Raw genomic sequence first — 461,373 nt, 5'->3', positions numbered from 1 at the left:
TACGGTATAACCGCACACACATAGTGCGCCGAAGCTCTTCTGGCTGCGTCAATCATCATCAACAGCTCCATGATATTATCACTGGGCGGAAATGTTGACTGCACCAGAAACACATCGCATCCTCTTACTGACTCATCAAAACTTACCGAAATTTCACTGTCAGCAAAACGATTGATGCTTACGCTACCCAAATCTTTGCCATAATAGTCGGCTACCCGACTTGCTAAATACCTTGATGTCGTACCTGAAAAAATCTTGACTTCTGCCATTTGTTTGTGCTTCGAAAAAAGATGCGCAAAGGTACGCTTTTTACTTAAAAAAACATATACACGTTTAGAAAATTTTCAAATTTTGTATAGATTTGCAATATTCATGGAATAATTAATAATAAAGTATACCATGGCACTTAAACAACAAAAACTGATGCAATTGTCATTACTGGACGATGTTCCGGAACTGAACAAAATATTCTTTCTGGATATCTTTGCTGAATCATATTATGACAACAGCAAAAAAAGAATGCGGCTGAGCACCATTAACGGACAGCAGGTACCTTGCGACATCAAAATCAGTTGTCCGTCAAAGCTGGTAGGCAGCTTTCCGGAAGGTACCATTTTTAAATTAGATGCCCGTTTAGTGCGCAAAAGTAATGGCAAACAACCGTATTTTGTAGCTATTAACCGTAATCGGCTACAAAGGGCGCTTGAATTTTTTGATTATAATCTGAAAATACAAAACGGTTTCGACTACGTCTTTCCTAAAAGGAACAGACCAGTAGCAAGGGTCGCAGCCCGGCTGTAATTTGTATCGCAGACAATTAATACAGGAATAATTATCTTCTCCCGCTTGTACTCATCACACTTGCCGGCCTGATTTTTTTTGAGAAAATACATTATTTCACACAGCGTTTTGACCGGTTATTTACGTCTTAATTGAAAGTAGTCTCCACTATTCAATCGTAAATTTCCAGTGATAACTCAGACAGCAGAAATTTACTTAAAAACCTTAACCAGAAAAAAGCTATTGACCTCGAATAGTTTGATGGAGGTTGTCGAAGACTGCCTGAAAGGCAATGAAAGGGCTATGAAAATCTTTTACGAGCATTTTCATGGGTTTGCTTTATCTGCGTGTTTGAGTTACTGTGAAAACAGAGAAGACGCTTTGGAAATAATGAACGACGGTTTCTTAAAAGTCTTCAGAAATCTCCATAAAATCGACAGTATTGAAAGTATTAAACCGTGGCTTCGCCGGATCATGATTAACGGAGCCATAGACCATTATAGAAAAAATATTCATAAACAATCAGCAGAATTAAACGATAACATTGCTGAACCCAATTATGGCGACGAATCCGTTTACGCCCGGTTGTCGTCTGAAGACATCATGCTAGCCATACAAAGCTTGCCGACAAACTATCGTGTTGTATTCAATTTGTATGCCATAGAGGGTTATTCGCATAAAGAAATTGCCGTAATGTTAAATATTGCAGAAAGTACTTCAAGAGCCAATCTTTCATTAGCCAATGGGTTACTTCGTCAAAAATTAACAAAAAGATTGTAGTCATGTCAGAAGAAGAAAAATTTCATAGGGTAATCAGGGAGAAATTGGAAAATTTCCAGCCGGGTTATTCACCGGATGACTGGAAGAAAATGCAGCGCAAAATAATGATTAGCAATATTTTACGCTTCGCTCTTCCCAGTGCTGTTGTATTAATGATTGGATTGGGTTATTATTTGTTTTCTTTCAATAATACCCCGGTAGTAAAACCGCTAGCTGTAAATAATAAGTCAGATCTTCCGGAATTAAAACCCGAAAAGGAACCGTCTACGGCTGCCATAGTTGATGTGATACCAGACGAACCCAAGAGGAAATCGAACATCGCCCCGTCTGTAGTTAAAGAACCGCTTATCTTAGAAACAAATACCGCCTCTTCAATTGCCAGTCTGAAAGTCAACAAGCTGGCCTCAAGAAAGATTACGACCTCTCCTGAAATACATAATGAGCTGGTGGACAAAGAAATACGGTTTCTGAATGCCTCTGCCATTTCTATGAGCGACAAAATCGCGAGGGTGCGCCAGTTGGGTAAAACCTATGAGCTTACCTCTTATCAGGCACTGGACAGGAATGCCGAAAAATGGAAGAATGTAGTAATCGTATGCGACATGACCTCAAGCATGTTTCCTTATACTACACAGGTTTTTGACTGGATAACCGAAAACTCAGTGAATACCAGTATTAAAGGTGTGGTTTTCTTTACCGATTGCGATAGCCTTGGGAATGAGACCAGAGGCAGACTACCCGGTAAAATGTTTATGGTTAAAGAAAAAGACGAAATGCAATTGTGGGACAATATGTTTGCCGCCATTAACAATACCGAAAACAATAAGGACAGAGCCGAAAATAACATAGAAGCATTGCTTTTTGCACAGAAGAATTTCCCTGAGGCAGATGAAATCATTATGATTGCCGATAACAGCAGCCCTGTGAAAGACATGAAGCATCTGTCGAAAATAAAGAAGAAAACACACATTATTTTGTGTGGAGAGACCTACAAAAAAGACCTGGCGTTTCAGTCAGATTATGTTCAGATAGCCAAAAAGACCAACGGTAGTATTCATACACTAGAAGACGACATTGAAAATCCTGACAATATTAAGGAAATGACGGTGATCAGGGTTGGTAAAATCTACTTCCAGTTTCAGAAAGGTAAATTTTATACCACTAAGCTTATATTCCGCCCTTAATTCTTAATTATAGCTTGGCATTTTTACTGAGTAATCATTTCACCTGCTTATCCGCTGACATTTCATCCATATTCTACTTCCCCGTTTATCTTCTTTATTAAACGCAACAAACGTTTAATGGCCTCTTTACTTTTATTACCGTCCGATAAAATTTGCAAACAATTTTAATTCACGAAGGTTCTTTTCACAAGGAATCGATGGTACCACATGATATTCTGTACCTAAAAATTGGCGAAAGAATAGCCGGTGTAATTAAAAATATATTAAAAGCTTAAACCTGAGCAACAATTTCCGGTCTATAAAACGTCTATATATAAGAGTCAATTGTTTTACTCCGGCAACTATAAAAAGAATTAAGATGAAAACAACAGCATTACTTAAAGATTCGAAAGGAAAGATAGTTCAAAAACAGTATCTGGAAACTGGCGGCCAACAAGAATTTGACGTAGATAAGCTGAAAGATGGCGTCTATTTTGTAGAACTACATATAGGAAATGGTAAGTCAGTTACTCACCAGGTGTTTATCAATCACTAAAAGTAGAACAGAGGGGAGTTGCTCCTCTCTGTTCTATTGGTAAATCTCTTTTCTGGCAGATAGCAGCGTATTATGCATAAGAGCAGCTACTGTCATTAATCCTACGCCACCCGGTACAGGTGTAATATAACTACTTTTCGGAGCTACTTCATCAAACTTCACATCTCCTTTCAAGGCAAACCCACTTTTTTTAGTTGTATCTACTACCCGTGTAAGACCCACATCAATTACTACTGCCCCCTCTTTTACCATATCTGCAGTAATAAATTCCGGCTTCCCGAGTGCGGCAATCAGAATATCTGCCTGACGGGTTATTTCCGCCAGATTCCGGGTACGGCTATGCACCAATGAAACCGTACAGTTACCAGGATACGCGTTTCTTTGCATCAGAATACTCATGGGCAACCCTACAATCTGGCTTCTGCCTACTACTACGCAATGCTTGCCATCAGTTTCTATATTGTATCTTTTAATCAGCTCCAGCACACCAAACGGTGTAGCAGAAATGTAGGCAGGTAAGCCTTTGGCCATTCTTCCGATGTTGATCGGATGAAACCCGTCTACGTCTTTTCTTGGGTCAATCGATTCTATTACTTTTTCTACATTTATTTGTGGTGGCAATGGTAATTGAACTATAAAGCCATCAATGTCTTCATCCTCGTTCAATTGTTTAATAACCTCCAGCAATTCTTCTTCAGTTAGGCTATCGTCTCTTCTGATAAGCGTCGACTTAAATCCTATTTCTTCGCAAGACCTGATTTTACTGGCCACGTAGGTTTCGCTAGAGCCATTGCTGCCAACTAATATCGCCGCCAGATGCGGTGTTTTACCGCCTTCTGCCTTCAATTTTTCAACTTCTTCTTTTAATTCTAATTTTACCTGAGCCGAAATTAATTTCCCGTCTATGAGATTCATCGAACTGATTTTTAATGAGAGTGCAAAGGTCTGTTAAATACAACAAATTCAAAAATTAATAATTAAAAATCTGAACTTCCTATACCTTCTGCCCTTTGTTAATATATCTGATCACTTGCTCCATGTCAAATTCATCTTCTCCACTCAGAGTCAGCACATCTTTCAGGTCGGCAGACGGCTTTCCGAATCTATGAAACGAGCTCCAGATGTGGTCAATGAACCATGTCGGCTCATATCCCCAGCGTGTATCCATCGATTTCCGAATCAGAAAAGTTCTTTTCGATACTTTCACGAATAGTTTTTTATCGAAAAGCCGGTTGATAGATTCACTGTAAAACGCAAATAATCCTTCGGCTATTACTACATCAAATTTTTCACTGAATTGTATAAGCACTTCTTCAAACAATTGGAAATCAATTGAGTGCGGCGATTCCCAGTCTGTCCGGTTCTTTATTTTCGGAATCTGTGTTTCAGGAAAAACGAAATCATCCTGATGGAAAATGATCGCTTTTTTTCCATTTTTTCTGAAATAACTTACTAAAAGATTAGCCAATGTACTTTTGCCTGAGCGGCTTATCCCCCCTATTCCAATAAGCATGAGTCTCTATGATTATTTCGTAAAAATGTAAATTTCAGGTAAAAGAAAGAAAAAAATAAATAAAATTTTATTTTTGAATTAAATTCAAACCAACCCTAGAACTAATACCAATGAATAGAAACAAACTTTCCTATTATGCCAGCTATGTAGCCATTGCCTGCGGCCTATTAATTATTTCACTCCGCTTTTTTAGTCCCAAAGTGACCAATTCAAATATGGTGATGGGCCTCATTTTCATAACAGTAGGCATGATAGGTCTCAGAAGGTTCAGGCAATAATACTCCACCAATAAATCATCAACATTATGCGTAGATATATGCTTTCCCGAATCCTGCTGTTTATCATTAGTATTCTATGGTCGGATGTTCTTATGGCGCAGAACCTGATTTATCTGAAACCTGCCCGTGTTTTTGATGGAGAAAAGATTCATGAAAACTACGGTGTGCTTATCAGAAACAATCAAATAGAACAGGTGGGTCTGCAGACAGAAATTGAAAAAGACCTTGCTAAAAACACCAGGGTGATTGAGCTCAAAAACTGTACACTTTTACCGGGCTTGATAGAAGGGCACACGCATTTATTTCTTCACCCCTATAACGAAACACCGTGGGACGACCAGGTCTTGAAAGAACCGCGTTCGTACCGGACAGCCAGAGCCGTAACACACGCTGAAAAAACATTGAAGGCGGGTTTTACAACTGCAAGAGATCTGGGAACTGAGGGCGCTGAATTTGATGATGTGGGCTTAAAGAGAGCTATCAATGAAAACATAATTCCCGGACCGAGATTACTGATTGCTACCAAAGCGCTTGTAGCAACAGGGAGTTATGCACCGAAGGGTTTTGCTTCAGATATTAGTGTGCCGCAAGGGGCAGAAGAAGCGGACGGCCATGATGATCTGATAAAAAAAGTGAGAAACCAGATTGGCAAAGGAGCCGACTTAATAAAAATCTATGCAGATTACCGCTGGGGGCTCAGAGGTGAGGCAGCACCGACGTTCACACTTGACGAGATTAAACTGATTGTTGCTACCGCAAAGAGTGCAGGCAGACCAACTGTGGCGCATGCATCAACACCGGAAGGAATGCTTCGGGCTATTCATGGCGGGGTAGAGACCATTGAACATGGTGATAACGGAACGCCTGAAATATGGAAACTGATGGCCGAAAAAAATGTATACTTATGCCCTACTCTGGCAGCCGGTGACGCCATATTACAATACCGTGGCTGGAAAAAGGGAATTGAGCCTGACCCCGAAAGAATTCAAAAGAAAAAAGAAGCATTTAAGGAAATACTGAAATCAGGCGTGAAAATATGCATGGGAGGTGATGTAGGAGTTTTTGCCCATGGAGATAATGCCCGGGAAATAGAAATGCTGGTGGAGTATGGCATGCAACCTATGGATGCTTTAAAATCAGCAACAAGTATTAATGCCGATGCTTTTCATATTGAAAAACAGGTAGGAAGAATCAGAACCGGTTTGCTTGCTGATATTCTGGTGGTAGAAGGTGACCCGACAAAGAACATCAAACATCTGCGCAATATTAAACTCGTGATGAAAGACGGACAGATCATTGATAAGTAATACCTACCGAAGCCTGATAATTGCTATACCCGAGTGCTTTTTGATCCGGGTCAGATAATCTGTCAGCGGCTCTGTTGAAATCATTACTTTTTTCAACTCCTGCGATGCATGCAACAAATGGATTCTTCCATTTTTACGAATTGCAAAGCCCTCATGGTTAAAGTCAAGACCTGCAATAGTTGAAGTAATGGCTATGATATCTCCGTCCTCAATCTCGCTTTCAATTTTTTTGACATTCGTTTTCGGTATATAATAGAAGTCAAAATCATTCAGCTGCATTTCAACTTTTTCAATAGCAGCAAAAGTTTCATTATTTTGAAGGTGAGGGTACAATTCGCGGTGTTGGGTCATAAAATTTATACTTTTGTCAGACGCCACCCCACCCATTGATTCTGTTACGTCTTCTGCAATTTTATTCTCTTCTGCTCTTACGGCCCATTCCTTAAAGTAATGAAGCCTCGAATCATACCCATTTATCTCTCCATCTCTATATCTCAGTTTCTTCAGATACATCAAAAAAACTGAAAAATCAGGTATAGGCGAATGCCTTGTAATAGCAAGTGCCGTAACGGTCTCAACGAAAGTCCAGCAATCAAAGTCTTTCAGATTACACACCAACTGTTCTTTAGCCGGGGCATCGAGTGTACCGCCTTTGTAAGGTTGGCCTATAAATGATTTGGCTATAGTAAGAGCGGTTTGCGCTGTGGTTTCACTTTTGGGAAGAGCCATTTTTCGTTTGAATACAGCTTCGTCATCACTTTGCGCCCATACCAGCATCGGTAAGGCAAACAAAAGAAGGCTCAAACAATATTTAAAAGGAGGATTCATGGCTTAAGTAATTATTCTTGTACAAAGATAGCTTAAAACTGTTGTCAGCTATTCATTATTTCTTCTATTTCATCAATTTCTATAGGAACACCCGCCATCAGATCAATATTGCCGTCATCGGTAATCAGGATATCGTTTTCCAGCCTGATACCCAGTTTTTCTTCCGGTATGTAAATGCCGGGTTCACAGGTAAAAATCATTCCGGGTTTAAAAACCTCATATCTATTGCCAACATCGTGCACATCAAGCCCCAGATGGTGAGAAATACCATGCGGAAAATACTTTCTGTATAATGGCGCATCCGGGTCTTGTTGCTCTACTGCAACTATTTCCAGCAAACCTAAACTAATCAGTTCAGTTTCTACCACTTTGCCTACGTCTTTGCGTAGTTTGTCCATCGTATTACCACTTACAATCATACTCCGCGCTGCTTTCATGATACGAAGCACCGATTGATAGACCTGCCTTTGCCGTGGAGTAAACCGGCCGTTTACAGGCAGGCAACGGGTTATATCAGCATTATAATTTGCATACTCGGCACCAAAATCAAGTAAAACCAACTCATTGTTTTCACACAGATGGTTGTTGGTAACATAATGCAGCACACAGGCACTGGCGCCCGAAGCAATAATAGGATGAAAAGCATGGCCACGTGAACGGTTCATTAAAAACTCATGAGTCAGTTCGGCCTCCAGTTCAAACTCATAAACACCCGGTTTCAGATAACGGGCCATGCGTTTCAAGCCTTTCGCCGACACTTCTATAGCCTTCTTTATCAGGCTTATTTCTATCGGCCGTTTAACCACCCGCAGCTGATGCATAAGAGGTGCAAGGCGTTCCATGCGGTGTAGCGGAAATTGCAATTTAAAGTCAGCAATGAATTTTCTCTCTTTGCTCTGAAACTTCCAATCGGCACCATCGTGCTCGTTCAGGTTCAGATATACCTGCTCTGCCTCAAAAATAAGCTTGCGCAGCACCGATTCAAAACTGTTCACCCATACAACTTTCCTGATTCCGGATATGTCAGTAGCTTGTGGCTTGCTGAGTTTCTCACCTTCCCATATCTTTATATGCTCGCTGGTTTCGCGCAGCAACAATATCTCTCTAAAATTCTCGTCAGGGAAATCCGGAAACAAAATCAGGATACTTTCTTCCTGATCAATACCTGTCAGATAAAAAAAATCGTTATTCTGTCTGAAACCTAATGTTCCGTCAGCATTGCTGGGTATAACCTCGTTCGATAAAACGATTGTCATCGATTTGGGTTTTAGCAAAGAGGTAAGCCGCTTGCGGTTATCCGAAAAAAGAGTGGAATCAATAGTTTCGTAACGCATAAAATGAACTGATTATAGGTAGTTTTAACGATAAAATTCAGTATCTCGATATTTTCGATTAAATTTATGTTCAGATTTAATCAGACTGACGGCTGTTTATTAAAATAGTTGAATCCGTGAAAACCGGATTTTGGGAACCGGGTTATAAAATTATGAATTATTGCATTGGTATGGCAAGGTTAGGGCAAATTTTCCTCTTCGTATTACTTTCTCTTCAGGGATATTCACAGCAAAAGTACTGGGTTCTGTTTACTGATAAAGAACCGGGTGAGCAAGCCGCTGTGTCTGAAAAATGCAGAGAAAACAGAAGGGCATTAAATATCCCCGAGCATCAGTTTACAGATATTCCGGTTAGCAAAAAATACATCGGGGTCTTAAAAGAACACGATATTGCTCCTATTAATCAATCAAAATGGCTTAACGGTATTTCCGCCTATTTGGTATCATCTCAAATCCGGTTCGTTAAAGACCTGCCGTTTGTTCAGGAGGTAATCCCTATAGGCAATGAGTTATATCCGGTTAAACTCAACCCTGATAACGCGCAAGACGATTTACGGGTTGACTACGTAATGAAACAGATTGGTATAGATGGTTTTCTGCAAGCCGGAATGAATGGTGAGGGTATTACCATTGGGGTGATTGACGCCGGTTATTATGGGGTTAGTGATTCTCCTGCCTTAGGACATTTATTAAACGAGAAGCGTATATTGGGTATAAGAGATTATATAAATCCGGGTAAGACCAATCATTTCAATGAAAGAGAAACAGGATCGGATTTTCATGGAACAGAAGTGCTGACCGCTATTACGGGCAAAACCCATGACAATAAAATACAATTTGGTCTGGCTACGCAGGCAAAGTTTTATCTGGCCAGAACAGATACCGGCGGAAGGGAGTTCAGAGGAGAAGAAGACAACTGGGTTTCGGCAATGGAATGGATGGATAGCCTGGGGGTGCGCCTGATTAACACCTCTCTGGGTTATGCCAAGGGGTTCTCGAACCCCAAAGAAGATTACAAGCCTCAGCAAATGAATGGTAACACCACTACCATTGCCAAAGCAGCCAAAATTGCTACAGAAGAAAAGGGGCTTATTCTTGTGGTTTCAGCAGGTAATGAAGGCGCCGACCGCGACTGGCGCATCATTTCTACACCAGCAGATGTAGAAGGAGTAATTGCTGTAGGAGCTACCAACGAAATCGGCCTGAAAATGGGCTACAGCAGCATTGGCCCGGATTTTCTCGATTACCTCAAACCCAATGTTTCCTGTTTTTCTTTGTATGGCACTTCGCTGGCAGCACCGGTAATAACCGGCTTTGTAGCTTGTATGCTACAGGCTAACCCCAAACTATCGAACCGGGAGATTAAAAGTTTCCTCGAGAAATCTTCAAGCCTTTACCCATTCGGCAATAATTTTATAGGTTATGGCGTGCCCAATGCCTCAAAAGCTCTGGATCTGATTCTGAACCCTAACCGGAAACCATCCGAACTCAGAAACAACACACGCACGTTGTCGGTACCCGAGGGCGACAAGCAAGTAGAAATCATTGTAAAACAAGGTGAAACGGTTGCTATTTTTCATAAAAGAACGCCGTTTCTTGTGGTAGCACAAGAGGCACACAAAGCCAAGAATGACTTCATAACACTAAAACGCAATAATCAGATTAAACACACAACCGTAATAACTAAGGAAGAGATTATTGAGGTAGTCTGGCTCTGAGCATCTCTTTTATAAAAAACTCCAGAAAGCCCTCCACATGCTGGCATCTATTATAAAAATGAAAAGAATGTAGATAATCAGAAAAGCCGGGAGTGCAATCAGATAAGGCTTATATATCTTTTTATTGAATCGTTCATATATCATTAATCCGATAATAATTGCCAGCCCGAATAAAGGTGAAGGCAAACCCAATCTTCCTAACGATGGATTAATAAACGGCAACACTGAAATGACAATGAATCTGACATGGTAAGCTGTATTCTTTGCATAAACCATAGCAGCTATATAAAACGACAGAAAAAATAGCAGGTCTCCTATCCCAATCAGTATAGCGTTTTCATTTTGCAGAGATATTCTCAACAATAAGATCATTGAAACTGCCACCAGTGCCACCAGAAAATAAGATAGCTTTCCGATAAGCCTATGCAGAGCCAATTGCTTCTTTCGTATCAGTATTGGCTGTGTAATTAATGTAGCAAACCAGAGTATTACCACAATGGCATGAAAATGAACCAGGCCTGTAACCGACTGGAATGTAGGGAACAAATGAAAGTAGCTTTTAAAGAATCCTGCAAAGGCCATCAGTAAGATAGCCACGAAAAAATAAGAGGTGTTTCGGTAGAGTTTTTCCATGTTGATTATTAAAATAATAGTCAAACATAGGCATTAGCAATTGGTCGATTTTGGTATAAAAACGACATCATTATTCTAAATTCAGAATTTTTTCCGGCGATCGCGCATATTGCGCCAGTAATGTGTTGGGCGTAACCCCGGCAAATTCCTTGAAATCTTTAAACAGATGATGAAAATCGGTGTAACCGAATCGGATAGCAACCGAAAGCCAGTCGGTTTGCGGGTGAGCCTCTTTATATAAAAAGGCCTTGTGAAACCGGACAATACGGCTGAACAATTTCGGACCAATACCCATGCGCTCAGTAAATTTTCTTTGGAACTGTCTGGGGCTCAGACAAGCCTGGTTGCTGAGCCAGTCTAAAGAAAAACCGATTGGATTCACCAGAATCGTTTCTCCGGCTTTATCAACCGGTTGCAAATAGGTCTTTAAAAGTTTGGTTTTAGATAGCAGGTATTTTTCAACAGTAGCTATCATGGCCGGGTAGTCTTTGGTCTCTGCAAGTTGCTCGTTTACTAATTGAATCTCCCGGTTAACAACACTTTCTGCATCAGTCTTGATATCAGTAAAATTGCTTAAGGGGATACTCAGCAGTCGGTATAAACCACCTATTCTGAAAATTACACGTATCATCATATATTCTTCTGCAGGCATAATAAAATTGATACGGGAAACCTGCTGCCCGAAAATAGCATTGCGTGGTTCTTTTTTGATAATGCCCGTACTATAATTAACAGAAGTAACCAACCCTTTAGGAAAAAACTCCAGCCCATGTTCTGGCAAAGGTGGAAATGCCTTCACCATAAGCTCACTGCCCGCCTCATATTGAAAATGCAGAAGCAAATATTCCTTTACATATTCCTGTAATGCCGGTTGAGGTTTAATTCTCTGGTAAATCATGCAGGATAGAGGGTTCAAAGTTGGTCTGCCGCACAAACCATTAGAAATGAAGTGTTTGCATAGCCAAGATACTTACTCGAATCCTTATTTCATCTATTTATAAACATTTTTTATCTTTAGTTGATGACGTTCTATTATACGTCTCTATCATTCTGAATTTTGTCTCATAAAAACTAAAAAGAATGAAATTTTGATTTATCTTTAAATTCAAAATTTTTATTCATGAACCGACGGACAGTTATACGCGACCTTACCTTAGCCTTAGGTGGTCTTACCGCTGTTCCTGCCTGGGCAAACGGCTGGAATACTGAATCGCTTGTGCGGCCCACTGGCTTTTTAAAGACTGACGAGCAGCAGATACTTACTCTTGTGGCTGAAACCATTCTTCCCGAATCTAATACTAAAGGAGCCATATCTTTGGGTATTCCGGCCTTTCTGGAAAAAATGTTAAAAGATTGTTATGAAGCCGCCGTGTCGGAAAACGTAAAAAGCGGCCTGAAAGCAACCGATACTACTGCTCAAAACCAATACGGCAAATCGTTTGCCGATTGTGATACTGCACAGAAACAGCAAATTTTACTGGCTTTTGAAAAAAGTGGAGATACCCGGCTAAAGGATTTTTACACACTTATAAAAAATCTGACCATACTCGGCTTCACCACCTCAGAATACGTACAGACTCAATTTCTGAACTATAACATGGCGCCGGGGCATTACTACGGTTGCGTACCTGTAAAAAAATAAGCGATTCAAACTACCAAAAAATGGCGAATCTGGCAATTGATATAAAGAAACAGAATACCTACGATGCCATCGTAATCGGTTCGGGAATCAGCGGTGGTTGGGCTGCAAAAGAACTATGCGAAAAAGGCTTGAAAACCATTGTGCTTGAACGCGGCCGGGATATTAAACATATTCAGGACTACCCCACAGCCATGAAAAATCCCTGGGACTTTGAACATCGCGGGCAGGTTCCGCTCAGTGTCAGGAGTGAATATCCTAAGAGCAGAGCCGCGTTTCTGAGAGAAGAGACTCTCCCCTTTGCCATGAAAGACGGTGTACATCCGTTTGTAGAGGAAAAACCTTTTACATGGGTAAGAGGGTATCATGTCGGCGGTAAATCATTGATGTGGGCCCGGCAAACCCAACGCTGGAGCGACCTTGATTTTGAAGGGCCACAACGTGATGGTTTTGCTGTAGACTGGCCGATTCGCTACAAAGATCTGGCGCCCTGGTATAGCCACGTAGAAAAATTTGCAGGGATATCAGGTAACAAAGACGGTCTGCCGGAATTACCCGACGGAGAGTTTCTTACACCCATAGAACTCAATTGTGTTGAACAACACTTAAAGAAAGTTTTAGTTAAAGAGTATGACAATAAACGCCACGTGGTTCAGGGGCGATGCGCACACGTCACTGATCCGCAACCTGTGCATTACGAACAGGGCAGAGCCAAGTGCCAGCACCGTAATCTTTGCAGCAGAGGCTGCCCCTATGGGGGATATTTCAGCAGTAATGCTTCTACCCTACCTTGGGCGGCCCGTACAGGAAATCTAACCCTGCGGCCATTCTCAACAGTTCATTCCATTATCTTTGATGAAAAACTGAACAAAGCCAGTGGCGTGAGGGTAGTTGACACCAACACCAAAGAAATGATAGAGTATTATGCCCGCATCATTTTTGTAAACGGTTCGGCATTAAACTCTAATCTGGTTCTGCTGAATTCAACTTCTAATAGATTCCCGAACGGCATTGGCAATGACAATGGTCTGTTGGGTAAATTCATCTCATGGCACAACTACCGGGGAAAAATATCAGCCGAATATGACGGATTTCCGGATAAAACCACTGATGGCAAGAATCCAAGCAATGGTTATGTGCCTAGATTCAGAAACTTGTATACACAGGAAACCGATTTTTTACGGGGCTACGCAGCAGGTGTTGGTGCAGGCAGAGGTTCATACTCAAGTCGCGAGGGTATTGGTGAAGATTTGAAAAACAATTTGTTGTATCCTAAAATGAACGATAATTGGGGTGTAAGCTCATGGATGATGGGTGAATGTGTACCCATCGAGAAAAACCATGTAAGGCTTCATGAAACGCTCAAAGACCCTTACGGTGTGCCGCAACTGGTTACGTCCGCCGAGTGGACAGACAATGATGCAAAGATGGTGAAAGATTATCTGGAGCAGTTTACAGAAATGTTTACCAAAGCAGGTTTCAAAAACATAAAGGGGGTAGATACGCTGTCGAATCCCGGGTCTGATATCCACGAAATGGGTGGGGTAAGAATGGGTCTTGACCCTAAAACGTCAATGCTCAATAAGTGGAATGCTCTGCACCATTGTAAAAATGTATTTGTAACAGACGGCGCCTGCATGACTTCTACCGGAACGCAAAACCCGTCTCTGACTTACATGGCATTAACAGCCCGCGCGGCTAATTATGCAGTAAGCGAAATGAAAAAGAAAAATCTTTAAACTCAAAATAATTAACCGGGGTCTCAATGACCTTTTCACTATGAAAAAACTCATATTCTACACTTTACTAAGTTTGATATTCATTCAGGGAGCAAACGCGCAAAAGAAAAAATTGGTGTACACAGCCCCGATAGGTTTACAGACTTACACCTATCGTAACGTGATGCCCAAGGATGTTCCGGGTACGCTTGATCTCATTAAAGCTCTGGGAATTACCGAAATTGAAGGCGGTGGCGCCAAGGGTTATACATTAGAAGAATTCAAAAAAATGTGCGATGACCGCGGCATCCAAATACCATCGACAGGTGCGGGTTATGACGAACTTCGTAAACCAGAAGAGATTGTAAAAAGAGCTAAAGCACTTGGTTCAAAATATGTAATGTGTGCCTGGATACCTCATAAAGGAGATAATTTCACTATTGAAGACGCTAAAAAAGCAGTAGAAGATTTCAACTACGCTGGTAAAGTATTGAAAGAAAATGGTATCACTTTTTGTTATCATGACCACGGCTACGAGTTCAGACCTTATGAAGATGGAACACTGATGGATTACATCATCAAGAACACGAATCCGGAATACGTATCTTTTGAGATGGATGTTCTCTGGACTACCCACGGTGGTGGCGACCCGGTAGCCTTGTTGAAAAAATATGGCAACCGTTGGAAACTGATGCATGTAAAAGATTTGAAAAAAGGAATTAAAGGAGATTTTTCAGGCCATACACCTGCTGAAAACGATGTAGTATTAGGAACAGGACAGGCAGACTGGGTGAACATTTTTAAAGAAGCCAAGAAAGCAGGCATCAAACATTTCTTCATTGAAGACGAAAGCAACAACGAGCTTATCAATGTACCCAAAAGCATTGCGTTTTTAAGAGGCTTAACTGAGTAAAAAAATACCGACTTGAGTCGGTACTACTAATAAAAGACCTTTGTTTATATAGCCAGTGATTTCAATCACTGACAGTAAATAGAATTATAGCAAAAGAGGAGAAACCAACCGGTTTCTCCTCTTTACTTTTATCAATCTATTATCATTTTTTCAACCAATCCAATATATAGTCGGCATCTTCTTTCCAGGCTGGTTGGCCTAGCACATAGTGGTTTCTGCCTTTAAATTCTTTGTAGTCTAACACCGAACCCGATTCTTTATAAGCTTTATAGTTACGGTTATTCAAATGCGCAGGAATAATGGTATCCAGATCACCAGAGGTTATCAGAAGTGGTGCATGAGGTTTGGCAAAATCAACTTTGGCAGCACTGGTTAAACCACCTCTGGCCACAGTTTTAGACTCAGGAATTGTATTTTTTTCATAGGCTTCTCTTTGCGCTTCCAATGGCATGGTGTTTACGAAGGCATACTGCCAGTCTTCAAACGACATGAGGTATGTTTTTTTCAATGATGTAAACAGCCCCAATGCTTTCCAACCTGCTTTCAGAAACGAAAACTCATAAGGAAATACGCCCAACGGTGGCACCGGGTGAATGGCAATACCGGCAGCGGCCAGATCACGGTTTACAAGAATCTGAGTAATTAACCCACCTAGTGAGTGACCAATAATAATTGGTTTTTCAGAGTACTGACTTACTATTTTAGCGTAGTGTTCTACCAATTCATCTAAAGTTAAAGCAGCTAAATCGGTGTCGTTGGGTTGTCTGTTTCTCAGGTCGGCTGCGGTTGGCGCATCTTTGTAAGGCCATGCCGGAGCCACGGTGTTATAACCTTTACTTTCAAAGTAGCGTTGCCATTCTTCCCATGAAGAATTGTGTACGAAAGCGCCTGTAATAAATACGATGTTTTTGGTGGTGATATTTTTCATTGTAGTAAAATTTTATGGTTTAAATTTCTTGTCGTTGTAATCGTTAATGATTATGATACAAATGTCATACATCGGCATGACAATAATTTTAACCTAAGTTAAAATCGAACAAAACCTCAAAATTTTTTTTGACTACTCTATTTACCTACAATGCGTTTTCTGATACGGCTTAATGAAGGCCCCTGAATACCGAGATAAGAAGAAATCTGATAGAGAGGTATAGAATTGAAAATATCCGGGTGGTCTTCCAGTAATTGTAAATATCGTTTTTCCGGCGTCTGAAACAGAAAACTCTCGGTGCGGTTCATGGAAACATTAAAGGCTAATTCAGCAATGAGCCTCCCGAAATGTTCCCACTTGTGAGATGTCCGGTACAATTTATTCAGGTCGTCAATATGGATATACAGAATTCTTGAATCGACCATCGACTGCGTATAGTAATTGCAGGGAGTTTGAGTAATAAAGCTCTTAAATGAAACCACCACCTGATTCTTCGAAAAAAAGAATACATTCTTCTCTTCACCTGAGTTATCATCTACATAATAAGTTCTGAAAACTCCGTCTATAATAAAGCCCAGATACTTACATACATTCCTGTACTCATTATAGTATTCACCCTTCTTATAATTACGCTGCTGCCAGTATGGGGCTGAAAGTTTGAAATCGTCTTCGTCGATTTGGGCTAAGGTACTAAATGCGTGAGCAAGTATTTCAAGATCGGTAGACATAAAATTGATAGATTCTCAGGTTTATCAAAGCTACTTCTAACTTGCTTATATAACAAGTTTTTGCTAAAACTTCCTTTGAATCAGGCTGCTACTCCTTATTTTTAAAATGGGTAATGGCTTTTCCATCAAAACGACGCACCCCATCTAATGCGCCAAACCAGATACTTCCATCATGAGCTTCTAAAATTCCGAAAATCATTCCTTTATTCTCTTCATATTCTGAAGTTATTTTGGTTACAATTGGCTTTTGATTCGACAAAGACTTTGCGTCATAACGGGAAAGCTCCCACCTTCCGGTGTAACCATTTTGAGCACTTGTCCAGATATTTCCATTTTTATCTTCGTAGATAAACCCAACAAAATCCGTTGTAAAATTGGTGAATTTGCTGCCGTCATAGCGCCAGAGTCCATCTCTCCCGCCAAGCCAGACATTTCCCTTTTTGTCTTCGATTATCGAACGAACATTTGTAAAAGTTTCACCATTATTGGTAATAACGGTAAATTTTTTTCCATCATAAACGTAGGCGTTGCCTCTTGTACCAAACCAGAATTTCCCTGTTTTGTCTTCAATAATAGCATTCACATCATTATCGTTATTATCGGTATTGGGCAAGCCACCATTAGGTTTATAATTTCGAAAGGATACTCCATCGTAGCGGCTTGCTCCACCCTCAGTACCAAACCAGATATTACCGGTTTTATCTTCATAACTATAAGGAACCCTATCATTGGCAAGCCCATCCTTGGTTGTAAAATTCCGAAAGGATTTCCCATCATAATAATAAACACCAGACCCGATAGAAGTGAACCAGAAACTTCCTTTTCTATCTTCTATAACAGAAAAAAATCGGGCTGAACTTACTTTATTGATAACATTGGTAAACGATTGTCCATCATACCGATAAACACCATCAAATGCCGCAAACCAGATGTTGCCCTTACTGTCTTGCTTGATAGTACGATTGATAGTGCCTGGTACATTGGAAGTGAGTACCACTCTTGTTTCGACTTTGTTATTACCTATTAGCAGGTCTGATTTGTATTGTGCTTCGCATAAAGTGCAGGATACAAACATCAACAAAGCATAGATGTATATAAGTTTTGCCATTTTTCTTTTTGTTTTAATGGAACTCGACAAATCTAGAAGTTTTTGCTCTGCGCTTCATTAAAGGACTAGTAAAAAAAGGTTAATGAAATGTTAAAGTTTTTGGAACAACTTCTAAGATGAATGTCGGACTTACTGGGGTTTGACGGCAATAAAAAAACCTCTCTGCATAAAACAGAGAGGTTCGCATATAATTTGAAATAAACAATCAATTCCGGTTACCCTACACTTCCTTCCAGTGAAATCTCGAGCAATTTCTGTGCTTCTACGGCAAATTCCATTGGTAATTGGTTCAATACTTCTTTCACGTATCCGTTTACAATCAAAGCTACTGCTTTCTCAGTAGGAATACCCCTCTGGTTACAATAGAACAATTGGTCTTCACCAATTTTTGAAGTAGTGGCTTCATGTTCTACCGACGCAGTAGAGTTATTTACTTCAATATACGGAAAAGTGTGCGCACCGCATCTGTCGCCCAACAGTAATGAATCACATTGAGAGAAATTGCGGGCATTATGTGCTCTTCTCGAAATATCAACCAGTCCTCTGTATGAATTCTGACTCTTACCTCCTGAAATACCTTTTGACACTATGCGGCTTTTGGTATTTTTACCAATATGAATCATCTTGGTTCCGGTATCGGCCTGCTGCATATTGTTGGTAACTGCTACAGAATAGAACTCTCCGATAGAGTTATCACCACGCAAAATAACCGAAGGGTATTTCCAGGTAATGGCAGACCCTGTTTCAACCTGAGTCCATGATATTTTAGAACCTTCGCCAAAACACAATCCGCGTTTAGTCACAAAGTTATAGATTCCTCCTTTCCCTTCCTTATCGCCCGGATACCAGTTTTGTACAGTTGAGTATTTTACTTCACTGTTTTTGTGAGCATAAATTTCAACAACTGCTGCATGCAACTGGTTTTCGTCACGCTGTGGGGCAGTACAGCCCTCCAGATAACTTACATAAGCGCCTTCTTCGGCTACAATCAATGTACGTTCAAACTGACCCGTTCCGGCTGCATTGATACGGAAATAAGTAGATAATTCCATAGGGCAACGAACACCCTTCGGAATATAACAGAAAGACCCGTCAGAAAATACAGCTGCGTTTAGTGCAGAATAAAAATTATCCTTCACCGGAACAACCGAGCCTAAGTATTTTTTCACCAGATCAGGGTGCTCCTGAATAGCTTCTGACATAGAGCAAAAGATAATTCCAAGTTTCTTCAGGTCTGCTTTAAAAGTAGTAGCTACAGAAACGGAGTCAATTACGGCATCTACAGCAACACCCGACAAAGGTTTTTGAGCCACACCTGATAAACGCTCCTGCTCTTTCAACGAAATACCCAGGCGCTCAAATGTACGACGCAACTCGGGGTCAATCTCGTCAAGGCTATTGATTACCTTCTTTTGTATAGGGGCAGAATAGTATTTAATACTCTGAAAATCAATAGGCGGATATTTAACATTGGGCCATTTGGGCTCAGTCATGTTTAACCACGTTCTGAACGCACTCAAGCGCCACTCCAGCATCCACTCAGGCTCGTTTTTCTTTTCCGAAATCAAACGCACTACATTTTCGCCTAATCCTGCCGGAACTTCATCTGCCTCAATGTCTGTGTAAAATCCGTATTTATATTCAGAGGTTGTTAGTTCTTCTAATAATTCTAAGTCCTTACTCATGCATTTTTGCTTTATACTCTGTTAATTAAACACCTGCCAAGCAATATTTGTTCGCAAATTTAGGCTTAATACCAATAGGATATGCGAATTTGTCAAATTATTATCAATCGTTGGCATCAATCGATTTATTTAGTCGCTTGAAATGTGGCAACAAACTGATAATTTACACCATTCAACGACATCGTTGTCTTTCCGGTAAAGGTATTATCGGTCAATTCAACAATTTCAAAAACTGTATCTTTTACCTCTGTTCCAAGATACACAATTCTATCAATCTTAAACTTGGTTTCATTTTCAACTAAACTCCAGTTAGCAGTAAGGATAAGGTCCGGATCACCCGCATTACATTTGGTGGCACCTTCTTTTAGCTCATAAGTTCCGTTCGGATAAAAAATAAGAATGTTATCTGTAATACAAGTCTGCTGCGAAGTAACCAGATCAACTTTAAATCCTTGCGGGTTAGTCGCTTCTGCTTTGGTGTTCTTCCATGATTTTGACGACGTGCCGGCCATTAACTCAGTTTTCGACTTTAATACCACAGGTTTGTCTTTACATGAAACCAAAGTTAGAACGGCGAAAGTCAGGAGAATCAAGGTTTTGTTAAATTTCATGGGTTTTTGCATTAATTTATGGATCTCAATTATTTATTAATTTACTGCTATTTAGTAACTCCACAATTCTTTTCCCGGTTTGGGCTGAAGCGCCGGTGCTTCCTAATATTTGTCTGATATACTTATAATCAGCCAATTGTTCACTCCGTTTAGGAAGATCACTCAGTATTTCTTTAATCTCTGCAGCTATGTTATCCGGTGTCAGTTCATCCTGAAGCAATTCTTTTACTGCTTCTTTGCCGGCAATCAGATTCACCAGAGATATAAAAGGAACTCTTATAAGCGCACTCGCAATACGATACGACAACCAGCTTGTTCTATAACACACTACCTGGGGTACATTAAATAGGGCTGTCTCTAAGGTGGCAGTACCGGAGGTAACCATAGCTGCCTGCGCATGGCTTAGTAAATCATACGCCTGGTCTGTCACCATGCTCACTTCATCGCTCAGAAACTTTTCATAAAACTCTTTCGACAGATTCCCTACCCCAGCTATAACGAACTGATAACCGGGAAATTGCTTTTTGGCAGCTACCATCAGTTCAAGCATTTTTTCAACTTCCTGTTTCCGGCTACCGGGCAGCAAGGCTATGATTTTCTTATTGGTCAGATGGTTATGCTCCAGAAAATCGGGGTCTGGCTGAAAGTCTGCAATGGCATCAAACAAAGGATTCCCGACAAACTCAACCTCGTAATCATACTTTTTAAAGAAATCAACCTCAAACGGAAAAATCACAAACAGCTTGTCGATATTCTCTTTTAGTTGCAAGGCTCTACTCTGGTTCCATGCCCACACCTTGGGCGAAATATAGTAAAACAGTTTATAACCTTTAGGCTTTGCCCATTTGGCAATACGCATATTAAAACCGGCATAATCTATCAGTATAACGGCATCGGGTTTAAACTCCTCAATCTGTTTTTTGCATAAGCCCAAAAAGCCAAGTATTTTAGGCAGATTGGCCAATACTTCTGCAAAACCCATAAAAGCCAGGTCTTTATAGTGCATCAATACATCGGCTCCGGCATCCTGCATATAATTGCCACCCCAACCTTTTATTTCGGCCTCTTTATCTGTTTGCTTAATGGCTTTTATCAGATTAGACCCGTGCAAATCTCCCGAGCGTTCTCCTGCTATGATAAAGTATTTCATACATTCTTAAACAAAGTTGACAATAAGCACGGTTCAAATACACTTAATCGCCAAAGTACTCGACGTAATGGTTCGGGGTTTCAATCAGTTTCACACAATGCAGTGTACTGCTGTATTTGTCTTTGATAACCGGCGCCAGAATTTTCCATATTTCTACGGCAAAAACCTCAGTACTAGGAAACTTCCCTTTTAGAAATGGTACATCTTCGTTCAAAAAAGTATGGTCCACTTTATCTATTATTTCGGCTTTCATCAACCGGCTCAATTCTTTTAAATCCATCACAAATCCTGTATCAGGATCAATCTCACCTTTCACGGTCACAATCAGTTCCCAATTATGCCCGTGTATATTAGAACACAAACCAAAAACCTCTCTGTTTTTTTCCTCCGGCCACTGTGCATTCCACAATCGGTGGGCTGCATTGAATCTCTCACGCCTGGTTATATAAATCATGATAATCTGTTGTTTTCGTTGACAGCTTCTGAATGATGATACCCCCACTCAAAAGTTCACAAAAATACCATCAAAAAAGCATTTATTAATTGTGCTGTAGATGTTTATAGACTACATTCTTTAAAAAGTGCAATTTAATCAAAGTTAAGTCTATGGATTCACGTTTGAGAATGTACTAATTTTGCAGACTTACAACACTATTGAAAGTTCTATGATAATTGTTACTGGTGCCGCTGGTTTTATTGGAAGCTGTTTGATACAACGCTTAAATCAAGATGGCTTTAATTTTATCATTGCGGTTGACGACTTTTCTAACCCGCTGAAAATGAAGAATTTAGCGGACAAGAAAATTCAGGAATTTGTGCACCGTGACGTATTCTTTGAATGGTTAGACAAAAATCAGGCTGAAATTGAGTTTTGTTTTCATATAGGTGCACGTACAGATACCACAGAGTTTGACCAGGAAGTTTTTAATACTCTGAACCTTAATTACTCGAAGCAGATATGGAAAAAGTGCCATCTGTATCAGATTCCGCTCATTTATGCTTCATCGGCTGCTACTTACGGAAATGGCGAATTGGGCTATGACGATAATGAACTGCTGATTCCGCAACTAAAACCGCTGAACCCTTACGGTGAGTCGAAAAATGACTTTGACAAATGGGCTCTCACGCAAAAAGATTCGCCTTTCTTCTGGGCAGGTCTGAAGTTCTTCAATGTATTTGGTCCGAACGAATACCACAAGGGCAGAATGGCCTCGGTTATTTTCCATGCCTACAATCAGATTCAGTCTACCGGGCAAATGAGGTTATTCAAGTCGCACCGGGCTGACTTCAAAGATGGTGAGCAAATGCGCGACTTCATTTATGTCAAAGATCTGATAGATGTACTTATCTACCTGATGCATTCAAGGCGTAATTCGGGCATTTATAATCTGGGTACAGGTAAAGCACGTACTTTTCTTGATCTGGCCAAGGCTACCTTTGCAGCTCTGAATCTGGAACCGAAGATTGATTTTGTAGATACACCGGTTGATATACGCGATAAGTATCAGTATTTTACACAAGCCAATATGAGCAAACTGCGCCTGATCGGATTCAAAAAACCATTTACTTCGTTGGAAGACTCGGTGAACGATTACGTGAGCAACTATCTGGCTGGAGATAATTATCTTTAAAATCTTCATTTTGTCCTCCTTTTCTTACTATTTTTGCAATTAATTGTTTTGTAGACAAATTTTTCAGGTAACCCCCGGCGTTATTTGTCACAATACAAGCACAGACACACTGTAAACCAATAGGTGCTGTCTCCCATACTCGGAACCGAACAGTAAATGAAAAATATTCGCAATTTCTGCATCATTGCACACATTGACCACGGCAAAAGCACACTGGCCGACCGCCTGCTTCAAGCTACCAATACTATATCAGACCGTGAAATGCAAGCGCAGGTGCTTGACGACATGGACCTGGAGAGAGAAAGAGGTATTACCATTAAAAGCCACGCCATTCAGATGAATTATACATTTGAGGGCGAACAATATACACTAAATCTGATTGACACTCCCGGCCACGTAGATTTCAGCTACGAAGTTTCCCGCTCTATTGCTGCCTGCGAAGGTGCCCTTCTGGTGGTTGATGCCTCGCAGGGAATTGAAGCCCAGACCATCAGTAACCTGTTTCTGGCCTTAGAGCATGACCTGGAGATTATCCCTGTTCTGAATAAAATTGACCTGCCCGGCGCCATGCCCGAGGAAGTGAAAGACCAGATTGTGGATCTGATCGGTTGCGAAAGAGACACGATTATTCCGGCCAGTGCCAAAGAAGGCATCGGTATCACCGAAATTCTGGCGGCTATTATTCACCGTATCAAAGCACCTAAAGGTAACCCTAAAGCTGAATTGCAGGCATTGATTTTTGACTCAACATTCAATTCCTATCGAGGTATTGAGGTAATTTTCCGGGTAAAAAACGGCCGTATCAGCAAAGGAGACAAAGTTAAGTTTGTAGCTACTGGCAAAGAATACATAGCTGATGAAGTTGGCATTCTGAAATTGCAGAAAGAACCCCGCGACTACGTAGACTGCGGCGATGTAGGATATATCATTTCGGGTATCAAAGTTGCCAAAGAGGTAAAAGTGGGCGATACCATTACTCATTCAGAGAATCCGACCAAAGAAGCCATCAAAGGTTTTGAAGAGGTAAAGCCGATGGTATTCGCCGGCATTTATCCGGTTGATACATCTGAGTTTGAGGAGTTGAGAGAGGCCATGGAAAAACTGCAGCTAAACGATGCCGCTTTGATATGGGAACCTGAGACCTCCGCCGCCCTCGGTTTTGGTTTCAGATGTGGGTTCCTTGGTATGCTTCACATGGAAATTGTGCAGGAACGCCTGGAACGTGAATTTGACATGACAGTATTGACTACCGTTCCTTCGGTGCGTTTCATTGTTATTAATAAAAAAGGTGAGATACAGGAGGTTTCGGCACCGTCTGAAATGCCTGATCCTAATTACATAGACTCGATTGAAGAGCCATTTATTAATGCACAGATTATTACTGCTGCCGAATACGTGGGGCCGATCATGGGGCTTTGTATGGAAAAAAGAGGTATTCTGAAAAATCAGGTTTACCTGACAGCCACCCGTGTTGAGCTTACTTTTGAAATGCCACTTTCTGAAGTTGTATTTGATTTCTTCGATAAATTAAAAACCATATCGAGAGGTTACGCCTCACTTGATTACCACCTGATAGGCTACCGTGAGTCAAATCTGGTAAAACTTGATATACTGCTGAATGCAGAACCTGTAGATGCGCTTTCGGCCATTGTACACCGTGACAAAGCGTATGACTGGGGTAAGAAATTATGCGAAAAGCTACGGGAGTTATTACCCCGCCAGCAGTTTGAAATTGCCATACAGGCCGCAATCGGTGCAAAAATTATTGCCCGCGAAACCGTAAAGGCTCTACGGAAAGACGTAATTGCCAAGTGTTATGGTGGTGATATTTCACGTAAGCGTAAGCTATTGGAGAAACAGAAGAAAGGTAAGAAGAGAATGCGCCAGATTGGTACAGTAGAGGTGCCTCAGGAAGCATTTATGGCTGTTTTGAAGATCAGCTAACAATAAATGCACCTCCTGCCTGAACAGCGGAGGCACATTTTATTTAATCCGGATAGCAGAATTCTATAAAGTTTTTGTTATAATCTTAATGACATTCACAGACTTTATTTTAATTTTGGGCACTGAAGATAATCATCAGAGTAGATTCTAAGTAAAATAAATAAATTGCAGAAAGTTGGGTAACGTTTTACAGAGCAATAGTGTTCTGTAAAAGTTGTTTGGGCTTTACCGCGAATCATTAATCCAAAACCGCAAATTTTATAAAATGGCAGAAGTAATCCGAATGCCCAAGATGAGCGACACCATGACAGAAGGTGTTATTGCAGCATGGCATAAAAAAGTTGGAGATACTGTAAAATCAGGTGATATTCTAGCAGAAGTGGAAACAGATAAGGCTACAATGGATATGGAGTCTTATGCTGACGGCACTCTTCTTTATATTGGTGTAGAAAAAGGACAGTCGGTACCGGTTGATGCGATTATGGCCGTTGTAGGAAAACCCGGTGAAGATTTTCAAAGTTTATTGAGTGACGGTGGCGCTGCTCAACCAACAGAAGCACCTAAAGAAGCTGCCCCTGCCCCACAAGCGGCTCCGGCTGCACCGGCAGTAGATACTTCAAATATTAAAGCGAAAACAGTACAAATGCCACTTCTGAGCGATACCATGACAGAAGGGGTAATACATACCTGGTTGAAAAAAGTAGGTGATAAAGTAAAATCGGGTGATATTCTGGCTGAAATCGAAACAGACAAAGCCACAATGGAATTGGAAGCCTATGAAGACGGCACTTTACTTTATATTGGTATTGAAGCTGGCCAGGCTGCCAAAATAAACGAGGTAATTGCCGTAATAGGTGAAGAAGGTGCCGATTATAAAGCACTGCTAAGTGCCGCAACTGCTGCCCCTGCACCTGCTGAAGCAAAAACTGAACAAGCTGCTGCTCCTGCTGCTACACAGGCACCTGTTGCCGAATCAACTACAGCCAATGCAAGTAGTGGACGTATCCTCGCTTCTCCACTGGCTAAACGTCTGGCTGAAGAAAAAGGCATTAATCTGTCTGATGTAAATGGCTCGGGTGAAGGTGGCAGAATCGTGAAAAACGATATTGACAGTTTCAAACCACAAGCGAAACCTGCTGCTGCCGCTCCAAGTGCTGCGTCGTCAGTAGCCGCTGCTCCTGCAGGACAAGAAAGCTACGAAGATGTGCCGTTGTCGCAAATGCGTAAAACCATCGCTCGTCGTCTGGCTGAATCGAAATTCTCTGCTCCTGAATTCTACCTCACAATGGAAATCACGATGGATAAAACCATCAAGGCCAGAGAAGCGATGAATGAGCTATCACCGGTTAAGATTTCATTCAACGATATAGTAATTAAAGCCGTTTCGGCGGCCTTAACAAAACACCAGATGGTTAATGCGTCGTGGATGGGTGATAAAATCCGTAAAAACCACCATGTGCACATCGGCATGGCAGTAGCCGTTGATGAAGGTCTATTGGTTCCTGTTATCCGTTTCGCCAATACTAAAACACTTTCGCAGATTGCCGCAGAAACCAAAGATTTGGGAGGTAAAGCGAAAAACAAACAATTGCAACCTAAAGATTGGGAAGGCAACACTTTCACGGTAAGTAATCTGGGTATGTTTGGCATAGATCAGTTTACTTCAATCATCAACCCTCCGGAGTCTTGTATTCTGGCGGTAGGTGCTATCAAAGAAACTGTGGGTGTTAAAAATGGCCAATTTTTTGCTACCAACATCATGAAGCTGACCCTTACCTGCGACCACCGCGTAGTAGATGGTGCCACAGGTGCAGCATTTTTGGTTACTTTGAAACAATTGTTAGAAGAACCATATAAGTTGTTGGTATAGTTGTACTGGAAACATATAATACTTATATTGATAAATCCCTCACTGAAAACATGAGGGATTTATTTCTTTGTACCGGATGCTGTTGTCAGTTAGGGTACTAAATAGAAAAAATATCTTTAATCAGACCTATTGACAGAAAACACAGTTTCTGTTAATTAAGACTAAGAAATAAAATGGAAAAAATACACGCAACAACCGTACTCGGAATCATACATAATGGCAAAGTAGCTTTAGGTGCCGACGGACAGGCAACCATGGGCAACACCATCGCCAAAAGCAATGTACGAAAAGTCAGAAAATTGTATGGTGGCAAAATACTGGCAGGCTTTGCCGGTTCTACGGCCGATGCCTTCACTCTGATTGAACGCTTTGAAGACAAGCTGAACACCTATGGCGGTAACATGAAACGTGCAGCCATTGAACTGGCTAAAGATTGGCGTATGGACAGATATTTACGTAAACTCGAGGCAATGCTTATTGTAGCTAACGAAACAGAAATGTTGTTAATATCTGGTACCGGCGATGTATTAGAGCCTGATAATCAGATTGCCTCTATCGGTTCGGGTAGCATGTACGCACAATCGGCGGCTATTGCTTTAAAAAGACATGCTACAGAGTTAAGTGCAATAGAAATGGTTCAGGAAGGATTGAATATTGCGGCTGACATATGTATTTATACAAACCACAATATAATAATTGAAACATTGTAAGAATTGATATTCAACGCAGACCACCTTTATTGATTTCACTAAAGGTGGTTTTATAATCAACAACAAATATAAAACTACTAACTACCCGATTGCATGGCCTTCTCCGGGTGCCGTTCAAAAATATAATCATCCTGGTCATAATACTGGTCAGATAAAACCAACAGGACAGCATTATCAGAAAAATCATACATTTCGTGCCAATCAATAGGGTCAAGCAGCAAACACTTATCCGGAGTATCTAAATCAAAAACCTGTTGTTCTTCTCCATCATCAACAAAAACTTTACAACTTCCGCTTACACAGGTCAAAGCATTGTTTGTAATTTTATGTCTGTGTCCACCTCTTACCTGATTTTTAGCATCATAAATATAAAAAATTCTTCTTATGCCTTCTGGCAATATTTTCTCAAAAACCGTAAGACTCCCCTTTTCTGATGAATACGTTTGTAAATGAAATAATTGGGCCATAAGGCTGTTGTAAGCTTAGTTAATTGTAATTAGTAATATGGGATTCCGTGTAAAATAAGTGCTTTTTTTTAATATATAAAAGCCACCCTATCAAATTGACGCTAAAATAATAAATTTTAGCTGCATCCGCATGGGAACTTCATTTCCAACGCCTTCTTCGTATTAACAAGAGGCCTCCATTTATCAGGTTTCGGAATAAAAACTACTCGTCCGGCTCTTGGGAATACAGTAGCTTGTACAGGCTCTCCAATGGCCCCTACAATTTGCTGATACATCTTTTCTGAAATCAAATCCTTACAGAGACTTACCCCGGCAAAATCATTATACTGAAAATACTTGATAAAATAGGCCAATTGTTCCTCTGAAAACTCCTCGACTATCTTCGGTTCAGAATTTTCTTTTTCGTTATTGACAGCAAACAGATTGTTAACGCCTATATCTAAAAAGCCTTTGAGTGTTTCCGGAAGGATATAGCTATAATACCCTCCGACTGTTTTTTTATGGTGAAATCTAGTAAAGGCGTATAGATTACATGTCTTTTCATAAATAGGACAAAGTCCTTCTTTATATCCTGTGGCATCGCCACCAATTACGCAGAATGGGTAGTCTAATACCGCTTCTCCCTTTTGTTTTTCAATAACTGACATGTAATTCAAGAAATTACTTTCAATTATGAAAGGTTTTCTATCATACAAACTATTGTACACTACGAAGCCTTCTATTAAGCCCATAATTATCAAAAACGATATTACAGTTTTTTTAAGTTTGAGTTTATTAAAATCAAGCGGCAAAAAGAAACAGGATAAAATAACCGGCAACATGGAAGTAAAACGAGAGGGCACTCTATTAAAAGAACCCCACGGAATAATTCTTAAAATGGGCAGTTTAAACGGGTGATAAATGGTGTATAAAAGAAAAAAAACAACTAATGGTAAAAAAGCCAATCCGAAGTTTTTTCTGTTATACAAAAAGCCAATAGCTCCTAAACCTAAGCAAAACCAACCGGGACTTCCTGAACAGCCACCTTCGGGATAATCTCGTAGCAAGCTTATTAAAGGATTACCCAGAGCGTTAAAAAAAGGAAAATACGGAAACAACAGCCTGACAGGGTTGCTCCACCAGCCGCCCGATCGCATTGCATCAATTGAATTTATCGATTGTAATTCGTGGTAAACCTGCCAGATAATGGGCAAATACAGGTATAAGAGTATTATTGAAGGGAGAGCTAACAAAATACTCCGCGCTACATGATGCTTTAATTCATTTCTCCAGTCTTTAAAATAGTTTAGTACCTGATAGTCTTTGTTCCGATACCTCTTGCCTAATACATACACTGCAACTAACAGGCTTAAAACAAAACTCGACAAAGCATAACCACACATATAACTCAGATTAAGACCAAGTGTAGCTATGAACACAAATGCTTTCAGAAAGACCCATTTTACCGATATCTTCTCATTAAAAGTAATTCTCTTAATTAAGATAAAATCTGTAAATATACTCAGGATAACCCAATGGATAGTGCTGTGATTGAAGTGCCCAGGATACTTATTTAAGGCATAGAAATTAAAAAAAGTGACAACAAAGCCGGCAAGAAAAGCTTTACCTTGTCCGAATTCTTTCTTCAGCAATAAATAGGAACCCAAAAAAGAAATAATGAGGCTTAAGGTATAATAGTAATTCAGCCAGCCTCCATGCCCCCAGTTTCTATAGAAAAAGGCAAACCAATAATTGCTTTCAAGCGACCAGTCTGAAAACACCTGTGAAACTCCAAACGGATAGAGCGACTGGTTTTGTCGCAGTGACAACTTCGGAATTATATCAAATTTGAGATTTTCAGCAAGATAATATCCTACAAACTCCCATTCGTCAGTATCGCCGCCGCCAGTTAACGGCAAACTGAAATTTCTGACAAAGCATATACTGTAAATTACAGGCAACAAGATTGCCAGAGAGATAAAAACCAGGTTTTGTTTAGATAGTCGAAAAAGCATTTAGCATTGTTGGTTGCTATGTTTGAATAACTGTAAAAATATCATTTGTTATCTTTCAGTTATACAAAGCATGGGTACATAATAAAACAGCAGGACAAAATAAATCTATTTTAAAAGCGGAATAGGCGTTATAGAACATTCTTCCGGCGAAATGAAATTTCTGTTAGTACTTACTTCTCTTAGGCACATTGATTGAGGTAGACCAATCAATTAGTATATTTTATGGGCATCCGCATGGGTATTTTATTCTCAACGAATTTTTCCGGTTAACAAAAGCCTTCCATTGGTCTGGTTTAGGAATAAAAACTACTTTTCCGGCACCGGGAAAAATTGTAGTCTGTATAGGTCGCCCTACAGCATCTACAATTTGCTGATAAAGCTTTGCCGGGATCAGATCTACACATAAATTAATACCGGCAAAATCATTGTACTGAAAATACTTAATGAAATACTGCAGTTGCTCGTCTGAGAAATCATTAACAATTCTTGAGGCTAACCGCCAGTCTTCAGTCTCGGGGGTCAGCAGATTTCCTACACCAGTTTTTACGAATCCGTTAAGTGCATCAGCCGGAATATGGCTGTAATATCCCCCTATTACTTTCTTATGATGAAACCTGCTTAAAGTATACACATTACAGGTCTTCTGAAAAATCGGACATAGGTTTTCTTCTAAACCTGCCCCGGCTCCGTCAACAATACAGAACGGAAAATCTAATACAGCCTCTCCTTTCTGTTTTTCAACCGTGGCCATGTAATTATAAAAATTGCTGTCAATAATAAACGGCTTTCTGTTCCATAAAATCCTGTAAACCATAAAACCTTCAATGAGACCGATTGCCATAAGAAATCCCGCAAGTATTTTATAAGATTTTAGCCTGCTGAAATCGAGCGGTAAAACAAAACAACAGAAAATAACCGGCAATATAGATGTGAACCTTGAAGGAACCCGATTGAACGCTCCCCACGGGAAAATTCTCAGTGTAGGAACTCTGACAGGATGATAAAAAGTTGAAATAACCAATAAAATAATGAGTGGTAAAAACACCAGCCAATATTTCTTCCTGCTAAAATAGAACCCGGCAAGCCCAACACCCAAGCAAAACCAACCCGGGCTCCCCGAGCCTATACCTTCAGGCATATCTTTCAACAGACTGACAAGAGGATTACCGCCGGCATTAAAAAAGGGGAAATACGGAAACAACATACGTAGCGGATGGCTCCATAAATGTGCCGTATGCCCGCTGTCAGATTTAAATACCTGAGTTTCCCGGTATATTTGCCAGACTATAGGTAAATACAAATACAACAATATCAGTGACGGCACCACAAGCAGAACGTATAGTGCAGGGCTCTTTTTTAATTCAGAGCCCCAATGCCTGAGATACCCCGGCAACTGGTTCCCTCCTTTGAAGTATCTTTTAATGAGTACCACAGCCACTACTAACAGGCTTAATACAAAACTTGTTAAAGCAAAACCACACATGTAACTTAAGTTCATGCCCAGTGTGGCAATCAATAAAAACGCTTTTAAAAACACCCATTTTAATGAAATCGTCTCTTTGAGAATAATTCTTTTGGTCAGGATAAAATCTGCCAGTATACTCAGGACGGTCCAGTGGATAGTGCTATGATTAAAATGGTGCGGATATTTGTTAAGTGCATAAAAATTAAGAAAGGTTACCACAAAACCCACAAAAAAAGCCTTGCCGTTTCCGAATTCTTTCTTTAGCAATAAATAAGAACCTAAAAATGTGATAATAAGACTGAGTACATAATAATAATTAAGCCAGCCCCCATGCCCCCAGTTTTTGTAAAAGAAAGCATACCAGTAATTACTCTCCAGAGACCAATCTGAAAATGCCTGTGTAATGCCATACGGATAAAAGGTCTGGTTCTGCCTCAATTGTAGCTGTGGTAAAAAATCAAAGCTGATATTTTTGGCCAGATAATACCCTATAAATTCCCATTCGTCAATATCTCCGTGTCCGGTTAATGGCAAACTGAAATTTCTTATAAAACACACACCATAAATAACAGGCAGAACCAGGGCAGCAATAATAAAAAACAGGTTTTGTCGGGGAGCGTTCAGGTTCATTCAGTTTTCATTCATAATTGAATAATCACACGTTACAAAAATATCATTTTTACGGTTCACTCTAATCCGTTAAACCTTGCCGATGAGTAAAAAGATATCATTACAATAATGGAATAGGCCTTATAGTACGCTCTTCTAACGAGATAAACGTTTCAGTACGTTGTATACCCTGTACTTTTTGTACTTTATCATGAAGCACTTCTCGCAGATGTGGCGTATCACGACAAACAATTTTGGCAAAAATACTATACATACCGGTAGTATAATTAATACTTACAACCTCTGGTATTTTTTCCAGTTGGTCTGCTACTTCATCATACAGTGAACTCTTATCGAGGTATATACCTATAAAGGCACTGATATCCCACCCCAGCTTGATCGGGTCTATAATCAGTTGAGAACCTTTCACAATACCCATTTGCTCCATCTTTGCCATTCTTACGTGAACAGTCCCTCCGGAAACGAAGATTTTTTCTCCTATCGCCGTATAAGGCATCTTCGCGTCTTGCATCAGCAATGATAAAATCTTTAAATCTGTTTTGTCAATTTCGAAATTCTTATCCATCAGGCGTATCAAGTTTTGCCATTTTTTCAATAAAGGTAAATATATTCTATCGATTCAAGTAGTATATTTTTATGGACATCCGCAAGGATATTTCATTGCCATAGCCTTTTTGTGATTAATATAAATCCGCCATTCATCAGGTTTGGGAATGAATACGACCTTGCCTGCACCCGGAACAACAGTATTTTGTATGGGTTTCCCAATCGCATCAACAATTTGCTGATACATTTTTTCAGAAATCAGATCAGTGTAAAGATTGATTCCGCAGAAATCATTATACTGAAAAAACTTTACAAAATATGCCAGTTGCTCCTCTGAAAATTCTTCAAGGCGCTCCGGTTTAATATCCGGATCAAAAGGTTTCGTGGTTTGCATATTCGAAATATTAATATTCACAAAATTTCTGATGGTTTCTGGATGAATATAACTGTAATAAGCTCCCAATACTTTTTTATGATGGAATCGTCTCAAAGCATATATGTTGCATGTTTTTTCATAAAGCGGGCATAGGTTCTCTCTCATGCCCGAACCATCGCCGGCAATGATACAGAACGGGAAATCCAGAACAGCCTCTCCTTTTTGTTTTTCAACAACCGACATATAATTGAAAAAGCTGCTATCTACCAGATACGGTAATTTTTTATAAAGACTGCTATATACCACCCAGCCTTCTGTCAGGCCAATGATTATCAGAACACTGACAATCAGTTTACCGAATCTCAGTCGGTAGAAATCAATCGTTAAAAAGAAACATGAAAAAATAACTGGTAAAATAGAAGTGAAACGTGAAGGCACACGATTGAATGTACCCCATGGGAAAATTTTCAGGGTAGGTACTCTGTTAGGATGATAAAATGTGTACATCAACAGCAGAATAACAAGGGGCAGAAAGACCAGCCAGTATTTCTTCCGGTTAGAAAAAAAGCCTGTCAATCCAATCCCCAGGCACAACCAGCCCGGACTTCCGGAACCGAGGCCTTCCGGTTTGTCTTTTAATAAATCAGTTAACGGATAAAACGTGGCTTCAAAAAAAGGAAAATACGGAAAAAGCATTCTTAACGGATGGCTCCACATGGCAACAGGCAATTCTGCATGTTTGTAATAAGCCACATTAGATTCCTGATAGATCTGCCAGACAATGGGCAGATAGAAATATAGAAAAAAAAGCGACGGCAGTGCCAGTAAAAAATATAATCCGGTGCTTTGCTTAAATTCTTTAGCCCAACTACTGAAATAATGTAGTGTCTGATAGTCTTTTTTTATATGGCGATAAATGAGAACCACCGCCACTACTGATAAGCTCAGAACAAAGCTGGTTAGCGCATAACCACAGACATAACCGAGATTCATACCCAGGGTAGCTATGAGCAAAAATGCTTTTAGAAATACCCATTTCAACGAGATTTTTTCTCCTAGAATTATTCTTCTGGTTAAGACAAAATCTGAAAATATGCTCAGGATTGTCCAGTGAATAGTGCTGTGATTAAAATGGTATGGGTATTTATGCAAGGCATAAAAATTGAAGAATGTAACAACAAAGCCTGCAAAGAAAGCTTTATCCTGACCAAATTCTTTCTTCAACAACACATAAGAGCCTAAAAACGATATGATAAGGCTTAAAACATAATAATAGTTGAGCCATGCCCCATGCCCCAGGATTTTATAAAAAATGGCAAACCAGTAATTACTTTCTAACGACCAATCTGAAAAGACCTGGGTTACACCGAAAGGATACAAGGTTTGATTCTGCCTTAGTGTTAATTGCGGCACAATGTCAAAACGAAGATTTTCAGCCAGATAATACCCCACAAACTCCCATTCGTCAATATCTGCACCGCCAGTTAATGGAAGGCTGAAGTTTCTGACAAAAAACAACCCATAAATAACCGGCAGCAGAATTGTAGCAAGAATAAAAACAAAGCTTTTCTTCGACACACGTAAGTTCATTCAGTGGCAGTTAATTAGTGGCTTAGTTCTTTACAAAATTATGATTTTTATTACAACCTTTTAAGTATTCCAGCGTTTTACTTACTGTAGTAAATCATTTGTATTAATTGAATCAATATCCTTTCAGATAAGGAGTACTGCGATAAAATATCTGAACAAAGATACTGAACATACCATTATAATGCTGATATTTACAAGTGCTGGTATTTTTCTTGGCCGGTTGCTGCACTGGAATCAGGTATTTTTTCTTCCATTTCAATCCGGAACCACACAACTCTTGCATCGGCGCTTATGAAATCAATAAATCCGTATTATCAATTTCGAAATTTCAATCCATTCGATTTGTAAGTTTTTGACATTTTTTCAAAAAATGGAGACACTTTTTGAGCATTTTTCAAATTTTAAATAATTTCTATAGAATATTTGCAATAAATGATTTTTGTGTAGTATCTTTGTAGTGTCAAAGGGAAACAAATAGTGGCTTTGACAATGATAATGTAAGGTGATGAAATTGGCAGCCATGCCCTCCTGTCTCGGGGGTGGTGATAATAGGACAAACGCAGCATAAAGCCGGACAATTTTAGTCGACTGGGATTGACCACCAAAATTTGTACTGTAGCTAACTACACCGTGGGCGGTTCGAGTCCCCCTCTTACAGCGTGAAGTATGAAAGATTTATATTTATTGATAAATTTCTTTCATACTTTTTTTTTAAGTATGTTTGCTTAACAAAAATATTATTTGGTTTTTAGTTTGTTGATGAAGTGTAATTGCGACACGCAGTTCCGAATTGAGGATTGCGTGTTTTTTATTTAGTCTTTTTTATATTCATTTTTGATGAAAAACCGTTAGCATTAAGAACAACAATACAGGTATAGCTTGCAGAAAATATTAATATAATGGCTGGCTGGTATTTCCAAAAAAATAAATTAAGGTTAAAAAAAGGGCTAGATTATCAGAATTCATATCGACCCGGTTTTTCTAATTATCTGTAGTTTATAAAGTTAATTTTGACTAGATTTGAATAAAGATTAACTTTGGATTAAATTTGGAACAAGTACATTCAAATTGTTCTGAATATATATTATATCTGCCTTATCAGAATTACTGGCTGTCATTTCCTCAGAAGGTTATTGAGCCACACAATAATAATTTTTAAATTTTTACCTGTTTCACAGCCAGTAAAAATCAATTTTTGAGTAAGGCCCTAATACCTGAAATATTTCAAGAATCAAATTAGTTTTTATTCAGTAGAGAATTGATAGAAGATTAATCCTGTAATATTTTTCAGGAGTACTTAATGACAATCATTTAAAGAGTAATTTACGGATTTATTCTTAGGCAATATCTGCCAGTTCAAAACAAGTGCAACTATTTATTTAATAAAGTCGGACGATCCACATATTGATTCTACTTTGACTACAAATTTGCCTAACGGGTAAGAATAAAATTATAACTATGAAGCGTGTATTACATATTGTTGGTGGAATGGATAGAGCGGGAGCTGAAACAATGATAATGAATTTATATAGACATATAGATAGGTCACAAATTCAGTTCGATTTCTTGTATTTTAAAACAAAGGCATGCGACTTCGACGATGAAATAATAGCTTTAGGTGGTAGTATACACCGACTCATTGAAAAAAATCCGGTAAGACGATTCTATAAATTAATATCTTTCCTCAAGCAACATCCAGAATATCAGATAGTGCATGCCCATACACTATTAAACATAGGTCTGAGTCTGTTTGCTGCCAGAATTGCTAATGTTCCGCTTCGTATAGCTCACTCGCACAATACCAAGAGTCAATTACAGAATTCTATATTTTATGAGCTATATCAGTCTTTGTCTATTTTTTTAATCCAGAAAAATGCTACGAATTTGATTGCATGCAGTAAAGATTCGGCGAAATTTCTGTTTAAACATAACAATAATGCCCTTGTTATGTATAATTCAATAGATATTCTGGAGCATTATCAGATAGGAACAGAATTCAATGATTATTTAAGAAAGGAATATAAATTGAGTAATGATTGTAAAGTTTATGTTCAGATTGGCCGATTAGAAGTACAAAAGAATTATTTCTTTTCGCTGAAAATCATGAAAAAGCTAAAGGAACAAGGTATTGATTTTAAGTTCTTTATTGTAGGTCGGGGCATATTGGAGGCCGAAATAAGAAAAGAAATAGAAGCACTTGATTTAACCGATCATATAATCATGATGGGTGTAAGAAGTGATGTTTCTAAAATTATGGCGGGAGCAGACGTAATGCTTATGCCTTCTTTCTTTGAAGGTTTTCCGGTGGTTTTAGTGGAGAGCCAGGCAGTTGGATTGCCTTCTGTAATTGCAGACACCATATCAGATGAAGTAGACTTAGGTATTTCTCTCATTGAGTTTACAAGCTTAGACGATGACGCGCAGATTTGGGCCAATAAGCTAATAGCAACTGAAACCAAATTACCGGAAGAAAAAAATACTACTATTCTGAAAGAACGTGGTTTTGATGTCAAAAGTAATGCGATGGTTCTTACAAATTTATATAATGAAGTTAATACGCTCTGATCTTTATTGAGATTCTAATTGTAAAATTGCTGCTTTGTATTTCTCATATTTTACGTCTGAAGCTTAATGTTTCTCGTTCCACATAATCATCTACGTTTGGGCTCGTATTGTCGTCATTATGCATGAAGGTCTTAAAAATACTCTATGCTTTAGATATTCCTGGTAATCTGTCTATTTTGAGGTTTCATAAAAAAACTGTTTATTCAATCCGGAATTACAAGTTCTGACAATTAATGAAACCTGACACCCCATTACTGAACAACGACGCCGTCGTACTAGGCCTTTTATTAGGTACTCTTGCACTTATCTTTTATTCTACCAAAATAAAAGCCCTTGAAAAATTCTATAAAGTTGTTCCGCCCATATTGCTTTGCTTTTTTATTCCGGGTTTGTTGAGCTCTTTCAATGTCATTTCAGCTACTGAGTCTCAACTGGACGAAACCGCTTCCAGATTCCTGTTGCCGACCTGCCTGGTATTCTTTACGTTAGGAATAGATTTTCAGGCTATTAAGAAACTGGGTGGCAAAGCCTTGTTTGTTTTTCTTGTCGGAGCCATAGGCGTTATGGTAGGCGGGCCCTTAGGTCTTGTAATCGGAAAATGGATTGACCCGGGTTTTCTCAATAGAAATGGAGAAGAAGTTTGGCGCGGATTAGCCACCATAGCCGGAAGCTGGACCGGCGGAAATGCGAATCAACTGGCTTTGAAAGAGATTTTTCAACCCGCACCCGATATTTTTGCTCAGACGAGTGTGATAGACGTATTGTTTTCAGAATTGTGGCTGGGTCTGTTACTTTATTTTGTAGGAAAAGCCACACTGATTGATAAAAAGATGAAGGCAGATGCTTCTGTAATTGAAGAAATACGCTTAAGAGTTGAAACAGACAGTGTTAAACAGAAAAATCCTGATTTTCAGGAATTAATGATGCTTATGGCTGTGGGATTTGGTATAACTGCGGTTTCACATTTATTGGCCGATTATATTGCCCCATTTATCGAAACAAATTACCCAGCTTTAAAGGCATATAGCCTGGCTTCAAAATCATTCTGGATTGTTACCATCGCTTCTTCAACAGGTTTGATATTAGCTACCACCAAAGCAAGACAACTGGATGCCTGGGGAGCAACAAAATTCGGCACGCTGTTTCTATACATTCTCATTGCAACTATAGGCATGCAGCTTCATATTTTTGATGCTTTTCAGAATCCTACTTTGCTGCTTGTGGGCCTTATATGGATACTAACGCATGCAGCCTTTACACTGGTAGCGGCAAGAATAGTAAGAGCTCCTTTCTTTTTCACTGCGGTAGGGTCACAGGCTAATGTAGGCGGGGTGGCATCGGCCTCTGTAGTAGCTGCTGCATTTCATCCGTCACTGGCGCCCATAGGGGTTTTACTGGCTATTCTGGGCAATGCCATCGGCACCTATTGCGGCTACATTACCGGCTTAATTATGCAATGGATTGCAGCGTAGAAAATAATAACAGCTATGAGCATACTATATATGTTCATAGCTGTTATCTGTATTATTCTATTGAAGCAATGAGGCCGCTTCCTTGTCGATCCACACATGGCCATTGCTATGTTTTTTAAAAACTGTAGCAGGTAGTTGAATGGTCGGATCCTGAATCACAATTTCTTTCAGTATCTCAGCTTTTCTTTCGCCGGTAGCAATCATAATGGCCACTTTGGCTTCGAGTAGATGTTTTAATCCTATGGTGATACCTTGTGTGAGTGGTGTTTCCTGTTGAAAATACTTTTGCCCGGTGCTGATGGTAATTTCAGCCAGTTTCGATACGTGGCAATATAAGTCGAAACTAGTGCCGGGTTCATTCAGTCCGATATGCCCGTTTAGGCCTACTCCTACCAGAATGAGGTCTACTCCGCCTTTGTCGAAAATCAATTGATCTACCCTTTCGCATTCCTGCTGCAGGCTGTCAGTCATGGAGTCGAAGAAAGTATACTGTGCCGGGCTAATGCCCAGTGGTTTCAGCAGATTTTCCTCTACAATGTAGCGGCAACTGCCCTCGCTGGACCCCGGTACCCCTACCCATTCATCAAGCCCTATAAAAGTTGCCTGTTCAAAATCACCCGGTTGAGCGAGTTCGATAATTTTCTTATAACTCTGTACGGGCGTATCGCCTGATGTAAGAATAAAAGTAGCTGTTGGTTTCTCTCTTACTATATTAATGATAAATTTTGCCGTATACTCGGCTAACTCCTGAGGATTCTCGAAAACTTCAATTTGCATAGGATAACGGATTTTAAGTGTAAACAGATGCGCTGCAAATGTATTCAATTTTAATAGAATCAACGCAAACCGCCCGTATGAATTAACACCACTGTACTATTATTTTCAATTCGTGTTTTTAATAGTTCATAAAAGGCAAAAAACATTTTTGCAGAGTATACAGGCTCAATAGGTATTCTATGTTTATGCTGAAAAGTTTCTATAAAAGAAAGCAGTTCCGGTGTTTTTTTGGCATATCCGCCTTGATGAAAATCCCAGAAAAACTCAAAATTACCGATGTTTATGTTAGCCTTGTTTTCAACCAGATTCATTATTTCCTTTGACAGATATTGCGCATTTTTCAGCACACAAATACCCATTATTCTTGTTTCATGGCTTGCATTAATCAAACCCGCCATAGTTCCCCCTGAGCCGATCGGGCAAAAAATGTAATCAGGCTTAAAACCGGTTTGACTCACAATCTCCTCATACATCTCTCCTACTCCTGCCAGTGCAAACGCATTGGTTCCACCCTCCGGCACTATGTATTCATCTTCATTTCTGTAAACCTCCAAAAGCCTGTCTTTATCCCTGTATGCCTCTCTTGATACAAAAATCAGCTCCATACCACTGGTATGGGCATACTGTAAAGTGAGGCCTGAATTCTCGTTCAGTTCATCTCCTCTTATAATTCCTTTTGTGGCAAAGCCCAGATACTTGCCCACGGCAGCTACTGCATACAAATGATTAGAATGTGCCCCGCCAAAGGTAATCAGCTTGCTGAATCCATTTTTCTTTGCCTCAACCAGATTATACTTTATTTTACGCCATTTGTTTCCGGATATCTGCGGATGAATCAAATCATCTCTTTTTACATAAACTTTTATGTCTTTTTCGGCAAAGGCCGGGTCATGGATCGGCTCTATTGGAGAAGGTAGATTTAGTATTTTTTCAAAATCAAGCATATCTTTGCAAGAAGAATCAATATTTATGTAAAATAGTGCTCGGTTTGCTTGTAAACAACCCGATTTCCTCATTTGCACCAAAATTAATCAGAATGTCTGACATACAAGAACAAATAGATAACGACGACGAGGACGAACTCTTCGAGCACCAACGGGTTGTGGTTGACAAAGGCCAGGCACCTATGCGACTGGATAAATACCTGCCGCATTTTTCGAAGAATATTTCTCGTAACAAAATACAGAATGCCATTGATGCCGAAACCATCAAAGTAAACGGGCAAGCAGCCAAGGCAAGCTATAAAGTAAAGCCGTTTGATGTCATTGTTTATTCTTTACCCAAGCCCCCCAGAAATACCGAACTCATACCTGAGAACATTCCGCTTAATATAGTTTTTGAAGACGACGATATACTGATCATCAACAAACCTGCCGGAATGGTGGTTCACCCGGCTTTTGGTAACTGGTCAGGCACCCTTGTGAACGGTTTGATATATTATCTTCAGAACCTGCCCACGCATCGTAACGGAGAAATACGCCCGGGTCTTGTGCATCGTATTGACAAGGACACCTCAGGCCTTCTGGTAATTGCCAAGAATGACTACTCCATGACTTTTCTGGCTAATCAGTTTTTTGAGCATTCTATTGAGCGAACCTACTACGCATTAGTTTGGGGAGTACCCAAAGAAGAGAGCGGAACGATTCATAATTTTATTGGCAGAAGCCCTAAAAATCGTAAAGTATCAGATGTATATCCTGACGACACACAGGGTAAAGAAGCCATTACACATTATAAAACATTGAAAGACCTGCGCTATGTATCGCTGGTTCAATGCAATCTTGAAACTGGCCGTACGCACCAGATACGTGTTCATATGAAGCATCTCGGTCACCCATTATTCAATGATGCCGACTACGGAGGCGACAAAATACTTCGCGGACAGGTATTCAATAAATATAAACAGTTTGTCGAGAACTGCTTTCAACTCATACCGCGGCAAGCACTGCATGCTAAAACACTGGGCTTTATACATCCGCGCAGTAAACAATGGATGCAGTTTGATACCGAACTACCGCAGGATTTCAAAGATGTGCTGGTGAAATGGGAAAATTATGTAACGGAATAGCCACCTTCAGTATCAACTAAACACCTGACCTTCATGAAAATCAGAATAAGAAAAATAAAAAAAGAAGATATTCCTCAGGTTTTTGACCTGGTTTACGAACTTGCTATTTACGAAAAAGCGCCGGAACAGGTAACTAACACCGTTGAGATGATGCTGAAAGACGGATTCGGTAAAAACAGGATTTTCGGATGTTTTGTAGCTGAAGTAGATGGCAGAATACAGGGAATATCGGTGTATTATTATCGGTATTCAACCTGGAAAGGCAAACGCTTGTATCTGGAAGATATTGTAGTAACCGAAACTATGCGTGGGCATGGTCTGGGTAAAAAGCTATTCGATAAAACCATTGAAGAAGCCCACAAAACCAACTGCACGGGCATGATGTGGCAGGTTCTGGATTGGAACGAACCCGCCATTAATTTTTACAGAAAGAATTTCCCAACCAGATTTGACGGCGAATGGATTAATTGCCACCTGGATTTTTAGTTTTTTTCAATTTCACGGCGCTGCTTTCTGATCTCTCTTTCCTCCGGAGTATCTTTTATCAGTTTTTCTCCTACAAAGTGTATTCTTGTTTTCCATATCTTGCGTGGAGAGTAATTCTTTTCGCCATGCCTGTGTTCCATGCGAACCCTGCACGACTTAATCGGGCATATTCTGTATACATAACAGTTCTGCAACGATATGCATACCAAAACAAAAGTTAGTATTTTTCTCATCCTGACAATCCTTTTAGAACTTAGGCCAAAGTTAAGCATCTTTAATTACACCTGGGTGAAGTTGCCTATTTTCCTCGCTTATATCCCCAGCCTGGGGAATTCCCACCACAAATAGCCTCAAATAATTAGTTTTTTTTAAGGAACAACTTTTTTGTTATATCCAGCATTAAATCCGCGACCATGACAAACACGAAAAAAAACGAAAACGACCACCTCAACAAGGAAGCTGAGGAGCAGGTAAAAGAAGAGAAGAATCTTAATTTCAGGAAAATGTTACTATGGCTTTTCGGTTTAGGTATCTTTTTTTCACTCATAGCCTGGATCGGCGGTTTCATTACCGTCGGTGGTCCAGATAAAGGCGGACGATTCGGCGCTATTACTCCGGAAGACTCCGCAGCGGTAGTGAAGTCAGATACGCTGAAGGTACAATAATGTTACAACTTTAATTAAAACACAACAAACCATGAAAACTGAAAGAGAAGAACTACTGGAAAAAACCAGAGAAGAGAAAAAAGAATGGCAAACCAAGGCAGAAAATGCCTATGACGACGCCAAAGACAAAACAAATGAGCTAAAAGAAAAGGCCAAAGATAAATGGGAAGAAACGAAAGACAAAGCTTCTGAAACATGGGAAAAGGCCAAAGATAAAGCCGATGAATTGGGCGACAAAATAGAGGATAAAGCCCGTGAAGCCAAACATAAAGTAAATAGTTGGACAAGCTAAGATATTAATCGTGGATTCTATAGTGGTTGTGAAAGTCAAACAGGGGTATAGTAATTTATTATACCCCTTGTTTTAAAAAAATCCATCAGGTTTAAAACCATTAAGTCATTTATAATTCCGGTATCGGTATTATAATAGTTAATAAATTCACACAGCTAAAATTATAATCAATATTTCACACAACGATTCCAACAGCCAACTGAATTCGCACAACTTTAAAAAGATGAATCGACCAATACTATAGGGTCAATTAAATGATATAATCCGCTGCAAAATCCAACAATAGAGGGACATAACGAATGTCCCTCATTTTTTTGCCCTATAGCTTAAGCATCCATTGTTTTTTTATCTTATAAAGCCCTGACCTACTATTCGGGTTTTATAATCTGATTGAATATCATCTACTTACAATCAAGCTGACTAACACAAATACTGACCGGAAGCCGGGGGAAGAATGACGCACTGTTTTTCATCCGAGGATTTTCTGCCACGCGATATTAAAATCAATGGGGTTGTTGAGGAATATTCGTGCCCGCCAATGGGCATTATTGTATTCAGGCTCTATGGAATGGGATTTTATCTATACGAAGGGTAAGATTAATCTTTTATTTTATTCAACAAAACTCCTGAGAATCATGAAAAATTCAAATCAGAATTCTAATTCTAAATTTCAAGAACATGATGGCGAAAAGCTAACGACTTTATTTGTGGACGGTTTGAAAGACATGTACTGGGCCGAAAATCACCTTACCAAGGCTTTACCGAAAATGGCAAAAGCAGCCAGTTCTGAAGACTTGAAGATGGCGTTCGAAACACACCTTGCTGAAACAGAGAAGCAAATAGCCCGACTTGACAGGGTTTTTGAAATAATTGGCAAGAAAGCACAAGGCAAGAAATGCCCTGCTATGGAAGGGTTGGTAGAAGAAGCCAACGAAATTATTGCTTCAACTGACAACAATAGTTTTGTGAGAGATTGCGGACTGATCATGGCAGCGCAGAAAGTAGAGCATTATGAAATTGCCTCTTATGGTACCCTGCGTAATATTGCACGTATTCTGGGGCATTTTGAGGTAGCAGAAATACTTCAGACCACACTGGACGAAGAAGGAGAAGCAGATCATAAGCTAACCGAGCTGGCTGAAGCGCATATCAATGAAGAGGCAGCTTTAGAATAAATCGAGAAGCCTTTATTAAAAAGTACAGCCTTATGAAGATTATTTCATAAGGCTGTACTTTTTGTTGGCTAACTATCCGTTTACAGGTTCGCCCCCATTGATATGTATGACCTGGCCACTGATATAGCTGGCATCATCGGAAGCCAGAAAAACAAAGGCCGGTGCAACCTCGGCAGGCTGCCCGGGTCTTTTCATAGGCGTATCTTTTCCGAATTTCTTCTGATGTTCTTTTGTAAAAGTAGAAACGATAAGAGGTGTCCATATTGGCCCCGGAGCTACCGCATTCACTCTGATTTTCTTATCAGCCAGCATGCCGGATAAAGTACGGGTAAACGCTACAATTGCCCCCTTGGTTGAGGAGTAGTCGAGTAAAAGCGGATTACCCCGATAAGCAACCACAGACGCCGTATTGATAATGCAACTACCCTTTTTAAGATATGGTAATGCCGCTTTCACCAGATAAAAATTTGAGAATATGTTAATCTCGAAAGTCTGTCTCATTTGTTCACCACTTATATCTTCCACGTCTTCCTGAGGGAACTGTACTGCCGCATTGTTAATAAGCACATCAATCTTGCCCCATTTTTTTATAACCTGGTCTATAATCTGCTTGCAGTTTTCTTCTTTACTAATATCTGTTTCTATCAATAAAGCCTTTCTTCCTTTCTCTTCAACAAGCTTTTTTTTTTCTTCGGCATCCGCTGTGTTTTTTCTGTAGACTATTACCACGTCAGCACCTTCTCTGGCAAATGCTATACTTACTGCACGACCTATACCACTGTCACCGCCTGTGATAATCGCTGTTTTGCCTGTTAATCTATTAATTTCTTTGTCGTAGGGCCGTTCATAAACCGGCTTATCTTTCATGCTATGTTCCGCAGAAGCCGCATTGTCTATTTCTTTTTCGTGTTTTTTCATGGCATTACCTTTTTCTCCTATTGGTTCAAAAAACTGTGCCGTTGTCTCCACTCAGCGGTTGAATCCGAAAATATTCTCTCCCGGGTGTTTCTTCCCCTTCAAATTATCCCGAATCATCTCGGCAGCAATCTGGCTAAATACAATACCATTACCCCCGAATCCCAGGGCAAAAAGCGTATGTGGGTGTGTCGAAATTTTGCCAATGTAGGGCAAGCCGTCTTTGGTCTCGGCAAAAGTACCCGCCCAATAGAAATCCGTCCGGAAGTCTATATCAGGGAATTTCTTTACAAAGGCATTTCTCAGCAACCTTGCCTTATTGGCTGCCATTTTGTCTCTTTTTTCCGGATTATAGTAGGGTTCGTCTTTACCACCTACCAGCACCCGGCCGTCGTCGGTGGTTCGCATGTAAAGATAGGGTCGTGCGGTTTCCCAGATAAGACAATTCTGATACCATAGCTCAGCATCACTCAACGGCTCACTTACTATAGCAAACGAAGAATTAAAATCTACTATTTTCTTATTGATATACTCCTGAGACTCATAGCCGCAGGCAATAATGAGTTTGCGCGCTTTGATTAACTCTCCATGAGCGGTTGTTAATAACACACCTGTTTTGGTGTGTTCAATTTTTATTACATCAGTACCATCAAAAACGCTTAATCCGTTTTTCATAGATTCCGCCAGCAGTGCATGAGTAAAACGATAAGCGTCTATTTGTGCACCTGTTTCCGACATCAGCCCTGCCGGTGCAGAAAACGGAAAAAGTTGTTTTATATCTTCCCTCGAAAGTAACTCCAGCTTGATACCTATTTCTTTTCTCAATTGGTACTCAGACTTGACCTGCTCCGCATCTTTGCCGTTAGAAGCATAATAGAAGCTCTTTTTCAGGCTAAAGCCAACATCAGTCTTAAGTGATTTGGTTATTTTGTGGATTTTATCGATGGCCTCTACACACATCAGGTAGCTCATATTAGCATTCTTTGTACCAACGTATTCAGCCAACTGACCGAGAGGTGTATCAATTTCGTATTGAAGTAAAGCCGTACTTGCACAAGTGCTACCCATACCAATTTTTCTTTTGTCCAGTAACGTAGCCTCAATACCCGCATTAACCAGATACCAGGCTATCAGTGACCCGGTTATTCCACCACCCATGATGGCTACATCTGTTGTATACGATTGTTTAACAGAGGGGTAAGAACGGACAATACCGCTTTTCATCAACCAATATGGCGATTCGGTTCTTAAATCCATGGAGTTGCTATGTGGTTGAGTTGCGTGATTACAGAAATCTGTCAGAGCATTAATAAACCAGGGCCAGGTCGAACGCTTCCTGCGTTGTTTCAAAAGATTTACGAAGGCTCGATGCATGTTTGTCAAGCACTTTCTTCAATTCCGGAAATGATAAAAACTGAAGAACACTCAGTGCCGAGGCATAAGCCCTTTCTGCAAATTTGTCGCCTAACTGGCATGATACGGCTACTGTTCGTGGGTTTGTGGTGCTGGCGGCCATCGTAAAATAAAACTGCGACTGGTCTAGTTTTTCGTGTTCAATTTTATTTGTACGTCGTCCATCAATGTTTACGTCTTCAATAGAACGACAAATGAGTTCGGTAACAGAGTTAATCTCGTTAATTTTAACCTGGAAATACTTTTTTGAATTTCCGTTTTTTGTCATGTCTACAGCTTTCTGATATCCCTTTGCTCTCAAAGCGTTGATTTCGCAGAGTTTTTTCAGACTACGTAATGCTTCTTCGTTTAACTTATCCATGGGTATAAAGGTTTAATTCGTTGTGAATGTGAAATTGCGACATTATATAATTCTTAAAAATGTAAAAAATCATTCCATAATATGATTTTCAGCATGCACTTAAACCACGTGTATTTTATTACCCGAAATACTGTTGACTTCGCTCCTCGCCATCATTACAGTACACTAAAATCCCATTAAAACCGAAACTGGAATACCATTTTTTACATGTTTATAGTATCGAACAAATAAGGGTTTACTATGAATAATCAAGAGACAAAAACACAGGAGGATATCCGCGAAATGGTGAAAGACATTCAGTTTGCCATGCTCTGCACGAACGATAAAAACGGACATATACGCAGCCGCCCCATGGGAACACAGGGAATGGATGAAGAAGGGAATATCTGGTTTCTGACCGCTAAGGATTCAGGAAAAATTGATGAAATAAAGGCAAATCCGAATGTTTGTGTTTGCTATGCATTACCATCAGACCACACCTATGTGTGCATAATGGGGGAAGCCGAGGAAGAAGATAATCAGGCAAAAAATGATGAATACTGGACACCCATAGCCAAGGCTTGGTTTCCGGAAGGAAAAGATGACCCGAATCTGACCCTGATAAAAGTGGTGCCCCATGAAGCTGAATATTGGGACAGTGACTCTAATAAAATTGTGATGGGTATTAAAATGTTGAGTACGCTGGTAACCGGTAAAGCATATACTAACGAAAATGAATATGGCACGGTGAAATTCTGATTATAAAAGAAAAGGGTCTTGTAGGACCCTTTTCTTTTATACACCTATTTGATTTTATCTCTTCTTTCCTTCAGTTCTCTCCAGGTGGTCATTACAATGCCATTATCCTGAATGTACTTTTTCAGAGCAGGGTCTAGCATGGCTAGTAAATCTCCTTTGCGATTATTACCAGAATCTGAGATGTGTTCAAAGACTTCGGTCGGGGCTGTACAATGCATAATTACCATCGTTACACCCGGCTGTAGATCCTTAAACGACTCTATGTATTTCTGTGTTTTGTATTTCTGCAGTACTTCATCGCTCACTTTCTGGTTTTTGTACTGGTTCCATTCATAACTGATGTTATGCAGGTCGTCAAGCACTGGTAGTCCGGCATCCCATAGCTTTTTACCGATAGCTCTTGCTTGTTCAGGTTTCATTCCGGCACTACCTATCTCTTTCATAATCATATAATCATGCCCACCCGGAAACATCACCGGAATCTTCTGCTCCATACCTACTTTCAGATAACGCTCCAGATAATCAGGTCTGGCAAAGAGTGTACCCATGTGCGAGTCCATGTGAGTAGGCTCAAAACCCATAGTACGGGCTCTATCTAACTGGCTTCTGATTTCTTTCTCAATATCGTCGGCAGAAGCATGCGTAGCCGTGCTTTGCACGTTTCTCCACATGGCTCCTTCTTCATCTACCAAGTTCGGCACAGCCGCTTTCCCGGCCAGTGGTGCCCAGCGATAATCTTTCCACTCAGAAGTGAGAGTGAGGTGCAAGCCTGCATCTGTTTTCGGATGGTTTTTCAGATAGTGTACAAAACCCGGTACCCATGGACAAGGCATCATGACACTCAGTGAGTTGGCCACTCCGTCTTCGATAGCTTTGATTGCACCGATATTTGAATCATAAGACATCCCTACGTCATCCACGTGCATAATAATGACTTTGGCACCTTTCGGATACCCCAGTTTTTCGGCGTAAGTGGGATTTTGAGCGTTTACCTGCAATGCCAGCGCAATGCCGGCAATGGTAGTTAAAATGGTTTTCATTGAATTAAATTTGTGAATAAGCGGTTGGTTTGAAAATTGTGTAAACTTATTTATTAAAGGCATCAAGTACTCTTTTTACGAGGCCGTCCATCGCATTGCCATTAATCCAGCGGGCTACCATTACCAGTTCATGGTCAGGGTCAATATATACCATGTTATTGCCATTACCGAGGTGATAAAACACATTGGCAGAGGCACTCGGCAATAGTTTTTTATCGGTATTCAGAAACCAGTTCATGTAGCCATAGGTAGGCTCGGCCGTAGTTGGTGTTAGTGCCTGTTTCACCCAGTTTTCGGATAATAGTTGCTGGCCGTTCCATTTGCCCCGGTGTAAAGACAGCAAACCAAAACGGGCCATATCATACGCATTGATAAACATGCCGCCACCCCAGTGCCCACCACCGCTTACCGATTGCACGGCTTGTCCGTCGAGCACTATCCATGAATTGCGGTAGCCCGTCCAGCGCCAGGTGTTCGACGCTCCTATTTTGTCCATAATATTTTCTTTCAACACTTGCGGTAAAGGTCTGCGCCATACACTCAGCGCCGCCAACGACAATACATTCACCCGCACATCATTATACTCATAAACAGCACCAGGTTTATGTCTGGGTCTGTTCAGCCATTGGGTGGCATCTTTATCTGGTCTGTCGGCCCAATCAGGTTTTCCCCACAGGGTGCCTTCCCAATCGCTGGTTTGTCTCAGCAGCGCATCCCAGGTGATAGTCTTATTATGGGGTGTATCAAACAAGTTCAGTAATTCCGGTTTACCGAAATCGTCAGCCGTCCGGCTGACGGGTTGTCCATATATTTCAATAGGCGGCACATAAGCCGCAACAGTATCATTTACACTGCGAATCAGGCCCTTATCTACCGCTACGCCTACTACGCTTGAAAGAAAACTTTTAGTTACACTATGGGTGATGTCACACCGCTGAGGCTCGCCCCATTGGGCTATTATGTAACCCTTATAAACGATCACACCTGTGGGTGCGCCTCTTTCGGCAAATGGCCCAATGGCAAAACCGAAAGGCTCTTTACCAAAACTCTGGTAGTGAGACACCTCCATATTACGCGGATTTTTAGATTCTCCCGCAATAGCAAAACTGATGGCCTCTTCAATCTTTGCTCCGTTTAAACCCAGTTCAGCTGGCTTTTTTTGTAACCAGTTGTTGAAAGCCGGGAAGTACGGCTCTGTGGTTTTCTTCTGAGCATGTGTATTAAACCATACAAAAAAGGCTACGCTTAGTAAATAGTATTTCATCAATCTATTTCTTTTTGAATTTGTTATTCCTGAAGTCCACTTGATTGGCGCTTACTGCTTTATCAGCATAAATGTATTGCGCTTTTCGGGTAATCTCAAAATAATTATTGAATACCCGATTACCTCTGAAATGTGTACCCGACAAACGAACACCGCAGGGTGTGCCATTCACCACATTTTTGCCATCAACGAAGCATTTATTGCCACTTACTTCGCAGTTGGTTACTTCGTTATCGGCATCCTGCCCCCAGAAAGTAATACTACCATAACTGTTTTTCAGACCATCGTTGCGGCTTACATTATTGATAATTTTGTTATTACTGAATTTAATCGGACAGCTGAATTGCGCCAACAGATACCCGGCCCCTTCGTTGTCATGAGAATAGCAATTTCTGATTACGCAATCGGTAGAACCACCGTCAATATCAAAACCGCCTCCATCTTTGGTCATTCCGGCATGGTTGTGGTGTGATTCACAATGTTGGATAACTCCTTTTTTACAAGCCCATAGCCATATTCCCACCGGGCCACCTCCGGTGCACCGATTATCAGCTCCGTTTTCATAGGCTTCACAATGTTCAATCATTACTCCATCGATACCGGCCATTACAATTCCATTACCTGAATGATTATGCGTTTTGGTAAGAATACCCCGGTTATTGAATGCCTTGTTATAAGCCAGATAAAAGTTTTTATGCGGTATAGCCGGGTATTTACCCAGAGAAGCAATGCCGGCCTCGCCATTTTCATGCGCAATGCTGTGGGTAATTTTTACATTTCTGTAGCCTGTGGTATCACTTTTATCTCCAATAATCAGGATACCGAATTTATGAAACCCCTTTACCTCGCAACTATCTATTTCGATAGAACTTAACCATTTTGCAGTACAGTCTGTATAAAACTCTATTCCGTTCTGATTATTTTTCCCGACACCGTTTCCATTAAAAGTCAGGTTAACGAGCCTGACACCTTCACAATTGTAAGCAAAAAAGCCACGGCCATTTCCGGCGTCAATTATTGCCGGTTTAGCGCCATAGCTGCCGATTGTAAGCAGGTTGCGGGCACTGCCCCCATCAAAGCTGTCGAGTTGAATGGTACCTTTGAAAGTCTTTCCCCCTTCAAACAGAACTTTGTCTCCTGCTTTCAGTATAATACTGTTTACTTTTTCTATGCTTTTCCAGGCCGTTTTAATGGTCAGCCCGTCATTATTATCATTCCCGTTTGCACTAACATAATAAGTTTTATAAGTAGGTTGAGCATGAGCAAATATCAGCCACCAGACTAGATACAACCAGATTTTCATATACGTTTAGTTCTTTGTATGTTCTTTTTCATAGTGTTTTTTGAGAATATCCTCCCCAAAATCGTTCGTTAGGTCACGGGTTACCGTATGAATATGATTGCCGTTGTTTTGTGTGTTATCATATTCAATCAGAATGACATCGTTCTGAATCCGGTAATAGTGTCCGTTACTTTCTCCGTATTTTTTCCCGCCTGCCCATACAAATCTTAGTTGATTTAAACCCGCTTTTTCAATTTTCTGCATCAATTCGTTCGAAAAACCCAAAGGGTAATTCTTTACATAAACACTCAGCAAGCGTAGAAACAGCTTTTGCTGTGGGGCATTCATATCGGCAAAAGTAATTCCTTCATTTGCCAGTTGGCTTACTTTGCGTTTGTTTCCGGTAATGATATCTCCGGGCGCTGTTTCAGCAATGATTGTCTTTTTCAGTTGGTCAGTCGTCAAAGAGTTGAGCAGTTCAAAAGCAAAGTTCACCTCGTCTTTCAGAATCTGATATCCTTTCTTTTCACCGCTCGGCACAATGCCCGGGTTACTACCAAAAAACAATGGCGTTGCTGAAACAACTTTGCCAGATTCTGATGAAAAATTCAATGACAGATGATGGCCTTCCACACGCCAGCCCCATAGCTTCTTTTCATCGGGTGTACCGAAAATCGTAAAATAGTATTTTACCGGGCTGCGGTAATCGCTCTCAGGCGGAGCCTTCTCCAATTCTTTCAGAATTATCTCCAATTGAATAATGGCAATGGCCTTTTCCTGTCCCTGTTGGCTCAGCGTAGCTTTAAGCAGATTCATGGCTGCTGCCTTTTGCTTGTCGTTCATTTCACGTAGCATCAGTCCGTTTCTGGCTCTGGGCACAAAATACCAGTTAAAGCGCTCGTCTGAATCATAAGCATAGCTGATTTTTTCAAGCTGGGATTTATCCAGCAATTGCAGGAATGTTGAAGCAGTGTTGACAATCAATTTATTGTCAGAAGCTGTCTGGGCATGCACGGCCATGCAACAAACGCATACCATACACAGGGTAAGTAACGTTTTCATCTATTAAAGGCTGGTTGAATATTATTACCAAGTAAGTTCTATTTGTTATAAAAAACAAATTAATTTGTGGCGATTTAAAAGCTTTAAACCATGACAACAACCCAAACTATAGTCCTTTATCTGGCCGCTGTGTTGTATATTTTTGCGGGCATTATGCACTTTGCCAAAGAAAAATTTTACTTAAAATCTATGCCGCCATATATACCCTATCATAAGGCAATGGTGCAGTTGAGTGGTATAGCTGAAATTATATTGGGCGTAGGTCTTTTATTTCCTTTTATAAGAGTGTACGCCGCCTGGGGATTGATTCTACTCCTGATTGCCGTATTCCCGGCTAATATTTATATGGCTACCTCTCCTAAGTTTCATCGCATACCTAAGGTATTACTATGGCTGCGTTTACCGCTGCAACTGATACTCATCTGGTGGGCATATCAATATACCTGACGCTTTACCAGACATGCTGCCTACCGCACTTTTATGTAAAAATATATGATTCTGTTTGCTTAGCTTATTACTGTATTATTATTTCATAAAACTCCATTATTCATTTGTCAATACAGTGAAAACACCATTTGAAGTGATTCAACCCGACGATGGAAGTTCGTTCAGGCTCTTAGACCTCAAAATATCTTCAAACATTTTTCCGTGGACCTACCATTATCATCCCGAGTATGAAATGGTATATGTACACCACGGTACAGGCAGGCGGCATGTGGGTAATCACCTGAGTTATTATGAAGACGGCGATCTGGTTTTGATAGGCTCTAATTTACCACATGCTGGCTTTGGGTATGATGCGCTCGATGAACACGAAGAAACCGTAATACAGTTTAAAGAAAATTTTCTGGGTGAGGATTTTTTCGAAAGCCCCGAAATGGCTGCTATCAGGGCATTATTTGAACGCTCTAAACACGGCATTCACTTTTATGGAGAAACCAAAAGACTGATAGGTAATCGTTTGAAGAAAATGACTCAGTTGTCAAACTTCGCACGCATGGTTGAGTTGCTGTCCATTTTTCAGATACTGGCTGGCTCGGAAGAATACACACTGCTGAACGTGGCCGATACCGGGCACGATTTCAATCAGAAAGACCAGGCACGTATCAAACGGATTCACGAATATCTAGAGCAAACCTATCACTTGCCTATACAGATAAAAGAGGTGGCCGATGTGGCCCATCTCACAGTGCCCTCGTTCTGCAATTATTTCAGGAAAGTGATGAACATGACCTACACCGACTTCGTGAACGAATACCGTATCAATCAGGCATGCAAATTACTCATGACCGGAAAAAGCATAACCGATGTATGCTTTGAGTGTGGGTACACCAATGTTTCTTATTTCAGCAAGGTTTTTAAGCAGATAAAAGGCAAAAGCCCAATGCAGTTCAAAAATCTTGTTTTAAGAAAGAAATAACTCATTTAAAACGACATCTCACCACATATATCCCGCTCCAGATTAAACTTCACCCGTTCCGGTGATGCCTCTTTTCCGAAAAGATACATCATTTTAGTGATGGCGGCTTCTGTAGTAATATCCGAGCCACTCACAATACCTATTTCCTGCAGTTTCCGGCTGGTCTGATATACTCCCTGCAACACCCTGCCACCATCGCACTGCGAGACATTGAATATAACAATACCTTTATCGACTGCCTCTTTCAGTTCTTCCAGAAACCAGCCTTCAGAAGGGGCATTCCCTGCGCCGTAAGTTTCCAGCACTACACCTTTTAGCCCGGCTGTATTGAACAGGTTATGCATCAGATTTCTGTGCAGGCCGGGGAAAAGTTTCAATATCATTACGTTTTCGTCCAGGTGCTCATGTAGTTTCAGTGGCAAATCGGTACGATACTGACGTATAAAGGGGAAATTATAATCAATCGTAACACCTGCTTCAGCCAGAAAAGGGTAATTCTCAGACCTGAACGCGTTAAACTGGCTGCTTTCTTTCTTCTTGGCCCGGTTACCTCTCAATAAGTAAGAATTGAAATAAATGGCAACCTCGGGTACAATCGAACGACCATTGATTTGTGCCGAAGCTATTTCCAACGCCGTAATCAGATTCTCACGTGCATCGGTGCGGGCTACTCCGATAGGTAACTGAGCCCCCGTCAGAATCACCGGTTTGCTGAGGTTCTCAAGCAGGAAACTGAGCGCCGATGCCGTATAAGCCATCGTATCAGTGCCGTGCAGAATCACAAAGGCATCATAGTCATTGAAATTATCATACACAATACGGGCCATTTCTACCCAATCGGCGGGTTGCATGTTCGACGAATCTATGGGTTTGTCCAACGTCAGCGTAGTCAGTTCGCATTCCAGTCTGTGTAATTCAGGTACGTTGGTCAGTATCTCACTGAAAACAAAAGGCACTAAACTTTTACTTTTTGAATCGTAAACCATGCCTAATGTTCCGCCCGTATAAATCATTAAAACCGAGGTGGCACGATTATTTTTAATGGATGAAGTGTTGATTTTTGAGGTTTTATAACTCATAAAAAAGATTTTTTAAAGCAAAGTGCAAACCCTGCTTTTAATCTGGAATCCTGATTTTTTTTAAAATATGAAAGCGAAATTACTTAAAACGAAACATGTTTTTTTCTAAAATATACTTTTTTGAGTAAAAATACTCAAAATTCAACCTATTTAAGGTGATTTTGGAATTAACAAATTATACTATTCCAAGATTTTTTTTCACTTTTTTTGAATTTAATTTGAAATATTGCGTTATATTTGAAAAGCAACAAACTAAAAACACGATAAAAGGACGGAGATATGAATATGCAACCAACATTAAGAATCATAACAGACGATGTAACAATTATTGATTCCCTGGTTGATAACGGCGAAATGTTCAAGACGTTTGATACCGACAAAACTGCAGCTTTTCTGGTAGGAGAAGATTTTCATTTAGCTTTTTATTTTTCAGACAGTGCCCTCGAAAACCGTTTCCTGATGTATATCGTTGACGATTTTTCAGTAAACGAAGAATGTATGGCGTTTGTAGTGAAACACCTGGAGGAACAAATACAACAAAACCACCGAGTTTATATAATGAAACAGGCGCGTAACAAAGTGTTGGATATATTCTATATGACCGATACTTTCAAAGCTCTGTTTGGCAAAAAGAATGTACCTGAAGAAGACAAGTATTATTATTAATTACTCGATTTCGTCCAGAAACATTCTGTAAGCTCTCTTTAGCTCATCATAAGCTTTTTTATTCTGCTTCTGGTGAGCTATTTCAATACCTTTCTGGTATACCTGATCTGCCTCGTCAAACTGTTCTTGCTCAAAATACAAAGCCGCTGCATGATAATATGCCGGTACATAGTCCGGATGCTCAATCAATAATTTTTTCAGGTAACCCAATGCCTTGCCCGGATCTGAGTTCATATACTCCATGGCAACCCCATAAATATTGAACGGATCATCAGGGTCTTCTTCCAGATACTGCAACAAAATTTTTAACCGTTCCTCTTGCATACTATTGTTCTTTAATTTAGATTTGCAATGTTATGCATGCATAACATTTTATTGTCAGCCTACCTCCTGAAGTGGCAAAAATAGGCAATAAATTTGTTCATTATTATAAATAAAATGCTTTTTAGAAAACCCCTGAAAGCATCTATTCTATAATTATCTCCCTTTAGGGGTAAGGGACAAAATACTATGAAAATACTAGTCTGCATTTCAAACGTACCTGATACAACTTCAAAAATCAGCTTTACTGATGGCGATACCAAGTTGAATAAAACAGGAGTACAGTACATCATCGGACCCTACGATGATTACGCTCTGGCAAGAGCAGTAGAATTAAAAGAAAAATCGGGTGCAAGTATCACAGTTCTGAACGTAGGAGAAGCCGATGCCGAGCCGCAAATTCGTAAGGCACTGGCCATTGGTGCTGATGACGCCATCAGAGTGGATGCTGACCCTACCGACTCATACTTTGTAGCTGAACAAATAGCCGCCGTGGCAAAAGAAGGTAACTATGACCTGATATTAATGGGCCGCGAAACGAGTGATTACAACTCAGGCGTGGTGCATGGTATTGTGGGTGAAATACTCGGTATTCCGTCGTTCTCGCCGGTTATGCAATTAGATATAGAAAACGGCACTGCCCAAATGACCCGTGAGATAGAAGGCGGAAAAGAAAAACTGGAAGCCCCTCTCCCACTTGTTTTAGGCTGCCAGGAACCCATTGCCGAATGGAAAATACCGAACATGAGAGGTATCATGACGGCCCGTACCAAGCCTTTGAAAGTGATTCCGGCATCGGGTGAAGCACTTACATCCACAGACAAATACAGTCTGCCTCCGGCTAAAGGAGCCTGCAAGATGATTCCTGCCGATGAAGCAGAAAAACTAATCGAACTGCTTCACAAAGAGGCCAAGGTGCTTTAATCCATTATTTATTCATTTCAGAAAAGACTTTATAACATGGCTATATTAGTTTTCACAGAGATTGCCGACGGAGTAATCAAAAAATCATCACTCGAAGCCATTTATTATGGCGCTCAGGTGGCTGAAAAATCAGGCACAACCGTTACCGCATTGGCTATCGGTAAGGCCGACTCAGCAGAATTAGCTATTGCCGGGCATTATGGTGCCGGCAAGGTTTTACATGCCGGCGATGCAAAGCTGGACGCAGCCAACAGCATGGCTTATGCCAAAGTATTGGTTGAAGCGGCCAGAATTACTGATGCGAAAGTGATTATAACGGCAAAGTCATCATTAGCTGATGCCGTAACCGCCCGTGCGGCAGGTACACTGAAAGCAGCAGTAGTTGGTAATGTGGTGGAGCTTCCGGATTTATCGAACGGATTCAAGGTAAAAAGAAGTATTTTTACAGGTAAGGCTTTTGCCGACGTAAACCTGACAAGCGATATAAAAGTATTGGCAATCAAGAAAAACGTGGTGAACCCGGTAGAAGGCACAACTGCCGCTACTGTTGAAACCTTTGCTCCTGCACTGGCCGACAACCTTTTTACTGCCAAAGTAACAGAAACTGTAAAAGCATCCGGAACTGTATCATTGCCGGAAGCCGACCTCGTGGTATCAGGTGGCAGAGGTATGAAAGGCCCAGAGCACTGGCAACCATTGCTAGACCTTGCAGATGCCCTGGGTGCTGCAACAGCCTGTTCAAAACCGGTATCGGATCTGGACTGGAGACCTCACCATGAACACGTAGGCCAGACAGGCGTTAAAGTTTCTCCGAATCTGTATATTGCTTGTGGTATTTCCGGTGCTATACAGCATCTGGCGGGTGTCAATTCATCAAAAGTAATAGTGGTTATCAATAAAGACCCCGAAGCGCCTTTCTTTAAAGCAGCTGACTATGGAATTGTTGGCGATGTTTTTGATGTTCTGCCCAAGCTCACCAAAGCAGTTAAAGAATTGAAATAAGTTATTACAGATACGCAAAAAGCCTCAAGGATTAACTTTGAGGCTTTTTGCTTTTATATAGTGAGATTAGTTATACTGATTATTCAGGCGCCACAGAGTTTTGGTACTTTTCGGAAACCAAAACGCTTCAATTGAGGTTTACAACGCATAAGGATTAACCATGCCGGACTTTTTTATGATTGATTGAAGTGACGATTTAAGAAATCCTGTATATTTGCAACGTGGAAAAAATAAAACTAGAAATACTCGGCCTGTCTCCAAGCCAATCTCAAACGGGTTCATTTGCTTTAGTATTGGCAGAAGAATTCGGTAATCGCCGGTTACCAATTATTATCGGAATGTTCGAAGCGCAAGCCATTGCAATTGAAATGGAACGTATTACACCGAATCGCCCGATGACACACGACTTGTTTAAATCGTTTGCACGTGCTTTCGATTTTACAGTTGAAGAAATTCTGATTTCAGATTTGAAGGAAGGTATTTTTTACGCCAAAGTTGTTTGTACTGATGGTATCCGTCAGAAATCAATCGATGCTCGTCCGTCAGATGCCGTGGCCATCGGCCTGCGTTTTCAGGTGCCTATTTATACTACTGATCAGATTCTGACAGATGCCGGTATCACCACACAGGAAGCATCAACCGCTGATGAGCCACAGGAACTGGTATCGTCTTCTTCCCGCCCGCAAAAAGCCAAGAAAGATTCACTGAAAGACCTGAATCTGGAAGAACTCCACAACCTGCTAAGCCAGGCTTTGGCGAATGAAGAATACGAGAAAGCTGCTAAAATAAGAGATGAAATAGGTAAGAGAAACTAACTGTTTTTCTGCAACTATATACTATAAGCTGTTTGTCTTCGGACAAACAGCTTATTTTTTTATAGCCCTTCAGATTTCACCAATATTTTAAGAAAAAATTAATTTAAAATAAAAAACACCTTAAAACGTAATATAGTTTTTATAGATTTGGGCTTCGATAGCTGATATGAGTGTCTTTAGTTCTTTGCTGGCTTCTTTACTAATTCTCATATATATCATTTTAAAACCTATTATTATGTTCTCTTACCTGAAAAGAAAATTTGAAAAACACAAAATTAAAACAACTTTTAAGGAATACGGCTACAAAGTAGATGAGTATGATTTACCCGAATTCGGGAAAGTGAGTTTTGCCAAATGGAAAAACCCGCTGGAAGCTGAAAAGCATCTTTCGCAAAGCCAGGTCGATTTCTACAAGAAATTTCTAAAAAAAGGTGATTTTATCATTGACATAGGTGCACACATTGGTGATTCTACTATACCTATGGCGCTGGCTGTTGGCAAAGAAGGAACCGTTTTAGGCTTTGATCCGAATCCGTACATTTACAAAATATTAGAGCAGAATGCTGCTCTCAACAAGGAGTTGACTAATATCATTCCGCTAAAGCTGGCAATTACTACTTATGAGGGAGACTTCTTCTACAGCTCGTCTGAAGCAACATATAATAACGGCGGCATAGCCGAAACCCAACAAAACAGACATGGGAAATACGGATTGAACGAGAAAGTGAAAGGTGTTAACCTGGAGCATTTTCTGGATACCAATTATGCTGCACAACTGGGTAATTTAACATTGATAAAAATCGATACCGAAGGGTATGATACCGATATCATCAAGTCGATTTCTCCGCTGATACAAAAGTATAAACCGTTTATCATTTTTGAGTGTTTCCCGAAGTTATCCAGAGCAGAAAGACAGCATTTATTCGATCTGGTAGCCAACATGGGCTATGACCTGTATTATGTAGAAGCATTTGACGCAACTACTAAAAAATTGCCTATAAAACGTGAAAATATGAGTGACTGGAAGCATTTTGATATACTGGCCACTCCTAAAAATTAATAGCATTGTATAGTCTGGGTTATGAACATGTAAGTTTTTTTGCTATCTTACACTTTCATAAACCCTGACTAAACAATAGAAGCTTAGAATGATTAGAATACTGCGTAATTTTTTACCAATCCCCAATAAAGACCCTAATATCTTCTTTAGGTATATTTCATATATTGACATACTTGGTGTTTTTGAGCGCGACCCTTTTGGCAACTGGCTGATTTTAAAACGATTGATTATCCTGATTGCCGGTTTCCCTACCTACTGGCGCATAGCAGTGGCAAATCAACTGAAAGTAGAAGGTGCCGAGAAAATAGCCCGTTTACCTAACCAGAATGTCTATTTCATTTCAAATCACCAGACCTACTTTGCCGACGTAATTACGTTCTATCATATATTCTGTTCTGTAAAATGGGGCTTTGGCAACAGGGTTATCCCGGTAGCTTTATTTGCACCAAGAGCCCGTACTTTTTATGTAGCCGCCAGTGAGACCATGAAAGGCGGATGGATACCACGTATTTTCAGCCTGGCAGGAGCCATTCTGGTGGAACGGTCGTGGAGAGCCAAAGGCGAGAACGTGAAAAGAGAACTGGATACATCGGCTGGTAACAACGTGGCCAGGGGATTACAATTCGGTTGGGTGGTGAGTTTCCCGCAGGGTACTACCAGCCCTTATGCACCTATCCGTAAAGGTACAGCACACATTATCAAAGAAAACAACCCGATTGTGGTGCCGGTAGTGATCGACGGTTTCCGGAGAGCATTTAATAAAACGGGGCTTGCCTACAAAAAACGCAATACCGAATTACGGGTAAAATTCAAAGACCCTATCCATTTTTCGCCCGATGCAACGGTGGATGAAATAACCGAAGTAGTAAAGAATATCATCGAACAAAACATGCCGGAAAGAATAGCCAGATGGCGGGGTGATACTGCCGGGTCTGTTAAAAATCATTAAATTAGTCCATATTTCTGCTACATTTTTTATCTTTGCCCTAAATTACAAACAGGCAAAAGTTTGTTCTAATGATATTCAAGATGTCGAAACGAAAAATAGGCAGTTTTCCGAGTCTCTTAATTATTATCAGCTTAACAACTGCTTTATTTCTGATTGCCTTTACCGGCTGGATAGCACTCACATCGAAGCAATTGGTCGGGTACCTGAGGCAAAATATTGAGGTACAGGTGTATCTGGATAAAACAACAACCCCTGTTCAGCAGGATTCTATCAAGAATATTATTGCTAAAAAGAGCTATGTGGCCTATGTGAACAACGTACCACAGATAAAGTTTATATCGAAAGAAATTACCGCCCAGAAAGTTCTAAAAGACCTGAAAGAGGATTATAAAACCGTATTGGGCGAGAATCCCTACCGCGATGCCTTTAGTATCAAGATTCAGGAAGATTTTCTGAGTGAAACCAATCTTGAGAATATCAAAAAAGACATGGAACAATTATCTGGCGTTTTTGAAGCCGATTACGCCAAAGATTTTGTAGACAGTGTCAATAAAAATGCCTACAGTGCATTTCTTATTATTACGTCAATCATCGTGATTCTGCTGGTGGCCATTGTCTTGCTCATTAACAATACTATTCGCCTGGCGCTTTATTCTCAGCGTTTAATAATCAGAAGCATGCAGTTGGTAGGTGCCACCCATTGGTTTATACAGAAACCATTTATCGGGCGTGGCTTATGGCATGGGTTTCTGTCCGGAATAATCGCCATAGGCTTATTTATTGGAGTACAGCAGATTGCGGTTAATAAAATACAGAGCCTGGTTATTCTTCAGGACTATATCAAAATAGGTTTTCTATGTGGCGGGGTCATCGCATTGGGTATTCTGATCAGTGTTTTGAGTACTTTTCAGTCGATGTACAGGTATCTCAGAACAGACCTTGACGACTTATATTAAAACAACAATAAATATTATTCATGTGAAGAATATCCCTATTGCATGAGTATACCATAAAAATATTTCTCTGGGATACAGAACCTTTGTACTTATGAAAAATGCAGCTTCGAAAGCATCGGAAGTAAAAGAAACGTCTATCAACGAGACCAAAAGCGCTCTTCCGTTTACGCGTAAAAACTATACTTTAATGCTGATAGGCATCGGGCTTATCATCTTAGGGTTTATCGTCATGACCCAGGACAAAGAAGAGTTCGGCTTCGGTTTTCTTGGTATTACCTTAGGGCCTGCCCTTGTTTTCATTGGCTTCCTGTTTGAATTCTACGCTCTTTTCAAAAAGAAGTGAGCCGCTTAATTATTTGCATTTCCTGAACATTTATTACTTTTTCAATGGATTTTATACAAGCCATTATATTGGCCATTATTGAAGGCATAACAGAATACCTGCCCATCAGCTCTACCGGGCACATGATCATCGGTTCTTCATTAATGGGCATCAGCGAATTAGATTTCACTAAGGTTTTCGAAGTAAATATTCAATTTGGTGCTATATTATCAGTAATTGTACTTTACTGGAAGCGCTTTTTTCAGTCTATCCAGTTTTATACAAAACTGCTGGCGGCTTTTGTACCGGCCATGGTAATCGGTTTTCTGCTCAATGATTTCATCGATTCGCTGCTTGAAAGCGTACTCGTAGTGGCCGTGTCAATGGTTATCGGTGGAGTTGTTCTCGTATTTATTGACAAATACTTTGAAAACAAAGCTACCAAAGAAGATATCAGCTATCCGGACGCACTTAAAATTGGTTTGTTTCAATGCATTGCCATGATTCCGGGCGTTTCGCGCTCGGCAGCCAGTATCATTGGTGGTATGTTTCAGGGCCTGTCAAGAAAAGACTCTGCCGAGTTCTCCTTCTTTCTGGCCGTGCCAACCATGTTTGCAGCCTCTGCCTACAAACTGTTAAAAAGCTACAAAGCAGGCACGCTAACTTTTTCAACTGACGAACTTCAGCTTTTACTGATTGGTAATGTAGTAGCATTTGTTGTAGCCATGGCAGCCATTAAGTTCTTCATAGGTTATCTTCAGAAATACGGTTTCAAGGTTTTCGGATATTATAGAATAATTGTCGGCCTGATAATCTTAGGACTATTAGCAGCCGGATACGATTTGAAGATTGTTTAATGATGCAAGCACCCTCAGATGACCGAAACGATGTGTTGCTGATAGATAAACCCTTGAAATGGACATCGTTTGATGTGGTAAACAAGGTGCGGTATGCCGCCAAATACAAAAAGGTAGGCCACGCCGGAACACTCGACCCACTGGCCACTGGCTTGCTGATACTATGCACCAACAAGAAAACCAAAGAGATAGAAACCTATCAGGCACAGGAAAAAGAATATACAGGTACGCTGGTATTGGGTAAAACTACTCCTTCTGTTGACCTGGAAACTGAGTTTGATGCGGAGTATCCTGTAGATCATATTACGCCCGAAGCTATTAAAGAAGCAGTTTCTCAATTAACCGGACTCATCGACCAGATTCCTCCGGCACATTCTGCCATCCGTGTCGACGGCAAGAGAGCCTATGAGTCGGCAAGAAAAGGACTAGACGTTGCCTTGAAATCAAGACAGGTAGAAGTAAAAGCATTTGATGTAGATACCAGTCACTTCCCCGAAATATCATTCAGAATCGTATGCTCAAAAGGCACGTATATCCGTAGCATGGTCAGAGACTTCGGCCGGTTACTTCACTCAGGAGCCTACATGAGTTCGCTGCGCCGTACGCGTATTGGTGAATTCCGCATTGAAAATGCACTCAGCCTCGAACAATTTTTAGATAATATTCGTAATTTTGCGCCCGCAAAGTAAGCTGTTTATTTTAGATATTGTGCCGAGTGCCTCTTAAAACGATACAACCATTGAAAGTATATTATAATTTATCTGATTTTACACCCCTCAAAAATGCTGTGGTAACCAGCGGCACCTTTGACGGTGTTCATTTGGGTCATCAAAAAATCTTACAAATACTTCGGGAAACTACGATTGCTTCCGGTGGAGAATCGGTAGTACTGACTTTCTGGCCTCATCCACGGATGGTGGTTTCTCAGGATAGCCAGAGCCTGAAAATATTATCGACCATTGACGAGAAGATATCGTTACTCGAGCAACAGGGGGTAAATCATCTGTTAATCGTACCTTTTACCAGAGAGTTTTCAGAGCTGAGTTCGGAAGAATATGTGCAGAATATATTGCTTGATACCATCGGTACTAAAAAACTGGTAATAGGTTATGACCACCGTTTTGGCAGAAACCGTGAAGGAGGTTTTGAATATCTGGAACAAAACTCTCACCGGTTCGGAATCGAGATTGAAGAAATACCCCGGCAGGAAATCGACAATCTGGTGATCAGCTCTACACAAATACGTGAGTCTCTGCTGGAAGGACAGGTAAAAGCGGCCAATGAATTACTTGGCAGGCCATATAGTTTTTCGGGCATTGTAGTAAAAGGTCGACAATTAGGTCGCACCATCGGCTTCCCTACAGCCAATGTTCAGGTGGCCGAGTCATATAAACTGATTCCTGTCAACGGCGTGTATGCCGTAAAAACATGGGTAAGAGGAAACCTGCTCAACGGTATTATGAATATCGGTAACCGCCCTACGGTTGACGGCATCGGTAGAACACAGGAAGTTTACATTCTTGATTTTAATGAGGACATCTACGGTGAGCACATCACGGTTGAACTCGTAGACTACATCAGACCTGAACAGAAGTTCAACGGACTCGATGAACTGAAAAGTCAGATTTCTAAAGATACAGATACCGCCATACAAATTTTATGCAAATAGATGTAATTGAGATTGTCGGCTGGATTGGTGCTGTATTGATTACTGGCTCCTATTTTCTGAATATTCAGGGGAAACTCGATGCCAAAGATACCCGGTACATTTGGGCCAACGCCATTGGTGGAATATGCTTTGTAATTAACACATATTTCCACCAGGCGTATCCGTCAATGGCCGTGAATATCATTTGGGTGCTGATTGCAGTGGTGGCTGTTTTCCGCAAAAAATAGCATCAGGCATTTTTCACATAACTACCCAGCCATTTGATGGCGTGTCTGTGCTTTTTGAAAACCTTCTCCAGATTCTCGTCTTTGAAGAACCCTTCCAGTTCAATAAAAAACCAGAAATTAAAGTCTTCGCTTCCTTTGTAAGGGCGGCTCTCAATCTTTGTAAGGTTAACCCCAGCCTTTTTGAAATCCTGCAGAAAATTGGCAAGAATACCCGGTTTATCGGTATCAGGTAAACGTGCAATAATCGTAGTTTTATCATTACCGCTTTTCTGATTAACAAAGTCTTTGGCCAGTATGTAAAACCTTGTGCGGTTTTGTCCGTTATCTTCAATATTGTTAAAAAGTACAGGCAAGCTAAACAACTTAGCTGCAATTTCAGAGCAGATGGCCGCACTTTCAGGGTCTTCGGCAGCCAGTTTAGCAGCTTTCGAGGTCGACTCCACCTGAATCTCTTCCGGGTGCGTTTGTTCAAAGTATTTATTCAAAAACCCGCGGCATTGTCTGAACGCAATATCTTTCGAATAGATTCTCTTAATCCTTGATGGATTCTCCGCCTCTGTAGCCAGAGCAAAATGGACAGGAATCTTCAGTTCTGCGGCTACGTTTACACTCATCTCGTTCAGTAAATCAACCGTTTCGTAAACAATTCCTTCCTGATTATTTTCAATAGGAATCACACCATACTTGGCTCTGCCTGTATCAACCGCTTCAAATACCGACTTAATGGTAGGCAGGGTCATGTATTCGCTCATTGCGCCAAAACGGCTCTCTGCTGCCTGGTGAGTAAAACTCCCCTCCGGCCCCAGAAACGCAATTCTTTCAGGCAGCTCTATGTTACGGGCTGCCGCAAATATTTCCAGAAAAATAGCATCAATGGCGTCTTCCGTCAAAGGCCCGCTGCTTTGGGTTTTCATTCTGTCAAGAATATACTTCTCCCGCTCAGGTCTGTAAATAATGGCTTTGGTAGAGCGCTTTATTTCACCTACTTGCTGCACCAACTGCATGCGTTTGTTAAGTAGTATTAATAGCTGGTCGTCAATAGAGTCAATATCTTTTCTTACTTCGTCGAGTGTCACTGTTCAGATAGGAGTTAAAATTTTTATGATAATTTCGGGTATGTTATATTAAAATCAGGCAACCTCTTTAATATCCAGAATTGCTTCCAGTTTTTCATCAATTTCATCTTTTTCAATTCTAAGATTATCAATGATGAACTTCTGGCGCTCTGGTGTATTTTTGCCCATATAATAACTCAGAATTTTGGAAATAGACGATTCCTTTTCAAGAATAACCGGTTCCAGTTTGATATCCTCACCTATAAATCCTTCAAATTCATCCGGTGATATCTCTCCCAGTCCTTTGAAACGGGTTATCTCAGGCTTGGGGGATAATTTCTTGATAGCGGCTTCTCTTTCCTGATCCGAATAACAATAAATAGTTTCCTTTTTATTACGTACCCTGAAAAGCGGCGTCTCAAGAATATACAAATGCCCTTCTCTGACCAGGTCCGGGAAAAACTGCAGGAAGAATGTCAGCAACAACAGACGAATGTGCATACCGTCGACATCGGCATCTGTTGCCACAATTATTTTATTATAGCGTAGTGCATCCAGTCCGTCTTCAATATTGAGTGCATGCTGCAGAAGGTTGAACTCTTCGTTTTCGTAAACAATTTTTTTGGTGAGTCCGAAGCTGTTTAATGGCTTACCTCTCAGGCTGAAAACCGCCTGTAACTCAGGATTCCTGGCTTTCGTTATGGAGCCACTGGCCGAGTCACCCTCGGTAATAAACATCACGGTTTCGTGGCGTTTTTCATTTTTTTCGTCGTCCAGATGGAAACGGCAGTCGCGCAGTTTACGATTGTGCAGATTCGCTTTTTTTGCTCTTTCGTTAGCCAGTTTTTTAATTCCGGCCAGTTCTTTCCTTTCTCTCTCCGACTGCTCAATTCTTTTCTTCAACGCCTCTTTCACTGCCGGGTTCATGTGCAGATAATTATCGAGTTGCTCTTTCAGAAAATCACCGATGAATACCCGTATTGTAGGCGAATTAGGCTCGGGTGACATGGTCTGTGAGCCTAATTTGGTTTTGGTCTGAGACTCAAAAACCGGCTCCTGTACTCTTATTGAAATAGCACCAATGATTGACTGACGGATGTCTTCCGGTGTGTAGTCTTTACCAAAGTGCTCTCTTACTGTGCGCACAATTGCCTCTCTGAAACTCGAAAGGTGAGTTCCACCCTGCGTTGTATTCTGGCCGTTTACAAATGAATAATATTCTTCTCCATACTGGTTGCTATGTGAAAGAGCTACTTCAATATCTTCTCCTTTTAAATGAATGATAGGATATCGCAAGGAATCTTCATCAGTTTTACGGCGTAAAAGGTCTAACAAACCATTCTGCGATACATATTTCTGCTTGTTGAAAAAAATAGCCAGGCCCGCATTCAGATAGCAATAGTTCCAAATCATTGATTCTACAAATTGCGGAATATAATGATAGTGTTTAAAAACGGTGTCGTCGGGAGTGAAAATAACCCATGTGCCGTTTTTCTGATCAGAATCTATAATTTCCGATTCACTCAGCAGCTCACCTTTAGAAAATTCTGCCCATTTTGTTTTTCCCTCTCTGAACGCCTGTACCCTGAACTTCGCAGAAAGCGCATTCACCGCTTTTGTACCCACCCCATTGAGCCCTACCGCCTTCTGAAAAGCCTTGCTGTCGTATTTTGCTCCGGTGTTTATTTTAGATACCACATCAACCACTTTACCTAAAGGTATCCCTCTGCCATAATCTCTTATCTCAACTCTTCCGTCGTCCAGTTTTATTTCAATAGATCTGCCATAACCCATGGCATATTCATCAATACAATTATCCAGAACTTCTTTTACTAAAACATAGATTCCATCATCAGCGGCCGAACCGTCTCCCAATTTCCCGATGTACATACCCGGCCGCAATCTTATGTGTTCTTTCCAGTCTAGCGAGCGAATACTGTCTTCGTTATAAGTTACTTCCTTGTTTTCAGCCATTTTGAAAAATATATTTTGATTTATCCGTTTTTATATTTTACTTTGTATTTCAAAGTTCTTTTTAACACATACTTAACAGCAAACAGCGAAAAAATAAAAAAACTTCACTTACTTTGCATTGTATTCATTTGTGGCTAATTAAACTTTCGAAATAGTAATTTGGCAAATAACGTTATAGATATGAAATTTAGCAAAAATAATTTCTTACAAAATTTCTTCAAAATTACGGTTTTTACACTAATTCTAAGCAATTCTTTCGGACAAAATGCCCCAACCGGTACCGGAAACGCACCAGCTAATGCACCTGTAACTCCTACCAATACACAAGGTACACAAGGAACACCAGGCAATCCGCAAACCAACCCCACAAACGTGCCTCAGAGGCAAACTGTGCAACAAAATCAACAGCCAAATCGTACCAGAACCGTCACCAATGATCCAAATAATACCAGGAATCAGCAATTAACTACAGCTGATCTGGCAAGTATGGCGAAAGAAGATTCGATAAAAGCAGTTCGGGAGGCTGACCTTGAAAAAGATGTGGCCAGAGCAACATTAAGAAGAAGAATTTTTGGCTATAATCTTTTCAACACCATTAAGTTTGATCCAACACCAGCCATTAACATTGCTACACCCAACAACTATGTTTTAGGCCCGAATGATCAGTTAATTATAGAAATTTATGGTTATTCACAATCTACAGTTAAAGCTATCGTCTCTCCTGACGGCTACATTACAATAAACCCTGTCGGTCTTATTTATGTGGCGGGCTCAACTATTGAACAGGCCAAAGAAAAAATACTGAGTAAATTATCAAAAGTATATACGGGTTTAAGATCATACGAGGGCAACTCGCCCAATACACATCTTGTGGTATCGTTAGGTAATATCAGAAGCATTAAAGTAACCGTTACCGGAGAAGTCATTGCTCCCGGTACCTACACGCTTTCTTCTCTCTCTACTATTATGAACGCACTGTATGCATGCGGTGGCCCTAATGAGTTGGGTACTTATCGTAAAGTGAAAGTGATTAGAGGTAATAAAGAGGTAGCCACACTTGATCTGTATGAAGTTTTGGTAAATGGCTTTGCTAAAGACAACATTATATTACAGGACCAGGACATCGTTCAGGTTTCACCTTATATTTCAAGAGTGGCTATTCAGGGTCACACTAAAAGAAATGGTTTGTTTGAGTTAACAGAAGAAGAAAAGCTGCAAGACGCCATTGCTTATGCTGGTGGGTTTAATCAATACGCTTATAGACATCGTTTGAAGATACACAGGAATACCAGTCGTGAAAAGAAGATTCTGGATGTGATGGAATCACAATTTCCTTCTTTTCCTGTCATGTCTGGCGACTCTATCATAACCGAAAGGCTTTTGGAACGCTACGAAAACATGGTTACAATTGAGGGTTCTGTTTTTCGCCCGGGTCAATATTCTCTCGATAATAGCCCAACCCTTATGGCATTAATTAAATCGGCGGAAGGACTACGAGGAGAAGCGCTAACCGGAAGAGTGGCCATTGTTAGAACACGCGAAGATATGCTTATAGAAAACATATCGTTGAATCTTGATGATATTCTGAAAGGACGGTCTGCTGATATACCTTTAAAAAGAGAAGACATTGTGTCTATCCCGTCAATCTTTGATTTGACTGAATCGGCTTATGTGCGTATTCAGGGAGCAGTGAATAATCCGGAAGGTGAAACGGGCATTGAAATTCCATATGTTAAAAACCTTACTATTGAAGACGTACTGATAAAAGTTGGCGGTTTGTCTGAATCTGCTTCTTTATCAAGAGTAGAAGTTGTTCGTAGAAAAAGAAACGTGGATCCAACATCAGCAAGTGCGCAAATTTCAGATACTTTCCAATTCGTTATTCGCCCTGATTTAAGTGTTGAACAAAGTGCTAATACGTTTACGCTGTTGCCTTTCGATGAAATCTTCATAAGAAAATCGCCCAATTATTTGAAGCAGGCTTTTGTAGAGGTAGAGGGAGAGGTATTATTCCCTGCCAAATATGGTATCAAGAATAAAGATGAAAAGATATCAGATGTAATAGCCCGTTCAGGCGGTTTAACCCCACAATCGTATCTTGAAGGTGCCACGTTGATCAGAGAAATTCAGTTAAGTGATGTTGAAATTGAGCAACGCAGAAAAACAATTGACGAAATTGCCAATAGCTCAAATAATAATCAGTCTATTCAGGTAGATGATGTAAGCGACATCAAAAAATCTTCGATAGGTATCAATCTAAGAAAAATCATTGAAAGCCCCGGCTCAAATGAAGACATGATTTTACAGGATGGAGATATTATCAGAATCCCTAAATTGCTGGAGACTGTTCGTGTACAAGGCGAAGTGCTATACCCTACTACTGTTAAATATTTATACAAAGATAGTTTCATCAACTACATTTCTAAAGCCGGTGGTTTTACCAAACGCTCAATGAAAAGCAAATCTTATGTGCTATATGCCAATGGCTCTGTAGACAGAACAAGACGCTTTTTCTTTGTTAACATTTATCCGAAAGTTGCTCCGGGGTCTGAGATTATTATTCCTCAAAGAAGTACTACTGCGCAACAACAAATTAACCAGGTACAAGGTTTCTTAACTGCCATCGGTGCCACGATGACCACCTTTATTGGTATTTTGGGTATTATCAGTATTTCAAGGTAATATTCGGTTAGAAGAAACATTATTATTATTAAAAAAATGGCTGAAACACAAATCATTCAAGAAGAGCAAATCAGTACAAAAGACTTATTCAGAAAAGTAATCAATATCTTTAGACTGATTGGAAGTGAATGGAAGTTATTATTGATAAGTATTTCAATAGGTACTTTAGTTAGTATTCTATTTGACATAAAAAATTTCAAAGAGTCTCAATACTCCGGCGAGATTCATTTCAATCTGGAATCAGGTTCTTCAGGTCAAAACAGTATGGCTGGGTTTGCAGGTATTGCCAATGCCTTCGGAGTAGGCAACGTGGGTGGGTCTCAGTCGAACGATCTATTCAGTGGCGGCAACTTCAATTCGGTTATTGCCTCCAAAACTTTATATGAAAGAGCATTAATGAAAGAAGTAATGGTTGGTAATAAGAAAACATTGTTTATCAATTATTATAAAGACAGTAGTGATATAAAAAGAAAAGAATGGGGTGGTGATTTATTCAAAAAGCCGAACACTGCCTTTATTAATTTCAGATTTACACCCAAAAGCCCGGAACAATTTACCAAAACTGAAAATGAAATAGTTGCTACCATTTACGAGAAACTGGTAAAGCAGACAGAATTGGCACCTTTGGATAAGAATGGTTCAATTATGATTCTTTCGGCTACTACTAATAGTGAAATACTTACGAAAATATGGATTGAAACCCTTCTGGAAACATTGGAAGAGTTCTATATTGAAGTACGAACCAAAAAGACGAAAGAGATTTATGATATACAAGTAGAACGTCTGAACGAATTACAGTCTAAATTGAGCTCAACGGATCGCCAGTTGGCTATCACCACTTATCAGAACTTAAATGCTGTTGACCCTACCGCACCTATGCGCCAGCAGCAATTAAATAGAAATAATACGTTTATATCAAATCAGTATTATTCGCAAATGGCGTCGGTAGAGAATCTTCGTATGCTCTTAATACACCAAACGCCCTTATTTACTATGCTACAACCGGTGCGTTTACCGTTAATACGTAAAGACTACACCATAGGGAGCAGTTCAAAAATCGGAGCTTTTCTGGGTTTCTTCCTGTGCTTGGTGTTTATTATTTTCAGAAGAACCTATCAGGAATTAATGAGCTAAGTTAAATTTGTATTTATTGATTGAATTAGAATTGTGCATGAAAAAATCTGAAAATGAAATAATAATAAAGGCTGGAAAATCGACATTTCATTATTGGAAAGATATTTGGCGGCAGAGAGAGTTATTCTGGATTCTAGGAAAGCGCGACATCATGGTCCGCTACAAACAAACTGTTTTAGGTATTGCCTGGGCAGTTTTTCGTCCTTTGCTAACGGCAATGGTTATGACATTTGCCTTTGGTAAAATTGCCAAAATGGAAACCAGTGTAACCCTGCCCTATATGATTGTTGTGATACCGGGTGTTATTATCTGGTTGTTTTTTTCTCAGTGTTTATCACAAATCAGTAATAGTATAGTTGGCAACGGTAATCTAGTATCGAAGGTCTATTTCCCGCGTATCATTATCCCTTTCAGCTCATTATTAGTCGGGCTTTTAGATGCGCTTATTGCCTTTGCCATGTTTTTTATTTTTTGCATCTATTATCAGTTCATTCCCAACTGGCATATAGTTTTTGCTCCTTTATTTATGATTCTGGCATATTTAGGCGCTTTTGGTTTTGGCCTTATTGCTTCGGTTCTTAATGTAAAGTATCGTGATATTGCGCAAATAATACCTTTTATAGTTCAGTTTGGTTTTTTCATTTCTCCGGTAGGTTATACCAGCGAGCAGCAAAAAGATGCCTGGTGGTACCCCTACTACAATCTTAATCCGATTGTAGGTGCAATCGACGGCCTGAGATGGTCCTTATTAGGCGATTACTCCCCATTTAATTGGCAAAGTCTGATTCCGACTCTGATATTCGTAACGATTTCTGTTATCTTTTCCATTTGGTTTTTCCGGAAAAACGAAAACTCATTCGTCGATTACATTTAACATCAGTATTTCTGAAAGACATTTCGCATGAAAGCAATATCAATAAAAAATATATCAAAAAAATACATACTCAGTCATAAGAAGAAGAAATATCAGAATCTGACAGAATCGCTTACGGGTTTTGTGCAGGAGTTTTTTTCAAACAAAGAAGAGCACGAAACCAAGGAGGTTTTTTGGGCGCTGCGAGGAGTAAGTTTTGATATTGAACAAGGAGACCGTGTTGGTATTGTTGGCTCAAACGGAGCCGGAAAATCGACGCTGTTAAAAATATTAAGCCGCATAACAGAACCTACGCATGGCGAGGTTCGTGTAAACGGCAGAATGGCCAGTTTGCTTGAAGTGGGGACAGGTTTCCATCCGGAATTAACCGGAAGAGAAAACATCTTTCTGAATGGAGCCATACTGGGCATGCGCCAGGAAGAAATCAAACAGCAATTTGATGCCATTGTAGATTTTGCCGGAATTGAGAAATTTCTTGATACGCCCGTGAAACGTTATTCTTCAGGTATGTATGTTCGTTTGGGTTTTGCCATTGCTGCCCATCTGGAGCCTGAAATACTGATTGTAGATGAAGTGCTGGCCGTTGGAGACTCTGAATTTCAGAAGAAATGCCTCGGCAAAATGAAGGATGTATCGAGCACCGGCCGAACCGTTCTATTTGTTAGCCACAATGCCACTGCAATTCAAGGGCTTTGCAATAAGGCGGCTTTCCTGCAGAAAGGTAACTTAGTAAAATATGGAGAAGTAGGCGAAGTACTGCATGATTACATGACGAGTATTTCCAAGTTTCAGCTAATACAGAATTGGGATAGCCCCGAAGGTGCCCCCGGTAATGACCTCGTAAGAATAAAACATATTGAAGTATTGCCCGAGTTTGTGAATGGCAGTAAGAACATAGATGTACGCACGCCATTAAAAATAATATTCGAGTTCTGGAATATGACTGAAAAGGCAGACCTGAACCTGAGTGTGTTTTTGTATAACATGACAGGCGAGTGTGTCTTTAATGTAGGCAGCCAATCGAAGACATTTACTATGGGTTTGGTGAAAGGTGTGCTCGAGATTCCGGGTAATTTTCTGAATGATGGTTCTTATTATATATCTGTAATGATTGTAAAAGACACTTCTGACCCGGTATATGTATTAGAAGATGCCATTAGTTTTGATGTGGCCGATTTCAGAGAAGGCACCAGTTGGTATGGCAAATGGCCCGGAGCGGTTCGTCCGATACATATTCCATTAAAAACCTGGAAAGTAGACGGTTTAATATAAATCACTGAACCGAATCCCTTAAATGTATTATACGATTTAAAGGATTCGGTAAATCGTCTTCCTTATATTCAAATATTAACTACATTTGCAAACTACATTCTGAACGGATGGAGAAATTTGCTTATATATGTTGCAGCAATAAAATCTGAGTCGGTTCAGAATCTTCATCGGTTTAAACAAAGCGTTCCTTTATTGTGATAAACGTAACAAAATCATTTTTACCATCATTTGAAGAATACCAGGAGAAAATAAGAGGTATCTGGGAAAATACGTGGCTAACTAATAACGGGCCTTTGGTTCGTGAGTTAGAAGCTAAATTGAAAGACTACCTGGGTGTAGAAAACCTCCTGTATGTTACCAACGGTACTATAGCTTTGCAAATAGCTATTAAGGCACTTGATCTGAAAGGTGAAATCATCACCACACCGTTTTCATATTGCGCAACCACTACCTCTATACTTTGGGAAAACGTAAAACCTGTTTTCGTTGATATTGAAGAAGATACTTATAATATCGACGCCGATTTGATAGAGCAGGCCATAACCGAAAAGACATCGGCCATTATGGCCACACACGTATATGGTCGCCCTTGCAATATTGAAAAAATAGACCAAATAGCGCGCAAATACAATTTAAAGGTAATTTACGACGGAGCACATTGCTTTGGTGCTACCTATAAGGGTAATTCTGTTTTATCTTTTGGCGATGTAGCCACTTGTAGTTTTCATGCAACCAAGGTTTTTCATACCATTGAAGGAGGTTGCGTTATCTGCAAAGATGAGGAACTGCTGAAAGTGCTGACTCATTATAGAAGTTTCGGGCATAAAAACGATGACTATTATATGATAGGCATTAATGCCAAAAACTCTGAGTTTCATGCAGCAATGGGTTTATGTAACCTACCTAAAGTAGCAGATATCATAGAAAAAAGAAGAATAGTTTCTGAAAAATATGATCAGCTTTTAGACTGGACAAAACTAAAACAACCCAAGCAAGACATAGAAGGATTTGTTTATAACTATGCCTATTACCCGATTATGCTGCCTTCAGAACAAAAACTATTTGAGGTTACTGAGGCTTTGCATAAAGAGGATATCGTACCACGCCGCTATTTTTATCCGTCGCTCAACCAACTTCCTTATCTTGATTTTTATAACCCCTGCCCGGTTTCAGAAAGGTTGTCGTCAGGGGCATTATCATTACCTTTGTACTACGATCTGGACTTGAAAGATGTAGAGAGAATAGCCAGAATAGTTAATAGTACGCTTTAATATTTTTCAATTCAAAGCCAATATATTTCATCAGTGATAGATGTATCTATAATTATTGTCAATTATCGTACTCCTGAGTTGATTGTTGACTGCCTGAAAACAGTTAAACAGTTTACAAAGAAAGTAAGCTATGAAGTGATAATTGTTGATAATCAATCGAAAGATAATGATGAAGAATTTGTTAAAGAGCATTTTCCTGAGGTAAGGTGGGCTCCTATGGGCTATAACGCGGGTTTTGGCCGGGCTAATAACCTCGGTATGAAATTGGCCACCGGCAAATATTTTCTGCTATTGAATTCAGACACCAAGTTATTTGAACCGGTGATTGACAGATGCGTTGAAAATATGGAAAATCGCCCTGATGCCATTGCCGGAGGTGCCTATCAGGTATATCCTGATTTCAGTCCCAGGGCATTTTATCATACCTTTACTTTCAGAAGAGATTTCTGGATTACCCCGCCCCCACTCAGAAAATACTTAGATAAGCTTATTCCTTACACAAAGTATGATGACCCCGAACAGGTCGATTATATTGCTGCTGCCTTTCTGATGGTGCGCAAAGAAGGTTTTGAGAAAACCGGAGGCTTTGATGAGGAGTTTTTCCTGTATGGAGAAGATACCGAATGGGGACACAGATTAGGTAAGATTGGCCGATTACTGGTATTTAAAGATTGCAGAATCATACATGAAGAATGGGGAAGCAAGCCGGAACGGTATGAAGAAGCACAAAGATATACCTATTTTAATAGATTTGATGAGCAGATTCATCTCTCGAATCTGGTATGGATACGTAAACAATATGGTGTGTTTCATTATTTTCTGTTAATGTTACACTACTGGCTGTGGGTACCTGTTTTTTTTCTGATGAAAATGGTATCAAATCTGCTGAAGATGCAAAATCCGTTCGGCGATTTATACAACCAAAAAAGATTTGCCCGAACAATCGGCAGATTTTCGGCGTTTTTCTTGAAAATTGTACTGAAAAGACCAACCTTTTATAAAATTAAATGAAAGAGAAAACCATTCTTTTTCTTACACCAACTGGTGGACGAACCGGCTCTGAAATGATGATTTGGTACCTGCTCAGACATTTATCGGGCAAAATCAAATCAGTTGTTTATAGCTGTAAGAATGGGGAGTTATTTGCAAAACATTCAACTGCTGACCTTACCTTCGTGAACACCCGCAAAGATGGATTTCTATCAAAAATATACGAAGGCGTTTATTTTAAGCTATTCAAGCGTACTCCTGAGGAGAGCCGTATTTTGAAAATTCAGCAGCAGGTAAAAGCCGACAAATGGTATCTGAATACGCTAACCATGCCGCGATTCGCCCGTTTAGCGCATAGCCTTAACATACCTTACATTGTGCATGTGCACGAACTGGTCAGTATTTATGACGAAATCATGTACGATGATTTCAAATTTCAGTTTGACAATGCCGAGAAAATAATCTGCTGCTCAGCCATTGTAGAGAAAAGAATCAGACAGATGGGTTATACCAGCACCATACTGCTTCATTCTTTTATTGATACTGAAAAAATCAGTACCAAGTCGGACACAGGGCAATTAAGACAGGAACTGGGTATTCCGCAGGATTCTTACGTTTGGGTTATGTCAGGCTCCATGAACCTCCGGAAAGGGTACGATACAGCTCTGGATGTTTTAGAAAATCTGCCTGCCAACGTTTATTTACTTTGGCTGGGTAATATTAAAAAGACGGGCGTTTTGCACTACCTTGAGCAGAGGACTAAACACGATAAACTGAATTTTGTTGTGGCCGGAGAACAATCAGACAAGTATTATGATTACCTGAACATGGCCGATGGCTTTGTTTTGCTGGCGCGGGAAGACCCATTCCCGCTTGTGATGATTGAAGCTGCTTTTCTGCAAAAGCCAATTGCGGGTTTCAATTCAGGCGGAATAGATGAATTTATGCAGGCCGGCATGGGTCTGGTGGTTGATAGCTTTAATCCGAAAGATTTAGCCGATGCCATGATAAAGATTCAGAATAAGGAAATTGATATAAATAAAGATACTTTAAAAAACCGTGCTTTAAATTTTGATATCAGAAATCAGATTGAAAAGTGGGTTACTTTTTTTAATTAAATTAATAGTATTGTAACATGAGTGCACTGAACGATATATTGGGTGAACTGAAAGAAGCACAGAAAGTGCTTGACGATTTTATTTCATCAGAAGAAAATCTGAAAAATATAGAAGCTACGGCCGATCTAATGGCCAATGCACTGAAAAACGACAAAAAGATTATTTCCTGCGGTAATGGCGGGTCACACTGCGATGCCATGCACTTTGCCGAAGAGTTGTCTGGTCGATACAGAGAAAATCGCCGCGCACTGGCTGCTATCGCTATTTCTGATCCGAGCCATATTTCCTGCACAGGTAATGACTATGGCTATGATTTCGTTTTCTCCCGTTTCATTGAAGGCTTAGGTAATACCGGAGATGTACTGTTGGGAATCAGCACCAGTGGTAATTCAAAAAATATTATCAATGCAGTGCAAGCAGCCAAAGAAAAAGGTATGAAAACAGTTATTTTCTCTGGTAAAGAGGGCGGGCAACTGAAAGGCACGGCCGATGTAGAAATTATAGTACCTCATTTCGGATACGCCGATCGTATTCAGGAAATCCATATCAAAGTTATTCATATCCTGATTCTGTTGATTGAAAAAAGAGTGATAAATCCGGAACTATGATTTAACTGAATATGATGGTTTAGTTGATTCTTAAAATACAGGGATAATTAAATCAGCCGATTTAAAATTCACAACGATTATCAGAATCAGTTTCATCACAGTTCAAGAAGTTTTTCTCTATTCATAAACCCTGTCATGAAAATCCTTTTCATTAGTCATGATGCCAACCGCGCCGGAGCGCAAATTTTTTTGTTGAATATTATGAAATATTTTCAACAGAAAAAGGTGTCCATGCATTTGTTGTTGCTTGAAGGAGGAAGTCTGGAAAAGGATTTTGAAAAAATTTGTACGGTACATCAATATCCAGTAGAAACAAATTCCCTGTCACAAAATCTGGTGGGTAAAGTTTTAAAGAAACTAGGTATAGGTGCTAATAATTCCATTCAACGGTCCAGAGAGTTACTCTATACAAAGCTAGCCTCTGAGGGCTTCCAATACATTTATGCCAATACAATTGCTACGGCAAATGTAATGCCCGAACTACTTTCATATCTGAAACTACCGCTCATTACGCATATACATGAGCTTGAATTTTCCATTCAGTTTTACTCGTCTGCAGAAAACAGAAATTTTCTGTTTCATAATACAAGCAAATTGATTGCCTGTTCACAAGCTGTGGCCGATAATCTGATCGAGAATCATGGGTTTGACAAGGAAAAAATTGAAGTAATTCACTCTTTTGTAAATAATCAGGATGTTTTACGTAGATCAGCCGAAACCAATCGTGCTGCTATCAAAGAAAAATATCAGATTCCACCAGATGCCTTCCTGATTGGAGGCTGTGGCAATGCAGAATGGAGAAAAGGTGTCGATGTATTCGCTTCGCTGGCGCGCAGAGTGATGGATATTAATCCGGAAAATATACACTTTGCCTGGGTGGGTATAAAAAAAGAAGGAGAATACTACCAACAGGTTGCTTTTGATGTCACCAGAATGGGTATCAGCAATAATATTACATTCATAGAGCCTACTCCTGAGGCCATAGAATTAATTAGCAGCTTTGATATATTTACTGTAGTATCAAGAGAAGATCCTTTCCCTTTGGTGATGCTCGAAGCCGCATTAGCTGAAAGAATGATTTTCGGGTTTGAAAAAACCGGAGGGTGCTCTGAATTCATAGAGCAGGACGCTGGGAAATTGTTTCATTACCTTGACATTGAAAAGATGGCGCAGGAAATTGTTGATTTTAGTAAAAATCCAACCAACCTGTATGGCAAAAAAGCCAGAGAAAAAGTACTGAATCAGTATAGTTTCGAAAACTCGATTCTTAAAATAGAAAAATTATTACAAAACTTATCCTAAAAGACTGATACTTACATGACACTTGCTTTTACCATTTGTTCGGTCAATTATCTTGCTCAGGCTCATACTTTAGGTGATTCACTTAAAAAACATAACCCTCATTTTAAGTTTATCATAGGTCTGGTTGATAAATTGGATACCAAAGAAATTGATAAAAGTAAATTGCCGGAGTACCCCCTGCTGGAACTCGACAAAATACAAATTGAAGACCTGGCAGGTATGTGCGAACGATATGATATTACAGAACTTAATACGGCTGTAAAACCCTATTATATCAATCATTTTCTGAAAAATAATCCGGAAGTAACCAATATTATCTATTTTGACCCGGACATTATCATATTCGATAAACTGACGCTACTGGAGAAAAACTTAGAAAATTATAACATTGTTGTTACTCCGCACATTACTTCGCCTTATACTGACACGGCCTTCCCTGCTGATGAGACACATGCCAACACAGGAATTTTCAATTTTGGTTTTGTGGCCATGCGTCGTTCAGAAACCACCCAAAAGATGGTTGATTGGTGGTGCGAAAAACTCAAAAAAGAATGTGTGATAGACCTCTGCAACGGCCTTTTTGTAGACCAGCATTGGGCCGACTTCTTTCCGGCCTATTTCGATAAGGTTTTGATTGACAAGCACTCCGGTTATAACGTAGCCTATTGGAACATACATGAGAGATATTGCAGCCAGAAAGACGGACAATGGTTTGTTAATGAAAACGTACCTTTGCAGTTTTTCCATTTCAGTGGTTATCTCATTGCCAAGCCACAAGAAATCTCGAAATACCAGAACAGGTATACTTTTGAAAAACGCTCCGATCTGGTGCCGTTATTTGATTTATACAGAAACGAGCTGCTGAAAAATAATGAGTTGTATTGGAAACATTTTAAGTGTGACTATATTAAACCTCCTAAAATAAAGCGATATTTGCGGGTAAGAACGTATTTAAAACTCCCACTCGAAAAATTAGCTCAGGTGTTTGAGTGATCTTGTTTATGCAGAAAATTATTGCACTCTGGCAACATCGTTATAGAAAATACTCTCATCTGTTTTTGGTTTATCTGAATTTTTTAGCCGTCTATTTCAAAATACAGTTATTAAAAATCAGGTTTTCGGGTAAACGAAAAGTAGTTGCTATTGTGCTTACCCAACAGTTTGGCGATATAGTAGCTGCAGAGCCTATTACACGGCAGATTAGAGAAAAACACCCGGATGATTATATTCTTTGGATCGTGAGGTCGGTGTTCAGAGAATTGCTCGAAAATAATCCGAATCTGGATGATATCCTGGAAGAATTCTGTGCCAACCAAAGGCGTCTGCTGATTAATTCAGGTATTTTTGATGTTATTTATAATCTGCAGTTTCGCAACAACAGTTATTGTCCCACATGCGACGTGTTTGTAGAAAATCCGGCGGCAGATAGTAAGGATATCACCATTAATAATTACTATTTTAAAGGAAACCTGCTCACTGTTCAACAAAAAATGGCTGGTATTCCGATAGAAGATATTCAACCGCAATTGTTTATTACTGATGCACACAGAGCAAAAGTTGATTCGTTACAATTACCGGAAAAATTTCTGATTGTTCATTGCCAGTCAGCACAAAGCAGCCGTAACTGGAATAATACCAAGTGGAAAGCCTTAATCAGTTATTTACTTGAAAAAACAGATTGTTACATCATTGAAATAGGCCTGAGCAGTGATTTGGATGTAACCAGTCCAAGATACATCAATTTGTGCGGAAAACTGACCTTGCTGGAAACAGCAGAAGTTATTAAAAGAGCACAACTGTTTATAGGGATAGACAGTGGCCCTGCTCACTTGGCCAATGCCGTTGGTACCTATGGCGTTATTATGATAGGTAAACTGGCCGATTTCATTAATCAGAATCCTTATTCCGGTAAATATAAATCCGGTGAAAACGTATTAATTATAAGAAATACAGAAGGCCCGAGTGCTGACATCCCCGTCGACGAAGTAATTGAGGCTATTAATCAACATAAACTATTACCTGTAGCTTAGAGAAACCGGGTGTTTCTCTGTCTTGACCGTATGCTTTTTTTTACACTTTGCAATATTCATCAATTACCACAGGCGCATCTATTGGGCGACTCCATCAGGCAACATCAACCCGATGCTGATTTTTTTATCGGTTTGATTGACAAGAAAGATAGGATTCCGGATGATTTTGAAGTCGCTTACAAAGTTATTGAAGTGAGTGAAATAGGCATTCCTCATTTTGATAGTATGACAGAGCGTTACCTGGTCAGTGAATTATTGCCTGACTGCAAACCGTTCTTTGTTGATTATGCCTTAAAGAGTTCTGACAAAGTCATTTACCTTGATTGCACCAGCGTGCTCTTCAGCTCTGTTGACTTCTTAGAAAATGACCTGAACCATTACAATATCATTCTTGTACCGCAACTATTGCATGTAGGAATGCACCCTAATGAGAAACAAATACTCAATACCGGTATTTTTCATTCAGGTTTTATTGGTTTCAGAAGGTCGGAAGAAACACACAGGTTTCTGCAATGGTGGAGCAAAAGCACGGCTGAAAAAGGCTATGTTGATCTATGTAAAGGCTTGAATACCGACCAGCTCTGGCTTGAATTTGTTCCGGCTTTCTATGATAAAGTACTCATACAAAAACATGAAGGGCTGAATTTAGGCATCTGGAGTTTACCTGAAAGAAAAATTGATTCAGCAAAAAATACTGTCAATGGCCAGCCGCTCATTTCAGTCAACTTTAAAGGCATGAAATACTGGCGCGCGTACAGAAAAAAACTACGGAAAAATCCGATTAAGAAAACAGAACCGCTTTATGGAATACCTGACCCTAAAGAAAATAAAATAGGTAAAGGTATTGCCCGAAACATAAGGAAGATAAATGGTTTGGTTGATAAACTAATCGATTTGATACAATAGTTTGAATGAAATAGTTTTTTAACTTAATTTTGCAAAATACCTGACATTCGTTTTATGAATTACAAAATTGAAAAGACAGAGCAATACGTACTTATTTCTTTAGACGAAACTTCTTTTGGAACTGAGATTGTTGCTCCATTCGAAAAATTAGTGGTGCTGCTATACCGTGAAGGTTTCACCAACATGGTAGTTGATTTCACCAAAATTACCGAAATTGATGACGCAGGCATTTCTTTAATCAGAAAAGCTACCCATGTGTGCAGAACCGAACAGGGTCTTTTTGTGATTTGCACAAAAGATGATGATTTAATAGATACGATTGACGCGGCAAAAATTACTGAATTAGTCATTCTGCCTACCGTTGACGAAGGCATCGATGCCGTATTTATGAACGACCTTGAAAATGATTTCCGTGAGGAAAGCGATGACGAGTTTGATCTGGGTGAAGAAAACGGTTTTCAGGAAGAAAAATTCTGATGCAAACAGAATCACTCAAACAAGCAACTATCTATTCAACCATCTTTGTTTAAATGTACCCCTTTAGGGGCAAGGGGTTATCATGAATTTTGAACTATTAATACTTGGTACCGGCTCTGCTACGCCCACGCTTGAACATAATCCATCAGCCTACTTACTTACACTTGACAATGAACATTATCTGATTGACTGCGGTGAAGGCACGCAATTTCGCCTGCTTGAACACAAAGTTCGTTCTCATCGCATCCGTCATATATTTATCAGCCACCTGCATGGTGACCATTATTTTGGTTTGATAGGCCTCATCTCCAGTTGGAACCTGAATCAACGCAAAGAAGATTTAACCATATACGGCCCCAAAGAGCTGGCAGAAATACTGACTATCCAGTTTAAGCATTCGCATACCTACCTGCATTTCAATGTTAATTTTGTTGCTACAGACACCACAGTAGCACAACTGATAGTAGAAACACCTATTCTGACGGTTGAAACTATTCCGTTAATCCATCGGATAGATTGTTGCGGCTACTTGTTCAGAACCAAAGAAACCAAAAGAAAACTGCTGGCTGAAAAACTACCGGAGAATTTCCCGGTTCCGTTCCTGAAAATGCTGAAAGAAGGGCTTGATGTAGAAGATACATTAACCGGAAAAGTATATAAAAACGAAGATTACACCATTTCAGGTGCTCTTTCAAAATCATTCGCCTATTGCTCAGACACGGCCTACAACGAGGCGATTATACCGCAATTGCAAAATGTAGGAAATATATTCCATGAAGCTACTTTTGTAGATACAGAATTAAAACGAGCCGTTATCACCAACCATTCTACTGCCCGTCAGGCGGCTACCATTGCACAAAAATCTAATGCAGGGCAATTGATCATCGGGCATTATTCTTCACGATACAAAACCCTCGAAACACACCTGAAAGAAGCACAGGAAGTATTTGAAAATACGCTCCTGGCACAGGAGGGAGCCTCTTTCAAGCTTTTATAGTGAAGCCTGTTTCAGCAGTAATTCCTGTTTAACTACTTTAATGCGGTCGTTGAAGCTGATTTCTTTAAAATTGACGTTTTTCTCGCAGGTAGCTTCAAGATAATGCATGATGTCTTTCTGATGGGGCACTCTCCTACCCGTTTCCACACTTACATATTTGCTGGTGGTCCACATAAAATTCTTCAGCTCACTCATATTCTCGTCAGTCATATAATATTCGGTCACTAAAGTATCAACATCAAAAAAAATGGCTCTTGAAAAAATCTTCACCCATTCGCTTAGCACTGCCGGACGAATATAGGCTATCTGGTGCTGGTACACCACCCAGCTTGTGCGGTAGTTTTTGAATACTTCCGAAAACTTAAAGCCATACAGCTTTGCTACCTGGTCTTCGCGTGCATTGAAATAATAATCAAAATACTTAGAGTTATTAAGGTGTTGCAGAGGGTCGCAATCCTGAAAACGAATAATAGCTTTTGACTCCGTAATAGTGGGGTACTCCCCATCGTTGATTTTTTCAAACATAAGAATGTGCCAGTAATTTTACTCAAAATTAGAAATAGTTTTCCAATTACTTAAAACTTAAGCCCTAAACCGCGTTTTTTCAGGAATTTCTATAAATTGCACTTACTATTTTCATATTATTGATCCATGCATGGAGCTTACTAATGCCATACAATTGATTACCCATCCGGAGTTTTCGATTAAGAACAAGAGAAACTGGACTGATTTAGGGTGCGGCTCCGGAACATTTACAAGGGCACTGGCAATTATTCTTGAGCCTGGCAGCCAAATTTTAGCTGTTGATACAGACCAATCAGCATTAAACAAAATACCTGAAAGCCTGAATCAGATAGCTATCAGTAAACAGAGGGTCAACTTTGTTAATGAAGCGCTGAATGCAGAAAACCTGAACGGTATACTGATGGCCAATTCTTTGCATTTTGTAAAAGAACAAGCGGTATTTCTGAACAAAATAAAACAATATCTGTCCAAAGATTCCTGTTTTTTGATTATTGAATATGATACCGACTCCCCCAATACCTGGGTTCCGTATCCATTAAGTTTCGAGTCACTAAGGTCTCTTTTTTCCAAAGCAGGTTATAGACATATCCATAAACTTAATGCAAGACCATCCATCTACGGAAACAGAGAAATATACTCGGCTTTAATAGAGTAATTCAAATCTATCAATTAAATGAAGAATTTAATTACAGATTTTGAAACTAAATTGAAAACGTAAAAGTTTACTTAATAAGTTATACACGACAATTCACTTCTCGCAATAAAAATCATAAAAAACTTACTATCAGCCTTTTATAAAAAAAGTTAAAATTCACTCCTATATAGTCTATAATAATTATAGGATTTATGTATATTTGCAAAGTTAAATTAAGGAAGTCATGCAAAGTTTTCGTACAGAATTAGAGAATCCGTTAGTTCAGAAAGATATCATTGATTTAGAACGCAAAATCAGGCTTTTCCGCGAGGGAAAGATTCATGAGGAGAAGTTCCGTAGTCTGCGTTTGGCAAGAGGGGTATACGGTCAACGCCAGCAGGGGGTACAGATGGTCAGAATCAAATTACCTTATGGTAAAATGACACTCAACCAATGGAAAAGGATATCTGATATTTCGGACGAATACTCAACAGGTAACCTGCACCTTACAACCCGCCAGGACATACAGATTCACTTTGTAAGTCTTGACAGAACGCCCGAGTTATGGTCTAAACTGGAGCAGGATAAAATTACCCTCCGTGAAGCCTGTGGTAATACAGTAAGAAACATCACCGCCTCGCCTACAGCTGGTATCGATCCGAAAGAACCTTTCGACGTAACACCTTATACGCATGCGGCGTTTGAGTATTTTCTTCGTAATCCGGTTTGTCAGGAAATGGGACGTAAGTTCAAAATCGCATTCTCTAACACAGATGACGATACCGCACTTACTTTCATGCACGACTTAGGCTTTATTCCTAAAATTCAGGACGGCAAAAGAGGATTTAAAGTGATGCTGGGTGGTGGTTTGGGTGCACAACCTCAACTAGCCCATGTAGCGTATGAGTTTCTGGATGCAGATCAGGTTATTCCTTTCATAGAAGTTGTTATCAGAGTTTTTGACCGATACGGTGAGAGAAATTCACGTCATAAAGCCCGTATGAAGTTCCTGATAGCCAAAATAGGCTTTGAGGAGTTTATGAAACTGGTAGAAGACGAAAGAATTGCGCTGAAAGTAAAGAACTATCCGATTGATGCTCAAAATCCTGATTTTCAGTACAATTACGCAACTCCGGAAACACAGGAAATACCTGAAAACAATACGGAAGCCTACAAAAACTGGTATAAAACCAATGTATTTGCACAAAAGCAGGAAGGCTACTACGGTGTTTTTGTAAGAGTTCCATTGGGCGACATCTCCAGTGTGGTATCAAGAAGTCTGATAGAAAAACTGAGATCCTATATTGCAGATGATGTGCGCGTAACGGTCAATCAGGGTCTGTTATTCAGATTTGTACAGGCTAAAGATCTGTCTTATGTCTATAGTGTGTTGAGCGAATATAACCTGGCTTCGCCGGGTGCCAACAGTATTGCGAATATCACGGCTTGTCCGGGTACTGATACCTGTAACCTGGCCATTTCTGACAGCACCAAAATCACCCTTGAATTTGAAAAAGTACTGCGTGAAGACTTCCCTGAACTTGTAGAGGAAACCGACATGCAGATAAAAATATCAGGCTGTATGAATGCCTGCGGACAGCACAGCATGGCACATATTGGCTTCCATGGCAGTTCATTGAAATCGGCAGGAAAGGTATTACCGGCGCTTCAGGTATTGCTGGGCGGTGGTATCAAAGGAAATGGAGAAGGAAGAATTTCTGATAAGGTAATCAAGATTCCGAGTAAGAGAGGCCCGCAAGTGTTAAGACTTGTATTGAATGATTACGAAACGAATGGCCTTGATGGTGAGTATTTCAACGATTACTACGACCGCCAGGGTGAAAAATACTTCTACACCTTATTGAAGCCATTGGCTGATTTAACGACGCTAATTGATACTGATTTTGTTGACTGGGGACGCGACGAGTTGTTCCAGACAGAAATTGGTGTGGGCGAATGTGCCAGTGTGATTATTGACCTGGTAGCTACACTCTTCTATGAGTCGGAAGAAAAAATAGACTGGGCCAGAACAGCCTTTGACGAAGGTCGCTGGGCAGATGCCATATATTACGCTTATCAGTCGCAAATAAACACTGCCAAAGCATTGTTGCTCGATAAAAACATCAACACCAGTACACAACATGGTGTGATGAACGAATTTGATAAAAGTTATGCTGAAGAGTTTGGTGGTAATTTCAAAGCTCAGGTTTTACAAATTAACCAGAACGAACCCAGCCAGATTTTTGCCATTGATTATATATCAGAATCTGAAAACTTCCTGAAAGAAGCAATCACCTGGAGAGAAGCTAATAAAAATGCTGTTGTTGAAGCATGATTGATAACCCGAACATAAAATCCGGTTTTTTACACCCTATTCCCAAACTGACTGTGGTTGGTGCCGGAATGGGCGACCCTGAATTGATTACACTTAAAGCGATCAACGCATTAAGACAAGCCGACGTAGTGTTGTATGACGCCCTGATAGATGAAGAACTATTGGAGTACTGCCACCCCGCCTGCGAACGTATTTATGTAGGCAAGCGCGGTTATTTAAAAAGCGTCAGTCAGGATAGTATCAATTTTCTGATTGCAGAAAAAGCATTCGAAAAAGGACATGTAGTGCGCCTGAAAGGTGGAGACCCCTTTATATTCGGCCGCGGCAATGAAGAAATTGCCTATGCCAAAGAAAGAGGTATTGAAACAGCCTACATACCGGGAGTATCAAGCATTATGTCGGGTGGCTTCTATGAAATTCCCTTGACAGCCAGAGGCGTTGCCGATGGTTTCTGGGTCATTACGGGTACCAAAGCAGATCAGTCATTGTCTGACGATGTAAGACTGGCGGCTCGTTCTAACTCTACAGTGGTCATACTAATGGGCATGAAAAAACTGGCCGCTATAGCCCGTATATTTGAAGAAGAGGGCTTTGGCGACACACCAGTGGCAATTATTCAGAACGCGGCTACACGTGAGCAGAAAATAGGTATCGGCCAGGTAAAAAATCTGGAAGAAATTGCGGCAAATCATGTCTTAAGTAATCCTGCAGTTATACTGATTGGTAATGTTGTAAAACAAAACAGTATTCAGCATCTCTGCTATTTAGGTCATCAATACTCCGGAAAAGATAAAACAAACTAAGACAAGCAACAAAAGTACATGGAAAGAATCGCGAATACCCTAAGCACGCATGTTCGACTGAAATATATTGCCATTGCAATACTTGCTTTAAAAGTTTTCTTAATTGGAGTGTTAACTTATCGTATTTTTGCCAGTATTCATTCGTTCCAATGGGGTATTGACAATCTCTTTATTTATTACGTAGGTGTTGGCTTTTTAGCACAATTGGTTGACGGAGCTCTGGGTATGGCCTATGGCATCACGTGTACTTCCATGTTGCTGGGTGTAGGTGTTCCACCGGCTTATGCTACAGCCAGTGTACATACGGCTGAGGTATTTACAACAGGTGTCTCCGGTCTTTCACATTTGTATTTTGGCAATATTGATAAAAAGCTCTTTTTCAGAATCGTTATCACAGGTGTGATTGGTTCCATGATAGGAGCTTATTTAATTTCTGAGATTCTGGACGGCAAAGTTATACGTCCTTATATTTCACTTTATCTGGTGGGTTTAGGTATGATTATTATCATTAAAGCGTTCAGAAAAAGACCGCCCAGCCCGACCAACAAGAATCTTGGTCTATTAGGCCTGGTCGGTGGTTTTTTTGATGCCATTGGTGGTGGTGGCTGGGGGCCTTTGGTTACTTCCAACCTTATCAACAAAGGTAATGCACCTAAAGAAGCAATAGGTACCGTAAATACTGCCGAATTCTTTGTGGCGTTTTTCAGCACAGGTATTTTTATGCTTTTTATTGATATTCAGGCCTGGCAACCCATTGCCGGTCTTATTTTAGGAGGTGTGCTGGCAGCTCCGCTGGGGGCTTTCCTTGTAAAATTGTTCAGACCTAAAACCATCATGCTTATTGTAGGGATTCTGGTTTCAGGCCTTAGCATTTACAATATTATTAAAGTCTGGTTTTAATTAGCCATTGCGATGTTAGATATAGATACATTAGAAAAATTTTCTCTGGACGAGAGTCTCAACTTTATAGCTGCTCAATATCCGGGTAAAGTAGTATTTTCTACTTCATTCGGACAAGAAGATCAGGTTATTACCCATGCTATTTTCAAAAACAGTGTGAGTGGTGGCCCGGTAGACATTAAAGTATTCACCCTGGATACGGGTCGTTTATTTCAGGAAACTTATGAGTTAATGGACAGAACCCGTGCCCGGTATACACAGCCCATAGAAACGTATTTCCCGAATACTGAGCGCATACAGCAACTCGTAACCGAAAAAGGCTTCAACAGTTTCTACGAATCGGTTGAAAACCGTAAAGAATGCTGTGCGATCAGAAAAATAGAACCGCTGAAAAGAGCACTGGCCGGTGCCGAGGTATGGATAACAGGTTTAAGAGCAGAGCAATCAGAGAACAGAAATGACATGAAGATATGGGAATGGGATGGTGGTAATAAGGTATGGAAATTTAACCCGTTGATACACTGGTCTTATGAACAGGTATTGGAATACATTGCCGTTAATCGTATACCCGATAATCCGCTTCATAAAAAAGGATTCATCAGTATTGGTTGTTTACCCTGTACCCGCGCCATTGAGCCGGGCGAGCACCCAAGGGCAGGTCGCTGGTGGTGGGAAGAATCTAAAAAAGAGTGTGGATTACACCAAGTTTCGTAAATTTGCGCTTGGTGAGCAAAAACAAGCATTATGAGTAATTTTTTAAACAATTCTGAAATTATTAATTCATCGTCTGATATCAACGGGGTTTTCCCTCGTGAACTGGAAGATGAAGCCATCTATATTTTAAGAGAGGTAGCTTCGCAGTTCGAGAAACCGGCCATTCTTTTCTCTGGTGGTAAAGACTCCATCACGGTAGTGAGGCTGGCCGAAAAAGCATTTTATCCGGGCAAAATACCTTTCAAACTACTTCACGTAGACACGGGTCATAATTTTCCTGAAACGATTGAATACCGCGACTGGCTGGTTAACAAACTGGGCCTGGAGCTTCACGTACGCTACGTGGGGGATTCTATCAAGCAGGGTAAGGTGAAAGAGGAAACCGGTAAATATGCCAGCCGTAATGCAGCACAGACCGTTACGTTGCTTGATGCCATTGAAGAATTTAAGTTCGATGCCTGTATTGGAGGCGCCCGCAGAGATGAAGAGAAAGCCAGAGCCAAAGAAAGAATATTCTCGGTTCGTGATGATTTCGGTCAATGGGATGCAAAAAAACAAAGACCCGAATTGTTTGACATGCTTAACGGAAAAATAGAAATAGGCGAAAACGTGAGGGTTTTCCCGATTTCGAACTGGACAGAGCTTGATGTCTGGAATTATATCAAAGAAGAAAAATTACGTATTCCGACCATCTATTTTACTCACGATCGGCAGGTATTTGACCGTGATGGCCTCATCTGGGCCGACTCTGAGTTTATCAATAAATCGGAAGACGAAATACCTTATACTACCAAAGTACGTTTCCGTACCGTAGGTGACATGACCTGTACTGCGGCAGTTGCTTCAGAAGCAGATAATCTGGATGATGTGATATCGGAGATATTATCTGCAAAAATCTCTGAACGTGGTGCCCGTATCGACGACAAACGCTCGGAAGCAGCCATGGAAAAACGCAAACAGGCAGGGTATTTTTAATTAGTGAATGAGCGATTGAGTGAATTAGTGATTGGTTAATTTTTGAATTACATTACAATGGATATACTTAGAATAGCAACGGCAGGCTCGGTAGATGATGGTAAAAGTACTCTTATCGGGCGTTTGCTTTATGAAACAAATTCTATAACCGGCGATAAAATAGAAGCCCTTGAAGCGGCTTCAAAACGTAAAGGCCTTGATTTCGTAGATTTATCTCTTTTAACAGATGGCTTAATTGCCGAACGTGAACAAGGCATTACAATAGATGTGGCTCATATCTATTTCAGTACTCCTAAGCGCAAATACATCATCGCAGACACACCAGGGCATTTTGAGTACACACGAAACATGGTTACGGGGGCTTCAAACACCTCCGTTTCTATCATTCTGATTGACGCCCGCAATGGTGTGGTAGAACAAACCAAACGCCACTTCTACATTTCTTCGATGCTCCGCGTCAAAAATATCATTGTAGCAGTCAACAAAATGGATCTGGTCAATTACAGTCAGGAACGTTTTGATGAAATAAAAAATGCCTTTTCAGAATTGGCAGAACAGGTAAGTTTTGAAGGGCAGACAATTACATTTATTCCGATTTCTTCATTATTTGGAGAAAACCTGGTAAAAAAATCAACCGAAACACCGTGGTATGAAGGGGCTGCATTGCTGGAAACTTTAGAAAATCTGGACAATCAGGTAAATCCTACTTCGCATCTGCCAGCCCGCTTCCCGGTTCAGTTGGTAGTAAGGCCTAAAACTGAGGCTTTTCATGATTACCGCGGTTATGCTGGCAAAATTGCCAGCGGAAGTTTTCTGGTTGGCGATTTAGTAGAGGCTCTACCAAGCGGACAAGTAAGTAAGATAAGAACCATCGAGAAATTCGGTACGAATCTGGAGATTGCTCACGCCCGTGAATCGGTAGTCATTACCCTTGAAGATGATATCGATGTCAGTAGAGGTAATATGATTGTGAAAGTGGGCCAACAACCGGAAGCGAAAAAAGAAATTGATGCCCGTATCTGCTGGTTAGATGGACAAGCTTTAAAAGTAGGCAAAACCTATCTGCTTCAGCATGGTATCAACCGCGTGAAAGCCAAAGTTACTGGTATTAACTCGATGATTGATATTAAAAATATGACTTTAGATACCGAACCGTCACACGAGGGTGGTATTAAACTAAACGAAATCGGATGGGTCTCTATTAAAACAGCAAGCCCTGTTTATGCAGACCGATACGTAGATAACCCGACAAACGGTGCTTTTATTTTAATTGACGAAATAACGAACAACACAGTGGGTATAGGCTTTGTAGAATAACACGATTATAAAATATTCATCAACCAGACTTGAAGCTTTGAATTAGTTTAGGGTTCGGTGAAAACTGACAGCAATCTTTGCTGTCTTTTTTTTTATAGAATTTCTGCTTTAATTAGAGCAACAAATATTTCAACTATGACTTACAAACTACTATTATCTGCAATAGCCCTGCTGACAATATTTCTGAACGCATGCCATACCGAAGAAGAACACAAGGCCGATCTGGCTTTGGTTCAAAAACATTGTAGCACTTGCCATTTGTTTCCACAGCCCGAATTGCTCGACAAAAACAACTGGGAAAAAGTGCTGCCCAAAATGGCGCTGTTTATGGGTGTTACTTCTGCCATTAATAAGCAGACAAAAATCGATGCCATAGAACAAACGAATGTACCGGCCAAACCGACGGTTTCTGACGAAGATTGGGAGAAAATAAAGAATTACTACATTGCAAAAGCTCCCTATAGCCTTAGTTTTCCTCTGAGTGGTGTCAATGCTACCGAAAAAGACTTGTTTATCGGCAAAAGTTTCATGCCGTTTTCTAAAAAGATGCCTAATATAACCAGTGTCAGAATCGATACCATAGCGCAGGTAGCCTATGCTGCCGATGAAATAAATCAGGAAATATGGATGCTGGATAAAGATAGCAGACCTATTAATCGCTTCACAGGTCATGTCGCTATTAGTGATATAAAAATTCAGAAAGACAATCTGTTGCTTACTTACATGGGCAATTCGATTGACCCGTCTGTAAGGCACCATGGATATGTTAAAAAAACAGATCTGATAAACCATGAAAAGACTGAAGTGTTGCTTACTAACCTGTACAGACCCACACAAACCCTATCGGTTAATCTTGACGCCACACCGGATGAAGAATTGGTAGTTAATGAATTTGGCGTGTATACCGGGCAATTAGCTGTCTGGAAAAAGAATGGAACCACCTACACAAAACATGTAATAGACAACAGTCCGGGCGCTATTAAAACCATTCCCATTGACTTTGACAAAGATGGGTTACCTGATTTAGTAACCTTATACGGGCAGGGAGATGAGCGAATAGTATGGTATAAAAACAAGGGCAATTTGCAGTTCAGCGCCACTACCCTGCTTAGGTTTCCACCCGTTTATGGTTCCTCAGGCTTCGAATTAATTGATTTCAATAAAGACGGTTTATTAGATATTCTGTATACAGCCGGAGACAACTCTGATTACTCAGGAGAATTGAAGCCATATCACGGCGTGTATCTGTTTACCAATCAGGGAAAGAATAATTTTAAAGAATCGTATTTTTTCCAGATGAATGGTGCATATAAAGCAGTAGCCAAAGATTTTGACCTGGATGGCGACCTTGATATCGCTGCCATTGCTTTCTTTGTTGATTACTTTGAGAAAACCCCGAAAGATTTTGTATTCTTCGAAAACCAAAATCAAAAATTAACTCCAAAAGTACTGAACATAAAAAACTACGGCCGCTGGATGGTAATGGATACCGGAGACATTGACAACGATGGTGACATCGACATAATTCTGGGTAATCACCCGATTGGATATACACCCGGCACTCTATTGAAAGAGTGGCTGAAATCCAAGTCGGTATTATTGTTAGTCAATCAGAGTAAGCATATAAAATAAGACGGCGATTCATCTATTCATGACTATTAAGTGTAAAAATGACATAAATTTTTATGCAGATAAGTCATAAAATATATTTCTTAAATAAAAAATGATATATTTGGGTTTATGGTAAAGTTATAGATTTGCACTTCGATAATGTTGTCATAAATTATGACAACAACTATTGTTTCTCCCTGCATGTATCAGTTTTGAATCATACTTTAACAGGTTGCCCAAAAAATAGAAAGTAAGTCATTGCATACAATTTTAAACGTTTACTAATTGCTTAATTGAGTGATTGATATCATTTTTGTTTATTGACTAATGAAATATAAAAGGGCAAATATACTTCCCAAAGTAGGGGTGTGGGAATTAGATCTTAAAACGGGTATTTTAGAATGGGATGAAATCACCAAATCAATTTACGAAGTTCCGTTAAACTACTCCCCGACTCCCGAAACAACTATCAATCTTTTCACAAATAATCTGCATAAAGAGCGAATAAATTCACTTACCCAGAACCTGATTGCAACCGGAGAACCTTTTATTGAAGAATTTGAGATTAAATCAGTAAATGGCCATATAAAATGGGTGGAAAGCAGCGGGCATGCTGAATTTGAAGCAGGTGAATGTGTACTACTCTATGGTACTTTTCATGATATTACACGCGAAAAAACACTAAAAGAGGATCTTCAGTTAACGGAAGAAAAATTCTCAAAAGCCTTTGAATATGCTACCATAGGTATGGGTTTGGTTTCGCCGATGGGCTATTGGATAAAAGTTAACAAAGAGCTGCCTCGAATAATCGGATACAGCGAGAGTGAGCTGATGAAACTCACTTTCCATGATATTACGCATCCTGACGATCTGGACAAAGACCTTTCTTATGTGAAGCAGATGCTTAATAAAGAAATTGACAATTACCGGATGGAGAAACGGTATATCCATAAAGACGGACATATCGTATGGATACAACTGGCGGTTTCACTGATTTGGAATAATAATGGTACGCCTTTGTACTTTATCTCGCAGATAACTGATATAACCGAACAAAAGAAGGCAAATGAGGAGTTGCAGCGCGAACGGCAGCGGCTTTATCAAACCATTGAAGGAGCCAACATAGGCACCTGGGAATGGCATATACCTGAAAACACCATTATCTATAATGAACGCTGGGCTGAAATTGTAGGGTATACACTTGATGAATTAAAACCCATTAACAGAAATACGTGGAACGAGTTGGTTCACCCTGACGACAAGGAAATACCAAACAGATTCATTGAAAGGTGCTTCCAGCGCGAAATAGAATATTATGAATGCGAATACAGAATGCGGCACAAAGATGGCAGTTGGGTCTGGATTCACGACAGAGGCAAAATAGTTGACTGGTCGGCCGACAACGAACCGATTCTGATGCTGGGCACTCATGCAGACATAACCCAAAGAAAAGACAAGGAACAGGAACTAAAAAATACCATAGACCTGGTAAGTGAACAAAATAAACGGTTATTGAATTTTACCCACATTACTTCACACAATTTAAGATCACATATTGGTAATTTTCAAATGCTTCTTAATTTGCTTCCTGAAGAAACAGACGAAAACAAGAAACGTGAACTCATTGATTTTCTGATTACAATTGCTAATAATCTGCAGGAAACCGTACATTATCTTAATGAAGTACTACAGATACAGACAAATCTTAACCTGCAAATAAAGAAGATAAACCTCTATACTGAAGTTGAAAAAGTGCTGTTAAGCCTGAAAGCCATCATTTCAAACTCACTTGCTGTTGTATATAATCAGATTCCGAAGGATCTGACCATTAACTATAGTACGGAATACATAGAAAGTGTATTGATTAACCTGATTACAAATGCTATTAAATTTCAACATCCGGACCGGATACCTGTTATTCATATCCAGACTAAAGAGATTGAAAAATATATAATTCTGGAAGTTGGAGATAATGGCATGGGAATTGATTTAAATATACACGGACAAAAACTCTTTGGCATGTATAAGACCTTTCATCAGAACAAAGATGCCCGAGGGCTGGGTCTTTTTATAGTGAAGAATCAGGTTGATGCCATGGGCGGAAAAATAGAAGTTGAAAGTACTGTAAACCAAGGAAGTATTTTTAAAGTTTTCATTAAAAATTCATAAGCCTTTCGTGCTTATTCTCAGTAATTGCCCGGCTGAAAATAATTAATTCCTTTGTTGGTCAGAGAAACACACTACGATGAAAATAAATAAAGTCTGGATAATAGACGATGATAAGATACTTACGTATGTATTGAAGCGAATGCTATCTTTGACTGACGCATTTGAACACATTGATGTGTTCGAAAATGGCAAAGAAGCTTTCGATGAGCTGATTGCCACACAAAAGAATCCTGAGTTGATACCAGATATCATACTGTTAGATCTGAACATGCCAGTAATGGATGGCTGGCAATTTCTGGACGAATTTGAAAAGATACATTTAGACAAGAAGATTACACTCTATATTGTGAGTTCATCAATAGATATGCAAGATCATGACAAAGCAAAAACCTACACAACTGTATCTGACTTTCTGATCAAGCCTATCGGTAAAAAACAAATTGAGCAACTGGTAGAGGCATTTCATTCATAATTGAATTTACCTGTTACTCGGGTAGTCGCTCTCAAAGGTACAAGACAAAAAATCCCCTTAAAACCATCCGGTAATAAGGGGATTTTCCATAATAAAGATATTAATTCGCTTTAGAGGCAATCTCTTCAGTTTTATCGCTCAGATCTAACTCCAGTTCTTTGCCTGTCAGTATATCCGGCAATAGCAGAAAGTCAGCAAGTGCATTTTTTTCAGTGTCATAAATACCAAAGGCTTTTGCTCTTTTTGTCCACCCCGGATATTTACTCGCATTTTTTCTGGAGCCGTAATAATGTAAGCGATAGTTCATGTAAGGATTAACTATGTACTCACATTGAAAAAACGAATTGGCCATCTCTACATCTTCTAACGACAGCCTACCATCCTGGGCTACACCAATAATTGCTTCAAATGCTCTGATGTTTACGCGGTTCAGACCTTCTCCGGCAGTAATAATCTGGTCTATGAGCGTTTCGGCAACTGCCTGGCTTTTAAACAAATTTCCGTGATACTTATTCCAGTAGTGTTTCCGATGGATTCTGAATGCTTCTGCCTTTGTGAAGTTCTTTTTGCCCCATACTTTTTTGTTAATTCCGTACCCTCTACCTTCAAATTTAATGAGTTTTTCAAAGTACTTTTCAAAGGATGCAGCTTCTGAATTAATAATCGTCATGCTGACCATAAAACTGGTCAGTAGCAGTAGTTTAATTTGCTTCATTTGGGATATCAATTTTGTTGACGACACAAAGGTAAAAATTAATATCCTGATTATCAAGCAATTATTGATTTTTGTGTTATTTCTGCCTCATAATCCGGCCCACCTATGGTCAATTTTCCACTAAATTCAGACCACTTTTATTGCCGGATTTTATTGGAATACTTCAAACTTATATTTGGATTTTGAGAGTAAAACCATGAAAAATACAATTATCGTAGTGGCATTTGAGTTCGCCATTCCGGCACTAGACCAGAGCCTTACGGCTTCGTATTAAGGGAGTCTTTGAGCACACAAAACCTATCGTTGAATCTATATTTTCAGACTGACTTCAAAGCTATTGAAGGTATAGGCGGGTGTAAAATTCCCGCTGTCAAGAAACCTGTTTCTTTCAAAGTAGAAAGAAATTTGCCAGGCAGATTATATTTTTGTAAATTAGCTATATCAGATTGAAATCATCGCAAAACAAGGCTTTTACAGCGAATTTTCGCTATAAAATTCCCTCATTTTGGGAGATGGATTTTGCCCGTTTTAAGTGCTTTTGCATTATTCTCATAACAATTATTGCAAAAACAAGTATTTTAAATTAGCTTTATATAATTTGGTTTCAAAGTTGTTATGCCAAATAAATTTAGTATTATATTGCATTTCAATTGCTGTATATACTATATATGTATAACAATTCAGAAGATTATTAGGCTTTAAACTTCACGGTTTATTTACAAAATATATAATCAGAGTACAATTTAAAACCCTATAAATTTTATCGCACGATGACTGATGCAGAACAAGTAATGGAACAAGGTCTATATCGTTCGGAATTCGAGCACGATGCCTGTGGTATTGGCTTCAGAGCTCACCTGAAAGGCAGACGGTCTCATGGTATTGTTGCCGATGCTATAAAGATGCTTGAACGCATGGACCACCGTGGTGCGTGCGGATGCGACCCCAATACTGGTGACGGTGCAGGTATCTTATTGCAGATACCCCATGAATTCTTATTGGATGAATGTAATAAACTGAATTTCCAGTTACCTTCAAGTGGTGAGTATGGCGTAGGAATGATTTTCTTTCCTATGAATGAAACTGAAAGAGAAGAATGTAGAGAAATATTCAACCGAAAGATTGAGAGAATCGGGCTGGAATTGCTAGGATACCGGGTTGTACCTACAAAAGGCGATTGCCTGGGTGATGGTTCAGGGTCAGTTGAACCGCGTGTGGAACAAGTGTTCATCAAACGTCCCTCTGATATTACAGAAGAAATCGATTTTGAAAGAAAATTATACATTTTACGTCAATACGCCTCACGCATCATCCGCGATTCGGTAGCAGGTGCCAAAGAGCATTTCTATTTTTCATCGCTTTCGTGCAGAACTATCTCTTACAAAGGGCAGCTGACCACTGAACAGTTAAAATATTATTTCCCTGATTTATCAAACAAATCGGTTACTTCTGCATTTGCGGTTATACACTCACGTTTCTCGACCAACACATTCCCTTCATGGAAATTGGCACAACCGTTTCGCTTCATTGCGCATAACGGTGAAATCAATACTGTGAAAGGAAATGTAAACTGGATAAGAGCCGGAGAAAAATCGTTTTTGTCGGAGTACTTCACCAAGGAAGAAATGGATATGATTCTTCCGATTTGTGATGCAGGTAACTCAGATTCAGCTCAACTCGACAACGTAATTGAATTATTATATCTTTCAGGCCGTTCATTACCGCATGTAATGATGATGTTGATTCCGGAAGCCTGGGATGGCAACGAACACATGGATCCTGTCAGAAAAGCATTTTACGAATACCATGCAGCCATCATGGAACCATGGGATGGCCCCGCGTCTATCTCTTTCACAGATGGTAAAATGGTAGGCGCCACGCTCGACAGAAACGGCTTGCGCCCATCTCGTTACTGGGTATTAGATGATGACACCGTTATTATGGCTTCTGAAGCCGGCGTATTAGATATAGATCAGGAAAAAGTAATTTCGAAAGGTCGTCTTCAACCTGGTAAAATGTTTATTGTGGACATGGAGCAGGGAAGAATTATTCCGGACGAAGAAGTAAAAGCAGATATTTGTTCGCGACAACCCTATCAGGAATGGCTTGATGAGTACAAAATCAAAACTTCTGTATTGCCTAAGTCTATCCGTCCGTATCAGAACTACAGCGAAGAGGTTTTACTGAAAAGACAGATAACTTTCGGCTTTACATCAGAAGATTTAAGAATGATCCTGGCTCCTATGTCTCAGACAGGACAAGAGGCGATAGGCTCAATGGGTGTTGATACCCCACTGGCCATTCTATCAGACCAAAGTCAGCATTTATCGTATTATTTCAAGCAGTTATTTGCACAGGTAACCAACCCTCCTATCGACTCGATCAGAGAAAGAGCCATTATGTCATTGATTTCGTTTGTGGGTTCAAACGAAAATATCCTGGCAGAATCTCCGCTGCATTGCCGTATGGTAGAGTTGGAGCAGCCCGTACTTACCGTAGAGGAATTTGACAAGCTTCGCTTTGTTGATCATAAGGGTTTTCAGGCCAAGACCATTAATACGTATTTCAATGCAAAAGCAGCAGACCACGGTAAAGCGCTGGAATTCGCCCTTGACAGAATCTGCCGCTATGCGGAAGATGCCATTGAAGATGGATTCGAAATCCTAATTCTGTCAGACCGCGCCATTGATTCAGACCACGCTCCTATTCCATCATTATTGGCTACGGCAGCAGTTCATCACCACCTGATTAAAAAAGGCATCAGAGGTAAAGCGGGCATTGTTGTTGAAGCCGGCGACATCTGGGAAACACACCATGTGGCTACCCTGATTGGCTACGGCTGCTCGGCTATATGTCCGTACATGGCTTTTGAGACTGTATCATGGATGAACAAGAAAGGTCTGATCGAAGGCGAACACGAAGACTACGTTCTTTATAAAAACTACATTAAGGCTGTTAATAAAGAATTACTGAAAATATTCTCAAAAATGGGAATCTCTACCCTGCAGTCATATCAGGGCGCACAGATTTTCGAGTGTATCGGATTGAACAAACAAGTAATTGACAAATATTTTACCGGCACCATTTCACGTATTGGTGGTATGGGTATTGCCGATATTGCTAAAGAAGCCATTGTACGCCATACAGTTGCCTACCCGGATGTACCACAGGTTTCTGTCCAAAGGCTGGAAGTGGGTGGAGTTTACCAATGGAAGCAACGTGGAGAACGCCACATGTTTAATCCGCAGAGCATTCATTTATTACAGCAAGCGGGCAGAGTCGGCGAGAAAGATGTAGAGAAGGGCTATCAGGTTTTCAAGCAATATTCAAAACTGATTAACGATCAAAGCAAAGATGCGCTTACCATAAGAGGCTTACTCCGCTTCAAAAAGGGAAATCCGATTCCGATTGAAGAAGTAGAACCGGTTGAAAGCATCTTCAAACGCTTTGCTACGGGTGCCATGTCGTTCGGTTCAATTTCGTGGGAAGCACATACCACATTGGCTATTGCCATGAACCGCATCGGTGGACGCTCCAACTCGGGTGAAGGCGGCGAAGATGAAATCCGTTATCAACCAGATGCGAACGGCGATAATTTAAGCTCCAGCATCAAGCAGGTAGCTTCGGGTAGGTTTGGTGTTACTAGCCATTACCTGAGTAATGCAAAAGAGCTACAGATTAAAATGGCTCAGGGTGCCAAGCCCGGTGAGGGCGGCCAGTTGCCCGGCCACAAAGTAGATGACTGGATTGGCCGTGTGCGCCATAGTACACCGGGTGTAGGGTTGATTTCTCCCCCACCTCACCATGATATCTACTCGATTGAAGATTTGGCTCAATTAATATATGACCTCAAAAATTCAAACCGTGATGCCCGTATCTCAGTAAAACTGGTGTCGGAAGCAGGTGTTGGAACTATCGCAACCGGTGTGGCTAAAGCACACTCAGATGTGATTCTGATTGCCGGTCACGACGGTGGCACAGGAGCCTCTCCGCTATCGTCTATCAGACATGCAGGTTTGCCATGGGAACTTGGTCTGGCTGAAACTCACCAGACTTTGGTTAAAAACAAATTGCGTGGCAGAGTAGTAGTTCAGGCCGACGGACAGATTCGCACAGGTAAAGACCTTGTAGTTGCAGCCCTATTAGGTGCTGAAGAATTTGGCGTAGCTACGGCAGCATTAGTTTCTGTAGGTTGTATCATGATGCGCAAATGCCATCTGAACACATGCCCCGTGGGTGTAGCTACACAAAATAAAGAATTGCGTGCCATGTTTAGCGGTAAACCGGAGCACGTAGTAAATATGTTTACTTATCTGGCCAGAGAAATGCGCGAGATAATGGCAGAACTTGGCTTCCGTACTGTTAATGAAATGGTAGGCCAGGTACAATTCCTTGAAAAACGTGATGATTTATCTCACTGGAAATACAAGAAAATTGATCTGAGCGGTATTCTCTTCAAAGAGCCTACTACACTTGATGTGGCTCAATACAAGCAGGAAGAACAAGACCACGGTATTGACCACGTGCTCGACTGGCAGATGATCAAGGATGCCCAACCGGCACTTGAGAGCGGACAGGAAGTAACTGCCGAATACACAGTTAATAACCTGAACCGCAGTATTGGTGCCATGCTTTCGAACGAGGTTTCGAAAGTGTATAAAGGAGAAGGTTTGCCTTATGGAACAATCCATTATAAATATCGTGGCACATCGGGCCAGTCATTCGGTGCGTTCTCAACCAAAGGCTTGAAATTGGAACTGGAAGGTGATTCTAATGATTACTTCGGTAAAGGTCTTTGCGGTGCTGAACTGATCGTGTATCCGGACAGAAAAGCAAGATTTGCCGCAGAGCAAAACATGGTAATTGGTAACGTGGCGTTTTATGGTGCTACCTCGGGTGAAGCCTATATCAGAGGCATGGCGGGTGAGCGTTTCTGCGTAAGAAACTCCGGCGCCAAAGTGGTCGTTGAGGGAGTGGGTGATCACGGCTGCGAATACATGACCGGTGGTCTGGTTATTATTCTGGGTAAAACAGGCCGTAATTTTGCCGCAGGTATGAGTGGTGGCATGGCTTTCATTTATGATACTGACGGAGACTTCGGATCTAAATGCAATACTGAAATGGTAGGTCTGGAAAAACCGGAAGCCGAAGATGCCGAAATGCTGAAAGCTTTCATTGAAAAGCATCTGGCTGTAACCAATAGTGTGGTAGCCAAAGCTATTCTGGACAATTTTGATGAAGCCCTTACGAAATTTGTAAAAGTAATGCCTACTGATTACAAACGTGTATTGCTTGAAAGAAAAAAGAAAACCGAATCAGAGAAAGTTCTGGCATAAATGCTACCGCCCTGCACAGATGAAACGCCTGATTCCGTCAGTGTTTCATCTGTCAGAAGCGCTCACTTATTAACCTATAGACATACACAAAATCATAATAAAAAAATGGGAAAACCAACCGGTTTTTTGGAGTTCGAACGCCAGCCATCGCTTAAGAGGGATGTTCTAGAAAGAAAAAAAGATTATAACGAGGTTGAGACAGGCTATGATACGCAACAGACACTTCAACAGGCAGCCCGCTGTATGGACTGCGGTGTACCGTTTTGTCACAATGGCTGTCCGCTTGGTAATATCATTCCTGAATTCAATGATGCAGTGTGGGAACAAAACTGGGAATATGCTTACCAGATTCTGAGTTCTACTAATAATTTCCCCGAGTTTACTGGTCGTATCTGCCCTGCCCCCTGTGAGGCATCTTGTGTATTGGGCATCAACAAACCTCCGGTAGCTATAGAATACATTGAAAAATCAATCATTGAAAAAGCCTACGAAAATGGTTGGGTGAAACCAAATATCCCAAGCAAAAGAACAGGCAAAAAAGTAGCAGTTATAGGTTCCGGCCCTGCAGGATTGGCAGCTGCTTCGCAGATAAATAAAGCCGGCCATTGGGTTACTGTATTTGAAAGAGCCGACGAAGTGGGTGGTCTGTTAAGATATGGTATTCCTGATTTCAAGCTTGATAAATCGGTAATAAAACGCAGAGTAGAAGTAATGGAAGCCGAAGGCATTGTATTTAAAACCAATGCAAATGTAGGTGTCAATGTGAAAGCCAATGATTTGCTGCGTGACTTCGATGCCGTAATTCTTGCAGGCGGGTCTACCGTACCAAGAATGATTGAAATAAAAGGCAAAGAGTTGAAGGGTGTCTTCCCTGCGATGGAGTTCCTGAGCCAACAAAACAAAAGAGTAGCAGGCATTGAACGAAACGCCGATCACAGAGGTGAAGCATATGCACATGGTGAGATTTTAGCAACAGGTAAAAACGTAGTTGTAATAGGTGGTGGTGACACAGGGTCTGACTGTGTGGGTACTTCGAACCGTCATGGAGCGAAAAGTATCACGCAGGTAGAAGTAATGCCTGAGCCAGGTCTGGACGACAAAAAACAACCTTACTATAAATTCAGGGCAGAAACGACTCCATGGCCCAACTGGCCATTGACCAAGCGTACGTCTACTTCGCATGAAGAAGGTTGCGAGCGTCTGTTCAGCATTAATGTGAAAGAATATTTAGGTGATGAAAACGGTAATCTCAAGGGCATCATCATTTCAGAAGCGGCCTTTTTCAATGGCCAGAGAGTGGAAATGAACGAGCGCGAGATACCTTGCGACCTGGCATTAATAGCGGCCGGTTTCCTTAACCCTCAGCAAGATTTGCTGGAGCAACTGGAAGTGGAAGTTGACGAGCGCAAAAACGTAAAAGCACTGGAATATCAAACAAATAATCCGAAAGTGTTTGCAGCAGGCGATATGCGCCGTGGGCAGTCGCTGGTAGTATGGGCTATTTCAGAAGGTCGCGAATGTGCCAGAAAAGTAGATGAATATCTGATGGGAGAATCGTTGCTGGAAGCTAAAGCAGTTTCTATGATTTCTCCGGCATATATCGGCATTTGATTTTATCTTCAAAAAAATGAGCCGCACCTGAGGTATGGCTCATTTTTTTTCAGGCCATTGAACGCTTAATTTCTCAGATAACTATTGATATTATCTTCAATTCTTTTAATAATGTCTCCTCCGGTAGTCTGTTCAAATGTATCGCCGGTCACTTTCTCATATAACTCAACATACCTCTGTGATATCTCAGCTACTTTCTCATCTGTCATTTCAGGCACTGTCTGGCCGTCTTTTCCCTGAAAATTATTGGCTATCAACCACTCTCTTACAAACTCCTTAGACAACTGCCTTTGCGGTAATCCTTTTGCCAGGTTTTCTTCGTAAGTATCGGCATAAAAATATCTGGAAGAATCAGGCGTGTGAATTTCATCAATCAGATAAATAACTCCGTCCTTTTCACCGAATTCATACTTAGTATCAGCCAATATCAGACCTTTTTCTGCAGCTATTTGTGTACCTCTTTCAAAAAGTGCCAGAGCATATTTTTCAAGCTGCAAATACTTCTCTTCCGATACCAGCCCGCGGCTGATGATCTCCTCGCGCGATATGTCCTCGTCGTGTCCTTCATGCGCTTTAGTAGTAGGAGTAATAATTGGTGTCGGGAATTTCTGATTCTCAACCATACCCTCCGGCAGTGTTACACCGCATAAGGTTCTCAGTCCGCTTTTATAGGTGCGCCAGCCATGACCTACCAGATAGCCTCTTACCACCATTTCAACCGGGAAAGTCTGACACTTAATACCAATCGAAACATTCGGATCAGGAGTTGCCAAAAGCCAGTTAGGTACAATATCTTTGGTTGCAAAAAGAAATTTTGAAGCAATCTGATTCAATACCTGGCCTTTTGAAGGAATAGGTCTCGGCAGAATCACATCAAATGCCGAAATCCGGTCTGAGGCAATCATGGCCACTTTATCATCGAAATCATAAACATCACGTACTTTGCCACGGTAAAACCCGGTCTGTCCCTCAAAATTGAAATTAGTTTCTTTAACTACAGAAATGTTTGTCATACTTAAATAATTAATTTAAAAATCATAGCTGGTATTACCAGTCTTTTTCGCTTTTATTATCTCTTTTTTTATTTCCTTGCCGCTGAGGTGCAAATTGCAACTCATTGGTTTTCATCGATTCCAGTATTTGCAGTGCTTTTTCACGACTCATTTTTTCCGGAGTGGTCGATTGTAATTCATCTTTTTTCTCATCCGACTGCTGCGTTTCAGCCGATTGCGGCTGGTTCTCCTGCGGTGGGGGCGGCGGCGGATTCTTATCAGGTAATCGTTTTTTCAGTAATTCGTAATTATACCGGGCTGTCTGATTATCCGGGTTCTTCTTTAATGCTTCCCTGAATAACTGCAGGGCCGTGGCACTATCTCTCTGCATAGCATTAATTACTCCGATCTGAATAATGGCACCTGTAAATATCTTTTCATCACTTACCCTCAGCAAGCGCTTGTATTCAAGCAATGCTCTGGCGGTATCCTGAGTATAAAAAAAGGCATGTGCCATATTAAGGCGTGCTTCAGGCTCAAGATTAAATGAGATGTTGGCTAAATCCTGATATTTATCGCGGGCTAAAGCGTAGTTCTTTTTTACAAAGGCAGTACCGGCTTCTACTTTGAGCCTGTTACGCTCTGAAACATTCGTGAGTGAACGAATATTCAGAAACAATAAAACAATATAGAAAAACCACGTGTTCATTAAAAATCTCAGTTTACCTCCACCTGTACCTAAAGCTTGATTGTACGCACGGTAATCAGTATGTCTAATATCATTAATACTAAAGCCAGAAAAACGAAATAGAAATATTTGTTATTGGCAACAGTCATTTTTCTTGTATCAACCCAGTTGTTATTAAGCTGTCCCACTTCCTTCAGAATAGCCGGAACATCATTTACATTGTTCGAAAGCTGAAAATATTTGCCTCCCAAAACTCTGGCTAACTGTTTCAGATAGCCGGCATCCAGTTTTGAAACAATTTCTTTGCCTGTTTCATCTTTTTTAAAGTCAAAGCCATTCTTTATTTTCCCTCCTTGCGGGGTGCCTACTCCTAAAACCATAAAATTGATTCTGCTCCGCTTCAGATTTTGTATAACTTCCGGCTCCAGTTGTCCGAAATCCTCTCCATCACTTATTAGTATGATCAACTTGGCCTTACGGCTCGGCGCGCTACCTGAATTATACTTGGTCTGAATAAGGCTAAGCGCAGAATTAAGGTCAGTGCCAGACTCGGTAAACAAATTGCTGTTAAGCTTTTGAATGTACATACGCAAAGCGTCTTTATCAAAAGTGAGCGGCACCTGCACATACGCATACGAAGAAAAAACAACAATACCGACCCGGTCTGATTTCAAAGCACTTAAATTCTTCACCAGTTCAAACTTTGCTTTCTCAAGCCTGGTGGGCTGTATATCTGTTGCATCCATTGAACACGAAACGTCAATTGCTAAGTAAATATCTTTTCCTGCAGCCTGTGTTTCAATTTCACTTACACCAAAACTCGGTCCCAATAAACCCAGAATACAAAGACTCAAATAGGCGGCTCTGATAAAAAATTTGATAGCTACTGAACGTGCAGTAGTACCTAAACGCGATGCTATAATATAACTGCGTACAAAATAAACGACATACACCAGCAGGAATATACCTATAAAAACGTATTCAACTAAAGTGAGAGGTTTTATCCAATTCATATTTACTACTACATTTCATTAGTCGCTCCTCATCATTATTATTATATTTGCCGACGGTACACAAAATTGCAATTAAATTATCAGAATTAATGATTAAGTCTGTTAAAAAAGTTTTAGCTCTGGTCTTAACATCCATTGTTAGTATAAGCATTGCCCTATTGATTGGCGAGTTCATAATCAGAATGTTTTATCCACAGATTACCTCGCCTGTTCAGTTCTTTTACGACGAAAAACTGGAGGGCGTAGTGCCCGTACCCAATCAGAAAGGCTTCAAGAAATACCCCGGGGTATATTATTATGAATACGTAAATAATGACATCGGTATGCGTGATACACGCAACGTTACAGACTACCAAAAATACGCAAACCGTATATTGTGCATAGGCGATTCTTTTACATACGGATGGGGTGTAAACGACAACGAGACGTTCAGTCATTTGCTTGAGAAAAAAATAAACAAAGATTCCATTGCTGTGCTGAATGCCGGAATATCAGGTTCGGGTACCGATTATGTGATGAAGTTTCTTCAGGTAAGAGGCTCAGCCATGAAACCCAATACCATTGTCTATTTTTACTTTGATAACGATAAGTATGACAATATGGCTAACGCTTATTATCATATTGAAAATGACTCTATCATAACCAATGGCCCCAGTGCATTCACAAAGGCCAATGCCATGAAGAAGAACCAATTGGTTAACAGTGGGTTATATAACTGGTTATCGTCTCATTCACAACTATTCGGCCTGATTCGTTACAGTGTCGGTGTAATATGGAACCGGAAAGTAAGTGAGGCTAATAACCAACAGAAAGTGGCGGCTGTTGATACAAAAAGTTCAGCCCCTCACGATAGCTCTTCCGCAAATACCAAGCAAACAATTACCTCTACCGCTCCTGTTGTTAGTAACCAGGACTCGTTGTATCATACTTACAAGTATATTTCGGGCGCTGATAATGAAGCCAAGAAATTGGGTGCAAAATTTCTTATGTTTTATATCCCCAGCCATATTTCCTTACAAGAATGGCAGCAAACAGGTAAAATAGAAGTAGAACAATCTTTAAAGAAATATTGTGAAGACAACCAGATTGACTTCTCTTCATTTACTGGTGAAATGACCAAAGTGAAGAATCCGGTTGAAACCTTTTACATTCCGGTTGATTTGCATTGGAATAAAAAAGGACACGCTGTTGCTGCAGACTATTTGTATCAGACACTCAAGCAAAAAGGAATTGTGCCCTGAGTTTAAAATTTGGCTTTAAGCGCCTGTCGTTCAATAAAAATCCAGCTCAGATAAGCTACAACAGATACAATTATTGCCATTATTGCAATGTTCCAGATACTGCCTTCATAACCGAGGCTCAGCATAGTATTTATAACAGGCACATGGTAAATATAAATACCATACGAAACATCGTTTTCTTTCAGCAGATTCTTGCTTAGGTGTATATACGAAAAAGCAAAAGAAAGGCTTAGCAAAGATAACAGGGCATTGGCTATAATACCCCAGATATTGATATCGTAAGGATCAACGTATAATTTCAACCATGTATTGGCTATCAGTATATAAGCTACATAAATGGCTAGCCAGACACATACTTTCTCTTTTATGTATTTCTCAATCCATTCGAAATTTTTGTAGATAGCTATACCCGTAAGGAAAAAATGTAAATAGTAAAAGACGGTATTCCCTAAAAATTTGCGAACCAGCTCATTACTCAAAACCAGCTCGTTTGTATTTATTAACAACTTTAAGCTGATGGAAGTAATAAACAATGCCGCAAGAACAAGATTAATATGCAGCAATTTTTTAGGAATATTAATAATATAAAGCAATAAAGGCAAAATGAGATAAAACTGTAACTCAACGGCCACACTCCACAAACTACCGTTCGGATGTCCCGCTCCCCAGGCTTTAAGAGAAGGTGTAACATAAAACTGTAAAAACGAAACCTGTGCTACCAGCCAGAGGATCAGGTCTTTAACTATAACCGGTCTTAAAAAATAAATCAATAGCAAAGCTGTGACGGCGGTACAAGCCCATAATGCCGGATAAATTCTTAAAGCCCGGTTTCTGAAGTACTTCTTCAAATCAAATTTATTCCGTTCTAATGAATGACTTATCAAAAAACCACTGATTGTAAAAAAAACCGGCACACCGGGAAAATGGAAAAGTACAGCCATAAAGCCTTTCATGTGGTAGAATACCTTAAAGTGTACCGCTCCATGCCAGATAAGCACTTGTAAGGACGCAATCAGGCGCAATAAGTCAAAATTATTAGTTCTATTTATAGTCATGTAATACCTTTTTAAAGCCTTCGTACATTTCCAGCGCAACCTGTTCCGGTGAGTATTTTTTAATTATTTCTTTTGATACGCTTCCGAAACGCTCAATTATATCCGGGTCTGCTACAAACTCATTCATAATTCTGGCAAGCTCGTCGGTATCATACGGATTAAACGTATAACCATTCTGTCCGTTTTTGACAAGATCATGTGCCGACCCACACTTGTTAGAAACAACGACTGGCATACTGCAGACCATCGCTTCATTAACCACCAGCCCCCAGGGTTCTGAATAACTGGGTAGTACAAACACATCGGCCAACGCTGTGAACTTCGGCACATTATACCACGCCTGTCCTTCTATAAACTTTACTCCGCCCAGTTTGTTTTCTGCTACGTATTTCTTAAGGTTCTCTTTTTCAACTCCGTCACCAAGAACAATCAAGCCCCAGTCTTCATTCTTTAATTTCGAAAATGCTACCACCAGATTAGCCACATTCTTTATGGTCATTAATCTGCCTGCATAAATGAAGTTATACTTTCTTAAGCCATATTTCTCTTTTTCAATTTCTCTGCCGGGCAGCGCTTCGTTATAAATCGATAAAATTTTCCGGTTATCGACTGCATTATTCTGCAATAAAATCTGATGTGGTCTAATACCAAATTTCAGCATATATTCAGCCGCTTTAGACCCATAACAAAAAAAGCCCTGAGCCCGATTAACCACAAAGCGCTTGAATGCTTCTTTCCACCAGATATTGGGTTTATCGTCTTCGGTAGAATCAACAGAAACAATAACCTTGATACCCACCAATCGGCAATAAAACAGTACGGTGTTCATGCCGCCTTCATAATAGCCGGAAATATTGACTACGTCAGGCTTAAATTTGCGCACCCAATACAGCATTTTTTGCGCTCTGGTGAGATTAGAGATATTTTCATAATAATCATCAACCAATACTTTATAATTGTATTGATGAATACTTCTGTCTACTGGCCCCAGATTGGCTCTGGTTATTTCATTTAATGAGGTTTGAAGAACTAATAATTCATCTTCGTTGTGGTTATTGACAATTTGTTGAAGCTCTGAGTAAATTTTACCTTTATAATGCGACCAAAGGTATTGGTGAATGATAAGTATTCTCATCCGGCGCCGTTTTATCTTTTAATACCAACGCCAAAATTAAGAAAAAAATGTACCTAAAACAGAAAATTTAAGGATAATAAATAACTTTTAGAAATGGTAAAGTATATTTGTAAAAATGTTTCCGGATGATAAAATATATTGATTACATACTTAATAGGTTACTAAAGTACCGCCAGAGCCTGGGTTTGAGTTTTTTCTTTTTCGGAGGCCCTATTATGTATTTTTTAAGAGACGGCATTGGCCTGGCACCGGGCAGCACTGCCTTTACCGGAGCTTTTACATTCGGAAGTATTTTGCTGGCGTTTCCGCTCTCTGCTAAAAAGCTATATCAACCCAATACTTTGGGTTACCTTATGTGTATAGCTTACACTGTTCTGGCTATTTTTTATCTGGCTTTTTTTACACCCAACCGTGGTTGGTTTACCGATACTACCGTAGAGGCAGTGTATCAGGGGTTAATTATCTTATCGATGTTCATCTTTGCAGGTACTTCTATCAATAGTCTGAAAGATAATTTTTTGTTTTTTACCCTTATCATTTGTGTCATAGGCGGTCTGAGTCTTTTATATTATGTTTTTAGAAACCCGCTGTATGTGATAGGCATGCGGGCATCTATCAGTTTTAGTGGAGACGACGCCGTTTCTGCCATGGGTAATCCGCACATTTATGCCAAAAGTGCTTTTTCAGGTGTTGTGGCAGGTGTCATTCTGCTCAGAGGTGAAAAGCGATTTATGCGTCGATTATTCTACATCGGGTCGGTGCTAATTCTGCTATTGGTTGTAGCATTATGCCAGGCAATGGCCATCATTCTGGTAACCGGTATTTTCTTCTTTCTCTATTATCTTACCAGTTTCACGGCAAACAATATCTATAGAGTACTAAAATGGACCACAGGCTGGCAAGGACTCTTGTTTTTGATGGTTATTTGTTTCGGGGTATATTATCTGATTGTACATACCGGATTTGCCGGATATTTTGAACACGTATCTGGTATTATAACTAATAGAATTGAACGCATCGCCACTTCGCTTATTGATACCGAAACAGCATCTACGGTTACTCTGGCAGGAGATGACTCTGCCTCTACACGGGTAACTAATATTACAGACCTTTTTAAAGATATTGATGAGAGAATAGATAATGGTGATTGGCTCACTATCATTTTCGGTAAGGGTTATCAGCATAAATACATTGACTCGCCGTTTTTCCAAACGCTAAACGATTTGGGTATTATGGGGTTTTCGTTTTTTATCATCTTACATGTGGTGCTGTTAATCTGGGTTGGCAAAGAAATACTACGCCCTACTTGCAATTTCACGCTTTTTACGGCTTATGCTTTTCTCGTCACTGTCATACAAAACTTCACAATGGGTATGCCTTATGATTACGCGCGATGGACGGCCATGATTTTTGTAGCGAGATTTGCATTGGATTATAAAAAAGTAACGGTGTTCAAATCTTCAAAGACCACAGCTATCGTATAATACCCAACCTAAACGGCATATCAGGCTTATGTTCTGATGCTTTCTTTTCAGAAATGAAACACACAGCCTTGTTCTTGCTCTCATTGTTATTTTTGTCATGCCACAAAGAGGTTGACAGCTACCAGTTTACCGGTAACATATCCATATATAAATCAGAACCTACCGATAAAACTGCAGTAAATACTCCACCGTCGGAGATTCCCGCAGGTATGGTGTATGTACCGGGTGGAGTGACACTTATTGGCGCGGAAGATGGTGTTGAATGGGAGAAACCGATGTTCTGGGCTAAAGTGAAGCCCTTTCTGATGGATGCGCATGAAGTAACCGTAGGTGATTTCAGAAAGTTTGTGCTGGCTACTAATTACAAAACAGAAGCCGAAAATTTTGGAGATGGCGGTGTAATGAACGAAGACACCAAACAATGGGTATTGGAGAAAGGCGCCAGCTGGGAATACCCTTATGGTAAAAAACAACCAAAAGCGCCCGACAATTATCCGGTTACACAGGTATCATGGAACGACGCAAAGGCTTATGCCAAATGGGCAGGTAAAAGATTGCCCTATGAAATAGAATGGGAACACGCAGCCCGCAATGGCATTAATTCAAGATTACTCTATCCTTTCGGGAATGAATTAATTGCCAACGGTACCTATCTTGCTAACACGTGGAACGGAACGTTCCCGACTTTTGATAAGGCAGTTGACGGGTTTCATCTAGCGGCGCCGGTGGGTTCATTCAGCAAGTCTCCTTTGGGTATTTATGACTTATCAGGCAATGTGTGGGAATGGTGTGAAGACTGGCGAACCGATTACCAGACCTTAATAGAAGGTAAAACAGCAGAAGCCGCCGATAAAAAAGAAAAAGTGCAAAGAGGTGGTTCATTCCTCTGCGAGCCCTCTTGGTGCCATGGATACAGAGTTTCGGGGAGATCTTTCACAAGTCCTGAAACGAGCCTGATGCACGTGGGGTTCAGGTGCGTGAAAGATATTCAGTAATCTTCTTATCAATATATCAATTGTAGTCTGCAAATACTTTACACAATACCGTATCACCTTGAATACTAAACGTAGCGATATCACGCACAAAACCATCAAGGCCTTGTTCATTTTAAAGAATCAACAGTAAATCTGTATTGGTGATGGTAATTTACTCCGCAGAAGGGAGTTTCATGGTTATTATTTCAACAATAACCTGATAATAAATCAAAAAAGGATATTTTAGAAAGCACGTAAGTCGTTGTTCAGTGTCAATTTTTCAATGTAAATGGGAGACATAAACCCGTCTCCCATCACAGTTGATAACTTTACGCGGGATTTGCGATTGAACTTGCGTTCTCGCGAGAGTTTGGCGTTTTTGAGCAACCAAACCCCTTTTTATTTAATTAGGAAAGCTTATTTGTAATTCTGATGCTAAAGTACATGGTGTCATTCAGATTTCCAAATGTAAATGAAATTTTTTTTTTATAATTTCTAATAATACTGTTTTTTCAAAAATAATTGAAATAATTAACAAAAATATAACCTGCTAGTTTATAGCAGGTTATAAAGAAAATTTTATCTACGCCACTTTTTATATTGGTTGATAAGACCGTTGGTCGAACTGTCGTGCGTTGCAACAGAGGTTTCATCCTGCAATTCAGGATAAATTTTATTCGCCAGCTGTTTACCAAGTTCAACACCCCATTGGTCAAAACTAAAGATATTCCAGATAACACCCTGTACAAAAATCTTGTGCTCATAAAAAGCTATCAGGCTTCCTAAAGTTTTAGGAGTAATTTTCTTAACAAGAATCGAGTTAGTAGGTCTGTTACCCTGAAAAACCTTATAAGGGGCAATTTTATCAATTTCAGCCTGTGGTTTGCCTTTCAGTTCACTAAGCACTTCGTCAAGCGACTTGCCATTCATCAAAGCTTCGGTTTGAGCAAAGAAATTAGAAAGCAACATTTTATGGTGCTCACCCAGTTGATTATGTGAAACGGCCGGAGCAATGAAGTCGGCAGGTATCAACTTGGTGCCCTGATGTATCAGCTGATAAAATGCATGCTGACCATTGGTGCCCGGTTCTCCCCAGATAATCGGCCCGGTCTGGTAATCAACCTGATTGCCGTTTCTGTCAACATATTTACCGTTCGACTCCATATCTCCCTGTTGAAAATAGGCAGCGAAACGGTGCATATACTGATCGTAGGGCAATATGGCGTGCGATTCTGCTCCGTAGAAATTGTTATACCATACACCCAACAGTGCTAATATTACCGGGATATTCTTCTGAAAAGGCGTAGTTCTGAAATGGTTGTCTGCTTCATGTGCACCTGTTAATAATGCCGTGAAATGATCGAAACCTATGTAACACGCAATGGAAAGGCCAATAGCCGACCAAAGTGAGTAACGCCCTCCTACCCAATCCCAGAATCCGAACATATTGGTCGGGTCGATACCAAATTTCTCTACTTCCGTGCGGTTAGTTGAAATAGCCACAAAGTGTTTCTTTACAAACGCTTCATCAATAGCGGTTTTCAAAAACCAGTCACGCGCTGAATGCGCATTAGCCATGGTTTCCTGAGTGGTAAAGGTTTTTGAAGCAATCATGAACAATGTGGTTTCAGGCGACAACTTTTTCAAAGTCTCAGCAATGTGCGTGCCGTCCACATTTGATACAAAATGTACTTTCAGCTTTTTAGCATAGGGTTTCAGCGCTTCTGTGGCCATCACTGGTCCTAAGTCTGAGCCACCGATGCCGATATTTACAATGTCTGTAATCGACTTATTAGTATAACCCTTCCATGAACCTGAATTGATTTTTTCAGAGAAGTCTTTCATTTTTGCCAGTACTTCATTCACTTCCGGCATTACATCGTTACCGTCTACCAGAATCGGCGTATTGCTTCTGTTACGCAACGCTACATGAAGCACCGCGCGGTTTTCGGTCTGGTTAATTTTAGCACCGGTAAACATCTCTTCGATGGCATCAGATAAATTACACTCCCTGGCCAGTTCAAAAAGATATGACAGCGTGCGCCCGTTGATGCTATTCTTCGAGTAATCAAGCAGTATATCGTTAAACTTAACCGAGTATTTTTTGAAGCGATTCTGATCTTCTGCAAAAAGCTCTTTTAACGATTTTTTGCTAAGGGTTTTATGATGTGTTTTGAGTTTCTTAAATGCCGGAGTTTGCGTAAAATTTGTAGTAGGTAGCATAATGTCAATACCTCCGCCCCTATCGTGAGGTGTCATTTGATTAGTAAATTGTTCCTTAGGGGTTAGGAATAATCTTTATTTAATGCAAATATCGTCTAAATGACTTTCAGAAGCTACAAAAACATTAAAATCTACATCGCCACTGATGCCATTCAGGCGCCCATTGATACTGTGTTGCCACAACACCAGCTTTGAATCATCAAAGCCTTCTAATTTACGGCTATTGTAATCGGATATCCAAAGCGGATAACTATCGAAATTATCCTTTACATACTGCCTGTAAATGTTCCTGTTGGTATAAATAATTGGCGCTACACCATAATGGCTTTTCAGGTATTCAATGAAAGTGGTTACATTGGCTACCAGATTTTTTCTGACTTTTCGGCTGGTACCATGCAATTCAAAGTCCAGAACAGGTACAAAATCGCCTTCTTCCAGAGAAACCGTTTCAATAAAATTCTTCGCCTGCCCAATCGGATCAGCCCAGGGAACGTAGAAATGATAAGCACCACGCATAAGTCCCGCTTTTTTTGCTTCTCTCCAGTTCTTTTTAAAATCTTTGTCTTTCAGGCTGGTTCCTTCTGTAGCTTTTATGAAACAGAAACTTATATCCACTTCATTGTTACTCTGTGTTACTTTGCTCCAGTTAATTTTACTGTTATGATGCGAAACATCAATTCCATGAAGCGTGTATCCCATAGGCACTTTAATGCCAAAATCCTTCACGTAAGTCCACTTTTCAGTATCTCTGCCATAAAAGAAATAAGCGCCGATAAGCAAAACCACCGCAATTGCGTAAATACCCTTCAAGCCTGCTATCTGCCTTGCCAGCGATTTCTTCTGTTTGGGTGTTCGCGTCAGGTTCTTTTTTGTGTTTTTCATCAATACGGCAACGCAAGTCTTCTGTATAGAGGTGGTGTTCTCAATAGAATGCAAAAATAGTTAAAAAATAAAAACCGGAAGTTTTTTGCTTCCGGTTTTCTAAGAACGTTCCGTACCTTATAATTATTTATTTGGCTGCGGGGTATATCTCAGATAAGGTTTTACCACATTTACACCTTTCGGGAATTTATTGATTGCATCTTCTGTCGAAACAGCCGGTACCACAATCGTATCATCTCCGTCTTTCCAGTCGGCCGGTGTTGCAACCTGATAATTAGCTGTTAACTGCAATGAATCAATTACCCGTAGAATCTCCTGAAAATTACGACCTGTAGAAGCCGGATAAGTCAACGTAAGTTTAACTTTTTTATCGGGCCCAATCACAAATACCGAGCGCACAGTTGCTTTTTCAGAAGCATTCGGGTGAATCATGTCATACAAAGTAGCCACCTGGCGGTCTGAATCCGCAATAATCGGGAAATTCACCTCAACATTGTTTACCTCCTCAATGTCCGGCACCCATCTGCTGTGTGAATCAAGGTCATCAACCGACACTGCAATTACTTTCACATTTCTTTTCTCAAAATCACCTTTCAAAAGCGCAGTTTTACCCAATTCAGTAGTACAAACCGGTGTGAAATCGGCGGGATGAGAAAACAAAAGACCCCACGAATTACCTAACCATTCATGAAAGTTGATTGTTCCCTGTGTCGTTTCGGCTGTAAAGTCTGGTGCGATATCTCCTAATCTAAGTGACATAAGCTTTTGTATTTTAAAAATGAATAATATTTATGGCCTTATTAATCTACTAATTTAATAGACAATGTTTTTGCATCTGTTTTAGTTCCAAATATACGTAAAAAAAACTGCAGAAATTATTGCCTCAAACCCAAATTGTTATCAATAAAAAGAGGCTTTTGTCGAAGCCTCTTTTGTCATTGAATAATTATTTAACCTGTGCCAAAGGAATTTTGTTTTTATAATTCCAGAAAGCAGAAACATTTACGATTTTCCACGCACCATCAATCTTTTCCATTAGCCGAACCTCTTTACTTTGCAGGAAATAATTTTTAGTGCGATCGCTGTTGTATTGATCCCAGGTAAGATGTGCCGCATTGTTACCATAAAATTTGAAACGCACATTTTTGCGTTTCACTATGGGGTGGCTGTGGCCTGCTTCTTCTTTTTCATTGGGATTCTCCTTAATAAATTTACCCAGGTTTTTATTGATGCTTTCCCAGCCTACGCTGGCATCAAAAGTACCATCGGCATTACTCCAAGCCTGATATGAATAGTCAGAATGGGCAAATTTCTCTTGCCAGCAATTATAATCACGCTTGAAAAAACAATCGGTTTCAGATTCGATTACAGCCATGATATCCGTTTTTTCTTTTTCGAGATCCTGAAAATTATTAGTAGATGAATTGGCTGTCTGGCAGGCATAAGCAATTACTGAAATCAGCATGAGCGATAATAAATTCGTTTTCATGATAGAAAAATTTTTAGAGTGTAGAAAATTTTATCTGCGAAAACTACCCTTTACTGTATAGCCACTTAATAGTATGTTGAAATATAAAATAAATATATGATAATTCCAATATATTTTTGATTTATTTTGATGGAATAAATGACATTTTCTCACGTCCGGTAAATTCAAATCCGGGAGTACCAAGAACAATAATCAAATCAGCGATTGCAAAAAATAAATACCTTTGAAAACAGGAATGCAGGAATTGAGTATATTTGAATGATGCTTTCATTGTTCCTGCATCTTCTTCCGGAGAATATTCATGCTTATGAAATGGCTTAAACCTAACCTCTTAACTTTACTTCTTGCAGTCTGCTGCTTTGGAACCCATGCACAGCAGGATAGCTGGACATTGCGAGGTAGAGTGATGGAGCCAGACAGGACACCATTAGAATTTGTGAATGTCTACGTCAACAATACATCTGTCGGTACTACTACCAAAGCAGATGGCAGCTTTGTATTGAAAATTCCTGTGACAGTTCAGAAAATAGAGGTTGTGGTTTCATTCATTGGGTATAATACGCTTAAAAAAGTATTTACCCCTAATGAGCTAAACCGTGGGGTGATTTTTTTGATGGAAAGCTCAACCATGCTGAATGAAGTAAAAGTCACCGCCAGAAAAGACCGGGACTGGAAAAGAAAATGGCGAATATTCAAAGAAGGATTGTTGGGGGAATCGCAATTTACAAACGAATGTGAAATACTGAACCCCGAGGCTATCAGGCTGCAATATGACAATGATAAAAATGTAGTAGCCACAGCAACCGAACCCATCTTTATAGAAAACAAAGGCCTTGGATATAAGATTATGTTTCAGATGGAAACCTTTATATCAAATGGTAAGCTCACATTCTTTGCCGGCGACAAGTTTTTTGAGCATCTGAAACCTAAAGAGGGAAAACAGGAAAACCGTTGGAAGAGATTAAGAAGAAGAGCCTATAACAATTCGTTCAGAAACTTTCTGGTTTCATTGGCACAAAAAAAACTGAGCGCCAACGGATTCGAGGTATATCAGCAAACCAAAATAAGAGAAGACTTCTTCGGAAGAACATCTGTAGCCGGCGAGATGAAAGATGGTAATCTGTTTAAATGTGCTGCTGACAGCATCTGTAGCTATGATAGCCTTTCCAGACGTTACGTACTTCATTCCCGCAAGCCTTTATTGGTTTTCCTGCTAGATCACTTTAGCCCTGCTCCTGTTTTTAGAGATTACCCTTATAAATTTTCCCAGTTAGTCTTACCGCGTGATTCTGTCGAATTCACGGCAAACGGCTGGATTACTAAACCCAAGGGCTTACTTGTAAGAGACCATTGGGGAAGCGAGGGGTTTTCGAGCCTTTTGCCAGATGATTATGAAGAAGAAAACATCATCGCCCCCAACGCCTCGCCTGAAACATTGGCAGGATTATATGCAGAAAATGAACAGAAGTTCTGGTTCATTAATGGCAAAGTATCTGAGGCGGGCGGCATGCCGGTCGCCAATGCAGATGTGTTTATTAACCATACCGGAACCAGCACAAAAACCAATCCCGAAGGGAAGTTCACTCTAAAAGTACCGGTCACGCTTCAACAATTAGAATTGCTCGCAGCAAGCCCCAGGTTTCTTATGACGAAACAAACCGTGAATGCCAAAGAAAATACAGAATTGATCAGTATAAGTCTGAAACCTGATAATTTTTCGGTCACGAATGAAAAAAACAACGATTATCAGAAAAACTGGAAAGTATTTAAGAAAGCGTTACTCGGCGACCCTGATGTATTGTTGGCACCCACACAGTTTCCGGAAAGTTGTGAGATACTCAATCCGGAAGTGGTCAGTTTCATACAAGATGAATCGAAACTCGCTGCACGAGCACTCAAACCACTCATTATACAAAACAATGCATTGGGTTATAAAATAACTTATCAATTAACCCACTTTGAAAGCGATGGTAAGGAAAATCAGATAACCGGAGACAAATACTTTGAAAAACTAACGCCTAAAGACGATAAACAAAAGGCTCTCTGGGAAAAAAATCAATTAAAGATCTATAAAGAAACATTGAAGTATTTTCTGATTTCGTTGAGCCAGAATAAACTGGAGCAAAATGGTTTTGCGGTTTTTAAAATGCTTAAAATTCAGGATATATATGATACGTTTGTAACGGTTAAATCAGAATTAGGCGATAGTTCTCTAATAGCCTGCAAAGCCACCGAACTGTGCAAGTTTGATGCCATGACCAACCGGTTTTATCTGCATTCAGATTACCCGCTTCTGGTGTTTCTGACACACCGAACAGAACCAATCAGGCTTACATTTAAAGATTATCCGTACAAACGCGCACAGATTGTATTACCCAATTTGTATCTGGAATTTGCCGCTGATGGAACCATTACCAACTATCAGAATGCCGAAATGAGAGATTTCTGGGCTAATAACGGATTATCAGGCAGTTTACCTAACGATTTCAGTCTCGACCAGCAGAGCCTGGACCGCATTAGTTTTGATGACATTGAGATTATCAGCAACAAACCTTTGAACAGCGCTCAACCGGCAAATCCTGATATCCTGAACAGATTGGCAACGAATGGCATTCAGTTTCAGAAAACCATAGTTGAGGCGCCGAGAGGCAAAGGCTTCGGTGGTTTGGAAAATGACTTCAATGTAAAAATTCATGAAAGTGACTATAGTCTGACCATCTATGATTTGCTCAGAAGAATACCCGGCCTGATAGTGAGATTTGACCCAATAAACGGAACTTACCTTGTAGCATTTTCGAGTTCCATGTCATTCCAGAAGGCACTTCAACCGGCAGCGTTATTGCTGGATGGTTATCTGATTGATGACCCAGAAAGAATATTTGCTTCCATCAACGTTCGGGATATAGAAAACCTTGGTGCCATGAAATACGCCGGTGCATCCATATTCGGAGCTAGAGGCGGCAATGGCGTAATTATAATTACGACTAAGAAATAATATTAAAAAAAAATTAACCGTGCGTATCATTCAGCCTGATAATTTTTCTTTTTGTTGTTTTTTGTTCTTCTTTGCTTCGTTTCTCCGCAAATTGTAACAAATGGAAAATTACAGCATTGTTTTGTTTATCCTCGGGCTCATGATAGTCATATCGGCTATTGCCACCCGGATAAAAATCTCCTACCCTATTCTATTGGTAAGCGCCGGAATCGGCATCGGTTTTATACCCGGCGTGCCTACCATTATTCTGAATCCGGAAATCATATTTCTTATTTTTCTGCCACCCCTGCTTTTTGATGCGGCTTTTAATATTTCGTATAAGGACCTGAGACGTAACCTGGCCACTGTGGGTACACTGGCTATTCCGCTGGTATTCTTTACCACTACGGCTATAGCAGTGGTGGTGCATTACCTCATACCGGGTATGACCTGGCCTATTTCTTTTGCCCTGGGTGCTATTTTGTCGCCACCTGATGCCGTAGCAGCTACTAATGTAACCAAAGGGCTGGGACTATCGCACCGCACGGTAACTATTCTGGAAGGCGAAAGTCTGGTAAATGATGCCTCAGGACTGATTGCGTTCCGATTTGCTGCAGCAGCTATTACGGGTATTAGTTTCAGTTTTCAAAAAGCCATTCCTGAGTTCTTCATTGTTTCTATAGGCGGGGTGTTAGTAGGCATCGTTATTGGACGAATACTGGGCTTTTTTCTTCTGAAAGTATATAATAATAACCTGATTGCTATCAGTGCCATGGTTATTTCACCTTTTATTACGTATCTCGTAGCTGAAGAATTGCATGTTTCAGGGGTACTGGCTGTGGTTGTGCTTGGTGTTGCGCTGACGGTTCATTCAGGAAGACTTATTTCTCATGAAACAAAAGAGCAGAATAAATATTTCTGGGATGTAATCATTTTCCTTCTGAATGGGCTGGTCTTTATTTTGATTGGTTTACAATTTCCTTCTATTATAAATAGTATCAACAGCGAAGACATTCTTCCATTTATTGGCTATAGTTTTCTGATAAGCTTTATCATGTTGATTCTAAGGATTCAATGGGTATTCGGGCATAGCAAAAACATACAGAAAGAAATAGATAAGCAAACGAAGAAAATGATGGGTTTCAGAACAAGACTATACGCTGACGAAAAGATTGACTGGAAAAACTCCATGATTATAGGTTGGGCAGGTATGCGGGGCATTGTTTCATTGGCTTCAGCTCTGTCATTACCGCTGGTACTGAGTGATGGAAGCCCTTTTGTTCAGCGGGAATCAGTCATTTTTATATCGGTAGTAGTAGTATTGATTACGCTTATAATACAAGGACTCACCCTGCCATTAGTTGTGAAGGCATTAGACAGAGCGGAAAAAAGAATTCAAAATTCAAAAATATGAGACAAATACTCGCTGCAATAATCATTTTTATTGGGCTTTATGCATGCCAATCACAAAAGCAAGCCACTGATAACCATCTAAAGAAAAAGCAAACTTGGGTTTTCATAATGGCCGGGCAGTCAAATATGGCAGGCCGTGGTGTAGTACAAGCACCAGATACCATAACTAACAGCAGAATTTTGACTATTGATAAAGACTACAATATTATAAAAGCCCGCGAACCTATCCATTTTTATGAACCCAACCTGAAAGGCGTAGACTGCGGTTTATCATTTGCCCAAACGCTTCTGAAAGAGATAGACCAATCTATTACCATTCTTATCATTCCTACAGCCGTGGGTGGAAGTTCGAGCAGGCAATGGTTAGGAGATTCACTGCACAGGGGCGTGCATCTGTTAAGTAATTTCAGAGAGAAAATGGCATTTGCGAAAACGCAGGGTACAGTAAAAGGTATTTTGTGGCATCAGGGAGAAAGTGATGCAACTGCTCAATTGATTCCGGTATATCAGGACAATCTGAAAAAACTGTTTGGCATTTTCAGAACCTACGCCGGCAATGATAAACTACCGATACTATTAGGAGAATTGGGTTCCTACTCAAAAACTCCTGACAATTGGAGCACCATTAATGGTATTATCAAAGATTATGTCGCCTCAGACCCCAATTTAGCCTTAATCACTACGCAGGATTTGAAACACAAAGGAGATTTTATACATTTCGATTCAGAAGGGCAGCGTACAATAGGTAAACGATACGCTGAGGCTTATTTAAAAATGAAAAAGTAGTTGTATTGAAAATGCAAAGTAATAAAACAAGAAAGCAGAGGTACGACTTACCTCTGCTTTCTTGTTTTATTCTCAATTCGCTTAATCATTAATAGAATCAAAGATTGGCCAAATTGATTACATCTACCGGGTTCAGCAGGTAGGTGAGTATATCATTATTTTTATTCAGTTCTACAATTCTGAATCCGCGATACGATGTACCCCAGCTTCCACCTATGTGCGAATCAAACAGATACGGTATCTCGTCTTTCACCTTCACTCCTTCCTGATCGTGGTCATGTCCGTTGAATACCCCTCTCACATTTTTATACTGCTTAACCAGTTCCTGAAATTCAACACAATCCTTACCATTTTCTGTCCATTTCACCGGTGTGATGTGAACGAAAATAAACACGTTCTTTTTGTCTTTATGCTCTTCCAGCTTATTTCTGAACCAGCTTACATTCGGGCATAAATATTCTCCTTTTATGTTAGAAGTTGTGCCAAACAAAAAGGCATTGTCTTTTACAGTTACATCATAATCAAGTGCCATTTTCCAGGTTTGCTCCCATACGTCAGGTGCCACCCGGTCATGATTACCCTGCGTTACATAATAAGGCATTTGAAGACGATCCAACGCCCTTTTAGAAGCAGGCAGGAAGTCCGGATTATCATGTATCACATCACCGTTAAAAACGCAAAGGTCAAGTTTCGATTTCTTGTGTTGCGCATTAATCTGGTTTACAGCCGTTGAGAAATATTGATCAAAATCAGTCTTGGCTTGTCCGTAGTGGCCATCAGAAGCCACTGCAAACCGTATCCTGGGTTTCCTGGCAAAGGCATCCGAACCCAAAGCAGGGAGAATACTACCGTCGGCTAATAAGATTGTAGCCAGAGAGATGTTTTTCAGAAAGTCGCGGCGTTCCATAGTGAATAGGCATTAAGTTTTAGAATTTCCAAAACTACATAAAATATTATTCTTAATTTGAACGGTAATATTAAGAATCAATAAAAAATAACCACTCTTCTTACATTTGATGTAATCGTAATAAAGTAAAGACCATGACCGAGTTAGAAAAGTACATCAATTCTTATTTTGGAGTTGAAGAAGAAGACCTTCTTCACATAAGCTCATTGTTTAAACCTCAGACCCTTAGAAAAGGAGATTTTTATTTAAAAACAGGCAGGTATTGCGAAAAAATGAGCTTTGTAAGGTCTGGTCTGTTAAGGATTTTCGCGGATACCGGCGACAGAGAAGTTACCCAGTGGATTTCTACACCCGGCTATTTCACTACAGATCTGGCGAGCTTTGTTTTTGAAAAACCTGCCCGCTGGACAATTCAGGCACTGACAGATGCAGAGCTATACACCATTAGTAGACAAGATTACAGCCGTCTCGGAAGCACAATTCCCAAATGGCACCTGCTCGAAAAGCTTTTTATTGCCCGATGTTTCATAATGTTGGAAGACCGCATCTTTCGCCATTTGTCGATGTCTGCCGAAGAACGCTATCAGTTTTTCTTTGAGCAGAACAAAGAATTGTTCAATCAGGTACCGCTGCAATACATTGCTTCTATGCTGGGCATGACACCCGAAACTTTCAGCCGCATCAGACGTAAAACCATTTCTTGATTTTTGTCAATACCACGAGGACTTTTGTTGATGAACTTTGCATCATCAAATTAAACAAAACGCCTCATGCAAACCATTTTAGGAGCCAGCGGTGCCATAGGTACCGAACTCGCCAAAGCCTTAAAAAATTATACAAACGATATTCGTCTGGTTAGCCGCAATCCAAAGAAAATAAACGATACGGATACTATTCTCTCTGCCGATCTAACTCAAAGAGATGAGGTTTTCAGGGCCATAAAAGGGTCAAACATTGTGTATCTAACCGTTGGATTTGAATACAACCTCGATGTCTGGAAACAACATTGGCAAGCCTTGATGACCAATGTAATTGATGCCTGTATTGAAAACAATGCAAAGTTTGTATTCTTTGATAGTGTGTATATGATAGGTGGCGATAATGTGAAGCACATAACCGAGGAATCACCCTTTAGTCCTACCAGTAAAAAGGGTGAGATACGTATGCTACTTAATAAGATGATACTCAATGCCATTGAAAGCCGAAACCTGCAAGCCATTATCGCACGCGCACCAGACTTCTATGGTGCAGTGAAAGACAGAAGCATGCCGATTGAGCTTGTTTATAAAAACCTGATAGCCGGTAAAAAAGCCCAATGGTTATTCAACGCAAAAGTAAAGCACTCTTTTATCTATGTGCCAGATGCCGCCAAGGCCACTGCCCTGCTGGGTAATACAGGGGCTGCCTATAATCAGATATGGAATTTACCAACTGATAAGAATAGTCTGAGCGGAGAAGAATGGATTCAACTATTTGCCAATGCAATGGGCAAAAGCACTAAATATCAACTGTTCCCTTCCTGGATGGTATGGCTGACAGGTATATTCGTACGATTCATGAAAGAGATTTATGAAATGCGTTACCAGTTTGACCGGGACTATTTTTTCGACAGCAGTAAGTTTGAAAATTACTTCAAAGTAAAGCCGACGAGTTATCAGGATGGAGTGAAAGAAACACTGGCAGCATTGAAACAAAACCCTGTTTTCTGATTCTGAAAAGTTGACTATTACCTGCAACAGCTCTGACCGGGCTGTTGTTTCTTTGTACGGTTTCGGACAAGACAACTGTACGATTTCGGACACCATGGCATCGAAAACTCATTAAAACTACTTCATTTCATACTGGATTCCGGCTTGGCATATCATTTGACTTATTGTTACGGCAAGAGTCCGGTTTACTATTTTATCTTTGCCACTCAATTCATCCTGAACCAGACTCAGCAAGAAAACACCATGCGCAGAACTTATCTCGGAGAGTTTGAAGAAATCGTTTTACTAACCGTTGCCTTATTAAGCGAAGGCGCCTATGGAGTAGCTATAACCGATGAAATTGAACAACAAACGGGCAGAGTAGTCAGTATCAGTGCCGTACACGCAGCATTGCAAAGACTGGAGGAGAAAAGCATGCTGAGCTCACAGATGGGCGAGGCCACCGCAGAGCGCGGTGGACGTCGGAAAAGATTATTTTCAGTGACTGCGCAAGGCAGCAAAACGCTAGACGAAATTCGTCTGTTACGCAACCGCATGTGGGATCTGATTCCATCGGCTTTGAGCATTTAAAAGTACGTAAACTGCCTGTTAAACCAATAAATGCACAATTACCTTTCATAAACTCTTTACTATACACAATTATGATAAGCAATTACCTGACTCTCGCCTTTAGGAATCTTTACAAAAACAGGGTTTCTTCTTTTATTAATATCGGTGGTTTGGCTGTGGGCATGGCTGTTGCGGTACTCATGCTTATCTGGGTGCAGAACGAGCTTAGTTTTGATGCCTATCATGAAAATGCAGACAGAATAAGGCAGATTGTGACACATAATAAAATAAGTAAAGAAGAAACCTGGCATTGGGCAACCACACCTATGCCACTTGCTGAGCAGATTAAACAATTGCCGGAAATTGAGGAAGTAACAAAAATAACCAATCCTTTCTGGAACGGTGCTTCCATGAAAGCAGATAATCGCCTTACAATTGAGAAAAAAGTAGCCTGTGTTGATAACAACTGGTTTAAGGTATTCGATTATGCGCTCGTGGATGGCAATATTGATGATTTTGCACAAAATCCACGCAGCATAGCCATGACAGAATCAAAAGCCTTGCAGATGTTCGGCTCAATCAAAGCAAGCGGGAAGATCATCAGAATTGATACGCTTGACTACATGGTGAGAGCCGTTTTTAAAGATAACCCGACCAACTCAAGTTTTCAATATGATTTTCTCTTACCGATGGCTGCTCATCTGTCGAACCCGAAAACATTTGAAAACGACAGCAACTGGAGTAATTTCAACTACGAAACATTCATACTACTAAAACCACAAGCCAACCTTTCAAAACTTGACCAGAAAGTTACCAGAGTTATACAATATGCACGAAGAGACGAAAAAACTGGCAAAATTAACGAAGAAATAACCCTTGAAACCGAACCAATAAGAGCCATCCATACCGATGGCATTCAGCGTTTCAATGATTCAGTCAGTGGTAATGCCAAAACTACCTATATTTTTATGGCACTGGCGTTTATCATATTGCTCACGGCTTGTATTAATTATGTAAACCTGGCTACTGCACGGGCAAGCCTGCGAGCCAAAGAGGTAAGTGTAAAAAAGATTATCGGCGCTGAATATTCTCAACTATTCATACAGTTTATGGTTGAGTCTGTCCTCATGTGTCTTATAGCTCTTGCAGGGGCTTTGCTTCTGAGTTACGGTCTCCTTCCGGTTTTCAACGAACTGGCCGGTAAGAACTTCATATTAGATTTAACCAATGTTACCATCTGGCAGGTTTTATTAGGAACAACCGGGTTAGCGATCTTGTTGACGGGCGTTTATCCTTCAATCCTGCTTTCTTCATTTCAGCCGATTCGTGCATTGAAGGGATTGAATGTCCTGAAATCAAACAACAGCTCTTTCAGAAAAACACTGGTTGTGGTGCAGTTTGTAGTGTCTTCGGTCTTTCTTATTGCCACAATGGTTGTGTTTCAGCAGATAAAATTTATTCAGAATATGACATTGGGCTACGAAAAAGCCAATATGTTTGAATTCGTAATACCGTGGAACATCAAAACAAAAATTGATATAAATACGGTTAAAAGCCGTCTGCTGGCTGAATCAAGCGTTGAGGCAATAACAGTAGGTAGCCAGAACATTGTAGATATTAAAAGCTCGCACAGCGGAAGCCTCGATTGGGATGGCCGCCCGGCTGATTTCCAGCCTACGGTAGCTTTGCTTTCGGCAGAACATAATTTCCAGAAAGTTTTTGCCCTGAAATTGATGGGCGGCCGCTGGTTTGAAGAAAATAACATTGCCGACAACGACAACGTGGTGCTCAACGAAGCAGCCGTTAAGAAATTCAGTATTAAAAACCCGGTAGGTAAACGCTTTCACCTTCACGGTCGTAAGGGAATAATAGTGGGTGTTGTGAAAGACTTTCATTACAAAAGCATCCACGAAAAAATAGGGCCACTGGTTGTTTTCAACAGCACCAACTGGCGCGGAAATGTATTTGTGAAACCGATACAAGGTAAAGAGCAGGAAGCCATACGTGCTGCTAAAAAACTATGGGCAGAGTTTATTCCTACCCGTCCGCTGGAATATCATTTCCTCAATGAAACGTATGATAAATTGTACAAAACCGAGCAACGCACAGCTACGCTATTCAATGCTTTCGCTGTGGTAGCAGTAATGGTATCCTGTCTGGGTTTATTTGGTCTGGCGGCGTTTTCAGCCGAACAACGCACCAAAGAAATCGGTATCCGTAAGGTTTTGGGGGCATCTATCTCAAGTATAACCATTTTACTTTCAACCGACTTTCTGAAACTGGTGGCTATTGCTTTTGTTTTTGCTATTCCGCTTTCATACTATTTTATGAACAAGTGGCTGCAAGACTTTGCCTATCATATCGATATCCAATGGTGGTTCTATGCCTTTATCGGCATGTTGATGCTGATTGTTTCTATTGCCACTGTAGGATACCAGTCTGTCAAAGCTGCTCTGACTAATCCGGTTAAATCATTGAAGGCGGAGTAAACCACCCCCCGCCCCTAAAGGGGAGTTTAAAACTATCCATATAGTTTTTTATTATTTCTCTTTCGGGGTCGGGTAAAGATAAAATATTCGTTATTTCACTATTAAAAACACCCCTTTAGGGGTTGGGGGCTATGATAAGCAATTACTTTAAAATCGCATTCCGGAATCTCCTTAAGCATAAAGGGTATTCATCCATTAACATTATCGGGTTGGCAACAGGCATGGCGGTTGCCATATTGATTGGCCTGTGGGTGTATGACGAACTGTCGTTCGACCAATACCATAAAAACCATAACCGCATTGTACAGGTTATGCAAAATCTGAACAATAACGGCGAAACAAGCACCCAACCGCAGGTACCCTACCCTTTAGCAGCCGAACTGCGCAAAAATTATGGCAGTGATTTTAAAGAAGTGATTTTAACCACCGGTATAGGTGCTAATATTCTTACTGTAGGTGACACCAAACTCAATAAATCAGGTACTTTCGCCGAGCCACAGATGGCTGAAATGCTAAGCCTTAAAATGCTGAAAGGAACGCGAGAAGGGCTGAATGAACCGGGCAGTATAATGCTTTCCGGGTCTTTGGCTAAGGCACTTTTCGGAGACGCAGACCCCATCAACAAAATTGTTAAACTCAATAATAATCAGGATGTAAAAGTAACGGGAGTGTATGAAGACTTACCTGAAAACACTACTTTTCATCATATGGCATTTGTGGCTCCATGGGACCTCTATTTTAATAGTACCGAGTGGATTAAAACTGCTGCGGACCCCTGGCGACCAAATGCCTTCCAGATTTATGCACAATTGAACGATAAAGCCGAATTAGACAAGGTATCATTCAAAATAAAAGATGCCAAGCTGAATAAGATCAATGCCGATCTGGCCAAGAAAAAACCACAGTTGTTTTTAGCACCTATGAGCCACTGGCATTTGTATTCTGAATACAAAAACGGCATAAACACCGGAGGTCGTATTGAATACGTTTGGCTGATAGGTATTATCAGTGTATTTGTGTTGCTGCTAGCCTGTATCAATTTCATGAACCTGAGCACCGCCAGAAGTGAAAAAAGAGCCAAAGAAGTAGGTATACGTAAGGCTATCGGCTCGCTAAGAGCTCAACTGATAGCGCAGTTTTTCAGTGAGTCATTGGTAGTAGTTGGCCTGGCCTTTTTTATCTCATTGATTATGGTTCAGTTAAGCCTGCCTTTCTTCAACGGAATCGCCGACAAACACCTGAGTATTCCTTTAACCAGCACCTTATTCTGGTTGACAGGGCTGGGCTTCTGCCTGATAACCGGAATCATTGCAGGTAGTTATCCGGCTTTGTACTTGTCTTCTTTTCAGCCTATCAAGGTATTAAAAGGTACTTTCAGAGCCGGGCGTTTTGCCGCTATACCCCGTAAGGCATTGGTGGTGGTTCAATTTACGGTATCGGTTACGCTGGTTATAGGTACTATTATTGTTTTCAAGCAAATTCAATATGCCAAAAACCGCCCTATAGGCTATGAAACCGACGGACTGGTTTCCATGCGTATTGCCACCGGCGATATACACAAACACTATGATGCAATAAGAACTGAATTGTTGGCGTCAGGCTCAATTACTGAAATAGCAGAGGCTACAAATCCACTTACAGAAGTGTGGGGAACAACCGGAGGCTTTGAATGGAAAGGGAAAGACCCTAATCTGACTACCGATATTCCGATAATGGGGATTTCGTACAATTTTGCCCAAGCCATAGGCTGGAAAATGAAACAGGGAAGAAACTTCTCGCGCGATTTTGCCTCTGACTCCAATGCGGTAATTCTGAATGAAGCTGCTATTAAATTTATGGGTCTGCAAAACCCTGTAGGCGAAACCGTAAGATACTTCTCAAAACCATTGACAATTATAGGTGTAGCTACTGATATGGTGATCAAGTCGCCCTATGAACCGGTAAAACCAGTAGCCTACTACCTCAATGTTGATGCAGGTTCAATTGTATTGGCCAGAATTAACCCTGCTGTAAGTGCCAGTGAGGCTGTTAGTAAACTCGGAACTACTTTTAAGAAATATAACCCGACTCAGCCTTTTGAATACGGTTTTGTCGATGAAGAATTTAACAAGAAATTTATTGACGAAGAAAGAGTTGGTAAAATTGCTACTTCTTTTGCTGTTCTGGCCATTTTTATCAGTTGCTTAGGCTTATTCGGGCTGGCATCTTTCGTGGCCGAACAACGCACGAAAGAGATTGGTGTCAGAAAAGTATTAGGGGCTACAGTTTTCAATCTGTGGCAGCTGTTGTCTAAAGACTTTATTACACTCGTTATCATTTCAATTTTTGTTGCTTCGCCTATTGCCTATTATTTCATGAATCAATGGATTGAGAAATTTACTTTAAAAACAGATATACCCTTGTGGGTATTCGGAGTAACAGGCGCCGGTGCATTGCTGATTACGCTTATCACAGTCAGCTATCAGGCAATAAAGGCCGCTTTGATGAATCCGGTTAAGACTTTAAAAACTGATTAAGTTGCTCCTAACCCCTAAAGGGGAATGGAAACTTCAATGCTTAACATATTTATAGTAAAGAGCAGGCTTTAACCCTGCTCTTTTTTTGTAATGTTTTCTTCGTTCAGTCGTCTTTGTAAAAAAGCATTTTCTATTCCCTTAAATAGCAAAATTATGATTCGCAATTACTTTAAAATCGCCTACAGGAATCTGATAAAAAACAAGGTTTATACGCTTATCAATGTCGGAGGGCTGGCCATTGGAATGACAGTTGCCATTCTTATCGGGCTATGGGTATGGGACGAAGTAAGTTATAATCGTTCTCACCAAAACTATAAGCATATTGGTCAGATTTACAGGAATTACACCGAACCACTCGACCAGAATACCATTAGCATACCCTGGTTGCAGCAACCTATGGCAATAGTTTTGCGTGAAAAATACGGGCATCTGTTCAAACATGTAGCATTGTTGCGCTCAACTATGGATTACACTGTGCAGACAGGCGAAAAGGATTTTACCAAAAGAGGGCAATTCATAGAAAATGGGGTAATCGATATGTTTTCATTGAAAATGCTGAAAGGAAGCAAAGAAAGTCTCAATGACCGTCAGGCCATTATTATTTCGGAATCTGCGGCAAAGGCCATTTTCGGAGCGCAGGACCCCATTAACAAGACCATAAAAATTGACAATACGATTAATGGAAAAATTGCAGGCGTTTATGAAGACATCGCCCATAATTCGATTTTCGGTGATGTAGATTTTTTCGGCAATTTTGAAAATCTGAGAGCTAATAATGCCTCTATTAAAAGCAATGAGCATAGCTGGGGTAATACATCTCACTGGATTTTCGTACAGACAGCAGACAATATAAGTATGGAGCAGGCAAGCGCCGCTATTCAGAATCTGTATCTGAAAGACGCCCCGGCAGATAACATAGAGAACGCAAGAAAATACAAAGCGAGTCTCTTTATTTACCCTATGAAAGACTGGTACCTGTACTCCGAATTTAAGAATGGTAAAGCCATTGGAGGTAGAATCACTTTTGTCTGGCTTTTCGGAATAGTGGGTTTGTTTGTATTATTGCTGGCATGCATCAACTTTATTAACCTGAGCACTGCCCGTAGCGAAAAAAGAGCCAAAGAGGTGGGCATACGAAAAGCGATCGGCTCTCTGAGAATACAACTAATCAATCAGTTTCTGAGTGAATCTTTTCTCGTGGTTTTCATCGCTTTCATTATCAGCCTGTTATTTGTTCTGGCATTGCTTCCGGCATTTAATCAACTGTCTGACAAAGGTATTAAGCTACCCTTTATCAATGCCTACTTCTGGCTTTCCAATTTTATATTTCTGACCATGACAGCTTTGCTATCAGGTCTTTATCCTGCGTTCTATCTTTCATCATTTCAACCTATCAAAGTATTGAAAGGTACACTCCGTTTAGGAAAACATGCATCTTTGCCACGTAAAATTCTGGTAATTATACAGTTCACTACTTCGGTGGTACTCATTATCGGCACAGTTGTTGTTTACCGGCAGATTCAGTATGCCCAAAACAGACCCGTGGGCTATAACAATGAAGGTTTGGTACGGATTTCGATGAAAGACCCCAATTTCAAGAACAACAAACTTGCCATGAAAAACGAACTACTCGCCAGCAGAATAGCCAGCCAGATAGCTTTTTCAAGCAGCCCGGTTACCGAAATCTGGGACAATTGGGGAGGGTTTACGTGGAAAGGCAAAAATCCGGAGTCTGAATCAGGCTTTACAGTAACCTGGATAAATGAAGACTATGGGAAGACCATTCAATGGAAAATTAAACAGGGAAGAGATTTTTCCAAAGCTTTCGGCACAGATTCATCTGCCGTAATTATCAACGAAGCTGCTGCTAAATATCTTGGACTGAAAAATCCGATAGGTGAATACATAACCCATGATTGGAATAAGCAACGCAGGCAAATTATAGGTGTGGTTGATGACATTGTGGTAATATCACCTTACGAATCGGTAAAAATGGGGTTCTATTGGTTAGATAAAAATCTGTATGAATCATGGCAGATGCAGATAAAAATCAATCCTGATTTGCCCATCGGCACGGCTTTGAACAAGATAGAGGCCATTCAGAAAAAACTGGTTCCTTCTGCGCCATTCAATTATACATTTGTAGACCAGGACTACGCCAAAAAGTTTAAAGCCGAACAAAGAATTGGTCAACTGGCAACACTTTTTGCTATTCTGGCTATTTCTATTTCATGTCTGGGTTTATTCGGTCTGGCGAGTTTCGTAGCCGAACAACGTACCAAAGAAATCGGTATCCGCAAAGTATTGGGGGCAAGTGTTATAAATCTTTGGCAGATGCTCTCTAAAGATTTTGTTCTGATGGTAATTATCTCCTGCCTCATTGCCTCGCCTATTGCCTATTATCTGATGAACAACTGGTTGAAAAAATATGAATACCATACAGGGATATCTTGGTCTATTTTTATATGGGCAACTATTCTTGCTCTAGTAATTACTTTACTCACGGTTAGTTATCAGGCTATAAAGGCAGCCTTGATGAACCCGGTTAAGACTTTGAAGACGGAGTAGTAAGACGCCCCTAACCCCTAAAGGGGGATTTTTAAAACGAGGAGACTGACTAACAGCCTCCTCGTTTATTTTGATATAGATTCAAATTATTTCAATGAAAATCGTCCTACCGCTTTCCTTAAAACATTGTGCTTTGTAGCTTTGAGTTAAATTTTTATGAACTGACAGGAAACATTTGTGCAATACAGTTGCAAAGATGTATCTTTGAATAAAAATACCCTAATGCTAACTTGCCACAATCTTACATTTGCTTATAATCAGCAGAAGCAATTCAGTTTTCCGTCTTTCTCTTGTGCTGCCGGTGACACCCTGCTCATACTGGGCAATTCGGGCACTGGTAAAACAACCCTATTGCATTTGCTTGCACTTTTGCTCACACCCAAAAGTGGATCCATAAAAGTTGATAATCAGGAATTCGCCCGGCTTACTCCAAAAGAAGCCACTAAAATGCGCGCCAGGCATCTGGGTATTATCTATCAGAAATCTCATTTTGTAAGTTCGCTAAGCGTACTCGACAACCTGCTGCTAGCCAATTATCTGGCCGATAAGCATCTGGCAAAAGAGCAAGCCGTAACACTGGCGCAAAACCTGGGTTTTTATGAGTTATTGAATAAAAAGACTTCTCTGCTAAGTGGTGGGGAACAGCAAAGAGTAAGCATTGCCCGTGCATTAATGAATAGCCCAGAGGTGATTTTGGCAGATGAGCCTACCTCTAATCTGGACGACGAAAACTGCAGTAAAGTAATAAATTTACTTGAAAACCAATCTAAAAACATTGGCGCTTCTTTAGTGATTGTAACACACGACCAACGACTGAAAGATAAATTCGGCAATAGAATAATTTTGGATTGAGTTGGTTTCACAATAAGGTTTTTATATTCTTTATACTAATTACTCAACTACTGAACCAATGCTACTGAAAATAAGTTGGAAAAATATATTAGATAAAAAACTCAATAGTTTTCTCTGTGTTTTACTCATGACACTGGGCATAGCCATTATCTCATTGCTGCTGCTATTAGGCAAGCAATTGCAGGATAAGTTTGCCAAGAACATCAGCGGGATTGACATGGTGGTTGGCGCTAAGGGTAGCCCGCTACAACTGATTCTGTCAAGTATATATCAGATCGATAACCCCACCGGAAACGTGTATATGAGTGATGTGCAGGAAATTGCACAAAACCCACTCGTGAAAGAACTGATTCCGTTATCAATGGGAGATAATTACCAGAGCTACCGGATAGTAGGAACCAACAAAAAGTATCTTGAGCATTTCAAGGCTACATTTGCTTCGGGAGCTCTGTTTAAACAAGACCTCGATGTAGTTTTGGGTGCGCAGGTAGCTACAAACACAGGGCTGAAAATCGGAGACACTTTTTCAAGTGCGCACGGGCTTGATGCAGAAGGAGAAAAACATGGCGACAAAAACTATAAAGTTGTGGGCATTCTTGCATTTAATAATTCTGTATTAGACAACATCATAGTAACAAGCCTGAGCAGTGTATGGCATATCCATGACCACGCAGAAGAACACGAAGAGGGCGAAGCTCATGCAGACCACGAAGTAGAGGAAGCCGACATCAGCAAAAGAGAAATTACCAGCGCTTTGATAAAATTCCGCTCACCGATGGGTCTGATGACCCTACCCCGCAACATTAACCAGAATTCAAAATTACAGGCAGCTTTACCATCTATTGAGGTCAATCGATTATTTGAATTATTAGGCATCGGCATTGACGGCTTACAGATTCTGGCGGCGGTAATTATGCTCATTTCGGGTATCAGCGTTTTTGTTTCTCTTTATAATTCATTAAAGGAACGAAAATATGAAATGGCGCTGATGCTTTCAATGGGTGCCGGGCGAACCCGTTTGTTTCTGATGTTGTTATTAGAAGGAGTATTGCTGGCCGTATTCGGTTTTGTAGCGGGTGTGGTGCTGAGCAGAGTAGGTATTATATTGATTTCGAACCAGATAAGTAAGAAATTTCATTTCGACATCAGCCAGATTGGCTTACAAACCGGCGAAATTTACCTGTTTATCGGTGCGTTGGCCATTGGCATTTTAGCTGCGGCTCTGCCATCAATCAATATTTACAGGCTCAATATTTCCAGAACACTTGCTGAAGAATAAATTATCTGCTAATTTTAGCAATAATTTTGGGCTCAGGGTCATTATTGAGGACAACATCTATAAACTAAACGTCCCTTTTTAGAGGGGTATGAAAACATGAAAAGTCTATCGAAATACTTCATCATCAATCTTTTCTTTCTTGGCACACTTTCTTTTGGTTTTGTGGCTGAAGAACCCACCAAAATCAGCTGGGAAACCCTGCGCGACGTTACCTTTAAAAAGAAATGGAGTGCAGAAGAATCTATGTTTATCCTCTACCCTACTTTCGGACAAAAAGTAGCCGGTTTACAAGGTAAAGAAGTGGTACTTACTGGCTATATGATACCTGTTGATGTAGATGCCAATATGTATGTTCTTTCGGCTAATCCTTATAGTTCTTGTTTTTTCTGTGGACAGGCCGGGCCTGAATCAGTAGTGCAGGTGAAATTCAAGAAAAATACAAAGCGATTCAATACCGACGACAGAATAACAGTAAAAGGTACATTAAAGCTGAATGCAGACGATATTAACGAGCTGAACTACATTATGGCCAATGCAGACCTGGTTCAGTAATTTATTTCCTTAGAATTCTTTTGTGTGCGTCTGGTGTTATAATCAGACGCATTTTTATTGAATATACCCTGATATTCAGTGTCATAGCACACTATTACTATGTATTCAAATTCAGATTGTTAGTAATCTTAGTAACACGAGCAAAATTTCATCTATACTGCCTTCGTTACAATTACAATATCTTGTTTTCAGCAGGCATATAGGGTTTTGGCTGCGGTTAGTTGTCTTTAGTAAAAGAATCATTCGATTGACACAATTATAAAAATTCGAACTATGAAAAAATTATTATTTCTGCTTATTCCCGCATTTATTATTTCTTCGGCCACCTTGGCTCAGGCACAGTATGACAACAACTGGGCTGTAGGTTTCCGCGTTGGCGACCCTCTCGGATTCAATATCAGAAAATACTTTCAGGAAGGCACCCGGGCTTTTGATGTAAACATAGGTACATACGGTTTGCTGATTAACAACAACCGACGTTATAACAAAGGCGAATACAAAACAGCCGGATTAATGATTCAGGGTATTTATCTTTTTCATTATCCGCTCTTCGGGAAAGATTGGGGACACGTATATTATGGTTTCGGTGGACAAATCAATAACCGAAAACATTTTCCGGACTCGTGGCGATTCGAAAGCGTGAAGTCGGTTAACAAAATTTCTCTCGGCCCGGCAGGTGCTGCCGGAATAGAGGTTAAACTGCCTAATCAGCAAATAGCTGTTTTTCTCGACGGCGGTTTGTATGTAGAAGCACTGCCCTCTCCTTTTTTCCTGAATGGACAAATCAGTGCCGGTTTGCGTATCAATCTCGTAAAATAGAGCAAAAAGGTATACAATTTCGCATATTTTTTCTTTCTTTACGTTTTAATACGTGTTACCTATCACTAAACCAATCTTACAGAACATAAGTCTGTAATACGATATGATTGCTTATCTAGACGGCAAACTGGCCTATAAAGATCCTACCTATGTAATTATTGATGTAGCAGGTGTTGGCTATCAGGTTAAAATTTCACTTCAAACCTATGCAGCGCTGCATAATACAGGTGAAAGATGCAAACTGCACACACTGCTGATTGTGAGAGAAGATTCGCACACCCTTTTTGGTTTTTATGACAGTGCTGAAAAAGAGCTATTTGAAGACATGATCGGGGTGTCGGGCATAGGCCCGAGTACAGCCATTATTATGCTTTCTTCTCTTTCTTCCGGTGAAATAAAAAATGCCATTATATCAGAAGATGTACGAACAATCCAAAGCATTAAGGGAATAGGTCTGAAAACCGCGCAAAGAGCCATTATTGAGCTGAAAGATAAGCTTAAAAAAGAAGCCTTGTTGAGTGGCGCCGCGCCCAATATTTTTGCACCGGCCAGCTCTACTCTCAGAAACGAAGCACTCACAGCCCTTGTTACACTGGGCTTTCAGAGGGCTGCAGCTGAAAAAAGCATTGATACTATTCTTAAACGTGAAGGTACTGAAATTACGATTGAACAATTAATAAAGCTGGCGTTGAGGTAATATGAATGCTGATGGTTTTAAATTAATAACCGACAGTTTTTCAACTCTTGCCTGATAATTTTTGCCTGGATTGGCCCTGACAATTCCGTCAGTTCTGAAACTGAAAATATAAAGAAACAAACGTATAACTTTTTCTTATTTCTGACAGACTATTAATAAGATTTCGGTCGTTAAGAACTAAGCACCTATTGATACTCCCCAAAATTGTATGTTCGGACAGCTATTTGCAAAAAACTATATATTTTCTTATATTTTAATTTTCAGCTTTGGATTAATAAGTGAAAATGCAGAAGCTCAATTAGGAGGTAGAAGAAGAAATACGGCAGCAAAAACTGACACTACCAAAAGAGATACATTGATAGCTCCGGTTCAGGACACCCTCATTACCCGAACCGGCAGGCAGCCTGCTTACCGGTGGCAGGATCGGTATCTGAACAGATACGCACAGAGCATTCCGCAGTCACCGTTCTATCTGAAAGATCCGAACAATATAACTACAGATTTTAGTCTTTCGCCCGATACAAAGGAAATTTCGATTACTGAAAAAGCAGGCAAAGCCTTAGATTACAAAATTCCGCAGTCATTATCTTTCAATGAGTATTCAAGCATACAGAATGCGTATGTCAGAAAAAGCATTTTGCGCGAGTATGAAAACCTGCAGGACGGTAAAAGTGCCACTACCGACAGGGGTTTAAGACCCCTGCTTCAGAAAAGCCAGCTGGTAGACCGTATTTTTGGTGGAAGCATGATGGAGCAGTTGAAACCAAATGGCTTTGTAACGCTCGATTTCAAGCTCATACATCAGTTTATTGACAATCCGCTCTTGCCGATTATTCAACGAAGACAGACACGCTTCAGTTTCGACGAGCAAATCAATATTAACTTCAATGGGCAGATTGGTGAAAAACTGGGGATGCTTACGAATCTGGACACCAAAGCGGCTTTTAACTTCGAGAACCAGTTAAAACTGAACTTCAAGAATAATCCGGAAGACATCCTGCAAAAAGTAGAAGCCGGAAACATCAGCATGCCTGTTAAAAGCCAGCTGATACCGGGTGTACAGAATCTCTTCGGGGTAAAAACGGCCTTCACCTTTGGCAAGCTTGACGTAACTGCAGTAGTGGCGCAACAGCGTTCAAAAACAGAATCAATCATACTCAATGGCGGTACTCAGAACCGCTCATTTGAAATCAGAGTAGATAATTACGAAGAAAACAGACACTTCTTTCTGGCACAGTTTTTCAGAAGCAACTATGAGCGTGCGTTACGTAACCTGCCATTAGTGTTATCAGGAGTAAAAATCACACGTCTTGAGGTTTACGTTACCAATCGGACCAACACTGTTGAATCGATGCGAAACCTTGTCGGATTTACCGGCCTTGGCGACTCCAGAACAGGAAATACTTACGATCCGGTCAGGAACCAGGATAACCCGCTTTACAATAGCCTGAATAATAATCCGGACTTCAGAAAAATAGATGAGTCATCATCGGGTGCAGCTTTGAGTGCACTGAATCTCAAAAAAGGAATCGACTACGAGATTTTAAGAGGGGCCAAACGCCTGACAGACCGCGATTTTAAGTTTAATGCAGAACTGGGCTATATCTCATTGGTAACTCCCCTCCGTAATGACGAGATTCTGGCAGTGGCTTATGAGTACACCTTCAATGGCACCTCCTATAAAGTCGGAGAACTTACCGAAGACTACGCCATTCGTCCGGAAAATGAGGCCATTATGTTGAAACTCATTAAGTCGTCTACCATCCGGAACCGGACCAGTGACCCGATGTGGGACCTGATGATGAAAAACATTTACTCCTTAGGCGTTCCCGGCGTAGGTAAAATGGGTTTCCAGCTCCGGATTATATACAAAGACGACCGAACCGGTATAGACAATCCGAACCTGCAGGAAGGGCGAAACCTGAAAGATATACCTCTGGTTAGGGTGATGAATCTCGACAATCTGAATCCCAACAATGATCCACAACCCGGTGGCGACGGTAACTTTGATTTTATAGAAGATGTAACCATAGATTCAAAAGCAGGTAAACTGATTTTCCCGGTACTTGAACCTTTTGGCTCTCATCTTTCATCAAAATTTGCTCTTGATGAGCAGACATTGAAGGAAAAGTACGTCTACAATGAACTGTACCGCACAACTTTGGCCGATGCCCAGCAGGTAACCACCAAGAATAAGTTTTTTATAAGAGGCAGTCTGCAGGCCAGCAATGCGTCTGAAGTCATGCTGCCATTGGGTGCTTCACCGCAATCAGTCAGGATATTTGCCGGCGGTGTCATGTTGCAGGACGGCATTGACTACATTATTGAGCCGCAGATGGGCAGAATAAGGTTCCTGAACCAGAGCGTGCTCAATTCGTCGCGTCAGATAAAAATTGAATGGGAAAAACCCGATCTGTTCAATACACAAATAAGAATGATGGTCGGCACAAGGTTAGATTACAACCTGAGCAAAGACATCAGAATCGGTGCCACGGCTATGACCCTGCGCGAAAGTACCCCCGCTTTCATGACCCGTACAGCCATAGGCCAGGAGCCTGTCAACAACACAATTGTGGGTCTGGACATTAATTACAGGAAAGACGCCCGGTTTCTGACCCGATGGCTCGATGCACTTCCGTTGGTTCAGACCAAAGAGATGTCATCCATTCAGTTTGCTGCCGAATACGCCAAACTATTCCCGTCGGTAAACAACAAGAGAACCAATGGCAATGCCATGATTGATGATTTTGAGTCGACCAGAAACATCAATGACCTGACCAGACAACCAACCCGATGGAGACCTGGAACCGTACCCGAAAATTATCAGGGAAGCCCTACCGGTTACGAATACAATTACAGAAGAGCTAAAATATCGGTATATACCATTGACCAGACAATCTATATAGATAATGGTTTCCAGGCTGCAGAAGGTACATTGCCACCGCAAGTACAGGAAGCTGCCAATAATAACCTGTACGAAAAAGCCTTTAACCCCTTGCAGATTTTCCCGGGGCGTTCCATTCCGGCATTCAGCCAGTCGGTACCTGTAAACCTGCTCGATGTCTCTTATTTTCCGTCAGAAAGGGGTATGTATAATTATAATCCGAACCTGACTACCGACGGTTATCTGAACAACCCCAAACAGAACTTCGGGTCTGTTATGAGGGGTATTTCTGCTGATAATGATTTTGACAATGCCAATACCGAATACCTCACCTTCTGGATGCTCGACCCATTCAAAGATATTGTAAAAGACGGTTCTCTTAATGGCAATAAAGTAAATACCACGGGTGGAAAACTGAAGTTTCATCTAGGCGATATTTCGGAAGATTTGATACCTGATGGCCGTAACAGCTTTGAGAATGGTTTTCCTGCCAATGAATCGGTTTCAGATAGGTCGAAGCCTGTTCAAACCAGATGGGGACTTGCACCTAATGTGCAGTTTATGACCGATGCCTTTGACAATCAGCCGGGTTCTCGTGAAAAACAAGATGTAGGGTTAGATGGATTAAGCAATGAGCAGGAAAGAAATTTTGATCACATCAAATCTTTCCTTGACAGATTAAGCCCGACAGCAAAAGCAAAAATTGAAAAAGACCCATCGGCAGATGATTTTAAATTCTATACCGACCCCGAATTTACCGAAAACCAATCGTTGGTAGAACGCTTTAAAAACTACATGGGTATTGAAAATAACTCACCACCCAGCAATAATTCTTCTAACACCTCGCCTACACTGGCCAACTCGGTGACACCGGATAAAGAAGATATTAATGGCGATAATACCGTTAACGATCTTGAAAACTATTATGAATATGAAATAGACCTGATGCCCAACAGAATGGGTGTAGGCAATGGTTTTATTGTTGACCAGGTAAACGTACCCGGCACACAGGCTACGTGGTATCTGTTCAGAGTACCTGTAAAGCAGTTTACAAGAAAATTCGGTGATATCGATGGTTTTAAATCCATTCGTTTCATGCGGATGCTCCTGAGTGACTTTGAGCAACCGGTCGTGTTGCGTTTTGCCTCTCTTCAGCTCGAATCGAATCAGTATCGTGTTTATGACAAAAGCCTGACAGAAGTGCCGGAGTTATACGACGCCAAATTCAAAATGGGTGTGGTAAGCATAGAAGAAAACGGCTGCGCCGACGACGGACAGAATTGTAACATTAAAGAAGGGAAAACACCCTATAAAGTTCCTCCGGGATTCATCCGTGACCAGGACATTACCCAGCAGCAATTCGACGTAAAATTCAATGAGCAGTCAATGTCACTGGCCGTAACAGACCTTCGCAACGGCGATTCGAGAGGTGTATTCCGCAATACGCGTGTCGACATGCTTAATTACAAAAGATTAAGAATGTTTATACATGCCGAAAACACGGCAAACGATGAAAAAACAGTGGGTGGTGCTTTTATCAGAATCGGAACCGATTTGTCTCAGCACTATTATGAAATCGAGATTCCACAATTAAAAATCACACCGAACGGTTCGATAGATGAGAATGTAATCTGGCCGAAAGAAAACTTCATAGACGTAGCCCTGCAAGACCTGGTAGCGCTGAAAGGCGAAAGAAATCGTAATGCAGTGAATATTAATCTGCCGTATTCCGGAACCACCACAGGCATTATTGACAACGGTACTGAAGGGAATAATTATAAGATAACCGTATTGGGGAATCCGGATCTGAGTGCCGTGCTTACGGTTATGATCGGTCTGCGGAATCCAAAATCAGAAGTTGAACAACTCAAAACGTATACGATCTGGGCCAACGAACTCCGTGCTTATGGATTTGACCAGACCTCGGGTGATGCGGGTATTATGTCGGCCAATATTAAACTGGCCGATATTGCTACCCTATCTATCAATGCCAATCTGAAAACCTTTGGTTTCGGTGGTGTACAGGATCGCATTTCAGAAAGAGCCAGAGAGACCGGCAAAGGAATCGGTATTGCTTCTAATGTTGAACTCGACAAGTTTTTTCCGGAAAACTGGGGACTGAGAATCCCATTCTTTGTCAATTTCGACAAGCAGACCATTACACCGCATTTCAATCCGCTAGACCCTGATATGCCGCTCGAAAATGCACTGAATAACATAAGCGACCCGGCAAGACGAGAAGCATACAGGCGCATGGTGATTGACAACAGTACCCGTAAAGGTTTTAATTTTTCGAATGTCAGAAAAGTAAAGACAAAAGACGGCGCAAAGGCACATGTGTATGATATTGAAAACTTCTCGTTTACTTATGCACAAAACAATGTAAACCGCAGCAATATTCTGATTGATGATTACACCCTCACCCAAAACAGAGGGGGGCTCACCTATCAGTATCAACCAAAGCAGGTTAACTGGGAGCCATTCAAAAACAATAAAAAGTTAGAGCGCCCATTCCTGTACTGGCTCAAAGATTTCAATCTTTCGCCCATCCCTACCGTGTTGGCATTCAGAACTGATTTCGACAGAAGTTTTGCCCGAACCCAGCTCAGAAATTCTGATTTAACTACTACTGATGTGGTTCCGTATTTTGAGAAATATTTCCTCATGAACCGTCTGTATGATCTGCAATGGAATCTGTCGAAGAGCATTCTGTTTACCTATACGGCTAACATGAACGCCGTAGTAGACGAGCCTTTTGGTGATGAAGAAAGTAAATTGCTGAATAACCTTTTTAAAACAGGGCGGGCCAAGAATTTCAATCAGGAAATGCGCTTTACCTATCGGTTACCCCTTGATAAATTTGCCTTGCTGGACTGGATGACAGGCGATTTCAAATATAACAACAATTTCAATTATCAGGCCATGGCGCTGAACCTTGTGGACGATAACAACCAGGTATTCGGAAACACGATCAGAAACGGCAGAGAAACCGGAATAAGAGGAAAAATAGATTTCATAAAGCTTTATAATAAAGTTAAGTACCTGCGTTTTGCCAATACTCCGTCTCAGGAAAGAAAGCGGTTTACCCGTAACCCAGGCGACGATGAAAACATAGAGGTAGCTCCAAGCAATGTAGCCAAAACTTTCACCAGATTCCTGATGGCCGTGCGTGGTATCGATTACGATTATTCTGTCATTGAAACTACCATTTTACCGGGCTTTCTGCCTACGCCTAAATTCTTTGGTCTGGATGATTCATACCTGACCTCAGAAAGCATAGGCTTTGTATTGGGGAATCAATACAGAGACCGTACGTTTATCAATCAGGCTGATGAAAGAGGCTGGTTGTCAAAAACAACCCTGTTAACACAACCGTATACCCAATCATTACAAAGAAAATTCAGCTATAGAACCACTATTGAACCGTTTAAGGATTTCAGAATGCAGATAAGCGGGAATTTCAGCAGAGGTGATAGCTATCAGGAATACTTTGTCTTTGATGCCGCCACGCAAAGATATGAGCGGAAAAGCCCTGTAAGAAGTGGTAACTTCGGCATGTCGTTCTGGTCGTTCAATACTTTCTTTGAAAAAATGGAAGTGGGCAACAATTACCGTTATCAGGTTTTTGAAAACATGAAAACCAACCGGGAAATTATCATTGATCGTCTCAACGCCATGCAAGCCGGAAATGGTGAAAACGGTGCGTATTCTGAAAACTCTCAGGATGTGCTCATACCGGCATTTATTGCCGCCTATAGTGGCAAAGATGCCAAAACACTGAACCTGAAGAGATTCCCATTCTCGGATAAAAAACTGACGATGCCAATGCCAAACTGGCGAATCGACTATACCGGTCTGGCCAATCTGGAGCCTTTCAAAAATGTATTTACCTCTATTGCCATCAGCCATAGTTATACTTCCAATTATAACGTAGGTAATTTCACTTCGTCGCTGTTGTATGACGCGCAAAAAATAGACTGGGCATTGGCGGGTTATCCGCTGGCCAGTATCGTGAATGAAAATGTAATGATAGGCCAGCGCAATCTTTACTTACCCACACTCATCATGAGCACTATTTCATTGGAAGAAAAATTTGCTCCATTCATCGGTGTTCAGTTTACAACTAAGGGTAAGATTTCCGGTAGATTCGACTGGAACCGTGAACGCAGGGCGGTATTGAATCTTTCTAATGCGCAGGTGGCTGAATACAGCAGTTCTGATCTTGTATTTAATCTGGGATTCAGAAAAAGCGGTGTGAAACTACCGCTGAGGGGTCGTGATGGTAAAGTTATCACTTTAAGAAATGACCTTAATTTTCAGTTTGCTTTTACGATACGCGACATAAAAGCCATTCAGCGTCGATTAGACGGAGACCCACAGCCGACACAAGGGAACTATAATTTGCAGTGGGGTCCGAGAATTACCTATCAGGTAAACAAACGTCTGTTACTAAACTTCTATGTTGACCACATGAACAACACGCCGTTTGTAACGAACTTCTCTTATCCAAGAAAAACTACCTCAGGAGGTATCAATCTCAGATTTAATTTATCAGATCAGTAGTGGTAATAAATGTTACAGGCACATTTTTTTATTTTTTCAGAATCCTGACAATCCGGTTGTAAATTACTTCCGACATCGTCCACATATCTCCTCCACTTGTATTCACAAACTGGATCACCACGGTATCAATATCTTTATGATACCGTGCGATACTCTGGTAGCCGGGTAGTAAACCGGTATGCTCGTATACATAGATTGAAGAATAAATAGCCTGTTCCTTATCATTTAGTAAAGAACCATCATTTAAAGCCCGCAGAAATATGCCGACATCCTGCGCCGTTGCAACCATTGAGCCACCGGGTTCAAAAAACTGAACACCTTTAATATCTTTGTCGTAATCCGTGTAATACCCACTGGTAACTTCATTTAAATCTACTTCTTGCAATAAGCCAAAAGTGCGGGTAAGCCCAAGAGGTTGCAAAATTTCCTTTTTTATATAATCGCGGTGGCTATAACCCAATGCTTTGTCCAGAATCTTGCCTATCAGCAGGTAGTTTGTATTTGAATAGCCATAACGGTTGCCTGGTTTAAAATCTGCAGGCTTATCCAGAACCAGCTTCAGTGATTCGTTAATATCCGAATTGGGTTTGGCCCAAGGATAGTCTTCATCAGTATAATTAGGAATACCACTTCGGTGCTGTACTAGCATTCTTAGCGTAATTTTATCAGCATTTTCGATTCTTCCGGCCAGCTCCGGTAAAAGCTTAGCCAGTGTGTTATCTAACGATAAGGTATTCTTACCGGCTAGTTTGGCTGTGGCAACTGCTATATATAACTTGCTTATACTGGCAATCTTGAACAATGCATGTGGATCGGCAGGTATTTTATTCTCTCTGTTTTTCCAACCGGCAGTATAAAATGCTGGTGCCTTACCCTTTTGATGTATATAAACTATGATACCATCTAATCCATTATCAGTTGCATCATTGACTTGCTCCTGAACTGTTTGCGGTAGCGGTTTCAACCATAGCCATAATACTCGCCAAGGTACAAATACCGTAGCACAGGTAATAGCAACAATGGGCATTATTATTCTAAGCAGTCTTTTCGAACGTTTCATTTTTAGTTTTAGTAAGAGTTTTTCTACTTGAGAATTGCACAAAATTCTCAATCCGGACTGTCGGGTTATTAGTTTATTGACCCATGAGGTTGAACTCTCCTTTCTTTCACTTAATGACTATAAGAAAACCTTCAGGCAGAAATCATATCAGGAGAGCCTTTCCATAAACAGATAGCTGAAATACGGGCTAAATTTAATTAAAGCCTGAATGTAGGATATGCAATCGAAAGAATTTTGATTATGCCTGAAAAATATTGATTCTATTATCACAAATTTAGCTTAAATTCGGGGGAGGTGATCAAAACAATACCTTTTCCGTCAATTATTACAAATGAAAATCATCATCATAGGTGCTACTTCCGGTATCGGCCGCTCATTGGCCGAACTATTAATCAGCCGGGGAAACGAGGTAACCATTACAGGCCGGAGACTTGCCTTGCTTGAAGAAATCAGAAATACCTATCCCAACCAAAAAGTGCACGTATCGGCTATGGATATTGCAGATTTTGACGATACAAGAAAAACCATGCAGCTCCTGGCCGATAATAATGGTGGATTCGACCAGGTAATCATCAATGCCGGAGTCGGTTTCGGGAAAGCCACTTTTGACGAAGAAATAAAAACCATTGATACCAACGTAAGAGGTTTTGTGGGCATTGCCCAGTGGGCTTATGAGTATTTCAAAAAGAAAGGTAAGGGACACATCATCGGGGTGTCGTCGGTTGCAGCCGTTCGTAGTAGTCCTTATGCGCCTGAATACCACGCCTCCAAAGCTTTTGTTTCAAGCTATATGGAAGGCTTGAGACTGCGCTCTGCGAAGCATAAGCACGGCATTTCTGTAACTGATATCAGGCCCGGGTTTGTGGATACTCCGATGACCAAACAAAACAAGGGAATGTTCTGGGTGGCTACTTCCCAAAAAGCAGCCATACAAATTGCAGATGCTATTGACGCTAAAAAGAACGTAGCCTACGTTACAAAAAGATATTTTTTATTGGCAATTTTATTAAGAATATTACCTGAATGGCTGTTTTCAAAAATCTTCTGACATGAAACCCGGATTCCTACTGCTGGTATGTCTGGCTATGCTAACATCCGCCTGTCGGGTAATCGATGAACAGGCTATTTGTCATTTAGTAAAATTCGTTCATGAAAACCCCATCAATAAGAGTATTCATTATGACTATATCACGTTGAAAGACGGGAGAATAGAAAAGCTCTTCAGTTTTGATACTGATATTAACCATGATACCTTAAACAAAATAATAGCCTATTTTGAGTACAACGAAAACGGTAAAGTGAAAGCAGTGCGTGATGAAAGCAATCCTCAGCTGCTAATAAGGTTTGATGGTGATTTTGACAGCAGAGGCAACGTCGCTAAAATCAGACAGACTATCAACGGAAGCAAGGAAGACGAAATAAGTATTGAATATGATTCAAAAAACAGACCTGTCAATATAGAAAGTCATAACCTGTTCGGTATTAACCGCAGTATAGAATATAATGCGGTTGGTAATCCGTATCATGTCTTCCGCACAGATTTAAACAGGACGCCAACGGTTACCGAGCATACTTTTGACATCAAGCGAAACTTTTTTTCGGGAATCCCGGAAATTCAGTTTTACTGGATAATCCGACCACTTAGCTTATTCCTACCCTTTGGCAATAACAACATCGTTTCATCGAAAGTGTATGTTTATCAGGGAAACGACTTGGAAGAGGTTGAAAGCCAGCGAACCCGAAGAGAACTGGCTTATAACGGAAAGGGATTCCCCGACATAATCAGAATTATCAGAAATGATCCGCCGAATACGGTTGCCGGTATTTCTTCATTCAGCTATGATTGTGAATAACGCTGCTGATACTTCAGAAGGGCTTCAGCAACAATCATATCTTCCGGAGTAGTGATTTTAATATTTTCGTAAGAACCGTCAATCAAACTAACGGCATATCCGGCAAATTCAAGTACACTGGCGCAGTCGGTAAAAAAACTTTGCTCTTCAGTAGCGTATGCTTTTTTGATTATATCTGCACTGAAAGTCTGAGGGGTTTGCATCAGTCTGAATCTGTCTCTTTCTACCCCCAGATTGGTTCCATCCCCTACTTCACGTATAGAATCTTTTAATGGCACACTTGTAACCGCACTGCCTGACTCTAAAGCGATTGCGAACGACCGTCTGATTACCTCAACCGTAACAAGCGGTCTTACGCCATCGTGCACCGCAACCAGCGCATTCTCAGGTACATGAGCCAGCCCGTTTTTCACAGACTGAAAACGGCTTTTACCGCCGATTACTACTTTTAACAAATCCAGATCCGGTTTTTTGAAATCTTCATACGCAATTATTTCGTTCCAGAAATCAATATCCTTTTCCGGAAGCACCAGAATAATCCGGACACCATCAATTTTCTGAAACTGCTCAATAGTATGCAGAAGAATTGGCTTCCCTGCCAGCGGCAAAAACTGCTTTGGCATATCGCTTCCCATTCGGGTACCGCTTCCACCCGCAACCAGAACGGCATATTTTTGTTTTCCCATGAAGATTCCAAAGGTTTATAAACAAACACGGGAAATGATTTGTGTTTTCATTTCCCGGTTTATATAAAGTTTATTTTCGAACTATCAGTATTAAAGGATCAACATCACGTCGCCATAGGTAAAGAATTTGTATTTTTCTTTGATGGCTTCATGGTAAGCCTGCATCACCAGATCGTAACCTCCAAAGGCACAGGCCATCATGATAAGTATAGACTCAGGCAAATGGAAGTTGGTCAATAAAGAATTGGTTATTTTGAATTCGTAAGGTGGAAAGATAAACTTATCAGTCCAGCCGTTATCAACCGGTTTTAAATGATTATTGGCCGAAACCGATGATTCCAACGCTTTTAAAGCGGTTGTACCGATAGCACAGATTTTGCCTTCTTTGTCAATAGAGTTATTAACAATCTGGCAGGTATCATTCGGTATATAAAAGTTTTCCGAATCGGTTTTGTGTTTAGTCAGGTCTTCTACATCAACCTGACGGAAAGTACCGATACCTATATGAAGTGTAATCGGGCAGAAATTAACTCCGTTGATTTCCATACGGCGTTGCACATTTTTTGTAAAGTGCATTCCGGCCGTTGGAGCGGCTACAGCACCTTCCTTGCTGGCAAAAATGGTCTGATATCTTTCACGATCCTGATCAGTTACTTTTCTTTTGATGATATCAATCGGAAGCGGCGTTTCACCGAGTTCATGGACAGTCTTCATCATTTCTTCGTGCGAGCCGTCAAACAAAAACCGGATGGTACGGCCACGGGAAGTAGTATTATCAATTACCTCGGCTACCAGATCACTATCGCCGAAGTATAACTTATTACCTACTCTTATTTTTCTTGCCGGGTCAACCAGTACATCCCATAAACGCATCTCACGATTCAACTCACGCAGCAGAAAAACTTCAATTTTAGCCCCTGTTTTTTCTTTAGAACCATATAACCGGGCAGGAAAAACCTTGGTATCATTTACTACTAAAGTATCGTTTTCACCAAAATAGTCAACGATATCTTTAAACATTTTGTGTTCGATTTTCTTTGTTTTTCTGTTTACCACCATCATTCGGGCTCCATCACGTTGATCAGGAGGATACATGGCTACCAGACTATGAGGCAGATCAAATTTAAATTCTGAAAGTTTCATTTTTTAGACTCCCCAATTCCACCTGAAGCGGAAAATTTTTGTTGAATTTCTTCATGTTTGGGGATAAAGTTTTCCGGCATGAAGAAAGAAAGGCAAAGGAATATCCCTGACTTTCAGTTTTTTAGGTCGCAAATGTACTAAATCAAGATAGGGGGTGTCAAGTCTTTTAGTAGAAATGTTTAAAAATCGGGCTAAACTATAATTTTGCCCTTCAAATATAATTTGGCAGAACCGGCTATTAACACCCGGCTTCCTACCAGTTTGCAGGTAAGACTCCCCTTACGGGCAGAAATCTGTTCTGCCTTGAAATCGGTCTTATCCATACGTTGTGCCCAGTAAGGTGTCAGCTTGGTAAAGGCTGAGCCTGTTACGGGGTCTTCATCTATACCAACGGCCGGACCAAAAAAACGGCAGACAAAATCAAGTTTTTTAGATTTTGCCCTGGCTGTAACTATGATGCCCCTCGTTTCAACTTTTTTCAACAGACCAAAATCAGGTTTAATAGCTTCAATATCTTGCTGAGAGTCATACACCAGCAGGTAATCCTCATGTGCCCAATATACTTCTTTTGGCTTTTTACCAATACCATCTATCAGATAAGCGGGTGGCTCTGCCGGTGCAAACAATTGAGCCGGAAAATCCAGCTCCAACATCTTACCTTCCTTTCTTACTTTAAGAATACCACTTTGAGAATCGAAAATGATGGTATCTTCGATATATTTCAGGTTATTGAAAATGACATAAGCACTAGCCAATGTAGCATGCCCGCAAAGGGCTACTTCTGCAGCTGGTGTAAACCACCGGATATGAAAACCTTTATCAACAGGCACAAAAAAAGCAGTTTCAGAGAGGTTATTCTCCAATGCAATCTTTTGCATGAGTGCATCGGGTAGCCATTCTTTCAATGGAACAACCGCCGCGGGGTTTCCGCCGAAAAGCTTATTTGCAAAAGCATCAACCTGGTAAATGGGTAATTGCATGGTATATTTCTAAAAGTATCAGCTTTTTTTGCCAGACACCTGAATTTTTGTGAGATAAAGCATCAGAAAAATAATACTTACAAAATAGATAAGCGTGCGGGAGTCTACCAGACCACGGCTTATTGATTCATAATGGAAATTCAGGCCTATGTACTCAATCATATATTGGGTTGACCCGCTGAATAACTGTGCCAGTTGATGCACACCATCATAAAACAGAAAACAGGCTACGGCTCCTATAATGAAGGCAATTACCTGATTATCGGTAAGCGACGAGGCCCAAAGACCAATGGAAGCAAAAACCCCACCCAGAAAAAACAAACCAATATAAGAGCCGATAACAGCCGGGGTATCAATATCTCCCCTTGGGTTACCCAGTTCAAAAACTGAATAATAATATAACAAAGTAGGTAAAAGCGCTACAATGATCAGGATAAATGAAGCCAGAAATTTACCCAGAATAATCTGCCAGTCAGTTAATGGTTTGGTAAAAAGTAATTCAATAGTACCGGTTTTAAATTCTTCTGAAAACAAGCGCATGGTAATAGCCGGAATCAGAAATATAAAGATATAAGGAACTAGCTGAAAAAAGCCCGTCAAATCAGCAAAGCCGTAATCGAGCACATTCCCTTCAAAAACCCAGGTAAATAAACCTGTCAGCACCAGAAAAACACCGATAACAATATAAGCTACCAGTGAATTAAGAAAACTATTAAGTTCTTTTCTGAAAATTGTAAGCATCTATTAGAAATTCATTTCGGGCTTTTCTCTCTTTACAATAGCTGATACTATTAACGAAAAAACAAATCCGATTAATACATAAACAAATAAACCAATCAGAAACATGATGCTCGGCCGGGTAAATGAAGCCGCCATTTCCATCGCCTGATTAATTTGTTCTTCCGTTAATCCACGGGCTTCCATCTGCTCCCGTTGCAAATCCTGCATTTGCTGTATAATGGTGGTATCTATTATATTGATATAAATATAAGAAAAGATAGAAGCGATCAGTCCTGTTACGGCACTGGTTAGTGTACCCAGACCAAGGCTTTCTCCAAAACTCATGTAATTATCATTCAAAGACCGGTATTCTCTTGATGCCAGAATAAGACCTATCAAAAGGAAAACGTAACTCACAAACGATAGAGGCCCTACTCTATGCAGACCCGAAATAAATAATGTGACCGTATAAATGCTGATAATGACCGCTACGATGATTCCCCATTTAAGGGCGATGCGTGCTGTAGAAGGTTTTTCCATAATTGCTGATTAGATAAGGTGTAGTTATGAAGTAAATTTATTGAAAATTTACGATATTATGTATGTGTGTCGCCTGAAAATCACCGAAATGATGGTAACAGCAACAATGCATATCTGCTTTTTACCGAGTTCGTCTATAAACACATATCCGGCAGTTGGTACCTGTTTAGCTTGTGCAAGTAACGTTGTGTAATCGCCAAGACCAAAATTCTTCACATGGCTTTCTCTGATTTTTTCGATGGCCTCCACATTTTCCTTTACCCATAGTAAAATGGCTTCATTACCGGCAAATTTGAGGAAAATATAATAGAAAATTGCCGTTATAAAAGCTGCAAACAGATTGGTAAGAAAACCGACTGAAAAACCCTCGGTAAAAGAAAGAACACCCAGATTAGTGGCGCGGTAGGTCCAGGTGGCAATGAGGATAAACAATATATTTACTCCGAACGCCGGTAATTTATACCGCCCGAACGGACTTTTGTGAATACCATAAAACTGTATAAGCGCTACTATTATACAAACAACAGCTGCTATGCTTCCATAAAAAAGTGAGTGCCTGACAATTCTGCTTTTTAACATAAAATATCTTTCAGAAGTGGCTTATAATTAAGCCACCATATTGTTATTAATTACTGCCACCACTTTGCCCTTCAATGTATGGCCTACAAATGGTGTGTTTTTAGATTTGGAACGGATGTCTTTTTCTGTAAAAGTCCACTCCATATCCGGGTTAAAGACAGTCAGGTTTGCCAAAGCTCCTTCGTTGATATCTTTTGCCGGTAAACGTAATAGCTTGGCAGGATTAGTCGTCAATTTACCAATCAGCGTCTCAATCGGCAGTTTTCCGTACGTATTAGCTACTGAAAAGGCCGTTTCAAGACCGATTATACCAAAATCGGCCATGTCAAATTCCAGATTCTTCGACTCTTCGTCGTGCGGATTATGGTCAGACACGATCGCATCAATAGTACCATCTGCCAGGCCTTCCAGCAGAGCTGCAATATCTGCTTTTGCTCTGAAGGGTGGATTTACTTTCAGATTGGTATCAAACTCTTTTAAATCGGCATCAGTAAAAGCTAGCTGGTGCGCTGCAATATCACAACTGACTGGTAAGCCCTTTGCTTTGGCTTCTCTGATCAGCTCAACGCTTCTGGCAGTAGAAATGGTAGAAAAATGCAAGGCCGGGTTTTCTTTTTTCTCTTTAACCTGGCTATAGGCATATTCCAGCAATTTCAAGTCTCGCATAATGATTAATTCCTCTGCCGTTGACGGAATCCCCTTCATGCCCAGTAGCGTGCTTTCTATCCCCTCATGCATTTGTCCAAATAGGGTCAGTGTGGTTTCTTCAGGACGGTTCATCAGAAGCCCATCAATCGGATACAGATATTGCAGGGTTTTTAACAGAATATCAGCATTCCATAAAGGATGGTCACCGTCGGTAAAAGCAACAGCTCCGGCATGGTGCAGGTCGAGCATTTCTGTAAAATCTTTTCCCTCGCAGTTTTTGGTTACTGCCACTGCCGGTAGAATATCTATCACCTGCGTTTTTGAGAATCCCTTATAGTAAGCAATCGATTCTTTGGTTTGAACAACCGGTTTTGTATTGGGCAAAGTAACAATGGCCGTGAAGCCACCCGCTGCTGCTGCCTTGCACAAAGAGCTTAAGTCTTCTTTCGATTCATAGCCCGGGTCTTTCGGTGATACCCGAAGGTCAATCCAGCCGGTTGATACGTGCAGGTTGTCACCTTCTATTATTTTCTCTGCTTTTTCTTCTATTTTATCAGCTATTCTGCTGATTCTCCCACCTTCAATCAATATATCTTTTATCTGGCCGTTCAAGCCTGATTTCGTATTAATTATCTTTACAGATTTAAGCAAAGTTTTCATTTTCCTATAAAAATTCAAAAAAAATGCCCTTAGCAGGGCATCTCTATTTAAAATATCTTCGATTCGAATCTCATCGTCTTAGGGTTAGATAATGCTTTGGTAAGCAGTTGCATCTAATAAAGTCTCTACTTCTGCCGGGTCAGACACCTCTACTTTTATCAGCCAGCCTTCGCCATATGGGTCAGAATTCAGCAACTCAGGATTATTACCCAGTGCCGCATTCACCTCAATTATTGTTCCGGCTACAGGCAGAAATAAATCTGAAACTGTTTTAACTGCCTCAACGGTACCAAAAATATCGTTTGCTTCCAATTGCTGGCCCAATGTTTCTATCTCTACAAAAACAATATCACCTAGCTCGCTTTGAGCAAAATCAGTAATACCTACCACTGCTATATTACCATCTAACTTAATCCACTCGTGTTCTTTGGTGTAGCGTAAATCTGAAGGAAAATTCATTTTTCGTGAAGTGTTTTATTATTTCGACCGCAAGTTAGTAGATTTGCCGGAAACTTGAAAAATTCCTGGTGAAAAAATAAATGGTATTTGAACCCGGAATTTGATTTATGATAAGAAACGCCATTATCTTTAAGGCATAAACAAGACATAATGCAAAAAAGGCTTTCATTACAAGCATATACCGACGGCATATTATCCGGCAACCGGATGATACTCAGCCGGGCTATTACACTTGTAGAAAGCCAATTGCCGCAAGACAAAGCACTTGCACAAAATTTGCTGGAGCATATACTGCCCTATACCGGAAAATCTATCCGCATAGGTATCACCGGTGTACCGGGTGTAGGTAAAAGCACTTTTATAGAAGTATTCGGCAAAACTATTACGGCACATAACAAAAAAATAGCCGTATTGGCCATTGACCCCACTAGTCAGATTACCAAAGGCAGTATTATGGGCGACAAAACCCGCATGGAAGAACTGGCACATGACCCTCTGGCATATATACGCCCCTCTCCTGCCGGAAACAGCCTGGGTGGAGTAGCCAACAAAACCCGTGAAACCATACTGCTCTGCGAAGCTGCACAATTTGAGGTTATTATAGTGGAGACCGTGGGTGTTGGCCAATCGGAAACGGTTGTGAAAGGCATGGTAGATTTTTTTCTACTATTGATGCTGGCAGGAGCCGGAGACGAATTACAGGGAATAAAACGGGGGATTATTGAAATGGCTGATGCCATTGCGATTACCAAAGCCGATGGAGACAATCAGCAGGCTTCTAAAAATGCCAGACTCGAATACCTGCATGCTTTGCATTTGTATCCTGCATCCGGAAACGGCTGGCAGACACCCGTTCTGACCTGTTCGGCCTTGATGAACATCGGTATTGAAGAAATCTGGAATACCGTATTGGCTTATACCACGCAAATGCAGAGCAACGGTTTCTGGCAACAAAACCGGCAAAAACAAAACCTGGAATGGCTGCATACATATATCAGGCAGACATTGGAAGAAGATTTTTTCAACAATCCTGTCATAAAAGATAAGATGGGTAGTATAGAAACAAACATACTGGCAGGCCACCTGCTGCCGATACAGGGAGCCAAAGACTTATTGAATAGCATCAGGAAAAAAGACTAACATCAGAACAATTAAAGGGTATTTATACTTATGATTAATTTTCACGCAGAAGATATAGATTTCAAGCTTCAACAAAAGTTGAAAATCAAAAACTGGTTAAAGGGTATTATTGAGAGTGAAGGCTTTGCTTTGGGCGATATCAACTACATTTTTTGTTCAGACGATTACCTGCTGAAAATTAACATTGAATACCTTGATCACGACTACCTGACAGATATTATTACCTTTGATAACTCCGAAGAAGAAGAACTGATTGAAGGCGATATTTTTATAAGCATAGACCGGGTAAAAGACAATGCTCAGGCATTTCAGGTCAGTTTTGAATACGAACTGAAACGTGTATTGGCACACGGAATATTACATCTTTGCGGATATTTCGATAAAACCGACGAAGAAGAAAAACTGATGCGCTCAAAAGAAAACCAATACCTGCAATTATTCAGTTGATTTATAAGCAGATCAGACAATTAACTCATTAAGCTCTTTATTTTTGCTACCAGCACCTCATTGATACGAATGTATGACTCGTGTGTCCAACCGGCAATATGCGGTGTGAAAATAACTTTATCCGACTTTATCAACTGTCCGAAAGTTCCTTTATGGTCGTCCGTTAGTTGATGAAGTTTTTCATTCTCCAGTACATCAAGGCAGGCTCCTTTTATTTTGCCCGATTTAAGATTCGTCAATACCGCATCCAGAACCACAATCTCACCTCTGGCTGCATTGATCAGATAAATACTTTTGGCGAAATTATTCAAAAATTCTTCATCCACTAAACGGTTGGTATCGTCTGCCAAAGGGACATGCAGGCTAAGTATATCTGCCGTATCAAATATTTCCTGCATGGTTGCCTCGGTTACAAATGCATCTGTGAATCCTGCCTTGTATTTATCATATACCAGCACCTTACAACCAAAGGCGGCAAATCTTCTGGCCGTTTCGGCACCGTTGTGTCCATAGCCGATAATACCTACTGTTTTACCCAGAAGTTCATAACCACGGTTATCTTCTCTTAACCACCTGCCCTCTCTCACTTGTCTGTCGGCAATAAGTAAATTATTCATTAGCACCAGCAGCATACCTATCACATGCTCGGCAACAGCTACTCTGTTACCTTCGTTGGCGGCAAAAACAACTATTCCTCTTTCGTTTGCCAATTCTTCATCTATCAAATCAAGACCAGCACCAGCCCTGCCTATAAATTTCAGGCTAGGTGCATTTTGCAGTATTTCTTCATCTACTCTGGTTTTGCTTCTTATAATCAATCCTGCATACTTGCCGAGCACTTCAATTATTTCCTCACGTTTTATTTTCGGCTGATAATCAGGAATCATACCTATTTCTTCAAGCATGGGTATAATACTCGGGTGCATTTCATCCACAATCAAAACAGAACCTTGCTTATCGGGCTTAATAGTATTCACAGTATTTTTTTTATCGTACGTTTGTCAGTAAATTGCGACAAAATTACGGTTGCACGCAAAAATGTCAAACTTATTTTAGAAAGAATCCGTGTTGAGGTACTATAAATGAGAAAGAAAGCAGGCAACGTATCATTAAACAAAGAATTGAAATAATTAAATTAATAGACAACGTGAGCGAACAACATAAACCTGTTATTGGTATCAGTATCGGCGACATGAACGGCATCAGCCCGGAAGTGATACTAAAAGCGGTTGGCGGCAATCGTTTAAACAGAATCTGTACGCCTGTTATTTATGGCTCAGGTAAGGTCATTAACAGATACCGCCAGACACTTGACCTGAAAGACTGGCAATTTTTTACAATTCAGAAGATTGAACAGATTAATCATAAACAGGTAAACGTTATAAACTGCATAAATGACCAGAATCTGGAAATACAACCCGGCAAGGTAACTCCGGAAGCAGGAAAACTGGCATTTGAATCATTGAAAAGAGCAGTAGAAGACCTGAAAGTAGGTAAGATTGATGCATTGGTAACAGGGCCTATCAATAAGCATAACATACAAAGCGATGAATTTAAGTTTCCGGGCCATACCGAATACCTGGCAAGTGAATTTGCAATAGAAGATGTGCTGATGTTTATGGTCAGCGAAAGACTGAAAATCGGGGTGGTAACGGGGCATATTCCGATTGAGCAGGTAAAAATGAAGATCAGCAAGGAATTAATTATAAAAAAGGTTGAACAGATGCAGACTTCGCTTAAACGTGACTTTGGCATTCAGAAACCTACAATAGCCGTTTTAGGTTTAAACCCTCATGCCGGTGAAAACGGTCTGCTGGGCAATGAGGAAAAAGAAATTATACAGCCTGCTTTAATAGAATTGAAGAAGAAGGGCACATTGGTTTTCGGGCCGTTCCCGGCGGATGGTTTCTTCGGAACGGCTGCATGGAAACAATATGATGCCGTCTTAGCCATGTATCATGATCAGGGTTTAATGCCGTTTAAGATGTTGGCTTTTGAAAACGGTGTAAACTTTACTGCAGCATTACCTAAAGTGCGTACTTCACCCGACCATGGCACGGCCTATGATATTGCCGGAAAAAACGAAGCCGACGAATCATCGATGATTCATGCCATTTATACAGCCATTGATGTAGCCAAAAACAGGTCTGAACTCAGCGAGTTGGAAACTAATTCGCTGAAAAAGAAAAGTATAGTGCTGAAAGAAGCCAGCATGGAAGATTAAAGAAAGAGGCTGCCTACCAAGTCAGTCTCTTGAAAGGCATATATGGGTTTTAGTCTTAAATGGGCATATAACTTCATAAGGGAAAAGTCAATTATTAATATTTGTTCTTCTGGGGGCAAATTTGGTGCCCTGATTTTAAATTCAACACTTAGATTTTCTTACTTTTGCCATATACGTTAAAATTTGCTGAGTAACAGCGCAAATTCATTGCCTATATGATTACTAGAAAGAAAGAGCACTGGTTTAAAATGCTTTTCGTATGGCATGGTTCTGTACTCCCGCAGCTATTGCCCCGCCTGAGTTTGCTATTCATTTTATCTGTACTCATCGTCTATCTGCATGGAACTATCTTTTCATTTAAAGTTCCTCTTAATCCAACCCCTTTAGCTTTATTTGGCTTCGTGTTAGCGTTATTTCTTGGCTTTCGTAACAATGCCAGCTATGAACGCTTTTGGGAAGGGCGTAAACTCTGGGGAGCATTATTAAACCACGCCCGGTCATTAACCCGACAAGTGATAACTCTAGCTAATTTTAGTCCGGATGATCCCTCGGTTGTTGAATTCATACATCTGCTTAACGCTTTTACTTATGCGCTGAAACATCAATTAAGAGGAACCGATGCACAACAGGACTTAAGAAAACACCTTAGTGAAGAGCAAGTAAAAATAGTTTTAGAAGCCCAGTATAAACCGGTAGTACTAATGAGACTTATAGCTGAGCGGGTACAAAAATTAAGGCATGAAAATAGAATTGACTCTATTCAACAGGGTTACTTTGAGGAAAACCTGAATAAGTTAGCAGAGGTAGTAGGCGGATGTGAAAGAATTGTCTCTACACCGATTCCATACAGTTATCGTGTTTTACTACATCGCACAATATATATTTACTGCTTTCTATTATCCTTCGGATTTTTGGATAGTCTGGCATGGATTACTCCCTTTATTGTGGTATTTATTGCTTATACTTTCGTAGCTTTTGAAGCAATTGCCGATGAGATTGAGGAACCATTCGGGATAGAGCCGAATGACTTGGCATTGAATAGCATGTGTCAAATGATTGAATCTGCTTTGTTTGACATGGCGGGTATTCATGTAAGCCTGCAGCAAGAACCACATCAACAAATTATTGATTAAATCGATTATCCTTAAATTGAACCCCACTCTTAGAATTAAGTACATCTTAAGATCATAAAAAATCGTCTTTGAATGATAGTCGTACTTTATCAGTTTTAACCTCTCTTAAAAAAGTAAAGAGACACTCCTGACTTTGAGTGCCTCTTCGCTTTAAACTAATAATGACTGAATTTAGTGGGAAAGCCTGGTTAAATTTCAAGGTCTTCAAACGGGCTCCGGATATTCGCAATATCAATATTGGCTATCTGATAATAGATTGAAGTGGTCTGCAGATACTTGTGCCCGAGTATTTCTTTCAATAAATGTATATCTATTCCACGCTCCATACAATGCACGGCATAGCTGTGCCGAAGCGTATGTACGGTTGCGTTCTTTTCGATTTTGGCCTTTTGCAATGCCTGTTGAAACACCAATTGCACACTGCGCGGGCTATATTGGTTGCCTTTCTCTCCTACAAACAGTAATTCCTGCGGCTTATGCTTATCAAAATAGGCCATTAGAATGGGAATAAGCTTGGTTGGAATCTTTAATCTCCGGCCTTTGTCGGTATTTGACGACGGAATAACAATGTGTCGCGTTGCAAAATCAAGATCGCTTATCTTCATGCTCAGAACATCACTGAGTTTCAGCCCGAGGGCATAGATAGTGGCTATCAGCGCTTTATGCTTCGGATTATCGAGTACTCCGATAATACACTCTATTTCGCTTTCCGTTAAAACTTCAGGCAGGGTTTCTTCCTTTATCCGGCCGGAGGTCTTGATTCCTAATTTGCGTTTAAAAATCAATTCGTAGAAAAGCTTGATTGCCTTACCGGCTTGCTTGGAGGCCTCAGAAGAGCCACCCTTTCTTTCGCTCAGTTCAATCAGGTAATTAGACACCACTTCATCGGTGATTTTGCTTTGAGGCACATCACGAAAATGATTATAAAAAACAAATATGGCGTTTCTATAAGCGGCTATAGTTTGGGAGTTATATTTTCCCTTTTTCAGTATTTCTGTAAATCGCTCAATAAGATGGGTCACTGTTGGGCAATTTTGGATTAAAAATAGGATTTATCGAATATCTATTGATTTCGATTACGTAAAAATTGTGCTACAAATTTCACATTAAAAAAACGAATACTAGCACCTTTTGTTAAAAAAATATTGCGCAGGCGAAATTTTGCAAATAAAATATGAATCTGCAGGGCTTTGCACCTCAAAAATTACTATTTTCAAAACTTTAATCAAACACAGCCTCATTACAAAACCTGAATATGCTCTTAGCGTTTATTAGTTTATATTTACTGGCAACGATACTTGTCGGGTGGTTCGCATCAAAATTTGTTAAAACAGCCAGCGACTTTGCCATTGCCGGTCGAAAAATGCCTACTTATGTGGTGGCTTCGGGCCTGTTTGCTACCTGGTTTGGTTCAGAAACTGTAATGGGTGCTTCTTCAGAGTTTGTGCAAAACGGCGTATTGGGCATCATTGAAGATCCCTTTGGTGCTTCGTTGTGTTTGCTGCTTATAGGTTTGTTCTTTGCCCGCCCCCTGTACAAACTCAATATTCTTACATTTAGTGATTATTTCAGAATCAGATACAGTAAAAACCTGGAATGGATTTCGGCGCTTTTCCTGATACCCTCCTATTTTAGCTGGATCGCCGCCCAGTTGGTTGCATTAGCCATTGTGTTGCAGGCCATAGCAGGTATTCCCTTTATTTACGGAGTATTGATATGCGCGTCGGTGGTAGTATTTTATACATACGTAGGTGGTATGTGGTCTGTCTCAATAACTGACACTATACAAACAGCCATTATTATTATTGGTATGTTGATTCTGATGCTGGAACTATTATGGAAAATTGGCGGCTGGGGCGAGTTAATCAAACAAACGCCACCGGAGTTTTTCAGGTTTATACCGCGCGAACACTCTTTCTTGAGCTGGATTACCTATTTCAGCGCCTGGATCACCATTGGTTGGGGTTCCATACCACAACAGGATATTTTTCAGAGAGTGTTATCTGCCAAATCAGAAAAGGTTGCTGTGCGGGGCGCTTACTGGTCGGCATTTATGTATCTGTCGGTTGCCTGCATGCCGCTTGTAATTGCACTTTGCGGAAGCCTGCTGTATCCTGATATCAAAGAAGGCGACACGCAAATGGCTATTCCGTTTCTGGTGCTACACCATTCGGGTCTGGGTATTCAAATTCTGTTCTTCGGAGCACTGCTCTCTGCTATTCTGAGCACCTGCAGCGGCGCAGTGCTTGCTCCGGCTACCGTTGTAGGAGAAAACCTTCTGAAGCCATTGTATGGGCATAAACTTTCAGACAAAAAGCTATTACATATCATGCGACTGTCAGTAATAGGTATTACCTTGGTAAGTGTCATTTTGTCACTCAATAAGGCTGAAATTTACGAGTTGGTTGGCGAATCTTCCGCTATCAGCCTGGTAGGTTTGTTTATCCCTCTGGTAGCCGGTCTCTACTGGAAAAGAGCCTCAGCGCTGGGAGCATTGTTATCAATGTTTTCGGGTATGGGAGTATGGATTACATTACAATTTTATCCGACTGAAATTCCGGGTATTATCTGGGGACTTGTTGCAAGTATTACCGGAATGCTGGTTGGCACATTTTTGAAACCCAATGACAAATTACACGTCGGTTGATGATTTTAAAGCACATCAGCTTACTCATATCGAAAAGCTCATATCAGGCCTGCAGGACCTGATACTGAATGCACACCCTAAAATGCGGGAGCACTTTACGATTAACACGCCTATGTATCAGGTGAAACACGATGTGTGTTACATAGGGAAAATACACCCGGTCAAAGGACTTGAACTGTGTTTCCTGCGAGGGTTTCAGTTATCGAACGAACAGGGCTTGCTGGATTCGAAAGGCAGAAAATTTATATACGGCATTACCTTGATTGATGCCGATGATCTGAATGCAAAAAAACAGGCGCTTCTGGAAGTATTGAACGAGGCGCTGATACTTGACGAAATACACGAGAGGAATGTATTTACTGATATGCTGCAGGCATCACGTAAAAAGAAATCATAAGTTTTGAGCGGCTATCCATCCTCCTGTCCATGCCGCCTGGAAATTGAATCCACCGGTAATTGCGTCAATGTTCAGCACTTCGCCAGCCATATAAAGGTTCGGATACTTTTTTAGACTGAATGTGCTGAGATCTATTTCTGATAAATCTACGCCTCCGGCTGTGACAAACTCTTCCTTAAAGGTGCTTTTACCGTTTACCTTAAACCGGCAGTCTGTCAGTTGTTCTACCAACTTTACAATGTGCTTTTTGCCTGTCTCGGCCCACTTCTGATACTCTCCTATTCCTGCAGCTGCACACAAGCTTTTCCAAAGCCTTATTGACATACCGAACTCTGCATTGGCAAGCACATTCTTTTTAGGTTGATTGGCAATCTGCTGATGCAAATGCTGCCTGACTTTCTCCACATCTGCAATGCCTAACCAGTTTACCGTTACTTCAAAGTCATAGTTCGCTTCATACAAGTCTCTGGCTGCCCATGCCGATAGCTTCAGAATAGCAGGACCGGATAAACCCCAATGAGTGATAAGCATAGAGCCATTGGAAGAAAACGCACTCAACGCCTTGTTTTTAGAATCGCCCAACCGGCAAATGGCATTTTCAGTACTGATGCCCATCAGATCCTGAATGCGTTCATCTTTAATATTGAAAGTAAACAAAGACGGAACGGCAGAAACTATGCCAATACCCAGATTCTGCAACCATTTCCATACGGCGTTGTCGCTTCCGGTAGCTATCATCAGCTTCTGTGTAGTAAACTGCCGGTTACCGATTGCATTCAATTGCCAGTTTCCGGCATTGTTTTCAATGCTTTCTACTCGTGTATTGGTAATGATTTCAATCCTGTTTTTATAACAGGCATCTATAAAACAATCAATAATACTTTGGGAAGAATTACTTACCGGAAACATCCGTCCATCGGCCTCTTTTTTGATTCTCACACCCCTGCTCTCAAACCATTCAATTGTGTTAGTCGGATTAAATCTTCTAAAAGGCTCCAGCAATTCCTGATTACCCCGAGGATAGAAATTAACCAGTACTTCCGGATCAAAACAGGCATGGGTAACATTACAACGGCCACCACCGGAAACTTTCACTTTCTGTAAAACCTCACGACCTCTTTCCAGAATGGCAATCCGCATATTTTTATTTCTCTCGGCTGCATTAATAGCCGTGAAAAAACCTGCTGCGCCACCACCGATAATGATAAGGTCGTACATAAAAGAAAATTTAGCCGTGATAAAAAAATCACCTTAGCTGATGATACAACTAAGGTGACGCTATGGCTGCAAAGCAAGTGTTTCTAAGGCAGATTTCAAAATACCCGCCTTACATTATCAATAATTTACATATTTCTTATCAAAATAGTCTCGTTTTTCGCGAAGTAATTTTAATAGCGGCGCTATTTCTTTCACATCATGGCCATACTCAAAAGTGACTTTATATCTCGAATCATTTTTTGTGATTTCTACCCATTCAGAACCTCCATCGGCGCAATCAGGGCAACCGATTACTTCGTCCAGTTTCTTGAATTTTTCAAAATCAACATTTTTCGATACCTCATTAATATAGTCTGCGGTAAGCTTCTCTGTGTATGTCTGAGGGTCTCCACCTCCTACCCCACGGCCACCGTTAAAGAAAATCGTGAACGTCGCCTCATCGCTTTTCAAAGTCATTTCTTTTTTACATGGCCCCAGGCACATACCAAAACCTGTACCATATTTTATTACAGTTGTGTTTAAATCCAGGGCAGTCTTATTCAAAACCTCTGTAGTTTGTTGTTCACAACCCATGAAGCAGAATGTGGAAAGAATGATACCCAGAAAAAGTTGAATTTTCATTTTATTAATAGATTTTTGTGTTTGAATTGATCCTGCTAGTAGGATTCGCTTTCTTATCAAAAGGTTGGAACCATGACAACAAAACAAATACAAATTATTGTACAAGCTGTCAATACAGCAGAAAAAAATATTGCCAACACCATCAATCTACTGGATGAAGGCGCAACTGTACCCTTTATTGCACGCTACCGGAAAGAGATGACAGGCAGCATGGATGAAGTGCAGATAGCTCAGGTGAAAGATTTATACGGTAAATTTCTTGATGCAGATAAGCGCCGGGAAGCCATTATTAAATCGATTGAAGAACAGGGAAAAATGACCCCGGAACTGCTGACAAAATTGCAGAATGCCCTGTATCTGAACGAGCTGGAAGATTTATATCTGCCCTATAAACAAAAGCGCAAAACCCGTGCAACCATAGCCATTGAAAAAGGTCTGGAGCCACTGGCTAAAATTATTTTTGCCCAGAAAGACCGTAACATAGAAGCCATTGCCGAGAAATACCTGAACGATAAGGTAGAAAACATAGCCGATGCCCTGCAAGGCGCACGAGATATAATGGCAGAATGGATTAATGAGGATATACAGGCCAGAAATGCCGTAAGAAAGATATTTGATCGTGAATCTATCGTAACGGCTAAGGTAAAAAAGGGCAAGAAAGAAGAGGGCGCTAAGTATCAGGATTATTTCGAATTTTCAGAGCCTTTGTCACGTATCCCGTCGCATCGCTTATTAGCTATCCGTCGTGGAGAAGAAGAAGGCATATTATCGGTAGATATTTCGATTGACGAAGAGAGAGGAACTGATGCGTTGGATCGTATTTACCTGCGAGGATTACCCGAAGCGAAAGATCAGGTGGCCGATGCCATTACCGATTCTTATAATCGCTTGCTGAAACCGAGTATTGAAACTGAGTTTTCGAATCTTTCAAAACAAAAGGCCGACAGCGAAGCCATCAAAATTTTTGCGGCCAACCTACGGCAGTTGCTTTTAGCTTCTCCGCTCGGACAAAAGCGTGTGTTGGCCATAGACCCGGGTTTCAGAACCGGTTGCAAAACAGTGGTGCTGAACGAACAGGGCGATTTGATTTACGACACCGTGATTTACCCGACTGACAGAAGAATGGAAGCCGAAGGCGTGGTGAAAAAACTGGTGTATGATTATAAAACACAGGCCATTGCCATTGGTAATGGTACGGCTAGTCGCGAGACAGAAAGCTTTATCAAATCATTGAAATTAAGTAATATACAGGTTCATGTGGTTTCTGAGCAGGGTGCTTCCATTTATTCTGCCTCAGACATTGCGCGTGAGGAGTTCCCTAAAAAAGATGTAACCGTACGCGGAGCCATTTCTATTGGTCGCCGATTGATGGATCCACTAGCCGAACTCGTAAAAATAGACCCGAAATCGATTGGCGTGGGGCAATACCAGCACGATGTAGAGCAGAAAATGCTGAAAGAAAGTCTGGATACAGTTGTAGAGAGCTGCGTGAACCTGGTGGGTGTTGAGTTGAACACCGCAAGTAAACATTTGCTCAGTTATGTGTCAGGCCTTGGGCCGGCACTGGCGCAGAACATTGTTGATTACCGGGCACAAAACGGAGCATTTGCTACAAGAAGTGAACTAAAAAAAGTACCTCGCCTGGGTGCTAAAGCCTTTGAGCAATGTGCAGGCTTTTTGCGTATTAACGGTGCTAAAAATCCATTGGATAATTCGGCGGTGCATCCTGAAACCTATGCCATTGTAGAAAAAATGGCTAAAGACCTGGGCTTGAAAGTGGCCGATCTCATCAACAACGCACAGATAAAATCTAAAGTAAATCTGAATAATTATGTAACCCCTACTGTGGGCTTACCAACCCTGAACGATATTCTGTCTGAACTGCAAAAGCCGGGCCGAGACCCACGCGAAGCATTGGAAGAATTTGAGTTTTCTGCCGACGTTCACAAAATTGAAGATTTGAAAGAAGGCATGGTACTACCGGGTATTGTAACCAATATAACAGCTTTTGGTTGCTTTGTGGATATAGGAGTGCATCAGGATGGGCTCGTGCATGTGTCGCAAATGGCCAACCGTTTCATCAAAGACCCGAACGAAGTGGTAAAAGTGCATCAGAAAGTGCAGGTAAAAGTGACGGAAGTAGATACCGCCCGGAAACGGATTGCTTTGAGTATGAAGGTCTAGTTTATTTAGTGATTGAGCGATTTAGTGAATGAGTGATTACTCTGATTTGTTGATCTTTATAGCACAGTCACAGAGTAAAGTAGTGCACCACTCCAATCTGCAGATGTATGAACGACAAATACATTTTCATGCTTGTGCCGACTTTAGTCGGTGCTTAATCAAAGAAAATTCCTTTGTTTAAATAGCCGGAGACGGCGGACCGTTTTATTCGCTGAGTCAAAAGAAATAGTTGAATAGTAACGAACTTTTCAGAATTGTTTTTTGTCATATTATGACCATGGGGACGACCGGTTTTGACGGCGTGAGTGGTTGCGAGTAAAAGCATGTCAGGAGTTGGTAGAATCTCCTGTTAAAAATTCTTCCGAACAACAACTGGCAATACTTCGTATGCCATGGCTGCTTAATTCCGGAGTGAATTAAACTTTTAGCCACATTCCGCCTCGGCTAACCTCTGCCGTTGGGGAAATCGGAGTGTCGAACCGCAGAGGCGATTAAGTGCGGGTAACTTGTTCTTAATTAGTATTTAGGTTTCTAAGGAAAAGCATTGGTATGTCGGACACCTACCTTTTCTCGAAAATTAAGACCGAATAAACATGTAGAAGGCTCGACAAGTGCCATGTTCGGACCAGAGTTCGACTCTCTGCGTCTCCACATAAAAAAAGCACCCTCAAAGGTGCTTTTTTGCTTTTATAAACATCTCTACGAATTTTTCAGTGTCACTCTCTGCCACAAATAAGATATCAGCTTGGCGAATGTATTCAGATAAACATATCTGTCCGGAAAAACAATCAGTCGTTTTTTCTCTGCCTTATTGGGTATAGAATAATACACCAGCAGTTGCCGCATTAAACCCATCCAGCTTAGCGGCTTATCCTGTATTTGCCGGTAAATGTTTCTGTGGTTATATTTTGAACTAAACAGGTCATAGCTTTTGCAGGCCTCCCAATAGCTGAAAATCATTTTCTGAATTTTCCGTTCAAATTCTGCCTGCTTCTCCGACTCAAAAAACAAATTCTCGACAATAGCATTACCTACTTCAAATGCCTTTTCCATTTTCATTTCTTTTGCCCATATCCTGCCATTATTAAAATAATCGTCCGGATATTGATTTCGGAATGCAATTAGATCAGTGAGATACTTCAGCTCTAACCAACAGCCTCTGCCACCGTGGTGATTTAGCAGCATTTTAAAAATGGTTTTTGTATTAGGTATCAGCAGTTGCCTTCTTTGAAATGTTTCAATACCAGACTGCTCAAACAATTCATCTATCTTTATATCATACTGATGAAATTTTTCACCGATTGCCCAATGGAAATCTATATGGATAATAACACCCGGAGGTAATTCTTTATGTAAACTTATCTCTTGAATCTGCGTTCTTTCTATTAATTCAATTAATATATCATCATCAGTATCAATAGTTTCAGAATACGCAGAGCTAAAAACATAACCGTTCCGGAGCAACAATTTAAATGCCTTCAATGCATCTTCAGGTCTTACTAATATATCGATATCCCCGCTTTCCCGGAGCATCTTATTACCATAAAGTTTATTTATAAAAAGGATTCCCTTGTAAGGAATACACTGTACATGGTTTTCTTCAAAAAAGGCTAGTACTTTTCCCAGCTCCTCACCGATAACCATGTTATTTAAAGCCTGCCTTTTTGCAAAATCTTTGTATCTTGTTACTATGTCATTCTGAAATTCAACTATTCTGCATGCTTCATAAAACAAGGGCCGGATGCGATGATACTCAATTAACTTCCGCAATTTCTCCCAATCGACAGAGGATAAGTTAACCAATTCACTGAATTTATCCGGTTGTGTTTTAAGAAGGGTCAGCTTAATAGCTTCTATCAAAATCTGCAGTTCTAACGAAAATTGATTTGTACGCTTACTCATAAAGATAATCCTTTGTGTTACTGTATCAGAATCTACACAGTGCTTAATAATCCTATTTCATTAATCTTAAAATAAACTCAAAGTAAACTAAAATAGCAGATAAATTGAAAAAGTATTTACGTTTGTTGTGAGTAGTATAGTTTTGTTTTCATTATGTTTTAACTGATTCTGTTACATTTTTCAACCTCTTGCTCTCTGTAAGTCCTCTATTTACTACCTACCGATTTATAATCTGGTTGTGCATTCAGATAGTCAACCGGTAACCTTATTTATATTAGTATAAGCAATAAAGACTCCGTATCTTCACTTAATGAGACTCTATATCAAATACATGGTAAGCTTGCGTTGTAAAATGCTGGTAAAGGCTGAACTGGAAAAACTCGGGCTTAATTTCGGAATAATTGATTTAGGCGAAGTTGAAATAAAAGACGATATGACAGAGCATCAGCGCAAACTACTGAAAACTAATCTGCTGATGTCGGGTCTTGAGTTGCTGGACGACAAAAAAGCAATGCTGATAGAAAAAATAAAGAATGCGATCATTGAAATGGTGCACTATGAAGACGAACTACCAAAGATAAAAAATTCGGAATATATCAGTGAAAAACTTCAATATGACTACACCTATCTGGCCAATATTTTTTCTGAAGCCACCGGCACTACGATAGAGCATTTTATAATAATGCACAAAATTGAACGGGTAAAAGAACTGATGATTTATGATGAATTAAATCTGACTGAAATATCGTATAAGCTCAATTACAGCAGCGTTGCGCATCTTTCTAATCAGTTTAAGAAAATGACCGGCCTAACTCCATCCTTTTTCAAATCGCTCAAACACAAAAAACGTGTTCCACTCGAAAATGTGTGAATCATGTAACTATTTTAAATAATTGTGTAAGACATACTGCCCTAAAACAACGCACCTTTATAGTGCAAAAATTCTTTTGCTAAAAATGATAAGAAAATGAATAGAGAGAAACTACAGGAAGAATGGAAGAGTCTGAAATCGAAGCTGTTGAAGAAATTCTCGGTGCTAACAGAAGATGATTTGTTCTTCAGAGAAGATCAAAAAGAAGAAATGTATGAAAGACTTCAAATTATATTAGGAAAAAACAGGGAAGAACTGATTATGGTTTTTAATGCAATCGAAAGAAAAGAAAAACTATAAAACTCAGAACTTGCGAAAGTAAATTCGGTGTACATTTTTTTACCGAAAGGTTGTTAACATCAACCAGAGCATCAAACTTAAATAAAACCAGTAATGGATAAAGATAAAAAAAATAAAAATATAAAGAAAGCGGCGATGGTAGACAAGACCAAAGCCCAGTCAGCTTATCAATTAGAAAGCAAAAGTAAATACTCTACTTTAGACTTAGTGTCTCCAAAACCCAAAAAATGAGTATTAATCTGACTTTCGAATAAGATAGCTTTCATTACAGAAATATTGGTTTAATCAGATGGCTTTAGAAGGTTATCTATAAGAATAAATCAGCTTAAAAGCCCCTAATTACCTTAGGGGCTTTTATTTTTTCTGAAAAATCAGAATTTTGGAGTTTACAATCAACTTTTCATTATAACCGCTGATTGCATAAAATTGGGTTACTTGTCAGTGCTACAGAATACTACAAGTATCAGGTTTAAACATGAGCAAAGTCATAAGCCAGGCTTTTCTAATCTACAATCTTTGCAAAATGGTGAGTATATTCTCACCCTCTGATTTAAGATAAATCTCTAAGCCTCAATGATGCATTCATTCCTCCACATATTGGCTGCTATACTAGCAATTGTTAGTGTTTTAGCCAGCTTTATGATAGTTTTCAGATTAAAACAGCCCATATCTCCTGTCTGGTGGGTTGTCAAGGCATTCATCACGGCGCTTGTTCCTTTTTTTGCGTTGGCTGCTATTCTTAGTATTCTGCTTGGTATTCCAACAGGTTCTCTCTGGCCGATAGTAACCGGCTTTTACAGTACACTTGTTTTCTTTCTATATTTCTATCGGGTGAAAAAAGCTGTATATGCCCCAACCGGTTTTACTCATGCTTATGGACTTGATTGGGAAAACCAGATAAGGCCTGGCCTGAAAAAAGGCTTCCTTTCTAACCCATTATGTTTGACAATCCCTGACCCTGAGCCATCTACTTACCTACTCAAGCAAGATATTCCATTTTGCACCTTGCCCGGCACTACCCGCGATCTGTTATGTGACGTTTGGACTCCTTCAGAAAGCATTGAACGTTCCGGCGTGGCTTTCATTTATTTCCATGGCAGCGCCTGGGGAATGCTTGATAAAGATTTCGGAACTCGTCCGTTTTTTAAACATCTGGTTTCGCAGGGACACGTAATTATGGATGTTGCCTATCGGTTATTTCCTGAAACAGATATGACAGGCATGGTCAATGATATCCACCGTGCTGTTGCCTGGATGAAAAATCAGGCTTCCGACCTTCAAGTAAGGCAAGACCGTATCGTAATCGGCGGAGCCTCAGCAGGTGGTCATTTGTCTTTGCTTGCAGCATACGGAACGAATCCATCGTTTGTCCCCTCTGAGCTGCAAGGAGTGGATCTGTCGGTTCATGCGGTTATCTCTGAATATGGCCCTACTGATTTACAGGCAATGTATTACTACACTGGTCAGAATATCGTTGCGAATCAGCCAAAAAAATCTAAACCCGGCGCAATGCCTGCATGGGTGCAGAATAAGATGGGCAAGAATTTCCATCGCCTGGGTATGGACAAAGATGTCACCAAAGTAGGCATGTTGTCTGATATGTTGGGGGGTAGCCCCGATAAATGCCCCGACGTATATGCAAACTTCTCACCTCTAAAACAGGTGCATAAGAATTGCCCGCAAACATTGATAATACAAGGCACTCATGATATAATCGCACCTGTTGACTCTACTATTCAACTGTATCAACGTCTGAACGAAGAGGGAGTTAAAGTTGCCCTTTATCTTATTCCACAAACAGATCATGCTTTTGACCTGATAATGCCCCGTATATCTCCTGTAGCTCATACGGCCTTTTATCTGATTGAGCGTTTCCTGGCATTGCAGGTAAGCAACTAGCATTCATCAAATAGAATTAAGTTAGTATTCATGAACAATAAACAGAAACTTATCTTTGTCAAGGCAGTTCATACAGCCATCTGGGTTTTCTTCAATCTGGTAATCTTCTATATGCTCTATGCCGCCATCGTTAACAAACTCGATATATGGCTTTGGTTGTGCTATGGTTTTGTTCTGCTGGAAGGGCTAACCTTATTACTTTTCAGATTTACCTGCCCGCTAACTATTGTAGCCCGCAGATATACTGATGAACAAAGACATAACTTTGACATTTACCTACCGGAATGGCTGGCACATTACACCCAGCGTATCTACACTTCGTTGGTGGGCATTATTATAGTTATTACAGTATTTCAGGTTTTACGGTGACCATTGCATTGTTGATTTTGTTTACCTAAACTTTACAATTCCAGCTTGTGCAAGCATAAAAAAAGGCTTATTATTGTACAACTATCAATCGCTTTTAGCTGTAAACAATCAAAACATGAAACATCTTTTCATCTTCGCATTCACGCTTATCTCTTTTATAAGCTTCAGCCAAACGAATGAGGCAAAAATCAAAGACATTAAACGCCTGATGGTAGTGAGTGGTGCAGTCAATAATGCACGATTAGGGGTCGAAACCATGATTAATTCCATGAAAGGCAAAAGCAGTCAGAATGGTTTACCAGAAGGTTTCTGGGACGAATTCATGAAAGAAATCAATTATGATGAACTTGCTGAATTGTATATACCCATTTATGATAAAAATTACACTCATCAAGAAATTCTTGATCAGATAGCATTTTTTGAGAGTTCTACAGGTAAAAAGATGTTAGAAAAAACGCCTGTTATTATGGTAGAATCCATGCGTGCTGGTCAGGAATGGGGGCAAAAGCTCGGAGCAAAAGTTTATGAGAAAATGCAAAAGAAGCAAACCAGTACGAATTAAGCACTGTTTCATTTTTTTTAAGTCTTTTCTATAACATAATCCCAAACAGGTAAAAAGTTGCTAGTGGCAAACGTTTGTGGTTCACCGTACATATACAACCAGTGAAGCTCGCCTTCTCAATCCATCTAATAAAATCGTCGGATTAACTTCTTCCTTTCCCAAATCGTTCAGGTATAAAACCGTGCCATACCTAAAAATATGTGAATAATATAACTATTTTCCACGATTATATAATACTTTGCCTATATAATAATCTCACCTTTGCATTGTTGTAATCAGTAAATAAGCAATGCCTAAAGCCTGATACTGATTAAGAAAAGAAACCATAAACGCTCCTTACAATTGCTATACTGCTTGTAATATAAACTATGATGTACGGTATTTCATAGAAAAACTTTCTGCGCAAGTTTTATTTATTGACCATTCAATTCGTTTTGTACTACTCTAAAAATTCATCTGAAATGAGCAAATCAAAGAATATTCTTCTAATCGAAGACGATGAAGATGACCAGAGTTTCTTTATTGAAGCCATTGATGGAATCAAAAACGTAATGCTGTACCATATTGCGAACAATGGAAAAGAGGCTCTGGATAAACTTAAAAGCGCTGTTGTTATGCCTGATATAATTTTTACAGATATTAATATGCCTTTGATGAACGGTATCGAATGTTTCTTAGAAATATTAAAAAACCCGCAAACCAGAAATATCCCTGTGGTATTTCTTTCTTCTGATACTGGTAAAAAAGAACTTACTCATCAATTGGGAGCCAAAGGTTTTATTCAAAAACCTGCTGATAACCATATTTTAAGCACGCAGGTGTCTCAAATGATTTATCTCAATTTTCCAACCAACCATAATACACCCGTCCAAAATTCATAGTCCGTTTCATCTATATAAAGTTATTTTTTAAGCCCCTATTTATGGATAATAAAGAAATTGACCAACTATTATCGGACGAAAATGCGCACCTTGAAAAATTGCATAAAATTGTAAAAAATGCAATTACGGCCGAAAAACTCATTATTCATAACCTGCTGAATCCACCACTGGAAACACTTACACAGGGACAAAAAATTTCTGATAAAGTGGCCAGATTCGGCGGAAGCTGGAAATTCATCATCTCGTTTGCGGTAATTCTGACATTCTGGATTGTCTTTAATGTAGTAACACTTCAATCGGATAAATTCGACCCATATCCATTTATCTTACTGAACCTCATTTTATCTTGCATTGCAGCTATGCAGGCACCAATCATTATGATAAGCCAGAACCGTCAGGAAGAAAAAGATAGAATGAGAAGTGAAAACGACTATCTTATTAATCTGAAAGCAGAAATGCAAATCAGGAGTTTGAATCAAAAAATAGATTTATTACTTGAAAAACAAATCAAGACACTATTTGATACTCAGGAAAAACAATTTGGTTTATTAGCAGAGATAAAAATCAAGTTAGATAAACTTATTGCGAAAGAGAATGTATGAATAATGTAACTCTTTTCTAAAGTTCTGTAATACTTCCTGAGCAAAAGAGCATCACCTTTGCATCTTACTAATTCAGCCACAAGCTGAACCAATAACATGAAATCCACAACAATGAAAAACAAATCAGCGAATATCGTGCTATCTGTTTTTTTTATCATCATCCTTTCATTTAGTGCGTCGGCACAAAGAGCTAAATTCTTAACATCAACGATTGTGCCGGCAGCAAGAGGTTATGTAGACATACATACAGACCATAACAATAATTATGTCATCAAAGTAAATGTATCTGATCTGGCAGAGGTAAAAAGATTGGTACCTTCAAAGCAGGCATATGTAGTATGGATGACTACTGAGCAAACAGTCACCAAGAATATTGGGCTGATTAACAGTTCAAAAAGTTTTATCATAAAAAAACTTAAAGCATCCTTAGAAACGGTATCTCCGCATAAGCCTATAAAAATATTCATTACAACAGAGTATGACCCCGGAGTTCAGTATCCAAGTGATGAGATTGTACTGTCTACTAAAATTATTTAGTAAAGAAGTTTTTTAATAAAATAAACACACCAAAATTATGGAATTCATCATTATAAATTCGTTAAAAATCTTATTATGGGCTTTGGCCGGAATCGGTATAGGTTTGCTGGCAAGCAAATTATTTATTCCGGCAAAAGTTGATAAAGTACCCGATAAACTTTTAAGCGGATTAAGAAACAGTAAAGATTGAACCTGGCTTTATTTTCATCTGCATTTGCATAACCTAACCAATATATAGAGGCTACAAAAAGCTATGGATATAACTTCAGACAGAGCTAAGCCAGTCTATTGATTCTTGCTTTATGAAAAACAAACCAGATAAAAACAGGCAGGCTACTATACAATTTTGTATCGCTTTATTGAATTAAACGATATTGTTTATAGGAAACCCGCCCTACTTTATCTCTTACGTTTTTATCAGGATATTGCTTATCCATTTGGTGAGCGGTATCTTAATTTTTTTAGTATCTTAAATCCTTACGGAATTCAATATGGAAACTCCAGAAATCGAAAAATCAAAAGTACACATTACTGTGGAAATCATCGAATACATACCGAATTCTGTGGTTATTAAAACAATCTTAAAGAAATCAACCGGCAACATCAGTGTAATGTCATTCGATGCCGGTGAGGGCTTAACAGAAAAAACTACTCCCTTTGACACCTTTACTCAAATTATTGAAGGCACGGCGAAAATAGTAATTAATGGGGAGTCTCACGATCTGACAACCGGACAATCAATTGTTATACCGGCACATGCGCCCAACTATATTGTACCCAATGGCCGATTCAAAATGATACTTACGGTTATCAAAAGCGGCTATGCATAATGATGGAAACACAAAAAATATTGATGCGTGAAATCTTTCTGGTTACAGGAAAAATTCAAATGGAGTCTCCAACGCTTTACGATCATTTAAGTGAAACACCCCTATTTCTCTCCTATAAAGAAAAAGGCATCAGCACGATTAACTTTGAACAATATCTGGAGTCTATTCGCGGTCTATTGAAAACAAACGCATCAAAAAATAAAGGTTAAAATTGTGGTTTCCCGTAACCAATAAAGTAATGTGTATATCATGTAGCTATTAGCCTGAATCATATAATATTCCGGCGTATAAAAGATCCGGAACTTTACTAAGGCAGCCAGCCTGATAGAATAGCCGCTCAACAGGCCATATTTTATTAAGAAGACAACATCTCAAGATTTTACAAATATTTGAAATGTTTATTTCAGATAAGTAGTTAGGTTTCATTTCAAATGCCGTCTTAATTTTAGATGGTTTTTTTGTTTACAAAAAAACACGTCACAAAAAGAAAGTTATAGCACTTTATATGATATATGAATTATATAACTTTTTTAAATAATTGTATAACACTGTGCGTAATAAAACACTGCACCTTTACTGTGCAAAAATCCTTTTGTACAAAATGACAAAAAAATGAACGTAGAAAAGCTAAAAGAAGAATGGAAGAACCTGAAATCGAAGCTATTGAAGAAATTATCGGTGCTTATACAATATGATTTATTTTTCAGAGAAAATCAAAAAGAAGAAATGTTTGAAAGACTTCAAATTATGTTGGGCAAAAACAGGGAAAAACTGATTATGATTTTTGATGCATTCCAGAGAAATGAAAAATATTGGCCCGATAGATTACGATAGAGCATTTCTTAGATCAGAGCTGCCTTAACATCAACCTGATACATAATATAAATAAACTCAGAAATAGCCACTCCGAAATTTTAAAAAATGAGTATTCCGGAAACGGAGATGTGAATCAAATAATACTGTTTATCACACTAAAGAACCATTACTGTAAAAAGAAAATTTTGAATTTTTCTTTTTACAGTAATTTGGTTTGATACCCCCTTTAAACAATATCATAGCCCGCTGAATCATTGATATCTATAATTCTCCGATAACTGTACTATTTGGTATCGATTGGCAACCAATTGTATAAAATTCCCTGAACGGACTTTGGCAATCGGAACAACCATCACTCACAATTATAATCTATTACTATAATTATGTGATTTACTTCCTGCATAAATTTTAAATTAGCATAACTAGTTAAATCTCCATATCTTCACCTTATGAGACTCTATATCAAGTATATGGTAAGCATTCGTTGCAAAATGCTTGTAAAGGCTGAGCTTGAAAACCTGGGGCTTAATTACGGAACAGTAGATTTAGGGGAGATTGAAATAATCGGAAATATTACAGAAGAACAGCAGAAACAACTGAAAATTAATTTGAAGAAATCGGGGCTTGAGTTGATGGACGACAAAAAAGCCATGTTGATAGAAAAGATAAAAAATGTTATTATTGAAATGGTTCATTATGAAGACGAACTGCCGAAAGTAAAAAACTCTGAATATATCGGTGAAAAACTTCAATATGATTATACGTATCTTGCCAATATTTTTTCTGAAGCCACCGGCACTACGATAGAACATTTTATAATCGTCCACAAAATTGAGCGGGTAAAAGAACTAATCATTTATGACGAATTAAATCTTACTCAGATATCGTATAAACTTAATTACAGTAGTGTTGCACATCTTTCTAATCAGTTTAAGAAAATAACCGGTCTTACACCTTCCTTTTTTAAATCGTTTAAATACAAAAAACGTATTCCTCTTGAAGACATGTGAATCAATACAATCATCAGTCGGAATTTTACAACACTTTAGATTTCAAAAAACAAGACCTTTACAATCGGTAGCAGAAATCTCTATTGTCAGACTAAAATAATAACATCAAGAAAACATTGATTAGGCATACCTTCAAATCTTATATCAATTTCTGATAAAATTTAGTAGTCATTAAGTTTTTACACAAATACCATCTTAGTTTTATATAGTATTTCATTTAATGCAGGCTAGATTAATACCAGACATTCGTTATATATTTCATTTTGTGAAACTTCTGCTATACGAAGCGCGTTAAATAATTTATGCAGTAGAGATTGCAGCTGCTTAAAATTTTGTTTCTAATGACTTTCGAAGAATTAAATCTGAATAAATCTTTATTAAATGCCCTGAACGATTTGGGCTATACTACTCCTACTACCATCCAGCAGAAAGCTTTTTCTGTCGTGATGTCAGGGCAGGATGTATGCGGTATTGCACAGACCGGTACAGGTAAAACCTTTGCTTATCTGTTGCCATGCCTGCGACAATATCAGTTTTCAAAAGAGAAAAATCCTCAGTTGTTGATTGTGGTACCTACGCGTGAGTTGGTAACACAAGTTGTTGAATCTGTTCAGCAACTAAGCAAATACATGGATGTGCAGGTGGTAGGTGTATATGGGGGTGTAAACATCAAGCAGCAGGTGAGCGAGCTGGCCAATGGTGTTGATGTATTGGTGGGTACACCCGGCCGGTTGATAGATCTACTATCTGCTGGTATAGTAAAGACCAAATCAATCAAGAAACTGGTGATTGACGAAGTAGATGAAATGCTTAATCTGGGTTTCCGTCCTCAATTGGTCGATATTCTTGATTTACTACCCGCCAAAAGGCAAAATCTTTTGTTTTCTGCCACATTGACCGAAGAGGTAGAAGAAATAATAGATTCTAACTTTAATCAACCTGCCCGCATTGAAGCAGCGCCTGCCGGTACTCCACTGGAAAACATTGCCCAGTCAGCTTATCAATTACCTAATTTTTACACGAAAGTGAACCTGCTGGAATTGCTTATAGCAAAACCTGATGAGGCAAGCAAAGTGCTGATATTCGTAGCCACCAAACACCTGGCCGACCAACTCTATGAAGAGCTGGAATTGGAGTTCTCACCGGAAATCGGGGTTATTCACTCCAATAAATCTCAGAATAACCGTTTCGATACCATTCGGAAATTTCAGACCGGAGAATATCGGGTACTGATTGCTACCGATCTGGTAGCCAGAGGTCTGGATATTTCCGAAGTATCGCATGTCATTAATTTTGATGTGCCCGAAGTGCCCGAAAATTATATCCATCGCATTGGCCGTACCGGTCGTCAGGATAAAAAAGGTATCGCCATCAGTTTCTTTATCGAAAGCGACGAAGAAGCTAAAGCAGCTATAGAACAACTGATGAATTACAAAATACCCATGCTGCCGCTGCCGGAGCAACTGGAAATATCGGATGAACTGACGGAAGACGAAATGCCCAAGATATTTATGAAAGAACCGGCACTGAAAAGACCAAAAAAAGAAGAAGTCGGGCCGGCATTTCATGAGAAATCAGAGAAAAACAAGAAAGTAAATGTGCGGAGAGACCACGAGGCAGAGAAGAAAAGGAAATATGGCAAATCTTACGAAAAACGCACAAGAAATTAAGTATTTTTACCCATTAACATTTTATTAGCATTCCCTGATGGCATTATTCGATTTTAATATTTAAGTTTGTATAGTTTTACGACAATTAAATATTTGAATAATTATGCAAAGGCGAAATGCAATTAAAAACTTGTCGCTGGCATTTGGTGGTCTGGTAACCCTGCCTTCATGGGCTTCAAACTGGACACCCGAGTCTATCGGCAAAGCCTCCAACTTACCCTTTAACGACGAAGAGCTATTAGGCGAAATCGTCGAAACCATCATTCCCGAAACCACTACTCCGGGCGCAAAATCTCTGAAAGTACATCAGTTTGCACTGAGAATGATCAATGATTGCTATGGCGAAGCCGCACAGAAAAATCTGAAAGACGGTTTAAAAGTCACTGAATCGCTGGCACAGCAAACCTATCAGAAATCTTTCGCGGCGTTAGATGCTACGCAGAAAAAAGCTTTGTTCAACCAGATGCTGAGTTCTTCAGATGCTACCACTAAAACATTTGCCAATACCATTAAACGGCTGACCATTCAGGGATACACCAACTCTGAATACTACATGGTGAATGTGATTAAGTTTAACATGGCTCCGGGTTTTTACCACGGCTGTGTGCCTGTAAAGGCTTAACCGACACGACAGTACAACATAACTACAATCTATTCTACTCAAGAAGCTATTATGTCCTATTTAAATATTGATACTGTCAAAGAACGTACCTTTGACGCAATCGTGATTGGCTCGGGTATCAGTGGTGGCTGGGCAGCCAAAGAATTAACAGGAAAAGGTCTGAGAACATTGGTGCTGGAACGTGGACGCGACGTAAGGCACGTTACCGACTACCCTACTACCATGATGCAACCCTGGGAATTTGAGCATCTGGGTCAGATACCCAAAGCATTGAAAGATGCCAATCCTATTGCCAGCCGCTGCTACGCTTTCAATGAAGACGCCGCACATTTTTTTGTAAAAGACAACGAACATCCTTATATACAAGATAAACCTTTCGACTGGATACGTGGGTATCAGGTGGGTGGGAAGTCGCTGATGTGGGCCCGGGGAACCCAACGCTGGTCGGAATACGATTTTGATGGTCCGGCGCGTGACGGTTTCGCTGTCGACTGGCCTATCAGATATGCCGATATTGCCCCGTGGTACAGTTATGTGGAGAAATTTGCGGGTATATCCGGTAATAAAGATGGTTTAGCGCAATTGCCAGACGGCGAGTTTTTACCACCTCACGAGCAATCATGCGTTGAAAAACACTTCACCAGCGAAATGGCCAAGCATTACAAAGGTGCGCGCCCGGTTATTATTGGTCGTTGTGCACACCTTACCAAGCCTCAGCCGATTCACCTGCAGCAAGGTCGTGGCCAATGCCAGAACCGCTCCCTGTGCCAGAGAGGATGTCCTTACGGCGGCTATTTCAGCAGTAACTCGTCTACCCTGCCCTGGGCAGCAAGAACAGGCAAATTGACATTGAAGCCTGATTCAGTGGTACATTCTATTATTTTCGATGAAAAGAAAAACAAGGCAACGGGTGTACGGGTGATTGACGCACACAGCAAACAAATGACCGAGTATTACGCAAGGGTCATTTTTGTGAATGCTGCTACCATTAATACCAACCTGATTCTGTTAAACTCAACCTCAAACCGTTTCCAAAATGGTTTGGGTAATGATAATGGTCTGTTGGGTAAGTATATTGCCTTCCATAATTTCCGTACTACTATCTCTGCCGAATATGAAGGTTTTTTGGATACAACAACAGAAGGTATCCGTCCGAATGGCAGTTATATTCCTCGTTTCCGCAATGTATTCAAACAAGAAACTGACTTCTTAAGAGGTTACGCCGCCGGATTCAGCGGTAGCCGCATGCAATATACAGACAACAGTGGCATCGGTGAGGATTTAAAAACCAGTCTGTTTAACAGAAAAATCGGTAACTGGCGGGTGGGTTCACACATGATGGGCGAAACCATACCGAAAGAAAGCAATTTCGTAACACTGGATAAAGACCAGAAAGATGCATGGGGCATTCCGTTAATCCGTACATCTGTCGCTTATGATGACAACGACGAAAAAATGATTAAGGATTTCCATGAGCAAATGACCGAAATGCTGACACTGGCTGGTTTTAAGAATATTCAGACTCATGATAACCCTAAAAAAGCACCCGGTCTTGATATCCACGAAATGGGTGGTGTAAGAATGGGGAAAGACGAGAAAACCTCGTTGCTCAATAAATGGAACCAGATGCATCATTGCAAAAACGTATTTGTAACCGATGGCGCCTGTATGACCTCCAATTCAACTCAAAATCCGTCGCTTACCTTTATGGCCATCACAGCGCGTGCTGCTGATTACGCCGTGAAAGAGTTTAAGAAAGGCAATTTATAATAGTAATATCTGATACTGAAAGCCCGATGATTCTGTTGAATTGTCGGGCTTTTTTGTTGTACTGTTTTATCATTTTAAAGAAAATGAATTTGGTAGAGCCGCATTGCAATGCGGCTTACGGGTTTACAAAATCTTTGAACGTTATGAATGTTATAGATATGCCCCCGAAGCCACAATGCATTGTGGCTCTACTAAAACATGATATCTCAATAAAATCCAAATCAGTAATTAGTACCATAGATTCTATATTGCCTACCATAGTTTCAATAATGGGCTTGTTAACTTTGTATCAACAAAACAGATAAGAAAATGAACAAAGTTGAAGCGACCATAAAAATGAAATGCCCCCGCTGCCACGAGGGTGATATATTCGAGACCAAAAATCCGTTTGTTTTTGGTAAAATGACAGCCATGCACAAACATTGCCCTGAATGCCACCTGAGATATGAAAAAGAAGTAGGTTTTTTCTACGGCTCAATGTTTATCAGTTATGCATTTAATATTGCACTTTTTGTAATTGCCACTGTTGCGTATTACCTTTATTTCGAAAGCAGAGTCGACTGGCGTGTGTATATCTGGCTTTATCTGCTGCTAACCTTTATTTTGTTTCCGGTGTTTTACCGTGTGTCAAGGTCATTGTGGTTGCAATTGTTTAACGATTACCAACCCCAGCACAAAGAAGCCGTTCATTGATAAAAGCAAACATGAGCCCAATTAACCATATTCCGGTAGTTGATATATGTAATCTGACCGATTTCAGAGAAGATGATATTCTCATCAGTCGCTTTGCCGACTATCTGAAAGCGCATCATAATCTGCGTTCGGCTCACAGGCATACATTCTATCATTTATTGTTGTTTACCAAAGGAGGTGGCTCTCACACCATTGACTTCAGCAATTTTCCTGTCGAACCCTACCAGATATACTTCATGGTACCGGGACAGGTACACAGCTGGAATTTTGATGGAGAGGTTGATGGCTATGTAATCAATTTTTCCACCTCCTTTTTTCAGTCTTTCCTGCTACGTCCTGACTATCTGGAGACATTCTCGTTTTTCAATGGTATTGCCGAAGACGGAGTCATTCAATTACCTGTAGAACTTCAGAAATCAGTCGTTCAAATCTTTGAAGAAATCATCCGGCAAGCCCCACAAAATAATACATTCAGTCGTGATCTGGTACGCGTGCTGTTGCTACAGGTTTTTCTTGAAATAGACAAGCACACGCATTCAAAGCAACTGCCTTCCATTCCTTCTTTTAATTATACATTGTTGAAGAATTTCCAGAAACTGGTTGAGAAACATTACATCAGCCTGAAACGCCCGATGGATTACGCAGAGCTGCTGTATATCACTCCCAATCACTTAAATGCCCTTTGCAAAGAACACCTGGGCATTACGGCTGGTGAAGTAATCAGAAACAGGGTATTGCTTGAAGCCAAGCGGATGCTGGTCAATCAAAACCTAAGTATATCTGAGATTTCTTATACCCTCAATTTCAGTGATAACTCCTATTTTACTAAGTTTTTCAAAAAATATGAGGGTATCACACCCGAAGAATTCCGGAAAAAGAGTATTTAAGGTACGCTGCTTCTTCCGGAATCCTGTCTTATCTAATATCTATTTGCATTTACACTTTACAAAATTGCATTTTTAAAGGGTATTTTAATTATCCTTAAACTTTTCCGTAAAATATTTAGTTCTCTATTTGCAGAACTAAAAAAACTATTTACATTTGCAACGTCATTCAGAATTAACAATGGACAGTATAAAATTAAGCGACGAAAAATTAGCACTTATTGAAAGACTCGGACTCATATTTGAGTCTGGTTTGCAACCGGCAGCAGCCAGAATAGCAGCGCTGCTTTTGGTATCTGATAAGTTGGAATTGACCTTTGATGAGATCTGTGAAATGCTGAATTTAAGTAAAAGTGCTACCAGCAATGCCTTAAATTTATTGCTTACTATGAACAGAATTGAATACATTACTAAGCCGGGCGACAGAAAACGCTATTTTAAAAGTAATTTGTCAGACTGGAAAGAAACAATGAAAGTTAAATTTCTTGATTTCGACAAGGTGAATAAAATTATGCGCGAGGTATTGAACCAAAGACCACATTCAACGAACGACTTCAACCTGAAACTGGAAGAGTTTATTCAGTTTATGGAGTTTATGAACAGAGAAATCCCGGTTTTATTCAAGAAGTGGGAATTATCTAAAAAGTAAAATTTTTTTGCCCTTTTTAGTTCTTTTAATTCAGAACTAAAAAAATTTAACAAATTCTCAATATTGTACAAAATAATGAAAAAAGTAAAAGTCATACCAATAGCCATCCTTAGTATTATGGTTTCGGCTATTGCGCAAGCACAAGAACCGGCCCCTACTACCTTTACTCTGAAAGAAAGTGTAGCCTATAGCTTAGCCAATAACCCAAGCAGTACCATTTATAAAAATGAAATACTGATTGCCAAGGAGAAAAAAACCGAGGCATTATCAAGTTATCTGCCACAGGTAAACGGTACAGCTACTTTTGACGATAACCTGAAACGCCAGGTTACTGTGCTTCCGGCGGGTGCATTCAGCAAGGAAGAAATCAAGGTTCAGTTTGGTAACCAATATAACACCAATGTGGTGGCACAGGTTGACCAAACCTTTTTTGACAGAACTATCACAGTAGCTAAAGAAGCCAACCGGGTAAATACTTTATTGGCCGACCAGAAATTGCTTCAGAATAATGAAGCCATTGTTTACAATACCGTAACGGCCTATTATCAGATTCTGACGCTTAACGAGCAGGAAAAACTTTTGGTAGAGAATGCAAAAAAATATGAAGAACTGCTGAGAATCCTGAAATTACAATACGAAAAAGGAGTAGCTAAAAAGATTGACTACGACCGCATGCGTGTGAGCCAGAACAATATCAAATCGCAGTTAGCGCTTCTGAAAACCAATCGGGAACTGGCCTTGAACAAACTGAAATTTGCCATGGGTATGGAGTTATCTCATACAATAGCCATTAACGATTCACTCGATCATTCGATGCAGGTGAGTATACCGCTCCAATCACAATTGGATACCAAAAACCTGTTGGACTATAAGATTTTATCAAACAATATCAAACTTCAACAATTAGACGTAGAGCGCAAGAAATTTGCCTTCTATCCTACACTGGCCGGATATGCGCGCTATGGAGCGCAGTCATTCGGTAACGAATTCGGCAAATCTTTCGGTAACTGGTTCGATTATTCATCGATCGGTCTGAAACTAAACATTCCGATTTTTGACGGTAACCGAAAGAAAAGCCAATTGACCCAAAGTAAACTGAGCTTGTTGAATGCAGAAGAAAACCTGAAAATAAGTTCAAGAAACTACGAACTGCAGTTTCAGAATGCCAACACAGCGTTGTTCCGTTCTTACTCAAATCTGAACGATAACAAAGAAACGCTTGACCTGGCTTATGATATCCTGAAAAACACCAGCTTACAATACCAGAAAGGAACCGCTTCGCTGACAGATTTTCTTAACTCAGACTATTCGTACAAAGAAGCACAGAGCAATTACATTTCATCATTATTAAGTTTCTTAACTGCCCGTGTTGATTTAGAGAAATCGCAAGGGAACCTTTCAACATACATTAGTCAATTAAAATAACATCATTTAAAACCAGAGCTTTAGGGCTGTTCAATATATAAAAAAATGAAAACAAGAATCATCACAATAGCTATTGTCGTAGTCATTATAGGAGCCATCTCGTTCAAACTGGCTGCCAATAAAAAGAAAATCGATGAAAGTAAAAAAGTAGTAGACCGCAGCCAGGTTGCGGTATATGTGACCACCACAAACGTGGCATTGCTGCCTGTCAGCGGTAACCTTACACTACCCGCTGTTTTAGAACCTAAAGAAAAAGCTACTATATCCACAGGAACACAGGGTAAAATAGAAACCCTGAACATTGAGCTGGGCTCACGAGTAAGTAAAGGTCAGGTAATTGGTACCATCGATTCAAAGGTGAAACAAATCAATCTGCAATCAACTGAGTTGACTATCAACAAAGCGAAAACAGATTATGACCGCAACAAAGATTTGTTAGCCGGCAACGCCATCAATGAAACTGCCGTAACTGATGCTAAGTATAACTACGAAAACAACCAGTTACAGGCAGCACAATTGAAACAACAAATTGCTGATGCACGCATTATTTCGCCTATCAACGGGGTTGTAACTGACAAAAAACTGACTGCCGGTGAGTATGTAAACACAGGTACTGTTATCGCGTCGCTTGTTGATGTAAGCCAGCTGAAAACTGTGGTGTATGTGAACGAAAAAGATGTATATGAGTTGAAACCTGGACAATCGGCAACCATCACGACTGACATCTACCCGACCAAGACTTTCAACGGTAAGATTATTTACATCAGCCCGCAGGGAGACGACAACCACAACTACAAAGTAGATGTACTGTTAGCCAACGGTAATGCAGCACTAAAAGCCGGTACTTATGTGAAAGTTGAATTTAATCTGAACAAAAGTGCCAATGCGCTGCAGATTCCTAAAAAAGCATTGGGTGACGGTATGAAGAATCCATATGTATTTGTCGTAGAAGGTAAAAAAGCCGTATTACGCAAAATTGTTTTAGGCAGAGAAATCGGTGAAAACGTAGAAGTTTTAAGCGGTTTAAATGAAGGTGAGGCTATCATTACCGAGGGTATCATCAATATTGTAGACGGTAGTAATGTGTTGGTTTCACCTAATAAATAACCCTGAGCCATGTCAATAACAGAATTATCAATTAAACGGCCATTACTGATTACAGTAATTTTCGTTACCCTCATACTCTTCGGCTTTATCAGTTATAAAACATTGAATTATAACCTGTTACCGAAATTCGAAACGAATGTAATTATGGTGCAGACTACTTATAGAGGCGCCGCCTCTGACGAAGTAGAAAGCAGCGTAACCAAACCTCTGGAAGAAGCGGTGTCATCTATTGAAGGGGTAGACATGATATCCTCTTCTTCTCAAGAGGGACTGTCTCTAATTACTGTAACACTGAAATCGGGCTTTAATGTTATCAACGCCCAGCAGGATGCCGAACGCAAGGTGAACCAGATAAAATCGAGACTGCCTGACGATATCGAAGACCCGGTGGTATCAAGACTAAGCCTTGATGACCTGCCGATTCTGAAAGTGAGCGCCACCTCAAGAATACCTCAGACCGAACTTTACGATTTCATCGATTTGCAGGTAAAACCCCTGCTGACCAACGTAGCCGGTGTGGCTCAGGTAAATACTATTGGTGGTAACGAAAGAGAAATTGAAGTGTATTTGGACAACGATAAATTACAGACTTACAATATCTCTTCATCAACCGTAAATCAGGTAATTGCAAGCAGTGGGGTATCTTACCCTGCAGGTAGCATCAAAACCGACCAATCGCGTTTTTCTTTGCGCCTGGATGCAAAACTGAAAAGAGTAGAAGATATCAGAAATCTGGTAATACGCGAAAACGCTAACGGTAGCCGTATTCTATTGAAAGATGTGGCAAGTGTAACCGACTCTCAAACAGAAGCCAGCACCTTGAACCGTATTAACGGTAAACCTGCCATCGGTATTCAGATTATGAAACAGACCGATGCCAATGCAGTAGAAGTAAGTAAAGGAGCCAAAGATGCATTGTCGAAAATCAAGGCAAGTTATCCGTCGAAAGACTTCAATTATGAAATTGCCTCTGACCAGTCGGTTTATACGTTGGCCTCAGCCGATGCCGTAATGCACGACTTATATCTGGCTATTTTTATTGTAGGTGCAGTAATGGTGCTATTCCTGCACAGTGTCCGAAGCTCGTTGTTTGTATTGGTGGCCATTCCATCGGCTATGATACCGACTTTTATTCTGATGTGGGTCTTTGGATTCTCATTGAACTTGATGACCCTGATGGCCTTGTCGCTAGTAGTAGGTATTCTGGTCGATGACAGTATCGTGGTTCTGGAAAATATTTACCGCCACCTTGAAATGGGTAAAGACAAACGCGAAGCATCACTGGAAGGTAGAAATGAGATTGGCTTTACAGCCATGGCCATTACTCTGGTTGACGTCGTTGTATTCTTACCGCTGGCGCTGGCCGGTGGACTGATCGGGAACATCCTGAAAGAATTCTCGTTGGTAATTGTATTCTCTACTTTAATGAGTTTGTTCGTTTCATTTACCCTTACGCCATTGTTGGCATCAAGATGGAGTAAACTGGAAATATTGAATAAAAAGACACTATGGGGTAAACTGAATCTGGGCTTTGAGAGCATCATAGACAAGATTCGTGAGATGTACATCAGCGCATTGAACTGGTCATTGGGTCATAAACGCTATGTGTTTATCGGTATTATCCTACTATTTGTTGCTACTTTCAGTTTGCTTTCGAAAGGCTTTGTAGGCGCATCATTCATCGGTAATGCTGACCGTGGTGAGTTGTCGATTCAATTAGACTTAGCTCCTGAAACACCGTTGGTGCAAACTAATCAGGCCGTAGCAAAAGTGGAAAAAATGCTTTTGGATAGACCGGAAGTAACGAACGTTTTCTCAAACGTAGGTACACAGGCTTCAGTAGTTGGTAACTCTTCTAACAGTAACCTGGCGGAGATTACAGTAACCTTGGTTGATAAGCATGACCGAAAGATTTCAACTGATGAATTCGGACAGGAGATGCGTGACAAGATTTCGCAGATTCCGGGTTTGAGTGTGAATATTCAGCCGATTTCGGCTACCGGTAACGCACAGGCGCCAATTACCATTGCCGTGAAAGGCACTGTGATGGAAGATGTGGTAAAAGCCGCAGCCATAGTGAAACAGATTGTTGTGAAAACCCCGGGTACCGATTATGTGAAATATAGTACGAAAAGCCCGAAAACAGAGGTTGCCATTAACATTGACCGCGACAAGATGTCGAAACTGGGGTTGAGTATTCCGGAAGTAGGTTCGGCTGTTCAGATAGCCTTCCAGGGTAATAACAACACGAAATATAAAGATAAAGGTGAGGAGTACGGAATCAATATCATTTTCGACAAATCGGATAAACGAAATATTGATAACGTAAAAAATCTGACCATCCGTAATAACCGTGGAGCAATAGTGAAACTAACTGACTTTGCCAATATTACTGAAATTGTGGGGCAGTCGATTCTGGAAAGAACTGACCGTCTGAGCTCAATCAAGATTAACTCAGCAGCTGTAGGTCGTCCGTCTGGTACTATTGTTGAAGATATCAAGAAAGATCTGGCAAAAACCAAACTGCCTGAAGGTGTAATTATTGATTACCTCGGAGACGCCAAAAATCAGGGTGATGCCTTCGGAAGTTTAGGCTTGGCAATGGGTATCGGTATTCTGTTGGTTTATCTGATTATGATTGCTCTTTACGAAAGTGTGGTGTATCCGTTTGTGGTGTTGTTTTCCATACCGGTGGCTATGATTGGAGCCATTCTGGCACTGGCGCTGACCATGAACTCATTAACCATATTTGCTATTCTGGGTCTGATTATGTTACTCGGGCTTGTTTGTAAAAACGCCATTCTGATTGTAGACTTCACCAATCACTTAAAGAGTGAAGGAATGTCAACAAAAGAAGCTTTGATAGAAGCAGGTAAAGAACGTTTGCGCCCTATCTTAATGACAACCCTGGCCATGATATTCGGTATGTTGCCGATAGCATTGGCATCAGGTGCAGGTGCAGAAACGAAAAATGGTATGGCGTGGGTAATTATTGGGGGCTTAACAAGCTCAATGATTCTGACTCTGATTCTGGTTCCGTCGGTGTATCTGGTAATTGAAGGATGGAGAGTAAAGGTTAACAAACTCTTTGGTGGGGACGAAAAGAAAAAAGCCAAAACCAAAGTGCAAGAGGTTGAAACGGTTTAAATGATGTCAAATAATAGTTGAATGAATAAAGCGGGTGAGGTTTCATCCGCTTTTATTTTTTTACGCTGTCAGCCTATTGCAACTTAACGTGCTTTTGTGAGTTTTTCCTTATCCGTTTGAGTGTAAGTTGCATAAGATGCAATCAATATTGCTAATACCACCAACGGATAAATGATATTGCCAATCGGGTCGTTTGCAGCAATGTGTGCAATAAAGGCAGATACAAAGCTAATTGACAAACCGATGTAGGCGGTTTCTCTCAATAAACGAACCGGAAGCCAAAGTGCAATAGCTGCCATAAATTTAGCGATTGCCAACTCCACTCTGAAATAATCAGGAAAATCCAAATGCTGAAATGCTCCCTTTAATTCAGGCTTTGTCAGATAAGCATAAGTAGAAAATAGCATGGCAAAAGAAATGAGTCCTGTAGTTGCGTAATAAGTAATTTTTCTTGCGTTCATTTTTTAGTTTTTGCTGCAAACTTATGTATATTTGCTAACAAATAATTAGTAGTAAACTAAAGGTTAGCAGTAACCTTTTTGTTATCACATCAAAAAAAATGGAGGAATCAGCAGAAAAAAAAGTAGTTTTTTCTGAAGCACAATGCAACAAGCATTTGTCTGCAACAGAAGACGCTTTGTATGTAATAGGCGGAAAGTGGACCTTAAGAGTTATGATTGCGTTACTAAGCGGACAAACACGTTTCAATGAATTGCAGCGCACCATCAAAGGGATATCGGCCAGAGTACTTTCAGGCGAATTGAAAGATTTAGAAATAAACGGTTTGGTGAAAAGAGTAGTACTTGCTAATCAAAAACCTGTGATAGTAGAATACGTGCCTACAGATTACAGCAGAACATTGAAAGACATCATTTCGACTTTGGCTGATTGGGGTGCGGAGCACAAAAAGAAAATTACTACTGAAGAATAGTCCTTTCTGACACATTGAAAAGGGCAAAGCAGACAGTAATAAAGCAAATTGGAAGTCAAGAGCAATTACAAAGAAAAAAAAGCTAGTCCGGAGATGATTACAATAATGCCTGAGATGAAAATCAGCACATAATTTCTTATCTTATTTTTAAATAGAGTAAGTATTTGCCAGGCGAGAAATACAAAAAAGGAAAGAATAATAATCAAAACTGTAACCATAAAAGGAAAACTCAAAACGATATATGTATCGTGCAATTGAAACTCAATATTGTTTTTCGATATCAAATATCCCAATACAATAGCAATTATTGCTATGCCCAACAGGGCTCTGACTTCATTCTTCATCCCCTTTTTTTGTTTTTTATTTGTATTGATATCAATAGGTCTGAAATCGCCTTGTGATTTATGCATAAATAAAGCTTCATCACAAATAACTACTCTTCTACCCGCTTCATTCTCGAAAACGGAAAACCGTTGCAGCCTTTACGAGGATTTGCCCGGTCAGCTATCCTCACGGCTTCTGCCGCTTCTGCTGTTGGTGCATTATAGGCGCTCAGGCAAAAACCCCATAAGAACGGGTTCATGTTTTCGAATGTCATGAAATCAATTCTTGTGTATAAACCCCCATCGGCCGTATTATTTTTGTCATTGCGGGCTATCACATACTGCTCTTTTTCATTCCATTTAATGATGTGATATCGAGCATTAGGTTTTTGCAACCAAAGTGAATCATTGATGGTATAGGTGATTTTGTAATCGTCCATAAAGCTACCCTTTAGCATTTCCGGCGCTTTGGTTTGGGCATGCAGGCCGATACAGAAACATAGATAAGCGAGAATAAAAGTTAACTTTTTCATATAGCAATATTATTATAAATCTGAAATCAATTACAAACTTTTAAGTCCTGTTTTCCAGCTATAAATCCGCTTAATGGCAGGGTTTTTCGATAATTCTTTAACGCCATTATCGGTTACTTGAGTTTCATTAAGATTAACCGCTTCAAGATATTTTAAGCCCAGCAGTCTTTTGCAGATTTCATCAGTGAGCGCGTTCTTTTCTAAACGCAGTTTTTCTACATTGCTTAAATCTTGCAGGAAAGTTAAATCTGCATCTGACAAGTTGTTATCCGATAAATTGAGCCATATAATATTTTTAGCCAAAGCTTTCAATTCCGGCTGACAATTGGCCAACTGCACTGCTGACTGCGCAGGCAAAGTCAGATCGAGCATTACTGGTTTTTGCAACATCACCCTTACTACAAAACCTTTTTTTCTCAGGCTTTCTATTTGCGTTCCATTGGCTGTTAGTGGTATATCGTGGTTAATCTTTTGCTCAGTTCTACTATCTTCTGCTATGGCATCCTTATCGTCTAAACCTAAAAAGGAAGCAATCTGAAGGCCAATCTCTTTGTTACTCTTTAATTCGGTCAGTTTCTTGTTTTCGGTTGCCTGTGCTTTTTCAATCCACCATTTTATGATTTCCGTTTCTGTTTTCGATAAGGGTGTTTTGCCTTCAGTTGGCATAAATTCTTTGTTGTCAGGAGCCAAAGTAATTCTTTTATATAATTCACTTTCAGTCAGGCTACCCGCCACAATGGCGGCCCCGTGTTTTCCTCCTTTTCTTAAATCAGTCAGCGTTTCTATTGAAAGATTCCCTTTCTGTTTGCTTCCTTGATGGCATTGCCCGCATTTTTTTTCTAGTATAGGTTGAACCACATCTTCAAAAATATATGCGTCTTCAACCTTATCAGGTTTTATACGCTCCTGCTGAAGTAGAGTTTTCATTGACAGGTAGTCTTTCCCATGCGTTAGCGTGCCTCCCTGATGCCCGCTAAAACTAACTAACACAAACAGAATTATCAACGCCAATGAATAAATCCGGGGCTTTATACAATGCTTAAACTGTGTAAGACTAAACAGATATAAGATGCCCGACAGAACGGCAACACTAATGCCCGAAACTTTATGGCTTTTGAGTAATTTAAAATTATAATCGCCAGAGAAAGATAAGATATACCCCAGAATACAAGCCAGTGTGGCGGCTGTAAACCCCGCTAAAAGCGTAATAGAAACTGCCGCTTTGAGGTTGGTATACTTTGGCACATAAGCCATAAAATTGAATAGAATAGCCAGAAGGAGAAAGCCTATTGGTAGATGAACAATAAGTGGGTGTAGCCTGCCTAAAAAGGTAGTGATATCTAATAGAATCATCTTTAAGCTAAAATATCTTTCACAACTTTACCGTGAACGTCTGTCAATCTGAATCTTCTTCCTTGAAATTTATAGGTTAATCTTTCATGATCTATACCCATTAAGTGCATTAAAGTTGCTTGAAAATCATGCACATGCACAGGGTCTTTAATTATATTATAGCTAAAGTCATCGGTTTCTCCATAATTAAATCCGGCCTTTATGCCTGCGCCTGCCATCCACATGGTAAAACATCTCGGGTGATGGTCGCGCCCATAATCATCTGCGGTCAGCTTTCCCTGCGAATACACCGTACGGCCAAATTCTCCTCCCCAAATCACTAAGGTATCTTCTAATAACCCTCTTCTCTTTAAATCTTTTATCAAGGCCGCTGTTGCCTGGTCAACCTGTTTGCATTGCTGCGCAATGCTTTTAGGAAGCCCCCCGTGCTGGTCCCAACCCTGATGATACAATTGCACAAATTTTACGTCTTTTTCCAGCAGCTTACGAGCCAGAAGACAATTGGCAGCATAAGTACCCGAATCGCGACTGTCAGGGCCATATAAATCAAATACTTCATCAGGCTCTTTTGAGATATCCATTACCTCGGGCACGGAAGTCTGCATGCGATAAGCCATTTCATATTGCGCTATCCGGTTATCAACTTCAGGGTCTCCGTAAACTTCATTTTGCAGCTGATTGAGTTTCGATAAGTAATCAAGCATTTCTTTTCTGTCTTTCCCATCATATCCTTCCGGGTTATTCAAAAACAACACAGGGTCTTTGCCGGAACGAAACTGTACGCCCTGATGCCTGGACGGCAAAAAACCATTTCCCCACAAACGTGCATACAGAGGCTGGTCTTTCGGTGCATTTTTAGAAACCAATACCATAAATGTCGGCAAATTATTATTATCCGAGCCCAAACCATAGCTTATCCACGAACCGATTGACGGTCTTCCCGGTAATTGGTTTCCTGTTTGAAAAAAGGTAATGGCAGGATCGTGATTAATAGCTTCTGAATAAATAGATTTAATGACGCACAAATCATCAACAACACTGGCTGTATGAGGCAACAGATCGCTTACCCAAGTCTGGCATTTACCATATTGCTTAAAGTTAAAAATAGACGGCACCACCGGCAAAATGCTCTGGCTGGCACTCATGCCTGTTAATCGTTGACCTTTACGCACAGAATCAGGGAGATTTACACCTGCCAGTTCAACCAGTTTAGGTTTGTAATCGAAGGTTTCAAATTGAGAAGGCCCACCACTCATAAAAAGGTAAACTACCCTTTTAGCTTTGGGTGCAATATGAGGTAATGCCCTTAATATTTCTTCTTCAAAATTGGCCGAATTTTCAGCAACTGGTTTTGCTCCAAGCCCGAAAAGCTCTTTTGAACCCAACAAAGAACCCATAGCCAAAGCACCCAAACCCAATGAGGTTTTGGTCAGAAAAGTTCGTCTGTCTAATTGCTTATTGAGTCGATTAAATTCGGGTGTATTCAATCTGAACTCTTCATCATGGTGCTCTGACATGCTATCTTTTAGTTAGGGTTGCATCAGAATTTAATATAGTACTCGCTACTATGGCATTCGCTGCCACCAAAGACTGATCAGCATCTTTCGAAATCTGATACTGCCCGGTGCTTAACCAACCTTTTGCTTTCTCGGGGCTGTTTTTAAATTTATTTTGCTCCATTTTTTGCAATTGTACTAATAAATTTATCTCTTTAACAGAAGGTTTTCTGCCGGTCAGTTTTCTATAGGCTTCAATAATGGCGTCCTGCCTATTGGCTGTTTTGCACATCTGTTCACCAATTACTTTGGCTGCTTCCATAAAAGTAGGGTCATTAAGCGTTACTAAAGCCTGAAGAGGCGTATTGGTTTTTTGTCTGCGAACTACACAAAAGCTACGCGAAGTAGCATCAAAAGTAGAAAGGGTCGGATTAGGAACTGACCGCTTCGCGATAATATATAAGCTCCTTCGATACATTGCTTCACCCGAATCCGGCTTATAATTGGCGCTGTTAATTTCCCATAGTCCATCCGGCTGGTAAGGCTTGACACTCTTGCCGCCTATTTTCTTATTGATTAATCCACTGGCCACCAGGGCATTGTCTCTTATCATTTCTGCTGTCATCCTAAAAACAGGCCCATGCGTTAACAGGCGGTTTTCAGGATCTTTTTCTCTCCGTTCTTTTGTTGATTTTGAATTCTGCCTATAAGTGGCCGACATCACAATCAACTTATTGATGCTCTTCATATTCCAACCCGATTCTCTGAATTCAACCGCCAGCCAATCCAGCAATTGGGGATGGCTAGGTAATTCTCCCTGATTCCCGAAATCTTCAGTGGTTTTCACCAGACCAACCCCAAAGAAATTCTGCCAGAAACGATTAACCGCCACTCTTGCCGTGAGCGGGTTATCTTTATGCGTAAGCCATTGTGCCAGACCATACCTGTTTTTTGGCAGATCAGCAGGGAATTTAAGGATGAAATCAGGAGTATCCGGGAACACCTCTTCGCCTAAAGCATCATAGTTACCTCTTTTCAAGACAAATGCCTTTTTGCGTTCAGGCATTTCCTGCATCACCATGATTTCTTTTAATTTCGACATCGTATCAGTCAACGCAGTTCTTGTCAGTTTCAAATCAGCTTGCGCCTTTAAGATATTAGGCGAGATAGCAGAAAGGTAATATTCCTTTAACTCTCCTGTTGTTATATTTTCCCATTTAGCTTTTTCGGCCAGTATTTTAAGCTCAAATGGTGTCAAAACCCGGTCGTATACTACAATATCATCAACCTTTCCCTTCGTAAATCCGAAACCCCGCCACCAGGCTCCTATTTGCAAGCCCGGTTGAACCGAAGCATTCAGCAAAATCTCTTTGGTGAGTTGATCCATGGTAGTTGTCATCAATAATTCGCTTCCATTTTGATATAACCTGAAGCCACCGGCTTTTGAAGAGCCATCATAAGTCATGGTGAGTTGTATCCAGGTTGCACGCATAACAGGCTGTTTTGAAATTCTGGTAATAGCATTTGAAGGCGCTGTATGCGCCATACTGAGCTCAAGCCTGTCATTTTTCAGATACAGATGAAATCCTCTGAAATTATATAGCCTTTCTGCCTGACTTTTATGAATAATTACTCCCTCTTTCAAATCTTTTGGTATGTATACCCACACCCCTATGCTAAAAGGTTCTGATTTTCTGAACACTCCTATTCCATTTAGGTCCAGATAATTATCTCCATCCATCAGCATCGACTTACCGCTCCCTCTTTTCTCAAAAACAGGTTTATCGCCATTTGCTCCCGATTCCCGTTTCATATTTCCCTCCTGCTTCCGGTCGATTACGTTTTTTAATGTGCCGTCATCAAAAGTATACCAGGCCACTAAACCTGCTTGTGGTATTTTTTCTCCGATTAGTTTCTTAAGTGCAGTCGCTTTTACCCAGGTATCAAAATCTGCATTGCCCGCTTCTTTAGCTTTTCCGATAGCATTCTCCTGCTGTTTTATGCGGTTATTAATAAAATGAATAATTTGCTCTTGCTCTTGGGTAGGTAGCATCAATGTTGGTGTAGGCAATGCGTCGTCCCACGAAATCTGCCCGGCTTCTTTTACATTATTAAAAAAACTGAAAACCTCGTAATAGTTTTTCTGCGAAATAGGGTCATACTTATGATCATGGCATTTGGCACAGCTAAGCGACAACCCTAAGAATGCATCTCCGAAAGTGTTGGTGCGGTCAACCACGTATTCGGTCTGAAATTCTTCTTCTATAATGCCGCCCTCCATATTTTGCTGATGGTTACGATTAAAGGCAGTGGCGATAATCTTATCTTTTGTAGGCTGCGGCATCAGGTCGCCTGCCAGTTGTTGATGCACAAACTGCTCATAAGACATGTTTTTGTTAAAAGCATTGATTACCCAATCGCGATACGGCGACATATCTCTTAATCGGTCAACAGTATAGCCATGCGAATCAGCAAAGCGAGCCAGGTCTAACCAGTCTACGGCCATTTTCTCTCCGTAATGTGGCGATGCCAATAGTCTATCAACCTGCTTTTCATAAGCCCCGGGACTATTATCCTTTAGAAAAGCGTCTATTTCCTGTATGGTTGGTGGCAGGCCCGTCAGGTCAAGTGATACCCTTCGTAGCAGTAATTCCTTATCTGCTTCTTCAGAAGGTTGTAGTTTTTCTTCTTCAATTTTTGATAAAATAAAATTATCGATCGGGTTCCTTACCCATTCCTCATTTCTTACGTCAGGTAAGTCTGATTTCTTTGGTTTTACAAATGCCCAGTGAGGCTGATATACGGCTCCCTCTTCAATCCACTTAATTAAAACTGCTTTTTCTCTGGCGCTTAATTTCAGGTGTGAATCAGGAGTAGGCATTACATAATTTACATCCTTTGATAAGATTCTATGGTAAACCTCACTGTTTTCAAGACTGCCCGGGTCTATTGCCGCTTTGCCAGAGTTTTCATCAAGGGTTGCATAGGCAAACGCTGCAAAATCAAGTCTGAGCCCCGCTTTTTGCTTGGCTTTATCTGGCCCATGACAAGCAAAGCATTTATCAGAAAGAATAGGTTTTACATGAAGATTATAATCTAGTTCATCGGGTAGTTCATTATAAGCCAAAGACACGTCTTCCGGCAACTCAGACTTGCAGGAAAACAATAACAGATTAACTGATAATACCAAAATTAAAGATAGGTAGGGTATCTTCATGGTAATGATAAGGTTGAAATTACAAATATAGAATTAAGCACATAAATACATAGGTTTAATGTCATTAAACTCTCATGTAATCAGGTTGCCAGTTCTTAATTGTTTTTTTGATTTCGTCGGGAGACAGATTCTTATTAAATGCCTGTTGTACTAAATCCGGTAGTTCATCGTCTGATGCAAATCTTAATGCCTGTATTTGTCTAAGTGAAAGTTTATGTTCCATTAATTCAAGGCGCTTGTGGGTTAACACATAATAACGAAAGCGCATTTCTAACCTGACCGTTCTATCCTGATTCATCAATGCATAGTGCTGGCGTAACATCAATGAAAGCAAGGCAATTAAGACACACACGATGCTAAAGGCTATCCAAATCAGTTGTTGCTCCGGGTATCTTATGCTGAAATAAATACTCAGACCTATACAAAAAAATAAAACCGGATAAAAAACAAAATGGTGTGGAACATAGTACCTGACATGATTTTTATAATTCTGCTGCTGCATAAGTTTATCAATAATTTAAAAAGATGCTTAAAACTCCATACCAAAGACAAAAAAGGAGTATTTAACCAAACCTAGTTTGAATAAATACTCCTTGCGTTGAATTAAATACTACCCTTAGTGCATTTGGAACAATTTGAGTATCAGCGAATAAATTCGCTGTCTATTTAAACAAAGGTTTTTCTTACTAATAGCCGACTTTAGTCGGCATAAGAAAATAAAACACTTCCTTTGTTAGGATAGCCGCCGAATTTATTCGGTGAAAATAGTAATACTTGAAATTAGGCGTAGAAAATGCACTAAAGATTAAATACTATTAAAACTTAATTACTTCCCGGTAAGCCGGTTTGGGTTTATGGTTCTCATCGAACAACAGAGGATAATCTTTTCTGCCCGGGAAAGGGAATGAATCCAGCCAGGTTGATTTATCAGATAGATTCCAGAACGTAACGCCTGTCAGATGCCCTTTGTGTTTACGAAAAACATCGAAGAGCATCTTATAATGTTCGGTTTGCTTTTGCTGAATTTCAGTTGGAAACGTTGTGATATCGGTTGGTCGTTTTTCTCTTCGTTCGTGTTCTTTCCGGTAGACAGAAACATCCAGTTCGGTTATCTGCACCTGTAGTCCCAACGACGCAAACTTACTGATAGATTCATCCAGCTCCTGTGCCGTAGGTTCATACACCGACCAATGGCCTTGTAAACCTACGCCATGAATCGGTACGCCTTTGTCTTTCAGTTTTTTGACTAATTGATAAATCCGCTCACGTTTGGAGGCATTTTCAGTGTTGTAGTCATTATAGAATAAAAGTGCATTTGGGTCGGCAGCATGCGCAAATTCAAAGGCTTTTTCAATGTATTCTTCTCCTATTATTTCATAGAATTTTGTTTTCCGGTAGATATCGTCTCCTCTGTCAGGCACTGCTTCGTTGACCAAGTCCCAGGCATAGAGTTTACCCTTATACCGGCTCACCACATCTGTTATGTGCTGCTTCAGACGGGCCAGCAATTCTTCTTTGGTAACAGTCTGTCCGTCCTTGGTAAAAAACCATTGAGGTGTCTGGTTATGCCAGCAAAGCGTATGGCCACGCATTTTCAGCCCATGCTTTTGTGCAAAGTCTACAATCTTATCAGCAGGTTCCCAGTTGTAGCGATTTTCCTCCGGATGAATCGGCCCCATTTTCATTGCATTCTCAGGCGTCATGCTATTGAAATGCTGCAGAATCAGGTTTGATTCAGGGCCGGGGTTCATCATTCTTGGATTCACCGCCACACCAATCAGGAAATAGTCTTTATAGTAATCTTTCAGACCTTTGGTTTCCTGTGCCTGCAAAGATGCTAATCCAAGAAAGGCTGACAATACGGTTGTTAAGATAACTTTCATAGTTCTGATGTTTAAAAGAGTGGGATAAATCGGATGTTATTTGTATGGATTGATGGTCTGGATAGTTCCATCGGCATTATATTTCAGCTCTGTAACTTTTATATTGCGCAAATGGGTTTTACCAGAAAGCTGCACATCATGGTAGAACAAATACCATTTGCCCTTGAACTCCACAATGGAATGGTGGTTTGTCCAACCCTCTACCGGATTCAATACTACTCCTTTATAAGTGAATGGGCCATAAGGATTGTCGCCTATGGCATAACAGATAAAATGGGTGTCGCCGGTTGAATACGAGAAATAGTACTTGCCTTTATATTTATGTACCCAGGCGGCCTCAAAGAACCGCTTATCGTTGTTGCCTTCGGTTAGCAATTTGCCGTTTTCGTCTAAAATCTGTACGTCTTTAGCTGACTCTGCCAGGCTTAGCATATTATTGCTTAGTTTCGCAATTTTCGGTAAAAATGCTTCTTCTTTGGCTGTTCTCAACTTACCGTTGGCATCGTATGAGCCACCGGCCCAGCGTTGCAACTGACCACCCCATATACCGCCGAAATACATATAATAGCTTCCATCGGTATCATGAAACACGCTTGGATCTATACTGAAAGTGCCGGCTATCGGGTCTTTCTCTGCTTTGAAAGGTCCCTCAGGCTTTTTGCTGGTAGCTACTCCTATTCTGAAAACATCGTCCTTGTCTTTCACCGGAAAATACAAATAGTAGGTGCCGTTTTTATAGGCCGCATCCGGTGCCCATAGTTGCCGCCCTGCCCAGGGAATATCCTTAATGTCTAAAGCCACTCCGTGGTCGGTAATTTTGCCCGTCGGACTATCCATCGAAAAAATATGATAGTCTTTCATATCAAAATGGCTCCCGTTATCATCCTGCTTTACACCCGACTCAATATCATGCGACGGATATATGTAAATTTTACCCTTGAATACGTGTGCTGATGGGTCTGCTGTATAAATATGGCTTACCAATGGCTGTAAAATGGGTTGTTTTTTGCTTTGTGCATGGCTTACTGTCACTACAGCAGACAGGGCCAACAACGCCAACATTTTTTGCTTAAGGCTATACATTTGTTCAGATTTTAAAGTATATTATCTATTGCAATTATCAGAAACCTATTGAATTTCCGCCGTCCACAGGTAATGAGACACCCGTAATGTATCGGGCCGCTTCTGAGGCCAGGAACACTGCCGCCCAACCAATATCATCCGGTTTCCCGAATTTACCCATAGGTGTTCTTCCCAATGCCCTGTTCATTCTGTCGGGGTCACTACCCATGGCTGTTTGCATCATGGCGGTTTCTATAAAACCCGGCGCAATGGCATTGACACGCACATTGAACTTTGAAAACTCTGAGGCCAATACTTTAACCATTCCCTCTACCCCTGACTTTGAAGCTGCATAAGCCACTACTCTGTCGATACCATAATAGGCTGCCATCGACGAAATCATAAGGATAGAGCCGCTACGGCGTTCAATCATACGGCTGGCACAAGCACGTGTAAGGGCAAATACCGCGTTCAGATTGGTGTGAACAATTCTGCCGAAATCATCATCAGAAACTTCCAATGCAGGTTTTTTCATGTTGATTCCTGCATTATTAACCAGAATATCTATCAGGCCAATATTTGTTTCAATATATTCAACAAGCCCCTCGAGAGAGTTCAATTCGGTCACATCATTCACTACATACAATGCAGAACTGCCCAGCGCCTCAACCGATTCTCTGAGCGCATGTTCCCTGCGGCCTGTAATAACTACTTTCGCACCGGCCGATATCATACACTGTGCAATATCAAACCCTATGCCGCTTCCGCCACCTGTTATCAATGCCAGTTTATTTTCTAAAGAAAACACGTTTTTTTTCACTGAGGCGGTTTCCACGCCATTTATATTTTGTTCTGTTGTCATCTTAAGTGGTATATTTCTACAAGTTTTTTAACTTCGTCCAATGTGCGGGTTGGTGGTACCAAAGGCGCGGGAATCGGCATTTTGGTATAATCAATAAAATATAACACACAGGCATCCCGCCACCATAATGCTTCTTTTTCCTGTAATTTCAGTCGTCCCTTTACATTCTCAAAGGTTTCTTTATCAATCTGCGGCTTCATACTTTCCCAGTCAGTTTGTAGTTTTCTTACCTGCTCTACCCCATCATAATATCTGAAACACAGTTCATTCCACAGCGTTCGGCCGGTGCTTAGTTTCTTTGTCCAGGGTATATGATGAAACCATAGCAGATAATCCAGAGAACACTTTTCAGGATCACCCCATTCCTGCTGCACTTCCGTATGATAAAGGCTCAAAGCATTGCTTACTTTTCCTGTCCGGTCAAATCCTAAACCGATAGAATCAGCCCGGTGATAATAGACCGAAGTCCAATCCGGTCGACCACTTTTAGCCAGCCAGGGTTCCGGACCATAATGATGCCCTTCTCCCATCATGTGTGCAGTGCCCAAAGGATAAGTATAGCTGATATAAACCGGCAAGGATTTCATCATCATGTCTCTGATTTTACTCTGCGCTGCTTTGTTTGAGGTCAAAGTCATGGCTATCCACTCGAAAGCAATTTGCTCTGAGCTAAGGGTATGATCCCAGGCCAAACGACCGAACGCATACCAGTTAGCCTGATTGAACGGATGGGCGGTCCAGTTCACATCAGACCCCGTATTGGCTACTCCGGCCATTAATGAGTTCTGATGCCCTTCAAGGCTTCCATCAATTACTTTAGCAACTGTTGAGCCTTTACCTTTGGCATAGGTATCACTATCCAGGCATTCTTTAAACATCGGCGCCAGGTAAGTCAGGTGAGTAGATTGCCCGAGGTACTCCTGGGTAATCTGAAATTCCATGCCCAGTGTAGTTTTAGGAAACGCTCCGAACATAGGATGAAATGGCTCACGCGGCATAAAATCGATAGGCCCATTTTTTACCTGCACAATTACCTTTGGGTCAAAAGTACCTTCAAGCGGTTTGAATTGATCATAAGCCTCTTTGAATCGATCGCCGTTAGGATCTGCTTTGTAGACGAATGCCCGCCAGATAACCACTCCACTGAAAGGCTTCATGGCTTCTGCCAGCATATTGGCACCATCGGCATGGGTACGTCCGTAATCCTGCGGGCCTGGCTCGCCTTCTGAATTGGCTTTAACCAGAAAACCACCGAAATCAGGTATGTACCTGTGTATCTCTTTTGTTTTTTCGTTCCACCAGTTTCTTACTTCGGGATCAAGCGGGTCAGAGGTTTTGAGGCCACCCAGTGTACGCGGCGACCGGAAATTGACTGATATAAACACTTTGATACCATAAGGACGGAGTACATCAGCCACCGCTTTTATTTTTTCCAGATATTCTGCCGTAAGGAATCTTGAACTGGCATTCACGTTATTGATTGATGCCGCATTAATACCTATAGAAGCATTGGCACGCGCATACTGAATGTATCTTGGGTCAATTCTGAATGGCAGTTCAGTCCATTTCCACATCGATGAACCTGCGTAGCCTCGCTCAACGGTACCATTGGCGTTGTCCCAATGGTTGAGCATTCTTATCTTTACTTTCGGATTACTTACGATATTCAGGTTTTGCAGACTTTGCCCGGTTTGAATATACCGCAACAATTCAAAAGCTCCATATAACACACCAGCCTGATTCTTTGCCCTTATTATGATGTTCCCTTTTTGGGTGCTGATAGCAAATCCGTCATTTACCAGCTTTTCAACCTCACTGCCGGCAGACTTTACTTCCAGTATAATACCACCTGTCTTTCCGCCAGTATTTTTTACAACCGCCACTTTTTTCCCTAAGAGGCCTTCAAAACCCATTTGCAATTCAGCGGCTGCCGTACTCACAACAGGAGAATCATGATTTACCACAACAAACTTCGTTGAAACGATATAGGTCGCTCGGAGGCCGGAATCTTTCAATAAATCATATTTCAGCCAAAGCCGGGAACCATCATCTGCTTTGGAAGCAAAAGAAACGAATAGTAAAAATATATAGAGTTGTTTCAACATAGTTATCAATTTTTTGCCCTTATTTGTTGTTTTACTTCACCGGCAATTATGCTTTTTTCTGTATTCCGGTCAATGCTGCTCTTTTATCAGGTGTGTTTTTCGTATTTTCCGAAACACTGTTTAAAAATGCTATCGTGACTTTATCTCCTTCAAACACACAAGTCAGCTTATCACCATGCACGGCTTCCACAAATTTCTCATTCAATTGTAAAGTATTGTCATTAAGCCAGGTAGCTGTACCGGCAATTTTTGAAGGCATATGCGTTCGATTCGGAACAGCAAATATATTTTTGGTTGAATTGTCGTTCACAACCCAGTCAGACCAACCGAATTTGAGTGCAGTAGTCCGGCTATCAGTAGTCAGTTTCAGAATACAGGCATCTTTTGTAAACTGAAAACCAAGTTCTTTTACTCCATAAGGATTGGCTTCTGCCTCAAAAACTTTGCCTATATACTTATTAGCTAAAGGCGAAACTGCAGAGACTTTTGGAACACTCAAGGAAAGATTCTTGATATCATTCTTTAAAGCCGCTAATTCAGCTGCATTCTCTGGTAAAACAGCATTGCTCATAGCAGGCAATAAGGTCTGGTATGCTACATTCATTGTTTTTTGCAGATCCCAGCTTTCAGAAGTCATTACCAGCACGGCATCCTGCTCGGGCATTACCATACAAAACTGTCCGAAGGCGCCGTCACCTCTATAGAAGCCGGGCTTACAACGCCAGAACTGATACCCATAGCCTTGCGACCAGTCGCTGTCTCCTTTATTAGAAGTAGTTTGTTTGCTGGTAGCTTCTTCAATCCAGGCTTCCGGCAATAGTTGTTTGCCATTCCATTTACCCTTTTGCAGATAAAATTGTCCGAACCGGGCAATATCTTCTGTTTTTACTCTCAGGCCAAATCCGGCCGTATTTAAACCCTGCGGTGAGGTTTCCCAGTCATAGCCTTCAATACCTAATGGCTGGAATAATCTTGGTGCCAGATATTTTTCAAGTGTCTGCCCTGTTACCTTATGCACTATGGCTCCCAGCATATAGGTAGCGCCGGTGTTATAAAGAAAGAACGAACCGGGTTCATGCTCAACGGGCTGAGCCAGAAAAGTCTTTGTCCAGGTCTGATTACCAAACTCGCGTAATTTGGGCATGGTATCAACATCATGACCGGTGTTCATAGTAAGCAGATGCTTTATTTTCATTGCTTTCAGGTTATCGCTCGGGTTGGCAGGCGCTTCATCAGCAAAAAAAGAAATGACTTTATCTTCAACCGATATTTTGCCTTCACTTACCAGAAAACCTATGGCAGTGCTGGTAAAACTCTTCGATAAAGAATATAAAGTATGCTTATAAGACGCATCAAAAGGTTTCCACCAGCCTTCGGCTACTACATTGCCATGCCTGAGCAACATGAAACTGTGCCATTCTAAACCCGATTCTTTCACCGCCTTGAGGAAATCCCGGATACCTTTACTTGATACCCCTTGAGATTCAGGTGTTTTACGAGGTAAAGCCTTATTGGTCTCTGCTGCCAGCAACAGATGTGGAGGCAAAGTGGCAAGAAGCGAGACCGCCCCTACCTGCCTGATGAAATTTCGTCTTGAAGGAGTCATAAAGGTTAATATCGGTTGAATATGCTTATTACAAGTTAATTGATTTCTCAATGGCCATTTCCAGACCACGTAATTCTGCCAGACCTTTTAATCTTCCTATGGCTGAATAACCGGGATACGTTTTCTTGTTCAGATCGTCTAATATCTGGTGCCCATGATCGGGTCGCATCGGAATATCCCAGTCTGCCCGGCCTTCTGCTTTTCTTCTGCCGGTTTCTTTAACTACGGCTTTCACCACTGCATACATATCCACATCACCATTCAGGTGCGCTGCTTCATGGAAATTCAGTGGATTTTCTTCGCGTCTCGTAGTTCTCAAATGCAGAAAATGTATTCTGTCGCCAAACCTTTCCACCATTCCGGCCAGGTCATTATCTTCTCTTATGCCCAAGGAACCAGTGCAGAAAGTAACACCGTTATTTCTGATATCGCAGGCAGCCATCAGTTGTTTTAAATCGTTCTCAGTACTTACTACCCTCGGCAAGCCTAGCAATGGTTTCGGAGGATCATCCGGATGAATACACAGGTTAATGCCTACTTCCTGTGCCACAGGTGCAATCTGCTGTATGAAATAATAGAGGTTCTGTCTTAACTCCTGCTCACCAATGTGCTTATAATTATTCAGCAGCCCCTGAAAAGTAGCCAGATCGAAGGCTTCTTCTGACCCGGGTAGACCCAATAAAACTGTATTGGTAAGTATATCCAGTTCTTCTGCCGACATACTGTTCATTTTGTGCAATGCCCGTATCTGCACTTCGGCTGTATAGTCTTTATCAGCACCGGGGCGTTTCAGAATATACAAATCAAAGATGGCGAAGTCTTCCCATACAAATCGCAAGGCCTTGCCGCCATCGGGCATTTCATAGCTCAGATTGGTTCGCGACCAATCGAGCACCGGCATAAAATTGTAACAAACGGTTTTGATACCACATTGTGCCAGATTCCGCAGTGATATTTTATAGTTCTCAATTAACTCTTCCCGCAATGGCAGCCCCTTTTTAATAGCTTCATGCACGGGCAGGCTCTCTACAACCAGCCATTGTAAAGGGACATACTGCTGATTGTCCGCTTCAATTATTCTTTTTCGTTCTTCAATAGCTTCAACCGACCATATTTCACCGACCGGAATCTGATGCAAAGCCGTAACAACACCTGTACAACCTGCCTGACGGATATCCATCAACGAAACAGGATCATTCGGCCCGAACCAACGCATGGTGTGAATCATACTTAATCTGATTTTCTTTAATTTGTATCTGTTGTAAAAGGTGAAGCCGGAAGCCCCTCCTTGTTATATAAATTGGCATTGTCCGGGTTATCAGCCCAGGCGTATCGCACCGTGACGGGTTCAGCTACAGTATCACTCCATACTTCAACCTTACTGCCCCGGATTCTCGCCTTAGCCCAAACAAACTTTTTATCTGTGCCTGCAATGGCAAAATGTTTCAGTTCACTATTCCCTTTCACAATTAAACCGCTGCCGATATTTGTAAAACCAAGCACAATTTTATTCTTCCTGATTTCCATTGACTGGTACATCGGGCCTGAAGACACCACTGTATTATCATTATAAGCTATTTTTTGAGCGGCTAAGGCCAGCCTTTTGCCAACTGTTTCTTTGTTTAGCGGATGGATATCATTCCACTCTCCGGCATCTATTGCCACTGCCATTCCGGTTTTGGGTACGTTTAGTGTTTGTCTTTGTGCGTCCCGCAATTCAGCCCACTGGCTTTCAGACGGTTGTTCTGTTACTTCCATGAAATTGGCCAGTTGCACAAACAGAAACGGGAAATCACCTTGTTTCCATTTTCGTCGCCAGTTTTCAATCATGGTTGTAAAAAGAGCTCTGTAATCAGAAGGGTCATCTGTATTAGATTCACCCTGATACCATATCACACCTTTGATACCATAGTTGACCAAAGGGGCAATCATGCCATTATACAATCCGGTGGGTTTGTATTGAAAAAAAGTGGTAGCTTCTAAAGGCTCTTGTTTAGCACCTAATTTATATTGCCATATGCCTTTCAAATCAATCACTTCTTCACCTACCCTGATTTCATAGGTTTTATCCTTTATAAAGCCTCCCTTTCCAGATGTATTGATAACCCTTGCCACAATCACATTCTTGCCCGGTTTCAATAAATCTTTGGGTATTTCGTACCTTCTGGGAGGGTATTGATAACCAATGCTACCTACAAACCTGCCATTTACATATACCGAGTCACTATCAACAATCCGGCCCAAAAAGAATTTTGCCGGTTTACCGGTCATAGATGGCGGTACCTCAATTTCTTTCCTGAACCAGACTACACCGTTGGTATTTTTCAGTCCCTGATTCTCCCAGAAATCCGGTAGTTTCATGGTAGACCAATCGGCGGCATCATACTCATTTTCAAACCATTTGCTGGTACCCTTCATGCCTTCATCGTTCCTGCGAAGCCGTGTGTACCACTCATTGTTAACAGCCGACTCTTGTTTTCTGATGCGATTGACATAGCTGCTGTCTTTCACCTGCGCCAATGTCGACAAATGATCTGGAAAGGCTTTAAATGCCTCTTCACTGACCCAGGCCTCTACCGGAGTACCTCCCACACTTGCATTAATGAGCCCGATCGGAACCTGATATTTTTCGAAGAGTTGTTTAGCAAAAAAATAACCTGTGGCGGTGAATCGCAGGATGTTTTCAGGAGTGGCGGCTTCCCATTTGCCGGTCTGAAAATCTTCCTGAGGTCTGTTAAAATCGTATCGGGTTTGAATAAAGAAATGCCGGATCAGCGGGTTATTGGTTTTGGCAATTACATCGGCATATTTTTCCTTCACACGCTCCATGGGCAATACCATATTAGATTGACCGGAACACAGCCACACTTCACCTGAAAGAATATTGTTTATTTCGATCCGGTTTTGTCCATTCACAAGCATTTTGTAAGGGCCACCAGCTTGTGGAGTGGTGATGCTTGTCTGCCATTTGCCGTCAGTGCCTGTAACAGTAGCATAGACCTGATCGTTAAACTGAATGGTTACTGCTTCTCCGGCATTTGCCCAACCCCATATTTTTATTGTTGATTTTTGCTGCAACACCATGCCATCACTTATCAGGCGCGGAAGCCTTACTTCAGCAAAGGATTGTTTTCCGTATAAAACAAGAAAGATATATATTAACCGTATGAGAGACCTCATATGCTATTCAGGGCTTTTGCTGTAATCCATTTCTTAAAAATGAGGGTGGTGAAAATCACCACCCGACATCTGTCAAAAAAAATGTATGAATATAAAATTAGGTTCCATAAACAGCCACAACCGTGGTAATGCCGCTATAAAGTTAAATGATGTATACTACAAATAATGCAATTGCAAAGGGTATGGCACTACATATACCTTATTGATTATGGGTGAATAATATGTCATTTTTTGTATAAAAAAAAGATTATAGTGTCTAATTTTAATACATTACCACTATACAACTATCGGATTCGTTTTCGGAAACGTTTCCGATATATCAAAAAACAAACTATATTTACCTGACGGTAAGCTGATTCTGCAACTTTGCCGGGTAAAGACCAACGAAGACACCTTAACGCCCATATTGAAAAAATCTAATTTAATGAATGCATGCCCTACATGTGAAAATACAGAAACCATTGTCAGATCAGGTTTTCTCCGTGGCAAACAGCGGCTCTATTGCAAGAACTGTAACCTGTATTTTACAATTGCGCCGCCAAATCACACGCCTCCAAAGAAACCGCATCAAACTACTATTATTGATGTTGCCAGGGTATTAGGAATATCTCCTTCTACGGTATCCCGGGCCTTGAATAACAGTTCTGAAATCAATGAAAACACACGGCAGGAAATTCTGCGGGTGGCTAATGAGATGGACTACCGTCCCAATTTTCTGGCACAAAGCCTGAACCGCGGTGAAACCCACACCATAGGTGTGATTATACCCGACATACAACGGCCCTTCTTTGCCGGAGTAGTTGCCGGTATACAGAAAGTAGCCACCGAGGCCGGGTATAGGGTGATGATTTGCCAGTCGAATGAATCTCACCCGACCGAAACGCTGAATGTGCAGGCTTTGGTGGCGAGCCGTGTTGACGGTTTGCTGATAAGTCATTCTAAAGAAACCAATTCGTTTGAACACGTAAAACTGCAACTAAAAAAAGGTGTACCGATTGTACATTTCGACAGGGTCTGCAATGAGTTGGATACAGCAAAAGTGATACAGGAAGATTTTCAGGGCAGTTTTACTTTGGTTGAACACCTTATTTCGCAAGGATATAAAAGAATAGCCGTATTGGCAGGCCCTGAAGATTTACTGATTAGTAAAACCCGGATTGATGGTTATAAAGCAGCCTTGGAAAAACATGGTATTGCGTTTGATGAAAGCCTTGTCTATCACGGCAATTTTAGTCCTGACGAATCAGCTAAGGCCCTTAATTTCTGGATGGATTTACCCCACAGGCCGGATGGTATTTTTACTGTGCATTATGCCAATGGCATTGAACTGATAATGGATTTGAAACGAAGAAATATCAGGATACCCGAAGAAATGGGAATTGTAGCATTTGGTGATGAGTTAATCGCTTCTTTGATAGAACCATCACTTACGGTATTTCATCAGTTTCCGTTTACCATAGGCGAAACAGCAGCAGGCATACTGATTGAAAATATTATTAATAAAGCCGGTTTTGAGCCTTATACCAAAGTGATAAAAGGAGAACTGATAGTCAGGAAATCTTCACAGCGGCTTTAAATCCGGACTCAGACATAAGTCTTGGTGCCAGCATAATTCTCTCTGAACTCTTTAGGCGTGCAGGCATGCTTTTTCTTAAAAATACGATTAAAATAAGACAAGTTATTGAATCCGCATCTGAAAGAAACCTCTGCGATGGTATAGGTAGTATCAATTAAAAAACGGGACGCATGCCCCAAACGGATATCGTTCAGGCTGTCGACAAAAGTTTTACCCGTCCGCTTTTTTATAAACCGACTGAAACTTACTTCGGCCATATTCACAACTCTGGCAATATCGGCCAGCGAAATATCTTTGTCATAATTAGCCCGCATAAACTCAAACGCTCTTTCAATGCGCCTGCTGTGGAAATTCACATTCTCACTCACAAAAGTACTGCTGGTGAGCAATCGTATATTTTTTGTAATTGATAAGGCATGCAAGATAGAGATTAGCTCCAATACAGAATCAAAACCGCTCTTCTGGCTCAGGGCCATTAATCTCGGCCGGATCTCGAGAATCGTCTCTGCCGGAAAGGAAATACCTCTTACTGAACGTTCAAACAAAGAACGGATAAAGCTTAGTTGATTTCTCTGCAAAAATTTATCATCAAACAGGTCTTTATGAAACTGTATCGTGATTTCGTGAATATTCTTTTTGTCGGATTGATACCCTGACCAGCTATGCGGGATATTCGAACCGACCAATACCAACTCCAGTTGATCGATTAATTCGATGTTATCGCCCACAATACGCTTGGCACCTTTGGCATTTTCTATAAAAGTGAGCTCAAACTCTTCATGAAAATGAATAGGGAAGTCGAAATTACTTTTATGTCTGTCAAAAACCATGAAACAATCATTCGGCGTCAATGGTGTAATTTCATGATATATATTACTCATTTGCTCTTTATCAGATATTTTTAATGTTCAGGCAACGCAAAAATATCTCTTTATCAGAATATTCATAGAAATTGTTTCAATTTTAATATTAGCCATGGGGTTCATAATTAACAGGTATCATATCCCCAGCTCTTTCATAAACGCATCACGATAATTGCTTCCGATGGGTAGCTCATGGTGATCAATAAAAACCCGGTTGCCTTCAATATGGGTAATTTTACTTTTATTGATAATAAAAGAACGATGAATACGAAGAAATTGAGATTTAGGCAGCAGTTCTTCAAAGCTTGAGAATGTCATGGCAGGCAAAAGCGTATAAAGCGTCGTGTTGATTTTGGTGTAATTACCCTGTGCCTCAGCAAAAATCAATTCATCAAATTGTACTTTGAATATTTTACCATCGGCCTTAATAAAAAAATGGCCCTCGGTTTTTGTAGTGCCTGCATTGGTTAATGACAGCGCAGTTTTTTGCAGCCGGTCTAAAGCCTTGTCGACAGCAATAATAAAACGTTCTAAAGAAAAGGGTTTCAACAGATAATCGCAGGCAGATAAATCAAAAGCATCTACAGCATATTCCTTGTAAGCAGTTGTGAATATTACCTGAGGTTGTGACCGAAGAGTTTTCAGAAAAGCAATGCCATCCAGCAGAGGCATGTTAATATCCAGAAACAGGATGTCAATCTTCTGCTGCTGTAGTATACTCTTGGCATCGAGCGCATTCCCACAGGAAGCGATCACCTCCAATGCCGACAAGTGCCCGCAATAGGTTTTTACAATTTCCCGGGCGATGGGTTCATCATCCACTATCAGACAATTGATTTTATGCATGCTATTTCAATTTCAATTGCAGCCGCAAAGCATAGGAATCTTCATTGTTATCTATTTCTATTATATGCTTTTTGGGGTACAACAGCTCCAATCGTTTCAGAACGTTTGCCAAACCGAAGCCGCTGTTTTTATCAAAGGTACTTTTTTCTTTCAATTTATTCTGCGAGTTTTTTACAGAAAAAAGAACGTATGAACCCCATATTTTTAAAGAAATCTCAATATGTATCTGTTGCTCGGCAGAATTCTTAGAATGCTTAAAGGCATTTTCAACAAAAACAATCAATAGCATGGGAGCAATTTTAAAATCGGCATTCCGGGGCTCTTCCAAGTCCGTTTTTAGTAGTAACCTATCTCCTATTCTTATTTTCTCAAACTCTATGTAATTGTTAATATAGCTCAGCTCTTCATTTAAAGGCACAAATAATTCTTTTGTTTCATACACCGAATACCTTAGCAATTCAGACAGTTTTAATAACAATGCCGGTATTTTCTCGTGCTCGGTAATAGACAAGCCATACAGATTATTCAGTGTATTGAACAAGAAATGCGGACTGAGTTGCGATTGAAGCAGATATAATTCGCTCTGGCTATGTTGTGCTTCTGCCTTGGCTTCGTAGAGTTGTCGGTGCGCCGATATCCTGACCAGCTTAACTAATATACCAATAGCCAGGCTCAGTATAAAAAAAGGCACACTGAAGAACAGCATGTTTAGAAAAAACCTGTCTAATTTAGAAGTAAACTGCGCTACAAAAAAGACTACACCAACGCAGAGCAGTATCAAAAGCGGCAGAAGGAAAAAAGGCAATTTAGGAATCGGCTTGTTTTTAGGCACCCACAAAATTGCCAGGTAACGCCCGATCGCAATGCCTGCCAGAAAATATAAAGTTATGAGGAGAGCTACTTTTTCCTGATCTTTATATAGAACGTCTTCGGTATAAGAATTGACAAAAATAAAAACCGGAATACTCAGCAAGATTGCTCCTGCCAGATAACTCATGTTTCTACCAAAAGTATTTTTTTCAGAATTATTAACTGCTGACTGCATATGCACCTCTATTTTAGGCTAAATCTGGGAAAAGGATAAAAACCGGAAAACTTTATCTGACGAAACTCTGAAAAACAAGGACATACACCACCATTGTTATTACCAATTCATTTATCAGCCATAAAACTCATTCTGTCAGTAAAAATACAATATATGTCATAATTATTTTAAGGTGTAATGCGGCTGTTCAATATTTGAAAAAATTACTGAAAAAGCAATCAATTAAAATAATGAAAAGCATGAAATTACTTCTCTACATCTTTGCTTCTGTTTTTACCTCAATTGTCTCTTTTGCACAAACTCCCACTAAAAGTATCAGCGGGACAGTGAAAGATACGCAAAACGAACCTGTGCCGGGTGCTACCATCAAGTTAGTGAGAATCCCGGACTCTACCCAAGTGCAGGGTAAAATAGCCAATGCCAACGGTAAATTTGAATTTACTCATTTAGAGAGCGGCACTTATGCCCTGATGATTTCAGCCATTGGTAACCGGCCATATAAAAGTGTAAGTATTACTTTAGACAATAGCCGGCCGGCTATTGTGTTGCCGGTTATTATCTTATTACCGGCCAAAAATATCAATCTGAAAGCGGTAACTGTTACAGCCAAAAAACCTTTGGTAGAACAGGAAATTGATAGGACAGTAATTAACGTTGAGTCAATGGCCAGTGCAGCTACCAGTAATACGCTGGAGGTGCTGGAAAAAACCCCGGGCGTAACGATTGATAATAACGGCGAAATCAGTCTGAATGGCAAAAATGGAGTGCTCGTGCTCATTGAGGGCAGGCCGACTTATATGTCCGGAGAAGATTTGGCCGCTTATCTTAAGTCTCTGCCCGGTGGCGCTTTAGATAGAATTGAATTGATGACCAACCCGCCTGCCCGCTACGATGCCAACGGAAATTCTATCATTAATATCAGACTGAAACGAAACAAAGTGCAGGGTTTTAACGGAAGTCTGAATTTAAGTTATAATCAGGGTACAACGGGCAGAAGCTATGATGCCTTGAATATTAACTTCATGAAGAAAAAAATCAATATTTTCGGAAACCTGTCTTATAACAGAGATGCGAACTATTCTGATGAGTTTTCTGACAGAACTTTAACAAATAGCGAAGGCAACACGTTGGCAACTATAAATGTAGAAAACAGATACCGGAACTCAAGCGATGCCATTTCCGGTAGATTCGGGATGGATTTTACGCTATCTCCCAAAACCATTCTTGGTTTTAACCTCAATCTTAATACCCGCCCAAGACAAGGAAGACTAGACTATGTAAACAAAACCTACGATGTTTCATCAACTCCTGACTCGGTCAGCAAAGGATATACCGATGGAACTTTCAGCTGGATACAGACAGGCGCTAACGTTAATTTTCAGCATAAATTCGATAACAAAGGCCGCGAACTAAGCGCCGACCTCAATTATATAAGCTATAATACGGATGGCGAACAAATAATGCCCAACTTTATTTATTCTTCTGATGGTACCCTGATAAGAGATTATGAATTTCTATATCGTTTACCGTCAGACAAGCATATCTACACAGCTAAAGTTGATTACACTCACCCGTTTAAAAACAAGGTCAAATTTGAAACCGGAATCAAAACCAGTTTTGTAGAAGACGACAATCTGTCTCAATATTTTAATGTGATCGACGAAGGAAATATTATCGATAACCGGCAGTCCAACCATTTTATCTATAAAGAGAACATTAATGCAGCGTACGTAAATACACAGAAGGACTGGAAAAGATGGGGAATGCAATTAGGACTCAGGTTAGAAAACACGCAGTTATCTGGCAATCAGTTAGGTAATGCAGAAGTAGCTCAGATGTATTTCAGCAGGAGCTATATAGGTCTATTTCCAACAGCATTTGTTAATTACAAATTAGATAGCACGGGGAAACATACACTTAATCTGAATTATGCAAGCCGGATTAACAGGCCTAATTATCAACAATTAAATCCGTTTGTTTTTTACAGAGACAGTTACTCTTACTCGTCTGGCAACCCATATCTCAATCCTACCTACAACTACCGCTTTGAGCTTTCGTACAGATATAAACGATTCCTTAGTGTAATGCTTCAATATGACCAGCTAAAGGATAATATTTTTGAGGCAACAGAAGCGGTAGAAGATATTTTTATCAGAAAGCCCACTAATATGGCCAATGGATATTTAATAGGTCTTATCACTAACCTGAATCTGTCTCCAACCAAATGGTGGACCTTTAATCTTAATACGGGTGTCGGCAGGTTTTTTAATGAAGGACAAGTCGGTTCAGAAAAAATCAGAACCATTATGTATTCTGCAAGGGCCAATTTATTCTCTCAGTTCAAACTCAAGAAAGACTGGGGTGCTGAACTGAGTGGTAATTATATCTCAAAAATGAATGTCTGGCAGCGAATAGTTGAGCCCAGATACCGGCTGAATGCAGCAGTGCAAAAGAAAATCTTAAAAGGCAAAGGCAATCTGAAATTCAGTATTGAAGACATTTTCCATACCGGCTTTCAGAAATCAACCATCATTGGCTTAAAACAGGCTACCTCTTATACTTTCAATATTCAGGACACCCGCAGAGTCGGCATTAGCTTTAATTATAATTTCGGAAAAGAAACTTTTGCCCGCAAACGTCGACACAACGATAATGCCGCTGATTCAGAAAAAGACCGCGTGGAGTAACCCGTATCTCTATATCTCTTTCCCCGGGGTGGGAAAGAGATATTTAAAATCTATCAAAGAAGAATTTTTTACAGCAATTCCATAGGGTCGCCTACAATTCTCAGGTTTTCGTTGAAACTGTTGATGTAAGCCATGTCTTCGCTGCTGATTTCAAAATTGAAAATAGCAAAGTTTTCTTTCAGGCGTTCTAAGTTAGATGATTTAGGTATAGTAGATACTCCCAATTGCAAAGCCCAGCGCAGTATTATCTGTGCTGGGCTTTTGTCGTATTTTTCGGCCACGCTCAACAGTTTTGAATCGGTCATGCGTTCTCCTCTTACCAAAGGCGAATATGCCTGTAACTGAATATTTCTTTCGCGGCAATAATTAAGCAAATCTTCCTGATACAGATACGGGCTGAACTCCACCTGATTCACAGCCGGAACCTCAGTTGCTTCTATCTTCAACTCTTCCAGAAATGGTATCATATAATTGGCTACTCCAATGGCTTTCACCCTACCCTCATGATACAGTCTTTCCAGCGCTTTCCATGTAAATTTTCTTGTGAACTTAATGGGCCAGTGAACCATATACAAATCCACGTAATCAAGATTCAGCTTTTGAAGGCTGACATCAAAAGCCTTTAAGGTTTTCTCATAGCCTTGTTCATCATTATTGACTTTTGTAGTAATGAAAAGGTCTTCTCGTTTGATGTTACTTTGATTAACGGCATTTCCGATTTCGGTTTCGTTGCGATACATGCTGGCTGTATCAATTAAACGGTAGCCCGTTTCTAAAGCCCATAATACTGCCTGTTCGGCTTCTTTTTTGTACATGTCGTACACGCCAAGCCCCAACAACGGCATTCGGACACCATTGTTGAGGCTTGTCATTAACTGTTCAGTTTGCATAGTTACCAGTTTTTCAATCCTAAAAGTTTTTCGCCTAATTCGTTTAACTCGGCTACTTCATATTTTGTTTGCTCCCAATTACGCGGGTCTCCCGGAAACGCATACCCTTCAGGTGCAATGCGGTTTTTCCATGAATTGATTCTCCATTGGCGCAAGCCGTCGTTATCTTCTTCCGCTGGCATCATAGAGATATACTGTGCAATACGCACTTTATCTGTCGACCGGTTCGGTCTGATACCATGCGGCTGGCTGCTGTTGAAAATCATCAGATCACCCGCTTCCAGTTTCACTTTCACCAATTTGTCTTCAAAGCCTGTAATATCCGGTTTAAAATGATTCCGGTCTTCCGGTTGTGTCAGTTTCCAGGTATCATAAGTGCGGAAAAGCTCCGGTATACACTGAAAACCACCCATATTCTCGTCGGTCTGGTCGGCAAGTGCCAATACCCCCTGCACATTTTGTGGCTTGGTTTCAGGGTCATAATCCCAGTGGATAAACCCTTTGAATTCGTCATGTGGTCGTAGCGGGAAATTCAGATTGGCTCTATCAATAGTTACCCATAGTTTTTCTGTACCCCATACATCTGCAAAGGCATCGTATACCCGCTGCATCTGCCGATTATTCCATAAGTGCTGGTTGTTGTAGACTTCTACCATGCCGCTGCCTATCAGTTCTTTCATCTGCATATCGGCCCGAGGCGCAGTGTACCAGGTGTTGCGGTCGTTCGGATCTTTTTCTTCAAATTCCCAGATAAACTTTGCAGTAGCAAGCGCCTGCTCGCGCGGTACTGCATTTTTAACAACAATATAGCCATTTTCAATCCAGAAATCCCAATCTTCTTCACTCAAAACTCTTAATGGTTTGCCATTAGAGCGGTCGCTTAGTTTAATAGCACTGCTGGTGGCAGTAGAAGGATTACCCGGAATATCTTTATGTGCATTGTTCTGTTTCGGCGGAGTCACTGCCATAGTCGGCGCCATGGTGGGAGTCATGGTTTGTTGCTTGAGTTCCATAATTTGTTATATTTTGAATTAAAATAATGATACAAATTTACAGTATTCGTTATCTGTTTTTCTACTCTAATAATTGCCTATTTTTGAACAATATTGATATTTTACCTATATCTTTAACCAATCATTGAGAATAATGGACAAAATAATTTCGGAGCACCGCTCCGAAGAACTAATTGGCGGAGTATCACTCCGCAATACGATGAAACTCCATTTTGAAGAATTTACGCCCGATTCAGACAGTTCTTTCCGGCTGATTATCAACCCAAAGCTGAACGATGTCTTTTACTGGCATTTTCATCCGGAATACGAATTGGTATACATTGAGGGTGCCAACGGCACACGACATGTGGGGGAACATATATCAAGATACGAAGAAAGCGACCTGGTTTTTATAGGTTCTTATATACCCCACCTGAATTTTGACTATGGTGTAAAAACCGAGTGCGAAAAAGTGGTAGTGCAGATACGGCAGGATTTTCTGGGCAATGCCTTTGCCAGTATTCCTGAATTATCGACAGTGTATCGTTTATTCGAGCAATCGAAATATGGGCTTGCCTTTGGAAGAGCCACTAAACTGATGCTGAGAGAAAGACTGCTTAGCCTGAAGAATCTGGGACATTTCGAGCAATTTCTGGAAATACTGAGTATTCTGCAAGTGCTTGCTAAAAGCCCGGAAATGGAATTGCTGCACACCAAACCTGTCGAAAACCAGCATAATAAAAAGGAACAGGAAAGGCTGAAACGCATTTACAATTATATTGATTTGCACTATCAACAGAAAATAGAAGTAGATGAAGTGGCGGCAATGACTAACCTTAGCAAATCAGCTTTTTGCCGGTACTTCAAGAAGATTACGCGCTTGACATTCGTTGAATTCCTGAACCATTATCGCATCAATCAAGCGCAGAAATTATTACTGCTTGATAAAAACGTGACAGAAACATGCTTTGAATGCGGTTTTGAGAGTTTATCTTACTTCAACCGTACTTTTAAAAAAGTAACCGGAGAGAATCCACTTGGGTTCAAGAAAAGATTCTTAAGCAATGACCGATAAAATTAGTCGCGAATAAATTGCTTTCCGCTTTCAAAATCAGCGGCTGAACTTTAACTTTGGTTTTCTGAAACTGAACTACCTAAACAATATCTTTATCAATGAAAAAGACCTTGCCTCTTCTGGCTATTTATTTGTTCTCTTTCGTCATTAGCCATGCACAATCTACCGCCAAAAGAAATTTGAAACCATCGGACGTTTACCGACTACAAACATTGAGCGACCCTCAGATTTCACCGGAAGGTAACTGGGTTTCTTATACATTATCATCGGTTGATTCAGCCAAAAATAAACGTAACGCCGATATCTGGATGGTATCGTGGGACGGAAAAGAAACGATTCAATTAACACACAGTGCTGATGGCGAATCTCAGGGAAGATGGACGCCTGACGGGAAAAATTTCTCGTTTGTATCTGCCAGAAACGGATTGACAAGCAGCCAGATATGGCTGATGGACAGACGAGGAGGTGAAGCCAAACAGTTGACCGATTTGAAGAAAGGTTCTCTGACAGACTATGCGTGGTCGCCTGATAGTAAAAAATTGGTTTTAGCTATTAAGACTCCGTCCGACACCTCGAAAATCAAAACTCCTAAACCGATTGTGTTGGACCGGTTCCAGTTTAAGCAAGATGTGGAAGGCTACCTGACCAAAGCGCCTATCCACTTGTATTTATATGATATAGCCACCAAAAAACTGGATACCCTCACGAAAGGTAATTATGACGAAACCAATCCGAAATGGTCGCCGGATGGCACCCAGATTGCTTTTAGCAGCAACCGCACCGAAGACCCGGACAGAAATTCAAACTCTGACATCTGGTTGGTTGATGCCAAAGCCAACGCGCCTCTGAAACAACTGACCAAATGGACAGGCAGAGACTTTGGCTTCGACTGGAGCCCTGATGGCAAGCAGATTGCTTATTTAAGAAGTACATCGGCAGAGAATTACATTATGTATGACCAGACGATTCTATGTGTGGTTTCAAAAGATGGTGGAGAACCTAAATTGTTGAGTAAATCGCTGGACAGACCTGTGGCTGCTCCCCGCTGGACAAAAGACGGAAGCAGTATTTACGCATTAGTGGCTGATGACCGCACACGCTATGTGGCACAATTCAACACAGCCGACGGAAAAATGACAAAGGTAGTGAGTGGCAACAGAAGCTTCGGCGGACTGGAAAGACACCCTTCGGGCAGTTATCTCACAACCATGAGCGACCCACAGACACCCTCTGAAATGTATGCACTTGAAAACGGTTCTGTACGCAGATTAACGAAGCATCAGGACGATTTTGTATCTAAACTTTCTCTGGCATCGGTTGAAGGATTCACTTCTAAAAGTAAAGACGGAACGCAGGTTTCTAATATTCTTTACCGACCCGCCAATGCCAGCAAGACAGATAAGCTGCCTACTATTTTCTTTATTCATGGTGGGCCCGTGGCGCAAGACGAATACAGTTTTGATCTGAGCCGCCAGATGCTGGCAGCAGCCGGATATGCCGTGGTGGCTGTCAACTACAGAGGCTCAAGTGGTAGAGGGCTTGATTTTTGCAAGGCTATCTGGGCCGATTGGGGAAATAAAGAAGTAGTTGATATTCTGGGTGCGGCAGACTATGTGGTACAAAACGGAATAGCCGACCCTGACAAACTGGGAATAGGTGGCTGGAGCTATGGAGGAATACTGACCGATTATACCATTGCGACCGACACCCGCTTCAAAGCAGCTGCCAGTGGTGCAGGTGTAGCTATGATTTCATCGATGTATGGTGTAGACCAGTATATTCTGCAATATGAGCATGAACTGGGCTCGCCCTGGAAAAACTTTGATAAATACGTAGCGCTCAGTTATCCGTTCCTGAAAGCAGACCGTATTAAGACACCAACCCAATTTATGGTGGGCGAAAGTGATTTCAATGTGCCGTCAGTCGGTAGTGAACAGATGTATCAGGCGTTTAAATCACTGGGCATCCCGACCGAACTGATTATCTACCCGGGTCAGTTTCATGGCATTAGCAATCCTGCTTTTCAGAAAGATCGTTTCGAACGCTACATCAGTTGGTTTGATAAGTATCTGAAAAAGTAATTATTAGCGAATAACAAGTCGTTTAAAATTCAAGACCGGCTAACATACAATTTAATTAAGACAATAGCACCCCTCTCTACTTTCGTAGTAGAAAGGGGTGTTGCTTATTCTAAGGGAATCTCTTTATAGATTTCTTGCATAATACTTTTCCCGACAATTGGTCGATAATGACTTGTCTCAAAGTAATTAGTAACTGAGTCAGTATAATTATTCTTACCGGAGTAGTTAAATAAGTTGCTGCTAAATATTTTCTGAAGTCTTTGAAAGTCTTTTGAATTGATTTTGACCTGGCTGTATAAAGGGCTAATAACCACCTTAAAATTGGTCTTGTTTTTTTTCAGAATCCTATTGATTTCATTCAACATCATTAACTGTCTTTCATTGATTCTCTCCGTCGAATCAGTAAATTCTGTATCCGGTCTATCATAAAAAAGTTGTTTTCGTTTTGCATAATAATCATTGGGGTTATTATCTATTTCTTCTTCCTGATCAATTATCCGAAGCTCGTTTGTTATTGTATCATACTTAATTTTTCTAAAATCAATATAATCACTCATGTATGCCTTCACGGATTTCGTGAACTTAAAATCATAATAACTAATCAGAAACATCGGATTTAAATAGGCACTAAAAAATATCTTGTGAAATTCCAAAATACTTTCACCAGAGACTCTCGGATGCTTTATAAACAAATAACTATTATAATTTTTGTCAGTCTCAAATGTTACGTCAGTGCATATAATAATTAGCGCATTATCAATCCTGGCATTGATTGAATCCAGAAATTTCAATTTCGTATATACTCCATAAATCGATTCTCCTGATGCATCAAACATAAAGGGGTTTCCATCTTCCGGAAGAAATTTCTTCCATTCAAGCGGCTTAAAAGCAAGGGTTCTGGAACTGCCGAAGATGTAGGAATTATATCCGTATTTTTTATAATTTTTAATGAACATTTCGGTCGAAACAAAATCTCTATTGAGAGACACATTCGAATAAGAATAGTCAGAATAATCACGAATTATTTTAAATGGGTCATTGATGAGATATACTGCCAGAATAACTGCCCAAAGGGTTATCAGAGACAAAAGATAAATACCTATTTTGATTAAAAATATTCTCATTTTAAAACTGAAAATAAATAAACTGTTGTTCCTGTGAAAACAAAATCCCATAAATTATAACAAAACCAATAATTAGATATGAAAACCTTCTTAAAGCACGGTTTTCAAAGGTTCTGAGATGTCTTTCGTCATATCTAAGGTTCCAATCAACCATCAGCATAAGTATAATATAAAGAAATGCTATCTTACCTTTGGCATGCAGGATTAACTGAGGATGTTGAAATAAGCTGGTTACTAATGTAGCAATATATTTCAACGCATCTGTAATAGTATCCGATCTAAAGAATATCCAAGCGAATGTCACAAAAGCAAAGGTCGTCCCCATTTGCCCTATTTCTTTCAAATTAGGAAAACGCCGACCGTTTGCTACGACATCAGATACATGTTTTCGATTACGATTCAGGAGAAGTAATGGCATAAATCCACAGGCATGAATAAATCCCCAAGCAATAAAATTCCAACTCGCACCATGCCAAAAGCCACTTACCAGAAAAATTATGAATGTATTCCGAATAGCTTTTAATTTTCCATGCTTTGATCCTCCCAAAGGAATATAAAGATAGTCTCTGAACCAAGAAGATAATGAGATGTGCCACCTTCTCCAAAACTCAGCAATATCTCTGGAGAAATAAGGAAATTTGAAATTACTCAATAGTTCAAACCCGAACAGTTTGGCTGTACCCAAAGCGATGTCAGAATAACCACTGAAATCTCCATAAATCTGAAATGAAAATGCTATAGCACCAATAATCAATGAGGCGCCATTATGATTTTCGTAATTATTAAACATCCTATCCGCTACAATGGCAAGATTATCAGCTATTATTACTTTTTTAAACATTCCCCATAAAATCAGCCTGCAACCTTCAACAACTTGCGTATAATTAAATACTCGTGATTTCTGTACTTGTGGAAGAAGATGATTGGCTCGTTCAATTGGACCTGCTACAAGGAGAGGAAAGAATGATACAAAAACTGCATAGTCAACAAAATTTGAGACTGGTTTTTGTTTACTTCTGTAAATGTCAAACACATAAGACATCCCATGAAAAGTATAGAATGAAATACCGATAGGCAATGCGAATTTCAGGATTACAGGATTAGTATGAAACCCTATCATTTCGAATGCTTTCTGAAATTCAATAGCAAAAAAGTTATAGTACTTGAATACGCCAAGTATACCCAGGTTATTAACAATGCTAAGCCAAAGAAAGAATCTGGCTTTTTTTTTATTGTTAGATGCTACCTGAAATCCATAACAATAGTCTAGTAATGTACTTAGCAACAACAATAACAGGAACTTCCAGCTCCACCATCCATAGAAAACGTAGCTAGCCATTAAAACCAACCCATTCTGCCATTTAAGTGATTTGTTGAATACAAACCAATAGAAGGAAAATACAATCGGTAGAAATAATAAAAATTCAAATGAATTAAATAGCAAAGTTTAGTCTGGTTAAAGTTTGGCAACAACCGTATTCTGCTAATACAAATTTAAAGAAAATTTTGACATTACATAGTTGTAGCTCGAGTTACCTGACAGGCTTCCTTTTTAACAAATTTATAGGTAAATATTCGCGCTTATGTAATTTATCTAACGCATTACTTAGCAGCTTTACAATTTCTATCCCGGATTCTCAGGGTTTGTCACATTTCAAAAAAACTATGTGGTAGAATCCGTAATCTTGTCAGAAAAAAACAGGATTATGAAAATCAGAATCAGAAATTACGAATTAACACTAGTCACACTGCTGGCAGGCATCACGCTTGCCAGCTATATATGGGAAAGTTTAAGTATCAGCAGCAGTGATATCAATGAAAGATACTTACAGGTATTTGCAGCCAATGGTCTTTCCTTTCATTATTTTACGAATGTGCTATCACCTAAGATTGGCACAGTTATCTTTATTTATTTGCTTTATTTAGTATTTCATCTGCTGAACATACCTCAGCTGCTTATTAATCATAAAAGGAATATCATTCAGGATTTTTGGCTGATTGCCTTTATTGCTATCATTGTTTTTTTGCTTGCTTTGAGCGCCAATGTAGCTACTTATTTTGCACATCCTTCTCTTTTTAGTTACGGTGGATACAGGCTACTGGCGATTTTCGGATATAATGATGCCCCCCTAACCGATTTATTTTTTGGTTTCAAAAGAGCTTTTGCGTTGATGAGTGTGTATCTGGTTTATGCTGCGCTCAGAGAGCATTTGATTATCCGGATTCAAAAATCGGCCAGAAAAGATTATCTCAGTCTGGTGGCCAATCAGATAGCTTTAGCAGTAGTCGTTTATTTGGCCGTTCCGTTTTTCACTGCCATATTTATAGGCGGTGATAACGAGATATTCTTTACAATCTATCTTTCATTTATCACCCCTGCCCTTTTTGTCTCTCTTACCAATATTTTCTGGATCTTCCCTTCATCCGACTCACAACCATGGACGAACATCCGGAGCATTACCCTGGTCATTCTCTCTACTTTATTCTATACTTTTTTAACTATTCTGATACCCCGCCAGTTTAATCTAATATCGCTCTGGACAACCTCATGGGCAGGGCAATTGTTTATAGTAACCCCAATCAGTTGGTTAATATATACACAACAGAAAGATAAACTATTGCAATTACGCGGTACCGAGAAAGCACTGGTAAAATCAAAAGCAGATTTGCAGTTTTTGCGCTCACAGATTAATCCGCATTTTCTGTTCAATGCCTTAAATACACTGTATGGCACTGCCCTTTTGGACGGTTCGCAGCGAACTGCCGAGGGCATACAGAAACTGGGAGACATGATGCGTTTTATGCTACACGATAATCATCTTGACTATATTCCGATGAGCAGCGAAATCAGTTATCTGAAGAACTACATCAGTTTACAAAAGCTGCGAATACAATCTACTCCGGCTATCAGTATTGAAGAAAACATAACTGATCAGGCCTGCAACCATGTGATTACTCCTATGATTCTGATTCCGTTTGTTGAAAATGCTTTCAAGCATGGTATTCATACCGGTGAACCGTCATGGATAAAAATAAAACTGAACTGCGACGAGACCACCATCCGGTTCGAGGTAGTCAACAGCATTCATCCTGCCGTCGGAGTCGACCCGGAAAAAGGACATTCAGGCATTGGATTGGAAAATGTGCAAGAAAGATTAAATTTGTTTTATGAGAACAGGCACCAACTCTATTATGGGTCTGACGGCAAAGAATTCAAAGCCACTTTAACCATCCATCCGAATCACTAAAAGTATGCTACAAGCCATTGCTATTGATGATGAGCCCATTGCTCTGGAAATCATTAAGAATCTGGCTGAGCAGGTGTCTTTCGTAGACCTGATTGCCTGTTTTACGAATGCTACCGAAGCAATTGCTTATATGCAGGCCCACAAAACAGACCTTGTGTTTCTTGACATCAAAATGCCGGGTATATCGGGTATCGAGTTGGTAAAGTCTTTACCGCAAAACCCATATGTTATATTCACCACGGCATACAGTGAACATGCCGTGCAAAGTTTCGAGCTCAATGCCATTGATTACCTGTTAAAACCTTTTTCGTTTGCCCGTTTCCTGCAGGCCTGCACCAAAGCTCATGAACAACATGAACTTAGGAATAATCATCAAGCCAATGACTCAAATTTGCCGGCTATCTTTATAAAAAGTGGTTATGAGCAGATCCGACTCGAACTGGCAGATTTGCTATATGCCGAAAGCACAGGCAACTACGTAAAATTTGTAAGCAGTAAACAAACAGTTATTTCGCGGCTTACAATGGCCGAAGCAGAAGAACTGCTACCTGCATCGGCTTTTATCCGTATTCACCGGTCGTTTATCGTTGCCCGAAAGAAAATCACGAAGGTCGATAAACGAAGCGTCTGGATTCAGTCAAAAGAACTGTCTATCGGTGCTGCCTACAGTCCTGACGTAGAAAAATTCATTCTGGCGCACTCCAAAGTTTAAACCCATTTGTAATTATTAACCTCAAATTTCAATCTTATGAAAAAGATGATGGCAACGCTTTGCCTTCTGGCAGGGATATCCTCTGCAATATCTGCCCAAACCGTGTCACAAAAGTTGGATGAACTCCTGAGTGCCTATGCACAAAACAGAGAATTCAACGGTACCGTCCTGGTGGCACAGGGCGGTAAAATACTATTAGAAAAGGGCTATGGTTCTCAGAATCTGGAGAAACCGATAAAGAATACTCCGGCTACCCTCTACCCTATTGCCTCTATTACCAAAACTTTTACGGCTACCCTGATACTAAAACTGACAGAAACAAAGGCCTTATCTTTACAGGATAAACTAAGTAAGTATTTTCCTGATTATCCATCGGGTGACAGCATCACCATCGAAAACCTGTTAACGCATACATCGGGCATCTATAATTATACCAACGACAACGATTTTATGTTCAATGAGGCTACAAAGCACGCGAGTGAGCAAAAGATGCTTTCATTGTTTAAAAATAAACCGCTTGATTTCGCACCGGGAAAAGGCTGGAACTACAGCAATTCGGGTTATTCTCTTTTAGGATTTATTATTGAGAAAGTAACCGGACTGTCTTATTATACTGCCGTTAAGAAATATCTGTTCGCACCGGCAGGTATTACAAACAGTGGGTTCAATTTCGTTGCCCTTCCTGTTGAAAAGAAAGCGCTAGGTTATTATTCAGATTCAGGAAAAGATTACAACAAACAGGCACCTTTAGAAGACTCATCAGTCACCTATGCGGCAGGTGCTATCTATTCTTCTGTTAGCGATTTATACAAGTGGCATCAGGCTTTACAGAACAACAGAATCATCAGCCAATACTCTGCCGAAAAGGCCTATACTCCATTCAGACAGAATTATGGGTATGGTTGGATCACCGACTCCCTTTATCAAAAAAGGGTCGTTTCTCATAGCGGAGGCATGCCGGGTTACCGCAGTAATTTTACGCGAGTAACAGACGATAATGTCTGTATCATTCTTCTGAATAATACCGAAATACCCGGCCTGGGCATTATTACCAAAAATATTATGGCTGTTCTGTATAACCAGCCTTACAAAATACCCAAGGCAAAACAAGCCGTAAAGTTGAATGACGAGGTCGTGAAACGCTACACCGGCACTTTCGAAATTGAGCAACAGAAACTGGTTATCGAATTCAAAATAGAAAACAACACACTGATTGCTTATCCTGTCAATGGGCCGAGGTCCGTTCTGGCAGCGCTGGACGAAACACATTTTTTTGATACAGAGCAGGAAGAAATCGGGATATCGTTTGCCAAAGATGAAACAGGGCGATTTAATAAACTAATACTTGATTTCAGCGGAAGTATCAGAACGGGCAAACGCATCCAATAATTAGGGTATCGAACACAAGCAAGCTTACAAATATTCATCATTTAAGACCGAATAACCTCTCGTTTTAGCAGAGAGCTAAAATTGAAATTCAAATTCATAAAACTTTGAAATTCAGAGAATTGCCAATAAAAAGTTTAATTTCTTCTTTTGCCTCCACGGCCTTTCAAATAAGCAAAGATGTCTATACAAGTCAGAATAGTATCATAGCCTGACTTGTATACATTTTTAATTTTTTTTAATAAATATCTGTAAATTTCCTCCTGTTAATTTAACTGTTTTGGTATTTATTATCATTAAACTAATAATGAAAAAATACATGTCATTTCGACAATTATCTATTTCGTGTCATAAATAGTTAAAATAGTACTATTATTTATATACAAAATTTTATCAACTTTGTGCAAAATTTTCTCTTTAACTATCCTTCAAATTTTCTATGAAGCTAAATTTTATCAAATCACTACTGTTTGGTTTTCTTTCGCTGATGAGCCTCTCGCTTGTGGCACAGCAACGAACCATAACAGGAAAAGTTACAGACGACAAGGGCGAAGCCTTGCCCGGAGTCTCGATAGTAGCAAAAGGCGCTAATCAAGGTACTGCAACTAATGCGGAAGGCAGCTACTCTATTACTGTTTCCAACACAGCACAATCTTTGATTTTTTCATTCGTGGGTATGCTTACCAAAGAAGTAATTATTGGTAATCAAACCAAAATTGATGTAAAGTTAACTTCAGAAGACCAAGCACTCGAAGAAGTAGTAGTGGTTGGTTATGGTACCTCTAAACGGGCCGATATCAGTTCATCTATCACTTCTATCAAGGCAAAAGATCTGAAAGACATGCCCGTAGCCGGTATCGACCAAATGCTGCAAGGTAAAGCCGCAGGGGTTACTGTAACCAGCAATAGTGGTCAGCCCGGTGGTGGGGTTTCTGTAAAAGTCCGCGGGGTTACATCCATCAATAGTAACGACCCACTCTTCGTAATTGACGGCGTGCCGTTTGTAAGCGGTAATACCAGCGATAACCGGGGCTTTGACGGACTGGGAGGTTCGAACGGACAAACCGGAAATAGTGTAATGGCCATGTTGAACCCTAATGATATAGAATCAATCGATGTACTGAAAGATGCCTCTGCGCAGGCTATTTATGGTTCGCAAGCGGCCAATGGGGTGATCCTGATCACTACTAAAAAAGGAAAACAAGGAGAAGGAAAAATTAACTATGAAATGTACTATGGGGTTTCTGAAGTAGCCAAAAAACTGGATCTGATGAACCTGCGTGAATTCGCAAAATATCAGAACGAAGTGCTTCCGATAATCGGGAATCCGACTTCAGATGAATTCAAAGACCCTTCGATTCTCGGTAATGGTACCGACTGGCAGGAAGCTATGTTCAGAAAAGGAACGGTACAGAATCACCAGTTAAGTTTCTCAGGTGGCAAAGATAAAACTACCTATTACCTCTCATTGAACTACTACGATAACACCGGTATCTTGCTGGGGTCAGACTTCAAACGTTTCTCAAGCCGTTTCAGTATTGATAATCAGCTGAAAAGCTGGGCGAAGGTTGGTCTTAGTGCCAACGTTACCAGAAGTATTCAAAACGTAAGTTTGGCCGATGCTGCCGAAAGTACCATCTGGTGGGGAGCCGTTACCAGCCCGTTGACTCCGGTAAAAAATCTGGATGGAACATGGGGTGGTGGACAAATAATTGGTGGTGTACGTTACAGCAACGCCAACCTAGTAGGTAACAGCCAGTACAGAGGCAATACCAAAACTACCAACAATGTTTTCGGAAGTTTGTATGCCGAATTCCAGTTGTATAAAGACCTTTCGCTAAGAAACGAATTGTCTTATTCATTAGGACAAGACAATAACATTGCCTTCCAGAAAACAGGTAACGTAGGTGGTGATACTTTCAGAAGTAAATTGATAGATAACCGCTCAGACAGCTATTATTATTCAATTACCAATTACCTGAATTATAACAAGTATATCAATAAACATGGTATTCAGGCTACATTGGGTCATCAGGCGCAATCATCTTATTATCAGGCCATTTCAGGCACAAAAGTTGACTTGCAAGCCAATATATTCGACCTGAACACCGGTAGTGCCGACCAGACAACCTGGGGGCTAAGCGGTGGTAAAGGGCAATGGGCTATGGAATCTTATTTTGCCAGAGCCAACTATACATTTGACGACAAGTACTCAATCTCTGCCAGTTTCAGAGCTGATGGTTCTTCTAACTTCGGCCCTAATAACAGATGGGGTTATTTCCCCGGTGTATCAGCAGGCTGGACAATCTCTAACGAGAAATTCATTAAAGATAATTTTGCCAATACATATCTGAAACTAAGAGTAGGTTACGGATTGGTAGGTAATCAGAACTTCCCGGGTGGTGCGCCAAACCCTGCATACGTAGGTGCGGTACAATTCTTCTCAGGCCCTGTTGGTTTTGGTACTTCAAACATGATCAATGGTATTCCGAACCCTAATCTGAAATGGGAGTCTGTTAAAACTACCAACGCAGGTGTAGACATCGGTTTGCTGAGCGGTCGCATTGATGCAACAATTGATGTTTATAAGAAGGTAACTTCTGACATGATTATCTTCCTTACCGGGCCAAACCTGATTGGAGTGGGCGACCAGTGGGATGACCTGAAAGCGCCACTTGGTAATGCAGGTCAAATGACCAATACAGGTATCGATATTGGTATCACAACAACCAATATTAAAACCAATGACCTGACATGGAAAACCAACGTAGTATTTACAAGATTCAAAAATACTTACGATAGAGCAGCCAGTGCAGCTTCTGCCCTTGATGGCAAGGTATATTACAACAACTATCTGATTACCCACACTACTCCGGGTCGCCCTGTAGGTTCGTTCTGGGGATTAGTTACCGATGGTTTGTTCCGTACACAGGCTGAGCTTGACGGCAGCCTGCCGCAATTTGGTTATATTGTTGACCCTACTCAAACCTATCTGGGTGACGTTCGTTTCAAAGATATAAACGGAGACGGTAAAATCGATGCGAGTGATATGACCTACCTGGGTAGCCCACTTCCCGATTTCACTTATGGTTTAACCAACACTTTGAACTACAAAGGGCTTGACTTCACGTTATTTGTGCAAGGCAGCCAGGGAGCTAAAGCTTTCAACTTCCTTCGCTGGCAATTAGAGGGTTTGAACAGCCCCTGGTCTAACCAGATGCGTACTGTATTGGATCGTTATACTGATACCAACACCGACGGCAGCCTGCCACGCTTTACTAATACCAACAAGAACAATACGGCGATGTCAGACCGATACGTTGAGGATGCTTCCTATCTGAGAATTCAGAATATTACTTTGGGTTACCGCCTGCCAAGAACAGTATTGGGTAAAATAAAAGCCTCTAATTTCAGAATTTACGGTTCAATCCAGAACCTGAAAACATTTACCAAGTACTCGGGCTATGACCCAGAAATCGGTGCGTTCAATAACAGTATCAAGCTGATGAATGTTGACACAGGTCACTATCCAAATCCACGTACTTTTACAATAGGTGCCAATGTTGAATTTTAAGCAGAAAAGCATTTATTAACAAAGAAGCCCGGCGCTTCGTAAATCAAAATTGAAAATGAAACTATTAAAAATATCAGCCCTTGTTATCCCCATGATAATATCGGCGTCATGTAGTAAAGATTTTATTGACAGACCCTCGCTGTCGGGGACAACGACAGGAAACTATTATAACAATGCCGCAGAGGTAAGAGCGGCTACCAGTACGCTTTACAGTGGTTTGCCATGGCGTAACTACGAAAGCCGTGCGCAGGATGCCATTGGCGACGTGATGTCGGGTAATATGTTTTCATATACTGATATTGAGTATGTAAACTTCTCGCTATCGTCGGCATCAGAGCGTGTAGCCGGAGCCTGGGGTGCATTCTACAAAATCATTGGTTATGCCAACGTAATGATTAAAACCTTCGAAGAGAAAAAAGCAGCAGGTGGCGGTGCCGATTATCTGGACCCTGCCATTGCCGAGTGTCACTTCATTAGAGGCGCTGTTTATTTCTACATTGCCCGCACCTGGGGCGATGCACCGATTATCACCGATCCGGGTGAAACAGCCTTGTCAGGTAATTTCAATATTCCGCGGTATTTTCAGAAAGACGTGCTTCGTTTTGCGCTGGAAGAATTACAACTGGCAGAAGCTAAACTACCTGAATCTGACGAACCCGGCCGCTTAACCAAATATTCGGCAAAGGGCATGATGGCCAAGTTGTATCTCTATAACAAAGATTACCCAAATGCCAAAACTAAAGCAAAAGAGGTGATGGATTCGGGCAAATACAGTCTGGTTAGTGATTACAACGGCATGTTTACCAAAGCCAGCATGAACAATAATTCAGAATCTCTTTTCTCCATTCAGCATCAGTTTGCGTCAGATCCATGGGGAACAGGAAATATCAAAAACCCTGACCGTGGCCCAAGCAACCTGAGAACTGCCGAAGCCGATGCATGGGAAATGTACATGCCATCGCTTGACATTCTGAATGAATACGAATTCGGAGACCTACGCCGTAAATGGTCAGTTATGGAACATGGCTGGACCAATCCAAACTGGAAACCACAACGCGCCAACGCTCCCGGCTACAATACTTTCATGGCCAATGGTTACAAGTATGACACAATTCAATCGGTTGATAATGGTGGAACCAAAAATGCAGTAAGAGCCAATATTGCCAAGTATTTTGCAGGCCCGGGTAAAACCTATGGTGGTGAACCTGTAGCAGGACAGAACTCAGGTAATAACGTTGTATTACTTCGTTATGCAGACATTCTGTTAATTTACGCGGAAGCTACTTTGGCAGGTGCGGCATCAACTACCGATGCATCAGCACTTGCAGCACTGAATGCAGTAAGAGCCCGCGCCGGACTGGTAGCCAGAACCTCAATCACTAACGACAACATTTTACATGAACGCCGCGTGGAATTTGCTTTTGAAGGCGATTACTGGTACGATATCCAACGCCAGGGATATGCCAAAGCAAAAGCGATAATCGAAAAACAAAATAGAGGTTCGTTTGACGGTGGCCCTAACTACATCACCACTTTTACGGAAGCCAGAATGTATGTACCGATTCCGGCAGGTGAAATCGTTCAGGATCCAGAGTTAGCAAAACCGGCAGTACCTTATTACAAATAATATTTAAAGATTCTATCAATGAAAAAATATCAATTCAAGAATATCATAACCCTTGCATGCTTTGCACTTGTACTCGGCTTTGGCGTGAGTTCATGTACAGAGGATACAGACGGAAGACCACAGATTGGCCCGGGTAATCCAAAATCGGCAGGTATCAAGCCTGATTCTGCCGCAGGTGGCACCGTAATAGTTCTAACCGGAACCGGACTGGGCGATATGCGTTCCATTGTTTTCGAAAAAGACAATGTGCCCGCCGGTTTTCAGCCCACTTTAAATACGGCCGAATCGCTTATTTTCCGCGTGCCTGAAGATGCCGCCGGTGGTTTGCAGAATGTAATTTTCACCAATAGCGCAGGCGCTAAATTAAGCGTACCTTTTAAAGTATTGGCGTTCCCGTCGGTTTCGGAGGTATCAAACTACAATTTCACAAAAGATACCGAGATTACCATTACCGGAAACAACCTTGATGATGTAACTTCAGTTACGCTGACTGGTACGAGTGATGCAGCAACCATTGTATCAAAAACCAAAAAGCAACTGGTTGTGAAAATGCCTGCATCAGATGCGAACAGAGCTTCTTTAGACATTATAAACGCTACCGGTTTGTTTAAAACAACACAGGAGTTTGTAAATGTAGACAAAGCGCTTCAGATATTTACTGACGCATACGGCGAAGGCTTTGGTGACGGCTCATGGGGTGATGCGGGAGCAATCTCAACAACCCAGTTTAAATCAGGCAGTAAATCGGTAGGCAAAAACTATCAGAAAGGAAACTGGCACCTGATAGGCTTCACCAACTGGTGGCCGACTGTTCCTTATTCAGCTGATTACACCTACATTACGATGTGGATTAAGGGTGCTTCGGAAGATTATTCGTTATACATCACTACAGATGGAAGCGCCGCCGGATTCGGAAACTACGTGGAAGCCAACAAAGTAAATGTAAAAGCAGGTGTCTGGAATTACTTCAAAGTCAAATTGTCAGACATTGATTTCTGGGCTCCGGGCAAAAGCGTTCAACAAATAGGATTCAGAATCCAGGGACCAGACAAGCAGGATGAAGTCTTCTATTTTGATGATGTAATGCTCGTGAAATAATTAATGAGTGAGCGGTTGAGTGATTTAGTGAATGAGTGATTATGCTAAATCGCGATAAATGTTGTCTGAACTTTGATTTAACTGATTTAAGGATTACAATGATTATGAATATTGAAACCTTGGTAATGATGAATTCAAAATCAATTCTTAGTTTTCTTAATAATCAAAAAATCATATTTATCAGGTAAATCAAAGTTCAAGATAACAATCACTAAATCACTCATTCACTAAATCGCTAAAATCCCTAAAAAACCTATGAAAACACTAATCCCATTTCTTTTACTGGTCTTTACTTTTAACATCAGTTTTGCACAAATTGATAAGAAAGCTACCAAAGAGACCAGAAATCTTTATAATAATCTAAAAGCCATACAGAAGCACGGAGTAATGCTCGGGCATCAGGACGCATTGGCGTATGGATTGAATGCCGATGGCACCCGATGGATAGGACAAGATGGTCGCTCAGACATAAAAACCGTATCCGGAGAACACCCGGCTGTAATAGGCTGGGACTTAGGTAAAATGGAATTAGACAGTGCCAGAAATCTGGACAAAGTGCCTTTTACCCGAATGAAACAATACATGGAAGACACCTACAACCGCGGAGGTGTAAATACTATTAGTTGGCATTTTAATAATCCGACTGACCCTAAGAAAACAACCTGGGATAAAGCTGATTCGACTATAAAAAACACATTCAACAACAAAGAGAACCTAAAAAGATATGAAAGCTGGCTCGACAAAGTAGCTGTTTTCATCAAAAGCCTGAAAGGTAAAAATGGAGAACCGGTTCCTGTAATCTTCCGCCCGTTTCATGAACACACAGGCTCGTGGTTCTGGTGGGGATCCGGGCATTGCACGCCTGAAGAATATAAAAAAATGTGGCGGTTTACGGTTGATTACCTGATCAAAAAGAAGAACGTTCACAATATGCTGATTGCCTATTCAACCGATCGTTTTACTTCAAAAGAACATTATCTGGAACGTTACCCCGGCAATGACTATGTAGATATGGTAGGTTTTGATATTTATCATACAAAAGCACCTGCCAGCAACGAATCGTTCAAAAAAGATTTTAAGCGCATGGTTACCACACTGGAAGAAATTGCAACAGAATTCGACAAGCCTTGCGCAGTAACAGAAATGGGTCTGGAACAGATAACAGAAACCGACTGGTGGACAAACATTGTGTTGCCCGTTGTGCAGGATAGTAAGCTATCGTATTTTCTGGTATGGCGGAATGGATACGACCGCCACTACTATGCCCCATATGAAGGCCAGAAGAGCGCACCGGATTTTCTGAAAATGATACACACAGATAAAGTGCTTCTTGAAAAAGGGGCCGCCAGAAAAAACTTGTATAAAGGAAAGTAATACTATCTGCTTCTACCCAACTCGTTCTTTTTTATGAAAATACAGCTTTTAGACGGTATCGTAATTCTGGCCTACCTGCTCATTGTATCCTCCATAGGATTCATTATGAGAAATAAAGCCAGGCGCAACAAAAAAGAATACATGCTGGGCGGCAATACCCTGCCTTGGTGGATGTTGGGTATTTCGAATGCATCGGGCATGTTTGATATTTCGGGTACATTATGGATGGTATCCATCATGTTCGTTTATGGTGTCAAGAGTATCTGGCTACCCTGGCTTTGGCCGGTATTCAATCAGGTGTTTATGTTCGTTTATCTTTCTATCTGGTTGCGCCGCTCCAATGCCTCTACCGGTGCCGAATGGATGCTCACCAGATTCGGAACAGGTAAAGATGCCATGCGTTCGCACAAAATCATAGTAGCATTTGCCTTGTTGAGTTGTATGGGTTTTATGGCCTACGGCTTTATCGGTCTGGGTAAATTTATTGAAATTTTCATTCCTTTCGACAGCATTCAGGCTTATCTGCCATTCACAGTTCCGTCTAGTTTTACCGCGCATTTCTATGGAATTATTTTCACTCTTTTTGCAGTGTTGTATTCCATCATGGGGGGCATGTCAAGCATCGTGTGGGCTGATGTAATTCAGTATTCACTCATGGCATTGGGTTCAATCAGTATTGCTGTTATTGCCATGCATGAATTAGGCGGGCAAACACTGCCTGTACCGGATGGCTGGTTCGACTTGTCATTCGGCTGGAATCTTGGCATAGACTGGAGCAATCTGCTACCCGAAGTAAACGCCAAAATAAAAGAAGATAACTTTGATCCGTTTGGTATGTTCTTTTCATTGATGGCCGCCAAAGGGATACTGGCCAGTCTGGCCGGCCCTGCTCCTAATTATGATATGCAGAAGATACTCTCGGCGCGGTCACCTCGTGACGCTGCCTTGATGAACATGTTTGTAAATGTGGTGCTGTTGCCTACCAGATACCTGATGATCATCGGCTTTACAGTTCTGGGTTTGTTATACTACAAAGACCTCAACATTCAGACCGCCACTGGTGGTGTAGATTTTGAGCGCATTCTTCCGGCAGCCATTCTCAAATTTGCTCCGGTAGGTTTGCTGGGTCTCTTTCTGGTCGAGCTCATGGCAGCTTTTATCGGAACATTCGCCGGTACACTCAATGCGGCTCAGGCATATATGGTAAACGATATTTACCTGAAATCAGTCAAGCCTGAAGCAACCAACAAAGAAATCAGCCGTATGAATTACATATCGGGCATTGTCATAGTGGTGATTAGTATTGTGCTGGGTATTTTCGCCAAAGACGTAAACAGTATTCTGCAATGGATTGTGGGTGCCCTTTACGGTGGCTATATAGCTGCCAACGTATTGAAATGGTATTGGTGGCGCTTCAATGCCAACGGCTTCTTCTGGGGCATGCTGGCAGGGATTCTGTCGGCTATGGTGTTTCCTTATATATTCAAGAACGCCGTACCACTCTATTATTTCCCTTTAATCCTGTTGCTTTCGGTTATCGGGTGCATTGCCGGCTCGTTACTGACTCCAGTTACCAATATGACCGTACTGAAGAGTTTTTATACAAGTGTGCGACCATGGGGATTCTGGCAGCCGGTGCATGCAGAAGTATTGAAAGACAACCCCGGGTTCAGAAAGAATCAGGATTTCGGCAAAGATATGTTCAATGTTATTGTAGGCGTTATAGCACAGACAGCCATTACCGCTTTGCCGGTGTTTATTGTATTGCTGAAACCCCAGCATAGCATTATAACAGCCATAGTATTAGGCATTTGCGTGCTGATTCTGCGCAAAACCTGGTACCAGAAGCTACCGACAGACTAAGTATACGTACAAACCTTATTATATAATTAGTGAAAACAAACCTGATTTTATCCGATGACCTTTTTTGAACAAAGACTTTCGTTGCTCCAAAGGGCACATCAAGACCTTGTTACACAAGTCAATAAGAAAATTGAACTCGGGAATGGTATCTACGACCGATATCAGAACCCTGTTCTTACCGCAGCCCATACGCCGCTTTTCTGGCGCTATGACCTGAACAAGCAAAGTAATCCACATCTGATGGAACGCTTTGGTATCAATGCTACATTTAATGCCGGAGCCATTAAATGGCAGGAGAAATATATTCTCGCTGTGCGTGTAGAGGGGCTCGACAGAAAATCGTTTTTTGCCATTGCCGAAAGCCCGAACGGAATAGATAATTTCAGATTCTGGGATTACCCCATTGATATGCCGGAAACAGAGGTGCCCGATGTCAATGTGTATGACATCAGGCTGGTGCAACACGAAGACGGCTGGATATATGGTCTGTTCTGTACGGAACGTAAAGACCCTGACGCTCAACCGGGAGATGAATCGTCGGCCATTGCTCAATGTGGTATAGCACGCACCAAAGACCTGCTCAACTGGGAACGCCTGCCCGATTTAAAAACCCCTTCGCCACAACAAAGAAATGTAGTATTACATCCGGAATTTGTGAATGGCCAATATGCCTTGTACACTCGCCCGCAGGATGGCTTCATTGAAGCAGGCACCGGTGGTGGGATAGCCATTGGCTTTGCTGATTCGATGGAAAATGCAATCATTGAGAAAGAATATGTTATAGATGAAAAACACTACCATACGGTATATGAAATAAAAAACGGACAAGGCCCCGCTCCTATCAAAACCGATAAAGGCTGGCTGCATCTGGCACATGGGGTTCGTAACACTGCTGCCGGGTTACGTTATGTATTATACATGTTTATGACTGATATTCATGACCTGACAAAGGTGATATACAAACCGGCCGGATACTTTATTGCACCGGAAGGCGTCGAACGTGTGGGAGATGTATCGAACGTTACTTTTTCAAACGGATGGATTCCTGATGACGATGGTACTGTTTATATTTATTATGCTTCTTCTGACACCCGTATGCACGTAGCCACCAGCACCATTGATAAACTGACAGACTATTGCATGAATACTCCGGAAGATGGCTTCAGGTCTGCGACTTCCGTAAAAAATATCAATACATTAATAGAAAAAAATTTACGCCATGCAGAAGTCAGAAATCTGATTAATGTCTAAATTTCAAAGCGGTTCAGTATCTGTAATCCTGCCATTAACCCAATGCCTGCTAAAATATATCTGTAATGGATTTAAAAACATTTCGTAACGAAGTATCAAACGAGCTGGATCATATTCTGAATTACTGGATAAACCACAGCCTCGACAAAGAACAGGGTGGTTTTTACGGTAAAATAACTGCAGATGATAAAATTATTGCAGATGCCGAAAAAGGCCTTGTACTGAACAGCCGTATTCTCTGGACATTCTCTGCGGCCTGGCTGCATCAGCCGAAACCTGCCTATAAAGAAATCGCCAAACGAGCGTATGATTATCTGCTGGAGCATTTCTGGGACAAAACGAACAGCGGCGGCTATTGGTCAGTTGATTACACCGGGCAGCCTAAACAAACCCACAAACAGATTTACGGGCAGGGATTCATGCTCTACGGCTTGTCAGAATATTACAGGGCTTTTCATGACAAACACGCACTAGACAAAGCCATTGAGCTATTTCAGATAATAGAACAGGTAGCTTTTGATAAAAAACACGGAGGATACTACGAAGTAACTACTGCCGACTGGAAAGTTATACAAGACAAGGTAATTACACAGGGAAAAGAAGACCAGAAGAAATCAATGAATACGCATTTGCATATCATTGAGCCTTATACTAATCTATACAGAGTCTGGAAAAACGAGCACCTGGCTAAACAGATTAATGGTTTACTGAAAGACTTTACCGAGCATATAGTAGATAAAAAAACACATACGCAGCATCTGTTCTTTGCCGACGACTGGACGGTGCAATCAGATATCGTTTCGTTCGGGCATGACATCGAGGCATCCTGGTTACTGGTTGAAGCTGCCGAGGTGCTTGGAGATAAAAAGGTGCTGGAAAACATCAAACAACTGGCGGTGAAGATAGCCCAGGCATCAGTAAAAGGGCTCGATGCGGATGGGGGTATGTTTAATGAGCAGGATGCCCATCACCTGAACAAAGAAAAACACTGGTGGGTACAAGCCGAGGCTATGGTAGGTTTTCTGAATGCCTATGAAATATCAAAACAGAAGGCCTTTCTCGAACATTCGTTAGCCAGTTGGGATTTCATCCGGAAATCGTTGGTTACTCCCACCGGTGAATGGTACTGGGGTTTGGATGCAAACAACCAGCCCATGAAAAAGCACGATAAGGCCGGGTTCTGGAAATGCCCCTATCATAATGCACGTGCCTGCATGGAGGTAATCAGACGATTATCATAAAAGTTTGCTTATCATTGTATTGAAATAATTATTCAACCGCCTTTTCAAAAAATCACTATGAAACGATTCCTGTCGGTTCTGTTATTACTCGCATTAACTTCAACTGCTTTCGCTCAATTAAAGCTGGCCCGTTTGTTTTCAGACCACGTTGTGTTGCAGCGCCAGAAGTCTATTCCGGTCTGGGGCTGGGCCAATCCTAATGAAACCGTAAAAGTCTCGCTGGGGAATCAATCCCTGTCCGCACAGGCAAATGCCTCGGGTAAATGGATAGTTCGGTTTGCACCCATGGAAGCCGGTGGCCCTTATCAGCTGGATGTATCGGCAGCATCGGGTAATCTGGCGGTGAAAGATATCCTTATAGGTGAAGTCTGGCTTTGTTCGGGGCAGTCGAACATGGAATGGCGGGTGTCGCAGGCTGATAATTACATGAAAGAAAAAAATGATGCTGATTATCCGAAAATCAGACATTTCTATGTTGAACACGAGGTAACTATGACACCCCAGGCTGATTTAAAAGCCGGAGAATGGAAAATATGCACACCCGAAACTGTGGGCAATTTTACGGCAATAGGCTTCTTTTTTGCCCGGGAACTGTACAAAAAACTGAACATACCGGTAGGTTTACTGCATTCTTCATGGGGAGGGTCACAGATAGAAGGCTGGATTAGCAGAGAAGCCATGCTGACTGATGAGGAATTGAAACCATATGCACAAAACTTACCCGACAACTGGGAAGCTTCAGATGCCATTCATGATAAGAAAACCAGAAAAACCATTTTCGGCAGCGCGGAAATCAACCCGACAGTTGAAGATGAAAAGAAGTATCTGGAAGCAAATTATGATTTTTCTAAATGGCTCAGCGCCGGCAGCCCGCTCGGACAATGGGATTGGAAAGGGGTCTGGATGTTCAGAGGCAACGGTTACATGGCACGCAACATTGAAGTGCCTGCTGACATGGTTGGTAAAGAAACAACACTCGGGCTAGGCATTCAGGATAATCAGAACGAAATTTATATTAATGGTGACCTGATTTTTAAAGGCATCATGAAAGGGACAAGGAAAATCACGATTCCGGCTAATACATGGAAAGCAGGCAACAATCGCCTGACCATAAAATTCGGTAAGATGGTCGACCCTGCCTGGTATGGTTTGGGGCTGATGGGTGGCAATGATGATTTGTATCTGAGTGCCGGAACCGATAAAATCAGTCTGGCCTATGATTGGAAAATCATGCCTTCGTTTGCCGATAAGCACGACTACGTGCATTCAAGCAATAATGTGGGCACTACTATATACAATTCCATGATTGCCCCTTTGGTACCCTTTGCCGTCAGAGGTGCGCTGTGGTATCAGGGAGAAACCAATGCAGGAAGAGCCTACCAGTATCGCAAGAGTTTCCCTTTGATGATCAACGACTGGCGCAAACAATGGCAGGATGATTTCTCTTTCTATTTTGTACAGTTATCGAGCTATGGTGATTACCGGAGTAGCAATCAGGGAAGTAACTGGGGAGAATTACGCGAGGCACAAACCATGACATTGAGTCTGCCCAAAACAGGAATGGCGGTATCGACCGACGTGGGCAATCCGAAAGATATTCATCCAACCAATAAGCAGGACGTAGGCCACAGATTAGCTCTGAACGCCTTGAAATTCGATTATGCACAGGATATCCTGCACACAGGGCCAATGTACGAGTCAGCGAAATTCGAAAAAGGCAAAGCTACCCTTTCATTTAAGTACATTGGCAAAGGTTTAACTGCTAAAGACAAATTCGGTTATCTGAAAGGCTTTGAAATAGCCGGTGACGACAAAGTATTTTATTACGCCAAGGCTGATATAGTAGGTGATAAAGTAGTGGTGTATCATCCGAAAGGTCTGAAACCCTCAGCTGTTCGTTACGGCTGGGCTGATGCACCTGAAGATGCCAATTTATATAATGAAGATGGTTTGCCTGCCAGCCCGTTCAGAACCGACGACTGGAAAGGACTAACAGCCGGAAATAAATTCGAATAGACCTGAAAAATATGAGTTACTTAGCGAATCCTGACAGATACGAACAGATGACCTACCGCCGGTGCGGTAGAAGCGGAATTAAACTGCCTGCCATTTCATTGGGACTATGGCACAATTTCGGCGGAGTAGATGTGTTTGAAAATTATAGGGCGATTCTCAGAACAGCCTTCGATAACGGCATCACCCATTTTGATCTCGCCAACAATTATGGCCCACCTCCGGGTTCGGCCGAAGAGAATTTCGGCATTCTGCTGAAAAAGGACTTTGCACAATACCGCGACGAACTCATTATTTCTTCAAAAGCCGGTTATCTGATGTGGCCGGGGCCTTATGGAGAATGGGGCTCTAAAAAATATCTGGTGGCGAGTCTTGACCAAAGCCTGAAACGAATGGGTTTGGATTACGTTGATATATTTTATCATCATCGCCCCGACCCTGATACCCCTTTGGAAGAAACAATGGCCGCACTTGATCTGATTGTTCGTCAGGGCAAGGCTTTGTATGTCGGCATTTCCAATTATCAGGCAGAAGATGCCGCCAAGGCCATCAATATTCTGAAACAATTGGGTACCCCCTGCCTGATACATCAACCGAAATACTCAATGTTTGAGCGCTGGGTGGAAGGCGGACTTCTAGATGTTTTAGAAGAACAGGGAGTCGGCTGTATTCCTTTCTCTCCGCTGGCGCAGGGATTATTGACGGATAAATATCTGAGAGGTATTCCGGGCGATTCCAGAGCAGCTAAACAACACGGACACCTGCAGGAAAATCAGGTAACTGAAAATGCCATTCACAAAATTCAGCAACTCAACAGTTTAGCCATAGAACGAGGGCAAACGCTTGCACAAATGGCTTTAGCCTGGCTGTTAAAAGATTATAGAGTTACCTCTGTTCTGATTGGCGCCAGCCGCGTTTCTCAATTGGAAGATTCATTGAAATGCCTGCAAAATCTTGATTTTACACATGATGAACTCAACGCGATTGAATTGATTTTAAAAGGTTAATAATGCAACCCCTCCCTTGCCCTCCCCAACAATGGGGAGGGGATGAAAAAGTACGTCTCTCCGCTGTTTGGAAGAGGGACAGTCGTCCACTGGTGTTGAAATTTGGGGTCAAATTGTATGAAATAAGATTTTGTTTGTTTCGCTTTTTGAATGCCCCATGACTTCCTCATTATTAAATTACCATGAAAAAACTATCCATACTTCTCTTATTGATAAGCCTGAATATTTCAGCACAGGTAACTATAAAAATAGACCCCACACAAGAGGTAAAGCCGATTTCTCCGTATCTCTATGGCCGTAACAACTCTTTTGCCTCTACTAACCCGAATGAGCAATTATCCAGTGAAGATTTGACCCGCTTGCAGGATGCAGGCGTGCAGTTTTTCAGAGAAAGTACCGGCAACAACAGCACCAAATATAACTGGCGAAGAAAACTATCTAGCCACCCGGATTGGTATAACAATGTATATACCAACGATTGGGACAAGGCTGCTCAGAATCTACAAAAGAATTTCCCGTATGCACAAGGCATGTGGGCGTTTCAGCTGATAGGCTGGGCAGCCAAAACCGACGCATATAATTTTAATGACTGGAATTACAACCGCTCTACCTGGTGGGAAGGTGTCAATCAGAATCTGGCGGGTAACGGTGTGCTAAACGCGACCGGAACAAAGGCAAAAACTGATGGTGACCCGACCTTGTATCTTGAAAAATGGACAGCCGATTCAACTACGGGTATTCTTGATCATTGGTTTGGGGCAAATGGCTTGGGTCTTGATAAAAGCAAGATCATTTACTGGAACATGGACAACGAGGCTGAAATATGGAACGGCACACATGATGACGTGATGCCCACAGCCATATCGGCCGAAGAATTTATGCAGAAATATTTTGCCGTTGCCAAAAAAGCCAGAGAGAAATATCCCGAAATAAAACTGGTTGGCCCGGTAACCGCCAATGAATGGCAATGGTATAACTGGCCGACGGTAATCAGTCACGAGGGCAGAAACTACCCCTGGCTGGAATACTTCATTAAACGTATATCCGAAGAACAAAAAACGAGTGGCGTGAAATTGCTGGATGTGCTGGATATCCACTTTTATCCACCGACAAAAATAACCGATGAAATAGTACAATTGCACCGGGTGTTTTTTGACCGTAATTATGCCTATCCGGGTGCCAATGGCGTAAAAAATGTAAATGGCAGTTGGGATAACAGCCAGAACAAGGAATATATCTTCGGACGTGTGAACGACTGGCTCAATAAATACATGGGCGCAAATCATGGTATAACACTCGGGGTTACTGAAATGGGAATAGAGGGAGACAATGCGAGCGTAACAGCTGTTTCATATGCTTCAACTATAGGAGAGTTTATGAAAAACGGCGTGGAAATATTCGCCCCCTGGCATTGGAAACCCGGCATGTGGGAAACCCTGCATCTGTTCAGCCGATACAATAAAGCGAACGTTATCAAAGGTGAATCATCCAACGAAACGCTTGTATCTGCTTACCCGAGCATCAATGCAGCTAAAGACTCTATTACCATAGTATTGGTTAACAGAGGCAGTGCCAGCAGCCAGAATACAAATATCAGTTTTGATAATTTTGTAGTCAATACAACAGCCACAAAAGCGTTAAGTATTAAGTCATTGCCTGCTGCAGAAACATTCTTTTCTCATACCCGCAATGCTTTGACTGAAAGTACCATTAACGTAACAGATAATAAACTGAGCATTTCACTGCCCCCAATGTCAGTAACTACAATACAATTGGGTGGAAAAGTAGGTCAGGTTAGTATTTTAGGAACAGAAACCGGCGAAGATTTTAAGATTAAGGTTTTCCCGAATCCTTCTACCGAAAAAATATCTATTGAATGGGAAACCGGAACATTTGACCAACTGGAATTATTAGATTTACAAGGGAAAGTCATTCATCGGCAGGATGTTGCAAAAGCAAGCCGTAAAGTTGAAATGCAACATCATTTGTCTGCACAAACTTGTTTTGTCAGATTATCAGGTAAGGCCGGTTCAATCATTAAGAAAATAGTTATTGAGTAACCGGTTCGCCTTTATGATGTTATAATAACAACACCAGATAATTGTCAAACCGACAGTTATTTGTTTTATTAGCATCAGTTTTCATAAAGTACGTTTCAAAACTATAGACAACTTAAAATAATCAAAGAAAATGAAAGAGATTTCCCGTCGTGACTTCGTAAGAAACACCGCTTTAACAGTAGGTGCTGCCGGAATCATCGGAACTGCCGAAGCCAAAGCAGCCAAAGAACTGTTTGTGCATCACGTATATTTTTATCTGAAAAACCCGAATAGCGAAGCAGATAAAGCCAAATTATTGGAAGGCCTTGAGAAACTGTCGAAAGTACCAACTATCCGTATGGTTCATATTGGGGTACCGGCCAGTACAACACGTAGTGTAATTGTACGCGATTATTCGGTTTCGTGGCTTTGTTTCTTCGATAATCTGAAAGAAGAAGAAATCTATCAGACACACCCTATCCATTTGAAATTCGTAGAAGATTACTCACATTTATGGGAAAAAGTAAATGTGTATGACTCGGTTGGCCCAAAGAGATAATTCTCCAGGCATCTGCATAAAATCCAAAGCCACACTTACAATACAAATGCGCAAGTGTGGCTTTATTTATATCAAACCATACCGTTATGAAGCGATTATTCAACCTTCCTTTACTTGCAATATTGTCAGCATTAGTGTGCTGCACTTATAACGCTTTTGCCCAAACCGATAATATCAGACTCAATCAGGTCGGTTTCTATCAGAAGGCCCCTAAAACAGCCGTTTGGGTAGGTGAACCACAAAGTGATTTTGCGGTGCTGGCCTCAAACAAAAAAGATGTGGTTTTCAGAGGTAAATTATCTGAGCAAAGAACCAATGCTATTTCTCAGAAAAAGACCCAGATAGCCGATTTTTCAGCTTTGCAGAAAACAGGCACTTACTACATCAGCATTGGTGATAAAGGACTCTCCTACTCTTTCGAAATTAAAAACGATATACACCGCAATGCAGCCATAGCCGCATTAAAAGGTTTTTATTACCAAAGAGTTTCAACTGACCTGCCCGAAAAATATGCAGGCAAATGGCATAGAAAAGCCGGGCATCCTGATGATAAAGTACTGATACACGCTTCAGCTGTTTCAAAAGAACGTCCAGAAAATACAGTTATCTCCTCTCCACGAGGATGGTACGATGCCGGAGACTACAATAAATACATTGTCAATTCGGGTATTACGATGGCAACGCTGTTTTCGTTGTTTGAAGACCATCCGGCCTATTTTACAAATTTCAAAGCCAATATACCCGAAAGCGATAATGCGATACCTGATTTGCTGGACGAAGCATTGTATAACCTAAGATGGATGCTGACGATGCAGGATCCTAATGACGGAGGCGTTTATCATAAACTGACTAATCCTTCATTTGACGGGATGGTAATGCCCGATAAAGCCACAAAGCCCCGTTACGTGGTACAAAAAAACACCATAGCAACGCTGGACTTTGCGGCAGTGATGGCGCAGGCAAGCAGAGTTTTTAAGGGTTATGAAAAACACCTACCCGGTCTTGCTGACTCTTGCCTGACAGCCGCTACCAAAGCATGGGCGTGGGCCAAAGCAAACCCGAAGGTGCTGTATCTGCAAAACGAAAACAATAAGCAATATGACCCCGACATTGTAACAGGGGAATACGGTGACCGAAATAGTACCGACGAGTGGATCTGGGCATCCATAGAGCTCTGGATTACTACAAAGGATGACACCTATGCTGATGCGACTAATCTGTTCCCTGAAGCCGCTTTAATGCTGCCAACCTGGAGCCAGGTGAGAATGCTGGGCTATTATAGCCTTGTCAGGTCTGAAAAAATACTGACCCCAAAAGCGAAACAGACCTTACCGGCTTTGAAAAAATCATTAATTAGCTTTGCAGATGGCCTGCTGGATGGCGCGGATAAACAAGCTTACAATACTGTTATGGGCAAAAGTACCCGCGATTATATGTGGGGGAGCAGTTCTCATGCGGCCAATCAAGGTATTGCTTTATTGCAGGCTTACAGGATTAATCCGGATAAAAAATATCTGGTGGCAGCGTTGGGAAATCTGGATTATTTACTGGGCAGAAATGCAACAGGCTATTCATTTCTGACAGGCTTCGGTTCAAAGCAGGTGATGCACCCGCATCATCGACCGTCAGAGGCCGACGGCATTGCGGAACCGGTACCGGGGTTGCTTTCAGGCGGGCCGAATCCGGGACAGCAGGATAAATGCGCCACCTATACCACCAGAATTGCAGATGAATCGTTCACTGATGATGTCTGTTCTTATGCCTCTAACGAAATTGCCATCAACTGGAATGCTCCGATAGTCTACCTGGCTGCAGCTATAGAAGCATTACAAAAGAAGTTCTGATGATTCAATGAGAATTCAACCTAATATGTATATTAAAATGAAAAACTACTTATTATTCATTCTTTTCGGTTGTGCATTTCAGGTAACAGGGCAGGATAATCTTAAACCCATTGAAGCCAAAATTTATCACTGGATTGATGCGCCTGTAAAAAAGACAGAACATTCCGAGCAAAGACCTTTGGTAGAATGCAGTTCGGTTGCGTTTAAACATATTAAGATTCATGCCACAACGGTTTATCCGAATCAGGCACCACACCCGGGCCATAGCCATGAAGAAGAAGAATTGATTATTGTAAAAGAAGGTGAATTAACCGTAACTATTGCTGGCAAAGTGCATACGCTCGAAACTGGAAGCATAGCGCTGATCATGTCGGGTGAGGAGCACAGTTTCGAAAACAAGAGCAATACAAACACTACCTATTATGTAATGCGGTATGAGTCGCGCGAGCCGAAAAACATTGAAAGAGGCAAACAGGCTGGTGGCTCATTTGTTGTAAACTGGAGCAAGGTACCATTTCAGACACACGATAAAGGAGGTATCAGAAAATTCTTTGATAAACCTACTTCTATGGCCAAACGCTTTGAAATGCACGTAACCACACTGAAGGAAGGCTTGGAAAGTCACCCGCCACATACACACAAAGCAGCCGAAATATTGTTACCCATTGATAACATTGCCGAAGAACACATAGCAGGACAATGGATAAAAGCAGGAATCGGGGATATTATCTTTCTGGAATCGAATGTATCACATGCCATCAGAAATATCGGCAAGGGTACCGTTACCTACTTTGCCTTTCAGTTTGAATAAAATAAGGCCTTTGAGAATACTCAAAGGCCTTATTGTTTTGATACAACTGTGTCTTTATTGATTCTTGTAAACTTTACCATCTTTCATTACGAAAGTCAGTTTTTTCTCAATCAGGGTAATATCTAGTTGCGGATTGCCATCAATTGCCACTAAATCAGCCCATTTTCCTACACTGACAGAGCCGGCTTTGTCTTTTATTCCTATCAAATCAGCAGCATTGATGGTAGCTGCCTGAATGGCCTGCACCGGCGTAAGGCCGTATTTCACCATATAAAAAAACTGTTTGGCGTTGTCTCCGTGTGGATACACCCCTGAATCAGTGCCATAAGCTATTTTAACACCTGCTTTGGCTGCTTTCTGGAAGTTTTCTCGCTGTGTTCGGCCAACCAATTTTTCCTTCTCAATTATTTTCTGCGGAACACCCATTTTAGCATATTCAGACAATATAAAATCATCATTATAAATATCTGCCACCAGATACGTACCCTTTTCATTCATCAGGCGAATGCCCTCTTCGTTCAGAAAACTACCATGTTCAATCGAATTCACACCGGCTTTCACAGCCATAATGATACCTTCGGTACCGTGGGCATGGGCGGCTACTCTTTTTCCCCATAAAGCAGCTTCTGCTACAATGGCATTCATTTCTTCCTGAGAGTACTGAGGAGCTCCGACAGACTCTTCTTCCGTCAACACTCCTGCTGTTGCTCCGAATTTTATCAGATCGGCTCCGTATTTCACATTCTTGCGAACCATTTTCCTGACACCATCCACTCCATCTGCCACACCAGACTCCTGCTGAAAATGCAAATAAGGAGAAAATCCGGTCAGGTCTCCATGGCTACCGGTGGCACCAATAAAAAAACCAGCTACATACAATCTCGGCCCCGGTATTTTACCTGCATTGATAGCGTTTCGAAGGGCAATGTCAATATACTCATTAGCACCTACATCTCGGCAGGTAGTAAAACCGGCTTCCAATGTACGTTTGGCAAAAATATGTGAAGTGATGGCTATATCAATCGGTGACTTGCGGAACAAGTCTTCCATATAATTTTCCGGCTGTCCTGTAATATGCGTATGGCAGTCAATTAAACCCGGTAAAACGGTCTTCTTGCTTAAATCAATTACTTGTGCATTGGTCGGTATTTTTACGTTACTTCCAACTTCACTTATCAGATTATCTTTTATAAGAATGATCTGATTATCCAGAAAGATACCCTTTTCGCTGTCAAAGAGTTTCCCGGCTTTGATAGCAGTAATTTGCTCTTGAGAAAAGGCACTAAAAACACCTATACTTAATAAAACGCAGAGTAATTTCTTCATGGATATACAGTTTAAAAGATAAGTATGATTTAATTACTGTTTGTTGATAGATCATTTAACCTAAACTCTCAATTCTCAAACTTACTGCGCGTTTGTGCGCTTCTAACGACTCTGCTTCAGCCATCAATTCCACCGTTTTGCTAATATTCCTGATGCCGGTTTCTGATATTTCCTGAAAGGTAATTTTCTTCACAAAACTATCTAACGATACACCGCTGTAGGCACGTGCATAACCGTTGGTCGGCAAAGTATGGTTGGTGCCAGATGCGTAGTCTCCGCAAGACTCGGGGGTGTAGTTGCCCAAAAATACAGAGCCTGCGTTAACAATCTTCTCGGCCACTTCCGGATAATTTTCAACCGATAGTATCAGGTGTTCAGGGGCATAATCGTTCAATAATTCTATACATTCTGCTTCATTTTCAAGCAGAATAATTTTCGAGTTTTCAATAGCCTGCGTTGCCAGTTCTTTTCTGGGCAAACGATTCAATTGGCCTGATACTGCCAGATTAACGGCAGAAACCAGTTTCTTACTGGTAGTAACCAGCAAAACCTGACTGTCGGCACCGTGTTCTGCCTGTGAGAGTAAATCTGAGGCTACAAACGACGGAACTGCTGAATCGTCAGCAAAGACAGCTACCTCCGATGGCCCCGCAGGCATATCTATGGCTACACCTTCTTTACTCAATAATTGTTTGGCAGCCGTTACGTATTGATTACCCGGCCCGAAAATCTTATATACTTGCGGAATCGTCTCAGTACCATACGCCATGGCCGCAATAGCCTGTGCCCCCCCTACTCTGAAAACCTGCGTTACACCCACCAGTTTGGCAGCATAATAAATAGCAGGGTGATTACTCGGTGAACAAAGAATTACTTCCCGACAACCGGCAATCTGTGCCGGTATTCCCAGCATTAATACCGTTGAGAATAGCGGTGCTGTACCACCGGGTATATAAAATCCTACCTTTTGTATGCCTACACTTTTTCTCCAGCATTTAATACCGGGCATGGTTTCAATTATCTGTGGCTCCTGTTTTTGTACCACATGAAAAGTATAGATGTTCTGATAAGCCTGTCTTATAGCCGTTTTAAGTGCTTCACTCAATTGTTGTTCGGCCGCATCAATTTCCGATTGCGGTACCTGAATCGTATCCAGCTCAATTTTGTCGAACTTCAATGCATATTCACGTAACGCTCTGTCGCCTTCTGCTTTTACTTTTGTCAGAATAGGTTGTACTTTTTGCTCAATATCGGCCATCTCCTGTACAGGACGTGCTAATAATTGTTTCCACTCAGCACGTGGCGGGAAAGAAACTATTTTCATTCTATCTGATAATTTTCAATTTTTCAACCAATTGCGCAGAAATACTTTCGGCATAAACCCCGTAGGCATTAACTAAAATTCCTTTAACATGAGTAACCGGCGACGAAATAGCATACACCACTACCTCATCGTCAGGGTCGGTTTCACCTTCAAAACGATACACCTCATCAATCTGAAATTCATCTGGCTCCAAACTCGTATTGTTCGTATGGCAATACAACACTTCTTCTTTCAGATTAAAATTATGATCGTATCCCTTACTTACTAAAGCATTAATAGCATCGGCGGAAGTATCGTAGGTGGTCATTAAAGTAATAATTTAAGATTAGTAAATCATTTTTTCTATCGGAATCACCAGAATACCCTCTGCACCTGCAGCCCGAATGGCCTCAATGTTTTCCCAGAACTGGTTTTCTTCCAGTACTGAGTGAATCGAACTCCAACCTGACATCGCCAAAGGTACAATGGTCGGGCTTTTCATGCCCGGTAACATGCTGATAATTTCATCCAGCTTTTCGTTAGGTGCATTCAGCAGAATATACTTGTAATTCTGAGCCGTTTGTACCGCCCGTATTCTGAACAACAATTTATTCAGGGTTTCGCGTTTCTCGTCCGACAAATTTTTACTTGCAATCAGAATAGCTTCCGAACGGAAAATAGCCTCCACTTCTTTCAAACCATTGCTAAGCAATGTACTTCCCGAGCTCACAATATCACAAACTCCTTCTGCCAGCCCGATACTCGGGGCAATTTCAACTGAGCCGCTGATCTCATGTATTTCGGCGTTTACACCTTTGCTTTTCAGGTAAGCTCCCAAAATACGAGGGTAAGAAGTGGCTATACTTTTACCATTGAAATCATTGATGCCGTTGTATTCAACTCCACGTGGCACGGCAATGGATAAACGGCATTTGGAAAAACCAAGACGATAGACCAGTTCTGCTTCACGATTCGATTCAACAAAAACATTTTCGCCTACAATTCCTATATCTGCCACACCGTCTTCTACATATCCGGGAATATCATCATCCCGAAGGAAAAGGAATTCGGCATTAAAATTGGACGATGAGGTTTTAAGTTTGCCGGTCCCGCTTTCAAACTTTATACCACATTCTTTAAAAAGTCCAAATGAGTCCTCACTTAATCTTCCTGACTTTTGTAGGGCTATTCGCAAAACTGAATCTTTATTCGACATTTATTTGTGATTTCATTGAAAAGATTGCAAAAATACAGTTTGGAACGTTTTTTGCAAAGGAATAAATTGTATAAAGCAATTTAGAAGCATTTTAACGGATTCATAACTTGGAAAAATATTAAAATGTTGATAACTTTGTATTACGTTAAACGCGTTGAGGATTATTTATAACACCCCCTAAACACCCTTTTTTTATGAGACATTCGGTGCATTTAAGTTACCGGGCTACTCGTGAGGTAAAATTACACAAAGTCAAAAAAATCGTTTCGGCCATTATTGTGGCATCGATTTGTTTTTTGGCGATTTTTTCCTGATTTCAAGAAAGTAAATCTCTGGAGTACAAGGTTTAAAAATTTTGTTCGCTTTTTGTAAAACGCTCTCGCATTCCTCCTAAATTGCGTCTGTTTTTTACTCATTCTTTATTCTAAACTAACACTTCATGAAAAAGATGATCTTTTTCGTGCTATACTCGTTTGTGGCTATAGCACAAAATGATTTTGTCAAACAAAATTACACCAAACACGAGTATAAAGTACCCATGAGAGACGGCACCAAACTGCACACGGCCGTTTATGTACCCAATGACGCATCTGAAGCTACCAAGTATCCAATCATGATGCAAAGAACCTGCTACAGCGTGGCACCTTATGGCGAAGACAAGTATCCGGCAAGACTGGGGCCATCACAAACGCTAATGAAAGACAAATTTATATTTGTGTATCAGGATGTAAGAGGCCGCTGGATGTCTGAAGGAACCTGGACAAACATGACGCCTAACAACCCGGGCAATGGTGCCAACACCGCCCCTGATGAAAGTTCTGACACGTATGATACCATAGAGTGGCTATTGAAAAATATTCCATCCAATAACGGACGGGTTGGTCAATGGGGCATTTCTTATCCAGGTTTCTATACGGTAGCAGGTGCTGTAGATGCACATCCAGCATTAAAAGCATCTTCTCCGCAAGCACCTGTAAGTGATTTCTTCTTTGATGATTTCCACCACAACGGTGCTTTTATTCAGGCCTATCTATTCACTTTTCCGGTATTTGGTATCCAACATTCAGGGCCAACACCACAGGCATGGTATAGCAACCAGATGATAAACACCAGCCAGATGAAAGATGGCTATCAGTTTCAGCTTGATTTGGGGTCATTGAAAAACGCTCAGAAATATTATAAAGATAATTTTTACTGGCAGGAAACGGTTGAACACCCTAACTATGATGAATTCTGGCAAAAAAGAAGCATTGTACCACATCTGAAAAACATAAAGCATGCAGTAATGACCGTAGGCGGCTGGTTTGATGCCGAAGATTTATATGGCCCGCTTACTGTCTACAAAAAAATAGAAAAGAATAATCCGGGCACTTATAACACATTGGTAATGGGTCCATTCGGCCACGGTCGCTGGTCGGCTGAAACCGGGCACACCCTGCACAGCAATGTGTATTTCGGAGATAGTATCGCTACTTTTTATCAGAGAAACATCGAGGCGAAATTTTTCCGCCACTTTCTGAAAGAAGCCGGAGACGGCAAAACAGGCTTGCCTGATGCTTATCTATTTGATACTGGTGCTAAAGAATGGAAACAATTTGACAAATGGCCGGTGGCTTCAGCACAAAAAATATCATTCTACCTGAACGCGAATGGAAAACTTGCTCAGACCAGCACTACCAAAGTAAGCTCCAGTGAATACATCAGTGATCCGAAAAAACCTGTTCCTTATAGTGAAGACCTTTCTGCCATGACAGGCTTTACACCTTTCAACTATATGTCGGAAGACCAGCGATTTGCAGCCAAACGCCCGGATGTACTGGTATTTGAGACCGATGTATTGACAGAAGACATAACGCTGGGTGGTGAGATTTTCGCCAAACTGAAAGTGAGCACCACCGGAAGTGATGCAGACTGGGTTGTAAAACTGATTGATGTGTACCCGGGCAATGAGCCTAATCACCCTTATATGCCCAATAAAAATATGATGCTGGCCAACTATCATCAGATGGTACGCAGTGAAGTAATGAGAGGTAGGTTCAGAAACAGTTTCGAAAAACCCGAAGCATTTGTTCCCAATAAGGTGACTGATGTTAATATCCAGTTGCAGGATGTACTGCATACTTTCAAGAAAGGCCACAAGATACAGATTCAAGTTCAAAGTACCTGGTTTCCGTTGATTGACCGTAATCCGCAGAAATTCGTACCAAATATTTTCAAAGCAGAAGAGTCTGACTTTATTAAAGCTACACATAAGGTATATTCTAACTCGAGCATTGAAGTGCAGGTACTAAAGTAATAGAAGTGTCATTAATTTGAACACAATAATTTCAGAATCGCCACCTCATGTGGCGATTTTTTTATTTACTAAATCCTTAACACTTTGACAATAAATGAGTTGTTATTGAATAAACTGAAAAGACACAATGGCAACGATTGAAAACAATAACGCTATGGCAGGCAAACTGCCTGAAACACCGAATCCGGCCTTGAAAAAACTTGAACCTCTGATTGGCACATGGAGGATAACCGGAGATGATCTGATTGGCGAATCAACCTATGAGTGGATGGAAGGCGGTTTCTTCATTATTCAGCATTTTGATATGACACAAGGCGGCGAACGCCACAAGGGAGTTGAGTACATCAGTTTTGATGAAAATACACAAACCATACGATCGAGGCTGATGGAGATAAACGGAGGCAATTTCTCTTATACTTATGATGCAGACGGAGATAAATTCTGGTATTGGTTTGGAGACATTGGCTCAGGTAATTATAGTGAATCTACCTTTAGCGAAGATAGAAAATATTATAGTGGCAAATGGAAATGGCCCAATCCTGATGGCACTACCGGTGGCTTTAGTTATGAAGCTACTAAAATTGAATAATACTGTATTTAGATAGTAGTTTGTCGGGCCTATCGCTATGACATAAGCATTGGTAACCTTCAGAAAAATAAATATTTTTCTTGCACTCCTGTTGCATGGGTTTCTTACTTACATTTGTCACATGAGTCAGTTTTCGAACATATTTCTGAGTTTTTATCTGCTTTTTCTGGCGTGCTTGCCCTGTCATGACACCAACGAGAACGCGGATATAAACATGCAGGCTATTGTTCGCAGTAATACTGATTCTCAGGCAAGCCACGGCGACGATTCAGATCTCTGTTCTCCTCTTTGCAGTTGCGCTTGTTGCGGTAATCTTATCATTTCTCCCTATTCAGAACAAGTTATTGTTCGTGAGGTTTTTTCAGTACAAACAGTATTCCTGACCGAAACTCAGGATACGGCCGGTTTTATTTCCTTGCTTTGGCAACCGCCACAATTGGCTTAATACGACTTAAAAGAATTTCCGGAACAGGAAACCCAGTGCTTACTCCACAGTAAGCCTTAATAAGTATTGTATTAACTAATTGAAACCAATGAAAAAAGTAAGCTTATTATATATATTTTTATTAGCATCCTGCATCAGTTTTGCGCAGAACACACCCGGCATTACAGTAAAAGACAGCAAGACAAAAGAGAGTTTGATTGGTGCAACAGTATCCGTAAAAGGAAGTAAAATTGGAGGTACGACCGATGCAGAAGGAAGAATCAGCCTGAAAAATGTGCCGGATGGTGAACAGACCCTGGTTGTTTCTTTTATCGGCTATGTTACCTTAAATCAAAAAATCACGTTTCCTCTTTCGACAGACGTAGAGATTTTGCTCGAAGGGGATCATGAAGAACTGGAAGAAGTGGTGGTATCAACCACTCGTATCAGCCGGAATATTGAGAGTATTCCTACGCGTATTGAGGCCATATCTATGGAAGAAATTGACGAAAAAGCCAATATGCGCCCGAATAATGTATCAATGCTTTTGCACGAAAGCACAGGTATTCAGGTACAGCAAACCAGTTATACTTCGGCTAATCAGAGCATCAGAATACAGGGGCTTGACGGCCGGTATACTCAGATTCTGAAAGACGGATTTCCCACCTTCGGAGGTTTTTCGAGCGGATTAAGCATTCTGGATATACCACCGTTAGACCTGAAACAGGTTGAGATTATCAAAGGATCGGCGTCTACTCTATATGGTGGCGGTGCAATTGCCGGAGTAGTCAATTTCGTCTCGAGAGAACCCAAAGAAAAACAAGAGTTTTCGGCCATTATTAATCAGACCTCAACAGGTGGCGGAACGAATTTCAGTGCTTTTTCGGCAAAAAGAAATGCAAAAATAGGTTACTCTTTTTTGGTTTCGGGTACCATCCAGAGACCTTATGATGTCGATAAAGACGACTTCACCGAGATTCCGAAAAGCCGTGATCTAAACATCAACCCACGCCTTTTTGTCTATTTCAATGATAAAACCAAATTGATACTGGGCAACTCGACCACTTTCCAGAACCGTTTTGGTGGTGATGTATTTGTGATTGACGGGAAAGCCGACAGTCAGCATTCTTATTTCGAGAAAAATGAATCGGTACGGAATATATCTACGGCACAATTCAGCCGACAGATTTCAGAAAACAGACAACTGGTACTGAAACAAAGTCTGAGTATATTCGACAGACAAATCAAGATTCAGGGCTATAGTTTCAGAGGTTTACAAACCAATGCATACACTGATTTCTCGTACATTACGAATCTTGATAAACACACACTGGTAACAGGTGCGAACCTTATTTTTGATAATTTCAGAGAAAAAGAGCGCACGAATCCAAGAAAAGAAAATAACTTTATTGCAGGCGCTTATATACAGGATAATTGGGACCTGACCGAAAAATTACTGATAGAGGGCGGATTCAGGCTCGATTATGCTCAACGACATGGTGTATTTGCCTTACCCAGAATATCAGCCTTATATAAAATATCTGAGCACTGGAGCAGCCGTTTAGGTGGCGGGTTAGGCTATAAATTGCCCACCATGTTTACAGAAACAACTGAAACACTGGCCTTTAAGAAAGTTCTGGCCATTGACAGCAAGGCCAAAGCAGAAAAGTCTTACGGCAGCACTATTGATTTTAATTACCAGAACAGCATTGGTGAGAATCTCAGTTTCACGGTCAATCAGTTGTTTTTTGTAACCCAAATTAACCAGCCCCTGGTACTGCGAAGCAATCCGATAGAGGAGTTTTATTTTGAAAATGCGGCAAAGCCGGTTTTGTCAAAAGGGTTTGAAACCAATATAAGGGTTACTTTTGCCGACTGGGTGAAACTTTTTGTAGGTTACACCTTTACCGATGCCAAAGCCACTTACAAAATTACCAACCAGACTGTACCGCTGCTACCTAAAAACAAAGTAAATATGGCTTTGCTGGCAGAAAAGCACAAGAATTTTAAAGTAGGACTGGAAGGATACTATTCTGACAGACAAGTGTTGAGCGATGGCCGCCTTACACGATCTTTTTGGGAGTTCGGATTGTTTTTAGAGAAAACATTCGGCAATATAAGTGTATTTGCCAACGCCGAGAATTTTACCGATACCCGGCAAAACAGATTTGAAAAAGTAGTTTTTGATGCCCACAACACGCCGCACTTCAACGAAGTATACACGCATACCGAGGGGCGTTCTTTCAATGGGGGCATCAAGCTTAAATTTTAGGAAATTAAATAAATAGCAGACAATACAATGGTGCATATATGAAACACGAACATGACCATACACACGCGCACGCTGCACCAAAAGGGTTTAACACAGACCCCAAACACGTGCACACATATGATGCAGAGGGTCGAATGACCTGTTGTTCTCAGGAAGAGAAGATTTACACGCAGGCCAATGCACAGGATCTGCTTATATCAAAAAAAGAGAGCAAGGAGCACTCCCATGACGATGCATGCTGCAGTACTCATTCTCACGAAAAAGAACATGGCCATAGTCATGATCACGACCACAGCCACGGTAATGCAAGCGGCTGGTTACCCTATCGCCCGGCTATTATCAGTTTTTTGATGCTGATAGCCGGTATTGCCTTTGACCAATACCTCGAAAACAGCTTTTTCAATGGTTACATCCGGTTAATATGGTATCTGGTTGCTTATTTTCCTGTGGGTTTTCCGGTTATAAAAGAAGCCTGGGAAGGTATCAGAGTGAAAGAGTTCTTTACTGAATTTACATTGATGGTACTGGCAACCGTGGGAGCTTTTGCTATTGGCGAATACCCCGAAGGCGTTGCCGTAATGCTTTTCTATGCAGTTGGTGAGTTGTTCCAGAGTGCGGCAGTAAGCAGAGCCAAAAACAATATCAAGGCATTGCTTGATATCCGTCCTGCCTCGGCCAGTGTGTTAAGAAATAACGCCTATGTAGACGTAAAACCCGAAGAGGTAACAATCGGTGAGATCATCCAGATTAAAGCCGGAGAAAAAGTACCGCTCGACGGTGAGATGCTGAGTGAAGGCAGTAGTTTCAATACCTCTGCCCTGACAGGAGAAAGTAAGCCTAAGAGCATTTATAAAGGGGAATCCGTACTGGCCGGAATGCTGAATCTCGACAAGGTAATCGAACTAAAAGTAAGCAAAGCTTTTCAGGATAGTTCACTGGCACGTATTCTGGATATGGTACAGAACGCCACCACCCGCAAAGCAAAAACAGAATTGCTCATTCGTCGATTTGCACGTATCTATACGCCAATCGTGTTTTTTCTGGCAGTGGCGGTTGTATTGCTACCGGGTTTATTTGTTCAGAATTATGTATTTAGTGAGTGGCTCTACCGGGGTCTGATATTTCTGGTTATCTCTTGCCCTTGTGCATTGGTTATTTCCATACCTCTGGGGTATTTCGGAGGTATCGGGGCTGCTTCCAGAAACGGTATTCTGTTCAAAGGATCCAACTATCTGGATCTGATGACTAAGGTAAATACTGTAGTAATGGACAAAACCGGCACATTAACTAAAGGAGTATTCAAAGTTCAGGAAGTAATAACTGAGGGTTTCACCCAAGATGAATTTATCCAACTGGTGGCTGCACTTGAAAGCAAATCAACCCATCCGATTGCCAGAGCCATTGCTGAGCATGCCAATAAAGAAAAAACGCTTGCAATTGGCACTATTGAAGAAATAGCCGGGCACGGCCTGAAAGGTGCAATAGAAGGGAAAGAGGTATTAGCAGGTAATCTTAAACTGCTCCAAAAGTTTAAGATTGACTATAATAAAGTTTTGGAAGAGATTGTCGAGAGTATTGTAGTGGTAGCTATTGACGGCAGATATGCTGGACATATTATTATTGCCGACGAAATAAAAGAAGATGCTACTGATGCCATCAGACAAATGCATGCCAATGGTATTACGCAAACCATTATGCTGAGTGGAGACAAAAATTCCATTACTCAAAAAGTAGCAAAATCGATAGGTATTGATACCGCTTATGGCGATTTACTGCCTGAACACAAAGTGCAAAAGGTGGAAGAATTACGTAAAGACCCGACAAAAGTTACAGCCTTTGTAGGCGACGGCATTAATGACGCCCCGGTACTTGCCCTAAGCGATGTAGGTATTGCGATGGGTGCGATGGGCAGCGACGCCGCCATCGAAACTGCTGACGTGGTGATTCAGACAGACCAACCGTCTAAAATAGCCACAGCTATTAAGATTGGTAAAACCACCAGAAGCATTGTAGTCCAAAACATTGTGCTGGCTTTTAGTGTAAAAATAATAGTGCTGATTCTGGGAGCAGGCGGACTTGCCACTATGTGGGAAGCCGTTTTTGCCGATGTGGGCGTGGCTCTTCTGGCCATTCTGAATGCCGTCAGGATTCAGCGAATGCAGTTCTGATATAACCGCATCTGATTATCAGGGTAGTTTCTTTTTGAAGCTACCCTTTTTTTGTATTTTGTTATTAAGAATTTGACAGGAGTTGCATATTATAATATCATTTTTTTTAGCTATTATTGTATATTTATCAAGCCCCTATTCAATAGACCTGTCAATTAAATGAACGAAACGCTTTCCAGACAAAAGTTTCTACAATATACTGCGTCTGCAGGGGCTGCATTGCTTCTTTCTTCGCTTGAAAGTTTTGCCTTTGAAACTGCCGATAAAAAACTACGCGTGGCAGTAATTGGTTGTGGAAGTGTAAGCAACCGGTATCTGCCCCAATTGTTATCCTCACCTCTCATACAGGTGGTTAGTTTATGTGACATCAAGCCCGAAAGAGCCATTGAACAAAACAATCAATATAAGGTCAATGCCAAAACCTATGCTCATATAGACCAGATGTTGGCCGGAGAGCCATTTGATATGATGGTTACCCTCACCGACATGCAAGTACATGGCGCACTCAATAAAAAAGCACTATCGGCAGGTAAGCACGTATGGAGCGAAAAGCCCATGGCTAATACTTATGCTGAAGGTAAAGCCCTACTCGAACTGGCTAAGCGTAAAAAACTGAGAATATGGGGTGCGCCCGCCGTAGTAAACAGCCCGCAGTTTGCCTTTATGAATAAAACCATTCAGGAAGGAAAACTGGGTAAGGTAGCTTCCGCCCATGGGCAGTACGGACATACCGGTCCTACGTGGAGTGCTTTCTTCTATGAAAAAGGCGGTGGCAGCATGCCCGACTTAGGTGTGTACAACATGGCTACCTTGACAGGCCTGCTTGGCCCTGCCCGCAGTGTAATGGCCATGACCAGCATTGTAAACAACGAAAGGACGGTTGACGACAAAGGCAAAATAAAAGTAGAAGCCGAAGACAATGCGCATGTACTGTTGGAACACGACAAAGGTGTGATTTCGCATGTAATGTGCGGTTTTAATTATTTTGATCCGCATGGGCACGAAGCCACCAATCAGTCGCTGCATTCTATCCAGATTTATGGCGACCACGGCAATATGCGTTTAATCGGTTACGACTGGGAAACCAATGGAGTGGTACTGGATACTTCGTGGACAGAACCACCCGTGCTGACCTCTACCGACAAGGGAGGCTACGAATGGCAGGAAGGTGCCCGCGTGGTGGGCGAAAGCCTTATAAAAGGCATTGAACCGCTCATTAATGTGGAACATGCCCTGCACGTGCTCGAAATTATAGAAGCGGCCAGAAAATCGTCGGCCACAGGTATGAAAATAAAATTATCGAGTACTTTCAAGTGGCCTATGCTATAAATTTATTAAATTTAACTGTGCTTAACTATCAAGGGTTCCTGACAGGTTTGCTGCAAACCAGAGTTGTCTGTTTACTCTTAAATAAAACTATTACCATCCATGAAACACATACTTTTGTTTGCACTTTCAGTTCTTACCCTCACGTCTTTTGCGCAGACATTATCGGAAGAACAAGTCAGACAATACCTTGAAGATTTACGAAAAGAAGAGATAATTTCTGAGTTCGGGAAAGACGGTTTTCTGAAATCAATCGCAAAAGACAACCCTGCTGTCAGGCAAAGGTTAACAGGGATACCCATCGGAGCCCTCGGCAATATTCCTGATTCAGTATTCAAATCAAGGGGGGCAATTCTGGGTTTTGTCGGGTTGTTTGAGCTCATGCGCAATGTGGGTTCAGCAGCAGACGAGCTGGTGCAGTTGCGCGAAATGTCAGAAAAAATTCTGGGCGAAAGCATGTATTTTAAGCCAGATATAGACGGAAACATAAATCCGAAGAATCCGGTTTCTTTTCTCGGACTAGAACAGAATCTGAAAGCATCCAAAGAGCAATATCTTATACTGGCAGACAAACTAAAACGTATCAGGCTGATTGATGAGCGGGTTTACAATGAACTGCTGCAATGGCTGGAAAAAGACCGCATCAAACTCATCAGCGATTTCGGATTCTTTATATATGCAGCTAAACAAACATGGTTTTATGATAATTATGAGTCATTAAAAAAACAGCAGCTTCAGCTGATTAACAACCTGCAAGCTAATGAGATGCTCACGCAGGAAAAGGCCCAATTGTTAAAAAACTCCTACAAACCTTTCGAATTGAAAAGTAAAGTTGATATACTTTCACTTTGCAATAATGTACTGATAATTCCGGAAGAACAGGGTAATTATACCAGAGAAGAAATCTATGAAAACTTATATAGGAAAATCTCTTCAAAATTACTTCCTGAGTTTTCCTACACCGAATTCTCCATCAAAGAAATTAAGAAAACTACCCTCGAACAACCCCTCAATAATCTTTTACCCATCCCTTTTGGTATAGGCGCCGGTAAGGATAAAAAAACATACCGGCTTCAATATAAAGTCAATGACCTGTTGTATGCCCAGAAAGCCGACACAGATTTTGCATGGATGAAAACCATACTGCAGAGTTTGCCGCCCGATGTTAATCTGGATACAAGTGTTGTAAAATCTTATGCTGTTTTCTTTTCTCCGCTTACGGGTATCGGCACCAGGGATTTCCAATCAGTCAATGATTTCCTGACCGACAGTAAGTCATCAAAAAGACTATTGGTTGTAACCAACGAAATAAATCCGCTTTTGCCCATTAGGGATGCCCGAAAAGCTTTAGTGCTGCTTGATAGCACTCAAAGCACACTTTTTAAGGAAACCCAGGTAAATGCTTTATTTCCGGCTAAGGATAAAGTTGACTTTTCGGATAAATTTAGTCGTGAAAAACTCAGAGATATTCTAAAGCAGTTTCAGGATATTGGTATTTTACCCGCCAACAACGAAGAGGCCGCAGATAAGGCCATTGTAGATTTCAGGCTTGAATCACGTAATCGTACATATGTTAAGAGAAGCTTGTTACTCTCCTACCCGTCGGTAGTTGCCAGAATAAATGTGAGTTCCACAAAAGAGACAGAAAAAATTGAATCCTTTAAAACCTTTATTGCCGAGTTGGCTCGGGTGTCTCGCGGTCAGTTTAAACCTGAGAAAATCACTGATAATTTCAAAAGCGAAATAATAAAAAGCAACAGAAAAGACCGCAACCTGGTAATGAGTTTCAGGTTGAAAGATAAAAAATACGAATATAAACAGGATTTACCTAAGGCAGACAAAGGTCTTAACCCGGCGGATAAGATTCTGAAAAATGAAAAAAATACTGATACAGATGAAATCAGTCTGAATGAATATGAACTGATTGAGCTCGTAAATGCATCATTAGAAGAGAATAAAAAAGACGGAGCTTTTTATAAGATTAATTCAAACTTCAGTTCACTGGGTCTTACCAATTACAGCCACTATATTTTTCTGTCGGGTAAACAATATGATTATCTGGAAAACAATCATTCTGAAGTTTTCAACGAACCAGCTGAACAGAATGTATATCATTCGTATCAATCTCAGATTGCGGCTTTCAGAATCGATGTTTTTGCAGATGCCCTGAAAAGAGAAAACCTGCTGACAGAAGAAGCCAGAAAAGGACTTGATTTAGCAAATGCAAAGGAGCCTTCTGATGTGCTGAAGGTGAGCCCGCAGGCGATACTGATTGATATGAACGAGCTAAGCGTTAAGAGCGATACGGATTTATACGCTTATGTTCTTAACAAAATCAATTCAAAGCTATTGCCTGAAGTGCAGTTCAGCGATATTAAATACCTCCCGATTACACCAGCCAATGATTCTATCGACTATAACGAGCAATTGGTTTCTTTAAAAATAAATGGCAAGCCCTATGAACAGACAATCTTCTCTTCTCTTTCAAAAGTGGTAAAAAATGCCCTTGATTCTTTAAAAGATATCAGTTCTCAGTATTTCCCGGGCATCGGCGAAAATCAGTTCAAAGTCATTAATGATTATCTCAATGATACAGGTTCATTGCAAAGGCTGGTTGTAGTGTGCGACTACCGGAGTCCCATGCTTTCATTTGTTTTGCTCGACAGCACTCAGGCAGCATTGGTGCCGGAAACTCTGCCTAATAATTATGTCGACTTCAGCATGTTTAGCCGGGAGTTTAGCCGGGATAGTTTAAACATTACCCTGTTCGAATTAGGCAGAATGGGTTTAATCCAGCCCATGAATGAAGTTCAGAAAGAGGAATTCATTCTTAAATTCCGTCGTGCGCCGGCCAGTGGGAAACAATTACTGGAAACACTCCCTCATATTATTGTTACAGCTAATTTATGGGAACTCCCGCATTTCAAAGATGTGTATAAATCTTTAATGGATTCGCTGAAAACTATTTCAAGAGGGCATTTCAATCCTATAAAGATTGAAGACAATTTCCGGCAGATGATCAAGAAAGGCGATAATGTAGATCGTGTTTTTAAATATAGTTTTGTGCTAAGCAATAAAAAATATAACGATAACCAGTTTGTAAAAGCTATACCAAAATTGAGGAATAAAACGGTTGAAGAAGACTACGACTATTTCGATTTTGATACAGTAAAGCTGATTGAACTCATCAATAAAGCTTTGGTTGAACAGAACTCAGAATATACATTTTATGAGTTGTTCAGTGAAGAAGAGGAAGAACCAACAGGCCCGCAGTACATATTTTTATCAGGTAGGCAGTATCGCTGGATAAAAGCGAGATACCCCGAAATTTTCGAAAACTACGAAGATACCCGCGTATATGATTCGGATAAAATAGAAGATAAGAACAAAAATTAGCCGATAGCTTATATATTAGCGCTATAACTACGACATACCCTATATAACCTATGAAAAAAAGCATTTATGCAGCCCTACTTTCCACAGGTATTTTCCTGATTGCTGCTATTCAAACACATAATCAACCGGAAAACGATGATTATACCGAATGGAAAGAATATCTCGGTGGGCCTGATCGCAACCATTATTCAAGATTAAGCCAAATTACACCCGACAATGTAAGGAATCTGAAAGTAGCCTGGACTTACAGCACTCCCGACTCCGGACAAATGCAGGTAAATCCCATTATAGTCAATGGCATTTTATATGGTGTTACGGCATCAGTGCAGGCTTTTGCCCTTGATGCCGCCACAGGAAAAGAAATATGGCGTTTTGGTGACAAATTAAACAATTTTGCAAGTACCAGCCGCGGAGTTGCCTATTGGAGTGAAGGAAATGATACACGGATTATGCATACCATTGGTGCGTTTCTCTATGCAATTGATGCTAAAACGGGTAAATCTATTGCTTCTTTTGGTGATAACGGCAGAGTAGATTTACATACAGGTCTGCCGGAAATAGCCCGGTCTAAATTCATTATTTCAAATACCCCGGGCACTATATTTGAAGATTTAATTGTTATGCCCGTCCGATTGTCAGAGGGAGCAGACGCTGCCCCGGGTGACATCAGAGCATTTAATGTAAAAACAGGAAAACTAGCCTGGAGTTTTCATACAATCCCTTACCCTAATGAGCCCGGTTACACCACCTGGCCGAAAGAAGCTTATAAAAACATTGAAGTAGGCGCTGCCAATAACTGGGCAGGAATGGCCGTGGATAGAAAACGTGGTATTATCTATGTGCCTACAGGCTCGGCAGGATATGATTTTTATGGTGGTAAACGTAAAGGCAAAAATCTTTATGCCAACTGTTTGCTAGCACTTAATGCTCGAACAGGCAAATTGTTGTGGCATTTTCAGACTACCCATCATGATGTATGGGACAGAGACCTGCCTGCTCCGCCGAACCTCATCACTGTAAAACATAATGGTAAACTGGTAGATGCAGTAGCTCAGGTAAGCAAACAGGGCTATGTGTATCTCTTTGATCGTGTCACGGGTAAACCCCTGTTCCCGATTCAGGAGTTACCGGCGCCTAAATCTGATTTACCGGGCGAAGTAACTTGGCCTACACAGCCCATTCCTGTTAAACCTGCTCCTTTTGCCCGTCAGGCACATACATTGACTGAAAAAGACATCAGTCCTTATGCCGAAGACCGTGATTCTCTGCTGGCCAGATTCAGAACCTACAAACGCAACAGATTTGCCGCACCTAGTAAGGAAGGCACAGTTATTTTCCCCGGTTTTGATGGCGGTGCCGAATGGGGAGGCGCCGCGGCCGATCCAAACGAAGGTATATTATATGTAAACAGCAACGAAATGGCATGGATACTCACCATGAAATCCACACCTAAACAAGATGCATTGGCAGGACTGAGCACAGGTGAACGAATTTACACTACCACCTGCGTAACCTGCCACGGAGCCGACAGGAAAGGCAACGCTAAAAGTGGCTACCCTTCATTAATAAATATTGAAAAACGCAGAGAAAAAGACTTTGTAAGCAAGATTATCAGCAATGGCAAGGGCATGATGCCCGGCTTTACTTCATTGAATGCTACTGAAAAACAGGCATTGGTAGCTTTTTTATTTGGTGAAGAAAAGAAAGAAGTGAGCACTTCTGATAACAAGGGTTTTAAAAACCCATACCTGCCATTCATGAGTACCGGTTACAACAAGTTTTTAGACAGCAAAGGTCTGCCTGCTATCAGTCCACCATGGGGAACCTTGAATGCCATTGATTTGAACACTGGTGAGTACCTGTGGAAAATCCCTTTGGGTGAGTTTGAATCTCTGAAACAGAAAGGAATACCTACCACTGGCTCTGAAAACTATGGTGGCCCTGTAGTAACTGCCAACGGTTTGTTATTCATTGCCGCCACAAAAGACGAGAAGTTCAGGGTATTCAATAAAAAGACTGGTGAATTAATTTGGGAAACCAGATTACCGGCTGCAGGATTTGCCACGCCATCTACTTACCAGATTAATGGAAAACAATATGTAGTTATTGCCTGCGGAGGCACTAAACTGGGAGCAAAGAAAGGGAATCAGTATGTGGCATTTGCCTTGCCGTAAGAAACATTAAATCAACGATTGCCTGTTTTCAAAAGAAAAGTTTGTGTAAAAGCCGGACTAAAGTCCGGCTGCACTAAAATTCTATCCGTTGTTATAATAGACGCCGAATTTATTCGGTGAGCATTTTAGTGAATAAATTCACCGGCTATAAGAACAAAGGTATTTCTTGCTTGTATGGCCGACTTAAGTCGGCCTTTTGCATAAATAACCAATCTATTTTTCTTTCATTATATGCTTCACAATCTTCTCCGAGCTTAAACTAATATCTCGTAGAATACCTGTTAGAGGCAGATTAAAGCCTATAAAATATAAACCTTTATAGGCATCGTCTTCAAACCACATGGCTTTTGGGTATCCTCTTTCGTTCAGCAGGGGAGATACGTTTTCTACAATTTCTTCCAATTTTGCATGATAACCCGTTGCCATAATGATGGCATCAATAGGTATCTTTTCACCATTCACAAATACAACTTCGTGAGCGGTTAGCTCCTGAATATCCGGCATTACTTTTATGTTTCCGGCTTTTATTTGTGCCAGTGTACCTACATCAATTACAGCCACTTTGCCCTGCGTACGTAATTGCTCAGATGGTGCCAGTGGTGAAATCGGAATACCTGTACCTTCAACGGCTTTGAGCAGGAGTTTCTTAAACTGTTTCCCTACAAAATCGTAAACTGTATTACCCAACCGGATACAGAATATGGCCAGACTTTGGGTAGAGAATCCCTTAAACTCACGTCTGATAATATTTACAGGATTTCTGATAGACACAAAAGTATTGGCTCCACTTTCATATAAATCAAGGGTTATTTCAGCACCTGAATTGCCATAACCGACTACAAGTATATTTTTATCTTTGAATGGCTTTCCGTTCTTATATGCTCCGGAATGAAGCACTTCTCCTTTAAATACTTCCTGCCCTTTCAAGGTAGGCAATTTCGGCACTCGATTGTATCCGGTAGCAATCAATACACGCTTAGCTTCAAAAGTTTTATCCTTTGTCACTACCTCCCAATGCTCATCCTTTTTGCTGATACTATTTATATGCTGATTAAAAACAGGCTTGATATCGAAATGCTCGCAGTATTGTTCCAGATAAGCAATGTATTGATTCCTCGATATAAACATCGGATATTCCGGCAGGAAAGGCAGATGCGGTAATGCAGAGTATTTCTTATCAGTATGCAGATGCAGGCGGTCATAATGGTTTCGCCACGCAATACCCGCCTTATCTGATTTTTCCAGAATCTCAAACGGTATGCCCAGTTTTCTGAACCTGCCTGCCATAGCCAAACCCGATGGCCCCGCTCCAATAATCAGATTTTCAATGCACGCCATGAATAATCAGGTGGTTATCGTGAAAACTGTAATCATAAACAATGTCTAAGTCGCGCATGGCATTTATTAAAGCTATCTGCTGGAATGATTTCAGGTCTTCTGCTTTGATGTTTGCCTCTTTCAAAACTCCTTCATGTAATAACGCCTGCCGTTTGGTGCCATTCAGCAATGGGCTATCAGGTGTCAGCCAGTTTGTACCATCAAATGCCGCAATATTAGCAAAAGTAGCATCGGTCAGTTTCCCGTTGTGTAATACAATCACTTCATCAGCTTCAGGGTTCTGATTCAATAAATTCTGAAACCCTGTTCTATCTTCATACTTATAAGGATATACAAAATTGACATCCTCTACCAATTGAATCTTTTTTGGATGCTTAGGCTGATATGGGAAAAACTCTATTCTCTCTACCTCATTTCTATAGCTCACTCTACAGCGGTATAGTCCATCACCTATTGATTCAGGTATCTGAATCACCTCTTCCAAATTTATCGCTTCATGTATTCCCAGCAAATCACTCCGGCTGTGTTGCATCCGTTGGTTATGATAAGCAAGGTTGTGCAGCTTCCGGTTGCGCAATTGTATGGTCTCGAACAATAGGGACATATATTTTCTGAATCATTTCTTCATATTCCTTTTCTGCAATACTGTTGGCGGTTATGCCGCCTCCACTTTTAAAAGTCAGGCTACCGTCTTCTTTCTGCTCAATGTAGCGAATCATTACACCTGAATCTAACGTTGCTCCATCAAAAATGCCAAAAATGCCTGTGTAAAATCCTCGTTCGCTATCTTTTAAATAAGTTTCTTTTTCGGCGTTCTTGATAATCTCTACAGTTTTAGCCTTTGGTGCTCCTGTTATAGACCCTGCGGGCAGCATTCCGAACAGAATTTCTCCTAAATTCTCTCGCCAGCTTTCATTTAATTGCGCACTCACCTGCGAGCTCACCTGCAATAACTCATTGTTATCCTGAGTTTCTATTTTATCAATGTACCTGAATTTCTCTACCCATACTTTTTCCGCCACACTACTCAAATCATTGCGGATCAGATCTACAATGGTGGTATGTTCGTAATATTCCTTCAGATCGTTTAAAAGAATGTTTTCAGCATCAGGTAGTGACGCATCAATGGTACCCTTCATCGGGAATGACGACATGAGGCCTGTTTCATCAATCTGTACGAAAATCTCCGGCGAAAAACACACAAGCCGGTCTTTCCACCACAGTTTATATTTTGCCTCGCTTCGTTTAAAGACTTCCTCTAAACTGATATTCAGACTAACAGGGGTTTCTGCTGTCAGGTTAGTAAGAAAACTATTTCCCTGCAGAATATGCTTCTGCACGTAATCAAATCCGGCTTTATATTGCGCAAAGTCCAAAGGGTATTTTTCAAGCACTATTTCCTGTTCACCACTGGGGTCAGAATCATCGTTGGTTTTCCCATTCACCCAAAATTTAATCTCGTGGTTATCAATGCTATCCAGTGGCTCCACCACACAATTTTCACCCGAAAAATCTATCACAAATAAAAAGGGGATTTTCGCGGATGAAAAAAAACTAAATTTAGAGATTGCACTCTGTCTATTGATTTTCACTTTTAAAAGCGTTTTTTTAACATTTAGACGATAATCACTACAAAAGTATCAATAGTTTTGTTTATTAAGGCAAAATTATCAAATTCGCAATATCATTAACCAAACATCAGAAACCCATCCATGAAAAAAATCCTCCTCAGTTTTTTCATTCTATTCATCAACATTCAAGCGTTTTCTCAGGTAACTTTTCCTCGTAATGGCGCGTATGATGAGCGTCCTGCTCAATACGCATTCAAAAATGCTACTATTGTGGTCGATGCCCAGACCGTGCTTGACAATGCCATGATTTACATCAAAAACGGCATCATTGAGTCTGTAGGTAAAGACTTGAAAATCCCAAGTGGAACGGTCGTTTATGACCTGAAAGGTAAAAGAATTTATCCGGGTCTGATCGACATCTATTCAGACTACGGAATGCCCGAAATTGTTCGTCCGCAAGGCGGTCGTGGTTTCGGAGGCCCTTCTCAGTTAGAAAGCAACAAAAAAGGAGCCTATGACTGGAACCAGGCCGTGAAACCGGAAGTAGAAGCGGCTAAAGAATTTAAAGCTAATGCAGCGAAAGCCGAAGAATTGAGAAAAATCGGTTTTGGTGCAGCATCAGTGCATATTGCTGACGGTATTGTGAGAGGTACCGGTGCTTTGGTTTCGTTAGGTAATGGTAAAGAAAATGAATTGTTGTTGAAAGAGAAATCTTCGGCACACTATTCATTAAACAAGGGTACATCAACACAAACCTATCCGGTATCTATGATGGGTTCGGTTGCTTTATTGCGCCAGACTTACTACGATGCCGACTGGTATAAAAAAGGTGGTGTTAAGGACGAAAGAAATCTTTCTTTAGAAGCATTTAATACTGTACAGGGTTTACCACAAATCTATGACGCCAATGATAAACTGGGAATTCTGAGAGGTGATAAAATCGGAAAAGAATTTAATGTTCAGTATATTTTTAAAGGTAATGGTGACGAATACCAACGCATCGATGAAATCAAAGCCACAAACGGTTCATTGATATTACCTTTAAACTTCCCTGCTGCTTATGATGTTGAAGACCCGTTTGATGCCGCTCAGGTTTCATTGACAGAATTGAAACACTGGGAAATGGCACCAGCCAACGCAGCCGTAGTTGCTAAAGCAGGAATCAATTTTGCTTTAACTACCAGCGCTTTAAGAACTAAAGCTGAGTTCTGGACAAATCTGAGAAAAGCCATAGAAAATGGCCTGTCAGAAAGTAAAGCATTGGAAGCACTGACAACTACTCCTGCTAAATTATTGAAAGTAGATAACCAGTTGGGTAGCCTTAAAAAAGGTATGATTGCCAATTTCATTATTACTTCAGACAACCTATTCAGTAAAGACAACGTAATCTATGAAAACTGGATTCAGGGTAAGAGATACATCATCACCGATGGTGACGTGACCGATGTAAGAGGTATATATGATTTAAGTGTAGGCGACAAAACAGGTTTGAAACTGAATATTACAGGTAAAGTAGACAAACCTGAATATCAGATTGTAGTAAGTGACAGCGTTAAACTGGCAACCAAAGTAACCCGTTTCTCTGACCTGTTCACTATTACAACCAAATTAGATAGAAAAGATGCCGGTGATACCCGTTTAAGCGGTTATTATGATGGCAAGAATATCAAAGGTGATGCCGTATTGCCGGATGGCAAACAAGTGAAATGGGCTGCTACTTTTAAAGAAGCAGGTAAAGAAATAACCAAGAAAGATACTACTAAGGCTAAAACTCCTGAAGTAGGCAAAGTATTGTTCCCATTCACAGCGTTTGGTAGCGAAACCAAACCTCAACAGGAAACCTTGTTGATTAAAAACACAACGGTTTGGACGAACGAAAAAGAAGGAATCATTAATAATACTGACGTTTTACTACAAAATGGTAAAATTGCTAAGGTTGGTAAAAACCTGGCTGCTCCTGCAGGTGCTAAAACCATTGACGGTACAGGTAAACACCTGACCAACGGTATTTTTGATGAGCACTCGCACATTGCCTTGTTCTCAATCAACGAAGTACAAAGTGTATCGGCAGAGGTTCGTCAGGAAGACGTAGTAAACTCTGAAGACGTAAACATCTATCGTCAATTGGCCGGTGGTGTTACTTCTTCTCAATTGCTGCATGGTTCGGCTGACTGTATCGGTGGCCAATCGGCATTGATTAAATTGAAATGGGGCGAGAATCCTAACAACCTTTTAATCAAAGGCGCTGACGGTTTCATCAAGTTTGCCCTGGGTGAAAACGTAAAACAAGGTAATAGTGCACAAGCTACTACCCGTTTCCCTGCTACTCGTATGGGTGTGGAGCAAGTGTATATGGACGCATTCCAGAGAGCCAAAGAATACGAAAAAGCATGGAATGATTACAACGCGCTTTCGAACAAAAGTGGTGTTACACCTCCTAAGAAAGACCTTGAATTAGACGCTTTGGCTGAAATTCTGAACAAAAAACGTTTCATCACTTGTCACTCTTACGTACAGTCTGAGATCAACATGATGATGAAAGTAGCTGAAACTTTCAACTTCAATATCAATACTTTCACGCACATTCTGGAAGGTTACAAAGTAGCTGACAAAATGAAAACGCATGGCGTGGCTGCGTCAACCTTTGCAGACTGGTGGGCTTATAAAATGGAAGTGAAAGAGGCTATTCCTTATAACGCTGCTATCATGAGCAAATTGGGTGTAGTAACTGCCATCAACTCTGACGACGCCGAAATGGCCCGTCGTTTGAATCAGGAAGCAGCTAAAACTGTTTTGTACGGTGGTATTTCGGAAGAAGAAGCCTGGAAAATGGTAACATTGAACCCTGCTAAAATGCTTCACCTTGATAATCGCTTAGGTAGTATCAAAGCTGGCAAAGATGCCGATGTAGTACTATGGAATAACAACCCGCTTTCTATTTATGCACGTCCGGAAAAAACAATCATTGACGGAACAGTTTATTTTGATGCTGAAAAAGACGAACAATTGCGTCAGTCGGTAGCTAAAGAGCGTAACCGCCTTATGTTGAAAATGTTGGCTGAGAAATCGTCAGGTGCACCTACACAAAGACCTGCACCAAGACGTAATCAGGAAGTTCATTGCGATACTATCATGGAAATGGGAGCCACCGAAAACCGTACTGATGCCCATGACCACGAAGTTGAAGCAAGATTTTTCAATAACAAAGACTGATACATTCATTAAAAGCATTCAATTCAAAATAAGATTTTCAAAATGAAAAAATATATAACAGTTATTGGTTTATCATTGCTAAGTTTCTGGGGTAAAGCGCAGAATCAGGCGCCTGCTTCTCCGCAAACCAAACCTATTGCACTGGTTGGCGGAACCATACACGTGGGCGACGGCAGAATTATTCAGAACGGAACCGTAGTATTCGACAAGGGCATTATTACTGCCATTGGCGATGCCTCAACCAGTTTTAATAAAAGTGCCACTGAAATTATCAATGTAAATGGTAAGGCGGTTTATCCGGGTATTATTGCTCCGTCAGCCTTGGCAGGTCTGGTTGAAATTGCTTCAGTAAGAGCAACATTAGACCAACGCGAAACAGGTGATCTGAACCCGCACGTAAGAGCCCTGATTGCCCACAATACGGACTCAGAGGTAATACCTACATTTAGAGGAAACGGAATTCTGATCGGACAAAGTACTCCTGAAGGTGGTATCATTTCTGGTACATCTGCCATTATGGAATATGATGGCTGGAACTGGGAAGATGCAGCTCTGAAAAAAGATGACGGTATCTGGTTAAACTATCCGGCATTGGTAACACGCCAGTTCAGCTTTGAAGAAATGAAGTTTGCCATCAAGAAAAACGACAAGTACATTCAGCAAAGAGCTGATTTGGAACAACTTTTCTCAGAGGCACTTGCGTATTCTGAAATCGGTAATCCGAATCCTAAAAACGCACCACTTGAAGCCATGAAAGGCTTATATGATGGTTCGAAACAATTGTTTATCCGTGTAAACTACGGTAAAGAAATTGTAGAAGCCGTGAAACTGGCACAGAAATACAAAATCAAGAAAATTGTAATTGTAGGTGGTGAAGAAGCTGAACTGGCCATTGATTTTCTGAAAGAAAACAATATTCCGGTAATAGTAAACGGTACTCACCGCTTGCCAAATACGGTTGACGATGATGTATGGAACCCTTACAAATTACCAAACGTATTAATGAAAGGTGGTTTGACAGTCGGTATGTATTATACAGAAGAATTCTGGCGTACAAGAAACTTACCTTTTGTTGCAGGCACAGCCGCTGCTTTCGGTATGGCACAGGAAGACGCTTTGAAAATGATTACCCTTAACAACGCCAAAATTCTTGGCATTGACAAACAAGTGGGTTCATTAGAAGTAGGCAAACATGCTACTATCGTAGTGTCAGCAGGTGATATTCTTGATATGCGCACCAGCAAAGTAGAGCAGGCGTTTATCAGAGGTAAAAAGATTGACCTTGACGACAAACAAAAGAGATTGTATAAGAAATACGTAGGTAAATACGGTATTTCGGAAAAATAAAATATTAGATATTGCGAAAAAGGATTGCGAAGAAATTTGCAATCCTTTTTTGTTTTATGCCTGTAAATCATAACTTTGGTATAATCTATTTAACCTATACTGATGAATACTGTTATACCTATTTTCAGAATTTTTGATGAGGCCAAAGCCAAAGAGTTTTATATTGGCTGGCTGGGCTTCAAAGTTGACTGGGAACATCGATTCGACGATAACTCTCCGCTCTACATGTCTGTATCAAAAGACGATATCACTTTACACTTGTCGGAACATTATGGTGATGCCACCCCCGGTTCTAAAGTCATGATTAACTGCACAGCGCTCAAAGCATATTGCGAAACCCTGCAAGCTAAAGATTACCGCTATTACAAGCCGGCGGTAGAGGATTCGGAGTGGAACTCTTACATAATGACTGTAACCGACCCCTTTGGTAACCGGATTATGTTTAATGAGCCTAAAACCGTTTGAGCCTATAACCTGTTAAATCTAACCTATGAAAATACATTCAAGCCTGATTTTACCCGCATTATTGATTTTAACCGCGGGTTTCTTTGTTTTCTCATCCTGCACTTCTGCTAATACAGAACAGGAATTCAGTCCGGAATTCAAGCTGATTCCTGCTGAAAAGATTACCTTCAATTCGTTTGTAGATTGTAATATGGCTGAGGTTTGGGTAGGTAATACTTTCAGAATTTTTCCGGGTAAGTACGGAGAAGATCCGCTTTGGGGTGATGCCCGGGACCTGAAATATGCCGATGGGAAAAATGCCGACGAGGTATTTAAAAGCAAGGCTGACAACTTTCGTCAACCTGCTATGCCGGTCAATGCCCCAACAGGGCAAGACGGCTTACACGGAGCTGTCTGGTTTGAAACCGTGTATCAATTACCCAAAGATGTTACCGGTAAAACATTATATGCCGTGTATCACAATGAAAACTACCCGCAAACCCTGCCTTATGACCCAAAAACAGAACAAGGTTATAAGAATGAAAAATGGCCACAGGGACTTACGGGAGAAACCAGTCCGGCTGCCGTTTGTCGCATTGGTATCATGAAGTCGGTTGATGGAGGAAAAAGCTGGAAAAACAAAGGTATTTTCATAGAGGACCTGAACCCACGGATGATACTGAAACCTCACAACACCTCAAATACTTTTGCCGGTGGTGTCGGTGACCCCTCTGCAGTAGCTAGTGGTGAGTACTTGTATCTGTTTTATGGAGAATATGGTTATCCGGGTGAATACACTGAAACTACCTATAACCCCAAAACCGAATGGGCTGGCCAGTGCATCAGTATGGCTCGCATCGCCTTGACCGATTTGGATAATCCTGCAGGCAAAGCTAAAAGATGGGATGGCACCAGTTTCAATGCCCCATACAACGGGATAGGCAAACCGGTGGCATCTCTGCAAATACCCATGGAGCAAGGCGGTGGGCCTGCCTCTTCTCCTACCAATGGTTTTCATTGGGGGCCTTCGGTCAGTTGGAATACTTATCTGAACTGCTGGGTTATGATGATGGCGAAATCAGAAGGAAAATCTTGGAAAGGATACAAAGTTTATATTTCTTTCAACAAAAACCCCGACTTAAGTAATGGTGCTCATTCGCAGGAATGGACAAAACCTCAACTGGTATTCGAGAAACCAGGGTATATATTATGGTATCCGTCTTTGCAGCCTTTGAATACTCCTGAGGATATCAATGCCCGTAATACCTGTCTGAAACTGGGTAAAAAAGCACGTTTTTTTGTCAAACGCATTAAACCCGGAGACGATTCTTACGCCTCTGAACACATAATTGAGTTTGAAAAGTGATACAAATCTATTTTTTAAACACCACCCAAACCGCCAGAAATATCAATCCGAAACCAACAAGGTAGTTCCATTTAAGAGGCTCTTTCAGATAAAGCACTGCAAATACCACAAAGACACAAAGCGTGATGGCCTCCTGTATGGTTTTTAATTGAAAGGCATTAAACTGACCAAAGCCGATTCTATTGGCTGGCACCATAAAAACATACTCAAAAAAAGCTATTCCCCAACTGATGGCTATGGCTTTCCACATGGGCAGGTCCGGTCTTTTTAAATGTCCGTACCAGGCAAATGTCATAAAGGTGTTTGATACGATAAGCAACAAAATTGTACGCATTGCAGAAATTTAGTTCGTAAGTGATTTATAATTATTGTTAATTTTGCAAATGGGATATATCCGGAAAATTGCAATTCCACTTATTTGAATAAAAGCACGCAAAATTCGAACGGAAAAATCTTAAAACCATAAGTATTGAGATAAATATTTATCTGCCGGATTAATGGATTATACTAGGCTATAGGTGCGATATCCGTTTATCCGATACAATACCTGAATTGCCTTAAACAAAAAAGAAATGAAGATAGGGATTATTGGCCTGGGAGATATGGGAAAAATGTTTGCCCGGATATGGGCTAAAGCAGGTTTTCAGGTGTATGGTTGTGACCTCCCGCAAAACCATGATATTTTACGAACAGAACTGGAGCCTGACGGAATTGAAGTATTAAAAGACGGCATAGCGGTATCCCGACTTTGTGATTTCATATTATATTCGGTAGAGGCAGAAAATATTGAAAAAGTAGTAGCCCAATGCGGTGCGGCTACCAAATTCGGCGCTATAGTAGCCGGGCAAACCTCCGTCAAAACGCCCGAAATTGCCGCTTTCGAAAAGTATCTGCCTAAAGATGCACAGATTGTTACCTGTCATGCCCTATATGGTCCTAGTGTTAATCCCGAAAATCAGACGCTGGTATTGATTAATCATAGAGCGAGCTCAGCTGCTTTCGATGAATCAATGCATATATTTGCCAAAATCGGTTCTGTTATTCACGAACTTAGCGACTATCATGAACACGATAAAATGATGGCAGATATTCAGGCCATTACACATGTGGGGTTCGAAAGTATCGGCACAGCCTGTATGCATAGGAAGGTCTACCCGTGGGAGAATCCTCTGCATCCGAATGGGCTCGACAACGTCAAGTTTCTTATGACCCTTCGTATCTACAGTTACAAGTTTCACGTATATTCAGGGCTGGCAATGTTGAATCCTTATGCCAAAAAGGATGTCAGGAAATACGCCAATTGCGAAATGGAATTGTTTGAAATGATGATTGAGGAAGATGAGAAAAGGTTTCGAAAACGTATTTATGCCGCACGCGACCATGTGTTTAAAGACAAAAGTGAAGCCTTGATGCTCGATGATAAAATCATGAGTGAGTTTAGTCTGAGTCTGGATACGGGCCACAAACCGAATTCGCACCTTAGCCTACTGGCAATGGTAGATACCTGGCACAGGCTCGGCACGAATCCATATAAAAACCTGGTTTGCCAGACCCCACCCTTCAAACTAAGAGTAGGTATGGCAGAATACCTGTTCATGAACGAAGATTTGCTGGAAGAATCAATCAAAACGGCCTTATTCGATAAAAGCATCAGAGGAGAAGACCTCGCTTTTCATACCGCTGTTCATGAATGGGCTAATATAGTGGAAATGGGCGACAAAGAAAGTTACAAAAAACACTTTGAAGCCACGAAGGAGTATCTTTCACCACGGCTTGAAGAAGGCAGGCACAAAAGTGGATTACTCATTAACAAACTGCGTAGCATATAGGAAAGCAACGCAAACTTCTGATTTATGAACAAAACGGATTTATCGAAATTTAACAACGATTGGTATCATCGATCTGATTTTACGAGGAGTTTCTTTACAACTTTACTATGGTTTATAACCGGTAGTGTGTTTATTAATTCCTATCTGCCAATTCCGATGTCAATCAAGATAAGTATTCTAAGAGCCTTTGGAGCTAAAATCGGAAAAGGAACTACCATAAAGCCAAGGGTAAATATCAAAGCTCCCTGGAATCTGGAAGTCGGAGATTATGTATGGATAGGAGAATGTGTCTGGATTGATAACATTGGCAAAGTAAAAATCGGTAATAATGTATGTATTTCACAAGGCGCTTTGCTGCTTTCCGGTAATCATAATTACAAGAAAACAACCTTTGATCTTATCATTGAAGACATTGTTCTGGAAGACGGTGTCTGGATAGGTGCCAGGTCAGTAGTTTGTACGGGCGTCACCTGTTTTTCGCATGCTGTGCTTTCAGTTAATTCAGTTGCTACACACAATCTGGATGCAAATCATGTCTATCAGGGCAATCCGGCGGTAGCCGTTCGCAAAAGAATGATTACCATTGGATAAAAAAATGTCAAAAAGAATTTCACTTTTTTCCTTAAACCGAAAAAAAAGTGTTTATTTTGTAATATATAGATGCCCCAAAAGTATTATTTTAAATAAAAGAAGATATAATGTTTCCCACATTTGAATCTCTGGTACCTGACAAGAATATTCAAATTTTAATATCTGCACTCATCGCACTTTTTATTAATCTGCGTTCTATACCTGTCATTATCAATATCAGTGGATTAAGGGGTTTAATGGATAATCCGGTTAAAAGAAGCTCTCATAGTGCACCTACTCCTACTTTCGGGGGTGTGGCTATCTTTGCCGGTATACTAATCGGATATATGCTCTGGAATTTCGGTGATGAAGGAATTCTGTTACATAAAGTCTTTGCAGGGATGACAATCCTCTTCTTTTTGGGTATAAAAGACGATTTATACGCATTATCGCCAACAAAGAAAATAGGGATTCAGGTTATTGCTTCTGCCATTGTAGTCGTAGGTTGTGATCTTAGGATTTCTGATCTTTTCGGCATATTCGGTATCGGCGAAATACCTTATCTGCTAAGTATTGGCCTTACAATTTTCATTTTTGTTGCCATGATTAATGCCTTCAATCTGATTGATGGTATTGACGGCCTCGCCGGTGGTATTGGAATGATAGCCAGTGCAGGCTTCGGATTATGGTTTCTGGTAAACCACCATTATTCATTGGCATGTCTGGCGCTTTGCCTTTCAGGTTCATTGTTGGGCTTTTTAAGATTCAATTTTTCGCAGAATAACAAAATATTTATGGGTGACACCGGCTCACTGATAATCGGATACATTATCACAGTGCTTGCCGTTAAGTTTATTCATTTCAATGTAATGCACGCTTGGGATCCGAGCAGTTCGTTTGTAAGTGCGCCAATCATAGCCATTGTTATTCTGATTGTTCCGATCTTCGATACCATCCGGGTATTTTCGGTGCGAATACTACGGGGTAAATCGCCTTTCAAAGCAGATCGTATGCATATGCACCATTTGCTGATTGACAATAATTTGTCGCACATGCAAGGGTCTTTCATACTCTATGCCGTAACTATTGTGCTTACTGTTCTTACTTATTCAGCGCGTGTCTATTTCAGTAATACCGAATTATGTTTCTTTATTATGTTTTTGCTGGTTTGCTACTTCTTTGTTGCCAATTGGCTTGAAATAAAAAGATACAAAGCGCTACAGGATAAAAAGGCTAAGGAAAGCACTCCTGACGCAACCGCGAGTAATGGTACTGAAAGTAAAACAGGTGATAAAATTCAGAGTAAGGAAAAACTTCAATTAAGAGAAGTAAGTGCCAATTAATTAGTTAATTCCAGATACTATATAAGCAAAGAAGCTCTTTCAGTGAAAGAGCTTCTTTGCTTATAACGAATAATGGATTTATTCCCATTCAATAGTGGCAGGTGGTTTAGAACTGATATCGTATACCACACGGTTGACACCCTTTACGCGGTTAATGATTTCGTTGGATACATCCGCCAGAAACTCATAAGGCAAGTGCGCCCAGTCGGCTGTCATACCGTCGATACTAGTTACCGCACGAAGCGCAACAACTTTTTCATAGGTTCTTTCATCACCCATCACTCCAACACTCTGTATAGGCAATAAAATGGCGCCAGCCTGCCATACTTTATCATAAAGGCCGCTGTCTTTCAATGCATTGATGAAAATAGCGTCTACCTCCTGCAAAATCTGCACTTTCTCGGCAGTGATATCACCTAATATACGGATTGCCAAACCCGGCCCCGGGAATGGATGACGCCCCAGAATATTATCAGGTATATCTAATGATCTGCCTACTTCACGCACGCCATCTTTAAATAAAAGTCTCAGTGGTTCAACTACTTTCAGCTTCATGAAATCGGGCAGTCCTCCCACATTGTGGTGCGACTTAATGGTAACCGACGGCCCTTTTACTGAAACAGACTCTATTACATCGGGGTAAATAGTACCTTGTCCTAACCATTTGGCACCTTCTACTTTATGCGACTCGGCATCAAAAACATCGATAAATGTTTTACCGATAGCCTTACGCTTGGCCTCGGGGTCGGTCAGTCCTTCTAATGCCGTGTAGAATTGTTCCTTGGCATCAACTCCTGTTACATTCAGCCCCAATCCTTTATACGATTCCAGAACCTCTTCAAATTCATTTTTACGCAAGAGGCCGTTATCTACAAAAATACAATACAGATTTTTGCCAATGGCATGATGAATCAAAATAGCAGCTACAGAAGAATCTACTCCTCCTGACAGCCCCATGATTACTTTGTCATCACCCAGTTTCTCTTTTAGCTCCTGAATAGTTGCTTCTGCAAAAGAATCAGGTGTCCAGTTCTGAGAACACTCGCACACATCGACTACAAAATTTTTCAGAATGGTTTTGCCTTGCAATGTATGGGTAACTTCCGGGTGAAACTGAATACCATAACGCTGTTGTCCTTGCAGTTTAAAGGCTGCTACTTTAACAGTATCTGTAGAGGCAATAATATCGGCCCCACTTGGCGGAGCAGCGATTGTATCACTATGAGACATCCACACCTGTGTATTATCGGCAATGTCTTTCAAAAGTGCATAACGATTGTCTATCTTGTTCAGAATGGTGCGACCATACTCCCGGATCGACGAAGGGAGTACTTCTCCTCCACCTGTCTGCGCCATCATCTGTGCACCGTAGCAAATGCCCAGTACCGGTATTTCGGCCGGGAAGTCCTGCCAATCAACAATGGGGGCATCTTCGTCGCGCACTGAACAAGGGCTACCCGAAAGGATAATACCTTTAATATCAGAAGTAATGGCTGGGATTTTATTGAAAGGGTGTATTTCACAATACACGTTTAGTTCTCTAACTCTTCGGGCAATCAGTTGAGTAAATTGCGAACCGAAATCAAGAATAAGAATTTGTTCTGTCATGATTGGTTTCTAAAATGCAAAATTAGCAGATTTAGAAAGTCTGTGCAATATGTTTCTTAAAAACTATTATAATACTTGATTTCAGCGAATTGGCCTTAAGAAATTCTATATCTTAAAAAGAGAAAAAATAAGATTACCAATGCAAGAACTTTAGGCAAAAGAAACCCAAACTTTTTTTCGGGTGAAACTACCCTATAATCACTATACATAATAAAGCACGACAAGAGAAGAAAAGGTATATACCAATAAAGATTATATATCTTCAGAAAAAACATGGTAAATGGCGCTACAAATGCTATAAACCTTGCGATTTTAATTAAAACTTCGTCTTTCATGATACAGTTATTTAAATGTCACATTGCAATTTTTATCTGAATATATTAATTCTTAAGCAAAATCCACAACATTGCCTGGTATTCAAACCTTCATCAGCACAGCAGGTAATTTCACTTTCTCTCATCGGGCAAAAAAAATCCATTGTCGGATACTAGCCGGACAATGGATTTAAATATTCGGATTATTAGTCTGTTCTACTCGTGCGAAATGTCGCTGCTGCTGAGATTTCCTACAGCATTATAAATTTCGTACCATTCCTGATGGCTCAGTTTAATACCAGAGGCACTGGCGGCATTTCTGATACGACTTTCAGAGATTGACCCAATGATAGGCAAGGTACCCAGTTTCATTAGCCAGGCAACAGCTGTTTGCTCTACATTGGCATTGTATTGGCTTCCTATTTTTTCTAATACACTTCTCACTCTCACAGCCTTTTCGTCTTCTCCGGTCAGTATACGGCCGCCTGCTAAAGGTGCCCATGCCAAAGGCTTACTGAAACTCTGCTTGATGAAATCGATCCGGCCATCTTCAATAGCGTTGGTGTTCATCAGGTTCAGCTCAATGTGGTTCGTTACGATAGGTATGGTAAGATACGATGCCAGTAATTGATGCTGAAACACTGTAAAATTGGCTACTCCAATATGATTTACTTTACCCGAATTGACTACCTGAGCCAGCGCCATGGCCGTCTGCTCCGGGTCGGCCAGAAAATCACTTTGGTGTAAAAGAAAAATATCGAGGTAATCTGTCTTCAGGTTTTTGAGAGAATTATCGACGCTTTTCAGAATATGGTCTCTTGATGTATCATAATAATCAAACAGACCGTCGTTAGACCGCCTGATACCACATTTACTGAATAGTACTATGTCTTCGCGCTTAAATGACTTATTCTTAATAATTTTGCCGAAATGTTCTTCAATGGTATAATTACCATAGACATCGGCGTGGTCGAAGGTATTGATACCTAATTCCAGACAGAGATTGATTATTTTTTCAATTTTGGAAGTCGTGCTTTGACCTTCATCGTTCCATCTCCAAAACCCATAAATTGCCTCTGATACTTTTGGGCCTGAATCACTTAGGTAAACTTTTTTCATTAGGTTAGATTAATTGTATCCGTCACAAAAATAGTCAAATTTCGGATAATTCCTTTAAATACAAAAAAATGTGACAATACGATACTCTCTCTCAGCCAATGCCAAGAGCATTTTTGTTAGTTTAGGTTAATTAATAGATTTATCCTGACAAACTCAGCAAACTATGCACACTATGCACACTGTAAGATGACTGGCGCGGTTGCTATATTAACCAGCCGGTTCAGAATTGCTTTACCGGCATCCCAGTCGCCAAAACCCGAACTCGCGTTAATGTGTCCCTTCTCTCCGATATTCAAAAACGTACTTCCCCAGGTATTGGCAAAATATTCAGAACGCTCAATAGAAGCATAGATATCATTAGTACTGGCCACTACCAGCGTTTCAAATGGTAAATAATCTGCAGGTATAGGGGCAAATCCTTCAACAAAACTCAATCTTTCACACAGTTCAGCATCAGCAGGTGCAACCAGCAAAGCTCCCTTCACCAGAGGCGAAAAGTATTTTCCGCCCCAGTGAGCTACTGTCAGGCATCCCAGGCTATGAGCCACCAAAATGGTAGGTTGCGTAAGTTTCTCTATATAGTCTTGTAATCTCTCAACCCAGTCCTGCCGTACGGGCAGGTCCCAGTTCTCTTGCTCTACTCTGGTAAATACATGCGGATGCTGCTTCTCCCAGATCGTCTGCCAGTGCCTTGGTCCTGAACTTGCCAGACCCGGTACCGTCAGGAAATTGATACTTGATGAGATTTGCATGATACTTATTGAGTGAATAAGTGATTCAGAGATTACTTAAGTTAAAAATGTCTATTCATTCGCTAATCATCCTCCGGAAATTCGCCATTCACTAAATCAATCAGCAAATGTTGGCCGTCAAATTTTTTATGCTGCATGATTAATAAACGGAACCCTGTTAACGGCTGCAAATACAGCTCCCAAAACTTTGGTTGCAGAAAATGTATGCAGAAATTCTTCGTCAATGGTATGATAAATCACGCTCCCATACTGATTAAGTACATAGGTTGCCGGGATGGGCACTTCTGCTGAGATACCTGAGACCTTATCCCATACCGGAACGTCTTTCGAAAACAATCCGAACTTTTCTGCAATTTCGTTAGAGGGGTCTGCCATTAAATTGAATGGAATTTCGAAATATTGTGCCATTTCCCGCACATCCTGATAGGAAGCATGCACTATTACCAGAAGATTGCCACCCAGTGCAAGAATTTCCGGATAAGCCTGAGTCAATAGTTTCAGATGCTTCAAACCATAATTATTCCATCCACCCGACAAAAAACTAAGTACCAACGGCCTATTATCAATAATGGATTTAATAGTTGCCTGTGTATAATTGAATCGGTAAGAAACCTTTTGCCAGATACCCTGATCTTTTTTGAAAGTGATATCAGGGGCTTTAGAGCCCGTTAGCAAAGGCAGCAACTTAGCATTATTCTTCTTAACCGGAATATCTGTATCCCAGAAAGCAGGGTCATATTTTTGGCTATAGTTACTCATGTGTTAATCCGATTTACAGTTTTATTATGTTGATGGCTTACTGATGCAAATATAAATAAATAATCTATATAGTCTATTATTTTAGTAGATTAATTTATTAGAATTTTCTTACCTGATAATTGGGAAATAAAAGAGGCAGGTTCTTGTAGGATACCTGCCTCTTCACTTTACTTATTTTTCGGTCAGTTTCTTCTTATGGGCGGTGTTTTCATCACCTATCACCTCGTCTACATCCCGGTTGAATTCTTTTACGAATTCTTCATAGTATCTTCCGGTGGCAGGGCCGGTATAACCTGTATGAATCTTACTCACATTACCTGCTTTATCAATCAGGATAGTGGTTGGAAACGACAATACCTGGCTCAGGGCGGGTAATGCTTTCGAAGCAAATTCTTTATCGGCCAGGCCTGCAAAAAGTAAATCATATTCTATACCAAAGCGTTTTTTCAATACTTCAAGACGGGTTTTGGCAAATTGGGGGTCGTTCTTACGCTCAAAGGCAAGACCTATTATTTCAACGCCACGCTTGCGATTGGCTTTGTACCATGGCGAAAGAAATATAGATTCATCGAGACAGTTAGGGCACCAGCTGCCCAGAATGGTAACAATAACCACTTTGCCTTTATACTTAGGATCCTGCAACGAAACGGGTTTCCCGGTAAAGGCATCAGGGAACGTGAAATCAAGTTTGGTTCCTTCCTTAATAGTGGTTAAGGTATAAGCATCCGGCAAGGCTGCTTTATCGTTCCGGGTTCCTTTGATCGGTCTTGACGACGCAACTCCTATATATTCACCTGTCAAATCATCACCGGTTACTTTACCTTTAATCAAAACAGGACTTGACCCGCTGAAAGCCGAAAGATAGAAATCATTACCCTGCACTGTACCTTCCAGATAACGGTAGTCGCCCGTTGTGGTCAGAAAAGTACCTGTAAGCTTGTTCCCGAATTGCTCAAAAACACCCACAATTTTATTGCTGCCTTCTCCTATTACTACATCCCAGTTACCCTGAAGACTCACATCAGCCGCAACGGGATGCTCAAAGAAACGATATTTCTTCCCATACTCAGCTGTAAACGCTATTCCTTTATCAGGCCGGGCTGTATTGAATTTCTTAAAAACACCACTTAATGTATTGGCATCAACAATTTTTGCAGCCAGAACAGCATCATAAATATCAACCGGTATAAACAGAGAATCGTTAACCTGGGTGATACCCTTTAATTCAAAACGCTCTGCCCCGTTGAGCAGGTAAGCGGTCTTACCTTGCAGTTCGAAATTGAAAGGTGACTCCTGGCCACCAGCTAATTTAAAAGTACCACGCCAGTTACCATTTTTTGGACCTTTTTGCGCTTGCGATACTAATCCAACCAGCGACAGACCTATAGCGAGAAATACGGTAAAAAGTTTCATAATTTTCTTTGATTTTATATGAAGCAAATATAAGAATATTTAATCTATAAAATTACTAGATTTATAAATTAATTGAATAACCTTCTTATAAATTATTCAGTTCATTTTAGACAAAAAAAAGTGGCATTCTGAAATTCAGAATGCCACCGTATGGTTAATACTATTATTAATATTAGCCAAACAGATAATAGGCTATTACCAGTGTAATAAGAATATTGAAAGTCTGCGCAATCAAAAATGCATAAAGCGGTTTTTTACTGTCCTTGTTAAAGAGATCAGCGAAATTTGTCTCCAGACCAATGCTGGTAAATGCCAGTGCAAACCACAAACCCTGAAAGTTTTTAAGACTACCCTTCACAGCATTGACGGTATCTGTTGGTACCACAAACGAGAAAAGCAATGAAGCAGCTATAAAACCCAGAACAAACTTCGGGAATCGCTCCCATATTACGCCAAACGAAGGCTTGGTATCTTTATCTTTAGCCAGAGGGTTATTGGTGTAGGTCCAGTATATCGAAATAGCAAAAGCAGCTACTCCCAACAACACATTCTGAGAGAATTTAACAATGGTACTGGTTTTAAGGGCAACCTCCCCTACTAATGTGCCTGATGCCACCACGGCTCCGGTGGTATCAATGGTTCCACCCAGCCAAGCGCCGGTTACTTCTTCCGACAAACCCAGTGCTTTGGCAATATAAGGCATGAATATCATCATGGGTATTGCGGTTATAAGTACCAACGAGATAACATACGAAAGCTTTTTTGAATCGCCTTTAATGGCACCCGAGGTAGCAATAGCTGCAGAAACACCACAAATAGAAACCGCGCTTGAAAGCATGATAGCCATTTCTTCGTCTATACCCAATTTTTTAGAAATCCAGAAAGCAAAATACCAAACTGAAATAACAACAACCAGCGCCTGAATAAGCCCCAGTGAACCGGCTTTCAGGATATCAGAAAAAATAACAGTAGTACCCAGAAGTACCAATCCGATTTTAACGAATAATTCAGTTGATAAAGATGCTTTCAACCATACAGGAAGCCGAACGGTGTTACCGATGATTAAGCCAATCAAAAGGCTAAATATAACCGCCTCAAGATTCAGATCCTTCATAGCACTGTTTCCGGCAATTATGAGTGCTCCAATGGTAAGCAGATAAATCACGGGCAATCCAATCAGAAATGGCCCGACGCGCTTACCCAGCAGAAAGGCTCCGGCTACACCAATGGCTAGCACACCTGCCAGAATAATCAGAATTTTCACCAGGTTGTCTACTGCAAGTACTTTGTCAAACAACTCGGCTGTGCTGTTCCAGCCAAATGAAGGAACAGGTAATAAAACACCTAAAACGGCAAGCGAAATAATGGCAAAACCTAAAATAACTACTGTCCAGTCTTCAGTTAAAGAGATTTTTGTGGTAGGGCTCGACATATAAGAGAGAGATTAGAATAGTTTAAGTGGTCAATATAAAAAATCTTTATAGAATTTCTGATTAATTTTTTCTTTGTACATTCGGAAACAAGTCTTTAAGCGCTCTTTGAGCCGCATAAAAGCCGCTCATGCCATGCACACCACCACCGGGTGGCGTAGACGAAGAGCAGATATATAATCCTTTCGTAGAAGTACGATACGGCGACCAGCGCAAGGCAGGTCTTGTAAACAATTGCGTTAAATTCTGAGCTCCCCCATTAATATCGCCCCCAATATAGTTGGGATTATACTCCTCCATTTGTGCGGTGTTCATGGTATGTCTGGCCAGAATCCTCTCACGGAAACCCGGTGCCACACGCTCAATCTGTTTTTCAATGGAATCGGTCATGTCGCGGGTTGAACCGGAGGGTACATGGCAATACCCCCACAGGGTCTGTTTACCTTCTGGCGCTCGTGTAGGGTCAAAAAAACTTTGCTGTGCCAGAAGAACAAAGGGGTTATCGGGGTGCCGCCCTGACCATGTTTGTTGTTCGCCATAGGCAATTTCCTCAAATGTACCACCTACATGAACAGTTCCCGCCTGCATACATTCTTTATTCTTAAAAGGTACTGGCTCTGCCAGTGCCCAGTCTACTTTAAAAACTCCCATGCCATACCTGTATTTATTCAGTTGCGATCGGTAAACTGAAGAAAAGGTATGGCCGGCTATGTGTAATAGCTGCCTGGGAGTTACGTCAAATAATACAGCTGTTGATGAAGGTAATTGCTGCAATGACTTTACATAAAAATTGGTTTCTATTTTACCACCTATCGATTGGAAATAAGAAGCTAACGCACCAGCAATCTGCTTTGAGCCTCCTCTCGGAATCGGCCAGCCATAGGCATGGCCTGCCGTCATCAGCACTAAGCCAATAGCAGAAGTAGTGAGCTTGTTTAAAGGCAGCATTGAATGAGCTGCCATGCCTGCCCATAAACCACGGGCCTCTTTAGTTACAAAGCGCCGGGCGAACAGATTGGCCGGCCAAAGTGCATTCAATCCGAATTGAATGAATTGAAGCACATTTTTCGGAATATGCAAAGGGGCTAAGATATCGTTTGTTAAAGATGAAAATCCATCATTCAGTGGCTTTATTAAGTTTAAATAGGTAGCCTCATCGGCACCCAGTCTTGCTGCGGTTTCTTCTACCGAGCGTGTCAGCATGGCTGCGGTACCATCACTAAAAGGATGCGCCGCTGCCATGGTCGGCTGTATAAACGTTAACCCGTGTTCCTGTAAGGGTAAAGACCTGAAAAAGGGTGACGCCGCTGCCATAGGATGTATAGCCGAACAAACATCATGTATAAACCCCGGCAGGGTCAGTTCTTCAGACCTCAGCCCACCTCCTATGGTAGGTTTGCCTTCTATTAATAAAACCGAAAGCCCGGCCTGCTGCAAAACAATTGCTGCAGAAAGTCCATTCGGTCCGGAACCCACCACTATTGCATCAAAATCAGTCTGAGCCATTATTTATCAACATCTTTACTGTATTTCACAAATCCGAACTGTCACATTAAATTAAAACTTAAATGCCGGCAAAAAAAAGAATTTAATGAACAAAGAGGGTATCCAAAGCAATGAGGCATCAACGAAGAAACGAATGCAATTACGCAAATGTTAATTCTTTTTTGTTTACGAAGTCAAGCAATGTAGTGTTTTCGTACACTTTAAGATTAGCATCACGTACTTTGAGCATAATAGGCCGTATCGGGCAGGTTTCTTCATCGCCACAATCATCACATTTGTCATAGTAATAAATTGAAACACATAAAGTTGGAGCAATGGGGCCATCGGTAATGCGTAAGATACGGGCTAGGGTAATTCTGCCCGGTTCAAGGCTCAACGAATAACCGCCATTTTTACCCTTATGGCTGGTCAGCAACCCATTGTTTCGTAATTCCAGCAAAATGGTTTCCAGAAATTTTCTGGGAATACTCTCTTCACTGGCAATATCAGTTACGGTAAGTGAATCTTTTTCACCATACTTTTCAGCCAAAACCTTTAAGGCTTTCAGGGCATATTTAGCTTTTTTGGAAATCATGGTGCCGCTCTTAAAGTGTAATTGTTCGGTTTAGTTTATTGACCTTACAAATATAATTTATATTTCTATAAAATCTATCAATTTAGTAGATTATTTTATCGTTACTATCCCATTTTAATACCTACTAGCGGCATAAAAAATCTGACTTGGCTAATGATAAGCCAAGCCAGATTGCCTCATTAGTTTATTAAAACAACGAAGCCTATCAGAGTACAAAAAACCACGTTGTGAGTTTTGCAAACCATCAGGTTTTATATGCTCTCAGCGAGATATATTTTAATGATGTCCGTAATTCTTTTCTCCGGCCTCAATGGCAACAGGCAATATATTCTGTTTGGGCGGCAAAGGGCAAGTGGCATACGGTGTAAACGCACAGGGCGGATTCGTAGACTTGTTGAAGTCCAGATACACATATCCGTTTTCGTCAGGTTTGTCGGTATACAAAAACCGTCCGGCACCGTAAGTTTCTTTTTTGTTGGTTTTATCACCAAAAATGATGAACAGACCATTTCCTTCACTCAGGGCATCAAGGCTATATTCTTTTCCACTAATGTTGAATACCACCTTTCCGGGTGACTCCTGCAGATTGGTCTGGCCTAGCACATCAAGAATCGGTATTTTCTTGTTTTCCTCTTTAACTAAACGGGCTTTCACTTTCCATTTTTCATTAATCGCGAAAGTCTCAATCCCTTTAAATTCCTTTAGAAACGGACTCTCCAGATCACGAAGACGGATACCATATTTATCTCCTCTTTTGATAATAAACCACCTCAATGATTTGTGTTTCAGAACAATCGGTTTTTCAGCAGGAAAAACCTTCAGTTTTGTAACAGCTTCCTGATTATTGAGAATAGCTTTATCAGCGGTGGTTTCAATATACACCTCTCCTTTCTCCAGTATCAGAGTACCCAGAAAACCCTCTGCTGTTCCAGTCGGAAAAACTATCTGATTATTCGAATCTGTGCCAAAAGTATTTTTACCTTCTTCCAACCAAAAAAGCCCCGCCAGATTTAACCAGCCGCTTTCTTTCTTCAGATTCTCAATTCTGGTATTATGCCATGCTTTTATGTCTGCCTCATAGGGAGAATCTGATTCGTGTGTGTTAAAACCACATAAAATCAGAACTGTCATGGCGAATAATCCCGGAAGTATCTTAGAAAAAATGCTTTTCTGATGCATGTTACCAAAGGCTTTTAGTTAATGATTATTCCATTCAAAATCTACTTTGATTTACAGACCGGCAAAAGCCTGTTCGATGTCAGCCTTTATGTCGTCGATATGTTCTATACCAACAGAAATACGTAGCTGAGAAGGCTCAACACCGGCAGTTACTTGCTCAGCTTCTGACAGCTGCGAGTGCGTAGTAGAAGCCGGATGGATGATCAGTGTTTTTGAATCACCTACATTGGCCAGATGGCTGATCAGTTTCAGACTATCAACAAATTTAGATGCTCTGTCTTTATCGCCTTTCAGTTTGAAAGATAACACTCCGCCAAAACCCCTGTTAAGGTATTTTTTTGCCAGCTCATGGTATTGATTGCCTTCCAGGCCCAGATAATTTACACTTTCCACCTGCTCATGTGCTTGTAACCATTGCGCCAGTTTTAACGCGTTTTCACTGATTCTTTCGACTCTCAGAGTAAGCGTCTCCAGGCCTTGCAATAATAAGAACGAATTGAAAGGGCTTTGAGACGGGCCCCAATCGCGCAGACCTTCAACCCTGGCTCTGATGATAAACTGAATATTACCAAACGGACCACCTATACCGAATACATCGTTAAGCACCAGACCATGATAACTTGGTGAAGGCTCGGTAAACTGTGGAAACTTGCCGTTGCCCCAGTTGTAATTTCCGGCATCGACTATTACACCTCCCATGGTAGTGCCGTGTCCGCCGATCCATTTCGTGGCCGACTCCACAATCACATTGGCGCCGTATTTAATCGGTTGTGCAATGGCACCCGCTGCGCCAAAAGTGTTGTCTACTATTAGTGGCAGGTCATATTTTTGAGCCAGTTTGGCAAAGGCTTCAAAATCAGGTACATTAAAGCCCGGATTACCTATGGTTTCCAGATACAGAAACTTGGTCTTTTCGTCGATAAGCTTTTCGAAACTCTCTACTTTATCGCCATCTGCGAAACGCGCCTCAACGCCAATATTTTTAAAAGAGTTTTTAAACTGATTATACGAACCTCCGTATAGAAACGACGTTGTAACAAAGTTGTCTCCTACGGTAGTAATATTATTAATAGCTACAAATTGCGCTGCATGACCAGAACCCACAGCCAAAGCGGCTACCCCACCTTCCAACGCGGCTATGCGTTTCTCGAACACATCGTTGGTTGGGTTCATGATTCTGGTATAGATGTTTCCGAACTCCTTTAAAGCAAACAGGTTTGCTCCATGCTGGGCATTGTTGAAAACATAAGAAGTTGTCTGATAAATAGGTACTGCTCTCGCATTAGTTGTCGGATCAACCTCCTGTCCGGCGTGTAACTGAAGGGTTTCAAATTTCATGTTTAAAATGGTTTTAATTGTACGTTATAAAAAATGGCTCTGAAAATCTGTGGGATACTCTTAAAAAATTACGCTTGGTTAATGACTAACCAAGCTAATTTAACTACCATAACCTATTACGATGAATAAACATCTGTAAAGTCTTTAAACTACTTTTCTTTTTCCATATATGAATGTTAAGTATTGTTTTTGCAGACTTGAAAAATATGCCAGACTAACTATGAGCAACAGTATAGACATACCGATAAGAGTCGGGCTCGGGAAATAGTAAAAAGTTGCTATAACTACCAGACTGGCCCTTGCAAACTCGAGGTAAAACACCCAACGCCGCTGGTCAAGAATAGCTCCGCAATTAATCAATGTTATCAGAATGAAAAGGGCTGTCATTACCTGTAAAAAGAACGGAACATAATGCTCAAAAAACAGAATCAGAAACAAAACCGCCAGTGTAACGGCAATCTGAGCAATTACATAGTATCTGAACTTATTGGTATGTGCTTTCACTTTTCTGACAGTCAGGAATTTCCTTTCTGCTTTTGCCCGCATTTCCGGGTCAAAGTCGGATGGTTTCCCAAAAATCACCTTCAGTTTATTCCATAATCCTTTTTTGGCCTTAACCGCATAGGCTATTTCAACAAGAAAATGAAAATGCTGCCATAAAAAACTATAACTGTCCAGCTGCTTGGTTAAACCATAAGTTGGTTCTTCTTTTTCTTCGGCAAAAGTTCCAAAAAGTTTATCCCAGATGATGAACATATCACCATAGTTTTTGTCGAGATACTGTTCATTACTGGCATGATGCACCCGGTGGTGCGATGGCGTAACGATAATGTATTCCAGCAATCCAAGCTTACCAATCAAACGGGTATGCGTAAAAAAGGGATAGATGCCATGCACCAGTAAAATGGTGGTAATCATCTCGGCTGAAAAGCCAATAACCGGTAATACCGACCAAAAGGAAGTACGTACAACTGCCTGAAAAATAGTGATACGGGTTGCCGCAGTATAATTAAACTCTTCACTTTGATGATGCACCACATGAAAACCCCAGAAAAGATTAATTTCATGCCCGAATCTGTGGTACCAATACCAGAGAAAATCAGTCGCCAGCAGCAGACCTATCCACAATAAAATGCTCGGTTGTATATCAAAAATGGCGTAATGAGTATGCAGGTAGTCATAAAAGAAATAGAATCCTCCGGCTGTAAATAAATCAATCAACCGTTCTGCAATGCCAACATTGATATTCGCAATTGAACTGTTAAACTTAAAATAAGGTTTGCCCTGTTTTTGCGCAACGTAGTATTCCAGCCAGATAAAAAACAAAAAGAATGGAACAGCCAATGCTAAATAATTGATAACCATTGTAAGTGAGGATTAAGGTAAATAAGCTATTGAACCCAGTTATGACTCAACACTTAACCAAATCAATGTTTAAAACCCAGTTGTCGTGAGTGGTTTCGAACCACTTAAAAGAGTTTATGAAACTCTTTGTCTTCCATATAAGACTCACGACCGTAGTCTCAAATAAAAATAAAGGTTTATTTACCTGCTTGTTGACGATTATTTGATTCTGACACAAATTAAAACACATATAATCTACCAAACAAGTAGATTAATGAAAAAATTTTCAAGCCCGCTCCAATCGGCGGGCCTGAATTCTATAAACAAATTTAATGACCTAATTTAAATATTTAATTATCAATATATTATCAAAACTGAAAATAAATAAACTGTGCAGGAGAATCGAAAACACCCAGAACGAAGAACATCATTACAAAAATGTAATAAATACTCCAGCGAACCCAGGTTGGCTTAGTCGATATAATTTCACGTATACTTCTGTCGCGTTGAATATAGTGTATGGTTTCCATGAAAATTATCAGTATAACCGCAGTAAAGAACTCTTTGATTCCATTGCCAAGGCATACATTATTGATAAAGTAGTCGAAACTCAGAAATTCTCTCAGACTTGGCCAACCAGTAAATAAATGTGTAACCAGATGCCACGTCCAACTGATTTCAGTATAGTTACCCCGGAAGAATATCCAGGCAAATGCCACCAATACAAATGTGGTTAGTATCTGAACAATCTTAAACAAAAACGGCACTTTGGTTATTCCGGTAATCCGGTTGATAAAATTACGTGGTGCAGCAGTTATAATTGCTCCGATCAGAAATAATCCATGCACAGCACCCCAGATAATGTAGTTCCAGTTGGCTCCGTGCCAAAAACCACTGATTGTAAAAACAAAAAACAAATTGAAATAACGACGATAAACTCCTACTCTGTTACCTCCTAATGGAATATAGAGATAATCGCGAAACCATGTTGAAAGGGAAACATGCCAGCGGCGCCAGAATTCGGAAATGCTTTTCGAAAAATAAGGCCGGTCGAAATTCTTCATCAATTTGAAGCCCATTACCTGAGCAGAGCCAATAGCGATATCGGAGTAACCTGAAAAATCACAAAAAATCTGGAAAGTAAAAAATACGGTCGCTACTATAATAGGTATCCCCTCAAAGTTAAGCGGATGGTTATATACTTTATCAACAAACAGCGCCAGGCGGTCTGCTATGACAACTTTCTTAAATAATCCCCAGGCAATTAGTTTCAGACCACTAGTAACTCTATTATAATCAAATGCATGTTTTTCATAAAACTGGTGTAAAATATTCTGCGGACGTTCAATCGGCCCGGCAACCAATTGAGGATAAAACATCACGTATAACGCATAAATTCCAAAATGACGCTCTGCTTTCTGGTTTCCTCTGTATACCTCTATCGTATAGCTCATGGCCTGAAAAGTATGGAAAGATAAACCAATAGGTAGTAATATATCCAATAGCGGCCAGCTTACCAATCCGGCTTCTCCCAAAGCCAGTCTAAAGAAATTGTAATACTTAAATACAGCCAAAACACCTATATTGGCAATCAGACTAATAATTAAGTACCACTTTCGTTTTTTGCCTTCGGTCTGCTCAATGAGGATTCCGGCAAAATAATCAATTACAATAGTAAAGGCCAGAATGAGAATGTATTCCGGCTTAAAGAACATATAAAAATAACAACTTGTGGCCAGCAACCACCACCATCGATGCTTGTGCTGCAACAAGAAGTATACTAAAGTTACGATAGGGAAGAAAATGGCAAACTCAATAGAATTAAATATCATGTCAGGTCAAATGAATCGCAATGGTATCAACAGGTCAATGACCCGGCTGCGTGCTGTTGCTTTTATTTAGGTTATAGAATAGTACTATTTTAAAGGTGTTTATGTCTCTAGCAGCAGGTTTTAAATGATAAAACGAATCAAAAAAAGAACTATCATCCTGCACAAAATCCTGCGCACTACCCAAAATGGCACATTTCAATTCTTTTTTTAATTGGTTTTCAACCGACTCCACAGCCACCTTGCTATACATAAATGTTGATCTGGCCAAAGGAGGGAAAATAAAGTATACTTCCGCCCCTATTTTTTTCGCTTGTGCTATCAGGTTATTAATATCTTCTATCTGCGCCGAATAATTTATTTTCTCTTTGGTGAACAAAGTAAAATTAATTGCATTCGACGGATTATTAACATGACTGATGATATCTCCTTTTGATGAAAAGGCATTTCTGAAATATACAGAAGACGTATCATCAATGCGGGCATCCTTTGCTTTGTTTTTACTGACAGTATTCCAGAACAATTTTCGTAAGTTAGATAGTTTGTGCTTCACCAGATGGTTGGTTTCCACTAATATCGACGTATCCTTCTTTATATACTGTGTTCCTTCAGGATAATAGTCAACAGCCGGATAGATTACATCCGGCGTACTGTATCTTTCAATATCATATTCAGTACTGATGAATACCTTGTCTCCCTTTTTTATCTCCTTCAATGCATCATTCATCAGAAAATAAGTGCCTAATGGCGCCATAAGCGACATATTAACTACGGGCATTCCCAGATATTTCTCAAGCGTATCGCTATTAATTCCAAACGAGCCGCCCGATCCTCCGATTATGAGAACCTTTGGTGAATGAGTCTGTTCTGCTATTTTATGCTTATCATTTAGCATTCCTCCCAGATACTCATAGGGGTAACTTAGTCTAATGAAAACTCTGTTTAATAATATAACAGAGACAGTGACGATTATACCAAATACAATTACTCTTAAAAAAAACTTCTGTAATGATGTCATTCAATCTTATAGGTAAGGCATTTCATAAACAATCAGTTTTCATTTTTTAAAAGATCTATCAGCTTTTGTGTTCTTATATTTCTACCTCTAGCATTGAGGTGATAAACCATATCATGACATAAACTATCGGCAAAAATAAAATCCTGGAATTTACCCAGAACAGGAAATTTTGCTTTCTGCCTGAACTCTGTATTTATCTTGTCGATTACTTCGTGGTTTTGCTCATAACCTGATATTGCATAAGAAGGGAAAGTATAGTATACATATACTCCTTTTTTCTTCATTTTTTTATAAAAGGCGTTTATATCTGCAATTGCCGGAAGCATACTTGTGTGTTTACCCAAAAGTGCCTGTGGAATTGCTTTAAACGGTGGATTATTGAGATGGCTTACGAGGTCGCCATATTTATTAATAGCCCTTCTGAAAAAAACACTGGTGGTATCTTCAATAGTAGGAACTACATCTTTTTTAATAATGCGATCTATAATAAGCCGCATATTAGAAATACGTGCAATACCATTTTCTCTTAAATATTGCATACCATTATCGTATTCAAACCACTCATTAGCCTTCGGATACATCCTGGCCATCTGTATTTTATCAGCTATGAGCCCCTTATGCTCAACAATATACTCAAATCCGATAATTACGATATCGCCACTATGCAATTCATTCTGGATCTGTCGTAACATGAACTCAGAACCATAGGCATAATGAACAGACATATTCACAACAGGCATATGAAGGCTCTGTTCAATCATTTCACTGTTTATACCATATGCAAAATTGGACCCCCCGATTAAAACAATCTTTGGTGAGGGCAGCGTCTGAAGCCTTTCATATTTCTCTGCAATACTGGCATTATAAGTTATTTCTTGTTCTTTTTTGGCATAAGGATTAAACCGGTATAATAATTCTATGGTTCCTAAAGTAGCTAACCCTAACAGACATACTTTTAATACAATTAACTTAATTTTTTGACTCATGAATTATGCTTTTTTGTCAGATTCGCAATCTTATGTGGTTTGATAATTGTTAAACTGACTATATTTTTTCTATAGAGTATTCGTTAAAAGAAAGGTTGTTATCAAACAAAAAATCATAGTTTTGTAAAAATCTTTTGTCTTGAAATGATAACCGGCATTTCCCTGGGCTTGTATCTGATAAAATCATGAATTTACCTCGCTTCATCTCTCAACGTATCCAAAAAACCAAATCTGAATCTTTTACCTCTACCGTTGTTAAAGTTGGCGTTGCAAGCATAGCTCTGGGATTAGCAGTTATGATTATTTCCTTCGCTATTCTTGTCGGTTATAAACAGGCTATCAAAGATAAACTCTTCACACTCAGCTCACACATACAAGTTAGCAAAATTACATTGAATCAGTCGTATGAAGAAATTCCGATGCCAATAAATACAAATTTTTATTCTCATTACAGCAAAAACCCTCTGATACGACACGTACAAGCGGTAGCCAATAAAGCCGGTATGTTGAAATCAAATGAAGAACTGGCAGGAATTATCATAAAAGGCGTAGGCAGAGATTACGACTGGAATATTTTTTCACAGAATCTGGTAGAAGGCAGAAAGATTAATTTCGCTGACTCGACTTTTTCAAATGAAGTGATTATCAGCAAAAGAATTGCTAATCAGCTTAAAATCAAACTGGCAGACGAAGTGCTCATCTATTTTATACAGACACCACCGAGAGTCAGAAAAGTGAAAGTAGTGGGTATTTATGAAACCGGTCTGGAAGAATTTGATAAAAACTTTATTGTGGGCGATTTGACTCTGGTTCAGAAAATGAATGAATGGGATGCGAACACCTGTGGACACTATGAAGTTTTTCTAAAGAATTTTGACGATCTGGATGCTGCAACCGGAATAATAAACGGTGAGATTGAGCAGAATATGAAAGCTACCAAGGTGACGGAGATGTTCAGAGCAATTTTTGACTGGCTTGGTCTTCTTGACAAAAACATACTAATCGTGTTGGGCCTCATTCTGGTAGTTGCCAGCTTTAATATGATATCGGTTCTGCTTGTGATGATGATGGAGCGCACCTCTATGATAGGTATTCTGAAAGCCCTTGGCTCAGATAATACACAGATCCGGAAGATTTTTGTATTCAACGGGCTTACTATTATTCTGAAAGGAATACTATATGGAAATCTGATTGGTATCGGCCTGAGTTTTATCCAGTATTATTTCAAGGTTATTCCGCTTGACCCTGAAAATTACTATATCAGCCACGTTCCTATTGCCTGGGACTGGTTCACTATAGCGCTACTAAATGTTGCAACCATTCTGCTGATTCTAGCTGTGATTACTATCCCTACGCTTATTGTATCCAAAATGAGGATAGTAGAGGCTCTTAAATTCAAAGAATAAACAAATTCTTAGTAATCAGCAGCAGCTATATGTTTGTACCGGGTGATTCCCATAGCATCAGGGCTACTTCACCCGATACAAAAAAAATTCCCTTACAAACCATAGTCTGTAAGGGAAGTAATATATAACAACCCGGAAACTACTATTTAGCCTTGCGGGTATTGTCTTTAAATATCAGAATAAAGAATACCAACACTACAGCCGCAATGCCTGCGGGTATCATCCATACACCTTGCCAGTTGTGAGTAATTGCTCCGGCGGCATCTTTGGTAGTATAGAAATCCAGCACCCATCCTGAAAGAACCGAGCCTATACCCATACCAACACCATACGTTGCCAATGTGATAAGCCCCTGTGCAGAACTCTTTATTTTGTCTCCGGCTTTGTTATCAGTATAAATCTGACCTGTTACAAAGAAGAAGTCGTAACAAACGCCATGTAATACTATGGCTATGTATAATATCCATTCAGATGAGATACCATCTCCGTATCCGAAACAGATAAAACGGATAATCCAGGCTGCCAAACCTACAATTAACATTTTCTTGATACCGAAACGGGTCAAAGCAAATGGAATTAAAAGCATAAACAACACCTCTGATACCTGTCCTAAAGACATTTTGTTTTCAACGTTGGTCATGTTCGACTCCGTTAAAGACAAATTGGCATGAGCGTAGTAAAATGAAAGCGGAATACAAACCAGTATTGAACTGATGAAAAATACGAGGAACGAACGGTCTTTGAAAAGTACAAATGCATCGGTTCCGAGAATCTGCCCGAATGAAGTAGCCGTTGTAGCTTTGGGAGGTGTATCGGGCAAGGTAAATGCAAACAAACCCCAGGCCAGAGAGGTAAACATAGCAATCTGAAAAATGGCCACGTTATCTCCTACTCCATAATACCCGATAATATTAGTAATGACAATCCAGGCAATAGTACCTAATACCCGAATCGCCGGAAATTCCTTTTCAGGATTTCGCATCTGATTCATGGCAATTGAACTCGACAAAGCCAGATTAGGAGCAAAAGTGAGCGTATAAGCCAGAATATACCAAATAAACATGTCAGCATCCTGAACCTGTATCAGAAAATAAAGAATAGCTGCACCAAGTATATTTAAAATGCCCATCACCTTTTGTGCTGAGAAGAACCGGTCTGCTATCATTCCCACAAAAAAAGGAGCAACAATAGAAGCAATTGAAAAAGTTGCGTATGCCCAGCCGATCTGATCGCCGGTAGCATTGAGTGATGTGAAGAGGTATTTGCCCATTTGTCCGTACCATGAACCCCATGTTATAAACATGAGGAACATCATGAGCATTAATTTGATTCTTACGAAAATCTTCATAGAGCGGTTGGTTAAAAATAAACAGATGGGCAAATCTATAAAATGAATGGCGAATTATCAACCCCAAACCTTTGTTCCTTCCGTGCAATTTTTGCACATTTCTATTTCTGAACGCGAGCGCACAAGCGATTGCCGGAAATTGAGGTAAGGCTCGCTTTGCCAAAGGGTTTTAAATGTATTTTGTTTCAGATCACCTAGCCTGTATTCTCCGTCCTTATCAAAGCAGCAAGGCACTACCAGACCATCCCAGGTTATTACGCATGAATGCCACATTTTCCAGCAATGGTCAAGCAGTTTATTCTTAATCTTATAACTGCCATCTGTCTGTTGCGCATATCGTGCATATTTATCGATAGTCGGAATCAACTCCGACCCATTTTCGTAATCGTAAATCTGCGCTGTTTTGAACGCTATTTCATCAACACCAATTTCATTAGCCAGTTTTTTTACTTCCTCTATCTGGTGCTCGTTAGGTTTTACTACTAAAAACTGGAAAATAACATGAGGTGTAGAAGATTTCAGTTCTTTCTTCCATTTTACAATATTCTTTGCTCCTTCCAGCACTTTCGATAAACTCCCTCCTACCCGATACTGCTGGTACACTTCCTGCGTGGTGCCATCAATTGAAATAATCATACGGTCAAGTCCTGATTCCACTGTTCGCTTTGCGTTCACATCATTCAAATAATGTGCGTTGGTTGAAGTGGCCGTATAAATGCCCTTTTGAGAAGCATACTTCACCAAATCCAGAAACTTAGGATGCAGGTAGGGTTCACCCTGAAAATAGAAGATAAGATAAAGAAGTGTTTCAGCAAGTTCGTCTATGGTTTGTTTGAAAAGCTTCTCTTCCAGCATGCCTGTTGGGCGCGTAAAACTCCTTAAACCACTCGGACATTCAGGACAACGTAAATTGCATGAGGTAGTAGGCTCAATTGAAATAGCAATCGGCAAGCCTCTGTGGACGGCGTTTCCGGTCATTTTTGACTCCAGATAACTGAAAACATTCTTCAAGGCGTTCCAGGCACGGGCCGGAGTCACCTTTGAGAAAAAATTCAAACCGTCTTTCAGATTTCTGTTCATAAACCGGTGTGTGTATTTATTCCCTTTCGAAAAGAGAATTTAAAAATCTTTATATTGCTGATACATATTCTGCAAGCGGGCATCTTTTTCGGCTGCTATAATCGCTTTCATTATCACTTTGGCTTCATTTAAATCTGTTAGCAGAGTCAGTGTCTGCATACCTGCAAATCTTACATACCATTGTGTTTCGTTCATGGCAATTTTCTTCAGCAATGGCAGGCTCTTCTGTTGAATTTCTGCTGACGATTTTACCAGATAAGTACCAAAAATGCCTAAGACCTGATATAAGTCGCTCCCACTCATTTTACTCAGATGATCATAAAACCAACTGAATTTTTCAGGTGATGCTTCCTCGGCATAGTATCCGGCTACGGAAGCAAAAACAGATGTAATGGTAGACTGCTCGTACTTTTGCGCCAGTTCAGCCGCATCAGGTGGCCGGCTGGCTAATATAGCCTCAAGGGCAGCCGCCTGAACGGTGTAAGAGGTATCATTAAGCGCCTGACGAAAAAGCTTATCGTTCTGTGCGTTCTGAAAACCTTTCATGGCAAGAATCGCATCTGCCCGCACATAAGACCGCTCATCTATCTGCACCCTGCTCTGTAATGCTCTTTCAACTTCCAGAAAATCGTCGCCGTCATAATCGTTAAATTTCTGAACAGCCAGCTGACGTATCCTCCAGAATTTATCTTTGGTGGCATCCAACAATACTTTTCTAATATCCTTATCCAAAGCCGGGCTTACTGTGGTGCTGTCATCCTCAGGTTCGTAGGCAAGAATTTCCAGCGCCAGAAGACGGGCCGAGATTCTTTCTGCATGATAATACTGATAAACGTATTCCTCTCTAGTTTTCTGGTGGAGCACTCTTCCCACCAACACATTCTCAGGGTCAAACAATACCATCTGAGGGGCTGACTCCAAAGGCCACTCAAAAGTTTGTGTGGCTTTATCTATTGTAACTTCATGAGTAGTTTTTTGATCATTCGCCCACACTTCAACCGACAAATGCAATCTGTATATTGGTGAGTAGGTCGTATCTTGAATCTGGTTAACGGTCAGTTTGAGCTTGCCGTTTCCGTATTCCGGCGTTATCTGCAAATCCGGGTGGCCCGGTTTCATAAACCACTGGTCAAAAAACCAGTGCAGGTCTTCGCCTGTTACACTTTCAAAGGCCAGTCGCAATTGGTCAAGTTCTCCGGTTTTGAAGGCATTCTGGGTCAAATATAGTTTCAAAGCAGCAAAGAAGGCCTCGTCTCCAACCTGTTTACGCAGCAAATGCAATATCCTGCCTCCTTTAGCGTATGAGTGGGAATCGAACATGTCTTCCTTATCATGATACCGGTAGCGGATCAGCGGCTCTAGTTTTTCCTGCGCCTCACCAAAATACTGATTGAATGCAATATAAGCTATCAGGTCGGCTTCATCCCGGCCATACTTATGCGCTGTCCAGAGATACTCCGAATAATTGGCAAAAGACTCGTTTAATGGCAGATTTGACCAGGACTCGCAGGTTACCAGATTACCGAACCAATGATGAAACAGTTCATGTGCAATTACGCCATCGTCATTATCATCTACCAACTGGTGATTATCCTTCTGCACAAAATCTCCATGTACGGTGGCCGTGGTATTCTCCATGGCACCAGACACATACTCCCGAACTGCAATTTGTGAATATTTATCCCATTGGTATTTCACTCCCAGCAGGTTTTCAAAGTAGGTAATCATTTCAGATGTGCGCCCGAAAATATTCATGGCATACTTTTCAAACTTCGGCTCTACGTAATAGCTTACTTCAAAGTTTTTGTAAGTCGGGTCAACTACTTTTCTGAAATCACCCACGGCAATCATTGTCAGATAAGGGGCAGTGGGTTTGTCCTGTTTCCAGTAGTCTGTTCTTGTTCCGTCACCGTTTACTTTCGACGAAATTAACTTGCCATTTGATAGTGTCAGAAACTTTGCCTGGGTTGATTGCTTATCCAGAGTAATAAAAATTTCAAGCGTGGTCTTCTGATTAGGAGAATCAATAGTAGGAAACCAGCAAGAATTGGCCTCTGTTTCCCCCTGAGTCCAGATTTGCCTTGGTTTTTCAGGATCTGCGCCATTTGCATTAATAAAATAAAGTCCTTTATCGGCAGTAATAGCTTCGCTTCCACCTGCTGGTAGTTCGTTAGGCTTGGCTATATAAACTATCTGAATCTGCGTGGTATCGTTACGTGTGAGTGTTTTGCCCAGCTGAATAGTTATCAGGCGTTTGTTATAGTCATACTTCAGACTTTGGCCTTTCATCAACACTTGCTGAATATCAAAACCTTTTGCATCCAGCTCAAGTGTGCTTTGTGGATAAAAATGAGGCTTGAAGGTAATAGTAGCTACACCATACATGTATTGCTTGTTCCAATCGGGGCGCAATTCAAGTTTTGTATGAATCAGATCATTCTTTTTGGTTCGTTCCGGATTATACTTCCCCTGAGAAGGAACCGGCAGCCGGGTATCCTGAGCACTGGCACTCAGTGCGAAGTAAATAAATATAAGCAGATGGTACAGACGCATCTTTAGTCTAAATTAGTAATTGAGTGAATCAGTGATACGTTCCTTTCCTGAATAGTCTGAAATTATTTCCTACATCCTGAATCACTTCATCTAAAATCATTCAACAAGTAAACCGCAAAGGTTAATATAACAACTTATTTCCTTTTGTTTTGTTTTCTGAAGTCTATGAAATAATGCTCCTTTGATTTACGCAGCACATATTCATCGTCTATCAGTTCAATTTTATAATCCCGTTTAAACTTAAAATCATCGAGACTAGAAAACCCTCCTTTAATAGTAAGGGTTAATAAATTGTTTTTTTCATCAAAAACCCAGGTCGATTCATCCGTATCTATATCCAGAAATTCAATACCAGCACAAAACTCAATCTCCGGATCACTCTCGTAATCATATTCAATTTTACCGTTTGGTGCAAAATTCAGAACCATCGTATTGATCCGGAACTTAGAAACATCGTAAGATGTAAAACGTATAATGTTCTTGGTTATTTTGTTGCCTATCAGAATCCATTTTTTTGAAGCAATCAACATAGATTTACTTATGGCCTTGTTCGCAAGCAGTTTTGCTTCAGTTTTATCTGCAAACGATTCCTTTATGAGCTCCGGTGATTCATTCGCTATCGGGCCGCCCGTACTTGCAATTGGGTTGTCAGATGTTTCTTTTACAAGCAATTTGGTCACCTCTGGCCGAGTGGGCACACTACTACTGATATTATCTACCGATTGCTCTGATACCAGCCTTAATATACATCCGCCATTATTAAGTTCAATTTTATAATTACGTATAAAGCTAAAGTCATCAAGTGTAGCGTATCCTCCTTTTAAAGTGAGCGTAAGAATCTTAAGTGAATCGTTATATACCCAGCCAGAGACCCGCATATCGATATCCAGAAATTCTGTTCTACGGCCTGATTTTGTGTACACGTTGGTTTCGTAGTCATAATCAATTTTGCCTTCTTCAAGAAATCTCATCACAAACGAATCTGTCTTCAGCTTACCCGGGCTATAGGCAGCCAGATGGATGTCGTTTTTCTCAATTCTGCTATCCAGTAGAATCCATTTTCTTGATTGCAGTGCCGTATTTTGCGCAAAGGATTGCAAAACAATGAAAACTGGCAAACAGATTTTCAGCAGGGTATTCATTGATATATTTTAAAGCTTTAGTATCAGATTCTGTCAATATTGACTGGTAGCCCGTTTAGCAGGGAAGTATGAAACCAGCATAGTAATAATAATAACCGCCACTGCAGTAATCATAAAATCCATAGGATTTATTTTTATCGGATAGGCATCAATCAGAGCCGTGTCCATCCCCATTCCCAGCCAGCCATATCGCGCCTGAGTAACGCAGAATATTACCCCAAGTATGAGCCCCGTTATTGTACCAACGACCGATATAATGGCCCCTTCGCCAAAAAATATCTTCTTTATCATTGTGTCATCCGCTCCCATGGCATACAAAGTCTGTACCTCTTCCTTTTTATCAATTACAAGCATGGTAAGTGAAAAGAAGATATTGAACGACGCCACTCCGATAATGAAAATCAATGCAATAAAGATAAACAACTTTTCAATCTTTATGGCTCTGAACAGATTGGCATTCTGCTCGTCACGGTTCTGAACCAGGTAGCTTTTCCCAAAGATTTTATTGACTTCTGCCTGAACTTTATCCAGGTCAGCATCAGGTTTTATTTGTACTTCAAGGGCTGTACGTTTGTTTTTATACTCGGTTAATTCTTCTGCCACCGACAGCGGTACATACACGTAGTCATCATGTAATTGCTCCAATGCATATACACCCGAAATATTTAATACCCGTTTGTTAATATTATTCTCAGGTATCATCGACAGTTTCTTCTGGTTTTTAGGATACCAGATTTCGAGAGATTCCAGTATGTTATCGAGCGAAATGCTCAAGGCACCATATACATTACCACCGATAAAAGCATAATCGACCCCATCCTGTTGTATTAAGAAGTTACCCTCAACTAAAGAGCCCCTCAGGCGGCTGTTTCTCTGAAAGGTGGTGTCTACACCTTTCAATGTAACCACCATTTTGCCGTTCTGATACATGACAAGCGCATTATCCTGAATCACCTCTGTCACATAGTCAACACTATTGAGTTGTTTTAGCCGGGTCAGTTTGTCTTTTTCCAATTCAAAGGCTTTTCCTTCTCTTAGTGTTACTTTAATGTCCGGGTCAAACGATTTAAAAATGCTTCTGTTCAACTCTTCAAGTCCATTAAAGACCGACAAAACGGCTACAGTTGCCATTGTACCAATACCAATGCCCAACATAGACATGAAAGAAATAAAGTTAATAAAACTCTTTTTCTTTCTTGATAAAAAGTATCGTTTGGCTATTAGAAAGGACAGGTTCAAGTTTAGGCTCAATTTTATTATGCTACAACATCACTCTTCTTCTTCCTCTACCGGAGCGGGTGGTATTACAATAGTAGCAAAAAGATTCTCAATTTTTTGCGCATACTCGGCGGTATCGTCCAGATAAAACTGCAATTCGGGTACAATCCGTAACTGATGCCGCACTCTGGCAGCCAGATGATTTCTGAGGGTTTTGGTATGCTCTCTGATACTCTCCAGCAGCCCTTCTTTATCTTTAGAAAGCAAAAAACTGAGGTATACCCGGGCGATGCCCAAATCAGGAGTAGTCCTTACATCGGTTATGGTAACAAATGCTTTATCAAATACCTGTTTCATTTCTCTCTGAAAAATCTCTCCCAAATCTTTCTGAATTTGTTTCGCTACTTGTCTTTGTCTTTTCGATTCCATTTTATTCAAATTCAATAAATAATATACAAATATCTGTACTATTTTCGGTTAAGTAAAGTAAAGTTACACGCATCAACCACTTTTTTCATAACTTTGCTAAAAATATATAAACCACAAGGCCTTGCTAACGTTTTTCAGAGTTAATACGTTTTTTCATTTCCTGTCATTGTTATTATTGATAATAATTCTGAAGCTTCCTTTTCTGGGTGAAAAACTACCTGTGTTATTACCTGAACTAGAGTGGATGCTGGTTGGAGAGAAAATTCATGAAGGAAATTTCCTCTACAAAGAGCTTTGGACTAATATTGGTCCCTTGTCGGCATTCATTTATTGGCTTGTTGATTTATCTTTTGGCAGAAGCCAGTTTGCCTATGAGTTTATAGCCATGCTGCTCACTTATTTTCAGGCACTCTATTTTACGTTTATCTGCAATACCAGACATACCTATCTGGAAAGAACTTATACGCCGGGTCTGATTTACATATTATTGATGAGCCTGTCATTCGACATGAGCAAACTCTCCCCTGTTTTGCTGGCTACTACTTTCCTGCTTTTTGCATTTAGCAAGATTATTAAACAGATAGAACGAAGAGAAGGGGTATCAGACGAAGTATTTGAAATAGGTCTTTATATTGGCATAGCCGTTTTGTTTCATCAGCCCAGTATGGTTTTCATCATCTGGTGCGCGGCGTCACTTGTTTTCTTTACCAATGCCAATTTAAGGCAATATTTCCTTACCCTATTAGGTTTCACGATTCCTATCATTCTGGCAGCGTTGTTTTTCTACCTAAATAATAGTCTTGAAGAATTTCAATACAACTGGTTCAACGGTATTCTGAAAATAAAGCAATACAGCCTTGAAGACTTCAAGAGTTCGTTGCTGGCCATTACAGTTCCTGTAATCATTTCATTTCTGGGATTCCTCCGTCAGTCGCAAGCAACCCGTTACAGCAACTATCAGCAGAGAATCCAGCAGATCATGCTTCTTTGGGCAGTAATAGCGCTTTTAGCCTTGTTTTTGTCGCCCAATGTTTCACCCATGCAGTTTATTATTTTTATTCCCTGTCTGGCATTTTTCAATACTGCTTTTTTCTTACACTTCAAGGGCTCGCTTGTACCGGAGGTGATTTTTACACTCATTTTCGGAGGTATCATTCTGGTGCAGTATCAGGGCTCAACACCGATATTCGGCAAAGGATTTGAGCAACTTTCAGATATGAGAATAAAGCCCCGTGAATTGCCGGAAAATATGCGAGGACAAAAAATGCTAATTATCGGTGAAAGAATTGATGAGTACAAATGGGGGAAATCTGCTACCTGTTATCTGAACTGGGATTTATCTAAAATTGATCTGGAGAACCCGGATAACTACGAGAGTATCATCAATATATTTGATAATTTCAAGAAAGACCCGCCGAAGATTATTATCGACAAGCAGAATGTAGTCCCTAAAATCTTTCAGCGCCTCCCTGCGTTGGCAGTTGATTATAAAACTACTAACATAAAAGGGGTTTATCAAAGGAAGTATTGAAACCTCCTTTGACGGCTTCTGCTTTTCAGCAAGAAATTTTATCCGCTCTGCGGGCGTGTCTGCCTCCTTCAAATGGTGTATTGAGAAATGTTTTAACACAAGCCAAAGCCAGTTCTAAATCAATAAAACGGGCCGGTAGACACATCACATTAGCATTGTTATGCTGACGGATCAGCTCTGCCACTTCTACGTTCCAGGCAAGTCCTGCTCTGACACCCTGATGATGATTGGCTGTCATACATACGCCATTACCACTACCGCAAATCAGAATACCGTAATCATAATCACCTTTCTCAACCGCACTGGCCAAAGGATGTGCCGTATCAGGATAATCCATTGAATCGGCAGAATTGGGACCAAAATCAGCCGCTTCAAAATTCTGTTCCTGCAACCACTTCAGGATAATATTCTTATACTCGAATCCTGCGTGGTCTCCTGCTATTGCAACTTTCATTGATATATATTTGTAGGTTCAAACTTTTTTTTGCAAATATACGTTTTCATAATCCAATTCTTCTGAAAACAACCGAGAAGAATTATATTTTTGTACGACAAATATTTCTATAATTATTACTATGAGCGAAAACGAAATAGAATCAAATGAGGAGCTTTTAATCCGTGAAGCATTTGTAGAAAGAGGATGGAACGAAATTCATAGCCAGGATTCATGGCAAATTCTTAAAACTGTTGCTGAATTTGTAGATGGTTTCGATAGATTGGCTAAAATCGGCCCTTGTGTTACTATATATGGCTCGGCACGAACCAAGCCCGACCACAAGTATTATCAGATGTCGGTTGATATTGCCGCCCGTTTGGTGCAAAATGGATATGGTGTCATTACCGGCGGTGGCCCCGGTATCATGGAAGCCGGAAACCTGGGAGCCAGCAAAAACGGAGGAAAATCGGTAGGATTGAATATAAAACTGCCTTTTGAACAGGTACCTAATGCCTATGTTGACCCTGATAAAAGCATTAACTTCGACTACTTCTTTGCACGCAAAGTGTGCTTCATGAAATACTCGCAGGGCTTTATTATTATGCCCGGTGGGTTTGGTACTTTAGATGAGTTATTTGAAGCCTTAACGTTGATTCAAACCAAAAAGATTGCACGTTTCCCTATCGTAATGGTAGGCACAGAATACTGGCAGGGCTTGATTAACTGGCTGACAGAAACCATGTGTGACACTGCCCACAATATCAATCCGGAAGATATGAAACTCATTAAGATGGTAGATACTGCAGAAGACGCTGTGAAAGTAATTGATGAATTTTATGCGAAATATCTGTTAAAGCCGAACTTCTGATTGCAGAAGCAGTGGCTGCTTAAAAAAATAACCTCACCTTCTCTCTTCTTTTTATTAAAAGATAGATGAAAGGTGAGGTTTTTTATATAGTAACTGCGCGCTTATGCTTCAGCACCTATTTCTTCAAATACTGCTGTAAGGTGCGTAGCAATCATTTCTGCCGAACGACCTTCAATGTGGTGTCTTTCAACAAAGTGTACCAACTCACCGTCTTTATAGATGGCAATAGCCGGAGACGATGGAGGGAACGGAATATGAGAGCGTAATTGTTGCGTTGCATCAGTATCAACCCCTGCAAAAACTGTTACCAGATTATCAGGTTTTACTTCTGAACGTTCCAATGCCAGTTTAACACCAGGACGACAAGTACCTGCTGCGCAACCGCAAACCGAGTTAATTACTACAACGGATGTACCTTGTTGATTTTCAATGAAATTGTCAACGTCTGACGGAGTCAGTAATTCTTGAAAGCCTGCATTTACTAATTCAGCTTTCATTGGTGCTACTAAATGTGGAGGATACATGACATTTATGAATAAGTCCCCGACCCTTGGGGGGTTAAAAAAATACTGATTAACCGGGTTACTAAACAGAAGGGGTCAGTTTCCTTTTTATAAGCCGGAAATAATATTACATAAAACCTAATTCTAACTTGGCTACTTCTGACATCATCTCGGTTGTATACGGTGGGTCAAAAGTCAGTTCAACGCTCACGTCGCTTACTCCTTCAATACCTTTAACTTTTTCCTCAATTTCTACAGGAATCGACTCTGCTGAAGGGCATGAAGGCGACGTAAGTGTCATTAACAGATAAACGTTATTTACCGGAAAAACCTTAATGTCGTATATCAGCCCCAGTTCATACACATCCACCGGAATCTCAGGGTCATACACGGTCTTAAGGGCTTCAATTACTTTATCTTTTAGTTCTTGTTCTGTCATCGGGTAATTATTTATTTTCTTCTATTGCTTGAAAAGCTAAAGCGTAAGTTTTCATTTGTTTTACCATAGAGGCCAGTCCGTTTGAGCGTGTTTGCGCTAAGTGACTGCTCAGCCCTACTTTATTGATAAAATAAAGTTCGGCATTTAAAATTTCTTCCGGCGTATGCCCGGAAAGAACCTTTAACAGCATGCTCACCAGACCTTTTACAATGATGGCTTCGCTATCTGCTTCAAATATCAATTTGTCGCCTTCCATATAGGCATTCAGCCATACAATAGACTGGCAACCTTTAATGATATTATCTTCTGTTTTATATTCATCCGCCAGTTTTGGCAGCTTCTTTCCTAAATCAATGATATACTCATATTTTCCCTCCCAATCATCAAAAAGTTCAAATTCTTCTATGAGTTCATCCTGTATTTCGTTAATCGTCATGCTTTTTATGGTTAATTAAAGTACCATTTTCTTTACCTTTTCAATACCCTTCACCAGCTTGTCAATCTCTTCTTTTGTATTATAAACAGCAAATGAGGCTCTTGAAGTTCCGGGAATTCCGAATCGTTTCATGAGTGGCTGAGTACAATGGTGGCCAGTTCGCACTGCAATTCCCTGCTGGTCGAGAATCACCCCGATATCCTGAGGGTGAACACCCTCAATAACAAAGGAAATAACAGATACTTTTTCTTTTGCCTCGCCTATAATTTTCAGTCCCTCAATCTTTGATAGTTCCTCGGTAGCATAGGCTAACAGTTCATTTTCATACGCTGCAATGTTCTCCTTTCCTAATTCATTTACATAGTCCAAGGCAGTTTTTACTGCTATTACATCGGCAATATTCGGTGTACCGGCTTCAAATTTATAAGGCAGTTCATTATAAGTGGTTTTTTCGAACGTCACCTCTTTAATCATCTCTCCTCCACCCCTGTACGGCGGCATGGCTTCCAGAATTTCTTTTTTTCCGTATAAAGCTCCCATTCCGGTTGGGCCGTATATCTTATGTGCCGAAAACACATAGAAATCAACATCGAGATCCTGTACATCAATCGTCAGGTGTGATGTAGCCTGTGCACCGTCTATCAACACTTTTGCTCCTACCTCATGCGCTTTCTCAATAATATATTTTACAGGATTAATTGTACCTAAAGCATTGGATACATGCACCACCGAAACAAATTTCGTTTTCTCCGACAACAACTTCTCATACTCTTCCAATATCAACTCTCCGTTATCATTAATCGGAATCACCTTCAGAATACATCCGTTTTGTTCGCAAAGCATTTGCCAGGGCACAATATTCGAATGATGCTCCATGGTGCTGATGATGATTTCATCGCCGGCTTTCAAAAAGGCACGCCCGTAGGTTTGTGCAACCAGATTGATACCATCTGTAGTACCGTAAGTGAAAATTATTTCTTCCGAATACTTGGCATTCAGAAATTTCTGAATGGCCTTGCGGGATTCTTCAAAAGCAGCGGTTGCTTTTTCAGCTAAATGGTGTATCCCACGATGAATATTTGCATTATAATGGCCATAGTAATTAGCTAGTGCATTTAACACCGGCAATGGCTTTTGGGTAGTAGCTGCGTTATCAAAATATACCAGATCCTTTCCATTCACTTTCTCATCCAGAATCGGGAAATCTGCTCTTATTTTCTGTATATCTAACATGGTGGCACTGTGGTTTCTATTTTCTACCTAACATCTAAAACCCCGTTTTAGTTTGTTCTGTGGGGTAAATATCAGATGGGTTTTGTTGCTTAAAATTAAAATCTTAATACAAAATGCTGCTTGGGTTGCTTTTGCCTGAAAAACACAATTCCGACCCGGAAAATATCGATAGTTATAGTGGACTGAGGATGATTTCTGATGTATTCCCAGGCTCTCTTCATGCCATCAGACCAGTAAATATCATCAAAAATAAAACAGGTATCTTCATGTATTGCGGTCAGGCATTTTTCAAAATAATCAACGGTGGGTTCGTAACGATGGTTAGCATCAAAAAAAGCAAAGTCTATCTTATCAACTTTCTCTACATGTTTTTGCAGGGTCTCGTTCAGGTCTCCTACTATGATCTCTACATTACTGATATCCAATTTCTGAAAATTCTCTTTTGCGACAGCCGCAGTGGCAGGGCATCCTTCAAAGGTATAGACCTTTGCATCGGTATTGGCTTTCGCCAGATAGGCAGTAGTAATACCTAACGATGTACCTAAATCAAGAATATTGGCATAGTTATAATGCCTGATGATTCTATAAAAAAGCTGTGCAAGCCGGGGCGATTTCTGAGAGTTTCGGGCTATATCCTTTATTCGTCTCAGGTTAGACCTGTTTATTTTTGAACCGGCACCGAAATCAGTAATCTCAATTTCCCGTTCATCTTTCAATAAATTCTTTCTTAAGGTCTCAATAATCTCAAAGTCGTTGGTTTCTGCCGAATCCTTTAAGACTTTAAGATAAAAATCAAACAAAAACGGCGAATGCAGACTATGCTCATTTCCGGCTCGAAAAAGGTATTTCAGGTAATCGAGAATCATATGCTGCAAAAATAACAAAAGCACAGCTAAAAGCCGTGCCTTTGTTGTTTATTTACCAAGAAACTCAAATTTTACTGTTCAATTTCAGCTTCTCTCTTAATTACTTTGAAAGTAAGCGATTCGCCTTCTCCGCTGTAATCTACCTCAATGGTATCTCCTTCTTTCGTTTCACCTTTCAGAATCTCCTCTGCTAATGGGTCTTCCACATATTTCTGAATGGCTCTGTTCAAAGGTCTGGCACCATATTGTTGGTCATATCCTTTATCACCTAAGAAATCCTTCGCCTTTTCGGTCAACTCAATTTTGTAACCAATGCTGCTGATACGAGAAGTAAGGCGTTTCAAGGCAATGTCAATAATCTTATGAATATCTTCGCGGCTTAACGAGTTGAAGACGATCACATCATCCAGACGGTTCAGGAACTCAGGTGAGAAAGTTTTTCTCAATGCATTCTGAATGGTGCTTTTCACCATTTCATCCTGATTTTCGTTACGTGCCTTGGTAGCAAAACCAATACCTGTACCGAAGTCTTTCAAATCACGAACCCCGATGTTCGAAGTCATGATGATGATAGTATTACGGAAATCAACTTTTCTGCCAAGGCTATCAGTCAACACACCGTCGTCCAATACCTGTAGAAGAATGTTGTATACATCAGGGTGAGCTTTTTCAATCTCATCAAGCAATACAACAGAATAGGGCTTTCTGCGAATTTTCTCCGTCAACTGACCACCTTCTTCATAACCCACGTATCCGGGAGGCGCTCCGACCAGGCGAGAGATACTGAATTTCTCCATGTACTCACTCATGTCGATTCTTACGAGTGCATCTTCCTTGTCGAAAAGATATTCGGCCAGTGTTTTAGCTAACTCGGTTTTACCAACCCCGGTAGGCCCTAAGAAAATAAACGAACCAATCGGCTTTTTAGGATCTTTCAAACCAACACGTGTACGCTGGATAGATTTCACCAGTTTTTCCACAGCAGGGTCCTGACCAATGATTCTTCCACGGAGGGCATCACCCATTTTCAGGATTTTCTCACCCTCGTTCATGTTCACGCGTTTCACCGGTATGCCCGTCATCATTGCTACTACGTCAGCCACGTTATCTTCTGTTACGTTGTAACGTTTCGTTTTAGCTTCTTCTTCCCAGGCAATTTTGGCACGTTCCAATTGCTCCAACAGTTTTTTCTCACGGTCGCGCAGTTGGGCAGCTTCTTCATAACGCTGGCTTTTCACTACCTGATTTTTCTCTTTCTTAATCAGTTCTACCTGCTCTTCCAGCATTACGATATCCGGTGGTACCGAAATATTGTTGATATGTACGCGGGCACCAACCTCATCTAACACGTCAATGGCTTTATCCGGCAGGTAGCGGTCGGTAATGTATCTTTCAGATAACTTAACCGCAGACTCCAGTGCTTCTTGCGTATAGTTTACGTGGTGGTGGTCTTCGTATTTATCTTTAATGTTGTTCAGAATCTCAATGGTTTCTTCAACGGAAGTGGCTTCAACCATTACCATCTGGAAACGACGTGCCAGGGCTCCGTCTTTTTCAATATATTGGCGATACTCGTCAAGCGTTGTGGCACCAATACATTGGATATCTCCACGGGCTAAAGCAGGTTTGAACATGTTCGAGGCGTCTAATGAGCCACTAGCACCCCCCGCACCCACAATGGTATGAATCTCATCTATGAAAAGAATCACGTCCGGCGATTTCTCCAATTCATTCATCACGGCTTTCATTCTTTCTTCAAACTGGCCACGGTATTTAGTACCTGCTACCAACGAAGCCAGATCAAGCGTCACTACTCTTTTACCAAACAGAATTCTTGAAACTTTTTTCTGCACAATTCTTAAGGCAAGGCCTTCGGCAATGGCAGTTTTACCAACACCGGGTTCACCAATCAGAATCGGGTTGTTTTTCTTACGTCTTGAAAGAATCTGAGCCACACGCTCAATTTCTTTCTCACGACCAACAATCGGATCCAGTTTGCCTACTTCTGCAAGTTTGGTCAAATCACGTCCGAAATTATCCAACACAGGTGTTTTCGATTTTTCCTGACTTTTAGGGTCGTTTCTTTGCTGAGAGTATCCCCCGGCACCACCACCCAAAAATCTTTCGTCGTCATCATCTGTTTCAGGGCGTTCCATCACAGGTTTCTGACCAGTAAGCTGATAGTCTAGCATCTCTTTAGCCTGTTCATAGTTGAGGTGGAATTTCTGTAAAATCTGCCCACCGAGATTATCTCCGTCACGCAGAATTGCTAACAGCAGATGCTCGGTTCCTATTAACTGCGATTTGAAGATTTTAGCCTCCAAATGCGTAATCTTTAAAACTTTTTCAGATTGGCGTGTAAGCGGAATGTTCGCCAAATTTTTAATGTTATTGGTCGCAGTTCCTTTGGTGGCTTGTTCAATTGTAATACGCAACTCCTCAAGCGATACACCAGCCCCTTTCAATAGATTTAAAGCAATACCTTCTCCATCACGGATCATTCCAAGAATCAAATGTTCCGTCCCGATGTAATCATGACCTAGCCTAAGTGCTTCTTCACGGGCAAGGGTAATGATGTCTTTGACTTTTTGTGAAAATTTAGGCTCCATTTAATTTAACGATGATTGTATGGAAAAATCTAATTATTCAATTTTCCCATTATTCAAAATTTTGTAATGGTCAATATTGCTTTTTTACTTAAATATTTGGTCTAAGCAAAACATTTGCATTTGCAATATAACGATTTATTAACAAAGTCTGTTCAATTTGTGGCAGATTTCTTTAAAATTCCTAAAGATTGATTGCCTCTGCAAAACAGTAAGTCAATAACACTCAGGTTAGGTACAAAATCATTGCCAAAATTTTGCTGATAGGCCGTCGGAATGTAAAGAATATCAGTTTCTGATGCTTTTTTGGGGCTTATCAGCCCACGAAGATCTAAAATTTCAGAATCAGGTTCTTTTCCATAATTATCTGTCAGACGAATTGTCTTGTTTACCTGCAAAAGTTTCAGACAAATTGTCAGCAGTTCGTAATTCAGGTCCCACAAAAACGGATGTTTCTTTTGCAATGCCTGATGAAGGTAGTCGGCAAAATACTCAAAAAAAGGTGATTTGCCGTAAGCAGCGCTGATTGTCCGCCAGTGCACGTCATGCCATCGCTGCTGGTAATCAATCCGGATGTCTTTTACTGCAATCTTGCTGTTGCCATCTATAACCGGTACAATCAGCATTTCGACCTTGTTGGCTCCAAGAATATAACACCGGTTCCGGTAGCTTTGCTTCACATAATACTCATGGTTTTCGAGCAGAATTTCGTCAGCATTTATCAGGGTCGAAAAAAAATGAGTACACGGTAAGTACTGTAAATCCATTAAAACTGTTTTTTTTGCATATTCATCCATGTAACAAAACAACATAATTTAATAAAAACTTACAATTCATTTTGAATTCTTCGTTTTATTGAAGTATGATTAAATGAGAAACCTGCGTTTTTTGATTGTCTATGAGAAATCTGGCTCTACCTACCATTTTTACTGTTATTAGTATTTATCAGGCCTTTGCAGGTAATGCACCTGAGTATTTTACGGCATCTATTGCAAAGAGAATATATATACAGGAACCACGACTGGACGAATACATTTTTCTAATAACCGACGCCAAAGACAAACAGATTATTACTACAGCTATTGTAAGAGTAAAAGACAATACCAATCAACCGGTTGAAGCTACGGTGAATCAGAAAACCGGTGAATGGAAAGCACTACTCGACCAGACCAAGAGTTATTTCGTAAGCATTGAAGCACCCGGCTATATAAGTGTTGAAAGAGAAATTGATGCCGTAGAGACAAACAGGAATGGAAAAAATGCAGGCGGGCTTATCAGTATCAGCCTGAAAAAAAATGAATCGGCATTACTGGCGCTGACTGCCATTGATGCCATTACACATGAAACAATTCCTGCTACTTTCAAAGTACTGAGACCGGAAGAAACGACCCTCACGGGGCGATCAGACAAGGACAATCCCTACAGAATTGAGTATTCTCCTAAAAAGAAATTCACTGTTGAAATAAGCTCGGAAGGATATAAGACCAATACCGAACAACTTCTGTTTGAAAATTTCAGAACCGAGTATCCTGGTGCCAGACTACAGATGAAACAGTTTGCTCTGAAAAGAGAAATGTACAATTTTCTCTTTAAAATAATTGATGAGCAAACCAGAGAAAACATCATTAACACACGGATGCGAATTCTCAATCTGAAAAGCAGACAATCTATTGCCGCCAGAATTGAAAAAGATGGTTTTTCAGCCAATTTATCGCCAGAGTCTGAGTATTCGGTAGAGGTTTTTTCAGATGGATATGATCAGGCCATTCAGAATATTGATTTGAAAGATTTAATCGCAAAACGAAGGTTTGAGCAGGAAATATTGCTGATAAAAAAATCAGTTGACCGCTACCGGTTAATCGTGGTTGACGATGAAACAAACAAGAATGTACCCGGTGCAGGTTTACGTATTTTCAATGCAAAAAATGAACCGGTTACTATTACCACTACTGCGGTTCAATCAGAATGGCAGGCCAATCTAAAAATTGAAGAGGCTTATACGGCTGAGGTAACTACACAGGGTTATTTACCTTATAAAGCCACTTTGCTTAAGAATGATAAGACCGTCTATCTGAAAATCAGTAAAGTGCCACAGAATGAGATTCTTTTTATGGCAACCGATTTTTATACAAGAAATGTGTTGCAGGCTGACTATCAATTAAAGGCAGGCACAACTGCTGTGGAAGGAAGCCTGAACCCTGAAAAAAACAGATTCAAAGCAAAGCTGGCTGTCGATAAAAATTATGAATTAGAAATTACATCAGCAGGATACCCGACCTTTAAAAACGCTGTGAATATCACCAAAGCTGTTAACAATGTGATTATGGTTGAACTTAAAAAGAGCAGCTATACTTTTACATTTAACCCAATTGATGCATTAACAAAAGAGCCTATAACGAATGCCAGAATAACCCTTGTGGCAGCAGATAATGCAAACCTGATATTAGGAAGCAACAAGGCAGGTAATGAGGTAGCTGTTCAAAATTTAGATCAGAAATATGTATTGCGTGTGCAGGCAGATAATTATAAACCATATACTGCAGATATTAATCTTATGAATCTGGTGACTTCTAATTTCTCTCAGGATGTACTGCTTGAGAAAATAGCTGTGCCACCTTCTACCCCTCCGCTTTCTGTAAAAAACACAGCACAACCGCAGGAAACGGTAAGTGCTCAAAAGAAAGAAAAACCTGAACTACCAAAAGAAGAAAAGGCAACGCCCCTGGTAATAACTCCAAAAGAAACCGCCAAAGCACCGATCTTAGCTATTGCCGACAATTACTTTAAAAGCATAGAGATTGGGAAACACATTAAACTGGAAAACGTGTTTTTTGACCAGAGCCAGCCCATTATTAAACCCCAGTCTTTTCCTGAACTCGATAAGCTGGTTGATTTACTGAAAGGGAATCCGCAAATAAATATCGAAATAACCGGCCACACCGATAACATTGGCGACCCGCGTTTGAATCTTTATTTATCTGAATTGAGGGCAAAGGCAGTTTCTAATTATTTGTTCAATAAAGGTGTTGCCCCTGGCAGGCTGGCAAGTACCGGCAAAGGGCAACAACAGCCTGTTGTCTCTAATGATACGGAAGAAAACCGGCAGAAAAACCGCAGGGTTGAATTTACGGTGCTTGTTAACTAAGATTTATTCTTTTACGGTAGCTCTCCGGATACGGTCATTGATAGCCCTGCCAAGATCTATTTCAGGGAGCAGTTGGGTATAAATCATGTCGATATCCATACTATCAAGCTGGCGCATGTAAGCAAACAGGTTTTTGGCTGCTTCTTTGAAATCCCCCTTTGGCGAGAGTAACAACTGGTTTCCTTGCGGAATATCAGAAAGATAATGCTGAAAACCCAGATAACCGGTTCTATCATCGGCCTGTCCGGTTATCTCATTCACTTTCAGCAAAATAAGTGGTTTCCGTGGTGCATAATGGCTTTTGAGCATACCCGGTGCCAAAGGATTGGAAGAAGAATGCTCAACGACTTTTACTCTGCCAATTACAGACTCAACGGCTTCTATTGAAAGCCCGCCTTTGCGATAAACAATCGCCTCTTTCCCTTCGAAACCTACAATGGTAGACTCTATACCTATTTCGCAATCGCCTCCATCTAAAATGAACTTTATCTGTCCGCCTAATTGATTATTGACGTGCCGGGCACTGGTAGGAGAAATATAACCAAATGGATTGGCACTCGGTGCGGCAAGAGGGAAATCAAGTCTCCGTAATAATTCAAGTGTCAATGGATGCTGAGGAATTCTGATAGCCACGGTATCAAGCCCTGACGTTACCAGATCCGGTATAATAGCTTTTCTGGGTAGTAAGAGGGTCAGTGGCCCGGGCATAAATTTCTCAGCCAGTGCGTAAACTCTCTCGTCTGCTATTTCCACATAATTGGCAAATTGTTCAATACTATGCGTATGAATAATGAGCGGATCGAAAGTCGGCCTGTTTTTCACTTCAAATATCCGGGCAACTGCATCTGTATTCAGAGCGTTTCCGGCCAGACCATACACGGTCTCTGTCGGAATGCCGATTACATCTCCGTCTTTCAAAATCCTGACTGCCAGGTCTATATCCTCACTGATTATTGCCATTATACCAAGTCTTTTTCAAAATAGGCAACGTCGCCTTCCGGATTATAGTTATACGGTTTTGTTTCAATAAATTGTAATGAATGATACAAGCGATTCGCAGACTCAAGCCTCCTTAAAGTATCCAGCTTCATTTTCTTATAATTCTTTCGTTGGGCTTCTTCCATAATGGTCTGCGACAGTTTTTTGCCCAAGCCAATACCCTGATACGCAGGTCTTACATAGAGCCGTTTCATTTCGCACACACCATCTTCCAGTTTCCATAAAGCCACACATCCGGCACTTACTCCATCTGCTTTTGCCAGATAAATGGCCCCATCAGGCTCGGCATACTTAGCAGGTAATTTGGCCAATTCTTCTTCAAAGTTCTGAAAACAGAGACTCACGCCCAGAAATTTTTCATACTCCCGGAACAGTCCCTTTATCTCATCAAGATCTTCGGGTGTTGCAATTTTTTCAATACTTATGTTCATCTATATCAGGTATATTATGAAAATGATCCGGCAGGATATCCCACCTCAACCAATGTTAAACCCTCTGCAGGTACAGCCCTGCCTGCTTTTTGTCTGTTCTTTGATAAAATAACCTGCTCAAATGCCTCCAGGCTCATTTTTCCTGTGCCAACTTCTAGCATTGTTCCTACAATTGCTCTCACCATCCCTCTTAAAAACCTGTCAGCTTTAATATGAAACAGTAGAAACTGATCCTGCTGTTCCCAATAGGCATATTCAATTTTACAGTTAAAGGTAGCCACATCTGTATGCACCTTACTGAAACACTGGAAATCAATATGGTTTTTCATCAACTCCCCTGCCCTATTCATTTGCTCCAGATTAATCGGCGCTCTATAAAAGTATGAAAGCTCACGCCAGAAGGGCGTTTTCTGATGCGAAATCCGGTACAGATACCTGCGAAAAGTGGCGTCGAACCTTGAATGGAAATCGTCACCTACCTGCCGTATACAATTAATAGCAATATCTTTAGGCAAAACGCCGTTCAAGGCATAGACAATTTTATCAACCTGATTCAAAGGAGCATTTACATCAAAATGGGCAAACTGCTGATACGCATGCACACCGGTATCCGTGCGGCTGCTACCCACTATCTGTGTGGGCTGTCTCAGCACAGTTGTCAGTGCCTGTTCAATGTGTCCCTGCACGGTCGGGGCGTTTTCCTGCACCTGCCAGCCATGAAAGAAAGTACCTTTATAAGAACACTCTATTAAATAACGCATGCGGCAAATATAACATAACTGTAAAGCATTATAAGACTATAAATACATAAATTTCACCTTTCGTCTGGTGTATAATGTTTGGCAAAAACGTTGTCTGATATACATACAGCATGTTATCCACATCGTGGAACGTTTTTTCCACGTCGTGGAACATTTAATTGTTTCTTAATATTAAAAGTCTGATATTTGAAACCGAAATTTTCTCAAACCACTAATAATGGGAAAAATAATAGCAATAGCCAACCAGAAGGGAGGCGTAGGTAAAACAACCACTTCCATAAATTTAGCGGCCAGTCTGGCTGCACTAGAATTCCGTACGCTCATCATTGATGCCGACCCACAAGCAAATACTACCTCCGGTTTAGGGCTTAACCCTAAAGAAGTAGAAAATAGTATTTACGAATGTATGGTTGAGGATATCCGTCCGCGAGATATCATCATTCAGACCGACTTCCCTAATCTTGATTTATTGCCGTCACACATTGACCTGGTGGGGGCTGAAATTGAAATGATTAATCTTCCTAAAAGAGAAGAAAAAATGAAAGAAGCGCTGAATGACGTGAAAGACATGTACGATTTCATTATTATTGACTGCTCTCCTTCGTTAGGCTTGATTGTAATCAACAGCCTTACAGCTGCTGACTCAGTGATTATACCTGTGCAATGTGAATACTTTGCCTTAGAAGGCCTGGGTAAACTGTTGAACACTATAAAAATTATTCAGCAACGCCTTAATCCTGCACTGACTATCGAAGGCATTCTGCTTACCATGTATGACCTGCGCGTGCGTCTCTCAAATCAGGTAGTGCATGAGGTAACAACGCATTTCAAGAATATGGTCTTTCAGACACTTATTCCGAGAAACATCCGTTTATCTGAATCGCCAAGCTATGGAGTACCGGTCATTGCTCAGGACGCCGACAGTAAAGGTGCGATCAGTTATCTGAATCTGGCCCGTGAGATTTTAATTAAGAATGGAAAGCTGGTAACTGAAAACTGATGAATTAAAACAACGGTTAAGTGAGTGCTTAATTCAGTTGCTCCCATTTACTATTACAGACTATGGAATCTAAAACATTCAATACAAAAAAAGGAATGACGGGGCTTGGCCGGGGTTTAGGGGCTTTGCTTTCTGACTCAGAAAATACAGGAACGGAAGCGGTTGTACCGCGCAAGCCGGAATCTTTGAGCGGTATGCACGAGATACTCATTGCGTCGATTGTAACCAATCCATACCAGCCCCGTACCCATTTTGACCAGGAAGCGCTGAAGGAACTTTCGGAATCTATCAAGATGCTGGGTATCATACAGCCTATTACGGTTAAGGAAGAAACACCGGGTAAATATATGCTGATTTCGGGAGAACGCCGTTTGCAGGCATCGAAACTGGCCGGATTGACCAGTATACCTGCCTATGTTCGTAAGGCCGATGACCAGCAGATGCTCGAAATGGCATTGATTGAAAACATTCAACGTGAAAACCTGAATGCCATAGAAATTGCCCTGAGTTATCATCGACTGTTGGGCGAGTTTCAATTGAAACAGGAGGAACTGGGCGACAGAGTAGGTAAAAACCGGACTACTGTTAACAACTACCTGCGTTTATTGAAACTTCCGGATGTGATACAGGCAGCCGTGCGCGACAACGAGATTACCATGGGCCACGCCCGTGCTTTGATCAATATCGAAAATCACGAAACCCAGATTAAGCTCTTCACGAAAGTAATAGAAGAAAACTGGTCGGTTCGGAAAATTGAAGAGGAAGTAAGAAGACTGGCAACGATTGATTCTGACGAAATCAAAGGTAAAAGTCAGCATTCAATAAAACAGGAGATTTCATCGTTACAATTTCGCCTTCAGGGGTACTTCGGTACCAAAGTACAGGTAAAAGCAGACGATAACCATAAGGGAGAAATCAAAATTCCGTTTGCCTCGAAAGACGAGCTGGATAAAATACTGAGTGCAATCAAGGTAAATCAGTAATACCAAACAGGGTCGTAATTGTTTAATATTTGTTAAATGATTGTAAAAAGAAAGATGAGAGCCTATTTTTGTCTCTTTATTCGCAATTAAATTTTCGGAACATGGTTCGGATGTTAGTTTTTCTTTTACTGATTACAAATATTTCTTTTGCGCAAATAGATACAGTAAAGAACAATGCGGTTAAAGCCGATTCTCTGAAAAAAATATTGATTGACTCTTCCAAAAAATCAGGTCTTGTTAATAAACTTATCAAAACTGATACTACCGGAAGAGCCAATTTTTTAAGCAGAGTTTTTAAAGCAGATTCAGCCAAAAAAGCGAATCCTGCCCGCAAAGCCCTGATACGGTCATTAATATTACCCGGTTGGGGTCAGGCTACCAACAAGGAATATTGGGTACTGCCGATTGTTTATGGCGCTGCGGCCGGAGGAATTTTCTCTTTCTACGTCAATAATCACAGGTATCAGTATTATAAAGGTAAACTGAGAGAAATTGTGGTTGGTGGAGCCACTGAGGTAATGATTAACCCTTATGAGGGCATCGGAATCCATCAGTCTGATAAGCAGATAGGGCCGTTTAGAAAAGCACAGGTCGAACCCGTTGTTAACAGTTACCGACGCTATCGCGACCTGACCGTCATAATATTTGCAGTAGGCTGGACCCTCCAGGCAGTGCAAGCCAATGTATCGGCGCATTTGAAAAACTTTGACATGAGCGACGACATTTCGTTGAAATTTGAGCCAAGCGTGCAGTCAACAGCTTTCGGAAATGCCGTAGGTGCCAGTGTTGTTTTAAAATTTTAAATTATTCAGAATTAGAAATTTATGCGTATTGCTCTTTTAGGATATGGAAAAATGGGTAAAGTAATTGAACAGATTGCTTTACAAAGAGGACATGAGATTTCTGCAAAAATAGACATAAGTAACCGTACAGAATTATTGTCAATAAACCCCGAAAATACCGATGCTGTGATAGAATTCAGCTCGCCTGAATCTGCCTATGGTAACCTTAAGTATTGTATGGAGTTCGGGCTACCAACAGTTTGCGGTACTACCGGCTGGCTGCAACATCAGTCTGAAATTGAAAAACTCTGCATTGAAAACGAAAGTGCGTTCTTCTATGCCTCTAACTACAGCATCGGAGTAAATCTCTTTTTCGAACTGAACAAGGCCTTAGCTCACTTGATGAGTCCGTATACCAATGAGTATAAGGTAAGCAGCAATGAGATTCACCATACTGAAAAGAAAGATGCCCCCAGTGGCACAGCCATAACATTAGCACAGGGAATTATAGAAAACCTGGGCAATAAAACAAAATGGGTAAACAACCAGATAGCCGCTGAAGACGAAGTGCCCATCTGGTCGTCGAGAGAAGGGAAAGTACCTGGCACTCATGAAATTAAGTACATCTCTGATGTAGATCAGATCGAGATCAAACACATCGCCAACAGTCGTAATGGCTTCGCTTTGGGTGCGGTTATTGCGGCAGAGTGGTTGCATGGCAAAACCGGAATTTTCGGCATGAAAGATATGCTTGGGTTCTAGACTGTCATTTCCATTAACAAATAACATTTTTAACCGATAATCACTTAAAAATAAATCTCCGCTCCGGAGTTAGTCTTTATGGCAGAAGTTCAAAAAAAAGCTGAAAATAAATCTGTAGGAAAGAAATCGGCAGTAAGAGAGTGGTTCGACTCCGTGCTATTTGCAGTAATAGCCGCTACGCTTATCCGCTGGCTCTTTTTAGAAGCATATACGATTCCGACGGGTTCGATGGAAAAAAGTCTGTTGATTAACGATTTCCTTTTCGTAAGTAAATTGCACTACGGTACCCGTACTCCAAAAACCATTTTACAGGTTCCGCTAACACATCAGAAAATCTGGTTTACTGATATTCCGTCTTATTCAGACGCAATTCAATTACCGCAATACAGATTACCGGGTTTTACGCATGTAAAAAATGGCGACGTGGTGGTTTTCAACTATCCGGGTTGCCCCGAAAGACCTGACGAATTCGGTGGTTATGATAAATATCCGGTTGATCTGAGAACCAACTACATTAAGCGCTGTATCGGTATCCCGGGTGATGTGGTTGAAGTAAGAGAAGGCCAAGCCTATGTGAATAATAAAATATTCCCTAATCCTCCGGGCTTGCAGATGGAATATGCCATCGAAGCTACTACCCAGGTGAATGAAAAGGTTTTCCAGAAATATAATATTTCAGAATTCGAGGAAGACCCAAGTCAGACCGAAAAAACCGTATACTATGTAAAAGCTACCGATCAGGCAATCAAGGATATCAAAAGTCTTGACTTTGTAAAAAACATTACGCCCCTGACATCGGCCAAAGGTGACACTAGTCAGTACGGATATAATACATTCCCTTACAACTCGCGTTTGTTTCCGTTTAACAGAGACAATTTCGGGCCTGTTACTATTCCGAAAAAAGGTGTAACCATTCAGTTGGACGAAAGAAATCTGGCTCTATATAAAGGCGTGATTACTACTTTCGACGGCAACGAAGATGCGAAGTATGTAAACGGACAGATCATTCTTGACGGTAAGCCGATTACGTCTTACACTTTCAAACAGAATTATTACTTCATGATGGGCGATAACCGCCATGGTTCTGACGACTCACGTTTCTGGGGCTTTGTGCCTGAAGATCATATTGTAGGTAAAGCGGTATTTATCTGGATGTCTATCGATAAAGACGGCAGTTTCCTGAACAAAATCCGTTGGAGTCGTCTGTTTAGCATCATCAGATAATAACAGACCATTCAAAAAGGAAAAGCTCATTCGTTGGTTGCGAATGAGCTTTTCCTTTTTTCAGCTTGCCCTACCCTACCAGTCTACAGTTGGTAATCCTTTACTAACCAGATAATTGTTGGCCTGGCTGAAATGTTTGGTACCAAACCAGCCGCCACCATTAGCAGACATGGGTGAAGGGTGCTTGGCACGTAACACAAAATGCTTTTTATCATCAATTATTTTACCTTTTTCCTGCGCGTATCTGCCCCATAACAAAAATACAACATTACTTTTTTCGTCATTAACACATTTAATAACGGCATCTGTAAAAGTCTCCCATCCTTTTCCTTGATGTGAACCCGCCGTAGCAGCCCGCACCGTCAGAGTTGCATTGAGTAACAAAACCCCTTGTTTGGCCCATCGCTCCAGATTGCCACTTTTTGGTATAGGTTTACCCAAATCATCATGAATCTCCTTAAAAATGTTAATAAGCGAAGGCGGAGACGGCACACCATCATTGACAGAAAAACATAAGCCATTGGCCTGCCCTACTCCATGATAAGGGTCCTGACCGAGTATTACAACACGCGTATCTTCAAAACTACACTCATTAAAAGCATTGAAAATTAACTTACCGGGTGGGTAACACACGCCGGACTTATATTCGTTTCGCACAAACGCTGTAAGGTCATTAAAATAATCCTTTTGAAACTCTTCCTGAAGCCTGTCCTTCCAGCTATCTGCAATCTTGACATCCATAGTAAATGAAATTAAAGTAGGTTCGGAACAAATATATGAAAAATAGAATTACTCAATCATAATGCTACCGCTTAACAACTTTTTTGCGAAAAAATAGTTACCAATAATAATAATTTATTAATTTACCTTTTAGTTATTCAAATTGCTAAGAGTGTTTAAGGCATCAATTGGTACTTAAACCATGAATTCCCTATAAATATATGAACACAATTACGGCAACTACTGACGGCGTAAAAGTTAGTGTGCTAACCGAGTACCAACCAGAATATTCCAGTCCTTATCAATCACATTTTGTGTTCAGCTATAGAATAAGGATCGAAAACCACAGTAACAATACCATTCAACTTCAAAGACGTAAATGGATTATTTTTGATTCTGTTGCTTCTGTAAAAGAAATTGAAGGAGAAGGTGTTGTGGGTCTTACTCCTGTGCTGGAACCCGGTGAAAGCCACGAGTATGTTTCAGGCTGCAGCCTGAAATCTTCGATAGGCAAAATGTCGGGCTCTTATATCATGGAACGGTTGGTAGATGGCAGGCAGTTCAGAGTACAGATTCCGGAGTTCAATTTAATTGCTCCTTACAGATTAAATTAACACTGACAATACACAGAAACATAATACACTAAAGCACGGAAATACCGTGCTTTTTTTATTGATGGTTTCTCAGAAAAAAACCTTAAAAAACTATTAGCCTGTTTTTTTCTGATTTACTTTTGCAAGCAAATTCCTTTTTAACTTACATTTCTAATACATAAATAATTATGCAGTACAGAATAGAAAAAGATACAATGGGCGAAGTGCAAGTACCTGCCGACGTTTATTGGGGGGCACAAACACAACGTTCTATTGAAAACTTTAAAATTGCGCAGGATATCAATAAAATGCCTAAGGAAATCATCAAAGCGTTTGCTTATCTGAAACACGGAGCGGCTTTGACTAACTTTGAATTGGGTGTGTTACCCAAAGAAAAAGCAGATTTAATAGGCACGGTTTGTCAGGAAATACTGGACGGGAAACTGGATGATCAGTTTCCGTTGGTAGTATGGCAAACGGGTTCCGGTACGCAATCGAACATGAACTGCAATGAGGTAATCGCTTACCGTGGGCATGTACTGCAAGGAGGCGAATTGGGCGATAAAACCAAGTTTTTACACCCGAACGATGATGTAAACAAATCGCAGTCATCAAACGATACATTCCCTACGGCTATGCACATTGCAGCCTATAAAATGCTGCTTGAAGTAACTATACCCGGTATTGAAAAACTACGTGATACACTTGCCGCGAAATCGGAAGCATTTATGGATGTGGTGAAAATAGGTCGTACACACTTTATGGATGCCACACCGTTGACACTCGGACAGGAGTTTTCAGGTTATGTTTCTCAATTAAATCACGGATTAAAAGCTATAAAAAATACCCTGGCCCACCTTTCGGAACTTGCTCTGGGTGGTACTGCAGTTGGAACGGGTATTAATACGCCACAGGGATATTCAGAACTAGTAGCAAAACACATTGCCGGCCTGACAGGTATTCCGTTCGTAACGGCAGAGAATAAATTTGAAGCATTGGCTGCACATGATGCCATTGTAGAAGCACATGGCGCTTTGAAAACCATAGCCGTAAGCCTGATGAAAATTGCCAACGATATCAGAATGTTATCATCTGGCCCGCGGTCTGGCATTGGAGAAATATACATTCCCGATAACGAGCCGGGTTCTTCAATCATGCCTGGTAAAGTGAACCCAACCCAATGCGAAGCTTTGACCATGATTGCAGCACAGGTGTTGGGTAACGATGTAGCCATTAACATAGGTGGTTCAATGGGGCACTTTGAGTTGAACGTGTTTAAACCGGTAATGATTTATAATTTCCTTCACTCGGCACGTTTGATCGGTGACGGTTGTGTGTCTTTCAATGATAAATGTGCCGCTGGTATTGAGCCTTTGAAAGAGAACATCAAAAAACATGTCAATAACTCATTGATGCTGGTCACTGCACTGAACACCAAAATTGGTTATTACAAAGCAGCTGAAATTGCACAGACTGCTCATAAAACAGGCAGCACTTTGAAAGAAACAGCTATCAGACTAGGATACCTGACAGGAGAAGAGTTTGACGAATGGGTAAAACCAGAAGATATGGTGGGAAGTTTGAAGTAATTCGCACTCAACTATCTGAAAATATAAAAGCCCTTTCTTCTCTTTAGAGGAAAGGGCTTTATTTATTATCTGAAGCCGTCTTTTTTTCTACGCCAATACCTCTTTCACCACTTTCCCAGCCACATCAGTTAATCTGAAGTTTCTGCCCTGAAAAGGGAAAACCAGCTTTTCATGATCAAAGCCCATCAGGTGCAGAATAGTTGCCTGCAAATCATGTATATGCGTACGGCCTTTGATGCCGTAATAGCCAATTTCGTCGGTTTCTCCATGCGAATATCCCTTCTTCAGGCCCGCTCCTGCCATGAACATAGTAAAAGCATCTACGTGGTGGTCGCGACCTTTGAACGGCGTATTGTTATCCCCTGCCCTGTTTTCCATCATAGGCGTTCTTCCAAATTCACCTCCCCAAACAATCAGTGTATCTTCCAGCAATCCTCTTTGTTTCAGGTCCAGTATTAAAGCAGAAATAGGCTTGTCGACATACTCTACATTGCGCCGCAGGCCAATATCTACTCCACTTCCGGCATCAGTACCGTGGTTATCCCAACGGCGGTCAAATAATTGTACTACTCTTACGCCTTTTTCCAACAGTTTTCTGGCTAGCAGGCAATTATTGGCAAAGCTTGACTTACCCGGTTCTGTGCCATACATTTCATGAATATAAGCCGGCTCACCCGAAATATCCATTGTGCCGGGTACTTCGGCCTGCATTCTGAAGGCCAATTCGTACTGTGAAATACGCGTCAGAATCTCAGGGTCACCTACTTCCTCGTAGGTCAGCTCGTTAATTTTATTAATGGTCTCAATTGATTTCTTTCTCAAAGTGCTATCAATGCTTCCCGGGTTATTGATATACAACACCGGGTCACCTTTCGAACGGCACTGCACCCCCTGATATACTGAGGGCAGAAAACCATTGCCCCACAGGTATTTACCGGCACTAGGCTCAGAACCGGACACCAGCACCACATAACCCGGAAGATTCTGGTTTTCAGAACCCAGACCATACGTTATCCACGAACCCATACTTGGCCTCCCTACACGCGATGCCCCCGTATGCATAAATAACTGAGCCGGAGCATGATTAAATTCATCTGTATGCATGGCTTTCAGGAATGTCAGATCATCTGCCAGTTTGGGCAGATAATTGAAGTAGTCAGAAAACCAGGCTCCTGACTGACCGTATTGCTGAAAAGTAGATTGTGGCCCCAGCATTTTGGGTACACCTTTAATAAAAGCGAATCTTTTACCTTCCAACAACGACGGAGGACAAAGCTGCCCGTCTAGTCTGGCCAGTTCTGGTTTGTAATCAAACAATTCCAGTTGAGACGGAGCGCCTTCCATATGCATAAAGATAATGCGCTTGGCCTTGGGGCTGAAATGGGATGGCCTTACAGCCAGAGGATTCTCATCCAGAAGTGGCTTCTCTGATGAACCATTGAAACAGCTACCTAACATAGAGGAAATGGCTAATCCGCCTAAACCAGATGTACATTGCTTCAGGAAGTGGCGTCGGGTATTGAATCTGGCTTCTTCTAAAAAAGCTTCTTCTGTAAGTGATATTCTTTTCATTTGGTCAAAAATTCATCCAGGTTCATCATGGCATTGGCTGTCAGTGTCAGTGCACCTAATTCAGCTTCTTCTTCTTTTTTCTTTCTCAGCTCAAGCAGTGCTTCCTGATACAATTGATATAACAGCCGGGTTTTATTGTCGCTCGGCGCTTTCTGGAACAGGTATTGGTAACCCTGCTTCAATTTTTCTTCCACTCGTGGTGTCTTGAACTCTTTCATTTTCAAGGCAATGCTTTGTGCAGCTGCATAAAAAACGGTATCGTTCAAGGTAGTAAGCGCCTGCAATGGTGTATTGGTACGGATACGTCGTGAAGTACAAACATTTCGTTGAGGGCTGTCGAAAGTAATCATCGACGGATACGGATTGGTGCGGCGCCAATAGGTATACACCGCTCTTCTGAACAGGTTTCCTTTAGGTTCTCTGCGCCAGCTTTCGTCAGTAGGGTTGGGTGGTTTTACACTCGGGCCATACATTTCCGTATTAAGTAAATGGCTTACAAACAATGCCTGATCTCTGATTTGCTCCGACGACAAGCGTACCCTTGGCCCCCTGGCAAGCAGCAGATTTCTAGGGTCTTTTTCTATCAAATCTTTACTGACGGTTTCCGACTGACGATAAGTAGCTGACATAACCATCTGTTTCAATAGTTTCTTTATGCTCCAGTTATGTGTATCTATCAATTGCACAGCCAGCCAGTCCAACAATTCGGGATGAGAAGGCCTGGCACCCATAGTTCCGAAATCCTCCAGCGATTCCACAATGCCGTTTCCAAACAATTGTTCCCAGAACCGATTCACCATTACTCTTGCCGTAAGCGGATTATCTTTGCTAACCAGCCATTGCGCAAAACCTAAACGGTCTGCTTTATAATTACCCAAATGTGGCAAAGAAGCCGGCACATCCGGTTTTACCTGTTCACCATGCACCATCCAGTTACCTCTGATAAACACATGGGTTTTACGGCTTCTGCTCGGAGCCATTTCCATAATAACCGGTGTAGTGATACTTTCAATCTTCACTAGTTTATCCAGTGAATCTTTGAATGCCTTCGTAAAATTATTCTTCAACGGGGTTTTGGACTGTAAATCCATCCAGTCCAGATGTATCAGGTCGGTCCAGAAACTTTTACCTTTTCTATATACCAGATACACATCATGCACACCTTTGGTTGGCTTTATATTTCCGCTTGAGGTAGTGTAATCTTTCCAACGCGACCAACCGTCATTTACGGTCTCTTCACTACATTTTGTTTCCACTTTACTTATCAATTCTCCTTCCGAGCTGCCAAGCCGCATTTCAATAAATGCATTGGCTGCCCCACTCTGGTATCCATAAGTGACCTGAGTGACCCCTGTCAGATCCACATCTTCGTACACAGTATAGGCACCTTCAGTGGTTTGCATGATAGTTTTCTGATTATTCCACAGCTCTATGTGGCGGCTGGCGCTGTCAAAGTCTTCCGCTTCAATTCTGTAGATACCCATTCGGCGCAGGTAATCCTGCTTCTGCCTGTCTAGTGGTATTTTTGCCGAAACCGGCTCCGGATTCTTTTCTATATTTTTCAGCCAGATCAGCAAATCTCTCAACTCATGTTCTCTGGCCGGGCTGTAGGTTTTTAAGAGAGGTTTGTCATTGTATAAATCTCTGTCTTGTGTATTATTAAAAAAGGCAAACGACTGATAAAAATCTTTCTGCCTGAAAGGGTCATACGGGTGGCTATGGCATTGTACACAAGCCATGGTTGTTCCCTGCCATACTTCCCACGTAGTAGAAACCCTGTCGAGCAAGGCCATGTTTCTGAACTCCTCGTCGTTGGTTCCGCCCTCGTCATTGGCCATGGTATTTCTATGAAAAGCCGTAGCAATTAACCGGTTCTCTATTTCTCTGGCATTAGTATTGGCCGATTGCGGCAATAAATCACCGGCCAGTTGGTGAATCGTAAACTGGTCGAATGGCATATCTACATTGAACGCCTTGATAACCCAGTCCCGATACTGCCAGATACTTCGGTCTAAATCTTTCTCATACCCTTTCGAATCAGCGTATCGGGCCAAATCAAGCCACATGGTGGCCCAGCGCTCACCGAAATGCGGTGATTGCAGCAATCGGTCTACCTGCTTTTCGTAGGCATTGGTGCTGTTGTCTTTCAGAAAAGCCCGTGTTTCTTCAATGGTGGGTGGTAATCCGATTAAGTCCAGGCTCAATCGGCGCAGCAATGCTGTTTTATCTGCTTCCGGAGCATGCTTTAACCCTTCCTGACTAAGTTTATCCAGAATAAATTTATCAATTCCGTTTACTACCCATTTATCGCTAACATCCGGAGGAATTATCGATTTATCCGGTTTAATGTAAGACCAATGGTCTTCCCATTGTGCGCCTTCATTAATCCACCTTTCTATTTTGCTTATTTCATCGTCGCTTAAGGGTTCTGCGTCCAAAGGCATCCGTGCTTCTTTATCATGAGTTTTAAGCCTTTTTATCAATTCTGAATTATCGGCATCATGCGGAATAATAGCATACTTACCCGACTTGGCCTTGGCCAGTGCCTCTTCTCTGAAAAGCAGACTAAACTCTCCGCTTTTCTTTACTCCTCCATGACAAACAATACACTTTTTGTTAAAAATCGGGCGGATTTCTTCGTTATAGCTGATTTGCTTTCGTGTAAGATGATAAACAGAACCGGCAGCTATGAGAACAGCCGCAGCGAGACTTATCCAGGTTAATTTCTGATAATTCATTAGTCAAGTATACTTCAAAAACCTCCCGAATATCCTTAAAAAATAGTATGGATACAAGTTTTTTTATGATTATACTCAAGCCTAATAAAAAACTACCATTATCATCCGCTTTTAAATCAGGAAGTGTTGCCTATCTTTGAGCTACTAACACAAAATGTTCTGTTCATGGTAGATGAAGCAACTTTCCGAGACATAGCCTTATCGTTTGCAGGGGCAGAAGAAGCACCTCATTTTGAAAAGACCTCGTTCCGGGCGCAAAAGAAAATCTTTGCCACTTATTCAGTGCAAGATCACCGTGCCTGCCTGAAACTATCTGAAATCGACCAGTCTGTTTTTTGTACACATAAATCCGGTGGAGTTTATCCGGTTCCTAATAAATGGGGTAAACAGGGCTGGACACTCTTTGAACTGAGCAAGCTGGAAAGAGAACTGATGCACGATGCACTCGAAACAGCCTATATTGAAGTAACCAAGAAAAAAAATAAAGCCAAGAATCTGAAACCATGAGACTTATCGACTACCCGTCTATCATAAAGCTTGCCTGGGCCAATTTTGATGATTCTAAAACCATTGATACCATTGAAGACATCAGCGCCAAGGTGTCTACGAACCACGTTTTCAGAGTAAGATTTGATAATGATGACATCATCATTGCCAAATTATCTTATTTCGGCACCTACGAACATTTCAAGGAAGACCATCAGATTATACATACCTTACAGAATAACCTGCTGTATCCTTTTGAAAACGTATTGGCCAAATCGCTTGTGAAAGATAACGAGGTATATACCTATCGTTTTCAGGATGACATCACCGACGCATGGGTAATTTTTTATAATCCTATCAGAAGTCTGCACCGGTTACCCCGCCGATTGGATGAAGACCAGATAAAAAAACTCGGTACCGAGATCGCGCGGTTTCATAAGGCCTGTGCCCGCGTAAGTACCGTTTTACCGAAAGCGTCGAAAACATTGCGCTCAGATATTCAAGACCTGCTAAACATACTGGATACCGAGGTAGGGCAGTTTGAGCATCGCATGCACATCAGCTACCTGAGAGAACAATGTGAGATATTCCTTGAAAACCGGCAAAAACTGGTAGCCGGAACAGTAGAAACCATGCCCGTATTTATGGACTGGAATATTGGTAATTTTTCAGTTACCAAAAATCTGGAGCTTTACTCACGGTGGGACTACGACTGGTTCAGAATCAGCTATCGCGTAATGGATTTTTACTTCTTCAGCAGGGTAACCTCTGATGTAGGTGACCGCACGGCTTTCAGCTATTATATTGGCCCACTGATGGAAGACCGCTTCATTCTGTTCCTGAAAGAATACCATAAGGTGTATCCACTTACAGAAAATGCCGTACTTTTCATGAAAGAGGCCTATCGTTTTTTCATATTAAACTATGTTATCAAATACGGCCGGTATTTCTTTCATCAAGCCTATTCAACCAAATTGCAAAGAGAAGCCTACGAGATTTATTTTCCGTCAATAGAGAAAGAATTTGATGCCGGTAAAATTCTGAAAGCGCTTAATATTTAAACCTACATACCATTATCCTACATGCAGATACACGATTTTAAAGCAGTTTTAGAAAAATATAAAGTTATTTTTTTTGATGCCTATGGCGTGCTTAAAAACTATAATGGCTTGATTCCGGGAGTAGAAAACACCTTTAAATACCTGAAAGAAACCGGAAAAGAATTCTATATTTTAACTAACGATGCCTCGAGAAAACCCCAGCAGCTGGTTGATTCTTACCATTCTTTGGGTATCAAAGACGTGGTTCCGGGTAATATCATTTCGTCAGGCATGCTGGCAATGGACTATCTGAAACAAAAGGTCAAAAGTGGTAAAGTAGTTTTTCTAGGAACCGTGGATTCTGCTTATTATATCGAAACCGTTGGACTCGAGGCTGTTCCTATCAGCGAATTGGATTTGAACAAACTGGAAGATATACAAGCACTGGCGTTTCTGGACGATGAAGGTTTCGACTGGAGAGATGATCTGAACAAAACTATTAATCTGCTGCGCAGAAAAAACATACCTGTAATTGTGGCCAATACCGATGGCACGTATCCGGTATCCAAAAAAGAAATAGCTATTGCAATGGGTGGTTTATCAAGAATGATAGAAGCCATTGTAGGCAAGCAGTTTGTGGGTTTCGGCAAACCGGATTCGCAAATGTTTATTTTTGCCTACGAACACATTAAAAGCAAAAACATAGAGAAAAAAGATATTCTGATGGTAGGCGACACCCTGCATACCGATATACTGGGTGGTAATAAATTCGGTCTGGACACGGCATTAGTACTAAGTGGGAATACACAGGCAGAAGATGTAAAAGTACATATTCAGAGCACGGGTATTATTCCTACTTACCTATGTGAAGCAGCAGTAGTTGAGTAGAAAAATAAACCTGAAATGAGCCGATTATTCGTAATAATATCCATAGCACTTTTGTCACTTCAAGGTTTTGCGCAAAAAATTGAGGTGAACCCAATATCTGCCGAAACCTTGACAAAGTTTAAAACGGCAGGGGCTTTGTTATTAAAAAGCGTTCAGTTCAAAGACAAAAACGGAATCAATTACTTAATAGCAGCAACGGAAGAGGCCGAGAAAGACGATTACACTTCGAGAACATTGTGGATAGAGCATTTCATTGAGAGTACCACAAAAGAGCCTAAGTTGCTCAGGGAAATAGTAGATTTCGAAAAAGATTGCCCCTTAGACAATCAGCTTGGTCTGATTGAAGGCGCGTTTGAAGTAACAGATCTGGATAAAAACGGTTATGCCGAAATCATATTTATGTATAAAACCGGCTGCAAAAGTGATGCAGGTTCTATGGGACTAAAACTGATAGTTCTGCAAAATGGAAGCAAGGCAGTTGTAAGAGGGACGCCCGTTATTATGGGATTCAATCACCCGAAAGAAAATATCCCTGATGCCGCATTTAAACAACTCCCCGATGTAATACAAGATAAAGCCAATGCGTTATGGAGTAAATTTGAAAAAGAATACGAATGACTATGACAAAAGAACCTATCACCTGGGACGATTTTGAAAAAGTTGAGCTGAGAGCCGGTACCATTATACAGGTTGACGATTTCCCGAAAGCGAGAAAACCCGCGTATAAATTACTGATTGATTTCGGGCCGGAAATAGGTATTAAACGTTCGTCGGCACAGATTACCACTTTTTATAGTAAGGAAGAACTATTGGGCAAGCAGGTATTATGCGTAACCAATTTTCCACCCAGACAAATCGCTGATTTCATGTCGGAAGTACTAACGACCGGATTCATTCTTGACGATGGTGCGGTAGTGATTGCTGAATCTGAAAGGAAAGTGCCCAACGGCAGCCGTCTGGCTTAAATTTTCAGAAAATATCTTGGAAGTCTCATTTTTAATAAATACATTTGTACATAATTCTCTCGTTTAAGAATGAAAAAAGCATTATCCAGATTGTTCAATGTAATAATGGCCGTAGTTGTGCTGCTAAGTAGCACAGGTTTTGGCTTTGTTGAGCATAGCTGTATAGTGAAAGGAAAATCAATTTCTCTTCATAAAAACGGTGATTTATGTTGTGCTGCAAAAAATTCAAAGCATTTCCCGCTCGCTAACAAGAATGCTGTATTAAAAAAATCTTCGTGTTGTACTGAAGAAGAAAAATACGAAAACGTTCAATACTCTTCTTCTGTTTCTCAACTTGTAGCCAAATTCACACAAAGTAGTATAGACTGGCTTAAAGCTACCTTTAACGATATTGTTAAAACCATTATCGAGACTATTCTTGACAGCCAGAATTCTTCATTAGCAAACAGTACTTCTCCACCCCTACCTGCCGGGCGAGATATTGTTACGGCCAATCAATCTTTTTTAATCTGATATTGTTAAATAATTAGTAATCCGCAAGTCGTTACCGGTTTGGGGTTTTTGTGTTTATTCTGTTGTTCTGACAGATACTCCATCATTATTTACTATATCGAATTATGCAATTACTCATCAAAAACATGGTATGCAACCGCTGCGTGCGGGTGGTGCGTGAAGAATTAGAGAAAATAGGCCTGAACGTTTCAAAAGTTGAGCTGGGCATTGCAACCATCACTCTTAAAGACGCATCCTTTCAATATAATATCGTTCAGCAGGCTTTACAAAAGGAAGGCTTCGAACTGATTGAAGACCATAAAGCTACTGTCATAGAGCGCATCAAGCATTTTATCATCAACGAAATCCACCATCATAAAGGTGAAAAACCGGCTTCGCAGAACTTCTCTGATTTTCTGGTAAAAAAAACAGGTTATGAATATTCATACCTGAGCAATCTCTTCTCTTCGGTCGAAAAAATAACAATCGAGAAATACATCATTGCACAGAAAATTGAACGCACCAAAGCATTGTTGATGAATGGAGAAGTAAGCCTGTCTGAAATTGCCTGGCAATTAGACTACAGCAGCGTAGCGCATCTTTCCAATCAATTCAAACAGGTGGTAGGCGTGAGCCCGAGCGATTTTAAACGCCGGAAAGAGAATACACTCATGCCGATAGATGCAGTCAAAAATCATGTAAGTATCATGTGAAATTCTGTAACAAGTAGGTCGGGCTTATACCCTACCTTTGTATCATTAAAATTAACAAAACAATGACACATACATACGAAGTTACAGGCATGACCTGCGAGGCTTGCGAATATAAAATTCAACACGTGCTGGGCCATGTGGATGGAGTTAAATCGGTTACACCCGACAAAACACATAACACAGCTACCATTGAAATGGAAAAGCATATACCCATATCTGTGTTTCAGGAATCTTTGAAACCGTATCCTAAATACAGCATCAGTGAAAAAACAGCCTCTCCCGCTCACACAGCAGTTTTTACAGAAGAAGCACCCAAAAGCTGGTTCGCAACCTATAAGCCATTGTTGCTGATTTTCGGATTCATTACAGGTATTTCAGCGCTGACGGCTTTTCATGCCAATATTTTTGAAGCGGAGCATTTCAGCGGTATGCATTTCATGAATCATTTCATGGCCGGCTTTTTTCTGGTTTTCTCTTTCTTTAAATTTTTAGACCTGAAAGGCTTTGCCGAAAGCTACGCCATGTATGACTTACTGGCTATGAAAGTTCCGGTTTATGGCTATGTATATCCATTTATTGAATTAGCACTCGGGCTTGCCTATTTGTTAAATTTTCAACCACAGGCAACCAATATAGCCACTATTGTAGTCATGGGTTTTAGTTCGATAGGCGTTATCATGAGTGTGCTCAATAAGAAAAAAATCCGTTGCGCGTGCCTGGGTGCAGTATTTAACTTGCCCATGAGTACCGTTACTATTATTGAAGATTTACTGATGGTGGGTATGGCAGTAGCGATGTTATCCGTGTATTAATACTAAGGCATTCATCTTGCTGAATAGCTGATGAAAATTTAAACCACATGAAAAATTTTAAAAATAAAATATCCATAAGCATTTTTTCCATTTTCGTTTTGTGTTCGGGAATCGCCTTCGGGCAGAACGTAACCGGCATAGTGCTCGACAATTCGAATGGAAAAGAAGAAGCAATTATCGGGGCCACCGTACACTGGCTAGGTACCAAAGTAGCTACCCAAACCGATACCGAAGGCAAGTTTGTTATTCCGCGTACTAAATCCTCACAATTAATCATCAGTTTTGTTGGTTATCAATCTGACACCCTCACGATTACCAATGAAACCGACCTGAAAGTGTATCTGAAATCAGAGAATCAGTTACAGGAGGTGGTTGTGAGAAGCGGTTCTACGGCTATTGACCGGATGTCACCCATCCAAACTGAAATTATTACCTCAAAGGCTTTAGCAAAAGCAGCCTGTTGTAATCTATCTGAAAGTTTCGAGACTAACGCCTCAGTTTCGGTAAGTTATACAGATGCCGTTACAGGCTCGAAGCAGATTCAGTTGTTAGGGCTGGCCGGTACTTACGTGCAGACCAACGTGGAAAATATTCCGGCTATCAGAGGCTTGGCCACTACATTTGGTTTGAATTATGTGCCCGGCACATGGGTGCAATCAATTGATGTGGGCAAAGGGGCAGGTTCTATTGTAAACGGTTATGAGTCTATGACAGGCCAGATTAATGTGGAATTACAGAAGCCTGATCTGTCGGAGAAGATATATCTGAACACCTACGTTAATAGTCTCGGGCGTGGCGAAGTGAATCTGAATCTGGCAAAAATTCTGAGATCAAAGACCGGCAAGTCCAAATGGTCGGTAGGTCTGCTTTCGCACGGTTCAACACTACAAACCAGCATTGATAATAACAACGACAACTTTTATGATTTGCCCAAATACACACAGGCCAATTTCATTAATCGCTGGAAATACGAGTCCGAAAAAATGATGGCGCAATTTGGAGTTAAGTTTTTGCATGAAGACCGTTTGGGAGGGCAGATAAACCGAAACCCTTTGGTGCTGGACGATAACATTTACAAGTTCACCAATACTACCAATCGTGTTGAGTTATTTTCAAAAACTGCGAAATTATACCCGAACAAACCATACAGAGGCTTAGGATTGATTCTGAACGGAGTTATTCATGATTCAAAATCAGAGTTTGGTTTCAGACCTTACGATGGGCGCCAGAATACGTTGTATGGTAATCTGATTTATCAGGATATCATCGGTAATACGAATCATACTTATAAAACTGGCGTAAGTTTCCTGTATGACGATTACCGTGAAAAATTCGCCGATACACTTATGCTGCGCACTGAAATAGTACCCGGCGCTTTTTTTGAATACACCTATAAGTATCTCGATAAAATCACGGCAGTGGCTGGTGCGAGAGCGGATTTTCATAATCTGTATGGCACCATATTTACACCGCGCCTGCATTTGCTCTATAATGTAAATCCGGAGAATGCCTTACGGATTTCAGCCGGAAAAGGTTTCAGGACACCAAATCCGTTGGCCGAGTATTATGGTAATCTGGTAAGTTCGAGAACAGTGAGGTTTCTGGGTAAAATAAAACCCGAAATCAGCTGGAACTATGGGCTGAGTTACACAAGGCATTTCGGAAAATCGAACATTATCCTTGACTTATACCATACCAATTTTGTTAATCAGCTGATTGCTGATACCGAGCATCCGCAGTTTTTGTCCTTTTATAATTCCGGCGGAAGCATGAGCAACAAGAAAAATTATGCCAACTCAGCGCAGATTGAATTAAATCTGGCACCTGTTAACCGGCTTGAGTTTAAAATTGCTTACCGTTACACTGATGTGTGGCAAACGATAGGTAAACCTTATAATCAGGAAATAACGGTCAGGAAAATGTTCATTCCGCGCGATCGTGTTCTGTTGAATATCGGGTATTCTCTACCCTACGAAAAGTGGAAATGGGATTTTACCCTGCAATACAACGGTACCCGGCGGGTGCCTAATCTATCGCCCAACTATCAGCACACCAGTTATGAAAGCATGCCTATTCAATATGCCCCTGCTTTTGTAAACATCAATGCACAGGTTAGTCGTTCGTTCCGTCGCTGGGATCTGTATCTGGGAGGTGAGAACCTGAACAATTTCACACAAAAAGACCCGATTGTAACACCCGATACCCCATTTGGCTCGAGATTCGATGCCGGAAGCGCCTGGGGGCCTGTGGTTGGAAGAATCATTTATTTTGGCACCAGATATAAATTAGGCGGCAGAATTTAATGTATAGGTCTTGATATACGTTAGACGGGCTCTTTAACGTTAAAAATGAAAAGGGATTACGGTTTATGAAGAAAATTTATCAGGTATTTTTTTACGGTCTTATTATCTTACTGGCATCATGTAAAGATAAAGAAGAGGTTCCCGTTCAGGACATTGATTTTCCTGCTGCCTACGTTGTAAACGGAGGAAGTAATACAATTTCAATTATCGACCTTAACGAAAGAAAAGTAAAGCGAATCATTCAATTAACAGATCTGGGGCGTTTCGCACATCATATTGAGTTATCGCCTGATGGTAAAAAGCTTTCGGTAGCACTACCAGAGTTTGATTTCACTCAAAGCCATGATCAATTGCATAATGCCACAGACAAAAAAGGAGGCATAGCCATAATAGATGCCCTGAATGGTAAAAATCTACTAAAAATGCCTTTAGACCGGGTAAACTTCAACGCGGTGTTTACTCATGATAATAAAGAAATATGGACGGCCTCTACCAACCATGCCGGAGAAATGCACGTGTTTGATGCAATCACCGGTGTATTGAAAGAAGAGATTTTCTTGGGTGCAGACCCGACAGAAGTAGTTTTTTCTGCCGACGGCAATTATGCTTTTGTAGCATTGGGTGAGAGTAGTTTTATTCTGGCAGTAAATACGAAACTAAAGAAACTGGAAAAATACATTAAGGTTGACCCGTTCCCTACTAATGTGTGGGCGGCAAGTGATGGATACATCTATGTAGAAAACAAAAACCTGCAAACGATTAACATAGTAGACCCAATTACTCTAAATGTAACCGAGTTGCTTGATCTGGACTTTAAACCGGGTCAGGTGGCTTATAACAAAGCGTTGAATGAATTATGGATTTGTCAGGCCGGACAAAACAAAATAGCTTATTATGAGCGCAAAAACGAAAAATGGGTTTTGAAGTCGACCATTGTAACCGGCGATGATGCACATGCTGTTAAGTTTTCGAAAGATGAAAAGACCGCTTATGTAGCGAATCAAAAAGGCAACACCGTATCGGTAATCAATGTGGCATCGCACGAAAAAATTACAGATATCCCGGTCGGGCTGAACCCCAACGGAATTGTTTTAAGAGAATAATAGTTTTATAACCAAACAGTTAATTTACCAAAATGAAAAATTTATTGTTTATCATCTTCTTTGCCACAGTTTTCAACGGTTTTGCTAAAGAAGACCCACCTAAAACCGCAGAAGTAAAAATCAAGACTTCGGCCATCTGTGGCATGTGCAAAAAACGCATCGAACGCGATTTAGGGCTCACTAAAGGAATAGTTGGCTCGAATCTTAATCTCGATAATAAAGTGGTAACGGTTACTTATAATCCTAAGAAAACAAGTGCCGAGAAAATCAAAACGGCTATCTCAAAAATAGGCTATGATGCCGACGAAGTAGTGGCTGATCAGAAATCGCACGATGCCCTGCCTGATTGTTGTCAGAAAACTGCTGCAGCACATAAGGACTAATTGGCAGAGGGTATAGGGCACTGGGCAGAGGGCTTGGTGTATAGGGCGTTAAAAGTTTAACTAACTTTCACATGCCCGACTTTAGTCGGGTATTAAATGCAAACCATTCCTTTGTTACGATAGCCCGTGAATTCATTCACGGATTACAGGTAAAATGAAATCAGAATCAATAAAAAAGGAGGTGATATCACCTCCTTTTTCAATATAGTTTATCCGGAAAACGTCAATTATACATTTTCTTTCAATACTTTTTCTACCAATTCGGCAGCTTCTTTTAACAAGATAGCCGAGTAAACTTTCAAGCCCGATTCATTGATAATCGCAGCGCCTTCAGCAGCGTTGGTTCCTTGTAAGCGAACAATGATAGGTACTGGTATTTCGCCAATAGCTTTATAAGCTTCTACTACCCCTGTTGCCACACGGTCACAACGAACGATACCACCGAAAATATTAATCAGAATGGCTTTTACGTTCGGGTCTTTCAGAATAATTCTGAAACCGGCTTCTACAGTTTTTGCATTGGCTCCACCACCTACATCAAGGAAGTTAGCAGGCTCACCACCTGATAATTTGATGATGTCCATAGTAGCCATGGCAAGACCGGCACCATTCACCATACAACCTACGTTACCATCAAGTTTTACGTAGTTCAGGTCGTTGTCAGCTGCTTCAACTTCTAACGGATCTTCTTCTGCTTTGTCACGCATGCTCACTAAATCAGCATGACGATACAAAGCGTTATCGTCCAGATTCACTTTGGCGTCAACGGCTAATATTTTGTTATCTGATGTTTTTAAAACCGGGTTGATTTCAAACATTGCCGAGTCAGACTCCACATAAGCTTTATAAAGAGCGCCTACAAATTTCACCATTTCTTTATTGGCTTCGCCTGTTAAACCCAGCTTATCGGCAATTTTACGTGCCTGAAATGCCTGTAAACCTACGCGAGGGTCAACCCACTCTTTGAAAATTTTCTCAGGGTGATGCTCTGCCACTTCTTCAATGTCCATACCGCCTTCTGTTGAAGCCATAATTACATTGCAGGCTTTGGCGCGGTCTAACAAAATACCCATATAGTATTCTTTAGGCTCGCTGTCACCAGGGTAATAGGCGTCTTCTGCAACAAGAATCTTGTTAACCGGTTTACCTTCAGGTCCTGTCTGAAGCGTTACCAGCACATTCCCCAAAAGGTTTGTAGAAATACGTTCCACATCTTCGGCAGATTTTGCTAATTGCACACCGCGTTGTTCGGTACCAACAATTTTACCTTTTCCGCGTCCACCTGCATGTATTTGTGATTTAACTACTGCAAACTTAGAATTAGTCATTTCCGCTATCTGCTTGTAAGCTTCTACAGCCTGCTCCGGAGTTTCGGCAACTATCCCACGTTGAATTCTTACACCATAACGGCTCAGTATTTCTTTACCTTGATACTCGTGAACGTTCATGTAAAGTAGATTTTAGAGGTTATAAAATTTTCGCTAAATTAGTGAACAATTATTAATTATCAATCAAATATCGCTTACTTTGCCTAATCATTTTTTACGATTTAAAGAAATCGTAACATGAGCATCGTATTCAGGAAAGAAAGGATACGGGATTCATAAAATCACTCCGGCAGACAGATTATGCTACAGGCAAAAAACATAAAAAAAAGCTACGGTAATCTTCAGGTTTTAAGAGGTATCGACCTCACAATCAATCAGGGCGAAATTGTTTCTATCGTTGGGGCATCCGGGGCAGGCAAAACTACGCTGTTGCATATACTGGGCACGCTCGATAAGGCTGACTCTGGTGAAGTAATACTCAATGGCACCAACTACCAATCTCTCAAAGACAAAGAACTGGCACGGTTCAGAAATGAAAAAATAAGTTTTATTTTTCAGTTTCATAATCTGATGCCCGAGTTTACCGCACTGGAAAACGTATGTATTCCGGCATGGATAGGTCAGAGCAGAGGGAAATCAGCCTCGTCGGAAGAAATAGAACGTAAAGCCACTGAACTGCTGACACTGTTAGGTTTAGGTGCAAGAGTAAAGCACTTTCCTTCTGAATTATCAGGTGGTGAACAACAAAGGGTTGCTGTGGCACGAGCCCTGATTAATTCGCCATCGGTAGTTTTTGCTGATGAACCAAGCGGCAATTTAGACTCTAAAAATGCCGAAGAATTGCACCACTTGTTCTTTGAACTCAGAAAAAAACTCAATCAGACTTTCGTAATTATTACACATAATGAGCACCTGGCTGATATGTCTGACAGAAAACTGGTGATGCAGGATGGACAGATGGTTTAATTAATTAGCGAATTAGTGAATGAGTGATTTAGTGAATCATCTTCAACTTTGATTTAGCTGATTAATCTGATTGTTTTGATTACAGTTGAAATTTTCATATCATTTTCAGTCGAAGACAATAATTCATCAGCAAAATCATTTAATCAGGTAAAATGGTACGCCATCCCGGCATAGTTCAAAGACTTGCCTCCCACATCTTATGAAAAAACTGATTATCATATTACTCCTTTTTCCGGTTCAATGGCTGCTGGCACAAACCAAGCAATTACGTTTTGAAGACTATACTTATGAGCCCAACATCAGGTCTGTGCAATTATATCCGCTGGTAGGCACGGCCGGAGACCCCGCCAAAAGCCTTAACCCACCCGTAATACAGTTGAAAGATAACAACAGCTTATGGTTGGAATTTGACGACCTGAACGTAGGTTATCAGCAGTATCATGTTAAAATACTACACTGCGGCATGGATTGGAAGCAGTCGGTTCTTTCTGAAATAGAATACATGCCCGAATACAATGACCTCATAATCAACGATTATCAGGTTTCTCAAAACACAAAAGTACCGTACTATCATTATAAAATCGAATTACCAAAGATGCTGGTTTCGGGCAATTATCTGGTAGTAGTTTGGCGCGACCGTAAGCGGGACGACATAATCCTTTCACGTAGATTCATGGTTTATGAAAATGGGGTTGGTGCCGGTGGCACCGTGCGTCAGGCCCAGAATCCTTCGAAATTTAAAACACATCAGCAGATTGATTTTCAGCTCAACTATGGTGGCTATAACGTAATGTCGCCTCGTGATGAGTTCAAGGTGGTCATCAGGCAGAATTACCGATGGGATAAAACCATCAGAAACCTAAAACCTTTTAGTGTCAATAATGCTACCAGCGCCTTAGAGTTTCGTTTTTTTGATGACGAAAACACTTTTTCCGGTGGAAACGAGTTCCGGTTTTTTGATTCAAGAAGCACTTACAACGCAGGATTGTTTATTGATAAGATTCGACGTGGGAAAGAAGATGACATGTGGGTAGCATCTCAAAGAGACCGAAGTGAAGCAGTGTATATAGAGTCGAACGATTTCAATGGCATGTATGTAATAGATAACCGTGAAGGCAACAGAGCAGAAACCGAAGCCGATTATATTTTTATGACATTCGGCCTGAAAAGTCAGGAACTGAATGCCAATGAAAAAATATACGTCAACGGAAGTTTTAACGACTGGCGGTTGGACAAACTGAATGAGATGGCCTACGATAATAATTTTGGAGGTTACACAGCTACCATTCAATTGAAACAGGGTGTATACAATTATGATTTCGTTTTAGTAAAAGACAACAAACCTGATGAAGCGGCTTTTGAGGGGAATTTTGCAGAAGCCGAGAACACTTACGAAATCTTCGTTTACCATAAACCCGTTACTGCCCGTTCAGAAAGAATTGTGGGATATAAATTAGTGGATTTCAATAAACGCAGATAGCGTTTGAATTTCCCCTGCTTATTTCAAGGAAGGGTGTCAATTACATGACATGTCATGTAATTGACGGGGTGCCTTAAACACTTCTCGAATCGATTCCGTGGACATTAAATTAAACTTTTCAGTTTAAAGAAATATAATCCTATGAAAACAGCATTGATAGTAGGTGCAACCGGATTAATCGGTAACCATCTGACACATAAGCTGGTCAATCATCCTGCTTATTCAACGGTAAAGGTTCTTGTCCGGAAACCTTTGGATTTCCGGCACCCAAAGCTGGAACAGATATTGATTGATTTTGATAATTTCGATTCGTCTCTTGTAATAGCCGATGATGTATTCTGCTGCCTGGGTACTACTATGAAACAGGCCGGTTCGAAAGATGCCTTTTATAAAGTCGATTTTCTGTATCCCTTTGAAACCGCTAAGGCAGCCTTGCAAAATGGAGCCCGTCAGTTCCTGATTGTTACCGCTATGGGAGCCGATGCCCAATCTGTTTTCTATTATAACCGTGTTAAAGGTGAAATTGAAAAGGCTCTCAGTGCTTTAAACTTCCCTACCCTGATTATCTTCCATCCTTCCCTGCTATTAGGCGAGCGCAAAGAATCAAGAGCCGGTGAAGGTATTGCCTCTTTTGTAATGACAAACTTAGACTTCCTTATTCCGGCTAAATACAAGGCCATTAAAGGCGAAACAGTAGCCAACGCCATGTCCGCATGGGCACAAAAAGAGTTTATTGGAGAAAGAACAGTAGACTCAGGCGAAATGCAAGCATTTGCGTCTTGAATATTAACCTTCCTTTGATCTCTTTATTTCTTCCTACCGCGAATTAAAAATTCACACCATAAAGTTTGTTTCTTAAATTATTATTTAGATATTTAGATATATTTCTAAATAATGTATTCAACTAAACTTTAAAAAAATGGCAGAAATCACTACTTCCGCTCGCGTTGCTCGCGTCGACATGACCCCTATGGTCGATTTAGGATTCTTACTCATCACATTCTTTATGTTCACAACCAGGTTTTCGACACCCTACGTGATGAAATTGAACATGCCTGATATGAATGGCACCCCACCACCCATTTCTGAATTAAACTCTTTGACTATTATTCTTGGGAAAGATGACAGGATTTTCTGGCATCAGAAAAACTACAAGGTACTGAATGCTAGCCATCTTCAGGAAATCAGTTATGGAAAAGAGTTGCGGCAATTAATTCTGCAAAAAAGAAGAGAAGCCAAAATTCAGGACCACTTTTCGGTTATTATTCACCCGACAGACGAGGCTAATTACAAAAATACAGTAGATGTGTTAGATGAAATGGAGATTGTCAATCAGAAAAGATATATTCTTACTGATATTGTTGCTAAAGAAAAAGAAGTATATGAAGCCAGACTGAAACTTCAGCAGAATTAGTTTTTCAAGAAACCTATAATACAACAATGGAAGAGTTAAAGCCACGGAAAATTTCCTATATTCGTGGCTTTACTGAACCTTTATGAGAAAAAAACGCTACTTAATAGTTCTGCTCAGCATTATTGCTCAATCATTTACAGCTTTTTCGCAGAATCTGAAAGAAGACAAGAAATTGAAATCACAATTAACAGAACTCCTGAAAGGCTTTAATGGAGATGCAGGTATTTATGTACAAAATCTTAAAACTAATAAGTTTGTTGCCATCAATGCCGACACCGTTTTCCCTACTGCCAGTATGATTAAAATACCAATTATGATTGGTACTTTTGACAAAATACGCCAGGGAGAATTGAAATACGAACAGGAACTGGTTTATAGGGATTCATTACACTATGATGATGGCATTGTAGGGTCATTGCGCGATAGTGCCAGAATACCTCTGAGTCAGGTAGTAATGCTGATGTGCACCATCAGTGATAACACAGGCAGCTTATGGCTACAGGCCCTGGCAGGTGGTGGGAAACGTATCAATGCCATTCTGGATTCGCTCGGTTTTACAGCAACCAGAGTCAATTCCCGGACACCCGGCAGGGAAGCCAACCGAAGCAAATTTGGCTGGGGACAAACCTCACCACGTGAAATGGCCCGATTACTTACAATGCTAAGAAAAGGCGAAGTCATATCTCCTGCATTTTCAGACCGCATGTACAGGAATCTCGGCCGACAGTTCTGGGATAAAGAAGGGTTGTCGCAGATTCCGGAAAATGTAAAAGTTGCCACCAAAAACGGAGCGGTGAACCGTTCCCGCTCCGAAACTGCTTTGGTACATGCACCGCATGGAGAATACGTTTACAGTATCATTACCAAAAACCAGAAAGACGAATCGTGGACCCGTAACAATGAAGGCTATGAATTGCTACGCAAGGCAGGCGCTTTGCTCTGGCATTACTATGAGCCTAAATCTAAATGGAAGCCAGCGGATGGATATGATAAATTACAATAATCAGATGATTCAGGCATACAGAAAAGACCAGCAATTACTGGAAGATATTCAAAGTACTATTCATAAAACCGAAGGCTTTCGGGTCTGGTGGCTAGGGCAAAGTGGTTTTCTGATTCAGTATCAGGGAAAACATTTGCTTTTTGATCCTTACTTGTCAGATTCCCTGACAAAGAAATATGCAGAGACCGATAAACCTCACACACGTATCAGCGAATTGGTTATTAATCCTGAATTGCTGAATATGATTGATGTGGTCACATCCTCTCACAATCACACCGACCATCTGGATGCAGAAACGTTGTTACCGCTTCTGGCATTTAATCCGGCTATCGATCTGATTATCCCCGAAGCCAATCGTGTATTTGTAGCCGACAGGTTGAAATGTCCCCTCGATTTGCCTATAGGATTGAATGACAACGAAAATATTGAAGTCCATTCTTTTAAAATATACGGGGTACCGGCAGCACATAATAATCTGGAAAGAGATGAGACCGGTAAGCTGAAATACATGGGTTTTGTGGCCGAATTCGGACCTTATAAAGTTTATCACTCCGGTGATACCCTCTGGTATGACGGGATTGTTGAAACTCTAAAGCCTTTTCAGGTAGATGTGGCCTTTTTGCCCATCAATGGTAACAAGCCTGAACGAAAAGTAGCCGGGAATCTAAACTTTGAAGAAGCTGCAAGATTGGGTAAAGAAATCGGTACCAAACTGACTATCCCCCATCACTACCATCTGTTTGAATTCAATACCGAAGATCCTGAGAAATTCGTAGTCAAAGCAGAAGAATATGGCACACCATATAAGGTTTTAAGATTAGGGGAAAACGTTGAAATTGTTTAGATTTTCATTGCACTCAATTAAACCTCTGGTTTCACCGAATAAATTCGGTGTCTTTTCTAACAAAGGATAGATTTAATTGACATTTGTCGACTTAAGTCACAAATACTAAAACAACCTTTGTTAAAGTAGACTGCGAATTCATTCGAGTATAAAATAATCGCTAAAGCTATAATGCAACATCTATCAACTTGTTGTTAACAAAAATAGCGTTTGGGTATTCCAAACGCTATTTTCAATATCAAGCTTATTTTTCATTTAAGCAATCTCCAGCATTTTATTTTCCCAAACCTCATTCAGTTTTACTAACTCTACTTTGGTTTGTTCATATTCTGTATTTGCTTTTTGAAGGGCAACAGCATCACCAAAAATGCCTGGGTCAGCCATTTTTGCTTCCAATAGAGATTTCTTCTTTTCCAGCTCAGTAATTTTTGCCTCTATTTCTTCAATCTCACGTTCCAGTCTTTTAATCTCGTTTTTATTTTTGCTCGATGTCTCAACTACCGGAGCAGGTTTCTCTTCTTTTTTTACAGGTGCCGGAACAGGAACTGTCGACGGACGGTTAGCCTTATTATCTTCTACCCATGTTTCGTATTCATCATAAGTACCCGGGTATTCCTTAATCTGATAATCTTCAATATACCATATTTTGTTCGCTACCTGGCTCACAAAGTGTCTGTCGTGCGATACCACCACATAAGTACCTTCATATTGGTCAAGCGCCTGAATCAGGATGTTCACCGACTGCATGTCCAAGTGGTTGGTAGGCTCATCGAGCAGCAAAAAGTTAGCCTCTGATATCAGAACCTTTGCCAATGCCACGCGAGATTTTTCTCCACCGGATAACACCTTGATTTTCTTAAAAACATCTTCTCCTTTAAACAGGAAACAGCCCAGAATCAGACGTAGTTCAGCTTCTGTTTTGGCCGAATCAGCATACTTTAGTTCTTCAAGAATAGATTCATCCAGATGCAATGATTCTAACTGGTGCTGTGCAAAAAACGAGAAGTTGACATTGTGACCCAGTTTTCTGCTGCCATTAAGCGCTTCGTTACCTGCAATAATTCTCAACAAAGTTGATTTACCCTTACCATTGGCACCAATCAGGGCAATTTTATCTCCCCGCTCAATATTAATGTTTGAGTCTTTCAGAATCACTTTCTCTCCATATGCTTTATTGATATCCTCCAAAGCCATCACATTGCGCCCGGGGTTCACGCTGAACTTGAATTTGAAAGCTACGCGAGCGCTTGCGTCAATCACATCATCAATCAGTTCCAGCTTATTAAGCGCCTTCACGCGCGACTGAACCTGACGGGATTTAGAAGCCTTTGCTTTAAAACGCTCGATGAATCGTTCGGTCTGGCGAATCTGTGCCTGCTGGTTTTCAAACGCACTTTTCTGTATCTCATTTCTCAGGGCTTTTTCTTCCACAAAGAATGAATAGTTACCTGAATAAGGCCAAAGTTTACCTTGGGTAACCTCAACGGTCATGTTGCAGACATTATCCAGAAACTCACGGTCGTGAGATACCACTATTACCGCATTTTCATAATTCACAATGTATTTTTCAACCCATTGAATTGACGGTAAGTCCAAGTGGTTGGTAGGCTCATCAAGCAACAACAAAGAAGGCTTTTGCAAAAGTAGTTTCGCCAGCATTACACGCATGCGCCATCCCCCTGAAAACTGTTTCAAGGGCATGTGGAGCTCTTCGGTGCGGAACCCAAGCCCTTCAAGAATCTCTTCTGCTTTTGATTGAATGGTGTACCCGCCCAGGTGGTCAAACTCCTCCTGCAGGTGTCCCAATTTATCAACCAGTTCATCTCTGTAGTTCACTTCCATTTCATGCAGCACTTTGTCGATTTCTATCTGTAGATAGTTTTCCCGCTCAAAGGCCTGCATAGCTACCGATAGAATAGAGTCTTCGGTCTGATACGAAAGTAAGTCCTGATTTAAAAAACCGATGGTACAATCTCCAGCCTTACTGATATTTCCGGCATCCGGCTGATACTCTCCTACAATCAGTCTCAACAGGGTCGATTTCCCCATTCCGTTCAGACCAATCAAGCCTATTTTATCCTTTGGTTTAATCTGTAAACTCGCTCCCTCAAAAATGGCTCTTCCGCCAAAATAGAACGATAAATTATTAATAGTAAGCATTCAAATGTTTTATTAAACTTCGGCAAGCCGATTTATTCTTTGGATAGTTTTAGTCAATATACCTTTTCAGGATGGGCTCGTAGCTGTCAATTCTTCTGTCGCGCAGATATGGCCAGGTGGTGCGGTATTTTTCAGTAAGCGCCAGATCTATTTCCTGTACATGTACTTCTTCTTTATCGTGAGACGCCAGATACAACAGACTTCCGAACGGATTAGCTACAAAGCTACCACCCCAGAACTGTTGTTCAGCCTCGCGCCCTACCCTGTTTACAGATACCACGTGCACACCATTAGCTACTGCATGACTGCGCTGAATGGTCTGCCAGGCATTGTATTGTTCAATATTGGCTTCGTTTTCGGGTTCATTTACATCCCAGCCAATGGCAGTCGGATAAAACATGATTTCTGCTCCCATCAGCGCTGTAATACGGGAAGCCTCCGGATACCATTGATCCCAACAGATGAGCACCCCGATTTTAGCAAACTTGGTATCGAACACTTTGTAGCCCAAATCACCGGGGGTAAAGTAGAATTTCTCGTAATAACCGGGATCATCAGGGATATGCATTTTGCGATACTTACCCAGATAAGTTCCGTCGGCATCTATTACGGCAGTAGTATTATGATATAGTCCGGCTGTTCTTTTCTCAAATAAAGAAGCGATGATAACCACATTGTTTTCTTTGGCAACCTCCGACAGCTTCATGGTAGTCGGACCGGGAATAGCCTCTGCCAGATTAAAATTGTTGTGGTCTTCTACATCACAAAAGTATAGCGAAGTAAACAATTCTTGCAGACAAACAATGTTGGCGCCATTTTCTGCCGCCTGTTTAATTCCTGCAATAGCCTTGTTTATATTCTCTGATACATCAGCAGTGCAGGACATCTGCACTAAGCCAATTTTTATTTTTTTCATGTATTCCGCATTCTTTGAACTGCAAAATTATGAAAAAAATATGACAATATCTTTGTTGAAAGCAAGGTTATGCCCGTTCCAAATGCTTTTTATTCAATAATTAATATTACGTTTATACATACAACTGCCTGCTCAAAACTTCACGCCGAACCTATCACTCAATGCACGCAGGTCTTCAACCACCTTATCGTTCAGAGGTATTCCTTCTGCTCTTCTGATTTGCTCCAGTTCTCGTTCGGGGTCCCCGGGTATCAACACACGGTTACCTTCCACATGCTTAGCTGCTCTGAAACGCTCAATCCATTGATCCATGCTTGCCTTGAATTCTTCCTTAGGTCTGAAACCATCAATGCGCATGGCTCCTAGAAAATGACCCGTCCCTTTTCCTACCTGTTCGGCTGCCACACCATGAAAACCCGCCGTAGCAAAAGGGGGTACCCACGGCCCAAAATTAGCTCCGGACAAAACACCTGAGAAAATATCTACAATAGACCCCAATCCATAGCCTTTATGACTACCATGCTCACGGTCGCCACCCAATGGCAACAAACCTCCTCCGTTTTTAACGGCATTTGCATCATCCGTCGGTTTGCCTTCCGCATCTTGTACCCAACCTATCGGAGCCGGTAAGCCTTTACGCTGTAAAATCTCCATTTTACCATAAGCCACTGCAGTAGTGGCAAAATCAGCAACAAATGGAGGCTGACTACCCGCAGGAACAGACACGGCAATTGGATTAGTACCCAGCATTTTCTCGGTGGCAAAGGTAGGTACTACCAACGGTGCCGCATTGGTCATAGCCCAACCGATCATATCATTCTGTAATGCCAGCATGGAATGATACCCGGCAATACCGAAGTGATTGGAGTTCTGTACCGAAATCCATCCTGAGCCGTATCTCTTCGCTTTTTTCATTGCTACTTTCATGGCAAAAGGAGCCACTACCAGTCCAAGTCCTTTGTCACCATCAATAACCGCAGTTGAGGGTGTTTCGTGGATTATTCTGATTTGTGGTGCAGGGTTGAGACGCCCATTATCATATAACCTGATATAACCCGCCAGGCGCGCCGTGCCGTGTGAATCTACTCCTCTCAAATCGGCCGAAATAAGTACATCAGCTGCCAGTCTGGCATCTTTAGTTGAGCAACCTAATGCAAGAAATATTCTCTCAGTAAATCTTCTTAATCTTTTTTCCTTAATATTCATTTTTCTCAAATCAAATGCAAAAACCTCAGTTTTAATAGATCATTCTGTTAAATTCCCTTTAATCAATATACCAATTATTATATTTTTTGCAGGGGTAAATAAAACTAAGGCAAAGCAAATATTTTTTCTTAAAATTGTCATCAGAAACCTGTAAAATTTCGCCGGTTGAGGGCTATTAAAGTTTATTAAACACAATAAAAGAATACACGAACTTTTAGTTCGTGTCACAAACATGATGGATTTAGAGAAAATCTGCCGGGAAGTGATTCCTGTAGCACAGGAAGCAGGAAAATTTATAGCTACAGAAGCCCGAAAATTCAGTACCGCTTCGGTTGAATACAAGGCTGCCAACAACGTGGTGTCATACGTAGACAAGGAAACTGAAAAACTAATAGTAAGCAAGCTGGAAGCCATTTTGCCGGAAGCCGGATTCATTACCGAAGAAGGAACCGTGGAAACCAAAGATTTTGAAGGATTAAACTGGATTATTGACCCGCTTGACGGAACAGCCAACTTTGTACATGGGCTGCCCAATTATTCGGTGAGCCTTGCACTGGCCCTTGGGAAGGATGTATTGCTGGGTGTGATTTATAATGTGTGCACAGAAGAAGTTTTCTCGGCAACCAAAGGTGGAGGCGCGTTCAGAAACGGTCAGAAAATCAGCGTATCGTCGAACAAACACCTCAGCGAAAGCCTGCTGGCTACGGGATTCCCCTACTATAAATTTGACAATCAGGATAAGTACCTAAAAATACTAGAATCTCTCATGCAAAAAACACATGGCCTGCGCCGGATGGGTTCAGCGGCTATTGATTTAGCTTATGTGGCTTGCGGTTATTTTGATGGGTTCTATGAGTATAACCTCAATTCGTGGGACATGGCCGCCGGGATTTTGCTCATTACCGAAGCCGGTGGAATTGTATCTGATTTTTCGGGCACTGACGAACACCTTTTCAGAGGAGATGTGGTAGCAGGATCGGCAGTACATAAAGAGCTACTGGCCGAAATACAACGTTATTGGAATTAAAACTAAACCTATTATCTGTTGATGAACCTTGAACAACTGAAGTACCCTATCGGTGATTTTGTGTATGGTAAAAAATATACATTGCGCGACACCAAAGCACACATAAAAGTATTAGATAAACTCCCTGCGCGCCTGAAAGTGCTTACGGCCAAACTGAGTGATGCAGAATTAGACACACCCTATCGTCCGGAGGGATGGACAGTCCGTCAGGTGGTTCATCATCTGGCCGACAGTCATATCAATATGTTTACACGGATTCGTTTTGCATTGACTGAACAAAATCCGCCAATAAAAGGTTATGATGAAGGAGCATGGGCACAATTGCCAGACCACGGCCTGCCAATAAAACCTTCTCTACAAATTGTGGAGGGTATACACAAGCGGATGGTCTATTTGTTCAGAAGCCTTGATAAAGCCTCTCTGAGAAAGACTTATTATCATGGAGGATACCAAAAGTCGTTTGAAATTCAGGAAGTGATTGCCCTGTATGCCTGGCATTCGGAACATCATTACCAGCACATTTTACAAGCTTTAGGAAGAAGATGATAGAGACTATTGTGATCGGCGTTGTATTTCTGGGAGCCCTGGCCTATTTAGGCAACATGGTAAGAAAACAATTTACAGCCAAAAATGCAGGCTGCGCCAAAGGATGCGGCACCTGCAACGTAGACTTTTCGAAATTACCGGAGGTTAAAGAGCAGTAAAACTGCTGCTCTTTAACTGAATATCTTTCCGACAAAAACCACGGATTATCTATCCGTGATACGTTCCACGGAGTGGCACTCCGTGTTACATCGGCGTAAAAGTAGCTTCATCAATAATCTTGTGGGCATGTTCTTTGCCCAGATACTTATCAATCAGGTTATGCGCCAGATAAATCACAGGTGTCATCAACACTGCTACTACAAACTTATAGATATAGTTGTTTGTTCCCGTCGTAAATACTTCTGTTAAAGTCCAGTTATTAAATACATAAAAAGCAATAAACACTACTACAAAGCTATCTATTAACTGCGATACCAATGTTGATCCGGTGGCTCTCAGCCAAATCATTTTATTGTTGGTATACCTACGCAACCAATGAAACACCGTGGCGTCCAGAATCTGTCCCACTAAAAAGGCAATAATGGAACCCAGAATAATTCCTAAACCCTGACGAAAGATAATTTTGTAGGCATCGTTGATATTCAGTGAATTGCCCGAATAATCTTTATTGTTATGATTAACCCAGAAATCTGCAGGCATTACGATGGTTGAAATATAAATAACAATAAAAGCATAGGCAATAAGAATGGCTGTAAGGTACGATATCTTCCTTACTCCTTTTTTACCGAAATACTCATTGATGATATCAGACGTCACAAACACAAAAGGCCAGTTCAATACCCCTGCCGACATATTGAAATCGAATTTCTGACCAAAGAGCGGCAACTGCATCGGTGCAATACCCAACGTTTGCTCTACCGAAAAGATTTTTGAACCTATTATTTCAGCTACAATGGCATTGGTTAAAAAAATGCCGCATAAAATAATATACAACGTTTGTTTCTTGGAGGTAATTGATTCAGTTGCCATTTAGGGGTGTTATTAAATGAGTGATTGGTGAATTAGCGATTGAGTGATTAATACTTTCATTCTTTAAACACCCTTTCCTAATCTATTTTTGCTGATTTAATTCTAAAATTAGACTGAAAACTTTTTTCGTCAAATATCTGTGACATTTTTATTCGACATACCACCGTATTTTAATATCCGATAAATAGAAATCCCAAACAAACATAGTGCTTGCCTGGGATTTTTTATAGGTTCAAACCTGAAATCAGGCTTTCTTTTTCTTGGCAGGAACTGCCGGAGCAGGAACCGGGATTCTTGATTTCAAATCGCTGATTCCTTTCTCAATGCTGTCTTTGAAGAACGGATAAATACCATCTCCATCACCCAAAGTTTGTGCTTTCATGGCAAAGGTCAATGCTTCAGCAGGTTTACCTTGTTTGTCAAGAATCTGAGCTTTAACCCAGTTATTGCGGAAGTTCTCTTTCAAACTTAAAGACTTATCAACTAACGACAAAGCACCGGTTAGATCCATCCCTTTCTGTAACATATACTCAGCAGCTTGTTGGAACGCCCCTGCCGCATCACTGTTCTTCTGAGCAATGGCCGCCTCCATCGCTTTTACGTTGTCCACACCAATAGCTAATGATACTCTGGTTTTCTCCCATGATATATTCAGATTGGCTGCATCGTCTTTCACATCAGAGAAATCGATAGTGAACGATTCAACTGCCGGAACCGCCTGCGGTGTAGTAGTTACACGCAATACGTCATTCGACTGGCTGTAGCTTTGTTCACTTACATTCAGGTCTTTAGAGAAAATAACGGTCCAGTTGCTGGCACCCGGAATAGACATTACAGCATATTTACCCGCTTTCAGTGTTTGTCCTTGTACAGTAATATCTGCTGAGATTTCAATTCTCGTTGCAGAGTTGGCACCTGTGCGATACACTTTATCAAATGGAATCAGCTTGCCGAAAATCTCACGCCCTCTCATAGCGGGACGAGAATAATCCACAGAAATTTTTGTTGTACCAACCACCTGAGAAACAGTAGCAGCCGGGCTTGGAGCAGGCGCTACCTGAGCAAAAGTATAAGTTGCTGACAATAAACAACTTACTAAAAAAACTGTAATTTTTTTCATGTAATTGTGATGTTTCGTTGTTTTAATAAACTAATTTTCGTTGCAAATTAATAATAAATAGAGGTATGCACCGAAAAAAGTTGCTTGAATTACTAGATAATCATGTAGGGGTCGATAATAATGAAACCGCCATGACACAACAAATGATTGACTTCGTAAATACCTACGATAATTGCTTCGACAGAGAACTGCTCATTGGCCATGTAACTGGGTCAGCGTGGATTCTGGATCATTCCGGACAATTTGTATTACTTATGCACCATCGGAAACTGGACAAATGGTTTCAACCCGGCGGGCATTGTGACGGCGATAATGACGTGCTGCACGTTGCGCTAAAAGAAGCCGAAGAGGAAACCGGCGTAAGTGAAATTACAGTAGCCAGCAATGCCATTTTTGATGTTGATATACATCCTATACCCGAACGAAAAGATATTCCGGCACATTTGCACTATGATGTGCGCTTTTTATTCAGAGCTGATAAATCATTACCGTTATTGATAAACGAGGAGTCGAATGGTCTGGCCTGGGTGGAATTGGCAAAAGTAGAAGAACTGAACAATTCTGAATCAATGATGAGAATGGTCAGAAAAACCCTGATACCCGCATGAAAGTAACGGGTTTTACCATTGTGCGGAATGCACTCAAATATGACTATCCGGCGGTGGAGGCTATCACGTCTGTTTTGCCTTTGTGCGATGAATTCGTAGTGGCTGTCGGTCAATCAGAAGATGAAACGCTGGCACTCATTAAATCTATAAAGTCTGACAAAATACGGATTATTGAAACCATTTGGGATGAAACCCTGAAAACGGGCGGACGTGTACTGGCGGTTGAAACCGATAAAGCCATTGCTGCAATCAGTGACGACACCACCTGGGCATTTTATATTCAGTGTGATGAGGTAGTGCATGAAAAATATTACGATGCCATCAGGCATGCCATGATACAATATGCAGAAGATACATCTGTAGAGGGTTTACTATTCAAATATACTCATTTCTACGGTTCGTTTAATTACGTGGCCGATTCAAGAAAATGGTATAGAAACGAAATCAGGGTAATCAGACACACCAAAAACGTGATGTCTTATCGGGATGCCCAGGGATTCAGAAAATCTGATAACACCAAACTACGTGTAAAGCCTATAGATGCCTATATCAATCATTACGGTTGGGTAAGACCACCGAAAAAAATGGCCGAAAAAGTAAAGAACTTTCACGCGCTCTGGCACACCGCTGAAGAGATTGAGAAAATGCAACTGGCCGATACAGAGTTTGATTATTCAAAAATTGACTCACTAAGACTTTTTGAAGGAACGCACCCGAAAGTGATGCAGGAAAGGATTCTGCGAACCGACTGGAATTTCCAGTTTAATGTAGCTGAAAAAAGGTATTCGCTCAAGAACAGAATCCTACTTTTGATAGAAAACCTGACAGGCTGGAGAATCGGGGAGTATAAGAATTATGAGGTGATATGATTAAATGAGTGAATTAGCGATTGAGTGAATTAGTGATTATTTTAATTCTGCCTGAGATTTGTAATAAAAACTAATTGTCTTTTCAGGAAAATCATCTTAATCAGTTAAAACGGCACTTCATCATACGCACAGTTCAAGGCATAGTTTAATTTCTCGCCACCTTGGTTGAGAAATTCAGATTTTCGGCTGTTACCTTCAGAATATAATTGGTCTGCCAATAATTAGAAGGCAAAGTAATGTATTTCTGGTCAGTTGTTAAAGACCATACAATCTTACCAGTTAAGTCTACCAGCTTATATTCAAAATTCTGCCCGGCACCATCCTTTAATACCCAAACTTTAATGGCATTGGTTTGTTCATTAAACGGATTCGGGAACACGGCTACGTCTTTGCCCTGTTTTTTTACATTGGCAATCAATTGTTCCAGTTCAGCTAATTGATATGCCTTGTCAAAATCCGGGATTCCATACCCTACCCTGGTATCAGGTGATTCATACTGACTGGCTGACCGAATCAGGAAATCCCGTATCTGCATATTGGTAAACCCAGGGAAAGCCTGCCAGAAAGAAGCAGCAAAACCTGCCAGTAAAGGAGAAGCATAAGAAGTGCCATTTCCATTAGTAATTGTATTATTGGGAGTACCTATCAATGTACTTTGCCCCATAGCAGCTAAATCTGGTTTTACTCGCCCGTCACCCGATGGTCCATACGAACTGAATGACGCAACAGTACGTGTACCTGATACAGCTCCTACGGCAATTATCGAATCCGCATCGGCAGGCGTACCGATATATTTCCAGCTATCATTGCCCTCATTACCTGCAGATGCCACAACCAATATTCCAACCTGAGCAGCCCAATCTGCTGCTCTTGTGGCCAGCGCTTTATCACCGTTCAAATCGGCATACTTATAGTTTTGAGCCGGGTTATCAAAAGTAGTGTATCCCAATGACGTGTTAATTACATCTACACCAACGCTGTCGGCCATTTCGGCCGCGAAAAGCCAATTCGCTTCTTCGCGTTTGGTTTCAGAAGCAGCATCTTCAGTACGGAGCAGCAGGTAAGAAGCCTTGTAGGCAGTGCCTACAATTCTACCGTCTTCATAAGCCGCCATACACGACAAAACACTGGTGCCGTGTGTGTGGTCATTGTAAACGTTTTGCTCATTATTCACAAAATCAAAAGTACCTGCTACTCGTTTATCGGCAAACAAATCTTTGAAGAACCCCAACTTGTCAGCATTCAGAAAGCCCGAATCCAACACACCTATCAGCATTCCCTCTCCTCTGAAGCCCTTCTGATGCATCTTGTCCGCACCCAGCATAGCCAGCTGGGTTTGAGAAGGGCCGTTGTCGTAGGTATCGTCAGTAGCAAACTTGTTTCTGGGTGATGCAGACTCACTGAATTCATTCAACCGGGCATTTCTGATATCACCGGCACCTTCCAGTCCTTTTACAAAAGAAAGTTTCAGAATTTTATCTAATGTAATCTCATTGGTCTCAATCAATGCAGCATTTAGCCATCTTGATTTATACAATATCTTTGCTCCTGCCTTTGTCAGTTCGTTGAGGTAAGTAATATTCGGAGGCAGGTCGCGCTCTGTAACGGATATTTTCTGATTCGAACGCCTTTTAATGGAACGGTCGGAAAGAAATTCCTTAGGTCGGTTAACGGCATAGGTAGAATTGGCTTTGTCTTTAAACACCACCAGATACTGGTTTTGCGCAAAAACTTCCGCCTGTAAAATGAACCCTGCAATAACTAGTAAAATCTTATTCATAGCATATCCGTTAATTACCCCAAATATAATTACAGTAATATATATTTGTTAGGGGATTATAAAAAAAGTGTGTCCGCTTCTGAAAGTGACACACTTTTACATCTGAACTAATCTGAATAATCGGGTTATATCTCAAAGCCGCAGCTATTGGCAGGCTATTGTCTGAAACTTTTCAGAATCCAGCCTCCTCCTACTACATCATCACCTTCATAAAAAACGGCGGCCTGTCCTGGAGCAATACCATTCACAGGGCCATGAAACAAAACTTTCATTTTATCGCCTTCCTGTACAATCTCGGCAGGAGAACCTTCATGCTTATACCTCACTTTAGTTACCGTTTCAAGTGGGCGGTCAATCAGATTTTCGTATTTCTGCATTACCAGCTTACCCACCATCATGCCATCTCTATCCAGGTCTTTTTCATCGCCTAACACAACTTCGTTCGTATCTTTTCTGATCTCGGTTACAAATACAGGTTTACCCAAGGCAATGCCCAGACCTTTCCGCTGACCAATGGTATAGAAAGGATAACCCTCGTGTTTACCTACCACGCTGCCATCTTGCATTACAAAATTTCCTCCCTTCACACTTTCTTCTAATCCTTCTACACGGCGTTTCAGAAAACCCCGGTAATCATTATCCGGCACGAAACATATTTCGTACGACTCCGATTTATTAACCAGATCAAAGAAACCTCTTTCGGTAGCCATCTCTCTGATCTCCGTTTTTTTCAAATGTCCCAATGGCAGTTGGGTGCGCGACAGACTCTCCTGCGATACCCCCCACAGCACATAGCTTTGGTCTTTCCAGGTATCTACCCCTTTCGATATCACAAACCGGCTGTTTTCTTCCCTTATATTGGCATAGTGCCCTGTGGCAATATACTCGCAGTCCAGTTTATCGGCACGACGAAGCAGCGCATCCCACTTAATGTGCGTATTACAAAGCACACATGGGTTAGGCGTGCGTCCGGCCAGGTATTCACCAGTGAAATGGTCAATCACATAATCACCGAACTCATTTCTGATATCAAGAATATAATGAGGGAACCCCAGACTTACGGCAATATTGCGCGCATCGTTGATAGAATCAAGACTACAGCAACCTGTCTCTTTTTTTGTTCCGCCTGACGAGGCATAGTCCCAGGTTTTCATGGTCATGCCTATGACTTCGTATCCTTGCTCATGTAGAAGAACAGCCGCAAGAGAGCTGTCAATGCCGCCACTCATGGCGACCAGAATTCGTCCGTGTTTACTCATTTTTACAACCGTCGTAGATTCAAAGTCTACCGTTTAGTGAATTAATATGCAAAATTAGTCAACAGAATTTGATTCTGAATAGTTCTGAACTAATTTTGAAGCCTTATTTTAATATAATTTTCGGAATGGCACTTCAAACACTGGTAAAAGTAAGCAGTATCACTAATTTATCTGATGCACGTTATTGTGCAGGCATGGGAGTTGAAATGATTGGTTTTGTGATGGATAAATTTTCTGATGACTATATGCCACCCGAAAAAATGAAAGAGATTCAGTCGTGGGTGGCAGGGGTGCAGATTGTTGGAGAGACCGAATCGACCGATTATAATGAAATCGTATCTTTGTTGCAAAATTATGACATAGACATACTGCAAATTGCAGACCCGGGTCTGTTACCCAAAATAGCCGAAACCGGTAAACCTATTATATTGAAAGTAGAAGCCGAAAGTACCTACCTGGACGACTACCTTAAACTGTACAGTTCTTTTGTTAATTGTTTTCTGATAGAGGGTCAGGAATTGTCCGATTTTTTCCTTTATCGTCTGAAAGAGTATGCACGCGATTATCCCATCATTTTAGGATTCGGCATCAACGCCGACCAAATCCAACAACTTCTGCAAGATACGGCTATAAATGGCATCGCACTGAAAGGATCACACGAAATCCGTCCCGGCTATAAAGACTATGATGAACTGAGTGAGATTCTGGAAGTATTAGAGATTGATTAATCCGTATGGTTATTCCGCACTACTAAAAAAACAAAGCACTGATTAACAACAAAATAGCTTTTAATCATTACTTTTCCACCTATTTCTGATAAGGCATATAGAGCCAAAGCACAGGAAAAAACGCGAATGCGAGAAAATTGATTTGTAGAATCGTCAATCAATTTATCCCTTCGACATTGAAAATTTCCACTCATGTAGTTTGCTATACATAGTACCGTATTTAGCATATATCTTTGTTTCATCAATCACGAAGCAGTGGTTGAAAAGCTAAACAAATATAAACTATAAATAAAATGGAAAAGCGATTGTATAGAATCAAAAATAGCAAAATGTTAGGTGGTGTTGCCGCTGGTTTTGCAGAATATTTCAACATAGATGTAACATTGGTACGGGTATTGTTCGTGGTAGCTTTCTTTGCTCCAATTCCATCGGTAATCCCATACATCATTTTGTGGGCCATTATGCCTACTAAAGAATCAATCATGAGAGATAACAACATAGTTATCAATTCTTAAGCAACATCAGTTGCTTAATGTAGCAAACGAACTCAGATATTCTTAAAAGAGGCAGGTGAAATGCCTGCCTCAAAACAACAAAAAAATGGAAAAGAGACTTTATCGAATCAGACAAAATCAGAAACTCGGAGGAGTAGCACAAGGCTTAGCCGAATATTTCAATACAGACGTAACACTTATTCGTGTGGTTTTCGTACTATTGTTTTTCACTCCGTTTCCTTCAGCGCTTACTTATTTCATTTTATGGGTAGTACTGCCGGTGAAAGATTCTGTTGATTTTGTTGATCCTTCAAATACTGGAACTATTAATTCTGAAACCTCAAATTATACAACTATGAGCAGTCGCAATCAAAACAACAATTTGGTTGGAGGAGCAGTCCTCATTATCCTGGGAATCATCTTCTCTTTTAAAACTTTCTTTCATATTAACCTTTGGAGATACTTTGGTCAGATGTGGCCGCTCATCCTGGTTGGTTTAGGGGTATGGTTAATTCTCAGAGACCGCAAAGACGATAATTTTCCGAATTATCCTAAAAACGATACAGATATTAATCTTTAATAACCTTCATTTCCCTACCCTTTCTCGTTGCAGGTACACCCTAAAATGGGGAAGGGTTTTTATTATCCGAGCCGGTAATAACAGGGTTCCTAAACTTTTAAAACAATGGAACGAAAAAGCAGTAGTATTTTCTGGGGTGCCATACTCATTGTAATCGGCGTCTTGTTTCTCGGCACAAATCTTGACTGGTTCGATTTAAACTGGTCGTTTCGTCAGATTGCCCGCTTCTGGCCTCTTCTTCTGATTCTGGCCGGTGTCTTTGCCTTCCTTAATCGTCGTCGTACAGTTTATAATGCCACTTCGGCGCTGCTGATAGCCTTTGCTATACCGCTGGGTATTTTTACCTGTGTGGATGACGGCGTGAGCAACTGGAAAGATGAATTTGACAATGACTGGCACGTAACCATTGATGACGACGATGAGGATGACCATCATTATTCTCATAGTGATTCTTCGAAAAGCGATGGATACAAAAACTTTTATTCGGTACCAATGGGTGCTGATATCATGGAAGCCAAATTGAAACTGGCTGGCGGTGCAGCTGAATTCGATCTGGAAGACTCTCCTACCAATCTTTTTGAAGCGAGCACTAATTTGGGATACAAAAGTGGTTATACGCTCACCGAAGACTTACAGAATGGCGTAAAAACTATCGAATTTGAGCAAAAAGGCAAAAAAGGAAAAGGTTTCAACCTGCATTTTGACAGTGATAAAAACTTCAATAACGATGTAATCATTAAATTAAACAAAGCACCCGTATGGGATATCGAAATGGGTGTCGGTGCCGGTGAAGTTGATTTCGATTTCAGTGAATACAAAGTAAAAAGGCTTGGTCTGAACACAGGTGCTACCGATATTGACATAAAATTGGGTGACAAGGTTGATAATGTAGATGTAGATATCAATTCAGGTGTGACCAGTGTCAAAATAAGTGTTCCTGAAAGCGTGGGTTGCGAATTGCACATGGATGGCGCCCTGAATTCGAGAGAACTGGACGGGTTTCAGAAAGTTAAAAGTGGATTGTGGAGAACGCCCGGTTACGAAAACGCTACCAAGAAAATCAAAATTGATGCCGATGCGGGTCTGTCATCCATGAAGATTGTTCGTTATTAATTTGTATAACATCTTCAAAAAGCACACAGGTACTTGATACCTGTGTGCTTTTATTTTTATCTTTGCGTAAAACTCTATCCTGCATGAAAAGAACAACCCTTGTATTGATTTTTGTTTTTATTTCTGTTGTTTCAAGAGCACAAACCCTTTCTCCTTATGCTTCTGTCAGCCTGCTGACCATTGCTCCAGGTGATGCGCTTTACTCTACTTTCGGGCATAGCGGTATCAGAATAAAAGACCCTATGCATCGTTTAGATATTGTATATAACTACGGAGCATTTCAATTCAGTACCGAGGGATTCTACCTGAAATTTTTGCGAGGCACCCTACCCTACAAAATAAGTGTTGACTATTTCGATAACGAGATTTACGGATGGAGTTATGAGCGGCGTCTGGTAACCGAACAGGTACTTAATCTGTCAAGAGAGCAGAAACAGGCAACCTATGACTTTCTGGTGAAAAATTATCTACCCGAAAACCGTGAATATGCCTATAAATTCTTTTATGACAACTGCTCAAGCCGATTGAGAGATGTATTAAAAACTGTTTGCGGCGATAGTTTACGTATGCCTGAGAATGTACATAATGACAGTACCTACCGCCAATGGATTGATAAGTATGCACGCAAAAACGAAAAACTCTGGGCCGATTTCGGAATGGATTTAGCCATTGGCCAGCCTTCTGACCGACTAACCGGGGCAAGTGGTGCTATGTTTTTACCCGACAACCTGAAAGATGCATTCCAACATGCCAAAATTAAAAGATACGGAATTTGGGAACCGCTGGTAATAAGACAATATGATTTGAATCCTGAAATAGTGTATGGAATTACACCGGAAAAAGAAAAAGTAACGCCGAGTGCTTTGTTCTGGGGTTTGTTTGTTTTGGTGGGTCTGCTTACTTTTATTCAGCTTAAAAAAGACAACAGCAATTTTCTGTTCGATAAAGTATTCTTTAGCATTGCAGGCATTGTGGGTTGGATGATTATATTCTTGTGGTTCTTTACCAATCACGGTGTTACCGAATACAACCTTAACATTCTATGGGCGTATCCACTCCTGTTTCCGATAGCCTTGTTTCTCAAAAAAGACAGTTCTCGTCAGTGGTTATCGAAGCACTTTATGGCTTATGGTATTATTCAGATATTATTACTGGTAAGTTGGGCGTTTCTGCCGCAAGAAATTAATTACTCGCTGATTCCGGTTGTGTTGGTTCTGGCCACGCGTGCCTTTTTTGTATGGTGGCGGTTGCGGAATAAACTAACCTCGTTTTAAATAAACCGCCAATAAATTGGCGGGCTACTTTAACAAAGGTCTACTTGCATTGATACAACCGATTAAAATCGGTCGATAAATAACCCCTCATCCCAACCCTTCTCCCCAACAGTGGGGAGAAGGGCTTTTTGTTGACATCCCCTCCGTTGGGGAGATGTCGCGTAGAAACCAAACCTGATGTTATCTTCTTTAATAGATTTTCGTACTTTCACTCTCTTACTTCTTCTCAGGCAGCAAAACGAATCGGGCGAAATTTTCACCACAAAACTGGTTAGCAGCCTTTTTTACGCTTTCCACACTTAATTTGTCAATCAGTTCTTTACTATATCGGTTGATATAATTCAGGTCTTCACCATTAAAATACTGATCTATTATATAAGAATTCCAGAAACCATTTTCTTTCACCTGCAACTCAACCGAGCGTTTTTCTTCTGCTTTTACTTTCTCAATATCCACAGCCTCGGGGCCTTTGGTTTTAATCTTCTGAATCTCATCCAGCGAGATTCTAATCAGTTTCTCGACATTTGCAGGAGAACACCCGAACGAAATGGTAAGGTTATAAGTAGGTGTTGGTAGTTTCTCGTAAGATGCCCCGATACTAGGTGCATACACCCCCGCCGCCTCTTCGCGAAGTTGTTCTATCAGTTTAATTTCAAGTACCTCAGCCAATGCATCGAGGTTCATTTGCGACTCTTCCGTATAGTCAAATACGCCGTTAAACTGAAGGTTTACCGATGCCTTGTCTTCCAATCCTTTATATACCGTTTTCTCAACTTTACCTTTTACTTTATCAATATGTAAATCCTTATACGATTCCACACGCCTGGTGGAAGGCAAGCCACCGATATATTTCTCAAGTAATGGTTTTATTTTCTCCACCTCAAAGTTGCCCACAAATACAAAAGTAAAATCGCTCACATCACTGAACCGTTCTTTGTAGATGTTATAAGCACGGTCAATACTCATTTTGTCGATATCCTCTGGCTTTACCGGTAATCGGCGGAAGTTATTCTGATACAAAATGGTAGTTATTGAATCACCGAACACTTTTTCGGGCGTGAGCGTTTTAAGCGAATTGGCAATGAGTTCTTTCTGATTTTTCAGAAAGCTTTTCACCACTTCATCATCTCTTCTTGGCTGCGCCACATAAGCATACATCAATTGCAAAGCCGTTTCAAGGTCTTGTGGAGTAGTGCTTCCGCCAACACCCTCGTTGAGTTCATTGATATAGGTGTAAACGTTTACCAGTTTACCGGCCAGAAACTTATCAAGTTGAGTATCAGACATCTTACCTGCGCCACTCTGCAACACTACAGTTGAGGCCAAATCGGCAGAGAAATAGTCGGCATCGCTGTAAAGCGATGTTCCGCCTTTACTTATACCCGAAAACAGAATCTGGTCATTTTTGAATGTAGTAGGTTTCAATGCTACTTTAACACCATTACCGAAAGTGAGTTCAGTAACTCCAATTTCATCTATTTTTTTCTCAGAAACTACTTTCGTACCCGTCGGAATTGTCTCCAATATTGTTTTCGCCACAACCTCATCTTCATAAGGTTTCAAATCAGGATTTTTCGTATTAATCAATTCCAGCATTCTGGCTTCTGACGGCAGTTTGTCCTTATCGCGTTCAGACCCAATTATTACACCCAAGCGATTATCGTCTCTGATAACTTTGGCTATGAGCGCGTTTAAATCTGCCTTAGTAATGCCTTCAAGGTACTTTTTCACAAATTCATATCTGAAATCGGTGCTTACAATGGCTGCACCTGACAGATAATTCATTACCATGCCGTTCACAAAAAATGCCGACTTGGTTTTGTCTTTTTCTTTATAGCCTTTTTCTATGACCGTCCATGTCTCTTTTTTAGCACGTTCCATTTCGCCTTCGGTAAAACCGAAACGCCTGATTCGCTCGTGCTCATCCATCACAGCTCGAATGGCGGCTTCCATACCATCTGCATTTTTTGGTACAGTTACCACCTGAAACACATCCAGCCCGGCAATAAAAGGAGCATAGCCCATAATTGCGAAAACAAAAGGTGAATTAGGTTTTTTGGCGGTTTCCTGCAAACGGGTGTTAATCATCTGATTGAACAACATGTCTACAAAACTATCCCGGTAGTCGGCCTGGGTAATAAGTTTCTTTCTTGGAAACCGTGTGAGCATCTGAAAAGCCGATTGCGGCATTTCTTTGTCAACAATCAGTGCCGTTTGTGTGCCTTTGGCAGGTGCAACTTCATACCTTATACGCTTCGGCCCATTTGCATTGGCCTGAATATTACTGAATTTATCTTTAATGAGTTTTTCTACCTGTGCTGCATCAAAATCGCCAACGGCCACTACAGCCATTAAATCGGGCCGATACCAGTCTTTGTAGAACTTAACAATCTCTTCAGGTTTAAACGAAGTCAAAACGTCAACTTTCCCTATCGGAATACGCTCGGCGTATCTTGAGTGATTCAGAAGCAGAGGCATCAATTGTTGCTGTATTCGCCCTTGTGCATTTTTCAGCCTGGCTCTTTCTTCTTCCAGCACAATGCCTCTTTCCTTGTTTATTTCGGCAGTATCCAAGGTAGCGTAATGCGACCAGTCAGCCAATATCTGGAAAGCCCGCTCAAATAATCTGGCCGAATCGGTAGGAACCTGTAACTGATAAATGGTTTCATCAAAACTGGTAGAGGCATTGAGATCAGCACCGAATTTCATACCCGACTTTTGCAGGAAATCAACCAACTGATTCTTAGGAAACTCTTTGGTACCATTAAAATTCATATGTTCCATAAAATGCGCTAATCCCCGTTGCTGGTCAGTTTCAAGAATAGAACCGGCATTCACAACCAGGCGTAGTTCCATCCGGTTTTTGGGTTCAGCATTTTTCATGATATAATATTTCAAACCGTTTTTAAGGGTTCCGGTTTTCACAGCAGGGTCATTGGGAATCGGGGTGTTCAGGTTCTGGGCAAATGATTGAACAGCCAACAGCAAGAACAGCAACAGATGTTTGGTTTTTCTCATAAATGATAGTTTTAAAACCCGGTTAATGATTGATGAACACATTGAAAAATATAACGCTAAAAAAATGGAATTCTTCTGTATAATTGCCTACAAGGGTAATGTTTTTTATCGGTGACGCAAAATCCTTCAGAAACAGACAGAAAGCTTATCTTTTCATCAGGAATATTCATTAACCGATTCCCTTATTCTGTATGACCGGATACACGTTTGCAGGATACTGTTTAGCGCTGAATCATTTCCTGCCCGAGCATTATTTTCATGATTCTGCACCCTGATTTTGCCGTATTTTTTACCAGTTATTTGTTTCGTCTGCAAATTGAATCATATTTAAGTTTTTTAAAACTTTTAATTTCACAATAGCGTTTCAATAAGTAGCTACGTCTTAAACTTATTACTGATAATACCTTTTTTATGTCTGGCAGAAAATTCCTGGGTCGCTTGTTTTCTTATTTCATTCGTGGATTACTCTTTGTAGCGCCACTGGGCTTTACTTTCTTTATTTTATTGGGTGCCTTTGATTTTGTAGATAACATTATCCGGATCAGAATTCCTACAGCCAATCCCAACGAAGACCTTTTTATCCCGGGCCTGGGTTCCTTAATTATTATTGTCGGAACCATGTTCATTGGCTTTATTTTTTCTGTGTTGCTGCCGCAGACACTACAGAACATCCTGGAAAACGCCATAAGCCACTTGCCCTTAGTCAGAATATTCTACTTTGCATTCAAAGACCTGATATCAGCTTTTGTAGGCGACAAACGCAAATTCAATCAGGGAGCTATCGTGCTCATTAATAAAGATGCCCGGATTTATAAAATTGGCTTTATTACACAAAATGATTTGAGTAGTCTGGGCGTTAGTGACTTAGTGGCCGTGTATTTTCCGCATAGCTATGCTTTTTCAGGGAATCTCGTACTGGTACCTAAAGAAAACGTGCAGATGCTGGATCTGCCAAGTGCCGAAATAATGAAACTGATTGTTTCCGGAGGGGTATCTATCAATGAAAAGATATAAAAATGATCCTGATTAATCAGAAGATTTATAACCTTATTACGTTTCGCCTATTCAACTAATCTCATGACACAAGCAAAATATTTCTTTCTGCTCCTGTTCCTTTGCCTAACCTCAATAGCTTTTGCGCAGGATATCCATCAGCGGGAAGCAAAATCAGTAGAAGAATTGCTGTATAAAAAAGACCCGACCAAAGCCCGTAGCATGTTTTCGAAAGACAAGTATCTGGTATTGGAAAAAGTACGAAGCGGCAAGCGAACGAAGTTTTATAAAGGAGATGTGTTCAGATTTAAGACAAAAGATGACATCCACTATGAAGACGATTTGTTCGATATCACCGATTCATCTTTTGTAATCACAACGTTTAATGAAGTGATGAACCGCTATGAATACGTGGAAGTGAAGCTGAGCGATGTGAAGACCATTTACAAATACCCTAAAAAACAGATCCATTTTGGTATTGCCAATTTCTCTCCTTTCGCCTATATATTAATCGAATGGGCAGCCTGGAATGTAAATCCTGTTACCAATCCAAAGCTTGCCCTTGCTGCCGGTCTCACGGCTGCGTCTCCGCTTTTTACAGTTTTGCAGAATGGCTTACGAAGCAAAAAACTAACCGGAAACTATCGGTTGAGAGTATTTCAGAGTTTTTAAACTATCTTAAACTTTGATTAAACTGATTGTATGATTTCGCTGATTCAACTGTAGAGTCAATGAGAAAATCAGTTAAAATGATACGTCATCTCACAATTCGACAATCACTAAATTACTTCAGAATTAAATCTCTCTTCCAGTTCCTGATGGTATCAGTCATGGCCTCAAATTCTATCAGAAAGCCGTCATGTCCGTAAAGAGACTCTATGAGTGTATATTGCGAGTCTGGTATGTGCTGTGCTATAAAAGCCTGTTCTTCGGGTGGGAACAGCACGTCAGACGAAATACCTATTACAAGTGTTTTAGATTTAATAGTAGTGAGCACCTCATCTACCTTGCCTCTGCCCCGGCCTACATCATGAGAATCAAACATCTTTGAGAGTGTCCAATAAGAAAAGGCGTTGAAGCGTTTTCCCAGTTTTTCTCCCTGATAATTCTGGTAAGTATTGGCTCTGAAGAAATCAATCTGCCCCTCATCTCTTGATTGTGTGCGGTTGTAGGTAGCATAATTACGATAAGACAACAGCGCAATAGAGCGCGCCACTTTCATACCGGTCATGCCGGCTTTCGGGCTGCGTTCTGTCCAGGTAGGGTCGGCAGCAATAGCCATCCTCTGCGACTCGTTGAAGGCGATACCCCAGGGAGAATGAATAGCATTGGTTGAAAACAAAATGAGGTTTTCAATCAGGTCAGGCTGCATAATTGCCCATTCAATGGCTTGCTGGCCACCCAACGAACCACCCAATACTGTATTGATTTTATAAATACCCAGATGCTGGCGCAACAGGTCTAAAGACCTGACTACATCGCGAATGGTGATAAACGGAAAATCATGATAATAGGGCTCACCGGTAATAGGATTTTTAGTGAGCGCGTTGGTAGAGCCGTAGTGAGACCCCAGCACATTGGCACAAACAATAAAATGATCGGTAGGATTATACAATCGTTTTTCTCCTATCAATCCATTCCACCAGTCGGTTGGGTTAGCATTACCTGTAAAAGCATGGCACACCCATATCACGTTGTCCATGGCGGCGTTTAGTTTCCCAAAGGTGGTATAAGCCAGTTGAAACTCAGGCAGCCATTGGCCCGACTCTAATTTAAATGGTTCTTCGTAGCGAAATATCTGTTGGTTTTCCATTTTTTGCGTATACAAAATCTTCATTCTGACTTCTGCAAGGCAGAAAATCAGCATACATAAAACGCTTACCTTTCGGTAATACGGCAAACAAAACCAATTTTAAAACGAATTGTCTATGATTGGTTTATAAGCCCGAATGGTCTTGTGAACCTTTCGGTAGGTTTTGGCACCTTATCGCAAGTAGCGGGACAGGTTGCCCGAGATTCTCAGAGCCTATTCTCTCCTCTCGTCTGTATAAATCAATCCATCAGCTACAAGTGAGTATCTATTTGAATTGATGGTGCAAATATGGAACTTGAATTGTTAGAAAACAAGATTTTGAATTCCTTTTTTACCTCAGTATCACAAATGCCGGCCAAATCGAAACATTTGGACGGCATTTGATTATACTCTGAGGCACTATTGAAGTATTATAATAACCCTTATTTACGGTATATCACGGTTGGTGCAGCTTGTGCTTTGGCATATAACACGATGTCGGCAATGGTTACTCTGGCGGGCGTATTAACAGCATAAAGAATCGCATCGGCCACATCTTCCGGTTGTATAGGTTCAAAACCCTCATATACTTTTTCTGCCCTATCTTTATCACCTTTGAATCTTACCAACGAGAACTCGGTCTCCACTGCCCCTGGTGCAATATTGGTTATTTTAATACCATGCTGTGTTAAATCAAAACGCATACCTTCACTTAGCGCTTCAACTGCTGCCTTTGACGCACAATAAACGGCTCCGTTCGCATACGTATACTTACCGGCCACAGAACTTAGATTCACGATATGTCCTGACTGCCGCTCAACCATACCCGTAATAACGGCTTTAGAAACATACAGAAGTCCCTGCACGTTACCATCAATCATGGCGTCCCAGTCGTCTGTGTTTCCATCCTGAATCGGCGACAATCCATGTGCATTGCCTGCATTATTAACCAGAATATCAATTTCCTTCCATTCTTCCGTCAATGAATTAATTGCGTTGAAGACCTCAACCTTATTGCTGACATCAAATTTCAAAGTGGTTACGTTCACCTTCTTCGATAAATACTCCTGCAGACTATCCAAACGCTCCTGCCGACGTCCACAAATAATTAAGTCTATTCCGCTATCTGCAAAAGCAATAGCCGTGGCTTTGCCTATGCCTGAAGTTGCGCCGGTGATCAATGCTATACGAGCCATATCTGAAATTTTGTGTGCTTAATTAATAGTCGTTGTCAATATTTTTATCATCACCCATATTCATCAGTGTGGTGGTGGGTACGGCCAGTTCAACCTGATTTTTCCCCAGTATATTCATAATGACCAGGTTTATTTCCTGACGTATGCTTTTACTTTCCCAATAGTCAGCTGTAGCAGCCATAAAAACAACCATAATATTGATTGAATACTCACCAATGGCATCTAGTTTTACGTGTGCTCCCGTATTTATAGACTCGTGGTTATCTAACTGGGTCTGTACTTCCTCCATCACTTTTTTAACCTGTTGAATTGAGGTTTCTATTTTCAATCTTATAAAAAACTTGTGCCTGCGTTCTGCACGCTGAGAAATATTGTTGAGCGACTGCGACACCAGCATCTGATTGGGCACTACAACCAGACTACCATCTACGTGCCTGATACGTGTACTTCTGAACCCTACCTTTTCAATCTTGCCAATCATGCTACCGAGTTCTATGTCGTCGCCTACTATAAATGGTTGTTCGGTGAATAGTGTAAATGAGGCAAAAAGATTTTGCAAGGTTGCCTGCGCTGCTAAAGCCAAAGCCACCCCACCAATACCCAAACCGGTAATGAGGCTCACCACATCTTGCTTGAATACAAAACCAAGCAGCAGGAAAAAAGAAACAAAGGATACAACAACAATAATGATATCTCTAAAAAACGGCACCAGTTGTGCATCTTTTTTAGAATCGCTTTCTTCGGCCCTTTTCAGATATACCAGCGCGAAAAACCGAACCAGGCGTATCAGAAGCCAGGTGACTGCTATCACAAAAAGGGTATCCAGAACCCGGTCGATGAAGTCAGACACACGTACTTTGCCCAGAGGAAGAATGCGCCACTTGCGCGGAAAAACGATTTCATTAAGGGTCGAATAAATAATAAATAAGGTCAGTAGAAACTCAACAGGACTCCGTATCAGTTCGACGAATTGCGCCACCGGAACATGCTTGGTTTCTCTTTTCATGATTCTATATACCAGCTTACTGACATAAACCGATAAAATTCTTTTAAAAAGGAAACCTACCAGCAGAATCCCGAGAAACCACAACCAGTTTTCGACTGTATTATAAAAGAAAGTCGTTTTTAGCATTTTATCCATTACCAATACAATTTATAAACCGACAGATTCTATACCAGACTATCGATATCGTTCTTCACAAAATCAAGCACTCTTCGTTCAACCCAGGTTTCGCTGCTATCGGGTAACATAAAGCCTACATGCCCACCGAAATGCAATAGTTGCAAAAATAAATGTGGATTATCAGAGGCATCGCCTAAATCAAGGCATTCAGGTGACAGAAACGGGTCATTCTGTGCCTGAATTATTAATGTCGGGCGATCAATATTTTTCAGAAACGGCTTAGCGCCCGCTTTTTTATAGAAATCGTGCGCGTCTTTAAAACCATAGAGCTTGGCAGTATAACGATTATCGAACTGTTCAAAGTTCTTTATTTTCTCATATCCTTCATGATTCAATAATACATTACCCGGATGCTGCACCGCTTTCTGTTTAATTTTCTTACCGAGTTTACTGATGAATCGTTTCATATAAAACTGTCGGCCGGGTTTATACAATTCATATACCGAAGTAAACAAATCGAGCGGAACAGAAACAGCCACTCCCAATTTCACTTGTGGCGGCACTTTGGCGGGGTCATCCCCCAATAACCGCAAAGTCATACTCCCCCCCATGCTGAAACCCACCAGTAATACCTCTTCATATTTGTATTTCTGAATGGCATATTCTACTACAAATCTGATGTCGTCTACATCGCCATGATGATAAAACCTTGGCAGACGGTTCATTTCACCGCTACAGCTTCTGCAATTCCACCCAAGCCCGTCATACCCGTTGTCGTTGAATTTCTTAATCATACCTGTTACATAATGGCGTGTGGAATCTCCCTCCAGCCCATGGGTAACAATAATCAGTTTTTTGCCCGGCTTTGTATCGGCAAAAGACCAGTCGAGGTCAAGAAAGTCACTGTCTTCCAGTTCAACCCGCTCTCTCTGATAGTGCACGGGTATTTTTCTGAAAATACTCGGATAAATGGTTTGGATGTGAGCATTGAATTGCCATCTGGGAGGACGATACTCGGTATTGACTGGTAAAACTGGCATAACTCTGCACAATTAATTTGTTAAGCACTTAAACTGGCCTGAAAGCTATGTGGAACGCACAACAGGCATTATATCCATTTTTTCTTCTTGAAAAAGAAAAGAAAAGTCATTGATGAACAGAGCATCAGTATGATAGCAATCCAGAATCCGTACGGATGGTTGGACGACGGAATAACCTGATAGTTCATTCCGAAAATACCTGCAATGAGCGTTGGTGGTAAAAACACAATAGTAACAACCGTAAAAATCTTGATGATTTCGTTTTGCTCAAGATTGATAAGACCCATGAAGGTATCCTGCAAATATTCTAAACGCTCAAAATTAAAAGTAGTGTATTCAAGTAGTGAAGTAATATCTTTTAACACAATACGTAACCGTTCTTTTCGGTCATCGGGGAAATACGAACTTCTTAAAATCTGCGAAAGTACTCTTTGCTTATCAATGATACTTTCACGGATGAGCATGGTGTTTTCCTGAAGGTTGTTTATTTTCAGCAGGGAATCCTGTTTGGGTTTCTTTTCCAGGCTGAGTGCCTTGCTTATGTTTTTTACCTCTTTGGTCATGTTCTCAAGCATATCGGCATCTGCTTCTATGCGGGTCTCAAGCAAAAGCAGAAGTATATCCACCCCGTCTTTGAAAACCTCTTCACCCAATTTTATCTTTTTTACGGTATCTGCAAAAGTTCTGGAATCACCCTGCCGGTAGGTAAACAAGACATTCTCACGGATCATGAACGACACCGGATAAAAATGATAACCGTCATGATCTGCTTTCAAAAAATTGGAGTTGGCATTAATCGTATTATTCTGCTCAAAGTACCGGGCGCTGCTTTCAATCTCAACAATCTCCTGCGGTGTCTGAAAACTGATATCGCACTTGGTTTCAATCCACTCTTCTTCCTCTTGCGATGCCGACTGCAGATCGACCCACATCAGGTTTTTGAGATGCCCCAGTTCACGTACATCTGTTTCCTTCCTGACCTGTTTACCCTCTTTGAAAAAAATACGTACCATGCGTCAAAGATTTTTAACCCAGAATTAGCTTTTCTACTATTTCCGGGAAATGTTTGTGTTCCAGCACCTGCACCTTAGCGGCAATATCTTCTGGAGAGTCTGATTCTGACACTTCACATTTTGCCTGAAAAACAACTTCGCCTTCGTCATAATTTTCGTTCACAAAGTGAATCGTAATACCCGACTCAGTATCTTTATTGGCATGCACGGCTTCATGCACAAAATGCCCCCACATGCCTTTCCCTCCATATTTTGGCAATAGCGCCGGATGAATATTGATAATCTTATTAGGATACGCCTTAATAAGGTTAGCGGGAATCAACCAAAGGAAACCGGCCAGAATCACCCAGTCAATCTCCTGTTTTTTCAATATGTCTACTATCTTATCAGTTTTGGCAAAAGATTTTTTGTCGAAAATCAGAACCGGCACTCCTAGCCTGCGACCTCTCTCTATTACACCTGCCTGAGGGTTATTGGTCAATATCAAATCAACCTGAACCGAGGCATTGTTCTCAAAATAACTGATAATTCTTTCAGCATTACTCCCCGAACCCGAGGCTAAAATGGCAATACGTATCATTGTTCAATAATAATATCTGACAAACCAGAATATTGTTTAACCCATAAATGCTTATTAAAAAAAAGCTTCAGGTTGTGTATACTTACAGAGTGCGAATCACGGAATTTTTTTTTAAAGTTTTAAACTTTAGTTCACAAAAAAGCACGGTTGCAGGCATATTACACAAGTGGGTTTTAAGTTAAACACGCGTTGAGAATATAATTTCATTTCTACCGCCATACAGAAAATAAAAGTCTCCTTCACCTATTAAGATGAAGGAGACTCGAGATGCTTACTTTATATATGTTACAGTCTTCCTTTATAGAGCTCATCCTGCCATTTTTTCAGTTCGTCCCATCTGCCGTCGCGTGCCATGGCCGACTGGTCAGCCCAGGTAGTAGGGTCATGAATCTGGAAACGGCTCCCCGCTTTATCTAGTATTTCTTTCATTCTTGCAACAGGAGTATCTGCCATTTCGGCAAAGGTATAAATACCTGCTTTATTGAACAATTCTTCTATTTTTGGTCCGATTCCTTCTACAATTTTCAGGTCGTCTTTAGCCGGTGGAGGTACTGCAGCAGCGGCACCCTGGCCAGCTACTCCTGTATTGGTTGCAGTATCAACAGAAACCGATATTCTTGTTTTACGGCACGCATCTAACTCACCTTCCAGAAATTTTATTCTATTTTGCAGTTCTGAGGATTTATATTTCCATTTGCTGAGATTCCGATTCAGCCACCACCAGAGTAGGCCTAGCGTTAAAAGCCAGAAAAATACTATTCCCAAGGCGTAATCAGCAAACAGACCGCTTATATCTTCCATGGTTCCAATTTCATTTAATAGTCCTGAGTGTTAGTTTTTTGGTTAGTTATAGTTTTTATTAACAGTTATTATCAGTGCCGGGATAAATAATCGCTCCTACAAAATATAATACTATTTTTCCTTTTCGAACGGGAAAAGTAGTAAAAAGTAACCTAACTGCAATCATCTCTGAGGTTTTTCTTTACAAAATTACCAGAAAGCAAACTTTAGACCCCAAAATTTGACACTTAGTGCAAGGCTATCATAAAATTATTTCTAAAAATGCTCCAAAAAAACTAATTTTGATGCAAACCTATTTACCGCTTTTTTTTGATGGAATCTATTAAAGTTTTTGCCCCTGCTACTGTTGCCAACGTTGCCTGCGGTTTTGATATTTTTGGCTTTGCAGTAGATGCCCCGGGCGACGAAGTTATCGTAACCAAACGTAATGACTCGCAAATTGTTATCACAAAAATAAGCGGCGACAACGGAAAACTCACCTACGATGCTCATAAAAATGCAGTTACGGTTCCGATTATTACCTTCCTCAATCAGCAGGGTATTAGTCAGGGATTCGATATAGAGCTTCATAAAAAAATGCCATTGGGCAGTGGGCTTGGCAGTAGTTCGGCCAGTTCGGTAGCGGGTGTATTTGCAGTAAATGCGATGCTGGACAAACCTGTACCCGTTAAATCGTTATTACCCTACTCAATGGAAGGCGAACGTATAGCCTGCGGGTCAGCGCATGCCGACAATGTTGCTCCGGCGTTGATGGGTGGTTTCGTGGTTATCAGAAGCTACAGCCCTCTTGATTTTTTCAACGTATCTACACCGGCAGAACTCTATGTAACCATAGTACATCCGGATATTGAAGTCAATACCAAAGATGCCCGTTACATTTTAAGAAACGAGGTTTCGATGAAAAACACAATAGCCCAGATGGGCAATGTAGCAGGCATGATTGCCGGACTGATTCAGTCTGACTACGACCTTATTGCCCGCTCGATGGTTGATTTTATCATAGAACCGGTACGTTCAATACTGATTCCGGAGTTTTGGGAAGTAAAACATGCCGCTATTGAAGCCGGAGCACTAGGTTGTAGTATATCTGGTGCTGGGCCTTCCATATTTGCGTTCAGCAAGGGTAAAGAAACGGCAGACAGGGTATCAATGGCCATGAAAACGGCTTTCCAGAAGGCCAGCATCCATTGTAATGCCTATGTTTCAGGCATTAATCAGCAGGGACCTAAAATAATTGGCTGAAAATTGAGCATTCATGAACTTTAATTAGTTATTTTACTGTTACCCCAATGTCCGCTGATAAATAAGTAATATTTTGATTTGCTGCTGCCTGGTCTGATACCGGACAAATGAAAATTAATATGAAAAAGTTTTGACTAATCAAAATAAAAGTCTTATAATTGCACTCAAATCTAAGTAAAACTTCAATAGGCTTTCTGAATTAAGAAATCACCCTCTTTGAATCAATCTGAATTTCTGAAATTACAATTCATTTTTTTGCTTGCTAATTTGGGAATTTCCCCGACTAAAAGTGAATTATATTACTAAGTAAAAATTATAGAAATCTCCAGTTAAAGTAAAATACTTACATTCACCAAAAGTGCTCAAATACTGCTTGTAATTTGCTTTGAACTGTTCACAAACTTGTAATGTCTTTTCTTATTTTCAGCACCGATCATAGTCTCTAACCATCGCAAAATAGTATAGTTGATTCTCACGTATGTATACATCAGAAGAACTGAATCTGAAACTTCTATCAGAGTTAAGAAAAATTTGTATTGAAACGGGCATTAAAGATGTCCGCAATGCCTCAAAGCCAGAGCTAATTGAAAAGATTTTGGAACACCAATCCAATAAACTCACTTTTAATTTGCCAAAAGAAGTAGCTGAAGCTGGTGTTATCGCCAACTTTGAAGAGCCCCTGTTTAATGACAACAAATTGTCTAAGGGCCGCGCAAGGATAAGTAAACCAGGAGATAATAAACCTGCCGAAGTCAATAATCTGTTTAAAGAACCGCAAAAGAAAGTAGGTGCCAAGAAAACTTTTGAAAAGCCGGCTCCTTCCGATATTTTTGAGGAAGCTCAGCCTGTTCAGGCTAATGACGATTTCCCCGCGCATCCGGATACCATTTTAGAACCGGATATGGAACCTATATTGAATTTAGAAGAAGCAGAAGATTTTGACCTTGCTCAAATCGATGCAGAAATGAGTGAATATGAGGGTCTTACAGACGACATAGTGCCTGATTCCGAGCCTAAAGAAGACAAACGATTTGTTGACGATTACACCAAGGTTATCAAGAAGCAATTCAACAATCTTATCAAGGAATTTGACGGCCTGATTGAAAACGAGGGTGTGCTCGAAATAATGCAGGAAGGTGGTTATGGTTTCCTTCGTTCGGCAGATTACAACTATCTGGCCAGCCCGGATGATATCTACGTATCACCCTCTCAAATTAAGCTTTTTGGTCTAAAAACCGGTGATACAGTTAAGGGAGCCATTCGCCCGCCCAAAGAAGGTGAGAAATATTTTGCGCTTCTGAAAGTACTATCAGTAAACGGTAAAACCACTGAGGAAATCCGTGACCGTATTCCGTTTGAATACCTTACCCCTTTGTTTCCGGATGAACATATTAAGCTAAGCAGCAAGCCGGACGTTTACTCAACCCGTGTGCTTGATTTGTTTGCACCTATCGGTAAAGGCCAGCGTGGTATGATCGTAGCACAGCCTAAAACAGGTAAAACTGTATTGCTGAAAGAAATTGCCAATGCGATTACACGTAATCATCCCGAAATATACCTGATTATATTACTGATTGACGAACGCCCTGAAGAGGTAACCGATATGCAACGCAGTGTGCGTGCCGAAGTAATCTCTTCAACTTTTGATGAAACCGCAGACCGACACGTGAAAGTATCGGGATTGGTTCTTGAAAAAGCCAAGCGTCTGGTAGAGTGCGGCCATGATGTTGTCATATTACTTGACTCCATTACCCGTCTGGCCCGTGCGTATAACACGGTTATTCCGTCATCAGGTAAAATCCTTTCCGGTGGTGTTGATGCCAATGCATTACACAAACCTAAGCGTTTCTTTGGTGCAGCTCGTAATGTGGAAAACGGCGGCTCGCTCACAATCATTGCCACTGCTTTGATTGATACAGGTTCAAAAATGGATGAGGTAATCTTTGAAGAGTTTAAAGGTACAGGTAACATGGAGTTGCAGCTTGACCGTAAGCTATCTAACAAGCGTGTGTATCCGGCTATTGATATTCTGGCCTCAGGTACCCGTCGTGAAGACCTGCTGATGGACAAAGAAACCCTTCAGAAAGTATGGTTGCTGCGTAAGTATATGGCAGATATGAACCCGATGGAAACAATGGAGTTCCTACTCGACAAAATGAAAGGAACCCGTAATAACGAAGAGTTTTTAATGACAATGAACCGATAGAATCAGGAATTTTTGATGATTTTCTTTGAACGGATAACTTCATCCTGATTAACTATTACAAAATAAATACCTTCCGGAAGCCCTGCCAGATCAAAATCGTGCAGGGCTTTTGTATGTACTTCTTCCTGCAGAATCTTTCCGGCCAGATTAGACAACTGATAATGCGTTTCAATACCGGGCGGCACTTTTACATATACTTTTTCATCAGGTTCATTATAAAATATAACCAAATCATCTTTTCTCATCCTTATTCGCTTTAATATTTATCTATTTTTTTAGAACTAAACAGGTAGTATTCCCCTGCTTTTAATACTATTTTTTGGTTCTTTTCCGGCACGTATCCGGCTGTTTGTCCAAAAAAATCATACCATTGGCCAACCTCCAAATTACTCTTTACTTCTACTTCTTTCAGATTGAAATTAACCAGAATTCTTATTTTTATATCAGGGTGGTTAATGTTGATTTTCTTCACAAGGCTGTCTGACACCTCAATAAATTCCCCTTCTTTTAATGCAACAATATTTTTCCGTAAATGAATCATTTGTACGTAAACTTCAAATAGTGCCTGTCGGTCAGGCTCTTGTAGATAGTTCCACTTAATAGGTTTTACACCCGTGCGCCCACCGTAGTCAATCGAAATATCGTAGCCGTATTCACCAAATTGCCAGAATAGTTTTGGCCCCGGATACGCAAAAAACAAGACTGCGGCTGCTCTTACTCTGGCCAGTGTAGCCGGTAAATCTTTCAGTTTATGGTGGGCATCATATACAAGGCGTTCTTCATCGTGGCTTTCCATATAACCTACCAGGTGTGCCTCCTTCCATCCTCTGTTCTTATAGCTCAGCCATGCGACACTGTCATTTTTGCCTTTCAGCAGGTTTCTGAACTGATGATTCAGATGCCCCCATAGCAGAAACCCGTAATCGGCCAATTCAGTCTCCTCATCATTGGCAGCCAGATGTTCCAGAATCAGATAACAATTTTTATTGTAGGTTCTGATTTTATCAAAAAGCCTTTTCAGCAGTTTTACACGACTGGCATCATAGCCCGACCACTTTATTACATCCGGATAAGAATGCACCTGGGTGAATCCCTTGGTGAGGTCGAACCGGAAACCATCTATTTTGTATTCAGTAAGCCAGAACCGACAAACATCGTCAAAAAATGCCTGCGTATATTTGCTTTCATGATTAAAATCAAAGAAGACTGAAAAGGGATGTGTGGCTTTTTTATTAAAAAAAGGATGTTCACCTGCTTTAGCGTTGTGCTCATGATAGGCCTTATAATAAGAGAATTTCTTATCAGCATGGTTAAATACTACATCCAATATAACAGCTATGCCATTTTCATGACACTTATCGATCAGATACTTCAAATCATTTTTTGTACCGTAGGCTTTGTCCGGGGCGAAATAAGAAGTAGGGTTATAACCCCATGAATCGTTTCCGGTAAACTCCTGAACAGGCAATAGCTCTAAAGCGTTAATACCCAGTCTTTTGAAATAAGGTATAAAATTGACCAGGTCTCTGTATTTGCGTGACTCCACAAAATCGCGTATCAGCAATTCATAAATAACCAGGTCTTCTTTAGCCGGAGGTATAAACGACTGTACTTGCCAGTGATACTCATCAGGATTAGTCTGCAAAACTGAAACTGTACCTCTGAAAGGATTTTCAAACGGATATTTCTTAAGGTTCGGATAAGTATTAGCCGGAATCAGTTTGTCGAATTGAGGATCCAGAATTTTTTCCGTATAGGGGTCTGCTATTGCAATTTCTCTGTCAATCAGGAACTGATAAGCATATTCGCGTCCGGGTTGCAAATGGTCTATTCTAATCACAAATACCTCGCCATCCGGTTGTTTCTGCATCTCATATTCGTCAGAAACCTGCCAATGGTTAAATTCACCTACCACATGAACCGATTGCTTAAACGGAGCTTTAAAGGTTAAAATAATACTTGTATCACTCAGTTGCTGAATCATTTAGAAGTTATATAAAATTCGTGTGAGCTAACGATCAAGGTATTTTTCCAATTGCTCATAAACCCTGTGAATAGGCAAACCCATAACTGTATAAAATGAACCTTCTATTTTTGTTATGCCTATCATACCTATAAAATCCTGAACGCCATAACTACCTGCTTTGTCGAACGGTTGACATTTCTGAATATAATATTCAATTTCCCATTCGCTCAGTGGCTTAAAAGTCACATAAGTAGTATCACTCAAAGTAATCGTTTCTTCTGCTGTCATTATGCAAACTCCGGTAATGACCCTATGTGTTCGGTCGCTGAGTAGTTTTAGCATCCGGCGGGCATCACTAATATCAGCAGGTTTATTAATGATTTCATTCTCTACTATTACTACGGTATCAGCACACAGAATTATTTCATCCTTTAGATTTTCTTTAAAGCAAGTGGCTTTGTTTCCAGCCAGAAAAGCCGGTACATCTTCCACGGGCATGTCCGGAGAGAAAGCTTCATCGGTAGGAATTACCTTTACTGAAAAATCAAATCCTGCATTGTGCATGATTTCTTTCCGACGAGGAGAATTAGAAGCCAGTATAAGCGGTCTTGTTAATTGCATTGCCAAAAAATTGAAATGCGAAATAAGCAAATACCGGCTAGAATTACGAACATTTACGGAAGTTTTAAAGAACCGGTGGGTATCAAAGGCATATCTGCAAAGCTATATTGACAGCTAACCCCGCAGAACAAAATTAAATTTTCTGTCTGTTAAAAAATTATGCTACCACCATTCTCTGTTTTTTTGAGTTTTTTTAAACAATTTAGTGCTAATTACGATTTAAACTACAATGAATCCTGACAACAAACGTTTTGATAAACGCCAGCTAATACATGACTGCGGTTGCAACGATTTCTGAAAAAATCGTATCTTTTCACCATGAACAAATGGACTTTTATATTTTTACTGGTATCTCATTTTATTTTCGGACAAACCCCTGACTACAAAAAATTTGACAGCGACAAGTCTGCTAAAGATAGTGTGATGTACACAAAACTAAAAACCAGAATGGACCAAAGCAGAATAGGTCGACAGGTTTACAGTTTTTTGTTCAGAGATGTATATAACTCGAACGTACTGAAAAATGAAATTAACCGACTGGATTCTAATCCGTTTGATACCTACGAAGGGAAAACAATCAGCAAAATTATTGTCAGACAATTGGATATTTTCGGGCCAACGGTAAATGATACCACGCGTATCGGAAACAGATTTGAGCGATTTGCCAGTAAAAATTTGCACAGAAATACCCGTCAGCGAATAATCAAAAGGTCATTTCTGTTATTCAGTGAGGGCGACAAGCTGAATCCGCAGACATTGAAAGATACCGAGCGGCTGTTGCGTGCCAATCCCACCATACACGATGCACGTATTCTTGTCGACTTAAATCCTGATAACGAAGAAGAAGTAACCCTGATAGTGCTGGTACAGGATCTATGGTCTATTAACTTTGACGTGGCAGCCAGTGGTATCAACGATTTCAAGTTTGGAATAGAAGACCGCAATTTTCTGGGTACAGGCCATTCTTTTCTTCATAAAGCGACGTGGAAAAAAGACGACCCCTATCAGGCTTTTGGCTACAGAAGTATTTATACCGTACCTTATATCGGCAAAACATTTGTTACCGGACAAATCAGTGCCATTAGTGAACGAGATTTAACTCAATACACAGTAAAGTTTTTCAGACCATTTCTAACGGTTGATACGAAAAACGCGGGCGCAGCCGAGTTTGGTTATTACAAAATAAGAGAGTACAAAAAACTGAGCAACAGTATCATCAATAATGAACTGATTTACCAAACGGGCTATTACTACACCGATGTGTGGTATGGACACGCTTTCAAATTAGAGAAGTTCGAAAATAACGAAAGAATTGTTCTGGCTGCCCGGGTTCAGAACTATAATTTTGGCACACGACCCGAGGTGCGGCTTGACACCAATAAAATTTACTGGGATAGAACCACCGTCTTAGCCAGCATAGGTTATTCAACTCGTAATTATAGGAGAGATGTTCTTATTTACGGCTTTGGTAGAACGGAAGACGTTCCGACCGGTAGCTTACACTCGCTTACTATCGGTCAGGAAAAAACGGAATTCGGCGCCCGGAGCTACGCCGGGGTTCAATATGCGAACGGAACCTATCTGTCACGTAATAACGGCTATCTGTATTTTCTGGCCACTGCCGGTACTTATTTCAAAAAGAAAGCTGCCGAACAAGGTATTTTAAGCCTGCAAAGCTATTATTTCAGTCCTTTAATGCGCTTAGGGCAGGCACAGATGCGTAACTTTATCAATCTTGGTTTTACTTATGGAATAAACAGGGATCCTATTGATTACCTGAATATAAGTGGGCCAGACGGTATAATTGGTGTAAACAGTAACTCTCTGATTGGTGATAAACGATTGACGCTCGGGCTGGAATCGGTATTGTTTTCTAAGAAAAGTCTGATTGGTTTCAGAATTGCCTATTTTAGTTTTGCCAATTTCGGACTCGTAAGCCCAAGCGACAGGTTCCTTTTCTCGAGCAAACTTTATCAGGGTTATGGAATAGGTCTGAGATTCAGAAATGAAAACCTGACCATCAAAACCTTTCAGATCAGAATCGGCTATTATCCGAACATACCTAATATCAGTTCTCCCCTACGCGTTGCTTTTGATGGCACCCAACCTTTCCGTCTGCGCGATTTTGACATCTCTGCCCCAGCTATTATTCCGTTAAGATAATTTTTTTCTGAACTCTGGGAACCATATTTAATTGACACTTGTATTATATGTACTAACATATATTGTTAGATAAAATTTTACCTCATTAGTTATTTACGCAAAACATGTCACTCGAAAAAGATATAAAACAACAAAAGCCTTTTAAGAGTCCATATCAGAAATTAGTGGTGAATATCCTTTTTACGAATAACTGGATGAATAACGACCACATGAATATTCTGAAACCGTTTGACTTGACAGCACAACAGTATAATGTTTTACGGATTCTGCGAGGTCAGTTTCCAAGCCCGATTACCGTAAACGGAATCATCGAACGCATGTTAGATAAAATGTCGAACGCGTCGCGCCTGGTAGATAAGCTTTTGTTAAAAGAGCTGGTAACAAGATGCGATAATAAAGACGACCGCCGCGCATGTGATATAAGAATTACGCAAAGAGGGCTTGATGTACTGAAACAAATTGATGTACTGCAGGAAAGTTGGGAATCGTCATTTTCAAATTTAACAGTCGAAGAAGCTGAAACACTGAGCAATTTATTAGATAAACTCAGAGGCAGCAATTAAACCGAGTCAGAATCGTTATAGAAAAGTAACTATTAAATAATCTACTTAATCTATTGATTATAAAGAATTTTCAATTATTTATTTTAAAAAATCAAATTTCAAAACCAATGAAAATTATTAAAAGTTTATTTACAGTAGCAGTTGCAGGTTTAGTGAGTATTTCAGCAATGGCTGACAATGGCAAAAAAGCGCCTCAAACCTTAAAAGTAGACACCAAAACAAGTACTTTTAACTGGCTTGGCAAGAAAATCACCGGAGAACATAACGGTACTGTCAACATACAGAATGGTAGCCTGGCTGTAGATGGTGACAAATTAGTAGGCGGCGATTTCACTATTGATATCAACACTATCAAAGTTCTTGACCTGAAAGATGCCGATTACAATGCTAAATTGACAGGTCACTTGAAATCAGCCGATTTCTTTGATGTAGCGAAATATCCTACTGCCAACTTTAAAATCACAAAAGCAACTCCTAAAGGTGGTGCTAATTATGACATCACAGGTAATCTGACCATCAACGGTGTTACTCAGGCCATTGCATTCCCTGCTACTGTAAACGTAGACAAAAAAGGTATTGCAACTGCTTCAGCTAAATTTGAAGTAGATCGTACCAAATTTGGTAGCAAATATGCTTCGAAGTCTTTCTTCGATGCCATTGGCGACAAAGCTATCTATGATAACTTTACTGTAGAAGTTAAATTGGCGGCAACAAAATAAGTATTAATAACAGCTTATTGAATTGACATACCATTTCTAAAAAGCCACAGATGAGTGTTTCATCTGTGGCTTTTTTATTTTAGCTTTACGAAATTATTCCAACAAAGTTTTTTCTTGAAATAATACAAATTTGATTCAACAATTAAAAACGCTACAAGCAATGACTTATAACGAACCAATGCTGAGAGATGGTGCCCTGGAGGGAAAAACATTTGTAGTAACTGGTGGTGGCACCGGTCTTGGCAAAGCCATGACTAAGTACTTTCTTCAATTAGGAGCTAATGTGGTAATCAGCAGCCGGAAACTTCAGGTATTGGAAGAAACAGCGCATGAACTCATGCAGGAAACCGGTGGCAAAGTACTACCCATTGCCTGTGATGTACGCGATTACGGAGCTGTAGAAGCCATGAAAGATAAATCTATTGCAGAGTTTGGTAAAGTAGACGGTTTGCTGAACAATGCAGCTGGGAACTTCATCTCCCCTACCGAGCGGCTGTCACACCGTGCCATTGATACCGTAGTAGATATTGTTTTAAAAGGCAGTTACTATTGTGCTTTGGCTTTTGGTAAACACTGGATCGAACAACAGCAGAAAGCAACCGTATTAAGTATTGTGACCACCTATGCCTGGACAGGCTCTGCTTTTGTGGTGCCGTCAGCTATGGCAAAGGCCGGCGTTCTATCTATGACACGCAGCCTGGCAGTTGAATGGGCCAAATATGGCATCAGGTTCAATGCCATTGCGCCGGGGCCTTTCCCAACCAAAGGTGCATGGGACAGATTGTTCCCGGTTGAGGCATTCCCTGAACACCTGCGGGAAAGGTTCTCCGATTTCGGAAATGTACCTTTAAAACGCGTAGGAGAACACCAGGAACTGGCCAATCTGGCAGCCTATCTGATGTCTGACTTCTCGGCCTACATTAACGGTGACGTTATAACCATTGATGGCGGCGAATGGCTGAACGGAGCAGGGCAATTCAACCATCTGGGAGCTATTCCAAACGATATGTGGGATATAATACAGGCTGTAATTAAAGGCAACACCAAACCGAAAAAAGATTAATTGCCCGTGTTTTCGCGAGTCGTTTTACCCTCAGGATTACATTGAAAAAACACATAATCTGCGAGGAATTTTTCCCTCAAATTCATTGAATAAATAATAAGCTATAACCGATGGAATAGATTTTTTATCATATATAAAGAGTTGAAACTCATTTATATTCATGAACATTAATCTATTAAAGCTATGGCAACAATACAAAACAAACAAAGAGATGTGAACCATGCAGGTCCTAAAAACACCATGCGGAACGCACCTCGTGATACACAAGCCGGTAATAGAGACGAAGCACCGGACGCAAGAGATGTAAAAACCAGTTCTGAAAAGCCAAAATTAACAGAAAAAGAGTAGTTTTCTATGCAATAAAGGCCGCATCCGGATTTTAACTGAACCTGATGCGGCCTTTATTTTATTCTCTTCAAAACAGCACATCTTTCGGATTATAACGTCAACCCTTTCTGAAACGCCGGCTTACTAATATTCTCATTCTTTTATTAAAGAATTCCCTCACTGCTTCGTTATAGAAATGAATATCTCTTCTATTGACAATAAATAACTGCCTGAACATTCGAATAGAATGCCGAAGTAACATCAAATAAATCAATGGTATAAATTTCAATATCTCTTAAAGATATTGTTACCTATATTTTAATTAATCCAAAAAAGCATATTGGCGGCAAGGCTAATTCAATAAATTTAATAACTTTGTCATCAGTTGCAATCATACACTACATGAATAACAAATACTTTAAGTATCTCATAATATCTGTTACAATTTCCATATTTGCATGGTCATGTAATGATACTTCTGAGCCCTCCCCACAGCCTGTCGTACTCGTTAGTTCAACTTTAGTTAAAGAATACTCAAAAGAACAACTCCTAGCCGCTTTAGGGTCAGGTCAGCAATCATTTGCGCTGTTTATCAGGGGCGGAGTAAAACAATATAAATTAGTTTACAAAACTAAAAATACAGATGGTACCGAGATTCAGGCTTCTGGCGCTTTAATAATACCAACCATCCCGAATCTCACTTCTGCACTGCCATTAGCGAGTTACCAGCATGGCACCATTTTCGCTGATGAAGATGCCCCCTCTTACTTTTCAAGTGATGGAGAAGGCATGCTCGCATCTTTAGTGGCAACTTTAGGCTATATTGTTGCTGCACCCGACTACATAGGTTTCGGGAGTAGTAATCAGCTGCTACATTCTTATGAACATCGGGAAGGCCTGGCAACAGCTAGTCTGGATATGGTACGTGCGGCAAAAGAGTTTATTACAATGGAAAAAGTAAACTGGAACAAGAAGCTTTATATAGGCGGCTATTCAGAAGGTGGTTATGCCACACTGGCTTTGCAGAAAAAAATTGAAGAAGAAACACCCAATGAATTTGACCTGAGGGCCTCTAGTTGTGGTGCAGGAGCCTACAATAAAACACTTAGTTTCAAAACCTTTGCAAGCACTACCTCAGACGGAGACCCAACCTACAACGCTTCTTATATATGGGTTTTGCTTACATACGACCGCATCTATAAGCTGAATCGTACAATGAGTACTTATTTTGTAGAGCCTTACGCAAGCCAGATACAAAAAGATAAACAGAATGTTGTCATTCCTGTTAGCTTTAATGCAATCATTACCGACACATTTAAGCAAGGATTGATTAACGGCACCGATACGGCTTTGCTCAATGCCGTTAAAGATAATGACATCTTTGACTGGAAGCCCAAAACACCAACGCAGTTAACGCATGGTACTGCAGATACCTATGTACCCTATTTCAATACCCAGACTGCTTATGATGCCATGATAAAAAAGGGTGCTACGAATGTAAAACTTAATGGTATCAACAATGGCACACACACTTCTACCATAGAGTCTTTCCTGCTGTCGACTGTCACCTTCTTTGCTAGTAATCAATAAATTAAATATATAACTAAACATCACCTAACATGGCTAATTTGAAAAAAGGATTTGTTCACACTGTATTTTTCTGGTTAAAAGATAAAAACAACCAAGCCGACCACAAGGCTCTGCATGAAGGTCTGCTGGAATTATCTAAAATAGATTTAATTCAGACAGCCTATGTAGGTACCCCTGCTGATACTAACCGTGCGGTTATTGACTTTTCTTATCAGTTCTCTATCACATTTATATTCGATACACCCGAACAACAGGCTGAATATCAGACTCACCCGGATCACCTGGCATTCGTAGCGAAATGCTCGCACCTGTGGGAGAGAGTAGCAGTTTATGATGCTGAAAGCTAAAAAAGTTTCGTAGAAACTACCTTTTGGAATTCCGCATTTTAAACTAAAGTCGTACTAATCATGAAGAACTTCCTAGCCCCGGTATTTTTATTCATTAGTATTACTTCTTTTTCTCAGAACTTAGAGTTTGATGCCAAGGGAATAATTGCCATTTCAGATGCTGATCTGGCAGCTTCTGCTTTTATTGATGGTAAATTGTATAAAGAAAAAGGAGTAAAAGACGCGCTTACTTCTGTGAAATTCCCTTTGGGTATGTCATATGACGAAGTAAAGAGTGTCGTTGTGTCTAATTCGGTGGTTGGTCATGCTAAGGCAATGGCAATCTCTCCGATTCACCACCTGGTCTATGTAGCCGAAACCCGTGGCGTAGTGTCCGATAATATAGCCGAGCTGAAAAACCCGGGTGAAGAACTACCCTCAGGTGGGTTCATTACTGTGGTTGATATAGCCGATTTGGCACATCCCAAAGTGTTGTATAAATTCCCTACCGGAAAAAACCCTATTGGTATAGATATTAGCCCCAAAGGAGAGTATCTGGTGATATGCACCGAAGAGGAAGGAAAAGAACTACAGGTATTGGAGTTGGATACTAATGGTAAACCCGTGAGAGTGATACATAAACCACAGGGTTTGCCCTCTGGAAAAATAATAGATGTAAGCTGGCATCCTAATGACAATTACATTGCCTTCAACCTTGCCGATAGCAAAGAAATAGGTTTACTGAAAACAACCCGTGACGGCCCTACCAATAAAATTATCCGCCTTGAATTACAGGGTAAACTGCTGAAAGTGGGCTCGTCTGCAACCTCAGGATTATTTACACCTGACGGCCGGTTTTATATCCTTTCTGATAACAAGCAGGGAGAACAAGGCGCCGACGGGGAGATTTTCGTTATCAAGTTTAGTTTGGAAGGAACCTCCGAGCATTATCCCATAACCAGAACCAAGGTGGGACAGAACCCTGAAGGCATCGCCATTAATCCTGACGGGAACCTGGTTGTAATAATCAATTCGCGAAGAACACATTATGCCTGGGAAAATGCTGCCATAACCAGAAAGGCCTCTCTTAGCCTGATGAAATTGACGTCAGACGGAAGCCTGAATCATGCCGGCACTTATGAGTTCGAAGGTATTCTGCCCAAAAATGTTTCTTTCGACAAAACCGGAAAAAACATTGCAGTAACCGTATTTGATTATTTTAATTACGGCAAGCATTTTGGCGCCATCGAATTCTGGAAAGTAAAACAGGGAGATAAACCGGCTTTACAAAAACAGGATTTCAAACTTTTTATGCCCCGAGGCTGCCATGCATTGTGCGTACTCAAATAATTTGCTTATTAATAAGTCAAAGATTGGTTGTATTACCTACAATCAATCTTTGTTTTTTTAAGGATTACACATTTGTAATACAGACTCTCAAAGAATTTGCTAATTTTAACTTCATTTTATTCACCCTCACAAACCATCGCTAATCAGCACAATTACAATGAAACGTAGAAATTTTATTAAAAACACTTTCTCTGTAGCCGGTGTATCGGCTATTCCGTTTACTGACAAACTGAATATTCTTTCTGGTCAGAACAATTTTAAAATTAAATATGCCCCTCATTTCGGTATGTTCAAACATTCAGCCGGTGAAGACCTGATCGATCAGTTGAAGTTTATGGCCGATACTGGCTTTACAGCTTTGGAAGATAACGGCATGATGGGCCGCACACCTGAAATGCAAAGCAAAATTGGCGACACTATGGCCAAATTAGGCATGCAAATGGGTGTATTTGTAGTTGACAAAGGTGGTAATGGTGCAAACACTCTGGCTGCCGGAAAAAAAGAGTACGTTGATATATTCCTGAATGGTTGCAAACGTGCGGTTGATGTTGCCAAACGTTCTAATGCAAAATTTGTAACAGTTGTGCCCGGTGATTTTGAACGTAACTTACCCATAGGCGTACAAACCGGTAATGTAATAGATGCCCTTAGACGTGGCGCTGAAATTCTTGAACCACACGGCATTGTGATGGTACTGGAGCCATTGAGTGATTCACCGAATCTGTTCCTGAGAACATCAGACCAGACTTATGAAATATGCCGTGGTGTCAATAGCCCGTCGTGTAAGATATTGTTTGATATCTACCACATGCAAAAAAATGAGGGCCATATCATACCGCATATTGACTGGACCTGGAGTGAAATCGCCTATTTCCAGATTGGTGACAACCCGGGCAGAAAAGAACCAACAACAGGGGAAATCAATTACAAGAATATCTTCAAACATGTTTACAATAAAAGTAAAGCTGAAAACAAAACCTTTATTTTTGGTATGGAACACGGCAATGCCAAACCGGGCAAAGAAGGCGAACAGGCGTTGATTAAAGCGTATATTGAATCAGATAGTTTTGAAATATAGCAAAGCAAAAAGGGCAGAAGGAATGAAATCACTTCTGCCCTTTTCTATTTTTACAGATTGAAACCAGATTTTAAACCAGGCCTAGCTCTTTTATGGTCTCGAGTACACCGTTTTCGTTATTGGTATATCTGGTTACAAAATTAGCCGCTTCCAGAATTCTCGGATGCGCGTTTTTCATGGCATAACTATACTTGCCTGCGCTCATCATTTCCATATCGTTCAGATAATCACCAAAAACCATCGTCTCTTCGTGTGAAATACTGAATTTCTCCTGAATCTTCCTGATAGCGGCACCTTTGTTAGCTCCCCAATCGCTTATATCCAACCATATTTTTCCGGCTATTGCCACTTTATACTCTTTCTCAAAAGCTTTGTAGTGTAGATAACTGTTGGTTTCAGAATTATTAAAATCACAAATGGTTACTTTCAGTACAGTATCTTCAACTTTAGTCAGGTCTTCAACCACCTCCATCCGCTTGAAATAATTCTTTGCCTCTTTCAAAAAACGTTCATCCGTACTTTCAACGTAGGCGGAGTTTTTAGCACTTACAATGACGTGAGCGTCTTCTATCTTTCGACCAATTTCAATGAATCGAACAGTTGACTCCTTGTCGAGCGAATCTATATGCACCTGTTCATTCTGATATACTACGTAAGAACCATTATCAGCCAAAAAAATAAGGTTATCTTTTATCCGGTCGAATTCACCGAGAAGATTATAATATTGCCTTCCACTGGCAACTGCAAACCGTATCCCCTTGGCAGCCAATTTTGGTTCTAACTCCCAGAATTCCTTATTCAGTTGTTTCTGGTCGTCCAGCAAAGTGCCGTCCATGTCGCACACAATCAGTTTAATCATTCTTTGGTTTTAAGTTTAAGATGTAAAGTTAAGGACAAATCTCTTATATTTGTTTTATTTCAACAATTGCACAATACCATTATGGCAAAGACCAAAACTCATGAAACTGAAGTAAAAGTTGAAGACTTCCTGAATCTGATTCCTGAAGAAAAAAGAAAAGCTGATGGTTATCAGTTGCTCGAAATCATGGAGCAACAGACCGGACTCCCTGCCAAAATGTGGGGACCAAGCATAATTGGCTTTGGATTATACCATTATAAATACGAAAGCGGGCATGAGGGAGATGCTCCTCTGGTTGGCTTTTCACCCCGAAAAGATGCCATCAGTCTTTATTTTGGTTTTGATCCGGACAAGAAAGACCTGCTTCTGCAAAAATTTGGTAAGCATAAAGCAAGCAAAGGCTGTATCTACGTTAAAAGATTGACAGATATTGATATTGATGTGTTGAAAGAAATGATTGATGACTCTGTTAAAATCAGCCGTTTGAAAGATGCTTCTGCCAATTGATTCATGAATGATTTATTGATCAGGCCACTAAGGGAAGACGAACCTCTCCCCTATGCATTACTTTTATCAGCCGACCCATCAGAAACTGTCATTCAGCATTATTTGCCACATTCATCCGTATTTCTTGCAGAGGTTAATCGGCAGGTTATCGGAGAGTATGTACTTTACCGTATCAATGAATGTGAAGTCGAAATAAAAAACATTGCAGTTGATGAAGCCCATCAAGGGCGTGGCATTGGTAAATTGTTGTTGCAGGATGCCATCAGGCAAGCCACCGGACAAGGATTCACTACATTGCTGATAGGGACCTCAAATGCCAGTGTGGGTCAATTATATTTGTACCAACAGCAAGGATTCGAAATCAGTGATATCAGATACAATTTCTTTATCGACAACTATCCGGAACCTATCTTTGAAAACGGCATTCAATGCAAACACATGATTATGTTGCGGATGACACTAAGATAATGACGCATTTAATTTATACCATTTCGGCTGTTACGCCCGAAGAATACGACGAACTGCTTGATTTATGGGAGTCGTCTGTCAGAGCCACACACCATTTTCTGAAAGAAGAAAATATCCTGTTTTTTAAACAGACCATTCATGAGCATAAGTATTTTGAATTGGTAGCTCTTTTTTGTGTTCGAGATATGAAAGGCCGGATTCAGGGTTTCTCTGGTACTATTGATGACAGCCTCGAAATGCTGTTTGTACACCCGGACGCACTTGGCAATGGCATTGGAAAGGCCCTATTAAGACATGCAATAGAAACACAGAGAATAACAAAAGTAGACGTAAACGAACAGAATAAACAAGCTGTAGGTTTCTATCTGCATTATGGTTTTAAAACCATCAGCCGTTCTGCATTAGATGGCACCGGTAAGCCCTTTCCTATTTTGCATTTAGAGTTAGGGTGAGAGTGCAATATATCCCCTCTTAACAATTCAAAATCTAAATCAATGATTTAGATGGCTTTAATCATTCCTGAACCATCTTAAATTTTTAGCTTGCTAAATAATTAAAAACTAATTTTGTGATTGGATGATATCACCAAATTATTGATTTCCAAATTTATAAGATAAGCATATGGACCAAGACATCAGATGGCTGCAACGGTTTACAAACTTCAAGAAAGCAATATTGAAGCTATCGCAAGCCGTTTCTATAGCCCAAAAGGAAATGGAACAGGATAATTTTGGTGACGAAGTTGATGAGATTATCAAAGAAGGTTTGATTCAGCGATTTGAATACACGCATGAATTGGCATGGAATGTTATGAAAGACTATGCCGGGTATCAGGGAAATACTGAGATTCGTGGCTCAAGAGATGCTACTCGCGAAGCATTTAAAATGAAACTGATTGAAAATGGCGAAGAATGGATGGATATGATTGGAAGTAGAAATCAAACCACTCACACTTATGATGAAGAGGTTACTAATGAGATTTATAAAAAAATAACTATATCTTATTATCCCCTATTTTTAGCCTTTGAGACTAAAATGGAAGAAATTGCTCGCGGTGAACAATCCTTATTATTCTGAGTAAATCATGTATGGATTAAAAGAAAATAATATACAGCAGATTCAGTCAGTATTCGAAAACTTTCAGGAGATTGATCAGGCTATTCTGTATGGTTCCAGAGCCAAGGGAAACTTCAAGCCCTCGTCTGATATTGATATAACATTGATAGGCAAAGATTTAAATCTGTCAATCATTAGTAAAATCGAACTGCAATTAGACGATTTACTTTTACCGTATCATTTTGACCTATCAGTTTATCATCAGATTTCAAATCCGGATGTTATCGACCATATAAATCGGGTCGGGAAAATTTTCTATCATAAATAGTTTTGTGGCTTATTATACTAATTGGCTTCACTTATATTTATTAGAGAAATTATTAAGAGTTTATTCTATAACTGAACCAACAAGGTGGTGAGGTTCTGCAAAACCAAAAAAAGCGGAGGGTCTCCCCTCCGCTTTTCTATTATAATCAAAACCACATTATTTAGGGTCTAAACCATTTTCAATGCGTTTCAAAACATCCTGCAAGTGGTATTTGCTCATTTTGTCGGTTGTCAATGGCAATGCCGCTTTGATTTCCGCTTTCAATGACTCCAGATGCGCTCTTGCGATAGATGGTAAGTCTGTTTTCTTCAGGTCAACTACACGCATATCATATCCGTAAGTTACTCCTGGAGGAATTGACAGGACAGTAGTAGTAGTCGGCGTCAATAAAGTAATTACTTTTTCAGTAAATACTTTTTGAAGGTTACGACGATACACATCTATGGTTTTATGTGTTTTCAACTCAGACCAGATACCGCTACGCAAGTCAACAAACAACTCATCCAGATTATAGTTCGCAGGGTTTGTAGCGCCTGTTTCCATCAATCTCACGGCACGGTCACCGGCCAATAGGTTGTTCAGAGTAACTTCCTGAATAGATTTAACCGATTCCACACCGGTTTCAATATTGATTTTGTTCAATACATTTTGGTCTAATAACCACGTTGGCGTAGCAAATACCTGACGGTTCAGGAACGCAACAGCTTCTTTTTGTGTAGCTCTCGGCACAACCTCATATACACTGCCTTGCATGTCGTAGGTTTTTGGAGTATCATAAATACCACCTACATTTTTAGTAACGTGACCAATATAACGACGGTACTGGAACGCAACGTTGTTATAAAGTTCCGACAACTCTTTGTAAAACTCGCCATCTTCTTTAGTCCATTCAATCAGATTAGGAAGAATTCTCTGCAAGTTTTTAATACCATACTCAGAAGCCTTCATAGCGTTATCGCTCAAATCTTCTGTCTGGTAACGTGGGTCATACGGGCTAATCTCAGTACCGAATCTCTTACGGGGATCTTTCGTAGCTTCTTTCGTCAAATCGTTCAGAATCCTTTTCTCATCTTTCTCGTCTTTGGCGTCTGCAAAGTATGAGTAACCCCATTTAATGGCCCAGTCGTCATAATCACCGATACGAGGGAAAAAGTCAGTTACTCCATCTTCCGGTTGTGCTACATAGTTAAAACGCGCATAGTCCATAATAGACGACGTGTGTCCGTTTTTAGCAACCCAGTTTTTATCACGTAGTTTTTCAACCGGCGTAGCTGAACTTGCCCCCATATTGTGGCGTAAACCTATCGTATGACCTACTTCATGAGATGACACAAAGCGTACCAATTCTCCCATCAGTTCATCACTGAAGTTTTTATTTCTGGCACGAGGATCAACCGCAGCTGTTTGAATCAGGTACCAGTTACGCAACAAACGCATTACATTATGGTACCAGCCGATATGGCTTTCAAGAATTTCACCACTGCGTGGGTCATGTACGTTAGGTCCGTATGCATTCTGAATATCAGCTGCAAAATAACGGATAACCGAGAAACGGGCATCTTCTAGGCTAAGGCTGTCTTTCGGATCAAGATATTCGCCACGGATAGCGTTTTTCCAGCCTGCCTTTTCGAAAGCAGTTTGCCAGTCGTCCACACCTGCTTTCAGGTATTTCTGCCATTTTTTAGGAGTAGCAGGGTCAATATAATAGATAATCGGTTTTTTAGGCTCAATGGCTTCACCACGTTTCTGGCGTTCAGCATCTTCTTTGCTCTTTGGCTCCAGTCTCCATCTTACAGCAAATACTTCATTATCTGATTTTTGTGATTCTTCACCGAAAACAGAGTATTGGTTAGCGAAATAGCCTACGCGTTGGTCAAAAATACGTTTACGCATAGGTGCTTTAGGTAACAATATCATTGAAGTATTGAATTCCATCGTTACTACACCCGCATCACGAGAAGCCGGTAAATATTGTCCGATTTGTGGAATTGGCATCAAAGAAACAGTTGGAGGAATAACACCGAAAGTTTTAACGGTACGGATTTCGGTATTGATAGGATACGAGCGGATGTGCTGTATATAAGAGCGGTCTGGCATTAAGGCAGTAATCTTAAGAAACTGCTTGTTAACCGGATCCAAAGAGAATACCTGGTTGTCGCCTTTGAAGAAATCTGTTACTTCAATAACAGACAAAGTATCTTTTTTCAACGCTTTGATATCAAACGCACCAATAATCGGGTCGGCACTTGAATTTCTTACTGCCTGGAAGATAGGCTTGGTGCTATCGGCCGAAGTCATCACGATAGAGATTGAACGCAAGAAGATTTTGTTGTCTGGTCCTTTCTCCCATCTGATCATCTGACGGTTTATTTCTTCACCACCAAAAATACCACCACCGGCTGCAGTTTTAGAATAACGTGTTACAGTCATGATGTCACGGCCTAATAAGCTGTCAGCAATTTCGAAGAAATACTTCTCATCGATTTTATGAACGGTAACTAATCCTTTGCTGGTTTTAGCTTTATCGGTGATTACTTCTTTGTAAGGTTTCGGACCTGGCTTAGGCGCTTCGGGTGGTCTGGCTGCCGGAGGAGTAACGGCTGGTGTTTGAGTAGTAGGTTTTGCAGGTTCTTCTTTTTTCTTGTCGTCCTTCTTCTGTGCATTTCCCGTCAGGGTCATCGCCAAAAGAGCACAGGGTACAAGTGCTAGGCGTAATAATTTCATAATTAATATTTAATAGTTTGATGAAAAAAAACTTTGTAAAAGTATCTAATGGAAAGATTAATTACTAAAATGTTAGTGAATTAATTTGCATAAGAAACCAAACTACAAATTTGTATTAAATATTGTTTCGAGGCATCCCCTAATTTGGGGGATAATAATGGTCTTGAACTTTGATTAACCTGATTTTGAGATTGCACTGATTCAGAAATAGATTTTTTTGCGATTCTGTAATTAAATGTCACCTGAGTCGTCTAGGTAGAAGTTCGAGGATGCAATCAGGTTATTCAGATTAATCAGCTAAATCAAAGTTCAAGACAAAAAAATATTTTCAGAATATTTGTAACCTTTTATGTATCCCCAAGTAATCATTATCAGAAACCTAAAACGAAAAAGCTCTATATGACTGACGAAGCAGCTATGCAATTGGTAGCCAGTGGCGACTTGGATAAGGCTGCGATTTTGTACGAACGATACAAACGCCCATTATATAATTTTTATTTACGATTTGGTATAGAGCGCGATTCGAGTCAGGATCTGACTCAGCAGGTTTTCTATCGCATCATTCATTACCGACAGAGTTACCGTGACGGATATGAGTTCCGCACATGGATTTATAGGATAGCCAGAAATATTTACCATGATTATCTGAAAGAAAAATCGCACAACCATAAAGATTTACACGAAAACTTAGACGTAGCCGAAGAAGAAAATTATGAAGATGAACAATACCTTTTAATTCAGAAAGCTTTAAAGAAACTCCCTCAGGAGTACCAGGAAGTACTCACCATGAGCCGGTACGAAGACCTGAAATATGATGAAATAGCAGATATACTGAATATTTCTGTATCGTTGGTAAAAGTGCGGGTGCATCGTGGACTGAAACAATTGAAAGAAGAATTTTTAAAACTTAATTAACAAAAGGAGGATGTGGTTATGGAACAATTATTTGCCGATTATCTGGAAGACAAACTAAATACAAAACAAAAGCAAGAACTCGAAACACTGCTGGCTGATGATGAATCGCTCAGAGTAGAGTTTGAAGAACTAAAAACTTTTTATGCTGAAATGCCTCAACCGGCTACAGTTGACCCTAATGCGAATCTGGACCTTGGTTTCTACATGATGCTCGAAAAAGAAAAAGGCGCCGAGCAAAAGCGAAAAGAAAAAGAACAGAGAGCAAATATGCAAGTGCGCTGGATCAACTCTCCGGTTCTGAAATACGCCGCCGGTGTGATTATGTTATTAGGGATTTTCTGGATAGGAAGAAGAACAGCCGATAAAAACCTTGCCGATATTCAGGAACTGACAGAGATTAAACGCGATGTAGAAGCTACTAAAGAATTGGTGATGTTAGCGATGCTCAAAAGGGAATCTGCATCTGAAAGAATACAGGCAGTCAATTACAGTTATGACCTGAATAAGCCCGATTCTGAAGTGCTGAAAGCATTGGTCAAAACCTTAAATAATGACCCGAATATTAACGTGCGAACCGCCGCTGCAGAGGCGCTTTCGCACTTCGGAGATGAAAAAATAGCCCGCGATGCCCTGATTCAGACCCTGTTGACACAACAGGAGCCAACTTTACAGATAACGGTGATTGATATACTGGCTAATCTGGGCGATAAAAGAGCGGTAAAACCTTTACAAAAATTGTTACAAAACAACGAAACCGACGACTTTGTGAAACGTAAAGCACAAGAGAGTGTAAAGGTACTGAGCATGTAATTTTCTCGAAGGAGCAAAATAAAATCATCATCTGAAAACATATTTCCAGCGATTCGTCACAAATAGGTTTTCGGACGACGGTTAATCCGATAGTTTTGAAAGATATATCAGAACACAACAGGCAGTTTCAAGCAAAAAAATTTCACCAGAAACTGCAACATTTTCAAATCTGATGAGACTCTTAAAATAGACTATCAAAATTTTTAAACTAAAATTATGAAAAAGCTACTACTATTAACATTGCTCCTTGGAGTAAACAGCATCTTATTGGCTCAAAAAAGCAAAATCACCGGATTCGTGCTCGATTCCACAGCCAACAAACCGGTAGAGTTTGCTACCGTGGCTCTCTTGAAAGACAGTAAACCCGTTGAAGGAACAACGGCCGACGAAAGAGGAAAATTCACTCTTACCAAAGCAAGCAAAGGCGTTTATCAGGTTAAAATTACATTTGTAGGGTATCGGGACAAGCTCATTAATAACGTTAATGTGGCTGACGAAGACCTTGACCTGGGTGTAATCAGAATTTCACAAACGGCTCAGCAATTACAGGAAGTAACTGTGGTGGAGCAAAAGGCGCTATTCGAAGAGAAACCTGATCGCCTGGTTTACAACGCCGAAAAAGACATCACCATTAAAGGAGGAAACGCCGGAGATGTACTAAGAAAGATTCCGTCGATAGCCGTTGACATGGATGGAAATGTGGAGCTGCGCGGAAGCTCAAACATTAAGGTACTGATTAATAACAAACCCTCGAACCTGATGGCACGCAGCATTGCTGATGTATTGAAACAGATTCCTGCCGACGACATCAAACAGATTGAAGTGATCACTTCTCCGTCTGCTAAGTACGATGCAGAAGGTACCGCCGGAATCATCAATATTATCACCAAAAAGAATAATCTGCAGGGTGTTAATGGTAATGCAGACCTGTCACTTGGCCGTTGGAATGACCGCCTTAACGGTTCTGTAAACGTCAGACAAAAATCAATTGGTATCTCAGCACGTGGTGGTTTTAACCGCTGGCGCAATCAGGGTGGTAACGAAAACAATCGCACTACCAATGTAGAAGGTGCAACGACTACTTTGTTGCAGACGACCTCGTTCAGAGGTGATGGCGAGAATGGCTACGGCACTGTCACCGCCGATTGGGACATTGACTCTCTGAACCGCATAAGCGCCAGTTTAAATCTATACGACGGCAAAAACGGTATGTATTTCGACTACCTGAACGATTACTCGACCCAGGGTGTAACTAACCAGTATTTCACCCGTAACCTGTACCGTATCTACGATTGGCAGGGAAATACACTGAATCTGGATTATACCAAGACCTTTAAAAAACCGAAGAGAGAGTTTAACATACTCACGATGTTTTCAAAAGAAGGTGAAGACAGTTTTTATAAGCTCGACCAGTCGAACGAAAATAAAGTAATTAATTACAGAGAAAAAAGTACCAATTACAGCGCCAATTATGAAGGCACCGTGCAGTTAGATTTTACAAATCCGCTGGATAGTGTCAGCACTATGGAAATAGGTGTGAAATCGATTTTCAGAAACGTAAAAAGCGATTACCAGGTTTCTAACGCTCTTGATGGTTCCGACAATTTCGAGAATGTACCCGCACTGGCCAATGTCTTTGAATATGCCCAACAGGTGGCCAGTTCGTACTTGACTTATTCTCGTACTTCAAAAAATAAATGGGGCATTAATGCCGGTGTAAGATACGAACATACATTTATTCAGGCCGAATTTCTGGCAGGTACGGTACCTTTCAGCAGCAATTACGGAAATCTGATTCCGAACATAAGCTTATCAAGAAGTTTACCTAAAAGCCAGAAATTGAAACTCAGCTATACACAGCGTATTCAGCGCCCAATGCTATGGTTCCTGAATCCGTACGTAAATGCCAGCGAACCTTTAATGACTTACTCTGGTAATCCATACCTGAAACCGGAATTAACGCACAGTGCCGAAATTAATTACAGTGTTTATATCAAGGAATCTTCTATCAATACCTCATTGTTCATGCGTACTACCAACAATGCCATTGAGCGTATCAGAACTTTTGATCAGGAAGGTATAGCCTCATTAACATATCAGAACATTGCGCAGAACACCTCTTATGGTTTGACTCTGAGCGGCAATACCAAGATTAAGAAATTTACAGCCAACGGTGCTATCAATGTATACTATAATATTCTGAACAGCCCCGCTTTACAAACAAGTAACGAAAACCTGATGTATAGACTGAATCTTAATTCAAGCTACGATTTCGGCAAGGGCTTTAAAGGCCAGTTCTTTGGATTCTTTAATTCGCCAAGAGTAATGTTGCAGGGTAAAATCAGCGGATTCGCCTATTACAACGTTGCCTTCCAGAAAGAAATCATGAAAAAGAAAGCAACAGTTGGTTTAGGATTCGACAACTTCCTGGCACCGTATTTCTCACAGAAATCTGAGTTCTCTGGGCCAACCTTTACTCAGACAGGTAAATCAAGATATTATAATCAGGGATGGAGAGTTAGTTTCTCTTACCAGTTCGGAAAAATGAGCAGCCAGCCGCAAAGATCGAAGAAAAGCATCAGCAATGATGACAAAAAAGGCGGCGATTGATACCTAGGCTTGCCCAAAGGTTTCAGGCTTGGTTTTCTGATAAAAATAACAACAATCAGTAAGAAAATAATTAAAAAATATCACATAAACCAATAAAAAAAAATCATGAAAAAAGTATTAGTTGTCATTATTATCTGCCTGGCCTATGCCAACTCCTTCGGGCAAACCAAACCTTATAAATTGTCGTTCAGCGGACAAGGGAAAAAAGTTCAGATTATTGTTCAACAGGCTTCTGTAAACGTACAAGGTGTTGACGGCTCTGAAGTGAGCATAGAACAAACCGGCGAAAACCGTAAAGAATTGCCTAAAGAAGCTGATGGGCTACGCCTTGTAACCGGTGGTGTGGTTGATAACACAGGTGTAGGTGCCAGCGCCGAAGTTGAAGGCAATACGCTTAAAATTCTGATTCCTAAAAACCGTTATACCGGGGTATTGACTATTAAGGTACCAAAGAACTTAGATTTAAGTGTAGCTGAAAGCCAGAATTACGGTGAACAGAAAATCGTTATCAGCGATATAGCCGGTGAAATTGAACTAAAAACCAGTGGCTCGAAAGCGTATCTGAACGATATCACCGGCCCGTTAGTGGCGCATACCGGTCATGGAAAGATTTTCGTAACTTACTCTAAGCTTACACAAAGTTCTCCGAGTTCTATCAATGCATCAGGTGCTATTGATGTAACGCTACCGACAGACGCCAAGGCGAATCTGAAAGTGCGTAGCTATTATGGTGACTTGTTTACCGACTGGGATATCGCAGCGGCAAAGAAAGAAACCAAAACCGTGGCCAGCTCAGGCACTAAAACTATCAGCGGACAAGGTGAAGCTACCAGTGAGGTAAGCGTAAGTGGCAAAGCCAAAGTAGCCGCCAGAGCAGACTGTGAAGATTGCAATGAAAGAGATATTTTCAAAAGAGACCAATTTGTGTACGTGTCTGCTACAGGAAGTAAATCAGATGCTTTTGAAGGAACTATCAATGGCGGTGGAGTGGTCATAGACCTGAAATCGAGCAATGGCAATATCTATATCAGAAAGAAGAAATAAGCCAAATCAAGCAGGTAGCAAGCCCAAGTGGTTTGCTACCTGCCTATTACAACTCTGATTATGAAAAAACTATTATTCCTCTTCTGCTGCCTTACAGGGCAGGTTGCTTTCGCGCAGATCAGATACGCCACTCCTTTAAAAACATCTGTCAGACAAAGTGCCATTTTAATAGAGCGTAACAACATCAATATTCAGGGTTATGAGGGTAACGAAATCAGAATTGAGATTGATCAGCCCATTACAGCACCCAAGCAGGCTGACGGACTGACACGGGTAGCAATCAAGGGTCTGGAAGACAATACACAACTAGGTCTCAATCTCTTACAGGAAGATTCAACACTGGTGATACGTGAAGTATGTAATTGCTATAGCGGCGCCTATACCATTTATTTACCCAATCGGCTCAACCTGATGATCTATGAAAATTTCCCTCAACATGGGCAACGTTGGGCAATAAAAGATATGACAGGCAGCTTTGATGCCAGCACCGAATTCGGGCACATCTATCTGCAAAATGTAGTAGGCAATATAAAAGCATATAGCAGGCATGGGTCGGTAAATGCTTACCTGAACCAAACCGGAAACATCTATCTGTCGAGCCTCTATGGCAAAGTTGTGCTTGAAGTACCCCCTGTTATAAAAGCAGATTTAAAAATCAGAATTTCTGAATGGAATGACGTCTTCACAGATTTTCAATTGCCGGTTTCAGAGAATAGACAAAATATTCTGACAGCATCATTGAACGGCGGGGGTATGCCCATTGAACTGAAATCGGAACATGGGAATATCTATCTGCGAAAAAAGAAAGAAAAATAGAACCAACGCATTAAAATTTACTCTGATGAAACCGAGAAATGACAGAATTTTAAAGGCAATAGTTGCCTTGTGGTTGTGCATGACGGTGGAAACAGGGTATACGCAATATGAAACGATTTTATCTGATACGCTTTCTGAACAACTGGTCAATATCGGGCAACATCAATTGTTTGTAAGTATCAAAGGTTCTCCTAAATCAAAGTATACTGTCATTTTTGAATCGGGTGCAGGTGGCACTTCTCATGACTGGGAAAAAGTAAGAGCATTATTGCCATCAGATATACGAACCATTGCTTACGACAGAGCAGGAAGCGGCAAAAGTGAAAAAGGCCCACTGCCGCGAACAATGGCACAAGAAGTTTTCGAATTGCACCAATTGTTACAAAAAATACATCTGAAAGGCCCCTACGTTTTAGTAGGCCAATCGATTGGCGGACTGATGACAAGGCTTTATACCCGTCAATACGGTAAGGATGTCATTGGTCTCGTACTGATCGACCCCACTCATGAGAGCAGTTTGTTAGGTAGCATGAAGTATGGTGGGTGGGTTCGACTTCGCGAAAAAGCTCAGGGAAAACCGATACCCAAACCACAGCTTGAAAATAAGATAGCCATAGGATATGATTCAACGGCAGATTACATGGCCGAAGAGTTTCATACCATGTATATTAATCAGTTGGGAAACCAACAGTCGTTAAAGAAACGCCCGCTGATAGTGATTGGAGCAGGTAAAAGGAATCAACCTCCCGGAACGCCCGACGAGCAATGGCATGCCATCAGAAAAGAGCGAGACGAACAGGTAATGGCATTGGCAGGTCTATCCGGCAATTCAAAATTTATTCTCGACCCTAAGAGTGGTCACATGATTCATTACGATAATCCGGCAATAGTGGCCGAGTCTATCATCATGCTTATTGAAGCAATTAAGTCAAAGAAAAAACTTCAATGAAGCTGTAACTAATTCGACGTTTTAAGGTTTACGTTCTAGTTTAATCATACAAATTTAGTTTAGGTTATATAGGGCGAGACACTGTCTTGCCTTTATATTTTTCATACCAGATTCGTTTTGATCAACTTAATTGAAATAGCTATCAGAATCATACCAAATACTTTTCTGAGAATATCTGCACCGGTCTGGCCCAGTTTCTTTTCGATCCAGACCGAACTGCGCAGCACTAAATAAACAATAAGGATATTTAATAATATACCTACAATGATGTTTTCCTGCTTATACGCTGCTTTTAAAGATATGATGGTGGTCATGGTACCGGCTCCGGCTATAATCGGAAACGCCAGAGGGACTATAGAAGTAGCCTTGCTGGATGACGTTTCATGTTTGAAGATATTCCTTCCCAGAATCATTTCCATACCTATCAGAAAAATAATCAATGCCCCCGCTACCGCAAATGACTCTACATCAACACCAAATAAATTCAGAATGCTGATACCCAGAAACAGGTAGACGATCATCAGTAATCCGGCAACTGTGGTAGCCTGTTCAGCATGAATACCACCTGCTTTCTTCCGTAAATCAATAATAACCGGAATCGACCCCAGTATATCGATAACCGAAAACAAGATAATAGTAACCGAGATGATCTCTTTAAAGCTGAAGTTCATTTTCGAAATAGTATAATTGATGAATAGGTCTATATGATTAAAGCAGACAGGTCTTTAATTTTTCAATTTCCCAGTCTTCAATAGCCGGAAAATTAGCTATTCTGAAAGTAGTGTCTTTCCATTGTCCGTAGCCATTGCCCAGGGTGATTCCTGCTTCTGTGGTTTTCGTCTTAATCTGTCTGATAGCCGCTGCTTCACCTGCTATTGCAAAAACAGTATCAGAACGCACCGCAGCGTTTTTAATCAGTAATTCCCACTGAGTTTCATTTTCAATAAACCGGTAAAAATCCTGCGCTCGTGCAATGGTTCTTTTACTGATATTTTCGATACTATCTACCTGCTCCATTACTCTTTTCAGCAGGTAGATCCCAAGTACGTTAGGCGTGTAATGAGTCTGGTATTTTTCAAAATTCTCGTGTATAAACAGGAAACTGTTATAATGCTTCCTCTCTCCTATTGCTTCAGCGCGTTTAACTGCTTTGGGAGAACAGACCATCAGGCCTAACCCCGCAGGCAAACCCAGGCATTTTTGTACCGAAGCTAACCAGATATCTCCTTTTGACCAATCTAAAGATATCCCCCCTATCGACGACGTTACATCAAATGCAACCAGGGCATCAGTGGCCGGTATTAATCCTGAATCTACTTGTGTGGCGTTTGAAGTTTCATTCTGAGTGATGCAAATTACATCAAATCTTTCGTCTCTGTCCGTAAATGCCGGAATACCCTCCTCCATGTCAAATCTCCAATCCTGCACTTCTCCTGCTGCAATATTACGGGCATACTCAAACCATTTTTTGCCAAAAGCCCCATTATACAAATGCAGACTTCCCTTTTGTGTAAATGATTGTGCGATAATTTCCCAGCACTCGGTAGCTGACGAAGTAAAATAAACGTTATAATCTGCCGGAATGCTCAGTTTTTGCTTCACTAAAGCAATACATTCTTTTAGCATTTCCATAAAAGCTTCGCTTCGGTGGTTCTGGCTAAGAATACCTGCCTTTACAGCATCCTGCAGATACAAGGCTATCTGCGGATAAATTTTCGATGGCCCCGGATAGAATGTTATCATGCGTATTGAAACAACAGGTCTGATTCCCCGGATGATAACCCGTAAATTTTATGGCCTGTTAAAGTATTAAATCTATTGAATTTTATTCAGAAAATAAGCACTCAGTTCTCTTTCCAATTCAACACCTGTTACTATTTTTATGTTCCCGTCAAGTGCCAGTGAAATCCGGCCGTTTTCTTCCGAAATACAAATGGCTGCGGCATCGGTAGCTTCAGATATACCCAAAGCCGCCCGATGGCGGAATCCGTAATTGCCGGGTAGATCGTCACCATTAGCAATAGGCAATATGCAATGTGCCGCCTGAACACGCGCCCTGTTGATGATAACGGCACCATCGTTCAAAAGACTGTACTGGCTGAAAATAGAAATCAGCAATTTTTTAGATAGTACGGCATCCAATACATCGCCCGACTCCACAAATTTACTCAGGTCATCATCCTTCTGAACAACAATAATGCCTCCCGTAAACTCACTCGACATGGTTTTGGCGGTATCGGCAATAATTTTTAATGGCGTAGTACTCTCTTCCTCAAGTTGGGTTCCCAGTATTCTGGCAAAAAACTTATTGTTGGTCAATGAGGTAGATTTCCCCACTATCAATAAAAATCTCCTGATTTCCTGCTGAAAAAGCACAATGAGCGCAATAGCACCTACACCCATAAAATATTCGAGAATCCTGGTAAGCAACTCTAATCCTATTGCTTTTACTATCAGATAGAAAAGATAGATGAGCAAATACCCCAGAAACACTCTGCTGGCTACACTTCCTCTTACCAGTTTATATATGTAATACAATAGAAAAGCTACTAATACGACGTCCAGTACATCTGTCCATTTAATTTCCAGAAAGCCTATTTGCATGAGTCAGGATTTTTTATGCGTGATTTGCGAAAGTACAAAAAAAACGAAAAAGCCACACCTTATAATATGGCTTTTCCTGATAAAATCTTTATTAAACAGACACATTTATACTACTAAAAATACCAACGACTATCGTTTGTTGCTATTCCTTGCTTTTATAATGCCACTTTCTGAAGTTCTCTATTCTGTGAAAAGTAAGAAAATTGGCATCGTGAAAATTATTAGCACCGCCTGCTGTATCGTCATAAGCTGTTCGCGAAACGAAAGTTGTAAAGATAATTTTCATAATGAACCATAGGTAAACAGGTCAAAAAAGATGCACTGCAGGGGTTAGCCCAGTTAAAACCGTCAGGCAAGATACTGAATTTTCGTAGATTCCGGCATAATCGGTTAGGTGCTATAAAAACGAATCCCATTTCATGAATTTATTCCTGAGAAATAGATTCACAAAACGGGATTCGACACTTTCAGGTTTACCTGCTTATAATCTTAAACAATTAGCGTGGGCGTCCACCTCCACCACCTTGGGTTTGTCCTTGGCCACCGCCGTCGCCTTCTCCTTCTTTTACATCTTCGTTACTCACTTTTTTCTTACTGCGGAATAAGCCACCGCCGCCGTTGAAATCCATCTTGCCGAATGAATAATTAATTGAGAAACGCACACCTCTGTTGTATACATTACGCACCGAGTTTGAAACAAAAGTCGGGTCACTTGCAAAGCTCTTAATAACCATTTTCTTAGCAAATGGATTATCTAAGCCAAAGTTGAAGCTACCCTTTTTGTTTTTAAAGTCTTTTTTCACACCGATATTGTAGTATCTGAACGCCCCCTGGTACCCTTGTAACTGTACCCGGCGACTACCCATAAACCCGAATGCCTGTGCACCCCATCCTTTGTTAAAGTTATAAGAAGCGTTGAAGTTAAAGTTTGAGTTCCAGCCTTTATTTTCAATTCCGATAAGCGTGTTTTTGTAAGTATTATCAGATTGCAACACCGGAATCACAATGGTACCGTTAAGCAGATTGTAAGTAAAGTTAGCTCCTCCGCCTAATCTGAGGCTCTTGGTTGGTTGTATATTCAAAAATATGTTGGCTCCGTAAAAATTGGTTTTACCGATATTATCGAAAGTAGAAGTTATCACCCCGCTTTCATCAACCGAGCGAACAGAAGTGATGTTGTTGTCTGTGAAGCGTCTGAAAACAGCTACGTTTACTGAGTTGGCTTTAAAGTAAGTATTGTAATTAATCTCAAAATTGTGGCTTAACTCAGGTTTCAACAACGGGTTACCATAAGAGATATTCAATGGGTCGGCGTAGTTCACAAACGGATTCAGGAATTCAAGAGATGGACGTTGAATACGTTGGCCATAGCTGAATCGTACCTTATGGTTTTTCGGAAAATCTTTAGACACCGTAAAAGTCGGTACTATGTTATCATAAGGAGCAATAGTAGTCGGTTTGTCAGAACTTTGAAACTTGGCATTAATAGTAGTATTCTCATAACGAACACCCATTTTCAAGCCCCATTTTTGCGGCAAAGCCAATGTAAATGTGGTGTAAGCTGACCCTACTTTCTGCTCATAACTAAAGTTATTGGTTCTGCCCGGTAATATGACGTAATCGTTGGCATTTTCATCAAACTGAAAAAAATCGTAGCCACTGGTCACGTCACGGATGATATACTTCGCCCCTGCTTCAAAAATATTCTTTTTAAGCGGCAAGTTATAATCTGCCTGAAAAGTCGTTTCCTTGTTCAGCCCATCGTTATTGCTTTTGTTAAACGGCTTGTTGTCCTGATTGGTTCTGAAATCAGTATCACGGGTGCTTCTGCCGTGTTGAATCAACAAGGTAAAGTCATGCCCTTGCTCTTTGAAGGTACGTGTATAATTGAAATCCAGATCAAGGCTGTTATTTGTGCGCAGTTGTTTTACTGAACGCGTAAATTGCTGCAATACCTGATCAGACGCTCCTGTTAATAACGAAGTCTGTGGGCCTCTTGTATCAAAATTACCGATACCCAGGCGGCCGGTCAGTGTCAGCGAGTTTTTAGAATTTATATCATAGTCAATACTCAACTGGCTGTTGCCGTTGATACGTCTTACGTTATTCGCATCGGTTTGTGCCAGGGTTGTACTGATACCACGCACAGAACTTTCACGGGTTGAACTTCCGTCACTTGGCGTATTATACCCCCCGTTACCACCAAAGCTCAATGACGTGCCCACCTTCTTCTGGCGAAGATTAAGGTTACCGAAAGCATTGGCTCCGCGAACACCCGCTCCTGCATTTACAAAGCCCGTTAAACCTTGCAGCGTGTTTTTCTTGGTAATGATATTAATAATACCGGCAGTGCCTTCGGCATCATACTTGGCCGACGGCGATGTAATTACTTCAACCGATTTGATCATATCAGACGGAATCTGCTTTAAGGCATCCGCAAGATTTGTAGCCAGAATGCTCGACGGCTTATTGTTAATCAACACCTTGATATTGCTGCTACCACGCATCTGCACGTTGCCGTCCATATCTACCGTCAGCATAGGTACTTTTCTAAGCACGTCTTCGGCAGTACCTCCACGGCTGGTAATATCTTTTTCGGCATTGTAAACCAATCTGTCAACCTTGTCTTCCACTAATGCAGCCTGCCCTACTACAGTAACCTCATTCAATATTTTGGTATCTGTACCCATCAGCAAATTACCTACACTTACTTCAGCCTTATTGCTTGGCACTTCAACCTTATTAAGCGTAGTGTTTTTATAGCCAATAAATGATGCCACCAGTTTGTAGCTTCCCTTAGCCAGGTTTTTAACCGTAAAAGCACCGTTCAAATCAGTCATTGCACCTTCTATGACTTTATTGTTTTTGTCATATACGGCCACTGAAGCAAATTCAACTGGTTTATTGGTAGTTGAGTCAATTAATTTACCACTTATTTTAGCTGATCCTCTTGGCGTATCGTCCTGAGGTGTTTGTTGTTGCCGCTGATTCGTACCCTGGAATCCTCCCCCGGAACGTCCTCCTCCTCCGAAACCTCCTCCACCCGGAAACTGTGCAAAAGTTGTGGTTAATAGTCCTAAAGTCAGAACTGTAAGTAAAATTCTTTTTTTCATTTGTGTAAATAACGGTTAAAAAAATATAGTGTTTAGTAGGCTAAAATTCTTGATTTTGTGCAAAATTACCACTCAATCTTGCATTAAATACCAGATTTGTCATTAAAAGATTTATAAAAAACACCATTACCGTAAAATAATAGATGAAAGGTGTAGATGCGTAGATAAGTGATACAATAGCAATGAAGAACAAAAAGGGGGGCGAATTACAAATGGTATTTCCGGCGAACCGGATTTATCAGAAATTTCTTATGTGCAGTAAAACTTTCAGGGTGCATCTGACTGAACAGGGTATTCCACTCTTTAAACCTTTCGGGCTCGGCCTGAGAGAACTTCTCCTTGTCTATTTTTTTGCTTATCAGATATTCCTCGAAAGTCATAGTTTCATGATTTTGTACAAATTTATTACAAATTTCTGTATTAGTCTATATCACAATATAAATCTCATTCCAATGGTAACTCAAAAACAGGTGCTGTTATCAATCAATATTGCGCAACCACCCTGTCAGGCTTCTGCGTTCCCGATCGGCGGGAAGCACTTCATGCTCAATTTTATCACTTTCAAATACTGCTAATCTACCACCCACCGGCAATATGGTCTTGGCCCCTTCCGGTAAATATAAAACCAGTTCACCCCCGTTATCCGGCTGCCAGTCTTGATTAAGATAACAGATAAATGATAATTTACGGCCTGAATCGTCTCTGAATTTATCCAGATGGCGCTTATAGAAAGTACCTACAGGATAAGACGCATAATGAATTTCATAAGAACGAAGCCCCAGAAAACAGGTGTAGTTGACATAACCCATAAATTGCTGCAGCCTGTCAAGAAACAAGGTTTCTATGCCTTTGGCGTTGTCGCTATCCAACCATAGAATCTCGTCACCTCTGATGTTCTTTACCACTTCATGGCCTTTACTGATACCAGCCTGCTTAAATTCGTTTGCCTGATAATGGCCCAGGAAACTTTCGTTCAGCCCGGTTATTTCTTCGTCCGATAAAAAACCGTCTAAAATTCCATAGCCCTGGTCTAATATCTGAGAAATTATTGATTCAAACGAAACTTGCCATGTTTCTTCCATAATTTATGCGTAATTTTGCACCCGTTTTATGCTCATTATATGAGCAATCATTGTTTGATATTCCGGCGGTGTCACATCCGTCTGTATCAGGTTCGCAAAATTAGATAAAAATGTCGTTTCTTCAAGAATTACACAAACGCCGTACTTTCGCCATCATTGCTCACCCCGATGCCGGTAAAACCACGCTTACAGAAAAGTTGCTTCTTTTTGGAGGGGCTATTCAGACAGCTGGGGCAGTAAAATCGAATAAAATCAAGAAGTCTACTACTTCCGACTTCATGGAAATAGAAAAACAGAGAGGTATTTCTGTGGCTACTTCAGTAATGACTTTTGAATACCGGGAGCTGAAAATCAATATCCTTGATACCCCCGGCCACAAAGATTTCGCCGAAGATACTTACAGAACGCTTACGGCTGTTGACAGCGTAATTCTGGTTATTGACTGTGTAAAAGGTGTGGAGGAACAAACCGAAAGATTGATGGAGGTTTGCCGCATGCGTAATACACCGGTAATTATTTTTGTAAACAAACTTGACCGTGAAGGTCAGAATCCGTTTGACTTACTGGACGAACTCGAGCAAAAACTGAACATAAAAGTGCGCCCGATTACCTGGCCTGTAAACGGTGGTTCCAATTTCAAAGGGGTGTATCACTTGCTTGAAAAAAAGATGAATCACTTTGCGGTTAATAAAACCCGTCTGGAGGACGACATTGACGTAATTGAGCTGGAATCAGAGGTGCTGGATCAGAAAGTGGGTGAAAAAGATGCCAACCAATTGCGCGAAGATGTAGAATTGATTGAAGGTGTATATAGTGAATTTGATAAAAGTGAATACCGTGCCGGCAACCTTGCTCCCGTATTTTTTGGTAGTGCCGTGAGCAACTTTGGTGTAATGGAGTTGTTGAATACTTTTTGTGATGTTTCTCCGCTGCCTGTTCACCGAATGACAGACAAACGCATGGTAGAGCCGGAAGAAAAGAAATTCAGCGGATTTGTGTTCAAGATACACGCCAACATTGACCCGAGACACCGCGACAGAATTGCTTTTTTAAGAATATGCAGCGGACAGTTTGAACGGGGAAAATTCTACAAGCACGTACGATTAAGCAAAGAAATGCGTTTTTCTAGTCCGTTTGCTTTTCTTGCCGATAGGAAAGACGTGGTAGAAGATGCTTACCCGGGCGATGTAATCGGTTTATACGATACGGGTACTTTCAAGATTGGCGATACTCTGACAGAGGGTGAGGAATTACAATTTACGGGTATCCCAAGCTTTTCGCCGGAGATATTCAAAGAGGTAATTAACAACGACCCGATGAAATCGAAACAGTTGGAGAAAGGCGTGCAACAATTGACAGACGAAGGCGTAGCTCAGTTGTTTACCCTACAACCCGGTAACCGTAAGATTATCGGTACCGTGGGTGAGCTTCAATTTGAGGTAATTCAATACCGCCTTTTGAATGAATACGGAGCCAGTTGCCGATTCGAAGCCCGCCCTTATTCAAAGGCTTGCTGGATAACTGCCGAAGACAAAACAAAACTGGCCGAGTTTATACGCTTGAAAGGGAATTATATTTCTTACGACAAAGACCAGAATCCGGTATTTATGGCAGAGACCGACTGGATTTTACGTATGAATATTCAGAATAATCCGGACATCAAGTTCCACACTACCTCCGAATTTAAAACTGAAATGGTTTAGTGTGAAAACACTAAACCATTTTTTAGTATTTCACTTTTATACCGTGATACTCCTCCTGTTCCTTATAATCGGTGCGTAGTGGGTGGCCTTCCCAATCGGCGGTTAAAAGTATTCTTCTTAAGTCCGGATGTCCGGTAAAATCAATACCTACCAGATCATAAGCCTCACGCTCATGCCAGTCGGCTGTTTTCCAGATTGGTGTCAATGAGGGCACCTGTGGTAAAGGCTCACCTTCGGCATTACGGGGTAATTCCACTTTCAGAACAAAATTGTGTTCGTAAGGGATTGAAGTGAGGTTGTAAATCACTTCTATGGTTCCGACAGTCGTTCCGTTATCAATAGCCGTAATACAGGCCAGATAATCGAAATATAGCTTCGGATGCTCATGTAAAAACTGACAGATTTCAAGAATCTTCTCTGCAGGAACCGTTATGTTTGGCTGAATTGATGTTTTGTCTTCCTTCAGAATAACTGTCTCATCAAACGCGCTTATAATTAATAATCTTATCTGGTCAAAATCCATGTTTATCAATTGAGTGAATGTGTGATTGAGCGAATGCGTGATTAATTTATGACCATTCTAACCCATCATCTTCATAAAGGTAAAACATAATCTGTTATCCTGAAAATCAAATAAGTTTATTCGGTCATTTAAACCTTTTACAGATATTTTGTTCTAAGATTTGCAACGTTGTAAAAGAGACTATTTTTATTACAATCAACCAATTCAGAAAATGAAAAAAATACTTTTAGTATGCGCGCTTGCCGGTGGGGTATTTACCGGAGCATTTGCTCAGCAGGAAAGACCTAACCGTGGAGACAGGCAGCAAAAAACGCCTGAACAACGTGCCGAAATAAGAACCAATCGCATGAAGGAATCACTTGCCCTAAATGACGAGCAATACAAAAAAATGCTTGGTATTAACCTGGAGCAGGAGAAAAAAAGAGATGAATTCAGAAAAGAAGAAAGAGAGCGCATGATAGCCACCCGTCAGAAACTGAAGGCAAACCACGACGCCGCCATAAAAAATTATGAAAGTGTGCTTACACCCGAACAAATGACAAAATTTCGTGAAGAAGCTAAAAAAAGAAGAGCCGAAATGAGAGGCAAATGGAAAGAAAGAAGAAGGAGATAAACTATCGGCAGCTTCAATACAAAGGCATAACTGATACCGGTTATGCCTTTTATTTTTATGCTCTATGTGCTGGTTTAAATTTGCTGCGATAACAGATACAAAACTGCCATTCTTACCGCCACACCATTTTCAACCTGATCAAGTATGATAGAATGATGTGAATCGGCCGCATCGCTCGATAACTCCACTCCCCGGTTGATTGGTCCCGGGTGCATCAGTACTATTTCTTTATCCAGTTCATCCAACATTTGTTTATTAATACCAAAGTAGAGAGAATATTCTCTTAAAGAAGGGAAATATTTAATCTGCTGGCGCTCCAGCTGTATTCTCAACACATTGGCCACATCACACCATTGCAAGGTCTCTTTTACGCTGTGCGATATTCTGACACCTATTTCGTTGATATATTTAGGCAGCAAAGTATTCGGTCCGCAGATGGTTATCTCTGCACCTAATTTCTGCAGGCAGAAAATATTTGAAAGCGCAACCCGTGAATGCAGAATATCGCCGATGATGGCAATTTTCTTTCCGGCAAGGTCGCCCAGTTTTTCCTGCATCGAAAACGAATCAAGTAATGCCTGCGTGGGGTGTTCGTGTGTACCGTCTCCGGCGTTTACAATATTGGCTTTTATTTTTTTAGACAGGTAATGCGGAGCACCGGGACTACTATGGCGCATCACAATCATATCTACTTTCATGGCCAATATGTTATTAACGGTATCGAGCAGGGTTTCTCCTTTTTTAACAGAGCTTCCTGATGCTGAAAAGTTGACGACATCGGCAGAAAGTCTTTTTTCGGCTAATTCAAACGACAGACGTGTGCGGGTGGAATTTTCAAAAAAAACATTGGCAATCGTTACATCTCTCAGGGAAGGCACCTTTTTTATCGGGCGATTAATGACCTCTTTAAACTCTTTGGCTGTTTCTAAAATAAGTTGAATATCGTTTGTAGTGAGGTCTTTTATACCGAGTAGATGTTTTGTACTCAATGATTGCATCTTAATTAGAGAAGATATGTTTGACAAAATTAAAAAAAAAGCCCCAATTCACAAAAGGGGCTAAAGAAAATCATGAAATGGCGACGGCAGGTTGTTGTTCAATACCGACAACTTTTTTGATATCATCCCAAAAACTCGGATATGATTTCACTACCACGTGAGGTTCTTCTATTGTTACATCGGTCAGCATAGCCAAAGGCGCAAACGCCATAGCCATACGGTGGTCGTCATAAGTAGCTATACTTATGGGTGCACTACCAAATTCAAAACCTGACCCTGTTACTTTATATTCTGTATTAGGCACCACTTCGGTAAGGCTTCCACCGAATTTCTTCAGTTCATTCTGCAATGCCACAATTCTGTCTGTTTCTTTTATTTTTAAGCTCTCAATACCTGTAAAAGTGGCTTCAATACCTTTTGCTACGCAGGTAACGGCTACCGTCTGGGCAAGGTCTGGGCAATTGGAGAAATCCCACGAAATGTTTTGCTGAGCTGGTATTTTAGTCAGTAAAACTCCGTCTTTTGTAAAAGTACTTTTTATACCCAATTGGGTCATAATATCAACAATGGCACTGTCTCCCTGCAATGAATGCTCTTTCAGACCCAATAATTCCACGCGGGTATCTTCAAAGACAGATAAAGCTGCAATACTGTACCAGTAGCTGGCTCCTGACCAATCAGACTCTATCTTGTAGTTGGTTGGTTCATATTTTTGTGGGGCAACAGTAATCACTTTAGCATCCCAATCAGCTTTGGCGGCTACCCCAAAAGCCTGCATCTGCGCTATGGTCATATTTATATAGGGAATAGACCCTATTTCTCCCGTCAGATTAATAGTCAATCCCAGAGGTAATGTCGGTGCTATCATCAGCAAGGCAGATATATACTGGCTGCTTACATCTCCTCTTATGGTTACCTCATTGTTTTTTTGGTCAGACAACCCATGAAGCTGCAAAGGAGGATACCCCTCTACTTTAAGATAATCAATCTCAGCACCTATAGTTTTCAAGGCTTCAACCAATATTCCGATGGGCCGCTCACACATACGTGCTGTGCCTGTCATGGTCTTACTTTGATTGGTAGCAGTAAAATAGGCCGTCAGAAAACGCATGGTCGTACCGGCATCTATCACATCGGCTACAGAATCGCTTGATTGCAGCAGACGTATCATCGTCTGGGTGTCGCGCGCCGATGAAAGATTCTCCAGGTCTCCTTTAAAACCAGACAAAGCATTGATAATCAAAGCTCTGTTACTTTCTGACTTTGAAGAAGCTAAAGGAATTTTTACGTCAAATGGCTGAGAGTTTTTGTAGAGAATTACTTTTTCCAAAATATAAGTAGTGGTTTGTCGTCTAATCTTTTATCGCTTATCGCTGCAAAATTACAGTTTTCTGACGAATGTCTGAACGATAAACTGAAATTATCTCTGATTTTTTATCAGTTGATTTTATCCGGACAAATCCCCCATTCTGGGGAATCTTTTCCATAAATATTATAGGCATTGGCAAAGAATGCCCCGGGAATATTTTTTTAATACAAAAATACGTGTTCACACACCACACAAAAACCTGAATAGTATGAAAAACCTTCTACACGTCTTAACGGTCCTGTTTTCCATGATTCTATTTACGTCATGCGAAAAATCGGACGACATGAAACCTTCCGGAGATTCTACATTGAGCTTAATCAATGAACCGGATATTGTCGATACCACAGCAGTTACTTTACTGGATCAGACCTACGGGAAAGATGAGCTACAAACATTCGACATTCACATTCCGGCCAAACGCAGTTATACGCAAACAAGAGTAATAGTGATGCTGCACGGTGGCGCATGGAGAAAGCTGGATAAAAGTTATATGGATAATTGCGTAAAAGAGATTAAAGAAAAAGGAAATAACTGGGTGATTGTCAATGCCAATTACAGACTTACTTATAAAGACAGTATTACTTATGAGAATCAGATTGAAGACATCAACTTGCTGATAAAGAAAATTATCTCTTTAAGAAAGCCTTATGGCTTCTCTGATAAAATATATCTGGTCGGCTCAAGTTCGGGTGGCCATCTGGCATTGTCCTATGCGTTTTCGGTCGATAAGTCTAAATACATCAAAGGTGTGTCAGCCATTACTCCTCCCTCTGACCTCACTTCAGAAGAAATCAGAAAAGGCGAATTGGGTAAAGACATAGAAAAACTGATAGGAGAAACATATGAAGATGCACCTGACTTATACAAAATAGCCAGTCCGCGCTTTCATGTCAGTAAAGTATCGCCACCTGTAATACTGTTCTACGGCGGTAAAGACACAACTATTCCATCTAATCAGGGAGAATTGATGATTCAGCGATTAAAAGCCAATTCAGTGGTTTGTTCCTACAATTTCTATCCTGAACAAACCCACGACTGGACGCTACTAAGCGAATCAATGGAAAAAACGTTGGAGTTTTTCGGGGATAAAATCACAAAAAAGTAAAGTATTAACCCAGATAACTGCTGATACTCATGATATCGGCAAACACTCCGGACGCCGTTACTTCGGCACCAGCTCCGGGGCCTTTGATAACCAAAGGATTGTATTTATAGCGTTCTGTAGTGAATGAAACAATATTTTCAGATCCTGCCAGACTAAAGAACGGATGCCGGCGGCCCACCGATTTCAGCTCAATGGTAACTTTTTCTTCGTCAAGCGTTGCAATGTAACGCAGCACCTCATCTTTCGCCTCGGCTGCAGCCAATAGGTTTTCAAATCGTTCGTTGTCTTTTTCCAGTTCAACAAAAAACTCTTCTACTGTTTTTGCCTGCAGACAGGCGTCATTAAGCAGATTTATAATTTTAACATCGTCAGGTTCCAGTTTCAAACCGCATTCTCTTGATAAAATCAGAATCTTACGTGCCACATCCTGCCCGCTCAGGTCGTCGCGTGGGTCCGGTTCAGTGTATCCTTTGGCTTTCGCCTCTTTTACCACATCCCCAAATCTGTCGCCGACTTTGAAATTATTAAAGATATACGCCAGTGTACCAGATAGCACCGCCTCAATCTTGTGAATTTTGTCACCACTGGTAATTAAACCCTGTAAAGTATTAATAATTGGCAGCCCTGCGCCCACATTGGTTTCGTACAAAAATTTCACTCCGTGTTTCTGAGCGGCCTTTTGCAACATAAAATACTGCTCAAACTTACCTGAATTAGCCACCTTGTTAGGAGTAACGATTGAAACGCTTGAGCTAAGCAGTGAATAATAATACTGAACAATGTTTTTATCGGCTGTGCAGTCTACAAATACGCTATATGGTAAGTTCAGATCCTGTACATCAGATACAAACGAACCGATATTGGCGATATCGCCATTTTCCAATAGTTCTTCTTTCCAGTTTTCAAGGCTGATACCTCCTTCATCCAGCAACATTTTCCGGGTGTTGGTAATACCAACCAGACGGATATTAAGATTTTTGCGCGATTTCAGGTAATCTTTCTGCTCACGGATCTGGCGTAATAAAGTACTGCCGATTAAGCCTGTAGCCCCTACCAGAAACAGATTAAGCGTAAGACCATCCACCTGAAAGAAGGTTTCATGGATAGCATTCAGTGCCTTACCGATATCTTTTTTATGGATAACTACCGAGATATTCAACTCAGAAGAACCTTGCGCTGTAGCCACCACATTGATACCGTTTTTACCCAGTACAGAAAACAGTTTTCCTGATGTACCTGTGCTCGATTTCATGCCTTCGCCTACCACGGCAAGTACAGACAGGTTGTGCTCTATTGAAATATTATCCAGTAGCCCCTGGGCTATTTCATTCGCAAAACCCTCTTCCAGAATCTCTTTTACACCGTAAGCAGATTTAGGTTCTACGGCAAAACAGATAGAGTGTTCAGACGAAGCCTGGGATATTAAAATAACACTGATTTTGTTTTTGGCAAGTATCGAAAACAACTTGGCAGATATACCCGCCACGCCAATCATACCCCCACCCTGCACGTTTACGAGGGCAATATCATCAATCGACGATATACCCGTAATAGAATACTCTTTGGTTTCAGCAGTTTTGCTGATATGCGTCCCCGGATGCTTATGATTAAAAGTATTAAGCACTCTGATAGGTATGTTCTTATAAAAAGTCGGGGTCAGACTTGGCGGATAAATAACTTTAGCGCCAAAGTGTGATAGTTCCATCGCCTCAGCATAGGTAATGGTCGGAATCGTGAATGCGTTTTTTACTTTTCGTGGGTCTGCGGTCATCATTCCGTTCACATCCGACCATATTTCTATCACGGAGGCATTCAGTGCTGCCCCGAAAATAGAACCGGTGTAATCTGAACCACCCCTGCCCAACGTTGTGGTTACGCCGTCAATAGTAGAACCGATGAAACCCGTAATACACTGTAACTTATTGGTCTGGGCAAAATGTTTGCGAATCAGTTCATTGGTCAGCTCAAAATTCACATCCGCATGGCCAAAACTATCATTGGTTTTAATCACCTTTCGGGCATCCAGAAACTCAGCCTCAATGCCTTTATTTTTTAGCGCTTCGGTAATAAGAGTAGTTGAAAGTCTTTCTCCGAAACTAACAATCAGATCTAAAGTGCGGTTCGATAGCTCCTTGATTAACGACACGCCTTTCAGAAGGTCTTCCAATTCATTGAAAAGCCCCCTTACTTTAGCAATAGCGCTGCTTTGATTTTTTATGTCTATCAGCCCCTTTACTGCGTTGAAGTGCCTTTCTTCTACCGAGCGCAGTTGTTCTATAAACTCAGGTTCTGACTGAGAAGCCATTTTCCCAATTTCGATCAGGCGATTGGTTACACCACCCATAGCCGAATATACCACTGCTATTTTGCTCCCCTCATCAAGATTCTCTCTGATAATCTGAATGACCTGAATTATGCTTTCTACTGTGCCTACCGAAGTACCGCCAAACTTTAAAACTTTCATTGTTTTCGAATTGCTAAAATATCATATCATTAACCTGCAGAAGTCTGCCGACTTACTGAAGCGCAAAAAAAATCCCCACTTCGGCAAGGAATGGGGCAGATGTTGATGAAGTGTCTGCAAATATAATGATTTATATACCAATGCAATAGAAATAGCCGTAAAATTGTGTTTTTCAAAGAATAAGCCTTGAGCCCACTTATATTTAGAAGTTTATCTAAATATTTAAGCAGCGAAATTTGATTATTCCGATTTTTTTTCAGTATTTCGTAATCACAACATTTGTTCAATACTTACTACTTTTCATGCAATGAACAATTTATTTAAAGCACTGAACGACTCTACCCGCCGTGAAATTCTGGAGATGCTGAAAGACGGAGACATGACTGCAGGCGATATAGCCGATCGTTTTGATATGACCAAACCGAGTATTTCTCATCACCTCGATTTACTGAAACAAGCCGATCTGGTAGCTTCTGTAAAAAAAGGGCAGTTTATCTATTACTCTCTTAATATGACTGTGATGGACGAAATCCTGGCCTGGTTTATTCAGTTTAAACCGGCTCCTGTCGAAAAACCAAGAATCCGTCTTCAGGTTAATTCCCGTACTATTGCTGATTAAAAGCCCAAACAAACTTTGGATGTCATGAAACGCAGTTTGATATTCGAAATGCTGATTATTGGCGTTGTATTAGCTCCTTTTGCCTATCTGCTCATCAGCTGGAATCCTGTTATATTGGCTGGGCAGACTCGTGTATTGGTGCTCTACAGTATTGCTGCTGTTTTTTTTTACTTTCTGCCGTTGCTGATGCAGTATCTTGACACCCAGAAACCCAATGCCGATTTCCTTATACGAAGTGATAAACGCATCCGCTTAATCTGGTCTTCTTATCTGTCTGCACTGGGTTTTATTCTGTTCTACTATATTTTACATGATTCAGAAGGGGAAAACATCCCTCCGCGATACCTCGGTGTAGCCTTGTCATTGTTCTTATTTGCGAGTGGCAATTTCCAGTCAAATCTGCACCCGAGCAGTGCTTTTGCGGGCAATAACTGGTTTACAAGGAGTTTCGAAGAAAAAAGCTACCGGAAACTGCAGCGGTTTACTGCCCGACTGTTCTTTTGGGTGGGCATAGCGGGTACCGTCTTTTTCCTTTCTTTTACCGAAAGCAGGCTGGTATCCTGGGGATTGATTTTTATAGGGGCAGTTATTTTCTATGGCATCGTTATCCGCCTAATCAGAAATGTGGTGGCGAGCCGGTGAGGCATACATTTCTTCATAAAGCTTTATCGTTTCTACTGCTTCTTTTACATCGTGTACCCTTAAGATATCAGTTCCATGTTGTAATGCAACGATATTCAATGCAGTAGTACCATTCAATGCCTCTTCGGGCTTTATTCCGAGCGTACGCCATATCATTGATTTTCTTGATACACCTACCAACATGGGTAAGCCCAACACCTGAAAGTCCGAAAGATTACGCATCATTTCAAAACCCTGTTTTGCACTTTTTGCAAAACCAAAGCCCGGGTCTATGATAATATCTTTTACACCCAATTGTCTTAAGTCAGATACTTTACTTTGAAGTTCCGAAATCACATCAAGCGTTAAATTCTGATACTGATTCAGACTGTTCATCGTTTCCGGATTGCCCCGGCTGTGCATCAGTATATAAGGCACGTCCAGTTCAGCAACGGTCTCAAACATCAGATTGTCCAGATTACCGCCGGCAATGTCATTAATCATAGAAGCTCCTGCTTTTATAGCTGCCCGCGCTACGGTACTTCTAAAAGTATCGACTGAAATGACAGCACCGGGATAATGCTTTAAAATAGACTCAATAGCTTGTAATACTCTATCTTTTTCTTCATCCACACTAACTTCCTCGGCATGTGGCCGGGTTGAATACCCGCCGATATCCAGAATAGCGGCCCCTTCTGTAAGCATTTTTCCGGCCACATCTATTATCTGTTGAGAAGCCGGTTGGTAGCGACTCCCTTCAAAAAAAGAATCGGGCGTAATATTAAGAATACCCATAATACAAGGGGCAGACAAATCAAGCAATTTGCCGTCTGGAAGCCGTATCAGGGTATTGCTTTTTATGGTTGACATTTGCTTATCGTGACGAAGTTTTATAGTTTTGCAATAATAGATTATATTATCGGAAATTCCTTAAGATTAACTTTTTTTGAGATTCGTGCATGAACCAGACTGAACTAGAATACAGAAATATCATAAAAATTTGTCAGGATCTTTTCGAGAAAAAAAACAAAGATTACGGCACATCATGGCGGATACTCCGGCTGCCCAGCATCACCGACCAGATTTTTATTAAAGCACAACGCATCAGAACCATTCAGGATAACGGTTTCAGTAAAGTAGATGAGGGCGAAATACCTGAGTTTATTGGTATCATTAATTATTGCGTAATGGCACTGATACAGCAAAAACTGGTTGACGATACTAAAATAGAAATTCCGTTTGATGAATTGCATGAGCTGTATAATCAGGAAGTGGCCGAGGTAATGGCACTTTTGTTTAATAAAAATCATGATTACGGCGAAGCCTGGCGCGATATGCGTGTTGGTTCAATGACGGACATCATCCTGATGAAGTTGTTCAGAATTAAACAGATAGAAGATAACCAGGGCAAAACACTGGTATCAGAGGGTATCAAAGCGGGTTATCAGGATATTATCAACTATGCTGTTTTCTGCTTAATAAAACTGGGGCAGGCACAAAGCCAGCAATAATCCGGTTGTTTAACAAGTGACTTTGTCTACAGCAGCTATATTTGTATGCCATTACAACCTTATCTTATTCTTTTATGAAAATACTTGCACAAATTGCGCGCATAATAGTTGGTGTCATATTCATCTTTTCGGGTTTTGTAAAAGTGGTTGACCCTGTAGGTACAGGCATTAAACTTGAAGAATATTTTGAGGTTTTCTCTAAGGATATTCCGGCACTGGAAGGCTTCTTTATGTTTTTTGCGCATAATTCACTCACACTGTCACTCATTTTCTGTGCGTTGGAAGTCATTCTGGGAGTTGCTACGCTTCTCTCTTACCGAATGAAAATAACCTCCTGGCTTTTGTTGGGTATTATTGTATTCTTTACATTTCTGACTTTTTATTCTGCTTATTTCAATAAGGTAACAGATTGTGGCTGTTTCGGGGATTTCCTGAAATTAAAACCCTGGACATCCTTCAATAAAGACATCTTTCTTACCATCCTTATTATTGTCATATTTCTGTTCCGAAATCAGTATAAAGACTCTCATCTGCACGGAATTATGGCAATAGTGTCTGTCATCTCGTTTGGCATCGGAATTTACGCCATCCGTTACCTGCCGCCTATCGATTTTCTTCCTTATGCAATAGGCAAAAGTATACCTGATCAAATGAAACCAACGGGCATCAAGCCTGTTTTTGAGTATACGTTTCTGAATAAAAAAACCAACGAAGAAGTAATTTCTTCAGAGTTTTTAATGGACACCACAACTTACAAATATGTATCGTCAGTAACACTGAATGATGATGAGGTAAAGCCTAAAATTACCGACTATTTCGTAAATGATTCACAAGGAAACGTCTATACCGACTCAACATTCACCGGCAATAAACTGATGTTTGTTTTTAAGAATATCAAAGACATTGACGGCGATGAGGTAAGCGAAATAAAAGCATTGGCAAAGAGTGTAGAAGGTACAAACATTGAATCGATGATACTGACATCGGCTATACAGACCGAGTTTGAAGAGTTCAGACAGGCGCATGCAATCGATATTCCTTATTATACTGCCGATGCCACCGTATTAAAAACCATGGCGCGAACAAATCCGTGTGTGATTTTGTTAGAAAATGGAGTAGTAAAAGGCAAATGGAGCAACCATAGCATACCTGATAAGGAAAAACTAACCCAATTACTCAAATAGATATTTATTACTATACTAATTAAATTACGCCCAAACAGACAGAATGACTACTAACATTTTTTTGATTGGCATGCCGTCGTCAGGTAAAAGTACATTGGGGCGGCAATTAGCCAAGAGTTTAGGATACGAATTTATCGATTTAGATGCCCGGATTGAGATAGCAGAGGGAAAGAAGATTTCAGAGATATTTGCATTAAATGGAGAAGAGTATTTTCGAAAAACAGAAAATCAACAGTTAAAGAAAATCCAGAAAGATGCGCGTTCGATAGTTGCCACCGGTGGTGGTGTGCCTTGTTTTCTGGATGGCCTCGAATACATTAAAGCTAACGGCATCAGTATTTTTCTGGATGTAAAACCCGAGCGATTACTGGAAAGAATGCAGCTTTCAAAGAAAAATGAACGCCCGCTCTATGACCTGGAAAGTAAAAATCTGTTAGAGACACTTACCGATAAATACAACGAACGTTTATTCTACTATACACAGGCAGATATCACCATTGAAGGCGACACTGACCCCAATGCCATTTTGTGGATACTGGAGGCAGAATTCGCCAGAAAGATCCGCTAAAAACAGAAATGACAAACCTGAAGGTTTGTCATTTCACTTTCACACTATTTGTATTTCATTTACATTATAAACACTGCTTTTGGTATCTTCTCAGAAGAAAGTACCCACAGATACTACAAAACTTGTTCCTTTAGAAGTAAGGGCGGCCGAACCATAGTTTTGTGGATTGCTCAGCTGATAGGGTGTATAAGAACCTTTAAACTGGTTGAATACTCCTGCTAAATCAATAAAGAACTTGGAAGAGCGATAACCCAAACCACCTGTGAACAGCATCTGAGAACGGTCAAGATTGTCAACTTTTTGTTTGTACGGGTCTGGCATATACTTCGCACCCGCACGAACCCTGATACTCTGAATACGGTATTCCGCCCCTACTTTCACGTTCACGGCATCATTGAAAGTCGTCTGGATACCACTTTTCTGATCTCTACTCCAGGTATTATCTTCTGAGTCTTTCACTCCCATTCCTCTGTAGCCCACATACTCGGCATCTGCAGTAATAAAACCGGCTTTATTCGGGAAGAAGAAAGTAGCACCTCCACTGGCTTTCAAAGGGGTTGTCAGCGAATAATTAAACAGGTTTTCTTCTGTAGCCACATTCGTTGAAGCTCCTGTAGGAATAACTCCGTTTCCGGCTTTAGGATTGATGTTCACACTTGAATTGTAAATTTCACTTACGCTCAACCATGAGGGAGTAACAAGACTTGCACCCAGACTGATGTTTTCAGTTGCTTTATAGATAGCCCCTAAAGAGAAATTCACACCCGTACCGCGCACATACAGATTTTCGTTATAATCAAAGCCATTGAAAATCACCCCGTTTGAGAAACTCTCAACGTGCGACGTAACGTTCTCGTAATTTAAACGCACAAAGCCGATTCCAAGGCCTATGTAGGTTTTGTCATCAAAATTAATACCGTATCCCAAATTCCACTGGCTCATAGAACCTGTACTTGAAATATCTCCTACTTGATTAGAAGGCAGCGATGGTTCGAGTTTCCGGTAAGAAGTTGCTCCGTCTGACAAAGGGTCAATCAGATACGCCTGATAGTACATGGCTGTTGAAGTATAGGCAGTTCCGGAACCAGGGTCATATTCGTCGTCCAGAACATCACCATTAACTCCTCTACGCGTAGCTTTTTCCGCAAAAAAGTCCATCATTGAGCTACGCTGATTTTGTCCGGCATAACGGAAGTCAGACAGAAAACTGTTTTGTCTGGAATAAGTAATTGCAAAAGCAGAACGCTTTTTTCTTGTACCCACACCACCACTGCTGAATATCAGGCCTAGTTGTCCGATGTTCGGACTGGTAGTATTTCTGCTAAATTGAGATCCGGCATAAACTGAAGACACGTTTATTGAATTAAGCACAGGGGTAATGCTTAATTCCGAGCGGTTATAAAAACCTAATCCGGCAGGATTTGTATAGTTATTAGTAGCATCAGCACCAAGAGAAACGTATCCGCCACCCATACCCTGCATACGGGCCGAGCCTGATATTTTTGATTCTGAGAATCTTAGGGCATCTTCACCATAAAAGTGTCCGCCTAAACTCAATTGTGCCTTAGCTCCGATTGCTCCCATAAGTAGGGAAGTAGTAATCAGAATGCGTGAGATTTTCATTTTTTTAAACTTTATGATTGAAGAAATAGTAAGGATGCTTTCGCATGCCTTTGAGCCGGAGTTTAAACCGAGTAATTGTTTAACCATTCTTCTGGATTAAAGGGTACAATTTATAACAGCTTTTTCTTAATAGAAAACCTCGCCAAACAGTGATGATTCAGCGAGGTTTCTGAATATTTACAACATTGATATTACCGTTTTCACGTTCGCTCTTGAGAGCTTAACAAACATAACCATCCGACTGTTTAGCAGAGTTGGTTATTATCTTGGGCCACGGCTTCCGCCGCCACCGCCACTACTGCCTCCACGTGAAGCTCCGCTGCTGCTGCTTGAACTACTTGAGCTGCTACGAGTGCTGCTTCCGCTGTTCCAGCTTGAATTTGATGATGAACCCGAGCTTCTCAAATTATCAGACCCTCTTGATGAGTTACCGCTACCATTAGACCAGCTGTTCGACGAACGACTGTTTCCTGACGAAGGACGGCTGTATGAACTGTTGCTACTACCACTTTCATAACCACCGTTTCTACGCGGACGAGCATAGTAAGTATCATTACTGTTGGCACGTGAGGTATTTGGTGTATTATTGAATGATTCATTGCCACCACCATTTCTTCTTGGTGTTGCGTAGTAACCATCGTTACCTGTATAGGTTCTGCCACCACCTGTAGAAGTTCTGGCATTGCCCTCGGCACGACGCCCGCCATCGTTGGTTCTAATCGCTGTATTGTTGAAACGATCGTTGTAATAAGCCGAACCTCTGCCTCCGTCACGTGGACCGTAAGTACGATTTCTGGCCGCTCCTACTACACCTGCCGTAGCATTGTAGTAATAGCCAGGGTATCCGCCACCGTAGTATCCACCATAACCATAGTAGTCATAAGGGCTATACCATGAGTTATAGTATGAATAAGGATTGCCCCATGGAGAATAAAACGAGCTATAATAAGGGCTATTGAAACCTCCACCCCAGAACGGATCATAGAAACGATTACCGAAACCACCGTATCCTAAGCCTAGACCAAAACCGATATTGAAGCTGTTAAAACCTCCAAAAGAATTAAAACCAAATGGAGAAGAATATCCGAATCGGTTGAACGGACTGGCCCAACCCATTGGCTGGCTCCAGGCATAATCATTCCAACCTGATTTATAACCGTCAGAGAACCCTGAAGAATAACCCGGCTCTGAAGAATAAGAACGGTTTATCTTACGTGAGTTTACATAGTTCTCATCATAATACTCATCAGTGCCTTCAGTCTGCGCTGGTATATCTTCTCTCTGATAACGCAAGTTATCTTCATAGTCAGGATTTTGGTATATCGAAGGTTGTTGTGAAGATGTTTTATAAGCTACCTGAGGAGCATCTTTTGATGAACCGTAAAGGTCATCATAATCGCCCTTGGTGGCAACTTGTTTTTGACTACAACCCCAGGTACCCAAAAGCACTGCAACCGACAAATACCTGAAAGATTTGAAAGTGTTCATTTTATCTTTAAATTAATTGTGAACTAAAAATAAACTTCTATCTATGTGAATGATGCACAGGCCCTGAAAAAGGTTGTATGATTGTACAAAAAAAATAATAAAATTTTACAAACTTTATCAGCCCTCACTTTTTCAGGTTTATCAAAGATACTGTTACCTAAAAGTAACAAAATTATCTGTGACAAACTTAATATAAAAACTTATCTTTGCAAGTCAATCCAAATGAAAGTTTAATTAAAAGTAGTCAGGATTGTGCTTTACATAGATAAAACGAAAAAATATACTTATTAGATTCATTGCAGGGCGTAAAGTTTAATTTTAATAATAATTATGAGTAAAAGTCTTCCAAAACGAAGTGAGAATTATTCGGAATGGTACAACGAATTAGTTAAAAGAGCAGACTTGGCTGAGAATTCGGCGGTAAGAGGATGTATGGTTATTAAGCCTTATGGGTTTTCGATCTGGGAAAAAATGCAACGCGCATTAGACGACATGTTTAAAGAAACCGGGCATTCTAATGCATATTTTCCACTTTTTGTACCTAAAAGTCTGTTTGAAGCGGAAGAAAAAAATGCGGAAGGATTCGCTAAAGAATGTGCCGTGGTAACGCACTATCGTTTAAAAAGCAATCCTGATAAACCCGGCACACTCATGGTTGACCCTGAAGCCAAACTGGAAGAAGAACTGATAGTAAGACCCACCAGTGAAGCAATTATCTGGAACACCTATAAAAACTGGATACAATCTCATCGCGATTTACCGATTCTGATTAACCAATGGGCCAATGTGGTGCGTTGGGAGATGCGTACACGTATGTTTTTACGTACGGCCGAATTCCTCTGGCAGGAAGGCCACACAGCCCATGCTACCAGCGATGAAGCTCTGGCCGAAACCAAACAAATGCTTGACGTATATGCTACATTTGCCGAAGAGTTTATGGCTTTGCCAGTGATGAAAGGTTTCAAGTCGGCCAATGAGCGTTTTGCAGGTGCTGAAGAGACCTTGTGTATCGAGGCTATGATGCAGGACGGCAAGGCTTTACAGGCTGGTACCAGCCATTTTCTGGGTCAGAACTTTGCCAAAGCATTTGATGTGAAGTTCCAATCGAAAGAGGGAAAGCTGGAACACGTTTGGGGCACCTCGTGGGGAGTTAGTACCCGCCTGATGGGGGCTTTGATTATGGCTCACTCTGATGATAACGGATTAGTATTGCCACCTAAACTGGCTCCTATTCACGTGGTAATTATACCTATCTATAAAGGGGATGAAGACCTGGCTACTATTAAAGAGACCGTTCTCCCTATTATAAAAGAGTTGAAATCGTATGGCATTACTGTTAAGTTTGATGACAACGATGCTAACCGTCCGGGCTGGAAATTTGCTGAATACGAACTGAAAGGAGTACCCGTGCGCATGGCCATAGGCATGAGAGATTTACAGAATGGTGTTATTGAAGTGGCTCGCAGAGATACTTTAAGCAAAGAGATACGCCCATTGGAGGGCATTACCACTTATGTAAAAGATTTGCTGGATGAAATTCAGACAAGCATTTATCAGAAAGCCCTGAATTTCAGAAAAGAAAACTCGCTGGAGGTAAATACGTGGGCAGAATTTGAAGAGCAGATTGAAAAAGGTGGTTTCTTACATTGCCATTGGGATGGCACCTCTGAAACCGAAGAGAAGATCAAAGAACTGACCAAAGCTACTATACGCTGTATACCAATGGATGCCAAAGAAGAAGAAGGCCAATGCATTCTTACCGGTAAGCCATCAAATAAGAGAGTGATTTTCGCAAGGGCGTATTAATCATTTGTCTGATTATTATTCAAGAGCAATAGTTTTTCAAGACTATTGCTCTTGAATATAGTACTATATAGCAGCGTATATCAGCCTTTTACAAAGTATCGAAAAAACGACATTATAGAATTACAACAAAAATGAGGCATGCAAGGTAGTCAGAATCAAGTGCCTAAGTGACCATTAGTATGTATAGACATTTTTTTAAAAGAATTTTCGACATCATAATATCGTTCGTTGGATTAACTATTTTATCTCCTCTGTTATTAATAGTAATCATTGTTCTTGTTATCCAGAATAACGGTACACCTTTCTTCTATCAAAAACGCCCCGGTAAAAACCTGAAGCCTTTTTACATTATCAAATTCAAATCAATGACTGATGCGACGGATGAATTTGGCAATTTACTTCCGGAAAAACTGAGAATTACCTACATCGGAAATGTCATACGTAAAACTTCAATCGATGAACTGCCACAACTGATTAACGTATTAATCGGAGACATGAGCCTGGTAGGCCCGAGACCTCTTTTATCCAGATATATACCTCTCTATAGTGAAGAGCAATTGCAACGCCATAATGTCAGGCCCGGCATAACAGGTTGGGCACAAGTAAATGGCAGAAATACTATCAATTGGACCGAAAAATTCAAGTTTGATATCTATTATGTCAAAAACGTTTCTTTAAGTCTTGACATCCTCATTCTGTGGAGAACAGTTATGAAGGTAATAAAGCGTAGTGATATTAACCAGTCAGATGACACTCCAATGACTCCTTTTAATGGAAGTAATTAACTTCGCTTCAATCTTTTTTAATACCCAATTGATAGCTTTCTGCTATTTAATAAATCCTGACTTATTCCTTCAGAATAATTCGAAACAACCAACTTTTTAAATTCAACGAAAATTATGTTTTAATAAATTACACGAATTGTTTCACTGCCTTTTTGGATAATATCAGGTTTTTAAATAAATTACAGTTGGATATCTATTAACTCTCTTTATCTTTTTGTTGACTGCCTCAAAGAAAAAGTCTTTTAATAGCTTTTCCATAGCTTATTCCATCATACTTTTATAGGGATCTGGATGTATGAATTTTAAAATTTTCGGACGGTCTCTCTACACCCGACATTGAGAAAATAAGAACACTTGATCCTGAGGAAACCATAACCATATTACACGACAAAGATGAAAATTTTAATTACCGGCATCGGGGGACCAACTCCCCGAAGTTTTGCCATTGCATTAAAAAAATACTCAATCTACAAACGCTACGATTTTTTTGGTACCGACACAGATCGCTTATCGATTGGACTTTATCAGAACGAATTATTCAATAAAACATTCATTGTTCCTCATTCATCCAGTCCGGACTACTGGCCGGTAATTGAAAAACTGATCAAAGAAAATGATATTGAAATTGCTGTTATACTTCCGGAACTCGAAGTGATAGAATGGAGCCGAAGAAAAGGCTCAGGCGAGTTGCCGTGCAAAGCACTTATTCCTGATTTTGCAATGGCAGAACTTCTGGTAGACAAATCAAAAATGACTGAGGTATTAAAAGATCAGGATATTGTACCACCCTCAATAACTTTCTCAAGAGACAAACAAAATTTATCAGAAGTATTCGATCTGTTTAAGGGAAATTTCTGGGTAAGAAGTACCAAAGGAACCAGCGGCCTGGGATCACTTAAGATTACTGACGAAAATTCTTTAAAGAACTGGATACAGATAAATCCAAATGTACAGGAGTTTATTGCCAGTAAATATTTATCCGGCCGAAACCTTGCCTGCAAAATGTTATATTTCAACGGATCATTATTAAGAACAGCCTGCTGCGAAAGAGTTAAGTACATAATGGCAAAAGTAGCTCCATCGGGTATAACAGGCAACGTATCGTTTGGTAGACTAATTAATGAATCTGAACTTGTGAAGGAGGCAAAAAGAGCTATGGATTACCTATTTGAAAAAACGGGGTCTTCAAAACACGGTTTTTTTACTATTGATATGAAGGAAGACGAAAATGGCAAAGCTTACATAACTGAAATTAACGTGCGCCACATCGCCACAACGCAGTGTTTTGCTGCTGGTGGTGCAAATTTCGCATCAGATACGATAAGATTACTTGATGAAGATCCGAATTTTGTAAAAGAGTATAAGATGTATGAATTTGAAAAGGATCTTATTTTCTTACGAGATGTTGATTCTCTGCCTTTACTTATGAAAGAAAGTGAACTTCTTGGAAATTAGATTAATCACTTTCTGTCAAATATATTCTATGGTTTTACTTAATGAAGCATGACAGGTCATAGCAATGCCAGAGTTTTCGGGTACTCTCGAATAAACCGAGTATCCAGGCATTTTCTTTTTTAAACGTTTTCACGACTTCATACATAACCCATATTAAATTCAGTGAATTGAAGCGCCTCTTCCAGATAGGGCGATGCAACTGCATTTCTTCTCATATTATAATAAAAAACGCTTGAGTCTCCTACTTAGCTTTAGTTATTTCTGCGAGTTTTTTTTGTATATCGTCATATTGTTTTACTAGTAAATCCATTTTTTTATGCAGGCTTCTTATTTCTTCCTCAGCTTTTTGGTTAATCTTTAAATCTTCTTTTGACCGTTCTCTGTCTTTTTCTTCCTGCCTGTTCTGGCTCATCATAATTACAGGCGCCTGCAATGCTGCCACACACGAAAGAATCAGATTCAACAGGATGAACGGATACGGATCAAAGCTACCGCTTTTGAGCCAATAGATATTGAACGAAATCCAGACCAGCAAAAAACTAAAAAAAGACAAAATGAAAGTCCAGCTGCCGCCAAAATCGGCAATCTTATCGGCCATTCTATCACCAAAACTTAATGGTTGTTCTTCAGTATTAACAGATAATTTTTTACTCATTTTAAGTTTTATTTTTTGTTCTAAATGTAGAAAAAATTAGCCAATTATAGTGTGTAAAACACTTTTCAATTATTAATACTGAAAAACTCAAAATGCTGACCGGTTAAATACATAGCCGGCAAATTCTTACTTACTCAATGAAAGGGAGCAGAACTAAAAACCATTTAACAGGTTAATTACAAGAAACTTATAACAAACAATGAATGTATTTTTTAGGATTCATATCCAAAAAATCAAAACAAATGCAGAACTTTGTACGAAAATCAGTTTAGAACACTATTCTATTCTACGGATAACGAAATTCCGGAAACAGAATTTAAAATTTATTCTTATGGTAAAATCGGGTGATACAGTAAACGTACACTATAAAGGTACATTAAATGACGGGACAGTCTTTGATAGTTCAGAGGGACGTCAACCACTACAGTTCACTGTAGGCAGCGGAATGGTGATTCCGGGTTTTGATAACGGCGTAACAGGCATGGCAATCGGCGACAAAAAAACGGTGCATATTCCGGCTGAAGAAGCGTATGGCCCTGTGAGAGAAGATATGATTTTTACCTTTAATCGCCTGGATATACCAGAAAATATTCCATTAGAAGTGGGTGGAACGCTAAACATGCACAATGGTCAGCAGGCAATACCTGTAATCGTGCGTGAGGTAACAGCCACTAAAGTACTATTGGATGCAAACCACGAATTGGCTGGAAAAGATTTGATTTTTGAAATTGAACTGGTAAGTGTAAAATAAGAGCATTCTATCTATAAAAAAGCCTCTGTCACTCACTGACAGGGGCTTTTGTTTTGCTTATTAAAATAACTTTAATATCTTCATCAAAAATGTCTGTTTTAAAGACCAAAAGAACTTGTCGCAAATAGCCCTTTTATTGGCGTATTTAACCATCGCAGAAAATATCTGTTTGCCCTACTTTTGTATCATTAATTAATTATTGAATAAACATCAAAACCATGTCAACACAGATTTTTTTAAACTTACCGGTTAAAGACCTCCAAAAATCCATAGAATTTTTCGGCAAACTGGGATACTCCTTTAATCCGCAATTTACTGATCAGAATGCAGCCTGCATGATTATTAAAGAGGGCAGTATCTACGCTATGCTTTTAATAGAAGAATATTTCAAGACTTTTACCAAAAAAGAGATTGCCGATGCTACAAAAGTAACTGAGGTACTTCTCTCTATACAGCTAGAAAGCAAGGAAAAAGTTGATGAGGTAGTGAAAACCGCCGTAGAAGCAGGTGGCTCAGTTTACAGGGATTTGCAGGATTACGGATGGATGTACCAACATAGCTTTGCTGACCTGGACGGCCATCAATGGGAAGTATTCTGGATGGACCCGAACGGATATCCGCAGGAATAAACTGATTCAATCTTGTACTCACAAAACCATTTTTTCAATAAAAACAACTACCATAACCTAATACGAACAAATATGAAAAGAGACAAAATTATTTTCTGGGTGGCCACCATTTTTATTTTCCTGTGGGAAGGCGTCATGCCTGCACTGTTTTCTCAGTCAGAAATGGGTAAAGAAGGTGTAAGGCACCTGGGTTATCCTGACTATTTTGGAGTAATGCTGGCTGTTTTTAAAGTTTTAGGTGCTACATCTATTACATTACCTTTTATACCGGCCAGAATAAAGGAATGGGCCTATGCAGGTCTGGCCTTTAATATGATTTCCGCTTTTATCAGCCACTGGGTCATTGATGGACTAAACGGAGAAACCACTTTCCCTTTAATTATTCTGGCTATTCTGATGGTATCTTATGTGTATTTCCATAAACTTAAAGTCAACAGGTAAAGTAGATGGAGAAATACTCTTTAGAAGCTGACATTTATACGATGTACATGGAGGCAGAGAGTTTTCCTGATGGAGTACTTAAAGCTCATCAACAATTGCACGGTGTTGTTCCGCGAACAGAAAGCCGGGAATACTTTGGTATTTCGTTTCCAAACCCGGAGGGCTCAATCATATACAGAGCCGCTGCCAGTGAAACAACTGATGGTGAAGCCGCAAAATTTGGTCTGGAAACTTACCTGATAAAAAAAGGGCAGTATGTATGTATATACATAACAGACTTTATGACCAACATTCAGGCAATAGGAAATGCATTTGAAGAACTGATAGCTTACCCGGGAATTGACCCAAAGGGTTCATGTATTGAATGGTATATTAATGATAGTGACGTCAGATGTATGGTTCGCCTGGCAGACTGATTCTCATACAATTTGAAAAAGCAATTATAAATTGCTATTACGCCTAAACTTCAGCAATGTGGAGAGAAAAAATAGCCCTCTCCCATTGTCTGAAAGAGGGGTCATTAATAGGATTAATTTATCTTAGATCAGGCTTTTACCTTTCTCTATGGCTCTATCAAGGCCTGATACATCACTACCACCGGCAGTTGCAAAGTGAGGTTGGCCACCACCACCGCCTTTCATTTCCTTGGCCAGTTCTTTCACTATATTACCGGCGTGCAGATTTTTGTCTTTCTGTACGGTTTCATCTATAATTACAGCCAACTGAGGCTTGCCGCCAATTTCTGCTCCAAGCACTCCGAAGAAATTACTCACCTGGTTTTTCAGCTCAAATGCCAGTTGCTTCAATGCATCGGCTGATGGCACCGTGACTTTCGCTGTCAGTACGTTTATTCCGTTTATCTCTTCCACTTCACCAAGTAACTGTTTTTTCAGCTCCTGCAGTTTTTCGTTTTCCAGTACTTCCAGTTTTTTCTGCAAAGCGGCTTTGTCGGCAATTAGGTTTTCAACCGCTTTCAACAGGTCAGCAGGATTTTTCAGAAGCAATGCAATCTCATCTTTCAATTTCAGGTCTTCTTTAATTTTTTCAAGTGCTTTTTCTCCTGTCAAAGCCTCTACCCTACGCACTCCGGCGGCTACTGAACCTTCAGATACAAATTTAAACAAGCCGATATTACCCGTAGACGGCACGTGAGTACCTCCGCAAAGCTCCACCGAAAACTGAGGATCAAAAATCACTACTCTTACAAAATCACCATATTTCTCACCAAAAGTTGCCGTAGCACCCAAACCAATGGCTTCATTGATAGGCATATTCACTTTGGTTTCCAGTACAATGTTCTCGCGGATTTTCTCGTTTACGATATCTTCAATCTGAGCTAGTTCTTCATCAGTTACTTTGGCAAAATGAGAGAAGTCGAAACGGGTCACGCTATCATCTTGGTAGGAGCCTTTCTGTACAATGTGGCTACCCAATACTTTACGCATAGCTGCCAGCATCAGGTGGGTTGCCGTATGATTAGCCATAATTTTATGATGGCGTGCTTCATCTACATGTGCCACTACGGTAGTAGCCCCATTCAATAGTTCATCCAGATTTTTATCTCTAGAAATATGAATAAACAAATCATTCTCCTTTTTGGTATCTGCAATATTGATGACATGATTACCCGCTACAATTTTTCCGGTATCACCTACCTGTCCACCCATTTCGGCGTAGAAAGGTGTTCTGTCTAATACAATGTGATACTCTTCACCAGCTTTGGTTTTTACCTTACGGTATTTCTCAATCTGGGCTTCAGCTGTAAGCTGATCATAACCCACAAATTCAAAATCCTGGCCCTCGTTCAGTTCCACCCAGTCTGCAGCTTCTTTTGCGGAATCTTTACGTGACCGCTCCTTCTGTATCTGCAACGCCTTCAGGAAGCCCTCTTCATCTATTTTAAATCCTTTTTCACGAGCTATCAAGGCTGTTAGGTCAGAAGGGAAACCGTAAGTATCGCTCAATTCAAACACCTGTTCTCCGGCAATTACATCTCCATTTACAGCGGCAATAATCACGTCCAGACGTTTCAGACCTGTTTCCAACGTGCGCAGGAAAGTTTTTTCCTCTTCTTCTATTACTTTGGCTACAAAGTCCTGTTGAGATTTCAACTCAGGGAACACATCAGCAAACTGGTCAGCCAGAACCGGCACCAGTTTGGTCATAAATGGCTCGCTGAAACCCAGATACGAATATCCGTAACGTACTGCCCGACGCAAAATACGACGGATAACATAACCCGCTTTCGCATTAGATGGCAACTGTCCGTCGGCAATGGTAAAGGCTACTGCACGGATGTGGTCAGCAATGACACGCATCGCTACATCCACATAGCTTTCCGAAGATAACGTACCGTTTTCACCGTATTTCTTGCCCGACATCTGCTCCAATACATTAATGGTATTCTGGAAAATATCGGTGTCATAATTAGACTGTTTTCCTTGAATAGCCATACAAAGGCGTTCAAAACCCATCCCGGTATCCACATGTTTGGCAGGTAATGGCACCAAAGATTTATCTGCCTTTCGTTCAAACTGCATGAATACATTATTCCAGATTTCTATCACCTGCGGGTGGTCGTTATTTACCAGGTCTTTTCCGCTTATTTTATCAACTTCTTCCTGGCCGCGCAAATCAATATGTATTTCTGAACAAGGTCCGCATGGGCCAGTATCACCCATTTCCCAGAAATTGTCTTTCTTGTTTCCTAATATAATCCGGTTTTCATCTCCAATCAGGCCTTTCCAGATATCAAATGCTTCCTGATCAAACGGCACCCCTTCATCAGGATTACCTTCAAATACAGAAACATAGATTCTGTCCTTCGGGAGTTTATAAACTTCAGTCAATAATTCCCACGACCACGTCAATGCTTCTTTCTTAAAATAATCTCCGAACGACCAGTTGCCCAGCATCTCGAACATGGTATGGTGATAGGTGTCAAAGCCTACATCTTCAAGGTCGTTGTGCTTACCGCTTACACGAAGACATTTCTGAGTATCCGCAATACGTTTAGAGGGTGGTGTTCCATTACCCAGAAAAAAATCTTTAAACTGTGCCATACCCGAATTGTTGAACATCAGTGTCGGATCGTTTTTTGCTACAAGCGGAGCCGATGGAACTATCAGGTGTCCTTTACTGCGGAAAAAGTCTAAAAAGGCCTTACGAATTTCGTGCGAAGTCATATCTGCGATAAATTTATTTTATGATTGACAGAACAAGCGATTCAGAAAACGGATATTCACCAAAACCGCTCATTGTTCTTCTGAAGTCCGTAAGATTTATCTCCTGAACTTCCTTTTTTATTCTATTTATTGAGGGTGCAAATTTAGTCTAAATTGTAGATTATTTGAAGTGTTCTTTAATAAAAACAGGACAGATGCCTGAAAGAAGAAATATAATCAAACCTCAGTAAGCATTAATTGCTATCGGCAAGCCATATACTATGATTTTTACTATCAGTTTTGGTGAGCACCCGTCAGGTGTTCAATAATAGCAGGCATTACAATCTCCAGAACCGGTTTCGGCAACTGATGCCCCATTCCGTCAATCCAGAGCATTTTTGCATTGGGTATTTTGGGAGCGTATATGCGAGCATGTGCCGGTGGAATTAATGGGTCTTCGGTTCCATGAATCACCAACGTAGGTATTCTGATTGACGGCAATTCATGTAAACGCGAACCGGAAGCTACAATACCACAAAACTGTTGAAATCGGGCCTGAGGGTTTTGCCCTTTCCTGTTTTCTATCCCTTCAACAAAAGATTTACGCAATTGCTCCATATTGAGTGGGTAAGTCTTGCCGTTAAGCCTACGATAAATTTTCAGGTAGTTTTCTACCGTTACAACCGGATAGATAAGTTTGCTTTTAACCTTAAAATTTTTCAGTACAAAAGGAATAAGATAATAAAACGGACGGCCTTTAAAAAAAGGCACAGCCTTAGGGTCTGTTGCAAAGCCCGACGACATGATGGAAGTAAGACTGATGATTCGATCAGTATGAGAAAGGGCTATTCGTTGGGCGATCATACCTCCCATGGACACCCCAATGAAATGCGCGCGCTCAATAGACAAATAATTCAGCAGGTCTATTGTATCCATGGCCATGTCTTCCAGCGTATAAGGCCGTTTTCTGTGCCATGTATCATTCATCCAGGTTGACAGACCAATGTCTCGGTTATCGAAACGAACTACAAAATAGTTTGCCTCCACTAATGGCCTGATAAAATCATACGAAAACATGATACTCTGAGAATCAAGCCCCATAATCAGTATAATAGCCGGATTCTCTTTTTTGCCAAAGGCTTCAAAATAAATTTCAATATTATTACAAGGTGCTTTACCCGATAAAGATGGTTTCATCTGATTTTATTATAACAGCTAACGAGCAATTTATTTCAATACAGCATCTTCAATTTTGCTTTTATATATTTTGTAAACGGAGGTCAAAAAATGTTACTCTATTTGTTCTTTTCGAAATTCTTTAAAAATTCAGTTCTGTCAGTTATTTCTGCTGTATAATTCTGCTCCAGAGCAAGACCCTCATCCAATGTTTTTGAAAAACCTTCATTATACAGGTATTTCATGGCAGCAATGGTTTGTGATGAGTTCCGGATAATCTCATCCGCTAAATCGAGCGCTGTCTGTTCTAAATTTTCATAAGGCACTGCCCGGTTCACCAAACCAATGCGTTCTGCCTCTTTACCGGTAATCGGTTTTGCTGTAAACGATAATTCTTTCGCTTTCAGTATACCCACAAGCCGGGGCAATCTTTGAGTCATTCCCCATTTTGGTAAAATACCCCATTTGGTATGCGTATCCCCTATCATTGCATCTTCAGCCGCCAGAATCAAGTCAAAAAACATCATCAGTTCAGTAGCGCCTGTGTAACAATGTCCATGTATCATTACAATAGCAGGCTGTGGCATAGTGCGCAATGTGCGGGCGAGTTCATTGCCATCCTGTAAAATATCGTCTGCTTTAAATTGGCCGGCTTGTATACCTGCATTCAATGCTTTCAGATCCACTCCCGCTGAAAAAGCCCTGCCGGCGCCCTTTACTATCAATACTTTTACATCAGTGTTATGGGCTATTCTATCGGCGGCTTCCTTTAATTCTCTTATCATTAAAGGCGTAAGTGCATTTAATGACGTCGGTCTGTTAAGCGTTATAATGGCTATTGCCTGGCGATATTCTACTATAATTTCTTGAAAATCCATATAAATATGTGTGGTGACAAATGCATCATCTCAATAGAGTAAGTCTGTTTCAATACAAATATATACAGATGTATATGATTTTTAAAATTACACCTCCTATTTAACTATTGATTTAAAAGGCATATACCCGCAAACAAAAAAACTATTGGACAAAATATACAACTAAAATTTTAGTTGTATATTTGCTTACTAAACAATACTGACATGAAAAACCTATTATACCTGCTTCTGTTCACCTCTTTTTGCTCGGTTGCTTAGCAAAAAGTGTATTATGCCTCAATTTTCGAAAAAGAGTTATTCGGACTGGATGAATCCCGTAAACGCTACCCCTCTTTATCGGTAGTAGATATAAATGATAAGAAGAGTAAAGCAATAATTATGGATGTGGCTGTGAAGAAAATCCTTAACGATTTTAATTTACTGGCTATAAAACAAGGATCAGCATTCCATAAGTTTGACGAAAACAAAAATATTCCTATTGAAATTCTGGTACAGCCGGATGGCACCATTGATTATTTTAAGTATGGGTATCAGGCCGCTATCGTTGTAAATACAAAGGGTGCAAGCAGGAACCCCATGTTGAACGATACACTGAATGCCGAAAATACCAGGAAATTTAAAACGGTAGCTGAGAATTTCTGCCGTGTTTATAAGCTACCTTCCAACCTGAGTAAAGAAAAATTCAGTATCGGTTTTATATTGAGCATAGGGCAGATAAGCAAAAAATCAAGCAAAATGTTTATCTGGAACAAGGAAATGGCAGAAGCCTGCGACAAACCTGATACTGTAAAAACACTGATGCTGAATAACCTGTATCTTGAATTGTTCCCCGAGGTAGTGTTCAGATTCAAGAATCTGGAAAAGCTCGATTTATCTAATAACTATATACAGAAAATACCCAAAGCCGTATCAGATTTTAAAAACCTGAAATTTATAAGTATCAGTAATAATCCCATCAATAAACATAAGTTGAAGTTTAAGAAAAATACGCACCTGAAGGATCTGAATATTCAATATACGGGTATCAATATGATACCACGCACCATTGCTCGCAATCAAAAACTGGAAGTTCTATTTCTGGGCAATAATCGCTTTGCTACATTCAGAAAACGCGACTTTAAAAAATTAGACAGCCTGAAAGCATTGAATTTGTATAATGCCGGCTTAGCAGAAGTACCAGCCAACGTGATAAAATTGAAAAAGCTGGAAGAGCTCGATTTATACTACAACGATCTGAAAAAACTGCCTGACGAAATATGTGATATGCCCATGCTTAAAACATTGGCGGTATCAAACAACGAACTCTGGAGCCTGCCGAAAAATCTAGTCAGGCTACAAACATTGAAAACGCTTTATGCACATCATAACCGGCTGACTGAATTACCCATTCTGCCCGATTTAGAGTTGTTGCATGTAGGGCATAATCTTTTCAAGACTTTACCCGAACAGATATATCAATTAGAAAATCTGGTCGAATTTGATATCACACATAATCAGATTGTGGAGGTACCCACGCAACTACGGAAGTTTGAAAAACTGCAACGTGTATTTATTGAAGGAAATGATTTTGTCAGGTTAGCATCAAAGAAAGAAGAATTGACTAAATTAGTGACTGATTTAGAGAAAAAAGATATTCTGGTACGCTAATGAAGCTTTTCTATACAACCAAAGAAGCAGCCGAGATACTTGGGGTGGCAGCCTCCAAAATACGGTTTTACGAAAAACAGTTCAATCTGAAATTTGAACGGCTGGGTCGTGACCGCAAATTGACCCAGAAAGACCTGGATAAGTTGCGGGAAATTATAAATGTAAAAAGCAAAGGCACCCTGACACTGAAAGGTACTGAACGGACCATTAATAAAAAGACTGACCTGAATAAAAACAAAAACGCTCTGAAAACCAGACTGGTGGCTATCAGAGCATTTTTGCAGGAAACCCTCAATGAACTGGGTTAATATCCGTATTTCTTATTTACTTATGATTAAACTCTTTGTCTGACGGCCTCGTATAAAATAACACCTGTGGCTACCGAAACATTCAACGATCCTATCTTGCCCAGCATAGGTATTTTGGTCGAAAGATCCGCTTGTTCAAGCAGGTTTTCAGAAATACCGTCTTCTTCTGAGCCCATCAGAATAGCTGTAGGCACAGTAAAATCTATCTGATATAGTTCATCTGTGGCCTTTTCGGTACAGGCTACTATCTGAATGCCCGATTGCTGTAATTCTTCAACTACCTGTGAAAGACTGTTTTCACGACAAACAGGCAGGAAATTCAACGCGCCGGAAGAGGTCTTCATGGCATCGGCATTGATTTGCGCCGCTCCTCTCGATGCCACCACAATGGCATGTACTCCTGCACACTCTGCCGTACGTGCTATCGCTCCGAAATTACGTACATCTGTGATTCTGTCCAGTATCAGCAGCAAAGGCACCTCGCCCTTCTCAAAAATATCGGCTATTACATTAGATGTTTTGGCATAATTTACCGCTGAAACAAAAGCAATAACCCCCTGATGATTTTTCATCGTAATGCGGTTGAGCTTTTCAATCGGCACCCGTTGAACAGGCAGGTCACGGTCTTTAGCCAGCTTTTCTACTTCGGCATGGCCAAATTCTCTCTGTATTAATATTCTCTCAATTTCTTTGGTGCCTCGCAGGGTTTCCAAAACCGATTGCACACCAAAAACTATATCTGGTTTCGAAGGTTTTTCAAAATTTGGTCGGGCAAAAAACTTTGGTTTTTTATTATAGTCCGGACGACCACCGGACTCGGATTTTACTCCGCTACGTTTCCTGTTCTCCATGCTTCTACAAACGGATACCAATATGCCTGATATTCGGGATACCGAACAAGCTCATAATAGTTATCTGTAAACTGATTTGGTTTCTTATTAAATGTAAATATAATTTCTGAAAAATTCTGGGTCTGGGCATACATCCACACCTCACGGTCCCGGCTTCTCTGTACCTTGTTTGGTGGGCCCAAAATAATATATACCATACCCTTGTCGGTTTTCCACCCTTCCTTAAACGACGTAAACAATTTGTTTGCCTCTTCTATTCTACGATAATACGTCTTGATGATTTTCTTTGCCAATGCCTGGTTCCCACCTGTTACGTTAATAAAATAACGGTCAAGCGCCTGTTTGGCATCGTTGTTTTCGCTCACATTTCTGGTTTCCTGGCTTGTGCTCATATAAATAAGCGGCTTTACCAGTTTTTCAGGAAGAGTGAATCGTGGAAAACGGTTGTCGACAATCATAAAACCAAAACCGTTTTTTGTATTCAGTGTATCTTCAACCGCAAAATACAAACCTTCGTTTTCCAGATGCAGTGGTGTACCCGATTTTATCTTAACTATCTCTTCTGCTTTTAAAGACCTGAATGGTGGTCTTATCGAGGTAGCCATTGGTGACTGCGCAGGGTCAAATTCATTGGCGTATCGAATCAGATACAAATCATTCACCTGATTTTCGATACTTCTGATTTGAAACGTATCTTTTTTATTGATGTAATTCCTGAAAAGCGGGCGGGAAAAGTCAGTTACGTATAAACCATATCTGTCGCTCAACCGGTTAGCTGTAAAATCAATCACCAAATCATTATTCGATTTCTTGCTGGTTGCTACTTCAAAAATCTCTGTCAACAACAAGGCTCTGGTCACATTTTTAGGGCGTTGCACCTCAAACGATACTTCAACCTTATCATCCTTTAAAATGAAATTCTGCTCACTGAAGTCAACCCTGTTATAAGCCAGGCGGTCTCTGACCCCATAATCAGACTGCAACAACCAGCTTAAACGAAATGTCTCCTTCATTTGTTGAAGGGCTTCAGAAGCTTTGAGATTCTCCACATCCATTTCCAGAAAAACCCTGACAAACGAAGAGTCCTTTACAATGTAACGGCTTTTAATAGCCACTACTATTGGTTTTGCCACTACTTCAGGATAGTTCGTTACAGATTTTATCTCACGTGCAGCCTTATTCGTTTTTTTGTTGGTTGCGCACCCGGCCAGGCCAAATATTAAAGCGTATAGAAATATTTTTCTCATTATACCCGATTCTTGTTCCAAATGTAGAAATTTCTTTGCTAATAAAATATTTAATGAAGAAAAACAAACAAAATCAGAACGAACCGGAGGCTTTTTTTATTGCAGATTAAACCAAGTAATTCAGCACGGTTAGCAGACTTTAATTAAAATTATGAGGCTTACCACAGTACTTATTGATACCCTGCACAGTATTATATACGAAGTATACCCAAGGTATAATTGCCCTTGGCGGCCACCATTATTTAGATTTGATTTATTTCTGCATTTTAATACTTTTGTAAGAGCTGCAACAAAACAAAACTTATGGAAATATCAGTACAGTATACCCAGGAAAAAGACCTTGACTGGCAGGAATTCCGAACCACCCTCATTGCCTCTACTCTTGGAGAAAGACGCCCTGTGGATGACCTTGAGCGCATCAAAATCATGGTTGAAAACGCAAATCTGATTATCACGGCCAGAGTCAATAACAAACTAGTGGGCGTGGCACGGTCAGTAACCGATTGGGTGTTTTGCACGTACCTGTCTGATTTATTTGTGGATGAAGCCTATCAGAAACTGGGCATTGGCCGTGAGCTGATCCGGCATACAAAACTGGCAAGCCCCGATGCCAAACTCATTCTGCTTTCTGCACCTAAAGCTATCAATTATTATCCACGCATTGGCATGACTCACCATACACATGCTTATACATTGGATGCGCCGGAAAATTTGGTGTGAGAATAGTCGGAAAAACTTTTCAGAAAAACAGTATTTAGCCCTATAATTTTCTATCTGTTCATAAAGAACAAGATTTTGTGTCCTTACCCGGTAACCAATTATATTCAACCTTATTAATTATGACAACCCGCAGAAACTTTCTAAAAACAACCGGAACCCTGGCTGCTTTCTCGATAGTACCGAGAAACGTATTGGGTCTTGGTTTTCTTGCTCCCAGCGATGTAATCAACGTTGGTTTTATAGGCCTTGGCCGACAGGCGCGTGGCTTGCAAGGTCGTTTTCTTGAAACTAAAGAAATCAACCTATTGGCAGCCTGCGATGTAGACAAGACCAAATCTGAAAGCTTTACCAAAGAATTGTTTGCCAAAAACAGCAAGCAATATCTGGGTGAAGCCAAAACAACTCCACAGGTGTATGAAAATTATCTGGAACTGCTCGACAGAAAAGATATTGATGGAGTGGTAATTGCCACTCCAGACCACTGGCATGCTTCAATTGCCATCAGAGCCGCAGAGAAAGGTAAAGATATCTATCTGGAAAAACCGCTTACCTTTACTGTAGCTGAAGGCCGTGCTCTGGTGAATGCCGTTCGGAAAAATAACAGAGTGCTTCAAACCGGAAGCATGCAACGCTCCGGCGATAACTTCAGAAGAGCCTGCGAACTGGTGAGAAACGGATATATTGGCGAAATTACCGAGGTCAGAGTAACCGTAGGCGGCCCTCCGAAACCTGTTGATTTCCAACCGGAAACTGTACCAACCACTATGAACTGGGATATGTGGCTGGGGCCAAACCAACCGCATCCGTACCATCATTTTTTGGCCCCTCGCTTAGAAGATACGTTCTGGGGTAAGTGGCGTTATTATAAAGGATTTGGCGGCGGCGATGTAACCGACTGGGGCGCTCACATGTTTGATATCGCCCAATGGGCTTTAGGCATGGACGAAAGCGGTCCAGTGGAATTGTACCCACCAACTGACCCTGAGGCACAGCAGGGAATGGTATTCAAGTATGCTAATGGCATAGACATGATTCACCATGATTTCGGTAAAGGCAATGCTGTGCAGTTCAGAGGTAAAGATGGTATCATTGAAGTAAGCCGTTCGTTTCTGAATGTACCAGATAACCTAAAAGATGTGCAGTTGAAAGCAACGGATATAAAGCTGGCGTCTCCTGTAGGTGGAAATCATTACAAAGATTTTCTCAACTCTATGAGAACCCGTCAGAAACCACTCTGTGATGTGGAAATCGGGCACCGTACCTGCACCGTTTGTAACATTGCGAACATTGGCTATGAATTACGCAAACCATTGAAGTGGAATCCGGAGACAGAAAAATTTGATGACAATGAAGCTAATAAGAAGCTTACCAGAAAACTACGTACTCCATATGGCGTAAAAATATAGTTTCTGATTATGCTTTATATTGAAGGGTCGTTTGTAGAAATAAACCAATTCTGCAGGCGACTCTTTTTTTATCAGGTGGAGTTTACCAAAAGCACTCAGATTAAAACCGGAGAGGTATCAGTTTAGGGCTATTGTATTATTTTATTTCAGTAGCTCAATGAAGAACTTTAAACAAATCAATACCTGTATCGTTTCTTTTTCTTCTTAAAAAAATCCTTCACACCTTTCAGCAAGCCCGATTTCGGGTCGTAATAGCAATTATCAGGGGAGTCGGGTAGTCTTCTGAATATCGGCATGAACAAACCGAAATAGGCGTTCACCCCTCTGGGATTTCCAATGTTCAAAAGTGCAGATAAATTATCGGTTCCAACAAAAAGCGGGCCTGCCCTGCCGGCCAATCCTATCGCCGGGTTCCGGTAACCGTTATAAAGAGACAAAGGCACCGACACTTCAAGCCATTTGGTTTCCAGACGTGGAACAACCGCAAACAAGGACGGCTGACTCATACCAACTGTTTTGGTGTTTCTGATATTCTGAATCCATGTGGCATTTACGTATAGCTTTTCTGAAAGAGCATAGTCAAAAGTAGCTGATATAACAGTCGGAAGCGGCACGTTAAACTGGTGCCGGTAGTCGTTATCGGTTAAGCCAAATGCTTCGTTCATTTGATCATAAAGCCTGTCCTGCGAATCAACCTTATTAAATGTCCCTTGTGGTATCAGCACATTTGACTTGTTAATATTCGTCTGAAATACATACGGCACGCTCCTGAATCTCATCTGTCCGAAGTCCAACAGAGCCAACCCGAACTTATACAGGTATTTATTCTTTGTTCCTTCAATGATCCACCCTTTTTTTACTCTTATGTTATAATCTCTGTGGTCTGGTCTGTACTCATACACAAAACCTGCATCCAGTCCATAACCATAACCTGCCGGAGCGTTGCCAAATAACCAGTTCGGACTAAATCCGACAATATCTGAGGCGCCTCTTTTTGTGAGGCCAAAGGTACCAACTGCATTTTCAAAATAAAGATCCTGCTTCGTCGGATTGTCCGCCAGCGGATCTATCCTATAATCAGCATCCTTTACAAGGTAATGAACATTCATTATCGCATTCACTCGTTTCACGGTCATTCCGACTTTCAGAAAATGCTCATCGTCATCTCTGATCACTTTACCAAGCGTCAATCCCATTTCCACATACCCATTAACATTCATCGCAAAATGGTTGTTGTTCTGGAGCGTACCAAATTCTGACGGTTGAACAGTACCGAATATCAACATTCTCGCTATTGGCGTCGTAGTATTATTCAGATTTGTCAAGAGCCTACCTCTTGTGGTCAGGCCAATCGCCATCTTTGCTTTCTCGAACGTGAACATCAAAGAAGGTCCTCTGACATCCGTCCCTAAAAATGCGGTAACGTTCTTATTACTAAGTGCATCTCTGAGATAATCATTCTGATATAAAATCTTGTCGTTTGAAGCTCTGTATTGATTGGCTACCGTATTAGTCAAAAGTCCGAAAAGTGAATAAGGAGCACCCCATGAAGCATAGTTGTTGATGAAATCGACATTTGCTCCAGCTATATTCAGAAAGATTTTATAACGTGTATCTGCAACATTGGCAGGATTGGTGTAAGTACTGTAGGTTCCAGAATAATTGCTGGCAGATATACCCAACCATTGCTGAGAGAAAGCTGTAAATTGTATAAAAATAAGAAAAACACAAACGAATACCCGCATCTATCTATAATTAATTCTGCTGAATTTGTAGCGTAAACAATAGCCCTATGCTAAATAAACGTCAAAATTAATTATTTCCGTACAAAAACAGAAAGAAGATTTTGAATTAATTGGAAATTGTAATATTTTAGTATATTAGTTTATTCTAAACCAAAGAAACATATATGACCTACGATTTCAAAAACTACCAAACTGACGATTTCTTTGACGAAATGCTTACTGCTGACACCAATGCACGGGTAGGAAATCACTTTTTGAAAGAACGTATAGAGAAACTGACTATTGGCGAATTACTGACCAAACAAAAGGCAGCCGAACGGGCTATGGTATCGGCGGGTATTACATTTAACGTATACTCGGAAGAGGGAGGAACAGAACGCATCATACCGGTTGACATCATCCCAAGGGTTATTGATTCTTCAGAATGGAACAGGTTGGAAAAAGGGCTCATTCAGCGCATCACTGCATTGAATCTCTTTTTGCAGGACATTTATAATCAGCAAAAGATAATTAAAGATAAAATCATCCCGCGTGAAATCATTGAATCGAGCAAGGGATTTCTCAAGGAATGTAAGGGACTTACACCCCCTAAAAAAATATGGATACATATTACCGGCACTGACCTTATCCGTGGGAACGACGGCGTATTCAGAGTACTGGAAGACAACCTGCGTTGCCCGTCGGGTGTATCTTACATGCTCGAAAACCGGGAGCTGTCAAAACAGACATTCCCTGATGTACTGTCTCAATCAAGTGTCCGTTCTATTTCTGAATACCCTGCCAAGTTGCTGGAAGTGCTCCGTTATATTTCTGGTCGACCAGACCCAACCGTGGTAGTTCTGACTCCGGGTATCTACAATTCGGCTTATTTTGAGCATTCTTATCTGGCGCAACAAATGGGTGTTGAACTGGTAGACTACAGAGACCTGGTGGTATCTGGTGATTATGTAAAAATGCGCACCACTAAGGGATTCAAAACCGTGGACGTGGTTTATAGAAGAATAGATGATACTTTCTTAGACCCACTTACATTTAATCCGCATTCGCTGATAGGGATTCCGGGTATATTCGATGTCTATAAAAAAGGAAACATAGCGCTTGCCAATGCACCTGGCACCGGTGTAGCTGACGACAAAGTAGTATATGCTTATGTGCCCAGAATCATCAAATATTATCTGGGGGAAGATGCCATTATACCTAATGTAGATACGTATATATGCGGTGAAGAAGACGCCTTGAAATACGTACTGGAAAACATAGCAGATCTGGTAGTAAAAGAAGCTAACGAAGCAGGTGGTTATGGCATGCTGATCGGGCCGAAAGCCACTAAAAAAGAACACGATCTTTTCAGAAAAAGAATCAAAGAAAACCCCAGAAACTATATAGCCCAGCCCACTATCTCACTTTCGCGCAGCCCTTGCGTATTGGAAGATAGCCTTGAAGGCAGGCATGTAGATTTGCGCCCTTATATTTTGTATGGCAATGGCATTCACGTAACCCCAGGCGGACTCACCAGAGTGGCCTTGCGCAAAGGCTCGCTGGTTGTTAACTCATCGCAGGGAGGTGGCAGTAAAGACACCTGGGTGTTATATTAATCTGTTCAGACAATGTAAAAGACCTATTAATTTTTGTTTATTATAATTGCTTTGTAATTTTGCGGAGCTTATGCTGAAGGTTCAGCCTAATGAGCTATACAGACAAATTGATTCTTATGAATATAACACGTTTTTCAACTATTGTAGCCATTATAGTTGCGGCAGCCATAGTGAGGTTTCTGCCTCATCCTTTTAATTTCACTCCTATCTCAGCTTTAGCTCTGTTTGGGGGTGCTTACATTACGAATCGCCGGGTAGCTGTACTGGTTCCTTTGGTTACAATGCTGCTGAGTGATACGATGTATGAACTCCTTACCGGTAGGGGTTTTCACTCGGGCATGCCCGTTATCTATGGTTCATTTCTGCTTGTTACATTAATTGGCGTGTTTTTCTTACAGAAAGTCACCGTTTTAAAAGTAACAGTTTCAGCATTAGTAAGCTCATTAATTTTCTACCTGATTACCAACTTTGCTTTTTTGTATCCGGAAGCCCTGGTATCGAATCCGACATTAGGTAATTATCCGCATAACTGGACAGGAATTATTGCTTCTTATGCGGCAGGACTAGAGTTTTTCAAAAACCAGATATTAGGAGACTTATTCTATTCAGGTGTGCTGTTTGGTGGATTCTACCTGCTGCAACGCCGTTTTGAAGTTTTGAGAATGGCTTGATTGTAAGATTAAGATATACATAAAAAGAGCGGGTATTGTGCCCGCTCTTACTGTTTACGCCCCACAGCACTTCTTATATTTTTTACCACTGCCACAGCTACAAAGGTCGTTCCGGCCAACTGAATCCCCGGTTATAATGGGTGACTTTAATGTCGGTGCAATTTTGTTTCTCTTCAGAAAATCACCAAAAAACTTTGTCATTCGTTCATGGCGGTTGCTTAACGTTTTTCTGAATCTATCTGCCTGTGTATACTTAATTTCTCTGATGATTTTGGTGACGGGTAAAGATTTGTCATCCAGTTGTCCCATTGACACCTCCTGTTTGCCGTAGTCATACCACAGTTCCAGGTTCGGTTGCTGATCGTAGCTCAATGATAATAATAGTAACACACTGGTACACTGGCAAGATGGCTGCACGCAGTAGAAATCACTGATCCAATATTTAGTGCCGTCTATTTCCAGATTCAAATCATAAGACCAGGGAAGCACCTCATAATAAGAAACCATCTGCGATTCCTGCAATACTTTTCTGTAATTGGCAAAATTTGCTTCTATTTTTTCGGTATCAGCCATTTCCGATGCCATGCCTTTCAGGTCTCTGTAGAAAGCATTCAATTCTCCCCATTGTTCATCAGTAATCTCATTTTCAAGCGATTTCAGATAAGCATCTTTGTTGCTTTCTATGGTTTCTGATTCTGTGTACTTCAGAATATGATTGGTGGCTACATCCAGCGCATACACTTGTTCGGCATCATCAGCAAAATAGATATTTCCACAAGTGCAGGATAAGTCCATGCAGGGTTGCAGATCGTTTGATTTCAGTATTTTTCCGGCAAACGCTCCCTCTCCTATTTCAATATTGATAAATGCCTCAGCCGGATTTTTGATTTGGTAGGTGAACATATTCTAATGGTTGTAGAAGCAACAAAATTACGCCAAAATCGCCTAACAAAAAAGACAACCCTCTCGGGTTGCCTTTCTGATATTGTTATTTATAATTCTTAATCATAATTTAAAACCGGGCTCAGCCATTTTTCAACGTCTTCTACCGTCATATTTTTACGTTGGGCATAATCCACCACCTGATCTTTGCTGATTTTACCGATAGTGAAGTATTTGCTTTCTGGATGAGAGAAATACCAACCGCTCACTGAACTAGCCGGATACATGGCAAAGCTTTCGGTGAGTTCAATTCCTATCTTTTCAGCTTCCAGCAGGTTGAACAAGGTGCGCTTTTCGGTATGGTCAGGACAAGCCGGATAACCCGGGGCAGGACGAATCCCCTGATATTTTTCAGAAATCAATTCATCGTTGTCCAGTTCTTCATTGGTTACATAACCCCAGTACTCTTTACGCACTTTCTCGTGCATCAGTTCGGTAAACGCTTCTGCCAAACGATCCGCAATAGCTTTGAGCATGATAGAATTGTAATCGTCATGGTCTTTTTCATATTGCTCCAGCAAGGCCTCTATGCCTAGTCCGGCTGTAACGGCAAAAGCACCGATATAATCTTCTTTATGGGAACTCACAGGCGCAATAAAATCTGATAAACAGAGGTTCGGCAGGTTTTGTGCTTTCTGGTTCTGCTGGCGTAAGTGATGTAAAGTAGCCACAGAAGTATTGTTCTCAACCAACTCACCGTCTTCAGATACGGCAGTATTGCTCAATATCCTGTAACCTGTTCCTTTCAGACTGCCTTGTCCGGCAAGATCATACGAATATTCTTCATAATCATGTAATACAATATCGTCACCATCAGAATTGGCCGGGTAAAACCCAATCACTGCCTGTGCTTTCAAAGATTTTTCAGTAATTACTTTTTTCAACATCTTCTGCGCATCATCAAATAGCTTTTTAGCCTCTGCTCCTACTACTTCATCATTGAAAATCTTCGGATATTTACCATGTAACTGCCAGGTTTGGAAGAACGGCGTCCAGTCTATGTATTTTGCAATTTCGGCTAAATCGTAATTCTCAAAAACCCTGGTTCCCAAAAACTTAGGTTTAACCGCCTGGAAATTCTTCCAGTCAATCGGCACATGATTCTCACGTGCTTTTTCAATGCTGATAAAATTTTTATCTTTCTGCCTGCTGGCATGTTCAACACGCAGGTTGGCATATTGCATTTTAATTTCATCAAAAATCTGCTGGTGTGTCTGCTCATTCTGCATCAACCGGCCCGCCACCGGTACACTTTTGGAGGCATCTAATACGTGAATAACTGGGCCTGAATAATGCGGGTCTATTTTAACCGCTGTGTGAATACGAGAAGTGGTAGCTCCTCCAATCAATAATGGCATTTTAAAGCCCTGCCGTTCCATTTCTTTGGCTACGCCTACCATTTCATCAAGACTCGGCGTGATCAGTCCTGACAGACCGATGATATCTACATTATGTTTCTTAGCCTCAGCCAGAATCTTATCGGTAGGTACCATTACACCCAGGTCAATTATTTCGTAATTGTTACAACCCAATACTACGCCAACAATATTTTTACCGATATCATGTACATCACCTTTCACAGTCGCCATCAATATTCTTCCGGCACTTGAACTCTCGCCTCCGGCTTTTTCTTCTTCAATAAATGGTAACAGATAAGCTACCGCTTTTTTCATCACCCGCGCCGATTTTACTACTTGCGGCAAAAACATTTTTCCGGCACCGAACAAGTCACCTACTACATTCATCCCATCCATTAGCGGGCCTTCAATTACTTGTATCGGGCGGTCAAATTGTTGGCGGGCTTCTTCTACATCTTCATCAATATATTCGGCCAGACCTTTCACTAAGGCATGCTCAAGACGCTTGCCAACAGGCAGCTCCCGCCAGGCATTATCAATTACCTGTTCTTTCCCTTTCGACTTCACCGTTTCCGCAAAGGTTACTAGTCTCTCCGTAGCATCCGGGCGGCGGTTCAATAACACATCTTCACAGAGTTCAAGCATGTCTTTAGGTATGTCATCATACACACCCAGCTGACCCGCATTCACAATACCCATGTCCATGCCTGCTTTAATAGCGTAGTATAAGAAAACCGTGTGCATGGCTTCACGCACGGGTTCGTTCCCTCTGAAACTGAATGAAATATTAGATACTCCACCTGATACTTTCGCATACGGTAGATTCTCTTTTATCCAACGGGTTGCATTGATGAAATCAACTGCATAGTTGTTATGCTCCTCTATACCTGTAGCAACGGTAAGAATATTTGGGTCGAAGATGATATCCTGTGGGGGAAAATGCAACTCATTCACCAGAATGTCATAGGCACGTTTGCAGATTTCCACACGTCGTTCATATGAATCGGCCTGACCTTGTTCATCAAATGCCATTACAACCGCTGAGGCGCCATAGCGTTTTATCTTCTCTGCCGATTCTTTAAATTTCTCCTCGCCCTCTTTGAGTGATATTGAGTTTACAATTGACTTACCCTGCACACATTTCAGTCCGGCCTCTATCACTTCCCATTTAGATGAGTCAATCATAATTGGCAGGCGGGCAATGTCCGGCTCGGCCATTAGCAGATTCAGGAATGTCTTCATGGCTTCTACGCCATCAATCATCCCTTCGTCAAGGTTTACGTCTATTACCTGTGCTCCTCCTTCTACCTGTTCACGTGCAACAGAAATAGCTTCATCATATTTACTCTCGCGAATCAAACGGGCAAATTTTTTCGAACCTGTCACATTACAGCGCTCGCCTATATTCACATAATTTGATTCTCTGGTTATTTTCAATGGCTCCAATCCTGATAATTTCTGAATCGGTTCAGACTCAGGTATCACGCGCGGTTTGTATTTTTGCGCTACTTCTGCAATGGCTTTGATGTGGGCAGGTGTGGTACCGCAGCAACCACCGATGATATTCATGAATCCGTTCTGTAGGAAATCTTCTACGATGTCGGCCATTTCTTCCGGCGATTGGTCGTATTCTCCCATTTCGTTAGGCAAACCAGCATTAGGGTGAGCCGATACCAGAAATGGCGCTTCTTTAGCCAGAATCTGTACATACGGCCGCATCAAATCGGCACCCAGTGCACAATTCAGACCAATTGAAAGCAGATCGATGTGAGATACTGACGTCAGGAAGGCTTCGGTAGTCTGGCCGGATAATGTTCTACCCGAGGCATCGGTAATAGTACCTGACACCATCACAGGGATTCTGATCTCTTTCTTAGCTAAAGGTGCATTTGTGTTATCTTGTTTCGGAATAGACTTGCTTCTCAGCGGACGGATGGTTCCTTTTCTTTTATCAGAATCGTATAAATCTATGGCAAAAAGAGCCGCTTTGGCATTCAGCGTATCGAAGATAGTTTCCACCAGCAATACATCAGCACCACCATCAACCAGGCCTTGTATCTGTTCATAATAGGCATCAACCAGTTCATCGAAAGTAATGGCACGATAACCGGGGTCGTTCACATCGGGCGATAACGACAAAGTGCGGTTAGTTGGCCCGATAGAACCGGCTACAAAACGGGGTTTGTCCGGATTCCGCGCCGTAAATTCTGCAGCTACTTCACTAGCTATTTTTGCCGACTCATAATTCAGTTCATACACGTAGTCTTCCATGTGATAATCGGCCATGGCAACAGAAGTAGAAGAAAAGGTATTGGTTTCTGCAATATCAGCTCCTGCTTCAAAATATTGGGCATGGATTTCTTTGATTACATCGGGGCGTGTAATAGAAAGCATATCGTTGTTTCCTTTCACTTCATGCGGGAAATCACGGAATTTTTCTCCGCGGTAGTCTGCATCGCCCAGTTTATATTGTTGAATCAAAGAACCCATGGCTCCGTCTAGAACCAGAATCCTGTCTTTTAGAATTTCGCGAATGTCGGTCACTTTCAGTATCATTTAAGTTTCGCCATCAGGTGTATATCACCCTATGGCTCAACAACAAAATTTATCCTACAAAAATACTATTTAAAGATTGATTTTTTGAAAAAATTTAATAAAATAGATAAAATATCTAAATTAGTTAGAACACTTACCAGATTTATTTTTAAATTTGATGGAAATATTTGCTTAAAACGACATTTTATCTATGCAAAAACTGGATGCTACAGACCGCGATATTTTAAAATACCTGCAGGAGAACGCACATTTGACAACCAAAGAACTGGCTTCTCGTCTGAACCTGTCACCCACACCCGTATATGAGCGTGTGCGACGCCTGGAAAACGATGGCGTGATAAAAAAATACGTGGCAGTAATTGACCGGGAAAAAATCGGAAAAGACCTGATGGTGTTTTGCAATATCAGGCTGAAAGAGCACGCACAGGAAGCCGGTAAAAAGTTTGTGGAGCAGATCGTGAAACTGGTGGAGGTAATTGAATGCCACAACATTTCAGGCGAATATGATTTTATGATAAAAGTGGTGGTCGATGATATGCGCGAATACCAGAGTTTCCTGATGAACAAGCTGGCTTCTCTTGAAAATATCGGCAGCACTCACAGTATTTTTGTAATGAGCGAGATTAAGAATGAAACAAAGTTTGATGTTTGATTTTGCCGGATTTCTAATAGTTCAGAAAACAAATCAAAATTTGAGGATAAGATAACAGCCCAAAACTTCACTTGTCTGAATAACGAAATGCTGCTTTTAACTTCAATATTCGGATAGATTCATCTCCAATTCAGAATAATCATGACACGAATCCTTATAAGAATTTCAATTCTACTCTATATACTAAGACTTATTCCGCACATTATTCTTTTAAATACACATAGCCAAAAAGAAATCATTCATTACGATATAAAACGCTGGGCAGAAATCGTAAGGTTTGCAAGAAGTGAAAACGTATTTTTTGGCTTTATATTTCTGATGAAAACCTACCCAGAATTCAGAAACCTGTTTTACTATAGAATAGGGAAAGGGTATTCATCACTGATTGCATGGATGTGCCCGAAAGTAAACACACTTTTTATCAGAACAAAAAACGTCGGCCCGGGCTTATTCATTCAACACGGCTTTGCAACAACGATTGGAGCAGAATCTATCGGAAAAGACTGTTGGATAAACCAACAGGTAACTATTGGTTTTTCTAACGTAACAGACCGCCCCACATTAGGAAATAATGTCACTATTAATGCAGGGGCTAAAGTAATAGGTAAGGTAACAGTAGGTGATAATTCAATCGTAGGAGCCAATGCAGTAGTCGTAAAAAATGTACCCAGCGATTGCACAGTTGTTGGAGTGCCCGCATATATTGTGAGAAGAAATGGGATAAAAACCAGAGAAAACCTGTAGCGATAGTACATCATAAAAATGCCCTATTCTTGAATTCTGAAGAATAGGGCATTTTTCGTATTTGTGGTTCTTTTCTTGCGCTTAATATCACTTCCTATAATCCAGTGCCGGTTTTCTATCACCTAATAGAGATGTGTACTTAAAATTTTCACCTCTGACCTTCAAAAATTCTTCCTTCGCCTTTTTAAGAGTTTCGGGGCTTTCAAATAATTGAGTGACTGTCAGTGCCATAGTTTTGGCCGCTATAATCATACCTTTCCGGCCAATACTCATGCCGCCTGCGGCTACTGCCTGCCAGCTATGTGCGGGTGTACCCGGTACCCAGGTGGATACACTTAGTCCAACGGTTGGTACAGTCCAGCTTACATCACCTACATCGGTCGAGCCGCCAGACCCACCTTTTTCGTTAACGAGAGGCTTAATATCTGAGGCGTCTTCATATTTCAGGCGGTCTGCTCCTAAACTTTTCGAGAGTTGTTCTGCAAATGTCCTTTCTTCAGCAGTATAAGTTAAGCCCCCTATTCTGGTCAGATTATTTTGCATCACCTGCGCCAGTGTTTCGTTGTAGAGTAATTCGTAAGTGCCCCCTGTTAATTCCCATTCAACCCGGGTATCGGTTCCAAGTGCGGCTCCTTTTGCAGCTTTTTCAATGCGTGACCACACATCCATTACCACATCCCGCCGTGGATTACGTGCATAGTAGTAGACTTCTGCAAAATCGGGTACTACATTGGGCGCTTTTCCTCCATTGGTTATTACGTAGTGAATGCGCGAATCCGAAGGAACATGTTCGCGGAGCATATTCACCATATTGTTCATGGCTTCTACTCCGTCTAAGGCAGACCGACCTTTTTCAGGTGCCATAGATGCATGTGCTGAAACACCATAGAATCTGAACTTACCCGATTTGTTGGCTAAAGAATTACCAAAACTGGCTGAATTAATTGAGTTGGGATGCCAGTGCAAAACGGCATCGACATCATTGAAGAGTCCTGCCCGGACCATATAAACTTTGCCTGAGCCACCTTCTTCGGCCGGACAACCATAAAAACGAACAGTACCTTTAATATTATTGGCTTTCATGTATTCCTTCACAGCTATGGCTGCAGCCGCAGATGCTGTACCAAACAAATGGTGCCCGCAAGCGTGTCCTGCCGTACCACCAATCGACTTCTGGTCGGCCGTTGAATCCTGAGAAAGGCCCGGCAAGGCATCATACTCACCTAAAATACCGATTACAGGCTTGCCCTCACCAAATGAAGCCACAAAGGCGGTTGGAATATCAGCCACACCCTTCTGAATTGTAAAACCCTCTTTCGATAAGGTCTCCTGCAGAAGTGCCGAGCTCCTGGTCTCCTGATAACCCACTTCGGCATAATTCCATATTTTTTTGGCTATAGTGCCATAATACATTTCTTTTTTGGCGATGCTTTCGAGCATTTTACTTTTGCTGTCTTGCGCAGATATTGATACACTGGTTGTCAGTAAAACAAAACAGAAGAAAAGGTTTTTCATGTTTATTGATTGAATTATGTGTCGGCATTAAAGATACACTGAAACGGGTAAAGATTCAAAGATATACAAAAAATCACCCGGACGGAATCCGGGTGATCAGACGATTGATTCGGTTTTCCGAACCGCAATTATGACAATATTTTCTCTTTTGTTAATTGAATCCCAGACCGGAATGGTACACTACTGCATCCGGGGTTTCTGGATACTACCTCAATTTCCCAATGACTCTTTTAATTCTTCTTCTCCGCAAATCTCCTTTTTCACAAGGTCGGGTCGGGAAGATGAAATCAGGTGTCCTGAATCGGGTATGAAAATAAAGCGGGCATTTTTACCCGTCAACACTTTTTTCGCATAAGAAAAGTTTGAAGTATCAACAATCCAGTCTTTTCCTCCACACATCACGGTCACATCCGACTGAATCTTGGGCCATTCATTTTTGAGTTTTTTTAATTCAGCTACATGCGCATATTTTTCGTCGGTGGCAGTATTCATGCGTTCGGGTAAAAACCATCTTACCAGAAACAGCTTACCATATTTTGAAAACCACCAGAATTTCTCGGTATCGGGGTCAATAGCAGGCGAAAGCAATATTACTTTCTTAACCAACTGCGGATACAACGCGGCCAGTTCGGCAGCTACCGGTGCTCCATAAGAACGACCCACAACAATGGCTTTTTTGCCGGAATGGTTGCTCCTGAGCGCCAGACTGATAGCATGAGCCTGTTCGGCCAGACTATATACTTTCTTTTTCGGCTTTTTCTGAGACTTGCCATATCCGGGTCTGTCGACAGAAATTAAATGATAGCTATGCTGCAATGCACTATCATCCAGCATATTCATGTAGCCATCCCATGAGCCGGGCGCGCCATGAATAAATAACACAGGTTGGGCGGTATCAGAGCCAAATGTTACAAAATGTAGTTTCAGGGAGTCGTTCTCAACCATGTGATACAAAGGCTTTGCGAGCCGGTCACGATAATGCTCCTTCAACTCAGACTCCGTCATAATCCATCGGCTGAAACAAGACGCAAGAGAAACGCTAAGGGTGGCAAAAATCAAAAACCGCTTTGTTCTGCCACTCAGTTTTTTAATCAGGTTCACTATATATATGCTATAATTACGTTTTCGGGGGTTATTTTAATAACGTATTATGAATCACAATGGTTTACAGCTGTTTGTTAAATATTATTAATTTCTGATTATTTTAATCCGAACTTTTTACCGGCAGTAGTTTTTATAATACCCTGAAACTCAAGATTTAATAAAAGTGAGGCCAATCGGTTGACGGGTATTTGTGTTTGCCAGCTCAGGTTATCAATATGCATTTCGCCGGTGGTTCGTAGGCAGGCAATTACCTGCCCTTCTTCCTGTGTAAACTGGCTCAGGTCTATTTCAGCTTCTTTATACTTATTTTTAGATGAGCCATTGCCTTCTGTATCCCAGTTCATTGCATTTACAATGTCATTCACTTCTGTGAATATATTAGCTTTGTTTTCTCTGATTAATTGATGGCACCCGACTGAATACTTATTCTCCAGGCTGCCGGGTACAGCAAAAACCTCCCGATGATAATTGTTCGCAAAATCGGCAGTAACCAGTGCCCCTCCTTTATCAGCCGATTCTACCACAATTACAATATCACTCAAGCCTGCAATAATGCGGTTTCTGGCAATAAACAAATTCCGTATAGGTTTCATACCAAACGGATTCTCAGATAGTATGCCTCCATTGGCAAGCATCTGATCTGCGTATTTTTTATGCGCCGCCGGATACATAATGTCAAGACCACTTGCCATTACCCCAATGGTGGGCAGGTAATTGTCAAGCGCCGCTTTATGAGCTGCAATATCAATACCATAGGCCAGGCCGCTTACAACGCATATGTCCAAATGTTTCAGTTGTTCTACAATTTCCGCAGTTATTTTTTTTCCATAGTCAGAGGCCTGTCTGGTTCCAACAATTCCGATCGATCGTTTTGCGCTTAAATCTCCGTTTCCTTTGAAATACAGAATAGCCGGGGCGTCGTATAGGCTTTTAAGTCTTGCAGGATAATCCTTATCTGTAGAAAAATAGAGTTGGGTCTGCTGTTTCTCGGCTTCGTTCAGAATAGCTTCGGCTTTTAAAAGAAGTGAAGATTGTTTTAAACCTTCCAGAATCTGTTTTCCTACACCGGGAATCTTCAGTAATTTTTCGGTTTTGGCTTTGAAAACATTTTCAGCCGACCCGAAATGACTAATTAATTGACGGAACATGATGCTCCCGATACCTTCAACCAACGTTAAAGCAACCTGATGTAGTTTCTCCATTAATTTTTTTTAGTACAGCTATTAAGTAATAAGGAAAGTTTTAAGGCTTATTTTTTGATAATGTATTCTGCCCAGACAGGATAGTGATCTGAATAAGGTTTATCAGAATATGTTTTGAATTTTTTCACTTCGAAGTGCTCGTCATCGAAAAACTGATTGTCAATTCTTAAGAAGCCCGGAGGATAATGATAAGTAAAACCAAAACCGCGTCCTTTTTCTTCAAAGGCATTTTTCAGATACTTACTGACTCTGCCATACGCATAGCCGTAAGGCACCTCATTAAAATCGCCCGTTAGTATAACCGGATAAGGGCTGGATTTTATCCAGTTTTCAAGCTCTATTGTCTGTATAATTCTGGCGCTGAATCCTTCTCTTAACTGACGATAAATGTTCTTTGCTTCCTTTTTAGCTTTTTCTTTATCATCACCTGCATCCAGCACTCTGTTAACTCGCACTCCCATCGACTTCAATTGAATGTTTATTACTCTTATCGTGTCTTTATCGACCAGAATATCTGCAGCTAAAATTCCATTGTGATTAGTCGACCAGTGTTTTTCTTCTTTTCTTATAATGGGATACTTCGAAAAAATTGCCAAACCGATTGACCCCTGCCCCTCATCGTTACCAGGTGTTGAGTGGACATAAGTATAATACTTGTTTTGTTCTCTGAACCTTTTAATCAGAGAGAACTCCCATCTTTTTAAATTGAATAGTTCCTGAACACATTTGATATCGGCATCTATTCCCATTGCCGTTTCCATTATATCGACGGCATGAGTCGGGTGCTTTTGTGGATCATACAGTTCTGTATCAGACCACATAAGATTATAAGTCAATACAGAAATTCTTTTTCCCTGTTCTGTATCATCTGCCCTGTGCCAGGTAAATGTTCTGAGAAGCAGCGGATAACCAATCAACAAAACGCCTAGTGATATAAATGCTCTGCGAGATTTCCTGAAAGTCCAGAGGAGAATAAAAAAGATATTCCCAAGCCATGCCAGAGGTAATGATAAAGTAAGGAATCCTCCTAACCAATGCTTAACACTCACTGAATAACTTAGCTGATACACTAACAGTGTATACAAAGCAAGCATCATATTCAGTAAGAATAAGAATCGTTTAAAAAAATTTCTGAGGAACTCTGACATTCTATAGCTATAAGATTTCAAATCGAATTTTATAATCTGCCCTTGCCTGACCTTTGAGACTCAACCATAATGAGCTGTTTTACAAATTCCTAAAAATAACGGCTTCTGATGAAAACGAAAAACGATAAATCGAATTAAATATTGAATGGTAATAAATTTTGCTTTACACCGACACAAAATATAACTATTCAAATGCGCTATATAATTATACTTCTTCTCTATTATTCAACTGAAAGTCAACTAACGAAGTTCCTGCGCCACATGCAATACTGAAAGCTCCATAATTTTATACATCAGGCAAGCAATCCAAAGACGATTCAAATGCTAAAGTGCAGAAATAATCAATAATCGTAAGCTAATAATCCGTAGAATATTATAAAGCATGCTATCGGCATAGCTTATAAACTACCAAACCCTCACTGCTTGCGTGAGGGTTTGGTAAACTTTTTCATAATTATTGTATAGAGACAAACCGTTCCAAAAGTATCATAACTGTTATATGATTTAATGTGGTTACGGTGCGAAACTCAATCAGTCATTCTCATCCAGCTCAAAAATCTCTTCTACTTTTTTTTCGAAAACCCTGGCAATTTTCATAGCCAGTATAGCTGAAGGCACATATTTATTGCTTTCTATCGCATTGATGGTCTGCCGACTCACCTGAATACGCCCGGCTAAATCTGCTTGTGTGATATCAAGAATAGCCCTTTCAATTCTGATCCTGTTTTTCATGCCTTCAGTTGTTTTGTAGTTTTCCTTTCGACTCGAACCCCGGCTTAATAAATAGAATGTAATGAAACCTGATTATGAAAAAAATCAGTGGGGTAAACATGTTGTAGATGATGACACTGAAGAATGCCCCGCCATGAATGAAAATAGTTGCCAGTGTCAAGAGCCCAAAATTGAGGTAGATTGCCCATTGCAACGATTCCAGTCTTGTTTTAGATACATACTCATCTTCAATTTTTACTCTTGAAAAAGCAATAAAAAGTAGGCCGATAATGGTACCGACCGACGCTATTTCATCTGTAAGATTCAATATTGAAACCTGCTCATCAATGTTAGTTTTGCTATTACCTAGTGTAAAAGTATCGGAAAACACATAATGAAAAGGCAGCTTAACGGTGAGTAAATCGATTTCAAAATTACCAAACATAATAAATAACCCCAGAATAAGGGATGGGATAGCAATAATCCACCCAATTAATTTGTAACGATGAGGAAATAAGAACCTGGCTTCCATAATTTTGTAATGTTTTAATTATATGTAAATTTTAACAGACCAAAAGTAAAGTATATTTTACATTTTGACAAATTTATTTGATATATTTTTTTAGAAATATTTCTAAAACCTCCCAATATGATTTATATCAGCTTTTCTTTTGGGGTTCTTAAGTATCTTTGCAAAAATTTCAGCGGTAATGAACGATATTGAGAATAGAGCAGATGTAGAGAATCTGGTAAATAGCTTCTACGAAAAAGTACATAAAGACGCAGACCTTGCTCCGGTTTTTGTAATGCCCGAAGAAGAATGGGACAGGCATATTACGAGAGTGGTTAATTTCTGGGAAAACTGGCTTTTCCAGACCGGCAGCTACGATGGTGGCATGATGTGGGTGCATATGGATGCCCACCGGAAACATGGCCTTACAGTTGAACGTTTTGAAAAATGGCTTGCGTTATGGTTTATAACAACTGACACACTGTTTGCAGGCCCACGTGCTGAGTTTGTAAAAAAGAAAGCCCTGGAAATAGGACAAATCATGAACGCCAAAATGAACAATGCGCGTTAATTGCTCAAAAACTGTTCGATTTCCCTATTATACACTTCAGGCTCTTCGACAGATGAAGTATGCCCGCCGCCTTCAAAAACAACAAGTTTTGAATTTGTGATGAGTGCGTGAATCTTTTGCGATTTCTCCGGTTTAGTGGCAGAATCCTGATCACCAACCATAATCAGGGTAGGGCATTTAATCTGTGGTATTTCATCGGCAATGCCTTTTCTGTAAATTACTCCTTCCACAGCCCGGGTTATATGCTTCCTGTTATTTTGCTTCAATTGTTTTATCCAGTATTTTTTCTCATCTGTTCTGGCAGGATCATCCAGAAACTTCTTCCCGAACATAATTGCCATCACTTTTGAAACAACAGGGAAAAAGCCAATGTATTTTACAATATTATTAAGCATCTTATACTTAGGTACATTTTCGACAGGCTCAGGATCTGCAGTTGTTTCAAGCAAAATAAGTTTTTTAATCAACTCCGGTTTTCGCGCGGCCAGGCGCATCCCCACAAAACCTCCCATTGAAAGCCCTGCAAAAATTACGGGTTTACCAACCAGCTTTTCTATCAGCACCACCGCATCTTCGTAGAGCGTGTCCATATCATATCCATCGGCAGGCCCTTCTGTTTTTCCTTGCCCGCGGTGGTCATACGTAATAATCCGGTAATGGTCTTTAAAATAGGCTACCTGTTTATGAAACATATGCCCGCTCCATAGCAGTCCATGCGCAAATACAATAGTTTCATCGCCGTTTCCGGTTTCTTCATAATAATAGCTTACATCGTTGACAGACAGGTAAGGCATGGCTGTAAAATTTATCTGTATGAAATTAAAAATAACAATCTAAAATTGCAGCTCAATAGCATTAGTTTCTGTTTAAATATCTTACTCACGCCTCAGATAGACACCATCAGTTTTATCATGTCTTCCAGGTATCTCCTTGCTTTTCTATCGGCGCCGTCGGCATAGCGGTTGATAATAAACGTAAATGACATCAACTCACCATTGGTAGCAGTATAATAGCCTGAATAGGCTCTTGTATTGGCAATTGAACCACTTTTTGCTCTCACATTACCCACAGCTTTGGAGCCTTTGGCCAGATTCTGCACCGTACCGTTTATTCCAACTACCGGAATAGAAGCATAAAAATCGTTGA

408 protein-coding genes, 1 other RNA gene and 1 riboswitch (2 of these 410 only partly in view) are annotated in these 461,373 nt (G+C 40.7%); of the genes, 235 read left to right on the top strand and 174 right to left on the bottom strand.

Annotated features, from left to right (window positions below; translation table 11 throughout):
• Nucleotides 1-269 carry the 5' end (the start) of a ribose-phosphate pyrophosphokinase gene (locus AC1RRY_RS09900; RefSeq protein WP_492815932.1) on the bottom strand. The gene continues 682 nt to the left of window position 1, outside the view, so only the first 269 of its 951 coding nucleotides appear in the window; its start codon is at nt 267-269; its stop codon lies off the left edge, out of view.
• A 130-nt stretch (nt 270-399) separates the two neighbouring features.
• Here AC1RRY_RS09900 and AC1RRY_RS09895 point away from each other — a divergent pair, with 130 nt between their 5' ends.
• The 4 genes from AC1RRY_RS09895 to AC1RRY_RS09880 all read left to right on the top strand — a co-directional run bounded on the left by AC1RRY_RS09895 (nt 400) and on the right by AC1RRY_RS09880 (nt 3,279).
• A complete protein-coding gene (locus tag AC1RRY_RS09895; protein ID WP_492815934.1) occupies nt 400-801 on the top strand; it encodes a hypothetical protein in 402 nt (133 codons plus the stop codon).
• 168 nt (nt 802-969) lie between these two features.
• Nucleotides 970-1,560 (top strand): RNA polymerase sigma factor, encoded by a 591-nt coding sequence (locus tag AC1RRY_RS09890; RefSeq protein WP_492892853.1) that lies wholly within the window; start codon nt 970-972, stop codon nt 1,558-1,560.
• 2 nt (nt 1,561-1,562) lie between these two features.
• Nucleotides 1,563-2,744 carry a hypothetical protein gene (locus AC1RRY_RS09885; RefSeq protein WP_492815938.1) on the top strand — a complete coding sequence of 394 codons (1,182 nt, stop codon included), beginning with the start codon at nt 1,563-1,565 and terminating at the stop codon, nt 2,742-2,744.
• 358 nt (nt 2,745-3,102) lie between these two features.
• Complete coding sequence (locus AC1RRY_RS09880) at nt 3,103-3,279, top strand: T9SS type A sorting domain-containing protein (RefSeq protein ID WP_492815940.1); 177 nt, start codon at nt 3,103-3,105, stop codon at nt 3,277-3,279.
• A 33-nt stretch (nt 3,280-3,312) separates the two neighbouring features.
• On the opposite strand, the gene AC1RRY_RS09875 is transcribed toward AC1RRY_RS09880, so the two are convergent.
• Both AC1RRY_RS09875 and AC1RRY_RS09870 read right to left on the bottom strand, forming a co-directional pair.
• On the bottom strand, nt 3,313-4,194 hold the full coding sequence (locus AC1RRY_RS09875; RefSeq protein ID WP_492815942.1) for a bifunctional 5,10-methylenetetrahydrofolate dehydrogenase/5,10-methenyltetrahydrofolate cyclohydrolase: 882 nt from the start codon (nt 4,192-4,194) through the stop codon (nt 3,313-3,315).
• Nucleotides 4,195-4,273: 79 nt separating this feature from the next.
• On the bottom strand, nt 4,274-4,792 hold the full coding sequence (locus AC1RRY_RS09870; RefSeq protein WP_492815944.1) for a uridine kinase family protein: 519 nt from the start codon (nt 4,790-4,792) through the stop codon (nt 4,274-4,276).
• A gap of 110 nt (nt 4,793-4,902) precedes the next feature.
• On the opposite strand from AC1RRY_RS09870, the gene AC1RRY_RS09865 reads away from it, so the two are divergent.
• Both AC1RRY_RS09865 and AC1RRY_RS09860 read left to right on the top strand, forming a co-directional pair.
• Nucleotides 4,903-5,070: a hypothetical protein gene (locus AC1RRY_RS09865; RefSeq protein WP_492815946.1), complete on the top strand. Its 168-nt coding sequence runs from the start codon at nt 4,903-4,905 to the stop codon at nt 5,068-5,070.
• A 26-nt stretch (nt 5,071-5,096) separates the two neighbouring features.
• On the top strand, nt 5,097-6,377 hold the full coding sequence (locus AC1RRY_RS09860) for a metal-dependent hydrolase family protein (protein WP_492815948.1): 1,281 nt from the start codon (nt 5,097-5,099) through the stop codon (nt 6,375-6,377).
• 3 nt (nt 6,378-6,380) lie between these two features.
• On the opposite strand, the gene AC1RRY_RS09855 is transcribed toward AC1RRY_RS09860, so the two are convergent.
• Together AC1RRY_RS09855 and AC1RRY_RS09850 are read right to left on the bottom strand one after the other, a co-directional pair.
• Nucleotides 6,381-7,205, bottom strand: a complete 825-nt coding sequence (locus tag AC1RRY_RS09855; protein WP_492815950.1) for an N-acetylmuramoyl-L-alanine amidase-like domain-containing protein — start codon at nt 7,203-7,205, stop codon at nt 6,381-6,383.
• 44 nt (nt 7,206-7,249) lie between these two features.
• Nucleotides 7,250-8,539, bottom strand: a complete 1,290-nt coding sequence (locus tag AC1RRY_RS09850; protein WP_492815952.1) for an aminopeptidase P family protein — start codon at nt 8,537-8,539, stop codon at nt 7,250-7,252.
• 152 nt (nt 8,540-8,691) lie between these two features.
• Here AC1RRY_RS09850 and AC1RRY_RS09845 point away from each other — a divergent pair, with 152 nt between their 5' ends.
• On the top strand, nt 8,692-10,257 hold the full coding sequence (locus tag AC1RRY_RS09845) for a S8 family serine peptidase (RefSeq protein ID WP_492815954.1): 1,566 nt from the start codon (nt 8,692-8,694) through the stop codon (nt 10,255-10,257).
• A 9-nt stretch (nt 10,258-10,266) separates the two neighbouring features.
• Here AC1RRY_RS09845 and AC1RRY_RS09840 read toward each other — a convergent pair whose 3' ends face one another.
• Entirely contained in the window at nt 10,267-10,890 is a 624-nt protein-coding gene (locus tag AC1RRY_RS09840) for a hypothetical protein (RefSeq protein WP_492815956.1), read from the bottom strand.
• A gap of 70 nt (nt 10,891-10,960) precedes the next feature.
• Nucleotides 10,961-11,788: a helix-turn-helix domain-containing protein gene (locus tag AC1RRY_RS09835; RefSeq protein ID WP_492815958.1), complete on the bottom strand. Its 828-nt coding sequence runs from the start codon at nt 11,786-11,788 to the stop codon at nt 10,961-10,963.
• A 222-nt stretch (nt 11,789-12,010) separates the two neighbouring features.
• Between AC1RRY_RS09835 and AC1RRY_RS09830 the strand changes: the two genes are divergently transcribed.
• Genes AC1RRY_RS09830 through AC1RRY_RS09820 form a run of 3 tightly spaced genes read left to right on the top strand, consistent with a single transcriptional unit; the run spans nt 12,011 to nt 15,160 of the window.
• Entirely contained in the window at nt 12,011-12,532 is a 522-nt protein-coding gene (locus AC1RRY_RS09830) for a gluconate 2-dehydrogenase subunit 3 family protein (protein ID WP_492815959.1), read from the top strand.
• Nucleotides 12,533-12,552: 20 nt separating this feature from the next.
• Entirely contained in the window at nt 12,553-14,268 is a 1,716-nt protein-coding gene (locus tag AC1RRY_RS09825) for a GMC oxidoreductase (protein ID WP_492815961.1), read from the top strand.
• 40 nt (nt 14,269-14,308) lie between these two features.
• The gene (locus AC1RRY_RS09820) at nt 14,309-15,160 is read left to right on the top strand and encodes a sugar phosphate isomerase/epimerase family protein (RefSeq protein ID WP_492815963.1); all 852 of its coding nucleotides are present in this window, start codon (nt 14,309-14,311) and stop codon (nt 15,158-15,160) included.
• 142 nt (nt 15,161-15,302) lie between these two features.
• Here AC1RRY_RS09820 and AC1RRY_RS09815 read toward each other — a convergent pair whose 3' ends face one another.
• The 7 genes from AC1RRY_RS09815 to AC1RRY_RS09785 all read right to left on the bottom strand — a co-directional run bounded on the left by AC1RRY_RS09815 (nt 15,303) and on the right by AC1RRY_RS09785 (nt 21,824).
• Nucleotides 15,303-16,088, bottom strand: a complete 786-nt coding sequence (locus AC1RRY_RS09815) for an alpha/beta hydrolase (RefSeq protein WP_492815965.1) — start codon at nt 16,086-16,088, stop codon at nt 15,303-15,305.
• A 137-nt stretch (nt 16,089-16,225) separates the two neighbouring features.
• The gene (locus tag AC1RRY_RS09810; RefSeq protein ID WP_492815967.1) at nt 16,226-16,816 is read right to left on the bottom strand and encodes a Crp/Fnr family transcriptional regulator; all 591 of its coding nucleotides are present in this window, start codon (nt 16,814-16,816) and stop codon (nt 16,226-16,228) included.
• Nucleotides 16,817-16,904: 88 nt separating this feature from the next.
• Nucleotides 16,905-17,924, bottom strand: coding sequence for a ligand-binding sensor domain-containing protein (locus tag AC1RRY_RS09805; RefSeq protein ID WP_492815969.1), 1,020 nt, complete (start codon nt 17,922-17,924; stop codon nt 16,905-16,907).
• Nucleotides 17,925-18,139: 215 nt separating this feature from the next.
• Nucleotides 18,140-19,609, bottom strand: coding sequence for a Fe-S cluster assembly protein SufB (gene sufB, locus AC1RRY_RS09800; protein ID WP_492815971.1), 1,470 nt, complete (start codon nt 19,607-19,609; stop codon nt 18,140-18,142).
• A gap of 125 nt (nt 19,610-19,734) precedes the next feature.
• Nucleotides 19,735-20,220 (bottom strand): hypothetical protein, encoded by a 486-nt coding sequence (locus AC1RRY_RS09795; RefSeq protein ID WP_492815973.1) that lies wholly within the window; start codon nt 20,218-20,220, stop codon nt 19,735-19,737.
• A 25-nt stretch (nt 20,221-20,245) separates the two neighbouring features.
• Nucleotides 20,246-21,370, bottom strand: coding sequence for a lipid-A-disaccharide synthase (gene lpxB, locus AC1RRY_RS09790; RefSeq protein WP_492815975.1), 1,125 nt, complete (start codon nt 21,368-21,370; stop codon nt 20,246-20,248).
• A gap of 43 nt (nt 21,371-21,413) precedes the next feature.
• Nucleotides 21,414-21,824, bottom strand: a complete 411-nt coding sequence (locus tag AC1RRY_RS09785; protein WP_492815977.1) for a 6-pyruvoyl trahydropterin synthase family protein — start codon at nt 21,822-21,824, stop codon at nt 21,414-21,416.
• Nucleotides 21,825-22,035: 211 nt separating this feature from the next.
• Here AC1RRY_RS09785 and rfaD point away from each other — a divergent pair, with 211 nt between their 5' ends.
• The 4 genes from rfaD (at nt 22,036) to hslV (ending at nt 27,525) form a co-directional block, all read left to right on the top strand.
• Nucleotides 22,036-23,001: an ADP-glyceromanno-heptose 6-epimerase gene (rfaD, locus tag AC1RRY_RS09780; RefSeq protein ID WP_492815979.1), complete on the top strand. Its 966-nt coding sequence runs from the start codon at nt 22,036-22,038 to the stop codon at nt 22,999-23,001.
• Nucleotides 23,002-23,157: 156 nt separating this feature from the next.
• Complete coding sequence (lepA, locus tag AC1RRY_RS09775; RefSeq protein WP_492815981.1) at nt 23,158-24,945, top strand: translation elongation factor 4; 1,788 nt, start codon at nt 23,158-23,160, stop codon at nt 24,943-24,945.
• A 265-nt stretch (nt 24,946-25,210) separates the two neighbouring features.
• Nucleotides 25,211-26,815, top strand: coding sequence for a pyruvate dehydrogenase complex dihydrolipoamide acetyltransferase (locus AC1RRY_RS09770; RefSeq protein WP_492815983.1), 1,605 nt, complete (start codon nt 25,211-25,213; stop codon nt 26,813-26,815).
• 173 nt (nt 26,816-26,988) lie between these two features.
• Nucleotides 26,989-27,525: an ATP-dependent protease subunit HslV gene (hslV, locus tag AC1RRY_RS09765; RefSeq protein WP_492815985.1), complete on the top strand. Its 537-nt coding sequence runs from the start codon at nt 26,989-26,991 to the stop codon at nt 27,523-27,525.
• A gap of 77 nt (nt 27,526-27,602) precedes the next feature.
• On the opposite strand, the gene AC1RRY_RS09760 is transcribed toward hslV, so the two are convergent.
• The 6 genes from AC1RRY_RS09760 to AC1RRY_RS09735 all read right to left on the bottom strand — a co-directional run bounded on the left by AC1RRY_RS09760 (nt 27,603) and on the right by AC1RRY_RS09735 (nt 34,876).
• The gene (locus AC1RRY_RS09760; RefSeq protein WP_492815987.1) at nt 27,603-27,992 is read right to left on the bottom strand and encodes a sugar 3,4-ketoisomerase; all 390 of its coding nucleotides are present in this window, start codon (nt 27,990-27,992) and stop codon (nt 27,603-27,605) included.
• A 116-nt stretch (nt 27,993-28,108) separates the two neighbouring features.
• Nucleotides 28,109-29,986 carry a hypothetical protein gene (locus AC1RRY_RS09755; RefSeq protein ID WP_492815989.1) on the bottom strand — a complete coding sequence of 626 codons (1,878 nt, stop codon included), beginning with the start codon at nt 29,984-29,986 and terminating at the stop codon, nt 28,109-28,111.
• Nucleotides 29,987-30,206: 220 nt separating this feature from the next.
• A complete protein-coding gene (locus tag AC1RRY_RS09750) occupies nt 30,207-32,081 on the bottom strand; it encodes a hypothetical protein (protein WP_492815990.1) in 1,875 nt (624 codons plus the stop codon).
• A gap of 100 nt (nt 32,082-32,181) precedes the next feature.
• Nucleotides 32,182-32,646, bottom strand: coding sequence for an Lrp/AsnC ligand binding domain-containing protein (locus AC1RRY_RS09745; protein WP_492815992.1), 465 nt, complete (start codon nt 32,644-32,646; stop codon nt 32,182-32,184).
• Between the two features lie 69 nt (nt 32,647-32,715).
• Complete coding sequence (locus AC1RRY_RS09740) at nt 32,716-34,593, bottom strand: hypothetical protein (RefSeq protein ID WP_492815994.1); 1,878 nt, start codon at nt 34,591-34,593, stop codon at nt 32,716-32,718.
• Nucleotides 34,594-34,705: 112 nt separating this feature from the next.
• A complete protein-coding gene (locus AC1RRY_RS09735) occupies nt 34,706-34,876 on the bottom strand; it encodes a hypothetical protein (protein WP_492815996.1) in 171 nt (56 codons plus the stop codon).
• Nucleotides 34,877-36,051: 1,175 nt separating this feature from the next.
• On the opposite strand from AC1RRY_RS09735, the gene AC1RRY_RS09730 reads away from it, so the two are divergent.
• On the top strand, nt 36,052-37,158 hold the full coding sequence (locus AC1RRY_RS09730; protein ID WP_492815997.1) for a glycosyltransferase: 1,107 nt from the start codon (nt 36,052-36,054) through the stop codon (nt 37,156-37,158).
• A 233-nt stretch (nt 37,159-37,391) separates the two neighbouring features.
• A complete protein-coding gene (locus tag AC1RRY_RS09725; RefSeq protein ID WP_492815999.1) occupies nt 37,392-38,630 on the top strand; it encodes a DUF819 family protein in 1,239 nt (412 codons plus the stop codon).
• A gap of 57 nt (nt 38,631-38,687) precedes the next feature.
• On the opposite strand, the gene AC1RRY_RS09720 is transcribed toward AC1RRY_RS09725, so the two are convergent.
• Nucleotides 38,688-39,407 carry a 6-phosphogluconolactonase gene (locus AC1RRY_RS09720; protein ID WP_492816001.1) on the bottom strand — a complete coding sequence of 240 codons (720 nt, stop codon included), beginning with the start codon at nt 39,405-39,407 and terminating at the stop codon, nt 38,688-38,690.
• 59 nt (nt 39,408-39,466) lie between these two features.
• On the bottom strand, nt 39,467-40,351 hold the full coding sequence (locus AC1RRY_RS09715; protein ID WP_492816003.1) for a 1-aminocyclopropane-1-carboxylate deaminase/D-cysteine desulfhydrase: 885 nt from the start codon (nt 40,349-40,351) through the stop codon (nt 39,467-39,469).
• A 92-nt stretch (nt 40,352-40,443) separates the two neighbouring features.
• On the opposite strand from AC1RRY_RS09715, the gene AC1RRY_RS09710 reads away from it, so the two are divergent.
• Nucleotides 40,444-41,475 (top strand): RluA family pseudouridine synthase, encoded by a 1,032-nt coding sequence (locus AC1RRY_RS09710; RefSeq protein WP_492816005.1) that lies wholly within the window; start codon nt 40,444-40,446, stop codon nt 41,473-41,475.
• A 33-nt stretch (nt 41,476-41,508) separates the two neighbouring features.
• The gene (locus AC1RRY_RS09705; RefSeq protein WP_492816007.1) at nt 41,509-41,961 is read left to right on the top strand and encodes a GNAT family N-acetyltransferase; all 453 of its coding nucleotides are present in this window, start codon (nt 41,509-41,511) and stop codon (nt 41,959-41,961) included.
• Here AC1RRY_RS09705 and AC1RRY_RS09700 read toward each other — a convergent pair.
• Nucleotides 41,958-42,194, bottom strand: coding sequence for a hypothetical protein (locus tag AC1RRY_RS09700; protein ID WP_492816009.1), 237 nt, complete (start codon nt 42,192-42,194; stop codon nt 41,958-41,960). The two genes, AC1RRY_RS09705 and AC1RRY_RS09700, sit on opposite strands and share 4 nt — an antisense overlap.
• Before the next feature lie 180 nt (nt 42,195-42,374).
• Between AC1RRY_RS09700 and AC1RRY_RS09695 the strand changes: the two genes are divergently transcribed.
• From AC1RRY_RS09695 to AC1RRY_RS09685, 3 genes are all read left to right on the top strand, one after another.
• The gene (locus tag AC1RRY_RS09695; RefSeq protein WP_492816011.1) at nt 42,375-42,626 is read left to right on the top strand and encodes a hypothetical protein; all 252 of its coding nucleotides are present in this window, start codon (nt 42,375-42,377) and stop codon (nt 42,624-42,626) included.
• A 31-nt stretch (nt 42,627-42,657) separates the two neighbouring features.
• Nucleotides 42,658-42,918, top strand: coding sequence for a hypothetical protein (locus AC1RRY_RS09690; RefSeq protein ID WP_492816013.1), 261 nt, complete (start codon nt 42,658-42,660; stop codon nt 42,916-42,918).
• Nucleotides 42,919-43,553: 635 nt separating this feature from the next.
• A complete protein-coding gene (locus AC1RRY_RS09685; protein ID WP_492816015.1) occupies nt 43,554-44,093 on the top strand; it encodes a YciE/YciF ferroxidase family protein in 540 nt (179 codons plus the stop codon).
• A 72-nt stretch (nt 44,094-44,165) separates the two neighbouring features.
• On the opposite strand, the gene AC1RRY_RS09680 is transcribed toward AC1RRY_RS09685, so the two are convergent.
• From AC1RRY_RS09680 to AC1RRY_RS09670, 3 genes are read right to left on the bottom strand one after another with little or no spacing between them, the layout of a single operon-like run.
• A complete protein-coding gene (locus AC1RRY_RS09680) occupies nt 44,166-45,011 on the bottom strand; it encodes a glucose 1-dehydrogenase (RefSeq protein ID WP_492816017.1) in 846 nt (281 codons plus the stop codon).
• 51 nt (nt 45,012-45,062) lie between these two features.
• Nucleotides 45,063-46,265, bottom strand: a complete 1,203-nt coding sequence (locus tag AC1RRY_RS09675) for an NAD(P)/FAD-dependent oxidoreductase (protein WP_492816019.1) — start codon at nt 46,263-46,265, stop codon at nt 45,063-45,065.
• 49 nt (nt 46,266-46,314) lie between these two features.
• A complete protein-coding gene (locus tag AC1RRY_RS09670; protein WP_492816021.1) occupies nt 46,315-46,782 on the bottom strand; it encodes a hypothetical protein in 468 nt (155 codons plus the stop codon).
• 240 nt (nt 46,783-47,022) lie between these two features.
• Here AC1RRY_RS09670 and AC1RRY_RS09665 point away from each other — a divergent pair, with 240 nt between their 5' ends.
• A complete protein-coding gene (locus AC1RRY_RS09665) occupies nt 47,023-47,520 on the top strand; it encodes a pyridoxamine 5'-phosphate oxidase family protein (protein WP_492816023.1) in 498 nt (165 codons plus the stop codon).
• Nucleotides 47,521-47,564: 44 nt separating this feature from the next.
• On the opposite strand, the gene AC1RRY_RS09660 is transcribed toward AC1RRY_RS09665, so the two are convergent.
• The 4 genes from AC1RRY_RS09660 to AC1RRY_RS09645 are packed head-to-tail and all read right to left on the bottom strand — an operon-like array spanning nt 47,565 to nt 52,168.
• A complete protein-coding gene (locus AC1RRY_RS09660) occupies nt 47,565-48,560 on the bottom strand; it encodes a polysaccharide deacetylase family protein (RefSeq protein WP_492816025.1) in 996 nt (331 codons plus the stop codon).
• 46 nt (nt 48,561-48,606) lie between these two features.
• Nucleotides 48,607-49,824 carry a serine hydrolase domain-containing protein gene (locus AC1RRY_RS09655; RefSeq protein ID WP_492816027.1) on the bottom strand — a complete coding sequence of 406 codons (1,218 nt, stop codon included), beginning with the start codon at nt 49,822-49,824 and terminating at the stop codon, nt 48,607-48,609.
• A 4-nt stretch (nt 49,825-49,828) separates the two neighbouring features.
• Nucleotides 49,829-51,127 (bottom strand): right-handed parallel beta-helix repeat-containing protein, encoded by a 1,299-nt coding sequence (locus tag AC1RRY_RS09650; protein ID WP_492816029.1) that lies wholly within the window; start codon nt 51,125-51,127, stop codon nt 49,829-49,831.
• A gap of 6 nt (nt 51,128-51,133) precedes the next feature.
• On the bottom strand, nt 51,134-52,168 hold the full coding sequence (locus AC1RRY_RS09645; protein WP_492816031.1) for a DUF3500 domain-containing protein: 1,035 nt from the start codon (nt 52,166-52,168) through the stop codon (nt 51,134-51,136).
• 90 nt (nt 52,169-52,258) lie between these two features.
• On the opposite strand from AC1RRY_RS09645, the gene AC1RRY_RS09640 reads away from it, so the two are divergent.
• Together AC1RRY_RS09640 and AC1RRY_RS09635 are read left to right on the top strand one after the other, a co-directional pair.
• Nucleotides 52,259-52,615 carry a DoxX family protein gene (locus AC1RRY_RS09640; protein WP_492816033.1) on the top strand — a complete coding sequence of 119 codons (357 nt, stop codon included), beginning with the start codon at nt 52,259-52,261 and terminating at the stop codon, nt 52,613-52,615.
• Nucleotides 52,616-52,730: 115 nt separating this feature from the next.
• Nucleotides 52,731-53,588 (top strand): AraC family transcriptional regulator, encoded by an 858-nt coding sequence (locus tag AC1RRY_RS09635; RefSeq protein WP_492816035.1) that lies wholly within the window; start codon nt 52,731-52,733, stop codon nt 53,586-53,588.
• A 5-nt stretch (nt 53,589-53,593) separates the two neighbouring features.
• Here the strand turns inward: AC1RRY_RS09635 and AC1RRY_RS09630 are convergent, their stop codons facing one another.
• Nucleotides 53,594-54,667, bottom strand: a complete 1,074-nt coding sequence (locus tag AC1RRY_RS09630) for an asparaginase (protein ID WP_492816037.1) — start codon at nt 54,665-54,667, stop codon at nt 53,594-53,596.
• 279 nt (nt 54,668-54,946) lie between these two features.
• Here AC1RRY_RS09630 and AC1RRY_RS09625 point away from each other — a divergent pair, with 279 nt between their 5' ends.
• On the top strand, nt 54,947-55,333 hold the full coding sequence (locus tag AC1RRY_RS09625; RefSeq protein ID WP_492816039.1) for a hypothetical protein: 387 nt from the start codon (nt 54,947-54,949) through the stop codon (nt 55,331-55,333).
• Here AC1RRY_RS09625 and AC1RRY_RS09620 read toward each other — a convergent pair whose 3' ends face one another.
• Entirely contained in the window at nt 55,334-55,657 is a 324-nt protein-coding gene (locus AC1RRY_RS09620; RefSeq protein ID WP_492816041.1) for a tetratricopeptide repeat protein, read from the bottom strand. It abuts the gene before it with no gap.
• A 186-nt stretch (nt 55,658-55,843) separates the two neighbouring features.
• Between AC1RRY_RS09620 and AC1RRY_RS09615 the strand changes: the two genes are divergently transcribed.
• The 11 genes from AC1RRY_RS09615 (at nt 55,844) to AC1RRY_RS09565 (ending at nt 64,435) form a co-directional block, all read left to right on the top strand.
• Nucleotides 55,844-56,578: an electron transfer flavoprotein subunit beta/FixA family protein gene (locus AC1RRY_RS09615; protein WP_492816043.1), complete on the top strand. Its 735-nt coding sequence runs from the start codon at nt 55,844-55,846 to the stop codon at nt 56,576-56,578.
• Between the two features lie 36 nt (nt 56,579-56,614).
• Nucleotides 56,615-57,580 carry an electron transfer flavoprotein subunit alpha/FixB family protein gene (locus tag AC1RRY_RS09610; protein ID WP_492816045.1) on the top strand — a complete coding sequence of 322 codons (966 nt, stop codon included), beginning with the start codon at nt 56,615-56,617 and terminating at the stop codon, nt 57,578-57,580.
• Nucleotides 57,581-57,801: 221 nt separating this feature from the next.
• The gene (locus tag AC1RRY_RS09605; protein ID WP_492816047.1) at nt 57,802-58,395 is read left to right on the top strand and encodes a bifunctional nuclease family protein; all 594 of its coding nucleotides are present in this window, start codon (nt 57,802-57,804) and stop codon (nt 58,393-58,395) included.
• Between the two features lie 235 nt (nt 58,396-58,630).
• Nucleotides 58,631-59,455 carry an FkbM family methyltransferase gene (locus AC1RRY_RS09600; RefSeq protein ID WP_492816049.1) on the top strand — a complete coding sequence of 275 codons (825 nt, stop codon included), beginning with the start codon at nt 58,631-58,633 and terminating at the stop codon, nt 59,453-59,455.
• Between the two features lie 88 nt (nt 59,456-59,543).
• Entirely contained in the window at nt 59,544-60,404 is an 861-nt protein-coding gene (locus AC1RRY_RS09595; protein ID WP_492816051.1) for a lysophospholipid acyltransferase family protein, read from the top strand.
• An 80-nt stretch (nt 60,405-60,484) separates the two neighbouring features.
• Nucleotides 60,485-61,360, top strand: a complete 876-nt coding sequence (locus AC1RRY_RS09590) for a cell division protein FtsX (RefSeq protein WP_492816053.1) — start codon at nt 60,485-60,487, stop codon at nt 61,358-61,360.
• 91 nt (nt 61,361-61,451) lie between these two features.
• Nucleotides 61,452-61,703 carry a DUF3098 domain-containing protein gene (locus AC1RRY_RS09585; RefSeq protein ID WP_492816055.1) on the top strand — a complete coding sequence of 84 codons (252 nt, stop codon included), beginning with the start codon at nt 61,452-61,454 and terminating at the stop codon, nt 61,701-61,703.
• A gap of 44 nt (nt 61,704-61,747) precedes the next feature.
• Nucleotides 61,748-62,539, top strand: a complete 792-nt coding sequence (locus AC1RRY_RS09580) for an undecaprenyl-diphosphate phosphatase (protein WP_492816057.1) — start codon at nt 61,748-61,750, stop codon at nt 62,537-62,539.
• On the top strand, nt 62,539-63,228 hold the full coding sequence (gene truB, locus AC1RRY_RS09575) for a tRNA pseudouridine(55) synthase TruB (RefSeq protein ID WP_492816059.1): 690 nt from the start codon (nt 62,539-62,541) through the stop codon (nt 63,226-63,228). Before AC1RRY_RS09580 ends, truB begins: the two co-directional genes overlap by 1 nt.
• Before the next feature lie 50 nt (nt 63,229-63,278).
• Nucleotides 63,279-64,208 carry a bifunctional riboflavin kinase/FAD synthetase gene (locus tag AC1RRY_RS09570; protein WP_492816061.1) on the top strand — a complete coding sequence of 310 codons (930 nt, stop codon included), beginning with the start codon at nt 63,279-63,281 and terminating at the stop codon, nt 64,206-64,208.
• On the top strand, nt 64,199-64,435 hold the full coding sequence (locus AC1RRY_RS09565) for a CBU_0592 family membrane protein (RefSeq protein WP_492816063.1): 237 nt from the start codon (nt 64,199-64,201) through the stop codon (nt 64,433-64,435). The genes AC1RRY_RS09570 and AC1RRY_RS09565 overlap by 10 nt, the downstream gene beginning before the upstream one ends.
• Nucleotides 64,436-64,437: 2 nt before the next feature.
• Here the strand turns inward: AC1RRY_RS09565 and pheA are convergent, their stop codons facing one another.
• Complete coding sequence (pheA, locus tag AC1RRY_RS09560) at nt 64,438-65,511, bottom strand: chorismate mutase (RefSeq protein ID WP_492816065.1); 1,074 nt, start codon at nt 65,509-65,511, stop codon at nt 64,438-64,440.
• A 54-nt stretch (nt 65,512-65,565) separates the two neighbouring features.
• The gene (locus tag AC1RRY_RS09555) at nt 65,566-67,464 is read right to left on the bottom strand and encodes a DNA topoisomerase IV subunit B (protein WP_492816067.1); all 1,899 of its coding nucleotides are present in this window, start codon (nt 67,462-67,464) and stop codon (nt 65,566-65,568) included.
• A 180-nt stretch (nt 67,465-67,644) separates the two neighbouring features.
• Here AC1RRY_RS09555 and AC1RRY_RS09550 point away from each other — a divergent pair, with 180 nt between their 5' ends.
• From AC1RRY_RS09550 to AC1RRY_RS09485, 14 genes are all read left to right on the top strand, one after another.
• Nucleotides 67,645-70,146 carry a polysaccharide biosynthesis/export family protein gene (locus AC1RRY_RS09550; protein WP_492816069.1) on the top strand — a complete coding sequence of 834 codons (2,502 nt, stop codon included), beginning with the start codon at nt 67,645-67,647 and terminating at the stop codon, nt 70,144-70,146.
• Nucleotides 70,147-70,182: 36 nt separating this feature from the next.
• Nucleotides 70,183-71,280 (top strand): hypothetical protein, encoded by a 1,098-nt coding sequence (locus tag AC1RRY_RS09545; RefSeq protein WP_492816071.1) that lies wholly within the window; start codon nt 70,183-70,185, stop codon nt 71,278-71,280.
• Nucleotides 71,281-71,317: 37 nt separating this feature from the next.
• Complete coding sequence (locus AC1RRY_RS09540) at nt 71,318-72,154, top strand: ABC transporter permease (RefSeq protein WP_492816073.1); 837 nt, start codon at nt 71,318-71,320, stop codon at nt 72,152-72,154.
• Between the two features lie 27 nt (nt 72,155-72,181).
• Nucleotides 72,182-73,426 carry an ABC transporter ATP-binding protein gene (locus AC1RRY_RS09535; RefSeq protein ID WP_492816075.1) on the top strand — a complete coding sequence of 415 codons (1,245 nt, stop codon included), beginning with the start codon at nt 72,182-72,184 and terminating at the stop codon, nt 73,424-73,426.
• Between the two features lie 194 nt (nt 73,427-73,620).
• Entirely contained in the window at nt 73,621-74,697 is a 1,077-nt protein-coding gene (locus AC1RRY_RS09530; RefSeq protein ID WP_492816077.1) for a DegT/DnrJ/EryC1/StrS family aminotransferase, read from the top strand.
• A gap of 33 nt (nt 74,698-74,730) precedes the next feature.
• Nucleotides 74,731-75,708 carry a glycosyltransferase family 2 protein gene (locus tag AC1RRY_RS09525; RefSeq protein ID WP_492816079.1) on the top strand — a complete coding sequence of 326 codons (978 nt, stop codon included), beginning with the start codon at nt 74,731-74,733 and terminating at the stop codon, nt 75,706-75,708.
• Nucleotides 75,705-76,805 (top strand): glycosyltransferase family 4 protein, encoded by a 1,101-nt coding sequence (locus AC1RRY_RS09520; protein WP_492816081.1) that lies wholly within the window; start codon nt 75,705-75,707, stop codon nt 76,803-76,805. Before AC1RRY_RS09525 ends, AC1RRY_RS09520 begins: the two co-directional genes overlap by 4 nt.
• Before the next feature lie 17 nt (nt 76,806-76,822).
• Nucleotides 76,823-77,413 carry a D-sedoheptulose 7-phosphate isomerase gene (gene lpcA / locus AC1RRY_RS09515; protein WP_492816083.1) on the top strand — a complete coding sequence of 197 codons (591 nt, stop codon included), beginning with the start codon at nt 76,823-76,825 and terminating at the stop codon, nt 77,411-77,413.
• Between the two features lie 135 nt (nt 77,414-77,548).
• Nucleotides 77,549-78,715 carry a glycosyltransferase family 4 protein gene (locus AC1RRY_RS09510; RefSeq protein ID WP_492816085.1) on the top strand — a complete coding sequence of 389 codons (1,167 nt, stop codon included), beginning with the start codon at nt 77,549-77,551 and terminating at the stop codon, nt 78,713-78,715.
• 15 nt (nt 78,716-78,730) lie between these two features.
• Entirely contained in the window at nt 78,731-79,708 is a 978-nt protein-coding gene (locus tag AC1RRY_RS09505; RefSeq protein WP_492816087.1) for a glycosyltransferase, read from the top strand.
• A gap of 8 nt (nt 79,709-79,716) precedes the next feature.
• Entirely contained in the window at nt 79,717-80,745 is a 1,029-nt protein-coding gene (locus AC1RRY_RS09500) for a glycosyltransferase family 9 protein (protein ID WP_492816089.1), read from the top strand.
• A gap of 30 nt (nt 80,746-80,775) precedes the next feature.
• Nucleotides 80,776-81,651 carry a hypothetical protein gene (locus AC1RRY_RS09495; RefSeq protein WP_492816091.1) on the top strand — a complete coding sequence of 292 codons (876 nt, stop codon included), beginning with the start codon at nt 80,776-80,778 and terminating at the stop codon, nt 81,649-81,651.
• Nucleotides 81,652-81,705: 54 nt separating this feature from the next.
• On the top strand, nt 81,706-82,128 hold the full coding sequence (locus AC1RRY_RS09490; protein WP_492816093.1) for an STAS domain-containing protein: 423 nt from the start codon (nt 81,706-81,708) through the stop codon (nt 82,126-82,128).
• Between the two features lie 82 nt (nt 82,129-82,210).
• Nucleotides 82,211-83,125, top strand: coding sequence for a ribonuclease Z (locus AC1RRY_RS09485; RefSeq protein WP_492816095.1), 915 nt, complete (start codon nt 82,211-82,213; stop codon nt 83,123-83,125).
• Here the strand turns inward: AC1RRY_RS09485 and AC1RRY_RS09480 are convergent.
• Nucleotides 83,120-83,650, bottom strand: coding sequence for an acyl-CoA thioesterase (locus AC1RRY_RS09480; RefSeq protein ID WP_492816097.1), 531 nt, complete (start codon nt 83,648-83,650; stop codon nt 83,120-83,122). The two genes, AC1RRY_RS09485 and AC1RRY_RS09480, sit on opposite strands and share 6 nt — an antisense overlap.
• Nucleotides 83,651-83,780: 130 nt before the next feature.
• On the opposite strand from AC1RRY_RS09480, the gene AC1RRY_RS09475 reads away from it, so the two are divergent.
• From AC1RRY_RS09475 to AC1RRY_RS09430, 10 genes are all read left to right on the top strand, one after another.
• Nucleotides 83,781-84,305 (top strand): class I SAM-dependent methyltransferase, encoded by a 525-nt coding sequence (locus tag AC1RRY_RS09475; RefSeq protein WP_492816099.1) that lies wholly within the window; start codon nt 83,781-83,783, stop codon nt 84,303-84,305.
• A 223-nt stretch (nt 84,306-84,528) separates the two neighbouring features.
• Nucleotides 84,529-86,619: a ferredoxin-like domain-containing protein gene (locus AC1RRY_RS09470; protein WP_492816101.1), complete on the top strand. Its 2,091-nt coding sequence runs from the start codon at nt 84,529-84,531 to the stop codon at nt 86,617-86,619.
• Nucleotides 86,616-87,422: a uroporphyrinogen-III C-methyltransferase gene (cobA, locus tag AC1RRY_RS09465; RefSeq protein WP_492816103.1), complete on the top strand. Its 807-nt coding sequence runs from the start codon at nt 86,616-86,618 to the stop codon at nt 87,420-87,422. The genes AC1RRY_RS09470 and cobA overlap by 4 nt, the downstream gene beginning before the upstream one ends.
• Before the next feature lie 18 nt (nt 87,423-87,440).
• A complete protein-coding gene (locus AC1RRY_RS09460) occupies nt 87,441-88,322 on the top strand; it encodes a sulfite exporter TauE/SafE family protein (protein ID WP_492816105.1) in 882 nt (293 codons plus the stop codon).
• Between the two features lie 12 nt (nt 88,323-88,334).
• Entirely contained in the window at nt 88,335-89,036 is a 702-nt protein-coding gene (locus tag AC1RRY_RS09455; protein WP_492816107.1) for a phosphoadenylyl-sulfate reductase, read from the top strand.
• Between the two features lie 30 nt (nt 89,037-89,066).
• Nucleotides 89,067-90,011 (top strand): sulfate adenylyltransferase subunit CysD, encoded by a 945-nt coding sequence (gene cysD / locus AC1RRY_RS09450; RefSeq protein WP_492816109.1) that lies wholly within the window; start codon nt 89,067-89,069, stop codon nt 90,009-90,011.
• Between the two features lie 57 nt (nt 90,012-90,068).
• Nucleotides 90,069-91,328 (top strand): sulfate adenylyltransferase subunit 1, encoded by a 1,260-nt coding sequence (locus AC1RRY_RS09445; RefSeq protein WP_492816111.1) that lies wholly within the window; start codon nt 90,069-90,071, stop codon nt 91,326-91,328.
• A gap of 135 nt (nt 91,329-91,463) precedes the next feature.
• Nucleotides 91,464-92,960 carry an FG-GAP repeat domain-containing protein gene (locus tag AC1RRY_RS09440; protein ID WP_492816113.1) on the top strand — a complete coding sequence of 499 codons (1,497 nt, stop codon included), beginning with the start codon at nt 91,464-91,466 and terminating at the stop codon, nt 92,958-92,960.
• 306 nt (nt 92,961-93,266) lie between these two features.
• Nucleotides 93,267-95,108, top strand: a complete 1,842-nt coding sequence (locus AC1RRY_RS09435; protein WP_492816115.1) for a sensor histidine kinase — start codon at nt 93,267-93,269, stop codon at nt 95,106-95,108.
• 76 nt (nt 95,109-95,184) lie between these two features.
• Nucleotides 95,185-95,580: a response regulator gene (locus AC1RRY_RS09430; protein ID WP_492816117.1), complete on the top strand. Its 396-nt coding sequence runs from the start codon at nt 95,185-95,187 to the stop codon at nt 95,578-95,580.
• 100 nt (nt 95,581-95,680) lie between these two features.
• Here AC1RRY_RS09430 and AC1RRY_RS09425 read toward each other — a convergent pair whose 3' ends face one another.
• The gene (locus tag AC1RRY_RS09425; RefSeq protein WP_492816119.1) at nt 95,681-96,295 is read right to left on the bottom strand and encodes a lysozyme family protein; all 615 of its coding nucleotides are present in this window, start codon (nt 96,293-96,295) and stop codon (nt 95,681-95,683) included.
• Nucleotides 96,296-97,065: 770 nt separating this feature from the next.
• Here AC1RRY_RS09425 and gltB point away from each other — a divergent pair.
• On the top strand, nt 97,066-101,631 hold the full coding sequence (gene gltB / locus AC1RRY_RS09420; RefSeq protein WP_492892850.1) for a glutamate synthase large subunit: 4,566 nt from the start codon (nt 97,066-97,068) through the stop codon (nt 101,629-101,631).
• 105 nt (nt 101,632-101,736) lie between these two features.
• Nucleotides 101,737-103,242 carry a glutamate synthase subunit beta gene (locus tag AC1RRY_RS09415; RefSeq protein ID WP_492816123.1) on the top strand — a complete coding sequence of 502 codons (1,506 nt, stop codon included), beginning with the start codon at nt 101,737-101,739 and terminating at the stop codon, nt 103,240-103,242.
• A 65-nt stretch (nt 103,243-103,307) separates the two neighbouring features.
• Here AC1RRY_RS09415 and AC1RRY_RS09410 read toward each other — a convergent pair whose 3' ends face one another.
• Genes AC1RRY_RS09410 through AC1RRY_RS09400 form a run of 3 tightly spaced genes read right to left on the bottom strand, consistent with a single transcriptional unit; the run spans nt 103,308 to nt 105,935 of the window.
• On the bottom strand, nt 103,308-104,255 hold the full coding sequence (locus AC1RRY_RS09410) for a phosphoribosylaminoimidazolesuccinocarboxamide synthase (RefSeq protein ID WP_492816125.1): 948 nt from the start codon (nt 104,253-104,255) through the stop codon (nt 103,308-103,310).
• 34 nt (nt 104,256-104,289) lie between these two features.
• The gene (locus AC1RRY_RS09405; RefSeq protein WP_492816127.1) at nt 104,290-104,943 is read right to left on the bottom strand and encodes a hypothetical protein; all 654 of its coding nucleotides are present in this window, start codon (nt 104,941-104,943) and stop codon (nt 104,290-104,292) included.
• Nucleotides 104,944-104,972: 29 nt separating this feature from the next.
• Nucleotides 104,973-105,935, bottom strand: coding sequence for a vWA domain-containing protein (locus AC1RRY_RS09400; RefSeq protein ID WP_492816129.1), 963 nt, complete (start codon nt 105,933-105,935; stop codon nt 104,973-104,975).
• An 89-nt stretch (nt 105,936-106,024) separates the two neighbouring features.
• On the opposite strand from AC1RRY_RS09400, the gene AC1RRY_RS09395 reads away from it, so the two are divergent.
• Complete coding sequence (locus AC1RRY_RS09395; RefSeq protein WP_492816131.1) at nt 106,025-107,176, top strand: SGNH/GDSL hydrolase family protein; 1,152 nt, start codon at nt 106,025-106,027, stop codon at nt 107,174-107,176.
• Between the two features lie 2 nt (nt 107,177-107,178).
• Here AC1RRY_RS09395 and AC1RRY_RS09390 read toward each other — a convergent pair whose 3' ends face one another.
• Nucleotides 107,179-108,231, bottom strand: a complete 1,053-nt coding sequence (locus AC1RRY_RS09390) for an acyltransferase family protein (RefSeq protein ID WP_492816133.1) — start codon at nt 108,229-108,231, stop codon at nt 107,179-107,181.
• On the bottom strand, nt 108,218-109,366 hold the full coding sequence (locus AC1RRY_RS09385) for a glycosyltransferase family 4 protein (RefSeq protein ID WP_492816135.1): 1,149 nt from the start codon (nt 109,364-109,366) through the stop codon (nt 108,218-108,220). The genes AC1RRY_RS09390 and AC1RRY_RS09385 overlap by 14 nt, the downstream gene beginning before the upstream one ends.
• Nucleotides 109,367-109,491: 125 nt before the next feature.
• Here AC1RRY_RS09385 and AC1RRY_RS09380 point away from each other — a divergent pair, with 125 nt between their 5' ends.
• On the top strand, nt 109,492-110,850 hold the full coding sequence (locus tag AC1RRY_RS09380; protein ID WP_492816137.1) for a hypothetical protein: 1,359 nt from the start codon (nt 109,492-109,494) through the stop codon (nt 110,848-110,850).
• A 53-nt stretch (nt 110,851-110,903) separates the two neighbouring features.
• A complete protein-coding gene (locus AC1RRY_RS09375; protein ID WP_492816139.1) occupies nt 110,904-111,845 on the top strand; it encodes a formylglycine-generating enzyme family protein in 942 nt (313 codons plus the stop codon).
• A 558-nt stretch (nt 111,846-112,403) separates the two neighbouring features.
• Here AC1RRY_RS09375 and pgi read toward each other — a convergent pair.
• The 4 genes from pgi to AC1RRY_RS09355 form a co-directional block, all read right to left on the bottom strand.
• On the bottom strand, nt 112,404-114,047 hold the full coding sequence (gene pgi, locus AC1RRY_RS09370) for a glucose-6-phosphate isomerase (RefSeq protein WP_492819251.1): 1,644 nt from the start codon (nt 114,045-114,047) through the stop codon (nt 112,404-112,406).
• 75 nt (nt 114,048-114,122) lie between these two features.
• Nucleotides 114,123-114,929: a glycoside hydrolase family 25 protein gene (locus AC1RRY_RS09365; RefSeq protein ID WP_492816141.1), complete on the bottom strand. Its 807-nt coding sequence runs from the start codon at nt 114,927-114,929 to the stop codon at nt 114,123-114,125.
• A 123-nt stretch (nt 114,930-115,052) separates the two neighbouring features.
• Nucleotides 115,053-115,688, bottom strand: a complete 636-nt coding sequence (locus AC1RRY_RS09360) for a peroxiredoxin (protein WP_492816143.1) — start codon at nt 115,686-115,688, stop codon at nt 115,053-115,055.
• A gap of 187 nt (nt 115,689-115,875) precedes the next feature.
• The gene (locus tag AC1RRY_RS09355; RefSeq protein ID WP_492816145.1) at nt 115,876-116,418 is read right to left on the bottom strand and encodes a hypothetical protein; all 543 of its coding nucleotides are present in this window, start codon (nt 116,416-116,418) and stop codon (nt 115,876-115,878) included.
• Nucleotides 116,419-116,725: 307 nt separating this feature from the next.
• Between AC1RRY_RS09355 and AC1RRY_RS09350 the strand changes: the two genes are divergently transcribed.
• The 3 genes from AC1RRY_RS09350 (at nt 116,726) to AC1RRY_RS09340 (ending at nt 121,591) form a co-directional block, all read left to right on the top strand.
• Nucleotides 116,726-119,413 (top strand): carboxypeptidase-like regulatory domain-containing protein, encoded by a 2,688-nt coding sequence (locus AC1RRY_RS09350; RefSeq protein WP_492816147.1) that lies wholly within the window; start codon nt 116,726-116,728, stop codon nt 119,411-119,413.
• 100 nt (nt 119,414-119,513) lie between these two features.
• On the top strand, nt 119,514-120,806 hold the full coding sequence (locus AC1RRY_RS09345) for a Na+/H+ antiporter (RefSeq protein ID WP_492816149.1): 1,293 nt from the start codon (nt 119,514-119,516) through the stop codon (nt 120,804-120,806).
• A complete protein-coding gene (locus tag AC1RRY_RS09340) occupies nt 120,803-121,591 on the top strand; it encodes a sialate O-acetylesterase (protein ID WP_492816151.1) in 789 nt (262 codons plus the stop codon). The genes AC1RRY_RS09345 and AC1RRY_RS09340 overlap by 4 nt, the downstream gene beginning before the upstream one ends.
• Nucleotides 121,592-121,688: 97 nt before the next feature.
• Here AC1RRY_RS09340 and AC1RRY_RS09335 read toward each other — a convergent pair whose 3' ends face one another.
• Complete coding sequence (locus AC1RRY_RS09335) at nt 121,689-122,498, bottom strand: metallophosphoesterase family protein (RefSeq protein WP_492816153.1); 810 nt, start codon at nt 122,496-122,498, stop codon at nt 121,689-121,691.
• 134 nt (nt 122,499-122,632) lie between these two features.
• Here AC1RRY_RS09335 and AC1RRY_RS09330 point away from each other — a divergent pair, with 134 nt between their 5' ends.
• From AC1RRY_RS09330 to sov, 12 genes are all read left to right on the top strand, one after another.
• Nucleotides 122,633-123,202 (top strand): Crp/Fnr family transcriptional regulator, encoded by a 570-nt coding sequence (locus AC1RRY_RS09330; RefSeq protein ID WP_492816155.1) that lies wholly within the window; start codon nt 122,633-122,635, stop codon nt 123,200-123,202.
• Between the two features lie 66 nt (nt 123,203-123,268).
• Nucleotides 123,269-124,207 (top strand): NAD-dependent epimerase/dehydratase family protein, encoded by a 939-nt coding sequence (locus AC1RRY_RS09325; protein ID WP_492816157.1) that lies wholly within the window; start codon nt 123,269-123,271, stop codon nt 124,205-124,207.
• Nucleotides 124,208-124,450: 243 nt separating this feature from the next.
• Complete coding sequence (locus AC1RRY_RS09320; RefSeq protein WP_492819253.1) at nt 124,451-124,777, top strand: PadR family transcriptional regulator; 327 nt, start codon at nt 124,451-124,453, stop codon at nt 124,775-124,777.
• 71 nt (nt 124,778-124,848) lie between these two features.
• A complete protein-coding gene (locus tag AC1RRY_RS09315; protein WP_492816159.1) occupies nt 124,849-127,245 on the top strand; it encodes an ABC transporter permease in 2,397 nt (798 codons plus the stop codon).
• Between the two features lie 131 nt (nt 127,246-127,376).
• The gene (locus AC1RRY_RS09310; protein WP_492816161.1) at nt 127,377-129,761 is read left to right on the top strand and encodes an ABC transporter permease; all 2,385 of its coding nucleotides are present in this window, start codon (nt 127,377-127,379) and stop codon (nt 129,759-129,761) included.
• A 153-nt stretch (nt 129,762-129,914) separates the two neighbouring features.
• Complete coding sequence (locus AC1RRY_RS09305; RefSeq protein ID WP_492816163.1) at nt 129,915-132,329, top strand: ABC transporter permease; 2,415 nt, start codon at nt 129,915-129,917, stop codon at nt 132,327-132,329.
• 222 nt (nt 132,330-132,551) lie between these two features.
• On the top strand, nt 132,552-133,181 hold the full coding sequence (locus tag AC1RRY_RS09300) for an ABC transporter ATP-binding protein (RefSeq protein ID WP_492816165.1): 630 nt from the start codon (nt 132,552-132,554) through the stop codon (nt 133,179-133,181).
• A gap of 58 nt (nt 133,182-133,239) precedes the next feature.
• Nucleotides 133,240-134,460: an ABC transporter permease gene (locus tag AC1RRY_RS09295; protein ID WP_492816167.1), complete on the top strand. Its 1,221-nt coding sequence runs from the start codon at nt 133,240-133,242 to the stop codon at nt 134,458-134,460.
• 96 nt (nt 134,461-134,556) lie between these two features.
• On the top strand, nt 134,557-135,012 hold the full coding sequence (locus AC1RRY_RS09290) for a DUF3299 domain-containing protein (protein ID WP_492816169.1): 456 nt from the start codon (nt 134,557-134,559) through the stop codon (nt 135,010-135,012).
• A 273-nt stretch (nt 135,013-135,285) separates the two neighbouring features.
• Entirely contained in the window at nt 135,286-135,831 is a 546-nt protein-coding gene (locus AC1RRY_RS09285) for a hypothetical protein (protein ID WP_492816171.1), read from the top strand.
• A 103-nt stretch (nt 135,832-135,934) separates the two neighbouring features.
• Nucleotides 135,935-136,528, top strand: coding sequence for a Holliday junction branch migration protein RuvA (gene ruvA, locus AC1RRY_RS09280; RefSeq protein ID WP_492816173.1), 594 nt, complete (start codon nt 135,935-135,937; stop codon nt 136,526-136,528).
• Between the two features lie 208 nt (nt 136,529-136,736).
• Nucleotides 136,737-143,975 carry a T9SS outer membrane translocon Sov/SprA gene (gene sov / locus AC1RRY_RS09275; RefSeq protein ID WP_492816175.1) on the top strand — a complete coding sequence of 2,413 codons (7,239 nt, stop codon included), beginning with the start codon at nt 136,737-136,739 and terminating at the stop codon, nt 143,973-143,975.
• A 28-nt stretch (nt 143,976-144,003) separates the two neighbouring features.
• Here the strand turns inward: sov and AC1RRY_RS09270 are convergent, their stop codons facing one another.
• On the bottom strand, nt 144,004-145,035 hold the full coding sequence (locus tag AC1RRY_RS09270; RefSeq protein ID WP_492816177.1) for a serine hydrolase domain-containing protein: 1,032 nt from the start codon (nt 145,033-145,035) through the stop codon (nt 144,004-144,006).
• Between the two features lie 331 nt (nt 145,036-145,366).
• On the opposite strand from AC1RRY_RS09270, the gene AC1RRY_RS09265 reads away from it, so the two are divergent.
• Together AC1RRY_RS09265 and AC1RRY_RS09260 are read left to right on the top strand one after the other, a co-directional pair.
• Nucleotides 145,367-146,083: an SDR family NAD(P)-dependent oxidoreductase gene (locus AC1RRY_RS09265; RefSeq protein WP_492816180.1), complete on the top strand. Its 717-nt coding sequence runs from the start codon at nt 145,367-145,369 to the stop codon at nt 146,081-146,083.
• Nucleotide 146,084: 1 nt separating this feature from the next.
• Nucleotides 146,085-146,888 (top strand): hypothetical protein, encoded by an 804-nt coding sequence (locus tag AC1RRY_RS09260; RefSeq protein ID WP_492816182.1) that lies wholly within the window; start codon nt 146,085-146,087, stop codon nt 146,886-146,888.
• On the opposite strand, the gene AC1RRY_RS09255 is transcribed toward AC1RRY_RS09260, so the two are convergent.
• The 8 genes from AC1RRY_RS09255 to gcvH form a co-directional block, all read right to left on the bottom strand.
• Nucleotides 146,873-147,574: a 2-C-methyl-D-erythritol 4-phosphate cytidylyltransferase gene (locus AC1RRY_RS09255; RefSeq protein ID WP_492816184.1), complete on the bottom strand. Its 702-nt coding sequence runs from the start codon at nt 147,572-147,574 to the stop codon at nt 146,873-146,875. The two genes, AC1RRY_RS09260 and AC1RRY_RS09255, sit on opposite strands and share 16 nt — an antisense overlap.
• A 90-nt stretch (nt 147,575-147,664) precedes the next feature.
• Complete coding sequence (gene queA / locus AC1RRY_RS09250; RefSeq protein WP_492816186.1) at nt 147,665-148,717, bottom strand: tRNA preQ1(34) S-adenosylmethionine ribosyltransferase-isomerase QueA; 1,053 nt, start codon at nt 148,715-148,717, stop codon at nt 147,665-147,667.
• A gap of 191 nt (nt 148,718-148,908) precedes the next feature.
• Nucleotides 148,909-149,697: a PhzF family phenazine biosynthesis protein gene (locus AC1RRY_RS09245; RefSeq protein ID WP_492816188.1), complete on the bottom strand. Its 789-nt coding sequence runs from the start codon at nt 149,695-149,697 to the stop codon at nt 148,909-148,911.
• Nucleotides 149,698-149,715: 18 nt separating this feature from the next.
• A complete protein-coding gene (gene gldF / locus AC1RRY_RS09240; RefSeq protein WP_492816190.1) occupies nt 149,716-150,438 on the bottom strand; it encodes a gliding motility-associated ABC transporter permease subunit GldF in 723 nt (240 codons plus the stop codon).
• Between the two features lie 3 nt (nt 150,439-150,441).
• Nucleotides 150,442-150,957: a DUF4199 domain-containing protein gene (locus AC1RRY_RS09235; RefSeq protein WP_492816192.1), complete on the bottom strand. Its 516-nt coding sequence runs from the start codon at nt 150,955-150,957 to the stop codon at nt 150,442-150,444.
• Between the two features lie 48 nt (nt 150,958-151,005).
• Nucleotides 151,006-151,536: a DUF4199 domain-containing protein gene (locus tag AC1RRY_RS09230; RefSeq protein ID WP_492816194.1), complete on the bottom strand. Its 531-nt coding sequence runs from the start codon at nt 151,534-151,536 to the stop codon at nt 151,006-151,008.
• Nucleotides 151,537-151,563: 27 nt separating this feature from the next.
• A complete protein-coding gene (locus AC1RRY_RS09225) occupies nt 151,564-152,844 on the bottom strand; it encodes a dihydroorotase (protein WP_492816196.1) in 1,281 nt (426 codons plus the stop codon).
• Nucleotides 152,845-152,928: 84 nt separating this feature from the next.
• Nucleotides 152,929-153,303 (bottom strand): glycine cleavage system protein GcvH, encoded by a 375-nt coding sequence (gene gcvH / locus AC1RRY_RS09220; RefSeq protein ID WP_492816198.1) that lies wholly within the window; start codon nt 153,301-153,303, stop codon nt 152,929-152,931.
• A 150-nt stretch (nt 153,304-153,453) separates the two neighbouring features.
• Between gcvH and meaB the strand changes: the two genes are divergently transcribed.
• Both meaB and ybeY read left to right on the top strand, forming a co-directional pair.
• Nucleotides 153,454-154,443: a methylmalonyl Co-A mutase-associated GTPase MeaB gene (meaB, locus tag AC1RRY_RS09215; protein ID WP_492816200.1), complete on the top strand. Its 990-nt coding sequence runs from the start codon at nt 153,454-153,456 to the stop codon at nt 154,441-154,443.
• 30 nt (nt 154,444-154,473) lie between these two features.
• Nucleotides 154,474-154,890, top strand: coding sequence for an rRNA maturation RNase YbeY (gene ybeY / locus AC1RRY_RS09210; RefSeq protein ID WP_492816202.1), 417 nt, complete (start codon nt 154,474-154,476; stop codon nt 154,888-154,890).
• Between the two features lie 20 nt (nt 154,891-154,910).
• On the opposite strand, the gene AC1RRY_RS09205 is transcribed toward ybeY, so the two are convergent.
• Nucleotides 154,911-155,867, bottom strand: a complete 957-nt coding sequence (locus tag AC1RRY_RS09205; RefSeq protein ID WP_492816204.1) for an NAD(P)-dependent oxidoreductase — start codon at nt 155,865-155,867, stop codon at nt 154,911-154,913.
• 170 nt (nt 155,868-156,037) lie between these two features.
• Between AC1RRY_RS09205 and pdxA the strand changes: the two genes are divergently transcribed.
• A complete protein-coding gene (gene pdxA / locus AC1RRY_RS09200; protein ID WP_492816206.1) occupies nt 156,038-157,114 on the top strand; it encodes a 4-hydroxythreonine-4-phosphate dehydrogenase PdxA in 1,077 nt (358 codons plus the stop codon).
• A gap of 215 nt (nt 157,115-157,329) precedes the next feature.
• Nucleotides 157,330-158,247, top strand: coding sequence for a bestrophin family protein (locus tag AC1RRY_RS09195; RefSeq protein WP_492816208.1), 918 nt, complete (start codon nt 157,330-157,332; stop codon nt 158,245-158,247).
• A 188-nt stretch (nt 158,248-158,435) separates the two neighbouring features.
• On the opposite strand, the gene AC1RRY_RS09190 is transcribed toward AC1RRY_RS09195, so the two are convergent.
• Nucleotides 158,436-159,269, bottom strand: a complete 834-nt coding sequence (locus AC1RRY_RS09190) for a tyrosine-type recombinase/integrase (protein WP_492816210.1) — start codon at nt 159,267-159,269, stop codon at nt 158,436-158,438.
• A 233-nt stretch (nt 159,270-159,502) separates the two neighbouring features.
• Between AC1RRY_RS09190 and AC1RRY_RS09185 the strand changes: the two genes are divergently transcribed.
• Complete coding sequence (locus AC1RRY_RS09185) at nt 159,503-160,894, top strand: high affinity choline transporter 1 (RefSeq protein WP_492816212.1); 1,392 nt, start codon at nt 159,503-159,505, stop codon at nt 160,892-160,894.
• Nucleotides 160,872-161,291: a hypothetical protein gene (locus AC1RRY_RS09180; protein ID WP_492816214.1), complete on the top strand. Its 420-nt coding sequence runs from the start codon at nt 160,872-160,874 to the stop codon at nt 161,289-161,291. Before AC1RRY_RS09185 ends, AC1RRY_RS09180 begins: the two co-directional genes overlap by 23 nt.
• Here the strand turns inward: AC1RRY_RS09180 and AC1RRY_RS09175 are convergent.
• Together AC1RRY_RS09175 and AC1RRY_RS09170 are read right to left on the bottom strand one after the other, a co-directional pair.
• On the bottom strand, nt 161,286-162,509 hold the full coding sequence (locus AC1RRY_RS09175; RefSeq protein ID WP_492816216.1) for a BaiN/RdsA family NAD(P)/FAD-dependent oxidoreductase: 1,224 nt from the start codon (nt 162,507-162,509) through the stop codon (nt 161,286-161,288). The genes AC1RRY_RS09180 and AC1RRY_RS09175 overlap by 6 nt on opposite strands.
• Before the next feature lie 117 nt (nt 162,510-162,626).
• The gene (locus tag AC1RRY_RS09170; RefSeq protein ID WP_492816218.1) at nt 162,627-163,130 is read right to left on the bottom strand and encodes a hypothetical protein; all 504 of its coding nucleotides are present in this window, start codon (nt 163,128-163,130) and stop codon (nt 162,627-162,629) included.
• Between the two features lie 72 nt (nt 163,131-163,202).
• Between AC1RRY_RS09170 and AC1RRY_RS09165 the strand changes: the two genes are divergently transcribed.
• On the top strand, nt 163,203-165,314 hold the full coding sequence (locus tag AC1RRY_RS09165) for a Tex family protein (protein ID WP_492816220.1): 2,112 nt from the start codon (nt 163,203-163,205) through the stop codon (nt 165,312-165,314).
• 279 nt (nt 165,315-165,593) lie between these two features.
• Nucleotides 165,594-165,968: a transfer-messenger RNA gene (gene ssrA, locus AC1RRY_RS09160) on the top strand.
• Between the two features lie 45 nt (nt 165,969-166,013).
• Here the strand turns inward: ssrA and AC1RRY_RS09155 are convergent.
• A complete protein-coding gene (locus tag AC1RRY_RS09155) occupies nt 166,014-167,216 on the bottom strand; it encodes a nucleotidyltransferase family protein (protein WP_492816222.1) in 1,203 nt (400 codons plus the stop codon).
• Between the two features lie 310 nt (nt 167,217-167,526).
• On the opposite strand from AC1RRY_RS09155, the gene AC1RRY_RS09150 reads away from it, so the two are divergent.
• The 23 genes from AC1RRY_RS09150 (at nt 167,527) to AC1RRY_RS09040 (ending at nt 187,860) form a co-directional block, all read left to right on the top strand.
• Nucleotides 167,527-168,087 (top strand): helix-turn-helix domain-containing protein, encoded by a 561-nt coding sequence (locus AC1RRY_RS09150; RefSeq protein ID WP_492816224.1) that lies wholly within the window; start codon nt 167,527-167,529, stop codon nt 168,085-168,087.
• A 96-nt stretch (nt 168,088-168,183) separates the two neighbouring features.
• Nucleotides 168,184-168,387, top strand: a complete 204-nt coding sequence (locus tag AC1RRY_RS09145) for a hypothetical protein (RefSeq protein ID WP_492816226.1) — start codon at nt 168,184-168,186, stop codon at nt 168,385-168,387.
• A 93-nt stretch (nt 168,388-168,480) separates the two neighbouring features.
• Complete coding sequence (locus AC1RRY_RS09140; RefSeq protein ID WP_492816228.1) at nt 168,481-168,618, top strand: hypothetical protein; 138 nt, start codon at nt 168,481-168,483, stop codon at nt 168,616-168,618.
• A gap of 342 nt (nt 168,619-168,960) precedes the next feature.
• The gene (locus AC1RRY_RS09135; RefSeq protein ID WP_492816230.1) at nt 168,961-170,286 is read left to right on the top strand and encodes an alpha/beta hydrolase; all 1,326 of its coding nucleotides are present in this window, start codon (nt 168,961-168,963) and stop codon (nt 170,284-170,286) included.
• A gap of 30 nt (nt 170,287-170,316) precedes the next feature.
• Entirely contained in the window at nt 170,317-170,655 is a 339-nt protein-coding gene (locus AC1RRY_RS09130) for a hypothetical protein (RefSeq protein WP_492816232.1), read from the top strand.
• A 115-nt stretch (nt 170,656-170,770) separates the two neighbouring features.
• The gene (locus AC1RRY_RS09125) at nt 170,771-171,217 is read left to right on the top strand and encodes a DUF2059 domain-containing protein (RefSeq protein ID WP_492816234.1); all 447 of its coding nucleotides are present in this window, start codon (nt 170,771-170,773) and stop codon (nt 171,215-171,217) included.
• A gap of 461 nt (nt 171,218-171,678) precedes the next feature.
• The gene (locus tag AC1RRY_RS09120) at nt 171,679-172,098 is read left to right on the top strand and encodes a response regulator (RefSeq protein WP_492816236.1); all 420 of its coding nucleotides are present in this window, start codon (nt 171,679-171,681) and stop codon (nt 172,096-172,098) included.
• 41 nt (nt 172,099-172,139) lie between these two features.
• Nucleotides 172,140-172,700: a DUF1003 domain-containing protein gene (locus AC1RRY_RS09115; protein ID WP_492816238.1), complete on the top strand. Its 561-nt coding sequence runs from the start codon at nt 172,140-172,142 to the stop codon at nt 172,698-172,700.
• Nucleotides 172,701-172,796: 96 nt separating this feature from the next.
• Entirely contained in the window at nt 172,797-173,237 is a 441-nt protein-coding gene (locus tag AC1RRY_RS09110) for a hypothetical protein (protein ID WP_492856533.1), read from the top strand.
• Nucleotides 173,238-173,274: 37 nt separating this feature from the next.
• Nucleotides 173,275-173,427 (top strand): hypothetical protein, encoded by a 153-nt coding sequence (locus tag AC1RRY_RS09105; RefSeq protein ID WP_492816242.1) that lies wholly within the window; start codon nt 173,275-173,277, stop codon nt 173,425-173,427.
• Nucleotides 173,428-173,728: 301 nt separating this feature from the next.
• Nucleotides 173,729-174,067: a cupin domain-containing protein gene (locus tag AC1RRY_RS09100; RefSeq protein WP_492816244.1), complete on the top strand. Its 339-nt coding sequence runs from the start codon at nt 173,729-173,731 to the stop codon at nt 174,065-174,067.
• On the top strand, nt 174,067-174,276 hold the full coding sequence (locus AC1RRY_RS09095; RefSeq protein ID WP_492816246.1) for a hypothetical protein: 210 nt from the start codon (nt 174,067-174,069) through the stop codon (nt 174,274-174,276). The genes AC1RRY_RS09100 and AC1RRY_RS09095 overlap by 1 nt, the downstream gene beginning before the upstream one ends.
• Before the next feature lie 403 nt (nt 174,277-174,679).
• On the top strand, nt 174,680-174,901 hold the full coding sequence (locus AC1RRY_RS09090) for a hypothetical protein (protein ID WP_492816248.1): 222 nt from the start codon (nt 174,680-174,682) through the stop codon (nt 174,899-174,901).
• Nucleotides 174,902-175,332: 431 nt separating this feature from the next.
• The gene (locus AC1RRY_RS09085; protein ID WP_492816250.1) at nt 175,333-175,893 is read left to right on the top strand and encodes a helix-turn-helix domain-containing protein; all 561 of its coding nucleotides are present in this window, start codon (nt 175,333-175,335) and stop codon (nt 175,891-175,893) included.
• Nucleotides 175,894-176,234: 341 nt separating this feature from the next.
• Complete coding sequence (locus AC1RRY_RS09080; RefSeq protein ID WP_492816252.1) at nt 176,235-177,563, top strand: DEAD/DEAH box helicase; 1,329 nt, start codon at nt 176,235-176,237, stop codon at nt 177,561-177,563.
• A gap of 103 nt (nt 177,564-177,666) precedes the next feature.
• Complete coding sequence (locus tag AC1RRY_RS09075) at nt 177,667-178,185, top strand: gluconate 2-dehydrogenase subunit 3 family protein (RefSeq protein WP_492816254.1); 519 nt, start codon at nt 177,667-177,669, stop codon at nt 178,183-178,185.
• 51 nt (nt 178,186-178,236) lie between these two features.
• Nucleotides 178,237-179,955 carry a GMC oxidoreductase gene (locus AC1RRY_RS09070; protein ID WP_492816256.1) on the top strand — a complete coding sequence of 573 codons (1,719 nt, stop codon included), beginning with the start codon at nt 178,237-178,239 and terminating at the stop codon, nt 179,953-179,955.
• 309 nt (nt 179,956-180,264) lie between these two features.
• Entirely contained in the window at nt 180,265-180,648 is a 384-nt protein-coding gene (locus tag AC1RRY_RS09065) for a DUF983 domain-containing protein (RefSeq protein WP_492816258.1), read from the top strand.
• 11 nt (nt 180,649-180,659) lie between these two features.
• Nucleotides 180,660-181,535 carry a helix-turn-helix transcriptional regulator gene (locus AC1RRY_RS09060; RefSeq protein WP_492816260.1) on the top strand — a complete coding sequence of 292 codons (876 nt, stop codon included), beginning with the start codon at nt 180,660-180,662 and terminating at the stop codon, nt 181,533-181,535.
• Nucleotides 181,536-181,713: 178 nt separating this feature from the next.
• On the top strand, nt 181,714-182,181 hold the full coding sequence (locus tag AC1RRY_RS09055) for a GbsR/MarR family transcriptional regulator (protein ID WP_492816262.1): 468 nt from the start codon (nt 181,714-181,716) through the stop codon (nt 182,179-182,181).
• 75 nt (nt 182,182-182,256) lie between these two features.
• Complete coding sequence (locus tag AC1RRY_RS09050) at nt 182,257-183,606, top strand: TolC family protein (protein WP_492816264.1); 1,350 nt, start codon at nt 182,257-182,259, stop codon at nt 183,604-183,606.
• A gap of 45 nt (nt 183,607-183,651) precedes the next feature.
• The gene (locus AC1RRY_RS09045) at nt 183,652-184,713 is read left to right on the top strand and encodes an efflux RND transporter periplasmic adaptor subunit (protein ID WP_492816266.1); all 1,062 of its coding nucleotides are present in this window, start codon (nt 183,652-183,654) and stop codon (nt 184,711-184,713) included.
• A gap of 9 nt (nt 184,714-184,722) precedes the next feature.
• On the top strand, nt 184,723-187,860 hold the full coding sequence (locus AC1RRY_RS09040) for an efflux RND transporter permease subunit (protein ID WP_492816268.1): 3,138 nt from the start codon (nt 184,723-184,725) through the stop codon (nt 187,858-187,860).
• A gap of 83 nt (nt 187,861-187,943) precedes the next feature.
• On the opposite strand, the gene AC1RRY_RS09035 is transcribed toward AC1RRY_RS09040, so the two are convergent.
• Nucleotides 187,944-188,321: a DoxX family protein gene (locus tag AC1RRY_RS09035; protein ID WP_492816270.1), complete on the bottom strand. Its 378-nt coding sequence runs from the start codon at nt 188,319-188,321 to the stop codon at nt 187,944-187,946.
• A gap of 98 nt (nt 188,322-188,419) precedes the next feature.
• On the opposite strand from AC1RRY_RS09035, the gene AC1RRY_RS09030 reads away from it, so the two are divergent.
• Nucleotides 188,420-188,791, top strand: coding sequence for a winged helix-turn-helix transcriptional regulator (locus tag AC1RRY_RS09030; RefSeq protein WP_492816272.1), 372 nt, complete (start codon nt 188,420-188,422; stop codon nt 188,789-188,791).
• Nucleotides 188,792-189,224: 433 nt separating this feature from the next.
• Here AC1RRY_RS09030 and AC1RRY_RS09025 read toward each other — a convergent pair whose 3' ends face one another.
• The 12 genes from AC1RRY_RS09025 to AC1RRY_RS08970 all read right to left on the bottom strand — a co-directional run bounded on the left by AC1RRY_RS09025 (nt 189,225) and on the right by AC1RRY_RS08970 (nt 206,411).
• Nucleotides 189,225-189,647 carry a hypothetical protein gene (locus tag AC1RRY_RS09025; protein ID WP_492816274.1) on the bottom strand — a complete coding sequence of 141 codons (423 nt, stop codon included), beginning with the start codon at nt 189,645-189,647 and terminating at the stop codon, nt 189,225-189,227.
• Nucleotides 189,648-189,677: 30 nt separating this feature from the next.
• Nucleotides 189,678-191,000: a c-type cytochrome domain-containing protein gene (locus tag AC1RRY_RS09020; protein ID WP_492816276.1), complete on the bottom strand. Its 1,323-nt coding sequence runs from the start codon at nt 190,998-191,000 to the stop codon at nt 189,678-189,680.
• A 2-nt stretch (nt 191,001-191,002) separates the two neighbouring features.
• Nucleotides 191,003-192,517: a DUF1501 domain-containing protein gene (locus AC1RRY_RS09015; protein ID WP_492816278.1), complete on the bottom strand. Its 1,515-nt coding sequence runs from the start codon at nt 192,515-192,517 to the stop codon at nt 191,003-191,005.
• A gap of 1 nt (nt 192,518) precedes the next feature.
• Entirely contained in the window at nt 192,519-195,713 is a 3,195-nt protein-coding gene (locus AC1RRY_RS09010; RefSeq protein ID WP_492816280.1) for a DUF1553 domain-containing protein, read from the bottom strand.
• A 64-nt stretch (nt 195,714-195,777) separates the two neighbouring features.
• Nucleotides 195,778-196,215, bottom strand: coding sequence for a DUF6526 family protein (locus AC1RRY_RS09005; RefSeq protein WP_492816282.1), 438 nt, complete (start codon nt 196,213-196,215; stop codon nt 195,778-195,780).
• Nucleotides 196,216-196,528: 313 nt separating this feature from the next.
• On the bottom strand, nt 196,529-197,596 hold the full coding sequence (locus AC1RRY_RS09000; RefSeq protein ID WP_492816284.1) for an endo-1,4-beta-xylanase: 1,068 nt from the start codon (nt 197,594-197,596) through the stop codon (nt 196,529-196,531).
• Nucleotides 197,597-197,632: 36 nt separating this feature from the next.
• Nucleotides 197,633-198,679: a glycoside hydrolase family 43 protein gene (locus AC1RRY_RS08995; RefSeq protein ID WP_492816286.1), complete on the bottom strand. Its 1,047-nt coding sequence runs from the start codon at nt 198,677-198,679 to the stop codon at nt 197,633-197,635.
• 37 nt (nt 198,680-198,716) lie between these two features.
• Nucleotides 198,717-199,520 carry an SDR family NAD(P)-dependent oxidoreductase gene (locus tag AC1RRY_RS08990; protein ID WP_492816288.1) on the bottom strand — a complete coding sequence of 268 codons (804 nt, stop codon included), beginning with the start codon at nt 199,518-199,520 and terminating at the stop codon, nt 198,717-198,719.
• Nucleotides 199,517-201,625, bottom strand: a complete 2,109-nt coding sequence (locus AC1RRY_RS08985; RefSeq protein WP_492816290.1) for an alpha-glucuronidase family glycosyl hydrolase — start codon at nt 201,623-201,625, stop codon at nt 199,517-199,519. The genes AC1RRY_RS08990 and AC1RRY_RS08985 overlap by 4 nt, the downstream gene beginning before the upstream one ends.
• Before the next feature lie 46 nt (nt 201,626-201,671).
• On the bottom strand, nt 201,672-203,231 hold the full coding sequence (locus tag AC1RRY_RS08980) for a serine hydrolase domain-containing protein (RefSeq protein WP_492816292.1): 1,560 nt from the start codon (nt 203,229-203,231) through the stop codon (nt 201,672-201,674).
• Between the two features lie 28 nt (nt 203,232-203,259).
• Nucleotides 203,260-204,459, bottom strand: coding sequence for a mannonate dehydratase (gene uxuA, locus AC1RRY_RS08975; RefSeq protein ID WP_492816294.1), 1,200 nt, complete (start codon nt 204,457-204,459; stop codon nt 203,260-203,262).
• A gap of 17 nt (nt 204,460-204,476) precedes the next feature.
• Complete coding sequence (locus AC1RRY_RS08970) at nt 204,477-206,411, bottom strand: sialate O-acetylesterase (RefSeq protein ID WP_492816296.1); 1,935 nt, start codon at nt 206,409-206,411, stop codon at nt 204,477-204,479.
• 424 nt (nt 206,412-206,835) lie between these two features.
• On the opposite strand from AC1RRY_RS08970, the gene AC1RRY_RS08965 reads away from it, so the two are divergent.
• A complete protein-coding gene (locus tag AC1RRY_RS08965) occupies nt 206,836-207,987 on the top strand; it encodes a LacI family DNA-binding transcriptional regulator (protein ID WP_492816298.1) in 1,152 nt (383 codons plus the stop codon).
• 8 nt (nt 207,988-207,995) lie between these two features.
• On the opposite strand, the gene AC1RRY_RS08960 is transcribed toward AC1RRY_RS08965, so the two are convergent.
• From AC1RRY_RS08960 to AC1RRY_RS08950, 3 genes are all read right to left on the bottom strand, one after another.
• Complete coding sequence (locus AC1RRY_RS08960; RefSeq protein ID WP_492816300.1) at nt 207,996-208,868, bottom strand: helix-turn-helix domain-containing protein; 873 nt, start codon at nt 208,866-208,868, stop codon at nt 207,996-207,998.
• 117 nt (nt 208,869-208,985) lie between these two features.
• The gene (locus AC1RRY_RS08955; RefSeq protein WP_492816302.1) at nt 208,986-209,696 is read right to left on the bottom strand and encodes a LytR/AlgR family response regulator transcription factor; all 711 of its coding nucleotides are present in this window, start codon (nt 209,694-209,696) and stop codon (nt 208,986-208,988) included.
• A gap of 1 nt (nt 209,697) precedes the next feature.
• The gene (locus AC1RRY_RS08950) at nt 209,698-210,741 is read right to left on the bottom strand and encodes a sensor histidine kinase (RefSeq protein ID WP_492816304.1); all 1,044 of its coding nucleotides are present in this window, start codon (nt 210,739-210,741) and stop codon (nt 209,698-209,700) included.
• A 239-nt stretch (nt 210,742-210,980) separates the two neighbouring features.
• Between AC1RRY_RS08950 and AC1RRY_RS08945 the strand changes: the two genes are divergently transcribed.
• On the top strand, nt 210,981-213,428 hold the full coding sequence (locus tag AC1RRY_RS08945) for an outer membrane beta-barrel protein (RefSeq protein ID WP_492816306.1): 2,448 nt from the start codon (nt 210,981-210,983) through the stop codon (nt 213,426-213,428).
• Nucleotides 213,429-213,496: 68 nt separating this feature from the next.
• Here the strand turns inward: AC1RRY_RS08945 and AC1RRY_RS08940 are convergent, their stop codons facing one another.
• The gene (locus AC1RRY_RS08940; protein ID WP_492816308.1) at nt 213,497-214,318 is read right to left on the bottom strand and encodes an aldo/keto reductase; all 822 of its coding nucleotides are present in this window, start codon (nt 214,316-214,318) and stop codon (nt 213,497-213,499) included.
• A gap of 2 nt (nt 214,319-214,320) precedes the next feature.
• Complete coding sequence (locus AC1RRY_RS08935; protein ID WP_492816310.1) at nt 214,321-215,331, bottom strand: phytanoyl-CoA dioxygenase family protein; 1,011 nt, start codon at nt 215,329-215,331, stop codon at nt 214,321-214,323.
• Nucleotides 215,332-215,464: 133 nt separating this feature from the next.
• Here AC1RRY_RS08935 and AC1RRY_RS08930 point away from each other — a divergent pair, with 133 nt between their 5' ends.
• Nucleotides 215,465-216,385, top strand: coding sequence for a helix-turn-helix domain-containing protein (locus tag AC1RRY_RS08930; RefSeq protein WP_492816312.1), 921 nt, complete (start codon nt 215,465-215,467; stop codon nt 216,383-216,385).
• Between the two features lie 98 nt (nt 216,386-216,483).
• A complete protein-coding gene (locus AC1RRY_RS08925) occupies nt 216,484-218,466 on the top strand; it encodes a S9 family peptidase (protein ID WP_492816314.1) in 1,983 nt (660 codons plus the stop codon).
• Between the two features lie 104 nt (nt 218,467-218,570).
• On the opposite strand, the gene AC1RRY_RS08920 is transcribed toward AC1RRY_RS08925, so the two are convergent.
• Together AC1RRY_RS08920 and AC1RRY_RS08915 are read right to left on the bottom strand one after the other, a co-directional pair.
• Nucleotides 218,571-219,590, bottom strand: a complete 1,020-nt coding sequence (locus AC1RRY_RS08920; RefSeq protein WP_492816316.1) for a hypothetical protein — start codon at nt 219,588-219,590, stop codon at nt 218,571-218,573.
• Nucleotide 219,591: 1 nt separating this feature from the next.
• Complete coding sequence (locus AC1RRY_RS08915; protein ID WP_492816318.1) at nt 219,592-220,929, bottom strand: MBOAT family O-acyltransferase; 1,338 nt, start codon at nt 220,927-220,929, stop codon at nt 219,592-219,594.
• 367 nt (nt 220,930-221,296) lie between these two features.
• Between AC1RRY_RS08915 and AC1RRY_RS08910 the strand changes: the two genes are divergently transcribed.
• The 16 genes from AC1RRY_RS08910 to AC1RRY_RS08835 all read left to right on the top strand — a co-directional run bounded on the left by AC1RRY_RS08910 (nt 221,297) and on the right by AC1RRY_RS08835 (nt 245,237).
• Nucleotides 221,297-222,838, top strand: a complete 1,542-nt coding sequence (locus AC1RRY_RS08910; protein ID WP_492816320.1) for a sensor histidine kinase — start codon at nt 221,297-221,299, stop codon at nt 222,836-222,838.
• 4 nt (nt 222,839-222,842) lie between these two features.
• Nucleotides 222,843-223,550, top strand: coding sequence for a LytR/AlgR family response regulator transcription factor (locus tag AC1RRY_RS08905; protein WP_492816322.1), 708 nt, complete (start codon nt 222,843-222,845; stop codon nt 223,548-223,550).
• Between the two features lie 36 nt (nt 223,551-223,586).
• Nucleotides 223,587-224,939 carry a serine hydrolase domain-containing protein gene (locus tag AC1RRY_RS08900; protein WP_492816324.1) on the top strand — a complete coding sequence of 451 codons (1,353 nt, stop codon included), beginning with the start codon at nt 223,587-223,589 and terminating at the stop codon, nt 224,937-224,939.
• A 436-nt stretch (nt 224,940-225,375) separates the two neighbouring features.
• A complete protein-coding gene (locus AC1RRY_RS08895) occupies nt 225,376-228,510 on the top strand; it encodes a SusC/RagA family TonB-linked outer membrane protein (RefSeq protein WP_492816326.1) in 3,135 nt (1,044 codons plus the stop codon).
• 55 nt (nt 228,511-228,565) lie between these two features.
• Complete coding sequence (locus tag AC1RRY_RS08890) at nt 228,566-230,137, top strand: RagB/SusD family nutrient uptake outer membrane protein (protein ID WP_492816328.1); 1,572 nt, start codon at nt 228,566-228,568, stop codon at nt 230,135-230,137.
• An 18-nt stretch (nt 230,138-230,155) separates the two neighbouring features.
• Entirely contained in the window at nt 230,156-231,235 is a 1,080-nt protein-coding gene (locus AC1RRY_RS08885; RefSeq protein ID WP_492816330.1) for an IPT/TIG domain-containing protein, read from the top strand.
• Nucleotides 231,236-231,490: 255 nt separating this feature from the next.
• Complete coding sequence (locus tag AC1RRY_RS08880) at nt 231,491-232,609, top strand: glycoside hydrolase family 26 protein (RefSeq protein WP_492816332.1); 1,119 nt, start codon at nt 231,491-231,493, stop codon at nt 232,607-232,609.
• Nucleotides 232,610-232,642: 33 nt separating this feature from the next.
• Nucleotides 232,643-234,472, top strand: a complete 1,830-nt coding sequence (locus tag AC1RRY_RS08875; RefSeq protein WP_492816334.1) for a sodium:solute symporter family protein — start codon at nt 232,643-232,645, stop codon at nt 234,470-234,472.
• Nucleotides 234,473-234,526: 54 nt separating this feature from the next.
• Nucleotides 234,527-235,723, top strand: coding sequence for a glycoside hydrolase family 130 protein (locus AC1RRY_RS08870; protein WP_492816336.1), 1,197 nt, complete (start codon nt 234,527-234,529; stop codon nt 235,721-235,723).
• A 65-nt stretch (nt 235,724-235,788) separates the two neighbouring features.
• A complete protein-coding gene (locus AC1RRY_RS08865) occupies nt 235,789-236,964 on the top strand; it encodes an AGE family epimerase/isomerase (protein WP_492816338.1) in 1,176 nt (391 codons plus the stop codon).
• Nucleotides 236,965-237,021: 57 nt separating this feature from the next.
• Nucleotides 237,022-238,980, top strand: a complete 1,959-nt coding sequence (locus AC1RRY_RS08860) for a sialate O-acetylesterase (RefSeq protein ID WP_492816340.1) — start codon at nt 237,022-237,024, stop codon at nt 238,978-238,980.
• A gap of 11 nt (nt 238,981-238,991) precedes the next feature.
• On the top strand, nt 238,992-239,984 hold the full coding sequence (mgrA, locus tag AC1RRY_RS08855) for an L-glyceraldehyde 3-phosphate reductase (protein ID WP_492816342.1): 993 nt from the start codon (nt 238,992-238,994) through the stop codon (nt 239,982-239,984).
• Nucleotides 239,985-240,166: 182 nt separating this feature from the next.
• Complete coding sequence (locus AC1RRY_RS08850) at nt 240,167-242,044, top strand: glycoside hydrolase family 44 protein (protein ID WP_492816344.1); 1,878 nt, start codon at nt 240,167-240,169, stop codon at nt 242,042-242,044.
• A 130-nt stretch (nt 242,045-242,174) separates the two neighbouring features.
• On the top strand, nt 242,175-242,582 hold the full coding sequence (locus AC1RRY_RS08845) for a Dabb family protein (protein ID WP_492816346.1): 408 nt from the start codon (nt 242,175-242,177) through the stop codon (nt 242,580-242,582).
• Nucleotides 242,583-242,668: 86 nt separating this feature from the next.
• Nucleotides 242,669-244,426, top strand: a complete 1,758-nt coding sequence (locus AC1RRY_RS08840; RefSeq protein ID WP_492816348.1) for a glycoside hydrolase family 9 protein — start codon at nt 242,669-242,671, stop codon at nt 244,424-244,426.
• A gap of 37 nt (nt 244,427-244,463) precedes the next feature.
• A complete protein-coding gene (locus AC1RRY_RS08835; protein WP_492816350.1) occupies nt 244,464-245,237 on the top strand; it encodes a cupin domain-containing protein in 774 nt (257 codons plus the stop codon).
• Between the two features lie 54 nt (nt 245,238-245,291).
• Here AC1RRY_RS08835 and AC1RRY_RS08830 read toward each other — a convergent pair whose 3' ends face one another.
• The 4 genes from AC1RRY_RS08830 to hisG are packed head-to-tail and all read right to left on the bottom strand — an operon-like array spanning nt 245,292 to nt 249,082.
• A complete protein-coding gene (locus AC1RRY_RS08830; RefSeq protein ID WP_492816352.1) occupies nt 245,292-246,563 on the bottom strand; it encodes a Xaa-Pro dipeptidase in 1,272 nt (423 codons plus the stop codon).
• 55 nt (nt 246,564-246,618) lie between these two features.
• Nucleotides 246,619-247,887 carry a histidinol dehydrogenase gene (gene hisD, locus AC1RRY_RS08825; RefSeq protein WP_492816354.1) on the bottom strand — a complete coding sequence of 423 codons (1,269 nt, stop codon included), beginning with the start codon at nt 247,885-247,887 and terminating at the stop codon, nt 246,619-246,621.
• A gap of 1 nt (nt 247,888) precedes the next feature.
• Nucleotides 247,889-248,194 carry a phosphoribosylpyrophosphate synthetase gene (locus tag AC1RRY_RS08820; protein ID WP_492816356.1) on the bottom strand — a complete coding sequence of 102 codons (306 nt, stop codon included), beginning with the start codon at nt 248,192-248,194 and terminating at the stop codon, nt 247,889-247,891.
• Nucleotides 248,195-248,212: 18 nt separating this feature from the next.
• On the bottom strand, nt 248,213-249,082 hold the full coding sequence (gene hisG, locus AC1RRY_RS08815; RefSeq protein ID WP_492816358.1) for an ATP phosphoribosyltransferase: 870 nt from the start codon (nt 249,080-249,082) through the stop codon (nt 248,213-248,215).
• A 439-nt stretch (nt 249,083-249,521) separates the two neighbouring features.
• Here hisG and AC1RRY_RS08810 point away from each other — a divergent pair, with 439 nt between their 5' ends.
• The 8 genes from AC1RRY_RS08810 (at nt 249,522) to AC1RRY_RS08775 (ending at nt 263,727) form a co-directional block, all read left to right on the top strand.
• On the top strand, nt 249,522-251,378 hold the full coding sequence (locus AC1RRY_RS08810; RefSeq protein WP_492816360.1) for a CocE/NonD family hydrolase: 1,857 nt from the start codon (nt 249,522-249,524) through the stop codon (nt 251,376-251,378).
• A gap of 127 nt (nt 251,379-251,505) precedes the next feature.
• On the top strand, nt 251,506-251,967 hold the full coding sequence (locus tag AC1RRY_RS08805) for a hypothetical protein (RefSeq protein WP_492816363.1): 462 nt from the start codon (nt 251,506-251,508) through the stop codon (nt 251,965-251,967).
• A 121-nt stretch (nt 251,968-252,088) separates the two neighbouring features.
• A complete protein-coding gene (locus AC1RRY_RS08800; RefSeq protein ID WP_492816365.1) occupies nt 252,089-252,412 on the top strand; it encodes a DUF6660 family protein in 324 nt (107 codons plus the stop codon).
• Between the two features lie 88 nt (nt 252,413-252,500).
• Entirely contained in the window at nt 252,501-254,663 is a 2,163-nt protein-coding gene (locus AC1RRY_RS08795) for a TonB-dependent receptor (protein WP_492816367.1), read from the top strand.
• A gap of 38 nt (nt 254,664-254,701) precedes the next feature.
• Complete coding sequence (locus AC1RRY_RS08790; RefSeq protein WP_492816369.1) at nt 254,702-256,831, top strand: heavy metal translocating P-type ATPase; 2,130 nt, start codon at nt 254,702-254,704, stop codon at nt 256,829-256,831.
• Between the two features lie 159 nt (nt 256,832-256,990).
• Nucleotides 256,991-258,160, top strand: coding sequence for a Gfo/Idh/MocA family protein (locus tag AC1RRY_RS08785; protein WP_492816371.1), 1,170 nt, complete (start codon nt 256,991-256,993; stop codon nt 258,158-258,160).
• 99 nt (nt 258,161-258,259) lie between these two features.
• Nucleotides 258,260-261,553 carry a hypothetical protein gene (locus AC1RRY_RS08780; RefSeq protein ID WP_492816373.1) on the top strand — a complete coding sequence of 1,098 codons (3,294 nt, stop codon included), beginning with the start codon at nt 258,260-258,262 and terminating at the stop codon, nt 261,551-261,553.
• A 50-nt stretch (nt 261,554-261,603) separates the two neighbouring features.
• Nucleotides 261,604-263,727, top strand: coding sequence for an outer membrane protein assembly factor BamB family protein (locus AC1RRY_RS08775; protein ID WP_492816375.1), 2,124 nt, complete (start codon nt 261,604-261,606; stop codon nt 263,725-263,727).
• A gap of 213 nt (nt 263,728-263,940) precedes the next feature.
• On the opposite strand, the gene AC1RRY_RS08770 is transcribed toward AC1RRY_RS08775, so the two are convergent.
• Genes AC1RRY_RS08770 through AC1RRY_RS08760 form a run of 3 tightly spaced genes read right to left on the bottom strand, consistent with a single transcriptional unit; the run spans nt 263,941 to nt 266,657 of the window.
• Complete coding sequence (locus AC1RRY_RS08770; RefSeq protein ID WP_492816377.1) at nt 263,941-265,065, bottom strand: flavin-containing monooxygenase; 1,125 nt, start codon at nt 265,063-265,065, stop codon at nt 263,941-263,943.
• Nucleotides 265,052-265,597, bottom strand: a complete 546-nt coding sequence (locus AC1RRY_RS08765; RefSeq protein WP_492856530.1) for an aminotransferase class IV — start codon at nt 265,595-265,597, stop codon at nt 265,052-265,054. The genes AC1RRY_RS08770 and AC1RRY_RS08765 overlap by 14 nt, the downstream gene beginning before the upstream one ends.
• Before the next feature lie 7 nt (nt 265,598-265,604).
• Complete coding sequence (locus AC1RRY_RS08760) at nt 265,605-266,657, bottom strand: aminodeoxychorismate synthase component I (protein ID WP_492856528.1); 1,053 nt, start codon at nt 266,655-266,657, stop codon at nt 265,605-265,607.
• 120 nt (nt 266,658-266,777) lie between these two features.
• Between AC1RRY_RS08760 and AC1RRY_RS08755 the strand changes: the two genes are divergently transcribed.
• The 4 genes from AC1RRY_RS08755 (at nt 266,778) to AC1RRY_RS08740 (ending at nt 273,006) form a co-directional block, all read left to right on the top strand.
• The gene (locus tag AC1RRY_RS08755; RefSeq protein WP_492816383.1) at nt 266,778-269,849 is read left to right on the top strand and encodes an amidohydrolase family protein; all 3,072 of its coding nucleotides are present in this window, start codon (nt 266,778-266,780) and stop codon (nt 269,847-269,849) included.
• Nucleotides 269,850-269,891: 42 nt separating this feature from the next.
• Nucleotides 269,892-271,196, top strand: coding sequence for an amidohydrolase family protein (locus AC1RRY_RS08750; RefSeq protein ID WP_492816385.1), 1,305 nt, complete (start codon nt 269,892-269,894; stop codon nt 271,194-271,196).
• Between the two features lie 102 nt (nt 271,197-271,298).
• Nucleotides 271,299-271,661 carry a glyoxalase superfamily protein gene (locus tag AC1RRY_RS08745; protein ID WP_492816387.1) on the top strand — a complete coding sequence of 121 codons (363 nt, stop codon included), beginning with the start codon at nt 271,299-271,301 and terminating at the stop codon, nt 271,659-271,661.
• A 25-nt stretch (nt 271,662-271,686) separates the two neighbouring features.
• Nucleotides 271,687-273,006 carry a hypothetical protein gene (locus tag AC1RRY_RS08740; RefSeq protein ID WP_492816389.1) on the top strand — a complete coding sequence of 440 codons (1,320 nt, stop codon included), beginning with the start codon at nt 271,687-271,689 and terminating at the stop codon, nt 273,004-273,006.
• 7 nt (nt 273,007-273,013) lie between these two features.
• Here AC1RRY_RS08740 and AC1RRY_RS08735 read toward each other — a convergent pair whose 3' ends face one another.
• Nucleotides 273,014-273,340, bottom strand: a complete 327-nt coding sequence (locus AC1RRY_RS08735) for a DMT family protein (RefSeq protein WP_492816391.1) — start codon at nt 273,338-273,340, stop codon at nt 273,014-273,016.
• A 238-nt stretch (nt 273,341-273,578) separates the two neighbouring features.
• Between AC1RRY_RS08735 and AC1RRY_RS08730 the strand changes: the two genes are divergently transcribed.
• The 3 genes from AC1RRY_RS08730 to AC1RRY_RS08720 all read left to right on the top strand — a co-directional run bounded on the left by AC1RRY_RS08730 (nt 273,579) and on the right by AC1RRY_RS08720 (nt 276,748).
• Nucleotides 273,579-274,835, top strand: a complete 1,257-nt coding sequence (locus AC1RRY_RS08730; protein ID WP_492816393.1) for an NAD(P)-binding domain-containing protein — start codon at nt 273,579-273,581, stop codon at nt 274,833-274,835.
• 24 nt (nt 274,836-274,859) lie between these two features.
• Nucleotides 274,860-275,426 carry a WcaF family extracellular polysaccharide biosynthesis acetyltransferase gene (locus AC1RRY_RS08725; protein ID WP_492816395.1) on the top strand — a complete coding sequence of 189 codons (567 nt, stop codon included), beginning with the start codon at nt 274,860-274,862 and terminating at the stop codon, nt 275,424-275,426.
• Nucleotides 275,427-275,533: 107 nt separating this feature from the next.
• On the top strand, nt 275,534-276,748 hold the full coding sequence (locus AC1RRY_RS08720; protein WP_492816397.1) for a glycosyltransferase family 4 protein: 1,215 nt from the start codon (nt 275,534-275,536) through the stop codon (nt 276,746-276,748).
• Between the two features lie 78 nt (nt 276,749-276,826).
• Here the strand turns inward: AC1RRY_RS08720 and guaA are convergent, their stop codons facing one another.
• The 14 genes from guaA to AC1RRY_RS08650 form a co-directional block, all read right to left on the bottom strand.
• Nucleotides 276,827-278,356 carry a glutamine-hydrolyzing GMP synthase gene (gene guaA / locus AC1RRY_RS08715; RefSeq protein ID WP_492816399.1) on the bottom strand — a complete coding sequence of 510 codons (1,530 nt, stop codon included), beginning with the start codon at nt 278,354-278,356 and terminating at the stop codon, nt 276,827-276,829.
• 530 nt (nt 278,357-278,886) lie between these two features.
• Nucleotides 278,887-279,789 carry an aldo/keto reductase gene (locus AC1RRY_RS08710; RefSeq protein WP_492816401.1) on the bottom strand — a complete coding sequence of 301 codons (903 nt, stop codon included), beginning with the start codon at nt 279,787-279,789 and terminating at the stop codon, nt 278,887-278,889.
• Nucleotides 279,790-279,959: 170 nt separating this feature from the next.
• On the bottom strand, nt 279,960-280,541 hold the full coding sequence (locus tag AC1RRY_RS08705; RefSeq protein WP_492816403.1) for an RBBP9/YdeN family alpha/beta hydrolase: 582 nt from the start codon (nt 280,539-280,541) through the stop codon (nt 279,960-279,962).
• 126 nt (nt 280,542-280,667) lie between these two features.
• The gene (locus AC1RRY_RS08700) at nt 280,668-281,300 is read right to left on the bottom strand and encodes a redoxin domain-containing protein (protein WP_492816405.1); all 633 of its coding nucleotides are present in this window, start codon (nt 281,298-281,300) and stop codon (nt 280,668-280,670) included.
• A 171-nt stretch (nt 281,301-281,471) separates the two neighbouring features.
• Nucleotides 281,472-282,713 (bottom strand): peroxiredoxin family protein, encoded by a 1,242-nt coding sequence (locus tag AC1RRY_RS08695; RefSeq protein WP_492816407.1) that lies wholly within the window; start codon nt 282,711-282,713, stop codon nt 281,472-281,474.
• Nucleotides 282,714-282,885: 172 nt separating this feature from the next.
• Nucleotides 282,886-284,145 (bottom strand): YeiH family protein, encoded by a 1,260-nt coding sequence (locus AC1RRY_RS08690; protein ID WP_492816409.1) that lies wholly within the window; start codon nt 284,143-284,145, stop codon nt 282,886-282,888.
• Between the two features lie 61 nt (nt 284,146-284,206).
• Nucleotides 284,207-285,649, bottom strand: coding sequence for a phytoene desaturase family protein (locus AC1RRY_RS08685; protein WP_492816411.1), 1,443 nt, complete (start codon nt 285,647-285,649; stop codon nt 284,207-284,209).
• A gap of 139 nt (nt 285,650-285,788) precedes the next feature.
• Nucleotides 285,789-286,223, bottom strand: coding sequence for an RrF2 family transcriptional regulator (locus AC1RRY_RS08680; protein WP_492816412.1), 435 nt, complete (start codon nt 286,221-286,223; stop codon nt 285,789-285,791).
• 276 nt (nt 286,224-286,499) lie between these two features.
• Complete coding sequence (locus AC1RRY_RS08675) at nt 286,500-287,402, bottom strand: DUF1684 domain-containing protein (protein ID WP_492816414.1); 903 nt, start codon at nt 287,400-287,402, stop codon at nt 286,500-286,502.
• Nucleotides 287,403-287,453: 51 nt separating this feature from the next.
• Complete coding sequence (locus AC1RRY_RS08670; protein WP_492816416.1) at nt 287,454-288,740, bottom strand: O-acetylhomoserine aminocarboxypropyltransferase/cysteine synthase family protein; 1,287 nt, start codon at nt 288,738-288,740, stop codon at nt 287,454-287,456.
• Between the two features lie 144 nt (nt 288,741-288,884).
• Complete coding sequence (locus tag AC1RRY_RS08665; protein ID WP_492816418.1) at nt 288,885-290,105, bottom strand: sterol desaturase family protein; 1,221 nt, start codon at nt 290,103-290,105, stop codon at nt 288,885-288,887.
• A 347-nt stretch (nt 290,106-290,452) separates the two neighbouring features.
• A complete protein-coding gene (locus AC1RRY_RS08660; RefSeq protein ID WP_492816420.1) occupies nt 290,453-291,916 on the bottom strand; it encodes an MBOAT family O-acyltransferase in 1,464 nt (487 codons plus the stop codon).
• 34 nt (nt 291,917-291,950) lie between these two features.
• Nucleotides 291,951-292,931 carry a hypothetical protein gene (locus tag AC1RRY_RS08655; protein ID WP_492816422.1) on the bottom strand — a complete coding sequence of 327 codons (981 nt, stop codon included), beginning with the start codon at nt 292,929-292,931 and terminating at the stop codon, nt 291,951-291,953.
• Between the two features lie 32 nt (nt 292,932-292,963).
• Nucleotides 292,964-293,917, bottom strand: a complete 954-nt coding sequence (locus AC1RRY_RS08650; RefSeq protein WP_492816423.1) for a hypothetical protein — start codon at nt 293,915-293,917, stop codon at nt 292,964-292,966.
• A 185-nt stretch (nt 293,918-294,102) separates the two neighbouring features.
• Between AC1RRY_RS08650 and AC1RRY_RS08645 the strand changes: the two genes are divergently transcribed.
• Nucleotides 294,103-295,323 carry an ABC transporter permease gene (locus tag AC1RRY_RS08645; protein WP_492816425.1) on the top strand — a complete coding sequence of 407 codons (1,221 nt, stop codon included), beginning with the start codon at nt 294,103-294,105 and terminating at the stop codon, nt 295,321-295,323.
• Nucleotides 295,324-295,465: 142 nt separating this feature from the next.
• On the opposite strand, the gene AC1RRY_RS08640 is transcribed toward AC1RRY_RS08645, so the two are convergent.
• From AC1RRY_RS08640 to rbfA, 6 genes are all read right to left on the bottom strand, one after another.
• Nucleotides 295,466-296,671, bottom strand: coding sequence for an MFS transporter (locus AC1RRY_RS08640; RefSeq protein ID WP_492816427.1), 1,206 nt, complete (start codon nt 296,669-296,671; stop codon nt 295,466-295,468).
• A gap of 57 nt (nt 296,672-296,728) precedes the next feature.
• Nucleotides 296,729-297,751 (bottom strand): SPASM domain-containing protein, encoded by a 1,023-nt coding sequence (locus AC1RRY_RS08635; protein WP_492816429.1) that lies wholly within the window; start codon nt 297,749-297,751, stop codon nt 296,729-296,731.
• Nucleotides 297,752-297,790: 39 nt separating this feature from the next.
• A complete protein-coding gene (locus tag AC1RRY_RS08630) occupies nt 297,791-300,304 on the bottom strand; it encodes a M1 family aminopeptidase (protein ID WP_492816431.1) in 2,514 nt (837 codons plus the stop codon).
• A gap of 134 nt (nt 300,305-300,438) precedes the next feature.
• Nucleotides 300,439-301,446, bottom strand: coding sequence for a hypothetical protein (locus AC1RRY_RS08625; RefSeq protein WP_492816433.1), 1,008 nt, complete (start codon nt 301,444-301,446; stop codon nt 300,439-300,441).
• Nucleotides 301,447-301,479: 33 nt separating this feature from the next.
• Nucleotides 301,480-302,685 (bottom strand): ABC transporter permease, encoded by a 1,206-nt coding sequence (locus AC1RRY_RS08620; RefSeq protein ID WP_492816435.1) that lies wholly within the window; start codon nt 302,683-302,685, stop codon nt 301,480-301,482.
• 30 nt (nt 302,686-302,715) lie between these two features.
• Nucleotides 302,716-303,093, bottom strand: a complete 378-nt coding sequence (rbfA, locus tag AC1RRY_RS08615; RefSeq protein ID WP_492816437.1) for a 30S ribosome-binding factor RbfA — start codon at nt 303,091-303,093, stop codon at nt 302,716-302,718.
• A gap of 121 nt (nt 303,094-303,214) precedes the next feature.
• On the opposite strand from rbfA, the gene AC1RRY_RS08610 reads away from it, so the two are divergent.
• Nucleotides 303,215-304,624 (top strand): hypothetical protein, encoded by a 1,410-nt coding sequence (locus tag AC1RRY_RS08610; protein ID WP_492816439.1) that lies wholly within the window; start codon nt 303,215-303,217, stop codon nt 304,622-304,624.
• Nucleotides 304,625-304,649: 25 nt separating this feature from the next.
• On the opposite strand, the gene rpiB is transcribed toward AC1RRY_RS08610, so the two are convergent.
• A complete protein-coding gene (gene rpiB, locus AC1RRY_RS08605; protein ID WP_492816441.1) occupies nt 304,650-305,078 on the bottom strand; it encodes a ribose 5-phosphate isomerase B in 429 nt (142 codons plus the stop codon).
• Between the two features lie 121 nt (nt 305,079-305,199).
• On the opposite strand from rpiB, the gene AC1RRY_RS08600 reads away from it, so the two are divergent.
• Nucleotides 305,200-305,928, top strand: coding sequence for an LOG family protein (locus tag AC1RRY_RS08600; RefSeq protein WP_492816443.1), 729 nt, complete (start codon nt 305,200-305,202; stop codon nt 305,926-305,928).
• A gap of 101 nt (nt 305,929-306,029) precedes the next feature.
• Here the strand turns inward: AC1RRY_RS08600 and AC1RRY_RS08595 are convergent, their stop codons facing one another.
• The 7 genes from AC1RRY_RS08595 to AC1RRY_RS08565 form a co-directional block, all read right to left on the bottom strand.
• On the bottom strand, nt 306,030-306,452 hold the full coding sequence (locus tag AC1RRY_RS08595; protein ID WP_492816445.1) for a BrxA/BrxB family bacilliredoxin: 423 nt from the start codon (nt 306,450-306,452) through the stop codon (nt 306,030-306,032).
• A gap of 106 nt (nt 306,453-306,558) precedes the next feature.
• Nucleotides 306,559-306,870 carry a DUF59 domain-containing protein gene (locus AC1RRY_RS08590; RefSeq protein WP_492816447.1) on the bottom strand — a complete coding sequence of 104 codons (312 nt, stop codon included), beginning with the start codon at nt 306,868-306,870 and terminating at the stop codon, nt 306,559-306,561.
• A 7-nt stretch (nt 306,871-306,877) separates the two neighbouring features.
• A complete protein-coding gene (locus tag AC1RRY_RS08585; protein ID WP_492816449.1) occupies nt 306,878-307,306 on the bottom strand; it encodes a SufE family protein in 429 nt (142 codons plus the stop codon).
• A 15-nt stretch (nt 307,307-307,321) separates the two neighbouring features.
• Entirely contained in the window at nt 307,322-308,539 is a 1,218-nt protein-coding gene (locus AC1RRY_RS08580) for a SufS family cysteine desulfurase (RefSeq protein WP_492816451.1), read from the bottom strand.
• Nucleotides 308,540-308,634: 95 nt separating this feature from the next.
• A complete protein-coding gene (locus AC1RRY_RS08575) occupies nt 308,635-309,405 on the bottom strand; it encodes an O-methyltransferase (protein WP_492816453.1) in 771 nt (256 codons plus the stop codon).
• 71 nt (nt 309,406-309,476) lie between these two features.
• On the bottom strand, nt 309,477-312,014 hold the full coding sequence (locus AC1RRY_RS08570) for an ATP-dependent Clp protease ATP-binding subunit (protein ID WP_492816455.1): 2,538 nt from the start codon (nt 312,012-312,014) through the stop codon (nt 309,477-309,479).
• A gap of 152 nt (nt 312,015-312,166) precedes the next feature.
• Entirely contained in the window at nt 312,167-312,778 is a 612-nt protein-coding gene (locus AC1RRY_RS08565; protein WP_492816457.1) for a WbqC family protein, read from the bottom strand.
• Between the two features lie 131 nt (nt 312,779-312,909).
• Here AC1RRY_RS08565 and AC1RRY_RS08560 point away from each other — a divergent pair, with 131 nt between their 5' ends.
• Nucleotides 312,910-315,156 (top strand): OmpA family protein, encoded by a 2,247-nt coding sequence (locus AC1RRY_RS08560; RefSeq protein WP_492816459.1) that lies wholly within the window; start codon nt 312,910-312,912, stop codon nt 315,154-315,156.
• Nucleotides 315,157-315,159: 3 nt separating this feature from the next.
• On the opposite strand, the gene AC1RRY_RS08555 is transcribed toward AC1RRY_RS08560, so the two are convergent.
• From AC1RRY_RS08555 to truA, 3 genes are read right to left on the bottom strand one after another with little or no spacing between them, the layout of a single operon-like run.
• On the bottom strand, nt 315,160-316,116 hold the full coding sequence (locus AC1RRY_RS08555) for an L-threonylcarbamoyladenylate synthase (protein WP_492816461.1): 957 nt from the start codon (nt 316,114-316,116) through the stop codon (nt 315,160-315,162).
• Nucleotides 316,116-316,586, bottom strand: a complete 471-nt coding sequence (locus AC1RRY_RS08550) for a GNAT family N-acetyltransferase (RefSeq protein ID WP_492816463.1) — start codon at nt 316,584-316,586, stop codon at nt 316,116-316,118. Before AC1RRY_RS08550 ends, AC1RRY_RS08555 begins: the two co-directional genes overlap by 1 nt.
• Before the next feature lie 14 nt (nt 316,587-316,600).
• Complete coding sequence (gene truA, locus AC1RRY_RS08545; RefSeq protein ID WP_492816465.1) at nt 316,601-317,347, bottom strand: tRNA pseudouridine(38-40) synthase TruA; 747 nt, start codon at nt 317,345-317,347, stop codon at nt 316,601-316,603.
• A gap of 217 nt (nt 317,348-317,564) precedes the next feature.
• Between truA and AC1RRY_RS08540 the strand changes: the two genes are divergently transcribed.
• From AC1RRY_RS08540 to lepB, 5 genes are all read left to right on the top strand, one after another.
• A complete protein-coding gene (locus AC1RRY_RS08540) occupies nt 317,565-318,347 on the top strand; it encodes a ParA family protein (RefSeq protein WP_492816467.1) in 783 nt (260 codons plus the stop codon).
• A gap of 62 nt (nt 318,348-318,409) precedes the next feature.
• The gene (locus AC1RRY_RS08535) at nt 318,410-319,330 is read left to right on the top strand and encodes a ParB/RepB/Spo0J family partition protein (protein ID WP_492816469.1); all 921 of its coding nucleotides are present in this window, start codon (nt 318,410-318,412) and stop codon (nt 319,328-319,330) included.
• Nucleotides 319,331-319,431: 101 nt separating this feature from the next.
• A complete protein-coding gene (locus AC1RRY_RS08530; RefSeq protein WP_492816471.1) occupies nt 319,432-320,133 on the top strand; it encodes a DUF5683 domain-containing protein in 702 nt (233 codons plus the stop codon).
• 21 nt (nt 320,134-320,154) lie between these two features.
• Nucleotides 320,155-320,874, top strand: a complete 720-nt coding sequence (gene dapB / locus AC1RRY_RS08525; RefSeq protein WP_492816473.1) for a 4-hydroxy-tetrahydrodipicolinate reductase — start codon at nt 320,155-320,157, stop codon at nt 320,872-320,874.
• Between the two features lie 78 nt (nt 320,875-320,952).
• Nucleotides 320,953-322,098, top strand: a complete 1,146-nt coding sequence (gene lepB, locus AC1RRY_RS08520; protein ID WP_492816475.1) for a signal peptidase I — start codon at nt 320,953-320,955, stop codon at nt 322,096-322,098.
• Nucleotides 322,099-322,173: 75 nt separating this feature from the next.
• Here lepB and ung read toward each other — a convergent pair whose 3' ends face one another.
• A complete protein-coding gene (ung, locus tag AC1RRY_RS08515) occupies nt 322,174-322,839 on the bottom strand; it encodes a uracil-DNA glycosylase (RefSeq protein WP_492816477.1) in 666 nt (221 codons plus the stop codon).
• A gap of 200 nt (nt 322,840-323,039) precedes the next feature.
• Here ung and apaG point away from each other — a divergent pair, with 200 nt between their 5' ends.
• Both apaG and fumC read left to right on the top strand, forming a co-directional pair.
• Entirely contained in the window at nt 323,040-323,432 is a 393-nt protein-coding gene (gene apaG / locus AC1RRY_RS08510; protein ID WP_492816479.1) for a Co2+/Mg2+ efflux protein ApaG, read from the top strand.
• Nucleotides 323,433-323,599: 167 nt separating this feature from the next.
• Entirely contained in the window at nt 323,600-325,000 is a 1,401-nt protein-coding gene (fumC, locus tag AC1RRY_RS08505) for a class II fumarate hydratase (RefSeq protein ID WP_492816481.1), read from the top strand.
• 87 nt (nt 325,001-325,087) lie between these two features.
• Here fumC and AC1RRY_RS08500 read toward each other — a convergent pair whose 3' ends face one another.
• Entirely contained in the window at nt 325,088-326,572 is a 1,485-nt protein-coding gene (locus AC1RRY_RS08500) for a DUF1501 domain-containing protein (RefSeq protein ID WP_492816483.1), read from the bottom strand.
• Nucleotides 326,569-329,310, bottom strand: coding sequence for a DUF1553 domain-containing protein (locus tag AC1RRY_RS08495; protein WP_492816484.1), 2,742 nt, complete (start codon nt 329,308-329,310; stop codon nt 326,569-326,571). The genes AC1RRY_RS08500 and AC1RRY_RS08495 overlap by 4 nt, the downstream gene beginning before the upstream one ends.
• Nucleotides 329,311-329,475: 165 nt before the next feature.
• On the opposite strand from AC1RRY_RS08495, the gene AC1RRY_RS08490 reads away from it, so the two are divergent.
• The 11 genes from AC1RRY_RS08490 to AC1RRY_RS08440 all read left to right on the top strand — a co-directional run bounded on the left by AC1RRY_RS08490 (nt 329,476) and on the right by AC1RRY_RS08440 (nt 338,495).
• Nucleotides 329,476-329,817, top strand: coding sequence for an MmcQ/YjbR family DNA-binding protein (locus tag AC1RRY_RS08490; protein ID WP_492816486.1), 342 nt, complete (start codon nt 329,476-329,478; stop codon nt 329,815-329,817).
• A complete protein-coding gene (locus tag AC1RRY_RS08485; protein ID WP_492816488.1) occupies nt 329,814-330,857 on the top strand; it encodes a hypothetical protein in 1,044 nt (347 codons plus the stop codon). Before AC1RRY_RS08490 ends, AC1RRY_RS08485 begins: the two co-directional genes overlap by 4 nt.
• Nucleotides 330,858-330,878: 21 nt before the next feature.
• Complete coding sequence (locus tag AC1RRY_RS08480) at nt 330,879-331,724, top strand: HAD-IIA family hydrolase (RefSeq protein ID WP_492816490.1); 846 nt, start codon at nt 330,879-330,881, stop codon at nt 331,722-331,724.
• Between the two features lie 15 nt (nt 331,725-331,739).
• Nucleotides 331,740-332,342, top strand: coding sequence for a M949_RS01915 family surface polysaccharide biosynthesis protein (locus AC1RRY_RS08475; protein ID WP_492816491.1), 603 nt, complete (start codon nt 331,740-331,742; stop codon nt 332,340-332,342).
• 2 nt (nt 332,343-332,344) lie between these two features.
• Complete coding sequence (locus AC1RRY_RS08470) at nt 332,345-332,689, top strand: tRNA-binding protein (protein WP_492816493.1); 345 nt, start codon at nt 332,345-332,347, stop codon at nt 332,687-332,689.
• A 69-nt stretch (nt 332,690-332,758) separates the two neighbouring features.
• The gene (locus tag AC1RRY_RS08465; RefSeq protein WP_492816495.1) at nt 332,759-333,202 is read left to right on the top strand and encodes an HYC_CC_PP family protein; all 444 of its coding nucleotides are present in this window, start codon (nt 332,759-332,761) and stop codon (nt 333,200-333,202) included.
• Between the two features lie 104 nt (nt 333,203-333,306).
• Nucleotides 333,307-333,894: an AraC family transcriptional regulator gene (locus AC1RRY_RS08460; protein WP_492816497.1), complete on the top strand. Its 588-nt coding sequence runs from the start codon at nt 333,307-333,309 to the stop codon at nt 333,892-333,894.
• Between the two features lie 62 nt (nt 333,895-333,956).
• On the top strand, nt 333,957-334,706 hold the full coding sequence (locus AC1RRY_RS08455; protein WP_492816499.1) for a heavy-metal-associated domain-containing protein: 750 nt from the start codon (nt 333,957-333,959) through the stop codon (nt 334,704-334,706).
• 47 nt (nt 334,707-334,753) lie between these two features.
• Nucleotides 334,754-337,009, top strand: a complete 2,256-nt coding sequence (locus tag AC1RRY_RS08450) for a TonB-dependent receptor (protein ID WP_492816501.1) — start codon at nt 334,754-334,756, stop codon at nt 337,007-337,009.
• A gap of 65 nt (nt 337,010-337,074) precedes the next feature.
• The gene (locus AC1RRY_RS08445) at nt 337,075-338,112 is read left to right on the top strand and encodes a YncE family protein (RefSeq protein ID WP_492816503.1); all 1,038 of its coding nucleotides are present in this window, start codon (nt 337,075-337,077) and stop codon (nt 338,110-338,112) included.
• A 32-nt stretch (nt 338,113-338,144) separates the two neighbouring features.
• Nucleotides 338,145-338,495, top strand: coding sequence for a heavy-metal-associated domain-containing protein (locus AC1RRY_RS08440; protein ID WP_492816505.1), 351 nt, complete (start codon nt 338,145-338,147; stop codon nt 338,493-338,495).
• A 227-nt stretch (nt 338,496-338,722) separates the two neighbouring features.
• On the opposite strand, the gene sucC is transcribed toward AC1RRY_RS08440, so the two are convergent.
• Nucleotides 338,723-339,943, bottom strand: a complete 1,221-nt coding sequence (sucC, locus tag AC1RRY_RS08435; protein ID WP_492816506.1) for an ADP-forming succinate--CoA ligase subunit beta — start codon at nt 339,941-339,943, stop codon at nt 338,723-338,725.
• 180 nt (nt 339,944-340,123) lie between these two features.
• On the opposite strand from sucC, the gene AC1RRY_RS08430 reads away from it, so the two are divergent.
• The 6 genes from AC1RRY_RS08430 (at nt 340,124) to AC1RRY_RS08405 (ending at nt 345,530) form a co-directional block, all read left to right on the top strand.
• Complete coding sequence (locus AC1RRY_RS08430; RefSeq protein ID WP_492816508.1) at nt 340,124-340,789, top strand: ABC transporter ATP-binding protein; 666 nt, start codon at nt 340,124-340,126, stop codon at nt 340,787-340,789.
• A gap of 199 nt (nt 340,790-340,988) precedes the next feature.
• On the top strand, nt 340,989-342,269 hold the full coding sequence (locus tag AC1RRY_RS08425; protein ID WP_492816510.1) for a type IX secretion system plug protein: 1,281 nt from the start codon (nt 340,989-340,991) through the stop codon (nt 342,267-342,269).
• Between the two features lie 141 nt (nt 342,270-342,410).
• A complete protein-coding gene (locus AC1RRY_RS08420) occupies nt 342,411-343,052 on the top strand; it encodes an oxidoreductase (protein WP_492816512.1) in 642 nt (213 codons plus the stop codon).
• Between the two features lie 136 nt (nt 343,053-343,188).
• A complete protein-coding gene (locus tag AC1RRY_RS08415; protein ID WP_492816514.1) occupies nt 343,189-343,683 on the top strand; it encodes an ExbD/TolR family protein in 495 nt (164 codons plus the stop codon).
• 82 nt (nt 343,684-343,765) lie between these two features.
• Complete coding sequence (locus AC1RRY_RS08410) at nt 343,766-344,686, top strand: serine hydrolase (protein WP_492816516.1); 921 nt, start codon at nt 343,766-343,768, stop codon at nt 344,684-344,686.
• A 4-nt stretch (nt 344,687-344,690) separates the two neighbouring features.
• Entirely contained in the window at nt 344,691-345,530 is an 840-nt protein-coding gene (locus AC1RRY_RS08405; RefSeq protein ID WP_492856549.1) for an MBL fold metallo-hydrolase, read from the top strand.
• A 255-nt stretch (nt 345,531-345,785) separates the two neighbouring features.
• Here the strand turns inward: AC1RRY_RS08405 and AC1RRY_RS08400 are convergent, their stop codons facing one another.
• The 3 genes from AC1RRY_RS08400 to AC1RRY_RS08390 form a co-directional block, all read right to left on the bottom strand.
• Entirely contained in the window at nt 345,786-347,690 is a 1,905-nt protein-coding gene (locus AC1RRY_RS08400; RefSeq protein WP_492816520.1) for an ABC-F family ATP-binding cassette domain-containing protein, read from the bottom strand.
• Nucleotides 347,691-347,739: 49 nt separating this feature from the next.
• The gene (locus AC1RRY_RS08395) at nt 347,740-348,606 is read right to left on the bottom strand and encodes a carbon-nitrogen hydrolase (protein ID WP_492816522.1); all 867 of its coding nucleotides are present in this window, start codon (nt 348,604-348,606) and stop codon (nt 347,740-347,742) included.
• Nucleotides 348,607-348,738: 132 nt separating this feature from the next.
• On the bottom strand, nt 348,739-349,812 hold the full coding sequence (locus AC1RRY_RS08390) for an Ldh family oxidoreductase (RefSeq protein WP_492816524.1): 1,074 nt from the start codon (nt 349,810-349,812) through the stop codon (nt 348,739-348,741).
• Between the two features lie 235 nt (nt 349,813-350,047).
• Between AC1RRY_RS08390 and AC1RRY_RS08385 the strand changes: the two genes are divergently transcribed.
• From AC1RRY_RS08385 to AC1RRY_RS08375, 3 genes are read left to right on the top strand one after another with little or no spacing between them, the layout of a single operon-like run.
• Nucleotides 350,048-350,839, top strand: a complete 792-nt coding sequence (locus tag AC1RRY_RS08385) for an inositol monophosphatase family protein (RefSeq protein WP_492819255.1) — start codon at nt 350,048-350,050, stop codon at nt 350,837-350,839.
• 21 nt (nt 350,840-350,860) lie between these two features.
• A complete protein-coding gene (locus AC1RRY_RS08380) occupies nt 350,861-351,385 on the top strand; it encodes a YfiT family bacillithiol transferase (protein WP_492816525.1) in 525 nt (174 codons plus the stop codon).
• Nucleotides 351,382-351,543 (top strand): FeoB-associated Cys-rich membrane protein, encoded by a 162-nt coding sequence (locus AC1RRY_RS08375; RefSeq protein ID WP_492816527.1) that lies wholly within the window; start codon nt 351,382-351,384, stop codon nt 351,541-351,543. The genes AC1RRY_RS08380 and AC1RRY_RS08375 overlap by 4 nt, the downstream gene beginning before the upstream one ends.
• Before the next feature lie 85 nt (nt 351,544-351,628).
• Here AC1RRY_RS08375 and AC1RRY_RS08370 read toward each other — a convergent pair whose 3' ends face one another.
• Together AC1RRY_RS08370 and AC1RRY_RS08365 are read right to left on the bottom strand one after the other, a co-directional pair.
• A complete protein-coding gene (locus tag AC1RRY_RS08370; protein WP_492816529.1) occupies nt 351,629-352,414 on the bottom strand; it encodes a queuosine precursor transporter in 786 nt (261 codons plus the stop codon).
• Between the two features lie 244 nt (nt 352,415-352,658).
• Nucleotides 352,659-353,534 carry a DUF2911 domain-containing protein gene (locus AC1RRY_RS08365; RefSeq protein ID WP_492816531.1) on the bottom strand — a complete coding sequence of 292 codons (876 nt, stop codon included), beginning with the start codon at nt 353,532-353,534 and terminating at the stop codon, nt 352,659-352,661.
• A gap of 65 nt (nt 353,535-353,599) precedes the next feature.
• Between AC1RRY_RS08365 and AC1RRY_RS08360 the strand changes: the two genes are divergently transcribed.
• Both AC1RRY_RS08360 and AC1RRY_RS08355 read left to right on the top strand, forming a co-directional pair.
• Nucleotides 353,600-354,142 carry an NUDIX hydrolase gene (locus AC1RRY_RS08360; protein ID WP_492816533.1) on the top strand — a complete coding sequence of 181 codons (543 nt, stop codon included), beginning with the start codon at nt 353,600-353,602 and terminating at the stop codon, nt 354,140-354,142.
• On the top strand, nt 354,139-355,011 hold the full coding sequence (locus AC1RRY_RS08355; RefSeq protein ID WP_492816535.1) for a glycosyltransferase family protein: 873 nt from the start codon (nt 354,139-354,141) through the stop codon (nt 355,009-355,011). Before AC1RRY_RS08360 ends, AC1RRY_RS08355 begins: the two co-directional genes overlap by 4 nt.
• Nucleotides 355,012-355,156: 145 nt before the next feature.
• Here AC1RRY_RS08355 and AC1RRY_RS08350 read toward each other — a convergent pair whose 3' ends face one another.
• Both AC1RRY_RS08350 and mnmA read right to left on the bottom strand, forming a co-directional pair.
• On the bottom strand, nt 355,157-356,791 hold the full coding sequence (locus AC1RRY_RS08350) for a S8 family serine peptidase (RefSeq protein WP_492816537.1): 1,635 nt from the start codon (nt 356,789-356,791) through the stop codon (nt 355,157-355,159).
• Nucleotides 356,792-356,946: 155 nt separating this feature from the next.
• Nucleotides 356,947-358,050 (bottom strand): tRNA 2-thiouridine(34) synthase MnmA, encoded by a 1,104-nt coding sequence (mnmA, locus tag AC1RRY_RS08345; protein WP_492816539.1) that lies wholly within the window; start codon nt 358,048-358,050, stop codon nt 356,947-356,949.
• A gap of 125 nt (nt 358,051-358,175) precedes the next feature.
• Here mnmA and trpF point away from each other — a divergent pair, with 125 nt between their 5' ends.
• The 5 genes from trpF (at nt 358,176) to AC1RRY_RS08320 (ending at nt 362,239) form a co-directional block, all read left to right on the top strand.
• Entirely contained in the window at nt 358,176-358,778 is a 603-nt protein-coding gene (trpF, locus tag AC1RRY_RS08340) for a phosphoribosylanthranilate isomerase (protein ID WP_492816541.1), read from the top strand.
• 293 nt (nt 358,779-359,071) lie between these two features.
• Nucleotides 359,072-359,293, top strand: a complete 222-nt coding sequence (locus AC1RRY_RS08335) for a PspC domain-containing protein (RefSeq protein WP_492816543.1) — start codon at nt 359,072-359,074, stop codon at nt 359,291-359,293.
• A gap of 85 nt (nt 359,294-359,378) precedes the next feature.
• Complete coding sequence (locus AC1RRY_RS08330) at nt 359,379-359,852, top strand: PspC domain-containing protein (RefSeq protein WP_492816545.1); 474 nt, start codon at nt 359,379-359,381, stop codon at nt 359,850-359,852.
• Nucleotides 359,853-359,957: 105 nt separating this feature from the next.
• A complete protein-coding gene (locus AC1RRY_RS08325) occupies nt 359,958-360,965 on the top strand; it encodes a toast rack family protein (RefSeq protein ID WP_492816547.1) in 1,008 nt (335 codons plus the stop codon).
• Nucleotides 360,966-361,048: 83 nt separating this feature from the next.
• Nucleotides 361,049-362,239: a lipoprotein N-acyltransferase Lnb domain-containing protein gene (locus AC1RRY_RS08320; RefSeq protein WP_492816549.1), complete on the top strand. Its 1,191-nt coding sequence runs from the start codon at nt 361,049-361,051 to the stop codon at nt 362,237-362,239.
• Between the two features lie 216 nt (nt 362,240-362,455).
• On the opposite strand, the gene AC1RRY_RS08315 is transcribed toward AC1RRY_RS08320, so the two are convergent.
• Nucleotides 362,456-365,257: a M16 family metallopeptidase gene (locus AC1RRY_RS08315; RefSeq protein ID WP_492816551.1), complete on the bottom strand. Its 2,802-nt coding sequence runs from the start codon at nt 365,255-365,257 to the stop codon at nt 362,456-362,458.
• A 411-nt stretch (nt 365,258-365,668) separates the two neighbouring features.
• On the opposite strand from AC1RRY_RS08315, the gene AC1RRY_RS08310 reads away from it, so the two are divergent.
• Nucleotides 365,669-366,271: a DUF502 domain-containing protein gene (locus AC1RRY_RS08310; protein WP_492816553.1), complete on the top strand. Its 603-nt coding sequence runs from the start codon at nt 365,669-365,671 to the stop codon at nt 366,269-366,271.
• Between the two features lie 63 nt (nt 366,272-366,334).
• Nucleotides 366,335-366,922 carry a hypothetical protein gene (locus tag AC1RRY_RS08305; protein WP_492816554.1) on the top strand — a complete coding sequence of 196 codons (588 nt, stop codon included), beginning with the start codon at nt 366,335-366,337 and terminating at the stop codon, nt 366,920-366,922.
• 112 nt (nt 366,923-367,034) lie between these two features.
• On the opposite strand, the gene AC1RRY_RS08300 is transcribed toward AC1RRY_RS08305, so the two are convergent.
• The 7 genes from AC1RRY_RS08300 to AC1RRY_RS08270 all read right to left on the bottom strand — a co-directional run bounded on the left by AC1RRY_RS08300 (nt 367,035) and on the right by AC1RRY_RS08270 (nt 373,795).
• Nucleotides 367,035-368,063: a homoserine O-acetyltransferase family protein gene (locus AC1RRY_RS08300; protein ID WP_492816556.1), complete on the bottom strand. Its 1,029-nt coding sequence runs from the start codon at nt 368,061-368,063 to the stop codon at nt 367,035-367,037.
• A 121-nt stretch (nt 368,064-368,184) separates the two neighbouring features.
• Nucleotides 368,185-368,304: riboswitch (SAM riboswitch) on the bottom strand.
• A 181-nt stretch (nt 368,305-368,485) separates the two neighbouring features.
• Nucleotides 368,486-369,238, bottom strand: a complete 753-nt coding sequence (locus tag AC1RRY_RS08295; protein ID WP_492816558.1) for an SDR family NAD(P)-dependent oxidoreductase — start codon at nt 369,236-369,238, stop codon at nt 368,486-368,488.
• Nucleotides 369,239-369,260: 22 nt separating this feature from the next.
• Nucleotides 369,261-370,379 carry a mechanosensitive ion channel family protein gene (locus AC1RRY_RS08290; RefSeq protein WP_492816559.1) on the bottom strand — a complete coding sequence of 373 codons (1,119 nt, stop codon included), beginning with the start codon at nt 370,377-370,379 and terminating at the stop codon, nt 369,261-369,263.
• Nucleotides 370,380-370,408: 29 nt separating this feature from the next.
• Nucleotides 370,409-371,401 carry a YheT family hydrolase gene (locus tag AC1RRY_RS08285; RefSeq protein ID WP_492816561.1) on the bottom strand — a complete coding sequence of 331 codons (993 nt, stop codon included), beginning with the start codon at nt 371,399-371,401 and terminating at the stop codon, nt 370,409-370,411.
• Nucleotides 371,402-371,469: 68 nt separating this feature from the next.
• Entirely contained in the window at nt 371,470-372,414 is a 945-nt protein-coding gene (gene corA / locus AC1RRY_RS08280) for a magnesium/cobalt transporter CorA (RefSeq protein ID WP_492816563.1), read from the bottom strand.
• 13 nt (nt 372,415-372,427) lie between these two features.
• Nucleotides 372,428-372,994, bottom strand: a complete 567-nt coding sequence (gene purN / locus AC1RRY_RS08275) for a phosphoribosylglycinamide formyltransferase (RefSeq protein ID WP_492816565.1) — start codon at nt 372,992-372,994, stop codon at nt 372,428-372,430.
• Nucleotides 372,995-373,279: 285 nt separating this feature from the next.
• Nucleotides 373,280-373,795: a helix-hairpin-helix domain-containing protein gene (locus AC1RRY_RS08270; protein ID WP_492816567.1), complete on the bottom strand. Its 516-nt coding sequence runs from the start codon at nt 373,793-373,795 to the stop codon at nt 373,280-373,282.
• A 312-nt stretch (nt 373,796-374,107) separates the two neighbouring features.
• On the opposite strand from AC1RRY_RS08270, the gene AC1RRY_RS08265 reads away from it, so the two are divergent.
• Both AC1RRY_RS08265 and rho read left to right on the top strand, forming a co-directional pair.
• On the top strand, nt 374,108-375,037 hold the full coding sequence (locus AC1RRY_RS08265; protein WP_492816569.1) for a homoserine kinase: 930 nt from the start codon (nt 374,108-374,110) through the stop codon (nt 375,035-375,037).
• A 478-nt stretch (nt 375,038-375,515) separates the two neighbouring features.
• Nucleotides 375,516-377,243: a transcription termination factor Rho gene (gene rho, locus AC1RRY_RS08260; RefSeq protein WP_492816571.1), complete on the top strand. Its 1,728-nt coding sequence runs from the start codon at nt 375,516-375,518 to the stop codon at nt 377,241-377,243.
• Nucleotides 377,244-377,245: 2 nt separating this feature from the next.
• Here the strand turns inward: rho and AC1RRY_RS08255 are convergent, their stop codons facing one another.
• Genes AC1RRY_RS08255 through AC1RRY_RS08245 form a run of 3 tightly spaced genes read right to left on the bottom strand, consistent with a single transcriptional unit; the run spans nt 377,246 to nt 379,830 of the window.
• Nucleotides 377,246-377,488: a T9SS type A sorting domain-containing protein gene (locus AC1RRY_RS08255; protein WP_492816573.1), complete on the bottom strand. Its 243-nt coding sequence runs from the start codon at nt 377,486-377,488 to the stop codon at nt 377,246-377,248.
• Nucleotides 377,489-377,499: 11 nt separating this feature from the next.
• Complete coding sequence (locus AC1RRY_RS08250; protein ID WP_492816575.1) at nt 377,500-379,227, bottom strand: alpha-amylase family glycosyl hydrolase; 1,728 nt, start codon at nt 379,225-379,227, stop codon at nt 377,500-377,502.
• 27 nt (nt 379,228-379,254) lie between these two features.
• Nucleotides 379,255-379,830 (bottom strand): Maf family nucleotide pyrophosphatase, encoded by a 576-nt coding sequence (locus tag AC1RRY_RS08245; RefSeq protein WP_492816577.1) that lies wholly within the window; start codon nt 379,828-379,830, stop codon nt 379,255-379,257.
• Between the two features lie 318 nt (nt 379,831-380,148).
• On the opposite strand from AC1RRY_RS08245, the gene AC1RRY_RS08240 reads away from it, so the two are divergent.
• The 9 genes from AC1RRY_RS08240 to AC1RRY_RS08200 all read left to right on the top strand — a co-directional run bounded on the left by AC1RRY_RS08240 (nt 380,149) and on the right by AC1RRY_RS08200 (nt 389,009).
• On the top strand, nt 380,149-381,993 hold the full coding sequence (locus tag AC1RRY_RS08240) for a BamA/TamA family outer membrane protein (protein WP_492816579.1): 1,845 nt from the start codon (nt 380,149-380,151) through the stop codon (nt 381,991-381,993).
• 104 nt (nt 381,994-382,097) lie between these two features.
• Nucleotides 382,098-382,556 carry a MarR family winged helix-turn-helix transcriptional regulator gene (locus AC1RRY_RS08235; RefSeq protein WP_492816581.1) on the top strand — a complete coding sequence of 153 codons (459 nt, stop codon included), beginning with the start codon at nt 382,098-382,100 and terminating at the stop codon, nt 382,554-382,556.
• Between the two features lie 107 nt (nt 382,557-382,663).
• A complete protein-coding gene (locus tag AC1RRY_RS08230; protein WP_492816582.1) occupies nt 382,664-383,275 on the top strand; it encodes a YceI family protein in 612 nt (203 codons plus the stop codon).
• Nucleotides 383,276-383,435: 160 nt separating this feature from the next.
• Nucleotides 383,436-384,338 (top strand): SDR family oxidoreductase, encoded by a 903-nt coding sequence (locus AC1RRY_RS08225; RefSeq protein ID WP_492816584.1) that lies wholly within the window; start codon nt 383,436-383,438, stop codon nt 384,336-384,338.
• A 183-nt stretch (nt 384,339-384,521) separates the two neighbouring features.
• Nucleotides 384,522-384,686, top strand: coding sequence for a hypothetical protein (locus AC1RRY_RS08220; protein ID WP_492816586.1), 165 nt, complete (start codon nt 384,522-384,524; stop codon nt 384,684-384,686).
• 381 nt (nt 384,687-385,067) lie between these two features.
• Nucleotides 385,068-386,255: an alpha/beta hydrolase family protein gene (locus AC1RRY_RS08215; protein WP_492816588.1), complete on the top strand. Its 1,188-nt coding sequence runs from the start codon at nt 385,068-385,070 to the stop codon at nt 386,253-386,255.
• A 29-nt stretch (nt 386,256-386,284) separates the two neighbouring features.
• Complete coding sequence (locus tag AC1RRY_RS08210; RefSeq protein ID WP_492816590.1) at nt 386,285-386,602, top strand: Dabb family protein; 318 nt, start codon at nt 386,285-386,287, stop codon at nt 386,600-386,602.
• Between the two features lie 60 nt (nt 386,603-386,662).
• On the top strand, nt 386,663-387,931 hold the full coding sequence (locus tag AC1RRY_RS08205) for a YncE family protein (protein WP_492816591.1): 1,269 nt from the start codon (nt 386,663-386,665) through the stop codon (nt 387,929-387,931).
• A gap of 157 nt (nt 387,932-388,088) precedes the next feature.
• On the top strand, nt 388,089-389,009 hold the full coding sequence (locus tag AC1RRY_RS08200) for a hydroxypyruvate isomerase family protein (RefSeq protein WP_492816593.1): 921 nt from the start codon (nt 388,089-388,091) through the stop codon (nt 389,007-389,009).
• Nucleotides 389,010-389,079: 70 nt separating this feature from the next.
• Here AC1RRY_RS08200 and AC1RRY_RS08195 read toward each other — a convergent pair whose 3' ends face one another.
• A complete protein-coding gene (locus AC1RRY_RS08195) occupies nt 389,080-389,868 on the bottom strand; it encodes an HAD family hydrolase (RefSeq protein WP_492816594.1) in 789 nt (262 codons plus the stop codon).
• 81 nt (nt 389,869-389,949) lie between these two features.
• Here AC1RRY_RS08195 and AC1RRY_RS08190 point away from each other — a divergent pair, with 81 nt between their 5' ends.
• The 5 genes from AC1RRY_RS08190 (at nt 389,950) to AC1RRY_RS08170 (ending at nt 392,227) form a co-directional block, all read left to right on the top strand.
• Nucleotides 389,950-390,375, top strand: a complete 426-nt coding sequence (locus tag AC1RRY_RS08190) for a DUF1801 domain-containing protein (RefSeq protein WP_492816596.1) — start codon at nt 389,950-389,952, stop codon at nt 390,373-390,375.
• Between the two features lie 3 nt (nt 390,376-390,378).
• Nucleotides 390,379-390,843 (top strand): GNAT family N-acetyltransferase, encoded by a 465-nt coding sequence (locus tag AC1RRY_RS08185; protein ID WP_492816598.1) that lies wholly within the window; start codon nt 390,379-390,381, stop codon nt 390,841-390,843.
• A complete protein-coding gene (locus AC1RRY_RS08180) occupies nt 390,843-391,295 on the top strand; it encodes a GNAT family N-acetyltransferase (protein ID WP_492816600.1) in 453 nt (150 codons plus the stop codon). Before AC1RRY_RS08185 ends, AC1RRY_RS08180 begins: the two co-directional genes overlap by 1 nt.
• Before the next feature lie 169 nt (nt 391,296-391,464).
• Nucleotides 391,465-391,920: a nucleotidyltransferase substrate binding protein gene (locus AC1RRY_RS08175; protein ID WP_492816602.1), complete on the top strand. Its 456-nt coding sequence runs from the start codon at nt 391,465-391,467 to the stop codon at nt 391,918-391,920.
• Nucleotides 391,921-391,927: 7 nt separating this feature from the next.
• Complete coding sequence (locus tag AC1RRY_RS08170) at nt 391,928-392,227, top strand: nucleotidyltransferase domain-containing protein (protein WP_492816604.1); 300 nt, start codon at nt 391,928-391,930, stop codon at nt 392,225-392,227.
• A gap of 156 nt (nt 392,228-392,383) precedes the next feature.
• Here the strand turns inward: AC1RRY_RS08170 and AC1RRY_RS08165 are convergent, their stop codons facing one another.
• Nucleotides 392,384-394,951, bottom strand: coding sequence for a zinc-dependent metalloprotease (locus AC1RRY_RS08165; protein WP_492816606.1), 2,568 nt, complete (start codon nt 394,949-394,951; stop codon nt 392,384-392,386).
• Between the two features lie 399 nt (nt 394,952-395,350).
• Here AC1RRY_RS08165 and AC1RRY_RS08160 point away from each other — a divergent pair, with 399 nt between their 5' ends.
• From AC1RRY_RS08160 to AC1RRY_RS08135, 6 genes are all read left to right on the top strand, one after another.
• Complete coding sequence (locus AC1RRY_RS08160) at nt 395,351-395,866, top strand: RNA polymerase sigma factor (protein WP_492816608.1); 516 nt, start codon at nt 395,351-395,353, stop codon at nt 395,864-395,866.
• An 18-nt stretch (nt 395,867-395,884) separates the two neighbouring features.
• The gene (locus AC1RRY_RS08155; protein ID WP_492816609.1) at nt 395,885-396,676 is read left to right on the top strand and encodes a HEAT repeat domain-containing protein; all 792 of its coding nucleotides are present in this window, start codon (nt 395,885-395,887) and stop codon (nt 396,674-396,676) included.
• A 216-nt stretch (nt 396,677-396,892) separates the two neighbouring features.
• The gene (locus AC1RRY_RS08150; RefSeq protein ID WP_492816610.1) at nt 396,893-399,286 is read left to right on the top strand and encodes a TonB-dependent receptor; all 2,394 of its coding nucleotides are present in this window, start codon (nt 396,893-396,895) and stop codon (nt 399,284-399,286) included.
• A gap of 105 nt (nt 399,287-399,391) precedes the next feature.
• Nucleotides 399,392-400,330: a DUF4097 family beta strand repeat-containing protein gene (locus tag AC1RRY_RS08145; RefSeq protein ID WP_492816611.1), complete on the top strand. Its 939-nt coding sequence runs from the start codon at nt 399,392-399,394 to the stop codon at nt 400,328-400,330.
• A gap of 60 nt (nt 400,331-400,390) precedes the next feature.
• Entirely contained in the window at nt 400,391-401,146 is a 756-nt protein-coding gene (locus AC1RRY_RS08140) for a DUF4097 family beta strand repeat-containing protein (protein WP_492816612.1), read from the top strand.
• Nucleotides 401,147-401,171: 25 nt separating this feature from the next.
• Nucleotides 401,172-402,095, top strand: a complete 924-nt coding sequence (locus AC1RRY_RS08135; RefSeq protein ID WP_492816613.1) for an alpha/beta fold hydrolase — start codon at nt 401,172-401,174, stop codon at nt 402,093-402,095.
• A gap of 101 nt (nt 402,096-402,196) precedes the next feature.
• Here the strand turns inward: AC1RRY_RS08135 and AC1RRY_RS08130 are convergent, their stop codons facing one another.
• From AC1RRY_RS08130 to AC1RRY_RS08100, 7 genes are all read right to left on the bottom strand, one after another.
• Nucleotides 402,197-402,766 carry a MarC family protein gene (locus AC1RRY_RS08130; protein ID WP_492816614.1) on the bottom strand — a complete coding sequence of 190 codons (570 nt, stop codon included), beginning with the start codon at nt 402,764-402,766 and terminating at the stop codon, nt 402,197-402,199.
• Between the two features lie 37 nt (nt 402,767-402,803).
• The gene (locus tag AC1RRY_RS08125; RefSeq protein WP_492816615.1) at nt 402,804-403,838 is read right to left on the bottom strand and encodes an aminotransferase class V-fold PLP-dependent enzyme; all 1,035 of its coding nucleotides are present in this window, start codon (nt 403,836-403,838) and stop codon (nt 402,804-402,806) included.
• Between the two features lie 72 nt (nt 403,839-403,910).
• The gene (gene cdaA / locus AC1RRY_RS08120) at nt 403,911-404,699 is read right to left on the bottom strand and encodes a diadenylate cyclase CdaA (protein WP_492816616.1); all 789 of its coding nucleotides are present in this window, start codon (nt 404,697-404,699) and stop codon (nt 403,911-403,913) included.
• Between the two features lie 142 nt (nt 404,700-404,841).
• Entirely contained in the window at nt 404,842-404,985 is a 144-nt protein-coding gene (locus tag AC1RRY_RS08115) for a hypothetical protein (RefSeq protein ID WP_492816617.1), read from the bottom strand.
• Nucleotides 404,986-405,196: 211 nt separating this feature from the next.
• Nucleotides 405,197-407,812, bottom strand: a complete 2,616-nt coding sequence (locus AC1RRY_RS08110) for a TonB-dependent receptor (RefSeq protein WP_492816619.1) — start codon at nt 407,810-407,812, stop codon at nt 405,197-405,199.
• A gap of 206 nt (nt 407,813-408,018) precedes the next feature.
• Entirely contained in the window at nt 408,019-408,192 is a 174-nt protein-coding gene (locus AC1RRY_RS08105) for a hypothetical protein (protein WP_492816621.1), read from the bottom strand.
• Nucleotides 408,193-408,291: 99 nt separating this feature from the next.
• Nucleotides 408,292-408,894 carry a 2OG-Fe(II) oxygenase gene (locus tag AC1RRY_RS08100; protein WP_492816623.1) on the bottom strand — a complete coding sequence of 201 codons (603 nt, stop codon included), beginning with the start codon at nt 408,892-408,894 and terminating at the stop codon, nt 408,292-408,294.
• A gap of 110 nt (nt 408,895-409,004) precedes the next feature.
• Between AC1RRY_RS08100 and AC1RRY_RS08095 the strand changes: the two genes are divergently transcribed.
• Nucleotides 409,005-410,597, top strand: a complete 1,593-nt coding sequence (locus tag AC1RRY_RS08095) for a peptide chain release factor 3 (RefSeq protein ID WP_492816625.1) — start codon at nt 409,005-409,007, stop codon at nt 410,595-410,597.
• Nucleotides 410,598-410,619: 22 nt separating this feature from the next.
• Here AC1RRY_RS08095 and AC1RRY_RS08090 read toward each other — a convergent pair whose 3' ends face one another.
• Nucleotides 410,620-411,120 (bottom strand): NADH-quinone oxidoreductase subunit C, encoded by a 501-nt coding sequence (locus AC1RRY_RS08090; protein WP_492816627.1) that lies wholly within the window; start codon nt 411,118-411,120, stop codon nt 410,620-410,622.
• A gap of 211 nt (nt 411,121-411,331) precedes the next feature.
• Between AC1RRY_RS08090 and AC1RRY_RS08085 the strand changes: the two genes are divergently transcribed.
• Entirely contained in the window at nt 411,332-411,733 is a 402-nt protein-coding gene (locus tag AC1RRY_RS08085; RefSeq protein WP_492816629.1) for a DUF4890 domain-containing protein, read from the top strand.
• A gap of 74 nt (nt 411,734-411,807) precedes the next feature.
• Here the strand turns inward: AC1RRY_RS08085 and AC1RRY_RS08080 are convergent, their stop codons facing one another.
• Nucleotides 411,808-412,731, bottom strand: coding sequence for an aspartate carbamoyltransferase catalytic subunit (locus AC1RRY_RS08080; protein ID WP_492816631.1), 924 nt, complete (start codon nt 412,729-412,731; stop codon nt 411,808-411,810).
• A gap of 70 nt (nt 412,732-412,801) precedes the next feature.
• Nucleotides 412,802-414,061 (bottom strand): 3-phosphoshikimate 1-carboxyvinyltransferase, encoded by a 1,260-nt coding sequence (locus tag AC1RRY_RS08075; protein WP_492816633.1) that lies wholly within the window; start codon nt 414,059-414,061, stop codon nt 412,802-412,804.
• A 247-nt stretch (nt 414,062-414,308) separates the two neighbouring features.
• On the opposite strand from AC1RRY_RS08075, the gene AC1RRY_RS08070 reads away from it, so the two are divergent.
• Entirely contained in the window at nt 414,309-415,205 is an 897-nt protein-coding gene (locus AC1RRY_RS08070; protein ID WP_492816635.1) for an alpha/beta hydrolase fold domain-containing protein, read from the top strand.
• 4 nt (nt 415,206-415,209) lie between these two features.
• Here the strand turns inward: AC1RRY_RS08070 and thrA are convergent, their stop codons facing one another.
• On the bottom strand, nt 415,210-417,669 hold the full coding sequence (thrA, locus tag AC1RRY_RS08065) for a bifunctional aspartate kinase/homoserine dehydrogenase I (RefSeq protein ID WP_492816637.1): 2,460 nt from the start codon (nt 417,667-417,669) through the stop codon (nt 415,210-415,212).
• Between the two features lie 307 nt (nt 417,670-417,976).
• Between thrA and AC1RRY_RS08060 the strand changes: the two genes are divergently transcribed.
• Both AC1RRY_RS08060 and AC1RRY_RS08055 read left to right on the top strand, forming a co-directional pair.
• A complete protein-coding gene (locus AC1RRY_RS08060; protein ID WP_492816639.1) occupies nt 417,977-418,288 on the top strand; it encodes an autorepressor SdpR family transcription factor in 312 nt (103 codons plus the stop codon).
• A gap of 24 nt (nt 418,289-418,312) precedes the next feature.
• Nucleotides 418,313-418,930, top strand: coding sequence for a hypothetical protein (locus tag AC1RRY_RS08055; RefSeq protein WP_492816641.1), 618 nt, complete (start codon nt 418,313-418,315; stop codon nt 418,928-418,930).
• Here the strand turns inward: AC1RRY_RS08055 and folP are convergent.
• Nucleotides 418,901-419,779, bottom strand: coding sequence for a dihydropteroate synthase (gene folP, locus AC1RRY_RS08050; protein WP_492816643.1), 879 nt, complete (start codon nt 419,777-419,779; stop codon nt 418,901-418,903). The two genes, AC1RRY_RS08055 and folP, sit on opposite strands and share 30 nt — an antisense overlap.
• Nucleotides 419,780-419,868: 89 nt before the next feature.
• Between folP and AC1RRY_RS08045 the strand changes: the two genes are divergently transcribed.
• The 3 genes from AC1RRY_RS08045 (at nt 419,869) to AC1RRY_RS08035 (ending at nt 422,172) form a co-directional block, all read left to right on the top strand.
• Nucleotides 419,869-420,420 (top strand): DUF1599 domain-containing protein, encoded by a 552-nt coding sequence (locus tag AC1RRY_RS08045; RefSeq protein ID WP_492816645.1) that lies wholly within the window; start codon nt 419,869-419,871, stop codon nt 420,418-420,420.
• A 74-nt stretch (nt 420,421-420,494) separates the two neighbouring features.
• Complete coding sequence (locus AC1RRY_RS08040) at nt 420,495-421,604, top strand: BT_3928 family protein (RefSeq protein WP_492816647.1); 1,110 nt, start codon at nt 420,495-420,497, stop codon at nt 421,602-421,604.
• Between the two features lie 43 nt (nt 421,605-421,647).
• Nucleotides 421,648-422,172 carry a shikimate kinase gene (locus AC1RRY_RS08035; RefSeq protein ID WP_492816649.1) on the top strand — a complete coding sequence of 175 codons (525 nt, stop codon included), beginning with the start codon at nt 421,648-421,650 and terminating at the stop codon, nt 422,170-422,172.
• Between the two features lie 90 nt (nt 422,173-422,262).
• Here AC1RRY_RS08035 and AC1RRY_RS08030 read toward each other — a convergent pair whose 3' ends face one another.
• Together AC1RRY_RS08030 and AC1RRY_RS08025 are read right to left on the bottom strand one after the other, a co-directional pair.
• On the bottom strand, nt 422,263-423,795 hold the full coding sequence (locus AC1RRY_RS08030) for an OmpP1/FadL family transporter (protein WP_492816651.1): 1,533 nt from the start codon (nt 423,793-423,795) through the stop codon (nt 422,263-422,265).
• A gap of 261 nt (nt 423,796-424,056) precedes the next feature.
• Nucleotides 424,057-425,283 carry a hypothetical protein gene (locus AC1RRY_RS08025; RefSeq protein ID WP_492816653.1) on the bottom strand — a complete coding sequence of 409 codons (1,227 nt, stop codon included), beginning with the start codon at nt 425,281-425,283 and terminating at the stop codon, nt 424,057-424,059.
• A 330-nt stretch (nt 425,284-425,613) separates the two neighbouring features.
• Here AC1RRY_RS08025 and proS point away from each other — a divergent pair, with 330 nt between their 5' ends.
• From proS to AC1RRY_RS08010, 3 genes are all read left to right on the top strand, one after another.
• Entirely contained in the window at nt 425,614-427,089 is a 1,476-nt protein-coding gene (gene proS, locus AC1RRY_RS08020; RefSeq protein ID WP_492816655.1) for a proline--tRNA ligase, read from the top strand.
• Nucleotides 427,090-427,268: 179 nt separating this feature from the next.
• Nucleotides 427,269-427,874 carry a sugar transferase gene (locus tag AC1RRY_RS08015; protein WP_492816657.1) on the top strand — a complete coding sequence of 202 codons (606 nt, stop codon included), beginning with the start codon at nt 427,269-427,271 and terminating at the stop codon, nt 427,872-427,874.
• Nucleotides 427,875-428,267: 393 nt separating this feature from the next.
• Nucleotides 428,268-429,329: an ATP-grasp domain-containing protein gene (locus AC1RRY_RS08010; RefSeq protein ID WP_492816659.1), complete on the top strand. Its 1,062-nt coding sequence runs from the start codon at nt 428,268-428,270 to the stop codon at nt 429,327-429,329.
• Nucleotides 429,330-429,570: 241 nt separating this feature from the next.
• On the opposite strand, the gene AC1RRY_RS08005 is transcribed toward AC1RRY_RS08010, so the two are convergent.
• Nucleotides 429,571-429,984, bottom strand: coding sequence for a DUF1003 domain-containing protein (locus AC1RRY_RS08005; RefSeq protein WP_492816661.1), 414 nt, complete (start codon nt 429,982-429,984; stop codon nt 429,571-429,573).
• A gap of 331 nt (nt 429,985-430,315) precedes the next feature.
• Here AC1RRY_RS08005 and AC1RRY_RS08000 point away from each other — a divergent pair, with 331 nt between their 5' ends.
• The 4 genes from AC1RRY_RS08000 to AC1RRY_RS07985 all read left to right on the top strand — a co-directional run bounded on the left by AC1RRY_RS08000 (nt 430,316) and on the right by AC1RRY_RS07985 (nt 432,221).
• Nucleotides 430,316-430,735 (top strand): FKBP-type peptidyl-prolyl cis-trans isomerase, encoded by a 420-nt coding sequence (locus AC1RRY_RS08000; RefSeq protein WP_492816663.1) that lies wholly within the window; start codon nt 430,316-430,318, stop codon nt 430,733-430,735.
• Nucleotides 430,736-430,953: 218 nt separating this feature from the next.
• On the top strand, nt 430,954-431,364 hold the full coding sequence (locus tag AC1RRY_RS07995; RefSeq protein WP_492816665.1) for a VOC family protein: 411 nt from the start codon (nt 430,954-430,956) through the stop codon (nt 431,362-431,364).
• A 72-nt stretch (nt 431,365-431,436) separates the two neighbouring features.
• Nucleotides 431,437-431,805: a DoxX family protein gene (locus AC1RRY_RS07990; protein ID WP_492816667.1), complete on the top strand. Its 369-nt coding sequence runs from the start codon at nt 431,437-431,439 to the stop codon at nt 431,803-431,805.
• Between the two features lie 5 nt (nt 431,806-431,810).
• Entirely contained in the window at nt 431,811-432,221 is a 411-nt protein-coding gene (locus AC1RRY_RS07985; RefSeq protein WP_492816669.1) for a transcriptional regulator, read from the top strand.
• 123 nt (nt 432,222-432,344) lie between these two features.
• Here AC1RRY_RS07985 and alaS read toward each other — a convergent pair whose 3' ends face one another.
• The 3 genes from alaS to AC1RRY_RS07970 all read right to left on the bottom strand — a co-directional run bounded on the left by alaS (nt 432,345) and on the right by AC1RRY_RS07970 (nt 437,023).
• On the bottom strand, nt 432,345-434,990 hold the full coding sequence (gene alaS, locus AC1RRY_RS07980) for an alanine--tRNA ligase (protein WP_492816670.1): 2,646 nt from the start codon (nt 434,988-434,990) through the stop codon (nt 432,345-432,347).
• Nucleotides 434,991-435,263: 273 nt separating this feature from the next.
• The gene (locus AC1RRY_RS07975; protein ID WP_492816672.1) at nt 435,264-436,166 is read right to left on the bottom strand and encodes an alpha/beta fold hydrolase; all 903 of its coding nucleotides are present in this window, start codon (nt 436,164-436,166) and stop codon (nt 435,264-435,266) included.
• A 98-nt stretch (nt 436,167-436,264) separates the two neighbouring features.
• Nucleotides 436,265-437,023, bottom strand: a complete 759-nt coding sequence (locus tag AC1RRY_RS07970; protein ID WP_492816674.1) for an enoyl-CoA hydratase/isomerase family protein — start codon at nt 437,021-437,023, stop codon at nt 436,265-436,267.
• A 264-nt stretch (nt 437,024-437,287) separates the two neighbouring features.
• Here AC1RRY_RS07970 and AC1RRY_RS07965 point away from each other — a divergent pair, with 264 nt between their 5' ends.
• Together AC1RRY_RS07965 and AC1RRY_RS07960 are read left to right on the top strand one after the other, a co-directional pair.
• Nucleotides 437,288-438,670, top strand: a complete 1,383-nt coding sequence (locus AC1RRY_RS07965; protein ID WP_492816676.1) for a leucine-rich repeat domain-containing protein — start codon at nt 437,288-437,290, stop codon at nt 438,668-438,670.
• Complete coding sequence (locus AC1RRY_RS07960) at nt 438,670-438,978, top strand: helix-turn-helix domain-containing protein (RefSeq protein WP_492816678.1); 309 nt, start codon at nt 438,670-438,672, stop codon at nt 438,976-438,978. The genes AC1RRY_RS07965 and AC1RRY_RS07960 overlap by 1 nt, the downstream gene beginning before the upstream one ends.
• A gap of 26 nt (nt 438,979-439,004) precedes the next feature.
• Here AC1RRY_RS07960 and rlmB read toward each other — a convergent pair whose 3' ends face one another.
• Nucleotides 439,005-439,829: a 23S rRNA (guanosine(2251)-2'-O)-methyltransferase RlmB gene (gene rlmB / locus AC1RRY_RS07955; RefSeq protein ID WP_492816680.1), complete on the bottom strand. Its 825-nt coding sequence runs from the start codon at nt 439,827-439,829 to the stop codon at nt 439,005-439,007.
• Nucleotides 439,802-441,076 (bottom strand): GWxTD domain-containing protein, encoded by a 1,275-nt coding sequence (locus tag AC1RRY_RS07950; protein WP_492816682.1) that lies wholly within the window; start codon nt 441,074-441,076, stop codon nt 439,802-439,804. Before AC1RRY_RS07950 ends, rlmB begins: the two co-directional genes overlap by 28 nt.
• A gap of 303 nt (nt 441,077-441,379) precedes the next feature.
• Between AC1RRY_RS07950 and AC1RRY_RS07945 the strand changes: the two genes are divergently transcribed.
• Together AC1RRY_RS07945 and AC1RRY_RS07940 are read left to right on the top strand one after the other, a co-directional pair.
• The gene (locus AC1RRY_RS07945; protein ID WP_492816684.1) at nt 441,380-441,796 is read left to right on the top strand and encodes a GNAT family N-acetyltransferase; all 417 of its coding nucleotides are present in this window, start codon (nt 441,380-441,382) and stop codon (nt 441,794-441,796) included.
• A 119-nt stretch (nt 441,797-441,915) separates the two neighbouring features.
• A complete protein-coding gene (locus tag AC1RRY_RS07940; protein ID WP_492816686.1) occupies nt 441,916-443,202 on the top strand; it encodes a Gfo/Idh/MocA family protein in 1,287 nt (428 codons plus the stop codon).
• Between the two features lie 176 nt (nt 443,203-443,378).
• Here the strand turns inward: AC1RRY_RS07940 and AC1RRY_RS07935 are convergent, their stop codons facing one another.
• On the bottom strand, nt 443,379-444,947 hold the full coding sequence (locus AC1RRY_RS07935) for a hypothetical protein (protein WP_492816688.1): 1,569 nt from the start codon (nt 444,945-444,947) through the stop codon (nt 443,379-443,381).
• A 164-nt stretch (nt 444,948-445,111) separates the two neighbouring features.
• Between AC1RRY_RS07935 and AC1RRY_RS07930 the strand changes: the two genes are divergently transcribed.
• Both AC1RRY_RS07930 and AC1RRY_RS07925 read left to right on the top strand, forming a co-directional pair.
• Entirely contained in the window at nt 445,112-446,542 is a 1,431-nt protein-coding gene (locus AC1RRY_RS07930; protein ID WP_492816690.1) for a circularly permuted type 2 ATP-grasp protein, read from the top strand.
• Nucleotides 446,543-446,658: 116 nt separating this feature from the next.
• Nucleotides 446,659-447,213: a DUF6580 family putative transport protein gene (locus AC1RRY_RS07925; RefSeq protein WP_492816692.1), complete on the top strand. Its 555-nt coding sequence runs from the start codon at nt 446,659-446,661 to the stop codon at nt 447,211-447,213.
• A 54-nt stretch (nt 447,214-447,267) separates the two neighbouring features.
• Here AC1RRY_RS07925 and AC1RRY_RS07920 read toward each other — a convergent pair whose 3' ends face one another.
• Nucleotides 447,268-448,116, bottom strand: a complete 849-nt coding sequence (locus AC1RRY_RS07920) for an SEC-C metal-binding domain-containing protein (RefSeq protein WP_492816693.1) — start codon at nt 448,114-448,116, stop codon at nt 447,268-447,270.
• 98 nt (nt 448,117-448,214) lie between these two features.
• Nucleotides 448,215-452,003 (bottom strand): methionine synthase, encoded by a 3,789-nt coding sequence (metH, locus tag AC1RRY_RS07915; protein ID WP_492892856.1) that lies wholly within the window; start codon nt 452,001-452,003, stop codon nt 448,215-448,217.
• A 256-nt stretch (nt 452,004-452,259) separates the two neighbouring features.
• Here metH and AC1RRY_RS07910 point away from each other — a divergent pair, with 256 nt between their 5' ends.
• Nucleotides 452,260-452,721 (top strand): Lrp/AsnC family transcriptional regulator, encoded by a 462-nt coding sequence (locus AC1RRY_RS07910; protein ID WP_492816697.1) that lies wholly within the window; start codon nt 452,260-452,262, stop codon nt 452,719-452,721.
• Nucleotides 452,722-452,862: 141 nt separating this feature from the next.
• Nucleotides 452,863-453,465, top strand: coding sequence for a serine O-acetyltransferase (locus AC1RRY_RS07905; RefSeq protein WP_492816699.1), 603 nt, complete (start codon nt 452,863-452,865; stop codon nt 453,463-453,465).
• Between the two features lie 87 nt (nt 453,466-453,552).
• Here the strand turns inward: AC1RRY_RS07905 and AC1RRY_RS07900 are convergent, their stop codons facing one another.
• The 6 genes from AC1RRY_RS07900 to AC1RRY_RS07875 all read right to left on the bottom strand — a co-directional run bounded on the left by AC1RRY_RS07900 (nt 453,553) and on the right by AC1RRY_RS07875 (nt 459,677).
• Nucleotides 453,553-454,980 carry an amidohydrolase gene (locus tag AC1RRY_RS07900; protein ID WP_492816701.1) on the bottom strand — a complete coding sequence of 476 codons (1,428 nt, stop codon included), beginning with the start codon at nt 454,978-454,980 and terminating at the stop codon, nt 453,553-453,555.
• A 210-nt stretch (nt 454,981-455,190) separates the two neighbouring features.
• Complete coding sequence (locus AC1RRY_RS07895) at nt 455,191-456,081, bottom strand: alpha/beta fold hydrolase (protein WP_492816703.1); 891 nt, start codon at nt 456,079-456,081, stop codon at nt 455,191-455,193.
• Between the two features lie 98 nt (nt 456,082-456,179).
• A complete protein-coding gene (gene dprA, locus AC1RRY_RS07890; protein WP_492816705.1) occupies nt 456,180-457,286 on the bottom strand; it encodes a DNA-processing protein DprA in 1,107 nt (368 codons plus the stop codon).
• A gap of 47 nt (nt 457,287-457,333) precedes the next feature.
• A complete protein-coding gene (locus AC1RRY_RS07885) occupies nt 457,334-458,434 on the bottom strand; it encodes an endonuclease/exonuclease/phosphatase family protein (protein WP_492816707.1) in 1,101 nt (366 codons plus the stop codon).
• 531 nt (nt 458,435-458,965) lie between these two features.
• Entirely contained in the window at nt 458,966-459,166 is a 201-nt protein-coding gene (locus tag AC1RRY_RS07880; protein ID WP_492816709.1) for a helix-turn-helix transcriptional regulator, read from the bottom strand.
• 4 nt (nt 459,167-459,170) lie between these two features.
• Nucleotides 459,171-459,677: a hypothetical protein gene (locus tag AC1RRY_RS07875; RefSeq protein WP_492816711.1), complete on the bottom strand. Its 507-nt coding sequence runs from the start codon at nt 459,675-459,677 to the stop codon at nt 459,171-459,173.
• A 178-nt stretch (nt 459,678-459,855) separates the two neighbouring features.
• Here AC1RRY_RS07875 and AC1RRY_RS07870 point away from each other — a divergent pair, with 178 nt between their 5' ends.
• Entirely contained in the window at nt 459,856-460,227 is a 372-nt protein-coding gene (locus AC1RRY_RS07870; protein ID WP_492816713.1) for a group III truncated hemoglobin, read from the top strand.
• On the opposite strand, the gene AC1RRY_RS07865 is transcribed toward AC1RRY_RS07870, so the two are convergent.
• Both AC1RRY_RS07865 and dacB read right to left on the bottom strand, forming a co-directional pair.
• Nucleotides 460,224-461,021 (bottom strand): alpha/beta fold hydrolase, encoded by a 798-nt coding sequence (locus AC1RRY_RS07865; RefSeq protein WP_492816715.1) that lies wholly within the window; start codon nt 461,019-461,021, stop codon nt 460,224-460,226. The two genes, AC1RRY_RS07870 and AC1RRY_RS07865, sit on opposite strands and share 4 nt — an antisense overlap.
• Before the next feature lie 92 nt (nt 461,022-461,113).
• A protein-coding gene (gene dacB, locus AC1RRY_RS07860; RefSeq protein WP_492816717.1) for a D-alanyl-D-alanine carboxypeptidase/D-alanyl-D-alanine endopeptidase crosses the window boundary here: on the bottom strand, nt 461,114-461,373 show its final stretch. Its footprint extends 1,183 nt past the window's final position; the window shows 260 of its 1,443 coding nt (coding positions 1,184-1,443); the start codon falls outside the window, past its right edge — the gene reads right to left on this strand; its stop codon occupies nt 461,114-461,116.

The organism is Emticicia sp. GW821-FHT11C11 (assembly GCF_058808615.1).
The sequence above is the reverse complement of the archived record's forward strand: the minus strand, read 5'-3'. Positions and strand labels throughout refer to the sequence as shown.

What these genes read in the sequence shown, in the direction of transcription:
- ruvA (WP_492816173.1), top strand. Translation starts at nt 135,935, where the DNA reads ATGATTGCTTATCTAGACGGCAAACTGGCCTATAAAGATCCTACCTAT.
- AC1RRY_RS08195 (WP_492816594.1), bottom strand. Translation starts at nt 389,868, where the DNA reads ATGATTAAACTGATTGTGTGCGACATGGACGGCACTTTGCTGGACGAC.
- AC1RRY_RS08915 (WP_492816318.1), bottom strand. Translation starts at nt 220,929, where the DNA reads ATGGCTAGCTACGTTTTCTATGGATGGTGGAGCTGGAAGTTCCTGTTA.
- AC1RRY_RS08485 (WP_492816488.1), top strand. Translation starts at nt 329,814, where the DNA reads ATGAGACTTATCGACTACCCGTCTATCATAAAGCTTGCCTGGGCCAAT.
- AC1RRY_RS08950 (WP_492816304.1), bottom strand. Translation starts at nt 210,741, where the DNA reads ATGCAGTCAGCAGTTAATAATTCTGAAAAAAATACTTTTGGTAGAAAC.
- AC1RRY_RS09410 (WP_492816125.1), bottom strand. Translation starts at nt 104,255, where the DNA reads ATGACAAACATTTCTGTAGTTAAAGAAACTAATTTCAATTTTGAGGGA.
- AC1RRY_RS08080 (WP_492816631.1), bottom strand. Translation starts at nt 412,731, where the DNA reads ATGCAATCATTGAGTACAAAACATCTACTCGGTATAAAAGACCTCACT.
- AC1RRY_RS08550 (WP_492816463.1), bottom strand. Translation starts at nt 316,586, where the DNA reads ATGAACATAAGTATTGAAAAAATTGCAACACCCGAAGATCTTGATGAG.
- AC1RRY_RS08390 (WP_492816524.1), bottom strand. Translation starts at nt 349,812, where the DNA reads ATGAATATTAAGGAAAAAAGATTAAGAAGATTTACTGAGAGAATATTT.
- AC1RRY_RS07995 (WP_492816665.1), top strand. Translation starts at nt 430,954, where the DNA reads ATGTCAACACAGATTTTTTTAAACTTACCGGTTAAAGACCTCCAAAAA.
- AC1RRY_RS08450 (WP_492816501.1), top strand. Translation starts at nt 334,754, where the DNA reads ATGAAAAATTTTAAAAATAAAATATCCATAAGCATTTTTTCCATTTTC.
- AC1RRY_RS08415 (WP_492816514.1), top strand. Translation starts at nt 343,189, where the DNA reads ATGGCAGAAATCACTACTTCCGCTCGCGTTGCTCGCGTCGACATGACC.
- AC1RRY_RS09860 (WP_492815948.1), top strand. Translation starts at nt 5,097, where the DNA reads ATGCGTAGATATATGCTTTCCCGAATCCTGCTGTTTATCATTAGTATT.
- AC1RRY_RS09705 (WP_492816007.1), top strand. Translation starts at nt 41,509, where the DNA reads ATGAAAATCAGAATAAGAAAAATAAAAAAAGAAGATATTCCTCAGGTT.
- AC1RRY_RS09020 (WP_492816276.1), bottom strand. Translation starts at nt 191,000, where the DNA reads ATGATTCTATTAGATATCACTACCTTTTTAGGCAGGCTACACCCACTT.
- AC1RRY_RS09540 (WP_492816073.1), top strand. Translation starts at nt 71,318, where the DNA reads ATGAAAAAATCTGAAAATGAAATAATAATAAAGGCTGGAAAATCGACA.
- AC1RRY_RS09825 (WP_492815961.1), top strand. Translation starts at nt 12,553, where the DNA reads ATGGCGAATCTGGCAATTGATATAAAGAAACAGAATACCTACGATGCC.
- AC1RRY_RS08325 (WP_492816547.1), top strand. Translation starts at nt 359,958, where the DNA reads ATGGAACGAAAAAGCAGTAGTATTTTCTGGGGTGCCATACTCATTGTA.
- AC1RRY_RS09500 (WP_492816089.1), top strand. Translation starts at nt 79,717, where the DNA reads ATGCAGAAAATTATTGCACTCTGGCAACATCGTTATAGAAAATACTCT.
- AC1RRY_RS09175 (WP_492816216.1), bottom strand. Translation starts at nt 162,509, where the DNA reads ATGTACGACCTTATCATTATCGGTGGTGGCGCAGCAGGTTTTTTCACG.
- AC1RRY_RS08375 (WP_492816527.1), top strand. Translation starts at nt 351,382, where the DNA reads ATGATAGAGACTATTGTGATCGGCGTTGTATTTCTGGGAGCCCTGGCC.
- AC1RRY_RS07865 (WP_492816715.1), bottom strand. Translation starts at nt 461,021, where the DNA reads ATGCCTTACCTGTCTGTCAACGATGTAAGCTATTATTATGAAGAAACC.
- AC1RRY_RS09155 (WP_492816222.1), bottom strand. Translation starts at nt 167,216, where the DNA reads ATGAGTAAGCGTACAAATCAATTTTCGTTAGAACTGCAGATTTTGATA.
- AC1RRY_RS08635 (WP_492816429.1), bottom strand. Translation starts at nt 297,751, where the DNA reads ATGAACAGAAATCTGAAAGACGGTTTGAATTTTTTCTCAAAGGTGACT.
- AC1RRY_RS09195 (WP_492816208.1), top strand. Translation starts at nt 157,330, where the DNA reads ATGATTACTAGAAAGAAAGAGCACTGGTTTAAAATGCTTTTCGTATGG.
- AC1RRY_RS09660 (WP_492816025.1), bottom strand. Translation starts at nt 48,560, where the DNA reads ATGAAAACCATTTTAACTACCATTGCCGGCATTGCGCTGGCATTGCAG.
- AC1RRY_RS09770 (WP_492815983.1), top strand. Translation starts at nt 25,211, where the DNA reads ATGGCAGAAGTAATCCGAATGCCCAAGATGAGCGACACCATGACAGAA.
- AC1RRY_RS08985 (WP_492816290.1), bottom strand. Translation starts at nt 201,625, where the DNA reads ATGTTGAAACAACTCTATATATTTTTACTATTCGTTTCTTTTGCTTCC.
- AC1RRY_RS08730 (WP_492816393.1), top strand. Translation starts at nt 273,579, where the DNA reads ATGAAGATAGGGATTATTGGCCTGGGAGATATGGGAAAAATGTTTGCC.
- AC1RRY_RS08580 (WP_492816451.1), bottom strand. Translation starts at nt 308,539, where the DNA reads ATGTTAGATATACAGAAAATAAGAGCAGATTTCCCGATTCTGGATGAG.
- AC1RRY_RS08305 (WP_492816554.1), top strand. Translation starts at nt 366,335, where the DNA reads ATGACACAAGCAAAATATTTCTTTCTGCTCCTGTTCCTTTGCCTAACC.
- AC1RRY_RS08990 (WP_492816288.1), bottom strand. Translation starts at nt 199,520, where the DNA reads ATGACAACAGAACAAAATATAAATGGCGTGGAAACCGCCTCAGTGAAA.
- AC1RRY_RS08030 (WP_492816651.1), bottom strand. Translation starts at nt 423,795, where the DNA reads ATGAAAATCTCACGCATTCTGATTACTACTTCCCTACTTATGGGAGCA.
- AC1RRY_RS09025 (WP_492816274.1), bottom strand. Translation starts at nt 189,647, where the DNA reads ATGAAAAAGTTAACTTTTATTCTCGCTTATCTATGTTTCTGTATCGGC.
- AC1RRY_RS08555 (WP_492816461.1), bottom strand. Translation starts at nt 316,116, where the DNA reads ATGGCAATAATCAGTGAGGATATAGACCTGGCAGTCAGGATTTTGAAA.
- AC1RRY_RS09555 (WP_492816067.1), bottom strand. Translation starts at nt 67,464, where the DNA reads ATGGCTGAAAACAAGGAAGTAACTTATAACGAAGACAGTATTCGCTCG.
- AC1RRY_RS09865 (WP_492815946.1), top strand. Translation starts at nt 4,903, where the DNA reads ATGAATAGAAACAAACTTTCCTATTATGCCAGCTATGTAGCCATTGCC.
- AC1RRY_RS09185 (WP_492816212.1), top strand. Translation starts at nt 159,503, where the DNA reads ATGCTCTTAGCGTTTATTAGTTTATATTTACTGGCAACGATACTTGTC.
- AC1RRY_RS09090 (WP_492816248.1), top strand. Translation starts at nt 174,680, where the DNA reads ATGAACGTAGAAAAGCTAAAAGAAGAATGGAAGAACCTGAAATCGAAG.
- AC1RRY_RS08670 (WP_492816416.1), bottom strand. Translation starts at nt 288,740, where the DNA reads ATGAAATTTGAAACCCTTCAGTTACACGCCGGACAGGAGGTTGATCCG.
- AC1RRY_RS08640 (WP_492816427.1), bottom strand. Translation starts at nt 296,671, where the DNA reads ATGAAGATTTTCGTAAGAATCAAATTAATGCTCATGATGTTCCTCATG.
- AC1RRY_RS08000 (WP_492816663.1), top strand. Translation starts at nt 430,316, where the DNA reads ATGGTAAAATCGGGTGATACAGTAAACGTACACTATAAAGGTACATTA.
- AC1RRY_RS08430 (WP_492816508.1), top strand. Translation starts at nt 340,124, where the DNA reads ATGCTACAGGCAAAAAACATAAAAAAAAGCTACGGTAATCTTCAGGTT.
- cobA (WP_492816103.1), top strand. Translation starts at nt 86,616, where the DNA reads ATGATTGATAACCCGAACATAAAATCCGGTTTTTTACACCCTATTCCC.
- AC1RRY_RS09125 (WP_492816234.1), top strand. Translation starts at nt 170,771, where the DNA reads ATGAAACATCTTTTCATCTTCGCATTCACGCTTATCTCTTTTATAAGC.
- AC1RRY_RS08115 (WP_492816617.1), bottom strand. Translation starts at nt 404,985, where the DNA reads ATGAAAATTATCTTTACAACTTTCGTTTCGCGAACAGCTTATGACGAT.
- AC1RRY_RS09600 (WP_492816049.1), top strand. Translation starts at nt 58,631, where the DNA reads ATGTTCTCTTACCTGAAAAGAAAATTTGAAAAACACAAAATTAAAACA.
- AC1RRY_RS08625 (WP_492816433.1), bottom strand. Translation starts at nt 301,446, where the DNA reads ATGAATACCCTGCTGAAAATCTGTTTGCCAGTTTTCATTGTTTTGCAA.
- AC1RRY_RS08495 (WP_492816484.1), bottom strand. Translation starts at nt 329,310, where the DNA reads ATGAATTATCAGAAATTAACCTGGATAAGTCTCGCTGCGGCTGTTCTC.
- AC1RRY_RS09835 (WP_492815958.1), bottom strand. Translation starts at nt 11,788, where the DNA reads ATGATTTACCAGAGAATTAAACCTCAACCGGCATTACAGGAATATGTA.
- AC1RRY_RS09550 (WP_492816069.1), top strand. Translation starts at nt 67,645, where the DNA reads ATGAAATTTAGCAAAAATAATTTCTTACAAAATTTCTTCAAAATTACG.
- AC1RRY_RS08860 (WP_492816340.1), top strand. Translation starts at nt 237,022, where the DNA reads ATGAAACGATTCCTGTCGGTTCTGTTATTACTCGCATTAACTTCAACT.
- AC1RRY_RS08810 (WP_492816360.1), top strand. Translation starts at nt 249,522, where the DNA reads ATGAAAAAGATGATCTTTTTCGTGCTATACTCGTTTGTGGCTATAGCA.
- AC1RRY_RS09315 (WP_492816159.1), top strand. Translation starts at nt 124,849, where the DNA reads ATGATAAGCAATTACCTGACTCTCGCCTTTAGGAATCTTTACAAAAAC.
- mnmA (WP_492816539.1), bottom strand. Translation starts at nt 358,050, where the DNA reads ATGAGTAAACACGGACGAATTCTGGTCGCCATGAGTGGCGGCATTGAC.
- rfaD (WP_492815979.1), top strand. Translation starts at nt 22,036, where the DNA reads ATGATAATTGTTACTGGTGCCGCTGGTTTTATTGGAAGCTGTTTGATA.
- rpiB (WP_492816441.1), bottom strand. Translation starts at nt 305,078, where the DNA reads ATGAAAGTTGCAATAGCAGGAGACCACGCAGGATTCGAGTATAAGAAT.
- AC1RRY_RS09680 (WP_492816017.1), bottom strand. Translation starts at nt 45,011, where the DNA reads ATGAAAAAACACGAAAAAGAAATAGACAATGCGGCTTCTGCGGAACAT.
- AC1RRY_RS09750 (WP_492815990.1), bottom strand. Translation starts at nt 32,081, where the DNA reads ATGAACCTGAACGCTCCCCGACAAAACCTGTTTTTTATTATTGCTGCC.
- AC1RRY_RS09265 (WP_492816180.1), top strand. Translation starts at nt 145,367, where the DNA reads ATGAAAATCATCATCATAGGTGCTACTTCCGGTATCGGCCGCTCATTG.
- AC1RRY_RS07960 (WP_492816678.1), top strand. Translation starts at nt 438,670, where the DNA reads ATGAAGCTTTTCTATACAACCAAAGAAGCAGCCGAGATACTTGGGGTG.
- AC1RRY_RS09030 (WP_492816272.1), top strand. Translation starts at nt 188,420, where the DNA reads ATGGAGGAATCAGCAGAAAAAAAAGTAGTTTTTTCTGAAGCACAATGC.
- AC1RRY_RS08310 (WP_492816553.1), top strand. Translation starts at nt 365,669, where the DNA reads ATGTCTGGCAGAAAATTCCTGGGTCGCTTGTTTTCTTATTTCATTCGT.
- AC1RRY_RS09545 (WP_492816071.1), top strand. Translation starts at nt 70,183, where the DNA reads ATGGCTGAAACACAAATCATTCAAGAAGAGCAAATCAGTACAAAAGAC.
- AC1RRY_RS08215 (WP_492816588.1), top strand. Translation starts at nt 385,068, where the DNA reads ATGAATAACAAATACTTTAAGTATCTCATAATATCTGTTACAATTTCC.
- AC1RRY_RS08930 (WP_492816312.1), top strand. Translation starts at nt 215,465, where the DNA reads ATGGACAAAATAATTTCGGAGCACCGCTCCGAAGAACTAATTGGCGGA.
- AC1RRY_RS09290 (WP_492816169.1), top strand. Translation starts at nt 134,557, where the DNA reads ATGAAAAGTCTATCGAAATACTTCATCATCAATCTTTTCTTTCTTGGC.
- AC1RRY_RS09375 (WP_492816139.1), top strand. Translation starts at nt 110,904, where the DNA reads ATGAAACACACAGCCTTGTTCTTGCTCTCATTGTTATTTTTGTCATGC.
- AC1RRY_RS09830 (WP_492815959.1), top strand. Translation starts at nt 12,011, where the DNA reads ATGAACCGACGGACAGTTATACGCGACCTTACCTTAGCCTTAGGTGGT.
- AC1RRY_RS09395 (WP_492816131.1), top strand. Translation starts at nt 106,025, where the DNA reads ATGATTAAGTCTGTTAAAAAAGTTTTAGCTCTGGTCTTAACATCCATT.
- AC1RRY_RS09430 (WP_492816117.1), top strand. Translation starts at nt 95,185, where the DNA reads ATGAAAATAAATAAAGTCTGGATAATAGACGATGATAAGATACTTACG.
- AC1RRY_RS09785 (WP_492815977.1), bottom strand. Translation starts at nt 21,824, where the DNA reads ATGATTTATATAACCAGGCGTGAGAGATTCAATGCAGCCCACCGATTG.
- AC1RRY_RS07920 (WP_492816693.1), bottom strand. Translation starts at nt 448,116, where the DNA reads ATGTTCACCTACCAAATCAAAAATCCGGCTGAGGCATTTATCAATATT.
- pgi (WP_492819251.1), bottom strand. Translation starts at nt 114,047, where the DNA reads ATGCTACCTACTACAAATTTTACGCAAACTCCGGCATTTAAGAAACTC.
- AC1RRY_RS08365 (WP_492816531.1), bottom strand. Translation starts at nt 353,534, where the DNA reads ATGAAAAAAATTACAGTTTTTTTAGTAAGTTGTTTATTGTCAGCAACT.
- AC1RRY_RS08870 (WP_492816336.1), top strand. Translation starts at nt 234,527, where the DNA reads ATGACCTTTTTTGAACAAAGACTTTCGTTGCTCCAAAGGGCACATCAA.
- AC1RRY_RS09135 (WP_492816230.1), top strand. Translation starts at nt 168,961, where the DNA reads ATGATGCATTCATTCCTCCACATATTGGCTGCTATACTAGCAATTGTT.
- AC1RRY_RS09360 (WP_492816143.1), bottom strand. Translation starts at nt 115,688, where the DNA reads ATGTCACTTAGATTAGGAGATATCGCACCAGACTTTACAGCCGAAACG.
- AC1RRY_RS08455 (WP_492816499.1), top strand. Translation starts at nt 333,957, where the DNA reads ATGACACATACATACGAAGTTACAGGCATGACCTGCGAGGCTTGCGAA.
- AC1RRY_RS09180 (WP_492816214.1), top strand. Translation starts at nt 160,872, where the DNA reads ATGACAAATTACACGTCGGTTGATGATTTTAAAGCACATCAGCTTACT.
- AC1RRY_RS08440 (WP_492816505.1), top strand. Translation starts at nt 338,145, where the DNA reads ATGAAAAATTTATTGTTTATCATCTTCTTTGCCACAGTTTTCAACGGT.
- AC1RRY_RS08155 (WP_492816609.1), top strand. Translation starts at nt 395,885, where the DNA reads ATGGAACAATTATTTGCCGATTATCTGGAAGACAAACTAAATACAAAA.
- AC1RRY_RS08040 (WP_492816647.1), top strand. Translation starts at nt 420,495, where the DNA reads ATGAAAATACTTGCACAAATTGCGCGCATAATAGTTGGTGTCATATTC.
- AC1RRY_RS08225 (WP_492816584.1), top strand. Translation starts at nt 383,436, where the DNA reads ATGACTTATAACGAACCAATGCTGAGAGATGGTGCCCTGGAGGGAAAA.
- folP (WP_492816643.1), bottom strand. Translation starts at nt 419,779, where the DNA reads ATGTCAACCATAAAAAGCAATACCCTGATACGGCTTCCAGACGGCAAA.
- AC1RRY_RS08960 (WP_492816300.1), bottom strand. Translation starts at nt 208,868, where the DNA reads ATGAGTAATATATATCATGAAATTACACCATTGACGCCGAATGATTGT.
- AC1RRY_RS08890 (WP_492816328.1), top strand. Translation starts at nt 228,566, where the DNA reads ATGAAACTATTAAAAATATCAGCCCTTGTTATCCCCATGATAATATCG.
- AC1RRY_RS09300 (WP_492816165.1), top strand. Translation starts at nt 132,552, where the DNA reads ATGCTAACTTGCCACAATCTTACATTTGCTTATAATCAGCAGAAGCAA.
- AC1RRY_RS09480 (WP_492816097.1), bottom strand. Translation starts at nt 83,650, where the DNA reads ATGTTTGAAAAAATCAACGATGGGGAGTACCCCACTATTACGGAGTCA.
- AC1RRY_RS09260 (WP_492816182.1), top strand. Translation starts at nt 146,085, where the DNA reads ATGAAACCCGGATTCCTACTGCTGGTATGTCTGGCTATGCTAACATCC.
- AC1RRY_RS08055 (WP_492816641.1), top strand. Translation starts at nt 418,313, where the DNA reads ATGAAACGCAGTTTGATATTCGAAATGCTGATTATTGGCGTTGTATTA.
- AC1RRY_RS08290 (WP_492816559.1), bottom strand. Translation starts at nt 370,379, where the DNA reads ATGGATAAAATGCTAAAAACGACTTTCTTTTATAATACAGTCGAAAAC.
- AC1RRY_RS08085 (WP_492816629.1), top strand. Translation starts at nt 411,332, where the DNA reads ATGAAAAAAATACTTTTAGTATGCGCGCTTGCCGGTGGGGTATTTACC.
- AC1RRY_RS08780 (WP_492816373.1), top strand. Translation starts at nt 258,260, where the DNA reads ATGAAACACATACTTTTGTTTGCACTTTCAGTTCTTACCCTCACGTCT.
- AC1RRY_RS09000 (WP_492816284.1), bottom strand. Translation starts at nt 197,596, where the DNA reads ATGAAAGTTATCTTAACAACCGTATTGTCAGCCTTTCTTGGATTAGCA.
- AC1RRY_RS08295 (WP_492816558.1), bottom strand. Translation starts at nt 369,238, where the DNA reads ATGGCTCGTATAGCATTGATCACCGGCGCAACTTCAGGCATAGGCAAA.
- AC1RRY_RS08770 (WP_492816377.1), bottom strand. Translation starts at nt 265,065, where the DNA reads ATGGCGTGCATTGAAAATCTGATTATTGGAGCGGGGCCATCGGGTTTG.
- AC1RRY_RS09170 (WP_492816218.1), bottom strand. Translation starts at nt 163,130, where the DNA reads ATGAAAATTCAACTTTTTCTGGGTATCATTCTTTCCACATTCTGCTTC.
- AC1RRY_RS09080 (WP_492816252.1), top strand. Translation starts at nt 176,235, where the DNA reads ATGACTTTCGAAGAATTAAATCTGAATAAATCTTTATTAAATGCCCTG.
- AC1RRY_RS09070 (WP_492816256.1), top strand. Translation starts at nt 178,237, where the DNA reads ATGTCCTATTTAAATATTGATACTGTCAAAGAACGTACCTTTGACGCA.
- AC1RRY_RS08775 (WP_492816375.1), top strand. Translation starts at nt 261,604, where the DNA reads ATGAAAAAAAGCATTTATGCAGCCCTACTTTCCACAGGTATTTTCCTG.
- AC1RRY_RS09415 (WP_492816123.1), top strand. Translation starts at nt 101,737, where the DNA reads ATGGGAAAACCAACCGGTTTTTTGGAGTTCGAACGCCAGCCATCGCTT.
- AC1RRY_RS07935 (WP_492816688.1), bottom strand. Translation starts at nt 444,947, where the DNA reads ATGCGGGTATTCGTTTGTGTTTTTCTTATTTTTATACAATTTACAGCT.
- AC1RRY_RS09855 (WP_492815950.1), bottom strand. Translation starts at nt 7,205, where the DNA reads ATGAATCCTCCTTTTAAATATTGTTTGAGCCTTCTTTTGTTTGCCTTA.
- AC1RRY_RS09590 (WP_492816053.1), top strand. Translation starts at nt 60,485, where the DNA reads ATGTCGAAACGAAAAATAGGCAGTTTTCCGAGTCTCTTAATTATTATC.
- AC1RRY_RS08830 (WP_492816352.1), bottom strand. Translation starts at nt 246,563, where the DNA reads ATGAAGAAATTACTCTGCGTTTTATTAAGTATAGGTGTTTTTAGTGCC.
- AC1RRY_RS08350 (WP_492816537.1), bottom strand. Translation starts at nt 356,791, where the DNA reads ATGAATAAGATTTTACTAGTTATTGCAGGGTTCATTTTACAGGCGGAA.
- AC1RRY_RS08995 (WP_492816286.1), bottom strand. Translation starts at nt 198,679, where the DNA reads ATGTATAGCCTTAAGCAAAAAATGTTGGCGTTGTTGGCCCTGTCTGCT.
- gltB (WP_492892850.1), top strand. Translation starts at nt 97,066, where the DNA reads ATGACTGATGCAGAACAAGTAATGGAACAAGGTCTATATCGTTCGGAA.
- AC1RRY_RS08160 (WP_492816608.1), top strand. Translation starts at nt 395,351, where the DNA reads ATGACTGACGAAGCAGCTATGCAATTGGTAGCCAGTGGCGACTTGGAT.
- AC1RRY_RS09695 (WP_492816011.1), top strand. Translation starts at nt 42,375, where the DNA reads ATGACAAACACGAAAAAAAACGAAAACGACCACCTCAACAAGGAAGCT.
- AC1RRY_RS09580 (WP_492816057.1), top strand. Translation starts at nt 61,748, where the DNA reads ATGGATTTTATACAAGCCATTATATTGGCCATTATTGAAGGCATAACA.
- AC1RRY_RS09050 (WP_492816264.1), top strand. Translation starts at nt 182,257, where the DNA reads ATGAAAAAAGTAAAAGTCATACCAATAGCCATCCTTAGTATTATGGTT.
- AC1RRY_RS08470 (WP_492816493.1), top strand. Translation starts at nt 332,345, where the DNA reads ATGACAAAAGAACCTATCACCTGGGACGATTTTGAAAAAGTTGAGCTG.
- AC1RRY_RS08405 (WP_492856549.1), top strand. Translation starts at nt 344,691, where the DNA reads ATGATTCAGGCATACAGAAAAGACCAGCAATTACTGGAAGATATTCAA.
- AC1RRY_RS09340 (WP_492816151.1), top strand. Translation starts at nt 120,803, where the DNA reads ATGAGACAAATACTCGCTGCAATAATCATTTTTATTGGGCTTTATGCA.
- AC1RRY_RS09795 (WP_492815973.1), bottom strand. Translation starts at nt 20,220, where the DNA reads ATGAAATTTAACAAAACCTTGATTCTCCTGACTTTCGCCGTTCTAACT.
- AC1RRY_RS08420 (WP_492816512.1), top strand. Translation starts at nt 342,411, where the DNA reads ATGAAAACAGCATTGATAGTAGGTGCAACCGGATTAATCGGTAACCAT.
- AC1RRY_RS09165 (WP_492816220.1), top strand. Translation starts at nt 163,203, where the DNA reads ATGACAACAAAACAAATACAAATTATTGTACAAGCTGTCAATACAGCA.
- AC1RRY_RS09505 (WP_492816087.1), top strand. Translation starts at nt 78,731, where the DNA reads ATGACACTTGCTTTTACCATTTGTTCGGTCAATTATCTTGCTCAGGCT.
- AC1RRY_RS08680 (WP_492816412.1), bottom strand. Translation starts at nt 286,223, where the DNA reads ATGATTTCCAAAAAAGCTAAATATGCCCTGAAAGCCTTAAAGGTTTTG.
- AC1RRY_RS09820 (WP_492815963.1), top strand. Translation starts at nt 14,309, where the DNA reads ATGAAAAAACTCATATTCTACACTTTACTAAGTTTGATATTCATTCAG.
- rlmB (WP_492816680.1), bottom strand. Translation starts at nt 439,829, where the DNA reads ATGGAGAACAGGAAACGTAGCGGAGTAAAATCCGAGTCCGGTGGTCGT.
- AC1RRY_RS08745 (WP_492816387.1), top strand. Translation starts at nt 271,299, where the DNA reads ATGAATACTGTTATACCTATTTTCAGAATTTTTGATGAGGCCAAAGCC.
- AC1RRY_RS09655 (WP_492816027.1), bottom strand. Translation starts at nt 49,824, where the DNA reads ATGAAATACTATTTACTAAGCGTAGCCTTTTTTGTATGGTTTAATACA.
- AC1RRY_RS09105 (WP_492816242.1), top strand. Translation starts at nt 173,275, where the DNA reads ATGGAATTCATCATTATAAATTCGTTAAAAATCTTATTATGGGCTTTG.
- lpcA (WP_492816083.1), top strand. Translation starts at nt 76,823, where the DNA reads ATGAGTGCACTGAACGATATATTGGGTGAACTGAAAGAAGCACAGAAA.
- AC1RRY_RS08820 (WP_492816356.1), bottom strand. Translation starts at nt 248,194, where the DNA reads ATGACCACCTACGATACTTCCGCCGATGCTATTAATGCTTTAGTAAGT.
- AC1RRY_RS07875 (WP_492816711.1), bottom strand. Translation starts at nt 459,677, where the DNA reads ATGGAAGCCAGGTTCTTATTTCCTCATCGTTACAAATTAATTGGGTGG.
- AC1RRY_RS09475 (WP_492816099.1), top strand. Translation starts at nt 83,781, where the DNA reads ATGGAGCTTACTAATGCCATACAATTGATTACCCATCCGGAGTTTTCG.
- truA (WP_492816465.1), bottom strand. Translation starts at nt 317,347, where the DNA reads ATGCGTTATTTAATAGAGTGTTCTTATAAAGGTACTTTCTTTCATGGC.
- AC1RRY_RS09690 (WP_492816013.1), top strand. Translation starts at nt 42,658, where the DNA reads ATGAAAACTGAAAGAGAAGAACTACTGGAAAAAACCAGAGAAGAGAAA.
- AC1RRY_RS08565 (WP_492816457.1), bottom strand. Translation starts at nt 312,778, where the DNA reads ATGGATTTACAGTACTTACCGTGTACTCATTTTTTTTCGACCCTGATA.
- AC1RRY_RS08235 (WP_492816581.1), top strand. Translation starts at nt 382,098, where the DNA reads ATGTCACTCGAAAAAGATATAAAACAACAAAAGCCTTTTAAGAGTCCA.
- AC1RRY_RS09310 (WP_492816161.1), top strand. Translation starts at nt 127,377, where the DNA reads ATGATAAGCAATTACTTTAAAATCGCATTCCGGAATCTCCTTAAGCAT.
- AC1RRY_RS08645 (WP_492816425.1), top strand. Translation starts at nt 294,103, where the DNA reads ATGAATTTACCTCGCTTCATCTCTCAACGTATCCAAAAAACCAAATCT.
- AC1RRY_RS08105 (WP_492816621.1), bottom strand. Translation starts at nt 408,192, where the DNA reads ATGACTTTCGAGGAATATCTGATAAGCAAAAAAATAGACAAGGAGAAG.
- AC1RRY_RS08070 (WP_492816635.1), top strand. Translation starts at nt 414,309, where the DNA reads ATGAAAAACCTTCTACACGTCTTAACGGTCCTGTTTTCCATGATTCTA.
- AC1RRY_RS08330 (WP_492816545.1), top strand. Translation starts at nt 359,379, where the DNA reads ATGGAAAAGAGACTTTATCGAATCAGACAAAATCAGAAACTCGGAGGA.
- AC1RRY_RS07940 (WP_492816686.1), top strand. Translation starts at nt 441,916, where the DNA reads ATGACAACCCGCAGAAACTTTCTAAAAACAACCGGAACCCTGGCTGCT.
- AC1RRY_RS08905 (WP_492816322.1), top strand. Translation starts at nt 222,843, where the DNA reads ATGCTACAAGCCATTGCTATTGATGATGAGCCCATTGCTCTGGAAATC.
- AC1RRY_RS08945 (WP_492816306.1), top strand. Translation starts at nt 210,981, where the DNA reads ATGAAATTACTTCTCTACATCTTTGCTTCTGTTTTTACCTCAATTGTC.
- AC1RRY_RS08190 (WP_492816596.1), top strand. Translation starts at nt 389,950, where the DNA reads ATGGCAAAGACCAAAACTCATGAAACTGAAGTAAAAGTTGAAGACTTC.
- AC1RRY_RS09255 (WP_492816184.1), bottom strand. Translation starts at nt 147,574, where the DNA reads ATGGGAAAACAAAAATATGCCGTTCTGGTTGCGGGTGGAAGCGGTACC.
- AC1RRY_RS08285 (WP_492816561.1), bottom strand. Translation starts at nt 371,401, where the DNA reads ATGCCAGTTTTACCAGTCAATACCGAGTATCGTCCTCCCAGATGGCAA.
- guaA (WP_492816399.1), bottom strand. Translation starts at nt 278,356, where the DNA reads ATGACAGAACAAATTCTTATTCTTGATTTCGGTTCGCAATTTACTCAA.
- AC1RRY_RS09130 (WP_492816232.1), top strand. Translation starts at nt 170,317, where the DNA reads ATGAACAATAAACAGAAACTTATCTTTGTCAAGGCAGTTCATACAGCC.
- AC1RRY_RS09115 (WP_492816238.1), top strand. Translation starts at nt 172,140, where the DNA reads ATGGATAATAAAGAAATTGACCAACTATTATCGGACGAAAATGCGCAC.
- AC1RRY_RS08110 (WP_492816619.1), bottom strand. Translation starts at nt 407,812, where the DNA reads ATGAAAAAAAGAATTTTACTTACAGTTCTGACTTTAGGACTATTAACC.
- AC1RRY_RS09895 (WP_492815934.1), top strand. Translation starts at nt 400, where the DNA reads ATGGCACTTAAACAACAAAAACTGATGCAATTGTCATTACTGGACGAT.
- AC1RRY_RS09670 (WP_492816021.1), bottom strand. Translation starts at nt 46,782, where the DNA reads ATGGATAAGTTAAACGAAGAAGCATTACGTAGTCTGAAAAAACTCTGC.
- AC1RRY_RS09295 (WP_492816167.1), top strand. Translation starts at nt 133,240, where the DNA reads ATGCTACTGAAAATAAGTTGGAAAAATATATTAGATAAAAAACTCAAT.
- AC1RRY_RS09095 (WP_492816246.1), top strand. Translation starts at nt 174,067, where the DNA reads ATGATGGAAACACAAAAAATATTGATGCGTGAAATCTTTCTGGTTACA.
- AC1RRY_RS09235 (WP_492816192.1), bottom strand. Translation starts at nt 150,957, where the DNA reads ATGGAAAAACCTTCTACAGCACGCATCGCCCTTAAATGGGGAATCATC.
- AC1RRY_RS08970 (WP_492816296.1), bottom strand. Translation starts at nt 206,411, where the DNA reads ATGAGGTCTCTCATACGGTTAATATATATCTTTCTTGTTTTATACGGA.
- AC1RRY_RS09720 (WP_492816001.1), bottom strand. Translation starts at nt 39,407, where the DNA reads ATGCAAATTGAAGTTTTCGAGAATCCTCAGGAGTTAGCCGAGTATACG.
- AC1RRY_RS08955 (WP_492816302.1), bottom strand. Translation starts at nt 209,696, where the DNA reads ATGCATAAAATCAATTGTCTGATAGTGGATGATGAACCCATCGCCCGG.
- truB (WP_492816059.1), top strand. Translation starts at nt 62,539, where the DNA reads ATGATGCAAGCACCCTCAGATGACCGAAACGATGTGTTGCTGATAGAT.
- AC1RRY_RS09425 (WP_492816119.1), bottom strand. Translation starts at nt 96,295, where the DNA reads ATGAAGCAAATTAAACTACTGCTACTGACCAGTTTTATGGTCAGCATG.
- AC1RRY_RS09685 (WP_492816015.1), top strand. Translation starts at nt 43,554, where the DNA reads ATGAAAAATTCAAATCAGAATTCTAATTCTAAATTTCAAGAACATGAT.
- alaS (WP_492816670.1), bottom strand. Translation starts at nt 434,990, where the DNA reads ATGACTTCGCACGAAATTCGTAAGGCCTTTTTAGACTTTTTCCGCAGT.
- AC1RRY_RS08655 (WP_492816422.1), bottom strand. Translation starts at nt 292,931, where the DNA reads ATGACATCATTACAGAAGTTTTTTTTAAGAGTAATTGTATTTGGTATA.
- AC1RRY_RS08425 (WP_492816510.1), top strand. Translation starts at nt 340,989, where the DNA reads ATGAAAAAACTGATTATCATATTACTCCTTTTTCCGGTTCAATGGCTG.
- AC1RRY_RS09380 (WP_492816137.1), top strand. Translation starts at nt 109,492, where the DNA reads ATGATAAAATATATTGATTACATACTTAATAGGTTACTAAAGTACCGC.
- AC1RRY_RS08530 (WP_492816471.1), top strand. Translation starts at nt 319,432, where the DNA reads ATGGTTCGGATGTTAGTTTTTCTTTTACTGATTACAAATATTTCTTTT.
- AC1RRY_RS08315 (WP_492816551.1), bottom strand. Translation starts at nt 365,257, where the DNA reads ATGAGAAAAACCAAACATCTGTTGCTGTTCTTGCTGTTGGCTGTTCAA.
- ybeY (WP_492816202.1), top strand. Translation starts at nt 154,474, where the DNA reads ATGATTAATTTTCACGCAGAAGATATAGATTTCAAGCTTCAACAAAAG.
- AC1RRY_RS09390 (WP_492816133.1), bottom strand. Translation starts at nt 108,231, where the DNA reads ATGACTATAAATAGAACTAATAATTTTGACTTATTGCGCCTGATTGCG.
- AC1RRY_RS09365 (WP_492816141.1), bottom strand. Translation starts at nt 114,929, where the DNA reads ATGAAAAACACAAAAAAGAACCTGACGCGAACACCCAAACAGAAGAAA.
- AC1RRY_RS08805 (WP_492816363.1), top strand. Translation starts at nt 251,506, where the DNA reads ATGGCAACGATTGAAAACAATAACGCTATGGCAGGCAAACTGCCTGAA.
- AC1RRY_RS09585 (WP_492816055.1), top strand. Translation starts at nt 61,452, where the DNA reads ATGAAAAATGCAGCTTCGAAAGCATCGGAAGTAAAAGAAACGTCTATC.
- sufB (WP_492815971.1), bottom strand. Translation starts at nt 19,609, where the DNA reads ATGAGTAAGGACTTAGAATTATTAGAAGAACTAACAACCTCTGAATAT.
- AC1RRY_RS09675 (WP_492816019.1), bottom strand. Translation starts at nt 46,265, where the DNA reads ATGGATTTAAGAACCGAATCGCCATATTGGTTGATGAAAAGCGGTATT.
- AC1RRY_RS08400 (WP_492816520.1), bottom strand. Translation starts at nt 347,690, where the DNA reads ATGCTTACTATTAATAATTTATCGTTCTATTTTGGCGGAAGAGCCATT.
- AC1RRY_RS09345 (WP_492816149.1), top strand. Translation starts at nt 119,514, where the DNA reads ATGGAAAATTACAGCATTGTTTTGTTTATCCTCGGGCTCATGATAGTC.
- AC1RRY_RS08150 (WP_492816610.1), top strand. Translation starts at nt 396,893, where the DNA reads ATGAAAAAGCTACTACTATTAACATTGCTCCTTGGAGTAAACAGCATC.
- AC1RRY_RS08800 (WP_492816365.1), top strand. Translation starts at nt 252,089, where the DNA reads ATGAGTCAGTTTTCGAACATATTTCTGAGTTTTTATCTGCTTTTTCTG.
- AC1RRY_RS09140 (WP_492816228.1), top strand. Translation starts at nt 168,481, where the DNA reads ATGGATAAAGATAAAAAAAATAAAAATATAAAGAAAGCGGCGATGGTA.
- AC1RRY_RS08460 (WP_492816497.1), top strand. Translation starts at nt 333,307, where the DNA reads ATGCAATTACTCATCAAAAACATGGTATGCAACCGCTGCGTGCGGGTG.
- proS (WP_492816655.1), top strand. Translation starts at nt 425,614, where the DNA reads ATGAGTAAAAGTCTTCCAAAACGAAGTGAGAATTATTCGGAATGGTAC.
- AC1RRY_RS08395 (WP_492816522.1), bottom strand. Translation starts at nt 348,606, where the DNA reads ATGAAAAAAATAAAAATTGGCTTAGTGCAGATGTCCTGCACTGCTGAT.
- uxuA (WP_492816294.1), bottom strand. Translation starts at nt 204,459, where the DNA reads ATGATTCACACCATGCGTTGGTTCGGGCCGAATGATCCTGTTTCGTTG.
- dapB (WP_492816473.1), top strand. Translation starts at nt 320,155, where the DNA reads ATGCGTATTGCTCTTTTAGGATATGGAAAAATGGGTAAAGTAATTGAA.
- AC1RRY_RS09625 (WP_492816039.1), top strand. Translation starts at nt 54,947, where the DNA reads ATGAATATGCAACCAACATTAAGAATCATAACAGACGATGTAACAATT.
- AC1RRY_RS08865 (WP_492816338.1), top strand. Translation starts at nt 235,789, where the DNA reads ATGGATTTAAAAACATTTCGTAACGAAGTATCAAACGAGCTGGATCAT.
- AC1RRY_RS08170 (WP_492816604.1), top strand. Translation starts at nt 391,928, where the DNA reads ATGTATGGATTAAAAGAAAATAATATACAGCAGATTCAGTCAGTATTC.
- AC1RRY_RS08360 (WP_492816533.1), top strand. Translation starts at nt 353,600, where the DNA reads ATGCACCGAAAAAAGTTGCTTGAATTACTAGATAATCATGTAGGGGTC.
- thrA (WP_492816637.1), bottom strand. Translation starts at nt 417,669, where the DNA reads ATGAAAGTTTTAAAGTTTGGCGGTACTTCGGTAGGCACAGTAGAAAGC.
- AC1RRY_RS09470 (WP_492816101.1), top strand. Translation starts at nt 84,529, where the DNA reads ATGCAAAGTTTTCGTACAGAATTAGAGAATCCGTTAGTTCAGAAAGAT.
- AC1RRY_RS08935 (WP_492816310.1), bottom strand. Translation starts at nt 215,331, where the DNA reads ATGGAACTCAAGCAACAAACCATGACTCCCACCATGGCGCCGACTATG.
- AC1RRY_RS07900 (WP_492816701.1), bottom strand. Translation starts at nt 454,980, where the DNA reads ATGAAAAACCTTTTCTTCTGTTTTGTTTTACTGACAACCAGTGTATCA.
- AC1RRY_RS08220 (WP_492816586.1), top strand. Translation starts at nt 384,522, where the DNA reads ATGGCAACAATACAAAACAAACAAAGAGATGTGAACCATGCAGGTCCT.
- AC1RRY_RS08740 (WP_492816389.1), top strand. Translation starts at nt 271,687, where the DNA reads ATGAAAATACATTCAAGCCTGATTTTACCCGCATTATTGATTTTAACC.
- AC1RRY_RS09230 (WP_492816194.1), bottom strand. Translation starts at nt 151,536, where the DNA reads ATGTTAAAAAGCAGAATTGTCAGGCACTCACTTTTTTATGGAAGCATA.
- AC1RRY_RS08695 (WP_492816407.1), bottom strand. Translation starts at nt 282,713, where the DNA reads ATGAAACTTTTTACCGTATTTCTCGCTATAGGTCTGTCGCTGGTTGGA.
- AC1RRY_RS08660 (WP_492816420.1), bottom strand. Translation starts at nt 291,916, where the DNA reads ATGATATTTAATTCTATTGAGTTTGCCATTTTCTTCCCTATCGTAACT.
- AC1RRY_RS08165 (WP_492816606.1), bottom strand. Translation starts at nt 394,951, where the DNA reads ATGAAATTATTACGCCTAGCACTTGTACCCTGTGCTCTTTTGGCGATG.
- AC1RRY_RS08230 (WP_492816582.1), top strand. Translation starts at nt 382,664, where the DNA reads ATGAAAATTATTAAAAGTTTATTTACAGTAGCAGTTGCAGGTTTAGTG.
- AC1RRY_RS08255 (WP_492816573.1), bottom strand. Translation starts at nt 377,488, where the DNA reads ATGAGAAAAGATGATTTGGTTATATTTTATAATGAACCTGATGAAAAA.
- AC1RRY_RS08755 (WP_492816383.1), top strand. Translation starts at nt 266,778, where the DNA reads ATGAAAAAAATCCTCCTCAGTTTTTTCATTCTATTCATCAACATTCAA.
- AC1RRY_RS08025 (WP_492816653.1), bottom strand. Translation starts at nt 425,283, where the DNA reads ATGAACACTTTCAAATCTTTCAGGTATTTGTCGGTTGCAGTGCTTTTG.
- AC1RRY_RS09725 (WP_492815999.1), top strand. Translation starts at nt 37,392, where the DNA reads ATGAAACCTGACACCCCATTACTGAACAACGACGCCGTCGTACTAGGC.
- AC1RRY_RS09845 (WP_492815954.1), top strand. Translation starts at nt 8,692, where the DNA reads ATGAATTATTGCATTGGTATGGCAAGGTTAGGGCAAATTTTCCTCTTC.
- ung (WP_492816477.1), bottom strand. Translation starts at nt 322,839, where the DNA reads ATGGATGTCAAGATTGCAGATAGCTGGAAGGACAGGCTTCAGGAAGAG.
- AC1RRY_RS08185 (WP_492816598.1), top strand. Translation starts at nt 390,379, where the DNA reads ATGAATGATTTATTGATCAGGCCACTAAGGGAAGACGAACCTCTCCCC.
- gldF (WP_492816190.1), bottom strand. Translation starts at nt 150,438, where the DNA reads ATGCTTACAATTTTCAGAAAAGAACTTAATAGTTTTCTTAATTCACTG.
- AC1RRY_RS08795 (WP_492816367.1), top strand. Translation starts at nt 252,501, where the DNA reads ATGAAAAAAGTAAGCTTATTATATATATTTTTATTAGCATCCTGCATC.
- AC1RRY_RS07985 (WP_492816669.1), top strand. Translation starts at nt 431,811, where the DNA reads ATGGAGAAATACTCTTTAGAAGCTGACATTTATACGATGTACATGGAG.
- AC1RRY_RS09445 (WP_492816111.1), top strand. Translation starts at nt 90,069, where the DNA reads ATGGATATACTTAGAATAGCAACGGCAGGCTCGGTAGATGATGGTAAA.
- AC1RRY_RS08705 (WP_492816403.1), bottom strand. Translation starts at nt 280,541, where the DNA reads ATGCAAATCTCATCAAGTATCAATTTCCTGACGGTACCGGGTCTGGCA.
- sov (WP_492816175.1), top strand. Translation starts at nt 136,737, where the DNA reads ATGTTCGGACAGCTATTTGCAAAAAACTATATATTTTCTTATATTTTA.
- AC1RRY_RS09665 (WP_492816023.1), top strand. Translation starts at nt 47,023, where the DNA reads ATGAATAATCAAGAGACAAAAACACAGGAGGATATCCGCGAAATGGTG.
- AC1RRY_RS08270 (WP_492816567.1), bottom strand. Translation starts at nt 373,795, where the DNA reads ATGGAAGATATAAGCGGTCTGTTTGCTGATTACGCCTTGGGAATAGTA.
- AC1RRY_RS09875 (WP_492815942.1), bottom strand. Translation starts at nt 4,194, where the DNA reads ATGAATCTCATAGACGGGAAATTAATTTCGGCTCAGGTAAAATTAGAA.
- AC1RRY_RS09485 (WP_492816095.1), top strand. Translation starts at nt 82,211, where the DNA reads ATGAATTTTGAACTATTAATACTTGGTACCGGCTCTGCTACGCCCACG.
- AC1RRY_RS08210 (WP_492816590.1), top strand. Translation starts at nt 386,285, where the DNA reads ATGGCTAATTTGAAAAAAGGATTTGTTCACACTGTATTTTTCTGGTTA.
- AC1RRY_RS09225 (WP_492816196.1), bottom strand. Translation starts at nt 152,844, where the DNA reads ATGAAAACTTTGCTTAAATCTGTAAAGATAATTAATACGAAATCAGGC.
- AC1RRY_RS09495 (WP_492816091.1), top strand. Translation starts at nt 80,776, where the DNA reads ATGCTTTTTTTTACACTTTGCAATATTCATCAATTACCACAGGCGCAT.
- AC1RRY_RS09065 (WP_492816258.1), top strand. Translation starts at nt 180,265, where the DNA reads ATGAACAAAGTTGAAGCGACCATAAAAATGAAATGCCCCCGCTGCCAC.
- AC1RRY_RS09060 (WP_492816260.1), top strand. Translation starts at nt 180,660, where the DNA reads ATGAGCCCAATTAACCATATTCCGGTAGTTGATATATGTAATCTGACC.
- AC1RRY_RS08590 (WP_492816447.1), bottom strand. Translation starts at nt 306,870, where the DNA reads ATGACAGAACAAGAACTAAAAGATAAAGTAATTGAAGCCCTTAAGACC.
- AC1RRY_RS08885 (WP_492816330.1), top strand. Translation starts at nt 230,156, where the DNA reads ATGAAAAAATATCAATTCAAGAATATCATAACCCTTGCATGCTTTGCA.
- AC1RRY_RS08010 (WP_492816659.1), top strand. Translation starts at nt 428,268, where the DNA reads ATGAAAATTTTAATTACCGGCATCGGGGGACCAACTCCCCGAAGTTTT.
- AC1RRY_RS09650 (WP_492816029.1), bottom strand. Translation starts at nt 51,127, where the DNA reads ATGAAAATCTGGTTGTATCTAGTCTGGTGGCTGATATTTGCTCATGCT.
- fumC (WP_492816481.1), top strand. Translation starts at nt 323,600, where the DNA reads ATGCAGTACAGAATAGAAAAAGATACAATGGGCGAAGTGCAAGTACCT.
- AC1RRY_RS09760 (WP_492815987.1), bottom strand. Translation starts at nt 27,992, where the DNA reads ATGGCCCAATTATTTCATTTACAAACGTATTCATCAGAAAAGGGGAGT.
- AC1RRY_RS07945 (WP_492816684.1), top strand. Translation starts at nt 441,380, where the DNA reads ATGGAAATATCAGTACAGTATACCCAGGAAAAAGACCTTGACTGGCAG.
- AC1RRY_RS08575 (WP_492816453.1), bottom strand. Translation starts at nt 309,405, where the DNA reads ATGATTCTCGATTACCTGAAATACCTTTTTCGAGCCGGAAATGAGCAT.
- AC1RRY_RS08700 (WP_492816405.1), bottom strand. Translation starts at nt 281,300, where the DNA reads ATGAGTAACTATAGCCAAAAATATGACCCTGCTTTCTGGGATACAGAT.
- AC1RRY_RS08750 (WP_492816385.1), top strand. Translation starts at nt 269,892, where the DNA reads ATGAAAAAATATATAACAGTTATTGGTTTATCATTGCTAAGTTTCTGG.
- AC1RRY_RS09440 (WP_492816113.1), top strand. Translation starts at nt 91,464, where the DNA reads ATGACTTACAAACTACTATTATCTGCAATAGCCCTGCTGACAATATTT.
- AC1RRY_RS08735 (WP_492816391.1), bottom strand. Translation starts at nt 273,340, where the DNA reads ATGCGTACAATTTTGTTGCTTATCGTATCAAACACCTTTATGACATTT.
- AC1RRY_RS08900 (WP_492816324.1), top strand. Translation starts at nt 223,587, where the DNA reads ATGAAAAAGATGATGGCAACGCTTTGCCTTCTGGCAGGGATATCCTCT.
- AC1RRY_RS08875 (WP_492816334.1), top strand. Translation starts at nt 232,643, where the DNA reads ATGAAAATACAGCTTTTAGACGGTATCGTAATTCTGGCCTACCTGCTC.
- AC1RRY_RS09325 (WP_492816157.1), top strand. Translation starts at nt 123,269, where the DNA reads ATGCAAACCATTTTAGGAGCCAGCGGTGCCATAGGTACCGAACTCGCC.
- lepB (WP_492816475.1), top strand. Translation starts at nt 320,953, where the DNA reads ATGGCAGAAGTTCAAAAAAAAGCTGAAAATAAATCTGTAGGAAAGAAA.
- AC1RRY_RS08250 (WP_492816575.1), bottom strand. Translation starts at nt 379,227, where the DNA reads ATGATTCAGCAACTGAGTGATACAAGTATTATTTTAACCTTTAAAGCT.
- AC1RRY_RS09490 (WP_492816093.1), top strand. Translation starts at nt 81,706, where the DNA reads ATGAATTACAAAATTGAAAAGACAGAGCAATACGTACTTATTTCTTTA.
- AC1RRY_RS07930 (WP_492816690.1), top strand. Translation starts at nt 445,112, where the DNA reads ATGACCTACGATTTCAAAAACTACCAAACTGACGATTTCTTTGACGAA.
- hslV (WP_492815985.1), top strand. Translation starts at nt 26,989, where the DNA reads ATGGAAAAAATACACGCAACAACCGTACTCGGAATCATACATAATGGC.
- AC1RRY_RS09745 (WP_492815992.1), bottom strand. Translation starts at nt 32,646, where the DNA reads ATGGATAAGAATTTCGAAATTGACAAAACAGATTTAAAGATTTTATCA.
- AC1RRY_RS08785 (WP_492816371.1), top strand. Translation starts at nt 256,991, where the DNA reads ATGAACGAAACGCTTTCCAGACAAAAGTTTCTACAATATACTGCGTCT.
- AC1RRY_RS09010 (WP_492816280.1), bottom strand. Translation starts at nt 195,713, where the DNA reads ATGAAGATACCCTACCTATCTTTAATTTTGGTATTATCAGTTAATCTG.
- AC1RRY_RS08200 (WP_492816593.1), top strand. Translation starts at nt 388,089, where the DNA reads ATGAAACGTAGAAATTTTATTAAAAACACTTTCTCTGTAGCCGGTGTA.
- AC1RRY_RS07925 (WP_492816692.1), top strand. Translation starts at nt 446,659, where the DNA reads ATGAATATAACACGTTTTTCAACTATTGTAGCCATTATAGTTGCGGCA.
- AC1RRY_RS08665 (WP_492816418.1), bottom strand. Translation starts at nt 290,105, where the DNA reads ATGGTTATCAATTATTTAGCATTGGCTGTTCCATTCTTTTTGTTTTTT.
- AC1RRY_RS09850 (WP_492815952.1), bottom strand. Translation starts at nt 8,539, where the DNA reads ATGCGTTACGAAACTATTGATTCCACTCTTTTTTCGGATAACCGCAAG.
- queA (WP_492816186.1), bottom strand. Translation starts at nt 148,717, where the DNA reads ATGAAACTTTCAGAATTTAAATTTGATCTGCCTCATAGTCTGGTAGCC.
- AC1RRY_RS08410 (WP_492816516.1), top strand. Translation starts at nt 343,766, where the DNA reads ATGAGAAAAAAACGCTACTTAATAGTTCTGCTCAGCATTATTGCTCAA.
- AC1RRY_RS09085 (WP_492816250.1), top strand. Translation starts at nt 175,333, where the DNA reads ATGAGACTCTATATCAAGTATATGGTAAGCATTCGTTGCAAAATGCTT.
- AC1RRY_RS07880 (WP_492816709.1), bottom strand. Translation starts at nt 459,166, where the DNA reads ATGAAAAACAGGATCAGAATTGAAAGGGCTATTCTTGATATCACACAA.
- AC1RRY_RS09620 (WP_492816041.1), bottom strand. Translation starts at nt 55,657, where the DNA reads ATGCAAGAGGAACGGTTAAAAATTTTGTTGCAGTATCTGGAAGAAGAC.
- AC1RRY_RS08135 (WP_492816613.1), top strand. Translation starts at nt 401,172, where the DNA reads ATGAAACCGAGAAATGACAGAATTTTAAAGGCAATAGTTGCCTTGTGG.
- AC1RRY_RS09595 (WP_492816051.1), top strand. Translation starts at nt 59,544, where the DNA reads ATGATTAGAATACTGCGTAATTTTTTACCAATCCCCAATAAAGACCCT.
- AC1RRY_RS08850 (WP_492816344.1), top strand. Translation starts at nt 240,167, where the DNA reads ATGAAAAAACTATCCATACTTCTCTTATTGATAAGCCTGAATATTTCA.
- apaG (WP_492816479.1), top strand. Translation starts at nt 323,040, where the DNA reads ATGAACACAATTACGGCAACTACTGACGGCGTAAAAGTTAGTGTGCTA.
- AC1RRY_RS09460 (WP_492816105.1), top strand. Translation starts at nt 87,441, where the DNA reads ATGGAAAGAATCGCGAATACCCTAAGCACGCATGTTCGACTGAAATAT.
- AC1RRY_RS08940 (WP_492816308.1), bottom strand. Translation starts at nt 214,318, where the DNA reads ATGCAAACTGAACAGTTAATGACAAGCCTCAACAATGGTGTCCGAATG.
- AC1RRY_RS09405 (WP_492816127.1), bottom strand. Translation starts at nt 104,943, where the DNA reads ATGAACACGTGGTTTTTCTATATTGTTTTATTGTTTCTGAATATTCGT.
- AC1RRY_RS08045 (WP_492816645.1), top strand. Translation starts at nt 419,869, where the DNA reads ATGAACCAGACTGAACTAGAATACAGAAATATCATAAAAATTTGTCAG.
- AC1RRY_RS09740 (WP_492815994.1), bottom strand. Translation starts at nt 34,593, where the DNA reads ATGAACTTACGTGTGTCGAAGAAAAGCTTTGTTTTTATTCTTGCTACA.
- AC1RRY_RS08910 (WP_492816320.1), top strand. Translation starts at nt 221,297, where the DNA reads ATGAAAATCAGAATCAGAAATTACGAATTAACACTAGTCACACTGCTG.
- AC1RRY_RS09520 (WP_492816081.1), top strand. Translation starts at nt 75,705, where the DNA reads ATGAAAGAGAAAACCATTCTTTTTCTTACACCAACTGGTGGACGAACC.
- AC1RRY_RS08690 (WP_492816409.1), bottom strand. Translation starts at nt 284,145, where the DNA reads ATGTCGAGCCCTACCACAAAAATCTCTTTAACTGAAGACTGGACAGTA.
- dprA (WP_492816705.1), bottom strand. Translation starts at nt 457,286, where the DNA reads ATGGAGAAACTACATCAGGTTGCTTTAACGTTGGTTGAAGGTATCGGG.
- rho (WP_492816571.1), top strand. Translation starts at nt 375,516, where the DNA reads ATGTATACATCAGAAGAACTGAATCTGAAACTTCTATCAGAGTTAAGA.
- AC1RRY_RS08765 (WP_492856530.1), bottom strand. Translation starts at nt 265,597, where the DNA reads ATGCAACACAGCCGGAGTGATTTGCTGGGAATACATGAAGCGATAAAT.
- AC1RRY_RS08265 (WP_492816569.1), top strand. Translation starts at nt 374,108, where the DNA reads ATGGAATCTATTAAAGTTTTTGCCCCTGCTACTGTTGCCAACGTTGCC.
- AC1RRY_RS07910 (WP_492816697.1), top strand. Translation starts at nt 452,260, where the DNA reads ATGCAAAAACTGGATGCTACAGACCGCGATATTTTAAAATACCTGCAG.
- AC1RRY_RS09805 (WP_492815969.1), bottom strand. Translation starts at nt 17,924, where the DNA reads ATGGCAAAACTTATATACATCTATGCTTTGTTGATGTTTGTATCCTGC.
- hisG (WP_492816358.1), bottom strand. Translation starts at nt 249,082, where the DNA reads ATGTCGAATAAAGATTCAGTTTTGCGAATAGCCCTACAAAAGTCAGGA.
- AC1RRY_RS09055 (WP_492816262.1), top strand. Translation starts at nt 181,714, where the DNA reads ATGGACAGTATAAAATTAAGCGACGAAAAATTAGCACTTATTGAAAGA.
- AC1RRY_RS08465 (WP_492816495.1), top strand. Translation starts at nt 332,759, where the DNA reads ATGAAAAAAGCATTATCCAGATTGTTCAATGTAATAATGGCCGTAGTT.
- AC1RRY_RS09040 (WP_492816268.1), top strand. Translation starts at nt 184,723, where the DNA reads ATGTCAATAACAGAATTATCAATTAAACGGCCATTACTGATTACAGTA.
- cdaA (WP_492816616.1), bottom strand. Translation starts at nt 404,699, where the DNA reads ATGCAAATAGGCTTTCTGGAAATTAAATGGACAGATGTACTGGACGTC.
- purN (WP_492816565.1), bottom strand. Translation starts at nt 372,994, where the DNA reads ATGATACGTATTGCCATTTTAGCCTCGGGTTCGGGGAGTAATGCTGAA.
- AC1RRY_RS09035 (WP_492816270.1), bottom strand. Translation starts at nt 188,321, where the DNA reads ATGAACGCAAGAAAAATTACTTATTACGCAACTACAGGACTCATTTCT.
- AC1RRY_RS09510 (WP_492816085.1), top strand. Translation starts at nt 77,549, where the DNA reads ATGAAAATCCTTTTCATTAGTCATGATGCCAACCGCGCCGGAGCGCAA.
- AC1RRY_RS08145 (WP_492816611.1), top strand. Translation starts at nt 399,392, where the DNA reads ATGAAAAAAGTATTAGTTGTCATTATTATCTGCCTGGCCTATGCCAAC.
- AC1RRY_RS08710 (WP_492816401.1), bottom strand. Translation starts at nt 279,789, where the DNA reads ATGAAAAAAGTTTACCTAAGTGATTCAGGCCCAAAAGTATCAGAGGCA.
- AC1RRY_RS09015 (WP_492816278.1), bottom strand. Translation starts at nt 192,517, where the DNA reads ATGTCAGAGCACCATGATGAAGAGTTCAGATTGAATACACCCGAATTT.
- AC1RRY_RS09755 (WP_492815989.1), bottom strand. Translation starts at nt 29,986, where the DNA reads ATGCTTTTTCGACTATCTAAACAAAACCTGGTTTTTATCTCTCTGGCA.
- AC1RRY_RS08015 (WP_492816657.1), top strand. Translation starts at nt 427,269, where the DNA reads ATGTATAGACATTTTTTTAAAAGAATTTTCGACATCATAATATCGTTC.
- AC1RRY_RS09735 (WP_492815996.1), bottom strand. Translation starts at nt 34,876, where the DNA reads ATGCAAGAGTTGTGTGGTTCCGGATTGAAATGGAAGAAAAAATACCTG.
- cysD (WP_492816109.1), top strand. Translation starts at nt 89,067, where the DNA reads ATGAGTAATTTTTTAAACAATTCTGAAATTATTAATTCATCGTCTGAT.
- AC1RRY_RS08095 (WP_492816625.1), top strand. Translation starts at nt 409,005, where the DNA reads ATGTCGTTTCTTCAAGAATTACACAAACGCCGTACTTTCGCCATCATT.
- AC1RRY_RS08500 (WP_492816483.1), bottom strand. Translation starts at nt 326,572, where the DNA reads ATGAAAAGAATATCACTTACAGAAGAAGCTTTTTTAGAAGAAGCCAGA.
- AC1RRY_RS08570 (WP_492816455.1), bottom strand. Translation starts at nt 312,014, where the DNA reads ATGGAGCCTAAATTTTCACAAAAAGTCAAAGACATCATTACCCTTGCC.
- AC1RRY_RS08130 (WP_492816614.1), bottom strand. Translation starts at nt 402,766, where the DNA reads ATGAACTTCAGCTTTAAAGAGATCATCTCGGTTACTATTATCTTGTTT.
- AC1RRY_RS08790 (WP_492816369.1), top strand. Translation starts at nt 254,702, where the DNA reads ATGAAACACGAACATGACCATACACACGCGCACGCTGCACCAAAAGGG.
- AC1RRY_RS09385 (WP_492816135.1), bottom strand. Translation starts at nt 109,366, where the DNA reads ATGAGAATACTTATCATTCACCAATACCTTTGGTCGCATTATAAAGGT.
- AC1RRY_RS09615 (WP_492816043.1), top strand. Translation starts at nt 55,844, where the DNA reads ATGAAAATACTAGTCTGCATTTCAAACGTACCTGATACAACTTCAAAA.
- AC1RRY_RS08100 (WP_492816623.1), bottom strand. Translation starts at nt 408,894, where the DNA reads ATGGAAGAAACATGGCAAGTTTCGTTTGAATCAATAATTTCTCAGATA.
- AC1RRY_RS08685 (WP_492816411.1), bottom strand. Translation starts at nt 285,649, where the DNA reads ATGGCTCAGACTGATTTTGATGCAATAGTGGTGGGTTCCGGACCGAAT.
- AC1RRY_RS09285 (WP_492816171.1), top strand. Translation starts at nt 135,286, where the DNA reads ATGAAAAAATTATTATTTCTGCTTATTCCCGCATTTATTATTTCTTCG.
- AC1RRY_RS08880 (WP_492816332.1), top strand. Translation starts at nt 231,491, where the DNA reads ATGAAAACACTAATCCCATTTCTTTTACTGGTCTTTACTTTTAACATC.
- AC1RRY_RS09145 (WP_492816226.1), top strand. Translation starts at nt 168,184, where the DNA reads ATGAATAGAGAGAAACTACAGGAAGAATGGAAGAGTCTGAAATCGAAG.
- AC1RRY_RS07975 (WP_492816672.1), bottom strand. Translation starts at nt 436,166, where the DNA reads ATGAAACCATCTTTATCGGGTAAAGCACCTTGTAATAATATTGAAATT.
- AC1RRY_RS09455 (WP_492816107.1), top strand. Translation starts at nt 88,335, where the DNA reads ATGTTAGATATAGATACATTAGAAAAATTTTCTCTGGACGAGAGTCTC.
- AC1RRY_RS08090 (WP_492816627.1), bottom strand. Translation starts at nt 411,120, where the DNA reads ATGGATTTTGACCAGATAAGATTATTAATTATAAGCGCGTTTGATGAG.
- AC1RRY_RS07970 (WP_492816674.1), bottom strand. Translation starts at nt 437,023, where the DNA reads ATGGATTTTCAAGAAATTATAGTAGAATATCGCCAGGCAATAGCCATT.
- AC1RRY_RS08140 (WP_492816612.1), top strand. Translation starts at nt 400,391, where the DNA reads ATGAAAAAACTATTATTCCTCTTCTGCTGCCTTACAGGGCAGGTTGCT.
- AC1RRY_RS08980 (WP_492816292.1), bottom strand. Translation starts at nt 203,231, where the DNA reads ATGACTCCTTCAAGACGAAATTTCATCAGGCAGGTAGGGGCGGTCTCG.
- AC1RRY_RS08675 (WP_492816414.1), bottom strand. Translation starts at nt 287,402, where the DNA reads ATGCATCAGAAAAGCATTTTTTCTAAGATACTTCCGGGATTATTCGCC.
- AC1RRY_RS09700 (WP_492816009.1), bottom strand. Translation starts at nt 42,194, where the DNA reads ATGAGAAAAATACTAACTTTTGTTTTGGTATGCATATCGTTGCAGAAC.
- rbfA (WP_492816437.1), bottom strand. Translation starts at nt 303,093, where the DNA reads ATGGAATCGAAAAGACAAAGACAAGTAGCGAAACAAATTCAGAAAGAT.
- AC1RRY_RS09120 (WP_492816236.1), top strand. Translation starts at nt 171,679, where the DNA reads ATGAGCAAATCAAAGAATATTCTTCTAATCGAAGACGATGAAGATGAC.
- AC1RRY_RS08355 (WP_492816535.1), top strand. Translation starts at nt 354,139, where the DNA reads ATGAAAGTAACGGGTTTTACCATTGTGCGGAATGCACTCAAATATGAC.
- lpxB (WP_492815975.1), bottom strand. Translation starts at nt 21,370, where the DNA reads ATGAAATACTTTATCATAGCAGGAGAACGCTCGGGAGATTTGCACGGG.
- AC1RRY_RS09100 (WP_492816244.1), top strand. Translation starts at nt 173,729, where the DNA reads ATGGAAACTCCAGAAATCGAAAAATCAAAAGTACACATTACTGTGGAA.
- AC1RRY_RS08175 (WP_492816602.1), top strand. Translation starts at nt 391,465, where the DNA reads ATGGACCAAGACATCAGATGGCTGCAACGGTTTACAAACTTCAAGAAA.
- meaB (WP_492816200.1), top strand. Translation starts at nt 153,454, where the DNA reads ATGCAAAAAAGGCTTTCATTACAAGCATATACCGACGGCATATTATCC.
- AC1RRY_RS09640 (WP_492816033.1), top strand. Translation starts at nt 52,259, where the DNA reads ATGACAACAACCCAAACTATAGTCCTTTATCTGGCCGCTGTGTTGTAT.
- AC1RRY_RS08720 (WP_492816397.1), top strand. Translation starts at nt 275,534, where the DNA reads ATGTTTCCCACATTTGAATCTCTGGTACCTGACAAGAATATTCAAATT.
- AC1RRY_RS08895 (WP_492816326.1), top strand. Translation starts at nt 225,376, where the DNA reads ATGAAGCTAAATTTTATCAAATCACTACTGTTTGGTTTTCTTTCGCTG.
- AC1RRY_RS08835 (WP_492816350.1), top strand. Translation starts at nt 244,464, where the DNA reads ATGAAAAACTACTTATTATTCATTCTTTTCGGTTGTGCATTTCAGGTA.
- AC1RRY_RS09815 (WP_492815965.1), bottom strand. Translation starts at nt 16,088, where the DNA reads ATGAAAAATATCACCACCAAAAACATCGTATTTATTACAGGCGCTTTC.
- AC1RRY_RS08445 (WP_492816503.1), top strand. Translation starts at nt 337,075, where the DNA reads ATGAAGAAAATTTATCAGGTATTTTTTTACGGTCTTATTATCTTACTG.
- AC1RRY_RS09710 (WP_492816005.1), top strand. Translation starts at nt 40,444, where the DNA reads ATGTCTGACATACAAGAACAAATAGATAACGACGACGAGGACGAACTC.
- AC1RRY_RS08180 (WP_492816600.1), top strand. Translation starts at nt 390,843, where the DNA reads ATGACGCATTTAATTTATACCATTTCGGCTGTTACGCCCGAAGAATAC.
- corA (WP_492816563.1), bottom strand. Translation starts at nt 372,414, where the DNA reads ATGGTACGTATTTTTTTCAAAGAGGGTAAACAGGTCAGGAAGGAAACA.
- AC1RRY_RS09610 (WP_492816045.1), top strand. Translation starts at nt 56,615, where the DNA reads ATGGCTATATTAGTTTTCACAGAGATTGCCGACGGAGTAATCAAAAAA.
- AC1RRY_RS09350 (WP_492816147.1), top strand. Translation starts at nt 116,726, where the DNA reads ATGAAATGGCTTAAACCTAACCTCTTAACTTTACTTCTTGCAGTCTGC.
- AC1RRY_RS09335 (WP_492816153.1), bottom strand. Translation starts at nt 122,498, where the DNA reads ATGGAACGCCGCGACTTTCTGAAAAACATCTCTCTGGCTACAATCTTA.
- AC1RRY_RS09400 (WP_492816129.1), bottom strand. Translation starts at nt 105,935, where the DNA reads ATGAATTGGATAAAACCTCTCACTTTAGTTGAATACGTTTTTATAGGT.
- AC1RRY_RS08035 (WP_492816649.1), top strand. Translation starts at nt 421,648, where the DNA reads ATGACTACTAACATTTTTTTGATTGGCATGCCGTCGTCAGGTAAAAGT.
- AC1RRY_RS09880 (WP_492815940.1), top strand. Translation starts at nt 3,103, where the DNA reads ATGAAAACAACAGCATTACTTAAAGATTCGAAAGGAAAGATAGTTCAA.
- AC1RRY_RS07990 (WP_492816667.1), top strand. Translation starts at nt 431,437, where the DNA reads ATGAAAAGAGACAAAATTATTTTCTGGGTGGCCACCATTTTTATTTTC.
- AC1RRY_RS09435 (WP_492816115.1), top strand. Translation starts at nt 93,267, where the DNA reads ATGAAATATAAAAGGGCAAATATACTTCCCAAAGTAGGGGTGTGGGAA.
- AC1RRY_RS08060 (WP_492816639.1), top strand. Translation starts at nt 417,977, where the DNA reads ATGAACAATTTATTTAAAGCACTGAACGACTCTACCCGCCGTGAAATT.
- AC1RRY_RS09715 (WP_492816003.1), bottom strand. Translation starts at nt 40,351, where the DNA reads ATGCTTGATTTTGAAAAAATACTAAATCTACCTTCTCCAATAGAGCCG.
- AC1RRY_RS08725 (WP_492816395.1), top strand. Translation starts at nt 274,860, where the DNA reads ATGAACAAAACGGATTTATCGAAATTTAACAACGATTGGTATCATCGA.
- AC1RRY_RS09645 (WP_492816031.1), bottom strand. Translation starts at nt 52,168, where the DNA reads ATGAAAACGTTACTTACCCTGTGTATGGTATGCGTTTGTTGCATGGCC.
- AC1RRY_RS09245 (WP_492816188.1), bottom strand. Translation starts at nt 149,697, where the DNA reads ATGCAATTACCCATTTACCAGGTTGATGCTTTTGCAAATAAGCTTTTC.
- AC1RRY_RS07885 (WP_492816707.1), bottom strand. Translation starts at nt 458,434, where the DNA reads ATGTCAGAGTTCCTCAGAAATTTTTTTAAACGATTCTTATTCTTACTG.
- AC1RRY_RS08490 (WP_492816486.1), top strand. Translation starts at nt 329,476, where the DNA reads ATGGTAGATGAAGCAACTTTCCGAGACATAGCCTTATCGTTTGCAGGG.
- AC1RRY_RS08385 (WP_492819255.1), top strand. Translation starts at nt 350,048, where the DNA reads ATGGATTTAGAGAAAATCTGCCGGGAAGTGATTCCTGTAGCACAGGAA.
- AC1RRY_RS08245 (WP_492816577.1), bottom strand. Translation starts at nt 379,830, where the DNA reads ATGCAATTAACAAGACCGCTTATACTGGCTTCTAATTCTCCTCGTCGG.
- gcvH (WP_492816198.1), bottom strand. Translation starts at nt 153,303, where the DNA reads ATGAATTTTCCTTCAGATTTACGCTACACCAAAGAACACGAGTGGATT.
- AC1RRY_RS08965 (WP_492816298.1), top strand. Translation starts at nt 206,836, where the DNA reads ATGAATGCATGCCCTACATGTGAAAATACAGAAACCATTGTCAGATCA.
- AC1RRY_RS08540 (WP_492816467.1), top strand. Translation starts at nt 317,565, where the DNA reads ATGGGAAAAATAATAGCAATAGCCAACCAGAAGGGAGGCGTAGGTAAA.
- AC1RRY_RS07870 (WP_492816713.1), top strand. Translation starts at nt 459,856, where the DNA reads ATGAACGATATTGAGAATAGAGCAGATGTAGAGAATCTGGTAAATAGC.
- AC1RRY_RS08320 (WP_492816549.1), top strand. Translation starts at nt 361,049, where the DNA reads ATGAAAAGAACAACCCTTGTATTGATTTTTGTTTTTATTTCTGTTGTT.
- AC1RRY_RS08920 (WP_492816316.1), bottom strand. Translation starts at nt 219,590, where the DNA reads ATGAGAATATTTTTAATCAAAATAGGTATTTATCTTTTGTCTCTGATA.
- sucC (WP_492816506.1), bottom strand. Translation starts at nt 339,943, where the DNA reads ATGAACGTTCACGAGTATCAAGGTAAAGAAATACTGAGCCGTTATGGT.
- AC1RRY_RS07950 (WP_492816682.1), bottom strand. Translation starts at nt 441,076, where the DNA reads ATGAGAAAAATATTTCTATACGCTTTAATATTTGGCCTGGCCGGGTGC.
- AC1RRY_RS09075 (WP_492816254.1), top strand. Translation starts at nt 177,667, where the DNA reads ATGCAAAGGCGAAATGCAATTAAAAACTTGTCGCTGGCATTTGGTGGT.
- AC1RRY_RS09870 (WP_492815944.1), bottom strand. Translation starts at nt 4,792, where the DNA reads ATGCTTATTGGAATAGGGGGGATAAGCCGCTCAGGCAAAAGTACATTG.
- AC1RRY_RS09005 (WP_492816282.1), bottom strand. Translation starts at nt 196,215, where the DNA reads ATGCAGCAGCAGAATTATAAAAATCATGTCAGGTACTATGTTCCACAC.
- AC1RRY_RS08380 (WP_492816525.1), top strand. Translation starts at nt 350,861, where the DNA reads ATGAACCTTGAACAACTGAAGTACCCTATCGGTGATTTTGTGTATGGT.
- AC1RRY_RS09730 (WP_492815997.1), top strand. Translation starts at nt 36,052, where the DNA reads ATGAAGCGTGTATTACATATTGTTGGTGGAATGGATAGAGCGGGAGCT.
- AC1RRY_RS09150 (WP_492816224.1), top strand. Translation starts at nt 167,527, where the DNA reads ATGAGACTCTATATCAAATACATGGTAAGCTTGCGTTGTAAAATGCTG.
- AC1RRY_RS07905 (WP_492816699.1), top strand. Translation starts at nt 452,863, where the DNA reads ATGACACGAATCCTTATAAGAATTTCAATTCTACTCTATATACTAAGA.
- AC1RRY_RS09320 (WP_492819253.1), top strand. Translation starts at nt 124,451, where the DNA reads ATGCGCAGAACTTATCTCGGAGAGTTTGAAGAAATCGTTTTACTAACC.
- AC1RRY_RS08370 (WP_492816529.1), bottom strand. Translation starts at nt 352,414, where the DNA reads ATGGCAACTGAATCAATTACCTCCAAGAAACAAACGTTGTATATTATT.
- AC1RRY_RS09305 (WP_492816163.1), top strand. Translation starts at nt 129,915, where the DNA reads ATGATTCGCAATTACTTTAAAATCGCCTACAGGAATCTGATAAAAAAC.
- AC1RRY_RS08650 (WP_492816423.1), bottom strand. Translation starts at nt 293,917, where the DNA reads ATGAGTCAAAAAATTAAGTTAATTGTATTAAAAGTATGTCTGTTAGGG.
- AC1RRY_RS08240 (WP_492816579.1), top strand. Translation starts at nt 380,149, where the DNA reads ATGAACAAATGGACTTTTATATTTTTACTGGTATCTCATTTTATTTTC.
- AC1RRY_RS08475 (WP_492816491.1), top strand. Translation starts at nt 331,740, where the DNA reads ATGAGCCGATTATTCGTAATAATATCCATAGCACTTTTGTCACTTCAA.
- AC1RRY_RS09630 (WP_492816037.1), bottom strand. Translation starts at nt 54,667, where the DNA reads ATGAGTTATAAAACCTCAAAAATCAACACTTCATCCATTAAAAATAAT.
- AC1RRY_RS08585 (WP_492816449.1), bottom strand. Translation starts at nt 307,306, where the DNA reads ATGACGATTAACGAAATACAGGATGAACTCATAGAAGAATTTGAACTT.
- AC1RRY_RS08125 (WP_492816615.1), bottom strand. Translation starts at nt 403,838, where the DNA reads ATGATAACATTCTATCCGGGGCCATCGAAAATTTATCCGCAGATAGCC.
- AC1RRY_RS08845 (WP_492816346.1), top strand. Translation starts at nt 242,175, where the DNA reads ATGAAAGAGATTTCCCGTCGTGACTTCGTAAGAAACACCGCTTTAACA.
- AC1RRY_RS08600 (WP_492816443.1), top strand. Translation starts at nt 305,200, where the DNA reads ATGAGCGAAAACGAAATAGAATCAAATGAGGAGCTTTTAATCCGTGAA.
- AC1RRY_RS08300 (WP_492816556.1), bottom strand. Translation starts at nt 368,063, where the DNA reads ATGGAAAACCAACAGATATTTCGCTACGAAGAACCATTTAAATTAGAG.
- AC1RRY_RS08925 (WP_492816314.1), top strand. Translation starts at nt 216,484, where the DNA reads ATGAAAAAGACCTTGCCTCTTCTGGCTATTTATTTGTTCTCTTTCGTC.
- hisD (WP_492816354.1), bottom strand. Translation starts at nt 247,887, where the DNA reads ATGAAAATAGTTTCTTTCCCGCCACGTGCTGAGTGGAAACAATTATTA.
- AC1RRY_RS08205 (WP_492816591.1), top strand. Translation starts at nt 386,663, where the DNA reads ATGAAGAACTTCCTAGCCCCGGTATTTTTATTCATTAGTATTACTTCT.
- AC1RRY_RS09885 (WP_492815938.1), top strand. Translation starts at nt 1,563, where the DNA reads ATGTCAGAAGAAGAAAAATTTCATAGGGTAATCAGGGAGAAATTGGAA.
- AC1RRY_RS08480 (WP_492816490.1), top strand. Translation starts at nt 330,879, where the DNA reads ATGCAGATACACGATTTTAAAGCAGTTTTAGAAAAATATAAAGTTATT.
- AC1RRY_RS09355 (WP_492816145.1), bottom strand. Translation starts at nt 116,418, where the DNA reads ATGAAAACGAATTTATTATCGCTCATGCTGATTTCAGTAATTGCTTAT.
- AC1RRY_RS09840 (WP_492815956.1), bottom strand. Translation starts at nt 10,890, where the DNA reads ATGGAAAAACTCTACCGAAACACCTCTTATTTTTTCGTGGCTATCTTA.
- AC1RRY_RS08560 (WP_492816459.1), top strand. Translation starts at nt 312,910, where the DNA reads ATGAGAAATCTGGCTCTACCTACCATTTTTACTGTTATTAGTATTTAT.
- AC1RRY_RS09045 (WP_492816266.1), top strand. Translation starts at nt 183,652, where the DNA reads ATGAAAACAAGAATCATCACAATAGCTATTGTCGTAGTCATTATAGGA.
- trpF (WP_492816541.1), top strand. Translation starts at nt 358,176, where the DNA reads ATGGCACTTCAAACACTGGTAAAAGTAAGCAGTATCACTAATTTATCT.
- AC1RRY_RS08595 (WP_492816445.1), bottom strand. Translation starts at nt 306,452, where the DNA reads ATGTATCCTCCACATTTAGTAGCACCAATGAAAGCTGAATTAGTAAAT.
- mgrA (WP_492816342.1), top strand. Translation starts at nt 238,992, where the DNA reads ATGAGTTACTTAGCGAATCCTGACAGATACGAACAGATGACCTACCGC.
- AC1RRY_RS09565 (WP_492816063.1), top strand. Translation starts at nt 64,199, where the DNA reads ATGCAAATAGATGTAATTGAGATTGTCGGCTGGATTGGTGCTGTATTG.
- AC1RRY_RS08535 (WP_492816469.1), top strand. Translation starts at nt 318,410, where the DNA reads ATGGAATCTAAAACATTCAATACAAAAAAAGGAATGACGGGGCTTGGC.
- AC1RRY_RS08840 (WP_492816348.1), top strand. Translation starts at nt 242,669, where the DNA reads ATGAAGCGATTATTCAACCTTCCTTTACTTGCAATATTGTCAGCATTA.
- AC1RRY_RS09810 (WP_492815967.1), bottom strand. Translation starts at nt 16,816, where the DNA reads ATGTCTACCGATCTTGAAATACTTGCTCACGCATTTAGTACCTTAGCC.
- AC1RRY_RS09110 (WP_492856533.1), top strand. Translation starts at nt 172,797, where the DNA reads ATGAAATCCACAACAATGAAAAACAAATCAGCGAATATCGTGCTATCT.
- AC1RRY_RS08005 (WP_492816661.1), bottom strand. Translation starts at nt 429,984, where the DNA reads ATGAGTAAAAAATTATCTGTTAATACTGAAGAACAACCATTAAGTTTT.
- AC1RRY_RS09330 (WP_492816155.1), top strand. Translation starts at nt 122,633, where the DNA reads ATGACCGAGTTAGAAAAGTACATCAATTCTTATTTTGGAGTTGAAGAA.
- AC1RRY_RS09270 (WP_492816177.1), bottom strand. Translation starts at nt 145,035, where the DNA reads ATGAAACGTTCGAAAAGACTGCTTAGAATAATAATGCCCATTGTTGCT.
- AC1RRY_RS08335 (WP_492816543.1), top strand. Translation starts at nt 359,072, where the DNA reads ATGGAAAAGCGATTGTATAGAATCAAAAATAGCAAAATGTTAGGTGGT.
- AC1RRY_RS09535 (WP_492816075.1), top strand. Translation starts at nt 72,182, where the DNA reads ATGAAAGCAATATCAATAAAAAATATATCAAAAAAATACATACTCAGT.
- lepA (WP_492815981.1), top strand. Translation starts at nt 23,158, where the DNA reads ATGAAAAATATTCGCAATTTCTGCATCATTGCACACATTGACCACGGC.
- metH (WP_492892856.1), bottom strand. Translation starts at nt 452,003, where the DNA reads ATGGGTTCTTTGATTCAACAATATAAACTGGGCGATGCAGACTACCGC.
- AC1RRY_RS08630 (WP_492816431.1), bottom strand. Translation starts at nt 300,304, where the DNA reads ATGCGTCTGTACCATCTGCTTATATTTATTTACTTCGCACTGAGTGCC.